We start from the raw sequence: 458067 nt of genomic DNA on the forward strand, positions 1-458067 counted from the left end.
GGCAGCACCGCGAGGGAGGCGTGCGCGCCGAACAGGACGCTCGCCATCGGCAGCCCGGAGGCGAGGGACTTCTTGGAACCGGCGAACTGGATGGCGATGCGGTCCTCGCGGCCGAAGTGCAGGGCCTTGGAGCCGTACCAGGTCAGGACCAGCATCACGGCGAGCACCACGGCCTCGACGACGAGGAGTGCGCCGAGCCTGAGCGGGCTGACCTGGTGCCAGACGCCCTGGACCATGCCCTCGCTGAACGCGGTGTAGACGACGAGCAGGATGGAGCCGCGGTCGACGTAGCCGAGGACCTTCTTGTGCCGGGTGACGAAGCCGCCGATCCAGCGGCGCAGCACCTGTCCCGCGACGAACGGCACCAGCAACTGGAGCACGATCTTGACGAGGGAGTCGGCGGAGAACCCGCCGCTGCCGCCGAGCAGCGCGGCCGCCAGGAGCGGGGTGACGACGATGCCCGCGAGCGAGGAGAAGGAACCGGCGCAGATCGCGGCGGGCACGTTGCCGCGGGCGATCGAGGTGAAGGCGATCGACGACTGGATGGTCGAGGGGACGAGGGTGAGGAACAGCAGCCCCTGGTAGAGGGGCTGGGTCAGGAGCACCGGGACGAGCCCGCGGGCGGCCAGGCCCAGCAGCGGGAAGACGGCGAAGGTGCACACCAGGACGGTGACGTGCAGTCGCCAGTGGCGCAGTCCGTCGACCGCCTCGCGGGTGGACAGCCGGGCGCCGTAGAGGAAGAAGAGGAACGCGATCGCGGCGGTGGACGCTCCGGAGGCGACGTCGGCGGCGGGCCCGCGCGCGGGCAGGAGCGCGGCGACGCCCACCGTCCCGAGCAGCAGCAGGATGTACGGGTCGATCGGCATCCGACTCGGCCGGCGCAGGCGTTTCACGGTGCTCCACTTGCTCGTGCGTGCGAGGCGGGACCGCCACAAGGCGTCCCCTCTCCATCGTCCTCTTCCGGACTGTGATCGGGAATCCGTCATACCGCTCTGACTGTCATCACGTTCTACGATGACCGGGTACCGTGGTGCGGATGTACGACCCTTCCCAGCTGCGTACCTTCCTCGCCGTGGCGCAAACGCTGAGTTTCACCCAGGCAGCCCGGCGGCTCGGACTGCGCCAGTCGACCGTCAGCCAGCATGTGCGCCGTCTGGAGGACGCCACGGGCCGGACCCTGTTCACCCGGGACACCCACTCGGTGGAGCTGACGGAGGACGGCGAGGCGATGCTCGGCTTCGCGCGCCGGATCCTGGAGGTGCACGAGCAGGCGACGGCGTTCTTCGCCGGGACCCGGCTGCGCGGCCGGCTGCGGTTCGGCGCGTCGGAGGACTTCGTGCTGACCCGGCTGCCGGAGATCCTGGAGGGCTTCCGGCACGACCATCCCGAGGTCGACCTGGAACTGACCGTCGAACTGTCGGGCACGCTGCACGAGCGGCTGACGGCGGGAAAGCTCGATCTGGTGCTGGCCAAGCGGCGCCCCGAGGACCCGCGCGGCGAGCTGGTGTGGCACGACCGGCTGGTGTGGATCGGCGCGGAACGGCTGCGGCTCGACCCCGACCGCCCGGTGCCGCTGATCGTCTACCCGCCGCCGGGGATCACCCGGGCCCTCGCTCTGGAGGCGCTGGAGCGGCAGGGCCGGGCGTGGCGCGTCGCGTGCACGAGCGGCAGCCTCAACGGACTGATCGCGGCGGCCCGCGCGGGACTCGGCGTGATGGCGCACTCGCGCGGGCTCATCCCGCCGGGCCTGGTACGGGTACCGGAGCGGGCGGGGCTGCCGGAACTGGGGCGGGTGGACTTCGTCCTGGTGCACGGACCGCGCCGGACGGCGGCACAGGGAGCGGCGGACGCGCTGGCGGGGACGATCCTCGCGGGCGGGGACCGGTTGCAACGGGGCCGACCGTAGCGCCTGCCCCGTACTCCCTCGCGACTGCACTCCTTCTGCCGCAATTCCTCGACGGCGCCCCCGGCCGACCTCGCCCCGGACGCAGAACGTTGTACGGCTCCCAGGTCGTACAACGTCGTACAGATTCAGTGGAGATTACGGTCGCGAAACTTACTCAACCGTCAGCTTTCTGTCCGACCCTTCCCCATGTGAGCCCATTTTCCGCGACTGACCAGGGCTGACCTGACCACCACACGACTTCGCACCCCCTCCCGCCCTGTCCCACCGTGGGGTAGCTTTCACGGCGCTGTGCGGAGTGCCACAACGAGCGGGGAGCGGGGTTTGCACGAGTTCACCAACCCTCCGTCGGCGTCGGCACCGCCCGTGGGCGGCCTGGCCGACGTCGTCTTCCGGTATGCCGACGAGGACCCGCTGCACATCGCGCTCGGCCGCAAGGACGAGCAGGGGCAGTGGCGGGACGTGACGTCCGCCGAGTTCCGCGACGAGGTGCTCGCCCTCGCCAAGGGGCTGCTGGCCCAGGGCATCCGCTTCGGCGACCGCGTCGCCATCATGTCCCGCACCCGCTACGAGTGGACGCTGTTCGACTTCGCGCTGTGGACCGTCGGCGCGCAGGTGGTGCCGATCTACCCGACCTCCTCGGCGGAGCAGTGCTCCTGGATGCTCTACGACGCCGACGTGACGGCGGCGATCGTGGAGCACGAGGACCACGCGATGACGATCGCCACCGTCATCGACCGCCTGCCGCGGCTGCGCCGGCTGTGGCAGCTCGACTCCGGCTGTGTGCAGGAGCTCTACGACGCGGGCGCCCACCTCGACGACGAGGTGGTGCACCGGCACCGGGAGGCGGTGACCCCGGAGTCGACGGCCACGATCATCTACACCTCGGGCACCACGGGACGCCCCAAGGGCTGTGTCCTCTCGCACGCCAACTTCATGTTCGAGGCGGACACCGTCATCGACCGCTGGGAGCCGGTGTTCCACACCAAGAAGGGCGACGAGGCCGCGACCCTGCTGTTCCTGCCGCTCGCGCACGTGTTCGGCCGGATGGTGGAGGTCGCCGCGATCCGCGGCCGGGTCCGCTTCGGCCACCAGCCGCAGCTGCACGCCGCCGCCCTCATGCCCGATCTGGCCGCCTTCAGACCGACGTTCATCCTCGCCGTGCCGTACATCTTCGAGAAGGTGTTCAACGCGGCCCGCCGCAAGGCGGAGAAGGAAGGCAGGTCCGGCCCGTTCGAGAAGGCCGTCGAGGTCGCGGTGAAGTACGCCGACGCGGTGGAGACCAAGGCGTGGGGCATCGGGCCCGGCCCTTCGGCCGGCCTGCGCATGCAGCACCAGGTCTTCGACAAACTCGTGTACTCCAAGGTGCGCGCCGCGATGGGCGGCCGGATCCGCAACGCGATGTCGGGCGGCTCCGCGATGGACCGGCGCCTCGGCCTGTTCTTCGCGGGCGCCGGGGTGCAGATCTACGAGGGCTACGGACTCACCGAGTCGACCGCCGCCGCCACCGCCAACCCGCCCGAGCGCACCCGCTACGGCACCGTCGGGCAGGCGATCCCCGGCGTGAGCGTGCACATCGCGGACGACGGCGAGATCTGGCTGAACGGCGACAACGTCTTCCAGGGCTACCTCAACAATCCCAAGGCCACCGACGAGACCCTGCACGACGGCTGGCTGGCCACCGGTGACCTGGGCATCCTGGACGAGGACGGCTACCTCACCATCACCGGCCGCAAGAAGGAGATCCTGGTCACCTCCGGCGGCAAGAGCGTCTCCCCGGGGGTCCTGGAGGAACGCGTCCGGGACCATCCCCTGGTCAACCAGTGCATCGTCGTCGGCAACGACCGCCCGTACGTCGCGGCCCTGGTCACCCTCGACCAGGAGGCCGTGGAGCACTGGCTGCAGATGCGCCGCAAACCACAGCTGTCCCCGGCCGAGCTGGTGCATGACGCGGACCTGGAGACCGAGGTGCGGCGCGCGGTGGTCGCGGCGAACACGCTCGTCTCGCAGGCCGAGTCCATTCGCACCTTCCGCATTCTGGCCCAGCCGTTCACCGAGGAGCACGGTCTGCTCACCCCGTCGCTCAAACTCAAGCGAAAAGCGATCGAGAACGCCTACGCGAGTGAAGTCCAGGCGCTTTACCAGGCCTGAGCGTCATCCTGGTGGTCCGGGCGGATTCCCTCGTCAGGAATGCATCACGGCCCGTGATCGTTCACGATGGGAGTACCACTTGACGGACAACCGAAGGATCAAGAGCTCGTGAGCAGCAAGGTCCCCCCGATCATCCTGAACAACGGCGTCGAGATGCCCCAGCTGGGCTTCGGCGTCTGGCAGGTGCCGGACGCCGAGGCGGAGCAGGCGGTCGCCACCGCGCTGGAGGCCGGGTACCGCAGCATCGACACGGCGGCGATCTACGGCAACGAAGAGGGCACCGGCAAGGCCATCGCCGCCGCCGGCATCCCCCGCGAGGACGTCTTCGTCACCACCAAGCTCTGGAACAGCGACCAGGGGTACGACGCGACCCTGCGCGCGTTCGACACCTCGCTCCGGAAGCTGGGCCTGGACTACCTCGACCTGTACCTCATCCACTGGCCGCTGGCGTCCCGTGGCACGTACGTCGACACCTACAAGGCGTTCGAGAAGCTTCACGCGGACGGCCGTGTCCGTGCCATCGGCGTCTCCAACTTCCTGCCGGAGCACCTGGAGCGGCTGATCTCCGAGACCTCGGTGATCCCCGCGGTCAACCAGATCGAGCTCCACCCGCACCTCCAGCAGCACGCGGCACGCGAGTACCACGCGGAGCAGGGCATCGCCACCGAGGCCTGGTCGCCGCTGGGCTCGGGCAAGGGCCTGCTGGAGGTCCCGGCGATCGTGGCCATCGGCCAGAAGCACAACCGCACCCCGGCCCAGGTCGTGCTGCGCTGGCACCTCCAGCTCGGCAACGTCGTGATCCCCAAGTCCGTGACGCCGTCACGGATCAAGGAGAACATCGACGTGTTCGACTTCAGCCTGGACACCGAGGACCTCGCGGCGATCAGCGCGCTCAACGAGAACCGGCGGGTCGGTCCCGACCCGGCGACGTTCGACATCGGCTGACCCTGCCGTAGCGACCTGTGCCCCGGGCCCGTACGGGCCCGGGGCACAGGTGTGTCGGCGTATGCGCGATGGCTGCCCGGCCGCTGCTGCGGGCTGCGGGCTGCGGGCTGCGGGCTGCGGGCTGCGGGCTGCGGGCTGCGGGCTGCGCGAGGAACCGGTACGGGGCCGAGGACGTCCAACAGCCGTTGCCTGCCGCCCTGTTGAACTCACCCAACCCGTTGAGCCCCACTGAACCCCGTCGACCGGTCGACCCTGTCGACCCCGTCGGCCTCCCCATGGACGCGCGCCGGTCCCGTCCGCCCCACCGCACCCGCCCCAGGGGTTGACGCGGTCATGCCGATGAGCCACTTTAGATGCACCCGGTAAGGAAACTTTCCTAACAGAAGGGTCCCCCCACAGTGCGCACTCGAACACTGGCCCTCGCCGCGGCCGCCTCGGCCGCCCTGCTCGCCTCCGGAGCGCTCCCCGCGACCGCCTCCGGCGCCCCCTCGTCCAGCGCGGCCCCCGCACCGCGGGAGGGCACGGTCAGCGCGGCCGCCCTGCTCGCCAAGGTGACGTCCTGTTCCCAGATCTCCAACGGCAAGTACCGCACCGACGAGGAGACCTCGGCCACGGTCCCCGTCTGCGGCAAGAACGGCGCGGTGTTCTGGAAGGCCGACCTCGACATCGACTGCGACGGGCAGCGCACCGCCAAGTGCAGCGAGAGCACCGACCCCTGGTTCCAGGCCGACACGGCGTTCCACCAGTCCGACGGCAAGCCGCTGCGCGCCGACACCCTGCCGTACGTGGTGGTCCCCAGCGCCAGCGGCACCTGGAACTACGCCAACGCCGGCATCAAGGGCGGCGGTGTGGTCGCGGTGATCTACAACAACAAGGTCGAGTACGCGGTCGTCGGCGACACCGGCCCCACGCAGATCATCGGTGAGGCCTCGTACGCCACCGCCCAGGCACTCGGCATCGACCCGGACCCGGAGACGGGCGGCGCCGACTCCGGCGTGACCTACATCCTGTTCACGAACTCCAAGGTGTCCCCGATCGAGAGCCACAGCGCGGCGGTGACCCTCGGCGACCGGCTGGCCAAGGAGTTCGTCAACAACAACTGAACCGGCGGCAGCATCAGTCGGGCTGTCCGAGCGGCCGTACGGCGACGGTGTCGACGTCGACTCCGTCCGGCTGCCGGACAGCCCGGCACGACCGAGCCGGCTGTCCGGCCGACGGTGCCGATCGGTCACCCGGTCATCCGGTCACTCGGCGACGCGGACCGCCGTGTACACCGTGTGGGCGGACAGCACGAACACGTCCGGGCGGTGGTGGACGCTCGCCTCGTCGTCCGGGTCGAGGAGGCGGTCGAGGGCGGCGCGGTCCTCGGGGTCGATGCCGTCCGCGCAGGCGTCGCGCAGCCGGGTCAGGGAATCGGCGACATGGGCGCGGGCCGCCTCGGACACGGGCGCGGGCAGGTCCAGCAGGAAGGTACGGGTTCCGGTGTGCTCCAGACCGGCGGCCGTCAGCAGAGCGGGCCAGTCCTCGGCTCCGGTGACCGTACCGGGGAGCTCGGCGCGCATCCGCGCGAACCACTCCGCCTCCACCGCGTCGACGCGCGCCTGGAGTCCGGGCCGGCCGAAGCCGAGGTCGCGCGGCAGGAACCGCGAGGGCAGGCCGCCTTCCAGCAGGGCCAGCGTGCCGCCGGGTGCCAGCCGGTCGGCGAAGGCGGCCAGGGCGGCGGCCTGGTCACCGAGGTGGTGCAGGCTGCGGGCCGCCCACAGCAGGTCGGCCGGGTAGTCCAACTCGGCGAGCACGGAGGGGAGATCACCGGCCAGGATGCCGAAGCGGTCCGCGAACCCGAGGCGGTCCGCACGTGCCTTCGCCCGCTCCAGCAGGGGTACGGAGCCGTCCACGGCGACCACACGCGCGTCCGGGAACGTCTCGGCGAACTGGCAGGAGACGACGCCCGGTCCGCTGCCCGCGTCGACGATCAGGCCGGGCTCGGGCACACTCTCCGCGAGCCAGGCGAGCGCCCGCGCGTACATCGGGGCGAACAGTTCCGCCTGCGTCTCCAGCATCGTGGCCATCTGGGCCCAGTCGATGTCGGTCGCGCGTCCGCCCTCGGTGTGGTCGTGGGTGTGGTGGTGATGCGCCATGGAAGTCAGCCTCTCGTCCGGATGCCGTCAGCCTGGGCCCATCCACCACGCGAGGGCCAGCTCTCTTGCCGGGACGGCAAAAAATACCCGGGGAAACTGCCGGGGGTGCCCGTCCGGCACGGCGCGTGCGACGCGCCGTGCGGGAGCACTCCTGGTGGAGCGCGGTCCGCCGGGGCGCGGCCCGGGAGGGGGCCGACCCCGGCGGAGGCGGGTCGTCGTCCTACAGCGCCGGGTAGGCGTTGCGCATCAGCTGCTGGAACTGCGCGGAGAACCAGTGCCCGGACAGCGGCGCGTTCGGCAGGGCGCCCGAGAGGCTGTTGCCGTTGCGGGCGTTGCCCGTGTACGTCGGGTCGCACATCCGGTCGAAGCCCTTGCCCTCGTCGTTCGCGATGGCGCTGCTGGAGCCGTCGGACTCACCCGGCGGCTTCATCCACACGTACGCGTCGATCCCGGTGGCCGGGGCCGCCTTCGGCCGCTCGCCGAGTCCGGCACCGGACTGGTTGCACCAGTTGCCGATGTGGATGCGGCGGTCGTAGCGCCCGCCGTCGACGTAGGTGTCCACGCTGGTCGTGGCGCCCGGTCCGGCGGGCCGGGCGGTGCCGCCCCAGCCGTTGCGGGAGGTGTCGATCAGCATGCCGATGCCGGAGTTGAATCCGGCCGAGACGAGCTGGTTGCGGAAGCCCTGCGCGTACGACAGTTCGTCGACGTACCGGTTCCAGTCGACCCACTTGGACTGGCGCACGGAGGTGCCGTTGACGGAGTCGTTGACCGTGAAGTTGTTCTCCTTCAGGGCGCTGTAGTTGGCCGTGTTGGTGATGAAGCCGTGGACGTCGGCGACCGTCGCGCCCTCGGCGGTGGCCGCCTGGTGGAAGAGCTGGGCGGAGGGGGCGAAGTTGTCGTCCCAGCCGAGCCAGCCGTGGTGTCCGGCGTCGATGTAGTTGTAGACGTTGGGGATCGCGCCGAGCTTGTTGAGGGCGTATCCGACGCCCTTCACGTAGTTGCCGTTGGCGAGCATGGTGTCGCAGGCGGCGGTGGCGGTGGCCCGGCTGCCGGTGTTGGTGACGAGGTTGGGCAACGAGTCGATCTCGATGGTGGTGACGATCCGCAGGGCGGCGTACTTCGGGTCGGCCAGGATGGCCGCGATCGGGTCGATGAACTGCGTCTTGTACTTGTCGATCTCCGTCGGGCCGAGTTCGCCGTTGGAGGCGAGGGCCGCGCAGTCCCGTCCGGGCAGGTCGTAGACGACCAGCTGGACAACCTCCTCGCCGGTGCCCTTCTGGGTGAGGGCGGCGTCGAGATGGGCGCGCAGGCCCATGCCGCCGTTGACGCCGTTGATGGCGGCGATCCGGTCGAGCCAGACACCGGTGGGCTGGTTGGAGATCCGGCTGCCGCCGGTCTCGGCGGCGGCCTTCGCGGACCACTCCGGGTTCACGTACACCTTGGCGCCGGCGTAGGGGTTGTCGACCTTGCCGGAGGGGTCGGGGTCCGTGCCGCCTCCACCGCCGTCGTCGACGTTGCAGGTCACGCCGTCGAGGGTGAAGGTGGCCGGGAGGGCGTTGGTGCCGCTGTAGGAGGCCTGGAAGCCGAAGCTGACCGAGGCTCCGGTAGCCAGCGTCCCGTTGTAGGTCTCGTTGGCCGCGGTGACGGCGGTCCCGCTCTGGGTGATCTTCGCGTTCCAGCCGTTGGTGATCCTCTGGTTGCCGGCGTACGCCCACTTCACCGACCAACCGCTCTTGGCGGCGCTGTTGTTGGTGACGGTGACGGCGGCGGTGAAGCCGGTGTCCCACTGGTTCTGCACCGCGTAGGCGACGGTGCAGGGGACGGCCGCGATGCCGGCGTCCGCGGGTGCGGCGGCGACGGCCGTTCCGGTGGCCCCAGCGACCAGCGCCAGGGCGGCGAGTACCGCTGTTCTGCTACGGCTCATGAGTGCGGATTCCTTCTGTGGTGTCCGGTGATGGGTCGTCCGTGGTGCTCGTGAGCGGACATGGGTGGGTGCGGTGTGCGGTGATCGGTCGCGCGTGGAGTGTGGTCAGGGGTCACCCGTGGTGCGCTGTGATCGGTCGCGCGTGGGGTGCGGTCAAGGGCCACCCGTGGTGTTCGGTCAGGGGGCACCTGTGGTGTGCGGTGATCGGTCACCCGTGGTGTGCGGTGAGGGGTCATCCCTTGAGGGCGCGCAGGTGGTCGCGCAGCCCGAGTCCGTACGACGTGGGGGTGCCGTCGTAGGCGGAGATGAGGGACGGGCCGGAGGAGCAGTCCCAGGTGTTCCAGGTCCAGCCCAGATAGGACAGGTGGCGGTCGTCGAACCACTTCATGACCTGGTCGACGAAGGAGTGGGAGCAGGTGTTCTCCCCGATCTCCCCTGCCACCAGCGGCACTTGGGCGGCCACCGGAGCGAGGGTGGAGTTCCAGCAGCTCTCACTCGCACAGGTGTTGAAGTTGTACACGTGGTACGCGGCGGCGAGGTTGCCCACCGGGTCGGTGGGACGGTAGGCGAGCCACTGGCTCAGGTCGTTGGAGTAGGCGAGACCGCCCGCCAGGATCAGGTTCCGCGCACCGGCGCCGCGGACGGAGTCGACGAGATCCTGCATACCGGCGACCTCGTAGCCGATGCCGGAGCAGGTACCGCCGTCGCGCCAGCACTGCCACGCCTGGGTGGTCGTGGGGGTGGCGCGGTCCGGGTAGGGCTCGTTGAACAGGTCGAACACGACGGCCGGATCGTTCTTGAAGGTGCTCGCCACCGACGACCAGAACGACGGCGTGTACCGCATGTCCGGCATCGGCTTCTGGCAGGTGGCGTGGACGTCGGAGCAGCCAGCCGAGTTTCCGGTGTACTGCCCGTAGGTCCAGTGGAGTTCGACGACCGGCGTCATGCCGTGCGCCTCGATCCGGGCCACGAGGTCCTTCACCGCGTCGACGTAGTGGACGCCGGCGTATTCGGGCTTGATGTTGGACAGGCCGAGCCAGCATTCCTCGTTGAGCGGGATGCGGACCGTGTCGGCCTTCCAGTCGGCGATCGCCTTGATCGCGGCGTCGTCGACGGGACCGTCCCAGATGCCGTACCCCTGGACGCACATGAACTCGCCACCGGACCGGTTGACCCCGAGCAGGCGGCGGGTGGTGCCGCCGGCGTCCACGAGCTTGTTCCCGGAGACGTGCAGTGCCGGTGCCCCGCCGCCCGGGGGAGGCCCGGTCGGTGTAGGTGTAGGTGTCGGCTCCACATCGGTGTTGCACGGGGTGCCGTTGAGCTTGAACGTGCCCGGTACGGCGTTACCGCCCGACCAGGAGGCGAGGAATCCGGCGCTGACGCTCGCACCGGTGCCCAGGGTGCCGTTGTAGCTCTCGTTCAGCGCGGTCACGGTGGTGCCGGACTGGGTCCATTTGGCGTTCCAGCCCTGAGTGACCTTCTGGCCGCCGGAGAAGTCGAAGCCGAGGCTCCAACCACTCAGAGGTGCGGCGTTGTTGGTGATTTTCACGGCGGCCTGGAAACCGGAGTCCCACTGACCGACGACGGAGTACTCCACCGTGCACGCGGGCGCGGCCGCCTGCGCCGTGACGACCGGTACGACCGCGGTCCCGATGAGGGCGATCGCACCGGCTCCGACTAAAAGATGTGAACGCGGGGGGTGTCGCATGAGCGACTCCTTGCAGCTCGTGCGCGTCGTGGCGGACGCGTCGACTGATGGAACCGCTCCCACTGGTGCGAAGGAACGTAGCGCCAAGTGACGGGGAAGAACAGGGGAGTTGCTGACTTTTCCCCAAGGAAGGCCGTCGAATCGCTTCGACTCTTCAAGCACCTTGACCGCCTCCACCCCCGTCCGCACTATGGGAGCGCTCCCACTGGTTCAAGCCTTGACTTCTCCGAGCCGCAAGGAGGAACCAGCACCATGCATCCCCCACCCTCAAAACACGGAGCCGTACGGCGGCCATGGGCCGCCGCCGTGACGGCCCTGGCGCTCCCCCTGTCGCTGCTCGCCGCCGGCACGGCGCCCGCCCAGGCGGCGCCGCTGCGGTGCAGCGTCGACTACCGCACGAACGACTGGGGTTCCGGCTTCACCGCGGATCTGACCCTCACCAACCGCGGTACGGACGCCATCGACGGCTGGACCCTGACGTACGCCTACTCGGGCAACCAGAAGCTGGTCAGCGGCTGGAACGGCGGCTGGACCCAGTCCGGTGCGTCGATCACCGTGACCAACGCCCCCTACAACCGGACGATCGCCGCCGGCGCGGCGGTCGGCACGGGCGCGCAGTTCACCTACAGCGGCACCAACACCACCCCCACCGCCTTCGCGGTCAACGGCACCCCCTGCACCGGCGCGCACCAGCCGCCGCTGACCGTGCTGACCAGCCCCGCCCCGGGCGCGGTCTACACGCAGGGCGACGCGGTCCCGCTCGCCGCCACCGCCGCGGCCGCGGACAACGCGACGATCGGCAAGGTGGAGTTCTACGACGACACCACGCTGCTCGGCACGGACACCAGCGCGCCCTACTCGCTCTCGGCCTCAGGCTTGACCGTGGGCAGTCATTCACTGCTGGCGAAGGCCTACGACAGCCTGGGCGCGTCGGCGGAGTCCACGCCGGTCGGCGTCACGGTCGCCGCGGGTCCCGCCGTGGTGGCCTCGACCGGTCAACTGGCCGTCCGGCAGGGCGGGACGGCCGGCTACGACGTGAAGCTCTCGACGCGGCCCGGCGCGAACGTCACGGTGACCACCGCGCGCACCGGCGGCAACACGGGCCTGTCGGTCACCGGCGGCGCCTCGCTCACGTTCACACCGGCCAACTGGAGCACCGCGCAACGGGTGACGATCACCGCGGCCGCCTCCGGCACGGGTGCGGCCACCTTCGAATCGACGGCCGGCGGGCACGCCAAGGCCACGGTGACGGCCACGCAGATCGCCGCCTCGAAGGAGTACGACGCCCGCTTCCTGGACCTCTACGGGAAGATCACCGACCCGGCGAACGGCTACTTCTCGCCCGAGGGCATTCCCTACCACTCGGTCGAGACGCTGATCGTCGAGGCTCCGGACCAGGGCCATGAGACCACGTCGGAGGCGTACAGCTACCTCCTCTGGCTCCAGGCCATGTACGGCAGGGTCTCGGGCGACTGGTCCAAGTTCAACGGCGCGTGGGACCTCATGGAGAGGTACATGATCCCCACCCACGCGGACCAGCCGACGAACTCCTTCTACAACGCCTCGAAACCGGCGACGTACGCGCCCGAGCTGGACACGCCGAACGCGTATCCGGCGAGGCTGGACACGGCGGTCCCGGTCGGGTCGGATCCGATCGCCGGCGAACTGAGGACCGCGTACGGTACGGACGACGTCTACGGCATGCACTGGCTCCAGGACGTCGACAACGTCTACGGCTACGGCGACGAGCCCGGCAAGTGCGAGGCGGGCCCGACGGCGACCGGCCCCTCGTACATCAACACCTTCCAGCGCGGTGTGCAGGAGTCGGTGTGGGAGACGGTGCCGCAGCCCACCTGCGACGCCTTCAAGTACGGCGGCGCGAACGGCTACCTGGACCTCTTCACCGGTGACGCGTCGTACGCCAGGCAGTGGAAGTACACCGACGCCCCGGACGCGGACGCGCGCGCGGTGCAGGCCGCGTACTGGGCGGACGTGTGGGCCAAGGCGCAGGGCAAGGGCGGTGACGTGTCGGCCACCGTCGGCAAGGCGGCGAAGATGGGCGACTATCTGCGCTACGCCATGTACGACAAGTACTTCAAGAAGATCGGCAACTGTGTCGGACCGTCGGCCTGCCCGGCCGGCACCGGCAAGGACGCCTCGGCCTACCTGCTGTCCTGGTACTACGCGTGGGGCGGTGCCACGGACACGAGCGCCGGCTGGGCCTGGCGCATCGGCTCCAGCCATGTCCACGGCGGCTACCAGAACCCCTTGGCGGCCTACGCGCTCAGCTCCTCCGCCGACCTGAGGCCGAAGTCGGCGACGGGACAGGCGGACTGGGCCAAGTCCCTCGGCCGGCAGCTGGAGTTCTACCGCTGGCTCCAGTCGGACGAGGGCGCCATCGCGGGCGGCGCGACCAACAGCTGGGCGGGCCGGTACGCGACACCGCCGGCCGGTACGTCCACCTTCTACGGCATGTACTACGACCAGCAGCCCGTCTACCACGACCCGCCGTCCAACCAGTGGTTCGGCTTCCAGGCGTGGTCGATGGAGCGGGTCGCCGAGTACTACCAGCAGACGGGGAACGCCCAGGCCGAGGCGGTCCTGGACAAGTGGGTCGACTGGGCGCTGTCGAAGACCACGGTCAACCCGGACGGCACCTATCTGATTCCCTCCACGCTCCAGTGGTCCGGGCAGCCGGACACCTGGAACGCGTCGAGTCCCGGAGCCAACAGCGGCCTGCACGTCACCGTCGCCGACTACACCGCTGATGTCGGCGTGGCGGCCGCGTACGCCAAGACCCTGACGTACTACGCCGCCAGGTCCGGTGACGCGCGGGCCAGGACGACGGCGAAGGCGCTCCTGGACGGCATGTGGGGCAACCACCGGGACAGCCTGGGCGTCGCCGTCCCGGAGACCCGGGCCGACTACAACCGCTTCGACGACGGTGTGTACGTGCCGAGCGGCTGGAGCGGCAGGATGCCGAACGGGGACACGATCAGCTCGTCCTCGACCTTCGCCTCCCTCCGGTCGTTCTACCGCAGCGACCCGGCCTGGTCGAAGATCGAGAGCTACCTCGCGGGCGGTGCCGCGCCCGTGTTCACATATCACCGGTTCTGGGCCCAGGCGGACATCGCCCTGGCCATGGGTGCGTACGCGGAGCTCCTCGAATAGGTCCCCGCCATCGCTCCGCGCACCGCGCCGGGCGGCCCCACCCGCACGGGGGCCGCCCGGTCGTCGCCCCTTCTCCCGCGTCTGGATCTGCCCTTCAACTCTGGGCCGGTCGGAGTTCCTCCGCGCGCCGCCGAGCCTGAGCGAGGGCGGCTGACGCGTCCGGTGGCGAGGGAGTGCAGGTCACCCGCCCAGTGGAGTCGCTCTAGGGTGAGTTGCCGTATCTCTCGGCCAACTCCGCCGCCGTGCGGGCGATGCGGGCGCGCAGTTCGGGTGGCCGGAGGACCTCGATGTCCGTGCCCAGGCGCAGGAAGTCGGCGTGCGCCCGGTCGACCGACTCGATGGGGACGGTGGCGACCGTCCAACCGGTCGCGTCCGTACGGCCGTCGGCGGCGACCGCGGCTCCCGCCGGTCCGGTGAGCCGGACGCCGGGCGCCAGCCGCACCACGGCCCTCCCCCGGTACAGCCGGTCGTGGAAGGCGCGTTGGTACGCCGTCCAGTACCCGGTCAGGTCGAAGGCTTCGGGACGCTCGAACTCCTGCTCACAGACGTGCAGTTCGAGGATCTGGTCGACGCGGTAGGTGCGCGGGCCGGGACCGGCCACGACGTACCAGCGGCCGGCCTTCAGGACCAGTCCGTACGGTTCGAGGCGGCGCTCGACATCGGTGGGCTCGCGCCAGCGGCGGTAGGTGACGCGCAGGACGCGGCTGTTCCAGACCGCGTCGGCGACGGCCGCCAGGAACGGGGCCTGCTCGGCGTCCGCGTACCAGCCAGGGGCGTCCAGATGGAAACGGCCGCTGACGCGGTCGGCGTGGGCGCGCAGCTCGGCCGGGAGGGCGGCGCGGACCTTGAGCTGGGCGGCGGCCAGGACCGGGCCGAGGCCGAGTTCGGCGGCCGGACCGGGGGCGCCGGCGAGGAAGAGGGCCTCGGCCTCGTCCGCCGTGAGGCCGGTGAGGCGGGTGCGGTAGCCGTCGAGGAGGCGGTAGCCGCCGGCGTGGCCCGCGTCACCGTACAGCGGGACGCCTGCCGCGCTCAGGGCCTCCACGTCCCGGTAGACCGTGCGGACGGAGACCTCCAGTTCTCCGGCGAGCTGGGCGGCGGTCATCCGGCCCCGGGTCTGGAGCAGAAGCAGGATCGAGACGAGTCGGCTGGACTTCACTGACACAGGATGTCAGTGAAGCGGTCCTAGCGTGCCGTGCATGGCCTTCACGGAGAAACTGCTGACCGTGCCGCCGCCGATCGAGGTGGCGGGACGGCGCGTCAAGCGCTACCACGTCACCGCGGACCCGGCGGGCATCGCGCCCGAGGTGGCGGAGGCGGCGTACGCGATCCTGCCGAAGCTGCTGCCGGAGCCGGACGGCACCCCGCCCGCGACGTTCGTGGTGCTGCACCGGGGTGGCGACGACGGCGCCTATCTCAACGCCTACAGCTGGGTGTGGGACAACGTCCTGCACTTCAGGGGCGCTTCGGCGGGGCAGCCGGTGCTGGGCTGCCCGGACCGCGACCCCACGCACTTCGTCACGCTCGACGTGCCCTGGATCGGCTGCGTGTGGGAGCTGCCGCCGGTCCTGCACGAACGGGACGCCTGGGTACGGCACCTGCTCGCGCCCGAAGTCCCCGATCTGGACGCCTATATGACCGACGCGCTGCCCGAGGGAACGACGGGAGACCGACGATGAGCGGCCCGCACGACTTCGACTTCCTCCACGGCGACTGGGAGATCCGCAACCGCCGCCGCACCGACTTCCTCGATCCCGGCGCCGACTGGGAGGAGTTCGGTGCCACCAACCACTGCCGGCCGTTGTTCGGCGGGGCCGCGAACGTCGACGAGATGGACGTGCCGAGCCAGGGCTGGCAGGGGCTGACGCTGCGGCTGTTCGACCCGGAGGCGAAGCAGTGGTCGCTGAACTGGGCCTCCAGCCGCGGCGGAAAGCTGTTCCCGCCGGTCCTCGGCCGCTTCGAGGACGGCCGCGGCGAGTTCTACGGCGATGACACGCACCACGGCAAAGATGTGCGGGTGCGGTTCGTGTGGTCGGGGATCTCGCCGGCCACCGCCCGCTGGGAGCAGGCGTTCTCGGTCGACGGCGGGGTGACCTGGCTGACCGACTGGACGATGGAGTTCACGCGGTCGGCCGCCGGTACGCCCGCAGGCTGAAGCGCGGGTCGGGGCGCGGCCGGTCCTGGTCGGGCAGGGCCCCCAGGCGCGCGGCGAACTCCTCGGCGAGCGGTTCGCCGGGCGGCAGCATGACGAACCAGCCGCGCCGCAGGTCCGCGATCGTCCGGCGGGGGCTGCGGCCCTGGCCGCGACCGGTGAAGCGGGCCCGCCCGGCCGGTTCGAGACCGTGCGCGAGGGCGTACGACTCGACGCGCCGGGCCGCGTCACGGGCCGCCCGGGGCGGCCGGGAGGCGAGTACGGCGTCGATGTCACTGCCCACGTTGTGGGCGGCGGCCTTGTCGACCGTGGTGACGTACACCCCGCCCGGCCGCAGGACCCGGGCGCACTCGCCGACGATGGTCCGCGCGTCCTCGTCGGTGTCCGCGAGATGCAGCAGCCAGACGCTGGTGACGACGTCGAACCGGGCGTCGGGGAAGGGGAGTCGGCGGCTGTCGGCCCGGACGATGGCGCCGGGCAGCCGGGCCGCGGCGTGCCGGACCATGGCGGGCGAGAGGTCGACGCCGGTGACCCGGATGCCGTCACGGGCCGCGGCGAGCCGCCGGGTGACGATGCCGGTCCCGCAGGCGACGTCGAGCAGACCGCGCGCCCCGGCGGGTATGAGGCCGAGCACGGCCGCGGCGGCCGCGGCGGCCCTGGGCTCACCGCCGCGGGAGGCGTCGTAGCGCTCCGCTTCCTTGTCGTAGTCCAGCACGCGGTACTCCCCCGTTCCGGTCCGGGCGCGTCCTCAGCGGGCTCCGTGTCCCGGGGCCAGGGCCTCCACTCTCCGGGCGAGCTCGAGGTCCAGACGGGTCACGGCGCCACCCACGCTGTGCGTGTTCACGGTCAGCGAGACGGTGTCGTAGCCGAGGGTGAGGTCGGAGTGGTGGTCGAGTTCGTCCTGCACCTGGGCGATGTGGACGACCAGAGCGGTCGCCGCGAAGTGGGACGCCAGCCGGTAGGAGCGGGCGAGACGGTCCCCGTCGAGGGTCCAGCCCGGCAGGCCGGCCAGCCCGTCCTCGATCTCCTTCTGCGACAGCGGTTCGACGGCCATGCCCTCGCTCCCTTCCTGGGTGTCGCGTACCTGTCCAGCGTGCCACAGGACGGCTGCCGCGGCCCTGGTCAGGGGTGCCGCCACCAGGGTGTGCCGCCAGGTCGCGCCGGGCCTGGTCTACGGTCGTCCCCATGACGAATGCCCCGTCCGCAGCCGGGTCCACCCCCCGGTCCGAGGCCGTGTCCGCAGCCGTCCCCCCGGACCAGCCCGACAGGCGGGGCAAGCAGGGCAGATCCGAAAGAGGGGTGGGGCCGCTGTTACGGGCGTGGCGGGAACGGCGTCGGCTGAGTCAGCTGGAGCTGGCCTCGCGCGCGGACTCCTCCGCCCGGCACATCAGTTTCGTCGAGACGGGCCGGTCCCGGCCGAGCGAGGAGATGGTGCTGCGGCTGGCCGGTCACCTGGACGTGCCGATGCGCGAGCGCAACGCGCTGCTGCTGGCGGCCGGTTACGCCCCGCACTACCCGCGCACGCCGCTGGACGACCCGGCGCTGGACGCGCTGCGCGACGGCATGGAGCGGCTGCTCCAGGGCTACGAGCCGTATCCGGCGCTGGTGGTGGACGCGACGTACACCGTCCTCGCGGCGAACCGGGGCGTCACGATGCTGCTGGCGGGCGTCGCGGAGTCGCTCCTGGAGCCGTCGCCGAACGCGATGCGGCTGACCCTGCACCCGGAGGGCCTGGCGCCGCGCATCCGCAACCTGCCCGAGTGGCGGGCGCATCTGCTGGCGCAGATGAAGCGGCAGACGGCCCTGTACCGCTCGGACGCGCTGCGCGCGCTGTACGAGGAGGTGGCGGCCTATCCGGAGCCGGCGGCCGGGCCACGCGGCCGCGAACCGGAGCCACCCGTAACCCCGTTCGCGCTGCCGATGCTCATCGAGCACGAGGGCCGGGTGCTGTCGTTCATCTCGTCGATCTCGACGTTCAACACCCCGATGGACGTCACCGTCGCCGAACTCGCCATCGAGACGTTCCTGCCCGCCGATCCGGCGACGGTCAAGTACCTCCGCTCGCTGGGGACTTGAGACAAGGTGTGATCGAACCGATTCTCTCGGTCGCCTGTGCGGTCGCCGGTCCCGTGGCACACTGGCCCGGTTCCGACGACATACAGGGGAGACGAGGCGTGAGTGAGCGTCGGCCCGCTCCCACCGTGGGCCAAGTGGTGCTCGGCAGACGGTTGCAGGAGCTCCGAGAGACGGCCGGGTTCAAGCGCGAGGAGGTCGCGCGGATCCTGCGGGTGGCGCCGGCGACCGTGCGGCGGATGGAGACGGCCGAGGTCTCGCTGAAGATCCCGTACGTGCAGGTGCTGCTGGACACGTACGGCGTGGCGGCGGACGAGGCGACGCAGTTCGTGACGCTCGCCGAGGAGGCGAACCAGCCGGGCTGGTGGCAGCGGTTCCACGACGTGCTGCCCGAGTGGTTCAGCATGTACGTCAGTCTCGAGGGCGCCGCCCGGCTGATCCGTTCGTACGAGCCGCACTTCGTGCCCGGTCTGCTCCAGACCGAGGCGTACGCGCGGGCCGTCATGGAGGGCGGCACGCTCGCGCAGGAGGGCGCGGAGACGGTCGAGCGGCACGTGTCCCTGCGGATGACCCGGCAGCGGCTGCTGGAGCGGGAGAATCCGCCGCATCTGTGGGTGATCATCGACGAGACGGTGCTGCTGCGCCCGGTGAGCGACCACGGCGAGGTGATGCGCGACCAGTTGGACAAGCTGCTGGAACTGGCCGAACGCAACCGTGTCACGCTCCAGGTCGCCGAGTTCGAGGCGGGTCCGCACCCGGGGACGTACGCGCCGTTCTCGCTGTTCCGGTTCGCCGAGCCCGAACTGCCCGACATGGTGTTCACCGAGTATCTGACGGGCGCGCTGTACCTGGACTCGCGCGAGGAGGTCTCGGCGCACCTGGAGGTCCTGGACCACATGGCGACGCATGCCGCGTCGGCGCAGCGCACCAGGAAGATCCTCCAGCGCTACCGCGAGGCGTACTGACGCGCGGCCGCACCCCCGTGGGCCCCACGTTCCCGCCCGAGCCCCCGGACCCGAGACCCCAGCCCCAGACCTGAGCTCAAGGAGAAGACAGCGTATGACCGGTTCCGACGCCGCGCCCACCCGCATCGACACCAGTCGGCCCCATCCGGCGCGGGTGTACGACTGGTGGCTGGGCGGCAAGGACAACTATCCCGTCGATGAGGAACTGGCCCGCAGGATCCTCGCCGTGGACGGCACGGTGGTGCGCGGAGCGCGCGCCAACCGCCGGTTCATGCGGCGGGCCGTGCGCACGGTCGCCGAGGCGGGGATACGCCAGTTCCTCGACATCGGCACGGGCATCCCCACCGAACCCAATCTGCACCAGGTGGCGCAGGAGGTCGCGCCGGACGCGAAGGTCGTGTACGCCGACAACGACCCGATCGTGCTGCGGCACGCGGAGGCGCTGCTGACCGGCACGCCCGAGGGCAGCACCGAATACGTGCACGCCGACGTCCGCGACCTGGACACGGTACTGCGGCTGGCCGCGGAGACCCTGGACTTCACCCGGCCGGTCGCGCTGTCGCTGGTGGCGCTCACCCACTACCTGGGCGACGAGGCCGACGGCGACGACGTGCACGGCCTGCTGGCGAAGTACGTCTCCGCGCTCGCCCCCGGCAGCTACCTGATCCTGTCCCAGGTCACCCCAGACCTCAGCCCGAAGGCGATGGAAGGCGCGAAGAACCTCTTCCAGCGGAGCGGCACCCCGTTCTACCCGCGCACGCTCGCCGAGTTCGCGCGCTTCTTCGACGGTCTGGAGCTGCTGGGACCGGGCGTGATCCCGGTGTACGGGTGGCGGCCCGACCCGGAGGACGTGGCGGCGCAGGCGGAGGGCATCGTGCCGGTGTACGCGGGGGTCGCCCGCAAGTCCTGAGCCGTACGGGGCCGGGGCGGCGTGTCGCGACCGGTGGCGCGCCGCCCCGTGGCCGGACCGGGCGCGGGTCCGCTCAGGCGGCGCCGCCCCTCGGGTCCCGGTCGTCGTCGACGATCTCCGCGTCGACGACGGCCTCGTCGTCCCCGGCGTCCCGGGCGTCCCGCGGGGCCTCGGTCTCGGTCGGGGCCGTCGGGGTCTGCTGCTGCGCCCGGGCGTACATGGCCTGGCCCATCCGCTGGCTGACCGTGGCCAGCTTCTCGACGCCGTCCCGCAGGGCGTCGGTGTCGGCCTGCCGGTCCAGGAGTCCCTTCAGCTCGCCGATCGCCGACTCGACCTCCGCCCTGGTGTCGGCCGGGACCTGTTCCGTGTTGTCGCGCAGGAACCGCTCGGTCTGGTAGACGAGTTGCTCGGCCTGATTGCGGGTCTCGGCGGCCTCCCGGCGCCCCCGGTCCTCCTCGGCGTACTGCTCGGCCTCGCGCATCATGCGGTCGATGTCGTTCTTGGGCAGTTTGGAGCCTCCCGTGACGGTCATCTTCTGCTCGCGGCCGGTGGCCAGGTCCTTGGCGGAGACGTGCATGATCCCGTTGGCGTCGATGTCGAAGGCGACCTCGATCTGCGGGACGCCGCGCGGGGCGGGCGGCAGACCGGTGAGGTCGAAGACACCGAGCTTCTTGTTGTAGGCGGCGATCTCGCGTTCACCCTGGTAGACCTGGATGCCGACCGAGGGCTGGTTGTCGGTGGCCGTCGTGAACGTCTCCGAACGCCGGGTCGGGATCGTGGTGTTGCGTTCGATCAGCGTGGTCATGATGCCGCCCTTGGTCTCGATGCCGAGGGACAGCGGGGTGACGTCGAGGAGCAGGACGTCCTTGACGTCACCGCGGATGACACCGGCCTGGAGCGCGGCGCCCACGGCGACGACCTCGTCCGGGTTGACACCCTTGTGCGGGTCCTTGCCGGTCAGTTCACGGACCAGGTCGGTGACCGCGGGCATCCGGGTCGAGCCGCCGACGAGGATCACGTGGTCGATCGCGGAGAGCTTCACACCGGCGTCCTTGACGGCCTGGTGGAAGGGGGTCCGGCAGCGGTCGAGCAGGTCGGCGGTGAGTTCCTGGAACTGGGAGCGGGTCAGCTTCTCGTCGAGGTGGAGGGGGCCCTCGGCCGACGCGGTGATGTAGGGCAGGTTGACCGTCGTCTCGGAGGACGACGACAGTTCGATCTTGGCCTTCTCCGCGCCCTCGCGCAGGCGTTGCCGCGCCATCTTGTCGTTGCCCAGGTCGACGCCGTACTGGCCCTTGAAGCGGGCGACGAGATGCTCCACGACCCGCTGGTCCCAGTCGTCGCCGCCGAGGTGGGTGTCGCCGTTGGTGGCCTTGACCTCGATGACGCCGTCGCCGATCTCCAGGAGGGACACGTCGAAGGTGCCGCCGCCGAGGTCGAAGACGAGGACGGTCTGCTCCTCGCCGCGGTCGAGCCCGTAGGCGAGGGCGGCGGCGGTCGGCTCGTTGATGATGCGCAGCACCTTCAGGCCCGCGATCTCGCCGGCCTCCTTGGTGGCCTGGCGCTGGATGTCGTCGAAGTGGGCGGGCACGGTGATCACGGCGTCCGTGACGTCCTCGCCGAGGTAGGCCTCCGCGTCCCGCTTCAGCTTCTGGAGGACCCGCGCGGACAGTTCCTGGGCGCGGTAGCGGGTGCCGTCCACCGCGCCCTGCTCGGGGAACCGCCAGTCGGGGGCGCCCATGTGCCGTTTGACGGAACGGGCGGTGCGGTCGACGTTGGTGACGGTCTGCCGCTTGGCGACCTCACCGACGAGCACCTCGCCGTTCTTGGCGAAGGCCACGACCGAGGGGGTGGTCCGCGCGCCCTCGGCGTTGGCGATCACGGTGGGATCTCCGCCCTCCAGTACGGCCACCACCGAGTTGGTGGTCCCCAGATCGATCCCGACCGGACGTCCCATCGTGCTCCCCTTCCGCCAGGAAACCTCGCACTCCAGAACAAATCGTGAGGGGGCGGTTGTCAATGGCACGGTCGCCTCTTCCGGACCCCCGTCCCAAGGCCCCTCGCAGAAAAGGCCGTTGGGCGCCAGGGCATGGCGGCCGTCGTCCTCGGGGCGAGGGCGGACGAGCCGGCCCGACGCGGCACGACGGCCGCCCCATCGCCCGCCGGCCGATGGACTCAGGGCTTCGGCCGCTCCGCCGCGGCCAGTTCGGACCGGTCCGGGTCCGGGCGCTCGCCGCGCAGCTGAACCGCCCGCCGGGGCCGGTCCGTGATCAGTACGTCCACGCGAGCATCGCCCAGAAAGGCACGCAGGGCGGGATCGTCGTTGACCGTCCACACCATCGTGAACAGTCCGTTGCGGTCCGCCTCGCGCAGCACGTTGGCGCGGGCCAGCCGCTGGTGCACGGCCACGCCGTGGGCACCGCAGGCCCGCACCCGGCGCAGGGGGAACAGCTCGCTCAGCCGGGTCGCCGCCAGCCGGGCCGACCCCACCTCCCTGCGGTCGCGGCCCAGGGACAGCGCGGTGCGCACGCCCGGGAACGCCTCGGTGATCGCGGCGACCGAGCGGTCCTCCAGGGTCGTGGCGACGAACCCGTCCACCCCGAGCAGGGCGACGGCCCGGTCGATCAACTCGCGCTCGTGACCGACCTCCTTGAGGTCGAGGTGGCCCACCAGCTTCCCGGCGATCAACGCCATCACCTCCTCGACGGCGGGGACCCGGTATCCGGCGTGTTCGTCGAGCTCGGTGTGGGTGAGCCGGGACAGCGGCCGGCCGCTGTGGCCGACCCGGGCGTCGTGGTGGACGACGTACACGTCGTCGGCCGTGCGCCGGATGTCGAACTCGACGTACTCCGCGCCCGACGCGAGGGCGTCCTCGTAGGCCTGCCAGGTGGCGGGGCCGAAACGTTCGGAACCGCCCCGGTGGGCGGAGACGGCGGGTCGTGGCGGCATCGCGGTCGACTCCCGGGGGGATTACGGGGAGGGGGCGGGCAGGATGCCCCGTCCGACGGGCTGGTCCGGGAGCGGGCCGGAGCGGCGGTTTCCCGCGCCGCTCCGACGGGTCGCGGACGACGCCGGCGCGGCCTCAGGGGCGACGCGTCGGGAATCGCCCGGCCCCCGACGGACGCTCGCGCGGACCGCCCGCCGGGGCGGCCCGCGCGAGCGGACGGGTGGGGCGCCGGATCAGGCGAGCTTCGCCGACAGGGTGATGGTGGTTCCCGTGAGGGCCTGGCTGACCGGGCAGTTCTTCTTGGCGTCCTCGGCGGCGGCGACGAACGCGTCGTTGTCGAGGCCGGGGACGGTGCCCTCGACGGTGAGGTGGATGCCGGTGATGCCCTCACCCGGCTGGAAGGTGACGTCGGCCGAGGTGACGAGCTTGGTGGACGGGGTGCCGGCGCCGGCCAGGCCGTGCGACAGCGCCATGGAGAAGCAGCTGGAGTGGGCGGCCGCGATCAGCTCCTCGGGGCTGGTCTTGCCGTTGGCCTGCTCGGCGCGCGACGGCCACGACACCGGCTGCTGGCCGATGCCGGAGGAGTCGAAGGTGACGACTCCGTTGCCCTCGAGCAGGTTGCCTTCCCAGACGGTGTGTGCGGAGCGCGTGGTTGCCACGGTTCTTCCTTTCGCGTGGATTCCCCGGCAGGGGATGCCTGCGCACCATCCGATCACATTCCGGCTCAGCGCACCCGGAACACCGGTCCGCGCGCGGTGAACGGCAGCCGGGCCCCCTGCGGGATCAGGTAGGCGTGCTCGCGCCGCACCCGCAGTACGTCGCACCAGCCGTCGGTGATGACGAGGACGGGCGCGCCGGGCGGGAAGTCGTCCGCCCGGTGCAGCAGGTCGATCCCGGGCTGAAGGACCGTGCCGCCGCGCCCGTGCACCCGGACCCGCCCGGCGATCTCGGTGACCGGGAGATAGCCGGCGTCGTGCGGGGCCGCGTCGCAGAAGACGACGCGTGCGGCCGGTACGTCACGGGCCTCGGCGTAGGAGGCGATCGCGCCCAGGGCCTTGCCGAGCACGACGCGGTCCATGGAGCCCGAGGTGTCGAGGACGACGCCGAAGGTGCAGCGGGCGATCTCCTCGGGCGGGAAATGGCGCCCGGCACGGGGGATGTCGGGGGTGGCGGACTGGCGGCGCGAGGGACGGGCGTAGGAGCGCACGGGTTCGGGGCGGGGGACGAACTCGTCGAACCAGCGCGCCAGTCGGGCGTCCCAGGGCAGCGGGGGGTGGCTGAGGGCACGGATCTCCTCGACCAGGCCGCCGGGCAGGAAACCGCGCTCCTGCCGCTGGTGCAGGTCCAGGCCGTGGGCGAGGCCGCGGCGGTAGAACGCGTCGAGGTCGACGTACTCGCGGGGCGCTCCGAGCGGGCCGCCGAGCACGTCGCCGACACCCTTGCCGCGCAGGGTGGCCAGCCGGCGCGTCCGGCGCAGGTCGCCGGCGATCCGGTCGTAGACCTCCTCGGCGGACAGGCCGGCCAGGTCGGGGTCGTACAACAGTCCCTCGGGCATGGTGCCGACCTGCATGTCGCACAGCCAGCCGTTGATGACGTAGTCGCAGGCGACGTTGAAGAGGAACGGGTCGCGGGCGCCGCAGCGGTCGCCGTGGCGCAGCGCGGCGTGCAGCATCTCGTGGGCGAGGACGAACCGCCATTCCTCGTCGCCGAGGTGGCACAGGGGGTTGACGTAGATCTCGCCGGCCTCGGCGTCGACGGCGGCGATCGCGATGCCGTGGGCGCGGGCCAGTTCGGCGTCCGCGACCAGCTTGATGCCGGCCGCGATGCCGCCGAGCAGCGGATAGGAGGAGACGAACCAGCTCAGGGCCTCCGCCCAGGGCCGCAGCCGGGTGGGGCCGCCGTCCATGGAGTCGCGACGGCCGCCGGCCAGGTCCATCGCGGTGGCCATGGTGCGGGTGAGGGCGTGCGCGAAGGTGAGCTGCCAGTCGGTGGGCGGCGTCCGGTCGGTCCAGGGCACGAGCAGCTGGTCGGGTTCGCCGCCCGCGGTGCCGCCCTGCTCGTAGGCGGGCGGCACGCCGTCGCGGCGCCAGCGGGCGGTGAGCTGTTCCTCGTCACCTCCCGGGTACGACAACGGCAGGTGGTCCGGGGCGCGTCCGACGGGGAAGGTCAGCAGGAAGCGGTTGACGACCGTGCAGCGGGCGGCGAGGAGGGCGCGGTCGGGTTGTTCGCGTTCGCCCCGCTGGGCGGGCACGTGTCCGAAGCCGAGGTGGATGAGGCCGTGGGCGATGGCCCAGGCCCACTCGGCGGGCTCGGCGCGGCGGTTGGGGTGCAGATGGAGGCGGCCGCCGGAGGTGACACGGACGAGGCCGTCGCGGGGTGCGGCCGGGCAGTCCTTCTCGCGGCACAGGTGGGCCCCGAGCGCGGCCAGCGCCGGGTTGGCCCGCACGAGCTGGACGCCCTTGGCGCAGTCCTCGGCCGCCGGATCAGGCTTCTTCTCGCGCGGTGCGCGCCTCATCGGCGCGCCTCCACCAGCCGGGGCATGTCGCGGGCGGCCTCGATGAGGAACCAGGCGGGCAGGACGGGGTTGCCGTCGGCGTCCGGGGCGATGACACTCTGCGCGACCTCGACGGAGATCTCGGCGAGCCGCACCAGCAGCGACTTGGCGGTGTACGCGGTCTGCCGGCCGTTCGCCGACAGGTGCTCCTTGCTCGCGGGGAGTTCCTTGACGAGCCGGCCGCGGAAGGACTCGGCGAGGTAGTAGAGCAGGTCGCGGTCCTCCTGGCGGTTCGGCCAGCCGGCGTCGCCCCTGAGGATCGCCTCGATGCCGAACCGGCTCCGGACGATCTTGACGTAACCGCAGAAGGCGACGGCGTGCGCCGGGGTGAGCGTGCCGTGCGCGACGACCTTCAGGGTGTCCTCGTCGAGGTCACGGCCGAAGGAGTGCAGCGCGTCGGAGAGCATGTGCCACGAGCGGGGCGTGGAGAACGGCTCCTCGGTCTTGGGCGGCTTGGACCACAGGTGGTCGGGCCGGTCGGTGAGGTGGTCGAGGATCCAGGGGTGGATGCCGTGGGCGGCGGCCCAGCCGAGCCAGTCCTTGGCGGAGGCCTCCAGGTGCACGTGGGCGAGGCGGTTGACGAGCGCGGAGGCGATCGGACGGGCGAGGGCGTTGTCGGTGGCCCGGTTCCCGGCCCCGATGACGATGGAGCCCTCGGGCAGTTCGTAGCTGCCGATGCGGCGGTCCAGGATCAGCGAGTAGAACGCCTTCTGCACGTCCGGCGTCGCCGCGTTCAGCTCGTCCAGGAACAGGCAGTACGGCTCGTCGCGCGCGATCGTCTCCGGCGGACAGAACACCGAGCGCCCGTCCCGGATCTGCGGCACCCCGATCAGGTCCTCCGGCGCCAGCTGGGTGCCGAGCAGGCTCACGCACTCCAGGCCCAGCGACTCGGCGAACTCCCGGACGAGGGAGGACTTTCCGATGCCGGGGGCACCCCAGACGAAGACGGGCCGCACGGTGGCGAGACCGAGCAGCAGTTCCGGGATGCGGGAGGGCGTGACGGTGACGGCTGCCTGCAAAGCAAGCACTCCTTGCGGGGATCGGGGCGAGCGCGCCGATGCGCGCCGCCGGATGCGATCAGTGTGTGCGCAGGCTTCCGGCGGCGCAGCCGAATATTCAGGCGGCGCGCTCCTCCCGCCGCGGCCGCAACGGCACCTGCGGGCCGTCCGACTCGCGCAGCCAGCGGCGCAGGACCTGGTGGAGGTGCTCGGCGCCGACGAGTTCCGTGTCGCTCTCGACCGGCGGGGAGAAGGCGAGCGGGAACATCAGGAAAGGGCGGCCCTGGGCCCCGCCGAGACCGCCGTGCGAGCCGATCTGTTCCTCGAACGCGAGGACTTCGCCGTCGGCGGGTTCGTGGCTGGAGTTGACCATGATGTCGGCGGTGTGCGGGAAGGAGTGGGTGCGCCGCACGGCGTCGGCGGCGCCCGGTCCGAACACGGCGAGCGGGCCGGGATCCTCGTCGAGCCGGTCCAGCGGGATCTCGGCGCCGCGCGCGCCGAGCACCAGCCCGCCGTGTTCCTCGCTGCGCACGAGGAGGAAGCCGACGCCGGGATGGTCGGCGAGGGTCGGCAGCAGCCCGGGGTACCGGGCGTCGATCTCCTCCCTGGTCATGCGGTGCGGCACGGCGGGGAAGGAGACCAGGCCGAGGTTGCCGGAGGCCAGCACGATCGGCTCCGAGCGGCGGCCGGCCGGGTGGTGCCGTTCGCCGCTCTCCTCGACGGGCCGTCTCAGCGCGGCCCGGACGGCGGCCCGCGCCTCGGTGCCGCTGCGGGTGCGTTCGGCGCGGCGCGGTACGGGCAGTCCGCAGCCGGCCCGTACGAGGTCGCCGAGGGTGAGGCCGTAGCGGGAGCGGAAGGTCTCGCCCGGGCTCTGCCCGTGGTCGGACAGCACCACGACGCGGTACGGCCGCGGGGCGTGCTCGGCGACCTTTCCGATCAGCGCGAGGGAGCGGTCCAGGCGCCGCAGGACCTGCTCGGCGTCCCGGCTGCGCGGTCCGGAGTGGTGGGCGACCTCGTCGTAGGCGACCAGGTCGGCGTAGACGGCGGCGCGGCCGACGAGCATGTCGCCCATCACGGCGGCCACGACGACGTCCCGTTCGACGACCGTCGCGAAGGCGCGGACGAACGGGTAGAGACCGCCGCGCTTGACGCGCGGGCGCTGTCCGCGTGCGCGGGCCCGGGTCGACTGGACCATCTCGCGGCCGACCTCGGCGACGAAGGACAAGGCGGTGCGCACGGCGTTGGCGGGGTCGGAGAAGTAGGCGAAGTAGCCCGCCCGGGAGCGGTTGCGGCGGCCGCGGCGGGCGGCGCTGGACAGGACGAGGGCCTGTTCCTCGGCTCCGCCGCCGAAGAGGTTGCCGCGGCTGGCGCCGTCCAGGGTAAGCAGTCCGCCGTCGCCGGTGCGTTCGACGGCGCGCCGCTGGAGTTCGGCGGCGCTGGTCGGCCGGTTGCAGACCATCACCTCGCGGCTGTCCTTCTCGTACCAGCGGAAGGCGGGCACGTCGAAGTTGCTGGCGTGCAGGATGCCGAGCTGGCTGGCGCCGGTCTGGCTGGACCAGTCGGTGCGCCAGGGCGTCAGCCGGTGCGTGGTCGCGGCCGGGGTGGTGTCGGGTCCGGCGCCCAGCCAGGCGGCGACGGTGGGCATCAGGCCCTTGCCGACGGCGTCCACGAGCACGTCGTGGCCGACGCCGTCGAACTGGAGGAGGACGGTGCCGGGGGCGGCCGGGCACGGCGGGCGTCCTCTGCTGCGGCGGGCGGCGAGACGGCGGAGCCGGCTGCGGTAGGCGTCGTCGTCGCGTACGGCCAGGGCGGCGCCGGTGGCGGAGGCGACGGCGGACATCACGGCGGCGACGATGACGGCGGTCTCCGGGGCCGCCTCGCTGCTGCCGGAGGGGTTCAGGCGCAGGGCGAGCAGCAGGAGCGAGCCGTTGAGGAAGAAGACCAGCAGGCCCAGGACGAGGGCGGGGACCAGCAGCAGGAGCCGTACGAGAAGGGGCCACACGACGGCCGACAGGACACCGAAGGCGCCGGCGCCGCACGCGGCGGTGACGGCTATGCGGGTGGCGCTGTCACCGTCGGCGGACTGGAGCTGGAAGTCCGGCAGGATGCCCGCGAGGACGAGGAGGGTGACCGTGGAGACGGCCCACACCGCGATGCTCCGCCCGGCCTGGCCGACGACCCGTCCCCATCGCACGCCCCGCACACCTCACGTCCCGGTCCCACGCCGGCCGCGGGCTCTCCTCTCAGCGTGTCACAGCCCCGGTCCGTTCCGGCCGGGTCCCTCGTCACCGCCCGTCGTAGCCGGCCGTGGGCATCGACAGCCGCCGGTGCACCCGTGCCTTCATCTGCGCGTCGTACAGCGGTTCGGCCCGCCCCACCGTCTCGATCCGCACCCCGCGCCGCAGGGCCTCCTCGGTGAACGCCTCGACGGACGACAGCGCGCTCTCCAGCACCCGCAGGCTGGGCGCGACGAACAGGTCCGCGCCGGGCCGGACCCCGTCCCACAGCACACCGTGGTCGGGGCGCAGTCCGCACACCAGCAGTTCCCTGGCGACGACGTAGCCGCGCTCCGCGGCCCACCGCGCGCACATCGCGTGCTGGCTGCGGGAGTCCACCAGGAACGGGTCGGCGTCCAGTTCCTCCAAGGGTGTCAGGCTCGCGATCGCCGTCACGCGCACCGTGGCCGGCCCGCCGGAGGCGTCCCGCACCTCTTCCATGGCGTCCCCCCTCACCTCCGGGTTTCGCCGCCGACCCTACTCCTGCCCGTAGGCTTCGGGGAGTCGCGCGAAGGAGGCAAAGAGGTGCCGGTGGAGATCACCTGGTGGGGCCACGCGACCTGTACGGTCGAGGATTCGGGCGTACGCCTGCTCACCGATCCTCTGTTCGCCCGCCGTCTCGCGCATCTGCGCCGCCGCCGTGGCGCGCTGCCACCGGCCCACGCCCTGCGCGCGGACCTCGTGCTCGTCTCCCATCTGCACGCCGACCATCTGCATCTGCCGTCGCTGGCACGGCTCGCGCCGGGTACGCGCCTGCTGGTGCCCCGTGGCGCGCCGCGCGCCGTCCCCGGGTTCGGCCGGCTCGGCCATCTGCGGGTGCGTGAGGTGGAGCCCGGGGACGAGACGGTGCTCGGCGGGCTGGTGGTGCGCGCGGTGCCGGCCCTGCACGACGGGCGGCGGCTGCCGCTGGGACCGCGCCGCTCCCCCGCGCTCGGCTACGTCGTCGAGGGCGAGGCGCGCACCTACTTCGCCGGGGACACGGGCCTGTTCGACTCGATGGCCGAGGAGGTCGGGCCGGTCGACGTGGCGCTGCTGCCGGTGGGCGGCTGGGGTCCGTACCTCGGCGAGGGGCATCTGGACGCGGGCCGGGCGGCCGAGGCACTGGCCCGGCTGGCGCCGCGCAGCGCGGTGCCGGTGCACTACGGCACGTACTGGCCGATCGGCATGGACGCCGTGCGCCCCCATGAGTTCCACGCGCCCGGCGACGAGTTCGTGCGCTGCGCGGCGGAGCGTGCGCCCGGCGTGCGGGTGCACCGGCTCGCGCACGGCGAGAGCGTGCGCCTGGAGGTCGCTCGGTGATAGCTCCGGCCGTCGCGCTGCTGAGCACCCTGACCGCGTCGGCCGCGGCGATCGCTCCGGCCGCCGCGTCACTGACCGCCGTGTCGGCGGTCGCCGCCGTGCCGCTGACCGCCGTGACCGCCCTGGCCGCGAGTGGGTGGAGCGCGCTGTCCGCCCTGGCCGTCGCGTCGTCGGGCGCCGTGCCGTCGGCCGGTCCGGCCCTGCCGTCCGCGGCGACGGCGCTGGCCGCCGCCGTGCGGACCGTGCCGCCCGAGTCGACGCAGCAGGCCCTCGGCTATCCGTCGCTGTTCCTGCTGGTGCTGATCGGGGCGCTGGTGCCGGTGGTGCCGACGGGCGCGCTGGTGAGCTCGGCGGCCGTGGTCGCCGTGCACCAGACCGCTCCGCTCGCGTTGGCGGCCGTGTTCGTGACGGCGTCACTGGCGGCGTTCCTCGGCGATGCCACGCTGTACTGGCTGGGCCGGCGCGGGATGCGGTCGAAGAACGGTTCGCGCTGGCTGGAGGCGATCCGGGCGCGGGCACCCGAGGAGCGGCTGACGCAGGCTCAGGGGAAGCTGGCCGGTCACGGGGTCGCCGTCCTGGTGCTGTCCCGGCTGGTGCCCGCGGGCCGTATCCCGGTGATGCTGGCCTGCCTGATGGCCGACTGGCCGCTGTGCCGCTTCGCCCGGGGCAACCTGCCGGCCTGTCTGGCCTGGGCCGTGACGTACCAGCTGATCGGGATACTCGGCGGCTCGCTGTTCCCCGAGCCGTGGGAGGGCGTGGTCGCGGCGGTCGCGCTGACCGTGCTGGTCAGCGCGGCGCCGAGCGTGTGGCGACGGATACGCGGGACGGCCGGAGCCTAGGGCGTGTCCGGCCGTCGCGGGGGTCCCGGCCGGGAGCTAGTCGGAGCCGGCCAGGCTCGTCTGGGGAAGGATCCGGGAGCCTCCGATCGGCAGGTCCCACAGGTCGTCGCGGACCAGGCCGGCCTTCTCCCAGGCGGCCCGCACCCGGGACAGCGGTTCGAGGACCGGCTCGGCCGAGAGTACGAACGTGGCCCAGTGCATGGGGGCGAGCCGGCGGGCGCCGAGGTCCTGGGCGGCCCTGACCGCCTCCTCCGGGTCGCAGTGGACATCGCTCAGCCACCAGCGCGGGTCGTACGCGCCGATGGGGAGCAGGGCGAGGTCGATGCCGGGGTAGCGCTGTCCGATGCGGGCGAACCAGTGGCCGTAGCCCGTGTCTCCCGCGAAGTAGACGCGCTGCCCGTCCGGATCGGTCAGCACCCAGCCGCCCCACAGGCTGCGGCAGGTGTCGGTGAGGCTGCGCTTGGACCAGTGGTGGGCGGGCACGAAGTCGAAACGGACACCGCTCAGCTCGGCCGCCTCCCACCAGTCGAGCTCGGTGACGGTGGTGAAGCGGCGGCGGCGGAACCAGCCCCCGAGCCCGGCGGGCACGAACACCGGTGTGGCGCGCGGGAGGCGGCGCAGCGTCGGGGCGTCCAGATGGTCGTAGTGGTTGTGGCTGATGACGACCGCGTCGACGCGCGGCAGGGCGTCCCAGGAGACGCCGACCGGGGTGACGCGGGCCGGGGTGCCGAGGATGCGGCGGGACCAGACCGGGTCGGTCAGGACGGTCAGCCCGCCCACGCGCACCACCCAACTGGCGTGCCCCGCCCAGGTGACGGCGATGGTGCGGGTGTCCACCCGGGGCACCGTGCCGGATTCGTACGGCAGTCGGGGGATGTCGGCGAGGCCCTCCCTGCCGGGCCGGACCGAACCCTCTCGGGCGAAGCGCGCGAGAGCCTTGAGACCGGGCAGCGGGGCGGTCAGCCGGTCGTGGAAGGTCCGCGGCCAGTCCCGGCGCTCCCCGAGCGGCCGGGGTGCGGCGAGCGGCGGAGGCGGTGGCGAGGGGGCGAAAGGGGGCACGTGCCCCGGGGGACCGGTTTCCGGCAGGGCCGCACCGGTGTGTGTGCTCGTGGTGGTGGTCGACTCTGACTGTTGCGTCATCGAGGAGGCTCCCATCGCTGAGCGTCATCGCGGAGATCGTCGAAGACCGATCTCAGGTTGATCAACGCGCGTTGCACGTGCGGCAGTTCCCACGGTGAGGGTGAATCGAGGCACCGCGCCCGCTCCTCGTGCGTGCCGCCCAGCAGCGGCGCGGTGGACAGGCGTACACGCAGTGCGGCGAGGTCGTCGCCGAAGCGGTGCCCGCCGGGGGCGGGCATGCCGAGCCGGCCGGCGAGGAAGTCCTCCAGTTCCTGCGCGTCCCCCACGCCGTGCGGGGCCAGCGCGGCCCGCAGCGGACTCAGGTCGGCGTAGAGGTGGCGGCCGGCCCTAGGCGGCCGGGCGAGCGCACCGGCCCCGACCACGGCGGCGTGCACGGCGGCGGCCACCCGCGCGTGCAGGCGTACGGCGGCGGCCACGCGCGCGGTGACCGGCCCGGGCTCGGCGAGGGCGTACCCGGCCGCCGCGGCGACCGGGGCCGCGACCCGGGCGCCCAGCGCGGTGAGCACGTCGAGCACGCGCGCGTGGAGGTCGTCGCCGGCGGCGCCCTCGGGGAAGCGGGCGACGGCGGCAGGCCAGCCGGGCGGCAGCAGCGCGCCGGCCAGGTCGCCGACCACGGTGACCCGCTCCGGCACCATCTCGGCGGGGCTGAACAGCACCGTCGCGTGCGGGTCGTGCACGGTGTCGCGCCAGGTCTCGTCGCTGACCAGGTGCAGTCCCTCCCCCGCGGCGGCCTCCACGGCCTCGTGCAGCACCTCGGGCGGGGCCACGGTGGCGGTCGGGTCGTCGGCGACGGACAGCACCAGCAGCCGTGGGTCGCCGCCCTCCGCGCGGACCCGGCGCACGGTCTCCAGCAGGGCGTACGGATCCGGTACGCCGCCGCACTCGGCCGGGGTCGCCACATGGAACACGGGTCTGCCCAGCAGCCGCGCGTACGGGGCCCACCAGGCGGCGCAGGGCCGCGGCACCAGTACGTCGCCCCCCAGCGCGGCGGTCAGCGCGACGAGCAGCGCCGGCGCGCCCGGCGCGACGGCGACGCGGCCGGGCTCGGCGGCCAGTCCGCGCCGGGACCAGTAGCCGCACGCCGCCTCCCGCAGCGCGGTACCACCGCCGACGGGTTCCGTACGGGCCCTGGTCGCGGCCGCGGCGAGCACCTCGGACAGTTCCGGGAGCAGGGGCAGCCCGTCGTCGGGGAAGGGGGGCCCGTAGCGGACCGGGCCGTGGCCTTCCGGGTCCGTCCGCCACATGCGTACCTCCGCGCAGTTCTGGTGCCCTCTGCCACCGCTGGGGTGCCTCGTGCTCTCGCGTCCCTTCCGGCCTCGCGCGGGGATCGTGCCCTCAGGGAGGTCGGGTACCCCTCCCGCCGCACAGTCATGACCGTCCGCTCCCGTCGCTCCCGTCACACCGTGGAGCGGGTCAGTTCTCGCGGGTGGGTTCACGGCGCCACAGCCGGTGGGCGGCGGCGCCGAACGCGCCGGCGACGAACAGGCCACCGGCGACCAGCGCGGGCAGGGACCCGGTGAGGGAGCCACCCTGACCGGCCTCCACGCCGTGCTTCGCCCCGGCACCGTCGCAGGTGCCGGGGCGCCCGTCGGCGCGCGGATCCGCGCACGACCGGCCACCGTCCTCGTCGGTGTCCGTATCCGTGTCCGTGCCGCTGCCTTCGCTCTCCTTGACGCCGTCGACGGTGTTCTGCTTGCCGGTGTCACCGCCGCTGTCCCCGACCGTGGCACCGGCGTCGGCTCCCGCCGTGGCGCCGCCGGACACGCCGGTGCCGGTGCCGGTGTCGGTGCCAGTGCCAGTGCCGGCGTCCTTGGCGCTGCCGCTGTCCTGGCTCGGTACGGCGCTGGCCGTGACCGTTACGCCGCTGTCCTGGCCCGGCACGGCGCCGGTCGTGACCGACACGCCGCTGCTGGCGCAGGCCGACGTGCCGTCCTGTGCGGCGCACGTCCCGCTGTCGGCGGCGCGGTCCACGGTGAACTTCGCGTTCCAGGCCTCGCCCTGTTCGCCGGCCGCCGCCGGACAGGTACCGCCGACGGTCGACGCGGAGTCCGCGGCACTCACGGAACCCGTGGCGCCCAAGGTGCCCAAGGTGCCCGCGCTCGCCGTGTCCTGCGGGTCCTTCGTCTCCTGGACGGCGGTGATGCGGGCCGTGCCGCGATAGGTGGTTCCGGACGAGCCGGCGTCGGCCGTGGTGACCCGGGTCAGCTCGACGGTGCCCTGGTCGAAGGCGGGTGAGGTGGCGTCGATGGTCCCGGGCGGGGAGCCGGCCGGGACGGTGCAGGTGACCGAGACGGTGACGCTGCTCCCCGGGGCGGGGCTGCCGGGGCTGACCTGGGCGACCGGGTCCGCGAGGGCGGTCGGCGCGCCGTGGGCCAGGCCTGCACCGGCCAGGGCGACGACGGACAGGAGGCGGGCGGTGCGACGCATGAGGCGGGCTCCTTCGGCCTGACGGCTGTCGGGACACTCCGGTCGTGCCCCGCAGTCATCACAGCCCGCCCGGCGCCGGGCCGCGCGCGGCCGGACCCCATTGGCGGGACACCGCGGGGCCGACCGGGTGAAGAAGCCGACGCCGACCGCGACCCGGCCCCGGTCGCGGGGAAGTACGCGACGGACGCCCCCGGTGCCTCTCCCGCCACACCCCGCCGCGCGTCACACGCCCTCCCGCATCACCTGGTCCCGGAGCCGGTCGCGGCGCGGGTGAAGGTGGGCGAGCAGGGCCGCGCCACGCCGGTCACGAGGCGCGGGCCGGACGACCTCCAGGCATTCCGCGCGGCGTTCCTGGACGTACTCGCGTCGCGGCAGGCCGCCTGAGGCAGGGCCGCCGTGAGGCGGCGCGGCGAGGGCCGCGGTGGTGTGTCAGGCGCCGCGCTGACCGGCTCCGGGGCCCCACTTGCCCACCGGGGTCGCGCCCCCGGTGCCCCCGGCGCCCGCGGCGCCCGCGGCCGCCCGGTCCCGGGCGCCGTCGCGGGTGCGGCTCGGTGACACGAAGCGGCGGGGGTTGCGCCGCAGGTATTCGCCCTCCAGCTGTGCCATGCGGTGGTTGTGGGTGCGCAGCGCGTCGTTGGAGCCGTGCAGCAGGGTGTCGTGGCGCGTGCGGTGGATGTTCTCCAGTTCCTTCATCAGCTGCTGGTCGTCCAGTCGCGCCGGGTCGACTCCGCTCATGGTGAAACCCCGCTCGTCGTGTCCGTCCCGGCGGCCCGGGCGGCCGCCCGTGAGCGGTCCCCCGAGCGGATCCGGGAGGGAACCGTGGAACTCACCTCTTCGCTTCCACTGTACGAACATTCCGGCCCCCGGGCCTGCGCCCGCGTTCCGCCGCCGGTGAGCGGCTCCTAGCGGGCCCGCTCCACCCGTCGCTCGTCCCAGACCGGCTCGGCCGTCTCCCGCACCCGGCCGTCGCTGCCGAAGACGAGGTAGCGGTCGAAGGACCGGGCGAACCAGCGGTCGTGGGTGACCGACAGGACCGTGCCCTCGAAGGCCTCCAGACCTTCCTGGAGCGCCTCGGCGGACTCCAGGTCGAGGTTGTCGGTGGGCTCGTCCAGGAGCAGGGCCGTGACGCCCTCCAGTTCCAGCAGCAGGATCTGGAAACGGGCCTGCTGGCCGCCGGAGAGCCGCTCGAAGTTCTGTTCGGCCTGCTGGGTCAGCTCGTAGCGGCGCAGCCGGGACATGGCGGCACCGCGGTCCTGGGCGTGTTCCTTCCACAGGATGTCCAGGAGCGTACGGCCCTGGAGTTCGGGGTGCGCGTGCGTCTGGGCGAAGTGCCCGGCCACGACCCGCGCGCCCAGCTTCCACTCCCCCGTGTGCGTGACGTCCTCGCCGGCGAGGAGCCGCAGGAAGTGCGACTTGCCGGAGCCGTTGGAGCCGAGGACGGCGACCCGTTCGCCGTAGAAGACCTCCAGGTCGAAGGGTTTCATCAGGCCGGTGAGTTCGAGTCCCGCGCAGGTGACGGCCCGTACGCCGGTGCGTCCGCCCTTCAGCCGCATGGTGATGTCCTGCTCGCGCGGCGGCTCGGGCGGCGGGCCGGCCTCCTCGAACTTGCGCAGCCGGGTCTGCGCGGCCTGGTAGCGGGAGGCCAGCTCGTGGCTGATGGAGGCCGCCTGACGCAGGCTCAGCACCAGCTTCTTCAGCTGCGCGTGCTTCTCGTCCCAGCGCCTGCGCAGTTCCTCGAAGCGGGCGAAGCGTTCCCGGCGGGCCTCGTGGTAGGTGGCGAAGCCGCCGCCGTGCACCCAGGCGTCGGCGCCGGCCGGTCCCGGCTCGACGGACACGATCTTCTCGGCGGCGCGGGAGAGGAGTTCCCGGTCGTGCGAGACGAACAGCACGGTCTTGCGGGTCTCCTTCAGCCGCTCCTCCAGCCAGCGCTTGCCGGGCACGTCGAGGTAGTTGTCCGGCTCGTCGAGGAGCAGCACCTCGTCGGTGCCGCGCAGCAGCGCCTCCAGCACCAGCCGCTTCTGCTCACCGCCGGACAGCGTGCGCACCAGCCGCCACTGCGCCTTCTCGTACGGGATGCCGAGCGCGGCCGTGGTGCACATGTCCCACAGCGTCTCGGACTCGTAGCCGCGCACCTCCGCCCAGTCGGAGAGCGCCTGCGCGTACCCCAGCTGGGAGGCCTCGTCGTCGACGGTCATCATGGCGTGCTCGGCCCGGTCGACGGCCCGCGCGGCCTCGCGGATGCCGGGCGGCGCGACCGACACCAGCAGATCGCGTACGGTCGTCTCGTCCCGTACGGAGCCCACGAACTGTCGCATCACGCCCAGGCCGCCACTGACGGTGACGGTGCCGCCGTGCGGCTTCAGCTCGCCGGAGATCAGCCGGAGCAGGGTCGTCTTGCCCGCGCCGTTGGGTCCGACGAGGGCCACGACGGCGCCTTCGCCCACCCGGAACGACACGTCGCCGAGCAGCGTCCTCCCGTCGGGGAGGTGGTACTCGAGGTGCGCGGCTTCCAGATGTCCCATGAAACGGCATTCTGCGGGTCACCCACGGCACCCGCCAAATGCTTATCGGGACATCCGCCCGTCGAGCGGCCCGGCGGGCTCAGCGCGTCCCGTCCAGCGGCCGGCCGGTGGGACCGCCCTCACCCGTGGGGGTGACCGTGGCGCCCGCCCAGGCGAGGGCCTTCCAGCCGTCGGCGGGAGTGCCCTCCAGGATCACCACGCCCGTGTTCTCCAGGCGGTGCGCGGCGGCGAAGGCCACGTCGACGTTGTCGGCGCGGGCGGCCGCCCACATGCGGATGGCCGCGCCGTGGCTGATCATGGCGACGGTCCCGGCGCCGCTGTCCGCGGCCTCCGCGACCACCGCGTCGTAGCGGGCGAAGGCCTCGGTGCCGCTCTCGCCGCCCGGCATCCGCAGATCCAGGTCGCCCGCGGCCCAGGCGAACACGGTGCGCATGTAGCGCTCGGCCGACGGGGAGTGGCCGGGCAGCAGCTCGAGATCGCCCGCGGCGATCTCCCTGATGCCGTCACGCACGGTCACGTCGAGGCGGCGGGCGGCGGCCAGCGGCGCGGCGGTCAGCTGCGTACGGACGAGGGTGGAGGCGTAGAGGGCCTCGATGTCCTCGTCGGCGAGGGCCGCCGGGAGCCGTGCGGCCTGTTGCTCGCCGAGCGCGGTCAGGCCCGGTCCCGGCACGGCCGTGTCCAGCAGGAAGTCGACGTTGGTGGGGGTCTGGCCATGGCGGACGAGGAGCAGGCGCATGCGGTGGGTCCTTCGGCTGCGGTGCCGTCCGGGACAGGAAACGGCCGCTTCAGGGTACCCATGACCTCATGAGCCCAGACGTCGACCTCACCGTCCTGAAGCCGGGGCACCACGCCCTGCGCGACCGGCTGCTCGCCCTCGACTGCCGGTTGTTCGAGTTCGCCGCCGAACGCGACTGGCCCGGTGCCGAGCGTGTGCTGCCGCGGCTGAGCCGGAGCGCCAACCACGGGGTGCTGTGGTTCGCGGCGGCGGCCGCCGTCGCGGCGAGCCGTACCCCGCGGGCCCGCCGGGCGGCCGCCCGGGGCCTCGCCTCCCTCAGCCTGGCCTCGCTGACGATCAACACGATCGGCAAGCGCTCGGTGCGCCGCACACGTCCGGTACTGGACCCCGTGCCGCTGGTACGACAACTGAAGCGGCAGCCGATCACCACGTCGTTCCCGTCCGGGCACGCCGCGTCGGCGGCGGCGTTCGCGACCGGGGTCGCGCTGGAGTCGCCGGCGTGGGGGGCGGTGGTGGCGCCGGTGGCCTTCTCGGTGGCCATGTCCCGCGTCTACACCGGGGTGCACTTCCCGAGCGACGTGCTGGCGGGAGCGGCGCTGGGCGCGGGGGCGGCCTTCGCCGTACGGAGCATGGTGCCGACCCGCGCCCAGGTCGTGCCGGCGGCCCGGCCGCGCGCCGAGGCCCCGGCCCTGCCCGACGGCGAGGGCCTGGTGGTCGTGGCGAACTCCGCGTCGGGCACCGCCGACCGGGTGCGGGCACTGCGCGACGCGCTCCCGCGCGCGGAGGTCGTCGAGTGCGCGCCGGACGACGTCCGGGAGGAGTTGGAGAAGGCGGCGGGCCGGGCCCTGGCCCTCGGGGTCTGCGGCGGCGACGGCACGGTGAACACCGCGGCGGAGGTCGCCCTGCGGCACGACCTGCCGCTGGCGGTGCTGCCCGGCGGCACGCTCAACCACTTCGCCTACGACCTGGGCGTGGAGGACGAGCGGTCCCTGAGCCGGGCCGTGCGGGGCGGCGAGGCCGTGCGCGTGGACGTGGGCCGGTTCAGCGGCGGGGACGCGCACGGTGTCTTCCTGAACACGTGCAGCCTCGGCGTCTATCCGGAGCTGGTGCGGGAGCGCGACCGCTGGTCGGGCCGGATCGGCGGCTGGCCGGCCGGGGTGCTGGCGGCGGTGCGCGTGCTGCGCGCGGACCGGCACCCCCTCCAGGCCGAAGTGGGCGGTCGTACCCGGCCGTTGTGGCTGCTGTTCGCCGGGAACGGCACCTACCACCGGATGGGGCTCGCACCGGGCCGCCGCCGGGACCTGGCGGACGGGCTGCTCGACGTGCGGGTGGTGCACGGGGGCCGCAGGCCCGCGCTGCGGCTGCTCGCCGCCGCGGCGGCGGGACCGCTCACCCGCTCGCCCGCCCACGCCGCGGTCCAGGTGGGGCGGCTGCGGCTGGCGGACGTCGCGCCGGGCACGCTCCTCGCCTACGACGGTGAGGTCACCGAGGTATCGGGCGATGTGACGCTGGAGAAGCTGCCCGAAGCGCTGGTCGTGTACCGCTCGCTGACCGGGAGCGCCGTGGACTGATCACCCGCCGGTCCGTATCGTGAAACGGCGGTCTCATCATGCGGCTGGCGCGCGTACCGTGACCGATGTCGCCCCCGCCGGGCCGAAAGCCCCCGCGGGGGCCGGTACGCGGAGCCGACGAGAAGGGGCACAGCCATGCCGAAACCGCGGGAGACCGCCGTCTACACGCACGGGCACCACGAGTCCGTGCTGCGTTCGCACACCTGGCGCACCGCCGCCAACTCCGCCGCGTACCTGCTCGGTTCGCTCAAGCCGCACATGAAGATCCTGGACATCGGCTGCGGACCGGGCACCATCACGGCCGACCTGGCCGAACTGGTCCCGGACGGACACGTCACCGGCGTCGACCACGCGGCGGGGATCCTGGAGCAGGCGCGCGCCACGGCCGCCGGGCGGGGCCTGGCCAACACCGACTTCGCCGTGGCCGACGTCCATGACCTGGACTACCCCGACGACACCTTCTGCGTGGTCCACGCCCACCAGGTGCTCCAGCACGTCGGCGATCCGGTGCGGGCGCTGCGCGAGATGCTGCGGGTGACCAGGCCGGGCGGGTTCATCGCGGTCCGCGACTCGGACTACGCGGCGATGACCTGGTATCCCGGGTCCGCCGGCCTGGACGACTGGCTGGACCTGTACCGCCGGGTGGCCCGCGCCAACGGGGGCGAGCCGGACGCCGGACGCCGGCTGAAGTCGTGGGCGCTGGCGGCGGGGATCACGGACGTCACGGCCACCTCAGGCACCTGGACCTTCTCGACGCCCGAGGAGCGGGCGTGGTGGAACGGCCTGTGGGCGGAACGCACCGTGGCCTCGGCGTACGCGCTCCGGGCCGTGGAGGGCGGCCACGCGACACCGCAGGGGCTGCGGGCCGTGGCGGACGCCTGGCGGGAGTGGGGAGAGCGGGAGGACGGCTGGTTCACCGTTCTGCACGGAGAAATTCTCTGTCGCAAGGAAGCCTGAATCCCCGCATTGTGGAAACACGGTGAGAAGGAGGTTCACATTATGGTTCCCATTCTTCTCGTACTGCTTCTCGTACTCCTTCTCTTCGGTGCCGGATTCGCCATCAAACTGCTGTGGTGGGTCGCACTGGTGGTTCTGGTGGTCTGGCTGCTCGGATTCCTGTTCCGCGGAACGAGCACGGCCGGGGGCAGGGGCCGCTGGTACCGGTGGTGAGGTGCCGGCGATGACCGGTGGTGATGTGTTCTCCGCGGCCCGAGGTTCCGATCAGGACCTCGGGCCGCAGTATGCCCCCTGATCAGGACCTCGGGCCGCAATACGCCCCTTGCTTCTCTTCCTCCTCCGCGTACTCACCCGCGAAGGAGTAGGCCGCCCACGGTCCGGCCAGTTCGACCCGCACTCCGGGGAGAGCGTCCCGCTTTGCCCGGTCGACCATTTCCACGAATTCCTCGCAATCCGACCGCGGCACCAGATAGGCCGCGTTCAATATGTTGCGCCCAGATCCATGGGAGAGTTCAGAGCCGGCGAGCTGCCGGGCGCGGAAACGGGAGTCGTCCGCGTACCGGGAAAGCATCGCGTGCAGCCGGGCCGCGAATTCCTCGGCCGGCTGTGTCTCCGTGTACACCCTCACGCCCCACTCGGCCTTTCCGTCCAGCCGGTCGAGGGTGTGGGTGAACTCGGCTTCGCGCGCCTCCAGCATCGCGCGCAGGGCGCTGTCGTCGGCGCAGACGGTGGCCGGCAGCAGCGGCAGCGGTGTGGTGACGGCGGTGAGCGCGTCGATCACGCACTGATGGCAGCGCGCGACGGCGGCCCGCCAGTCCGGATCCGCGAGGTGCGCGAGCAACGGCTCCTCGGCGAAGTCGGACGCGGGCACGCTGGAGACGACGGCGACCAGGCCGCGGTGGTTGAGCAGCCCGACGGGCACCCCCGCCACCCCGGTGATCTGGGCCTGGAGGGCCGCGCGAAAGGGCCGGCAGACGGCGTAGACGTACCGCGGTCCGGTCATGGTGCCTCCTCCTGCGCGTGGCCCGGCCCCGGATCGGGGGTCGGGCCGGTCGGGCCGGTCGGTTCAGGCACCGGGTGGCCGCATCCGCGGCGGCCAAACCCTCAGGCCCCGGATGTGCGTGCCGTCACCGTCCGTCACCCGGCGGACCGGCCACCCCTCCTTTCGCGCGGTCGCCCCCTGCCCGGCGCGGGATCGCCGCCTGTCTGCCCGACGCGCGATCGCCGCCTCCCCGATCAGCGCACGATCGCCTCCTCGATCAGCGCACGATCGCCTCCTCGACCAGCAGTCGCCCGGCCGCCGCGATCGCCTCGGCGTCGATACCCGCGGCGTGCAGCTGTTCGCCCGGTGTCGCCGAGCCCGGCATCGTACGGACCGCGAGCCGCACCAGACGCGGCACGGGACGGCCGTCGACGAAGGCGTCCAGGACCGCGTCCCCGAGCCCGCCCTCCTCGTGGTGGTCCTCGACCGTGAGCAGGCAGCCCGTCTCGTCGGCCGCCTGGCGCAGCGTGAGCCGGTCGACGGGCTTGACCGAGTAGAGGTCGATCACCCGGACCGGGATGCCCTGTCCGTCGAGCGCCTCGGCGGCGGACAGCGCCTCGTGGACGGTGCCGCCCGCGGCGACGATCGTCAGCCGGTCCCGGTCGCCGGAGCGCAGCACCTTGCTGCCACCGACCGGGAACTCCTCGTCCGGGCCGTAGATCACCGGGCTCGCGCCGCGCGAGGTGCGCAGATAACGGACGCCGTCCAGGCCGGCGACGGCGGCGACGAGCCGGGCGGTCTGGTTGGCGTCGCACGGGTACAGCACGGTCGAGCCGTGCACCGTGCGGAACATCGCCAGATCCTCCAGGCCCATCTGGGAGGGCCCGTCCTGCCCGATCGCGACGCCCGCGTGCGAGCCGTTCAGGACGATGCCGGAGCCGCTCACCGCGGCCATCCGCACGAAGTCGAAGGCGCGGGTGAGGAAGGCGGCGAACGTGGAGGCGTACGGCACCCAGCCGCGGGCCGCGAACCCCACCGCCGTCCCGACCATCTGCTGTTCGGCGATGTAGCACTCGAAGTAGCGGTCGGGGTGCTCCTTGGCGAAGTACTCGCCGCGGGTGGAGTCGCCGACCTCGCCGTCGAGGGCGACGACGTCGGCGCGGGCGGCGCCCAGCGCGGCGAGCGCGTGGCCGTAGGCGTCGCGGGTGGCGACCTCGTCGCCCTTGTCGTAGCGCGGGAGGTCCAGCGGGGCCGTGCTGACGGAGTGCAGCATGCGGGCGTCCGGCGGCGGCTGCACGCGCACGCGCAGGTCTCGGAGGCCGCCGAGTTCGGCGACCGCCGCGGCGGCGTCGGGCAGCGGCTTGCCGTGCAGTCCCTCGCGGTCCTCGACGGAGGCGACACCGCGCCCCTTGAGGGTGCGGGCGAGGATCACGGTCGGCTGTCCGCTCGTCGACTCCGCCTCGCCGAAGGCGCGGTCGATCGCGTCGACGTCATGGCCGTCGACCTCGACGGCGTGCCAGCCGAAGGCCCGGAAGCGGCGCGCGTACGCGTCGAGGTCGTGCCCGTGCCGGGTCGGGCCGCGCTGGCCGAGCCGGTTGACGTCGACGATCGCGGTGAGGTTGTCGAGGTGTTCGTGGCTCGCGTGCTCGGCGGCCTCCCACACGGACCCCTCGGCCAGCTCGCTGTCGCCGCACAGCACCCACACACGCTGGTCGGTACGGTCGAGCCGCTTGCCGGCCAGCGCGATGCCGACCCCCACGGGCAGGCCCTGTCCGAGCGATCCGGTCGCGGTCTCGACCCACGGCAGCCGGCGCGGGGTCGGGTGGCCCTCCAGACGGCTGCCCAGCCGCCGGAAGGTGAGCAGCTCGGCGTCGTCGACGGCTCCGGCCGCCTTGTAGGCGGCGTACAGCAGAGGCGAGGCGTGTCCCTTGGACAGCACGAAGCGGTCGTTGCCGGGGTGGGCGGGGCGGTCGAAGTCGTAGCGGAGGTGGTGGGCGAGCAGGACGGCCATCAGGTCCGCCGCGGACATCGAGGACGTCGGGTGTCCTGATCCCGCGGCGTCGGCCGCGCGCACGCTGTCCACGCGCAATTGCTGGGCCAGCTCGACGAGTTCGCCGGTGTTCATCTGTCTCCTCGCGTGCGGTGCTCGGGATGTCGGGGGCCGGGTTCGTCTCAGGCGTGCTCGTCCGGGATGTCGGGGCGCCTGACGGGACCGGGCGAGGGGTGGCGGCCCGGCTGGTTCTTCGCGGGCTCACCGCCGGGCTGGTTCTTCGCGGGCTCACCGCCCGGCTGGTTCTTCGCCGGTTCGCCGCCCGGCTGGTTGCGCGCGGGCTCGGGGCCCGAGCCTCTCCCGGCGGACCGCGGGTGAGGGTGGTGGTGGGTCGGGTTCAGGGCGAATCCGGCACCGACCGTCGCGCTGTGGGGTCGATTCACGGCTGACTCGCCTCCGGCTGTGGGTGTGCGGGGACACGGCTGCCGCGCACGGGCACGCACGAGTTCGCGCGCACCTCGCGTACAGACGTCGCGTACGAGACTTTCCGCGTCCCCCTGGCCGGGGGCTCCAAACATGCGCGGACCCCGGGTACCGGGCCCGCGCGGGCGCCCGCACAACTAGGCTCCCCCGCATGGAGATTCTGGGAGCCACGCTGCGCGTCTGCGTCGACGATCTCGAGACCTCGGTCCGCTTCTACGAACGGCTCGCCGGAACCGAGGCCCTGCGCTTCGAGCGCGCGGGCGTCCAGGTGGCCGCGGTCGGCTGCTTCCTGCTGATGAGCGGGCCCGAGGCGGAACTGGAGGTGCTGCGCAAGGTCGCCGCCACCATCGCCGTGGCGGACGTCGACGAGACGCACAAGGTCCTCACCGAGCTGGGCGCGGACGTCATCGCGGGCCCGGTCGCGACGCCGGTGGGCCGCAACCTGATCGCCCGGCACCCGGACGGCGCGGTGTACGAGTACGTGGACCGCCGCGCCTAGAACCTCGCACCGCCCCCGACGCGCCCTGAGGCCTCGCACCACCCCCGGCGCGCGCTGGCGTCTCGCACCGCCCCGCCGTCCCCCGGGCCTGCTCCGGCCGGCCCGGGGTCACGGCCTCCTTCCGCCCCCGTCGGACCGGAGGGAGAGCGGGCCCTCCTTCCGCGCCCGCCAGGGGGTGAGGCCCGCCGCTTGCCGCGTCAGGGTGTGGACGGCCGCATGCGGAAGTCGTACCGCGCCGGGAGCGGGCCGTCGCTCAGCCGGGCCCACAGCCGGTCCAGGGCCTGCGCGCCCTCGCGCAGGTCGGCCACCTCGAAGCCCGCGTCGAAGACCGCCCGCGCCTCCTCCCGCCGGCCCTCCGCGCAGAGGATCTCGGCCTCCAGCAGCCGGAACCGGCCGCGCTCCCGGGTGCTCGGGTGCAGCCGTTCCCACACGGCCCGCGCCGGCGCCGGACGCCGTACCGCGAGCAGCGCCTCGACCGTCTCCCGGCCGAGCGCGGCCATGGCGGCCGTCCAGGACTCCCCGCTGTCGCGCCGTTCGCGGCACAGGTCGTCGAAGGCGTCCAGGTACCGGTCGGCGGCCCGCTCGTCGTGTCCGCTCTCCACGTCGGCGACCGCGAGGCAGCGCAGCAGCGGCCAGAGCGAGGGCGCGAGAGCGAGGGCCCGCTCCCAGCTGCGCACCGCCTGTGCCCGGTCGCCCGCGTGCCACTGGGCGACGCCGAGGTGGTACTCGGTGAGCGGGGTCGCGGGCGCGGTCTCCAGCATGTCCCGCCAGTGCGGGGCGACCAGCGTCGGACCGGGCGGCCGTACCCGCCGCGGCTCGGGGAAGGATCCGGTGCGCAGCAGCGCCCGCCAGGGGGCCTGGGCGTCGCCGAGGGTGCGCTCGTCGAAGGGGGTGCCGGGCAGCTTCCAGTCGGCGCGCAGCACCTCCAGCGCGCCCCAGCCGGAGCCGGTGGCGAGGATCTCGCCCGGTTCGGTGTCGGCGTACGGCCTCCACGCCTCGTGGGCGGCGTCGACGGCGGCACGCGGCAGGACCGCTTCGAGCCGTGCGCCGGCCTCGCGCAGGACGTCGTCCCACTCCCCCTCGGACGGTGCGCTCAGCGGCCCGTACGCCTCCAGCCAGGACACCTCGCCGCGCGCCGCGAGGCGTACGTGCTCCAGCTGGGTGCGGGCGAGTCCCGCCTGGATCTCGCAGTAGCCGCCGGTGCCCGGCTCGGTGAGCCACTCCTGCCAGCGCCGGCCGCCGCTCCCCGCGCCCCACACGAACAGCTTGCGGCCGCGCAGCACGTCGGTGGACGTCTGCACCAGTCCGTGCCCGTCGCCGTCGAGCGCGGCGATCCAGCGCCGCCGGTCTTCGCGCAGCTCGTAGAAGTAGTCGGCGGCGAAGGTGCTGCGGAGCGGATAGGTACGGTCGATCCCGTCGTACGCGGGGACGGGCACCCGGCGCAGGCGGCGCTCGTAGCCGAAGTGCCAGGCCTCGTGCGCGGGCGCGAGCACCCGGCGCTCCTCGGGGACGGCGATGTTGGACCACCAGTAGGTGGGCACGGGGTGCTCGTGCGGATTGCGGATCCGGACGCCGACGTAGAGGAAGTCGGAGCCCTCCGGCAGCCACAGGTCGACCTGGAAGGGCAGGTCGCGCAGCCGTTCCCACTCCCACAGGCGGAGCATCTCGCCGCCGTCCGGGGCGGGGACACGGGCGGCGTGCAAGGGTGAGCAGGAGAGGGTGGTGTGGCCGGTGGCGCCGATGTTCCACTCGATGCCACCGGAGTACCAGGCGCCGTTGAGGGCGAAGTTGGCCGGCTGCAACACCGGGTTGCGGTACAGGAGTTCACGGCCGGTCGGCTTGTGGACGAGCGAGGCGATCCGGCCGCCGAGGCCGGGCAGCACCGTGGCGCGCAGGCGGTCGTTCTCGATCACGAGGGCGTCGGTCGCGTGGGGTTCACGCGTCCGCCCGTACCCGTCCCGCACCCGCTCGGGCAGCAGGCTGCGCAGCGGGGCGTGGCCGATCTGCCGGGCCATGTCGGGCGGGAGGTCCTCCCGGTCCCGGTCGTCGATGCGGTGCAGCTCGTCGAGGGGGCGCAGCGGGGGCAGCGGGTTGTCCGGGCCGGACCGCGCGGCGGGCAGGGTCACTACGTCACGTCGGATCGTCGTCACGATCACCATGGAACCCGGCAACCGCCGGCCTGCCCAGGGGAGCTACGGGTCAGGATTGCGCAAAGGCGCCCCGTCGATATTCCGCGTGCGCCGCGCCGCCCTCGACGTACAGTCGGGCCTTCGAAGGACCGCGCGGGGGACGCATGAGGGAGTGGAACGGCGCATGAGCGAGCAGCACACCTACCGGGTGATCGTCCGGGGCACCTGGGAGGGACTCACCGACGCGGCCCGGGCCCGGCTGCTCGTGGAGGCCCCGGTGCACGGTCTGACCAGCATGCGGTTCTGCGCGGAGGGCTCGCTCACGTACGAGCCGGCGCCGCTGAAGCACTTCTCGATGCGCTACGTGGTGGTGTCGGACGCGGCGGACGGCGAGGAGATGGCGGGCGCGCTCGCCGAGGATCTCGCGCAGAGCACGCTGCGCGAGCTCGGCTACGGCTTCGGCGCGCTGAGGTCGACGGTCACGGACCTCGACACGATGAAGGTCAACCGGAAGCCCGCATCTCGGCGGTGACGGCCCAGCGTTCGTGGTCGCGCCAGGCGCCGTCGATGAACAGCATGGCGGGCGAGAACCCCTCCAGGCGGAAGCCGCAGCCGCGCGCGAGGGCGACGGAGGCGGTGTTCGCCGGCTGCACGTTGATCTCCAGCCGGTGCAGCCGCAGCGGCCCGAACGCGTGGCCCACCACGAGGTCCAGCCCTTCGCGCATCAGCCCCCGCCCGGCGGCGTGCGCGAAGGCGCCGTAGCCGAGGGCGCCGCTGAGGAAGCTGCCCTCGACGATGTTGTTGATGTTGATGAACCCGGCGATGGCGCCGCCTTCACCCTTCTCGCAGACCAGGAACCCGGCCTTCGTCCGGTCCTCGATCAGCCGGCCGGCGTAGGCGGTGTAGGCGTCGGCGGTGTCGGGCGGGAACAGCCAGGGGTGGTGCAGGTCCTTGCTCTCCCGGACCCGGGCGGTGAACTCGGCGCCGTCCTCGTAGGAGTAGTGGCGTATGCCCACGCGGGGGCCCTCGGCGAGGTACTGGGATGCGATGTGCGGCATCCCGCCACCCTACGACGGCCCCCCGCGGCCCCCCGCCTTCCTCGGCCCCGGGAGGCGTCCGGCGGCCCCACGGCCCCGGATCGTCCGGGGCCGTGGGGTCACTGGTGATGCCGGTACGGCGGTCAGCGCAGGGCGGGCTCGTCGAGGGTCAGGGTGCCCGCGGCCGCGTCGAGTTCGGCGCTCATCCCGAAGGGGACCGTCAGCGCGTCGTCGCCGTGCCCGAAGCCGAGTTCCTCCACGACCGGCACGCCCAGGCCGCCGAGGCGGTCGGCGAGGACGGCGCGCACCTCGGCGTACGGGCCGCACCCGGCCCAGGACCCCAGTCCGATCCCGGCGACCCCGTCGAGCCAGCCCGTGCGCAGCAGCTGGGTCAGCATCCGGTCGATCCGGTACGCCCGCTCGCCGACGTCCTCGATCAGCAGCAGCCCGCCCCCCGCTCCCGGGTGGGCGTGCGGCGTGCCGAGGTCGGAGGTGATCATGCTCAGGCAGCCGCCGAGCGTGACCCCGCGCGCCCGCCCGGGGGCGAGCGCACCGCCTCCGGCGCCGAGGGTGCGGACCGTCTCGGGCGCGAACAGGGTCGCCCGCAGGTGTTCCTGGGCCCGCGCGCTCTTGGTGAAGTCCACGCCCGCGGCCGCCGGGCCGTGCAGGGTGACCAGGCCCAGCCGGGTGGCGAAGGCCTGGTGCAGCACGGTGATGTCGCTGAAGCCGACGAACACCTTCGGCCCCGCCGCCCGCATCGCCGACCAGTCGAGCAGGTCGACCATCCGCTGGGCCCCGTACCCGCCCCGCGCGCACAGCACGGCGTCGACCGACGGGTCGCACCAGGCGGCCTGGAGGTCGGCGGCCCGGTCCGCGTCCGTACCGGCGAGGTGATCCAGCTCACCGTGCCGGTCCAGGACGTGGGGTGCCACCACCGGGTCGAGGTCGAAGCCGCGCAGCACGTCGAGCCCGGCCTGGAGCCGGTCCTCCGCCACCGGGCCGCTGGGCGCGACGACGGCCACCCGGGCGCCGGGGGCGAGCCGGGACGGTCGCAGGAGTTGTCTCACGTGGAGAGCTCCAGGGTCGGGGCATCGGGCGGGTTCAGCCCGAACACCTGGGAGTACAGGGAGAGTTCGGCCTCCAGGGCACGCACCATGGTCTCGGCGCGCCGGAACCCGTGCCCCTCCCCCTCGAAGGCGATGTAGGCGTGCGGCACCCCGCGCCCGCGCATCCGGTCCAGGAACCGGTCGCACTGCGCGGGCGGGCAGATCACGTCGTCCAGCCCCTGGAGCAGCAGGAAAGGCGCGGTGACCCGGTCGGCGTGCTCGACCGGCGAGCGCTGTGCGTACCGGGCGGGCACCTCGGCGAGCGGCCCGACCAGGCTCTCCAGGTACTGCGACTCGAAGTCGTGGGTCTCCCCCGTGGCCCACCCCGCCAGGTCGAGGATGGGGTAGATGATCGTGCCGCAGGCGTAGACGTCGGTGCTGGTGAGGGAGGCGGCCGTGGTCCAGCCGCCCGCGCTGCCGCCGCGGATGGCGAGCCGGTCGCGGTCGGCGGTGCCCTCCTCGGCGAGGGCGAGCGCGACGGCCGCGCAGTCCTCGACGTCGACGACACCCCACTGCTCGCGCAACCGGTTGCGGTAGGCGCGCCCGTACCCGGTCGAGCCGCCGTAGTTGACCTCGGCGACACCGATGCCGCGCGAGGTGAAGTAGGCGATCTCCAGGTCGAGCACGAGCGGCGCGTGACCGGTGGGTCCGCCGTGCGCCCAGACGACGTACGGGGGCAGTTCGTCGGCGGGTGCGACGTACCCGGGGCGCTGCGGCGGGTAGATGTGCGCGTGCACCTCGCGCCCGTCGGGGCCGTCGAAGGTGCGGATCAGCGGCTCGGGGTAGTGGGCCGGGTCCACGGCGTCCTCGTGCGCGGAACCGATCACCCGGGCCCGGCCGGTGCGGGTGTCCAGCTCGACGACCTCGTAGGCGCTGCGCGGGCTGGCGCCGACGGCCACGACCCGCTCGCCGTGCACCGCGAGGGTGGGCGCGAACTCGGTCCAGGGTCCGGCCGCGTCGACGACCTCGCCGCTCTCGGGATCCAGTATCCCGAGAGCGGTGGTGCCGCGACCGTGCACGACGGCGATCAGCCCGCTCTCCAGCGGGGCGAACCAGCGGTGCCCGAGCTTCCAGAGGGGACCGCCGAACTCCTCCTCGCGGGGACAGAGGGGTTCGCCGTCCTGGTACAGGTTCCACCAGCCCGTACGGTCGCTCGCGTACAGGAGACGGCCGTCCGCCGACCAGTCGACCTGCGCGATGGACTCCTCCGGGCCGCCGGCCACGGTCCGGGCCTGCCGGAACGTTCCGTCGTCGTCGACGTCCGCGACGACCAGCTCCGTGCCGTCCCACGGCATCCGCGGATGGTCCCAGCCGAGCCAGGCGGCCCGCCGTCCGTCCGGCGAGAGCCGGGGTCCGGTCACGAACCGGTGCCGTTCCCCGGCGAGCTCGCGCACCGCGCCGCGGTCGCGGGCGGCCGAGCCGTCCAGCGGCACGGCGGCCGGCACCCGGCGGACGTCGGTGGGCCCGTCGCCGGTGAACTCCTCCAGCACACACCACACCTCACCGCGGTCCAGGTGGATCCGCGGTTCCGCCCAGCGCGCCCCGCCGCCCACCGGGGAGACGGGCGTGAGCGGGATCGGCTCGCCGCCGGGCTCGTACCGGTACAGCCGCTGGTCGGCGAAGTTCACGAACACCACGACCGGCTCGCCGCCGCGCGCCGCGCCGGCCCAGGGCTGTCCGCCGTACTCGATGACCCGGCTGCGCACGTTCCACGGCGCGGGCAGGACGGACTCCTCGGTGCCGTCGGCGCGCCGGCGCACCAGGGTGCGGCGGCCGCCCTCGGCGGGCCGGGGCTCCGTCCACCAGGCCTCGTCGCCGACGAAGCCGACGAACTCGGGGTGCCCGTCGTGGGCGGCGGCCAGGGCCGCGTCGATGGGCGAAGGCCAGGAACCGTAGGCCAAGGTCTGCACGTTCTCCCCCACTCGCCTAGGCCGTCCGCAGGAAACGGTCGAGGACACGGACGCCGAAGTGCAGCGCCTCGACGGGGACGCGCTCGTCGACCCCGTGGAAGAGGGCCTGGTAGTCGAAGCCCTCCGGCAGTTTCAGCGGCGCGAAGCCGTAACCGGTGATGCCGAGCCGCGAGAACTGCTTGGCGTCCGTGCCGCCGGACATGCAGTACGGCACCACGTGCCCCTCGGGCGCGAACTCCTCGACCGCGGCCCGCATCCCGGCGAACGTCGGCGAGTCCACCGGCGCCTGGAGGGCGACCTCCCGGTGGTCGAACTCCCAGTCCACGTCCGGCCCGGTCAGCCGGTCGAGGGTGGTGCGGAACTCGTCCTCGCCGCCGGGCAGGAAGCGACCGTCGACGTACGCGACGGCCTCCCCCGGGATCACGTTGACCTTGTAGCCCGCGTCCAGCATCGTCGGGTTGGAGCTGTTGCGGACGGTCGCCTCGACGAGCTTGGCGGCGGGTCCGAGCTTCGTCAGCAGCGTGTCCACGTCGGACAGGTCGGGGTCCACGCCGTACAGGGCGGCGAGTTCGGTGAGGGCCGCGCTCACGGTCGGGGTGAGCCGCAGCGGCCACTCGTGCTCGCCGATGCGGGTGATCGCGGCGGACAGCCGGGTCACCGCGTTCTCGCGGTTGACCTTGGAGCCGTGCCCGGCCCGGCCGCGCGCGGTGAGCTTCAGCCAGCCCGTACCCCGCTCACCGGCGGCGATGGGATAGATCTGCCGGCCGCCGCCGTCGTGGAAGGTGTACGCGCCCGACTCGCTGACGCCCTCGGTGCACCCCTCGAACAGTTCGGCGTGCCGGTCGGCGAGGAAGCCGGAGCCGTCCACCGCGCTGGCCTCCTCGTCCGCGGTGAACGCCACGACGATGTCGCGCCGGGGCCGTACGCCGTTGCGCGCCCAGTCCCGCACCACGGCGAGGATCATCGCGTCCATGTTCTTCATGTCGACCGCGCCGCGCCCCCACACGACGCCGTCGCGCACCTCGCCGGAGAACGGATGCACGCTCCAGTCCTCGGCCTGCGCCGGCACCACGTCGAGGTGACCGTGGACGAGCAGCGCGTCCGCCGACGGGTCGGTGCCCTCGATCCGGGCCACGACGTTCGTGCGCCCCGGGGTCCGCTCCAGCATCACGGGCTCGAGTCCCGCGCCGGCGAGCCGCTCGGCGGCGTACTCGGCGGCGGGCCGCTCCTGGCAGTCGCCGCCACCGCGGTTGGTGGTGTCGATCCGGATCAGGTCGGAAGTGAACCGGACGACCTCGTCCAGTGCCTGCTGGTCAGCCATACTGCTCCTCCACCGCGGCCGAGACGATCGTGGTGACCGCCTTGAAGCTGCGGATTCCCTCGTACATGGTGTCGCTGGTGTACGCGACCTTCCGCTCGCCGATCCGGTCCACGCCCGGCACGACGGTGGCCGCCATCGCCAGGTGTTCGGCGTCGAACTCCAGGGCGATCGTGAACGGGCCCCCGGCGACCGGCTCGTGGCGCACCGCGAGCGCGGTCGCCTCCTTGGCCGCCGCCCGGATGTCGGCGGCGGTCCTGGCCGGCGTACGGCACACGGCCGCGTACCGCGACACATGGTCCTTGACCGCGACCTTCATCGCCTCGGGCGCGTACCCCAGAGCGTCCTCGCAGGCCACGTCGTCGCCGGTGACGAGGATGACGGGCACCCCGTACTCGGCCACGACATGCGCGTTGAGCAGCCCCTCGCTGGCCCGTACGTCGTTCACCCACACCCCGGTGATGGAGTTCGCGAGGTAGGTGTGGGCCAGGACGCCCTCCGCGCCGGCCGCCGCGTGGTAGCCGATGAAGGCGATGCCGTCCACGTCGCCGTGCTGCACGCCCTCCACCATGGACAGCGCCTTGTGCCGCCCGGTGAGCATCTGCGCCCGGTCGTCGAGCCGCTCCAGCAGCAGGTTGCGCATCGTCCAGTGGGCCTCGTTGACGAGTACCTCGTCGGCACCGCCGTCGAGGAAACCGAGCACGGCGGCGTTCACATCGGAGGTGAACATCGCCCGGCACCGCTCCCACTGCGGTGTCCCGGGGAGCACGTCGGCCGGCCACGTGACGCCGGTCGCACCCTCCATGTCGGCGCTGATCAGGATCTTCATGAGGCGCCACGTTACGCGCAGACGGTAAATCGGGCCAGGATCGGCCCCTCCCTCGGCCTCCCGGAAGCCCCGATCCGGGTCTCCCCCGGCCGCCCGGAACACCGGATCCGGGCCTGCCTCAGCCGCCCGGAACGCCGGCTCCGGGCCCGCCTCGGCCGCCCGGAGGCCCGGGTCCAGGTCACTCCGGGCGTCCCGGAGACCCGGCGCCACGGTCGTGGGTCTGGTCAGTCTGAACGTGCTGCGCACCCGGCGCGCCCGGCGCGAGGAGCCCCTCTACGCGCGCCCGGCCGTCCCTGCGCTCGGCCCGGGGGACGGCGCGGACCCGCAGGAGGAGTCGCTGCCGGCCGGATCGGGCCGGCGATGCCCCCCGGGGACGCCTCGTCCTCACCGTCACCGAGGGCGCCATCACCACGATCGACGTCATCGCGGACCCCGAGCGACTCGACGAGATCGAGGTCAGGTCACGGCCCTCGACACATGAACACGTCGGGGGCGCCGCGGGGCACGCGCGGGGACGACACACGGCGACGACACGCGGGCGCGACCGGTGCGGCACCGGCGGCCGCGTTCGGCGGCTCGTCCGCTGTCGGCTTCCAAGCCGGTGAAGGAACGTGAGCGAGCCGCCCGGATCCGCGTGGGCGTCACCCGATGAGGACCGCGCTCATCTCGCGCGGGCCGCCACCGACCAGTTCGACGGGAGCTCGATCCGGCTGCCGTCGGGGGCGAACTCGGTGGTGATGAGCGGCAGTTCGCCGCTCGCGACGCTGGTGAGCCCGGCGGCGGCGAGGTAGCCGGGCACCGCGTCGTCCTTGACCTCGCCGGGAGCGATGCCGTGCCGGAAGATCGGCGCGAGCTTCGGCGGCGGACCCGTGGGACCCTGGGCCAGACCGCCGAGGACGGGGCGGGCCGCCTCGGACAGTTCGACCATGAAGACCCGGCCGCGGTCACCGAGGAGCGCGGCGATCCCGTCCACCAGTCGCTGGCGGTCGTCGGGCTCGCACTGGTGCAGCACCCCGCGCATATAGACGTTGGCGTCGCCCAGTTCGGCGTGCAGCGTCTCGACCTCGCTCTTCTCCGCGGCGTCGAGCAGCCGGTACGTCGCCCGCCCCGCCGGGTCCGCCCGCCGGGCGTGGTCCAGGGCCGCGGCGGCCAGGTCGGCTCCGACGACGCGCGGGAAGCGGTCGGCGAGGAACCGGGTCTGGGTGCCGTTGCCGCAGCCGAGGTCCACCAGCGGCAGTCCCGGATCGGTCAGGTGCGGCTGGAAGAGGGCCAGTTGGGGGCCGACGGTGAGCGTGGGCTCCGCGTCCCAGAACACGCCTCCCGGGTCGTCGGGTGCCTCACGCCAGAAACCCTCCCAGGCCGCCCGGTACCGACTCGTCACGCTCATGCCCAACTCCCCAGGGTGCGACGCCGATCCGCCGTAAGTGACGGGCCAGTACGGTCTATCGCGCCGGGGGTGCGCCGACAAGCGCGGTGCGCGTTCCTTCACGCCGCGTTCGAGATGCGTACGCCGATGAGCGCCCCGTGAGCGCCCGGTGTGACGGCTGGACGCCCCGGCGGCTTCAGTGACGCGGCAGCGTCAGCTCGAACCAGACGGTCTTGCCGGCACCGGTACGGCTGGTGCCCCACGCACGGGCGAGCATGCTGACCACCCGCAGTCCGCGCCCGAACTCGTCCGTGGGACCGGCGCTCAGCAGCGTCGGCAGCTCGTGGTCGTCGTCGTCCACCTCGCACAGCAGCGTGTCACCGCGCACCAGCCGCACCTCGACGGGACGGTGGTGGGAGTGACGCACGGCGTTGGTGACGAGTTCGCCGACGAGTTGCTCGGCGTGGTCGGCCAACCGGGGCAGACCCCAGTCGTGCAGCTGTTCGCGGACCACCGCCCGGGCCCGGCCGACCTCGACGGGCGCCAGGGGGAACCGCCACTCGGCCACGTCGTCGGGTGCGATGCCGTTGAGGCGGGCCATCAGCAGGGCCACGTCGTCCTTGCGGCCGTCGCGCGGGTTCAGGGCCCGGATGATGGTGTCGCAGGCGTCGTCCATCGAGGCGGCCGGGTGGGCGGCGGACTCACAGAGCGTCGCCAGGCCCACCCCGATGTCCTCGCCGCGCACCTCCACCAGCCCGTCGGTGCACATCACCAGCCGGTCGCCGGGCTCCACCCGCACGCGTACCGCCTCGAAGGGCACCCCGCCGACGCCGATCGGCGCCCCGGTGGGCAGTTCGAGCAGTTCGCTGCGCCCGTCGGCGCGGACCAGGACGGGTGGGATGTGGCCCGCGTTGGCGAGGTGCAGTTCGCTCGCGATCGGGTCGTAGACGGCGTACAGACAGGTCGCGAGATAGGTGTCGCCCAGGCGCTGGGCGAGGTCGTCGAGGTTGCGCAGCAGTTGGGCGGGCGGCAGGTCGAGGGCGGCCATGGTCTGGACGGCCGTACGCAACTGGCCCATCATCGCGGCCGAGTTGAGGCCGTGGCCCATGACGTCGCCGACGACCAGGGCGGTGCGCGCGCCGGGCAGTTTCACGGAGTCGAACCAGTCGCCGCCGACGCGCCCGAGCAGGGTGCCGGGCAGGTAGCGGGTGGCGATGTCGCAGCCCGCCATGCGCGGCGGGATGTGCGGCAGCATGCTGTCCTGGAGGGTCTCGGCGACGCTCTCCTGGTGGGTGTACATGCGCGCGTTGTCCAGCACGAGGCCCGCGCGGGCGGCGAGTTCGGCGCCGGTGACCCGGTCCATGTCGTTGAACTCGACGCGCTCGGGGTGGCGGAGCAGGACCATGAAGCCGAGGACGACGGTACGCGCCTTGAGCGGCACGACGAGCATGGAGCGGCCCGTGATCAGCGGGCGGATGTCACGCTTCTCGAACTGCGAGGCGATGGCGTGGCCCATCTGCTCGCTGATGCGCGGCACGAGCACGGGATCGCCCGTGGTCATGCACTGGAAGAACGGCGTGTGCGCGGGGAACGGCATGGCCTCGCCGACCGGCACGACGTCGTCCCAGCGACCGGGTTCGTCGGTGTGTTCGAGGGCGACGCGGTGCCACAGGGTGGTGGTGTCGGGGACGCCGTCGGGGAACCCCTCGCCGGCGACGACCTGTTCGCGCAGATAGGTGCCGGCGACGTCGGTGAAGCGCGGCACGACGGCCTTGCTGACCTCGATGATGGTCCGGGACAGGTCGAGGGAGGTGCCGATCCTGCCGCTGACCTCGTTGAGGAACTCCAGGCGCTCCCGCACGGCGGTGTACTCGAGGTCCTCGCCCTCGTCGGTGAGGTCCACGGGCAGAGGCAGGCCCTCGGCCGCGGCCCGGGCGGCCCGCTCGCGGCGCGCCCTGCGTTCGGCCCGCCGGGGCACACCCCAGTCGGGGGTGACGGGGACCCGGTCGTTCTGGCTGAACTCCAGGATCGGATAGCCCAGTTCGAGGATCTGCGCGACGATCCGGGCGCCTTCGCCGACGCTCATGCTGGGGAGGATCTCGGGCAGCCGCCGGGCGAGTTCGGCGGCGCCGGGGAAGTCGGTGTGCAGCGCGAAGGCGGGGGCGATGCGCTCGAAGTCCGCGTCGGCGTCCGGCGCCTCCTGGCGCAGTGCGTCCGCGTCGGCCGCCAGGACGAGCAGCCGCCCGTCGCCCGGACCCACCAGCGGGTACGCCCACCACAGCACGTCGACCCGGCCGCGCTCGGGCACGGTGAGGCGGGCGCGGCCCGCGGCCGGGTAGGACAACCGTCCGTCGAGCGAGGACTCCAGGTCGGGTCCGAGGCCGTCGTAGGCCCCGTAGGGGTGGGGTTCGTCGTCCTCGGGCAGCGCGCCGGAGACGGGGAGCAGGTCGAGGGCGGAGCGCCCGATCGCGTCCTCCTTGAGCGCGCCGAAGAGCCGGCGTGCGCCCCTGCTCCAATGGGAGACGAGGCCCTCACGGTCCACCACGACCACGGCCAGCGGGACACGTCCGGCCGTGGCGTGACCCGCGGGAGGTGTGTCCCTCTCGGTGCCACGGTCCATGGTCCAGGCCCTCTCTCCCCACGGCTCCGCAAGATCTGTGCTGCCGTCACCACCGTACGGCGGGGGTCGTCGGGGATGTGGGGCAATACTGGAATTCGTTTCACCTTCCCGCTCCGGCGCGCGGGTCCGCGCCCCCGTCGGCGCCGGGTCAGTCCTCGTGTCCGAGCTGGAGATCGCGTTCCGTACGGCCGCCGCCCGCCATGTGCAGCACGGTGGCCACGGGCGGGTATCCGGCCGCGATCACGGTGTACTCGCCGGAGGACAGGTCGACGAACCTGAACGTTCCGTCGGGTCCGGTGGTGAGGGTGTCCACGACGTTGCCCGCCGCGTCCAGCAGGGTCACGCGCGCGTCCTCGACGACGCGGCCGCCGCCCGCGCGCACGGTGCCGCGCAGCACGGCGCCGCCCGCGAGTTCGACGTCCTGGCGGGTCTCCCGGGAGGCCTGGACGGTGACCGGGAGCGCGGCCGGGCGGAAGGCGGCCGCGCTGGCGGCGAGGGTGTACTCGCCCGCCACCAGTTCGGTGATGACGTAGCCGCCCTCGCGTCCGCTGCGGGTGGCGGCGACGACCTCGCCGTGCACGTTGGTCAGGGTGACGGTGGCGTCGCGCACGGGGGTGCCGTCCGCGGTGACCACGCTGCCGGCGAGCCGTCCGGCGCCGCCGAGGACGACGTCGAGTTCCACGGGACGCTCGCCGACGGTCACGGAGACGGCCTGGGGCTGGTGCCCGCCCGCGGCAGCGATCAGGACGTACGCACCGGCTCCGGGTGTGGACAGCGCGTACCGTCCGTCCTCACCGCTCGCGCCCCGTCCGATCTGCGTCCCGGCGACGTCGATGAGGGTGAGGGCCGCGCGGGGGACGACGGTTCCGTCGGGGTGCTGCACCGTGCCGCAGACGGGGATCCCGGCGGTGTGCGGCGAACGGGACTGCGGCAGCGCGGAGTTCGTGTGCGCGGACGCGTGGTTCGGGTCGGCGGCGGGGGCGTGGTGGGACGCTGCGTTCGTCAACAGGGGGGTCTCCTTGAGGAAGAAGGCGATGACCAGGCCGAGCACCAGCACCGGCACCAGGTAGAGGAAGATCCGCGGCATGGCGTCGGCGTAGGCGCTGATGTAGGCGTCCCGCAGGGCCGGGGGCAGCGCGTGGACGAGCTGCGGGGTGAGCGACTCCGGGTCGGGGAGGGGAGTGCCCACGTGCGCGGGGACGCGCCGGGCGAGAGAGTCGGCGAGCCGGTCGGCGAAGAGGGTGCCGAAGATCGCGGCGCCGACGCTGCCGCCGATCTGCCGGAAGTAGTTGTTGGCGCTGGTGGCCGTGCCGAGGTCGGCGGGGCGCACGGAGTTCTGCACGGCGAGGATCAGCACCGGCATCACCATGCCGATGCCGGCGCCGAGGACGGCCATCCAGACGCTGTAGTGCAGCCGGGGCGTGTCGACCTCCAGCCGGGACAGCAGCCACATGCCGACGGCGGAGAGCGCGCCGCCGAGGACGGGGTAGATCTTGTAGCGGCCGGTGTGGCTGATGAGCTGTCCGGAGATGATGGAGGCGCCGACGATCCCGCCCATCATGGGCAGCATCAGCAGCCCCGACTCGGTGGCGCTCGCCCCGTCGACCATCTGGAGAAAGGTCGGCAGGTAACTGGCCGCGCCGAACAGCGCGACCCCGACGACCAGGCCCACCAGGCCGGTGACGTTGAAGACGGAGTCACGGAACAGCCGCAGCGGGATGAGGGGTTCGGCGGCGTGGTGCTCGGCGACGAGGAAGAGGACGGCGGCCCCGGCCGCCCCCGCTCCGAGCCCGATGATGACGCGCGAACTCCAGGCGTACTCGGTGCCGCCCCAGCTGGTCAGCAGCACCAGGCAGGTGGAGGCGGCGGCGAGCAGCAGGGCGCCGAGGACGTCGAAGCGCGGGGTGACGTCGGGCTTCGGCAGTTTCAGTACGACGGTGACGACGGCGAGGGTCAGCAGGCCGAAGGGCACGTTGAAGTAGAAGCACCAGCGCCAGGAGAGATGGTCCGTGAAGTAGCCGCCGAGCAGCGGGCCGGCCACGGAGGCCAGGCCGAAGGCCGCTCCGATCAGGCCCATGAACCGGCCGCGCTGCCGGGGCGGCACGATGTCGGCGATGATCGCCTGCACGCCGATCATGAGTCCGCCCGCGCCGACGCCCTGCACGGCCCGGAAGGCGATCAGCTGGTCCATGCTCTGCGCGCGCCCGGCGAGCGCGGAGCCGACGACGAAGACGACGATGGCGAACTGGAAGACGCCCTTGCGGCCGAGAAGGTCGCCGAGCTTGCCGTAGACGGGGAGGCCGACCGTGGCGGTGAGCAGATAGGCGGTGATCGCCCAGGACATCCGGTCCAGGCCGTGCAGCTCGCCGACGATCTTCGGGAGCGCGGTGGCGACGATCATCTGCTCCAGCGCGGCCAGGAGCAGCGCGAGCATGAGTCCGGCGAAGACCAACCGCACCTGGCGCGCGCCGGGTTCGGCGGCCGCCGCGGGATCGGTGGCGGGGGCGCCAGGGGTGTCCGGGGGCGCCGCCGTCGGCTCGCCCTTCACCAGAGTGATCCCGCCCATGTACCGCTCCCCTCGTCACGCCCGCCACACAATTCCCGCTTAAAGCGACAACTGCGAGCAAGCGTGACGAGTTACGGCACGAGGGTGGGCGACAGGGAGATCCACTCGAACCGGTGAGGGGACCAACGTCCCTGTGCCATCGCCTCCTTGGGTCCGGGAGGGACTACTTCTCCACCTCGGTGGCGAGCTTGGCGAGGAGCGCGTCGTAGATCCGGCCGAGACCCTTGGGCGCGAAGGTCTTCTCGAAGAAGCCGCCGACGCCGCCGGCGCCGTTCCAGACGGTGGTCACGACGACGCGGGAGGAGTCCTCACCGGCCGGGGTGACCCGCCAGGTGGTGACCATGGAGGAGTTGCGGTCCTTCTCCACCAGCTCGCCGTCGGTCGGCTCGCTGACCTCCAGCAGACAGTCCCGCACCCGCTTGCTGGTGGCCTGGAGCTTCCAGTGGACGAGGGTGCCCTCGCCGTCGCCGCCCTCGCGCACCTCGTACTCGCTGAAGTGTTCGGGCAGGAGCTTCGCGCGCGTGCCGGTGTAGTCGGCGAGGGCGTCGAACACCTTCTCCGCGTCCGCCGCGACGACCCGCTCCGTAGTGGCCTCGACCTGCGCCATTGACTTCCTCCAGCACCTGAGTTCTCGGGGTTTTCTCGGGGTGGCGCAAGCCAACCACCCTTCTCCCCGGCCACCCAAATCGGGGTCTCGGAAGTGATCGAACGGGATGCACGAGGTGATCGGAACAGGCCGTCGCACGATCATGGGAACACATGTTCTAATCTGGGGGCAGTGCTACCGAGGAGGTGTCATGCGCTGGGAGAACCTCGCAGCGGAGTCCGGCCACGAGCGCGCGGCCGACGCCGCGCTGTTCGGCGCGGACGCGGTGACCACCCGTACCTTCGACACACCGGAGTTCGCCGGGATCACGTTCCACGAGATCCGGGCCCGTTCGATCATCAACAGGGTGCCGGGCGCCTCGCGGATGCCCTTCGAGTGGACGGTCAACCCCTACCGAGGCTGCACGCACGCGTGCGTCTACTGCTTCGCCCGCAAGACGCACAGCTATCTGGACCTCGACACCGGGCTGGGCTTCGACAGCCAGATCGTGGTCAAGGTCAACGCGCCGGACCTGCTGCGCCGCCAGCTCGCCTCGCCCCGCTGGCAGGGCGAGCACATCGCGATGGGTACGAACGTCGACTGCTACCAGCGCGCGGAGGGGCGTTACCGTCTGATGCCGGGCATCCTGAGCGCGCTGAGCGAGCGCGCGAACCCCTTCTCGATCCTGACCAAGGGCACCCTCGTCCTGCGCGACCTCGACCTGCTGGTGCGGGCCTCGCGGCTGACCGACGTCGGCATCTCCGTCTCCGTCGGCTTCACCGACCCCGAACTGTGGCGCACGGTGGAACCGGGCACCCCGGCGCCCGAGCGCCGGCTGGACGTCGTACGGACCCTGACCGACCACGGCATCGGCTGCGGCGTGCTGATGGCGCCGGTGATCCCCTTCCTGAGCGACCACCCGGCCCAACTGCGGTCGACGGTACGGGCGATCGCGGCCTCCGGGGCCACCTCCGTCACCCCGCTCGTGCTGCATCTGCGCCCCGGCGCCCGCGAGTGGTTCACCGCCTGGCTGGGACACCACCATCCGCACCTGGTGCGCCGTTACGAGCGGCTGTACGCGGAGGGGGCCTACGCGCCGAAGTGGTACCAGCGCCGGATCACCCGTCAGGTCCACGAGCTGGCGCAGGAGTACGGCATCGGGCCCTCGCGCGCCGGAGCGGACAGACGGATCCGGCCCGCCGAGCCCGAGCGGCCGCCGATGTCCGGGCCGACGCCGGGTCAGGCCCCCGAGCCGATGTCCGGTCCGACGCAACTCTCGCTGATCTGAGAGCGTTCGAGGGCAGTCGGCGGACCAATTGGGTCAAGTATTGCCAGAACGCGTTCTTCCGGGCGGACTTTCCGGGACGATGCGGCGTGGATCGTGAACCTCGCGGTCCGCCCCCTCCGTCCTGGGAGGACTCCATGAGAAAACGCGCAGCCGTGCTGTGCGGTGCCGCCGTCGTCATGGCCGGAGCGCTCACGGCCGTGCCCGCCGACGCGCGCCCGTCGCAGACCGCGGACACCGCCCACGCCGCCGACATCAGCAAGGTCACCAGGGCCGCCAAGGTGACCTGGAAGAAGTGCGGCACCACCGACAATCCGACGCTCCAGTGCGCGTCCCTCAAGGTGCCGCTCGATCACGCGAACCCGGGCGGGCGGCAGATCTCGCTCGCGCTGTCCCGGGTCCCGCACACCGCCGAGAAGTACCAGGGCCCCCTGCTCGTCAATCCCGGCGGCCCGGGCGGCAGCGGACTGTCGCTCGCCGGGTTCGTCGCGTCCTCACTGCCCAAGGCGGTGGCGGCGCAGTACGACGTGATCGGCTTCGACCCCCGCGGGGTCGGCGCGAGCGAGCCCGCGCTGAACTGCCGGCCGGGTCACTTCAAACCGGTGCGCCCCGACTCCGTGCCGGCCACCGCGGCCCTGGAGAAGGCGAGCCTCACGCGCGCCAGGGCGTTCGCCGACGCCTGCGGCAAGAAGTACGCGCGCGTGCTGCCGTACATCGACACGATCAGCGCCGTACGGGACATGGACTCGATCCGGCGGGCCCTCGGCGCCCAGAAGATCAACTACTTCGGCTACTCGTACGGCACCTATCTGGGCGCGGTGTACGGCAAGCTCTTCCCACAGCGCGTCCGCCGTCTGGTCCTCGACTCGATCGTCGACCCCACCGGGGTCTGGTACGACGACAACCTCGGGCAGGACCACGCCTTCAACGACCGGCACCGGGCGCTGATGAGCTGGATCGCCAAGTACGACAAGACATACAAGCTCGGCACCGACCCCGCCGAGGTCGAGGCCAAGTGGTACGCGATGCGGGCGGCGCTGGCGAAGAAGCCGGCCGGCGGCAAGGTGGGGGCCTCCGAGCTGGAGGACACCTTCATGCCCGGCGGCTACTACAACGGCTACTGGCCCTACCTCGCCGAGGCGTTCTCCGCGTACGTGACGAAGAAGGACCCGGCTCCGCTGGTGGAGACGTACGAGAACTTCGCCGCCGTCGACGCCTCCGGCGACAACGGCTACAGCGTCTACACCTCGGTGCAGTGCCGTGACACCTCCTGGCCGCGCGACTGGGGCCAGTGGCGCAAGGACACCTGGGCGGTGTACGAACAGGCGCCGTTCATGGCCTGGAACAACGCCTGGTACAACGCGCCGTGCGCGTTCTGGCCGACGGACGCGAAGCGGCCGGTGAACGTCGCCAACGGCAAACTGCCGCCTACGCTGCTGTTCCAGGCGACGAACGACGCGGCCACCCCCTACCAGGGCGGCGCGACGGTCCACCGGCTCCTGGCCCACTCCAGCCTGGTGGTGGAACAGGGCGGCGGGAACCACGGCGTCACGCTGAGCGGGAACACCTGCCTGGACAAGTACCTGGCGGCGTACCTGACCGACGGCACGGTGCCACGCGGCCACGGCGAGGCCGACGCGGTGTGCAAGACCCTGCCCGACCCGAAGCCGCTCACCTCCAAGGCGGCGTCCACGTCGGCGCGCGGCTCCACCCTGCACGGCCTGCTCGGCTTCCGCGGCTGACACCGCCGGACCGGGACCCGTCGGGGGCGCTGTCAGTCCCATGGTTCACGATGGACGCATGAGTGAACCGCCCAGGACCGCCGCCCCCGACGAGGCCGCCGCCACCGCGCGGAACGGCCACGCCGTCATGGCCACCGGCCTCGCCGTGCGGGACATGACCCTCGCGGACTGCGACCGGGTCTCCGAGATCCGGGTGCGGGGCTGGCAGTCCGCCTACCGGGGCCTCATGCCGCAGTCCCACCTCGACGGCCTCAGCGTGGCGCGGGACGCCGAGCGGCGCCGTTCCTGGTTCACCCAGGGCGACGGCAGCGTGGGCAACCTGGTCGCCGAGCGGGCCGGCGAGATCGTCGGCTGGGCCGCGCACGGACCGTACCGGGACGGCGAAGTACGCACCGGGGAAGCCGAGTTGTACGCGATCTACGTCCACCCCGAGCACTACGGCACGGGCGCCGGCCGGGCTCTCCTGGCGGAGGCGGTGCGCCGGCGCAGGGCCACCGGGCAGACGTACATGTACCTGTGGGTGCTGAAGGAGAACACCGGCGCCCGGCGGTTCTACGAACGGGCGGGCTTCCACGCGGACGGCGTCGAGGAGCCGTACGAGGTGGACGGTGTGGAGGTGCCGGAGGTGCGGTACGTCAGGAAGCTGACCGGCTGACCGGTCGGCCGGCTCCGCTGACCGGCCGACGCATCACGGAGCACGGCCGATGAAGCACGGGCACGGCTCACGGCTCACGGCTCACGGCCGACAGCCCACGGCCGGCGGCTCACCCCTCACGCGGGATGCGGGTCAGCGCGCGCACCGCCGCCTCGGCCAGCGCCGGGTGGGCGAGCGCCTCGTCGAGCACGGGTACGGCGCGCGGGTCGCCCAGGGCCCCGAGGCCCTCCACACAGGCGAGGGCCACGCGGCGGTGGGGGTCGTGCGGGCGCAACCGGCGGCGCAGCGTGGTGATGAGCGCCGGTACGGACTCGGGGGCACGCAGCTTCACCAGCAGCCGGACCGGGTGCAGGGCGTAGGCCACGCGCAGTTCGTTGGTCGCGAGGGCGGCGGCGGCGCGGGCGGTCCGGGGATCGTCGAGCCGGGCGAGGGCGTGGGCGGCGGACGCGCAACGCTGGGGATCACGGTGGTTGAGCAGCAGGACGAGCGCCTCGAACGCCCGCCGGTCACCGATCAGACCGAGCCGGAACGCGGCCAGCTCCCTCGCCCACAGCGGCTGTCCGGGCGCGGTGAGCACCTCCGCGAGTTCGTCGTGATCCCCGGTCGCCGCCAGCCGCTCGAAAGCGGCCGATCCGCCCGACTCCCGCCGTAAGCGCTCCGTGAGCGATCGCGACTCTTCGTCCATGAAGCCGAGATTAGGGGTGTCGCGCGGATCTCGGGACCTACATCACAAACTCGGGGGGCTGGCGCGCTCGTTACTCACGGGTTAAGCTCAGACGAGCGAGTTACCCACTCGCGTTTCTCCTCGTGCCGGCCTGGTGACGCAGCCGGTGCGAGAGCGGTCGGTTCGGTGCTCCGCGCACCGCAGCAGGACCCGGCTCCGGGACAGGGCCGGTCGGTCGGTCCGACATCGGGCGTGTGCGTTCGCAGCCCGGCAACACCCGCAACTCCTCACGCATCCCGGTGCGCCCTCGTCGGCGCACCCGGGCGCGCTTCCAGTCGTCACCCTCTCTCCTGGAGTCCCGCGATGGCCACTCCCCTGTCCGACACCCCTCTGTCCCCGCTCAAGACCATTGCCGTCGTCGGTCTCGGCACGATGGGCACCGGTATCACCGAAGTCCTGGCCCGGGCCGGTCGCGAGGTCGTCGGCATCGACGTCAGCGAGTCGCAGACCGCGAGGTCGGTCACCGCCCTGGAGATCTCCACCGCCCGCGCCGTGGAACGCGGCCGGCTCACCGAGCAGGAGCGCGCCGACGTCCTCGCCCGGGTCCGCACCTCCACCGACCTGAGCGCGGCGGCCGACGCCGACCTGGTCATCGAGGTGGCACCGGAGTCGTACGAGATCAAACACCAGATCTTCCGCGAGCTGGACGGCGTCGTGCGTCCGGGGACCATCCTGGCCACCGGCACCAACGCGCTGTCCGTGACGCGGCTGGCCGCCGACTCGGCGCACCCCGAGCGCGTGCTCGGCCTGCACTTCTTCAACCCGGCCCCGGCGATGAAGCTGGTCGAGGTCGTCTCGTCCGTGCTGACCGCGCCGGGGGCCGTCGCCGCCGTGACGGAGCTGGCGATCGAGCTCGGCAAGGAGCCCGTCGCGGTCGGTGACCGCCCCGGATTCGTCGCGGACGGGCTGCTGTTCGGCTACCTCAACCAGGCGGCCGCGATGTACGAGGCGAAGTACGCCTCCCGCGAGGACATCGACGCCGCGATGCGGCTCGGCTGCGGGCTGCCCATGGGCCCGCTCTCCCTGCTCGACCTGATCGGGGTCGACACCGCGCGCACGGTCCTGGAGGCCATGTACGCCGAGTCCCACGACCGGCTGCACGCCCCCGCCCCGATCCTCAAGCAGCTCAGCGAGGCCGGTCTGACGGGCCGTAAGTCGGGCCGCGGTTTCTACACCTACGAGGCCCCCGGCAGCGCCGCGGTCGTGCGGGACGCGCTGACGCCGCTGGACGGCGCCGAGCTCACCCCCGGCCGGCCGGTGCGCTCCGTCGGTGTGGCCGGCTCCGGCACGATGGCCTCCGGCATCGCCGAGGTCTTCGCGAAGGCCGGTTACGAGGTCGTCCTCGCCGCCCGCAGCGACGAGAAGGCGCAGGCCGCCAAGGCCCGTATCGGCACGTCCCTCTCGCGGTCCGTCGACCGGGGCCGGATGAGCGCCGAGGACGCCGCGAAGACCCTGGACCTGATCACCGCGGCGGGCACCTACGACGCCTTCGCGGACGTCGATCTGGCCGTCGAGGCCGTCGCCGAGGACCTGGAGATCAAGCGGCAGCTGTTCGCGACGCTGGACAAGGTCTGCAAGCCGGGCGCGGTCCTGGCGACCACCACGTCGTCGCTGCCGGTCGTCGCGTGCGCCCGCGCCACCTCGCGTCCGCAGGACGTGATCGGGATGCACTTCTTCAACCCGGCCCCGGCGATGAAGCTGGTCGAGGTCGTGCGCACGGTGCTGACGACGGAGGACGTCCACGCGACGGTCCGCGAGGTCTGCGTGCGGATCAGGAAGCACGCCGTCGACTGCGGCGACCGGGCCGGTTTCATCGTGAACGCCCTGCTCTTCCCCTACCTCAACAACGCGATCAAGATGGTGCAGGAGCACTACGCGTCCCTGGACGACATCGACGCGGCGATGAAGCTGGGCGGCGGCTACCCGATGGGCCCCTTCGAGCTCCTCGACGTCGTCGGCCTGGACGTCTCGCTGGCCATCGAGAAGGTCCTGCACCGCGAGTTCCGCGACCCGGGCCTGGCCCCGGCGCCCCTTCTGGAGCACCTGGTGGCCGCGGGCTGCCTCGGCCGTAAGACGGGCCGGGGATTCCGCGAATATGCCCGCCGCTGAGCGTCCGGGCGACTGGTTCCGGTCGGACACGGACTGGGGCGGGCTGCTCGATCCGGGCGGTTTCGCCCCGGCTCCCCGGCCCCTGCCCGCCGTGCCCGGCCGGGCCGGGGGAAACCCCGGACCTGCGCATCAGGCTGCGCACATGCAGTACGTTCGGGGCATGCCCCAGCCCGCCAAGTCCTCACGTACACCGGCTACGCCCGACGCACCGGAGAGTGCCGCGGGCAGCCGTGCCGCCGCCCAGCGGCTGAAAATGCGCCGCGAACTGGCGGCCGCCGCGATGGAGCTGTTCGCGACGAAGGGGTACGAGGCGACCACCGTCGACGAGATCGCGGCCGCGGCCGGGGTCGCTCGCCGCACGTTCTTCCGCCACTTCCGCTCCAAGGAAGAGGCGATCTTCCCGGACCACGACGACACACTGGTCCGCGCCGAGGCGGTGCTCAACGCGGCGCCCGCGCACGAGCACCCGCTCGACACGGTGTGCCGCGGCATCAAGGAGGTCATGCGGATGTACGCGGCCCGGCCGGAGATCTCGGTCGCCCGCTACAAGCTGACCCGCGAGGTACCCACCCTGCGCGAGGCGGAGATCGCGTCGGTGGCTCGCTACGAGCGCCTGTTCACCCGCTATCTGCTCGGCCACTTCGACGAGCACGCGCACGACGACGACGCCAACGACGACCCGCTGCTCGCCGAGGTCGCCGCGTCCGCCGTGGTCACCGCCCACAACCACGTCCTGCGGCGCTGGCTGCGGGCCGGCGGCCAGGGCGACGTCGAGTCCCAGCTCGACCACGCCTTCTCGATCGTGCGCAAGACGTTCGGCACCGGCATCGGCGCCGGACGCGGCTCGGCCGGCCGGCCGGCGGCGGCCCCGGCGGCCGTCTCCCGCCACGGCGAGGTCCTGGTGACGGTCGCCCGCACCGACGCCCCGCTCGACGAGGTCATGCGGACCATCGAAGAGGCGCTCCGGGAGCGCTGACCGCCCACCGCCCCTGTGACGACGGCCACCCGACCGGGTGGCCGTTTTGGCATGTCAGAGCACCTTTTCGCGTGGATTTTCGACAGCGTTCGATCGATCATCGCTCATTTGTTACGTAAAGATTTCATCTGAGAGGAAGTTCTGGCACCCCGTGCCTTGCCAGGTGACACGCAGTGCCATACGTTGAAGTGGTCCGGGCGGCCGGCGTGCAGAGATCCTTCGTACGCCGGCTGTCCCCGCAACCACCCGGTTCGCGCGCCCGGACGCCTGCGTCACAGGCAACCTCCCGCGCCACCAAGCGCTGCCGAAGCACCACCCCCGCCGAACCGACGGCACCTCTGCACCCCCTCAGCAGCAACCGACGTAACCCTCAGCGCCCCTCCCTCAGGGCGCTCACCGCCGGAGGCAACAACGTGACCATGAAGAACATCCTGGACGCGATCCAGTCACCGGAATCCACGCCGGCCGACTTCGCCGCTCTTCCGCTCCCCGAGTCGTACCGCGCGGTCACCGTGCACAAGGACGAGACCGAGATGTTCGCGGGCATGCAGACCCGCGAGAAGGACCCGCGCAAGTCGCTGCACCTGGACGACGTGCCGCTGCCCGAGCTCGGCCCGGGCGAGGCCCTGGTCGCCGTCATGGCCTCCTCGGTCAACTACAACTCCGTGTGGACCTCGATCTTCGAGCCGCTGTCGACGTTCGGGTTCCTGGAGCGCTACGGCAAGGTCTCCGAGCTGACCAAGCGCCACGACCTGCCCTACCACGTCATCGGCTCCGACCTCGCGGGCGTCGTCCTGCGCACCGGGCCGGGCGTCAACGCCTGGAAGCCGGGCGACGAGGTCGTCGCCCACTGTCTGTCCGTCGAGCTGGAGTCGTCGGACGGCCACAACGACACGATGCTCGACCCCGAGCAGCGCATCTGGGGCTTCGAGACCAACTTCGGCGGTCTCGCCGAGATAGCGCTCGTCAAGTCCAACCAGCTGATGCCGAAGCCCGGCCACCTCAGCTGGGAGGAGGCCGCCGCGCCGGGGCTGGTGAACTCGACCGCCTACCGGCAGCTGGTCTCCCGCAACGGCGCCGGCATGAAGCAGGGCGACAACGTCCTCATCTGGGGCGCCAGCGGCGGACTCGGCTCCTACGCGACCCAGTTCGCGCTGGCCGGTGGCGCCACCCCCATCTGCGTCGTCTCCAGCCCCGAGAAGGCCGACATCTGCCGCGCGATGGGCGCCGAGGCGGTCATCGACCGCAACGCGGAGGGCTACCGGTTCTGGAAGGACGAGAGCACCCAGGACCCGAAGGAGTGGAAGCGCTTCGGCAAGCGCATCCGCGAGTTCACCGGCGGCGAGGACATCGACATCGTCTTCGAGCACCCCGGCCGCGAGACCTTCGGCGCGAGCGTCTTCGTCACCCGCAAGGGCGGCACCATCACCACCTGCGCCTCGACGTCGGGCTACATGCACGAGTACGACAACCGCTACCTGTGGATGTCGCTGAAGCGGATCATCGGCTCGCACTTCGCCAACTACCGCGAGGCCTGGGAGGCCAACCGGCTGGTCGCGAAGGGCAAGATCCACCCGACGCTGTCGAAGGTCTACTCCCTGGAGGACACCGGACAGGCCGCCTACGACGTGCACCGCAACCTCCACCAGGGCAAGGTCGGCGTGCTGTGCCTGGCCCCCGAGGAGGGTCTGGGCGTGCGCGACGAGGAGCTGCGTGCCCGGCACGCCGACGCCATCAACCGCTTCCGGAACGTCTGAGGTCCACTCATGAGCGAGCGTCAGAAGGACCGGCCGTGGCTGATGCGCACCTACGCCGGTCACTCCACGGCCGAGGCGTCCAACGAGCTGTACCGGCGCAACCTCGCCAAGGGGCAGACGGGTCTGTCGGTCGCGTTCGACCTGCCGACCCAGACCGGCTACGACTCCGACCACATCCTCGCCCGCGGCGAGGTCGGCCGGGTCGGTGTGCCGATCGCGCACCTCGGTGACATGCGGCGGCTGTTCCAGGACATCCCCCTGGAGCAGATGAACACCTCGATGACGATCAACGCCACCGCCATGTGGCTGCTGGCGCTCTACCAGGTCGTCGCGGAGGAGCAGGGCGCGGATGTCACCCTGCTCCAGGGGACGACCCAGAACGACATCGTCAAGGAGTACCTGTCGCGGGGCACGCACGTGTTCCCGCCGGTGCCGTCGCTGCGGCTGACGACGGACATGATCTGCTACACCGTCAACAACATCCCCAAGTGGAACCCCATCAACATCTGCAGCTACCACCTGCAGGAGGCGGGGGCCACACCGGTCCAGGAGATCGCGTACGCGATGTCCACCGCGGTCGCCGTGCTGGACGCGGTGTTCGCGTCCGGGCAGATCCCCGAGGACCGCAAGGGTGACGTCGTCGCCCGTATCTCCTTCTTCGTGAACGCGGGCGTCCGCTTCGTCGAGGAGATGTGCAAGATGCGCGCGTTCGGCCGGATCTGGGACGAGATCACCCGCGAGCGCTACGGCATCCAGGACCCCAAGCAGCGGCGCTTCCGCTACGGCGTCCAGGTCAACTCCCTGGGCCTGACCGAGGCGCAGCCGGAGAACAACGTCCAGCGGATCGTGCTGGAGATGCTCGCCGTGACGCTGTCGAAGGACGCACGCGCGCGTGCCGTGCAGCTGCCCGCCTGGAACGAGGCGCTGGGTCTGCCCCGTCCCTGGGACCAGCAGTGGTCGCTGCGCATCCAGCAGGTCCTGGCGCACGAGAGCGACCTGCTGGAGTACGAGGACATCTTCGAGGGCTCGCACGTCATCGAGGCGAAGGTGGCGCAGCTCGTCGAGGACTCCCTCGCGGAGATCGACCGGATCGAGGAGATGGGCGGCGCGATGGCCGCCGTCGAGTCCGGCTACCTCAAGTCGCAGCTGGTCTCCTCGCACGCCGAGCGCCGGGCCCGTATCGAGTCCGGCCAGGAGAAGATCGTCGGCGTCAACGTCTTCGAGACGACCGAGCCGAACCCGTTGACCTCGGACCTCGACACGGCGATCCAGACGGTCGACCCGGCGGTCGAGGCCCGGGTCGTCGACTCGCTCCGGAACTGGCGGGACACGCGTTACCAGCCGCCGTTCAACCACCCCCGGCCCTGCAAGTCGCTGGAGCGTCTGAAGGAGGCCGCCAAGGGCACCGGCAACCTCATGGAGGCCACCCTGGAGTGCGCCCGCGCCGGCGTCACGACCGGCGAGTGGGCGGGGGCTTTGCGGGAGGTGTTCGGGGAGTTCCGTGCCCCGACCGGTGTGTCGTCGGCGCCGGTGGCCGTCCCCGCCGAGGCGGGCTCGGCGATGGCCGAGGTACGCCGCAAGGTGGACGCCACCGCCCGCGAACTCGGCTCAGGCAAGCTCCGCTTCCTGGTGGGCAAGCCGGGCCTGGACGGGCACTCCAACGGTGCCGAGCAGATCGCCGTGCGGGCCCGCGACGCCGGGTTCGAGGTGGTCTACCAGGGCATCCGGCTGACCCCTGAGCAGATCGTGGACGCGGCCCTCGCCGAGGACGTGCACGCGGTCGGCCTCTCCATCCTCTCCGGCTCGCACGCCCAGCTCGTGCCGGACGTGCTGGAACGGCTGCGCGAGGCCGGCGCGGCCGACATCCCGGTGATCGCGGGCGGCATCATCCCGAGCGCCGACGCCGAGCTGCTCAGGGCCGCCGGAGTGGCCGCGGTCTTCACCCCGAAGGACTTCGACATCACCGGGATCATCGGCCGTATCGTCGACGAGATCCGCAAAGCGAACAAGCTCGACCCCCTGGAGGTCCCCGCATGACCGTCAACCGTCTGCGCCCCCGCCGCTCGTGTCTCGCGGTGCCGGGAAGCAACCCGCGCTTCCTGGAGAAGGCCCAGGGCCTGCCGGCGGACCAGGTCTTCCTCGACCTGGAGGACGCGTGCGCGCCGCTCGCCAAGCCGGAGGCGCGCCACACCATCGTCAAGTTCCTCAACGAGGGCGACTGGACCGGCAAGACACGCGTCGTGCGTGTCAACGACTGGACCACCGAATGGACGTACCGGGACGTCGTGACGGTCGTCGAGGGCGCGGGCCCGAACCTCGACTGCATCATGCTGCCGAAGGTGCAGGACGCCCGGCAGATCGTGGCGCTCGACCTGCTGCTGACGCAGATCGAGAAGACGATGGGCTTCGAGGTGGGCCGGATCGGCATCGAGGCGCAGATCGAGAACGCCCAGGGACTGAACAACGTCAACGAGATCGCGACGGCGTCCCCGCGGGTGGAGACGATCATCTTCGGCCCGGCCGACTTCATGGCGTCGATCAACATGAAGTCGCTGGTCGTGGGCGAGCAGCCGCCCGGCTACCCGGCCGACGCCTACCACTACATCCTGATGAAGATCCTGATGGCCGCCCGCGCCAACAACCTTCAGGCGATCGACGGCCCCTACCTCCAGATCCGCAACGTCGAGGGCTACCGCGAGGTCGCCGGCCGCGCCGCGGCCCTCGGTTTCGACGGCAAGTGGGTACTGCACCCGGGCCAGGTCGAGGCGTCGAACGAGATCTTCTCGCCCTCCCAGGAGGACTACGACCACGCCGAGCTGATCCTGGACGCGTACGACTACTACACGTCCGAGGCGGGCGGCAAGAAGGGCTCGGCGATGCTCGGCGACGAGATGATCGACGAGGCGAGCCGCAAGATGGCCCTGGTCGTCTCCGGCAAGGGCCGGGCCGCCGGCATGCGGCGCACCAGCACGTTCGAGATCCCGGAGGCCTGAGCGCGATGCAGTTCGGACGCACCTACGAGGAGTTCGAGGTCGGGGCGACGTACAAGCACTGGCCGGGAAAGACGGTCACGGAGTACGACGACCACCTGTTCTGTCTCCTCACGATGAACCACCACCCGCTCCACATGGACACCAACTACGCCGAGAAGACGACGGACTTCGGCAAGAACGTGGTGGTGGGGAACTACATCTACTCGCTCCTGCTCGGCATGTCGGTCCCGGACGTCTCCGGCAAGGCGATCGCCAACCTGGAGATCGAGTCGCTCAAGCACGTGGCGCCGACCTTCCACGGCGACACGATCTACGGCCAGACGACGGTGCTCGACAAGTGGCCCTCGAAGTCGAAGAACGACCGGGGCATCGTCCACGTCGAGACCAAGGGCTACAAGCAGGACGGCACGCTCGTGTGCGTGTTCCGGCGCAAGGTGATGGTCCCCACCGAGACGTACATCAAGGAGCGCGGCGGCGAGCAGCCCGGGCGCCCGGAGCTCGAGGAGCAGGAGAAGTAGAGCCATGAGCCGACTCGCCCAGACCGCCGGTCTGACCGACATCCAGCAGGAGATCCTCTCCACCGTCCGCGACTTCGTGGACAAGGAGATCATCCCGGTCGCGACCGAGCTGGAGCACCGCGACGAGTACCCGCAGCAGATCGTCGACGGCCTGAAGGAGTTGGGCCTCTTCGGGCTGATGATTCCCGAGGAGTACGGGGGTCTGGGCGAGTCGCTCCTGACGTACGCGCTGTGCGTCGAGGAGATCGCCCGTGGCTGGATGTCGGTGTCCGGCATCATCAACACGCACTTCATCGTGGCGTACATGCTCAAGCAGCACGGCACGCAGGAGCAGAAGGACCACTTCCTGCCGAGGATGGCGGCCGGCGACGTCCGCGGCGCCTTCTCGATGTCGGAGCCGGCCCTGGGCTCCGACGTCTCGGCGATCACGTCGAAGGCGGTCCGCGACGGCGACGAGTACGTCCTCAACGGCCAGAAGATGTGGCTGACGAACGGCGGCACGTCCTCGCTCGTGGCCGTTCTCGTGCGAAGTGACGAAGGACACCCGGAGGGCACCGCGCCCCACAAGTCGATGACGACCTTCCTGATCGAGAAGGAGCCCGGCTTCGGTGAGGTCCGCCCCGGCCTCACCATCCCGGGCAAGATCGAGAAGATGGGTTACAAGGGTGTCGACACCACCGAGATGATCATGGACGGCCTCCGCCTTCCGGCCGATCGCGTGCTCGGCGGAGCCACCGGCCGAGGTTTTTACCAAATGATGGACGGCGTCGAGGTGGGCCGGGTCAACGTGGCGGCCCGTGGCTGCGGCGTCGCACAGCGTGCCTTCGAACTGGGTGTCCAGTACGCCCAACAGCGTCACACTTTCGGCAAGCCGATCGCTCAGCACCAGGCGATCCAGTTCAAGCTGGCCGAGATGGCCACCAAGGTCGAGGCCGCCCATGCCATGATGGTGAACGCGGCCCGCAAAAAGGACTCCGGGGAACGAAACGACCTCGAGGCAGGGATGGCGAAGTACCTCGCCTCCGAGTACTGCAAGGAGGTCGTGGAGGATGCCTTCCGGATCCACGGCGGCTACGGCTTCTCCAAGGAGTACGAGATCGAGCGCCTCTACCGGGAGGCACCGATGCTGCTGATCGGTGAAGGCACCGCCGAGATCCAGAAGATGATCATCGGGCGCAGGCTGCTCGAAGAGTATCGATTCCAGGGCTGATTGTCCGGGTACGGGGTGTTTTCTTCGAGAAGAAGATCACACCCCGTCAACGGTGCCCGCCCACCGACTCCGCTTCCTGACTTACCCAGTTGTGGCTCTTAGCCGCTACGATCGCCGGAAAGCCGCCGTCCCCTGATATAGCGCGGCATCATCCGCTACGAAGGTCATCCATGCCCCACAGCCAATCCTCTGCACCTCGCGACAGCCTGGTCGGCGTACGCCTCGCGCGCGGAGCATCGCCGTGGCTCCTCCCGACCGTCGCCACCGCAGCCCTCAGCCTGGTCCGCGCCCGCCGCTCGGGTGCCGCCAAGGCCGTCGCCGTGCCCGCCACCGCGCTCGCGGCGGGCATGCTGTGGTTCTTCCGCGACCCCGAGCGCGAGATCGCCCGGGGCCGGGTCATCTCGCCCGCCGACGGTGTGGTGCAGAGCATCATGCCGTGGAAGGACGGACGGACCCGCGTCGCGATCTTCATGAGCCCGCTCAACGTCCACGTCAACCGCGCCCCGCTCGCCGGCACGGTGACCTCGGTCGAGCACATCCCCGGCGGGTTCGTCCCGGCGTTCAACAAGGAGAGCGAGAACAACGAGCGCGTAGTCTGGCATTTCGACACCGAACTCGGCGACATCGAGATGATTCAGATCGCCGGTGCGGTCGCCCGCCGCATCGTCCCGTACGTGCCCCAGGGCACGAAGGTCGAGCAGGGTGACCGGATCGGTCTGATCCGCTTCGGCTCGCGCGTCGACATCTACCTGCCCGAGGGCGTGGAGGTCGCGGTCGAGGTCGGTCAGAAGACCGTGGCTGGGGTGACTCGCATTGACCGTGATTGATCCGGAGACACAGGCGGGCTGGGTGCCGGAGGCCGACGAGGCCGACGACGAGGAGGAGATGCCTCTTTCTCTGCGCCTGTCGATAGCGGACACCCTCACCCTCGGCAATGCCACGTGCGGCTTCATGGCGGTGTACTTCACCACCACGGGCATCCTGATCCCGCACCTCACCGGCAGCCAGGAGTCCGGCATGGGCCGCCACAGCGCGGCCACGGCGGTCATCCTGATGCTGTGCGCGGCGGTGTTCGACCTCTTCGACGGCCTGGTGGCGCGGAAGCTCCGCTCCTCCCCGATGGGCGCCGAGCTGGACAACCTCTCCGACCTGATCAGCTTCGGCCTGGCGCCGGCCTACTTCGTGCTCGTCTACGGCATGGTCGCCGACGACGCCCACCAGAGAATGGCGGCGCTCGGCGCGATCGTGGTGCTGCTGGCGGTCGTCCTGCGTCTCGCCCGCTTCTCCTGCGTGACTCCGCGCAACGGCATGTTCCAGGGCATGCCGAGCCCGTTCGGCGCGCTGACGGTGGTCTCGATCGTGCTGCTGGAGCTGCCGTTCGTGGCGACCCTGCTGGCGATCCTGGGCACCGCGTGGCTGATGGTCAGCCGCGTCGAGTACCCCAAGCCCCGGGGCCGGCTCGCCGGGGCGGTGCTCACCTGGATCGTGCTGAGCATGGGACTGCTGGCCGCGTGGGCGTTCGACGCCCCCAGCGGTCAGCTGCTCATGCAGACCGGCTGCGCGCTCCAGCTGGTCATGGGCGCGGTGATCCCGCTGTTCGCCACGGCTCGCCGGGTGAACAACTTCCGCGACAACCGGCGCGAGGCGCGGGCGGCACAGCTGCCGTAGCGGCGGTACGCGCTACGACGTACGACAGGGAAGGGCTCCGGACCGATCGGTCCGGAGCCCTTCCGCTGTTCTCCCTACTCTTCCGTTCTCCACCGCTCCTGGCCGGGGTCGTGGCCACGGTCGCGGGGCTCGGGCGTCGAGGCGGGCGGGGGTGTGGGTGCAGGTGCAGCCGGGGGCGCGGGTGCGGGTGCGGGTGCGGGTGCGGGTGCCGCGAGGCTGCCGAGGATGGTCAGCAGTTCGGCGCCGCGGCTGCCGGGTTCCGCGTGGAAGACGACGAGCGTCAGACCGTCGGCGCCATCGATCGACATCTTGTTCGAGTGCAGCTCGATCTCGCCGACCAGCGGATGCGTCATCCGGCTCACCCTCCCCCGCCGGGGATGCACGTCGTGACGGCCCCACACGTGCCGGAAGCGCTCACTGCGCACGGACAGCTCCCCGACGAGTTCCCGCAGCCGGGGATCGTCGACGTCGGGCCCGACCTGGGCCCGCAGCGACGCCACACCCTCCTCCGTGAGCTCCTCCCAGTCCCGCCGCAGCTCCCGTTCGGCCGGGTCGAGGAAGACGGCCCGCAGCAGGTTGACGCCGAGGGCGTAGTTCGGTGACAGCGCGGTGGCCAGGGCGTTCACCGCGAGGACGTCGGTGAACTTGTTCTGGACGTAGGCGGGGTTGTGGGTCCAGCCGTCGATCAGCTGGCGAAGACTGGCCGGCGCCCGCTCCCGCTGCCGCGCGGAGCCGCCCCGAACCCCCTCGGCGGCCCGGCGGCGCGGCTCGGAGGGCCGGTCCCGCGCCAGCCCGAGCAGATGCGTGGTGGCGTCGGTGTCCAGCAGCAGGACCCGGGCCACGGACTCCAGGACCTGCACCGACGGATTGCGGTCGCGGCCCTGCTCCAGGCGGAGGTAGTAGTCCGAGCTGATACCGGCGAGCAGGGCGACCTCCTCGCGGCGCAGTCCAGGCACCCTTCGCAGACCGCTGCTGCGCAGCCCCACGTCCTCGGGCCGGACCAAGGCCCGGCGGGCCCGCAGGAACTCGCCGAGCGCGTTCGTCCCGTCCATGTCCCCACCGTACGGCGGAGCCTCACCCGGGTGCCTGGCCCTGTCACTCCCAGGATCGGCGGGGCACTGCCGCGGGGAGTCGCGCCGCAGCAAGCTGGCACCTGTCCGACGAGAGCCCGAACGGCTCGAACGACCGCAGAAGCCCGAAAGGCAGGACGACATGACCGCGAACACCGGCGGCGCGCCGCGAACCGTCACCCCCACCGAGGGCCTGACACTCACCCGCATGGGCTACGGCGCCATGCAACTGGCCGGACCCGGCGTCTTCGGCCCGCCGAAGGACCGCGGCCAGGCCCTGGCGGTGCTGCGGGCGGTGGCCGAGGCCGGCATCACGCACATCGACACGGCCGACTTCTACGGCCCGACGGTCGTCAACGAGCTGATCAGGGAGGCCCTGCACCCGTACCCGGCGGACCTGCGCATCGTCACGAAGGTCGGCGCTCGGCGCGGGACGGACGGCGGCTGGATCCTGTCCCGGGACCCGGCGGACCTGGTGAAGCAGGTCCACGAGAACCTCGCGCACCTGGGCGTCGACACCCTGGACGTGGTCAACCTGCGCGTCGGCTCCCACGACACACCGGACGAGGAACCGATCTCCGAGGAGTTCGGCGCGCTGGCCGAACTGCGCGACGCGGGGCTGATCCGCCACCTGGGCCTCAGCGGCGCCTCGGCGAAGCAGCTCACCGAAGCACAGGCGATCGCGCCCGTGGTCAGCGTCCAGAACCTCTACAACCTGGCCCACCGTGACGACGACGCGCTGGTGGACCGCTGCGCGGCGGAGAACATCGCCTTCGCGCCGTTCTTCCCGCTCGGCGGCTTCACCCCGATCCAGTCGCGGACGCTGACGAGGGTCGCCGCCCGGCTGGAGGCCTCCCCCCAGCAGGTGGCGCTGGCGTGGCTCCTGCACCGCTCCCCCACGATCGTCCTGATCCCGGGCACCTCGTCCGTGTCCCACCTCCGGGAGAACATCGCGGCCGCCGACCTGCTCCTGCCGCCCGACGCGCTGACGGAGCTGGACGCGATCGGGGGGTGAGGGCGGCACGCGGGGGTGCCGGACGGACGCGCCAGTGGCACGCGGGGGTGCCGGACGGACGCGCCAGTGGCACGCGGGGGTGCCGGACGGACGCACCGGCGGCACGCGGCAGAGTGCGGTGGCGAACGCGGGTGGCGCCGAGCGGCTGTGCCTCCCCCCGGTGTCGCGGGAGGTGCTGCCGGGGCGGGAACGCGGGGCGTCGAACCGCCGACCCGCGCACCGCCCGCCGTACCCGCCTCAGACCAGGAAGTCCCGCGCGATGTCCGCCGCGACCCGCTCCAGGATCGGCCCCGCCTGCGCGATGCACGTCGCCACGTCCGGCTCCACGTCCGTGAGCGGGTAGGCCCGCAGGATCCCGGCCCGGCCGAGCGCCTCGGGCGGCAGCGCGAGCCGGCCGCACACGGCGACGACCTCCTTGCCCGCCGCGCGGGCGGCCGCCGCGACACCCGCCGGGGCCTTGCCGTGCAGGGTCTGTTCGTCCAGCGAGCCCTCGCCGGTGATCACCAGCGAGGCCCGTTCCAGCGCGGGCGCGAAGCCGAGGACGTCGAGCATCACCTCGATGCCGGGCCGGAAGCGCGCCCCGAGGAGCAGCGCGCCGTAACCGATACCGCCCGCCGCGCCGGCCCCCGGCGCCACGGCGTACTCCGCGGCCCGCGCGCCGACCGCGTCCTGAAGCACCTTCGCGTAGTGCGCCAGCGCCGCGTCCAGCGTCGACACGTCGTCCGGCGAGGCACCCTTCTGCGGCCCGTAGACCGCGGACGCGCCCTTCGGGCCGGTCAGCGGGTTGTCGACGTCGCTGGCGAGCACCAGCTCCACCGAGGCCAGCCGCGGATCCAGTCCCGACAGGTCCGCGCGGGCCAGAGCGGCCAGCCCGCCGCCGCCCGGCGGCACCGGCTCGCCCTCCTCGTCCAGGAAGCGCGCGCCGAGCGCGGACAGCATCCCGGCGCCGCCGTCGGTGGTCGCGCTCCCGCCGACCCCGAACACGATCGTCCGGGCCCCGGCGTCGAGCGCGCCCCGCAGCAGTTCCCCGGAGCCGTACGTCGATGCCGTGAGCGGTGCGAAGACCCCCGCCGGCAGCCGCTGGAGCCCGCTCGCCTCGGCCATCTCCACGACCGCGGTGCCGTCGCGCAGCGCGAACGCGGCCGTCACCTCCGGCCCGAGGGGGCCCGCGACCCGGATCTCCCGCCGTTCGAACCCGGCGGCGACCGCCGCGGCCACGGTCCCGTCGCCGCCGTCGGCCACGGGCAGCGCCTCGACCCGAAGGTCCGGTACGACCCGGCGCAGCCCGGCCGTCACCCGCTCGGCGACCTCCACGGCCGTCAGCGACCCCTTGAACTTGTCCGCGGCGACGAGCACCCGCCGGGAGTCGTCCACTACAGCGTCCGCCACGTCGTATTCCCCTTGCTCTCCGGGCCCGTCGCACGTCAGGGCCAGTCGCGCCGCTGCGACCTTAACCGCAGGACGGCCCCGCCGTCATATTCCGGCCGAACGCCGGGAACCTCCCGGCATCGCCCGGTGCGGCGAACCCCGCGCGGCCGTACGCGTAATCGGGTAGACCGGAGCCATGACCCCTGTCGGCACCGAGCCAGAGTTCGCCGACCGCGTCCTCGGGGGCTGGCTGGGCCGGATCGCGGGCAACATGCTCGGCAAACCGGTCGAGCAGGGCGACCTGTGGACGCGGGACCGTATCGACCGCTACCTGCGGCAGGCCGCCGCCCTGCCCCTCACGGACTACCTGCCCGAGCCCCCGAGCGACAGCGACGGACCGGCACTGCGGCCCGAGTGGCGCAGCTGTGTCCGTGGCCGCATCCACGGCAGCTGCCGTGACGACGACGTCGACTACGCGATCCTCGGCCTGGACCTGCTGGAGACCCACGGCTTCGGCTTCAGCACCGAACAGGTCGGCGACCTGTGGCTGCTGCGGCTGCCGTACCTCCAGACGTTCACCGCCGAGCGGGCCGCGTACCGCAACCTCGCGGCCGGCATCAAACCGCCGCTGACGGCGACGTACGAGAATCCGTACCAGGAGTGGATCGGCGCGCTCATCCGCGCCGACATCTACGGCTGGACGTGTCCGGACGACCCGCGCCGCGCCGCGGCGCTGGCGCGCAGGGACGCGGTGCTGTCCCACACCGGCAACGGCGTGTACGGGGCGATGTGGGCGGCGGCCCTGATCTCGGCGGCCTTCACGGCGCCCACCGTGCGGCACGCCGTGGACACCGCGCTGACCGTGATCCCGGCGAGCAGCCGGCTGGCGCGCACCGTGCGACGGGTGGCCTCGCTCCACGAGACCCGGCTGAGCTGGGAGGACACCCTCACCACGGTGTCCGAGGAGACGGCGGGGCTGGGCTGGATCCACACCGTCCCGAACGCGGCCGTCCTGACCGCCGGACTCCTTTACGGCGACGGCGACTTCACCCGCACCATCGCGCTGACCGTGCGCGGCGGCCTGGACACCGACTCCAACGGCGCCACGGCCGGTTCGGTGGCCGGTGTGCTGACCGGCGCGGACGCCATCCCGGCCCAGTGGAAGGACCCCTTGGAGGACACGGTCCGCAGCGCGGTGTTCGGCTTCGACGGGGTCAGGATCAGCGAACTGGCGCGGCGGACGGTGCGGCTGGCCGGCAGGGCGGGCGCGGCCCCGGCCGCCGCCCGGTCGACCGGGCCGGGCCCGCCGCGCTCCGAGGGGTGAACCGCCGGGGCGGTGCCGTCGGCTGGATACCCTTCCCGGGTGACCACTCCTGACTTCGCCACGTACATCGCGGGCCTCCCCCGCGTTCTCGCCGGCGCCGCCGCCCTATTCCGCGACGCCGCGGGCCGGGTACTGCTGGTCGAGCCCAACTACCGGGACGGCTGGGCGCTTCCGGGCGGCACCATCGAGTCGGACGACGGCGAGACCCCGCGCCAGGGCGCGCGCCGGGAGACGGCCGAGGAGATCGGTCTCGACCGTGAGCTCGGCCGGCTCCTCGCGGTGGACTGGGTGCACGGGACCGGCCGTCCGCCGCTGGTGGCGTACCTGTACGACGGCGGCACCCTGGGCGAGGAGGAACTCGGCGCGATCCGCCTCCAGGAGGAGGAGTTGCTGTCCTGGCGCCTGGTCGCCCGCGAGGACCTCGCCGGCCATCTCTCCGGCTCCCTGGGCCGCCGCGTGCTGGCCGCGCTCGACGTCCTCGCGGACGGCTCGGGCACGGCCGAACTCGAGAACGGCCACCGGGTCGCCTGACGGAGCGCCGGCCAGGCGTGCGCGGGTCCGCGTCCGGCACGCGCGGGTCCGTATCCGGCATGCGCGGGTCCGTATCCGGCATGCGCGGGTCCGTATCCGGCGCCGGATATCCGTTCGACCCGCGCAGCCGGGCGGCCTACCCTCGGGCCATGACCAAGCCCCTCGTAGCCATTCTCAGCGGCGCAGGCGTCTCCACCGACTCCGGGATCCCCGACTACCGCGGTCCGAACGGGCTGTGGCGGCGGGATCCCGAGGCGGAGAAGCTCGTGACGTACGAGTACTACATGGGCGACCCTGAGATCCGGCGCCGGTCGTGGCAGATGCGGCGCGGGAACCGCGCCCTCATGGCCGAGCCGAACGCGGCACACCTGGCGGTGGTCGAGCTGGAGCGGGCCGGGGTGCCGGTGCGGGTGATCACACAGAACGTGGACGGGCTGCACCAGCTCGCCGGGCTGCCCGCCCGCAAGGTGCTCGAACTGCACGGCACCGAGCGGAAGTTCGTGTGCACCAAGTGCCACGCACGCGGAGCCATGGAGGACGCCCTCGCGCGTGTCGAAGCCGGCGAGGACGACCCGCCGTGTCTGGGGTGCGGTGGCATCCTCAAGTCGGCGACCGTCATGTTCGGCGAGCGGCTCGACCCGGTGGTGCTCGGTGAGGCCCTCGCCATCACCAAGGCCTGCCAGGTGTTCATCGCCGTCGGCACCAGCCTCCAGGTGCATCCCGCCGCCGGACTCGCCGACGTGGCCGCCGACCACGGCGCCCGCCTGATCGTCGTCAACGCCGAACCGACCCCCTACGACGAGCGGGCCGACGAGGTCGTCCGCGACCCCATCGGCACCGCCCTTCCCGCGCTGCTGCGCGAACTCGCCGGTGGGGTCGGCTAGAACAGCGCCGACCCCCGTTCGAAGTGCAGCAGTCGCTGCTTGCGGTCCAGGCCGCCGCCGTAGCCGGTGAGGCCGCCACCGGCGCCGATGACGCGGTGACAGGGCACGATGATGCCGATGGGGTTCTTGCCGTTGGCGAGGCCCACGGCGCGGGAGGCCTTGGGGTTGCCGAGGGCGTCGGCCAGTTCGCCGTAGGAGCGGGTCTCGCCGTACGGGATCCTGCACAGCTGTTCCCACACGGTCCGCTGGAACGGCGTCCCGGCCAGGCGCAGTTCGAGGGTGAACTCCTGCAACTCGCCCGCGAAGTAGGCCTCCAGCTGTTCCTCGACCGCGTCGAAGGGCGCGGCGGCGGGCGGGCCGAAGGTCTCCTGCGGTGGGCGGTGACGCTGGTCGGTCATGTAGAGGCCGCTCAGGACGCCGTCGTCGGCGACGAGGGTGAGGGGGCCGTACGGGCTGTCGACGACGGTGTGCCGCCGGCCGCGGATCGTGGTGCTCATGGTGAAAGTCCTTATACCGGGAGGAAATTGATCGGGTGGCTGTCCGTCGCCCAGAGGTACTGGACCGCGTAGGCCCGCCAGGGTCGCCAGGCCGCCGCGCGGGCGGTGAGGGCCGCCGGGGTCGAGGGCAGGCCCAGCTCCTGTGCGGCGCGGCGGATACCGAGGTCGGTGGGGAGGAAGGCGTCGGGGTCGCCCAGGGCGCGCATGGCGATGACGTCGACCGTCCAGGGGCCGAAGCCGGGCAGGGCGAGCAGGCGGGCGCGGGCTTCCTGCCAGTCGCTCTCCACACCCAGGTGGAGCGAGCCGTCGGCGAGCTGGGTGACGAGGGTGGTGAAGGTCGCCCGGCGGGTGCGGGGCATCGCCAGCGTCTCGGGGTCGAGGGCCGCGAGTGCCTCCGGTGCCGGGAAGAGGTGGGTGAGAGCCCCTTCGGGGTCGTCGACCGGTTCGCCGTGCGCGGTGACCAGGCGGGCCGCGTGGGTGCGGGCGGCGGCGGTGGAGACCTGCTGGCCGAGCACCGCCCGTACGGCGAACTCCGCCTCGTCGACGGTGCGCGGGACGCGGCGGCCGGGGGCCTTGTCGACCAGCGGCGCGAGGAACGGGTCCGCGCGCAGCTGGTCGTCGACCGCGACGGGGTCGGCGTCCAGGTCGAGCAGGCGGCGGCAGCGGCTGATCGCGACGGGCAGGTCGCGCAGGTCGCTGAGGGTGAGGCGGCAGGCGATGTGGTCGGGCCGCGGGCTCAGCGCCACGATGCCGTGCCCGTACGGCAGCCGGAGCGTGCGCCGGTAGGCGCCGTCCCGCCACTCCTCCACGCCCGGTACGGCGGTCGCCGCGAGGTGGCCGAAGAGGTTGTCGGGGTTGAGCGGGGCGCGGAACGGGAGGCGGAGGGTGAGCACGCCGGGGGTGAGGGCGTTCATCGCCTTCGGGCGGCGGGCGCGCAGCTCGGTCGGGGCGAGCGCGAAGACCTCGCGGACGGTGTCGTTGAAGGCGCGGACGGAGGAGAAGCCGGCCGCGAAGGCGATGTCGGCCATGGGCAGCGCGGTGGTCTCGATGAGCAGGCGTGCCGTCTGGGCGCGCTGGGCGCGGGCGAGGGCGAGCGGGCCGGCGCCGAGTTCGGCGAGCAGCTGGCGTTCGACCTGGCGGGTGCTGTAGCCGAGGCGGACGGCGAGGCCGGGCACGCCGTCGCGGTCCACGACACCGTCGGCGATCAGCCGCATCGCGCGGGCGACCAGGTCGGCACGCTGGTTCCACTCCGGGGAACCGGGGCTGGTGTCGGGGCGGCAGCGTTTGCACGCCCGGAAACCGGCCTGCTGGCAGGCTGCCGCGCTCGGGTGGAACGTCATGTTCTCCGGCTTGGGCGGCACGACCGGGCAGCTGGGCCGGCAGTAGATGCGGGTGGTCAGGACGGCCGTGAAGAACCAGCCGTCGAAGCGCGCGTCCTTGGACTGGACGGCGCGTACGCAGCGCGCTCGGTCGGCGTGCATCCCGTTGTTCTGCATGCGTCCAGCATCGTCCACCGGACGGGCCGAGGCTGGCGGGAATCCGACATCAGCCTCGGCTGTCCAGGGCGTCCACGGATCACTCCAGGTCGCCGCCGGGGATCAGCCCGTGCCCTCCTGCCGGGAGGCCAGCGCCCAGATCACGAACAGGTCGATCGCGATCATGGTGATCGGCCAGAAGAACGCGTACGGCAGGAACAGGAACTGGGCGATCAGGCTGAGCGACACGAGGAACAGGCCCGCGAACCTGGCCCAGGCCATCCCCTTGAGCAGGCCCAGGCCGGTGACGGCCACCAGGACGCCGATGACCAGGTGGATCCAGCCCCAGCTGGTGAGGCTGAACTCGTAGACGTAGAGGCCGACGCGGGCGTAGACGTCGTCCCGGGCGATCGCCGAGATGCCCTGGAGGATGGACAGCACACCGCTGCACAGCATCAGCACACCGGCGAACGCGATGCCGCCGCTGACCCAGCTGTCGTGCCGGTACGACGGGTCGGTGCCGCCCGGCTGCCTGTTCCACGAGGTGCCGGCCTCGCCCTGCGGGTCGCCGGCCGGTCGCGCCGCGCTCTGGCTCATAGGGTCGTCCTCTCTCTGTCCCCCGGGTGCGGTCCCCCGTCGGTCGGTCTGTCCCCCGGATGCGGCGGTCCCCCCTCGGCCGGTGTGCCACGCGGGCCGTCCTCGCCGCGTGGGGCGTCCTCGCCGCGCGGGCCGTCCTCCGCCACGAAGTCGACGACGCACAGCGCGAAGAGCAGGGCGAGCGCCAAGCCGATGACGACCCAGCCGGTCGGGAACGGCCACAGGACGTACGCCAGGACCGCCCCGGCGACCAGGATCCAGCTGATCCAGGCCCGGAAGCGGTGCGCGAACGGCCCGGCCGGCCCCGTGCGCATCCCCGCGCGGTCGGCGGTGGCGCGGACCGCGCCGACGCCGTCGTGCCACAGCTGCCGGACGAGACGGGCGTGACGCCCCGGTCCGGTCAGCCAGGCCGCGACGGCGACCACCACGCCGAGGGCGACCACCGTCCGTACCGAGGTGCGCAGGAAGCGGGTCAGCGCGTCGTACACGGTGGCCGCGGCGGGCTGCGAGACGTCGCGCGGGAGGGCGTCCAGGTACACGACCCGGAAGACGGTCAGCGCGACGCCGAGCAGGAGGGTGGCGAAGGCGAAGCAGAGCGCCGCGACGATCAGGGTTCTGCGCCGGTGGGCCGAGAGCAGGATGCCCGCCACGACCAGCAGGACCGCGATCACGGGCAGCCACAGGCCGGCGATCTGGAGGAGCCGGACATAGGTCTTGACCTTGCCGATCTCGTCGGACCGGACGACGGTGATGTCGGTGTGGACCTGCGGGATCTTCCCCGCGACCGTCATGCCCGAGTCGACGAGGCGCTGTTTGACCTGGTCGACGACCGGGGCGAGGTCCACGGTCACCGCGTCGTCCGTCAGCTCTACCGCGCCGCCGCCCCTGCCCGTCAGCGCCTTGTCCAGGCTGCTGTGGATCCTGCGGTTGGCGTCGGTCCAGATCCGGTCGAAGGCGGCGGAGGCCACGACCTCGCGGGCCTTGTCGTGCACGAAGCTGCCGACCGCCCCTTCGAGGGAGCCGCCGAGGGCGCCCAGGGCCTTCTCCAGCAGGGGCCGTTGCTCAGGCGCCACCCCCTCCAGCAGCTTGGGCAGGTCGAGGTGTCGCGTCACCACAGCGGTGACGCGGTCGGCCACCGCGTTCTGGATGTCGGGGTCGGAGGCGAGGGGCGCGACGGTCTCGACGTAGCGGTCCGTGTCGCCGACGATGGCGTCGGCCCAGGCGGCGACCACGCCCAGGGGGGCGAGCAGACAGCCGAGGACGACGAGGACGGTGGCGACCAGCGACCGCACCGGGTGGCGCCGCCGGCGCGGGGCGGCTCGCCCCGCCTCCAGCGCCGCGATCCGCGCGCGCAACTGCTCCAGGTCGCCCGGCGCTTGCTCGAGGTCGCCCGGCGCGGCGGCGGACCCGCTCCGGCCGGGCCCGCCCGGGCCGGACGCGTCGGCGCCGGGGGCGGGGCGGTCCGGCATGGCGGTCTCCCTCATCCGTCGGCACTGCGAGTCCGGTGGATGCCAGGAGATCGCGCGCGTACGGCGACGGCGAGCGCTGCGGGGCCGTCCGGGTGAACGGCCCCACGGGCCCGGGGAGGCGTCCTCACATGTTGATCATGTGTCCGGCGAGGCCGTGCACGGCCTCCTTCACCGCCTCGCCCAGGGTGGGGTGGGCGTGGACGTTGCGGGCCACCTCGTGGACGGTGAGGTCCCACTGCTGGGCGAGGGTGAGCTCGGGAAGGAGTTCGGTGACGTCGGGGCCGATGAGGTGACCGCCGATCAGCTCGCCGTACTTCGCGTCGCTGATCAGCTTCACGAAGCCGGTGCTGTCGCCGAGGCCGTGCGCCTTGCCGTTCGCGGTGAAGGGGAACTTCGCCACCTTCACGTCGTAGCCCAGCTCGCGGGCCTGGGCCTCGGTGTAGCCGAAGCTGGCGACCTGCGGCTGGCAGTACGTGGCCCGGGGGATCATCACGTAGTCCAGCTCCATGGTCTCCGCGTCCGCGAGGGTCTCGGCGGCGATCACGCCCATCGCCTCGGCGTTGTGCGCGAGCATGAGCTTGGCGGTGACGTCGCCGATGGCGTACAGGTGCGGCACCGAGGTGCGGCAGTGGCCGTCGACGTCGATCGCGCCGCGTTCGGTGACGGTCACCCCGGTGTTCTCCAGGCCGAAGCCGGTGACGTTCGGCGCGAAACCGATCGCCTGGAGCACCTTGTCGGCCTCCAGCACCTGCTGGGAGCCGTCCTTGGCGGTGACCGTGACGCGGACCTGCGGGCCCGACTCGTCGATCGTGTCGACGCGGGTCGAGGTGAGCACGTCGATGCCCAGCCTGCGGTACTGCTTGGCGAGTTCGGCGGAGACCTCGACGTCCTCCAGCGGCGCGATGCGGTCCAGGAACTCGACGATCGTGACCTTCACGCCGTAGTTGTGCAGGACATAGGCGAACTCGACGCCGATGGCGCCGGCACCCGCGATGATGATCGACCGCGGCAGGTCCTCGGCGAGGATCTGCTCCTCGTACGTGACGACGCGGGACGTACGCCGGGTGCCGGGCAGCAGCTTGGGGGTGGCGCCGGTGGCGATGACGCAGTGGTCGAAGCCGATGGTGCGGGTCTCGCCGTCGTAGCCGGCGACCTGGAGGGTGTGCGGGTCGAGGAAGGTGCCGCGGCCGTCGAACTCGGTGATCTTGTTCTTCTTCATCAGGTAGTGCACCCCCTTGACCCGGCCGTCCGCGACCCGGCGGCTGCGCCGGTACGCCTCGCCGTAGTCGAAGGAGACCTCCCCGTCGACCTTGATGCCGAAGGTCTTGGCCTCGCGGGTGACGATGTGGGCGAGTTCGGCGTTGCGCAGGAGGGCCTTGGTGGGGATGCAGCCCACGTTGAGGCAGACACCGCCCCAGTACTTCTCCTCGACGACGGCGACGCGCTTGCCCAACTGGGCGGCCCGTACGGCGGCCACGTAACCGCCGGGGCCCGCGCCGAGAACCACGACGTCGAAGCGCTCGTCCTGCTCGACCATGAGGACTTCCTTTTCGGTGAGATGAGGCGTCCACCGGGGGCGCCGATCGATGTCCCCGGTGCCTCCCGGATTGTTTCGTCCCGGTCTCCTTCCCGCCACACGGTTCGGCGGCGTGGCGAGCGGGCGGGTGCGGGCGGGGCGGGCCGCCCGGCCCGGACGGCCGCGGCGGGGCGGCGGCTCCGTCGGGCATACAGTGGCGCGGCCGGGCCGGATCACCGGGCCGGGGGCGCGGACGTCGACCGGGAGAGTGGGCGAGTGACCAGTCGAGTGATGTTGATCTCACCCGCGATCAGCGCGGCGCTGCGGGAGGCCCGTTTCGACGACGGGTGCCCGCTGGACGCGGCCGGGGCGGCGCGTGCGCGGGCGGCCGCGGACGCGCTGCCCGCGGCCGAGCGGACGTTCGCCTCCCCCACCGTGCGGTGCCGGCAGACGGCGTCGGAGCTGGGCCTCGACGGCGTGGTCGCGGCCGGGCCCGCCGGGTTCGACGTGGGTCGATGGCGGGGCCGGACGCTCGCCGAGGTCGGCGCCGACGAGCCGGACGGTGTCGCCGCCTGGCTGTCGGACCCGGCGGCGGCGCCACACGGCGGGGAGTCGCTGCGCGAGCTGTGCGCGCGGGTGGCGGACTGGATGGACGAGGTCGCGGCACTCTCGGGGCGGACGGTCGCCGTCGTGGAGCCCGAGATCGTACGGGCCATGACGGTACGGGTGCTGGCGGCGCCGGAGCCGGCGTTCTGGCGGATCGACGTGCCACCGCTGACCGCGACCGAGTTCAGCGGTCGGGCCGGGCGCTGGAACCTGGGGCTCGGCAGGGCCCTCGGCCGGACGGCGGACGAACCGCGCTGACGGCCGCACGGCGGCGCGGCACCCTCGGTGTGCCCTGGTCGGCCGGGGTCAGCCCTGACCGGTGGCCTGCGCGAACGCCTCGTACGCCGGTTCGTCGAAGAGGACGAACCTGACCTCCTCGACCGAGGTCCGCGCGGCGCGCACGGTCTCCACCGCGATCCGGGCGCCGTCGTCCATCGGCCAGCCGTAGACGCCGGTGGACACGGCGGGGAACGCGACCGTACGGGCCCCCAGGTCGTCGGCGACCCGCAGTGACTCCCGGTAGCAGGACACCAGCAGCTCCGAGCGGTCCTCGGCGGCCGACCAGACCGGGCCGACGGTGTGGATCACCCAGCGCGCGTCCAGCTCGCCGGCGGTGGTGGCGACCGCCGCTCCGGTGGCCAGCCCCTTGCCGTAGTGGGAGGCGCGCAGCTTGCGGCAGTCCTCCAGGATCGCGGGGCCGCCCCGCCGGTGGATCGCGCCGTCGACGCCTCCTCCGCCGAGCAGCGAGGAGTTCGCCGCGTTGACGATGGCGTCGACGGACTGACGGGTGATGTCGCCCCGGACGAGGCGGATGCTGGTCATGGCTGCCTCTATACCAGCCCGCCGCGCTCCGGCGCCCCCGCGTTTCGCCTGCGCCGGGGCGGGTGTCGGGGTGTCCGGTTCCGTCGGGAGATGCCGGCGGGCTCGGCCGGTCGGACGTGAGCCGGTCGGAGTCGGTCGAACGTGGGCCGGTCGGACGTGAGCCGGTCGGACGGATATCGGCGGGCGCCGCCGTCCCGCGTACCCGACCCTCGTACGCCTCCCGCCTACGGCTGTTGCCGCAGCCTGCGCCATACGGCCTTCGCCGCGTTGTGTCCCGGCATGCCGTGGACGCCGGGGCCCGGCGGGGTCGCCTGGGAGCAGATGAACACGGCCGGGTGCGGGGTGTTGTAGGGGAACAGGGACAGCTTCGGGCGCAGCATGAGCTGGAGCCCGGAGGCCGCGCCGGTGGCGATGTCGCCGCCGACGTAGTTGGCGTTGCGGACGGCGAGTTCGGGTGGTCCCGCGGTGGCGCGGGCGAGGACCCGGTCCCGGAATCCCGGTGCGAACCGCTCCAGTTGGCGCTCTATGGCGTCCGTGAGGTCGCCGGTCCAGCCGTTGGGGACGTGCCCGTAGGCCCAGAAGACGTGGCGGCCCGCCGGGGCTCTGCCGGGGTCGACGACGCTGGGCTGCACCGTGATCAGGAACGGCTTGCGCGGCGCGCGGTCCTCGCGGGACACCGCGCGCAGTGCCGCGCCGATCTCCGCGCTGTCCGCGCCGACCTGCACCGTGCCGGCGACGCGCGCCTCCTTCGCGGTCCAGGGGACGGGACCGTCCAGCGCGTAGTCGATCTTGAAGACGCCGGGGCCGTACCGATAGCCCTCGTAGTACCGGCCGAAGCCGGCGATACGGGCCAGCGCGGTCGGCGAGGTGTCGAAGACGTACGCGCGGGCGGGCGGCAGGTCGTCGAGGCGCTTGACCTCGTAGTCGGTGTGGATGGCGCCGCCGAGGTCCTGGAGGTAGGCGGCCAGGGCGTCGGAGACGGCCTGGGAGCCGCCGCGGGCCACGGGCCAGCCGCGGGCGTGGGCGGCGAGGGCGAAGACCAGGCCGACGGCGCTCGTGGCCAAGCCGCCCAGCGGGGCCATGACATGCGCCACGAGGCCCGCGAACAGGGTTTTGGCCCGCTCGTCCTCGAAACGCCGGGTCAGCCAGGTGGACGGGGGCAGTCCGGCGAGACCGAAACGGGCGAGGGTGAGCGGGTCGCGGGGCAGCGCGGTGAGCGGCAGGGACATGAAGTCCTTGAGGAGCGAGTCCCATCGGGGCAGGAACGGCTCGACCAGTCGTCGGTACGCCCCCGCGTCACGCGGTCCGAAGGAGGCGGCGGTCTCGGCGACCGACCGGGACAGGACCGCGGCGGTGCCGTCGGTGAAGGGGTGCGCCATGGGCAGCTCGGCGTGCAGCCATTCGAGGCCGTAGCGTTCGAGCGGCATCGCCCGGAAGGCGGGTGAGTTGATGCCGAGCGGGTGCGCCGCCGAGCACGGGTCGTGGCGGAAGCCGGGCAGGGTGAGTTCCTCGGTGCGGGCTCCCCCGCCGACGGTCTCACGTGCCTCGAAGAGGGCCACGGAGAAGCCCCGGCGGGCCAGCTCCACGGCAGCCGTCAGTCCGTTCGGCCCCGCACCCACCACGACCGCATCGAGCATCGACGGCACCTTCGGACTCCTTCGTCAGCCGATGGCCACTGGAGTCAGGATATGCCGGGGGACTGACACGCCTCACGGCGCGGGTGGGATCGGCGCGGTGACAGGGCCGTCAGGCGCCGGCCGGCAGTGCGGTCAGGCGCCGGCCGACAGCGCCGCCAGCACCCGGCGGGCCGTGGCCTCGTCGCGCGCCGCCGTGAACGGCAAAACGTTTCCTCCCGTGATCCGGAACGGCTCGCCCGCAGCGGTCAGATGGACGCCGCCGGCCTCCTCGACCAGCAGCAGGCCCGCCGCGTGATCCCACGCCGCCTCCCAGCAGAATCCGGTGGCGTCCAACTCCCCCCGGGCGACGGCGAGATACTCCAGGCCCGCCGAACCGCAGGCGCGCGGCGCGAATCCGTCCGCCGACAGCCCCAGCAGGGCGCGCTTCTGCTCGTCGGTGGTGTAGTCGGGGTGGGAGGTGGCGACTTCCAGGTCGCGGCCGGGCGCGGGCGGACCGGCCAGGAGCCGCTCACCGTCGAGGTAGGCGCCACCACCCCGTACGGCCGTGGCCAGTTGGTCGCGGGCCGGGGCGTACGTCCACGAGGCGAGCACCACACCGCGCCGGGCGAGCGCGACCAGCGTGCAGAAGCCGTCGTCGCCCTGGACGAACTGGCGGGTTCCGTCGACCGGGTCGACGATCCAGACGGGCGCGTCGCCCTGTATCGCCTCGTACGTCGTGGGGTCGGCGTGCACCGCCTCCTCGCCGACGACGACGGACCCGGGCAGCAGGGCCCCGAGCACCCTCGTCAGATACAGCTCGGCGTTGCGGTCGGCGTCCGTGACCAGGTCGTGCGGGCCGCTCTTCTGGTCGACCTCGTGCGCCGCGAGCCGGCGGAAGCGCGGCATGATCTCGGTGGCGGCGGCTTCACGGAGGGCGTCCTGTACGTCGGTCGAGCGGCGAGCGAGAAACTCGTCGATGGTTTCCAGTCCTTCGATCATGCCTCCATGAGACCACGCGTCACTGACAATCCCCGCCCGTCCGGTGCACAGCGGGTGGAATCCCCATGAATACCCGGTTCCGCCGCCCGCGCGGCGGACGGGGTGCCTCAGCGCCCGACCGCGTACCCCTGCATGCCCCGCGGGTTCGCCGCCGCCGAGAGGATCCCGCTCGCCGGGTCCCGGGCGACCGCGCACAGCCGGCCCTCGGACCAGGGGTCCGCCACCGTCACGACATGGCCGCGCCGCCGCAGTCCCTCGACCACCTCGGCGGGCATGCGGGACTCCACGGTGACGCTCCCCGGTCGCATGCCGCGCGGGTAGAAGGAGCCGGGGAAGCCATCGTTGTGCCAGTTCGGGGCATCGATCGCGCCCTGGAGGTCGAGGCCGCCGCGCACCCGGCCCCGCAGGGCGACGGCCAGGAAGAAGTGCAGTTGCCACTGGTCCTGCTGGTCCCCGCCGGGCGTCCCGAACGCCATGACCGGCACCCCGTCGCGCAGCGCGAGCGAGGGGGTGAGGGTGGTGCGGGGCCGGCGGCCCGGGGTGAGGGAGTTCGGCAGCCCCTCCTCCAGCCAGGTCATCTGGAGCCGGGTGCCGAGCGGGAAGCCCAGTTCGGGGACGACGGGGTTGGACTGGAGCCAGCCGCCGCTGGGTGTGGCGGCGACCATGTTGCCCCAGCGGTCGACGACGTCGAGGTGGCAGGTGTCGCCGCGGGTGACCCCGTCGGCGCGCACCCCCGGCTCGCCCGGCGCGGACGGCACGGGGGACGGCGCCGGGTGCCGGGCGACCGTCGGCTCGCCCGCGCCCAGGGGGTCGAAGCCGGGGCCGTCGTCGGCCACCACGTGGGCGTGCGCGCTCAGTCGCGGGGTGCGGCCCCCCGGGGCGCCGGGGCGCAGTTCATGGGAGGCCTCTGCGCCGACGAGGGCCCGCCGCCGGGCGTTGTAGTCGGCCGACAGCAGGTCGTCGAGCGGGACGTCGGCCGCGTCCCCGTACCAGGCCTCACGGTCGGCCATGGCGAGCTTGCAGCCCTCGACCAGCAGGTGGACGTAGTCCGCTGACCCGTACCCGGGCAGCTCGGGCGGGAGCAGCGCGAGCTGCTGGAGCAGGGCCGGGCCCTGGCTCCAGGCTCCGGCCTTGCACAGCGTCCAGCCGTTCCAGTCGTACGTCGCCGGCGCCTCGTAGGACGCGGACCAGGCGGCCAGGTCGGCGGCCGTGAGCGTGCCGGTGTGACGTTCGCCGCTGGTGTCCAGGGTGGGCCGCCGCGCCTGCCGCACCAGCGCCTCGCCGACGAAGCCGGTACGCCACACCTCCCGCGCGGACTCGATCTCGGCCTCCCGGCCGCCCGCTCCGGCGACCTCGGCCAGCAGTCGCTTCCAGGTCGCGGCGAGGGCCGGATTGCGGAACAGCTCGCCCGGCCGGGGCGCCTTCCCGCCCGGCAGGTACACGTCCGCCGACGAGGTCCACTGCGTCTCGAACAGTTCCCGGACGGTCTCGACGGTCGCGCCGACGTTCTCCACGGGCGCGTGTCCGTGTTCGGCGTACCCGATGGCGTACTTGAGGACGTCGGCGAGGGACTTGGTGCCGTGGTCGCGCAGCAACAGCAGCCAGGCGTCGAACGCGCCGGGGACGGCGGCGGCGAGCGGGCCCGTACCCGGTACGAGCTCCAGGCCGAGTCCCCGGTAGTGCGCGACCGTCGCCCCCGCCGGGGCCACGCCCTGGCCGCACAGCACCCGTACCTCACCGCCCGCCGGGGCGAGCAGGATCGGCACCTCGCCCGCGGGTCCGTTGAGGTGCGGCTCGACCACGTGCAGCACGAAGGCACCGGCCACGGCGGCGTCATAGGCGTTGCCGCCGTCCTCCAGGACGGCCATCGCCGACTGGGAGGCCAGCCAGTGGGTGGACGACACCATGCCGAAGGTGCCCTGGAGGGTGGGTCGGGTGGTGAACACGGGCGGACTCCTCATTGCGCGGCGGCCGGTCCCGCGATCGTACGCACGCGCGGGACGACGACGGCCGTCGTCCATAGACGGGTGACCGCGACCGTCGTCGTGCACGGACGGGTCACCGCGGCCGTCGTCGTCCCACGCGCGTAGTGGGCGGTCGCCGTCCGCCCGGCCCGCCCTCGCCGCCGTACCGGTCCCCCGAACTCCGCTACGGGGCCGCCCGGTTACGCGCGGAGAAGGCGTCCCCCGGACGCCTTCCCGACCGCCTCCCCTGACCGCCTCCCGACCGCTTCCTCCGACCGCCTCCCCGACCGCTCCCTCCGACCGCCCCCGGCCGACGGCGACCCGGCGGTTCCGTCGCCGCCGGGAACGCCCGCCCTCGCGCGCAACAGCCTTGTCCGGTAGGCCCGTTCGGAGCGCGGTAGCGACGGCCCGAGTATCGGCGCGGTGCCGGGAACCTCGCTGCCGCCCGGACGTCCGGTGCGCGCGCGGGACGGCGAACACCCGCCGAACGGGACGACAAATCGGGTCACACGACGCAGGAGTCGACGGCTGCTGTGACCGCGCGAGTACGCAGCGAGTTCGCACTTCCGCCCCACACTCAGCCGTGTGACACTGGCGTCCCGTCCCCAGTGTGGACACCCTCCGCACCGACCCCCACGAGAAGTGCGCCTTGCGTTCTCTGCCACTGCCGCTCGCCCTCACCGCGCGTCTGTCGCCGGTCGTCGTGCTCGCCGCCGCCGGCTGGTCGCTGGCGTCCGGACCGTTCGCCCCCACGCCGGCCGCCGAGCACGAGCCGAACCGGAAGACGCCCACCGCGACCGCCTCCGCGCCGTCGTCGACGGCCGCGTCGAAGTCGTACTCCGCCGCTCCCGCCCCGTGCACGAGCGTGACCACCACGACGATCAAGGCGCTGGTGCCGGGCGCCAAGACGGACGGCAAGGAAATACCGTCGACGGACACGAAGGCCCGCCGCACCTGCTCCTGGAACGCGCTCAAGGGGTTCGACTACCGCTGGCTGGACGTCTCCTTCGAGATCACCGAATCGGAAGCGGCGGCGGAGAAGACGTACAAGGCTCGCATCACGGACAAAAGCGGTGGAGGGGATGTCCCGGGTCTCGGTGACACCGCCTACTCGATCGTGAACCTCACCACCGAGGACAAGCAGCAGACGCGCGAGGGCGAGGTCATCGTCCGCGCGTCCAACGCGCTGGTGGTCATCACCTACAACGGCAGCGACTTCGAGACGAAGAAGGCGCCGGGCACGGACGAGATCAACAAGGGTGCCATCAAGGCGGCCAAGGACGCGATGAAGGCCCTGGAGGGCGGTCAGAAGGCCTGAGCCCGCGACCGCCCCCCGGGCCGCGCGTCAGACGGTACGCTCCTGTCGGCCCCTGAGCAGCATCAGCACGAGGTAGAGCAGCATCGACGTGCCCAGGCCGACCGCCCAGCCGTAGTCGGCCAGCGGTTCCAGCGCCGGGACGGGCCGCCCGTCGATCAGTGGCTTGAAGCTGGCGCCGCCGACGGCGAGGACGCCGCCGACCACGAAGGCGACGACGGCCCGCCAGTTCCAGCCGCCGTCGTACCAGTAGCGGCCGCCCGTGGAATACAGGTCGGTGAGGTCGAGCCGGCCGCGGCGCAGGATCCAGTAGTCGGCGATGAGGATGCCGGCGACCGTGCCGAGCAGACCGCCGACCAGACCGAGCCAGGTGAAGATGTAGCCCTGCGGGTCGGAGTACAGCTTCCACGGGAAGATCAGCACACCGAGGACGCAGGTGGCGAGTGCTCCGGCGCGGAAACTGATCCGCCGGGGCGCGATGTTGGAGAAGTCGAAGGCCGGGGAGACCAGGTTGGCCGCGATGTTCACGGACAGGGTCGCCACCAGCACGGTGACCAGCGCGTAGAGCAGTCCCACGACGTTGTCGGTCTTGGCGGCCAGCTGTACCGGGTCCCAGACCGCCTCGCCGTAGACGGCCTGCGAGCCCGAGGTGACCAGCACCGACAGGAAGGCGAACAGCGTCATCGTCGTCGGAAGCCCTAGAGCCTGTCCCCATGTCTGGGCCTTCTGGCTCTTGCCGTAGCGGGTGAAGTCGGGGATGTTCAGCGACAGCGTGGACCAGAAGCCGATCATGCCCATGAGGGACGGCGCGAACAGCTTCCAGAAGTCGGCGCCCCAGCCCAGCTTCGACGGCTGGTCGAACAGCGGGCCGAAGCCGCCCGCCTTGTCGCTCATCCACCACAGCATCACGAACGCGCCGACGAGGACGAAGGGCGCGGCCCAGTTCTCGAAACGGCGGATCGTCTCCATGCCCCGGTAGATGACGGCGACCTGGATCGCCCAGAAGATCGCGAACGACAGCCACATGGTCCAGGGGTAGCCGCCGATGTGCGAGGCGCCGGCCCAGCTGTCGCCGATGAGCTTGCCCGCGAGGAAGAAGATCGCCTCGCCGCCGATCCAGGTCTGGATGCCGAACCAGCCGCATGCCACCAACGCCCGTACGACAGCGGGGAGGTTGGCGCCGCGCACACCGAAGGAGGCACGGGCGAAGACGGGGAACGGGATGCCGTACTTGGGTCCCGCGTGCCCGGTGAGCAGCATCGGCACCAGCACGATCAGGTTGGCCAGGGCGATGGTGAACACCGCCTGCTTCCAGTCCATGCCGACGGCGATCAGACCGGAGGCCAGTGTCCAGGACGCCGTGTTGTGGGCCATGCCGACCCACAGCGCGGAGAAGTTGTACGTGGTCCAGGTCCGCTTCTCGACGGGGACCGGCAGCAGGTCCTCGTTGGCGTACGGGCCGCTGGGCGGCGGCGCGCCGGGGGCGAGCTCCACCCGGCCGTCGGCGAGAGTGACTTGGGAGGTCGGCGGTATGGCCGCGGGTGCGGTGTCGGTCATGGGCAGGCCAATCGATGAGACGGGACGGGAGAGGCCGTGCGGGTCGGCGCCGAGGGGGGTGCGCCCCGGAGGGAGCGGAGATACGGGCTCCGGGTGCCCTGGGCCCCCCTTCCGCACCGGCGGAAAGGGGGAGTTCATAGGGGTGGGCGGCTGCGGGACGTCAGCCGTTGACGGCCGGGATCACCTTCGATCCGTAGGCGTCGATCACGGTCTCCTGGGCGTCGTGCATGTCGTAGACGGCGAACTGGTCGACGCCCAGTTCACGCAGCGCGTTCAGCTTCTCGACGTGTGTCTCGACCGGGCCGATCAGACAGAACCGGTCGACGATCTCGTCGGGCACGAACCGGGTGTCGGGATTGTCGCTGCGTCCGTGGTGCGCGTAGTCGTAGCCCTCCCGGGCCTTGATGTAGTCGGTGAGTTCGTCGGGGACGGCGGCGGAGTGCTCGCCGTACTTGGCGACCAGGTCGGCGACGTGGTTGCCGACCATCCCGCCGAACCAGCGGCACTGGTCGCGCGCGTGGGCGAGCGCCTCCGGCGAGTCGTCCTCGGTGACGTACGCGGGGGCGGCGACGCAGATCTTGACGTCGGACGGGTCGCGTCCGGCGGCGACGGCCGCGTCCTTCACCGCCTTGACCATGTACTCGGTGAGGTAGAGGTCGGCGAGCTGGAGGATGAACCCGTCGGCCTCCTCGCCGGTCATCTTCAGGGCCTTGGGTCCGTACGCGGCCATCCACACCGGGAGGTCGGCGCCCGGCTTGATCCATGGGAACCTGACGACCGTGCCGCCGAGGTCGGCCTCGTCGCCCCGGCCCAGCGCGCGGATGACCTTCATGGCCTCGCTGATGCGGGCGAGGGTGTTGGGCTTGCGGCCGGCAACCCGCATCGCGGAGTCGCCGCGCCCGATACCGCACACCGTGCGGTTGCCGAACATGTCGTTCAGGGTGGCGAAGGTGGAGGCGGTGACCTCCCAGGTGCGGGTGCCGGGGTTGGTGACCATCGGGCCGACCGTCAGCTTCGACGTATTGGCGAGGATCTGGCTGTAGATGACGAACGGCTCCTGCCACAGCACGGCGGAGTCGAAGGTCCAGCCGTGGGAGAACCCGTTGCGCTCGGCGCGCTTCATCAGGCTGACGACCCGCGAGGCGGGCGGGTCCGTCTGGAGGACGAGTCCGAAGTCCATGAGCGCCACTCCTAGTTGAGGTACTGACAGGTGGAGCGCGGGGTGTAGACACCATGACCGGCGTGTCCGGTGTACTCCCGCCCGTCGATCACGAACTCGCCCCGCGACAGGACGGTCTCCACCCGGCCGGTGGTGCGCCTGCCCTCGTAGGCGGAGTAGTCGACGTTCATGTGGTGCGTCTCGGCGGAGAGCACCTGCTCGGCCTGCGGGTCGTAGATGACGACGTCGGCGTCGGCGCCCGGGGCGATGGTCCCCTTCTTCGGGTACATGCCGAACATCCGGGCCGGTGTGGCGCAGGCGATCTCGATCCAGCGGCGGCGCGAGATGTGCCCGTCGACGACGGCCTGGTGGAGCAGGTCCATGCGGTTCTCGACGCCCGGCAGACCGTTGGGGATCTTCGAGAAGTCGCCCCGGCCGAGTTCCTTCTGCCCCTCGAAGCAGAAGGGGCAGTGGTCGGTGGAGACCACCTGGAGGTCGTTGGTGCGCAGCCCCCGCCAGAGCGCCGCCTGGTGCTCCTTGGGGCGCAGGGGCGTGCTGCACACGTACTTCGCGCCCTCGAAGTCGGGCTCGGCGAGGTTGTCCGTGGACAGGAACAGGTACTGGGGGCAGGTCTCGCCGAAGACGTTCAGGCCCTCGTCGCGGGCCCGGGCCAGCTCCGCGACGGCCTCCTGCGCGGAGACGTGCACGACGTACAGCGGGGCGCCGGCGACCTGGGCGAGTTTGATGGCGCGGTGGGTGGCCTCGGCCTCCAAGAGGGCCTTGCGGACCTCGCCGTGGTAGCGCGGGTCGGTCTCGCCGCGCGCCAGTGCCTGTTCGACGAGCACGTCGATGGCGATGCCGTTCTCGGCGTGCATCATGATCAGGCCGCCGTTCTCGGCGGAGCGCTGCATGGCGCGCAGGATCTGGCCGTCGTCGCTGTAGAAGACGCCCGGGTAGGCCATGAACTGCTTGAAGGAGGTGATGCCCTCCTGGACCAGCAGGTCCATCTCCTTGAGCGTCTCCTGGTTCACGTCCGAGACGATCATGTGGAAGCCGTAGTCGATGGCGCAGTTGCCCTCGGCCTTGGCGTGCCAGGTGTCCAGACCCTCGCGCAGGGTGTGTCCGACGCTCTGCACCGCGAAGTCGACGATGGTCGTCGTGCCGCCCCAGGCGGCGGCCCGGGTGCCGGTCTCGAAGGTGTCGGAGGCGAACGTGCCGCCGAACGGCAGTTCCATGTGGGTGTGGGCGTCGACGCCGCCCGGGATCACGTACTTCCCGGTCGCGTCGAGGACCCGGTCGGCCGTCCAGGCCTCGGCGGCCGGGGTGCCGGAGGCGGCGAGGGCGGCGATACGGCCGTCCTCGATCAGGACGTCGGCGTGGATCTCGTCGGACGCGGTGATGACGAGACCGCCGCGGATGACGGTTCGGCTGCTCATGCTCCCTCTCCTGCCGTGTTCAACTCTCGTGTCGTGCGGGTCGGTCGGTGCCGCCGGTCCGCTGCGCGCGCCGGACCGGCGGGCCCGCCGCGGTCGGTGCCTAGGGAGCGGTCAGCGGCGCGTACGCGTCGGGACGACGGTCGCGGTAGAACTGCCAGCGGTCGCGCACCTCGCGCAGTGTGGCCAGGTCGAGGTCGCGCACGACCAGCTCGGTCTCCTTGTCGCCGGCCGGCTCGCCGACGAACTGGGCCTCCGGGTCGACGAAGTACGAGGTGCCGTAGAAGTCGTTGTCGCCGAGTTCCTCGACGCCGACCCGGTTGATGGCGCCGACGAAGTACTCGTTGGCCGCGGCGGCGGCGGGCTGTTCCAGCTGCCACAGGTAGGCCGACAGGCCGCGCGAGGTCGCCGACGGGTTGAAGACGATCTCCGCTCCGGCCAGTCCCAGTGCCCGCCAGCCCTCCGGGAAGTGCCGGTCGTAGCAGATGTAGACGCCGATCTTCCCGACGGCCGTCTCGAAGACCGGCCAACCGCTGTTCCCCGGGCGGAAGTAGAACTTCTCCCAGAAGCCGGGGACCTGCGGGATGTGGTGCTTGCGGTACTTGCCCAGGTAGGAGCCGTCCGCGTCGATCACGGCGGCGGTGTTGTAGAGGACGCCGGGCTGTTCCTCCTCGTACATCGGCAGGACCAGCACGATGCCCAGTTCCCTGGCGAGCGCCTGGAAACGCCGGACGATCGGGCCGTCGGGGATCTGTTCGGCGTACGCGTAGAACGCCTTGTCCTGGACCTGGCAGAAGTACGGGCCGTAGAACAGCTCCTGGAAGCACAGGACTTGGGCACCCTGCGCGGCCGCGTCGCGAGCCGCCTGCTCGTGTACCTGGATCATCGACTCCTTGTCGCCGGTCCAGGCGGTCTGGAAGAGGGCGGCACGGATCACTGTGCTCATCGGGACCTCCGGTCGCTCGGTGCGCTGACGCGGACGACGCGTGCGCCGCCCGCACCAGGAGCCTAGAAAGGCCGGAGATCCGCTTTGAGTGGCACGGTGTCACGTCCGAGGGCCCGTGGCGTGTCACCGTGTCACGCGTGCGTCGCCCCATGTTTCACCGCCGTTCCCCCAGGTCGTCCCATGTTTCAGCCCTGTTGCGCGTCATGCGCCAGCAGCGCGATGTGCACCGAGACCGCCTGCTCGAAGTCGTCGAGGTCGACGCCGAGCCGGGCCTGTATGGCCTCCAGGCGCCGGTAGAGCGCGGGCCGGGAGACGTGATGGAGCTGGGCGGTACGGGACTTGTTGCGGCCGGTGGCGAGATAGGTCCGCAGCACGGACAGCAGGTCCTCGTCCGCCGCGCGCAGCAGCCCGTCCAGCTCCCGCTCCGCGAACGACTGCACCTGCGGGTCGTCGCGCAACAGCCTGATCAGGCCGCGCAGATGCACGTCCCGCAGCCGGACGACGGCCGGCAGGTCGAGGGCGGCGGCGGAGTCGGCCACCGCGTCGGCGACATGCCGGGCCTCGCGCAGTCCGGCGGGCACGTCGTCCCAGGCGATCCGTCCGTCGGCGGCGGCGACCGTACGGGCCACGCCCGACTCGGTGCGCAGCCGGGCCGCGAAGTGCGCCGCGAGCGCCTCGGCGTCCTGATCGCGCGCGAGGCTCAGCAGGACGGCGGTGACTCCCTCGGTCAGCTCGGCGACCAGGCCGGGGAGCCCCAGGAGTCTGAGCACGCGGTCGAGTTGGCCCGGGTCGCCATCGCGCACGACCAGCGGGACGAAGGTGCGCCGGTTGACGGGCAGTCCGGCGGCCCGTGCCCGGGGCAGCAGTTGCCTGGCCGGTACACCGCCGTCGACGAGGTCGGTCATCAGGCTCTGCGCGGACTGCTCCTCCCAGGTGTGCGCGGAGCCGCCGCCGAGCATGCGGTGCAGGACGAGTGCCTCGGCGGCGCGGTCGGCGAGCAGCCGCCCCGTGGCGCCGTCGCCGCGGTAGCCACACAGCACGATCCCGCCCCACCGCTCACCGCGCCCGCCCAGCTCGGCGCGGACCCAGCCGTCCCCCGCGCTGCCGCCGGCCTGCCGGGAGATGCGCTCCCAGTCACGCAGCACGTCGTCCACGGCCGGCCGCTCGCCCGCGGTGGCCAGGACGCGGTGGGCGAGGTTGGTGACGACGACGGGGCAGGCGCTGTGCTGGGCGACCTCGTCGAGGAGGCGTTGCAGCGGGGCGCCCGCGGTGATGAGCCGGGTGAGGGCCGTGCGGACGGCCTCGGAGAGGCTGACCGCGGCGAACTTCCGCCGGACCAGCCGGGACTGGACCTCCTCGGTCAGTTCGACGAAGGGGAAGGGCCGGTGGAGCACCACCATGGGCAGCCCGCAGCGTTCGGCCGCGCGGCGCATCACCTCCGGCGGGGCCGGGAAGGCACGGCCGAGTCCGAGGACCACGGCCGCCGCCTCCGCCCGGTGCAGGGACCGGATGTACTCGGCCTGGAGGTCCTCGTCCCCGGCGAGGAGCACTCCGGTGGTCAGTACCATCTCGCCGCCGCTGAGCATCACGCCGACGTCGGCGGCCTCGGCGACGTGCACCCAGCGCACGGGCCGGTCGAGCTGGGCCGCGCCGGCCACCACCTCGGGCTCCCCGGCGAGCACCCGTTCCAGGGTGAGGACCTGGCGGACCGACAGAGCGGGTTCCAAGGCGGTGGTCATGGCGGTGTTCCCTTGCTGTGGCGTTACCGGAGGCCCGTCACCAGGCGCTCCGCAGGGCGCGTTCGAGGATCGCGGCGCCCTCCTCGGCCTCCGCGACGCTCAGGGACAGCGGCGGCGCGACGCGCAGGGCGCTGGTGTCGTGGCCGCCACCCTTGCCGATGAGGAGGCCGTCCTCGCGAGCCGCTTCGAGCACGGCGGCGGCCGCCCGCGGATCGGCCTCGTCGGTGCCCGGCTTGACCAGCTCGATGCCGATCATCAGCCCCCGGCCGCGTACTTCGCGTACCCCCGGCAGCTGGGCGCCTGCGGTCCGCAGCCGTTCGATGAGCAGTCCGCCGACGCGCCGGGCGTTGCCCTGGAGGTCGTGTTCGAGGAGGTAGCCGAGGTTGGCGAGCCCGGCCGCCATGGTGACCTGGGTGCCGCCGAACGTCGAAATGCTGTTGGCGTCCAGGCAGTTCATGATCTCGGCGCGGGCGACGACCCCGCCGATGGAGGTGCCGTTGCCGATGCCCTTGGCGAAGGTGACGATGTCCGGCGGCCCGTTGTCGGCGTGTGCCTGCCAGCCCCAGAAGTGCTCGCCGGTGCGTCCCCAGCCGGTCTGCACCTCGTCGGCGATCCACAGGACGCCGTGCTCCGCGAGCACCTCGCGGAAGGCGGCGTACAGGCCGTCGGGCGGCGAGGTGAAGCCGCCGACGCCCTGGATGGGCTCGGCGATCAGCGCGGCGGGCGGCCGGGTGTGGCCCAGCAGGTCCCTGAGGTCCGCGACGCAGGCGGCGATGAACTCGCCGTCACCGAGATGCGCGAACGGGCCGCGGGTGCGCACGCCCCCGTGGACGTACAGCGTCTGCAGCGGTGACAGGGAGGTCGGGGACCAGCCGCGGTTGCCGGTGATGCCGACCGTGCTGAAGGAGCGGCCGTGGTAGCTGTTGCGCATCGCCAGCACGGTGTTGGCGCGCCGGTAGGTGGTCGCCAGCAGCAGGGCGGTGTCGTTGGCCTCGGTACCGGACGTGGTGAAGAAGACCCGGGCGTCCGGGATGCCGCTCACCTGGGCGATGCGTTCGGCGAGTTCGACCATCGGCCGGTTGAGGTAGAGCGTGGAGGAGTGGATGATCCGGCCGGCCTGCTCACTGACCGCCTTCGTCACCTCGGGCAGGGCGTGCGCGGTCATCGTGGTCAGGATGCCGCCGAAGAAGTCGAGGTAGCGGTTGCCGTCGGCGTCCCAGACGTACCGGCCCTCGCCGTGGGTGATCTCCAGCGGCTCCTCGTAGTAGAGGGCCAGCCAGTCCGGCAGGACGTTGCGGTGACGGGCGTAGAGATCGTTCACGGCTGCACCAGCCCCTCGTAGGCGTCGGGCCGGCGGTCGCGGTAGAAGGCCCACTGCTGCCGGACCTCCTCGATCAGGTCGAAGTCCAGGTCCCGGACGACGAGTTCCTCCTTGGTGTCGCTGGCGACGTCGCCCACGAACTGGCCGCGCGGGTTCACGAAGTAGCTCGTGCCGTAGAAGTCGTTGTCGCCGTACTCCTCCTGGCCGACCCGGTTGATCGCGGCGATGAAGTACTCGTTGGCGACGGCGGCGGCGGGCTGCTCCAGCTGCCACAGGTAGGCCGAGAGCCCGCGCGAGGTCGCCGACGGGTTGTACACGAGCTGGGCGCCGTTCAGGCCGAGTTGGCGCCAGCCCTCGGGGAAGTGGCGGTCGTAGCAGATGTAGACGCCGATCTTCCCCACGGCCGTGTCGAAGACGGGCCAGCCCACGTTGCCCGGCTTGAAGTAGTACTTCTCCCAGAAGCCCTTGACCTGCGGGATGTGGTGCTTGCGGTACTTGCCGAGGACGGTGCCGTCGGCGTCGATCACGACCGCGGTGTTGTAGTAGAAGCCGGACTGCTCGATCTCGAAGACCGGGACGACGATCACCATGCCGGTCTCGCGGGCGAGTGCCCGCATACGGTTCACGGTCGGCCCGTCGGGGACCGGTTCGGCCCAGCGGTAGTGCTCCGGTTCCTGGACCTGGCAGAAGTAGGGGGCGTTGAACACTTCCTGGAACCCGATGACCTGGGCGCCCTGACGGGCCGCCTCGCGCGCGTGTTCCTCGTGTTTCGCCACCATGGACTCGGTATCGCCGGTCCAGGTGGCCTGGACCAGTGCGGCTCGTACGACGTGGGCCATGAGCTGCTCCTTCGACGGGACGTCAGAGCCTCTACGCCCGTAGACGCAGGCCGTAGAGGGACGAACGTAAGCCTCCTGGACGGCCTTGCCAAGACCATCGTCGTCAACCCGCGAAGTCGATCGCGTTTCACACTCCTGTGGGTGAGTCGCTGGGCCGACCAGGTGTTCGCGGCCGACGGCTCAGGCGGTGAAGCCGGCCACGCGCAGGGCGTGCACCAGGTCCCAGTGCCGTTCGTCCGAGACGCCCCGGGCCGCCGCCAGCAGCAGCGGCAGGAGCGTCTGCGGGTCCGGCGCGACGCTGCGGGCCGCCTCCTCGGGGGTGCGGACGCGGACATAGGCGTCGAGGAGTGCGCCGGCCTCGCGCCGGCGGCCCTCCTCGGCCAGGACGAGCACGGCCTCGCCGATCTCGGTGGCGGGGCGGGCGACACCCTGGCGCAGGATCTGCTCGCCGTCACCGGTGCGCCCGGCCGTGACCAGGGCGTCGGCGGCGGCGACCAGCCGGTCGGCGGGCAGCGAGGCGGCCTCCCACAGCAGCGTCGCCCAGTCGGCGCCGAGCCCGGCGTGCTGGAACTCGGCCGCGAGCAACGGGAACCGGGGGGCGGGCCAGTAGGCGATCTCCACCAGCAGGGCGTGCGCCTCGCCGCTGCGCCCCCCGGCGCGCAGCTCCACCAGCCTGCGCACCGTCTCGGCGGTCTCCCGTCCGGCCGCCGCGTCCGGCGGCCCGGCCTCCGGCTCCGTCCGCCGCACCACGTCGGCGGCCCCCGCGAACCGTGCTCCGCGCCGGGTGCGACCGGCCGCGGCGGGAGCGGGCGCGGGCAGGTCCGGTACGGCGTCAGGCGGTACGACGGCGGGCGCGGCCTCCTCCTCGGCCATCCCGGCGAACCGGGCACTGCCACGGCGTCGCTTGCGCTGCTTGGCGGGAGCGGGAGCCGGGGCGGGGCCGGGAGCCGGGTCCTGAGCGGTCTCGGCGGGCGGAGGGGCGGCGGGGAGCGGGGCGGCGGCGCTGACGGACGCGTGGGCGCCGTACGCGGGGCCGGGGGCGACGGGGGCGTGACGGTCGGAACGGGGGGCGCCGGGGCCGTCGTGCGCGCCGGGAGCCGCGCCGTGGACGGGGTGTCCCGGGCTCGGGGCACCCCGGCCGGAGGGGTCGGCACCCGGCGCGCCGCGCTGATGCTGATGCTGATGAGGCACGGACCGGGAGTCGGTGGTGTGCGCGCGGCCCGCTTCGGCGTGGTACCCGGCGGACGCTTCGGCGTCGCAGGCGTCGTATCCCCCGGACACGTACGCTTCCTCGGCGTCGTACCCCCCTGGCGTCTCCGCGTCGCCGGTGTCGTACCCCCCGGACCTGTACGCGTCGTCGGCGTAGAACCCGGCGGACGCGTCCGCGTCCGGCCGGCGGACGACCGGAGCCCCCCACACCTGGCCGCCCACTCCCCGCCGGTCCAACTCGGCCATGCGGTCGCGGAGTTCGGCGCACCGGGCGATGGCCCGTTCGTGGTCGTCCCGGGCCCAGGCGAGGTCGAGGCGGACCGCGTCCGCCTGCTCCCCGGCGGCGGCTGAGGCGAGCGAGCGGCCCAGTTCGGCCTGTCGTTCGGCGGTGTAGCGCTGCTCGCGGAGCAGCACGTCGAGCCGGTCGCCGAGGGCGTCCCGGCCGCCGGGACGGGCGTCGTACGCGGCCAGCGCGACGGCGTGCAGGGCGCGGGCCCGTTCCGTCTCGGCCCCGGCGACCTCCGGTCCGTATCCGACGGCGAGGTCGTGCAGGAGTGCTTCCACCACGTCCCAGGGCGGCACCTCACGCCCGTCGAGGCAGGCCCGCATGCCGTCGGGATCGCGCCGCCAGAACACCGCGCACCAGCCGCCGTCCTGATCCAGGCGGGCCAGCAGACCGTCCAGGAACTTCGCGAACTCCCACACCGGGGCGGGGAGTTGATCCACTGCCATCGCCCAACTCCCGCCAGACCGGAATACTCCGTCTCGCAGGAAACACCAGCCGTGTTACAGAACGACTACGGGGAGTTTTCGGAGTGGACGCAGTGCGCCTCCGCGATCACGGAGCGCGCCCCCCGCGTCAGCCCCCGGGCCCACCGAGCACCCCGGCCGGAGTGCACAGCTGGGCCAGCTCGTCCATCGACAGGCCGAGCGCGCGGGCCAGCGCGGCCACCGTGAAGAACGCCGGGGTGGGCGCCCGACCGGTCTCGATCTTGCGGAGCGTCTCGGCGGAGATGCCGGCGCCGGCCGCGACCGACGTCATGCTGCGCTCGCCGCGGGCCTCACGCAGCAGCCGGCCGAGCCGTTCGCCGCGTTCGCGCTCTTCGGGGGTCAGCGGGGTACGTACCATCCCCCCATTCTAATACCGGTATAGTAATTGGCATGGTGGAACTGAAGACGGACACATCGATCGACGCCATGTACGAGGCCGGCCAGGTCGTCGCACGGGCCCTGACAGCGGTGCGCGAGGCCGCCGACGTGGGCGTCTCCCTGCTGGAGCTGGACGCGCTGGCGCACGACGTGCTGCGCGCGGCGGGCGCGACCTCGCCGTTCCTGGGCTACCGGCCCTCCTTCGCGCCCACGCCGTTCCCCGCCGTCCTGTGCGCCTCCGTGAACGACGCGATCGTGCACGGGATCCCGACCGGCTACCGGCTGCGCGAGGGCGACCTCCTCTCCGCCGACTTCGGGGCCGAACTCGACGGCTGGGTGGGCGACTCGGCGATCAGCTTCACGGTGGGCACCCCGCGCCCGGCGGACGTCCGGCTGATCGAGACCGCCGAGCGGGCCCTGGCGGCGGCCATCGAGGCGGCCGTCGTCGGCAACCGCATCGGCGACATCGCGCACGCGGTCGGTTCGGTGTGCCGGGCCGCCGGGTACGGGGTCCCGGAGGACTTCGGCGGCCACGGCATCGGCCGCCGTATGCACGAGGACCCGCCCGTGCCGAACGAGGGCCGCCCCGGGCGCGGTCTCCGCCTGCGTCACGGCATGGTCCTGGCGATCGAACCGATGGTCGTCGCGAGTGGGCGGGACGACTACCACGCGGCCGCCGACGGCTGGACCCTGCGCACCAACGACGGCTCGCGCGCGGCCCACGTCGAGCACACGGTGGCCATCACGGATGCGGGCCCCCGCGTCCTGACGGCCCGCTGACCGACCGCCGTCGGGCGGTCCGATCGGAGGGGTCCCCTTGCGCGTCCGCCCCGGCACCCCCGCCGACGCCGAGCGCGTCGCCGAGCTGCACACGGCCAGCTGGCGCAGCGCCTACGCCGGGCTGATGCCCGCGGCCTACCTGTACGGACCGCTGGCCGAGGAGCATCGCGAGAAGTGGCGCTCGCGCACGGCCGCCGCCCCGGCGGCCGGTCGGTGTCTGCTGCTCGCCGAGGAGCGGGGCGAGCTCTGCGGCTTCGTCCACCTGCGCACCGCGCGGGACGGACGGGTCCACCTCGACAACCTGCATGTGCGGCCCGGCCGCGTCGGCACCGGTCTCGGCCGTCTCCTGCTGCGCCGCGGCCTCGCCTGGGCCGCCGCGGCGTTCCCCGGCCGGGACGTCTTCCTGGAGGTGCTGCGAGGCAACGATCGTGCGATCGTGTTCTACGAGCGCCAGGGCGGCCTGCGCACGGCCGAGCGCCCGCTGCGACTGGCCTCGGGCCTCGTGCTGGACGAGATCGAGTACACCTGGCCCGCCGCCCTGGTGGGCCGCCTGACGGCAGCGGACGCACAGGACGCTCCGCAGTCCTAGGCCGGCCGCGTTCGGGCACCCGCGTCCGGACGGGCACGTCGATCAGCGAGCGCGTCCCGGTACTCCCCCGGGTTCCCGGCTCCGCCCGGACCGGGGGACCCCATCGGGTCGCCGGAACGGAACGCCATGACCAGCGGCTTCACGGGATCGGGACCGGAAGGATACGACCCGGACCCCTTCGGAGAATTCCTCGCACGCTTCTTCGGCGGACCGCGCCCCGGTCCCCGGCAGGTCGACATCGGCCGGCTGCTGAGCCAGTCGGCGCGCGATCTGGTGCGCGGCGCCGCCCAGTACGCCGCCGAGCACGGCAGCCGGGATCTGGACACGCAGCACCTGCTGCGCGCCGCGCTCGCCGCCGAGCCCACCCGGAGCCTGCTCAGCCGCTCCGGCGCGGACCCCGACTCCCTGGCGACGGAGATCGACGACCGGTCAGGCCCGGTCCAGCACCCGCCGGGCGAGGCCCCGCCGCCCACCTCGCTGTCGTTGACGCCGGCCGTCAAGCGGGCCCTGCTGGACGCGCACGAGCTGGCCCGGGCCGGGGGCACCGGGTACATCGGTCCCGAGCACGTGCTCAACGCGCTGGCCGCGAACCCCGACTCCGCCGCCGGGCACATCCTCAACTCGGCCCACTTCGCTCCCAGCGGCCTGCCGCCCGAGGCGCCCGACGGGGCCCAGCCGAGCACCGAGCACCCCCGGCCCAGCCCGACGCCGACCCTCGACAAGTACGGCCGGGATCTCACCGACATGGCCCGGCAGGGCCGTATCGACCCGGTGATCGGCCGGGACGACGAGATCGAGCAGACCATCGAGGTGCTCTCGCGGCGCGGCAAGAACAACCCGGTGCTCATCGGTGACGCGGGCGTCGGCAAGACCGCCATCGTGGAGGGGCTCGCGCAGCGCGTCTCCGAGGGGGACGTGCCGGACGTGCTCACCGGCCGCCGGGTGGTCGCCCTGGACCTGACCGGCGTGGTCGCCGGCACCCGTTTCCGCGGCGACTTCGAGGAGCGGATGAACAACATCGTCAACGAGATCAGCGCGCACTCCGACGAACTGATCGTCTTCATCGACGAGTTGCACACCGTCGTCGGCGCCGGGGCGGGCGGCGAGGGCGGGGCGATGGACGCGGGCAACATCCTCAAGCCGGCCCTGGCCCGCGGCGAGCTGCACATCGTGGGCGCCACCACGCTGGAGGAGTACCGGCGGATCGAGAAGGACGCGGCGCTGGCCCGGCGGTTCCAGCCGATCCTGGTGCCCGAGCCGACCATCGCGGACGCGATCGAGATCCTGCGCGGACTGCGTGACCGCTACGAGGCCCACCACCAGGTCCGCTACACCGACGAGGCGCTGGTGGCGGCCGTGGAGCTGTCCGACCGCTACCTCACCGACCGTCGGCTGCCCGACAAGGCCATCGACCTGATCGACCAGGCCGGTGCCCGGGTGCGGCTCGGCGCCCGCACGAAGGGCACGGACGTACGGACCATGGAGCACGAGCTGGAACAGCTCACCCGGGACAAGGGGCAGGCGGTCGCCGACGAGGAGTACGAGCAGGCGACGCAACTTCGCGACCGTATCGGTGAGTTGAAGCGGCGGATCAGCGCGGCCAGCGGCGACGACGCGGCCGACGAGGGGCAGCTGGAGGTGACGGCGGAGGCGATCGCCGAGGTGGTGTCCCGGCAGACCGGCATCCCGGTCAGCCGGCTCACCGAGGAGGAGAAGGAACGCCTGCTCGGCCTGGAACAGCATCTGCACCATCGGGTGATCGGCCAGAACGAGGCGGTGGCGGCGGTCTCCGAGGCGGTCATGCGCTCACGCGCCGGACTCTCCAGTCCGGACCGGCCGATCGGCAGCTTCCTGTTCCTCGGTCCGACCGGCGTCGGCAAGACGGAGCTCGCCCGTGCGCTCGCCGAGGCGCTGTTCGGCAGCGAGGACCGGATGGTGCGGCTCGACATGAGCGAGTACCAGGAACGGCACACGGTCAGCCGGCTGGTCGGCGCCCCGCCCGGATACGTCGGTCACGAGGAGGCCGGTCAGCTCACCGAGGTGGTGCGCAGGCACCCGTACTCGCTGCTCCTGCTGGACGAGGTCGAGAAGGCGCATCCGGACATCTTCAACATCCTGCTCCAGGTGCTGGACGACGGACGGCTCACGGACTCCCAGGGCCGCACGGTCGACTTCACCAACACCGTGATCGTGATGACGAGCAACCTCGGCTCGGAGGTCATCACCCGGCGTGGCTCCGGCATCGGGTTCGGGGCGGGCGGGGGCGACGCCGACGAGGAGGCGCGCCGGGAGCGGATCCTGCGCCCGCTGCGTGAGCACTTCCGGCCGGAGTTCCTCAACCGCATCGACGAGATCGTGGTCTTTCGCCAGCTCAGCACCGAGCAGCTGCGGAAGATCACCGACCTGCTGCTGGAGAAGACCCGCCGGCTGCTGCACGCGCAGGGTATCGGGGTGGAGTTCACGGACGCGGCCGTCGACTGGCTCGCCGGGCGCGGCTACCAGCCCGAGTACGGCGCCCGGCCGCTGCGCCGCACCATCCAGCGCGAGGTCGACAACCGGATGTCCCGGCTGCTCCTGGACGGCCGGATCGGGCACGGCAGCCGGGTGACGGTGGACGTGGCGGACGGACAGCTCGACTTCCACGCGCGCGACGCGCAGGACGCGCCGTCCGAGACGGCCGCGTCCGCGGCGAGGAGCGCCGAGGGCGCGGCCGGGCCGCCCGCCGAGGAGTCGTGAGGTCGTGAGTGAGGCGCTCCCGCCGGCCCAGGCGGGAGCGCCTCACTCACGACGGACGACAGACAGGGCCTACGACGCCGGACGCACCACCATCGCCGAGCCGCCGCCCCGGCGTACGGTCTCGGCGGCGGCCAGCCACTTGCCGTTCGGCAGCCGCTGGATGCCGGTCGCGGCGCCGATCTCCGGGTTCGGCTTGAAACTGTGCCCGAGGGCTTCGAGCTGTGCCCTGAGGGGGCTGTCGTAGAGCCCCGGTTCGAGTTCGGTCTGGGCCGCGTTGCGCTGGCTGGCGCGCGGCGCGGCGATCGCGTCGACGAGCGGCACGCGCCGGTCGACGAACTCGGTCAGGATCTGGAGCACGGTGGTGATGATGGTCGCGCCGCCCGGTGAACCGAGCGCGACCACCGGCTTGTCGTGCCGGTCGAGCACGATCGTCGGGGAGATCGACGACCGCGGCCGCTTGCCGGGCCCCGGCAGGTTCGGGTCGGGCACGGCCGGGTTCGCCGGGGTGAACGAGAAGTCCGTCAGCTCGTTGTTGAGCAGGAAGCCGCGGCCGGGGACGGTGATGCCGCTGCCGCCGGTCTGCTCGATGGTGAGGGTGTAGGAGACGACGTCGCCCCACTTGTCGGCGACCGTCAGATGCGTGGTGTTCTCGCCCTCGTACGTCGTCGGGGCCGCCGTGCCGCCGCCGGCGCAGGCCGCCGGGTGCCGGGGGTCGCCGGGTGCGACGGGGCTGGTGAGGACGGCGTCGTCCTTGATGAGGCAGGCGCGCGAGTCGGCGTACCGCTGCGAGAGCAGGTCCTTCGTCGGCACGTCCTCGAAGGCGGGGTCGCCGACCCAGCGCCCGCGGTCCGCGAACGCGATCCGGCTCGCTTCGATGAAGTGGTGCAGGTACTGCGCCTCGCTCGCCGTGGACAGGTCGGTCCGCTCCAGGATGTTGAGGGCCTCGCCGACCGTGGTGCCGCCGGAGGAGGAGGGCGCGATGGAGTAGACGCCGAGGCCGCGGTAGGAGGTCCTGGTGGGCGCCTGGAGCTTGGCGCGGTAGACCGCGAGGTCGTCGGTCGACAGCTTGCCGGGACGGGCGTTCCAGCCGGACGCCTCGTCCACGGGCGGGTTGTCGACCGTCCTGAGGATGTCCTTGCCGAGTTCGCCGCGGTAGATCGCGTCGACGCCCTTGCGGCCCAGTTCCTCGTAGGTGCGCGCGAGGTCCGGGTTCTTGAACGTCGAGCCGACCACGGGCAGCCGGCCGCCGGGGAGGAACAGGTCGGCGGTGTCGGGGAAGTAGCGGAACCGGGTCTCGTTGGACGCGGTCTGGCTGCGGAAGGTGTCGTCGACGGTGAAGCCGTCACGGGCGAGGCGCTCGGCGGGCCGCAGCACCGTGCCGAGCTTTCTGGTGCCCCACTTGTCCAGCGCCGTGGCCCAGGTGGCGGGGGTGCCGGGGGTGCCGACGCTCAGGCCGCTGCTGACGGCGTCGGCGAAGGCGAGCGGCTTGCCGTTCTCCAGGAAGAGGCCGGAGTCGGCGGTCAGCGGGGCGGTCTCGCGGCCGTCGATGGTGTGCACGGTGCGGGACCTGGCGTCGTAGTAGACGAAGTAGCCGCCTCCGCCGATCCCGGAGGAGTAGGGCTCGGTGACGCCGAGGGCGGCGGCGGTGGCGACGGCCGCGTCGACCGCGTTGCCGCCCTTCCTCAGCACCTCGATGCCGGCCGCCGAGGCGTCCGCGTCGACGCTGGCGACCGCGCCGCCGTAGCCGACGGCGACCGGGACCTTTCCGGCTGCCGGGCCGCCGGGGGCGGGCGGCGCCGCCGCTCCCACCGACACCACGGCGGCCGAGACCACCAGAACCGTCAGTTTCCTCGCGACAGGGCGACGCATCCGCACCTCCAGTCAAGGGACCGTTCGCGCAGCGTAACGACATTGACCTGACCTCAACAGTCTCATTCCGGCTGCTGTGGCGCGATCTCCACGCCCTCCACGCTTCGAACATCGGTACGTACCAGTCACCCGGGCCCGCTAGCATGCGCGCCCATGACCCACCTCGCGTTCATCATCGTCCCGGGGGTGGCGGTGGCCTGCCTCGGCGCCGCTCTCGGCTGGCTGGCCCGTACCCATCTCTGGCAGCGGCGGCTGCGGCGCAAGCAGGCCTTCTTCGGACTGCCCGACAACTCCGAGTCGCTGCTGGTGGTCAACCGCGAGGCGGGCGGCCCCGAGCTGACGGTGCTGCGGCACGACGTGTTCGCCCTGCTGGAGCTGGCCGCGCTCATCAAGGACTGCAACGCGAACGCCCAGGTGGTCGCGCACGACGCGGCCCAGCAGGGGTTCGGCGAACGCACCGAGTTCTGCGTCGGCGGACCGGGCTCCAACCGTCGCATGGCCGCCCACCTCGCCTCGCTGCTGCCCGGGGTACGGGTCAATGTCGACGCCGAGGCCGGTCCGGACCGTGGCGCGTTCCAGATAGGCGGCGAGCGCCACCGGCTGGAGCCGGGCAGGAGCGAGTACGTGATCCTCGCCCGGCTCACGGCGGGCCAGCGCAAGGAGTCGCGCCCGGTGTTCCTCTTCTGCGGTCAGCGCGCCATCACCAACCAGGCCGCCGCCCGCTATCTCGCGCGCAACCACGAGCGGCTGGCCCGCAAGCACGGCAACGCCTCGTTCGCCCTGCTGCTGAAGGTGGTCAACTCGCAGGCGTACGGCCCCGACGTCGTCGAACTCGTCGCCGACGTGACGCGCGCGGCGCAGGCGCCGCTGCCGGCCGCGGAGCCCGAGGCCGGCGACACCGAGGACACCGCCAAGCCGGCCAAGCCGGCGAGGACGCCCAGGACCACCAAGACCCCGCCCCGCACCACCTGAGGCCACGCGCCGCCCGACAATCGTTACTGGCACGTAACTTACCGACGGGTTACCTACGGTAAGGAGCGGAGGTTACCGTCGGGTCACTTTGCAGTGGGCGCGTGAGGAGTGAGCCGTGGGACAGCATCGCAAGGCCCTGCGTACGACCGCGGCGAGCGCCGTCTCCGCGGCCCTGATCGCCGGCGGTGTCCTCGGCTACGCCCCCGCCGCGCACGCGGCCGCCCCCGACGTCCGGTTCGTCGACATCACCGGCGGCGACGGGACCGTCCTGAAGGCGAACGTCGTCACCCCGGCGGGCGCGGACGGCACCCGCCGCTACCCGCTGATCGTGCTGCCCACGAGCTGGGGCCTGCCCCAGGTCCAGTACCTCGCGCAGGCGCACAGGCTCGCCGACTCCGGCTACATCGTGCTCACCTACAACGTGCGCGGCTTCTGGCAGTCGGGCGGCCGGATCGAGGTGGCGGGCCCCCTCGACACCGCCGACGCGTCCGAGGTCGTCGACTGGGCGCTCGCCAACACCCCCGCCGACGCGGGGCACATCGGCATGGCGGGGGTCTCCTACGGCGCCGGCATCAGCCTGCTCGCCGCCGCGCACGACAAGCGGATCAAGGCCGTCGCCGCGCTCAGCGGCTGGGCGGACCTGATCGGCTCCATCTACTCCGAGCGCACCCAGCACGCCCAGGCCGCCGCCCTGCTGGACGGCGTCGGCAAGGTCGTCGGCCGTGAGAGCCCCGAGGTCGCGCGGGTCTTCTCGGACTTCTTCGCCTCCGACCTGTCCCGGGAGCAGGAGATCATCGACTGGGGCAGGACACGTTCCCCCGGGACCTACGTGGACCGGCTCAACGACAACGACACGGCCGTCCTGCTCGCCAACACCTGGGGCGACACGGTCTTCCCGCCCAACCAGTACGCGGACTTCTACGAGAAGCTGGCCGGCCCCAAACGCCTGGAGTTCCGCCCCGGCGACCACGCGACCGCCGAGATCCCCGGACTGTTCGGCCTGCCCAACGACGTGTGGACGGACACCGGACGCTGGTTCGACCGCTACCTCAAGGGCGAGGACAACGGCATCGACCGCGAACCGCCGGTCCAGCTCAAATCCCGCTCCACGGGCGGCTACGAGGGCTACCCGGACTGGAGGTCGGTCGGCGCCGCCACCCGCAAGTTCGACCTGGCGGGCACCACCACGATCCACACGAACGTCGACTCCGGCGCGGACGGCGGCATCGTCTTCCTGTCCAGCATCCTCGACCAGATCGCCCGGGTCCCCCCGGTGGCGTCGATCCCGCTGCTCCCCCGCCGCTGGGCGGCCGTCTGGCAGTCGGAGAAATACGCCACCGCCCAACGGGTGCGCGGCACCGCCCGGCTGCACACCACGGTCACCCCGACGAAGGAGAGCGGCACCCTCGTCGCCTATCTGTACGACGTGGGGGCGCTCGGCCTCGGCAAGCTGGTCAGCAACGCGCCGTACACCTTCCACGGCGTCACGCCCGGCCGGCCGTTCGGCCTCGACCTGGACCTCTTCTCCACGGCCTACGACGTGCCGGCCGGACACCGGCTCGCCCTGGTCGTCGACACGGTCGACCCGCTCTACATCGAGCACAACCCGTCCGGCGCGCGGCTGACCTTCTCCTCGCCGGCGGACGACCCGTCGTACGTGACGGTCCCGCTGCGCGAGCAGTGATCTCCGGCCACGGCCGGGCGGGTATGGCTCTGTGAGCTGCCGCCCCTACGGTCGAGGGGCCGTGGGCGGTTCCCCACCCGGCAGCAGCGTCCCCGGTTCGGCCGCGGCGACGTGCGCGGCTTCGGTCTTGGGACTGCGCTGCTCCCGCCGGGACACCCAGCCGGCGAACCAGGAGAGCAGCATGCACATCCCGATGTAGATCGGTGAGATCACCATCACCACGGGGATGAACGGCAAATCGTAGTCGAGGTTCGAGGCGATGAGTTTCCCGGCGTGGAGGAACTCCTCGTAGGTGATCAGGAAGCCGAGCGAGGTGTCCTTCAGGGCCACCACCAGCTGGCTGATGATGGCGGGCAGCATGGCCCGCACCGCCTGGGGCAGCAGGACGTACGACATGACCTGCGATTTGCGCATGCCGAGCGCGAACGCGGCCTCCCGCTGGCCGCGTTCGACGGAGTTGACACCCGAGCGGAACACCTCGGCGAGCACGGAGCCGTTGTAGAGGGTCAGTCCGGCGACCAGGGCGGGCAGCGGCTGCACCTTCAGCGCCACGAACACGAAGAAGATCATCACCAGGACGGGCATGGCCCGGAAGAACTCCACCACGACCGTGGCCGGCAGGCGCACCCACCGGTGGTCCGACAGCCGCCCGGTGGCCAGCGCGCCGCCCAGTGCCAGCGACAGGACCGCCGCGAGGGCGAAGGCCTTCAGTGTGTTGCCGAGACCGCGCAGCAGGAGTTCCTGGATGCCCTTGTACTCGAAGGGCATCCACTTCGTGTAGGTGAACTGGTCGGTGGCGAACAGGAGATGGACGATCCAGGCGAGCAGGGCGAGGATCACGACGGTGGACAGGACACCGTAGACCCGGTGCCGCCGCCGGGTCCGGGGGCCCTGCACGTCGTAGAGGGCGGTGGCGGTTGCGGGTGTCAACGGGCGACCCCCCACTTCTTCTCCAGCACGTTGAACAGCGCGCTGATGGCGAGTGTGATGACCAGGTATCCGACGGCGATCCAGACGAACGTCCAGACGATGTTGTAGCCGAGTTCGCTGAGGGTCTTGTACGTGCCGAGCAGCTCGGTGACGCTGAACGCGCCCGCGATCGCGGAGTTCTTGGCGAGTGCGATGAGGGTCGAGCCGACCGGCGGGATCACGGAGCGGAACGCCTGTGGCAGGACCACCAGGTTCAGGGTCTGCGCGAAGGTCATCCCCAGGCTGCGGGCCGCCTCGCCCTGCCCCTTGGGCACGGTGTTGATCCCGGACCGCAGGGCCTCGCAGACGAACGCCGAGGTGTAGCAGCCCAGCGCGAGGACGGCGAACAGCTGGAAGGGCAGCACCAGTCCGAACCTGGGCAGTCCGAGCAGCACCGCGAAGAACAGCAGGGTCAGCGGGGTGTTGCGCAGCACGGTCACCCACACGGTGCCGAAGACCCGCAGCGAGCGGACCGGCGCGACCCGGAAGGAGGCCATGAGGAAGCCGAGGACGAGGGCCAGCACGGAGGCGTAGACGGTGAGTTCGACCGTGCCGAGGAAACCCTCGGCGTAGAGGGAGAAGTTGTCTGTCAGTACGTTCATGAGCCGGCCTGGTAGCGGTCGATCGGGGGCGGGTTCGGCGCGGGCACGCCGGACAGGCCGAGGGTGGCCTCGTACGCCTTCTTCCAGTCACCGTTCTTCTCACGGGCCTCCAGCGCGTCGTCGAGGGCGAACCGCAGCGCGTTGTCGCCGTGCGGGACGCCGATGCCGTACGGCTCCTTCGAGAAGGGTCTGCCGACGACCTTGAGCTCGTGGGGCAGTTTCGCCGCGTAGCCGATGAGGATGGCGTCGTCGGTGGTGACGGCGTCGACCTGGTAGGTGAGCAGGTTGTCGACGCAGACGGAGTAGGTGTCGTAGGCGACGAGGACCGCTTTCGGGAACTCGTCCTTGATGCGCTGGTACGGCGTGGAACCGGTCACCGAGCACACCCGCTTGCCGTCCAGGTCCTGCGGGCCGTGGATGTCCTTCTCGTCGGCGCGCACCAGCAGCGACTGTCCCGCCAGGTAGTAGGGGCCTGCGAAGCCGACGAGCTTCTTGCGGTTGTCGTTGATGGTGTAGGTGCCGACGTAGAAGTCGATCTGGCCGTTCTGGAGGGCGGTCTCGCGGTTGGCGGAGGCGATCGTCCTGAAACGGATCGTCCTCGGGTCGAAGCCGAGGGAGGCGGACATCATCCTGGCGATCTCGATGTCGAAGCCGGAGTAGCCGCCGGTCGCCGGGTCCTTCTCACCCAGGTACGGCTGGTCCTCCTTGACGCCGACGACCAGGTGCCCGCGCTTCTTCGCCCGGGTCCAGGTCCTGGACTCCGGGAGCCGGAACCTCTCGTCCACCTGGTAGTGGGGGAGCTTCTCGGCCGCGGGTCCCTTGCCCGGCGGGCTGCCCTCCTTGCCGCAGGCGACGGCCAGGACGAGGGCGAGCAGCACGGCCAGCGCGGCGGACACACGTGGGGTACGGAACATGGGTCGCGCTCCCCGCTCAGTGCTTGAGGATCTTGGAGAGGAAGTCCTTGGCGCGGTCGGTGCGCGGGTCGGTGAAGAACTCCTCCGGGGCACGGTCCTCGATCACCCGGCCGTCGGCCATGAACACCACGCGGTTGGCCGCCGAGCGGGCGAAGCCCATCTCGTGGGTGACGACGACCATGGTCATGCCGTCCCGGGCGAGCTGCCGCATGACCTCCAGCACCTCGTTGATCATCTCGGGGTCGAGGGCCGAGGTCGGCTCGTCGAACAGCAGGGCCTTGGGCTCCATGGCGAGGGCGCGGGCGATGGCCACGCGCTGCTGCTGGCCGCCGGAGAGCTGGGCGGGGTACTTGGGTGCCTGGGAGGCGAGTCCGACGCGGTCGAGGAGTTCGAGGGAGCGCTTGTCGGCGTCCTCCCTGCGGTGCTTGCGGACCTTGATCTGTGCCAGGGAGACGTTCTGCAGGACGGTCTTGTGGGCGAAGAGGTTGAAGGACTGGAAGACCATACCGACGTCGGCGCGGAGGCGGGCGAGGTCCCTGCCCTCCTCGGGCAGCGGCCTGCCGTCGAGTCTGATCGTGCCGGACTCGATCGGCTCCAGCCGGTTGATCGCCCTGCACAGCGTCGACTTGCCCGACCCGGACGGGCCGATGACCACGACCACCTCCCCCTTGCCGACGGTGAGGTTGATGTCGCGCAGGACATGCAACTCCCCGAAGTGCTTGTTGACGTCCTTCAGCTCGATCAACGGATCGACTGCCATGCCCACCGTCACTCACCCTCAGCTGTGTCGTGGTCGCCGCAAACTATCCAGCCGGGGATCAGGGTCCCGGACGACACGCACTTTTCGGGCATTAGCCGTATTTACGGCGAACGGATGTTCCGTGATCGAGGAGTTCACGGAGTCACGGGATCACGGGGTCACGGCCCTGCGGGCTTCCGGGGTCGCGGGCCTACGGGCTGGAGAGGTTCACGGGCCGGCGGGTTCAGGCCTCGGCCACCTCCGCGTACAGCTGAGAGAGCTCGGGAACGCCGCTCGCCGCCCACTCGTGCCCGGCGGCCACCACGTCGAACTCACGGCCGGAGGCGAGCCGCACGACGGGCTGCCCGCCGGGCCAGACCTCCCAGACGGCACCCACGACGGTACGCACGATGACCGTGCCGAGATAGAGACCCGCGTCGTTGCCCAGCCAGGGCAGCACCTCCTCGTCGTCGCGCCAGCGCGGTACCAGCTGGTCGAGCGCCTCCAACGAGGCCGCGGAATCGTCGAGTCGGACGCCGTCCTGGGACGCCTGTGAGCGCAGCAGCTCACACTCGGAGAGGAGTTCGGCGACACCCTCGGGGTCGGCGGAGAACTCCGCGCCGTCGCTCTTCTTGCGCCGGTGGCCCAGGAAAGGGATGTTCATACGTCCAGCCTGTCATTCGTACCGGCGTACGCACCACAGGCGCGCGCGGATGGCCATGTCCGGTGGATTTCACCCGGTGTTCGCGCATGGCGCGTTGACCCGGGCCCGGAGCGTCCCTACTTTCGCGGTGCGTATGTGTGCGACGGGTGAGCGGGAGGAGTACATACGTGCCCCGAGGTGTCCGCAGTCTCCCGCTGGCGCTCGCCCTGTTGGTCACGGCACTCGTGCCGGCCTCCGCCGCGCGGGCCACGTCGTCGCCCCCGCCTCTCCCGCTGCCGCTGGAACGGCTCTTCGACAACACGGCCGTGAGTGACGACGACCGCCCCGAGCAGGCGGACTTCGACGGCTCGGGCGCCTCCCTGTCCGCGCGGGACCTGACTGCGGCGGGCTGGACGCCCGGCGGCGCGGTCACCGTGCAGGGGGCCCGGCTGAACTGGCCGCGAGGCGCGCCGGGCGAGCCGGACAACGTCGAGGCCGCCGGGCAGGAGGTCCGTCTCGGCGGACGCGGCGACGCCCTCGCCTTCCTGGTGGCCGGTACCCGCGGCGCCGAGGTGAGCGGCACCGGCACCGTCGCGTACACGGACGGCACCCGCTCCTCGTACCTGCTCACCGCCTCCGACTGGCGCGCGGGCCCGCTCGCCACGAAGGCGGTCGCGCTCCCCCACGTCAACACACCCGGCGGCCGGCTCGACGAGAAGGCACGGCTCTACGTCGTGACCGTCCCGCTCGCGCCGGGCCGCACCGTCGCCTCGGTCCGGCTGCCCTGCGCGGACGGACTCCATGTCTTCGCGCTGTCGGTGCGGGCGACAGGGCAGCACGGCGGCGGCCCGGGGCACCGGTGGACCGGCACCTGGGCCACGGCGACGTCCGGCTACACCGCCGTGGGGCCGTGGACCGACCGCACCCTGCGGCTCGTGGTGCACACCTCGGTGGGCGGGCCACGGGTGCGGCTGCGCTTCGACAACACCTTCGCCGCCACCACGGCGCGGATCGGCGCCGCGACGGTGGCGGTGCGCGCGGCGGGCGCGGCGGCCCGGGACGTGCCGGTGCGGCTGACCTTCCGGGGCGCGGCAAGCGTCGACGTCCCGGCGGGGGCACAGGCGGTCAGCGATCCGCTCGGCTTCCAGGTGCCCGCCGACGCCGATCTGCTGGTGAGCTTCCACCTGCCCGGCACGGTGACGGCGGTGCCCGTGCACCGGCTCGCGGTCCAGCAGTCGTACCTGAGCGGTCCGGGCGACCACACGGCGGACGGCTCGGCGGCGTCCTACACCTCGGCCCTGACGACCTGGCCCCTGCTGACCGGGGTGGACGTGAGCGGGGGGCCGGGGTCCGTCGTCACGCTGGGCGACTCCATCACCGACGGGGACCGGTCGACACCGGACGCGAACCGGCGCTGGCCCGACGTGCTCGCCGACCGGCTGCTGCGGCAGACCACGGTCCCCCACTACGGCGTCCTCAACCAGGGCATCTCCGGCAACCGTGTGGTCGGCGACCGCTACCCCGGGGACGGAGTCTCCACCGACGCGGGCGGAGTGAGCGCGCTGCACCGCCTCGACCGGGACGTGTTCGCCCAGACCTCGGCGCGTACGGCGGTCGTGTTCGAGGGCGTGAACGACCTGATCGCGGGGGCGAACGCGCCGCAGGTCATCGCCGGGCTCCAGGAGATCGCGGACCGGGCCCACGCGCGCGGGCTGCGGGTGCTGGCGGCGACGATCCTGCCGTGCGGGGGAACCTCCCGCTGTCCGGCGGCGGTCGACGCCGAGCGGACCGCGATCAACACCTGGGTCCGGGACTCCGGCGCGTTCGACGGCGTCCTCGACTTCGACGCCGTGCTGCGCGACCCCGCCGCCCCCGCGCGCATGCTGCCCGCCTACGACAGCGGAGACCACCTGCATCCCGGGGACGCCGGCCTGGCGGCCCTGGCGGACTCGGTGGACCTGACGCTGCTCTGACCGGGAGCGAGCGGCGCGACGGGCGGTCCTGACGGGCGGCAGGCGGCAGGCGGCAGGGGTTACACGTCCAGGTCGACGACGACCGGCGCGTGGTCCGAGGCGCCCTTGCCCTTGCGCTCCTCACGGTCCACGTACGCGTCGCCGACCGCCTTCGCGAACGGCGCGTTGCCGTAGACCAGGTCGATGCGCATGCCGCGGTTCTTGGGGAAGCCGAGCTGGCGGTAGTCCCAGTACGTGTACGGGCGGTCGTACTTCAGGGGGCGCGGCACCACGTCGGACAGGCCCGTCTCGCGCAGTCCGGCCAGCGCGGCACGCTCGGCGGGGGTGACATGGGTGAGGCCCTCGAAGACGGCCACGTCGAATACGTCGTCGTCCGTCGGCGCCACGTTGTAGTCACCGAGGACGGCGAACGGACGGCCGCCTCCCGCGTCGCCCGCCACGGCCGCCTTCAGCGCCTCGAACCACTGGAGCTTGTACGCGTAGTGCGGGTGCCCGACCTCCCGCCCGTTCGGCACGTACACCGACCAGACGCGGACCGGGCCGCAGGTCGCCGAGACCGCGCGGGGCTCCACCGCACCCTCGTAACCGGGGTCGCCGGGCAGGCCCTTGACCACGTCCTCCAGGCCGACGCGGGAGAGCACCGCGACGCCGTTCCACCGGCCGGTCGCGTTCACCGCCGCCTCGTAGCCCAGCTCGCGCAGCTGGTCGAACGGGAACTGCGCCTCGGCGATCTTGGCCTCCTGGAGACACAGCACGTCCGTGCCGCTGCTCTCCAGCCAGGCGAGCAGCCTCGGCAGGCGGGCGGTGATCGAGTTCACGTTCCAGGTGGCGATGCGCATGCCTCACAACTTACCGGGCGGGTACGACAACGGCCCCGCTCACCCGCTCCCGTCAGCCCGCCCGCTCGTCGCGCGCCCGCTAGACCTCGGCGGAGGCGCCCGGCGTCAGCCGCAGGTGCTCCGCGCCGCCCAGCGCGCCGATCTGGCGGTCGTAGATCGGACGGGCGAGGTCGGTGAGAAGCGCGTCGTGGATGTCGTAGGCACGCTGCGGTCCGACCTCGCGGACGTACTCGATGACCTCCGAGATCTTGTTCCAGGGGGCCATCACCGGCAGCATCAGCGTCTCCACCGGGTGGTCGGGGACGGTCAGCGCGTCGCCGGGGTGGAAGACGCGTCCGCCGTCGACGAGGAAGCCGACGTTGGTGATGCGCGGGATGTCCGGGTGGATCACCGCGTGCAGCTCGCCGTGGACCTGCACGTCGAAGCCCGCCGCGGTGAACGTGTCGCCGTGGCCGACGGTGTGCACCCGGCCCGGGAACGCGGCCGAGATCCGCTCCGCGACGGACCTCAGCGTCCAGATCTCGGCGGCCGGGTTCGCCTCCAGGGCGGCCCGCAGCCGGCCCTCGTCGAAGTGGTCGGGGTGCTCATGGGTGACGAGGACGGCGTCCGCGCCGACCGCGGCGTCCTCCTCGCTGTACCCCCCGGGGTCGAGGACGAGGGTCCGCCCGTCCTTCTCGAGACGGACACAGGCGTGCGACTTCTTCGTGAGCTTCATGATTCCCATCCTGCCCCCGCGGGCCCGGCGGCGGCCCGGCGGCGGCCCGCTCTGACCGGTGCTTCCGCCACCCGGAAGACGATCACCTGGCCGACGGGCACTCGGCCGACGCTCACTCGGCGGGGGTGGTCTCCTCCCGGATGATCCGCTGGGCCACCTTGAACGCGCTGTTCGCCGCCGGCACCCCGCAGTAGACCGCGGCCTGGAGCAGCACTTCCTTGATCTCGTCCGGGGTGAGGCCGTTGCGCAGCGCGGCCCGGGTGTGGAAGGCCAGCTCGTCGAGATGGCCGCCCGCGACCAGGGCGGTGAGCGTGACACAGCTGCGCGAGCGCCGGTCGAGACCGGGCCGGTCCCAGATCTCGCCCCACGCGTAGCGGGTGATGAACTCCTGGAAGTCCCCCGAGAACTCGTCGGCCTGCGACAGCGCCCGGTCGACGTGCGCGTCGCCGAGCACCTCACGGCGCACCTTGAGCCCGGTCTCGTACCGGTCCTGGACGCCCCCGTCCCGCGGCGGTACGACGGCCGGCGCGATCGCGGCGATGGGCGCGGTGGGCTGGGGCGCGGACAGCACCGGCTTGAGCGGGACGGGCGGGATGGCGACCTGGCCGGTGGCCGAGTCGAAGGCGGGCTGCCAGGCGGTGGAGAAGTGGTGGACGAGCAGGTCCGTGACGGCGGCCGGCTGCTCCACGGGCACCAGGTGGGACGCTCCGGGGACGACCGCCAGCCGGGCGTCCGGGATGCCGGCGACCAGGGTGCGGGCCTCGGCGGGGCCGGTGACCTGGTCCTCGGAGCCGACCAGGACCAGGGTCGGCACACCGACACGGCCCAGTTCGTGCCGGACGTCGAACGCGGCGAGCGCCTCACAGGCGGCGATGTAGCAGCCGGGGTCGGTGGTGCGCACCATCTGCACCGCCCACTCCGTGATCGCGGGCTGGGCGGCCGCGAAGCCGCCGGTGAACCAGCGGTCCGGGGAGGTGCGGGCGATCGGGTCGAGGCCGTTCGTGCGGACGATCACCCCGCGCTGCCGGAACTCGTCGGCCGTCCCGAACCGGGGCGAGGCGGCCATCACCACGAGCGAGGCCAGCCGCTCCGGGTGTCGCAGGGCCAGCTCGACACCGATCGCGCCGCCCAGCGCGCAGCCCGCGTACGCGAAGCGCTGCACGCCGACCGCGTCGAGCGTGGCGAGCAGCCGAGCGGTCAGCTCGGAGACCGCACCGGCCGGGTACGCGGGCGCGCCGCCGTGCCCCGGCAGATCGAACCGGAAGACCCTCCACTGCCTGGTCAACTCCGGGACCTGGCGGTCCCACATGTGCCAGGTCGTCCCGAGCGAGGGGCCGAGGATGAGGACCGGGGCGTCTTCGGGTCCGTCGAAGCGGTACTGGAGGGCGGGGGTGTTCGTCTGACTCACCGCTCCACGCTAACCGCCGAATCCATGCCCGAGAGCCTGGGGCCCCGGGTCCCCCCACCCTGCCACCCCGTTTCACCGGCGAACCCTCACACCTCCTTCACCCGCGTGGCGCACGGTCCCGTGACCGATCTACGCCGATCGGTGGACCGGCGGGCTCCGTCGACCGGCGGTTCAGAATTCGCCGCCGCCGCCCAGGCCCGTCAGCGCGCCGACCGGGTCGAGGTCGGGGGTGCCGCGGGGCCACCAGTCGTCGTCACCCGGTTCCGATTCGTAGGCGTACCACAAGCCGTCGCGGCCGAGGCGGAGTTGGACCTGGCCTCGGGGGTGGGTGAGCCGGTTGCGGGCGGGACGGAAGGCGGGCAGGTCCGCGGCGAGCAGAAGCGGGCGGGCGCGGTCGAACCGTCCGGCGGGCGGGTCCCAGGGTTCTTCGAGGACGGCGAGGCCGTCGATCCCGCCCTGTCGCCAGGCGGCGACCGCGCGGGCCAGTTCGGCCGGGGTACGGCCGGCCGCGGCGGCGAGCGAGGCGTAGAGGGCGCGGGTGCCGGCGGTGAGTCCGGAACCCGGGCGGGCCGCGGCGAGCCGCACCGCGTCCTGCCACAGCGTCAGTTCACCCGCTTCGTCGCGTCCCGTGCTCAGCAGGGCGTGGGCGCGGGCGGCGGCGTCGGTGGCGAGCTGGTCCAGCGCGAACGGGTCCGGTCCGCCCGGCGCCGACGGGTAGACGGGGGGCTGCTCGGGGTGCGGCGGCACGGGCGACGGGCGCGGCAGAGGGGGGAGCCGCCGGTCCGCCAGGGCGTCGGTGGCGCGGACGCCGGGGAGTGGTTCGGGCTCCTTCTCCTGGGCGGCGCGGGCCGCGCGGGCCGCGCTCAGCCGGGACAGCGCGTCGATCACCTCGCGTTCGCCGCGCCCGCGCAGCAGGAGCAGGACGAAGGGGTCGGCGTCCAGCAGACGGGCGGTCTGGTAGCAGAGGGCCGCCGCGTGCTTGCAGGGGTGGGCGCGGTCGGGGCAACTGCACTGCGGGTCCAGGTCGCCCGGGCCGGGGAGCAGCCGGACCCCGCAGTCGGCGAGGGACTCGGGCATCTCCCCGTCGAGCAGCGCGGCGATATGCCCCGGACGATCGGCGGCGACGTCCAGGAAGCGCTCCCAGTCGGCGTCGTCGAGCGTACGCAGCCGCACCTGGACGCGGTACGGGCGGGGGCGGCTGCCCTGCACGTACGCGAGCACGAGGCCGGGTGTCACCGTGATGGCGTCCACGTACCCCTGTTCCGCGTAACCCCGCCCGCGCGCGAGCCGCTTGACGTCCAGCGCCCCCTCTTCCAGCGCGGCCACCCAGGCATTGCCCCACCAGCTCTCGGCGAACCGGCTGCCCCCTTCGCCGGCCAGGGGAGCGAAGGCGGGGAAGGTACGGCGCAGGTCGCTGTCCCGGCGGGGGGAAGCCATGGAGGTGGCGGCGAGGGGGACGGCGGAGGGACCGCCGGCCACCGGCTGAGCGGTGCGGGCGACACCGGGACGCACGGCAGCGGGAGGCACGGCGGAGGGGGCGGGAGCCGTCGGCTGAGTGTCCGACGGATGAGTGCGCGAGGGGTGAGTGCTTGAGGGGCGAGTCTCCGAGGGACGGGTCTCCGGGGACCGGCCGGGGGTCAGGAATCCGGGGTCCGGAGGCTCGGGCGCGTCGGGCTCCTCCGACTCGTCGGACGGCATGCGGAAGGCGTCGGCGAGCAGCTCACGTAGTTCACGGGCCCTGGCACCCGGGGTCCGACCGGGTACGTCACCCCGGCGCCGGTCAGCGGCAGGCTCGGGCCGGGCAGGCCGGGACTCGGCCTGCTTCCGGGGCGCTCCGGTGTCCGCGCGGGGGACTCCGACTCCGGTGTCCGCGCGGGTCTGCCGTGCCTCGGCTCGGGCGGCGCGCAACGCCTCACGGGCGACGTCGGCGGGACGCGTGCCTCGCGGAGCGCCCGCTCCCCCACCGGCCGTGCCACCGGTCTTCGCCGGATCGCCTGCTCCGGGGGTCGCCGGACGCGTGGCCGCCGGGTCCTCAGGGGCCTTCGCACCCGTGCCACTGCCGATACCCGTGCCGGAGCCGCTGTCGCCGTGGCTGCCGCTGTCGCTGCCCTGGGGTGCGTCGGCGTCCTGGGCCGCCGACACCGCTCGGCGCAGGGCCGCACGGGCCGCGTCGGCCGGTCGGGCGGGGCGCCCGGGGGACTGCTCGGCCGCCGCGTCCAGGTCTGCTTCCTCGACCGCGCGCTCGCGGGCGGCCCGCAGGGCCCGACGGACAGCGTCGGCAGGACGGCCCTCGGCGGACAACTCCGCGCTCCCGCCCGGCACCCGGTCCTCTTCCACCGGGATCGCTGGGGTCGTCGAGATCGCTGGGGTCGTCGGGGTCCCCAGGTGCGCCGAGTCTGCCGGGGTCAGCGGATCCGTGGGGGCTGCCGGTGCCGTCGGCAGCACCAGGTCCATCGGGGTCACAGAAGCCTGCGGGGTCACCTGACCCACGGGGACTGCCGGGTCCACAGGGGTCGCCGAGGCCCCCAGATCCACCGAGGCACTTCGGTCCACCGGGACTGCCAGGTGCACCGAAGCCTCCGGGATCGCAGGACCCACGGAAGCAGCCTGGTCCGCTGGGGTCGCCGGATCCTCCGGACCTACGGGGGCAGCCAAGTCCCCCGGAACCAGCGGGTGTCCCGAGGCCTCCATAGTCACCGGATCCACGGGTGCAGCCGGAGCCGCCGGGTGCGGCGAGGTCGGCGGGTGCGGCGAGGTCGGCGGGTGCGGCGAGGTCGGCGGGTGCGGCGAGGTCGGCGGGGACACAGCATCCTCCGGAGCCGCCGAGGCCTCCAGACCCACCGAGGCAGTTCGGCCCACCGGGGCTGCCAGGTGCACCGAAGCCTCCGTAGTCACCGGATCCGCTGCATCAACCGGATCCACCGCATCCACCGGCCTCGCCCCCCTCCCCTCCCCGGTGTTCACGGGTCCCTCCGAAGGGATACCAAGTCGGTCAGTTCGCGGTCTGTCAGTTCTGTGAGTGCCGACTCGCCGGAGCCGAGGATCGCGTCGGCGAGGGCTCGCTTGGACTCCAGCATCTGCGCGATGCGGTCCTCGACCGTGCCCTCGGTGATCAGGCGGTGGACCTGGACCGGCTGGGTCTGGCCGATGCGGTAGGCGCGGTCGGTGGCCTGTTCCTCGACGGCCGGGTTCCACCAGCGGTCGAAGTGGACGACATGGCCCGCGCGCGTGAGGTTGAGGCCGGTGCCGGCGGCCTTCAGGGACAGGACGAGGACGGGGGTCGCGCCGCTCTGGAAGCGGTCCACCATGCGCTCGCGCTCCGGGACGGGCGTACCGCCGTGGAGGAGCTCCATGGGGATCGCGCGGGCGGCGAGGTGGGCGGCGATCAGACGGGCCATGCCGACGTACTGCGTGAAGACGAGCGCCGAGCCGTCCTCGGCGAGCAGGGTGTCCAACAGCTCGTCGAGGAGGGCGAGTTTGCCGGAGCGGGCGGCGAGGCCGTCACCGGGCGGGGTGCTCTCCTTGAGGTAGAGCGCCGGGTGGTCGCAGATCTGCTTGAGGGCGCCCAGCAGTTTCAGGACCAGTCCCCGGCGGGCGATGCCGTCCGCGGTCTCGATGGCGAGCAGCGACTCGCGCACCACCGCCTCGTAGAGCGCGGCCTGTTCGCGGGTGAGCGGAACCGGGTGGTCGGTCTCCGTCTTGGGCGGCAGTTCGGGCACGATGCCGGGATCGGACTTCTTGCGGCGGAGCAGGAAGGGGCGGACGAGTCCGGCCAGCCGGGTCACCGCCTCCTCGTCCTCGCCGTTCTCCACCGCGCGGGCGTGCCGGGCGCGGAAGGACTTCAGGGGGCCGAGCAGTCCCGGTGTCGTCCAGTCCAGCAGGGCCCAGAGTTCGGAGAGGTTGTTCTCGACCGGTGTGCCGGTGAGGGCGACACGCGCGGGGGACGGAATGGTGCGCAGTGCCTTCGCCGTCGCCGAGTAGGGGTTCTTGACGTGCTGTGCCTCGTCCGCGACGACCAGGCCCCAGCGCTGTCCGGCCAGGGTGGGCGCAGTGGAGCGCATGGTGCCGTACGTGGTCAGGACGAAGCCGTCGGCCAGGCCTTCGAGGGTGCGGTCCGGGCCGTGGTAGCGGCGGACGGGGACGCCGGGGGCGAACCGGTTGATCTCCCGCTGCCAGTTGCCGAGCAGCGAGGCCGGGCAGACGACCAGGGTGGGCTCGTCGCGGGCGCGCTTGAGGTGCAGGGCGATGAGGGTGATCGTCTTGCCGAGCCCCATGTCGTCGGCGAGACAGCCGCCGAGGCCGAGGCTGGTCATGAGGTCGAGCCAGGCCAGGCCGCGCAGCTGGTAATCACGGAGGGTGGCGTGCAGGCCGGCGGGCGGCTCGGCGGGCCGCACCCCGGCCGTCAGCCGGTCGCGCAGGGCGGCCAGCGCGCCGACCGGGACCACCTCGACGCTCTCGCCGTCGACCTCGGCGTTGCCGCTCAGCGCGACGGACAGCGCGTCCACCGGGTCGAGCAGGCCCAGTTCGCGGCGGCGGGCCTTGCGGACGAGGGCCGGGTCGACGAGCACCCACTGGTCGCGCAGCCGCACGACCGGACGGTGGGCCTCGGCCAGCGTGTCCATCTCGGCCTCGCTGAGCGGGTCGCCGCCGAGGGCCAGCTGCCAGCGGAACTGGAGCAGGTCCTCGCTCTCGAAGAAGCCGGTGCCGTCGGTCGCCGAGCCGGGCGCCGCCCGGACGACCGCCGTCGCGGACAGGTCCTGGGCCAGGTCGCGCGGCCAGTGCACGGCGACGCCCGCCGCCGCGAGCCGGCCGGCCGCCACACCGAGGAGGTCGCCGAGCTCCTCCTCGGACAGGGCCAGGACGTCGGGTGCGTCCTGCTCGGCCAGCCGGTCCAGCGGCGGCCAGACCCGGGCGGCGCGCCGGACGGCGAGGGCGGCGTCCACCCGCGCGCGTGGCCCGAAGGCCGCGTCCGCGTCGCCCGCCCACAGAGCCGCCGCGTCGGCGACCAGGGTGGGGTCGGCGAGGCTGTGCACCTGGACGATGGCCGCGCCCGCGCTGCGCGCCAGGTCGCCGCCGTCGAACAGATCGGACGCGGAGAGGTCGAGGCGCAGGGAGATCCGGACGCCGGCGTCCATGCCGGCGGCGACCTCGGCGGCCCAGTCGTGGGCGCCGGGCAGCCGCTGCGGGCGGCGGTCGGCGAACGGCTTCCCGGCCGCGTACGGCGCGGCGGGGGTGCGGGGCAGGGTGTCCGCGACCGCGTCCAGGAAGGAACGCATCAGGGCCTGCGGCTGGGGCAGGCGCAGCGGTCCGGAGCCGGGCAGCGGGACGGCGTGCCCCTCGTACGGAAGGGCCTCGGCGATCGCCCGCAGGTGGGCGATGTCCTCGGGGTCGAGGGGGCCGGCCCGCCAGGCGTCGTGGCCGGTGGGGGTCAGACCGGGCAGCAGGCGGCCGCGGGCGGCGAGCCGCAGCGCGTGCAGGGTGGCCGCGCCCCAGCAGGCGGTGGCGGGGTGGGCGGCCGGGTCGCGGCGGGCGCGCATCAGCAGGGGCAGGGCCCGGTCGAGCGGCAGGGACAGCGCGGGGGTCTGCCGGCGTCGGACGGAGGCGCCGTGGCGTCGTACGACGGTGAGTTCGGTGGGCGGTCCGGCCACGTCGGCGGGCAGTGGTCCGTCGGCCGGGTCCCAGAATGCGACCCGTCCGTCGCGCGGGAGGGGCGCGGGCAGGAAGACGGCCGCGAGGCGCAGCGGAACGTCCCCGGACCCGCCGTCGGGCGTCTCGGACGCCTCTGACGCCGCGAGCCCTGTCGTACGTTCGGCCGTCACGGTCATGTCGCTCATACGCTCTGTTCACCTCCCGCCCGTGTGTCGGATCAGACGTCTTCGACTCTACGGGCGGGGTCTGACATTCGGCTCCGACGGCCTGCCGGGGTCCGTCGAGGTCTGTCGGCCCCGTCGGGGTCCATCAGGGGCTGTCGGGGTCCGTCAGGGTCCGCGCGATCAGGGGACCGTGCGTGAGACGACGTAGACCATGGGGTACGTGGCGTTGGCTCCGTTCACGACCACGTCCTGCGTCGGCTTCGGCTCCTTCTGCTGGTGGACGAATCCCCAGTACGGGCCGGGGCGGGCGCCGGGGCCCGCGAAGTTCCAGCCGGTGACCTTCTGGTCGCGCGCGCCGATGGCGATGTGGTCCTCCTTCAGCTGGTCGCGGCTGACGCCCATTTCCTTGAGGAAGGTGTCCAGACCGTCGTTGGTGGTCTGGAACTGCACGTAGAGACGGCTGGTCTTCCAGTTGTTCGTCTCGTAGTACGCGACCTTGTTCGCCGGGTGCGGGATCGGGACCTGGTAGAGGCGGCGCTGCACCTTCGACGGCCAGCCCTCGGTCAGACCGGTCGCCGAGTACTTCTCCTCCTTGTCCTTGCCGCTGTTGCGGCTCTGGTTGGCGGAGATCACCAGATATCCGGCCGGGACGCCGATGAGCAGCACGATGATCAGCAGGGTGAGCGCCCTGCGGCGGTTGCGGTGCCGTCGGTTCTCTGTCGGGCGGGGCGGCTCGTCCGGGGGCGCGGCCTGGCGGGGCAGCGAGGCGGTCATGCGGTGTCCTGGGTGCGGCGGGCGTCCGCGTACCGCTCGTAGCGCTCGTGCCGCTCCACCCGGCGCCGCTTGGCGCGCCGGAAGCGGCGGGCGACCAGGCGGGCGAGGTCGGCGGCGCCGACCATGCCCGCCTCGGGGCCGAGCTGGGCGCGGGCGATACGGGCCTCGGGGCGGTAGCCGCGGCCGGTCAGCTGGCGCCGGAAGGCGTCCCGCGCGGGGCCGATCAGCAGGTCGTCGGCCGCGGAGACACCGCCGCCGATCACGAAGCAGGACGGGTCGAGCGCCGCGGCCAGGTTGGCGATGCCGACGCCGAGCCACTGGCCGATGTCCTGGAGCAGCTCGATGCACATGGCGTCACCCTCACGGGCCAGCTCGGTGATCATCGGGCCGGTGATGTCGGCGATGTTGCCCTTGACGTGCTCGATGATCCCGTACGCCACCGGGGAGTCGGCGGCGGCCAGCTCCCTGGCCTCCCGGACCAGCGCGTTGCCGGAGCTGTACTGCTCCCAGCAGCCGCGGTTGCCGCACGCGCAGCGGTGACCACCGGGCAGCACCTGCATATGGCCGAACTCGCCGGCGACGCCGAACTTGCCGCGCTTGACCTGGCCGTCCTCCAGGATCGCGCCGCCGATGCCGGTGCCGAGGGTGATCATGACGAGGTGGTCCTCGCCGCGTCCCGCGCCGAAGCGCCACTCCGCCCAGGCGGCGGTGTTGGCGTCGTTGTCGACGAGTACGGGCACCGACAGACGGCCCGAGAGGCGGTCGCGCAGCGGCTCGTTCCGCCAGGAGAGGTGGGGGGCGAACAGGACGCGGTTGCGTTCGGCGTCGACCCAGCCGGCCGCGCCGATGCCGACCGCGTGCACGTCGTGCCGGTCGGACAGGTCCAGGACCAGTTCGACGATCGTGTCCTCGACGACCCTCGGGCTCTTGGACTTGTCCGGGGTCTCCGTGCGGAGCTTCTCCAGGATGTTGCCGTCGGCGTCGACGACGCCCGCCATCACCTTCGTACCGCCGATGTCGATGCCGACCGTGGGCACGCGGGGTGCGGTGAGGTGCGAGCGGCGCTCGCGGGTACCCACGGTACGCAGCACGGTGGCGCGGCGGGAGCCGATGGGGGCGGTGAGGTCGCGGTAGGTGCTCATCAGGCCCGATTCTGCCTCACCGCTCCATGGGGTGCTGTACGGGGCGGCTGTGGAAAGGGCGGAGCACCTGCCCGGTGCGGCGCCGCCCGGCCGCTCGCGCCCGGGCGGCGGGAACCGCGGGAGCGACACGGCCCGGCGCCTCCCGGGACCGGTCCTCAACCGGTGCGTTCCAGCTCGTGCCGCAGATCATCGAGCTCGTCCCCGCCCGCCATCTGCCGGGTCAGCTCGTCCAGGGTGATGTCGTCCCGGAGGTGGTTGCCGACCATCGTCCCCCTCTTCAGGAGCACGAACCTGTCCCCCACCAAGTACGCGTGATGCGGGTTGTGGGTGATGAACACAACACCCAGGCCCTCGTCGCGTGCCGCCGCCACATACTTCAGGACCACGCCCGACTGCTTCACGCCGAGCGCCGCCGTCGGTTCGTCGAGGACCAGGACCTTCGCGCCGAAGTGGACGGCACGGGCGATCGCCACGCACTGGCGTTCGCCGCCGGACAGCGTGCCGATCGGCTGGTCGACGTCCCGGAGGTCGATGCCCATGCGCAGCAGTTCGGCGTGGGTGGTCCTGCGCATGTGGTCGACGTCCAGCCGCTTGAAGGGGCCGCTGCCCTTGCGGGGTTCGGAGCCGAGGAAGAAGTTGCGCCACACCGGCATGAGCCCCACGACGGCCAGGTCCTGGTAGACGGTGGCGATACCGCGGTCCAGGGCCTCGCGCGGGGAGGACAGGCGGGTCTCCTCGCCCTCGATGCGCAGGACGCCCCCGTCGTGCTGGTGCAGTCCCGCGATGATCTTGATGAGGGTGGACTTGCCCGCGCCGTTGTCGCCCAGGACGCAGGTGATGTCCCCCGCGCGCACCTCCAGCGAGACGCCTTCGAGGGCCCGGACGTTGCCGTAGTGCTTGCTGACGTCGGACAGCTCCACGAGCGCCGTACGGTCCGCGGCCGGCGTGGTCTGCGTGGTCTGCGTCACTTGGTGGCCTCCGCGCGCTTGCGGACCCAGGCGTTGAGCAGGGTCGCGAGGAGCAGCATCGCTCCGAGGAAGAACTTGAACCAGTCGGGGTTCCACTCGGCGAAGACGATGCCCTTGCTGGTCATGCCGAAGATGAACGCGCCGACCGCCGAGCCGATCGCGCTGCCGTAGCCGCCGGTGATCAGACAACCGCCGATGACGGCCGCGATGATGTAGATCAGCTCGTTGCCGACGCCCTCGCCGGACTGGACGACGTCGTACGAGAAGAGCAGGTGCTGGCCCGAGATCCAGGCGCCGAACGCCACGCCCATGTACAGGCCGATCCTGGTCCTGTTCACGGGGACGCCGACGGCGCGCGCCGCGTCCTTGTTGCCGCCGACGGCGAAGATCCAGTTGCCCACACGGGTGCGCAGCAGGATCCAGGAGGCGACGGCGACCAGGCCGAACCACCACAGAATGGTGATCTTGAAGGCGACGCCGCCGACGGTGAGGGTGGAGGCGAAGACGTCGTGCGCCGACGCGAAGCCCTCCATGTCGGCGATCGTCTTCGTCGAGACCGTGCTGTCGATCAGCTTGGTGAAGCCGAGGTTCATGCCGGTCAGCATCAGGAAGGTGCCGAGCGTGATGATGAAGCTCGGCAGGTTGGTGCGGGTGAGCATGAAGCCGTTGAAGGCGCCGATCGCGAGGGTGGCGAGCAGGGAGACCCCGACGCCGACCCAGACGTTCGCCGTCATCTGGTAGCTGAACATCGACGAGATCAGCGCGGACGACGTCACCATGACGCCCGCGGAGAGGTCGAACTCGCCACCGATCATCAACAGCGCGACGGGGACGGCCATGATGCCGATCGTCGAGGACGCGTACAGGACCGTGCTGAGGCTGGAGGCGCGCAGGAAGCTGTCCGCGACGAACGCGAAGAAGACGAAGACGGCGATCGCGCCGACGACCGAGCCGAGTTCGGGGCGGCTGAGCAGCCGGCGCAGCGGCGAGGTGCGCAGGAGTCTGTCGTCCGCCGTCGCGCTCATCGGGTGCCCCGCTCGGTGTACTTCTGGAGCTCGCCCGCCTGGTCCTTGGTGATGATCTGCGGTCCGGTGAGCACGGGCTTGCCGCCGCCGAGCATGTCGGCGTTGTACCGGTAGAGCCACAGCAGGTCCACGGCCTCGTAGCCCTGGAGGTAGGGCTGCTGGTCCACGGCGAAGCCGAGGGTGCCGTCCCGCAGTTCGGCGGCCACCTTGGCGTTGAGGTCGAAGGTGTCGACCTCGGCCTTGCTGCCCGCGTCCTGCCTGGCCTTCACGGCGGTGTCGGCGTACGGCGCGCCGAGGGTGACGACCGTGTCGACGTCCGGGTCGGCCTGGAGCTTGGCGCTGATCGCGGACTGCACGTCCGGCATGTTGGTGCCGTTGACGTAGAGGTTCTCCACCTGCCCGTCGAAGGTCTTCTTCACGCCGGCGCAGCGCTGCTCGTGGCCGACGTTGCCCTGCTCGTGCAGGACGCAGACGGCCTTCTTGCGGCCCCGCTCGTTCAGCTCCTCGCCGACGGCCTCGCCGGCCACGGTCTCGTCCTGGCCGATGTGGGCGAGCGCGCCGAAGGCCGCGGACTCGGCCGAGCCGGAGTTGACGGTGATCACCGGGATGCCGGCCTTCTCCGCGCGCGCCACGGCGGCCTTCATCGCGTCGGGCTTGGCGAGGGTGACGATGATGCCGTCGACCCGCTTGTCCACGGCCGCGTCCACGAGCTGGGCCTGCTGCTGGGCCTCGTCGTCGTGCGAGTACAGGAAGTTGATGTTGTCCTTGCGGGCGGCCTGCTCGGCGCCGCTCTGGACGATGTCCCAGAAGGTGTCGCCGTCCCCCGAGTGCGTGATCATCGCGAAGGTCCAGCGGGGCGTGTTCACCGCCGCCCTGCCCTGTGCCGCCGCCGCCTTGCGGGCGTCTTCGGCGCGCTTTCCGCCGGTGCTGCTGCACCCGGCCAGGGAGACGCACAGTGCCCCCGCCAACGCGATCCCTGCCCAGGTCCGAAACCGTGCCACGAGGCCGTGCCCTTCTTGCTGCGTTCAGTGGTACGAACAGGGCGGACGAGCGTCACCGACGGTGACAGTCATCGACCCCAAAAACCCCAGTATCGAACACTCCGCTCGTACGTGCGGTGACCGGGGATCGCGAGTCGGTCGCATTGTCCTGACAATGCGACGAATGCGGCGGGGGAAAAGGACCGCGATCGAGAGGCCTGGAACAGCCCTTGGGGCAAGGCCGCGGACAAGCCGGAATCAAGCCAAATCCAGGCTGAATAAAGGCCGGACCGAGATCGGATTCAGTTCTGAATCAGCTCGGAATCGGGTGGTAATCGGATCGGATTCAGGTGGATTCGGATCGGAGGCACACCGGAAGCAGAAGAGCCGAAGGGCCGCGGAAGGAGAGCGGAATCACGTCGGCGCCGGAGCGGAACGGGTCGCTGCGGGCCGCCGGACCGCGATCGGGCGAGACCCGACCGGGATCAGACGACACAGGGCCGGGACCGGGATCAGGCGGCGCCGGGCCGGGGCCGAGCGGCGCCCGGCCGTGATCATGGCCGTACGAGCAGCTGGAACTCGAACGAATAGCGGCTCGGCCGGTAGATGTGGTCGCCGAACTCGACCGCGCGGCCGGTGTCGTCGAAGGTCGTGCGCTGCATGGTGAGCAGCGGGGCGCCCTCGGGTTCGGCCATCCGCTGGCCCTCGCCCGCGGTGGCGGCACGGGCGCCGATGGACTGGCGGGCGCTGTGCAGGGTGATGCCGGCGGCGCGCATCAGCCGGTACAGGCCGGTGGCCTCCAGCTGCGCCGTGTCCAGGTCGAGCAGGCCGGGCGGCAGGTGGTTGCACAGGTACGCCATCGGCTCCCCGTGCGCGAGCCGAAGCCGCTCCACCCGGTGCACCTCGCTGCCCTCGGGCACGGCGAGCGCGGCGGCCACCTGCGCGGAGGCCGGGAGGAGGGTGTTGACGAGGACCTTGGTCGCGGGACGCTGTCCGGCCGCCTCCAGGTCGTCGAAGAGGCTGCTGAGCTCCAGCGGGCGCTTGACCTTGCTGTGCACGACCTGCGTCCCGACGCCTCGGCGGCGCACCAGCAGCCCCTTGTCGACCAGCGACTGGATGGCCTGGCGGACGGTGGGCCGGGACAGGCCGAGCCGCGCGGCGAGCTCGATCTCATTGCCGAGCAGACTGCCGGGGGTGAGCGTGCCGTGCTCGATCGCGGCCTCCAGCTGCTGGGACAGCTGGAAATACAGCGGCACGGGGGAGTTCCGGTCCACACTCAGCTCTAGGCGCACTGTAGGGTTCGCTTCTGGTTTCGGCACGTGGCGAGCGTAGCCTTGCGACCGGTTGACGGGAAGTTGTGTAGTTCGGTTGTCCGGACATACGGATTGACAGCGCACCTGGTCTGCCCTCAGTTTGTTCCCATGCGCATCGGCGTCATCGGTACGGGTCGCATCGGCAAGATCCATGCGAACACACTCAGTCGCCATCGCGAGGTCGGATCGCTGATCCTCACGGATGTCGATCCCTCGCGGGCCCAGGAGGTCGCGAACCGCCTGGGCGAGACGGCGGCGCCAGGGGTGGACGAGATCTTCACCTGGGGCGTGGACGCCGTGGTGATCACGGCGACGACGTCGGCGCACGCCGAACTGATCGGTCGGGCAGCACGCTCGGGGCTGCCGGTCTTCTGCGAGCAGCCCATCGCCCTCGACCTGCCCGGCACCCTGAACGCCCTCGCCGAGGTCGAGGCCGCGGGAACGGTGCTGCAGATGGGGTACCAGCGGCGGTTCGACACGGGCTACGCGGGAGCCCGGGAGGCGGTCCGCTCGGGCCGGCTGGGCCGGCTGCACACGATCAGGGCCGTGACGTCCGACCAGACCCCGCCGTCGGCGGCCTGGCTGCCCCAGTCCGGCGGGCTGTACCGGGACGCGCTGATCCACGACTTCGACGTGCTGCGCTGGGTGACGGGCCGCGAGGTCGTCGACGTCTACGCCGCCGGGTCCGACGCAGGTCCCGCGATGTTCCGCGCGGCGGGCGACATCGACACGGCCGCGGCCGTCCTCACCCTCGACGACGGCACGCTCGCCACGGCGACCGCGACGCGGCTGAACGGCGCGGGCTACGACGTGCGCATGGAGCTGGCGGGAGAGCTGGACCAGATCGTCGTCGGCCTGGACGACCGCACGCCGATCGCGTCCACGGAACCGACCGGGCCGCCGGCCGCGGACAAGCCGTGGACCGGGTTCCTGGAACGCTTCGGACCCGCCTACGAGGCCGAGCTGTGCGCGTTCGTCGAGGTGGTGCGGGGACAGCTGGCCAGCCCCTGCGACGGGCGCGAGGCGTTGCAGGCTCTCCGGATCGCGGAGGCCTGCGACGTGTCCCGACGGGAGCGCAGAGCGGTGAGCCTGGCGGAGATCCCGGGCGGGGTGACCACCGCGTTCAGCAGGTGAACGGGACGTCAGGCCGGACGGCGGGCCGGCGGGCGGCCCCGCGGACGGTGGCCCGCGGAGGGGATGACGTGCGGAGCACCCGCAGGTGACCGGCGCACAGGTCACCGGCGCGCCCACCGGCCGCCCGTCGATCGCCCACCGCCCGCTCGTCGCCGCGTGCCCCGCTACCAGCGCACCGGCAGGCTGCGGACCCCCCGCATGAGCATCCCTGGCAGCCACTCCCCCGCCGGGCCCGCGAGGGCGAGGCCGGGCGCGCGATCCAGGAGGGAGCGGATCGCCGTACGGGCTTCGAGGCGGGCCAGTGGGGCGCCCAGGCAGAAGTGGACGCCGTGCCCGAAGGCCAGGTGGCCGCGGGTGTCGCGGTGGATGTCGAAGCGGTCGGGGGCGGGGAAGCGGACCGGGTCGCGGTCGGCGGCGACGAGCCCGATCATCACGGCCTCGCCCGCCGCGATGGGCGTCCCGCCGATCACCAGGGGCTCGACGGCGAACCGGAACGTGGCGTTCTCCACCGGCCCCTCGTGACGCAGGGTCTCCTCGACCACGCCGTCGACGAGACTCGGGTCGGCGCGCACGGCGGCGAGGTGGCCGGGATGCCGCAGCAGCGCGTGGACGGCGTTGGTGATGAGGTTGACCGTGGTCTCGTGCCCGGCGACGAGCAGGATGAAGGCCATGCCGCGCAGTTCGGACGGCGAGAGCTGGTCGCCGTCCTCGGCGGTCGCCCACATCAGGTCGCTGAGCAGATCCTCGCCCGGTCCGGTGGCGCGCTTGTCCTCGATCAGCCCGTCGAGGTACGCGCCGAGCCGGGCGAAGACGTCGTACCCGCTCTGCGTGCCGGCGGGCGCGACCGCCTCCGAGGACAGCTTGCGGAAGTCCATGCGGTCGATCTCGGGGACGCCGAGCAGCTCGCAGATCACCGTGATCGGCAGGGGGAAGGAGAGGGACTCCACGAGGTCTGCGGAGCCGTGCGGCAGCATCGCGTCGAGCAGTTCGTCGGTGATCTGCTGGATCCTCGGCCGCAGCAGCTCCACCCGGCGCATGGTGAACGCGCGGGACACCAGCCTGCGGAGCCGGGTGTGCTCGGGCGGGTCGACGATCAGCAGGTGCCTGCCGATCTGCTGGTCGTCGAGGAACGTCATGCCGATCTTGTTGCCGTCCTTCACCAGCCGCGGGTCGGCGAGCGCCGCCCGGGCCTCCTCGTACCCCACCACGAGCCAGGTCTCGTACGTCTCCGGCGCGGGCAGCCGCACCCGGTGCACCGGGCCGCGCTCACGCAGCCGCGCGTACACGGGGTGCGGGTCGCTCCGGAAGCGGTCGCCGAACTCCCCCAGATCGATCACCTGTGTCGCGTCCGTCACTGTCTCCCCCTCCAGGACATCGCGGGCCCGTCGTACACAGAACGCTCGGGCGGCACGGCTAGTGCCCGTACTGGCCGTCCTCCTCCTCCAGCAGCCCGGCGTCGTACGCCAACAGGGCGATCTGTACGCGGTTGTTGAGGCCGAGCCTGGCCAGGATGCGGGAGACGTGGGCCTTGACGGTGGCGACGCTCATGAAGAGCGTGCCGGCGATCTCGGCGTTGGACAGCCCCCGGCCGACCGCGACGGCGACCGCGCGCTCCCGCTCGGCCAGGACCGTGACGCGCGCCTGCGCGCGTGCGCGCCGGTCGTCGGCGGCGGAGCCCGCCGCGTGCGCCATCAGCTGACGGGTGACGGCGGGCGACAGGACGGGGTCCCCCGCCGCGACCCGGCGCACCGCGTCGAGGATCTCGGCGGGCGGGGTGTCCTTGAGGACGAACCCGGCGGCGCCCGCCCGCAGGGCGCGCAGCACCTGGTCGTCGGCGTGGAACGTGGTCAGGACCACGACCTGCGGGGCGTCCGCGCGGCCGCGCAGCCGCCGGGTGGCCGTGAGGCCGTCCACCGACGGCATCCGGATGTCCATGAGGACGACGTCGGGGCGGGTGCGGTCGACCAGCGCCTCGACCTCGCCGCCGTCGGCGGCCTCTCCGACGATCTCGATGTCATCGGCTCCGCCCATCATGAAGGACAGGCCGGCCCGAACGAGGGGGTCGTCGTCGACGAGGAGCAGTCTGATGGCAGTCATGAGGCGTACGTAATCACGAATGCCGGGGCCACCCCGACGGCGGCGTGCACAGCGCCCGGTGCGATCGGCTTCCGAGGCCAACGCACGGACCGCGTGGCCGAGTTGACCGCCGGGTCGGGCGCCGGTGCGGTGGGCGCGGTCATGGCCACGGAAGCCAGGCCCGTACCAGGAAACCTCCGTCGGCCGGCGGGCCGTGCTCCAGGGTTCCCCCGGCCAGCGTCGCGCGTTCCGTCAGGCCGATCAGGCCCTGGCCGGAGCCGGGGACGTGGGGCACCTCGCCGTCGGGCGCGGGGTTGCGCACCGTCACCACGAGGCCGTCGCCTGGTGCGCCCGCGACGGTCACGGTGACCTCCGTGCCGGGGGCGTGCTTGCGGGCGTTGGTCAGGCCCTCCTGGGCGATGCGGAAGGCGGTGCGGCCGACAGATGCGGGGACGTCGGCGGGGGCGCCGACCCGGTGGTCGAGAGTGACCTTCATGCCGGCCTCGCGGGACTCGGTGACCAGTCCGTCGAGCGCGGCGAGCGTCGGCTGGGGGCGGCCCGTGTCGTCGGGCTCGGACGCGCGCAGCACGCCGATGATCTCGCGCAGGTCCTGGAGGGCCTCGTGGGCGCTCTCCCGGATGACACCGGCCGCCCGCTCGATCTCCTCGCGGGGTGCGTCCGGCCGGAACTCCAGGGCGCCCGCGTGCACGCTGAGCAGCGTCAGCCGGTGGGCGAGGACGTCGTGCATCTCGCGCGCGATGGCCTCGCGGGCCAGCCGCTGGGCCTGCTCCGCGCGCAGCCGCGCCTCGGTCTCCGCGCGCCGGGCGCGGTCGCGCAGGCTCAGCATGAGCTGCCGTTTGGACCGGACGAACATGCCCCAGCCGATGACGGTCAGGGTGAGCAGTCCGGTGAACGCGACGGCGCCCAGATACGGCAGGTCGGGGTCCGGGCGCAGCCAGAAGAAGACCGGCATCAGGGCGAGGGAGGTGCCGCCGACCCAGGCCACGTAGCGGAACGGGCGGTGCACGGCGAGGGTGAACAGGGCGAGCAGGCAGGCTCCGCCCGCGCTGTTCGAGAGGAAGCCGACGGGAACCAGCGCCACGGCGAGCCCGACGGGCCAGCGGCGGCGCAGCCAGATCGCGGCGCAGGCGAGGGCGCCGAGCAGCTGGTCGAGGACGACGACGGTGTGCGGGGGGCTCGGTGCGTGGTTCAGGGCGTCCGCCCCGGCCAAGCCGATGACGACGGCCAGGAGGAAGCAGGAGAAGTCGACCGCCCAGTCCCGGGCAGTACGCCGGACGCGCCTGCGGCGGCGGGCGTCGGGGTCGAGCTCGTCGGCCAGGGCGGACGGCAGCAGCCACCGCCGGCGCCTCTCGAACACCGGCGGTGTCTGCGCCGGACTGTCACTCTCCACGGTCGACAAATCTACGCAGTGCCGGACCGGGACACCGCCCCTCGCGCACGACGGGCGACCAAAGTCACCGCGCCGCAGACTTTCGGCGCGGCCGGCCCCGGCGGCCGGAGACTTCCGTACCGAGTGCCTCGCCCCGCGGCCGATGTGTGTGGGGGGACCGCGGGGCGAGAGTCTGGGGCATGAAGCACGTTCTGGAGTTGGTCGGATTCATCGCCCTGGTACAGGGCGTGCTGGGCCTGGTGCACGAGTTCGCCCACTGGCGTGTGGGTCTCGTGCAGCGGCTCGGCTTCCTCGACGGCTACGAGGTCTACGCGAGCGTCGCGCTGGTCGTGCTGGCGTTGGCGCTGTTCGCCGCCGCGGAGAGCCGGAAGTCCCGGTGAGTGGGGGTGGACCTCCGGCTCGTCGCGCCGTTCCCGCACGGTCGACCGTGATCGGACGACGGCCTCAGCAGCCGTAGGCGACCAGTTTGAACGTGACGTAGTGGTCCGCGGTGTAGTAGTCCTCGTCGGTCCTGTCACCGGTCACGATGCGGCGCGCTCCGCGCGTCGACGACCCGGGGGTCTTCACCGTGTACTCGTGGTAGTAGCCGGTCGACCGCGAGGGCAGGACACCCTCGCGGTTCTGGAAGACCGCCCCGTCCTGCGCGTACGGGAACGGTCCGCCCTCCTCGATCAGTTCGAGGGTGTCGTACGCCTGGGGCGGCAGCTTGGAGTAGCAGACGCTGCCGACCGCGGCGTGCGCCGTCGTCGCGGCGACGGTACCGCCGACGAGCAGGGCGGACAGCACGGCCGCCGAGGCACCGATGCGGGTGATTCGTGGGGGGAATCTCATGCCCCACATGATGACGCGCGTAGACACTGACATGTCAATGACAAGTTTGTAGATTTTCCCGGCACGTCCGATGAGTTTTCGGGAAGTTAACCTGCGCCTGGCCGACCCCACGGCTGGGGGCGGGCCGCTCCCGCGACGCGTCGCCTCATCCGGCGTGGGTCGAGAACAGTCCGCCCGTCGGGCCCTGCTTGTCGCCGCCCTGGGCCTTCTTCAGGGCGTTGGCGAGGCTCTCGATGGTCAGGGACTGGAGGATGACGCGCCCGTTGCCCTCCAGCGTGGCCAGGGACAGTCCCTCGCCGCCGAAGACCGCGTTCATGATGCCCTGGCGGTTGAGGCCGCCGACGCGCTGGACGCCGTACTGGACGCCTTCCTCGAAGGCGACCACGCAGCCGGTGTCGACCTCGATGCGGCCGCCGAAGTCGGCCGGGTTCAGGTCGATGAAGTTGCCCGCGCCGGCGATGATCACCGTGCCGCGGCCGGTGAACTTCTCCAGGACGAAGCCTTCGCCGCCGCTCATGCCGGTCCGGCCGCCCTGGAAGGCGATGCCGAAGTCGACCGTGGACTCGGCGGCCACGAAGGCGTCCTTCTCCGCGAACCACGCGCGCGTGCCGTCGAGCTCCAGGGCGCGCATCTCGCCGGGCAGGACACCGGCGAAGCCGACCGTGCCCTCGCCGCCCTGCGCGGTGAAGTACTGGAACGCCAGCGACTCGCCCGCGAGGGCGCGCTGGCCGACCTGCATGGCCGTCCCCATCGCCTGCCGCAGCATGCCTCCCATGCCGCCGGAGCCGCCCGCGCCGCCGCCCGGCGGCCGGCCACCACCGCTCGACGGACCGCCCAGGCGGGTCTCCATGGTCACGTTCGTCGTCTTGAACAGGAACTTCCCCGCCTCGCAGTACACGGTCTGGCCGGGGTGCAGGGTGACGACCGCCATCTGCATGGCGTTGCCGACTATCTCTTGCTGAAGGGTCACGTGGACAGAACGCGGAAGGCGGAGGAAAGAGTTCCAGCCATGACTGTGACGCCCGCACACCCGACCCGGGACACGGCGCTTCTCGTGGTCGGTCCTGAGCGGGACCTCCGGCGGTAGGGTGCCGAAGGACGTTGCGGTTTGCACCTGCGCAGGCGTGCGGTGCCGCGCTCGGAGCGCGGCCGGAACCGCGGCCGACGAGCCGGACGCACCCGGCTCCCCTGCCCGCAGCACACCATCCACGGTGAGGGACGATGATCGTATCGGTGGTGTCGATGCCGGAAGGCGTCGTCGCTCGCACAGCACTGCCGCAGGCGCGGGAGCGTCTGCGGGGCTCCGGTTTCGTGATCGTGGACATCGACCGGGAAGGCGACCCCTCGCTCGACGCCACACCCCCGCTGTGGCAGCGGCTCGGGCTGGAGGGCGAGGGCTGGGAGTGGTTCGGGCGGCCGCAGGCAGAGGTACGGGCCGATTACCGGGGCGACACGGCCGCGTGCGTCGTGCCGGTGGCCTGTGACGGCCAGGTCGCCTACGTGCAGGTGATGGTCGACCGGCACTGCCTCGTCACCGTTCACCAGGGACCCGTCGCACTGGTCGACGCCTTCATCGAGCGGTTGCCGCTGGACGCGCCCGCTGACCCGCCGACCGCCCTGTTCCTGTTTCTGCAGGGTGTGCTGGAGAGCTTTCGCCGCGAGGTCACGCAGGCCCACCTCGAGGTCGAGGACCTCGAGGAGGAGATGTTCACGCAACGCGAGCCGCGGCAGGTCCAGCAGCTGGCCCTGCTGCGCCGGCGTGCGGCGCGTCTGCATCGCGCGTTCCTGCCCTACGCCGCCCTCGCGCAGGAGATCCTCCTGCGTCGCCGCGTGGCGAACCAGGGCATCTCCGACGAGCGCAAGGCGATGAACACCTTGCACGAGCACACCGTGCAGCTGGTGCTCCTGGAGATCGAGTCGCTGCGGGACGCCGCCCGGCGGGCCGCGGGCAGCTACGCGTCGCTCGTGGCCGACCAGCAGAACGTCGTCATCAACCGGCTCACCATCGTGTCGATGATCTTCCTGCCGCTGTCGTTCCTGACCGGGTTCTTCGGCATGAACTTCGCGTACCTGACCAACGGCCTCGAGAGCGAGCACTCCTTCCTGACGCTCGGCCTGGGACTGCAGGTGGGGGCCGTGGCCGTCGCCATGTACTACGTGCTGTACCGCACGCACTGGCGCCAGCTCCGGCTCAGCCGGGACCGCGACGCCGTCGACGAACAGCTCTGACCGCGCTCCGGAACGGGCCCCCCACCGCGTCCCCGCCCCCGCCCCCGTCACCGCTCGTCCCCGCCCCCGTCCCCGGCTCGGCCGCGCTCGCCTCAGCCGCCGAGTTCCTGGTGCCTGGCGGCCAGAACCGCCGCACCCGCCTCCGTCAGCGAGCCGAACAGGCGCAGGCGGGAGATCCCGCCGTCCGGGAAGATGTCCACGCGCGCGTGCGTGCCGACGGCCGGGTCCGGCAGGACGAAGCGGTGGCCGGTGTCGGGCTGGAGCCGGGTGCGCGGGAGGATCTCCGTCCAGTCGCCGTCGTCGCCGTCCCTCACCGACACCGACGCCCAGCCCGCCGCGTTGCCCTTCAGGTACGCGGTGTCGATCTCGATCGCGCGGATCAGGGCCTGGGCCGTCAGCCGGTAGCGGATCCAGTCGTTGCCCTGGTCTCGACGGCGGCGCGTCTCCCAGCCGTCGTCCATCTTGTGGGAGCGGCCCGGCCGGATGGTGTTCGCCGCCGGGGAGTAGAAGAGGTCCGACGCGTCCTCGGCCCGGCCGCCGTTCTCCAGGGCGACCACGTCGAAGGTGCCGAGCACGTCGAGCCACGCGGGGTCGGGCACGACCTCGCCGTACACCCGCAGGCGCGCGATGCCCCCGTCGGGGTGCTGGTTGACCCGCAGGTGGGTGAAGCGCTGTTCGACCGAGACGGCGAAGCCGTTGGCGGCGTGGCCGCCGACCGGGGTGCGGGGGACCAGCGTGGTCCACTTGACGTCGTCGGCCAGGAGTTCCGCCGGGGACGGGGAGCCGGGCACCGAGGCGCCCTCGACCGACACCGCCTGCGGATAGTTGCCGCGGAAATGGGCCGTGTCGACGACAACGCCCCGTACGACGCCGGGCGCGCCGAGGCGGACCAGCGCCCAGTCGTGGTCCCGCGCGGTCGGCCAGGGGTGCTCGGCCGAGGCGCCGCGCCGGCGGCGGGTCTCCCAGCCGTCCATGATCTTGCCCTTGTGCCCGAAGTGCTCGGGGTCGAACGCGGCCGGGCCGGGCAGCAGCAGGTTCTCGCGCTGGGCGAAGAACTCGTCGTTGGCGGCGACGACGGCGGCGCCGAGCCGCCGGTCGGCGAGGTCGGCGTGGTGAGTGAAGGGGAAGTCGGCGGTGCGGTAGTCCGCGTACGGGTCGCCGCCTCCGTAGGGGCGCGCGTCGCCGGTGAAAGTCGGAGTCGCCGTCACGGTGATCAGGTGTTCCTCTCGGGAGTCGGCCGCCGCGAGGGCGGGGGTTCGCCACGGTGCGAGGCGCCACGGGTGCGGGGCGGGCGCCACGGGTGCGGAGGTTCGCCACGCGTGCGGAGGTCTGTGCGGGTGCGGGGGATCGCCGCTGGTGCGGGGATCGCCGCGCGTGCGAGGGATCGCCGCGGGTGCGGTGGTTCAGGGGGTGCGGGTCAGGAGCCGGCCCTTCGGTTCGGTGAACTCGCCGTCGGCCACGACGCGTTCGCCGCGCAGCCAGGTGGACTTCACGACCCCGTACAGGGTGCGGCCGGCGTACGCGGTGACGCGGTTGCGGTGCTGGAGGGCGGCCGGGTCCACGGTGAACGTCTCGTCGGGCGCGAGCACGGCGAAGTCGGCGTCCCGGCCCGCCTCGATGGCGCCCTTGCTGGCCTCCAGCCCGACCAGCCGTGCCGTGTGCGTGGACATCCAGCGCACGACGTCCTCCAGGCCGTGGCCGCGTGCGCGGGCCGCGGTCCACACCGCCGGCAGGCTCAGCTGGAGGCCGGAGATGCCGCCCCAGGCGGTGGCGAAGTCGTCCGTCTTCAGGTCGGCAGTCGACGGCGAGTGGTCGGTGACCACGCAGTCGATCGTGCCGTCCGCCAGCGCCTGCCACAGCAGGTCCTGGTTGGCCGCCTCCCGGATCGGCGGGCAGCACTTGAACTCGCTGGCGCCGTCGGGGACCTCCTCCGCGGTCAGGGTCAGGTAGTGCGGGCAGGTCTCGACCGTGACGCGCACACCGTCGGCCTTGGCGGCGGCGATCAGCGGCAGCGCGTCACCGGACGACAGGTGCAGGACGTGCACGCGCGCGTGCAGGCGCTTCGCCTGCGCGATGAGCGAGGCGATGGCGGTGTCCTCGGCGTCGCGCGGCCGGGAGGCGAGGAAGTCGGCGTACCGGGGGCCGCCGCGCCGCGGGGCGGCGTCGAGGTGGTGCGGGTCCTCGGCGTGCACGATCAGCAGGCCGCCGAACCCGGCGATCTCCGCGAGCGAGCGCGCGAGGCCGTCCCCGTCGAGGTGCGGGAACTCGTCCACGCCGGACGGCGACAGGAACGCCTTGAAGCCGAAGACACCGGCGTCGTGCAGCGGTCCCAGGTCCTCGATGTTGTCGGGCAGGGCGCCACCCCAGAAGCCGACGTCGACGTGCGCCTTGTCGGCGGCCACCCGGCGCTTCGTCCGGAGATGGTCGACGGTCGTCGTCGGCGGGAGGGAGTTGAGCGGCATGTCGACGAGGGTGGTGACGCCGCCGGCCGCCGCCGCGCGCGTGGCGGTCCAGAAACCCTCCCACTCGGTGCGGCCGGGGTCGTTGACGTGCACGTGGGTGTCGACCAGGCCGGGCAGCAGGACGTGGTCGCCGAGGTCCTCCAGACGGGCCCCGGCCGGCGTCTCGGCGTCGTACGGCAGTACGGCCGTGATCTTCCCGGCGGAGACCGCGACCGAGGCGGCCCGCGTCCCTTCCGGAGTGATGACGCGCGTCGAGCGCAGTACCAGTTCAGCGTCGGACACCCGGACCCCTCTCTCTGCCGCCGTTCCCTTCCGGGACGCGGGATTCCCTTCCACGCAACGGAATTCAACGTTCTGTTGAAGGAGTCTTCACTCCCGCCCCCGCGCCGTCAAGGGTGCGCCTCGCCGCGGTGCGCCCAGAAGGGGTCACTCTGGATGTTTCCATTGGGTGGAATTACTATTCCACCAGACAGAATGTGGCTGCGTACCAACGGGGAGCCGACCGACCGCCGGGTAGGCTGCTGATCCTCCTGCCACGCCGAAAGGAACGTGCCGTGCCGACGTCCAGCGCCAGCACCACCGACTCCGCCAAGTCCGCCAGCGGCGGGGTCCAGTCACTGGAGCGCGCCTTCGATCTGCTGGAGCGGATGGCGGACGCGGGCGGCGAGGTCGGACTGAGTGAGCTCTCCGCGAGCAGCGGGCTGCCGCTGCCCACCATCCATCGCCTCATGCGCACCCTGGTGGCCTGCGGATACGTACGCCAGCAGCCCAACCGCCGGTACGCGCTCGGCCCGCGGCTGATCCGCCTCGGCGAGTCCGCCTCGCGACTGCTGGGCACCTGGGCCCGTCCCTACCTCGCCCGGCTGGTCGAGGAGACCGGCGAGACGGCGAACATGGCACTGCTCGACGGGGACGAGATCGTGTACGTGGCACAGGTGCCGTCGAAGCACTCGATGCGCATGTTCACCGAGGTCGGCCGACGCGTCCTGCCGCACTCCACGGGGGTCGGCAAGGCACTGCTCGCCGGTTTCCCGGACCACGAGGTGCGCGCGCTGCTCGGCCGCACCGGCATGCCCGCGGCCACGGAGAAGACGATCGTCACGCCCGACGGCTTCCTCGCGGCGCTGGAGGACGTACGGCGCAACGGGTACGCGGTGGACGACAACGAGCAGGAGATCGGCGTGCGTTGCCTCGCCGTCTCCGTACCGGACTCCCCCACCGCCGCCGCGATCTCCATCTCCGGCCCGGCGGGCCGGGTCACCGAGGCGGCGACGGAGAAGATCGTGCCGGTCCTCCAGCAGGTCGCCGCCGAACTGTCCGAGGCCCTCGCCACCTCGGGCGGCGTCCACGGCGGGTCGTGACGCGGGCCGTCACGGAGGGGTGAGGCGCGGGCCGTCACGGAGGGGCGCGCGTCATCATGGAAAGGTGAGGCGCGGGCCGTCACGGCACCGCGGCGCCCGCGCCGTCTCGGCGCCGGCGTGACACGCCCGCACCGCGAGCGGCCGCCGCGGGTCAGCGGGGGCGGGATTCGCCGAAGAGTTCCACCGCCGCGCGGACGTCCGCCAACCCGTGCGCCAAGGCGCTGACGGAGCCGATGGCGCCCGCGATCAGCAGCAGCGAGCGGCGCAGGTGGGGGATCTCGGGGGCGCCCCCGAGGGCCATCGAGTTCAGCGCGGCGAGTTCGTCCTCGGCGATGCCCCGGTCGGGGAACTCCGCCGGATGAGCGGCGAGTTCACGGCGCAGCCGGGACACGGCGGAACGCAGTTCCGTCACCCGTGGATCCTCGACGCTCCCGGTCACAGCCCTCTGCTCCACACTCCGCAACACAGTCCTCCCCCTCGCACGTCGTTGTGCGCGTCCTGCTCTGCCGGATGCCCCGCGCCCGGCGCCGGCCGGGCACCCGGTCGGTCGGTGCGGGCGCCCAGTTAACGCCACGCGGACCCGCGTACGCCAGTCCGGTGCATCGTCAACTTCCTTGCCCTATAAGGCTTTCGAGTGACGGGAAGGTTGCCGTCGGAGGGCGTCGCGCCGCACCTTCACGTCGAGCGTGACGCAGCCGCCCGGAACGGACGCGGGGGGAGACGGGTCGCACCGTGCGGTATGCAGAGTCCATGACGACACCTGAGACGACGCGGGACCCGTCCGCGGTCGCGGGGCTGCTGCTCGCCGCGGGCGGCGGACGGCGGCTCGGCGGACGGCCCAAGGCGCTGCTCGTCCATCGGGGCCGGCCGCTGGTGGAGCATGCCGTGGCGGTGCTGCGGGCGGCGGGCTGCGCGCGCGTGCACGTGGTCCTGGGAGCCGAGGCCGCCACCGTGCGGGAGCGGGCGGACCTCGGCGGCTGCGTGCTGGTGGACAACCCGGCGTGGGAGCAGGGCATGGGTACCTCGCTGCGGGCCGGGCTCGACTCCCTCACCGGAACGGGCGTACGGGCGGCGCTGGTCTCGCTCGTCGACCAGCCCGGCATCGGCGCGGAGGCGGTGCGCCGGGTGCTGGCCGGTTACCGGGACGAGGCGTCCCTGGTCTCGGCCTCCTACGCGGGCGTACGCGGCCACCCCGTGCTGTTCGGCGTCCGTCACTGGGCGGGCGTCGCCGCGACCGCGACCGGGGACCGGGGGGCCCGCGCCTACCTGAAGGAGCACGCGCGGGCGGTCACGCTCGTCGAGTGCGCGGACGTGGCCCGGCCCTACGACATCGACACGGAGGCCGACCTGGTCCACCTTGAGTGAGCGGGGCGGCACCGGGAGCCATGGTGCCTCGACCCGAAGAGTCTCGACATCAACAGATCATTGAAGTTCCACCATGAGGAAACTAGTATCCACTGATCAGAAGCACCCGCCGCTCCCCGGGCGCTCCGCGCCCCACCCGGGGCGACCGGCACCCGGTGCCACGTTCGCCGTGCCACGCTCGCTGAAGGAAGTGACAGCTCATGTCCGCACCAGCGCCGTCCCCGCTGGCCATCGTCGACGCCGCGCCCCTGCCCCGGCAGGAGGAGGTCCTCACCGACGCGGCGCTCGCCTTCGTGGCCGAGCTGCATCGGAGGTTCACCCCGCGGCGGGACGAACTCCTCGCCCGCCGGGCGGAGCGCCGTGCCGAGATCGCCCGCACCTCCACGCTCGACTTCCTCCCGGAGACCGCCGCCGTCCGCGCGGACGAGTCCTGGCGGGTGGCCCCGGCCCCGGCGGCCCTGAACGACCGCCGGGTGGAGATCACCGGCCCCACCGACCGCAAGATGACGGTCAACGCCCTCAACTCCGGCGCCCGGGTGTGGCTCGCCGACTTCGAGGACGCCTCCGCGCCCACCTGGGAGAACGTCGTCCTCGGCCAGCTCAACCTGACCGACGCCTACACCCGCGCCATCGACTTCACGGACGAGCGCAGCGGAAAGTCGTACGCCTTGAAGGCCGAGGGCGAACTCGCCACCGTCGTCATGCGCCCGCGTGGCTGGCACCTGAACGAGCGTCATCTCGTCGACGCCGAGGGCCACCCGGTCCCCGGCGCGCTCGTGGACTTCGGCCTGTACTTCTTCCACAACGCCCAGCGGCTGCTCGACCTCGGCAAGGGCCCGTACTTCTACCTCCCGAAGACGGAGTCCCACCTCGAGGCCCGCCTCTGGAACGACGTGTTCGTCTTCGCGCAGGACCACGTCGGCATCCCCCAGGGCACCGTCCGCGCCACCGTCCTCATCGAGACGATCACGGCGGCGTACGAGATGGAGGAGATCCTCTACGAACTCCGCGACCACGCCTCGGGGTTGAACGCCGGCCGCTGGGACTACCTGTTCTCCCTCATCAAGAACTTCCGTGACGGCGGCCCCAGGTTCGTGCTGCCGGACCGCAACTCCGTCACCATGACGGCCCCGTTCATGCGGGCGTACACCGAACTCCTCGTCCGTACCTGCCACAAGCGTGGCGCGCACGCGATCGGCGGCATGGCGGCGTTCATTCCGTCACGGCGTGACGAGGAGGTCAACAAGGTCGCCTTCGAGAAGGTCAAGGCCGACAAGGACCGTGAGGCGAACGACGGTTTCGACGGGTCGTGGGTGGCCCATCCGGACCTGGTGCCGATCGCCCTGGCCTCCTTCGACGCCGTGCTCGGCGACCGCCCGCACCAGAAGGACCGGCTGCGCGAGGACGTCCACGTGCGGGCGGCCGACCTGATCGCCGTCGACTCCCTCGACGCCAGGCCGACGTACGACGGCCTGGTCAACGCCGTCCAGGTGGGCATCCGCTACATCGAGGCCTGGCTGCGCGGCCTCGGCGCGGTCGCCATCTTCAACCTCATGGAGGACGCGGCCACCGCCGAGATCTCCCGCTCGCAGATCTGGCAGTGGATCAACGCGGGCGTCGAGTTCGAGAACGGCGAGAAGGCCACGCCGGAGCTGGCCCGCAAGGTCGCGGCGGAGGAGCTGTCGGACATCCGCGCGGAGATCGGCGAGGAAGCCTTCACCGCCGGTCACTGGCAGCAGGCCCACGACCTGCTGCTGACGGTCTCCCTCGACGACGACTACGCGGACTTCCTGACGCTGCCCGCCTACGAGCAGCTCGAGGGCTGACCCCGCCGGCCCAGGACCGCGGAACCAGGACCCCGGAACCAGGACCCCGGAACCAGGGCCGGGCCGTCACCTGTCCGAGTGGCCCAGGGACTTCCCCGGGGCCACTCGGTCGCGTACGGCCTTCTTGACCGCCGTGGGCTCCGGAAAGCCCTGCTCGCGCCGGTCCCACACCACCTCGTCGTCGACGCGCACGACGAACACGCCGCCCTTGCCCGGCTTCAGCGCCAGCTCGGTCAGCTCGGCCTCGAAGGTGGTCAACAGTTCCTGGGCGAGCCAGGCGGCCCGCGGCAGCCAGCGGCACTGCGTGCAGTACTCGATCTCCACGCGCTGGGCGTCCGTCATTGCAGGTGCACCGACCAATCCTGTTCCGCGGCGGGTTTGCCGTGCAGGTCGGGGACCCGCTTGAGCCAGTCCGGCCGCCCCTCCTGGGACTTCGCCGCCCGCCGGGTCTCCTCGGCGGCGAGCTCCTCCCGGCCGGGGAAGTCGGTGGGCAGCCAGGCCCCGGAGGCCCGCACGCGCGCGTGGAGATGGTCCACGTACGCCGTACGGGCCTCCTCGGGCGTGGCGAAGTCCGGGTCGTCGGCCAGCCAGGCGTCGGGCACCTCGGCGACGACCCCGCGCAGCAGTTCCCCGGTCACCCTGGGGGCGAGTTCGGCGTCGGCGGCGCGGGTGTCCGGCGCGTAGGCGCCCAGGGCGTGGTGACGGAAGTCGTAGGCCTTCTCCGGGTGCGACGCGTCCCAGCGGTGATGGAAGACGAGCGCGGCCCCATGGTCGATCAGCCACAGCTTCGGGGGCACGGTCCCGAACGTGGGCCAGATCATCAGGTTGGAGCTGTGGACGGTGCGGTCGACGTTCACGGTCAGGGCGTCCAGCCAGACGATCCGGCCCGCCTCCAGCGGGTCGACGTCGAACCTCGTGGCCACCTCGGGCGTGAAGTCCTTCGCGCCCGGGAGGTAGTCCATGCCGAGGTTGACGCCCGCGCTGGCGTCCAGCAGGTCCCGCACCTCCTGGTGCGGCTCGTGCGCGCCGAGCTCCGGATCGAAGCCCACCAGGACCAGCTCGGGGAACCGCAGCCCGAGGGCGCGGGCCAGCTCGCCCACGATCACCTCGGCGACCAGCGCCTTGCGCCCCTGCGCGGAGCCGGTGAACTTCACGACGTACGTGCCCAGGTCGTCGGCCTCGACGACGGCGGGCACGGAACCCCCTGACCGCAGGGGCTCGATGTAGCGGGTTGCGGCGACCTCTCTCAGCATCTTCCGAGGCCCCGCAGCTCTCTTACCTCATGTTCCATGGTCAGCTCCCACACGGTGCGCACTGCCTCCGGCATACGAGCATAGTGACCAAGCGTGACAGGCCGGGCGGCGGGCCGCGACTCAGCGCCAGGACGGGTGCCCCTCCGGGATGCTGCCGGTGGTGAGCCTGCGCTCGCCCGTACCGTCCGCGCGGACGGCCCAGAGCGCGGGCGCGTCGAAGGGCCCCCGCACGAAGGCCACCCACTTGCCGCCCGGGGCCCAGACCGGGTCCATCTCCTGGGCGGCGGTCTCCACCAGTTTCCTGTCGTCCGTGCCGTCGGTCCTGACGACGCGGATGTCCCCGCCCGTCCCCTCGCCCGGAGCCCCGGCGGTGTAGGCGAAGTAGCGGCCGTCCGGGGACCAGACGGGGTCGAGCGCACGCCGGGACTGGTGGGTCACCTGCCGGGGTTCGCCGCCCGGCTGCGACGGATCGACGACGTGGATCTGCCAGCCCGACGTCTTCTGCAGACAGATCGCGATGGACCGGCCGTCGGGGGACCACGCCGGGTCCTCCACCTTCGCGCCGCCGGTGGTCAGTTGCTGCGCGGAGCCGTCCGAGACGTTCACGACGAACAGCTGCTGCACGCCGTCCTGCCGGCGCAGCACGGCCAGTCGCCCGCCGTCCGGGGACCAGGACACCCGGCCGCCCGAGATGGCGGCCACCCGGCGGGCGCCGGTGCCGTCCGCGTTCGCCGTCCAGACGGCCGAACCCTGCGACGTCTTGCGTGTGAACGCCAGCGACCTGTGGTCGGGGGACCACTGCGGCAGGGCGTCGCACGTCCCCTCGATCAACTGCTTCGGGTTGTCCGTGGTGGAGTCCCGGCGGCCGATCACGCTGTGGCAGTCCGACGATCCGGGCTCCGTGTCCATCCGGACCAACAGCGGGGCGTCGGGGAACGCGGCGGGGGTCGACCGCCGGGGCGACGGCGAGGCTCCCCCGGCGTCGTCGGCGTCGCCGGAGCCGGAACCGGTCCAGGGGTGCCACACGAGCAGACCCGCGGTGGCCGCCGCGGTGAGCAGCGCCGCGACGACGACCGTCCTACGGCGCCCCCGCGGCGGCCTGCCACCGCCCACCGGCCCCGGGTCGTCCGCCGGGCCGGAACCACCGCCCACCGGCCCCGGGCCGCCCAACCGTCCGGGACCACCGCCCGCCGGTCCGGGGCCGTCGGACGGGACGGCGCCGCCGGGCGGGACGGGAGCGCCGAGGGGTACGGGAGCGCCGGACGGCGGTGTGGGGGCGGGGACGACGTCCGGAGCGGGCCCGAAGCCGGGGCCGGGCGGCGACTGGACGGTCGGGGGGTGGGCGGCCACGGCCGTCCCCCTCCCCTCGGCGGCCGCCGGCGGGGCGGACAGGGCCGTGCGCGGGTCGGTGGGCGCGACCGCCGGGCGATCGGGCGTCGTGACGGACGCCGCGGGGTCCTGACGCCGTACGAGCGCGGTCGCCTCGGCCGGCAGCCAGCCGTCCGAGGAATGGCGGACCGTCAGGAGGTTGAGGAACTCCGACGGTCCTGGGCGGTCCCGCGGGTCCTTGGCCAGACAGGCCGCGACGAGCTCGCGCAGGGGGTCGGGAACGCCCGTGAGGTCCGGCTGTTCGTGCACGACGCGGTAGTGCCGGGCCGCCGACGACCCGTCGCCGAAGGGAGCGCCGCCCGCCGCCTGGCCGAGCACCACGCCCAGGGCGAACATGTCGACCGCGGGGGTGAGCGTGCCCCCGGTGAGCTGCTCCGGCGCGAGGAAGCCGGGAGTACCGATCTGGAACCCGGTCTGGGTGAGGGCCGTACCGTCGAGGGCCCGCGCGATGCCGAAGTCGATGACCCGGGGGCCGTCCTCCGCGATGATGATGTTGGCGGGCTTCAGGTCGCGGTGGACGACGCCTGCCTGGTGGATCGCCGCCAGCGCCTCGGCGAGGCCCGCGGCCAGCACGGTGAGCGTGTCCACGGGCAGGGGGCCCACCTGGTCGAGCACGGCCTGGAGCGTGGGTCCGGGTACGTAGGCCGTCACCAGCCAGGCCGGCTCGCCGTGCGGGTCGGCGTCCACGACCGGCGCGGTGTGGAAGCCGCCGACGCGACGGGCCGCGGCCACCTCGTCGGCGAACCTGCGCCGGAAGCCCGGTTCCGTGCTCAGTTCGGGCCGTACGACCTTGACGGCCACCGCCCGCCCCGACCGCGAGCGGCCGAAGTACACGACACCCATGCCCCCTTGGCCGAGCCGTCCGACCAGCCGGTACCTGCCGTCCCCGACCGACGCGGGATCACCCTCTTCGAGCGGCTTCATGACTCCCCCATCTCGCCCCTCCGGCGCGTGCACGGGAACTCACCATCTCGGCCCCCCTCGCCGCGAATCTCCCCATCCCGGGCTCAGTTTAGAGGTTCGGCCCGCCACGTCATGGAGTCATGACGATCGACTTCCCGCCCGCCGGGGGGGGCTTGACCGGGTCCGTGGGCGGGGCCGCGGGCACGGGCACGGAAGCATTCCCGGGGTGGCTGCCCTTCGTGGCTGTGCCGGTCACCCCGCCAGCGGGTTCGGCAGCGGCAGGTAGCGCGCGTCCGCGCCGTCCGCTCCCGTCCAGCGCAGCAGCAGGTTCGTCTTGCCGGGGAGGGTGGGTGAGGAGAGCAGCGCGGGGATCTCGGGGAGGTCGTGGCGGGTGAGTTCGCGGCGGACGGCGGGCCAGGGGTCGAGGCCGGGGTGGCGTTCCGCGAGGACACCGGCGATCTCGGTCAGGTGGTTGACGACCAGGCAGTACACGAGCCGTTCCCAGCCGGCCGCCCGGGACACCTCCGGCAGCAGCTTGACGCCCTCCGCGTCGCGGAACAGCGCCCGCACCGGTGTGCCGTCCGCGTCGACGGCCACCAGCGTGTTCTGGACGTGCGCCTCCACCACGACGCCGTGGTCGGCGAAGGCCGCGAGGACCGGCGGGACGACCACACGCAGGTACGCCTCCCACCAGGTCGCCGGATCCTTCGTACTCTCCAGCGGGCTGCCCGCGAAGCCCTCCACCAGGCCCGCGGCGAGCAGGGGGGTCGCGCCGGGGCTGACGTGGTCACGCAGTCCGTCGCGGACCAGGACGGCCAGTTCCTCGAAGGCGAAGTCGGCGGTGCGGTAGCCGCGGTCGCTCAGCCAGGCCGCGGCGGCGGGAGCGCCGGCCGCCGTGCGGGCGGCGGCGGCCGCCCGGAACGCGCGGGTCGCCGCCGCGTCCGTCCGGCGCAGTCTCAGCAGGTCGTGGCGCCAGAGGCGGCGGATGTCGTTCGTGATGCGGACGTCCAGGCTGAACTTCAGGAAGAGGTCGTGGTCGGGGGCGTACAGCGTGCGGATCGCGGCCGTGGGCCAGGTGTCGGACGCCGTCGTGCCCAGCCGGATCAGCCGGCCGTCGGCGAAGGCCGGGGCGAGGTCGCGGCCGACGAGGTCGAGTTGCCAGGGGTGGGCGGGCAGCAGCCGGTAGCCGGGCGGGACCTCGCCGGAGAAGAGGGCGTCGAGGGCCGAGGTGTCGCCCTCCTCGACGACCGTGTCCTCGCGCACGCCGAGCAGCGCCAGCGGGAAGCGGGCGTGCGCCTCCGGGGCGTACGGCAGCCAGCCCGCGACCGGGCCGCCGCCGCGGGCCTTCGGGGCCGGGTGATGGGGGTGGCCGGTGAGGAGGCACTGCTCGGAGCGCAGGTAGCGGTCGTCGGGCGGGACGGCCCGGGCGCGGGCGGTGAGCAGCGCGGCCACCGCGTCCCGGCTGTCGATCATCTCGGCGGGCAGTTCGTGGTTGGACAGGCCGGTGTGCCCGCGCAGTTCCTCGGCGACGAGTTTGACGAGTTCCGTGTGGCCGAGCCGGTGCCAGGCGCCCGCCGCGTACACCTCGGGCTCGGCGGGCCGCCGTGTCCCGCGCACCCGCAGCAGGCGGTCTCCGCCGGGCAGCCGGTGGACCGGTCGCTCGCCGGGGTCGGCGGGATCGGCCGGGTTCCCCAGCGGGCGGGCCACCTCGCGCAGCAGGCAGTTGAGCAGTGGCGCGGCGGCGTACGCGTCGGCGAGGTCCGCGATGTCGCCGGCCGGCCCGACGGCGCATGCTGGTGCGGCGTCGTGCGCTGCGGCGTCGTCGCCGGCGGGCGGGGGCAGGAGGTCCACGCGATCCACTCGTTCCCTACGGTCCGTTCGGGCGGAGACGATCAGTATCGCCGTCGCCACCGCACGCGGTGACCGTCCCCGTCGTAACCGAACTCGTACCCGAGGAGCCCGACCGTGTACCGACCCCCCAGCGCCGAGGCAGAGGTCGCCGCCGAACTGGCCGCCGTACGCCCCGACCTCGTGTCGCGGTTCTCGGCCGAGCTGCCCGGTGCCCGGGCGGCCGTCCTGACCCGGCTGTGGCGTGCGCTGGCCCATGAGCCGCTGCCCTGGATCACGCGCCGCGAACCCGGCGGCGACGGGCTCACCCTGCGGCTGTCCGACGGACGCAGGCTGCACGGCCCGGCCCCGGACCCGTACGCCACCGCCGCGTACGTCGGCGCCGTACGGCTGGAGGCGGTGGAGTACGACCGGCCGGACCTGCTGCTCACGGCGCTCGCCGTGCCGCACGGCGCGGGCTTCGCGGCCGAACTCGGCCACAGTGTCGCGTCCTTGGCGCTGTCCCGGGCGGGCCGGCCGGATCACTCGGACGAGTGGCCCGCGACCGACTGGGAGTGGGAGCAGCGGGTGGTCGACGGGCATCCGTACCACCCCAACTGCCGTTCCCGCCCGGGCTTCTCGGTCGCCGAGCAGCTCGCGTACGGGCCGGAACACCGGCCGCTGGTGGAGCTGGGGCTGGTGCCGGTGGCGGCCGACGAGTGCCTGGTGACGGGTGTCTGGCCGCGGTGGCTGCGGGACGGGGGACGAGTGGTGCTGCCGGTGCATCCCTGGCAGTCGGCGCATGTGCTGAAGCGGACGGGAGACACCGCGCTGGGCGCGCGGCCGCTGATGTCCCTGCGGACCCTGGCGTTGCCCACGGGTCCGCATGTGAAGACGGCGCTCAGCGCCCGGCTGACGTCCTCGGTGCGGGACATCTCCGTCTACGCGGTCTCCGTGTCCGCGACCCTGTCGGCGTTCGCGGAGTCGCTGACCGCGCACACGGACGGCCTGTTGCACATCACCCGCACGCTGGGCGCCGCCACCGCCGGCTCGCCCGACCTGGCGGCCGTGCTGCGCGAGTCCCCGCGGGAGTACGGGTCGGCCGGGGAGCATGTGGTGCCGGTGGCCGCCCTCGCCACCACCGCGCTGCCCCGGTCCGCCGACTGGCTGGCCGGGTTCACCCGGCTGGCGCTCACGGTCGGACTGCGACTGCTGGAGCTGGGCGTCGCCCTGGAGGCGCACGGCCAGAACCTGCTGGTGGTGCTGTCACGGACGGGCGCCCCGCTGCGCCTGGTCTACCGCGACCTCGCCGACATCCGGGTCAGTCCGCGGCGGCTGGCCCGGCACGGCATCCCGGTGCCCGCGCTGACCGGACGGATCGTCACGGACGAGGTGACGACCCTGCGGCGCAAGCTGTTCGGCTCGCTGGTGGCGGGCGCGCTGGCCGCGACGGCCGGGTCGGCGGCGGCGCTGCGCACGGCGCTGGAGACGGCCGTACGCGATCTGCCGCGCACCCCGGACCTGGTGGCGCTGCTGGAGGAGCCGCTGCCGACGAAGGCGCTGACGCTGATGCGGCTGTCGCCGGGGGTGGCCGGGGACCAGTGGGCGCAGCTGCCCCGTCCGCTCGGTCCGGTTCCGCGCGGGCACTGAGCGAACCCCGCTGTGTGGCGCGCCCGGTCGGATCAATAGGATCCGGCGATGATCAGAACACAACGGCTGGCGGTGGGGATCTGTGCCCTGCTCGCCGCGTTCACGGCCGGGATCGCGTTCCCGGCCGGGGCGCTCGCCGACGAGACCACCGCCGACGCGCCGAAGGTCGACCTCGTCCTCGATGTGAGCGGCTCGATGCGCGCGAACGACATGGACGGCACGTCGCGGATGGCCGCGGCGAAGCAGGCGTTCAACGAGGTGCTGGACGCCACCCCCGAGGAAGTGCAGCTCGGGATCCGCACCCTGGGCGCCAACTACCCCGGCGACGACCGCAAGACGGGCTGCAAGGACACCGCGCAGCTCTATCCGGTCGGCCCGCTGGACCGGACCGAGGCGAAGACGGCGGTGGCGACCCTCACGCCCACCGGCTGGACACCGATCGGTCCCGCTCTGCTGAAGGCCGCCGACGACCTCGACGGCGGCACCGGTTCCAAGCGCATCGTGCTGATCAGCGACGGCGAGGACACCTGCGCCCCGCTCGACCCGTGCGAAGTGGCCCGCGAGATAGCGGCGAAGGGCATCGGTCTGACCATCGACACGCTCGGTCTGGTGCCGAGCACGAAACTGCGACAGCAGCTGAGCTGCATCGCCGAGGCGACCGGCGGTACCTACACCTCGGTCGAGCACGCCGACGAACTGACCGACAAGGTCAACCAGTTGGTGGACCGGGCGGCCGACCCGGTGGTGACGCCGGTCGCGACCCAGGGCGCGGACGCGTGCTCCCAGGCGCCGACCCTGAAGTCCGGTCTGTACACCGACCGCGCGGAGTTCGGCCGGCAGCGCTGGTACCGGGTGGACGTCAAGCCCGGCCAGGAGCTGCGCGCCTCGGTGAGCGTGAGCGCCGACCGGGCCGTGAACCCCGACCACGGGGTGCTGTTGCGGGCGGTCACCGTGCACAGCCGCGAGATCGTGCGCGGTGAGGCGGCCGGCACCGGCCGTACGGACGTCATCTCGACCGGGCTGCGTTATCCGAAGGCCGAGAGCGACGAGGAGGACGCGCCCGCCGAGACGGTGTGCCTCCAGGTGACCGACTCCTTCTCCGCGGCCGCCGGCGTGAAGACCACGCCCGGTCTGCCGCTGGAGCTGACGGTCGACGTGGTGGACGGGCCGTCCCAGGCGAGCGACGTGGCGTCGTTCGGCCTCGGGCGCGGCTGGTGGCTGCTCGGCGCGCTGATCCTGGCCGGTTTCCTCGCCGGCGTGCTGTGGGGCTGGGTGTCGCGCTGGCGCGTCGCGGTCTGGAGGACCAACTGATGCGAATCACAAGAGTACTGAGCCTTTCCCTGCTGGCCCTCGGGCTGGCCGCGGGTCCCTCGGCGGCCGACGCCACGCCCTCGGCGAGCCCGTCCGACGACAGCGGCGCCCCCACCTCGGCGGGCACCTCGTTCCGTACGGCGACCGAGATCGAGCAGGGTCAGACGGCGACGGCGGGCGGCTCCGCGGGTGACTACCTGTACTGGTCGTTCCCGGCGGACGCCGGACAGCGGCCGACCGTCAAGGCGACGGTGAAGCTGCCGGACACACACGCCGGCCAGTCCTGGCAGATCGACGTCTACGACGGCCTGCGCCGCCGTCAGGCCTGCCAGTACGGGGCGCAGACGCGCATCGCCGCCCAGGACGCGGCCTCCGTCGAGCTGGCCTGCACCCTGCGCACGGTCCGGGCCTGGTCGGAGCCGTGGGCCGATGACCCGCTGCCGGGCACCTACTACCTGCGGCTCACGGTCGTCGGCCTGAAGACCGCCGACCTGGGTCTGCCCGTGCGGACCGAGGTGCGGGTGGAGTCCAAGGACATCGGCGGCTCGGCGGCGGTGGACGGTTCGCTGTCGGAGCCGCTGGTGCCGGGGATCGCGGTCAAGTCCCAGGCCGAGTCGGCTGATTCCGACGACGCCGACGACTCCGACAGCTCGGCGAAGTCGGCGGTGCTGTCCAGCATCGAGCCCGACGACGGCTGGTCCTCCGGGTGGTGGTCCGACCGCTGGGTGTGGACCGGACTGGGCGGCATGCTGGCCGCGCTCGCGGGCATCGGCGGGTACACGCTGACGCGCGGTGCGGGGCGGCCGTCCCGAGTACCCCCCGTCGGCTGACCGCACCGGCGCGAGGCCGCTGCGGCTCCTCGCCGCAGCGGCCTGTGACCCACCGTCGGAAGGCCCGTCGCGTTCGCGCGGCGGGCATTCCGCGTGTCCGCGAGTCCGCGTGTCCGCGAGTCCGCGAGTCCGCGAGTCCGCGAGTCCGCGAGTCCGCGAGTCCGCGAGTCCGGGCGTTCACCGAGTCCGACCGCTCGCCACGCGGGCCGGGCCAACCGGGCCGCCCGCTCCGCTCAAACCCCGCTGATGCCTCGCTCAAGCCCCGCTCACGCCTCGCGCAAGGCCTTGGCCAGCGCGCCCTCGCCGGTCACGTGGATCCGTCCGGCGCGGACGGCGTCCGGCACGGTCAGCTCCCCCCGTCCGACGGCCGTACAGGTGTCGGCGTCCAGCGTCAGCCGCGCGTCCGGCTCGCGGGGCGCGGGCCCGTCGCCGTGGACCGGCCCGTCCCCGGCACCGACGTACAGGTGGAAGTCGCCCTCCTCCAAGGCGACTTCGACGAGCCCCTCACCCTCCAGGCCGCGCAACAGCGGCAGCGCGAACCAGTGGGCGCGTACGGCGTCCGTGGGCCGTCGCTCTCCCAGTTCAGCCTGCCCCCACTCGCCGAGCGCCTGGAGCGCGCGCAGCAACTCCTGTCCTCGGGGGCTGAGTTCGTAGACGTAGACCGCGCCGGGCGGCGGCAGACGGCGGCGGGTGGCCAGGCCGTCGCGTTCCATGTCCTTCAGCCGGGAGGCCAGTACGTCCGTGCTCACGCCCGGCAGATCGGCGTGCAGGTCCGTGTAGCGGCGCGGGCCGCCGAGCAACTCCCGGACGATCAGCAGGGTCCAGCGGTCGCCGACGGCGTCGAGCGCGCGGGCGACGGAACAGTACTGGTCGTAGCTTCGGCGAGGTGACATGCGGCGCAGTCTAGACATGTTGTTGGACTTTCCAAGCGGCCACTTGGTAAAACCAAGTACGCAGCAACACGAACCGGAGGGCGCGGCGCATGGAGTTCCGGCAGTCGAACAAGCTCAGCGAGGTCTGTTACGAGATCCGCGGCACGGTGATCGAGCACGCCGACGCGCTGGAGGAGGCGGGCCACAGCGTGCTGCGCCTGAACACCGGCAACCCCGCGCTGTTCGGCTTCGAGGCGCCGGAGGAGATCCTCCAGGACATGATCCGCATGCTTCCCCGGGCGCACGGCTACACGGACTCGCGGGGCGTCCTCTCCGCCCGCCGCGCGGTGGCCCAGCGGTACCAGGACCGCGGCCTGGAGGTCGACGTCGACGACGTCTTCCTCGGCAACGGCGTCTCCGAACTGGTCTCGATGGCCGTCCAGGCCCTGGTGGAGGACGGCGACGAGATCCTCATCCCCGCCCCGGACTTCCCGCTGTGGACGGCCGTCACGACGCTGGCGGGCGGCAAGGCGGTGCACTACCTGTGCGACGAGCGGGCCGACTGGTACCCCGACCTGGACGACATGGCGTCGAAGATCACCGCCCGGACGAAGGCGGTCGTGATCATCAACCCGAACAACCCGACCGGCGCCGTCTACCCCAAGGAGATCATCGAGGGCATCCTCGACCTGGCCCGCCGGCACGGCCTGATGGTCTTCGCCGACGAGATCTACGACCAGATCCTCTACGACGACGCCGTGCACCACTCGGCCGCCGCGCTCGCCCCCGACCTGGTGGTCCTCACCTTCTGCGGCCTGTCGAAGACGTACCGGGTGGCCGGGTTCCGCTCGGGCTGGCTGGTCGTCACCGGCCCCCGGCAGCACGCCAAGGACTACCTGGAGGGCCTGACCATGCTGGCCTCCATGCGGCTGTGCGCCAACGCGCCCGCCCAGTACGCCATCCAGGCGGCGCTCGGCGGCCGTCAGTCCATCCGCGAACTCACCGCGCCCGGCGGCCGCCTGTACGAACAGCGCAATGTGGCCTGGGAGAAACTGAACGAGATCCCGGGTGTGTCCTGCGTACGGCCGAAGGGCGCGCTGTACGCGTTCCCGCGCCTGGACCCCAAGGTGCACAGGATCCACGACGACGAGAAGTTCGTCCTGGACCTGCTGCTGCGGGAGAAGATCCAGGTGGTCCAGGGGACCGGGTTCAACTGGCCCACGCCCGACCACTTCCGTATCCTCACGCTCCCCCACGCGGACGACCTGGAGGCGGCCATCGGACGGATCGGGCGGTTCCTGAGCGGGTACCGGCAGTAGCGGGCTCCTAGCCTGGGGGCATGGGTGATCTCTTCATCGTCCGGCACGGTGAGACCGAGTGGTCGCGGTCCGGACGGCACACGGGCCGGACGGACGTCCCGCTGACCGAACACGGCCGGGAGGAGGCGCGCGGTCTGGTGCCGCTGATCCGCTCGCACCGGGTGGGCGCCGCGTTCGTCAGCCCCCTCCAGCGGGCGCGGGAGACGGCTCAGCTCATCGGGCTGCGCGAGGCGCGGATCGACGTGGACCTCCAGGAATGGGACTACGGCGGGTACGAGGGCGTCACGACCGTCGAGATCCAGCGCACCCGGCCGGACTGGTTCCTGTTCACGGACGGTGTCGCGCCCGGGCCGCCCGACCATCCCGGGGAGACGCCCGAGCAGGTCGGGGAGCGCGCCGACCGGGTGCTGGCCAAGGTGGACGCGGCGCTCGCCAACACCGAGGGCGTCGTGGTGCTGGTGGCGCACGGTCACTTCCTGCGGGTCCTGACCGCTCGCCGGCTGGGGCTGCCCCCGCAGGACGGGGCGCTGTTCCAGCTGGCCACCGGGGCGCTGGGCCGGCTGGGCACGGAGCACGGGCGGCCGGTGATCGCGGGCTGGAATGTCAGAGCGCGGACGTAGCCTTCACCTGGGCCGTCCGGGTCGTCCGGCGGCCGGTGGGCCCGGGAGGGAGGCGTGCCGTGACACGACCGCCGACCGCCGCGCAGCGGCGGGTGATCGATGCCGCCGACCCCGTGACCGGACGGCTGCGGGGCACGGAGGCACAGCTGGCGGCGCTGGTGGGGCGGGGGCTCGCCTTCCGGCACCCGAGACCGCCGCACGACCACTTCCTGACCCCGGCGGGACACCGGATACGGGAGTCGGCCGACCGGCCGCCCCCGGAGCCGGTCGTCGCGGCGCCCGCGACCACCGGGGTGTTCGCCGCGCGCGTCGGCGGCGAGGACGAGCCGGACCCCGGCTCCGGGGCCGCCCGGACCCGTGAGGTGCACAGTGCCTGGCAGGGCCTGCTGGAGCTGCGCCGGATGACCAACCCGGACGGCGCCACCGACCTGCCGTGCGGCTGGGAGCGGACCCATCTGGTGCGGGCCGCGGCACTCGCTCTGGAAGCGGCCGGGCACCGGCCCGCCGCGGGCCGTGATCCGGACGGTTACCGGGTGCGCGCGACCCCGCAGCCGGAGGCCGTCGCCGTGCGCGATCCGGACGGCGAGGCGCTGCGGGCCTGCGCGCGCACCCTGGAGCGGGCGGGCTGGCAGGTCGGCGAGCACGGCGAACCGCGCACCAGGGCCCGCTATCTGCTGGCCTCCCCGCGCCGGGCGTGAGGACGGCGCCGTGCCAGGATCGGTGGACAGCGCACCGAAGGACATGACCACGAGAGACGAGAAGGGGAAGCAGTGAGCGAGCCGTTTTCCGTCCGGGTGACCGTCCGTGGCTACGAGACGGATGTGCAGGGCCATCTCAACCAGAGCGTGTACCTCAACTACGCGGAGCACGCCCGCTGGTCGCTGCTCCGGGCGGCGGGGATCAGTCAGACCGGCCTCGTCGGCCAGGGCGTGGGCCCGGTCGCCCTGGAGACGACCATCCGCTACCGGCGCGAGCTGGTCGCCGGTGACGAGGTCGACGTGACCTGCGTCTTCGTCTGGGGCGAGGGCAAGACGTTCCGGATCGAGCAGACGATCCGCAGGGCGGACGGCACCGTGGCAGCCGAACTCACCGCGGTCGGGGGGCTGATGGACCTCAAGGAGCGCAGACTGGTGCCGAGCCCGCCGGAGCGCTTCAAGGAACTGGCCACGGATCCCGGCCTGCTCGGACTGTAGGCACCCGGCGGCACACCGGCCGGCGGCCGCTACCTTTCGGTCGTCGCCGGTTCCCGCGCCGCGTCGTAGGCCGCCCGCGACTCGGCGATGTGGACCCGGTTGCGCTCGGCCCAGTCCGTCAGCCGTTGCAGAGTCTCGTGCAACTCAAGCGCCACCGGCGTGAGTTCGTACTCGACCTTGGGCGGAACCGTCGCGAAGACGGTGCGGGTCAGCAGTCCGTCGCGCTCCAGGTTGCGCAGGGTGAGGGTCAGCATCCGGCGGCTGATCCCCTCGATGCTGCGCTCCAGTTCGGTGAAGCGGATCGGGCCGTGCGCGGCGGCCACCAGGATCTGCACGCTCCATTTCCCGGCGACCCTGTCAAGAACTTCGCGGACCGGGCACGCGTGCGCGTTCACGAGCTGGACGGTAACACCGGTGTTCCCCTGGGACATCGAACTGCCTCCTTACCCCGCTCTCCAGGGTCACCCACGATGAGCCCCGTTACAAGTCGTGCACCTATGGACAGGGCGGAGACCGCGCACCATGTCGAGTCCCCTCGCAGCACCCGCGCGGACGACGCCGCGCCGGACGTACTCCCGTCGGGCGTCCCTCGTCGTCCTGTGCGCGGGCACGCTCATGACGATCCTGGACGGCAACATCGTCACCGTGGCGATGCCCGCGATCCAGAACGACCTCGGCTTCGACGGCCCGGGGCTGGCGTGGGTCGTCAACGCGTACCTCATCCCCTTCGGCGGGCTGCTGTTGCTGGTGGGCCGCCTCGGCGACCTGATCGGCCGCAAGCTCATGTTCACGGCCGGGCTCGCCGTGTTCACCGCGGCCTCCGTGCTGTGCGGAGTCGCCACCGGGCCGGGCCTGCTGATCGCGGCGCGGGCCGCACAGGGGGCCGGCGGGGCGATGACCGCGGCGGTGGTGCTCGGCATGCTGGTCGCCCTGTATCCCGAACCGCGTGAACAGGCCCGTGCGATCGCGGTGTTCAGCGCGGTCGGGGCGGCGGGCGGGGCGCTCGGCACGTTTCTGGGCGGCGCCCTCACCCAGGCGCTGAACTGGCACTGGATCTTCCTGATCAATCTGCCGATCGGACTGGTCGCGCTGCTCGCGGCGGCCCGCGTCCTCGCGCCGGAACAGGGGGCGGGCCCGGGTCGGGGCGCCGACTGTCCCGGGGCGGCACTGATCACCGGCGCGCTGATGCTGACGGTGTACGTCATCGTCGGCGCCGACGACCGCTCCCTCACGGCCACCCTGCTCCTCGCGGCCCTCGCCCTGGCCCTCCTCGTGGCGTTCACCGTCCGGCAGGCCCGCGCCGCACGTCCGCTGCTGCGGCTGCGACTGTTCCGCTCACGGCTGCTGAGCGGGGCGAACGCCGTCCAGGTGCTGCTGATCGCCACGATGTACGGCTTCCAGTTCATCGGCGCCCTCTATCTCCAACGCGTACTCGGCTACGACGCGTTGACGACCGGTACGGCATTCCTGCCGGCGCCCGTCGCGATCGGGGTACTGATGCTGGGCCTGTCCGCGCGGACCATCGGCCGGTTCGGCGCCCGCCCGGTGCTGCTCGCCGGACTGCTGCTGGTCGTCGCCGGGATGGCACTGCTCGGACGTGCGCCCGCCGACGGCTCGTACCTCGTGGACGTACTCCCGCCCCTGCTGCTGCTCGCCGCCGGGTTCGCGGCCGCGATGCCCGCACTGACCGGGCTCGCCATGTCGGGTGTCCGGCAGGAGGACGCCGGACTGGCCTCCGGCCTCTTCAACACCACGCAGGTGGTGGGCGGTTCGCTGGGGCTGGCGGTGCTGTCGACGCTCGCGGCGAGCCGCACCGGCGTACTGCTCGACCGGGGTGCGGAACTGCTCCCGGCCACGGCGGAGGGCTACCGGCTGGCGTTCCGGGTTGCGGCGCTGATCGCGACGGGGGCGCTGGCCCTGGCTGCGGTGACCCTTCGCCGTCCCGGCGGGCGAGGCCGGGGCTGACGGCCCGGCGGGCCCGGCCCGCGTCGGTGCAGACGTGGGGTTCATGGAGGTGGCGCGTGCGGTCGTGCGTGCGGGACCGGGGACGGTGACCGTGCCGGGGCGCGCGCGTCCACGCGCGCCCCGGTGACGGCCGCCGTGCACCCTGTCCGGGTCCACGGCCACCGGCCGGGAGCCGTCCCTCCCGGCCGGAGCTCTGCGGCGGCTCAGCCCTGGGCGGCGATCCGCGCCAGACGCTGGGCCTCGGCCCGCGTGGAGCGGGCGATCTCGTCCTCGTCGGCGGTGAGCAGGCGTCCGTTCTCCACGATCTGGCGCCCGTTCACGAACGAGGCCGTCACCGGGGCGGCGGCGCCGAGGACCAGCGCGGTCACCGGGTCGGCGATGGAGGCGTGGGCGAGGGTGTCCAGCTTCCACAGCACCAGGTCGGCCAGCTTGCCCGGTTCCAGGGAGCCGGTCTCGGCCGCCCGGCCGAGGACCCGGGCCCCGCCGTAGGTGCCGAGGCGCAGCGCCTGACGGGCGTTCAGGGCGGCCTCGCGGTGGGCGCCGAGGCGGTTGATGAGCAGCGCGTTGCGCAGTTCGGTGTGGAGTTCGCCGGACTCGTTCGAGGCGGTGCCGTCGACGCCGAGGCCGACCGGGACACCGGCCGCGAGCATGTCGGGGACCCGGGCGATGCCGGCCGCCAGCCTGGCGTTGGACGACGGGCAGTGCGCCACGCCGGTCCCGGTGCGGGCGAAGGCGGCGATGTCGGAGTCGTTCATGTGGACGCAGTGCGCCATCCACACGTCCGCGCCGAGCCAGCCGGTGGACTCGAAGTAGTCGGTCGGGCCCATCCCGAACAGTTCGTGGCAGAACTTCTCCTCCTCGACGGTCTCCGAGCCGTGGGTGTGCAGGCGCACCCCCTTGCTCCGGGCCAGTTCCGCGCCCTGGCGCATGAGTTCGGTGGAGACGGAGAACGGGGAGCAGGGGGCCACGGCGACCTGGGTCATGGCGTCGAAGGAGGCGTCGTGGTGCTCGTCGACGGTCGCGGCGGTGGCGGCGAGCGCGCCGTCGAGGGACTCGACGGCGAAGTCCGGCGGCAGTCCGCCGTCCTTCTCGCCGCGGTCCATGGAGCCGCGGGCGAGGGTGAAGCGGACGCCCAGGTCGCGGGCGGCGCCGATGATGGCGCCGGAGAGGTCGCCGGTACCCCGCGGGAAGACGTAGTGGTGGTCCATGGCGGTGGTGACGCCGCCGCGGGCCATCATGGCGAGCGAGCCCCGGGCCGCCGCGCGCACCATCGTCTCGTCGATGCGCGCCCAGGTCGGGTAGAGCGCGACGAGCCAGTCGAAGAGGTTGTGGTCCGTGGCCAGGCCCCGGGTGATCCACTGGTAGAAGTGGTGGTGGGTGTTGACCAGGCCCGGGGTGGCCAGGTGCCCGCTCGCGTCGATCCGGCGTACGACGTTCGCCAGGCCCTCGGGGGCGGCGCCCGCGCCCACCGACTCGACGCGGTTGCCGGCGATGACCACGTGCCCGGAGGCGAACTCGGTGTCGTGCGCGTCGACGGTGGCGATGGAACAGTTCTCGATGACGGTGCGCCGGACGGCTGCCACGGTGTGTCCTTTTCGCTCTGTGGAGAGGGCACGGCAGGACCCTGGGAGTGTTGAGTGCCGCGGCCCCGGTGCCGGATCCGGGGGCCGCGGGTGCCGAGAGTGCGACGGGTGCCCCCAGCCCCTGAGGGCACCCGGGTAGGTCACGCGGGCCGGAGGCCGGTCAGAGGTTGGTGAGGTCCACCGGGATGCGCGGCTCGCGGCCCTCGCGCAGGACGGTGGCCTCGATCAGGCCGTACGGGCGGTCGGCCGCGAAGTACACGGCTCCGTCGGCGGTGTCGTTCTTGAGGCCGAACGGCTCCAGGTCCACCAGGAAGTGATGCTTGTTCGGCAGGGAGAAGCGGACCTCGTCGATCTCGTCCCGGCTGTCGATGATGCGTGCGCCCATCTGGTACAGGGTCTGCTGGAGGGACAGCGAGTACGTCTGCGCGAAGGCCTGGAGCATGTGCTTGCGCACCTGCTCGTAGGACTGCTCCCAGTGCGGCATGGGGTCGGCGTCGTCGCTCCAGTTGAACCGCCAGCGGGCGGAGACCTGGGTGGCGAGGATACGGTCGTAGGCCTCGGGCAGGGTCGTGTACTTGTCCTTGACGAAGCCCCAGAACTCGGAGTCGGTCGTGTTCATCACGACGAGGTCCTTCAGCCCCGAGACGACCTCCCACGACGAGCCGTCGTACGTGATCTGGGTCAGGCGCGTCTCCTGGCCCTTGCGCACGAAGGAGTGCCTGGCCTCGTCGGCGCCGGCGGACGGCCAGGCGGTGCCGGAGGTGTCGATCCGCTCCCAGGCGTACTCCTCGATGCGGATACGAGCGGTCGTGATCGGCTCCTGGCTGGTCACGAAGTGCCGGGCCAGGTGGATCCCGAACTGTTCGGCCGACTCGATGCCGTGCTCCTTGGCGAACGCGTAGACCGTGTTCTTGGTGGTGTCGGTCGGCAGGACGCTGGCGTTGGAGCCGGAGTAGTGGACCTCGTCCATGTCGCCGGAGAGCGCGACGGAGACGTTGAGGTCCTTGACGTGGTGGGTGGAGCCGTTCCGCGTGATCTTCACGACTCGGTTCTCGGCCTTGCCGTACTGGTTCTGTCCCAGCATCACAGGGCGGCCGGGGCGGGAATTGTCTGCCATCTTCTGCTAGCTCCCTCGGTATACGGAGTAGCCGAACGGGTTGAGCAGCAGCGGTACGTGGTAGTGCTCGCCGGGCTTCACGGCGAAGGTGATCGCCACCTCGGGGAAGAACGCACCGCTGTCCCGATTCGCGGGGGCGTCCTGCTGCGCATCGGCTTGCTTCTTCGCGGTTGTCCCGAAGTACGGCTCCACGGCGAAGTCGAGCCGTACGTGGGTCGTTCCCTCCGGCGGCGCCGGCAGGTCCTTGCAGCGGCCGTCCGCGTCGGTCGCGGAGCCGCCGAGCACCTGCCAGTGCGCCGTGTGCCCGGCGCGGGCGGCGAGCCGGACGGCGACGCCGGCGGCGGGGCGGCCGACGCTGGTGTCCAGGATGTGGGTGGACACCGAGGCTGTGGTGCTGGTGCTCATGCCGCGTCAGTCCTCTTCGACGAGTCGGGCCAGTCGGATACGGTTGATCTTGCCCAGTTCGGCGCGGACGATCTCCCGCTCCCGCTCGGGCGAGTTGCCGATCCGCTCCCGGACCGCGTCCCGCATCTGCTCGCCGGTGCGTCCGGTGGCGCAGATCAGGAAGACATGGCCGAACGCCTCCTGGTAGGCCAGGTTGAGTTCGAGCATCTCCGCCCTGAGTTCCCCGGAGGCGCCCGCCATGCCGTGCTGTTCGCGGGCCGAGGCGGGGTCGCCCGGCTTCGGGCGGCCGATCGGCGGATGGCCGGCCATGGCCTGCGCGAGGTCCTCGGCGGTCAGCTCCGCCATGGCCGAGTCACTGGCCGCGTAGAGGTCGTCGGTGGTGGCGTAGGGGCGGGCGGCGAGCAGCCGGGTGACCCACACCGTGGCGGCGCAGGCCTCATGGAGGGCGGCGGAGGCCGCGTGTTCGTCGAGGACGTTGAACCGGGTCAGACCCGGGGACGCGGAAGTCGAAGTCACGGGAGCCTCCGTGGCCGGATGCGGTGATGCGGCCTTCATGGCCTGATGCGGCCGTCGTGCCGAACGGGCTGCCGTCAGCTAACGCCCTCCGCGTGACGGCGTCAACACTTTGTTGAAAATTCGGGTGACCGGCCCGGCGCCGCTCAGCTCTCCTTCTCCCGGTTGAGGTAGTTGTAGACGGTGAAGCGGCTCACGCCGAGCGCGCTCGCCACGGTCTCCACGCCGTGCCGCACGGAGAAGGCGCCGCGCGCCTCGAGTATCCGTACGACCTCCTGCTTGGCCTTGCGGTCCAGGTCGGCGAGCGGCTCGCCCTTCCTGCGCTCCATGGCGGCCAGGATGTGATCGAGGGAGTCGCCGAGCTGCGGCAGGCGTACGGCGACGACGTCGGCCCCCTGCCAGGCGAGCACGACATCGTCGGGGCCGGCCTCGTCGGGCGGGTGTATCTCGCCGCCCATGGCGTCGACCAGCGGCTTCAGGGCCGCGATGAAGGACTCGTCCCCGCCGCCGGTCATCTGCCGTCCTCCCCGACCACGTTCACCTGGAGCGAGATCCGGGTGGCGCCGGCGGCCAGGGTCTTGCGCAGCAGGGCGTCCACGGCCGTGAGCACCGCGTCGGCACCGCCCTCCGCCGTGTTGCCGAACGGGCCGACGTCCACGGCGTCCAGCGCGGCACCCTCGACGACCTCGCGGGCCACCAGCGCGTGCGCCGGGGCCTCCTCGAGATCGAAGGGCTCGGTCGTGAACTCCACTCTCAATCTCACGCGCTCAACCTAACGCCCGGCACCGGCTTCCGCCGAGCCCCTCTTGACAAGCGACGACGGCCGACGGCAATCTTCCATTAAGCAGAAACGAACTTCCGTAATACGGAAATCGCGACCACGGAAGGGAGCGCCGGACCTCATGCCGGGTTCCGAACCGAGCACCGCCTCCGCGCAGCGCTTCGACGTCAACCTGTCGATCCTCTTCACGGAACTCCCGCTTCTGGAGCGCCCCGCGGCCGCCGCCGCGGCCGGCTTCGGCGCGGTCGAGCTGTGGTGGCCCTGGGCCGACTCCGCCACCCCCGCGCGGTCCGAGCTCGACGCCCTGCGCGGGGCGATCGAGGACGCGGGCGTCCGGCTGGTCGGCCTGAACTTCTACGCGGGACAGCTGCCAGGACCGGACCGCGGCGCGCTGTCGATCCCCGGTGCGGAGTCGGAGCGGTTCCGCGCCAACATCGACGTGGCCGCGGACTTCGCCGGCTCGCTCGGCTGCGGGGCGCTCAACGCCCTCTACGGCAACCGGGTCGAGGGGGTGGACCCGGCCGAGCAGGACGCGCTGGCGCTGGAGAACCTGGTGCTCGCGGCGCGGGCGGCCGACCGGATCGGGGCGATCCTGCTGGTCGAGACCCTCAACGCGCCGGAGTCACCGCGCTATCCACTGGTGTCCGCGCCGGCCGGGGTCGGCGTGGTCGACAAGGTCAACGCGGCCACGGGCCTGGACAACGCCCGCTTCCTGATGGACCTCTACCACCTGTCCATGAACGGCGAGGACCTGCCGCGGGTGATCGAGCGGTACGCGTCGAGGACCGGCCATGTGCAGATCGCCGACAACCCCGGCCGCGGCGCGCCCGGCACGGGCACCCTCCCCCTCGACGACCTCCTCGCCCGGCTGCGCGCCGCCGGTTACGAGGGCTGGGTCGGCCTGGAGTACAAGCCGGGCGGACGCACCGGCGCCGAGGACTTCGCGTGGCTGCCGGCCGAGGCCCGAGCGGCCGGCTGAGCGCCCCCACACAGACGTAGCGGAGCAGTCAGAGAGGCACCCTCACCATGAGCAGTCTTCCCAAGGTCGCCTGGATAGGCCTCGGCATCATGGGCTCCCCCATGTCCGAGAACCTGGTCAAGGCGGGATACGACGTCACCGGCTTCACCCTGGAACAGGACAAGCTGGAGCGCCTGGCCGCCGCCGGCGGCACGGCGGCCGGCTCGATCGCCGAGGCCGTCAGGACCGCCGACGTGATCATCACGATGGTCCCGGCCTCCCCACAGGTCGAGGCGATCGCCTACGGTCCCGAGGGCATCCTGGAGAACGCCGCCTCCGGCGCCCTGCTCATCGACATGTCGTCGATCACCCCGCGGACCTCGGTCGACCTGGCGAAGGCGGCCGGGGACAAGGGCCTGCGCGTACTGGACGCCCCGGTGTCGGGCGGCGAGGCCGGGGCCGTGGAGGCCGTGCTGTCCATCATGGTCGGCGGCGAGCGGGCCGACTTCGACGAGGCCCGGCCGCTCTTCGAGGCGCTGGGCAGGACCATCGTGCTGTGCGGCCCGCACGGCAGCGGACAGACCGTCAAGGCCGCCAACCAGCTGATCGTCGCCGTGAACATCCAGGCGTGCGCCGAGGCCGTGGTCTTCCTGGAGAAGTCGGGCGTCGACCTCGAAGCGGCGCTGGACGTGCTGAGCGGCGGCCTGGCCGGCTCCACCGTGCTGACCCGCAAGAAGGACAACTTCCTGACCCGCGACTTCAAGCCGGGCTTCCGGATCGACCTGCACCACAAGGACATGGGCATCGTCACGGACGCGGCCCGCAACGTCGGCGCCGCCCTGCCGGTCGGCGCCGTGGTCGCGCAACTGGTCGCCAGTCTGCGCGCCCAGGGCGACGGCGGCCTCGACCACTCGGCCCTGCTGCGCGCCGTGGAGCGGCTCTCCGGCGCGCGGGTCTGACACTTCCGGGCCGCGGCGCCGCCGACATCTGTCCTGTCGCGCCCAGGCGGTGCCGCGGCCCGGAACCCACGTCAACGAACCGTTGACATCCTGAGAGCTGATCACGAGACGGCGTCCGGGGCCTGACGGGAGGTCACGCCCCGGACGCGGCCCGCCGTGGCCGAGCGACCCGGTCGAGGGACGCTCACCGGTCGGCGGGCGGGCGAGGACCGCGGCGGTGTGCGAGCCAGTGCGGTGGTGAAGGTCCCGAGGCTCCTTCTCGACCTGAGGGGAGGGCCCCGGCACCGTCGCCGCGGTCCCGGCCATCCGCCCCGCCGGAACCCACCCGAACCCCATCGGCCGGGAACGCCGGACGCGGACGGTCCCCGCGTCCGGCGCTCCCGCGTGGTTCCGGGGTGCGGATCGCCGCCGCCCGCAGGAGCCTGAAGGCATGACTCTTCCACCGACCGAGTTCCCGCACATCGTGGTGCACGCTCCGGCACTGGACGGCTCCCGGCGGGTCACCACGGGTGACCAGACCCTCGGCATCGCCAGCCACCTGGACGATGTCGTCGAGATCCTGCGCATGGCCGACCTGGACCGGATCGAGGTCGAGCAGAGCGACCTCATCGAGTGGCAGGGCGGGGGCCCGGACGACTGGCCGGGACTGTCGGAGCACGAGGGCCGATGACGACCCGTACGGCGCCGGGCGTATCCGGTCTACGCAATCCTCAAATCATCCTCTGAACCGGCCCGCCGAGGCTTCACCCGCCCCCCTCGGCGGGCACATCCTTGTCACGCGGGGCCCGCCGGCACGGGGGCGGCGGGCCCCGCACAGGGGGGTGGGTCATGAGCAGCGACGCGACGATCCGGCTGGAGCCGTACGCGATCGCCCGGCTGCGGGGAGGTGACCGCGCCGCCGTCACGGTCGCCGTACTGGACCTGCATCTGCGCGGCGCCGCCGCCGCGGGCCGGCCGGGCACCCTGCGCAGTGCGGGCCCGGCGACGGGACCGCCCCTGGCGCCGCTCACCAAGGCCGTGCACGCGGCGCTCCACCGGCCCGCGGGCCTGCGGCAGTTGCTGGACCGGCCGGGGGTCCGCCGGGCGCTCACCGACCTGCGCGGCGAACTCGGGGCGGCGGGCCTGCTCAGGACGTTCCCGCCGGGCCGCACCCGCGCCGCCCGCCGCACCCTGAGGGCTTCGCGCGCGGAGCACCCGCCGCCCACCGACGGGTCCGGTCTGTCGACGCGGGACCAGCTGCTGGCCGTCGCCCTGTACGGCGACCAGGCCCTGACCGCGCTGGTGCCCCGCTTCGCGCGGGAGGCGGGGCTGATCGGCCGGAGCGGGAACACCGACGGTGAACTGTCCTGGGGCAGCGGGGGCCAGGGCTGCGGAACGGCGTGAGCCCGCGGGCCGCGGCGCGGTCCCGGAGACGGGAGGCGGGAGGCGGGGGCGGCCCGGCCTCCCCGGCCCTGCCGCGCCCGCGTCGGGCCGCCCCCGCGTCGGGCCGCCCCCGCGTCGTGCCGCCCCCGCGTCGTGCCGCCCCCGCGTCGTGCCGCCCCCGCGTCGTGCCGTGCCCGTGTCGTGCCGCCCTCGCGTCGTGCCGTGCCGACCGGCGGGTCAGACCTTCAGGGTCCTGATCGAGGTCGGCGCGTGACCGGGCTCGGTGGCGATCTCCTCGAACTCCACGACCTCGCCGATGTCGTTGGTGGTCGACATGGAGATGTTCGTGACGCGCTCCAGGATCGCCTCGACGACGACCGGCACCTGGTGCTCGGCGGCCAGCTTCTTGGCCTGCTCGAAGGCGGCGGCCAGCTCGTTCGGGTCGGTGACCCGGATGGCCTTGCAGCCCAGCCCCTCGACGACCTTCACATGGTCGACGCCGTAGACGCCCAGTTCGGGCGAGTTGATGTTCTCGAACTCCAGATTGACCTGGAAGTCGATGTCGAACGCCCGCTGTGCCTGGCGGATCAGGCCCAGGTAGGCGTTGTTCACCAGGACGTGGACGTACGGGATGCGGTGCTGCGCGCCGACGGCCAGCTCCTCGATCATGAACTGGAAGTCGTAGTCGCCGGACAGGGCGACGACCGGCGCCTGCGGGTCGGCCTTGGCCACGCCCAGCGCGGCCGGGACGGTCCAGCCGAGCGGCCCCGCCTGACCGCAGTTGATCCAGTGCCGCGGGCGGTGGACGTGCAGCATCTGGGCGCCCGCGATCTGCGAGAGACCGATGGTGGAGACGTACCGGGTCTCCGGTCCGAAGGCCTTGTTCATCTCCTCGTAGACACGCTGCGGCTTGATCGGGATGTCGTCGAAGTGCGTACGGCGCTGGAGCCGCGCCCTCTTCTCCTGCGCGGCGGCGGCCCAGCCGGAGCGGTCGGGCAGCCCACCGGCCGCGCGCAGCTCGCGCGCCACCTCGACGAAGAGCTCCAGGGCGGCCTTCGCGTCGGAGGCGATGCCGTAGTCGGGGGCGAAGATCCGGCCGATCTGGGTGGGTTCGACGTCGACGTGGACGAAGGTCCGCCCGGCGGTGTAGACGTCCAGCCTGCCGGTGTGGCGGTTGGCCCAGCGGTTGCCGATGCCGAGGACGAAGTCGGACTCCAGGAAGGTCGCGTTGCCGTAGCGGTGCGAGGTCTGGAGGCCGACCATTCCGGCGTTCAGCTCGTGGTCGTCGGGCAGGACGCCCCAGCCCATCAGGGTCGGCACGACCGGGACGCCGGTCAACTCGGCGAATTCGACGAGGAGTTCGGCGGCGTCGGCGTTGATGACCCCGCCACCGGCGACGATCAGCGGCCGCTCGGACGCGTTGAGCATCCCGATCGCCTTCTCGATCTGGGCGCGGGTCGCGGCCGGCTTGTAGACCGGCAGCGGCGCGTACGTCTCCGGGTCGAACTCGATCTCGGTGAGCTGGACGTCGACCGGCAGGTCGACGAGCACCGGACCGGGTCGGCCGGAGCGCATGAGGTGGAAGGCCTGCTGGAAGACGCCGGGGACCTGGGCCGCCTCCAGCACGGTGACCGCCATCTTGGTCACCGGCCGGGCGATGGCGGCGATGTCGACGGCCTGGAAGTCCTCCTTGTGGATCACCGAGGTCGGGGCCTGGCCGGTGACGCAGAGGATCGGGATCGAGTCGCCGAGGGCGGAGTAGAGCCCGGTGATCATGTCCGTGCCCGCCGGGCCCGAGGTGCCGACGCAGACGCCGATGTTGCCCGGTCGGGTGCGGGTGTAGCCCTCGGCCATGTGTGAGGCGCCCTCGACGTGGCGGGCCAGCGTGTGGTGGACACCCCCGGCGGCCTTGAGCGCCGCGTAGAAGGGGTTGATCGCCGCGCCGGGGACACCGAACGCGTCGGTGACACCCTCACGCTTGAGGATCTCGACTGCCGCGCGGGCAGCGGTCATACGAGCCATGGAGTACTCCTGCTTCGGCTGTCGGCTTCGCTCTCCCGTCGCGCCCCGCGTGAGAACTACGTCCTGGCGGACTTCAGACTTCGGACTGTGACTGCGCATGCGCAGTCTCCAGATTTCCGCATTACGGAAACTAACTTCTACTATCTGGAATCAATGTAGGCGGGCCGGGCGAAGGCAGTCAAGGGACGGACAGGCGGGGCCCGGCTGGAGGACGATGGGGCACTGTCCCCACGAGACGTCGTCCTGGAGCGGGCCATGTCCGAGAGCGTGCCGGTGCGCTGCCCGGCCTGCCGGCGCGAGCGCCGCTACACGGCGCCCTCCTACCCGTGCGCGTGCGGTGCGCCCGTGGCCCCACGACTGGACCCGCGCGCGGCGCCGACCGCCCTCGCCCACCAGGTCTGGGAGGAGCAGTGGGTCACCCTCGGCTGTACCTCCTGCGGGCGCCGGACCCCGTGGCCCGCACCGGAACTGGGCTGCCCGTGCGGCACGCTGCTGCGCATTCCGGTCGCGGGCGGACCCGAGCGTCCGGTCACGGGCGAACCCGCGCACCCGGCGACAGGCGGACTCGCGCCTCCGCCGACGGGCACACCCCCGCACCCGGCGGCGGGCAGGCCCGAACTCCCTTCGACGAGCGGCCCCGTTCCCCCGTCGACGAACGAGCCCGCGCCTCCGACGACGACCGGCCCCGCGCTCCCGTCGCCGAACGACCACGGACCCGCCGCGCCGGCCCCACCCCCGCCCCCGGCCGCCGACCCGCCCACGCCCCCGAGACCCGGCGCACCCGCGCCCCGGGCCGCGCGGCCCGCCTTCCGGCCCGTCCCCATCCGTACCGCCGTGGACGCGATCACGGCCGCCGCCCGCTATCTGCGCGGGCTCGGCTACCCGGACGTCCGCCGGGCCGACCAGCGACCCACGTCCGGCATCGGGCTGGCCGCCCGCGGCATCCTCGCGCAGGTGGATCCGACGGTCCGTCCGGCCGCCGTACGCGATGTGGAATGCCTGTGGCTGACCGCGATGACGGACTCCTCGGCCTGCGCCTACTTCTCGCTCGCCGGCTACACCCAGGAGGCCCGCCTTCGCGCCGACGCCCTGGGCGTCCCCCTCTTCGTCCTCGACCTCCTGGGCAGCCCGCGCCCGGTGAACGGCCCGGCGGACCGGCTGCACGCGTCGGGCACGTCCTGACCGACGCCGGGACGACACGGCACTCCGCCGCACCGCCACCACGGGCACGCCCCGGCTCCGTCAAGGAGCCTTCAGACCTCGGGCTCAGACCTCGGGCTCAGACCGTACGGCCCACTTCTCGCGCAGTTCGATCTTGCGGACCTTCCCGGACACCGTCATCGGGAAGCCGTCCAGGATCTGGAGCCTGCTCGGGATCTTGTAATGGGCCAGCCGGTCCGCGCAGAAGGCGCGCAGTTCCGCCAGCGTGAGCGGGTCGGCCGGGTCGGCCGGGATGACGCAGGCGAGGACCTCCTCGCCGTACCGCTCGTGCGGCACCCCGACGACCTGCACATCGCGGATCTTCGGGTGGGCGTAGAGGAACTCCTCGATCTCGCGCGGGTAGATGTTCTCCCCGCCCCGGATGATCATGTCCTTGATGCGTCCGACGATCTCGACGTACCCGTCGTCCCGCATCACGGCGAGGTCGCCGGTGTGCATCCAACGCCCGGGGTCGACGGCCTCGGCGGTCTTCTCCGGCTCGTCCCAGTAGCCGAGCATCACGCTGTAGCCGCGGGTGCACAACTCGCCCGCGCCGCCCCGCGGCCGGGTCACCCCGGTCGCCGGGTCGACGATCTTGACCTCGATGTGCGGCAGGGCGCGGCCGACGGTGCCGGTGCGGTGCTCCAGATCGTCGTCCCTGCGCGTCTGGAGCGAGACGGGGGACGTCTCGGTCATGCCGTAGCAGATCGAGACCTCCTCCATGTGCATCTCGGCGACGACCCGCTTCATCACCTCGACCGGGCAGGGCGAGCCCGCCATGATGCCGGTCCGCAGCGACGAGAGGTCGTAGTCCGCGAAGTCGGGGAGGTTCAGCTCCGCGATGAACATGGTGGGGACGCCGTACAGGGAGGTGCAGCGCTCCCGCTGGACGGCCTCCAGGGTGGCCTTCGGCTCGAAGGACGGCGCGGGGATCACGATGCACGCGCCGTGGGACGTGGCTCCCAGGTTTCCCATCACCATGCCGAAGCAGTGATAGAACGGGACGGGCAGGCAGACGCGGTCCTGTTCCGTGTAGCCGACCGTACGTCCCACCCAGTAGCCGTTGTTGAGGATGTTGTGGTGGGAGAGCGTGGCGCCCTTCGGGAAGCCGGTCGTGCCCGAGGTGTACTGGATGTTGATGGGGTCGTCGCAGCTCAACTCCGCCTGGAGGCGGGCGGGGCGGTCACGCGGCACACGTGCGGCGCCCGCCGTGAACGCCGTCCATGAGGGGTCGCCGATGTGGACGACGTCCCGCAACTCCGGGCACCCGCCCCGGACCTGGGCGACGAGCGCCCGGTAGTCGCTGCCCTTGTGCGCGAGGGAGGCGAACAGCACCGAGATCCCGGCCTGCTTCAGCACGTACTCCAACTCGTGCGCGCGATAGGCCGGGTTGATGTTCACCAGGATGACGCCGATGCGGGCGGTGGCGTACTGCACGAGCACCCACTCGGGGCAGTTGACCGCCCAGATGCCCACCCGGTCGCCCTTGGCCGCCCCCAGGGCGAGCAGGGCGCGCGCCACCTCGTCGACCGCCGCGCCGAACTCGGCGTAGGTCCACCGCCGTCCGGACACCACGTCGACCAGTGCCTCACGGCCGGGCCACGCGGCGACCGCCCGGTCGAGGTCGGCGCCGATGGTGTCGCCGAGCAGCGGGACCTCACTGGTCCCGTGGGCGTAGGAGAGCGCGGTCACCGGAAGTCCTCCTCGCGGTACTCGTCCGCCGAGCCGGCCGCCGTGGCCTCGCGCAGCTCGATCCGGCGGATCTTGCCGGAGACCGTCTTGGGCAGCGGGGCGAACTCCAGGCGGCGGATGCGTTTGTAGGGCGCGAGGACCTCGCGCGCGTGCTCGAAGAGCACCTTCGCCGTGTCGGGGCCGGGTGTCCAGCCCTCGGCGAGCACGACGTACGCCTTGGGCACGGCCAGCCGCAGGTCGTCCGGGGCGGGCACCACGGCCGCCTCGGCCACCGCCTCGTGCTCCAGCAGGGCGCTCTCCAGCTCGAAGGGGGAGATCTTGTAGTCGGAGGCCTTGAACACGTCGTCGGACCGCCCGACGTAGACGATGTATCCGTCCTCGTCCCGGGCGCCGATGTCGCCGGTGCGGTAGTAGCCGCCCGCCATCGCCTCCGCCGTGCGGTCCGGGTCGCCGTGGTAGCCGGTCATCAGGCCCACCGGCCGCGCCGACAGGTCGAGTGCGATCTCGCCCTCGGCCACGCCGGGCGCGCCGGACACCGGGTCGAGGAGTTCGACGCGGTAGCCGGGGCTCGGGCGGCCCATGGAGCCCGTCTTCAGCGGCTGCCCGGGGCTGTTGGCGACCTGCACGGCGGTCTCGGTCTGGCCGAAGCCGTCCCTGATGGTCACGCCCCAGGCCCGCCGGATCCGCTCGATGACCTCGGGGTTGAGCGGTTCGCCCGCCGCGACGACCTCGCGCGGCGGGGTGCGCAGTCCGGTCAGGTCGGCCTGGATGAGCATGCGCCAGACGGTGGGCGGGGCGCAGAAGGTCGTCACGCCGGCCCGGTCCATCTCCGCCATCAGCCGGGCCGCGTCGAAGCGGCTGTAGTTGTGGATGAAGACGGTCGCCTCGGCGTTCCACGGCGCGAACAGGTTCGACCAGGCGTGCTTGGCCCAGCCGGGCGAGGAGATGTTCAGGTGCACGTCGCCGGGCTTGAGGCCGATCCAGTACATGGTGGCCAGATGCCCGACCGGGTACGAGAGGTGGGTGTGCTCGACCAGCTTGGGGTGAGCGGTGGTGCCCGAGGTGAAGTAGAGCATCAGCGGGTCGTCGGCCCGGGTCGGCCCGTCGGGGGTGAAGCCGGGGTCGGTCCGGTACAGGTCCTCGTACGACAGCCAGCCCTCGGGGGCGGCACCCACGGCGACGCGGGTGTACGCGCCGGGCACCTCGTCGAACTTGCCGGTGTCCTCGGCGCGTACGACCACGTGCCGGACCCGGCCGCGCTCGACGCGGTCGCGCAGGTCGGCGGGGCCGAGCAGCGGGGTGGCCGGGATGACGACGGCGCGCAGCTTCATGGCGGCCAGCGCCGTCACCCACAGCTCGGCCTGGTTGCCGAGCATGACCAGGATCCGGTCCCCGGCGCCCACACCCTGCCCGCGCAGCCAGTTCGCGGCCTGGTCGGAGAGCACGGACAGCTCGGCGAAGGACAGCCGGGTCTCGGAGCCGTCCTCCTCGACGATGTGCAGCGCGATGCCGGCGTTGCCGTACGCGATCACGTCGAACCAGTCGAGCGCCCAGTTGAAGTGCTCCGGGCGCGGCCAGACGAAGCCGTCGTAGGCGGTGGCGTAGTCCTCGCGGTGTTCCAGCAGGAAGTCCCGCGCACTGCGGAAGAGCTCCGTCGCCGTCGTCATATGTCCTCCTCGGTGCCGGACCATTGCCGGGCCGCTCTCTGCCATCGTGTAATCCGTGATGCGGGTCTCACTACCCCCGAACGGGGGTGTGCGCCGCACGCAGGCCGCGATGAAGGGGCGAGAGGGGTGAGAGCGTGGCAGCAGACGCGAGCGGGGTGACGGAGATTCGCGGCGCGCTGGCCCGCCTGCGCCGCACGACCGGGCTGCCGGTGGCCTTCGGCGGGCTGGTCGACGTCGGGCGGCGGCAGATGCGCATCAGCGAACTGAGCGGCAACACGACCCCCGCGCTGAGCGCGCTCGCGGTGACCGCGGGCAACGGCCTGGGCGGCAAGGCGGTGGCCCTCGCCCGCGCCTGCGCGGTGACGGACTACTCCTCCTCGCGGCAGATCAGCCACGAGTACGACTCGGCGGTCGCCGCGGAGGGGCTGCGCTCGGTCCTGGCGGTGCCGGTCGTCGTACGGCGCCGGGTGCGCGGTGTGCTGTACGGGGCGCTGCGTACCGCCCAGCCGCTGGGCGACCGGACGCTGACGGCGGCCGTCGAGGCGGCGCGGGACGTGGAACAGGCGCTGGTGGTACGGGACGAGGTGCGCGACCTGCTGACGGCGGTCCGGCCGGCCCCGGCCGCCGAACCGGGTGCCGCCGCCTCCTGGGAGCAGGTGCGGGAGGCGCACGCGGCGCTGCGCGCGCTGGCGCCGAGGATCACGGACGCGGGGCTGCGCGCCGAACTGCTGGCGGTGTGCGGGCTGCTCACGCCGACGGCACCGGAGGGCGCGGCGGGTCTGACGCCGCGGGAGGTGGACGTGCTGGCGTGGGTGGCGGCCGGGGCGACGAACGCGGTGGCCGCGGAGCGGCTGGGGCTGCGGCCGGAGACGGTGAAGGCGTACCTGAGGTCGGCGATGCGCAAGTCCGGCGCCCACACGCGCGGAGAGGCCGTGGCGGCGGCGCGCCGGACGGGAGTGCTGCCGTAGCTCCCGTCCCGAGTTCCGCGGCCGGCCCTGCACCGGGGAATCGGACGTGAACCGAGGGAACCGGACGTGAACCAAGGGAACCCGACGCGGACCAAGGCCCGATGGTCTACGCCAGCGGTCTTGAAATCGGTCACTTTCGGACAGAATGAAGGCTTCTCATTCAGCGGACCCGGCCATGAATTTCCATATGCATCAGCGTTGTTATATCCCTCACCACGCCGTCCGTCCGAATTTCAAAGAGACGTTGCCTAGAATTTGGTCCGGACACGACACACGGAGGGAGCGGTAACCGTGCAACGGGACTTCCAGGAGCCTGCCCGATGCCGCCCCGACCTGGTCATCGGCAGGGAGGAGTTGTTCACGGCGGCCCGCGAGCAGCTCGGCCGAGGCGGCAGTGTGCTGCTGCACGGCCCCGCCGGAATAGGAAAGTCGACCGTGCTGCGGGCATTGGCCGCGGAATACGCCCAGGTGGCCCGTACCGTGTTGCGCTGCTCCGCGACCGAGTCAGAATCCCACCTTCCGTTCCTCGCCCTCGCCGACCTCCTCGGCCTGGCCCTCGACGAGGTCTCCGACAAGCTGCCCGCCGCCCAGCGCACCGCGCTGGAGTCGGCGATCACCGGCCGCGGCGAGTCCACCCTCCAGCGCGACGGCCTCGCCCTGCGCCTGGCCGTGCTGTCGGCGCTGCGCGCCCTCGCCGCCGCGGGACCCGTCCTGATCGTCGCCGACGATCTCCAGTGGCTGGATTCGGCCAGCGCCGAGCTTCTCGGGTTCGCCGCCCGCCGCCTCGGCGACACCCCGGTGCAGATGCTGTGCGCGGTGCGGACCGAGGGCCAGGAGTACGACCGCCAGCTACGCGCGTCGCCGCCCGACACCCTCGCCGTACGCCTCAACCCCCTGTCCCGCGCCAACGTCTCCGCGCTGCTCGACGACCGCGGCTACACCGACCTGCCCCGCTCCACGGTCCGCGACATCCACCGCACCAGCGGCGGCAACCCGCTCTTCGCGCTCGAACTGGGCCGCGCCCTCGGCGAGAACCCCACCCCGCCCAGACCGGGCGAACCGCTGCCGGTGCCGACCTCGCTGCGCGCCCTGGTCCTCAGCCGCCTCGACATGCTGTCGGACGACGTCCGGCGCACCCTGCTCGTGGCCAGCGCGGGCGCCCGCCCCACCCTCTCGCTGCTGCTCGCGGCGGGCCGCGAGAACGCCGAGGCGGAGACGGCCCAGGCCGCCCGGCTCGGACTGCTGGCGACGGAACCGGAGGGCCCGGCCGTACGGTTCGCGCACCCGCTGATCTCCGCCGCGCTGTACGCGGAGGCGCCCGCCCAGGAGCGTCGGGCCGCGCACGTGGCCCTGTCCACGGCGGCGTCCGACCCGATCGAACGGGCCCGGCACCTGGCCCTGGCGACCACCGGCACCGATCCGGACGTCGCCGCCCGGCTGGCCGGCGCCGCCGCGCTGGCCCGGGACCGCGGTGCCCCGTCGGTCGCCGCGTCCCTCGGGCTGCTCGCGGCCCGGCACACCCCGGCGGGCCGCACGCCCGGCCCGGACGACCGGCGGTTGCAGGCCGCGGAGGACGCGATCACCGCCGGCGAGGTGGAGCTCGCCCGGGACATCGCGCACGACGTGCTGACCCGCGCCACCTCGCCCGCCGAGCGGGTGCGGGCCTGGATGGTGGTCATCGAGTCGGCGGGGCAGGCCCTGGGGGACGTCGACGCGGCGTTCCCGCAGATGCTCGCCGACGCGGGCGACGACCCTCGGCTGCTCGCCCTGGTCCACTACCAGCTGGCCTGGCGCGGGCTGGTCGTCGAGGGCGACTTCGGCGAGGCCCGGCAGGAGGCCTCGCACGCGGCGGAGCTGGCCGCGCGCGGCGGCGACCGGCGCACCGAGCTGATGGCGCTGTCCTTCCAGGCCTCGACCGAGACCCTGATGGGCCACGCGGACGCGCCGGCGACCATCAAACGGGCGCTCAAGGAGCCGCAGGACCCGTATGCGGCGTGCCATCACAACGGCGCGGGCGCGGCCAGGTTCCGCTGGCTGATGATGAGCGACCAGCTGCCCGAGGCCCGCACGACCATCACCGCCCTGCTGCGCGAGGTGCAGCGGCGCGGCATGGTCGAGAGCGAGGTGCACTTCCAGCGTTTCCTGGCCGAGACGGAACTGCGCTCCGGCCACTGCGGGCGGGCCCTGGACCTGGCCCGCGAGAGCCTGCGGCTGGCCCGGGACTCCGGTATCGGACTCGGCGCCTCGGCCATGCTCACCTCCCTCGCGGAGTCCTCGGGCGGAGACGTGGACCGGGCGCTGGAACTGGCCCGGGAGGCGGCGGAGCGGGCCGAGGAGGATGGCGACCAGATGTACCTCTCCCGGGCCCTGGCGGCCTTCGGGTACGCCCAGTTGGTGGCCGGGGACGCGGCGGGCACGGTCCGTTCGCTGCGCCGGGTGCGTGAACTGGAGCAGGGGCTCGGGATCATCGACCCGGCGCGCGGCCGCTGGCAGAGCGACCTCGCCGAGGCCCTCGTACGCATCGGGGAGCCGGGCGAGGCGCAGGACGTGATCGACGTCTCGCGTGAGCACGCGCTGCGGCTGGGCCGGGAGAGCGTGCTGGCCGTACTGGACCGGTCGGAGGCGCTCGTGCGGGCGGCCCGCGGCGACCAGGAGGCCGCGTTCTCGCAGCTGACGTCCGTTCAGGACCGGCTCGCCAAGCTCGGATACGGGCTGGAGGAGGCGCGGGCCGCGTTCGCCCAGGCCCGGCTGCGCACGGGGCGGCCGGGTCCGGCGTCGTACGACGAGGCGGCGCGGCTGTTCCGGCGCTGCCGGGCGCTGCCCTGGCTGCGGCAGGTGGACGCGGCGGCCGCGGAGGAGCCGGTGGAGCCGGTCGTCGCCGTCCCGCGCGATCCGGCGCTCGACGCGCTGGAGGGGCTCGCGGCGATGGAGCGTCAGGTCGCCGCGCTGGTGATGGAGGGCGCGACCAACCGGGAGATAGCCGCGCGACTGTACATCAGCGTCAAGACGGTCGAGGCGACACTGACCCGCGTCTACCGCAAGCTGGGCATCCGCTCGCGGGTGGACATCGTCCGGCTGGCGGCGGGGCGCCGCGCGAAGTGAGCGTCCCGCGGGTTTACTGCAAGGACGGGTTTGCCGAGGGGCCACCGAGGGTTTTCCCTGCCCAACTCCCTTAGGGGGTTCCCTCATTGGGAGGCGGCTGCTCCGGGTCCTAGTTTTTGGGGTGTGCCGCCGACCCGGGCACACGGAGGCCGGTCCCGCGACCTCCGTGCAGCACCCCCCACACCCGCGCGCCCCCCACCGGCATCCCCCACTGAGGAGACTCATGTTCGGGCTCAACCGCGCAAAGAGAACCGCCGCCGTCGTCGCGGCGACCGCGGCCACCGCCGCGACCGCGTTGCTCAGCGCCCCCACCGCTGCGGCCGCGCCCCAGCCCATCGTCGGCGGCACGACGACCACGACGACGACGTACCCGTTCATGATGCAGATCACCGACGCCTCGCAGAACCAGTTCTGCGGCGGGACGCTGGTGTCGGCGACCAAGGTGGTCACGGCCGCGCACTGCATGGTCGGCGAGACCACGAGCAGCGTCAGGGTCGTCGGCGGACGCACCTACCTGAACGGCACCAACGGCACGGTCAGCCGGGTCAGCAAGATCTGGATCAACCCGGGCTACACGGACGCGACCAACGGTGACGACGTCGCCGTCCTGACCCTTTCGACGTCGATGCCGTACACCAAGGCGTCCTACGTCTCCTCCTCCCAGACCGGCGTGTACGCGGCCGGCACCACCGCCCGCATCGTCGGCTGGGGCACCACCTCGGAGAACGGCAGCTCCTCCAACCAGCTGCGGACCGCGACCGTCCCGATCGTGTCCGACTCCAGCTGCACGAGCTCCTACGGTTCGGACTTCGTCCAGACCGACATGGTTTGCGCCGGATACAGCTCCGGCGGCGTCGACACCTGCCAGGGCGACAGCGGCGGTCCCCTGCTCATCGGGGGCGTCCTGGCAGGGATCACTTCTTGGGGCGAGGGCTGCGCGGAGGCGGGCTACCCGGGCGTCTACACCCGGCTGACCACCTTCTCGAGCCTGGTGACCGCGCAGGTCACCTCCTGACCCGGCCGGATCGCCGAGGTCGCCCCAGGTGAAGACCGGGGGGCGTTGCGAGCTACCACGAGCAGCCCGCAGCGCCCCCTTTCCACGTCCGGATCCCAGCCCCCTGCCCCGCCCCGCGTCCGCCCCCGGCGGTCGTGACTCCCGCGCCCCGGGCCTTCGTCCGGGGCGCGCTCAGTGGCGTACGACGGTCCCGAAGCGGATGTCGTACGCGGTGCCCGGGTACATCACCCCGAGCATCCGCTCCCCCTCCGCGGTGACCTCGTCCCGCCGCGCCCTGCCGAGCGGGCCGAAAAGCTCGACGACGAGGGCGTCGTCCGTCAGCTTCCACAGCCCGGCGAGGAAGCCGTCGACCAGGAGGGTGCGGTGGGCCTGGTTGCCCTGCCAGCTGCGCCCCCGCAGCTCCTGCGGCACGACGCGGGTGCGGTCGGCGTGGGAGAGGAGCAGGTTGTCGAACTCGGGCAGGAAGCGCGGCGGGGCCGGGGTGCCGGGGTCGGGCCGGGGCGCGTCGGGGAGGTCGAAGAGCTCGACGCCGCGGTCGTCCCGGAAGGTGAGGAGCCGGGAGCGCAGCCGCTCGAAGGCGGCGCCCAGCCGGGTCAGGCCGGCCCAGGTCTGCATGTCCTTGACGGAGGCGGGTCCGAAGGCGGCGAGGTAGCGCAGGACGACGGCCTCGGCCTCCGGAGCCGGCTCGGCGGGCCGGCCGAGCCAGCGCTCGGCGGTGGTGAGCTCGACCTGGCCGCCGCGCCCCCACAGTCCGCGCGGGGTGACCTGGACGAGCGGCAGCCGGCACCGCGCGGCGATGGCGAGGGCCTGCGGGTCGGCGTCGGGCCATGTCACGAGCAGTGCCTCGCGCAGCTGCTTCATCGTGCGCGGGCTCTCCTCGACGAGCTCGCGGGCGAGGACGGCCAGCCGGTCGAGGTCGACACCGGTGAGCCCCGTGCGGAAGTTCGTCAGCTCGCGGTCGCGGGCGGGCTGGACGAAGGGGCGCAGCGTGAGGCAGTCGTCGGCGGTGTGGGTGTGGATGGTCGAGCGCATGGTGACGATCCGGACGATCTCGCGGTCGGCCATCGGCGCCGAGAGCGCGGCGGGGGCGAACCCGTCGAGGCGGGCGGCGAGCGCGTGGTAGGGCGGCTTCACGTTCTGTGCCTGGAGGCCGAGCAGGTGCTCGACGGCCGCGCCGACGGACAGCGGCGAGCGGCTCAGGAGCAGCTGCCGGGCGAGGGTCGCGCGGTTCAGGGCGCGGGTGCCGAGCGGCGGGGCCGTCGTGGCTGTCGTCGTCTTCGTCATGCTCCGCACGCTAGTGGCGCTTGCGGACACCTTCTGTCCGCAACTCTCACCGGATCCCGACCTCGTGAGGCACTCCAGGCCCTTTGCCCCGTATATCCTGCTCCGTGCTCAGGACGAGCAAAGAGAGCGAACAGAGCACACCGGCCGCGCGGAGCGCCCCGATATCGTGGATCACACGAAGCGTACGGATCACGCGCTTCACGTGGATCACGTGGCCGTAGGCTCGACCGGGAGGCAGCCGCGATGCCCGAGCGACGTCCCGCCTCGAACGGGGCCAAGAAGTCCGTCTGGCGCCGCTACCTGCCGCCGTCGGATCCGCACCACGCGCCGCCCGCAGATCGCGCGGACGCCGGCCCCGAGGACTCCGGCCCCGCCGACTCGGCCAGCGTCGTCCAGGCGGCCCTGTACCGCGACGGCGTCCGGGTGTCCTCGCCCGTCTCCCTCGCGGAGACGTTCCGGGAGTTGCGCGAGGAGCCGTCCAACATGGCGTGGATCGGCCTGGCCCGCCCCACGGAGGCCGAACTGCACTCACTGGCCTCGGAGTTCGACCTGCATCCGCTGTCGGTCGAGGACGCGCTCGAAGCACATCAGCGCCCGAAACTGGAGCGCTACGGCGACACGCTGTTCGTCGTGCTGCGCGCCGCCCGCTACCTCGACGCGCCCGAGGAGGTCGACTTCGGCGAACTGCACGTCTTCGTCGGCCCGGACTTCGTCATCACGGTCCGCCACGGCGCGGCCCCGGACCTCTCCGCCGTCCGCCGCCGCATGGAGGAGACGCCGGATCTGCTGAAGCTGGGCCCGGAGGCGGTGCTGTACGCCATCCTCGACGCGGTGGTCGACGGCTACGCCCCCGTCGTGGCCGGGGTCCAGAACGACGTCGACGAGATCGAGACCGAGGTGTTCCGCGGCGACCCCGAGGTCTCCCGCCGCATCTACGAACTCTCCCGCGAGATGGTCGAGTTCCAGCGCGCCACCCGCCCGCTCGTCGGCATGCTGCACGCCCTGATGGCCGGCTTCGCCAAGTACGGCACCGACGAGGAACTCCAGCGCTACCTCCGTGACGTGGCCGACCACGTCACCCACACCAGCGAGCGCGTCGACAGCTTCCGCCAGGCCCTCCAGGACATCCTCACGGTGAACGCGACCCTGGTCACCCAGCAACAGAACGCGGAGATGCGGACGTTGGCGGAGGCGGGCTTCCAGCAGAACGAGGAGATCAAGAAGATCTCGTCCTGGGCCGCGATCCTGTTCGCCCCCACCCTCGTGGGAACGATCTACGGCATGAACTTCGTCCACATGCCGGAGCTGGGCTGGGTGTGGGGATACCCCTTCGCGGTCCTGCTGATGGCGGTCGTCTGCACCAGTCTGTACGTCATCTTCAAGCGCCGGGACTGGCTCTAGGCCCGGTCCCGGGTGAAGCGCCGCCGCGGGGCTCAGACCTCGGCGGCGTCCTCGAAGACGACCCGCGGTGCGGGCCGGGCGGGATCCTGGTCCGGCATCCCCGGCGGGAGCACCGGTGCCAGGGCGCGGAAGACCGCGCGCAGTGCGTGCTCGTCGTAGCCGGCGAGCGTCTCGGTGGCCTGGAGCAGCAGCCCACCGCCGCTCAGCGCGCGCACGGCGTGGAACGCGCCGGTCGCCTCCAGGGCCCGGGCGCCGCCGAGTCGCGCGGCCAACTCGGCGGGGACGCCGGTGACCCAGGAGTATCCGCGCAACAGCGTGCGGGACTCCCTGCGCGACTTGCGCCGAGAGCGTCTCAGGGCCGCCTCCAGGTCGGTGCTCTCCTGGAAGTTGAGGTGGTCCACCCGGGCGAAGGCCGGATCGGCTCCGTCGAGCGCCGTGGCCAGGAAGTCGACGAGGCTCGCGCAGAACCCGGGATCGCCGATCCGCTCCCCGGCCCGCAGCGCCGCGGACAGTTCGAGGTGGCTGCCGCCGCCCGTCTGCATGCCGGCGACGCGGCCGACGTCGTCGACCCAGGCGCCCTCGTTCCCGGACGGCTCGTACAGGCCGGCCGACGCGTAGAACGGCAGCGGCCGCAGCGCGTCGGCGAGCACCCGCCAGTTGGCCCGGACGTCCTGGACCCGGACCTCGCGCCCGCCGCTGACCGACCGCGTCACCAGCGCGTAGGAGTCGCACGGCTCCGTCGTGTCCGCGGGGAAGAGCCGGTCGAGCGCGCTACGGAACCAGCGGACGAGGAGGTCTTCGCGGGACCCGGCGGCCCGCTCGTCCAGCGTGGCCCACAGCGTCACGTCCATGCCGGGTGTCTCGTCGTCCACCGGTCTCTCCTCGCGCGGGTCGCGGCCCATTGTCCCGTATCCACGGGGCGAGGGCCCACCCACGGAACGGCCTCGGCGGTAGCGTCGGCCGGGCGGGGCTCGGCGGACCCCCCGCGCGGTACGGGGAGTGTCTCGCCGAGCAGGTGTACGCGGAGGTGTCCCTACCGCGTCTGCGGCCAGGCGGCCAGGAGAGCGGTGACGGTCGAGCCGACCGTGCGGTGCCAGTAGCCGCTGCGGCGGAGCATCGCGTGGTCGCCGCCCGCCACCAGGTCGGCACGGGCCCGCGCGCCGGCCGCGCGGGCCCGTTGGACGTAGGACACCGACGCGTGCGGGTCGGTGACACGGTCGCGGTCTCCGTGCAGCACGACGACGTCCTTGTCCCGCAGATGCGCGACCGGCTCCCCGTCCGGGCACCAGGGCGCCAGCGTGACCACGCCCCGCACCTGTGGCGCGGCCGCGGCACGCAGCGCCGCGCGGCCGCCCATCGAGTGGCCCACCAGGACGGTGGGCACGTCTCCGAAGCGGTCCGTCAGCTCGGTCAGGGCCCGTCGGGCGTCCTGGAGGGGATCGGCGTCGCGGCCGTTCCAGCCGCGCAGGCGGTAGCGGACCTCGCCGAGGAGAACGGCGTCCGGCGCGGTGGCGGCGACGGCCCGGACGAAGGGCCGCATCCGCAGGGCCGCCAGGTGCCAGGGGCGCGACGGCTCCCGGCTGTCGGCCGTACCGCCGTGCAGAAAGAGCACGGCGGCGCGCGGCGCCGGTGGGACGCGGCGCGTCACCAGCGCGGGCCCGGGGGCGTCCGCCGTTCCCGCCGCGGGTGCGTGCTCGTGCTGCGCCATCCGTGTCCCTCTCCCTCGCTCCGCGTCTTCCCTCGGCCCCCCACCTGCGCGGGGCCGCCGGGTGTCGCCTTCGAAGACTTCGAAGACCTCCCCGAAGACATCGTCGCCCAGACCAATCCCCGGCCTGCGCAGGATCGGATTACGTCCGGAGATGTCCCAGCCGCGGAGGGCGCGCAGTGAGAGAAGCCGTGTACATCGGCAGCAATCCATCGAAAGCACCGGACCTGCAGGAACTGGTGGGCCGGGTGGCGCTCGGTGACGAGCCGGCCTTCGCCTCGGTCTACGACGCCGTCGTCAGTCCGGTGCTGGGTGTGGTGCGCGCGGTCCTGCGCGATCAGGCGCAGTCGGAGGAGGTGACCCAGGAGGTCCTGGTCGAGGTGTGGCGGACCGCTCCCCGGTACCGCTCCGACCGCGGGACGGCCATGAACTGGATCCTCACCCTGGCGCACCGCCGGGCGGTGGACCGGGTGCGCTCGGTGGAGGCCGCGGCCGCCCGGGACCACAAGGCCGCGCTGCTGGAACGGACACCCGAGTACGACGAGGTGACCGAGCAGGTGGAGGCGCGTCTGGAGCGGGAGCAGGTGCGGCGCTGTCTGCGGACGCTGACCGAGATCCAGCGCCAGGCCGTCACCCTCGCCTACTACCGCGGGCTGACCTACCGCCAGGTGGCGGAGGCGTTGGCGCTGCCGCTGGGCACGGTCAAGACCCGGCTGCGGGACGGTCTCATCAGGCTGCGCGACTGCCTGGGGGTGACCGCGTGATCACCGCCGACCTGCACCGGATGACCGGGGCCTACGTCCTGCACGCCCTGTCCGACGACGAGCGCGAGGCGTTCGAGAACCACCTCGCGGACTGCGAGCCCTGCGCGCAGGAGGCCGCCGAACTGGGCGCCACCGCCGCCCGTCTGGGCCTCGCCGTGGCGGTGACCCCGCGCCGGGAGATGCGGGAGCGGGTGCTGCACCGGATCACGACCGTCCGCCAGGAGGCACCCGGCAGTGCCCCGCAGCCGCTCGCCGGCCGTACGGTCCTGCGCACCCGTCTGCTGTCCCGCTGGGCGCTCGCCGCCTGTCTCGCGGCCGCGACCGCGCTCGGCGGCACCACCCTGTGGCAGCACCGGCAGGCGGAGGACGCGCTGAGCCGGGCCCAGCGGGCCGAACAGGGGGCGGAGCAGATCGCCGCCGTGCTGAGCGCGCCCGACGCCGGCACCCGGGCCGCGAAACTGGCCGACGGCGCCACCGGCACCGTGGTCGTCTCGCGCGAACGGGACAAGGCGGTGTTCGTCGTCTCCGGGATGGCGCGTCCGCCCGCCGGGAAGGTCTACCAGTTGTGGTTCGACGACGACGGCACCATGCGCTCCGCCGGCCTGATGGACCCCGGCCGCGGTGACCAGGCCGTCCTGCTGCGGGGCACCGTCGACGGAGCCTCGGGCATGGGCATCACCGTCGAGCCCGCGGGCGGCTCGCAGCAGCCCACCTCCGCCCCGCTCGCCCTGATGAAGTTCCCCGCCTGAGGCGGCTCCGCCGCGTGTTGTTGTCCGGCGAGACGTGGCACGTACCCCTCCCCGCCATAAAGATCATACAAGTTTCACACAAATGCAGGGGGTAAGGGCTTGCTTCCGACTTCCGGGAACCACCCGGATGTTCATCGCACAGCCGCGATAGGGGAGGGAACAGATGGACGGCACGATTGACGGGTTCAGCTACGGACTGGTCACGCCGGTGGTCGCGTTCGTGATGGCATGCCTGGGATCGGCGCTCGGGCTGCGCTGCGTGGTACGGACGGTGCATCACGAACCCGGCTGGAGAGTGGGCTGGCTGGCCCTGGGGGCCGCGTCCCTGGGATGCGGCATCTGGACGATGCACTTCATCGCCATGATCGGCTTCAGCGTCGAGCAGGCACCCATCACCTACGCCGTCACCCCGACGGTGCTCAGTCTCATCGTCGCGATCGTGGTGGTCTCGGCGGGCGTGTTCATCGTCGGCTATCGCGGCGCCGGGACGGCCACGCTCACCGTGGCGGGCGGCATCACCGGGCTGGGGGTGGCGGCCATGCACTATCTCGGCATGGCCGCGATACAGGTCGACGGCGTCGTCTCCTACGACGCGTTCACCGTCGTCCTGTCCGTGATCATCGCCCTCGTCGCCGCCACGGCCGCGCTGTGGGCCGCGGTGTCCGTGCGCGGCTTCCTGGCCTCGCTCGGCGCCAGCCTGGTGATGGGGCTCGCGGTCTCCGGCATGCACTACACCGGCATGGCCGCCGTCAGTGTCCACCTCCACAACAGCTCGGCCACGGCGATCGGCGACCACACCGGCACGTCGCTGCTGCTGCCCATGCTGCTGGGCCCGTTCGTCTTCCTGCTCCTGTCCGGCGTCATCGTCATGTTCGACCCGGTACTGATCCTCGGAAGCAGCGGCCAGGCGAAGGCGGTCACGCCGACGCCCGCGGCGAACTCTGCGCAGCCCGAGCAGCCGGATGCGTTCCGGCGCCAGGACACGGCTCCCTGGTCGGCCGGACGCTGAGACCCGACCGCCACCGGGCGCCATCAGCGGTACGACAGCCGTAGGGCTGCGCCGGCCTCCAGCGGCCGGCGCAGCCCTACGGCAAGATCGATCGTTCGACCCATTCGACGCGTTCGGCCGCCCGGCGCGTTCGCCGTCCCACGGGTCCGAGCCGCCCGGCCGTGGGTGCGTCCGTGTCGCGTCGCGTCAGCGGGAGGGGATCGCGGCCTCGGCCGCCGTCTTGATCCGGGTGCCGAAGGCGTCGGCGTCCTTGCGGACGGCGGCGAGCGCCAGGCCCACGAGGAGCTTGCCCAGCCCGTGGCCCTCCAGGACGTTGAAGATACGGACCCGGGTCCGGCCGTCGCCCAGCGGTGTCAGGTCGTAGCCGCCCTCGCGCGCCGTCACGGTGTTCTTCGACACCTCGGCCCAGCGCAGCTTCACCGGGGCCTCGAATTCGGTGATGCGGAACTCCCTGGCGCTCTTCATCCCGGCGTCCTTGACCGAGCTCCGGAAGATGGTGCCGACGGCGGTCGGGCCGTCCGGCACCCGCTCGATCCTGAGCACCCGGGGGCTGAACTGCGGATCGTTGCGCCCGTCGGCGAGGTAGGCGAACACCTCTTCGACCGGCCGATCGACCTCGACCACTGCTTCGAACTGTCCTGACATGGGCACTCCCGATCGGTCGAGCCGCGACGGCCCGCGCCTTCGATGCGTCATGCGGCACCGCGACCCTACGGGACCTCCGGGCGTCCCGCGAGACGAACGGCCCGACCGCGGGTGAGCACGCCCCGACCCCGCTCGACGGCCCGGCCCGGCTCCGCTCAGAACACCCGGACCGGGATCTCGGCCGGGTCGGTCAGCAGCTCGAAGATCTCCTCGTCCAGCCGGACCAGGGTCACGGAGGCGCCCGCCATGTCGAGCGAGGTGCAGTACTCGCCCACATAGCTGCGCCCGACCTCGATACCTCGCTCGGCCACCCGCTTGTGGGCCACGCCGTACACCAGGTAGAGCTCACCGATCGGGGTCCCGCCGAGGCCGTTGACCATCAGCGCGACGCGGTCCCCGGAGGCGAAGGGCAGGTCGTCCACGACCGCGTCGACGAGCTCGCGCACCATCGCGTCCGCCGGCCGGAGCTTCTCGCGCCTGCGGCCCGGTTCACCGTGGATGCCCACGCCCATCTCGACGGAGTCCTCGGGCAGGTCGAACAGCGGTGAGCCCTTCGCCGGGGGCGTGCAGGCCGTCAGCGCCATGCCCATGGTGCGGGTGACGGAGTTGACCTTCTCCCCGATCCGGTACACCTCGTCCAGGTCCGCGCCCCGCTCGGCGGCCGCGCCGACGGCCTTCATCACGAAGAAGTTGCCGGCCACCCCGCGCCGGCCGACGGTGTACGTCGAGTCCTGTACGGCCACGTCGTCGTCGATGAAGAGCGTCCGCACGCTCACCCCGTCGGCCTGGGACAGCTCCTCGGCCATCTCGAACGCCATCCGGTCCCCGGTGTAGTTGTTGACCAGCAGCAGCACCCCCGGCGGGGAGGCGACCAGTTTGACCGTCTCGTAGACGAAGTCCGCGGGCGGCGCGGCGAACACGTCGCCGGGACAGGCGGCGTCGAGCATCCCCTTGCCGACGCTCATCACATGCGCGGGCTCGTGACCGGAGCCGGAGCCCTGCACGATCGAGACCTTGTTCCGCTGCGGGATGTCGGATCGCATGATCAGGTTGTACTCGGGGACGTACTTCAGCGTCTGGGGGTTGGCCAGGGCCAGTCCCTCCAGCATCTGCGCGACGTAGTCCTTCGGGTCGTTGACGAACTTCTTCATGTCGTGACTCCTCCTGGTGCGGCCGGTCGCGTCAGTCGCGTGCGTCCCACTCGGCGGCGACGCGCTCCGCCATGACCGCGACCGCCACCGCGCCCGGGTCCGGCGAGCCGATGCTGCGCTCCCCGGTGTAGCTCTGACGGCCGCGCCTGGCCTGCATGGATGTCGTCGCGTCGGCCGCCGACCGGGCGGTCGTGGCGGCCAGGGCGGCCAGTTCCGAGGCGCCGGCCGCCGGTTCGGCCGCGGCCAGCCGCCGCTCCAGCGCGTCGGTCATCGGGATCAGCGCGTCCAGCAGCGTCTTGTCGCCGAGGTCGGACCTGCCCCGCGTCTTGATGCCCTCCGCGGCGGCCCGCAGCATGGCCACCGCGTCGGCCGCGTTCAGCTCCGGCCGGTCCTTCACGGCCCCGGCGGCCCGCAGGAAGGCGGTGCCCCACAGCGGCCCCGACGTACCGCCCACCCGCTTGGAGATCACCAGAGCGACCTTCTTCAGGAACTCGGCCGGTTCGTCGCGGGGCAGGTCGTCCCAGTCGGCGAGCACGATCTCGAAACCGCGGGCGAGCGAGTACCCGAAGTCCCCGTCCCCCGCCACGGCGTCGAGGTCGCCGAAGGCCCGTTCGTTGTCCACCGCAGTCCGGGCGATCGTCCGGACGACGAAGGTGAGGTCACCGCCGGGCGACGCCGAGGACGGCACCGACGAGGGCGTGGGCGCTGACATGTCTCTCCTGACTGCCGCGAGGTCAGTGCGGTCGGGGGTCGGCAGGGACGGAGTCCGGGTCGCCGCCGGTGCCGGCGGCGAGCGGACCGGCCAGATCCCCGAGCTCCACATACGGCCCCGGGTGGATTCCGTACGGATCGCTCAGCACCCGGGCGACGGTCTCGTCGGGCGGCGGGTCGCCGAGCGAGGTGACCACCAGGAAGGCGCCGGTGAAATCCTCCTCCGCGGTATAGGCGCTGGTCGTGACCGCGCACGCCAGCCCGGCGCCGAGCGCGGCCAGCATTCCGTTGCGGCTGTCCTCGACGGCGACGACGTCCGCGGGATCCAGACCGAGCCGGTGCACGGCGAAGTCGTAGATGTCCGGGGCCGGCTTCTTGCGCTGGACCACGTCCCCGGCGAAGACCGCGAAGCGGGCGGCCAGTTCGGGCCCCATGGCGAGTTCGAGCACACTGCGCACGGACGCCTCCGCGGAGGTGGAGGCGACCGCGAGTGGCCACCCGGCCGTGTCGGCGGCCTCGGCGACCCGCCGCACGCCGGGCCGGGGCGGGATACGCCCGCCGCTGATGATCCCGGTGTAGATCTCGGTCTTGCGCCGGTGCCAGGCGGCGACCCGCTCGTCGAGTACGGCCGGGTCGGAGGGCAGACCGGCGGCGGCGACGAAGTCAGGGGTCAGCAGCGTCCGCATCCGCTCCTTGCCGCCGCCGACCTTCACCTTCCGCGCGTACTCCGCGTCGCTCCACCGCACCGGCAGACCGAACTCCTCGAACGTCTGGTTGAACGCGGGCAGATGCCCGTCGCGTTCGGTGTCGGCGAGGACGCCGTCACAGTCGAAGACGAGGGCCGGCACGGCTAGGCCCCCCGCCCGGCGCTGCCGAAGAGACGCATCAGGGAACCGGCCAACTCGACGACGTCCTGGCGGACGGCACGGAACAGCGAGGGCGGATCCCACTTCCGCCGTTCCTCAGCCGTCCGCAGGAAGGCCAGGTTCGACTTCATGTACGTCTCCTTGAGCGCCGTCGAGATGTTGACCTTCGCGCACCCCCGGGAGATGAGGTCGCGGAACTGCTCGTCGGACAGCCCGCTGCCGCCGTGCAGCGCGATCGGGACCGGATACGCGGCCACCAGATCGGAGACACGCTGCGCGTCGAGCACCGGCGCCCGCCGGTACGACCCGTGGGCGTTCCCGATCGCCGGCGCGAAGACGTCGACCTGTGTGGTCCGCAGGAACTCCAGCGCGACCGCGAGCTCCTGCCGCTCGGCCGCGGTATCGCTGCCGACGCCGTCCTCCACACCGGTGATCGACTCGATCTCGCCCTCGACCGCGGCGCCGAACGCACGCGCCTGCGCGACCACTTCGACGGTCTGCCGCATGTTCTCCTCCACCGGCAGCTCGGAGGCGTCGAAGAGCACCGAGTTCCATCCCCGGCGCAGGCACTCCGTGATGACCTCGCGCTCCGGGCAGTGATCGAGGTGAAGGGTGACGGGTACCTCGATGCCTGCGGTCATCGACGTCCACATCGCGTAGAGCACGTCGCTGCCGATGGACCTGACGGTCTTCACGGAGGTCTGCACGATCACCGGCGACCTGTTCTCCACCGCGGCCGCGAGGACGGCCTCCAGTGTGAGGTCGTTGAAGACGTTGATGGCCGGTACGGCGTAGCGCTCGGCGAACGGCTCGGCGAGGATCTCGGTCAGCGGTGTCACACCCACGACGCCTCCACGTCTCCGTCCCCGGCCCTTCCATTCCACGCCGCCGCCTCACGCGCCGCCACTTTTGTCCCGGGCGGACCGTGGACCGCCCGGGCCGTCCTCCGTCGTCACCACGGCCCCCGTACGCCCTGCCCTGAGCCGCCCTGTCCCGCCCCGCCGCCACCGCGAGCCGCGCACGGGGTCCCGCGTCGCCCGGACGGCCGGTGCCACCTGTCACCCGAACGGCGCAGCAGGAGTTGCGTCACCCGTACGGCGGACCTGACGTGCGGCGGGTCGCCGCGCCCAGAAGCCTAGGATCCGACACCGGCAGGGGGCGAAGTCCGTGACGCGAAGTTCGCGCCCGGACAGGGGCGGACCCACCTCACGAGTGAAGGAGACGGGATGTCGCACCGTGTCGGCAGAACCCGGTGGCGGCGTTTCGCGGCGATCCTGATCCCCGGCGTCACGGTCTGCGCGGTCCTCGGCATCGCGATGGCCCAGGGGGCGCTGGCCGCGTCGTTCCTCATCTCCGGCTACCGCTTCCAGGTCACCGCGGACACCCTGACCGCTCGTGGAGTCAGCATCTACACCATGGTCGACGTGACCAAGAAGCACGAACTCGTCCCCGTCGTGGTCACCGGCGCCCGGCACGCGACGGTCTCCGGCCTGTGCGAGTCCGCCACGGTCGACCTGCCGGTGGTGGGCACGTACACGGTGACCCTCACCGGCGGCGACGAACAGCCGGCCGAGGCCACGAACCTGTTCATCGACGCCACCTTCGAAGCGGCCGGGCAGGCGAATTTCCAGAACGTCGACATCGGCATCGCGCAGGGGGCGATCACCAAGGGTCCGATCGATCCCGGCGACCGGGACTCACGCTACTTCGACCCCAGCGGCTTCGGGCAGCAGGCCACGTCGGTGACCCTGAAGGACGTCAGCGTGACCACGGTCGCGGTCTCCGCCGCCACGTTCGACATTCCCGACCTGCGTCTGCGGATCGAGCGGGGTCGTCACTCATGTTCCTGACTCCGGCGCGCGCAGCGCTCGTTCAGGGCCCCGTCGCCCCCGCACGGCCACGCGCACGCCACACCGCCGATCAGGACGACACGTGAGCACCAGATTCCGCACCGGACGACCCCTGCCGCGCGTCAGCGTCGCGCCGGCCCGCCACAGGTTCAGGACGTGGCGTGGTGAACGCCCCTTCTGGGCCGGGTTCTTCACCTTCGCGGCGGCCCTGCCCATCCTGTACCTGCCCTACGGGAACCTGGACCTGGGCGGCGTCCCGCTGGTCCTGTCCACCACGTCCGGCGCCGGCTCCCTGATCATCGGAGCTCTGCTCATGACCCTGGGGATCACCCTCTGGTACCACCCCCACCATCGCGTGTTCGCGGGGATCGTCACCCTGCTGCTCGCCGTCGTCTCCTTTCCCGTCGCGAACCTCGGCGGCCTCTTCCTCGGGCTGGCCTCCGGCCTGATCGGCGGCTCCCTGGCCTGCTCCTGGATGCCCGCGGCGGGAGACCCCGTGTTCACGGGCGTTCCGGCGGCGGACGACGACGCCGGTACGGGAGACCGCACAGGTGGCAACTGACGCGGGCTCCGGGCGGCCCCCGGGCCTCCCGGAGCCCGGACCTCGCCCCCTGGGCCGCGTTCCCTCGCCCGGTCTCGTCCCGCGCCGGGTACCGCGGCCCGTCGCCCGCGCGCTGGCCGTGGCCGCCGTACCCCTGGCCCTGCATCTGCCCGCACCCCGGCTGTCGTCCCCGCTCCCCGGCCCCGGCGGCCCCACGGCAGCGGCGAGCGCGCCGACCGCCCCCACGGACACCGCGCCGACGCCACCGAGCGGCACGCCGGTCCCCACGGACACCGCCTCCCGCCCGGCCGGTGCCCCGCCCGCGGTCGTCGGCCCCCGGACCGCGCCGCCGCGGGTCACCCGGACCCCGGCGGGCGCCGCACCGACCGTCACGAGCGCTCCGGCGGCCCCTCCCCCGACGCACCCCGCGAGCGCCACCTGGACCGTGCGCGCCGACCGGCTCGTGCTGCGCGCCCTCACCTTCCAGGGCGTGGTCACCGTGCGCACCGGGACCGGCGCCGCTCGGATGCTGAAGTTCACCGCTCGGTCGGTGGACGCCCTCGACCTCGACGTGAGCGCGGGCCGGGGAAGGACGGCGCTGCGCCTGCGCACCGGGCCCGCGACCACGTCCACGCTCAAAGGGCGGGGCGGCGACGGCGTGGTGACCGTCTACCTGCGCGAACTGGCCGGCGAGGTCACGGCCCTGGACGGCGCCCCGCTCCCGCCGGACCGCACGGTGACCATCACCCCCGACGCCGTACCGTCCTGGCTGTCGGACACGGCCACCCACACCCGCACCATCACCTTCGCGGGCGTCACCGCCTCCCAGCTCACACAATGCGGCGGCGACCTGTCCCTGACCGGTCCGCGGCTCAGTGCCGGGGCCGGGGCCGGGTGACGGTGACCCGGTCGTGGGCGCGCTCGGGCGTGAGGACAGGGCGCGCGGCGCCGTCGTCGCGTACGGCCCTGGCACCGCGTGGTACGGCGGAGGGACCGTCAGCGGGATGAGGCGACGGTCATCGCCCGTCCCCCTCCAGGAGACGGCGCAGGACCCGCTCGTCGTCCGGGCCGAGCCGCGCGACAAAGCGGGCGAGGACCGTCTCGCGGTCGCCGTCGCGGTCGAGCTCCGCGTGCATACGGCGGGCGGTCAGCCCCTGGGGATCCTGGGCCGGGTGATAGGCGAAGCCACGGCCCTCGCGCTCCCTCGCCACGACGCCCTTCTCGTGCAGCCTGGTCAGGATCGTCGTCACGGTCGTACGGGCCAGGCCGGAGTCGAGTGCGAGCCGCACCCGCGACGCGGTGAGCGGCCGGCCGGCGGCCCACAGCACGGCCATGACGGCGGCTTCCAGCTCCCCCGCCGGCCGGCGTTCGTCCTTCGCGTCGCTCATGGGAACGGTCCTCCCCCCTCACCTTCGTCTACAGCCCGGTAGACCGTCTACGGGATCGTAGTCGACGGGCGGTCGTCCACGCCGTCGCGCGTCGGAAGGGGCCCGGGCCGAGCGGCCGCCCTTGTCCGCGCGGCCGTCACACCGCCGAGCGGCGGGCCAGCACCGCCAGGACCAGGAGGCCGGGGGCCATCGGCAGCCAGGCGGTCAGCAGGCGGTAGCCGAAGACCACGGAGACGGCCGCCGCGCCCGGGGCGCCCGCGGCGGTGAGGGAGAGCGCGAGCGTGGCGTCCAGGGAGCCGATCCCGCCGGGTGTGGGCAACAGGGCCGCCGCGCCGCTGGCGACCAGGTACGCCATGACGACCCGGCCCTCGGCCAGCGGCAGGCCGAGGGCGTGGACGACCGCGACGATCACCGTGGCGTGCATCAGCGCGAACGCGAGCGAGCCGCCCCACAGCGCGCACGCCCGCGCCCCGCGCCGGTGCACCTCGCGCACGTCCGCGAGGACCTTGCCGGCCGCCGGCCGCACCCAGGCGCGCAGCCGACGGTTCAGCGCGAGTGCCGCGAGCGCCGCGACGACGCAGCCCGCGACAGGGAGCAGGACGAGAAGGGGCGGGACCCCGGCGGAGAGCCGCAGCGTGCCGGGCGAGGTGAGCAACAGCGCGACGCCGAGGAGGAGCCGTACGATCCCGCCGGCCGCCGCCTTCACCGCGAGCGCGGTCGCCGAGCGGGTGGTGGACAGCCCGCACCGGGTCAGGAAGCGGAGGTTGACGGCGGTCGCGCCGGTACCGGCGGGCAGCAGGTGGTTGGCGGCGGACGCCGCGAACTGGGCGGCGACGAGCCGTCCGCGCGGCAGGCGTTCGGCGACCGCGCCCTGCTGGACGACGGCCGCGCACACCCAGGTCGCGAGGGCGGCCAGGCCCGCCGCCAGGAGCCATTCCCGGTCGGCCGCGGCGAGCCGGTCGGTTCCGGCGTCCAGGGTGTCCCGGTGGGCGACGAGAAGGGCGCAGGCCGCCGCGGCGACGGCGAGGGTGACGCCCAGCTGCCAGTACCGGCGCCGGCTCCGGACCGGGACCTGCTCGGTCGTCGCGGCCATCGTCACCGCCCCCGCCGCGCGGAGGGGGACAAGTACACCGGCAGGGCGCCCGCATGCCCGGCGGGCCAGGAACGGGCGTAGGCGGGTGGCGGGCCGCCGGGCGCGGCGAGGGCGGCGACCGGCGTGGTACGGGCGGCGCGGGCGACCGCCGACGCGGTGGTGGAGGCGTCGCGCCCGACGGCCGGCGCGGAGGCGCACCCGGTGTAGAAGGCGATCGGGGGCGCCTGGTACCCGGTGACCAGGCAGGGCGGCCGGACGCCGAGGAGGCGCAGCGCGGCCGCGGTGCGGGACCAGTCGCGGTGGGCCGCGGTGGTGCGGTGCACGGTGCTCTCCAGAACGGCGTACTGGACGGCCAGATGGCCCGCCAGCCCCAGCGTCACCAGGGTGACGGCGACCCGGCGCCGGGTCCGGTCCCGTGCGGTGACCAGGTGGGTGAGCGCGGCGGCGACGGGGATCGCGAGCAGGGCGTAGACGGGCAGGAGGAAGCGGGGGGCCGCGTAGCCGATGAGGAAGAGGTAGGGGACGGCGGCCGTCGTGGCGCAGGCCAGGGGCAGCAGGGTGGGAGCCGGGCGCCGGGCGCGCAGGGCGACGGCCACGGCGAGGACGGCGAGCGGCGGCAGGACGAACCACCAGGCCGTCACCGCCGGGCCGGGCATCGAGCCGGTGCAGGGGCGGCACAGGACGCGCCCGCCCAGGCTGCGCAGTTGGTCGGCGACGGCGAGGTGGCCGCCGAGGCCGCCCTGGAGGCGGGAGGCGTCGGACAGCCGCTGGGCGAGGCCGCCGTAGCCGAGGTAGGCCTCGACCACCCACTCCCCCGCCCCGGCGACCAGACCGGCGAGCAGGGCGGCGAGCAGCACCGGGGGACGCCCCCGACGCGGGCGCGGCCCCCGCCACAGCCACAGGCACCGCGCGAGCAGCGGCAGCACCACGTAGACGGCGTCCATGGGGCGCATCCACGCCATCAGGGCCGCGCCCGCGAGTACGCCCCCTACGGCCGCCCGGCCGTGCGCGGCGGCGCCGCGCCCGCCCCCGGCCCGCAGGAAGCAGCCGACGCAGAGGAGGGCGCCGATCGCGACCCAGTAGTTGGGCATGGCCTGCGGGCCGTAGAAGAGCGTGACCCACAGCGAGGCGAACAGGGCGCCGCCGAGGGCGAGTACGCGGGTGGGGAACAGCCCGCGCCAGACCCGCAGGGCCAGGAAGAGGGCGAGCCCGGAGAGCACGGCGAGGAAGACGCGCAGCAGCGGGGTGGACGCCGACCAGGCGGCGATCGGTGCGACCAGCAGAGGGACGCCACGGGCGCGGGGGGCGCTGAAGAAGGCGGCGGGTGCGTGGCCGCTGACCTGGCTGACGTACACCGTCTCGTCCCAGCCGAGGCCCATGCCCGGGCGCACGAGGACCAGTTGGGCGAGGGTGAAGGCGGCCGCGACCGCGCCGAGCCACACGTCGTCGCGCCCCCGCCGCGGCCCGACTGCGGCCCGCCGGCGCGCGACAGCGGGCCGCCACGGTACGACGGCCGCTCCCCACGGTGTGGCGGCCGCCCCCGGAGGCGGGCCGGGGCGCCACAGCGCGTCCCGGGTGGCGTGCGTGCTGCCGGCCATCGTTCACCCCTTGCCCCTGCGCGGTGTAGGGCGAAGGCGCGAGCGGTTGTCGTCCCTACCCGGAGTACGGTGTCCGACCGGGACGGCACCGGCCCACTCGGGAGACCCGAACGGCCCAACGCGGACCGGCTGAAGGGTGAACCCGGGCACAGCGGCGGCCGGAACCGCCGTGCGCCCGCCCGGGCCGGCATGACGCCATCGGCGTCCGTGCCCGCGTGTACGTGTGCGTGCAGGCGGGTGGCGGTGGCGGTGTCACCGCGCGGCGAGCTCCTGGTACATCGCGTCCACGTCGCCGGACAGCTGCGCCTTGACCCAGCGGGTGAGGTCGTCGGCCAGCACCTCGTGCGCTCCCGCCTCGACGCCGTCGAGGGCGGCGACGGCGATGTCGCGGGGGCTGCTCTTGGGCGCGTCGATGCCCTCCGTCATGTCGGTGTCGACATAGCCCATGTGCAGCCCGGTGACGTCGATGCCCCGCGGCCGCAGCTCCAGGCGCAGGGAATTGGTCTGCGACCACATGGCCGCCTTGGTGGCGCCGTAGGTGGTGTTGTTGGCGATCCAGGACAGCACGGAGTGGACGTTCAGGACATGGCCGCCGCCGTTGCGCTCGATGACCGGCACGAAGGCGCGGGTCAGCAGCAGCGGACCGTAGAAGTTGATCTCGAACTCACGGCGCACGTCGTCGAGCGGCGAGTCGAGGTAGCGGGTGCCGGCCGCGACGCCCGCGTTGTTGATCAGCACGGTGACGTCCTGGGCCGCCGCGGCGGCGGCCGCGACGGAGGCGGGGTCCGTCACCTCCAGGGCCAGCGGGACGGCGTCGGGGTGGGTCACGGTGCGCGGGTCACGGGCGGTGGCGTAGACCGTGCGGGCGCCACGGGCGTACAGCTCCTCCACCAGGGCCCGGCCGATGCCGCGGCTGCCGCCGGTGACGAGGACCGAAGCGTCCTTGAGCGTGGTCATATGAGCCTCCGAGAAATGGAAAACGATCGGTTTCCAGCATCGTAAACCGATCGGTTTCCGATGTCCATCCTGAGCATCTAAGTGACCGGCTCATGACAATCCCGCGCTCTCGACGCGGTCCCGGGAGTGACCCCGAAGGCGGATCCGGAGGCGGATCCGGAGGTGGATCCGGAGGTGGCGGCGAAAGCGGCGGCGAAGGTGGTGGCGAAACAGGCGGATGCGGCGCTCGACGCCCGACAAGGCGCTATAAATGCCGTGTATACCTCTTATGTATAGTCACGGCATGCCTTCGCTGACCCAGAAGATGAAAAAAACCGGCGCCGGGTTGCGTGCCGTCACCGTCGCGGTGGCGGCCGCTTCCCTGGCACTGGCTCTGACCGGGTGCACCCGGCTCGAGACCACGGCGCCGAGCGCCGCCCGCGCCCACCCCACCGCCCAGGCCCGCTACGGGACCGTCGACTGCCGTGAGGCCAAGTGCATCGCGCTCACCTTCGACGCCGGACCGAGCGAGAACTCCGCCCGGCTGCTGGACATCCTGAAGGAGAAGAAGGTTCCGGCGACCTTCTTCCTGCTCGGCAAGCGCCACATCGAGAAGTACCCGGAGCTCGTCGAGCGCATGGCCGACGAGGGACACGAGGTGGCCAGCCACACCTGGGACCACAAGATCCTCACCCAGCTGAAGCCGGACGAGATACGCGAGGAACTGGAGCGGCCCAACAAGGAGATAGAGCGCCTCACCGGCCACCGGCCGACGCTGATGCGCCCGCCCCAGGGCCGCACCGACGACACCGTGCACGACATCTGCCGCGAACTCGGCATGTCGGAGGTGCTGTGGAGCGTGACCGCCAAGGACTACACGACGACCGACTCCGCGCTGATACGCAAGCGCGTCCTGGCCCAGGCCTCCCGGGACGGGATCATCCTGCTGCACGACATCTACCAGGGGACCGTGCCCGCGGTACCGGGGATCATCGACGCGCTCAAGGAGCGGGGGTACGTCTTCGTGACCGTGCCGCAGCTGCTGGCGCCGGGCACGGCCGAACCCGGGAAGGTGTACCGGCCCTGAGGCGGCGCGGGGGCGCCTCAGAAGACGACCGTCCAGCCCTCCCGCCCGGCCTGCTCGGCGGTGTAGGAGACGCCGTGCACCTTCAGGCCTGCCGCGTCGAGCAGGGTGATCTCGCCGCCGCGGTTGCCCAGCCGGGCGCCGTCGGCCAGGTCCACCCGCAGGACCGCGCCGGGGGCGAGCGCGCCGGGCGGCACCGCGGAACCCCGCCCGATCCGGTCGACGATCCGCCAGCCGGTGAGATCGACCGGGCCGGGCGAGGCGTTGAGCAGGGTCACGTTCTCCGCCTCCGGGGCGGGCCCGCGCGGGTCGACCAGCGCCGCCACCACCCGGACCGGCTGTCCGCCCGGCTCGCCGCGCGAGCCGTCGACGTCGTCGAGCGCGTGGCCGGTCGCGTCGTCGGTGTGCCAGGACTGGCTCTGGAAGGCGAGGAAGACACCCACCCAGCGCGACGGGTCCGGGAAGTGCAGGAGCAGTCCGCCGTCCTGCCAGACCCCGTCGTCGCCGCGGAAGCGCCGGCTGTTGCCCTGGTTCATGTGGATGTCGTGGACGCCGTTGCCCGGCAGGAAGCCGAACACCTTGTCCTCGACTCCGGCTTCGGGTCCCCAGCGCTCGCCGAACACGTACAGGCGGGCGTCCGGGTCGGCGACAGCGCGCCGCACCTGGCGGTCGAGGAGGTCGGCGAGGTCGTTGTCGGGGCCCGTGACGTCCGGAGGCAGCGTCCGCATCAGCGCCGGGTCGAAGAGGTTGCCGCGCACGAAGTCGAGGTGGGGGCCGCCCGGGCCGGACGGCAGGGTGTTCCAGCCGCTCGGCAGACCGGCCAGGCGGTCGGTGACCGGATGCCGGAAGTCGTCGGCGGCCAGGTAGAGCAGCTCCGGGGGCCGCTCCTGCGAGAGCACGTTGACCGACGCGCGGTAGTGCGTGCCGGCCTCGTCCGTGAGGTGGATCTGATAGTGCGGTGAGTCGACGGCACCCTCGCGCCGGGTGTCGACGGCCCGCGCGACCAGTACTCCGTAGGTCTTCAACGGCATGACGACCAACTCCCCCTGGAGACGGGCGGATCGCCCACCCGTGGGGGAAAGGGTAGGCCGCCGGGCGGGGCCGGGTCCGTCCATCCGGCGCATCGCCCGCACTGTTCCTGTGTACGTCTCCTTGTCGACACCGTACTGGGCGAAACGGGTGACTCGGGGACGAACCCGCGGGCGGCCCGGATCGCTTGCCTACGATCGTCCCGTGGTCAACTTCGAGCTCGAACGCACGGCACCGCTCCCCCTCGACGAGGCGTGGCGCCGGCTCACGGAGTGGCCCCGGCATGGCGACGTGGTCCCCCTGACCCGAGTCACCGTGGTCACACCCCCGCCCACCCACGAGGGCACCCTCATCGTGGCGCGTACGGGCATCGGCCCGCTCTCCTTCGCCGACCGGATGGAGGTCACCCGCTGGCAGCCGCCGGACGGTGACGAGCCGGGCCGGTGCCGGCTGGAGAAGCGGGGCCGGCTCGTCCTGGGCTGGGCCGAGATCGAGGTGCGGCCGGGGCCGGGCGGGCGGGCCCGCGTGGTCTGGCGCGAGGAGGTGCGGGTACGCCCGCTGCCGTCGCTCTTCGACCCGCTGCTGCACGCGGCGGCGCGCTCGGTCTTCGGGCGGGCGGTCAACCGCCTGTTGCGGCAGCCGTGACGCCGGAGTCCCGGCTCCGCTGGGAGGCGCACTTCGCGGCGGGGCGCGGCTTCCACCGCGCCGACGCGCGGGAGATCGGGCTGCTCGCCCAGGCCGTCCCGCCGGGCCCGGACGCCCGGGCCCTGGACGTCGGCTGCGGCCTGGGCGGTTACGCCGCCGCTCTCGCCGCTCTGGGCTTTCGCACCCTCGCCGTCGACGCGACGGACTCGGCGGTGGCGGCGACGCGTGACCGGTACGAGGGCCTCGTACCGCGTCTGGAGGCGTGCCGCCTGGACTTCGAGGACGGCGCCGAGGTCGCGGACCGGCTGCCGCCGCGCTCCTTCGACCTGGTGACGACCCGGCTGGTGCTGCCGTTCCTCGCGGACCGGCAGGCGGCCGCGGAGCGGGTGCGCGCACTGCTGTCGCCGGGCGGGGCCTGGGTGGTGACCACCGAGCTGACGGACCGTCTGCCCGAGGAGCGGCGGCGCATCGGACTGACCCCGGTCGACGTCGGCACGCTCGTCGGCGACTGGCGGCACGGCCACTGGTACGACCTGCGGCCGGGCGGGCTGCGCTGCTTCGTCCTGCGCGGCTGAAACCCCTGGTCGGGGTGATCCGCCGCATGTCAGGGTGGGCGCATGACAGCAGGGGCGGCAGCAGTGGAGGACACCGAGGCACTCGCGGCGGACGCCCTGCGGTGGCTGCTCGGGGCGGCGCGGGACACCGGGGACGGCGGCCTCGCCTGGCCGGTCAGGCCTTCGGACGCGGCGACCGACCCGATGTTCTACAACGGGACGGCCGGGGTCGTGCCCGCGCTCCTTGAGGCCTGGCGGCACTTCGGCGACGACACGTACGCGGACGCCGCCCTGCGCGCGGCGCGCTCTCTCGCCGCCGCCGTCGACGACCATCCGGACGACTCGCTGTACTTCGGTCTCACCGGCATCGCGCTGGTGCTGCGGACGGTCGGGCGCGACCTGGCCGACGCCGCGTCGGGTGCCGCGGCGGACCGGGCCCTGGAGCGCGTGCGGTCCCGCTTCGACGGAGAGCGCTGGGGCGAGCTGTTCGAGCTGATGGGCGGCAACGCGGGGATCGGCCTCGGCGCGCTCGCGGCGGGCGACGCCGACCTCGCCGTCCTCGCCCTGGAGCCCTACGTCCGTACGGCGGAGGTCACTTCGGCGGGCGTCAGCTGGGAGTTCCGCCGTGGCGCCCCGGCCCGGCTGCACCACATCTCGCACGGCACCCTGGGCATCGCCTACGCCCTGGCGTCCGTCGGCGCGGAGCTCGGGCGCGCGGACCTGGTCGAGCTGGCGCGGGCCGGTGTCGCGGACGTCGTGGCCCGCGACGAGGCCGGACCGGCCGGCTTCCTCGCCCCCCACTCCGACCCGCAGTACCTCCCCGACCTCATCGAGCGGCACAGCTACGGCTGGTGCCACGGACCGGCCGGGGACGCCCAGGTCTTCCGGCTGCTCAGGGACACGCTCGCCGAGCCCGTCTGGCCGGAGCTCGCCGACCGCTGCTGGCACACCGTGACCCGCTCCGGGCTGCCGCGCCGGGTGCGTCCGGGCTTCTGGGACAACAACGGGCGCTGCTGCGGCACTTCGGGGGTGCTGGCGCTGGCCTGCGACCGGCTGGCCGAGCAGGACGACGCCCCGGACTTCGCCCGCCTGCTGGTCGAGGACCTCGCCGCGCGGGCGACCCGGGACGCCGGCGGCGCCCGCTGGTCGAACGTCGAGCACCGGGCCGCGCCGAGCGACCTCGAACCGCAGACCGGGTGGGCGATGGGCAACGCGGGCATCGCCCGCGAACTGCTGCGCTGGGTGCGGGTGAGCCGGGGCGGCGGCGCGGGGTACGCGTTGGCCTGGCCGGACCAGCCGGCGGTTCGCGAGGGCACCCGGCCGACGGCGGGCCGGGGTACGGATCCTTCGGCGGGCGGGCCCGTGGGTCAGGCGACCGAACCGATCCGGCCCGCGGGCACCGACGTCACGTCGTGATGGATCGGCGTGTGCGCGCCGGTGAGGGAGATCCCGCTGCCGCCACGCCGGTCGGCGACGATCTCGGCCGCGATCGACAGCGCGGTCTCCTCGGGTGTGCGCGCGCCCAGGTCGAGGCCGATGGGTGAGCGCAGGCGCGCCAGTTCGGGTTCCGTCACCCCGGTCTCCCGCAGCCGGCGTTCGCGGTCCAGGTGGGTGCGGCGCGAGCCCATCGCGCCGACGTAGGCGACCGGCAGCCGCAGCGCGAGCCGCAGCAGGGGGATGTCGAACTTGGCGTCGTGGGTGAGGACGCACAGGACGGTACGGGCGTCGACGTCCGTGCGCTCCAGGTACCGGTGGGGCCACTCCACGACGATCTCGTCGGCCTCCGGGAAGCGGGTGCGGGTCGCGAACACCGGCCGGGCGTCGCACACCGTCACGTGGTGGCCGAGGAACTTGCCGACCCTCACCAGTGCCGACGCGAAGTCGATCGCGCCGAAGACGATCATCCGGGGCGGTGGGACCGACGACTCGACCAGGACGGTGAGCGGTGCTCCGCAGCGTGAGCCCCGCTCTCCGATCTCCAGGGTGCCGGTGCGGCCGGCGTCGAGGAGGGCCGCCGCCTCGGCGGCGACCGTGCGGTCCAGTTCCCGGTGGGCGCCGAAGCCGCCGTCGTAGGCACCGTCGGGGCGGACGAGCAGGGCGCGGCCGGTGAGTTCCGCCGGGCCTCGCACGATCCGGGCCAGGGCCGCCGCCCGGCCGGCGCCGGCGGCGGCCAGCGCGGCGGCCACCACCGGGCGGACGGGGTCGCCGGCCCGTACCGGGGTGACGAGGATGTCGATGACACCGCCGCAGGTCAGACCGACGGCGAAGGCGTCCTCGTCGCTGTAGCCGAAGCGTTCGAGGACCGCCTCGCCGTCCTTCAGCGCCTGTCGGCACAGGTCGTAGACCGCGCCCTCCACGCACCCGCCGGAGACCGAGCCCAGCGCCGTGCCGTCGGCGTCCACCGCGAGGGCGGCGCCGGGCCGGCGGGGTGCGCTGCCGCCGACGGCCACCACGGTGGCGACGGCGAAGTCACGGCCCTGCTCGACCCACCGGTGCAGTTCTGCGGCGATGTCCAGCATGTCTCGGTCTCCTTGGCGGTGCGACGGTGAGGGCTTCGGCGCCGGTCACCGGGCCCCGCGAGCGAGGCACCGGGTTCCCGGCGGGCTTCCGGCGGCGGGCTCAGCGCACGCCGAGCCACCCCTCGATCGGGTGGAGGGCGTAGTAGACGAGGAAGATGACGGTCAGGCCCCACATGAAGGCCCCGGTCTCCCGGGCCTTGCCCTGGGCGATGCGGAGGGCGACGTAGCTGATGACTCCGGCCGCGACGCCCGCGGTGATGGAGTACGTGAACGGCATGACCACGACGGTGAGGAAGACCGGGATCGCGGTGGCGCGGTCGGCCCAGTCCACATGGCGGGCGTTCGACATCATCATGGCGCCGATGACGACCAGGGCCGCCGCGGCGACCTCGCCGGGGACGATCGCCGTCAGCGGGGTGAAGAACAGGCAGGCCGCGAAGAAGAGTCCGGTGACCACGGACGACAGGCCCGTGCGGGCTCCCTCGCCGACGCCCGTCGCCGACTCCACGAACACGGTCTGGCCGGACGCTCCGGCGACACCGCCGATCGCGCCGCCCGCGCCGTCGACGAACAGCGCCTTGGACAGGCCCGGCATCCGGCCCTGTCCGTCGGCGAGCCCGGCCTCGGTGCCGACCCCGATGATCGTCGCCATCGCGTCGAAGAAGCCGGCCAGCACGAGCGTGAAGACGATCATGCCGACGGTCATCGCGCCGACCTGGTCCCAGCCGCCGAACTCGACCTTCCCGAAGAGCGAGAAGTCCGGCATCGACACCGCGCCGCCGTGCAGTTCGGGTGCGCCGCTCGCCCACTGCTTCGGGTCGATGACGCCGAACGCGTTGAGGGCCACGGCGAGGACGGTGCCGCCGACGATGCCGATCAGGATCGCGCCGGGCACCCCGCGGGCCTGGAGCATGAAGACGGCCAGCAGGGTCGCGGCGAAGAGCAGGACCGGCCAGCCGGCGAGTTCACCGGCCGGGCCGAGGGTGACCGGGGTCGCCTCGCCCCGGTGCACGAACCCGGCCTTGTAGAAGCCGATCAGGGCGACGAACAGGCCGATGCCCATGGTGATCGCGTGCTTGAGGGCCTGCGGGATCGCGTTCATGATCTTCTCGCGGAGGCCGGTGACGACCAGGAGCATGATGACCACGCCGTAGAGCACGCACATACCCATGGCCTGCGGCCAGGTCATCTGCGGGGCGACCTGCGAGGACAGCACACCGGACACGGAGAGTCCGGCGGCCAGGGCGAGCGGCACCTTGCCGAGGAAGCCCATGAGCAGCGTGCTCAGGGCCGCCGCGAACGCGGTGGCGGTGATCAGCGGCTGCTGCCCGAGCGTGTCCCCCGCCGCGTCCTTGCCGGACAGGATCAGGGGGTTGAGCAGCAGGATGTACGCCATCGCCATGAAGGTGGTGACGCCGCCGCGCACTTCGCGGGCGAGCGTGGATCCCCGCCGGGATATGTGAAAGTAGCGGTCGAGCCAGGACCGGCCGGCCGGGACGCGGCTGCCCGCACCCGCCTCTTGCGCGGTGGTCCTGGGCTCCACTGACTGCTGGGTCATGGGCCGTCTCCCAAGGTTCATAGGGGCACCCGCGCGACCGCCGTGGCGGGCGCGGGTTTTGGGAAGGTGCACGACCCGGGGGACGGCCCGAGACGAACTGCTGGGTGTGCCGCGGACGTCGGCCCTGTGTAGGGCTACGCGGTTCCGGTGAGGTGCTCCGGGCGTACCGGCGTCCGGTCGAGCTCCAGACCCGTCGCGTTCCGGATGGCCGCGAGGACCGCCGGGGTGGACGACAGGGTCGGGGCCTCGCCGACGCCGCGCAGCCCGTACGGGGCGTGCTCGTCGGCGAGTTCGAGCACGTCGACCGGGATGGTCGGCGTGTCGAGGATGGTGGGGATCAGGTAGTCCGTGAAGGAGGGGTTCCTGACCTTCGCCGTCTTCGGGTCGACGATGATCTCCTCCATGACCGCCATGCCGAGACCCTGGGTCGTACCGCCCTGGATCTGGCCGATGACGGACAGCGGGTTGAGCGCCTTGCCGACGTCCTGGGCGCAGGCCAGTTCGACGACCTTGACCAGGCCGAGTTCGGTGTCGACCTCGACCACGGCGCGGTGCGCGGCGAAGCTGTACTGGACATGGCCGTCGCCCTGACCGGTGCGCAGGTCGAAGGGCTCGGTCGGGCGGTGCCGCCACTCGGCCTCGACCTCGACGGCCTCGTCCTCCAGGACGTCCGCCAGGTTCGCGAGGACCTCGCCGCCGTCGGTGACGACCTTGCCGTTCTCCAGCAGGAGTTCGGCGCCGGCCCAGGCGGGGTGGTAGGTGCCGAACTTGCGGCGGCCCAGCTCCAGGACCTTCTCCCGGACCAGTTCGCAGGAGTTCTTGACGGCGCCGCCGGTGACGTACGTCTGCCGCGAGGCCGAGGTCGAACCGGCGCTGCCCACCTGGGTGTCCGCCGGCTGGATCGTCACCTGGGTGACGCCCAGCTCGGTGCGGGCGATCTGGGCGTGCACGGTGACACCGCCCTGGCCGACCTCCGCCATCGCGGTGTGCACGGTGGCGACGGGCTCGCCGCCGACGACCTCCATCCGGACCTTGGCCGTCGAGTAGTCGTCGAAGCCCTCGGAGAAGCCGACGTTCTTGATGCCGACCGCGTAGCCGACGCCCCGTACGACGCCTTCGCCGTGCGTGGTGTTGGACAGGCCGCCGGGCAGCTGGCGTACGTCCGCGCCCTCGCTGCTCTCCCACTGGCACTCCGGCGGCAGCGGCATCGCCTTGACCCGGCGCAGGAGTTCGGCGACCGGGGCCGGGGAGTCGACCCGCTGCCCGGTCGGCAGGAGCGCGCCCTGCGACATCGCGTTCAGCTGACGGAACGCGACCCGGTCCATGCCCACCTTGTCGGCGAGCTTGTCCATCTGGGCCTCGTAGGCGAAGCACGCCTGGACCGCGCCGAAGCCGCGCATGGCGCCGCACGGCGGGTTGTTGGTGTAGAGGGCGATGGCCTCGATGTCGACGTCGTCGACGACGTACGGTCCCGCGCCCAGCGAGGAGGCGTTGCCGACGACCGCCGGCGACGCCGACGCGTAGGCGCCGCCGTCCAGGACGATCCGCGCCTTCAGGTGGGTGAGCTTGCCGTCCTTGGTCGCCCCGTGCTCGTAGAAGAGCTTCGCGGGGTGGCGGTGGACGTGTCCGAAGAAGGACTCGAAGCGGTTGTAGACGATCTTGACGGGCTTGCCGGTGCGCAGCGCCAGCAGGCAGGCGTGGATCTGCATCGACAGGTCCTCCCGGCCGCCGAAGGCACCGCCGACGCCGGACAGCGTCATCCGGACCTTGTCCTCGGGCAGGCCGAGCACGGGCGCGATCTGGCGCAGGTCGGAGTGCAGCCACTGGGTGGCGACGTAGAGGTCGACGCCGCCGTCCTCGGCCGGCACGGCGAGGCCGGACTCGGGGCCGAGGAAGGCCTGGTCCTGCATGCCGAAGGTGTACTCGCCCCGGACGACGAAGTCGGCCTTGCGCGCGGCCGCTTCGACGTCGCCGCGGACGATCGGCTGGCGGTGGACGATGTTGGGGTGCGGGACGTGCCCGATGTGGTGGTCGTCGCGGTCCTCGTGGACGAGGATCGCGTCCGGCGCGGTCGCGGACGCCTCGTCGGTGACGACCGGGAGTTCGCGGTACTCCACCTTGATCTTGGCGGCGGCGCGGCGCGCGGTCTCCGGGTGGTCGGCGGCGACGATCGCGACCGGCTCGCCGTGGTGGCGTACCTTGCCGTGCGCGAGGACCGGCGTGTCCTGGATCTCCAGGCCGTAGTTCCTCACGTCGGTCGGCAGGTCGTCGTAGGTCATGACGGCGTGGACGCCGGGCTGGGCGAGGGCCTCGCCGATGTCGATCGAGACGATCTCGGCGTGCGCGACCGGGGAGCGCAGGATCTGGCCCCAGAGCATGTCCTCGTGCCACATGTCGGACGAGTACGCGAACTCGCCGGTGACCTTCAGGATGCCGTCGGGGCGCAGTGTGGACTCGCCGATGCCGCCCTTGGCCGGGGCGCCCTGGGTGAGCCCGGTGGGGGTGCCGACCGGGGCACCGGTCTGCTTCAGCGAGGTCGAACGCTCGGTGGAGGACACGGTCACACCTCCTCTGCCTGCCGGGCGGCCGCCAGGCGGACCGCGTCCATGATCTTCTCGTAGCCGGTGCAGCGGCACAGGTTGCCCGACAGCGCCTCGCGGATGTCCGCGTCGCTCGGGTCGGGGTTGTGCTCCAGCATCTCGTCGGCCGCGACCAGCAGGCCGGGGGTGCAGAAGCCGCACTGGACGGCGCCGGCGTCGATGAACGCCTGCTGGACCGGGGAGAGTCCGGCGCCTTCGCCGGTCAGGGAGTCGGTGCCCTTGGCGGCCCACCCCCGGGCCGCGTCGAGGGAGGTGCCGCCCGCGCCGGTTCCGCCGGAGCGCCGCCGGGCGTGGTCCGCGAGGCCCTCGACCGTGACGACCTCGCGGCCCTCGACCTGACCCGCCGCGATCAGGCACGCGCAGACCGGCACGCCGTCCAGGCGGACCGTGCAGGAGCCGCACTCGCCCTGCTCGCAGGCGTTCTTGGAGCCGGGCAGGCCCAGGCGTTCGCGCAGCACGTACAGCAGGGACTCGCCCTCCCAGACGTCGTCGGCTTCCTGTGGACGGCCGTTGACCGTGAAATTGACGCGCATTACGCGGCACTCCCCTTCTGATGCGTCCGGCCGCCGGTGCCTCGGTACGACTCCCAGGTCCAGCTCAGCGTGCGCCGGGCCATCACGCCGACCGCGTGGCGGCGGTAGCTCGCGGTGCCTCGGACGTCGTCGATCGGGTTGCACGCGGCGGCGCAGAGGTCCGCGAACTGCCGGGCGACCGACGGGGTGATGATCTTTCCGTTGTCCCAGAAGCCGCCCTCGTCGAGCGCCGCGTTCAGGAACTCCTCCGCTGTCCTCGCCCGGACGGGAGTGGGGGCCGCGGAGCCGATGCCGGTGCGGACCGTACGGGTACGGGGGTGCAGGGCGAGGCCGAAGGCGCAGACCGCGATGACCATGGCGTTGCGGGTGCCGACCTTGGAGTACTGCTGCGGGCCGTCGGCCTTCTTGACGTGGACGGCGCGGATCAGCTCGTCGGGGGCGAGCGCGTTGCGCTTCACACCGGTGTAGAAGGCGTCGATCGGGATCAGGCGCGTGCCGCGCACCGACTCCACCTCGACCTCGGCGCCCGCCGCGAGCAGGGCGGGGTGGGCGTCACCGGCCGGGGAGGCGGTGCCCAGGTTGCCGCCGACGCCGCCGCGGTTGCGGATCTGCGGCGAGGCGACCGTGTGCGAGGCGAGGGCCAGGCCCGGCAGCTCGCCGCGCAGGTTCTCCATGATCTTCGAGTACGGGACGGAGGCGCCCAGCCGCACACTCTCCTCGCCCACCTCCCAGGCGAGGAGGTCGTCGATCCGGTTCAGGTCGAGCAGGTACTCGGGCCGGCGATGGTCGAAGTTGATCTCGACCATCACATCGGTGCCGCCCGCGATCGGCACAGCGGTGGGGTGCTCGGCCTTGGCGGCGAGCGCCTCCTGCCAGCTGGCGGGGCGAAGGAAGTCCATGACCGGCTCTCTTCTTCGTCTCGTGAGTCGTCCGGGCCGACCGGGACGGTCGGCCGGGGCGTCCGGATCGAGCCGGATCGGGTGCGGCGGCCCCGGCTCGTTCATGTGCTGTTTACGCAGAGTGGGCTCAGTACACCGCGCTGTACTCCGACGGGGTCAGTCACCGAAACCATGAAGGAGTTGGCTGGCCAACGCGGGCATCTTGTAGATTCGTATGAACGGAGGTCCTCAGCAACCTCCTGGTTCTCCTGTGGAAACGTGAGACCCGGCCCGGTCGCTCCCGGACGGGCGGCCTCCCGCGTCGAGAACCCGCTCGCGGGTCCCCTCACCACAGGACCCTTCACGACTCATCGTAGATTTCGAGACAAAGAACGGCGGCGACGAGAATGCGGCTGCGCGCACTGCTGGACACCGATGCGCTGGGTCTGCGGCTGCTCGGCGGCGAGGACGAGCTGGACCGCGCCGTACGCGGCGTGATGACCACCGACCTCAAGGACCCCAGCCGCTATCTGGCGGGCGGTGAGCTGGTGCTGACGGGGCTGGCCTGGCGCCGGGACGCCGAGGACTCCGAGCCGTTCGTACGGGCCCTGGCGGGCGCCGGGGTGGCGGGCGTCGCCGCCGGTACGGCCGAGTTCGGATTCGTGCCGGAGGACCTGGTGGTGGCCTGCGCCCGGCACCGGCTGCCGCTGTTCGCGGTGCACGAGTCGGTGGCGTTCGCGACGATCACCGAGCACGTGGTGCGGCAGGTGTCCGGCGAGCGTGCCGGGGACCTCGCGGCCGTGGTCGACCGGCACCGCCGGCTGATGACCTCGGGGCCGGCGGGGGGCGGCCCCGACGTGGTGCTGGACCTGCTCGGCACCGACCTGGACCTGAGGGCCTGGGTGCTCTCCTCCGCCGGACGGCTCATCTCTGACTCGAAGCTGGCGGGCCCCGCGCTGCCCCCCGAGGTGTGCGCGGCGCTCGCCGCCGAACACCTGAACGCGACCCGCGCCGGCCGGCGCGAGCCGCACCGGGTGACGCTCGGCTCCGCCACGTACTCACTGTTCTCGATCCGCGGCGGCGGCCGTGCCGCGCAGGGCTCACGGGACGTGCGCGAGACCGTGCTGTCCGACTGGGTGCTGGCGGTGGAGGCGGACGCCGGGGACTGGCCCGAGGAGCGGCTCGACCTGCTCCAGGGCGTCACCCAGCTGATCGCGGTGGAGCGGGACCGGCGGGACGCGGCGCGCGCGGTCCGGCGGCGACTGGCGCAGGAGATCCTCGAACTCGTCCAGGCGGGCGCCGCGCCGGCCGAGATCGCGGCGCGGCTGCGGGTCGCGGCGCCGGTGCTGCTGCCCGGCCTGGGAGCGGCCCCGCACTGGCAGGTGGTCGTGGCCCGGGTCGAGTGGGAGGGCGGCACGGTCGAGGGCGGTCCGGTCGCCCAGGCGCTCCTGGAGGAGATCCTGGTCGACCCGCTCGCCACCGGTCCCGAGCCCTCCGACCGCATCGCCGTCGCCCACACGGGCGACGAGGCGATCGCGCTCGTACCCCTGCCGGCCGTCTCCAGCGAGCACGACGGCTCGGAGGCCGGGATCCTCGCCGACGCGCTCCTACAGTCCGTACGGGACCCGCTGACGGCCGGGCTCGACGAGGACGGGCGGCTCACGCTCGGCTTCAGCGCGTCCGTGCACTCGGCGGAAGGGCTGCGCGGGGCGCTGGAGGAGGCCCGGCACGCCCGCCGGGTGGCGGCGGCGCGGCCCGGCCGGGTCTGCGCGGCGGGCCACCAGGAACTGGCCTCGCACGTGCTGCTGCTGCCGTTCGTGCCGGACGACGTCCGCCGGGCCTTCACCGCCCGGCTCCTGGACCCGCTGCGCGAGTACGACCGGCGCCATCGCGCCGAGCTGATCCCCACCCTGGAGGCCTTCCTGGAGAGCGACGGCTCCTGGACCCGCTGCGCCTCACGGCTGCACCTGCACGTCAACACGCTGCGTTACCGGGTCGGACGGATCGAGCAGTTGACGGGTCGTGATCTGTCCCGGCTCGAGGACAAGCTGGACTTCTTCCTGGCGCTGCGCATGAGCTGAGGTCAGCGGGCGGAGGGCGGCGTACAGCGGGACGGAAGGGCATCAAGTGTCCTCCCTGCCGACGACTTTGTGAAATCCTTCACCTACCCCCTTGGCCAGGCCGGGGAATTGGTGCTGGAATGCCGCCACCACTCAAGGCTCGATGGCGTGCTCGGGGAGGGCAACGTGGCGCATACCGCCATGTCTGGTAACGGAACGACCGCTGGTGACGATCCTCTCCAGACCGCGGTATGGCGATTGCGCTCACGCGCCTGCTGGGCCGACGCGGCGGCCCTGCTGCCGCCGGACACCGCCGCCGCCGCGCTCCAGCGGGCCGGCCTGCTGGTCGAACGGTGTCTGTACACCGAGCAGGGCTGGCAGGACGCCGAGGACGCGCTGCGTACGGCGGAGGCGCTGGCGGCGGGTGACGAGGAGCGCGGCGCGGCCGCCTGCGAACGCGGGCAACTCGCCTACGCGGCCACGCTGCACGGGGTGCGCGACCGGGCCGACGAGGCGCGGGCCGCGCTGGGGCGGGCGGCGGCGCTGATCGCCCCGGGGGCGGCCGCGCGGGCGCTGCTGGACTTCCGGCGCGGGCTGCTCGCCGAGAACCTGTCCCGTTCGCCGCAGGCGGCGCGGGCGGCCTACCGCCGGGCCCACGCGGGTGCCGCCGCGCACTCCGACGCGCTGCTGCTGTCCTTCACCTGGCGCCACCTCGCGGGCCTCGCCCTGCGGGACGGCGAACTGGCCGAGGCGCGCCACGGCTTCGCCGAATCCCTCCGGATCCGCGAGGAGTTGGGCTACCTCGTCGGCACGGCCCCCGCGCTGGCGTCGCTGGCGGACGCGGAGACGGAACCGGAGGCCTCCCGCCTGCGCGAGGAGGCCCGCCGCCTCTACCGCCTCCTCGGCGGCGTCCCCACCTGGCTGTCCCACCAACTGTCCGCACCGCCACCGGCGGCGACGGCGTGACGAGGCCCCCGCCGACCGTCCCCACGGCGCGGACGGCGGGGCTCCCGACCGGCGGACCGCGCCGCTGAGGCAGCGGGAACCCTCAACGGCCGGTCGAGAACCGGCCGATGGGCGGTCCCGCCGACGGCACAGCGGCTGGGGCCGCCAACAGCCGGTCGCGCCGCCACGACAACGGGGGGACATCAACGGCCGGCCGCTGGCGGACCAGCGGTCCCGCCGAACGGTGCGGCGGAGGCCGCCAACAGCCGGTCGCGCCGCCGCCGACAGCGAGGGGACATCAGCGGCCGATCGCGGGCGGACCAGGCGGTCCCGTCGGCGGGGCGGCGGGGCCGGCCGGCCGGCGGTCGCGCCCGCGAGAACGGCGGGGGACCATCGGCAGGCGGTCGGCGGCCGACCGGTGGGCGGTCATGCCCCGGCCTCAACGGGGTCCAGCGTCGGCCGGTCGCGGGCCGAGTGCAGGGGTGCTCCCCGCGTGACGACGGTGGTCGATCGGCGGGGAGCCGTGCCGCTGGGGCGGCGGGGCGGACCGCGGCCGGGCCGCCGTCGTGGTTCGACTCCGGGTCAGGGAGTGCAGGCGAAGTGTCCGCGGACCAGGGAGCGGACCTCGTCCAGGTCCTGCGCGGTGAGCGCCTCCAGCAGTGCCACGTGCTCCGCCGCGTCCGCCGCCAGCTCCGCGCGCCGCTGCCGCGCCGGTCCCCTGACGAGCGGCCACTGCGCGCGGCGATACAGGTCGTCGGTGATGCGGAGCAGCTGTTCGTTGCCCGCCAGGGACAGCACCGCGCGGTGGAAGACGCGGTCGGACTCGGCGTACGTGGCGGGGCAGTCGCCCGACGCGGCCCGTACCGTCGCCTCGGCGAAGGGGCGCAGCTCCGCCCACCGGGCGGCCGGCACCGCGCGGGCGAGGCGCAGCATCACCGGGACCTCGATCAGCCCCCTGATCTCGGCGAGTTCGGCCAGTTCGCGCGGGTCGCGCCGGATCACCCGGAAGCCGCGGTTGGGGACGACCTCGACGGCCCCCTCCAGCGCGAGCTGTTGCATGGCCTCGCGTACCGGCGTCGCCGAGACCCCGAAGCGTTCGCCCAGCGCGGGCGCCGAGTACACCTCGCCCGGCGCCAGCTCGCCCGTCGCCAGCGCCGTGCGCAGCGCGTCGACGATCTGCCCCCGCACCGAGGACCGCTGGACGACGGGGCGCGGGCCGGCGGCGCGCGGCCGGGGGATCGGCTGCTCGCTGTGGGTGTGCTCGCCACGGGCCACGCCGGCCGACGGTGCGGGTGCCCCCCATGCGCGGCCGCGGTCCGCGGCCCTCGGCTGCTCCGGCACCCGGGGCTGTCCGGGACGCGACTCGTCCCCCGTCCGGACGGGGCCCTGCGCGCTCCGCTCCACGGGCCCTCCTCCGGGCTTGTCGGTACTTGGGGTCATTACGACGGGTTGTTACTCGTCCGTCAAGCACCTTAGGCGCAGAACCGCCCCGTTCAAATCCCGGGCACGCAGGGTAAGGTAAGCCTTACCTCTAACCATCCGTAGTCGACCGTGGATCGGTGGTCCCGGAATGCCCCTGCCCACGTCGGCCGTCACGGACGCGTACACCCGCCTCACCGAGGCCTACGCGGACCTGGCCGTCATCGAGCTGGGCGCCGGCGAGCCCGCCCCCGAGGGCGGCGGCTGGGTCGGCTCCGCCGCGCTCGCGGACGGCGGCCCGGGGCTGGAGGACTTCCTCGCCTGGGACGACGCCCAGGTGCTGCGGGACTACGGACAGCGGGCCCGCCCGGACGTCGTGGCGAGCTTCGGACTGCACCGGTACGCGTGGCCCGTGTGCCTCCTGATCACCGTCCCGTGGTTCCTGCACCGGCGGGTGCCGCGCCTGCCCGTGACGCATGTCTCGTACGACCGGGTCGCCGGCCGCGCGGCCGTCCGCGTCACCTCCTTCGCCTGCCTGCCGGGCGATCCCGCGGCGGCACTGCCCGGCGCCCGGGTCGTCGCCGACGAGGAGGCCCTGCGCGCGGAGGTGCGCGCGGCGGTCGCCGAGCACATGGAGCCCGTGCTCGCCGGGTTCGGGCCCCGCATGCGGCGGCGCGGGCGCGCACTGTGGGGCATGGTGACCGACGAGGTCGTCGAGGGCCTCTGGTACATCGCCGAACTGCTCGACGAGAAGCCGCGCGCGACGCGCGAGCTGGAGCGGCTGCTGCCGGGCGCGACCAAGCCGTACGTCGGCTCGGCCGCCTTCCGCGAGCTGACCGGTCCGGACGGCGAGCCGCTGCCCACCCGGGACCGGGCGAGCTGCTGCATGTCCTACACCCTGGACCCGGACGACACCTGCGCCACCTGCCCGCGCACCTGCGACACGGACCGGATCACCAAGCTGACGGCCGTCGCTGCGAGTTGAGCCCGCGTCACCGCCGGGCGGACGGAACACGCTCTCGTGTGCCGTAAGATCATCCGCGGTCCCGGCTTCCTCCCTACGGTTACAGGCAATTCACAACTTCCTCACTTGCCGCAGGAACTTTCCGTGGAACCACCCGTACGGGTAGTCTTATTCGAACTCAACTCCCGCCCCTCACGCGGCAGTTCGAGCAGAACGTCGCCCTGGGCATCCCCTTGCACTTCCTTGGCGGCCTCTTGCCCCGAAACCCCCTGAGGGCCGGTGGAATTGGGCCACCATGGCGGGCGTTACGCCCTATCCCAATGCAAGGGACCCCAGATGAGACTGACCGACATATCGCTGAACTGGCTGCTTCCCGGCGCCGTACTGCTCCTGGGCATGCTGGCGGCGGTTGCGGTGCTCGCGCGCGGTAAGCGCTCCTCGGGGAAGGACACGAGCGCGGACGACTCGTGGGAGCGCAGCGAAGAGCGCCGCAGGCGCAAGGAGGCCATATACGGCACGGCCTCCTACGTCCTTCTGTTCTGCTGTGCGGCCGTGGCCGCCGCGCTCTCCTTCCACGGCCTGGTGGGATTCGGTGAGCAGAACCTCGGCCTCTCCGGCGGCTGGGAGTACCTGGTGCCGTTCGGGCTGGACGGTGCGGCCATGTTCTGCTCCGTGCTCGCGGTCCGCGAGGCCAGCCACGGTGACGCGGCCCTCGGCTCCCGCATACTCGTGTGGACGTTCGCGGGTGCCGCCGCCTGGTTCAACTGGGTGCACGCCCCCCGGGGCATAGGCCACGACGGCGCGCCCCAGTTCTTCTCCGGCATGTCCCTGTCCGCGGCGGTCCTGTTCGACCGCGCGCTGAAGCAGACCCGCCGGGCCGCGCTGCGCGAGCAGGGTCTGGTGCCGCGTCCGCTGCCGCAGATCCGTATCGTCCGCTGGCTGCGGGCGCCGCGCGAGACGTACGGCGCCTGGTCGCTGATGCTGCTGGAGGGTGTGCGCAGCCTGGACGAGGCGGTCGACGAGGTACGCGAGGACAAGCGCCAGAAGGAAGCGGCCCGGCTGCTGCGGCGCGACAAGGAGCGGGTGGAGCGCGCGCAGCTCAAGGCGATCAGCCGGGGCCACCGCGGGTTCGCCGGGCGGGGCGGCCGCCAGCTGGAGGCGCAGGCCCTGGAGCGGGGTCCCGAGCGCGCCGCCGCGGAGCCTGCCATATCGACACCGGAGCTGGAGCTGCCCGTGCGCTCACGTCCGTCCCTCCAGCCCGTCCGGACCGGTACTGACCCGATCACCGTCGACCTGACGGCCGAGGACGACACCATGGCCCTGCCGCGGCTCGACTCCCTCGAGCGCAAGCTCAAGGACCTGGAACAGCAGTTCGGCTGAGCCGACGGCCCGGTGGCGGGCACCACGGGAGGGGGGTACGGCTCCGGCGAGCCGCACCCCCCTCCCGTTCGTTCGTCATGAACACGCGTCACACGTCACGAAACCCGCGCCCGGCACGTCGGACCGGCCGGTCCCGCGTCGGACCACCCGGCTCCCGCGTCGGACCACTCGGCCCACGCGTCGGACCACTCGGCCCACGCGTCGGCCACCCGGCCCCCGTGTCGCGCTACACCGGCTCCGCGCCGAGCTCGAACCACACCGCCTTGCCCACCCCGTGCGACCGCACGCCCCAGGCGTCCGCGAGGGACTGCACCAGGATCAGCCCCCGGCCGTGCGTGCCGTCGTCGGTGTCCGGCGCCCGCAGCCGGGGCCTGCGGGCCACGAAGTCCCGCACCTCCACCCGCACCCCGTCCGGACCCACGGTCGCGGTCAGCAGCGCCTCGTGGTCGGTGTGCACGAGCGCGTTGGTGACGAGCTCGCTGGTGAGCAGCTCCGCGATCGCCGACCGCTCCGGTTTCCCCCAGTGCCGCAACAGTTCGCGCAGCGCCCGACGGGTCTCGGGCACCTCCCTGAGATCGGCCCGCCCCAGTCTTCGCCGCAATTGCGGCTGCGGCGCCCGCTGCCCGGCGCCGTCGGCCTCTTCCCCCGCAGCCCCCATGTCCGCCGAGGTGGCCCCGCCCGTCATGGGACCGCTCCCTCGTGCCTGCCTCTTCATGACCCCCGCCCGTGCGCCGATGTCGGTTCCCCTCCAGCTCGAACACGTTCACGGGGATCCATGCCCCACGGGCACGGCGCCAGTCATGCCGCGTCCCCGACGACCAGGTGTTCGGCCATGTACGCGGCGCCCCGGGCAATTGCCGGGCCGGGTGTCCACCCGGCCGCCCGGACGGGTAGGGGACCTCCGACACCGCCGTCCGAGCCGCCGAGGAGACCGCCGTGCACGACGACCGAACCCAGGTGGAGGCGCGCCTGGAGCGCGCCCTGCGACAGTTCGTGCGGCCCGCGCAGTACGGGCCGGGGGTGCCACTGGTCCTGTCCGTGTGGCACGTGCCGGGCGAGCCGGTGCCCGTGGACCAGGCGCTTCAGGCGGCCTACGAGCCCTTCGCGGTCGGCACCCGGTGGGGAAAGCCCTGGTCGACGAGCTGGTTCCGGCTGACCGGCCAGGTCCCCGAGGAGTGGGCGGGCCGCCGGGTGGAGGCGGTCGTCGACCCGGGGTTCACCGGCGACGGGCCCGGATTCCAGGCGGAGGGACTGCTCCACGACGCCGCCGGAGTACCGCTGAAGGGAATTCACCCACGCAACCGCCACCTCACCGTCGGCCACCCCGCGCGGGGCGGCGAACCGGTCCATCTGCTCCTGGAGGCGGCGGCCAACCCGGCCGTGCTGCACGGCTTCGAACCGACCCGCCTCGGAGACGTCCTGACCGCCGGGGATCAGCCCCTCTACCGATTCCGCGCTGCCGAACTCGCTGTACTGGACGAGCACGTGTGGCAGTTGGTCCTCGACATCGAGGTGCTGTCGGAGCTGATGCACGAGCTGCCGACGGACCGTCCGCGCCGGCACGAGATCCTGCGTGCCCTGGAGGACATGCTGGACACGCTGGACCTGCACGACGTGCCCGGCACGGCGCCCGCCGCCCGTGCCGCCCTCACCGACGTGCTGTCCCGTCCGGCGTCGGCGAGCGCGCACCGCGTCTCGGCGACCGGACACGCGCACATCGACTCGGCGTGGCTGTGGCCCCTGCGGGAGACGGTCCGCAAGGCCTCCCGCACCTTCGCCAACGTCACCGCGCTCGCCGCCGACTATCCCGAGCTGGTCTTCTCCTGTTCGCAGGCCCAGCAGTACGCGTGGGTGAAGGAGCACCAGCCGCACCTCTGGGAACGCGTCAGGAAGGCGGTGCGGGACGGCAACTGGGCGCCGGTCGGCTCCATGTGGGTGGAGTCGGACGCCAACATGCCGGGCGGCGAGGCGCTGGCCCGGCAGATCGTCCACGGCAGCCGCTTCTTCGCCGAGGAACTGGGCGTGCGGACCGAGGAGATCTGGCTGCCCGACTCCTTCGGCTACACCGCCGCCTTCCCACAGCTCGCGAAGTTGGCCGGAATCCGCTGGTTCCTGACCCAGAAACTCAGCTGGAACCAGTCCAACCGCATGCCCCACCACTCGTTCTGGTGGGAGGGCATCGACGGCACCCGCGTCTTCACCCACTTCCCGCCCGTCGACACGTACAACTCCCAGTTGCACGGCCGTGAACTCGCCCACGCGGAGCGCAACTTCGCCGACAAGGGCCGCGCGACCCGCTCCCTGGTCCCGTTCGGCTGGGGCGACGGCGGCGGCGGTCCCACCCGGGAGATGCTGGAGAAGGCACGGCGGCTGCGCTCGCTGGAGGGCTCGCCCCGGGTGGAGATCGACCGGCCGGCCGCCTTCTTCGCGGCCGCCGAGGAGGAGTACGGACCGCAGGCGCCGGTGTGGTCCGGCGAGCTGTACCTCGAACTGCACCGGGCCACCTACACCACCCAGGCCAAGACCAAACAGGGCAACCGACGCAGTGAACACGCCCTGCGCGAGGCGGAGTTGTGGTGCACGACGGCGGCGGTGCGTAATCCGTCGTACGCCTATCCGCACGAAGCGCTGGACCGGCTCTGGAAGACGGTGCTGCTGCACCAGTTCCACGACATCCTGCCGGGCTCGTCGATCGCGTGGGTGCACCGGGAGGCCCGGGACACCTACGCGCGCGTGCTGGCGGAACTGGCGGACCTCACCGCGGAGGCCGTGCGGGCGCTGGGGCCGGGCGGGCGGGCGGTGCTCAACGCCTCGCCGTACGAGCGGACCGAGGTGGTCGAGGACGCCGTGGTGACGGTGCCGGGGCTCGGGAGCACGGCGCTCCCGGCGCCGGCGGCGACCCGGCGCGTCCACGCCGAACGCGCGGGCGACACCATCGTGCTGGAGAACGCGTGGCTGCGGGTCCGCGTCGACGCCGACGGGCTGATCGCGTCCGTACGGGACCTGGCGGCCGACCGGGAGGTGCTGTGCGGCCCGGGCAACCTGCTCCAGCTGCACCCCGACCACCCCAACGCCTGGGACGCCTGGGACATCGACCGGCACTACCGGCGCCGGCACACGGACCTGACGGACGCCGACGCGGTGGACCTGGTGGAGGACGGGCCGCTGCGGGCGGGCGTGCGGGTCACGCGGACGTTCGGCGGCTCCCGGATCACCCAGGAGATCCGCCTGACGGCCGCGAGCCGCCGCGTCGACATCGTCACGGACGTCGACTGGCAGGAGTCCGAGAAGGTCCTCAAGGCCGCCTTCCCGGTCGACGTGCACGCCGAACGGTCGGCCGCGGAGATCCAGTTCGGTCACGTCCAGCGTCCCACCCACGCCAACACGTCCTGGGACGCCGCCCGATTCGAGATCTGCGCGCACCGCTGGCTGCGGGTCGCGGAGGAAGGCTACGGCGTGGCGGTCCTCAACGACTCGACGTACGGCCACGACGTGACCCGCACCCCGCACGAGGGCGGCCTCGGCACGACCGTACGCCTGACGCTGTTGCGCGCCCCGCACAGCCCCGACCCCGAGACCGACCTCGGCGCGCACCGCTTCACGTACGCGCTGCTGCCGGGGGCGGACGTCGGGGACGCGGTCGCCGAGGGGCTGGCGTTGAACCTGCCGCTGCGGGTGGCGCAGGCACCGGTCGTGGAGCCCCTGGTCCGCGTCGACCATCCCGCCGTGACCGTCGAGTCGGTGAAGCGGGCGGAGGACCGCGGCGGGGATGTGGTGGTACGGCTGTACGAGTCCCGGGGCGGGCGGGCGCGGGCCACGCTGACACCCGGGTTCCCGGTGAGCCGCGCCGAGGTGACCGACCTGCTGGAACAGCCGCTGCACGAGAGCGACCTGACCTTCGAGCTGCGGCCGTTCCAGATCCTCACGGTGCGGCTGCGACCGGCGTAGGGCGTGTTCCCCGTTTTCGAGTCGAACTGTGGTCGTCGACATGCAGTCGTCGTGTGGTCGTGGTCGTGATCGACGACGTGTGATCGACGTCGTGTGGTCGTCGTCGTGTGGTCGTGCCGGAGGCGCGGGGCCGCCCTCCCGACCCCCGTGGCGAGAGGGCGGCCCGGGTCGTGCGGTCAGTGCAGCCTGTTGACGGCGGTGGTCGTCGTCTTCTTGAAGGCCTTCACCGGAGCGCCCGCGAAACCGCCCAGCCGGCCCCAGTCCACGACCGTGACCGTGCGGCCGTCCCGGCCGGCCGAGAGCAGCCGGATGTCGTTCGCGCCCCAGGAGGTCTCGGTGTGCAGGCCGTAGACGTGGGCGCCCTCCTCGACGGGGAGCTTTCCGTAGTCCCTCAACGTCACGTCGAGCTCCGGGTCGGCCCTCTCGGCCCGTGCCGGGCAGGACCGGATGTCCCGGTTCAGCGCCGAGACCAGGCGCTGGGCCGACCGGGTGTCGGGCAGCACGACGGTGATCTGGCGGGCTCCCGTGTCGAGGTCGGTCCGGAAGTCGCGGTGCCAGGCCCGCCGGTGACCGGGCAGGGCCCTGAGGCAGGTGTCCCCGGCCGTGACCCGCGGCACGCCGGCGGTGACCCTGCCCGCCGTCCAGGACGACGAGCGCACCGGCGGCAGGTCCGCGGCCCTGAGGAAGCCGGGCGCCTTCGGGGCGGCCTGCGCCGGTGCGGCGAGGACGGCGGAGAGAGCGAGGCCTGCGGCGGCCAGCGTGCTGAGGGCGGCCGCTCGGGTGTGTCTGGGCATGGATGTCCCCGTGAGTGAGTGCGAGAGTGTGGAAGGTCGCCGCGACACCGGTTGGTCGGTCCGGCCCTGGTCGGTGCGACACCAAGAGCATCGGCGGTCCCGGCGACCCGGCGCAACAGCCGACACCCGATCGGCCGTGGTGGAACCATCCCATCCCTCCTGACGTGCAGGTATAGGGAGTGCCTGGGATGACGGGGACGGGGGGAACGGTGACGGTGCAGGACGACGTGGCGGAGTTCGCGGCGCTGCTGCGGCAGCTGAAGGGGCGTACCGACCGGAGTTACGGCTCGCTGGCCCGCCATCTGGGCATGAACACCTCCACGCTGCACCGCTACTGCGCCGGGGAGGCGGTCCCGGTGGACTTCGCCCCCGTGGAACGGCTCGCGGTCTTCTGCGGGGCGTCCCCCGAGGAACGGCTCGAACTGCACCGGCGCTGGCTCACGGCGGTGGCGGCACGGCAACGCGGCCGCACCGCCGAGGCGTCGGAGGACCGGCCCTCCGGGCACCCCGCGTCGTCCGTGGAGACCGACGCGGTCGCCTCGGCGCGAGGGACCGCCTCGGCGGAGGTGGCGCCTTCGGCGGAGACGGCCCGCTCGGCGGAGGCGGCGCCCCCGGACCGGGCTCCCTCGCTCCCCCGTCCGTGGTTCCGCCGCCGTCGGCTCATGGTCTCCGCGGGCGTCGCCTGCGCGCTGCTCGTCACCCTGGGCGTGTCCGCCCTGTCGGACGACCGCTCCCCGTCGGCCGGCGCCGCCCCCTCCTCGGGCGGGCCCCGCACGACCCCGTCCCCCGGCGCCACGCACAACTCCCCGTCGCCGCAGGCCGGGTCCCCCTCCCCCTCGCCCGGCCGTACGTCGGCCTCCCCGGAGGCACCGGCGAAGAGCCCTGCCTCGTCAGCGTCCGCACCGCGTTCGGGCCCGGGCTCGGCCCCGGGTGCCGCCGTGCCCCTCGCCTGGACCGTCGACTCCCAGGTCTGGGCGCTGGAGTGCGGCCACGACTACGTCATCGACCGGCCCCCGGCCCGGGTTCCGCCCCCGCCGGCCGCGCAGGACGCCGGGACCTGGGCCGCGACGCAGGGCGCGGTGCACGGCCGGGAGACCGACGTGCGGATCTCGGTGCAGGGCCGGTCCGCCACGGCCGTCGTCCTGGAGGCGCTGCGGGTGCGAGTCGTCGGCCGGACCGCCCCCGCACGGGGCACCGCCTACGCCATGGACCAGGGCTGCGGCGGTTCCATCAGCCCCCGCTACTTCGCGGTCGACCTGGACAAGGACCGTCCCGTCGCCCGCTCGGTCGCCGGCAACGACACGGGCACACCGATCCCGGCCGTGAAGCTGCCCTTCCGCGTCTCGGCACGGGACCCGGAGGTGCTGCTGGTCACCGCGCGGACGGAGACCTGCGACTGCCAGTGGTACCTGGAGCTCGACTGGTCCTCGCAGGGCCGCGCCGGCACGGTCCGTATCGACGACCACGGCCGCCCGTTCCGCACCAGCGGCATCGGTGGGCTGCCCCGGTACATGTACGACACCTCCGCGCGCGCCTGGACGCCGTACCGCTGAACAGGCCCTACGGCCGAGGCATGTTGCGCAGGTTCGAGCGGGCCATCTGGACCATCCGGCCGACGCCGCCGTCCAGCACCATCTTCGACGCGGACAGCGCGAAGCCGGTCACCATCTCGGCGCTGATCTTGGGCGGGATGGACAGGGCGTTGGGGTCGGTGACGACGTCGACGAGGGCCGGCCCCTTGTGCCGGAACGCGTCCTTCAGGGCGCCGGCGAGCTGCTTGGGCTTCTCCACCCGCACCCCGTGGGCGCCACAGGCGCGGGCGACGGCGGCGAAGTCGGGGTTCTTGTTGGTGGTGCCGTACGAGGGCAGGCCCGCGACCAGCATCTCCAGCTCGACCATGCTGAGGGCCGAGTTGTTGAACAGGACGACCTTCACCGGCAGGTCGTACTGCACCAGGGTCAGGAAGTCGCCCATCAGCATGGCGAATCCACCGTCGCCGGACATCGACACGACCTGCCGGCCACGGTCGGTGAACTGCGCGCCGATCGCCATCGGCAGCGCGTTCGCCATCGAACCGTGGGAGAAGGAACCGATCACCCGGCGGCGGCCGTTGGGCGAGATGTAGCGGGCGGCCCAGACGTTGCACATGCCGGTGTCGACGGTGAAGACCGCGTCGTCGTCCGCCAGTTCGTCCAGTACGGAGGCCACGTACTCGGGGTGGATCGGGACGTGCTTCTCCACCTTGCGGGTGTACGCCTTGACGACCCCTTCCAGCGCGTCCGCGTGCTTCTTGAGCATCCTGTCGAGGAAGCGGCGGTTGTTCTTGGCGCGCACCCGTGGAATGAGACAGCGCAGCGTCTCGCGCACGTCACCCCACACCGCGAGGTCCAGCTTCGAACGCCGGCCGAGGTGTTCGGGCCGGACGTCGACCTGGGCGATCCGCACGTCGTCGGGCAGGAAGGCGTTGTACGGGAAGTCGGTGCCGAGCAGGATCAGCAGGTCGCACTCGTGGGTGGCCTCGTAGGCGGCGCCGTAGCCGAGCAGTCCGCTCATGCCGACGTCGTACGGGTTGTCGTACTGGATCCACTCCTTGCCGCGCAGCGCGTGTCCGACCGGGGACTTGATCTTCCCGGCGAACTCCATGACCTCGGCGTGCGCGCCCGCCGTGCCGCTGCCGCAGAACAGGGTGACCTTCTCGGCCCGGTCGATCATCTCGACCAGCCGGTCGATCTCGGTGTCCCCGGGCCGGACGCTGGGGCGGGAGGTGACGAGCGCGGTCTCGACGGTCTTCTCGGGCGCGGGCTGGTCGGCGATGTCGCCGGGGAGGGCGACCACGCTGACCCCGCCGAGGCCGATCGCGTGCTGGATGGCCGTCTGGAGCAGCCGGGGCATCTGCTTCGGGTTGGAGATCAGCTCGCTGTAGTGACTGCACTCCCGGAACAGCTGGTCGGGGTGGGTCTCCTGGAAGTAGCCGAGGCCGATCTCGCTGGAGGGGATCTGCGAGGCGAGGGCCAGCACCGGTGCCATGGAACGGTGGGCGTCGTACAAGCCGTTGATGAGGTGCAGGTTGCCCGGTCCGCAGGAGCCGGCGCAGGCCGCCAGTTTCCCGGTGATCTGGGCTTCGGCGCCGGCCGCGAAGGCCGCCGTCTCCTCGTGGCGTACATGGATCCAGTCGATGGCGGAGTTGCGGCGGACCGCGTCGACCACCGGGTTGAGGCTGTCCCCCACGACGCCGTAGAGGCGTTTGACCCCGGCGCGGGCGAGGATGTCCACGAACTGTTCGGCGACGTTCTGCTTGGCCATGGTGGTCGGGTGCCCTCCGGTCGGCGTCGGATGCCTCGTGCCCGACTTCCATGGAGACACAGCCGCCGCCGTCACGCCTCCCAGACGGCGGCCGCCGTACGGTCGTCCGCGTAGCCCTTGACCCGGACCAGGGTGTCGGCGAGGAAGGCGGCGAGGCCGGGCGCCACCGGGCCCGACCACCGTCCGCCCAGGTATCCGGAGAGTTCGGGCTCGCCGCGCAGTGGCTCGGCGAGCCCGCCGGTGCACACCAGCAGCGTGTCACCCGGTCGGGCTACCGAGGCGCGGAAGCGGAAGGGTTCGCGCGGCGGTTCCGGAGCGGGTTCGTACGGGCTCGGAGGGGTCGGGATGCCCAGGTCCATGGTGAGCCGGTCGCCCTCGGGGGTCTCGGCGGGCAGTGAGCCGAAGCCGACCACGGGGGCGCCCGCGGCGTCGGTGACCCGGGGTTCGATGTCCTGCCACTCGCCGTCGCGCAGCCGGAACAGGCCGCCCGCGCCGACGCCGAAGAAGACGCGCGTACGGCAGCCGGGGTCGGCGGGGAGCAGGAGACAGCGCAGGCCGGCCGCGTACTCGTCGGGCTCGACGCCCTGTTCGGCGGCGCTGGCGCGGAGCTTGCCGAGGCTGCGGTCGGTGAGGCGGTGCAGTCCGGACTTGAGGTCGCCGCGTCGGCCGGCCCGGATGTCGGCGGCGAGCCGGGCGTGGCTGAGGCCCACGGCCCGGCCGATCCACTGGCAGGCCTCGGCGGCCGCCCGGTGCGCGCCGGGGGTGGCGCGGGCGCCGGTCGCCATGGCCACCAGCACCAGCGCCGTCTCGCCGTGGCCGAAGCGCGCGGTCAGCAGCGCGTCGCGGCGCGGCTCGCCCCGGAAGCGCGCCGAGTCGCCGCGCGCGGACACCGCGCGCAGGGTGCAGACGCCGTAGCGGGCGCCGTCGAGCACGGTGTCCGCGACCAGGTCGTCGAGGTCGTCGGGATCGGCGGGCGGCAGCGCGGTGGGTTCGGCGTCGTAGGTGGGCGGGCCGGAGCCGACGTGACCGACGGTGGAGAGGTCGAGGTGGGTGGCGGTGCGCACACGTGGCTCCAGAGCGCCTTCCGAGACGCTTTCCGGGGCGCTTTCCGAACCGGTCCGCGGGACGGGGGGCCCGACGGGCACGGCGGGCACGGCGGGGGCGGTCGTGGGCGCGGGCGGAACGGCGGGGACGGCGGGTGGGGTCGCGGGGGCGGGCGGAACGGCTCCCGCGGCGGGGCCGGTCGTGGAGCTCGTACGGTCGCGGGGGGTCCGCTGTTCGAAGCCCGGCGGCATCGGGCCGGGCGGGAAGGGCGCCGTGCCCTCGGCGGCGGGCGGGACTTCCCGGGAGGCGCGGGGGCGGGGCGGACCGCCGGGCCCGGCCGCTTCGTCGGGCGCGGTCCCGCCGTCGCCGAAGGTCCCCGCGGCCGAGGCGAACCGGTCGTCCAGGGAGTCGGCCGCCTGCGTCGCGGGGCCCGTGTCCTCGGTGGAGTTCTCGTACAGCTGCCGCCACCAGTCGTCCTCGCGACCGGTCGGCCTTCCCCCCTGCTGGCTCATGCCCCTAATTGTCCACCGCACGGGCCGGATGAAAACGGGGCATCGGGAAAATCCCGCGCGGCGTCTCCGCGAGGACCGGCGTGTCGGACAGCGACTCGAACAGTGGGGCGGCCACTGCTCGAACACGAGGGGGAACATCAGTACGTGAAGGCCGCCGGGCGGTTCCACCCCCCACGGGAGAACCGCCCGGCGACGTGTGGTGGCCCGGGGCCGGTTCCCCTGAGCGCTCGCGCGCGATCCGGACCCGGGGCCACGTTCGGGAGAGCCGGGCACGGGCACCTCGGCCCGCCCCTGCCGGAGTGCGCACCGCTTCCCTGAAGATCACCCGTGTCCGATGATCTTCTCGCACCGCCGTGGCGCCACCTTGGCAGAGTGAGCGGTGGTACCGCGATGATGTGCCGAGGCGGGTTTCCGCCGTGGCCGGTTTCCGCCAGGCGCCGGACCACCGGTCGCTTTCCCGCGGGAAGCACCCGGGCGGGGGTCCGGAACCCCTCGCGAGAGCCCGGACGAACCGGAGACACCGGATCCGGGGTGTCTCGCGCGAAGTCTTCGGGAGGGGACGAACACCTGATGCTGGGAGCGATAGGTCTCGACGAGACGCACGAGTCGGCGTACCGCGTGCTGGTGTCCGTGGGCGCGGCCGACGTGCCCGATCTGGCCCGCCGGCTGACGCTCGGGGAGCACGACACGGAGCGTGCCCTGCGCCGGCTGGAGCGGCACGGACTCGCGGCCCAGTCCTCGGGCCGGCCCGGACGCTGGGTCGCCGCCCCGCCCGGGGTGGCGCTCGGCGCGCTGCTGACCCAGCGGCGGCACGAACTGGAGAAGGCGGAACTCGCGGCGGCGCTGCTCGCCGAGGAGTACCGGGCGGCGGCGGCCGAACCCGCCGTGCACGACCTGGTCGAGGTGGTGACCGGCGCGGCCGCCGTCGCCCAGCGCTTCCTCCAGCTCCAGCTCGGGGCGAGCGAGGAGGTGTGCGCGCTGGTCACCGACCGTCCGGTCGCCGTGACCGGCATGGACAACGACGCCGAGGAGCAGGCGACCGACCGCGGGGTCCGCTACCGCGTGGTGATCGAGCGGGCGGTGCTCGACCAGCCGCACGGCATCACCGAGCTGTCCGCCGCGCTGGGCCGCGACGAACAGGTGCGGGTCGTGGACAAGGTGCCGACGAAACTGGTGATCGCCGACGGCAGCCTCGCCCTGGTGCCGCTGACCGCGCGGGCCCTGGAACCCGCGGCGCTCGTCGTGCACGCCAGTGGACTGCTGGAGCTGCTGTCGGGCCTGTTCGAGTCGGTGTGGCGGCACGCGCTGCCGCTGCGGCTCGGGGCGGGCGGGATCACGGAGCGGCAGCCGGACGGCCCCGACGCCGTCGACCTGGAGATCCTCTCCCTGCTGCTGGCGGGGCTGACCGACGCGAGCGTCGCCAAACAGCTCGACCTGGGGCTGCGGACGGTACAGCGCCGGGTGAAGCGGCTGATGGAGCTGACGGCGGCGACGACCCGGCTCCAGCTGGGCTGGCACGCCTACGAGCGAGGCTGGGTGGCGCGCGACTGACCTGCGGTTCTCCCCGGGCTCAGGCACGACTGACCTGCGGTTCTCCCTGGCCTCAGGCAGGCTGGGCAGATGGCGGTGTGGGAACTCCTCCTGGTCGGCCTGGTCATTCTGCTCGGCCTGTGCGGAGTGCTGGTGCCCGGGGTGCCGGGGTCGTGGCTGGTGTGGGCCGGGATCCTGTGGTGGGCGCTCAAGGACCCGCAGCCGCTCGCCTGGAGCGTCCTGGTGGGGGCGAGCGCGGCGCTGTCCCTCCTTCAGGTGGCGCGCTGCGCCCTGCCGCCCCGCCGGCTGCGCGAGAGCGGCGCGACCCCGCGCATGGCGGTGTACGCCGGGACCGGGGCGTTCGCCGGCTTCTTCCTCATCCCCGTGCTGGGCGCGGTGCCCGGCTTCCTGGGGGGCATCTATCTCTGCGAGCGGCTCCGTCTGGGCCGCCCCGGCGACGCCCGGGCCGCCGTGCGCACGGCGATGCGGGCGGGCGGCTGGAGCGTCCTGGCCGAGCTGTTCACCTGCCTGCTGATCATGGGGGCGTGGCTGGGCGCGGTGCTGTGGGGGTGACGGGTGCAGGGGTACGGCCTACCCCAGGGGTTCGGCCTACCTCTGGTGGAGCGCGCCTTCGAGGGTCAGCAGCCGCACCTTGCGTTCCAGGCCCGCCGCGTATCCCGTGAGCGAGCCGTCGGCCCCGATCACCCGGTGGCAGGGGCGCACGACGAGCAGCGGATTGGCGCCGATCGCGCCTCCGACCGCCCGCACGGCGGCCCTCGACGCCCCGATGCGCGCCGCGATCTCGCCGTACGAGGTGGTCGCCCCGTACGGCACGGTGTCCAGGGCGGCCCACACCCGCTCGCGGAAAGCCGTGCCCTCGGCGCGCAGCGGCAGCCGGAACTCCTTGAGGTCCCCGGCGAAGTACGCGGCGAGCTGTGCCGCCGCCTCGCGGAAGGGCGCGCCGTCCTGCCGGGACCTGTCCAGGTCGGCGAGGACGCGTCCGCCCTTCTGGCCGGTCAGCGACAGCGAGGTCAGCACGCCGTCGGCGTCGGCGGTCAGGAGCAGCGGCCCGAGGGGGCTGTCGAGGCTGGTCCAGTAGGTCGGGCTGGTCATCGGATCTCCCTCTCGTCCCGCTCGCCCGCGGCGCGCAGGTGGTGCAGTGCGTACGAGCGCCAGGGGCGCCAGGTGTCGGGGACGTCCACGCCGGGTGGCGCGACGTCCGGGTCGCCGAGGGCACGGGTGCGGATGACGGCGGCCGTCCGGGCGTCCATCGCGGGCAGGGCGAGCAGCGCCCGCTGCGCGTCGTCCCGGTCGGCACCCGCGTCCAGCCGTACGGTCCCGTCGGCGAGGGCGGCGGCGAGCGCGCCCAGCGGACCGTCCCCGTCCCGGTCGCCGCCGGCGAGGGCGGCGGGTTCCGGGAAGAGGTGGGTGAGCGTGCCGCAGGGCGCGTCGAGCGCCTTGCCGTGCTCGCGCACGAGGGCCTCGGCCGCGGCCCGCCCCACCAGCGCCCGTACCGCCAGCTCCGCCGGATCGGCGGTGCCCGGTGAGCGCAGTCCCGGCCGGGCGGCGACCAGCGGGGCGAGCCGCGGGTCGGCGCCGAGCCGCTCGTCGACGGCGTACGGGTCGGCGTCGAGGTCGAACAGCCGCCGCAGCCGCTGTACGGCGGTGGTGAGGTCCCGTGGGTCGGTGAGACGCAGCCGGGCGTCGAGCCAGCCGCCGGCGTGGGCGACCGTCGTCCCCCGCTGCGTTCCGGTCCGCTCGTGGACGGCGACGATCCCGGTGCCGTGCGGAAGGCGCAGGGTGCGCCGGTAGGTACGGTCGCCGGGGGTGCCGCGGACCTCCTCGATCCCGGCCACGGCCTCTCGTTCGAGCAGGTCGAGGACGGGACCGGCCTGGTAGGGCCCGCGATGGGCGAGCCGCAGCGGGATCCCGGTGGCGGGCCCCACCAGGCCGGTCCCGCTCCGCGGTCCGCCCCGGGGCGCCGCGGCCCGCAGGCCGCTTGGTGTCGAGGCGTACACGGCCCGGACGGTGTCGTTGAACTGCCGGACGCTGGCGAACCCCGAGGCGAACGCGATCTCCGTGACCGGCAGATCGGTCGTCTGGAGCAGGACGCGCGCGGTGTGCGCCCGCTGCGCCCGGGCGAGGGCGACCGGCCCCGCGCCGAGCTCGGTGGTGAGCTGCCGCTGTATCTGCCGGGCGCTGTAGCCCAGCCGTACGGCGAGCCCGCCGACGCCTTCCCGGTCGACCACTCCGTCGCCGATCAGGCGCATGGCCCGGCCCACGATGTCGGCCCTCACGTTCCACGCGGCCGAGCCCGGTACGGCGTCCGGACGGCACCGCCGGCAGGCCCGGAACCCCGAGCCCTGCGCGGCGGCGGCCGTCGCGAAGAACCGCACGTTGCGCCGCCGGGGGGTGACGGCGGGGCAGCTCGGCCGGCAGTAGATGCCGGTCGTCTCGACGGCGAAGAAGAACTCGCCGTCGAAACGCGCGTCCCGGCTGCGCACGGCCTCGTACCTGCTGTCCTCGTCCATCACAGGTCCAGTGTGAGCGACGGCCGGGACGCGTGGCTGGCGGAAATCGGACACGGCACCCGCGCCCGACACCGTCAGCGCCTCTCCGTACCCCTCGGTACGGAGAGGTGCCGGACCACGCGGCCGATCGCCCCCCGCGCCCTGGCGCCGCCTACCGCACCCGTCCCCGCTTCGCCTCCATCGCCGCCCGTCCCTCCGCGCCCTTGCGCTTCCAGTCCTTGCGGATCTCCGCGCGGAGCCGGGCGTCGGTCTTGGCGACGATCCACTGGTTCTCGCGGACGAGCTTGCGGTAGCTCTCCAGCCGTCGTTCGGGCAGTTGTCCCGTCTCGGCGGCGGCGAGCACCGCGCAGCCCGGCTCGCTCTCGTGCGCGCAGTCGTGGAACCGGCACGCGCGCGCCAGCTCCTCGATCTCGGCGAAGACCTGCCCGACGCCGCTGCCGGCGTCCCACAGGCCGACCCCGCGCAGCCCCGGGGTGTCGATCAGCACGCCGCCGCCCGGCAGGGCGAGCAGGTTGCGTGTGGTCGTGGTGTGGCGTCCCTTCCCGTCGATTTCCCGAGTGGCCTGTACGTCCATCACGTCCTCGCCGAGCAGCGCGTTGGCGAGGGTCGACTTGCCCGCGCCGGACTGCCCGAGCAGCACGGACGTGCCGCCGCTGACGAGGGCGACGAGCACGTCGAGACCGTCGCCGTCCCGGGCGCTGACGGTCAGCACCGGCACGCCGGGCGCCGTCGTCTCCACGTCCTGGACGAGGTACGACAGCCCCGTCCGGTCCGGCACGAGGTCGGCCTTGGTGAGCACGACCACGGGCTGCGCCCCGGACTCCCAGGCCAGCGCGAGGAACCGCTCGATCCGGCCGAGGTCGAGTTCGACGCCCAGGGACACGGCGACGACGGCGTGGTCGACGTTGGCGGCGAGGATCTGCCCCTCGGACCGCTTGGAGGAGGTGGAGCGCACGAAGGCGGTACGGCGTGGCAGACACGTCCGTACGTAGCGCGGGCTGCCGGCGGGGTCGAGGGCGACCCAGTCGCCGGTGCAGACGACCCGCAGTGGGTCGTGCGGGGTGACGAACGCGGTGTCCGCGCGCAGCACCCCGTCGGCGGTGACCACGTCGCACTGCCCGCGGTCGACCCGGATCACGCGTCCGGGCAGCAGCCCCTGGGAGCCGTGGGGGGCGAACTCGTCCGCCCAGGCCTCGTCCCAGCCGTAAGGAGCGAGAGCCGTCAAAACAGAGGTGGAAGTCAAGGGAGACCCTTCACAGGGTGGCCCCGGCAGTCGCGCGCTCAGGCGCGAGGAAAGATCGAGTGTGTGTCAGCCGGTGGCCACGGAGGTGGACTTGATGAACTTCTGGTCGCGGGCAGCACCCATCACAGAGACAGCCATCGGTCACACCTCCCGGTACTCACTCGGTCGACAGCAGCGGCCGGCCGGCCGCTGTGCGAAGCAGTCGTCAGCCTAGAGGCGCGCGCGGCCGGGCGCCACTCATTTGCCGGCAGGTCACAGGCCGTGCTGGTCGAGGAGCCGCATCAGGTTCCGCTTGCGCCGCTGGCCGGACCGCAGAGCGGCGAGGTGCGCGGTGAACTCGGCCTCGGTGCCCAGCAGTCGGTGGCAGTCGCGCATGCCCAGCAGCAGACCGGTGAGCTGCTCGTAGACGGCGTTGCCGGTCTGTCCGCCGAGCGGTTCGGCCAGTCGCAGGTAGACCGTGAGCGCGTCGGCGGGACGGGCGGCGCGGGCCCGGTCGGCGAGGGCGAGCCACTGCCGGTCGTGCGCGCGGGTCTCGGCCGCGGCCCGCCAGGCGGCGTCGACGTCACCGTCGTCGAGCAGGGCGTCGACCAGGACCGGGCCGCCGTGCCAGGGCTGCCGGCGCTGTCCGGCGTCCTCGCGCAGCAGCGCCAGTGCCTGCTCCCGCTCGGCCTGCCATCGGCCGGTCGTCCGGGCCGCCGTCCGCAGGTGCCGGTACGCGGCCAGCGTGCGCAGGCCGGTGAAGTGGACGCGGCGCAGGGCGACGGCGTCGGGGAGCCGGCCGGCGCGGGTGTAGCGGTCGCAGAGGTAGTCGACCAGGGCGAGGTCGGCGGTGCTGTCGGCGGGCGACTCCTCGATGCCGCGTTCGGCCCAGCGCAGGGCCTCGTCCGGGCGGCCGGCGCCGTCCAGCGCGCGGGCGACGGCCAGGTGGGTGCTGCCGTCCGGGGCGAGGTCGGCCGCCTGCACGGCGACCCAGCCGTCCACGTCTCCCTCCGCCTGGGCCAGCCGCTCCATCAGGTGTTTCTCCGCCGCGCCGACGCGGTTGCGACGCCAGGCCGAGGCCGCCAACTCCCGCACCCTCAGGACCCCTTGCGGGCCGAGGACGTCCTCGTAGTCGAGGGGGTCGATGCCGGTGAGGTCGTCCAGCTCGCCGAGCAGATGGCCGACCAGCCACCGAGCGGTCCCGTCCGGGTCGGGGCGGGCCGCACGGCACGCGTCGAGGTGTGCCTCGGCGAGCGCGGACCCGATACGGCCCAGGTGGCCGTCGGAGTCGTCGATCGCGTCCTGCGCCTCGCTGAGCAGTCGCATCGCCTCCCGGGACAGGGCGATCGCCTCCGCGGGCCGCCCGGTGGCGGTCAGCGCGGCGATCGCGGAGACCGCCTGCGCGGCCTGTGCGCCGTAGGCGCGGGCGTCGGCGTACTCGACATAGCCGTACCGCGCGAAGGGGGCGGTGTCGAAGAGTTCCCGGATCCGGGTGCGGACCTCGGCCAGGTCGCCTCGGGCGCTCGCCGCCCGCAGTTCCAGCCGGCGGGCCAACTGTCGGTCCCCGGCGACCTGTTCCCGTACCAGGGCGAGCAGTTCGTCCCCGGGGAGAGCGGCCAGCCACGCGTCCAGCTCCTGGGCCCGGGTGCGGGCCCGCCCGCGCTGCCGCGGCACGGCCTCCGGCTCGGCGAGCACGGTCAGCCCCAGGGCGACCAGGTGCTTGCAGAAGTTGCCCTCCACGCCGTACGGACAGTCGCACTCCCCCGCCAGTCCGTCCGGCCCGTCCAGGGTCAGTTCCGCCTGGTAGACGTCCGTCCCGTGGACGGTGGCCGTGATCCAGCCGTCGCCCACCTCCACGGCGGTCACCGCCGCCAGATATCCCCGGCCCCGGTCGAAGGAGCGTCCCCCGGCCAGCGCCCGCAGATCGTCCTCGTCGAAGTCCAGGTCCGCTGCCACAGGGCCTATTCAACCGGAGGAGCGGGGCGCCGTCCGCACGGTTCACGCTGCGGCCCGCCGCCGACCCCCGCCCCGAGGCGACGACGGGCGGCGGCGCGGCCGGTCGGCGTCCCCGCGGCTCAGGACCGCGCGCAGTCGTGGCCGTTGAGCGTGAAGTCGTACGGGGCCGAGTTCGTGTCCTGCCAGGAACCGAGGAAGCCGAAGGTGAGGGTGCCGTCCGCGGGGACCGACTTGTTGTAGTCGGCGGCGGTGGCGGTGACGCGGGAGCCGTTCTGGGCGACGGTCGCGTCCCACATCTGGCCGACCCGCTGGCCGTCCCGGAAGGACCAGGCGACCTGCCAGCCGGTGAGGGCCCGGGCGGTGGTCACGGTGACCGTCGACTGGAAGCCGTCGGGCCACTCGGTGTCGAGGTGGTACCGGACGTGGCAGACCGGTTCCTGACTCGCGCCGGGGGCGGGCGCGTTGCCGGCTGCGGTGGACGTGGAGGTGCCCTGGGGCTCCGTGTCGGGAGTGTCGTGGCGGGGCGTGGCCGACGTGGCGTCGGCGGAGGGCCGCGGGGAGGGGGAGCCGGTGGCGGCCGAGGCGGACACGGTGGCGCCGGTGGCCGGCGGCGAGGAGGGGCGGGGGTCGGCGACCGGCTGACGGCCGTCGCCGGCGGCCGTGGCGGTGTCGTCGGCGTCGCCGCCGAAGGGCATCAGCGACACGGCGAGCGCGAGCCCGGAGACCAGGACCGCGGCCACGAGAAGTCCATTGCGCACCACGCGCGCCTTGTGGGCGCCTGCCTTGGGCTCCTCGTGTTCCGTGTCCTTGTCGTCGGGGCGGGGGGCGCCGAGACGCACCTCGACGGCCCGGCGGCGGCGCTCCAGGTAGGCGAGGCCGCCCCAGCCGATCACTCCGCCGGCGAGGGCGGCGGGCAGACCGCCCCCGTGCAGTCGCAGACAGGCGGCGGCCTCGGCGCACTCCACGCAGGTGGCGAGGTGCCGGGAGAGGTCCTCGGGGGTCTCGGCCGAGGGCGAGCGGGTGACCGCGTCCAGCAGTCGGACGTAGCTGCGGCACTCCGTGTTCAGCGGGGTGTCGAGGTGGTTGCGGTGGCAGCGGTCGCGGAACAGGCCCCGTACCTGGTTGAGTTCCTCGGTCGCGGCGGCCGGGTCGAGGCCGAGCCTGCGGGCCACCGCCCGCAGCGGCAGCGCCTCCACCTCCGCGAGCCACAGCAGCGCCGCGTCCGGCTCCTGCATGTCACGCAGGCCGCGCAGCGCGATGGGGCGGTGCAGCGGCGGTCCGGTGTACCGGGCGGCCTTGTCCGAGTTGAGCCACAGGCGCAGGTCGGGGTCGAGTTTGTGCCCCTGCCCCGCGACCTCCCAGGAGGCCGCGGTGGTGCGTACGGCGGTCAGCAGCAGGGGGATCCGGGGCAGGCCGGAGGGGCGGCGGCCGGCGCCGCGCCGGGCCCCCGCCTCGCTCTCGCGCGCCTCACGCAGGCCGAGTGCGAACGCGTCCCTGGCCAGTTGCTGGGCCGCGGTGGAACCGGCCGTGCAGAGGTCGGCGTAGGAAAGGACCGCGTCCCAGCACTCCGAGAACAGCGCGGCCTCGGCGGCGTCTCTGGGGGTCGGCAGGTCGGGCATGGGTCTCCTGCATCCACAAGCGAGGTCAACTCACCATAGCGGTAGAGGAGTTGGGGGGAACCTCGCGGCAGAGGCCGAGCCTTTCACGTTTCCGTCACAACTGACAAGCGCCCTGTTCAGATGTCATGACGTGACGGCAGCGCGGCCGGCCGGCCCGGTGCGGGAATCCTCAACTCCGCCCCACTGTACGGATCGCGACCGCGCTTCCACTCACCGTTCGCCTCACGCGTCACACCGTCGCGGGGCCCTCCGCGGATTCCGGCACGGACTCCCCGTCGGATCGCGCCGCGGGCAGGCTGTCCATGAAGGAACTCACGGAGAACACCGCGTTGCCGGGGCCGGGAGGACCGTAGCCGGGGGGCGACGACAGGCCGAACTCGTCCATCGTGGCGCGGTAGGCCTGCAGCAGCCGGATGTGGTACTCCAGCGGCGCGCCCTGCGGGTTGGCCTTGCCGAGCGGCGTGGTGGGCTCCGGGCACCAGGTCGTGAAGCGGGGCGTGATGCCGTGCGACATGAAGAAGCGCAGGCCCTCGGTGGTGGACGCGATGGCCTCGTCGACCGTGGTGAACCCGAAGGGCTCGGCCATCTCCACACCGGCCACGAAGTTGGGGATCACGTTGCGCGCGCCGAAGATCTCCGCCGAGTCGAGGATCCGCTTGTGCCACTCGTCGCGGCCGACATAGCGCTCCTTGCCCGGGCAGTACAGCTCGAACAGCCGGCGGTCCCACACCTCGTAGTTGGGGTGGTAGATCTGCACGCCGTAGTCCTTGAACCGCTGCACGTCGTCCTTCGGCAGCGCCTGCGCCACGACCTTGCCGATCCAGCGCCCCGGGAAACGCTCCTCGATGGCCTTGGCGTAGTGCCCGTAGAAGTCGGCCTCGTCGCGGCCCGCGACCGTCTTGGTGATCGCGCCGCCGGTGAGGGTGTAGGCGGTGGAGGCCTTCTGGGTGTCGTAGCGGTCGATGATCTCCAGCGCCTCCAGGACCTCCTCCACGTCCTTGACGCCCGTGTACGGCCGCCCGGCGGCCTTGTGCTGGCGCCAGTTGTGATTGATGTCGCAGTACTGGCACTCCTCCTTGGCGCCGAAGTACTGGCAGACCCGGAAGACGGTCAGGTAGATCAGGTAGCCCCACTGGATGGTGGGCGCCACCTCCATGACGGACTTCCCGTTGGAGAGGGTGTGCCGGTAGTACTCGGGCATCGGCGGCACGCCGACGTCGGCGACGCGCGCGCCGTCGAGGTAGAGCCCGAGCTGCCCCTCGTCGTCGGCGGCCACGCGGTACGGCGAAGCCGGGTTCACGCGCACGGAGACGACGGTCCGCCGCAGGCCGTACGGTCCACCCGTGAGGATGATCTCCTCCGGCGGGCGCCGCAGCGCGGCCTCGCCCAGCTCCGGCAGGGTGCCGTGGTCGAACGAGAAGATGAAGTACGACTTCGGCTTCACCTCGCCGTCCTCGTTGTCGCTCAGGGCCGACGGGTCGAACGCGACGCCGCCCCGGAGCAGGTCCTCCTTGAAGACCGCCTCCCGCGGCACCTGCGGAAAGCGCTCCATCAGATCCTCGACCAGCGCGGTACGGCTGTCCATCCCGACTTCCTCCTCCGGCTCGGGTGTACGACTCCTCACGGTATGCCCCCGGTCCCGGGCGGCCGGTGCCGGGTCCCCCCGCGTGGCGTGAGGAACGGACATACCGCCGTTTCGGGACTCGGACCGGCGGGTCGCCATCCCGGCCGGGGCCGTCCCGGGTCCCGGGGTAGGTTCACCGGGGAACCCTGGACCACGATCTTCTCCGGAGGGACGACCGCATGGCCGAGACCGTCAGCAACTGGGCGGGCAACATCACGTACGCCGCCGAGGAGGTGCGCCGCCCGCGTTCGTCGGACGAGGTGCGCGCGGTCGTGGCGCGGAGCGCGCGGGTGCGGGTGCTGGGCAGTGGGCACTCGTTCAACCGGATCGCCGAGCCGGGGGCCGACGGGGTGCTGCTCTCGCTCGACGCGCTGCCCGTCGAGGTCGACGTCGACACGACCGCCCGTACGGTCCGGGTCGGCGGCGGCGTCCGGTACGCGGAGCTCGCCCGGCAGGTGTACGGGCACGGGCTCGCGCTGCCGAACATGGCGTCGCTGCCGCACATCTCCGTGGCCGGATCCGTGGCGACCGGCACCCACGGCTCGGGCGTCGGCAACGGACCGCTCGCCGCGCCGGTACGGGAGGTGGAGATCGTCACGGCCGACGGGTCGACGACCGTCATCGGGCGCGGGGACGCGCGGTTCGGCGGGGCCGTCACCTCGCTCGGCGCCCTGGGTGTGGTCACCGCCCTCACCCTCGACCTGGCGCCCTCCTTCGAGGTCGAGCAGCATCTGTTCACCGAACTCCCGCTCGCCGGGCTCGACTTCGAGGCGGTGGCCGCGGCGGCGTACAGCGTGAGCCTGTTCACCGACTGGCGCGAGCCCGGTTTCCGGCAGGTGTGGCTCAAGCGGCGCACCGACCAGCCGCTCGCCGACTTCCCCTGGGCCGTGCCCGCCACCGAGGCGCTGCACCCGGTACCGGGGATGCCCGCCGAGAACTGCACGCGGCAGTTCGGGGTGCCGGGACCGTGGCACGAGCGGCTGCCGCACTTCCGGGCGGAGTTCACGCCCAGCAGCGGCGCCGAGCTCCAGTCGGAGTACCTGCTGCCGCGGGCCGGGGCCCTGGACGCGCTGCACGCGCTGGACGCGATCCGGGCGACGGTGGCGCCGGTGCTCCAGACCTGCGAGGTGCGCACCATGGCCGCCGACGAGCAGTGGCTGAGCCCCGCGTACGGGCGGGACACCGTGGCCCTGCACTTCACCTGGGTCGAGGACACGGACGTGGTGCTGCCGGTGGTGCGGCGGGTGGAGGAGGCGCTGGACGCCTTCGAGCCGCGCCCGCACTGGGGCAAGGTGTACACCGTCCCGGCGGACGTGGTGCGGGGCCGGTACCCGCGGCTCGATGACTTCCGGGCGCTGGTGCGGGAGCTGGACCCGGCGGGTAAGTTCACCAACGCGTTCGTGCGGGACGTTCTGGGCGACTGACTTCGTCAACCCCCTTTCCTAACCCCTTGTCGAACACCGGGCGGCCCCATAGCCTGGCGCGGCGCCGGTGCCGACGTGGTTCCGGACCGGACGGGAGGGGAGGGGCTCCGGTGAAGCGCACCTCACGCGACATCCGCACCGCCAACCGCTACGAAGTGCTGCGCCAGATCATCGCCGCGTCCCCCACCTCGCGCCAGGAGCTGGCGAACGCGACCGGACTCAGTCTCGCCACGGTCGCCACGCTCGTCGGCGAGCTGCTCGACCTGCGCATGATCACGGAGGTCGGCTTCGAGGACTCGGCGGGCGGGCGCCCCCGGGGCCTGGTGGCCGTCGACACCTCCGGCGGCGCGCTGATCGGCGTCGACATCGCGGAGACGTACGTCCATGTCGAGCTGTTCGACCTCGCGCTGAACGTCCTGGCCCGCGCGGAGGAGGACATGCGCCCCGGTGAGAGCCTGCCGGAGCAGGTGGTCGGCCATGTCGCCGCCGCCGTCGGCTCGGTGGTCGCGCGAGCCGGGGTCGAGCCGGACCGCGTCCTCGGCGTCGGCGTGAGCGTGCCGGGACAGGTGGACCGCGACACCGGGGTCTCGGAGTACGCGCCCAACTGGGACTGGCACGACGTGCCGTTGCTCGGCCTGCTCGCCGAACACCTCCCCTTCCCGCTGTACCTGGACAATCCGCTGCGCGCCTGCGCGGTCGCCGAGCTGTGGTTCGGGGCCGCGCGGGGCCGCGGGGACGCCGTGGTGGTCAACCTCGGCACGGGCGTGGGCGCCGGGCTCGTCCTGGGCGGCGGACTGCACCGGGGCGTCAGCAACAGCGCCGGGGAGTGGGGGCACACCACGCTCGTGCTGGACGGGCGGCCGTGCCACTGCGGCAACCACGGCTGCGTGGAGACCTATGTCGGAGCGCCCGGAATCATGCTCAACCTGCGGGAGGCGAGCCCGCTCAGTCCCCTGCTGCACCCCGAGGACCAGACGGCCACCGTCGACGCGCTGGCCCGGGGCGTGGCCGACGGCGACCCGGTAGCGGTCAAAGTGGTCCGGGACACCGCCCGTTACCTCGCCGCCGCCGTCGCCGACCTGGTCAACCTCCTCAACCCCGAGGTGGTCGTGCTGAGCAGCTGGGTCGCCGCCCGGCTCGGCGAACCGCTGGTCGGCGAGGTGCGCGCGGCCGTCGCCCGGCACGCGTTGCGGCGCCCGCTGGCCGCGACCGAGATCGTCCTCTCCCCCATCCCCACCGACCCGGTGTGCCTGGGCGCGGCCACCTTCGCCCTCGAAGGCGCCCTGCAGTCGGTGGGCCACCGGCCCGCCCGGCGCGCCACACCCGCGAGGAGCCGTACCGCACCACCCTCATGACGCTGCACGACCGACACCGCACGACTGACACCGTACGGCCCTCGGCCGGACCAGGACCACGGCGCGGGGGCGGACAGGCCGGCCCTGTCGATCCGCGTCGTCACGCCGTTCCAGGGCAGGCTCATGGGACGGGGAAGGGGTGAGAAGTCCGGATGACCACGACCGCACCCGGGCCGACGCGGACCATGTGCCCGCGCGCGGGTCACTGCCCCGCCGCATCCCCCACCGGCACGCCTACGAGATCCTCCACGGCGTCCGCTTCACCCTGATGGTGCCGAACCGTCGCCTTCCTCCTGCCAAGGGCTGACGCCTTCTTCTCGAGATCGGGAGAACGATGTCCTTCCACGCCTCCGCCACCGACTACGTCGAGGACGTCTCGCCGGGCAGCGGGGCCCTGCCGCCCCGCGCCTGGTACGCGTCCTCGGACGCCCCGTCACTCTCCCTCAACGGCAGCTGGCGCCTGCGGCTGTCGCCGACCGCCGACGCGCAGGACGACTCCTTCACCGAGGAGGGCTACGACTGCGGGAACTGGGCGAAGGTGACGGTCCCGGGGCACTGGGTGCTCCAGGGACACGGTTCGCCCGTCTACACCAACCATCTCTACCCCTTCCCGGTCGATCCGCCGCACGTCCCCACGGACAACCCGACCGGCGACCACCTGCGGTTCTTCGACCTGCCCACGGACTGGCCCGACCTCGCGGACGGCGGTGCGGTGCTGCGCTTCGACGGCGTGGAGTCCTGCGCCCGGGTCTGGCTGAACGGCACGGACCTCGGCGAGTTCAAGGGTTCCCGGCTGCCGCACGAGTTCGCGGTCGGGCACCTGCTGAAGGCCACCGGGAACGTGCTCGCGGTCCGCGTCCACCAGTGGTCGGCGGGCTCGTACCTGGAGGACCAGGACCAGTGGTGGCTGCCGGGCATCTTCCGTGACGTCACCCTGCTGCACCGCCCGGCGGGCAGCGCCCTCGACTTCTTCCTGCACGCCTCCTACGACCACGGCACGGGCGAGGGCACCCTGCGCGTCGACTCCGACGTCGACGGCAGGGTGTCCGTGCCCGGCCTCGACATCGATGTCGCCACCGGCGAGGCGGTGACGGTCCCGGTGCTGCCGTGGACGGCGGAGACACCCCGGCTGTACGACGGTGTGCTGGTCACCGAGGGCGAACGGGTGCCGCTGCGGATCGGGTTCCGGACCGTGCGGCTCGCGGACGGCCTGCTCGAGGTCAACGGCAGGCCGGTCCTCTTCAAGGGCGTCAACCGCCACGAGTGGCACCCGGAGCGGGGCCGCGCCCTCGATCCGGAGACCATGCGGGCGGACGTGCTGCTGATGAAGCGGCACAACATCAACGCCGTCCGCACCTCGCACTACCCGCCGCACCCGGCCTTCCTCGACCTGTGCGACGAGTACGGCCTGTGGGTGATCGACGAGTGCGACCTGGAGACCCACGGCTTCACCGAGCAGGGCTGGCGGAACAACCCCGTCGACGACGACCGGTGGACCCCGGCGCTGCTGGACCGCGCGGCCCGTATGGTCGAGCGGGACAAGAACCACCCGTCCGTCGTCGTCTGGTCGCTCGGCAACGAGGCCGGCACCGGCCGCGGCCTGAGCGCGATGGCCGAGTGGATCCGCGGCCGGGACTCCTCGCGGCTCGTGCACTACGAGGGCGACCGCACCTGCCGCGACACCGACCTGTACTCCCGGATGTACGCCGCCCACGCCGAGGTCGAGGAGATCGGCCGGGGCGAGGACGGCGGACCGGACAGGCGCCGTGAACTCCCCTTCATCCAGTGCGAGTACGCGCACGCCATGGGCAACGGCCCCGGCGGCCTCGCCGACTACCAGGAACTGTTCGAGAAGTACGAGCGGTTGCAGGGTGGCTTCGTGTGGGAGTGGATCGACCACGGCATCAGGCACCCTGAGCTGGGCTTCGCCTACGGCGGCGACTTCGGCGAGGAGCTGCACGACGGCAACTTCGTCTGCGACGGGCTGGTGTTCCCCGACCGGCGGCCGTCCCCGGGGCTCGTCGAGTACAAGAAGGTGATCGAACCGGTCCGCGTCGAGGGCGGCTCGGACGGCACCGTGCGCGTGACCAACAAGCACGACTTCGCCGACCTCGGCGCGCTCGTCTTCACCTGGTCCTACCAGGTCGACGGCGAGGACGTGGAGACGGGCCCGCTGTCCGTGCCGGCGCTGGCGCCGGGCGAGTCGGCCGACGTGAAGCTGCCCGCGCCCCCCGAGGGCACGCCGGGCGCGGAGACCCGGGGCACGGTACGGGCGCTGCTCGCGGCCGACACGCCATGGGCCCCCGAGGGCCATGTGGTCGCCTGGGGTCAGTTCCCCGTCACGGCCCGCCCCGCCGTGTCCCTGGCCGCCACCCGGAAACCCGTGCTCGCCGAGGAGCGGATCACCCTCGGCCCGGGGGTCTTCGACGCCCGAACCGGCACGCTGACGTCGGTCGGCGGGGTGGAGGTCGGCGGACCGCGCCTGGACGTGTGGCGGGCGACCACCGACAACGACGACGGCGCCGCCTGGCAGCCGGACGCCCGCCACGGCGTGCTGTGGCGGAAGCTGGGCCTGCACCGCATGCAACACCGCCTGGACGAGCTGGAGTCGGACGGCCACGCGCTGACGGTACGGACCCGGGTGGCGCCGGCCGGCCGGGCGCTGGGCCTGCGCACCGTGTACCGCTGGACCTCGGACGGGGAGCGACTGCGGCTGACCGTGTCCGTCACCCCCGAGGGGGACTGGACACTGCCACTGCCCCGGCTCGGCGTCCGCCTCGGGCTCCCGGGCTCGGCGGACCGGGTGCGCTGGTACGGCGGGGGTCCCGGGGAGGCGTACCCCGACACCAGGTCGGCCGCCCTGCTGGGCCGTTGGGACTCGCGGGTGGACGACCTCCAGACGCCCTACGTCCGCCCCCAGGAGAACGGCGCGCGCGCGGACGTGCGCTGGGTGGAGATCGGCGGCCTGCGGATCGAGGGCGAGCCGGAGTTCTGGTTCTCCGCCCGCCGCTGGACGACCGAACAGCTGGATCGCGCGGCGCACCTGACCGACCTCACGCCCGGCGACTCGGTGTGGGTCAACCTGGACCACGGCCAGCACGGCATCGGTTCCCAGTCCTGCGGCCCGGGCCCGCTCCCGCGGTACTTCCTGCGGGCCGAGCCGACGGAGTTCTCCTTCGTCTTCTCGCCCACGCCATGACCACCTGACCACCTGACCCCCTGACCGCCGCCGCCCCGCACGACCGGCCGACTCCTCGGCGGGCGAAAAGCGGGGCGGCGAGCCGGGGGGGCTGCGGGTGGGCGGCCCGGCGGGTCGGAAGGGCGGCGGGTCGACGGGTCGACGGCTTGCACTGTTTCCCCAACAGCCCTTGTCCGTCACACCAGTTGGCGTCACGCTGAGCGGCGTCGAGCTGCCGCGCCCGCCCCGTTACCGGGTGCGTCTCCTCCTCTTCTCGCTCCGCCCCCACCCACCGGAGAGACCCCCACCATGAGAAGACTCATCGGCACCCTCGCGGCCGCCGCGCTCGCCTTGGCCGGCCCGGCCGCCGCCGGTCCGACGCCCGCTGCGGCGGCCACCGGCGGCACCTTCGACGTGCTCACCTACAACGTCGCGGGCCTGCCCGAAGGCCTGAGCTCCGGGCACCCGGCGACCAACACCCCGCTGATCTCGCCGAGGCTGGCCGGGTACGACATCGTGAACGTCCAGGAGGACTTCAACTACCACGCGGCGCTGTACGCGGGAGACGGCCACGCGTACCGCACCGCGACCAGCGGCGGAGCCGGGATAGGCGACGGCCTCAACACCCTCTCGGACCAGCCCTTCGAGGACTTCGAGCGCGTGCGGTGGAACGACTGCACCGGTACGAACTGCCTGACCCCGAAGGGCTTCACCCTCGCCCGGGTGCGGCTGGCCGAGGGCGTGTTCCTGGACCTCTACAACGTCCACACCAACGCGGACTCCACCGACGACGCGCTGGCCGCCCGGCGCGCCAACGTCGAGCAGCTCTCCGACTTCATCCAGGCGAACTCCGCGGGCAACGCGGTGATCGTGATGGGCGACACCAACACGCGGTACACGCGCACCGGCGACAACATCCGCACGCTGGCCGACGAGAACGGTCTGACGGACGCGTGGGTGAAGCTGGTGAAGGGCGGCACCCGGCCGGCGCAGGGCGCGGACGCCCTGCTGTGCCCGACCACGGCACCGGCCGACGACTGCGAAGTGGTGGACAAGGTGTTCTACCGCGGCAGCGGGCTGCTGACCCTGAACGCGACCCGCTACCACGACGAGTGGGCGTCCTTCCTGGACTCCGCGGGCGGCAACCTCTCCGACCACTTCCCGCACACGGTCGACTTCTCCTACACCCTCGCCTCCGCGCTGAGTGCCAGTGACTTCTTCGGCGGCCCGCACGGAACGGCCTTCAACGACGCCGACGACCTGCCCGCCGCGCTCTCCCCGCGCACCCTGACCCTGCGCGGCGGCGCCCGTCTCGACGCGGTGTCGCTGACCCACGACGGTGGAACGGCGCTGTCGCACGGCGGCACGGGCGGCACCGCGACCTCACTGACCCTGGCCTCCGGTGAACACCTGACGTCGGTCAAGCTGACGGAGGGCCAGAAGGACGGCCGGACACGGATCTTCTCGGCCGCGTTCGGCACCGACAGGGGCCGCACCCTGTCTTCCGGTACGGCCACGTCCGACACGAGGACGTTCACGGCCCCGTCCGGCCGGCAGATCGTCGGCTTCACGGGCCGCTCGGGCGCCGGGATCGACAAGCTGGGCGTGCTGTACGCGCCGATCGGCTGAGCATCCAACCGCCTGCCGTATGCGCTAGGCTCCAGCCTAGACCCCCTAGGCTGGAGCCTGGTGACATGGAGGAGGCGGTCCCCGTGGCCCGAGCAGGCCTCACGACCGACCGGGTCGTGGCAGCCGCCGCCGACCTCGCCGACGAGGCGGGCTTCGAGAACGTCACCGTGTCCGCGCTGGCCCGGCACTTCGGGGTGAAGGACGCGAGTCTGTACTCGCACATCAAGAACCTCCAGGATCTGCGTACCCGGCTCGCGCTGCGCGCGGGCGGCGAACTGATCGACCGGATCGCGGCGGCCGTCGCCGGGCGGGCCGGCAAGGACGCCCTGGCCGCCTTCGCGGACGCCTACCGCGCGTACGCCCTCCAGCACCCGGGCCGGTACGCGGCCACCCAGGTCCGCGTCGACCAGTCCCTCCTGGCCGGCTCCCCGGCCATGCTGCGCACCGCCGAGATCACCTACGGCATGCTCCGCGCCTACGGCCTCGACGAACCCGACCTCACCGACGCCGTGCGCCTGCTGCGCAGCACCTTCCACGGCTACTGCGTCCTGGAGGCCGGCGGCGGCTTCGGCGCCCCCCGTGACGTACAGAAGTCCTGGGACCGCGCCGTCGACGCCCTGCACGTGGCGCTGGAGCACTGGCCCCGGGAGGAGCCGCACGACGGCTGACCCGGGGGCGGCCGGCCCGGGTCACGGCGTCCGCGGCGGTGTCCCGCGGCGGCCGAACGCCAGCACCTCGTCGTACGTCGGTGTCGTCCCCCGGGGCGCGCGGCCGGCCGTGATGTCCGCGACCGCGTCCAGGGCCGCGCCCAGCGCTCGCCGGTAGAGCAGGGAGCCGAGGCTGATCCGGGCCACGCCGAGCGCGGCGAGATGGGCGACCGTGGGACCGGTGGGCGAGTAGAGGATGTTGAGGGGGACGTCGAGGACGCGCAGCAGCGCGCCGATCCGGCGGGGATCGGTGAGACCGGGCACGAACACCCCGTCGGCGCCCGCCTGCTGGTAGGCGTCCAGCCGCGCGATGGTCTCCCGGGGATCGCCGTCGCCCAGCCAGTGGGTGTCCGTGCGCGCGTTGACGAAGAGCCCGGGAGCGGCCCTCTTCACCGCGGCGATCTTCGCGACGTGCGGGCCGACGGGCCCGAGGCCGTCCTCCAGGTTGATACCCACCGCCCCGACCGCCGCCAGCTCGCGGGCGAACTCCCCCACCTCGTCGGGGTCGGCGCTGAACCCGCCCTCGGCGTCGACCGACAGCAGGAACGGCTCCGAACCGAGCGCGAGGGCGAGCCGGGTCGTCTCGTCACGGGTCGCCGCGGCGCCGTCGGGCAGCCCGGCCGCCGCCGCGGTCCCCAGACTGGTCGTGCCGATCGCCGGGAACCCGCGGGCGGCCAGGGCGCGCGCGCCCGCGTGGTCCCAGGCGTTGGGCAGGACGAGGGGCTCGTCGGCGTGGTGCAGTGCGGCGAAGGCGGTCGGCGGCGCTCCCCCGCGCGAGCGGCGCGGGACCTCGATCCGTCCGGCACGCGCGGGGTCGTCCTGCAAACGGTGCGTCATGCCGACACGCTAGGTCCGCGTCACTTCGGCGGCGGCCGAAGTGTCCGGGGCGCGGTCCCGTACCGGCGTCTCAGTCCGCGCGTTCCGCCGCGCTCCGCTCCACGCAGAACTCGTTCCCCTCCGGGTCGGCCAGCACCGCCCACCCCGTGCCGTCCTCGTCGCGGCGGTCGTCGACGAGCTTCGCGCCGATCGTGAGCAGCCGTTCGACCTCCTCGTCCCGGGTGCGGTCCTGCGGCTGGAGGTCCAGGTGCACGCGGTTCTTGACGGTCTTGGCGTCCGGCACGGTGACGAACAGCAGACCCGCGTCCTCGATCTGCGCCTCCGGGTCGCCGGGATGGTCGTCGGCGTGCAGGGGGCTGCCCAGGACCTGCGACCAGAAGCGGGCGAGGGCGTAGGCGTCGGCGCAGTCGATGGTCGTGTGACGGATCGCGGAAGTCATGTGGGGGATTCTCCGGTACGCCCCTCGAGCCGGGCGACATCCACTCCGTCCCGGTCCAGCCGTACCCGCAGCGCGGGCCCCCGGCTCCAGCGCACGTCCCACTCCCCCGCGCCGCTCCCGCGCAGCGACACCAGGCCGGGCAGCGGGTCCGGATCCGGCTCTGCGGTGAGCCGGGCCAGGGCCACGAAGAGGCTGTCCCCGGCGCCGGTGACGCCGGTGAGTCCGGCGGTCAGGCCCACGGCGGGCAGCAGCTCGGCCCGGACCCCCTCGGGCGCCGCCCACCCGGTCAGCCGCACCGGTGTGCCGGGTTCCGCGCCCGTCACCAGGTGCGCCCGCACCTCCGCGGCTCCGTGCGCGAGCACCAGGCTGGTGACCCGGGCGCCGGAGGCCGTCGTGTGCCGCGAGGCGGCCCAGCCGTCGCCGACGCCCAGCGGTTCGATGGAGGTGCGGCTCGGATCGCCGCCGACGACCACGCTGTTGTCGTACGACGCCGAGGGCGCCGTCACGGTCGAGTAGGCGAGGCGGGTGTAGTAGGGGTCGTAGCGGACGTCCTCGCTGCCATGGTTGTGCAGCCGGACCAGGCCGTCCGAACGGGTCGACTGGAGCAGCCAGTTGGGGGCGGCGACCGGGGTCACCGCGTCGGCGCGCTCCGCCGGGCCGGGCTCCTCGGCCGCCGTCCAGACGGCGTGGTCCGGCGGCAGGAGCAGGCCGAGGAATCCCTTGCTCGCCCAGTACGGGGACGCCGGGCCCGAATAGCCCTGCAGGACACTCTCGTCGGGGCCGTGCCAGCCCAGGGTCAGCAGTCCGCGCTCGTCGACGGCGCCCCGGTCGAGGAAGTACGTCAGCGCGCCCGAGGTCAGCCTACGGGTCTCGCCCGGCGACAGCGGCGTACGGCCGGTCAGCGCGCCCAGCCACAGCGGGGCCGCCGTCGCGAAGCGGTAGGTCAGCGACCGGCCCTGGCGCATCGGGGCACCGTCCGCGCCGAACAGGCGGGCGTAGTCGGCGAGATGGCGTTCCAGGCGGTCGCCGTAGTGGCCGAGGAGCCGGGTGTCGTCCGCCAGCCAGGCGTGCAGGACCGGATAGAGGTGCATCGCCCAGCCGTTGTAGTAGTCGAACTTGCGTCCGTCGCCGTCGGTGTACCAGCCGCCGCCGACGTACCACTCCTCGACGCGTGCCAGTCCGCGGTCGATCGCCTTGCGGGCCGTGTCCGGCTCGTGGCCGATCTCCTGGAGGAATCCGCCGACGGTCACCGGGAACAACTCCCAGTTGCAGGGCCAGGCTTCGGCGGTCAGCGCGTCGGCCAGCCAGTCGGCGGCCCGCTGTCGCACGGCGTCGTCCAGGCGGTCCCACAGCAGCGGGCGCGTCAGCCGCAGGGCGAGCGCGATCGAGGCGGCCTCGACCAGGGGCTGGCCGCGGTCCTCGATGCGGGGCCAGCCGCCCGCGGCTCCGGCCGCGAGGCCCTCGGCGTAGCGCCCGAGCACGTTCTCGTCGCGCCGGAAGGCGGCCAGCAGCAGCGTACGGGCGTAGCCCTCCAGGCCGTCGGAGCGGCGGCCCGACCAGCTCTCGTGGTCGCCGGGCAGGTGGTAGAGGGCGCGGTCCTCGGTGGCGTAGGGCTCCACCGAGGCGAGCAGGGCGTCGGCGGCCGCCTCCCAGTGGGCGCGGGTGAGGCCGGTGCGGGGGCTGAGGGCGCGGTCGGGCGGGGGAAGCCGCATCAGGGGATGTCGTCCTCTCGGCGGGGGTCCGGGCACCCCGGTTCCGGCCGGGACGCCCCTCGACGTGTGCTCAGGTGGTGTGACGACCTCGAAAAGGTAGGGGCGCGCGCCCAGGAGGTCAACGGACCGGACGTCGGTCCGTTCCGCCCGTCGATCCGTTCCGCACGTCGGTCCGTTCCGCCCGGCGGACGTGCGCGGCCGTCGTCCGCCGCTTCGACTAGCGTCGTCGCATGACCCGCGACACCCCCGCCCCCACCCCCGCCCCCACCGCCGCAACCTTCGCCGAGGCCCTCGCCTCGGGTGTCGTCGTCCTCGACGGCGGGATGTCCAACCAGCTGGAGTCCGCCGGACACGACCTCGGCGACGAACTGTGGTCGGCGCGGCTGCTCGCCGAAGGGCCCGAGGCGATCACCGAGGCGCACCTCGCCTACTTCGGGGCCGGCGCGGACGTGGCGATCACGGCCGGCTACCAGGCCACCTTCGAGGGCTTCGCCCGGCGCGGTATCGGCCGGGCCGAGGCGGCCCGGCTGCTCGGGCTGAGCGTGGAGCTGGCGCGCGAGGCGGCCCGGCGGGCCCGCGCCCGGGGCGCGACCCGTGCGCTGTGGGTGGCCGCGTCGGCCGGCCCGTACGGGGCGATGCTGGCGGACGGCTCCGAGTACCGGGGGCGCTACGGCCTGAGCGTCGACGAACTGGAGCGCTTCCACCGGCCCCGCCTGGAGGCGCTGGCCGCCGCCGGACCCGACGTCCTGGCCCTGGAGACGGTCCCCGACACGGACGAGGCGCGGGCGCTGCTGCGGGCGGTGCGCGGGCTCGGCGTGCCGGCCTGGCTGTCGTACTCCGTCGCGGGCGGCCGTACACGCGCCGGGCAGCCGCTGGCGGAGGCCTTCGCGCTGGCCGCCGACGCCGACGAGGTCATCGCGGTCGGCGTGAACTGCTGCGCCCCCGAGGACGTCGAGGCGGCGGTCTCGACGGCGGCGCGCGTCACCGGCAAGCCGGTCGTGGCCTACCCCAACAGCGGCGAGGGCTGGAACGCCGGGGCGCGCGCCTGGACGGGCCGCTCCTCCTTCACCCCCGGACAGGTCACGGGCTGGCGGGACGCGGGCGCCCGGCTGATCGGCGGCTGCTGCCGGGTGGGCCCCGAGGCGATCGCGTCGATCGCCAGGACGCTCAACCCTGCCTAGTCACGCGGCACTTGACGGATCCTGAACTCGGTATATCAGCACGGCACTTCGGCGGCACCCCATCGGCAGGGTCGCGGGGCACACGCGTGACGGCCGGGACGCGCGGCTGCCGGGCGCCGTCCGGTCCGGGTCCGGGCGCCGCCCCGTCCGGGCCGTGTCCGGTGCCGTCCCGTCCGGTCCGGGTCCGGTGCCGTCCCGTCCGGTCCGGGTCCGGGTACACATGTGCGGGTACGGGACTCGGCCTGGGGGAGGTAGCCCCGCCGCGCGCCGGGGCAGGATCCCTGTCGCGTCCCGGGTCGTCTCTCACGCTCCCCGGGACAGGAACCGGTTGCCTCGCCCCGACCGCACGGCAGACACGGGAGTGCCCGCATGAGCTCCGGCCCCATCCGCCTCACCCGCCGTGCCCGTACCGCCCTGCGCCCAGCGTCCGCCGCCCAGGTCACCGGCGGATTCTGGGCCGAGCGGCGGGTGCAGGGGTCCTGGCGGATGGCGCTGCTGACCGGCGAGGCGAAGTACTCCGACCTGGTGGAACGCACCCTCTACAACGGCTTCCTCGCGGGCGTGGGCCTGGACGGCACCCGCTGGCTGTACGTCAACCCGCTCCAGGTGCGCGACGAGTACGAGGGCGCGGGCGAGGCGGACGGGACGGCGCGCCGTACTCCGTGGTTCCGTTGCGCCTGCTGTCCGCCGAACGCGATGCGGCTGCTCGCCGCGCTGCCCCACTACCTGGCGAGCGGGGACCGCGACGGGCTCCAGCTGCACCAGTACGCCACGGGGGTGTACGCGGCGGCCGGGTCCGGGTGGCCACCGAGTACCCGTGGGAGGGCCGGATCGCCGTCACCGTCGAGGACGCGCCGGCGGCCACCGACTGGACGCTCTCCCTGCGGATCCCGTCCTGGTGCGCCGGCTTCACGGCGACGGCACCGGACGGGGCCGTGCTCACGTCGGGCGGCGCCGCGACCGCCCCGGGCGGCCCGGACGGCACCGCGGGCGGCACGGTGCGCGGGCGCGGCGCTGCCGGCGAGGGCGGTGACGGCGCGGTTCCGGGCGTCGACGGGGTGAGCGAGGGATGGCTGCGGGTGCGCCGCCGGTGGCGGTCCGGGGACACGGTGACGCTCGACCTGGACCTCACCCCCCGGCTGGTGCGCCCCGACCCGCGCGTGGACGCCGCCCGTGGCTGCGTCGCCCTGGAGCGCGGGCCGCTCGTGTACTGCCTGGAAGGCGTCGACCAGCCGTCCGGCGTCCGCTTCGACGACCTGACCCTGCCGTCAGGGGCCGCCCTCGCCGTCCGGCACGATCCCGACCTGCTGGGCGGGGTGCGGGTGATCAGTGCCGACGGACGCCGCCGGAGCGACGGAACCGCCGTACCGCTGACCGCAGTTCCGTACTACGGATGGGCCAACCGGAAGGCGGGTCCGATGCGGGTGTGGATTCCGCGGGACTGACGTCCGCCGCCCACAGGGCGCGCTCGGCGTCCCGTGGGCCGTAGGCGACACGCGGGGCGCCGTCGCCGAACACACGCACCGGATGCGTCTCGTCCCACGCGGGCCACCCCGGATCGCCCTCGACGACGAACCGCACCCAGGCCCCGTGCATCGCGTCGGCCAGCTCCGGCGGGGCACCCTCCCCGGCGAGTTGGCGCGCCTCCGGGACATCCCCGGTGTCGAACACGAAGCCGAGCTCCAGCGCGTGGCAGGCGCCGAGGCCACCCCGCCGCGACGGCCAGGCGAACTCGTAGACGTACGCCGACCCCGGCCGGGCGTCGGCCAGCCGGTGCAGCGGGTTCCGCAGCAGGTGGTCGGTGACGAGCTGACCGACGATCTCGGCGGTGCCGGCGTCGGGGTGCAGCGCGCGGTAGCCGCGCACCACCTCGCTGCCGCACCGGCAGCGGGCCATGGCACCGGCCAGCGCCACCGGTCCGAGCCGGTCGACGCGCTCCAGCAGCCCGCCGGGCACCAGCCACAGCCGGTACTCGTCACGGGTCCAGCCCAGCAGCAGGTCGGCGTCCGGGGCGGCGGCCCCCGCCCCGCCGTCACAGAGCGCCTCCAACGGATCGCGCGGTACGAGGTCGCCGTCGACGACGATGCCGAAGGCCGGCCCGCCCAGGACCGGGCTGCTGAGGCGGCCCACCTCGGCCTGGATCCTGAGCAGCAGCGCGGGGTCGACCTCGGCGAAGGCCTCGGCGGTGGCGGGGACCTTCAGCCGGGTCGCCATCCGGCGCACCACCCGCCGCACCTTCTCCCGGTCGAGGGCCTCCGGCGGCCCGCTCTGCAACACCGCCCGCCGGAACAGCCCCTGCGCCCGCGGGGCGGCGATCAGCGCGCCGATGCTGATGGCGCCCGCCGACTGCCCGCACAGGGTCACCCGCCCCGGGTCGCCGCCGAAGGCCTCGATCGACGCGTGCACCCATTCCAGGGCGGCGAGCTGATCGCGCAGGCCGGGGTTGGCGGGGGCATCAGGGAACAGCCCGTAGCCCTCCACGCCCAGCCGGTAGTTGACGGAGACGAACACGACGCCGTCCCGGGCGAAGGGATGTCCGTCGTACACGGGGACGGCCGACGAGCCGCGGGTCAGCGCGCCGCCGTGCAGCCACACGAGGACCGGCAGGCGGGCGGCCGGGCCCGGGTCCGGCGTCCAGACGTTCAGGTTGAGGCAGTCCTCGCCCGGTACGACCGGGTCGGCCAGATACTGCGCGAAGGCCTCCGAGTACGGCGGTTTCGGCGCCGTGGGCCCGAAGTCCACCGTGTCGCGCACCCCGTCCCACGGCTCGGGCGGAACCGGTGGGCGGAACCTGCGGGGGCCGAAGGGGGGTGCCGCGTACGGGATGCCCCGGAACACCGCGACGCCTCGCTCGTATCTGCCGCGTACCGCCCCGTACGGGGTCGTGACCACGGGGTCCGCCCGGCCTGCCGTCATGTGCCCACCAGCCCTTCGCCGCGCAAACGCACTGGTATGGACAGAGCACCACAGCGGCGCACGGTATTCCGCGCCACGAGCCGGATACGGGGCCGTTCGGCGTACGACCGGGCCGTCCGGCGTACCCGAGACCGGGAACCCGCTCGGGTGACCGAGGCCCTGCCGTGCTCCCGTACCTCCGTGCCCCCGTCCGCCGTGCCTCCGTGCGCCCGTGCGCCCGTGCCTCCGTACCTTCCGGCCGGTTGACCGGCTCGTCTGCGCCCGCCTACCGTGGAAGACGCTTTCCGAAAGCGGTTTCTACGCCCCTCAGGAGCCTCATGCCCCGCGCCCGACCGCCCCGGGCCGTGTTCGCCATGGATCCGGTGCACCTTCCGGCGCTCTTCCCGGCGCCCCTCCTGGCCCGGCTCCGGCAGACGGCCGACATCGACCCCGACCTCGTCGTACGGGACTTCGCCGACCCCGTCACCGCCCCGGCGCTCGCCGGCGCCGAGGTACTGATCTCCGGCTGGGGCTGCCCCCGCCTCGACCCGGACGCCCTGGCCGCCGCACCCCGGCTGCGCACGGTGCTGCACGCCGCCGGCTCCGTGCGCGGTCTGGTCGACGATGCCCTGTGGGACCGCGGGATCACCGTGTCCAGCGCGGTCACCGGCAACGCGCTGCCGGTCGCGGAGTACACGCTCGCGATGATCCTGCTCGCCGGCAAGGACGCGTTCGCCCACCGGGACCGCTTCCGGACCACCCACGCCCCGCCCACTCCCGCCGAGACCGCGGCCACCGGCAATCTCGGCCGCCGGATCGGGATCATCGGCGCCTCACGCGTCGGCCGCCGACTGCTCGCGCTGCTCCGTCCGTTCGACTTCGAGGTACTGCTCCACGACCCTTACGTCGACCCCGCGGAAGCCCGCGCGCTCGGTGCCGAACCGCGCACGCTGGAGGACCTGTTGCGCCGGAGCGACATCGTCAGCCTGCACGCTCCCGACATCCCCGAGACCCACCGCATGCTCGACCGCGGCCGGCTCGCCCTGATCCGCGACGGCGGCGTACTGATCAACACGGCCCGGGGCGCGCTGGTCGACCCCGACGCCCTCACCGACGAACTGGTCTCGGGGCGGCTGCACGCGATCCTGGACGTCACCGAACCCGAACCCTTGCCCACCGGCTCCCCGCTCTACCGGCTCCCCAACGTCTTCCTCACCCCGCACATCGCGGGCTCGCTGGGCAACGAACGGGAGCGGCTCGGGCGTATCGTCGTGGCGGAACTGGAACACCTGGCCGCAGGGCTTCCCCTGGCCCACGAGGTACGGCGCGCGGACCTGGCCAGGGTCGCCTGACGACCACGGCCGCGACACCCGGCTACACCCCTTCGCCTCCCTCTCGTTCCTCCCGTTCCTTCGCTTCCTCGCCTTCCGCGCCTTCCGCGCGCAACCGTGCCCAGGTGCGGGTGTCGAGGCTGTCGTGCGGGCCCAGCCGGGAGAGCTCGGTGCCGTCACGGCCGAGGGCCACGACGACCGGCCGGACGCCCCGGCCGCCGGGCGGGGACATCCAGGCGACGACGAGTCCGCGCCGCTCAGAAGCCTCGAACGGCCGGTCCGCGACCAGGTCGAACCGCCGGTCTCCGACGAGCAGGTGGCCCACGTCCGGACCGAGGTGGATCGTGGCGCAGGCGATCCAGGGGGCTGTCCCGAAGGAGCGTGGCGGGCCGCGTCGGCGCGTGCGGCTGAGCGTTCCCGCACCGGCACGGACCTCCATCACGTCGAGATCCACCGGATCGTCCAGCGGCCCGCTGCCGCCGCCCAGATGCCACCACCGCCCGCCGTCCCACTCCAGGAGCTCGGTGTGCTCCCGCGCCCGCGCCGACCGGGGGCGCCGGACCCACCAGACCGCCCCGGCGCCCACACCGACATCGAGATCGGCCGACACCACCGTCAGCACCCTGCGCGGAAGCCATCGCGGCTGCGCGCCGCGCCCCGCCGACACCCGCCGGACCACCCCTGGCACCAGGGCATCCACCCGGCGCCCCGCCCACCAGCTCGCGTCCCAGGCCCGCATGGGCCGGTGATACCCGAGCGGCCGCGCCGCCAAGCCCGTGGGCCCGGGTTCCCGTCCTCGACGCCGGCGAAGTCAACCGAGCGCGTGACGGTCACGCCTTCGAGGCCGACGCGCGCGAGCAGTTGTGCGGCCGTGTCGCCGAAACCCGGTCGGGGTCAAGAGACCGTGACGCGCGGCACATGGTGAACTTTTGGGATCGCCGCCAAGGAAAGCGCAGGTCAACGCCCTACGCTTCCTGCGATCCCGCAAACAGGGGCTCATCCGCCCTGTCTCTGTCGGGCAACGAATGCGGACGGCCGCAGCGGACGGGCATGCGTAGGCGCATACTGGAGTCAATGACGAAGCCAGCTGCACCGAAGCGATATCTGCCCACCAGCCCCTTCAAGGCCCCGGTCGCGCCGCCGCCGAGGCATTTCGCCGTGGGTGACCAGGTCACCCACGACATGTACGGCCTCGGCCGGGTCATCGGCATCGAGGACGGGATCGCAGTGCTCGTGGACTTCGGTTCGGCGCAGCAGCGGATCTTGAGCCCGTACAGCAAGATGAGCAAGCTGTAGAACCGTCGTGCCCGCGCACGGCACGCCAGGCGCCTTCGTGGCCCTGTACCGATTGGGAGACCTCTCATAGACCTGACCTCGCTGTTCTCCGCCCCGGAAGGGACGCCCGGCCTTGCCGTCGCGGCCTCGCCCCGCCCGGCGACGAACCCCTTCCAGAGCCCGGACTTCGGAGAGGACGAGTCCTTCCTGTTCGAGGACGCGCCCGCGTCCGTCCCGAGCAGGGGTGCGGCTCGGCGCAAGGCCGGCTAGTTCCGGACGGTGGCCACCCCGGCCACCGTCGCGTGACCCGGACCGTTCATGATCGCTTCCCGGATGTGAACCTCACCCCGCGCGTCACCGCAGCGTTCGCCCTCGTGGCGGCCGTTCTCACCACCCTCACCAGTACCGGCACCGCCCGGGCCGCCGTCGGTCACACCGACGGCCGCATCTCCGTCACCGCCCCCGTCGACGAGCCCGAGGACGTCGAGCTCGACGAGGCCGGGCGGCCGGATCTTCGCGAGCACTGACCCGGACGTACAGCGGCGGCCTTCCGCCGCGCACCGCGTGTCGGCCCCCCGCACACCGGACACGGAACGGCCGGGCCCGCTGAGTGCGGTACCCGGCCGTCGTCACCCGCGCAAGTACGTCAGTCCTCGTCCCCGTGCCGTTGGGTCCCGATGAGCGCCCTCACCATGCCGACCGCGCCGGCCTCGTGATCACTGCCCGCGGTGCCGCCGCTGCCCCGCTGGACGTTCGCGGCCCGGTCGATCTCGAGGATCGAGTCGGCGTGGGAGTTGTCGATCACGGTGATCAGAGCGCCGCCGGCCGCGGCGGGCGCCGCCGCCACGCCCGGCAGGGCCGCCGCCAGTGCCGCGGTCGTGCGCAGTCGCGGCGGACCGGCAGGGCTCACACGCCCACGCCCTCGGACTCCGACCGCAGCCGGGCGATGTTGCGCTCCAGCAGTTCGGTGGCGGCCTGTACGCCGACCCCGCTCGCGGAGTCCACCTCGGGCAGCCGGCCGTCCGCCGTCTTCAGGGCGGCGAGCGCGGAGTGCATCGCCTCATGGGCCGCGAACAGACACGGCGTGCTGTAGATCGCGACGTCGACGGAGAGTTCCGCGAGCTCCGTCAGCGAAAGCCGCGGGGACTTGCCGCCCGCGATCTGGTTGAACAGCAGCGGCTTGTCCCCCACCACGTCACGGATCCGCCGGATCCACTCGACGCTGCGCACGCCGTCCACCAGGACCACGTCGGCGTCCGTGGCCGCCAGCGTCTTGGCCCGGTTCAGGATGTCGTGCTCGTCCGTGGCGTCGGTGCGGGCCACCACGACCATGTCCCGGCGGGTCGCGAGCACCATCTCCAGCTTGGCGAGGTACTCGTGCAGCGGCAGGACCTGCTTGCCGTCGGCGTGCCCGCACCGGCGCGGCCGCTTCTGGTCCTCCAGGATCACCCCGGAGGCCCCGATCCGCTCCAGCCCCTCCACCACGTGGCAGGCGACCTCGGGGTCGACGTACCCGTCGTCGATGTCCACGAGCAGGTGGTGCCGCGGGAACGCGCCCCGCAGCCGCTGGACGAACGCCATCATGTCCGGCCAGGCGATGAATCCGATGTCCGGCAGCCCGTAGTGCGAGGCCGCGAAGCCGAAGCCGGAGACGAACATCCCGTCGTAGTGGTCGGCCGCGATCGACGCCGAGTACATGTCGTACACGCCGATCAGCGGTGTGGTCCCCGGCCCGGCGATCCGCTCCCGCAGCTTCTTCCCGTACGTCAAGGTCCGTTTCCTCCCAAGGTGGTTGAACACGTCGCGCCGCGCGGGTCGTCGTCACACGGCGCCCTGTGCCAGGACCAGAGGATCTCCATGGCGAGCCGGGACGCTTCGCTCGGACGGACTTCGCTCACCCCATCGGCGCAAGCGGTTCACCGGAGAAACGTCACGCGTCCGCCAACCGGGCCGCCCAGGCGATCCCGCCACGCAACTGGGCCAGGAAGTCCGGGTCGAGCCAGGCGGCGCTGGAGTGGCCGAGGGCCGTGTAGAAGACGCGGCCCAGGCCCTGCTCCCGGCACCAGACCAGTGGATGGTCGTCGCCCATGCCGCCCCCGGCGTACGACGACTCGTCGGCGCGGGCCAGGACCCGTACCCCGGCACGCGGGTTGGTCCGGAAGTCGTACCACTCGTCGGTGAACTCCCAGACGGCGGGCAGCGGTCGGGTGGCGGGGTGCTCACGGTCCTCGACGACGACCCGGCCGGGCTGGTACTCGGGGTGGCGGGCGAAGCGGGCGCCGAGCAGTTCGCCGTAGTAGGGCCAGCCGTACTCGGTGCAGGCCGCCGCGTGCACGCCCGCGAACCCGCCGCCCGCCTCGACGTACTGGGCCAGCCGCTCACGGCCGGCCGGGGTCAGCACCTCGCCGCTGGTGGAGAGGAAGACGACGGCCGCGTAGGCGTCCAGGGGCCGTTCGAGGGCGGCGGGGTCCTCGGTGTGGTCGGTCTCGAACCCGCCGAAGGCGCGTACGGCGGCGACGGCGTCGGGGATGGAGTCGTGGTGGTAGTCCGTGGTGCGCGTGTACACGAGCAGGCGTGGCAGCGTGGTCATGGCGACCGACCCTATGCGGGCCGGCCCGCGACGTCCCGGGCGTCGTCCCACGGGAGGCGTAGGCTCCGGCGTGATGGATGCCGACGTCCGTGTCCCGTTGCTGGACCACCTCGTGCTCGCGACGCCCGATCTGGCGGCGACCGTCGCCGAGTTCACCCGGCGTACCGGTGTGACGCCCGCTCCCGGCGGGGCGCATGTCGGGCTCGGCACCCGCAACCATCTGGTCGGACTGGGCGGCTCCGGCTACCTGGAGATCATCGGGCCGGACCCGGAGCAGTCCGCGCCGTCAGGTCCGCGGCCCTTCGGTGTCGACGGCCTGGCCGCCCCGCGGACGGTCACCTGGGCGATCGGGCCGCCCGACCTGGACGCGGCGGTCGCCGCCGCGCGGGCCCGCGGCTACGACCCGGGTGCGGTGCGCTCCATGAGCCGCCGCCGGCCCGACGGCACGCTGCTGGAGTGGCGCCTGACCGACGGGGCCTCGGCGCATCCCTCGGGCCTGGTGCCGTTCCTCATCGACTGGGGTGCCTCGGTCCATCCCTCGGCGTCGGGCCTGCCCCTCGCTCCCCTGCTGGCCTTGTCCGCGACGACGCCGGATCCGGACGGGATCCGGCCGCTGCTCGCCGCCCTCGGTACGGAACTCCCCCTCTCGCAGGGGCCGGTCGGGATCTCGTTCACGGTACGCACGCCCAGGGGGCCGGTGACCTTCGGCTGAGGGGCGCGTCCGTTTCGTTCAAGACCGGCGGCCCGGTCGCTGCCTACGGTGGTCCCATGAGTCCACGATTCGATGCCATCGGGCTGGTCGTCGCCGACCTGCCCGCCTCCGTCGCCTTCTACCGCCGGCTCGGCTTCGCGTTCCCCGAGGGGGCCGAGCGGGAGCCGCACACCGAGGCCGAACTGCCGGGCGGGCTGCGGCTGCTGCTCGACACGGAGGACACCGTCCGTTCCTTCCACCCTCGGTGGCGGGCGCCGTCCGGCGGGGGCCGTGCCTCGCTGGCGCTGCGCTGCGACGAACCGGGCGAGGTCGACGCCGTGTTCGAGGAGCTGGTGGGCGCCGGGTATCACGGCGAACTGAAGCCGTGGGACGCAGACTGGGGACAGCGGTACGCCGTCGTGCTCGACCCGGACGGCAACGGCGTCGACCTCTTCGCACCGCTAGCGCAGTAGCTCGCCCAACGTCATGCCCGTCAACTCCCTCACGTTACGGGCCAGATGGGCCTGGTCGGCGTATCCGGCCCGGGACGCGGTCTCCGCCTGGGGGACGTCGTCGCGGGCCAGGGCGAGGGCCCGTTGCAGGCGCAGGACGCGGGCCAGCGTCTTGGGCCCGTAGCCGAAGGCGGCCAGTGACCTGCGGTGCAGCTGGCGTGCGCCGAGGCCGAGTTCGTCGGCGGTCGCGGCGACCGGGCGGCCCGCGTCCAGGGCGGCGACCAGCCGGGCCAGCAGCGGGTCGGGCGGGTCCGTGGCCGCCGCCAGCTCCGACGCGATCTCGTCCAGTGCGGCCGGTGGGTCGGCCGCCGCGTCGACCCGCGCGCGCAGGCGCCGTACCGCCGTGGCCGGCCACAGGTCGGCCAGCTCCACCCGCCGGTCGCGCAGTTCGTGCGCGGGGACGCCGAGCAGGGCGGGCGCGGTGCCGGGGCGGAAGCGGACACCGGCCCAGCGCGCGGGGGCGCCTTCGGGGACGTACGGCCGGGTGTCGGGGCCTGCGACCAGCAGCCGGCCCTCGGTCCACAGCAGGTCCATGCAGCCGTCGGGCAGCACGGGGCGCGCGCCCGGCGCCGACGGGGTGTTCGTCCACACCACCGCGCCGCTCAGCTGTCCGGGCCGCTCCACGTACACGTGGGCCAGGCTACGCCGCCCGTGGGTGCGCGGTCCCGCCGTGAGCGGGGCGGTGGCGCGCACGGGCGGTGAGCCGCTCACCGGGAGCGGCGAGGCCTGGTGCCACCGCGCCCACGCCACCGTGGCGAGCCCGACGGGGCCACCGTGCCGCTGAAGAGGCCGGCGTGCCACCGTGGCCGGTCCGCCGTCCGGCGGAGCCGTGCCGGGTCGTCGGGCGGGTGTGGGCGGCTCCCGCGTCACTTCTGCGGGGGAGGTTCCTCCGTGTTCGCGCCGTTGCCCTTCGGGGTGCTCTTCGCGTGGGCGCGCAGGCGTCCCGTCACGTCCTCCGGGGGCAGGAAGCGGGACCAGCGCTCGGGGAACTCGGACGGCATGTCCGGGTCGTCGGGATCGTCGTAGACCTCGTCGTCGTAGGCCCGTGCGGCCGTCAGACGGGCGACGTACTCCGCGGCCACCTCCCCCCGCAGCCGTTCGTTGGCCGCGCGGGCGGCGGCGGTCGCGGCCGCCGGCCAGACGCGGTCGATCGCGGCGTTGACCGCGGCCCCGACGAGCACGGCGAACGCGGACACACCGATCCACAGCAGGACGGCGACGGCGGCGGCGAGGGAGCCGTAGATCGTCGCGCCCTCGATGGTGCTCTGGAGGTAGATCCGCAGCAGTGAGCTGCCGAGCACCCACATCGCGAGCGCCACCAGGGCCCCCGGCACGTCCTCGATCCACGGGGAGCGCACCGGCACGGACACGTGGTAGAGCGTCGTCAGGAAGGCGATGGACAGGACGATCACCACGGGCCAGTAGAGGATCTGCACCACCGTGGTGGACCAGGGCACGATCCGCACCACCGCGTCCGGGCCCGCGACCATGAGCGGCAGCGCGACCGAGCCGATCAGCAGCGCCACGATGAAGAGCAGGAAGGCCATCAGGCGGGTCTTGACGATCCCCCGGACGCCGTCGAGGCCGTACATGACGGTGATGGTGTCGATGAAGACGTTCACCGCCCGGGAGCCGGACCAGAGGGCGAACAGGAAGCCGATGGAGATGACGTCGGGGCGGCCGCCCTTCATGACGTCGTCCAGGATCGGCTGGGCGATCTCCGTGACGCCCTTGTCGGACAGCACCGTGCGCGAGGCCTCGAGGATGTTGCTCTCCAGGCTGCTGATGCTGTCGGTGCCGGTCCAGTCGTCGACGTAGCCCAGCAGACCGATGAGGCTCAGCAGCAGCGGCGGGACGGACAGCAGCGAGAAGAACGCCGCTTCGGCCGCGAGGCCGAGGATGCGGTACTCGATGCAGGAGTTGACGGTGTCCTTCAGAAGCAGCCAGGCCGTCCTGCGCTTGGAGACGTTCCGGTAGAGGGCACGCGCCCGGTGGAAACGCCCGGACGGGCTCTCGGGTTGCTCGGGAGACTGGCTTACTGGCTGCACGTCCTAAAGGTATCCGCCGCGCGAGGCCGCACTCACCTCTGGTGTGACGGTCGGACCGGCGACGCCCGTGGTGTCGCTCCCCTCCCTCACGCAGCGCAATGCGGCAGAAATTGATGGGCAACCCACCAGATACCCCAGGTGGAATCGAACCATTTTTCTGTCATGTCCGCGATGGCTGATTTTGCACCCCGGCACCGACCGAAGCCGGCCACGGCGACCGCCCCGCCTGCCCAGCGATTTTCCCGGTGGGAGCGATATACGACCCATCCGCGCGACCCGGCGGGCGAATGGATGGCCGATGCGAAATCGCCAATGACTGAAACGGCCTTGACCCGTTCTAAGTGGCTCGAAAGAATTCTCATTGCATTCGTTGCGCGCTCCGAGGACGGCTCGGCGCACACGACACGGGGGACAAGTGGGGTCTCTGACCAGGGCCCGATTCAGCCGCGTTACCCGTGACCCACGTGACACCACGTGGGTCATGCCGTGCTGCACCACGCCATTTCACGCACGACCTGTTTCACGCGGCCACTCCAGATAGTTATCGAACATATTTCCCGAACATGCTTTGCGAACGATTACCACTCGAACATCCCTGGGGCACACCTATGTCCGGTGCCCCGAATTCTCGCGCCACCGTGGACGGCCGGCGCCATTTCCGCCATATTCCGCTCCGGAGAAATCACCATGCCGGTACCGCATCCGTTGACGCCTGTCGCGCCGTCGCCCCTCCCGGCCGACGGCCGACGCTCCGCCGCGCCGCGGATCGCCGGGGTCGACACCGCCCGGGGACTCGCCCTGCTCGGCATGTTCGCGGTCCACGTCTTCGGCGCGTTCGGGGACGACGGCTCGCCCACCTGGGCCTGGACCATCGCGGGCGGCCGGTCGTCGGCGGCCTTCGCGCTGCTGGCGGGAGTGGGCCTCGCGTTCACCACGGGGGGCCCGCGCCCGGTGACCGGCCCGGCCGCCCGGGGCGCCCGCGCCGCCGTCGCGGCGCGCGCGGCGGTCGTCGGGCTGACCGGACTGCTGCTCGGCTTCGTCTCCCGGGCCGCCGACCTCGACGTGGACGTGATCCTCGCCTGCTACGCCCTGATGTTCCTGCTCGCCCAACCCCTGCTCGGCCTGCCCCCGCGCACCCTGCTCGCGCTCTCCCTCGCCCTGGCGGTGACGGGCCCGGTCGCCGTACTGGGACTGGGCGGGACGCTGCCGCGGCCGGACTTCGCCGGCGACCCGACGCTCGTGGACCTGTGCACCGACCCGCTCGGCCTGCTCTCCCACCTGCTCGTGTACGGCAACTATCCGGTGCTCGCCTGGATGGCGTACGTCTGCGCGGGGCTCGCCGTCGGGCGGCTGGACCTCACCTCGCGGCGCGTCGCGGCCCGGCTGCTGGCCGGCGGACTGGCGCTGGCGGCCACCGCCTGGCTGGCCGCCACCGTATGGCTGCTGCGCCTGGGCGGACTGCGGCACCTGTGGCAGGCCGAGTTCTCGGGCATCCCCTGGCACCAGGCGCGCGACGAGGTGCTGTGGGACGCGCCCGACGGCGCCACCTGGTGGTCGCTCCTCTCCCGCGCCCCGCACTCCACCTCACCGTTCGACATGCTGCACACCCTCGGCTCGGCGGCGGCCCTGCTCGGCGCGGTCCTGCTGCTGACCCGGTCCGCCCCGGTCGCACGGCTGCTCGCGCCGCTCACGGCGGCGGGCAGCATGCCCCTCACTCTCTACAGCGCCCACGTACTCGTCCTCGCCACGGGCGTGCTGGGCGACTCGCCCGGCCTGCTGTACGCGGCGCTGGCCACGGGCGCCCCGCTCTTCGCCGTCGTATGGCGCCAGGCCCGCGGTCGGGGGCCGCTGGAGACCGTGGTCGCCGCGGCGGCCCGGCGGGCGCGTGCGGCGGTCACTCCACCGGTCCCCGACCGGCATCAGGCAAGCAGCAACAAGGAGCACATGTGGTGAGCAAGCCCAGCACCGTCCGGGCCACCGTCGACGAGAACGTCCTGGCCGAGGTCCTGGCCGGGGTCGTCCGCAGAGATCACGTCCCCGTCGACAGCCACTTCTTCGACGACCTAGGCGCCAACTCACTGGTCATGGCGCACTTCTGCGCCCGGGTCAGAAAACACTCCGACCTGCCCGCGGTGTCCATGCGGGACGTCTACGGCCATCCGACGATCCGCAGCCTGGCCGCCGCCCTCGCCGACGCCCCGGCCGACACCGCCGCCCCCGTCGAGGCACCCGCACCGCTGCCCGGCAGCACCGGCCGCTATCTGCTGTGCGGCGCGATCCAGTTCGTCGTCTTCGCGGCGTACTGCCTCATCGTCGGTCTCGTCAGCGCCCGCGGCTACACCTGGGTCTCCGACGCCGACTCCGTGGCCGGGGTCTACCTGCGCTCGGTGACCTTCGGCGGTGCGGTGTTCGCCGGCATGTGCACGGTGCCGGTGCTGGCCAAGTGGGTGCTCGTCGGCCGGTGGAAGGAGACCGAGTTCCCGGTCTGGAGCCTCGCCTACGTCCGCTTCTGGACCGTCAAGTCGCTGCTGCACGCCAACCCGATGGTCCTGTTCGCCGGCAGCCCGCTGTACGTCCTCTATCTGCGGGCCCTGGGCGCGCGGATCGGCAAGGGCGTCACCATCCTCTCCCACGCCCTACCGGTCTGCACCGACCTGCTGACCGTCGGCTCCGGCACGGTGATCCGCAAGGACTCCTCCTTCCTCTGCTACCAGGCGCACGCCGGCCGCATCCGCACCGGCCCGGTCACCCTCGGCCGCGACGTGTACGTCGGTGAGAAGACCGTCCTGGACATCGGCACCTCGATGGGCGACGGCGCCCAGCTCGGCCACGCCTCCGCGCTCTACGGCGGGGTCGACGTCCCGGCCGGCGAGCACCGGCACGGCTCGCCCGCCCAGCCCACGGACGTGGACTACGTCCGCGTACCCGCCGCGACCGTCCGCAGGGGGAGCCGGGTCCTCTACGGCCTCGCCGGGCTGCTCCAGCTGCTCCTCGTGTACGTCCCCGTCGCGGTCGGCGGAACGTACCTGCTGTTGCCGCTGGTGCCCGCGCTCGACCGGCTGATCGACCCCGACACCCAGGACCTGGGCACGGCCCGCTTCTACGGGGAGGCCCTCGGCCTGTCCCTGGCCCTCTTCGTGGGCTTCGTGGTCCTCGGCTTCGCCGCCGTGTCCCTGGTGCCCCGCCTGCTGAGCCCGCTGCTGCGCCCCGACCGCACCTATCCGCTCTACGGCCTGCACTACTCCGTGCAGCGCGCGATCGCCCGGATGTCCAACGTCCGGTTCTTCACCTGGCTGTTCGGCGACAGCTCGTACATCGTGGGCTACCTGCGGGCCATCGGCTACGACCTGTCGCACGTCGAACAGACCGGCTCCAACTTCGGTTCGGAGGTGGTGCACGAGACGCCGCACCTGGTCACCGTCGGCAGCGGCACGATGGTCGCCGACGGGCTGTCGGTCGTGAACGCCGACTTCTCCGCCACGTCCTTCCGGGTCTCGCACGCCGTCATCGGGCCGCACAACTTCCTCGGCAACCACATCGCCTACCCGGCGGGCGGCCGTACCGGCGCCAACTGCCTGCTGGCGACGAAGGTGATGGTCCCGCTCGACGGCGAGATCCGCGAGGGCGTCGGACTGCTCGGCTCACCGAGCTTCGAGATCCCGCGCACCGTGGAGCGCGACACCCGCTTCGACCACTTCCGCGAGGGCTCCGAACTGCGCCGCCGGCTGGCCGCGAAGAACCGTTACAACCTGCGCTCGATGGGGCTGTTCCTGTTCCTGCGGTGGCTGCACTGGTGTCTGCTCACCGTGCTCGGCTTCGCCGCCGTCGACCTGTCCGGCGTCTACGACGAGGCGGGCGGCCTGCTGATCGGCGCCGCCATGATCCTGGCGCTGATGTTCACCACCGGCTACTGGGCGCTGGTGGAGCGGGTGATCGGCCGGTTCCGGCCGCTGGAGCCGCGGCTGTGCTCGATCTACGACCCGTACTTCTGGTGGCACGAGCGGCTGTGGAAGGTGCCGGACCACCACCTCGCCGTGTTCAACGGCACGCCGTTCAAGAACGTCGTCTGGCGGCTGCTGGGCGTCCGGCTCGGCCGCCGGGTCTTCGACGACGGCTGCTACATCACCGAGCGCACGCTGACCTCCATCGGCGACGACTGCACGCTCGGCGCCCACAGCAAGGTGCAGTCGCACTCCCAGGAGGACGGCACCTTCAAGTCCGAGCACATCACGATCGGCGCCGGCAGCACCCTCGGCACCGGCGCGCTCGTGCACTACGGCGTCGCGCTGGGCGACGGCGCCATGCTCGCCGCCGACTCCTTCCTGATGAAGGGCGAGGAGGTACCGCCGCGCGCGCACTGGGGCGGCAATCCCGCGGTGGCCCTGCGCCGCGCCTGACGACACGGAGGAAAAGGAACGATGGACACGATCCCCAGGTGGACGACCGCCCCGGTGCCGGGCACGGCGACCCACGAGGTACCCCTGCCGGAGAACCTGCCGGTATCCGGTCGCGCACTGCTCGCCGCGCACGCCAAGGTGCTCGCCACGCTGTCCGGCGAGCGCGAGGTGACGACCGGCCTGGTCCCGGCACGGGGTGAACAGCCGGTCGCGCACCGGCTGTTCGCCGGACCCGGCGCATGGCGGACCCTGATGGACGGCGCGGCAGCGGGCGGCGATCCGGAGGCCGAGACGGTACTCGATCCGTACGGCGACCACACACCCGACGACGACACCGTGCTGCATGTGAGCATGCGCGACGGCAGGCTGCGGCTGCGCTACCGCACCGACGTCCTGGACGCCCCGGCCGCCGCCCGCGTCGCCGGCTACCACCTCACCGCCCTCGGCCTGATCGCCGCCGACCCCGACGCCGACCACGACCGGCAGAGCCTGCTGTCCGGGGACGAACAGCGCACGCAGCTCGACGGGATGGCGGGCCCGTACCGCGCGCTCCCGGACCGCCGGGTGCACGAGCTCTTCGAGGAGCGGGTGGCGCTGCACCCGGACGCGATCGCCGCCGTCGAGGGCGAACGGCACTGGACGTACCGGGAGCTCGACTCCCGCGCCAACCGGATCGGCCGGGCGCTGCTCGCCCGGGGCCTGCGTCCGGAGGACGTGGTCGCCGTCGTCATGGAACGCGACCTGGAATGGATGGCGGCCGTCCTCGGGGTGCTGAAGGCGGGCGGGGTGTATCTGCCCGTCGAACCGCACTTCCCGGCCGAGCGGATCACCGCCGTCCTCTCCCGCGCCGACTGCCGGCTCGTCGTCAGCGAGCGGGGCAGCACGGTCACCCTCGACAAGGCCGCGGTCGACGCCCCCACCCTCCTGGTCGACACCGCGTGGGCCGAGGGCCACGCCGACACCGCCCTGGGTGTGGACGTCTCCGCCGGTCAACTCGCCTACATCTACTTCACGTCCGGCTCCACCGGCGAGCCCAAGGGCGCGATGTGCGAGCACGCGGGCTTCCTCAACCACATCCTCGCCAAGGTCGACGACCTGGGGATCGGCCCGGGCACGACGGTGGCGCAGACCGCGCCGCAGTGTTTCGACATCTCGCTCTGGCAGCTGCTGGCCGGGCCGTTGGCCGGTGGGCGGACGCTGCTGGTCGGGCAGGACACGATCCTGGACGTGGCCCTGTTCGTGGACACCGTCGAGCGCGGCGGCGTCGAGGTGCTCCAGGTCGTGCCGTCGTATCTCGACGCGGTGCTGGCGGAGTTGGAGCGGCGGCCCCGCGAACTGCCCGATCTGCGCTGTGTGTCGGTCACCGGGGAGGCCGTCAAGAAGGAGCTGGTGCAGCGCTGGTTCGCGGCCCGGCCCGGGATCCGGCTGGTGAACGCGTACGGGCTGACGGAGACGTCGGACGACACCAACCACGAGGTCATGCACGGCGTACCGGAGCGGGAGCGGGTGCCGCTGGGGCCGCCCATCGCGAACGTGCGCGTGTACGTCGTCGACGGAAACCTGTCGCCCGTGCCGCTGGGGGCGCCCGGTGAGATCGTGTTCTCTGGCGTGTGCGTCGGACGCGGGTACGTCAACGACCCGGAGCGCACCGCGGCCGCGTTCACCGACGACCCGTACCGCCCGGGCGAGCGGCTGTACCGCAGCGGTGACCACGGGCGCTGGCTGCCGGACGGGAAGCTGGAGTTCCTGGGGCGGCGCGACAGCCAGGTGAAGGTGAGCGGCTTCCGGATCGAGCTCGGTGAGATCGAGAACGCGCTGCTGCGGGTGCCCGGTGTCCGGGACGGTGCGGTGGTCGTCGTACGGGGCACACGGCTGGTGGCGTTCTGCACCGGGTCGGAGCCGGTCGAGGCGCGGGCCGTGCGGGAGCGGCTGGCCGCCTCGCTGCCCGCCTACATGGTCCCGTCGGTCGTCCACTGGCGTGAGCGGCTGCCGTTGACGGCGAACGGCAAGATCGACCGCAGAACCCTGGGCTCGCTCGCGGAGCGGCTCGGGGCGGTCGAGGGCGCGCCGGACACGCCGGGCGAGCACCGGATGGCCGCCGCCTGGTCGAAGGTGCTCGGCATCCCGGCCGACCGGATCGGCCGCCTGGACCACTTTTTCGACCGCGGCGGCACCTCGCTGGCCGCCGTACGGCTGGCGATCGCCCTCGATCGCGCGATCACGCTCAAGGACGTCACCAGCCACCCGGTCCTCGCGGACCTGGCGGTCCTGCTGGAACCGCCGGCCTGAGACCCCGAAGACCATCGACTCCCGCGCCCCGCCGCCGGTTCGCCCTCCGCGAGCCGCTCTCCACGAACCGCCGCCCTCCTCGACCCGTCCCACCTCACCGGTCCTCCGTCGATCCGTCCTCTCTCGCCCTGTCCCTCCTCACCTGTCCCTCCTCACCCAGCACCACAGCTCATCCGCACCACCGAAAGGAACACCGAGATGGCCCATTCGTCTCCGACCCTCCTACCGGACCTCGTCCTGGTCCCCGGCAGTCCGCCGCTCCTGCACGCCGATCCCGGCGGCGACCCCGTCGCCTGGGCGGGCGCGCACCGCGACGCGTTGCGGACGGTCGTCGCCGGGCACGGCCGTGTCCTGGTGCGCGGACTCGGCCTGGGCGATCCGGACCTCTGCGCGGCCGTCTTCCGACGGCTGACGGACACCCTGATGCCGGACCGGGAGCCGTTCGCGCCCCGCCGGACGTACGCCGACGGCGTGTACTCCTCCACCAAGTGGCCGCCGAGCCAGCAGATGTGCATGCACCACGAGATGAGCTACGCCCTCGAATTCCCCAGCCTGCTGCTGTTCGCCTGCCCGGAGGCGCCGGCCGAGGGCGGCGCGACCGTGCTCGCCGACGCCGCCGCGGTCCTGGCGGCGCTGCCCGCCGAACTGACCGACCGGTTCGAGAAGGAGGGCTGGACGCTGACCCGGACCTACCACGACGAGCTGGGCGCGTCGGTCGCCGAGGCGTTCGGCACCGACGACCGTGCCGCGGTCGAGCGCTACTGCCGCGCGCACGCCATCGAGTACGCCTGGCAGGACGACGGCTCCCTGCGCACGCGGCAGCGGCGCGGCGCCGTGCTCCGGCATCCGGTCGACGGCGGGCGCTGCTGGTTCAACCAGATCGCGTTCCTGAGCGAGTGGACCATGGACCCCGAGGTGCGCGAGTACCTGATCGACGTCTACGGCCCGGACGGGCTGCCCTTCAGCACCCGGTTCGGCGGCGGTGATCCGATCGGTGAGGACGTCGTGAAGTGCATCAACGAGGCGTACGAGGCGCACACCCTGCGCGAGCCGTGGCGCTCCGGCGATCTGCTGCTCGTCGACAACGTCCGTACGGCACACGGCAGAGAACCCTTCACCGGTCCACGTGAAGTGCTCGCCGCGCTCGGCGACCCGGTGCGGCCGGCCGGCCGCACTCCCGGAACGGAGGGGACGGTATGACGACGACACCGGCACGCATGGACGCACCGCCGTTCGCGGTCATCTCCGGGGAACAGGTCCAGCAGGCCCTGCGCGGACGGGAGCGGGAGGTCGCCGAACTCGTCGAGGCGGTCTACCGGCTGCACGGCGAGGGCGAGTCGGTGAACCCGCCGTCGTACTTCCTGCGCTTCCCGGACCGGCCGTCGGCGCGGATCATCGCGCTGCCCGCCTCGCTGGGCGGTCCGCTGCGGGTGGACGGCCTGAAGTGGATCTCCAGCTTCCCGGAGAACACGGCCTCGGGCCTGCCGCGGGCCTCGGCGGTGCTGATCCTCAACGACCACGACACGGGATATCCGTTCGCCTGTCTGGAGAGTTCGGTCATCAGCGCCACGCGGACGGCGTCCTCGGCGGTGCTGGCCGCGGACCGGCTGAGCAGATCCCGGACGCGTCCGGCCCGGGTCGGGTTCATCGGCACCGGTCTGATCGCGCGCTACATCCACACCCATCTGACGGCCACCGGGTGGGAGTTCGAGGAGACGGGCGTGCACGACCTGTCCGCGGACAGCGCGGCCGGATTCCGCGGCTATCTGGAGAGATCGGGGGCCAAGGGCCGGATCACGGTGCACGACAGCGCGGAGTCGCTGGTCCGGTCGAGCGACCTGCTGGTCTTCGCCACCGTCGCCGCCCGGCCGCACGTCCACGACCTCACCTGGTTCGCGCACCATCCGCTGGTGCTCAACGTGTCGCTGCGCGACCTGGATCCCCGGATCCTGCTCGCGTCGGCGAACTTCGTCGACGACGTCGAACACTGCCTGAAGGCGGACACCTCACCGCATCTCGTCGAACAGGTCACGGGGAACAGGGACTTCCTCGACGGGACCCTGCACGACGTGCTGACCGGACAGGCGTCGGTCCCGTCGGACCGGACGGTGGTGTTCTCGCCGTTCGGACTGGGCGTCCTCGACCTCGCGGTCGGCAGATACGTCCACGACGAGGTGGCCCGGCGGGGCGCACTGCACGTCGTCGACAACTTCTTCCACGAACTGCGCCGGCACGGATGACCGGCGGGGCATGCAGCGGGAACAGGGGGACACCATGCCCATCATCTCCGATCCCTCGGAGTTCAACGAGGAACAGCTCTACGTCGACCTGCGGGCCGCGCTGGGGCTGCCGCTCTTCCTCAAGTGCGAGGGCTTCAACTTCGCCGGATCCATCAAACTGAAGGCCGCTCGCGAGATGGTGGACGCCGCCGAGCGCGACGGCAGCCTGCGGCCGGGCTCGGTCCTGGTCGAGTCGTCGTCCGGGAACCTGGGCGTGGCGCTCAGCATGATCGCGGCGAGCCGGGGCTACGGGTTCCTGTGCGTGACCGACACACGCTGCAACCAGCCGACCATCCGGCTGATGGAGTCGCTCGGCAGCCGGGTGCACATCGTGCGCGAACCCGATCCGGTCGGCGGTTTCCTGGGCGCCCGGATCTCGTACGTGCGGGCGGTGTGCGCATCGGACGAGCGGTACGTGTGGCTCAACCAGTACTCCAACCCGGGCAACTGGCGGTCGCACTACCGCACCACGGCGCCCGCGATCGCCCGGCAGTTCCCGCATCTGGACGTGCTGTTCGTGGGAGCCGGAACGACCGGGACGCTGATGGGCTGCGCCCGCTGGTTCTGGCAGTGGCGGCGCCGGGTGCGGGTGGTCGCCGTCGACAGCGTCGGCTCGGTGACGTTCGGCGACCCGCCGGGCCGCCGGATGATCCCGGGTCTGGGCACGAGCGTGCCGCCGCCCCTGCTCGACCCGTCCTACGTCGACGACGTGGTCCGCGTCGAGGAGCCGGACACGGTCCGCACCTGCCGCCGCCTCGCCGGACGGGGGTTCCTGTTCGGCGGCTCCACCGGCACGGTCGTCAGCGGCGCCGACCAGTGGCTGACGCACCACGGCCGGCCCGGCCTCACCGCGGTCGCCGTCGCCCCGGACCTCGGCGAACGCTATCTCGACACGGTCTACCGCCCCGGCTGGCCCGAGGAGGTGCTGACGGAGGACCCCCTGGAGACGGCCCTCTCCCCGCTGGGCTGACCCGGCCGGACCGACCCGGCGCCGCCCGCCGCGTCGGCGTGGTCATCACCGTCCCGGCTCGGGGTAGGTTCCGGGGCATGGCAGGCAGTACGCACACCGTGACCAACCAGCCCCCGCCCCTGACCGGATACGACGTCTACTCCGCCGACCGGGCGCTGGCGGAGGCGGTCGAACGGCACGTCGACCCGGCGGTGCTCGACGAGGCGCGCGACGAACTCGTGGCGCTGGGTCGGGCCGCCGGGTCGGCTCAGGTGCAGGAGTGGGGGGCGCAGGCCAACGAGCAGCCGCCGAGGCTGCGCACGCACGACCGCTACGGCGACCGGATCGACGAGGTCGACTTCCATCCGGCCTGGCACCGGCTGCTGGGCAAGGGTGTCGCGGCGGGCCTGACCGGGGCGTGGGTCCGGCCGGGCGGGCATGTCAGGCGGGCGGCCGGCTTCCTGGTGTGGACGCAGGTGGAGGCCGGCAACGGCTGCCCGCTGTCGATGACCCACGCGGCGGTGCCGGCCCTGCGGCACGACCCGGAACTCGCCGCCGAGTGGGAGCCGCGGCTGACGTCCACCGTCTACGACCGTGAGCTGCGGCCGGCCCGTCTCAAGGCCGGGGCGCTGTTCGGGATGGGCATGACGGAGAAGCAGGGCGGCAGCGACGTGCGGGCCAACGCGACGGCCGCGGTGCCGCTCGCGCAGTCCGGGACGTATGCGCTGACCGGGCACAAGTGGTTCTGCTCGGCGCCGATGTCGGACGGCTTCCTGGTACTGGCGCAGGCCCCGGAGGGCCTCACCTGTCTTCTCGTGCCGCGGGTGCTGGAGGACGGCTCACGCAACGTGTTCCGGCTCCAGCGCCTCAAGGACAAGCTGGGCAACCGGTCGAACGCCTCGTCCGAGGTGGAGTTCGACGGGACCTGGGCGCGCCGGGTCGGCGAGGAGGGCCGCGGGGTGCGCACCATCATCGAGATGGTCGCGGCGACCCGGCTGGACTGTGTGCTGGGTTCGGCGGGTCTGATGCGGCAGGCCGTGGCGCAGGCGGTGCACCACTGCGCCTACCGGGAGGCGTTCGGCGGCCGGCTCCTCGACAAGCCGCTGATGCGCAACGTGCTGGCCGACCTGGCGCTGGAGTCGGAGGCGGCGACGGTCCTCGCGCTGCGTCTCGCGGCCGCCTACGACGACGGCGGCGAGCAGGAGCGGGCGCTGCTGCGGATCGCGGTGCCGGCGGCCAAGTACTGGGTGACCAAGCGGTGCGCGCCGGTGGCGGTGGAGGCCGCCGAGTGCCTGGGCGGCAACGGGTACGTCGAGGAGTCGGGCCTGCCCCGGCTGGTGCGCGAGTCGCCGCTGAACTCGGTCTGGGAGGGCGCGGGCAACGTCCAGGCGCTGGATGTGCTGCGGGCGCTGCGCCGCGAGCCGCAGGCGTTGAACGCCTACCTCCAGGAGGTGGGGCGGGCGCGTGGCGCCGACCACCGGCTGGACCGGGCGATCAAGGACCTGCTGACCGAACTCGCCGATCTGGAGGGCATCGAGGGGCGGGCCCGGCGGCTGGCCGAACGGCTGGCGCTGGTGCTCCAGGGCGCGCTGCTCGTGCGGTACGCGACACCCGAGGTGGCGGACGCGTTCTGCGCCTCCCGGCTGGGCGGCGACTGGGGCGCGGCCTTCGGGACCCTGCCGCCCACGCTGGATCTGGCGTCGGTCGTGGAGCGGGCCCGGCCGGTGTCCTGAGGGTTACGGGCCCCCCGGGGTGACCACGCGGGGGTGGTGCTGCGCCGACACGGCACCACCCCCGCGAAGTTGGCCCTGCGAGGCCAGGAACGCCGCTCGGGACGGCGTTGCTCAAGTTTCAGCCACCCCGTCGGATGTCCACCAGGGTTGCAAGGGGTTGCAACTCGACGGTTTCTGTGTCCGGACTGTGCCCCTCCGACATCGGTGGGCGGCAGTATGGAAGGCGCCGCCCGAACCGGCGGAACAGGACCGGAAACCGTCGGCCGCGGGGCTTGACTTCTCCGGTCGTCGCAGGACCGTCCCGGGAGGCCCCAGTGGCGAAGTCGCCGAAGAACGTGCCGCGATCCACCCCTGCCGACGCGGCGCAGGCGGCCCGGTTGCTCAGCGACGTACGCGACGCCACGCTCGCCGGCCGGCCCGCGCGGATCGCCCCGCGCCCGGTGATCGAGCAGTCCTGGGAGCGGGTGCTGCGCGGTGGCGTGGATCCCGAGCACACGTTCCGGTCAGGGCTGCTCGCCCCGGACGAGGTCCTGCGGCGCCGTGCGGACTCCCCGCTGCGGCACGTCCTGCCGGTGCTGCGTGAGGGGCTGCTCCAGGTGGCGGACGCCGCCCACCACATCATGGTGATCGCCGACCCCGGGGGCCGGGTGCTGTGGCGGGAGGGCTGCGCGCCGGTGCTGCGCAAGGCCGACGGGCTCGGGTTCGAACCCGGCGCGGACTGGAGCGAGGACGCCGTCGGTACCAACGGAGTGGGCACTCCGGCGGTGGTGCGCCGTCCCGTCCAGGTGTTCGCCGCGGAGCACTTCGCGCGCAGTCTCGTCTCCTGGACCTGTTCGGGCGCGCCGATCACCGACCCTCGCGACGGCCGGCTGCTCGGGGTGGTGGATGTCAGCGGCCCGCTGGAGACGATGCATCCGGCCACGCTCTCGTGGGTCGACTCGGTGGCCAAGCTCGCCGAGGCCCGGCTGCGGGAGTTGCACCAGGGCTCGCTGGAGCGGCTGCGCGCGGTGGCGGCGCCGGTGCTCGCGCGGCTCGGGGGGCGGGCGGTGGTGGTGGACCAGGACGGCTGGACCGCGGCCGTGACCGGAATGCCGTACACGAACCGGATCGCGCTGCCCAAGTCGCTGTCGGCGAGCCGCCGGTGGCTGCCGGAGATCGGCCTGTGCTCGGTGGAGCCGCTGGCCGGCGGCTGGCTGGTGCGGGCGGCCGACGAGCCGCTGCCGAGGGCGGCCACCCGGGTCGTGCTGGACCTGGGGCGGTCGCGCAACTGGTCGGTGACGGTGTCGGGCGGCGCGGGTTCCTGGAGCCGTGAACTGAGCCCCCGGCACGCCGAACTGCTCTATCTGCTGGCCGTCCACCGCTCGGGCCGCAGTGCGGCGGGCCTGGCCGGGGACATGTTCGGCGACCCGGGACGTACGGTGACGGTGCGGGCCGAGGTGTCGCGGATGCGGAGGTACCTCGGGGGGCTGCTGGAACACCAGCCGTATCGTTTCTGCGATGACGCGGACGTCGAGGTGCTGCTGCCGGACGACCCCCGCGACCTGCTCCCTCACTCCACCGCGCCGGCGGTGGCGCGGACGCGGGCGTCGGCCGCCCGGCCGTAGGCGCACGCCGACCGGCCTACCGTAAGTGACTCACCCGGTGGCATCTTCCGCATATTTGCGGGGTCTTCGTCCCCGACGGTGCCCACCTGCCGTAGCATCCCTGATACGGGCCACCCCACCTGCTCCTCGGTCAACGTACTGATCATCAGGCGCAGTTGGCTCGCCTCGGGAGGTCGGATGAAGCAACGTGGCAGACACCGCCGACGCAGGCGGGGCCAAGCGGCGCGCGCGTTCCTGGCCGGTACGGCGCTGGCCCTGACCGCCGCCGCGACCATGATCAGCGCCTCGCAGGCCACGGTCGCCGACGATCCCGGCGCGCTGAAGCCGCTCACCTCGTCCGCCGAGACGGCCCGGCTGCGGCTGACGGAGAACCTGGTGCCGCCGGCCGACCTGGACCGGCTCGCCGCGGAGATGGGGCGGCCCGTCGGGGTCGGCGCCGTACTCGCCGGGGCCGACCACACCCTGCGCGGCACGGCCGACTGCACCTCCGCCGAGAAGCGGGCACTGCCCGTCGAACCGACGGCCACCCGCGCCTACTGCTGGAACGCCGCGGACACCGCCGCGTGGCGGCCCGGCGCGGTCACCACCTCCGGTGACGCGGACGACGACGGCCGCTGGGGCCCGAACCGCGTGATCCTCTCCGGCTGGTCCGGCCGGGGCGGCTCGGCGGCCGACCGGGGCCTGGCCCGGGTCGCCTTCGTGGACGCCAACGACCTGGACCACCTCAGCTACACCTGGGCGCTCCTCGCCGTCCCGGTCGACGGCGGCCGCGACTACCGCGGGCTCGTCTCCCCCGTGTCCGGCATGGTCTGGTACCAGGACAAGCTGCTGGTCACCACCGGCGACCGCGACAGTGCCGCGCTGTACGTCTACGACATGAACCGCGTCCAGCGCGCCACGGTGGACGCCGAGGCGATCGGCCGGGTGACCGGCGGCTGGTCGGCCCACGGCGACCGGTACGTGCTGCCGGCCGTCGGCTCCTACCGGTTGACCGGCGCCGACGGCGCCCCGCGTCCCGCCGCCATCTCCCTGGACCGCAGTACGACTCCGGACAGCCTGGTCGCCGGCGAGTGGACCCTCGACGGCGGCGACCGGCGCGCCCGCCTGTGGCGCTACTCGTTCGACACCTCCCCCGGCCGCACCGGACTCCTCGCCACCGACGTCTCGGGCGGCGCGGAAGCCGCCGAGGCGTACACGACGAGGACCTCCGAGGTCCGGGGCGTGCTGTCGTACGGGGCGCACTGGTACGTCAGCCGCGCGCCCTCCGACGGGGACGGACCCGGCGGTCTGTGGCGGCAGGACACCGACGGAGCCCAGGCCACGAAGTGCGGATCCGAGGGCAAGCGCCGCTGCTGGAGCCCGCGGACGGAGTCGCTCTCGTACTGGCAGGAGACCGGCGAGGTCTGGTCCCAGTCGGCGCGGACGCTGTTCGCACTGCCGCTGGCCTCGATCGACAGATCTCTGGACTAGATGATTCCCTGTCCGGCATGACCAACATCGCCGTGACCACCTGGTCCCTGGAGCAGACCGCGCCGACCGACGTCCTGCCGGCCGCCGCGCCCGAGGGTGACGTCCGGATCGTGCGCGCCGAGATCCCCTCGCCCGAGCTGAGCCGCTATCTGTACGCGTCGGTGGGCGGGGACATCCGCTGGATCGACCGGCTCGGCTGGCCGTACGCGCGGTGGCAGGAGCACCTGGACCGGCCGGGCGTCGAGACCTGGATCGCCTACGACCGGGGTACACCGGCGGGGTACGTGGAGCTGGAGCCGCAGGACGACGGGGTCGTGGAGATCGCCTACTTCGGGCTGATCCCGGCCTTCCGCGGACGCCGGATCGGCGGGCACCTGCTGGCGTACGGCGCGGCCCGCGCCTGGGACCTCGCGGAGCGCCGGCCGGGGCTGCCGCAGACCAAGCGGGTGTGGCTGCACACGTGCAGCCTGGACGGCGAGCACGCGATGGACAACTACCTGCGCCGGGGCTTCAAGCTGTTCGACACGAAGGTCGAGGAAAAGCCGCAGGTCGCCGCACCGGGTCCCTGGCCGGACGCCTACCCCGCCTGACCTGCGCTGACAAGGCGGCGTGCACGTCATGTGACCGAAGACACCCCCGTTCCGACATGTGGGACCAGGGTGTCCACATGACGGACGAAGCTGGACTGCGTTCAGATCGCCGTGACACGCTTCCGTCATGTCTGGAACTGGAATCGCCTTGGTGAGTCGGCGGCACGTCGACCTCGGCCGCATGTCCAGCGCCATCTGTCCGGCGGGCTGACGAGTCTCAGCACCGCCGCTTTCCCGTACTGGTTCTCCCCCTGCGCCGAGCCGCGCACAGCCCGTTTCCGTGCGCCCGTACGCACAGGTCAGAGCCGCTTTCCGCCTGTCCCGAAGGACGTAGAACCATGGCCGCCACCCCGGAGAATCCTGCTGCCGCAGCGCCCCGCCGCAAGGTGAGCCGTCACCGCGGTGAGGGTCAGTGGGCCGCTGGTCACTTCACCCCGCTCAACGGAAACGAGCAGTTCAAGAAGGACGACGACGGTCTCAATGTGCGGACACGCATTGAGACGATCTACTCCAAGCGCGGGTTCGACTCGATCGACCCGAACGACCTGCGCGGCCGGATGCGCTGGTGGGGGCTGTACACCCAGCGCAAGCCCGGGATCGACGGCGGCAAGACCGCGATCCTGGAGCCGGAGGAGCTGGACGACAAGTACTTCATGCTGCGCGTCCGGATCGACGGCGGCCGGCTGAGCACCCGGCAGCTTCGGGTGATCGGCGAGATCTCGCAGGAGTTCGCCCGCGGTACCGCCGACCTCACCGACCGGCAGAACGTCCAGTACCACTGGATCCGGATCGAGGACGTGCCCGAGATCTGGAACCGCCTGGAGGCGGTCGGCCTGTCCACCACCGAGGCCTGCGGTGACACACCCCGCGTCATCCTCGGCTCGCCCGTCGCCGGTATCGCGGCGGACGAGATCATCGACGGCACCCCGGCCGTCGACGAGATCCACCGCCGGATCATCGGCAACCCGGACTTCTCGAACCTGCCCCGCAAGTTCAAGTCCGCGATCTCCGGCTCACCGCTCCTCGACGTGGCCCACGAGATCAACGACATCGCCTTCGTCGGCGTCGACCACCCCGAGCACGGTCCCGGCTTCGACGTGTGGGTCGGCGGCGGGCTGTCCACCAACCCGAAGATCGGCCAGCGCCTGGGCGCCTGGGTCCCGCTGGACGAGGTCCCGGACGTCTTCGAGGGCGTCATCTCGATCTTCCGCGACTACGGCTACCGGCGGCTGCGCACCCGGGCCCGGCTGAAGTTCCTGCTCGCGGACTGGGGCGTGGAGAAGTTCCGCCAGGTGCTGGAGGACGAGTACCTCGAGCGCAAGCTCGTCGACGGCCCCGCCCCCGACCAGCCGGTCGCCCGCTGGCGCGACCACGTCGGCGTGCACCGGCAGAAGGACGGCCGTTTCTACGTCGGTTTCGCGCCGCGGGTCGGCCGGGTGGACGGCGCGACGCTGACGAAGATCGCCGAGGTCGCCGAGGCGCACGGCTCGGGCCGGGTGCGCACCACCGTCGAGCAGAAGATGGTCGTCCTCGATGTCGAGGAGACGCGGGTCGACTCACTGGTCGAGGCCCTGGAGGCGCTGGACCTGACCGCCCGGCCCACCCCGTTCCGGCGCGGCACCATGGCCTGCACGGGCATCGAGTACTGCAAGCTCGCCATCGTCGAGACCAAGGCGCGCGGCGCCTCCCTCATCGACGAACTGGAGCGCCGTATGCCCGAGTTCGACGAGCCGATCACCATCAACATCAACGGCTGCCCGAACGCCTGCGCCCGCATCCAGGTGGCAGACATCGGTCTCAAGGGCCAGCTCGTCGTGGACGCCGACGGCGAGCAGGTGGAGGGCTTCCAGGTGCACCTGGGCGGCGCGCTCGGCCTGGAGGCCGGGTTCGGCCGCAAGGTCCGTGGCCTGAAGGTCACCTCGGCGGAGCTGCCGGACTACGTGGAGCGCGTGCTCAAGCGGTTCCAGGCCGAACGCGAGGAGGGCGAGCGGTTCGCGACCTGGGCCGCCCGCGCCGGCGAGGAGTCGCTGTCGTGACCGCGGCGAGCGAGACGGAGAGGACCTCATGAGCGAGCGCGCGGCCCCCTTCTACTGCCCCTACTGCGGCGACGAGGACCTGCGCCCGAGCGAGCAGGGCCACGGCGCCTGGGAATGCGCGGCCTGCAACCGCGCATTCCAGCTGAAGTTCCTCGGGCTGCTGGCCCGCGGACTTCGCGACTCCAACGCCGGAGGGGACGACCAGATATGACGGCCACTCAGGACACCCAGCACACGAAGCACCCGCAGGACACGCGGGACACGCGGGACACGCGGGACACGCGGGACACGCGGGAAGACCGTACGGCCGAGGAGCTGAAGTCCCTCGCCGAGCGGGCGGGCCGCGACCTGGAGGACGCCTCCGCGCCGGAGATCCTCCGATGGGCCGTGGACACCTTCGGCAGCCGCTTCTGCGTGACCTCCTCGATGGAGGACGCGGTGGTCGCGCACCTCGCGTCCCGCGCCCGTAAGGGGGTGGCCGTGGTGTTCCTCGACACCGGCTACCACTTCCCGGAGACCATCGGCACCCGCGACGCGGTCGAGGCCGTGATGGACGTCGAGGTCATCACGCTCACCCCGCGGCAGACGGTCGCCGAGCAGGACGCCGAGTACGGTCCCCGGCTGCACGAACGCGACCCGGACCTGTGCTGCAAGCTCCGTAAGGTCCAGCCCCTGGAAGAGGGACTGACGGACTACCAGGCCTGGGCGACCGGCCTGCGCCGTGACGAGTCCCCGACCCGGGCGGACACCCCGGTCGTCGGCTGGGACGAGAAGCGGCAAAAGGTCAAGGTCTCCCCCATCGCCCGCTGGACCCAGGCCGACGTCGACGCGTACGTCGCCGAACACGGCGTCCTGACCAACCCGTTGCTGATGGACGGCTACGCCTCCGTCGGCTGCGCCCCCTGCACCCGTCGCGTCCTGGAGGGCGAGGACGCACGCGCCGGCCGCTGGGCCGGACGCGCCAAGACCGAGTGCGGGCTGCACGGCTGACCCCCATGACACAGATCCAGGAGACACACGTGACGACCGGAGCCACCGTCTGGCTCACGGGTCTGCCGAGCGCCGGCAAGACCACCATCGCCTACGAGCTGGCCGGACGGCTGCGCGAGGACGGCCACCGCGTCGAGGTGCTCGACGGCGACGAGATCCGCGAGTTCCTCTCGGCGGGCCTCGGCTTCAGCCGCGAGGACCGGCACACCAACGTGCGGCGCGTCGGCTTCCTCGCCGAACTGCTCGCCCGTAACGGCGTCAAGGCCCTGGTACCGGTGATCGCGCCGTACGCGGACAGCCGGGAGGCGGTGCGCAAGCGGCACCAGGAGAGCGGAGCGGCGTATCTCGAAGTGCATGTCGCGACCCCCGTCGAGGTCTGCTCGGTACGCGATGTGAAGGGCCTGTACGCCAAGCAGGCCGCGGGCGAACTCACGGGGCTGACCGGGGTCGACGACCCGTACGAGGCGCCCGAGTCACCCGATCTGCGGATCGAGTCCCAGAACCAGACCGTGCAGGAGTCCGCGGCGTCGCTGTACGCGCTGCTCAGCGAGAGGGGACTGGTATGACGACCGCAGCCGAGGTCAAGGGGGGCGAGGAAGGCACGGCCGGCCCGTACACCCTCAGCCACCTGGACGCGCTGGAGTCCGAGGCGGTGCACATCTTCCGCGAGGTGGCGGGCGAGTTCGAACGACCGGTGATCCTGTTCTCCGGCGGCAAGGACTCCATCGTCATGCTCCACCTGGCGCTGAAGGCGTTCGCTCCCGCCACCGTGCCCTTCTCCCTCCTGCACGTCGACACCGGGCACAACTTCCCCGAAGTCCTGGAGTACCGCGACCGGGTGGTCGCCGCACACGGGCTGCGGCTCCATGTCGCCTCCGTCCAGGACTACATCGACCGCGGTGTCCTCAAGGAACGCCCGGACGGCACCCGCAACCCCCTCCAGACCCTCCCCCTCACGGAGAAGATCCAGGCGGAGAAGTTCGACGCCGTCTTCGGCGGCGGCCGCCGCGACGAGGAGAAGGCCCGCGCGAAGGAACGGGTGTTCTCACTGCGCGACGAGTTCTCCCAATGGGACCCCCGCCGCCAGCGCCCCGAACTCTGGAACCTCTACAACGGACGCCACGCCCCCGGCGAACACGTCCGCGTCTTCCCCCTCTCCAACTGGACCGAACTCGACGTCTGGCAGTACATCGCCCGCGAGCACATCGACCTGCCCCAGATCTACTTCGCCCACGAACGCGAGGTGTTCCAGCGGGCGGGAATGTGGCTCACCGCCGGCGACTGGGGCGGCCCGAAGAACGGCGAGACGGCGCAGAAGCGCCGGGTGCGCTACCGCACCGTCGGCGACATGTCCTGCACCGGCGCCGTCGACTCCGACGCCACCACCCTCGACCAGGTCATCACCGAGATCGCCGCCTCCCGCCTCACCGAACGAGGCGCCACCCGCGCCGACGACAAACTCTCCGAAGCCGCGATGGAAGACCGCAAACGCGAGGGGTACTTCTAGCCATGAGCGCCACCACCACCCAGGCACTCGCCGCCACCACCCTGCTGCGCTTCGCCACCGCCGGCTCCGTCGACGACGGCAAGTCCACCCTCGTCGGCCGCCTCCTGCACGACTCCAAATCCGTCCTCACCGACCAGCTCGAAGCCGTCGAGCGCGTCTCCGCCGGCCGCGGCCAGGACACACCCGACCTCGCCCTCCTCACCGACGGCCTGCGCGCCGAACGCGAACAGGGCATCACCATCGACGTCGCCTACCGCTACTTCGCCACCCCCCGACGCCGCTTCATCCTCGCCGACACCCCCGGCCATGTGCAGTACACCCGCAACATGGTCACCGGCGCCTCCACCGCCGAACTCACCGTCATCCTCGTCGACGCCCGCAACGGCGTCGTCGAACAGACCCGCCGCCACGCCGCCATCGCCGCCCTCCTCCGCGTCCCCCACGCCGTCCTCGCCGTCAACAAGATGGACCTCGTCGAGTACCAGGAGTCGGTGTTCGCCGCGATCGCCGAGGATTTCACGGCGTACGCGACCGAACTGGGCGTCCCCGAGGTCACCGCGATCCCGATCTCGGCGCTCGCCGGGGACAACGTGGTCGAGCCGTCCGCGAACATGGACTGGTACGGCGGTCCGACGGTGCTGGAGCACCTGGAGACGGTGCCGGTCAGCCACGACCTGGCGCACTGCCACGCCCGCCTTCCCGTGCAGTACGTGATCCGGCCGCAGACCGCCGAACACCCGGACTACCGGGGGTACGCGGGCCAGATCGCGGCCGGTACGTTCCGGGTCGGCGAACCGGTGACGGTGCTGCCGTCCGGCCGTTCGACGAGGATCTCCGGCATCGACGTCCTCGGCGATCCGGTGGACGTGGCGTGGACGACGCAGTCGGTGACCCTCCTGCTGGAGGACGACATCGACATCTCGCGCGGCGACCTGATCGTGCCCAGCAAGGACGCGCCGCCCACCACGCAGGACATCGAGGCGACCGTCTGCCATGTGGCCGACCAGCCGCTGACCGTCGGGCACCGCGTGCTGCTCAAGCACGGCACCCGTACGGTCAAGGCGATCGTCAAGGACATCCCGTCCCGCCTCACCCTGGACGACCTCTCCCTGCACCCGCACCCGGGACAGCTCGTCGCCAACGACATCGGCCGGGTGAAGATCCGCACCGCCGAGCCGCTGCCGGTCGACTCCTACGCCGACTCGCGCCGCACCGGTTCGTTCATCCTGATCGACCCGAGCGACGGCACCACGCTCACCGCGGGCATGGTCGGCGAGTCCTTCGCCGCGCCGGACCCCGTCAAGGACCCCTCCGAAGACGACGGTTGGGACTTCTGATCATGTGGACCAACGACTACTTCTCGACGTTCGCGAAGGAGGGCGGCCGCGTCGGCAGCGGCGCCCTCGGCAGCGGACAGGGCGGAGTCGGGCGATGTACGCGCTGACGTACGCGCACCGCCTGCGCGCCCTGTCCCCCCACCCGACGTCTCGGAAAAGACGAAGACCGTCTGCCGACCTCCCGGCCACGACCTGAGAGACGTGACCGCCGGGCCAACGAGAGGAAAGCCTCCCGTGCCTGCCAAATCCGCCCTTCGCTCCGCCTTCGCGGTCGTCGCCGCGCTGCCCCTGCTCACCCTCGCCGCCTGCGGCTACGGTTCCGACGCCAAGGACACCAACGCGAACGAGAAGGTCGCCGCCGGATCCCAGAAGATCGACGGCCTGGACTCCGTGAAGATCGGCTACTTCGGCAACCTCACCCACGCGACCGCGCTGGTCGGCCGCCAACAGGGCATCTTCCAGAAGGAGCTCGGCGCCACCAAGGCCTCGTACGCCACCTTCAACGCCGGTCCGTCCGAGATCGAGGCGCTCAACGCCGGTTCCATCGACATCGGCTGGATCGGCCCCTCCCCGTCGATCAACGGTTACACCAAGTCCGCCGGCAAGAGCCTGCGCATCATCGGCGGTTCGGCGTCCGGCGGGGTGAAGCTGGTCGTCGACCCGGACAAGATCAAGTCCCTCAAGGACATCAAGGGCAAGAAGATCGCGACCCCGCAGCTCGGCAACACCCAGGACGTGGCGTTCCTCAACTGGATCGCCGAGCAGGGCTGGAAGGTCGACGCGCAGAGCGGCAAGGGTGACGTCACGGTCGTCCGCAGCGACAACAAGGTGACCCCGGACGCCTTCAAGGCCGGTTCCATCGACGGCGCGTGGGTGCCGGAGCCGACGGCCTCGAAGCTGGTCGCCGAGGGCGGCAAGGCGATCCTCGACGAGGCCACGCTGTGGCCCGACAAGAAGTTCGTGATCACGAACATCATCGTGTCGCAGAAGTTCCTCAAGGAGCACCCGAAGGTCGTCGAGGCCGTACTGAAGGGCTCGGTCGAGTCCAACAAGTGGATCAACGCCAACCCGGACGAGGCGAAGGCCGCGGCGAACAAGCAGCTGGAGGTCGACTCGGGCAAGGCGCTGTCGGCCGCGGTCCTGGACCCGGCGTGGAAGTCGATCCAGTTCACCAACGACCCGCTGGCCGCGACCCTCGGCACCGAGGCGGAGCACGCCGTCAAGGCCGGTCTGCTGGAGAAGCCCGACCTGTCGGGCATCTACGACCTCTCGCTGCTCAACAAGGTCCTCAAGGCCCAGGGTGACAGCGCGGTCGACGACGCCGGTCTCGGCGTGAGCTGACCGAGGTCCCCGATGAGTACCCAGGAGGTGACGACCATGGCCACGACCCTCGCCACGGCGGACCAGTCCGTCGGACACGCGGCACGCCTCGAGCACGTCTCGAAGTCCTTCGCGGTACCGGGCGGACAGCAGCTCGTCCTGGACGACATCAGCCTCGATGTCGCGCCGGGTGAGTTCGTCACCCTCCTGGGTGCCTCGGGCTGCGGCAAGTCCACACTGCTGAACCTGGTGGCGGGCCTGGACCGGCCCACCGCCGGCGCCATCACCACGGACGGCCGCCCGGCCCTGATGTTCCAGGAGCACGCCCTCTTCCCGTGGCTCAGCGCGGGCAAGAACATCGAACTCGCCCTGAAGATGCGGGGCGTGGCGAAGCCCGAGCGGCGCGGCAAGGCCGAGGAGCTGCTCGGACTGGTCCGGCTGAAAGGCGCGTACGGCAAGCGGGTGCACGAACTGTCGGGCGGGATGCGGCAGCGGGTGGCGCTGGCCCGCGCGCTGGCGCAGGAGAGCGGCCTGCTGCTGATGGACGAGCCGTTCGCGGCGCTGGACGCGATCACGCGGGACGTGCTGCACGACGAGCTGACCCGCATCTGGGCGGAGACCGGGGTCTCCGTCCTGTTCGTCACCCACAACGTGCGCGAGGCGGTGCGGCTCGCGCAGCGTGTGGTCCTGCTGTCCTCCCGTCCGGGCCGGGTGGCCCGCGAGTGGACGGTGGACATCCCGCAGCCGCGCCGCATCGAGGACGCCCCCGTGGCGGAACTGTCCGTCGAGATCACCGAAGTCCTGCGTGGGGAGATCCGCCGCCATGGCCAGCACTGAGACCACGACGTCGGCGGCCGCCGACCTGCCCGGCATCGGGGCGGGCCTCGACGCGCTGGAGGTCACGCCCACCGGGCGTACGCCGTTCCGGCAGACCTTCGTCAGCAAGGTCGTGCCGCCGGTCACCGCGATCCTCGTGGTCCTGGTGGTCTGGCAGGGCCTGATCTCCCTGAAGATCGTCGACGATCCGACCAAGCTGCCGTCGCCCGCGGCGGTCTGGCGGGCGATCCAGGACGCCTGGCTCCAGGGCAACCTGCTCGACTACATCTGGACCAGCGTCTCGCGCGGTCTGCTGGGCTTCTGCTTCGCGCTGCTCATCGGCACGCCGCTGGGTCTGCTAGTGGCGCGGGTGAAGTTCGTCCGCGCGGCCATCGGACCCATCCTGTCCGGGCTCCAGTCGCTGCCGTCGGTGGCGTGGGTGCCGCCGGCCGTGATCTGGCTGGGTCTGAACAACTCGATGATGTACGCGGTGATCCTGCTCGGCGCGGTCCCCTCCATCGCCAACGGTCTGGTGTCCGGCGTCGACCAGGTACCGCCGCTGTTCCTGCGGGCGGGCCGCACGATGGGCGCGACCGGTCTGAAGGGGATCTGGCACGTCACCCTGCCGGCCGCGCTGCCGGGCTATGTGGCCGGCATGAAGCAGGGCTGGGCGTTCTCGTGGCGCTCGCTGATGGCGGCGGAGATCATCGCGGTCTTCCCCGACCTGGGCGTCGGTCTGGGCCAGCTGCTGGAGAACGCCCGCACCAACGGCGACATGGCCATGGTGTTCGAGGCCATCCTGCTCATCCTGTTCGTCGGTATCGCCATCGACCTGCTGATCTTCAGTCCGCTGGAGCGGTGGGTGCTGCGCAGCCGTGGGCTGCTGGTGAAGAGCTGAGTCGCCCCATGCGCCGTCCGGTCCCCCGTCCCGTGCTCGTGGTCATCGCCCACGGCAGCCGCGATCCTCGGCACGCGGCGACCGTGCACGCCCTCGTCCGGCGGGTACGGTCGCTGCGGCCGGGGCTGCGGGTGGAGACCGGCTTCCTGGACTTCAACATCCCCTCCGTCCCAGGCGTGTTGGAGTCGCTGGCGGCGGAGGGCGTACGGGATGTCGTCGCCCTCCCCCTCCTGCTGACCCGTGCGTTCCACGCGAAGACGGACATCCCGGCGGTCCTGCGGGAGGCGCCGTCACGGCTGCGGATCCGGCAGGCGGAGGTGCTCGGCCCGTCGCCGCTGTTGCGCTCCGCGCTGGAACGCCGTTTGTACGAGGCGGGGTTGACGCCCGCCGACAAGTCCTCGACCGGGATCGTCCTGGCCTCGGCGGGGTCCACGGACCCGGAGGCGATCGCGGTGATCGCGGACCTCGCGCGGGAGTGGCGGCGCACCGGCTGGCGCGCCGTGCGGCCCGCGTTCGCCTCCGCGGCCCTGCCCCGCACCGAGGACGCGGTACGGGAGCTGCGGGCGCTGGGGTGCGCGCGGGTGGCCGTCGCCCCCTATGTGCTGGCCCCCGGCTTCCTGCCGGACCGCATCGCGCGGGGCGCGGCGGACGCGGACGTCCTGGCCGAGGTGCTGGGTCCGGCTCCGGAGGTGGCACGGGTCCTGCTGGAACGCTACGACGCGGCACGCACACCGACGTTGGCGGCCATGGGGGCGTGACGCCCGCCCGGCGAGAGGGTCCCGGTCCTCCACCCCTTTCGGTCGATCGCCGGGCCGGGGTGGGACCGGCGTAGGAGGCCAGGTGGACGGCGGCCGGGAAACCGGTCGCGTCGCCGACGAACGGGAGAGCCGCCGTCCGGATAAACCTCCCCGGTTCAGGCAACCTTCGGCATTCTTCCCCTGTCTGGTCTGTCGAGTCATTCGACTTCACCTGCACACCAGGGATCCGGGCGCCGGAACAGGCGTCCGCGACCAGGCTCAGACGTGGGGAAAAACATGTGCATACCCGCCGCCGTCGGCATCGTGACCGCCGCGTTGGCTCTTTCCGCCCTCGCCGCTCCGACCGCCCAGGCCGACCCGAAGCCGGCCGCCTCGAAGACCGCGCCACTCTCCGCCGCCCGCGGAGACGAGACGCGGGGCGACACGAAGATCACGGCCACCAGCGTCGGCGGCAACAACAACGTCGTGGTCGCCGCCACCCAGAAGAAGACGTTCACGATCTGGGTGACGGCCACCGACGACTCCGGCATCCAGGACGCCTACGCCGCTCTGTGGCACGGGCCCGACATCCGCCACGCCGACGGCATCCTGCTGCCGGACCTGAGCAGGGCGCAGATCGGCACCTGCTACGAGATCAACGCCACGATGTCGACCTGCGAGGTCAAGATCGAGGTCGACGCGAGGACCGACCTCGACAACTCCCTCGCCGGGACGTGGAAGATCTGGACCGCGGCCGTCGCCAACGACGGCGACCACGTCCTGCGCGAGGCGTTCGGCACCGCCCGGGTGCAGCGCTCCGCGCAGGTGACCGTCGACGCCGCTCCCGAGCCGGTGAAGAAGGGCAGGACGCTCACCGTCACCGGGCGGCTGACCCACGCCAGCTGGACCGCCGGCAAGAACGTCGCCTATACGGGACAGCCGGTGAAGTTGCAGTTCCGCAAGAAGGGGACCGACACCTTCGCGACGCTCAAGACGGTCAGGACCGACGGCAGGGGAAATCTGAGGACCACGGTGAAGGCCACCGCGGACGGCCAATTCCGCTACACCTTCTTCGGTGATTCCAGTAACCCCGCGACCACTTATCGCACCTCGATTCCATCGACGTGCGATAAGTGGTGTCACGCGGCCCCGGGAATTCCCGGGGCCGTACGCGTGTCAGGCGTCGGTCCCCCCTTTCCGGCTCCGCGTTCGGCGGTCCGCCGCGGCGCTCTGACACGGGTTCCCGCCGTCGGCCGCCGGACAGCCCGCGTCAGGCCTCTCGATCGGACGCGGCGGCCTCGTCGGCCAGCCGGACGAGCTCGCCGACCGGCATCGAGCCGGCGGCCCGCCGTTCGCGCGCGAACCGATTGGCCAGCCGCTGGAGCAGCTCGTTGACCGGCGTAGGCACCCCGTGCAGCCGCCCCAGGAGCACGATCTCGCCGTTGAGGTGGTCCGCCTCGATGGTGCCGGTGCCCCGGACGAGGGACTGCCATGAGGAGCCACCCCCGCGCGGGGCGCCGGGCAGGGGCACCAGGGTGACCTTGTCGCCACGGGCCTCACGCTGCTCCTGGTCGCTCGCGTAGGCGATCCCGGCGGCGTCCAGCACCGCCTCGCCCTCGGCGCGCACCCGCGCGTACAGGGCCGCGCCCTCGGCGTCCGTGAGGGGTCCGCTGACGGCCTCGACGGCGTTGACGAGGTTGCCCAGCAGCTTGGCGTACTGCCAGCGGCGCACGTCCGGCGGCAGCGGCGCCTCGAAGCCGGACTTCTCCAGGTCGGCGGCGATCGCCCGCGCGGTGGCGTCGGTGCCCCGCGGATACCGCCCCAGATGCAGGATGCCGGTGAGGGGGCTGCCGGCCGCGGAGACGACGCCGGGTTCCACGTACGTCGACGGCAGCCAGACGCAGACCCCGTACACCCGCCGGAAGCGGCGCAGGGCCAGGCGCTGGCTCTCCACGCCGTTCTGCGCGCACACCAGCGGCAGCCGCTCGGCGGCCGTACCGCCACCGGCGACCGGCGCCGGGCCCCAGGCCTCCAGCGCCGCCTCGCTGTCCTGTGTCTTGACGGCGAGGACCAGGACGTCGTCCGCGCGCAACTCGCCGAGCGGGCCCGGCCCGTCGACCACCGGCAGCCGGTACGTCAGTTCGCCCTCCGGCACCCTCAGGCGCAACCCGTCGTCCCTGAGCGCCGTGTGCTGCGCGCCCCGCGCGACGAGCACGACCTCGTGCCCGGCTCCCGCCAGTCGTCCGCCGACGGTGCCGCCGACCGCTCCTGCCCCGATGATGATGTAGCGCATGGACCGAGCCTCGCACACCGGCCGGCCCGGTCAGCCCGTCAGTTCCACCAGCTTCACGACGGTGTTCCAGTTGCGCGTGGTGGCGGTCAGGCCCTTGGTGAGCCGTGGCCTGGCCAACTGCTCGGCGAGCTTGGAACGGCCCAGGCCGTCCGGGGCGTACAGGTACAGGGCGCGGTCGCCGAGGCGGAACTCCTCGGGCAGGTACGCGGCCTGATCGACCCCGGCGAAGCGGGCCGCGTCGACGGGCTCGGAGAAGTACGTGACGTGCAGCTGTCTGCCCTGGAGTTCGGCGGCCGGGAACGGGCAGGCGTCGTGGACCGCCTTCAGGTAGGCGTGGTCGCGCACGATGACGTCGACCGGGAAGCCGAAGTGCCGCTCGATCGCCCCCGCGATCTCGGCCGCGAGGGATTCCCCGTCGCCGTGGCCGGAGGTGAACACGGCCTGGCCGCTCTGGAGATGGGTACGCACACCGTCGTACCCGAGGCCCGTCATGAGGGTGCGCAGGTCCGCCATCGGGACCTTCCTGCTGCCGCCCACGTTGATCCCGCGCAGGAGTGCCGCGTACGTCGTCATCCGTACAGCCTAGAGCGGTCGCCGTGCCTCGTGGGGGTCGGCACGACGACCGTCCGGACCCGGCCGGTCCCGGGCCGGGCAACGTAAGTTACTCATTGGTCAGCATGCGGCACAACCGCCCGCCCCTGATCCACATCCCCGACGGGCCCGGATGCGTGTAAGGGACCGTCGTCGTCCCCAGTGCGGAGACGGCGCGGTCCGAGGGGATGAGCCGGGCCCACCCGACGTCACCGGGCAGTACGACGAGATGCCTTTATCCGCGCCCTACCTTCGAAACGAAAGGTGGCGGCAGGGGCTGTCACCGCGGACGAGGGGGCAGGCCCGTCATGGGGAACGCAGATTCACGGGTGCGGGGGCTCGCCGCCCGGGCCGGCGGCTGGAGCGCCCGGCACCGGTGGGCGGCCGTCGGGATCTGGGTACTGTTCGTCGTCCTGGCGATGGGGCTCGGCTCGGCCGTGGGCCGGGTCGACGTCGACGAGAGCGACCAGCTCAAGGGCGAGACGCACACCGCCGCCAGGATCATCGAGGACGCGGGGATCGAGGAGCCGGCCGGCGAGACGGTCCTGATCCAGGGCAAGGACGCCGGAGTCAAGGCCACCGACACCGAGTTCCGGACCGCGGTCGCCGATGTCATCGCGGCGGTGGAGGCCACCGGCAGGGTCACGGACGTGACCTCGCCGTACGACACGCAGACGATCTCGAAGGACGGCCGCAGCGCGCTGGTGCAGTTCGACATGCGCGGCGACGCCGAGACCGCCGGGACGCGGGTGGAGTCCGTCCTGAAGGCCGTCGAGGGCGTCGGCGAGAAGCACACGTCGCTGCGGGTCGAGGAGATCGGCAGCGCCAGCATGATGAAGACGTTCGACGACGCGTTCGGGGACGACTTCCAGAAGGCCGAGATCTCCGCGGTGCCGGTGGCCCTCGGCATTCTGCTCATCGCCTTCGGCGCGCTGGTGGCCGCGCTGCTGCCGGTCGCCCTGGCGATCACCGCGATCATGGCGACGATGGGCCTGATGGGCGTCGTCAGCCATGTGATGCCGATGAGCGACACCGCCAACTCCGTGATGCTGCTGGTCGGTCTGGCCGTCGGCGTCGACTACTGCCTGTTCTACCTGCGCCGGGAGCGCGAGGAGCGCGAGGCCGGCCGGGACGCGCGAACGGCCCTGCGGATCGCCGCCGCGACCAGCGGCCGGGCGATCGTGGTCTCGGGTGTCACGGTGTGCGTGGCGATGGCGGGCATGCTCTTCACCGGGCTCGCCGAGTTCGAGGCGATGGGTCTGGCCTCGCTGATGGTCGTCGCGGTCGCCATGGTCGGTTCGGTGACCGTGCTGCCCGCGCTGCTCTCGCTGCTGGGCGAGCGGGTCGAGAAGGGCAGGATCCCGTTCCTGGGCCGGCGCCGGCGCTCCGGCGGCGGGGACAGCCGGTTCTGGACCGCGGTCCTCAAGGCTGTGCTGACCAAGCCGGTCGTCTCCGCCGTGGTCGCGACCGGCGCGCTGCTGGCGATCGCGGCTCCGGCGGTCGGCATGAAGACCCAGAACCTCACGCTGGACCAGGAGTTCGGCGACTCGCTGTCCATCGTGCAGACGTACAACCGCGTCAACGCGGCCTTCCCCGGCGGCTCCGAGCCGGCCGAGGTCGTCGTCAAGGCGCGGGACATCAACGCTCCCGAGGTGAAGAGCGCGCTCGCGCGGTTCAAGGAGCAGGCGATCAGCTCGGGCGCCTCGCGCGGTCCGGTCGAGATCAAGCTGCACGACACGCAGAACGTCGCCTTCGTCTACGTCCCGCTCGTCGGCGGCTCCGACCAGGACAAGGCGAGCGCGAGCCTGGAGAAGCTGCGCGACGAGGTGCGGCCCGCCACGCTCGGCAAGGTCGCCGGTGTGCAGGCCCCGGTCACCGGAGGGGTCGCGGGCAACCACGACTTCAACGAACAGCTGGTCGGCTCGGTCGTCCCGGTCTTCGCGTTCGTCGTGGTCTTCGCCTTCCTGCTGATGCTGCTGTCGTTCCGCTCGCTGACCGTCGCGATCACGTCGATCGCGCTGAACCTGCTCTCGGTGGGCGCGGCGTACGGCATCCTCGTGGCCGTCTTCCAGCACGGCTGGGGCGCTTCGCTGGTTGGCGCCGAGGGGGTCGGCGCCATCGTCACCTGGCTGCCGCTGTTCCTCTTCGTGATCCTGTTCGGCCTGTCGATGGACTACCACGTGTTCGTGGTCTCGCGGATCCGCGAGGCGCGGCTGCGCGGCCGGACGACGAAGGACGCGATCCAGCACGGTGTGGTCACCACGGCCGGTGTCGTGACCAGTGCCGCCGTCATCATGGTCGCCGTGTTCGCGATCTTCGGAACGCTGTCCATGCAGTCCATGAAGCAGATGGGCGTCGGCCTCGCGGCCGCGGTGCTCATCGACGCGACGGTCATCCGGGGTGTGCTGCTCCCGGCGGTGATGGCGCTGCTCGGCGAGCGCAACTGGTACCTGCCGAAGTGGCTGAACCGGATGCCCGACCTCACGCACGACGAGTCGGCGGAGGCCGTGGTGGCCGCCCCGGTGCGGGACGAGGGTGAGCCGCTGAGGGTCTGACGCCCGTTGTCCGAGGGCCCGTCGGTTTCCCGGGGGAACCGACGGGCCCTCACTCATGACCGTCGTGGCGGCAGTTCGGCCTCGATCAGGTCGGCTGCCCGTCGGGTGCCGCCCTCCTGTGCCATCCCCGCCCGGACCTCCCTCAGCCGACGGGCCACCTCCGGGTCACCGACCAGGGACAGGGCGGTGGCGCGCAGGGTCTCGGCGGTGGCCTCCTCGGTCGACAGGCGCCGGGCGACGCCGAGGCCCTGGAGCAGGTCCGCGTTGCCGAACTGGTCGACGGCCTGCGGTACGGCGATCATCGGCGTGGCGGTGGCCAGTCCCTCCTGGCTGCCGCCGGCGCCCGCGTGGGTGACGAACAGGTCGGCCTGTTCCAGGATCGCGGACTGCGGGACCCAGGACCGTACGTCGACGCCCGCCGGCACGTCGCCCAGCTCGGCCGGGTCGACGTGCCGGCCGATCTGGAGCACCAGGTGCCAGCCGGGCAGGTCACCGAAGGCCCGTACGCACTCCCGGTAGAAGCCGGGCCGCTTGGTGAAGGCCGACCCGAGCGAGACGAGCACCACCTTCCCGGCGTCCGCGGGCCGCCGCCACTCGCCCTCGGGCGCGCGGTCGGCACGGCAGGCGCCCACGAAGGTGTACACGCGCTGGTCGACCCGGTCGGCGTGCGGCTGGAGGGCCTTGGGAATGAGTACGAGGGAGCGGTCGGGGCGCCCGGCGAACGCGTCGGGGTGCCGGGTGATGCCGTTCTCCTCCAGCCAGGCCCGGAAGCGGGCGTAGTAGGCCCGTCCGCGCTCGGTCTCGCGCGGCTCCGCCCACATCGGCTCGGCGACCTCCTCCTCGTAGCCCTCCCAGGCGACCATGGTGGGCGAGAGGGAGATCGCGGGCACGCCCCAGCGGTGGGCGAGAACACGGGCCGGGTAGGCGGCGATGTCGTGCAGGACGAGGTCGGGTTCGTCGCCGTCGTAGGCCTCCGCCAGCCGGGGCAGGGCCTGGACGGCGTCGTCCAGGAACGGCTCGACGTTGTCCAGCAGGGTGCTTCCCCAGGCGGCCGGGTCGTCGTCGGGCCCGGGCAGCGTGGAGTGCCAGGGCCTCACCTCGGCGCCGATCGCGGCGACCTTGTCCGCGAACACGGGCGGCACCGCGTAGGTGACCCGGTGTCCGCGCGCGACGAGTTCACGGATCACCTCCAGGCTCGGGTTCACGTGACCGTGGGCGGCAATGGAGAACATGGCGATGTGGGCGGGGGTGGTCATGCGATCGACGGTAGACGAGACGAGACGTCTCGTGCAACCGGAAAAGCGGTGGGATGCCTGGGTGCGGTGCGGTGCGGGACGGGCTCGCTCGGCGGTGGTGGGCGCCGAGCGCTCGTGGTGGGCGTTCGGCGGGGGCGGCGAGCGTTCGGCGGTGGTGGGCGCTCGGGGTGGGCGCTCCGTGCTGGTGACGGGCACTCAGCGCTGGTGCGGGTGCTATGCGCTGGTAGCGGGCGCTCAGCGCTGGTAGCGGGCCAGGACCAGGTTTCCGTCCCGCTCCAGGCGGGTGCGCAGTTCGTCCAGGCCGATCGCGCCGCTGTAGTACTCCTGGAAGGCGGGGGTGGCGACCTTGTCCTTCCACTCCGGGTAGCCGCGCACCGACTGCGCGGGGGCGGGGCGGAGGTGGGCGGCGAGGGCGGTGCCGGTGGACCAGCCGTCCTTCGCGGTGTGCAGGGCGGGGTCCGCGAGCGCCTCGGTGCCGGTGGGCAGCATCCAGTCTCCGAGGGCCAGTCGCACCATGTTCTCGGGGCGCAGCAGGAAGTCGACGAACGCGGCCGCCTCCCTCTTGTGCGGGCTGTCCTCGGCGACGGACAGCGTCTGCGGGCTGACGCCCTGGGCGAGTCCGTCGGCTCCGGCCGGGGCGGGCAGCACCTGCCAGGCGAAGCCCGCGGGTGCCTGCTGCGCGACCTGCTGGCGGTAGGAGAAGCCGAGCGGGACCATCGCGTACCGGCCGCCGAAGAACCCGGGCAGGGTGTCCGAGCCGCCGCTGCCCAGCGTCGAAGCGGGGGCGCTGTGATCGGTGTCGACCTGGTCGTGGATCGTGCCCGGCACCACCGCGTCGGCCGCCCCGAAGCGGACGGTCACCCTGCCGTCGGTGCCCCGGTGGAAGAGCTGCCCGCCGGTGGAGAGGGACAGGTTGAGGGTGGCCGAGACGGGTTCCTTCAGCGGCCAGGCCACCCCGTACCTGCCGCCGTGGCCGTCGCCGAGCTCGCGGGTGACGCTCCTGAACTCCGCCCAGGTCCACGGATCGTCGGGGGTCGGGATCCGCACCCCGGAGCGCTTCAGCCAGGTCGCGTTGGCGATCAGCACCCGTGGCTCCTGGAGGAACGGCACGCCGTAGATCCCGTCCGCGAAGGTCGTCGTCCGCCAACTCCGCCGCGGGATGTCGGACTTCAGACGCGTGGACAGCAGGTCCGTCAGGTCGGCGAGATAGCCGCCGTAGGCGAAGTCCGCGAGGTCGTCCGACGCGTCGTGGATGACGTCGGGCGCCTCGCCGCCCTCGAAGGCCGTCAGCAGCTGGTCGTGGACGCTGCCCCAACTGCCCTGTACGTACTCGACCCTGATGTCCGGGTGGGCCGCGTTCCACTCGGCGACCAGTTCCTTGTTGGCGTCGACCGACTCCTGCTGCCAGGCGAGCGACTGGAACCGGAGCGTGATCCGGCCGTCGTCGTGGCCGCCCCCCGAGGTGCAGCCCGCGAGAAGCAGCAGCAGGACCACGGCCAGCAGGCGGGCGCGCATCAGCTCTTCACCGCCCCGGCGAGCATGCCGCCCGTGATCCGCCGCTGCACGACCGCGAAGACCACCAGCGAGGGCAGGGTGGCGAGGAAGGCGGCGGCCAGCGGGCCGAGGTCCGCGACGCCCTCCGCGCCGATGAAGTGGGTGAGGACGACCGGCAGGGTCTGTTTCCCCGGGGACTTGAGCAGGACCAGCGCGAAGAAGAACTCGTTCCACGCCGTGACGAACGCGAACAGCGCCGTCGCCACGATCCCCGGCGCGAGGAGCGGAGCGGTCACCGACACCAGCGTCCGCAGCCGTCCGGCCCCGTCGACCGCGGCCGCCTCCTCCAGTTCGGCGGGCACGGCACGGACGTAGCCGACGAGCATCCACAGCGCGAACGGCAGCGCCCAGACGACGTACACCATGACCAGCCCGGCCAGCGAGTCGATCAGACGCAGGCTCTTCAGCACCAGGAACAGCGGGATGATCACCAGCACGAACGGGAACGCCTGGCTGACCACGACCCACCCGGACGCGGCCCGCGCGAGGCGGCCCCGGTGCCGGGCCATGACGTACGCCATCGGGGTCGCCACGCACACGGCGATCACCGCGGCCCCGAGGGCGGCCAGCAGCGAGTTGAACGCGGCGTGCAGCAGCGGCTGTTCGTCGAAGGCCTGCCGGAAGTTGGCGAGGGTGGGGTGCCGCGGGATCCAGGTGGGGTGCAGGTCGGCCAGCTCGCGCGGCGGTTTGAAGGCGATGGAGAGCAGCCAGACCAGCGGGAAGGCCAGGAAGACGAGGTACGCCAGCAGGGCCGCGTACTGGCCGGCGCGGGCCGCCGGACGGGTCCTCATCACCGTGCGTCTCCCTTCAGCCGGCCCACGAGGAAGCCGGCCAGCAGGACCGAGACCAGCGCGACCATCACACAGCCCATGGCCGCCGCGTACCCGAACTGGCCATAGCGGAAGGCCTCCTCGTAGGCGAAGAGCATGGGCAGACGGGTGCGGCCGCCGGGACCGCCGTTGGTCAGCACATAGACCAGGGCGAAGGAGTTGAAGTTCCAGATCAGGTTGAGCGCGGTGATCGCCAGGGCCACGGGGCGCAGGGCCGGCCAGGTGACCGTGCGAAAGCGGCGCCAGGCGCCCGCGCCGTCCACCGCCGCCGCCTCGTGCAGTTCCCGCGGGGTGTTCTGGAGACCGGCCAGCAGGGCGACCGTCGTCTGCGGCAGGCCCGCCCAGACACCGACGACGATCACCGCGGGCAGGGCGGTGGCCAGGCCGCTGAGCCAGTCGCGGCCGTCGCCCAGGCCGACGTCGCGCAGGGTCTCGTTGAGGATGCCCGCGTCGGGGTTGTAGACGAGCCGCCACATGACGCCGACGACGACCTCGGGCATGGCCCAGGGGATGATCGCGAGGGCCCGGGCCAGCCAGCGCAGCCGCAGGTCCTGGTCGAGGAGCAGGGCGAGACCGAGGGCCAGCAGGAACTGCGGGACGGTCACCCCGACCGCCCAGACCAGCCCGATCCGGAACGACTCCCAGAACAGCGTGTCGTGCAGCAGGTCGCGGAAGTTGAGGGCGCCGATCCACCGGGTGGGCGCGGTGCGGCCCGACTGCGCGTCGGTGAACGCCAGCAGGATCCCGTACAGCAGCGGTCCGACGCTCAGGACCAGGATCGGGATGAGCGCGGGCAGCACCAGGAACCAGGCGCCGTGGCCGCCCGTCGGCCGCCGCTCGTTCCGTGCCGGGCCCGGCCCTCGTCGCGGCCGGCGCCCCGCCCGCAGCACCGACGTCACGACATCAGCCCCTTCACACGGCTCGGGTGGGCCCCGTCATGGTCGTGAAGGCGGTACGTCCCGTCAAGACACCGCGCACACGGGCCGACCTGTGCGGATGCGAGACTGGCCGACGATCGGCGGGATCCCGACGGCGAGTGCACCCGCACATCGGGACGGCGCGGACCGGCCCGCCGGGACAGCGAGTACGGACACGGAGGCGGACGATGGACGAGGCACGGGCCCGGGAGGTACTGGCCGTGGCAGGGGTGTCGCCGGCGCCGGCCGGGGACGCGACGCTGCTCGCCCTGGGCGAGAACGCGGTGTTCGCCACCGGTGACCTGGTGGTCAAGGTGGGCCGCGACGTCGAACTCCTCGACCGGGCGCGGCGCGAACTGGCCATCGCCGCCTGGCTCGCCGAGGCCGGTGTCCCGGCGGTGCGGGCCGCCGCCCCCGAGGCCCGTCTGGTGGCGGGACACCCGGTGACCGTGTGGCAGCGGCTGCCCGATCCGGTACGGCCCGCCGAGCCCCGCGATCTGGCCGAACTGCTGCGGGTCGTGCACGCCCTGCCCTCCCCCGGCTTCGCCCTGCCGCCGCGCGAACTGCTCGGCGGGGTGGAGCGCTGGCTGCGGCTGGCCGGTGCCGCGATCGACCCATCGGACGCGGCCTTCCTGCGCGAGCGCCGCGACGGCTTCGCGACGGCCGCGGCCGCGCTCACCCCGCGGCTGCCGTCCGGGCCGATCCACGGCGACGCGCTGCCCCGCAACGTGCACATCGGGCCGGACGGGCCCGTCCTGGTCGACCTGGAGACCTTCTCCGCCGATCTGCGCGAGCACGACCTCGTGGTGATGGCCCTCTCCCGCGACCGCTACGGCCTGCCGGCCGAGGCCTACGACTCCTTCACCGACGCCTACGGCTGGGACGTGCGCGAGTGGGCGGGCTGCTCGGTGCTGCGCGGCGCCCGCGAGACCGCCAGCTGCGCCTGGGTCGCCCAGCACGCCCCGAGCAACCCCGGGGCGCTGGAGGAGTTCCGGCGCCGGGTGGCGTCCCTGCGGGACGGGGACGAGACGGTGCGGTGGTATCCGTTCTGATCTGAGACACCCCCGGGCGGGCGGTGCGTGACGGACGGCGGAGGCACGGTCAGGTGTTCTGGGCGTCCTGGCTGTCCTGGCTGTCCTGGGTGGCGGCCCCGGTCCGGGTTCCCGTGTCGCGGTTCTGGATCGTGCGGGCGGCGCGGCGGAGTTCGCTCAGGACCGTGCGGACCGCCGTACGGGCCGTGCGCTCGGGACGGCACAGGGCGTCGATGTGGCGTCTGGCCTGGACGCCGCTGAGCGGCCGCAGGACCAGCGCCGGGTGCGGGCGCATGGTCCATCGGGGCAGCAGCGCGATGCCGCCCCCGGCGGCGACCGCCTCGGCGACCACCGTGAACTCGTTGACGCGGTGGGCCAGCCGCACCCGGCGGCCGGCCGCGGCGGCGATCGCCTCGACGGTCGCCAGAACGGGGAACCCGTCGTGCGCGGTGATCCACGGTTCGCCCGCCACGTCCCGCGGGGTCACGCGCCGTTTCGCGGCCAGCGGATGACCGGCGGGCATCGCCACGTCGAGCGGTTCGCGCAGCAGCCCGGTCACGGTCACCCCGCGCGGCCACGGCGGGGCGTGGTCGAGGCGGTGCGCGAGCACGAGGTCGTACTCCCGGGTCAGCCGGGGGAACTCCTCCTGCGGCACGTCCGCGTCGGCGAGGCCGAGCGCCGGCGCGCCGGGACCGGCGCAGGCCCGCAGCAGCAGCGGGAAGAAGGCCGAGCCCGCGCTGTGGAACGCCGCCACCGACACCTCGCCGTCCGGCCGGCCGACGAACTCCGCCACGGTGTGCCGGGCCCGGGCCAGCGCGGTCTCCACCTCGACGGCCGCGCCCGCCAGCGCCTGGCCGGCGTCGGTGAGCACCAGCCGCCGCCCCTGGCGCTCGGTGAGCGGCACCGGCAGGGAGCGCTGGAGCAGCCGCAGCTGCTGCGAGATCGCCGACGGCGTCACCAGCAGTGCCTCGGCGACCGCGGTGACACTGCCCAGTTCGCCCAGCTCCCGCAGGATCCGCAACTGCCGTTCGTCCATTTCCGCAGTGTACGGGCACGTTGTAGGGACACTAAAAGATCGTTTTAGAAACTGGTTCTGGGCTTCAGGGACGTCTCGGTGCACGGTGGGCGGGTGTCCGACGCCCGCCGTACCGACGCGGTACTCCTCGTGGTCGCGCTCGTCTGGGGTTCCAGTTATCTGTCCGCCCAGACGGCCGTCGCCGCGCTGCCCGTGCTCACCGTCCTGTTCGCGCGGTACGCGCTGTCCGCCGTCGCCTGTCTGGGCGCGCTGGGCGCCGCCCGTCGCGGTCCGCGCCGGTGGACCCGCGACGAGGTCCGCGCGGGGCTGCCGCTGGGGGTGACCCAGGCCGTGGTGCTGGTGGTGGAGACGTACGGCGTCGCCCACACCAGCGCCGCCAACGCGGGCCTCATCATCAGCCTGACCATCGTCCTCACCCCGCTGCTCGACCGCTCCGGACATCCCGGCGGACTGCCTCCCTCCTTCTACGCCGCGGCCGGCGTGTGCGTGCTGGCCGTCGCACTGCTGATGTCCGGCAACGGCTTCCATGCGCCCCGCCCCGGCGATCTGCTGATGCTCGCGGCGGCCGGTGTGCGGGCGGTGCACGTGGCGCTGGTCGGCCGGTTCACCGCGCGCCGGGCGGTCCGGCCCCTGCAACTGACGGTGCTCCAGACCCTGGTCGGCACGGCGCTGTTCCTGCCGCCGGCCGCCGCCACCGGTCTGTCCGGCCTGGTCCGGGCGGACGCCGCGACCTGGACACAGCTGCTGTATCTCGCCCTGTTCTGCAGCGTGTTCGCGTTCCTCGCCCAGACCTGGGCGGTTCAGCGCACCTCGGCCAGCCGGGCCAGCCTGCTCCTGGGGACGGAGCCCGTCTGGGCCGCGGTGGTGGGCGTCGCGCTGGGCGGCGATCGCTTCGGCCCGCTCACCGGCCTCGGCGCGGCGCTGATGGTCGCCGGCACCTACTGGGGGCAGTCCGTGGAACGCGCCCACCGCACGAGAACCCTCGACACACCACCGGCACCCGTGCCCACGGTCGCCCCCGTGCCCGGCAGCGGTCCCGACGCCCGGCACGGCCCGCACCCCGAGAAGGACTCCCCCTGTCCGACCACGGCGCCTACGACCGGCTGATCTCCCAGCTCGGCACTTCCGGCGCCGACCACGCCCGGACCGCCGCTCCGCGCGTGGCGCGTGTCGCCGGTCCGGCCTGATCCGTGCGGAGCGGGCGGGACGGGGCCGGGCGGGGCGGGTCGGTCAGGTCGGGGAGGTCGGGTCCGCCCGGCTCAGACCCGGTCGTCCGCCGGCTCGCGCAGCGGCCAGGTGCCGTCCACCACCGCGTCCGCGTCGCCCTTGCGGCGCAGGAAGCTCTGGAAGTCCGCCGCCCAGTCGGCGTACCACTCGATCTGGCGGCGGTGCAGTTCCGCCGGGCCGAGGGCCGCGACCTTGGGGTGGCGGTCGGCTATCGCGCAGGCGAGCCGGGCCGCGGCGAGGGCGTCCGCGGCGGCGTCGTGCGCGGAGTCGAGGACGACGCCGTACTCCGCGCAGACCGCTTCCAGGTTGCGCTTGCCTCGGCGGTAGCGGTCGGCCCAGCGGTCGATGGTGTACGGGTCGACGACCGGCGCGGGATCGGCGCCGCCCAGCCGGTCACGCAGGGACGGCAGGCCGTACCGGCGCAGTTCGGCGGAGAGCAGGCTCAGGTCGAAGGTCGCGTTGTAGGCGACGACCGGGACGCCCGACTTCCAGTACGTCGTGAGGACGTCCGCGATCGCGTCGGTGACCTGGTCGGCCGGTCGGCCCTCGGCGGTCGCGCGCTCGTTGCTGATGCCGTGGACCGCCACCGCGTCCGCCGGGATCTCCACGCCCGGGTCCGCCAGCCACTCCCGGCGTCCTGCGGGCTGCCCGCCGCTGACCTCGATCACGGCTCCCGTGACGATGCGCGCCTCACACGGGTCCGTCCCCGTCGTCTCCAGGTCGAAGCCGATCAGCAGCTCGCGGTGCCAGGCCATGGTGGCCCCCCTTCTCGTGGTGCTTTCCCCCAGTGGTCTCCACGATCGCATGCGCCACTGACAATCCGAGGACCGCGTTCCGCTTACCCGTCCCAGAGCGGACAGTTCAGGACACAGGACGCGAATCGGCCCAGGCGAGTTCGAACTCCTCGCGATATGCGGAGAAGAGCCCGCCTTCGTCCACCTCGTCCGACTTGACCAGCCGGCTGCCGTTGCGCAGCACCAGCACCGGGGCCTCCATGCCCCGGGTCCGGCGCAGATAGGACTGCACGACGGCGATGCCGTCCGAGCCGTCGCCGTCGACCAGGTAGGCGGTGAACCGCGGGGTCTCGTCGTAGACCTGGATCTGGAAGGCGTCCGGGTCGCGCAGCCGGGAGCGCACCCGGCGCATGTGCAGGATGTTCATCTCCACGGCCCGGCTCAGCTCGCCGCGCTTGAGACCGAGTTCCCGCTCGCGGCGCTTGACCGCGCTGGAGGCCGGGTTCAGGAACAGCAGCCGTACCCGCGCGCCCGCCTCGGCCAGCCGCACCAGGCGCCGCCCGGAGAAGTTCTGCACGAGCAGGTTGAGACCGATACCGATGGCGTCGAGCCGGCGGGCCGCGCCGAAGATGTCCTCGGCCGGGAACCGGCGCAGCAGCCGCACCCGGTCGGAGTGCACGGCGACCACGTCCGCGTACCGGTCGCCGACCAGGTCCTCGACCGCGTCGACGGGCAGCCGCCGCGCGGAGGGCACGTCACCACTGGCGTCGAGCATCTCCAGGAGCCGCGCGGAGGCCCGCTCGGCCTGGTTCAGGACGGCCTCGGACAGGGCCCGGTTGCGGGAGACGACGTTGCGGGTGACCTCCAGCTCGTCCAGGGCGAGTTCGACGTCGCGGCGCTCGTCGAAGTAGGGCTCGAAGCACGGCCAGTGCTGCACCATCAGCTCGCGCAGCTGCGGCAGGGTGAGGAAACTGATCACGTTGTCGTCGGCCGGGTCGAGCAGATAGCCCTTGCGGCGGCTGACCTCGCGCACGGCGACCGCGCGCTGCACCCACTCCTGGCCGGCCGGCCCGGCCGCGGCGACCACCCACTCGTCGCCGTGGACGGGCTCGTAGATGGGACGCAGAACAGCGGCCACGACCGCGCGCAGCCGCTGCTCGACGAGGTTCAGCCAGATGTAGGCCCGGCCGGCTCGCTGGGCACGCGTACGTACCTCGCGCCAGGCGTCGGCGTCCCAGTCCAGCTCCGGCCCGATGGAACTCGTCTCCATCGGCCGCGCCAGCGACACCGTGCCGGGCGGGACGTCTGCCGAGTTCCCCTCGTGACCGTCGTCACCAGGGGGCAACTCAAGCCCTCCCGAGCCCACCCGCGCACCGCCTTCCGCTCCCCCGAGCATCCCCGTCCCAACGATCAAGGAAGGGTACTCCGGGAGCGGTCGGCGGTGCAGCCGGATGGGCAGGGTCGTTTCTCAACTGGTGGGTTCCACTTGACCGTTCTGCCCGGCCAGTTCGGCCGGAGTGAGCGGATTCATAGCGGTCACGTCCCTGGGGGCGATCGAGAAGCCCTGCCAGTGGACCGGCATGGGCTGCTGGTCCTCGTCACGCGCGATGTGGTGGAAACCCACGTTCATCCAGACCACGGGGTGGGTGAGGGGCTGTCCGCCGACCCAGGTGTCGACCGACTTGCCGTGCCCGGTGCCGCAGTCGAGCGGGTTGTTGCTGGCGTACTGCTCGCACTTGTTGTACTCGGTGAAGTACACGTCGTGCTTGGTGAACGGGCGGCCGAGGTACTTGGAGGTGGTGCCCGGGACGATCTCGTACGAACGGGCGTGCCCGTCCTTGTTCTTGCCGGTCGCGCTGACCATGCGCCACCAGCGCATGTTCTTGGCGTCGCCCGCGAGTTCCTTGGTGATCTGGGTGCGGGTGGTCTTGTTGGTCGGGCCCTGCTGGCCGGCCACGGGCGGGCTGACGACCGAGTCGTACTGCTCGACGCGGCCCTTGGAGGAGCCGTCGAGGCCGAAGTCGAGCCGCCAGAAGACGTTGTGGCTGTGGCTGGTGGCGTAGGACTTGGCGCCCTTGCCGAGCGGCCAGCCGCGGCCGTCCCCGGCGTCGTAGTCGTACGGCGAGAGGCTGCCGGTGGCACCGACGTTCATGTTGATGGTGCCGTCGTCCTGGAAGCGCCACTCGGTCATGTACTCGTACCAGCCGACCTTGTTGACCGAGTAGACGAGCAGGTCCTTGCCCTGGGCCTGGTAGACCTTGTCGCCGGTGTCGGCCTGCATGCGGTAGGCGTGGCCACGCGAACGGGTGGTGGTGCACAGGCCCTTGACGAAGGGGTGCGCGGGGTCCATGCCGTCGGGGACCTTGACCACCCGGAGGGTGCCGCCGGGGCACTCGGCCGGGTCCAGGTTCACCAGGCCGGAGCCGAAGTTGTAGTCCGTGACGTCGTTGAACTCGTTCTTGCCGTCGTCGTAGGGCACATGGATCTGGGCGAGCTTGGCGCTGTTGAGGACCTTGATCGGAGCGGCCTCGCCGGGCGGCTGGTAGGAGACGTCCTCCAGGACCAGTCCGGACTTGCTCTCGAAGCGCCAGCACATGCGCCAGGTGGTGCCGCCGGCGAGCGTCTGCTCGATGCGGTACGTGGTGCTGCACGACGCCGCGGGTGCGGGCGCCGCCTTCGGCTGGGCGGCCGCCGGTCCGGCGGCGGTGGTCACACCGGCCGCCAGCGCCGCCAGGGACAGCCCCACGACCGCCTTCCGGGACCGGCCGATTCTGTTCACGCGCATGAAGAAGTGACTCCCTTACCGGAGGTACGGGTGGGCGATGCGAACGGAGGGCGCCTCAGTGGGCGAGCCTGCCGACCTTGCCGGTGCTCAGGTCGATGACGAGCGTCCTGGCGTCGATCCACGGCCCGTTCCTGACTTTCGGGAACAACCGGACGCAGCGGTGTTCGCCGCACCGGTCGAGCGCGGCCGGCTGCGCACCCGGCGATGCCAGGTACACCATGCCGGTGAGCTGCAACTGGTCCGGCGAGGTCAGTTCCTTGTCCGTGGCGTCCTTGTAGTCCGCCTTCAGGCCCGCGCCCGCCGGATCGGCTATCAGTACCCGGGCGGCCTCGGTCTGCTCGTCACGGCTCAGCGGCGGCTGGACGCCGTGCTGCGTGCTGGTCCGCTCGACCTTCCCGGTACCGAGGTTCACGGTCCTGGTGACGAGCGTGTCCGTCCGGTAGTCGTAGAACGTGACGTCGGCGCGCCGGGGCGCGTCCGGGTCGTCCAGCTCCGCGGTCTCCGGTTCGGCGAGTTCGACGCCGATGCGCTGCGGGCCGCGCGCGCCCTCGACGTCCTCGCCGTTGACGAGCAACTGCCGGTCCAGCGCGATCCGCTGGACCCGCTCGACCTCGTCGTCGGTCAGCGGGTCACGGCCCGTTCCCTTCGCGCCCTCGGCCGGGGCCTGTGCCACGACACCCGGCGCGACCGCGCCGCCGCCCTGGTCCTGGGCCGCCTGCCCGGTCGACTGTCCGCTCTTTCCTCCCTTGCCGGCTCCGGTCTCGTCGGCCCCTGCCGTACCCGGCAGAGTGATCGCGACCATGACGGCGGTCCCCGCCACCGCCATGGCCGCACCGGCCACCACCTTTCCCAGATGGCGGTGCACTGTCTCGCGCACATCTTCCCCCTACTCCCCGCTGCATCCCCGGGAGTATGTGTTTGCCCCACTGGTTCGGCATATCGCGTATGCACTGGTCGCTGGGTAAGAGGGACGTAAGTCACAGGTGGTTCCATCACTTTCGGGGACACTCGGCGCCAAGGCGCCCCCAGCGTCGCCGTACAACTGAAAGAGTCGTGTCCATGCAGGTCTGGCCTGGAGAGGCATACCCACTCGGTGCCACCTACGACGGCGCCGGCACCAACTTCGCGGTCTTCACGGAGGCCGCGGACCGAGTCGAGCTGTGTCTGCTGCACGACGACGGCTCGGAGACGGCGGTCGAACTGCGCGAGAGCGACGCCTTCGTCCGGCACGCGTACGTGCCCGGCGTGATGCCGGGCCAGCGCTACGGCTTCCGGGCGCACGGCCCGTACGCCCCCGAGCGCGGTCTGCGCTGCAACTCGGCGAAGCTGCTGCTCGACCCGTACGCGAAGGCGGTCAGCGGCTCGGTCCGCTGGGGAGAGGAGGTGTACGGCTACCACTTCGGCAGCCCGGACCGGCGCAACGACCTGGACTCGGCGCCGCACACCATGACGTCGGTCGTGGTCAACCCGTACTTCGACTGGGGCGACGACCGCCGTCCGCGCACCGAGTACCACCACACGGTGATCTACGAGGCCCATGTGAAGGGCCTCACGATGCGTCACCCCGACCTGCCCGAGGAACTGCGCGGCACCTACGCGGCGCTCGCCCATCCGGCGGTCATCGACCATCTCACCTCGCTCGGGGTCACCGCCCTGGAGCTGATGCCGGTGCACCAGTTCGTCAACGACCACCGGCTGGTGGACATGGGGCTGAACAACTACTGGGGCTACAACACGATCGGCTTCTTCGCCCCGCACAACGCGTACGCCTCCTGGGGCGACCGCGGCCAGCAGGTCCTGGAGTTCAAGTCGGCGGTGCGGGCGCTGCACGAGGCCGGCATCGAGGTCATCCTCGACGTGGTCTACAACCACACCGCCGAGGGCAACCACCTGGGCCCCACGCTGTCCTTCCGGGGTCTGGACAACGGCTCGTACTACCGGCTCGCCGACGACCCGCGCTACTACATGGACACCACGGGCACCGGGAACTCGCTGCTCATGCGGTCCCCGCACGTCCTCCAGCTGATCATGGACTCGCTGCGCTACTGGGTCACCGAGATGCACGTCGACGGGTTCCGCTTCGATCTGGCGGCGACGCTGGCCCGCCAGTTCCACGAGGTGGACCGGCTGTCCTCGTTCTTCGACCTGGTGCAGCAGGACCCGGTCGTCTCCCAGGTCAAGCTGATCGCCGAGCCGTGGGACGTCGGCGAGGGCGGCTACCAGGTGGGCAACTTCCCGCCGTTGTGGACCGAGTGGAACGGCAAGTACCGCGACACCGTGCGCGACCTGTGGCGTGGCGAACCGCGGGCGGTCGGGGAGTTCGCGTCCCGGCTGACGGGGTCGTCCGATCTGTACCAGGACGACGGGCGGCGCCCGCTGGCCTCCATCAACTTCGTCACCTGCCACGACGGCTTCACCCTGCACGACCTGGTCGCGTACAACGACAAGCACAACGACGCCAACGGCGAGGACAACCGGGACGGCGAGAGCCACAACCGGTCCTGGAACTGCGGTGCGGAGGGCGAGACCGACGACGCGGCCGTCCTGGCGCTGCGGTCCCGCCAGATGCGGAACTTCGTCGCCACCCTGATGTTCTCCCAGGGCGTGCCGATGATCAGTCACGGCGACGAGGTCGCGCGCACCCAGCGCGGCAACAACAACGCCTACTGCCAGGACAGCGAACTGGCCTGGGTGGAGTGGCCCGGCGCCGGAGGCAGCGAACTGCTGGACTTCACCCGGGCGGTCGTGCGGCTGCGCAAGGACCATCCGGTCTTCCGCAGGCGGCGCTTCTTCCACGGCCGGCCCGTGGAGGGCACCCACGACGAGCTGTCGGACATCGCCTGGTTCACCCCGGAGGGCAAGGAGATGGTCCAGCGGGACTGGGACTCGGCGCAGGCGTCGGCGCTGACGGTGTTCCTCAACGGCAACGCCATCTCCGAGCCCGGCCCGCGCGGGGAGCGGATCGCCGACGACTCCTTCCTGCTGATGTTCAACGCCTCGCCGAAGCAGCTCGACTTCGTGGTGCCGGCCGACCACGGGCGGCAGTGGCAGGTCGTGGTCGACACGGCGCTCCCGGAGGGCGTGCCGGCCGAGACGAGCGCCAGGGTGCGGGCCGGGGACCGGCTGCCCCTGGTGGACCGGAGCCTGACGGTGCTGCGGCGGCCCACCTAGGCGTTCCCGGTGCGCCGCGGCCCGCGGGCCGCGGCGCACCGCGGGCGGTGGCGTACGGGCGGAGGTGGGCGCGCGGATGACACGAAAGGCGGCGGGGCGGGTACGTAGGTCTGCATGACACCTGAGCGACCTGACCCGACGGTGCCCACCGCCACCTACCGGTTGCAGTTGCAGCCAGAGTTCCCGTTCGCGGCCGCGGCGGCGGCCCTGCCGTACCTGGCCTCGCTCGGCGTCTCGCACGTGCATCTGTCCCCCGTCCTGGAGGCCGTACCGGGCTCGGCGCACGGCTACGACGTCGTGGACCACGCGCGCGTACGGGACGAACTGGGCGGCGAGGAGGGGCTGCGCGCGCTGTCGCGCACCGCGCGCGAGCACGGGCTCGGCCTGGTGGTGGACATCGTGCCGAACCACATGGCGATGGCCCCGCGGCACAACCGCGCCCTGTGGGAGGTGCTGCGGGAGGGACCGAAGTCGGCGTACGCGCGCTGGTTCGACATCGACTGGGACGCGCAGGGCGGCCAGGTGCTGCTGCCGGTGCTGGGAGGCCCGCTCGGCTCGGAACTCGAACACCTGTCGGTCGACGGCGACGTGCTGCGCTACTACGACCACGTCCTGCCGCTGCGCGAGGGCACCGCCGAGCTGCCCTTGCCGCGGCTCCTCGAAGCCCAGTGGTACCGGCCGGTGTGGTGGCGGCTGGCCCGGACCGAGCTGAACTACCGGCGCTTCTTCAGCATCTCGGAGCTCATCGGGGTCCGGGTCGAGGACCCGGAGGTGTTCGACGCCACCCACGCCAAGACCCTCCAGCTGCTGCGCGAGGGCGTGATCGACGGCCTGCGGATCGACCATCCCGACGGCCTCGCCGACCCCGACGCCTATCTGCGGCGGCTGCACGAGGCGACCGGGGGCCGCTGGACGGTCGTGGAGAAGATCCTCGCGGACGGGGAGCCGCTGCCCGCCTCCTGGCCGGTCGCGGGCACCACCGGCTACGACGCCCTGCGGCACGTCGACGGCGTCCTCACGGATCCGGCCGGGGCCGGGGAACTCCTCGGGCACTACCGGCGGTTCGCGGCCCCGCAGACGGACCGGGGCGGCGACTGGGCGGCGACGGTACGGCGGGCGGCGTACCGGGTGCTCTCGCACGAACTGGCCGCCGAGGTCGACCGGCTGACCCGGGTGGCGGACCGCCTGTGCGCGACCTCACCGGACCTGGCACTGCGCGACCGCGCGCCCTGGGCACTGCGCACGGCGTTGCAGGAGCTGCTCGTCCGCATGGAGGTCTACCGCCCCTACACCTCGGGGGACGCGGCCGCCGTCGTCACCGAGGAGGCCGCGGCCGAGGCCCGGCTCGCCTTCGTCGTCCCGGAGGAGGCCGCCGCGGTCGATGTCGTACGGGGCCTGCTGCTCGGACGGCACGGGGACGGGGACGGCCATACGGAGTTCCGTACGCGGTTCGCGCAGACGGCGTCCGCGCTGCGCGCCAAGTCCGTGGAGGACACCGCGTTCTACCGCTATGTGCCGCTGCTGTCGGCGACCGAGGTCGGCGGGAACCCGGCGCGTCCGGCCGTCTCCCCGGCGGACTTCCACGCCTACTGCGCGCGCGTGCAGCGCGACTGGCCGCTCGGCGGGACCGTCGTGTCGACCCACGACACCAAGCGCAGTGCCGACGTCCGGGCGGCCCTGGCCGTGCTCACCGAGTGCCCCGAGCGGTGGGCCGACGTGCTGGCCGAGGTGACCCGGGACGGTGACGGCGTGCCCGACGCGCAGCTGGCGTGGGCGGCCTGGCAGACGGCGTTCGGGCTCGGCCGCGCGGCGCCGCGGCGCGTCCAGGAGGCGCTGCTGAAGCATGTGCGCGAGGCCGGCCTGTACACCAGCTGGACGGAGCAGGAGCCGCCGTACGAGGAGACGGTGGCGCGGTTCGTCGCGGCGGGACCCTGCGGGGCGCCGGGCGAGCGGGTGGCCGCCTTCCGGGACTCGCTGGAGCCGCACATCCGGGCGAACGTGCTCGGGACGGCCCTGGTCCAGCTGACGATGCCCGGTGTGCCCGACCTGTACCAGGGCACCGAGGCCGAGTACCGGGCGCTGGTCGACCCGGACAACCGGCGGCCGGCGCGGTTCCCGCCGCGGGACCCCGGCGACAAGGGCCGGGTGACGACGGCCGCGCTGCGGCTGCGCGGGCGACGCCCCGCCGCCTTCGGGGACGCGGCGGCGTACGCGCCCCTGACCGCCGAGGGACCGGCCGCGCCGCACTGTCTGGCGTTCGCACGCTCCGGGACGGTCGTCACGGCCGTGACCCGTCTCTCGCTGCGGCTGGCGGGCGCGGGCGGCTGGCAGGACACCCGGCTGCCGCTGCCGCCGGGGCGCTGGGCCGATGTGCTGCACCCGGGGCGGGAGTTCGAGGGGCACGCGCGCGTGGCGGAGCTCCTGGCGCCGCTGCCGGTGGCCCTGCTGGAACGGGTCGACGCGGACGGGCCGTCCGGGGACACGGCAGGCACCGGCGACGCGTGACACCCGACTGCCGGCGACAGCTCCCGGCCACATGACAGTCGCCGTGCGCCCAGCAGTCGCCCCCGTGCCCAGGAGCCACCGTGCCCCGCGCGCGCCCGCGTGCGCTCCCGGGGCGCTGTTCACCGGGCCGGCGCACGGGAACGAGCCGCGGCGCGGGGTGCGCGCCGGGCGCCGTCGCACCGCGCTGAGCGGCGGATACCGTGCCGGGCCCGGACGGCCCCGGCCCCCCTGCCGGCGCCCGGCCCCCTGCCTGCCGGCGGTGAACGCCCCTGGGCGCCCCCTGGAGCCTCTCCCCAGATGTCCTTGACAGTTCACAGAGTCCATGGGGTACTGCGGTTGCGAAGCAGGGCGGACCAAACGGGGGTGAGTCTCCTGCCGGAGCAGCGTTACCCCAGCGTTCCCGAAATGGTCATGTACGCAAGGGCGTTGGCCGCTCGGCGACCCGGCCTGTGCAAGCTGCGGCAGGTGGGCCTCTCACGGGCGGGCCGGCCGTTGCGCCTGCTGTCCGTGGGGCACGCGCGCCGCGCCGTCCTCGTCGTCGCCGGCGCCCACGCGAACGAACCGGCCGGCGGCTCGACTCTCCTCTCCCTCGCCGAACGGATCATGGAGGAGCGGGAGTTGCGGGCCGACACCTCCTGGCACTTCCTGCTGTGCGCGGACCCGGACGGAGCCAGCCTGCATGTGACCCCGGCTCCGCGCAGCCTGTTCGACTACCACCTCGGATTCTTCCGTCCCGCGGGCCCGGAGCAGCCGGAGTGGTCGCCGTCCGTGCTGCCGCCGGACCGGCTGCCGCCCGAGACCCGTGCCCTGACCGGCGTCATCGACGAGCTGCGCCCCTATCTCCAGGTCACCCTGCACGGCACCGACCTGGGTGGCAGCTGGGTACAGCTGACGAAGGACATCCCCGGTCTGGCGGAGCCGTTCGCCAAGTCCGCGGCGGAGCTGCACATCCCGGTGGAGACGGGCGCCTCCGACGCCGCGGGCTGGCCCGCGAGCGGCCCCGGGGTGCATGTGATGCCCGCGCCCGGCGCGGACGCCGCGTACCCGAGCATGCCGGACGACGCACGGCACAGCACCTGGTACCACGCCCACCGGTACGGCGGGCTGACCGCGGTCGTCGAGGTACCGATGTGGGCCAGCGACCTGGTGGACGACCGCGCGCCACACCCGGCTCCCGCCGCCGCGATAGGACGCCTCGCGCAACGGCTGCGCCGCGACACCCTGGAGGTGGAGCGGATCCTCACCGACGCCCTGCCACGCCTGGAGGGCGTCGACGGGCCCCTGCTGCGGGCCGCCGGCTGGGTGCTGGAGCTGGTGCCGGGGCTGGCCGACGACTGGATCCGCACGCCCCCGGCCGACACCACGATGGCGTACGTCGGCAGCGTCGACGCGTTCGCCCGGCGGCTGCCGCTGCGGGCGGCGGCGATGCTGCTGCGGGTCCTCCAGGAGAGCGGCGACCGCGCGGCACCGCGGCTGGAACGGCTGGTGGCGACCTGGAGCAATGCCTTCGCCGCCCGCTTCCGCGCCCGCTGGGTCCCCCTGGAACACCAGGTCGAACACCAGTCCCGTACCGCCGTCGCGGCCGCCCTCCACGCACGCGACCAGGCCGCGTGAGGCGCGACCGTCACACCGGACACGCCCACGACCAGGTACGGCGCGAGGGTCATTCGAGCGGCATCGGCACGGCTGTCTCCGTGCGCAGACCCCGGTCGCCCGGCGGTGCGTCCTCGTGCGGGTGGCCCGTGGCCAGTTCGAACGCGGCGAGCACCACCCGGGACTGGTACTCCACCTGGCGCCCGACCGGGATCCAGCGCGCCCCGCAGCCGTCGCGGTAGTCGGCGCACCACTCGTCGATGAGCCGGTCCAGGTCCGGCAGCGCGTCGGCCGGATCGCGGCCGGCGTGGCGCACGAGCTGGTGCAGCAGTCCCGCCGTGCGCAGCGCGAGGCGCCGTCCGGCGATGCGCAGGGCGGCGAGGTGGGCACAGTGCAGGGGCGGCAGCGGACGACCGGAATCACCGGTGTCGGGATCCCACGCGTCGGCCAGGCCGGGGCAGACCAGTAAATAGTCGTCAACCGGCGCGAGCAGGCGCGCCACGTCCGGCGCGTCGTCGAGGTGCGGCCGGATCCGGCCGAGGAGCCGCTCCAGGAGCCCGGTGTCGTGCCGCAGGACGCGGCTCACCGTGCGCAGCGCCTCGTCCGGGTCGGCGGGCGGGGAACCGTCCTCCACGGCCGCCACCCCCCACATGGGGGCCTCGACGACCGCGGTGACCGTGCCGTGCCGGTGCGGATGGAACCAGGTGGACTCGACGGCGGCCTCGGTGATGGCCGCGGCGAGGTCGCCCCGGCGCGGGGGCGGGATCCGGTAGACGGCGGGACCCAGGCTGGGCCAGTACAGGGTGTCGTAGGGCCCGAGTTCGCGCGGGATGCCGAGCCGGGCCGCGGTGTGGGCGACGCGCCCGGCGAGCCCCGGCAGGTCACGGGTCAGCTCGACGAAGCCGCCGCCGACGTCGACGCCGTGCAGGGAGCACTGGAAGAAAGGTTTCAGTTCGTCCTGGAGGTCGAGCAGGGCCCGCGTCTCCGGGAGAGTGACGGCGTCCGCGCCGTCGGGCAGCCACTCGGGCTGTTCGAGGAAACCGGGACGGAAGAAGTTCCGGAAGTAGTTCTCGAGGGTGTACGGGCCGGGCAGCCAGCCCTCGTTGCGGCGCAGGCCGTCCGGGTCGAGGCACAGCAGCAGGTTCCAGGTCGCGTCGGCACCGTCGGCGAGCCGGGGGTCGGCCAGGACGCGTTCGGCCAGCCGCAGGGCGGTGGCGCCGCCCACGGGTTCGTTCGCGTGCGGGCCGGCGACCACCAGGGCCTGCCGGGTGCCGTGTCCGACGGACAGCAGCCACAGCGGTGTTCCCGCGCGTGAGGTCCCGATCCGGCGCAGCCGGGCGTCCTGGGGGCGCGCGGCGACCAGTGCCGCCGCCCGGGTGCCCAGTTCGTCCACGGTCGGATAGCGGAGGAGTGGCGGCAGGGCACACCTCCACGAGTGGTGCCGTCGGTTCACCTGATGTGCATGGTGTACGCACAGTCAGTCATGGCTCGCCGAGTACGTCAACACCGCGGTACGCGAGGGAATGCGGCCGCGCGCGGGCCGACGCGGAGCCGTTCAGTCCGCGGCGAGGCGGAACGCGATGCTCCCGAAGCCGATCTGGTCGCCCTCGCGGACCACGGCCGCGCCGATCACCCGGCGCCCGTTCACCGTCGTGCCGTTGGTCGAGCCGAGGTCGCGCAGGACCCACAGGCCGCCCTGGCGGCTGAGTTCGGCGTGCACACGCGAGACGGTCTCGTGGGTGAGCCGCAGTCCGCTGGCCGGGTCCCGGCCTATCCGCAGCGCGTGACCGGCGCCCGGGTGCGGCAGCAGCAGCTTGGGCAGCTTCTCGGCCAGCCAGGCCCGGCGCAGCCGTACGGAGAAACCCGAGACCGCCTCGACGGTGCCGAACACCACGCGCGCGAAGCGGCTCTCGGTGGCGAGGTCGGCGGTGAGCACGGCGAGTTCGTCGGACCGGCGGGCGGCCAGCGCCAGTTCCATGCGCCGGATGAACGTGTCGTGGGACAGACGGCCCATGGCGACGCCGTCGTGCAGCACCTTCAGCGCCCGGTCGCGCTCCGCGTCGGACAACCGCGCGGGGTACGTGTGGAACTCGAAAGACGACGTCACGCTCGTGATTGTCGGTCAGTGAACCCCGGGTGTCCAGAAGACACGGAAACGGTCTTCACGCGCGCGTACCTTACGACACCCGCCGCAAAAGGACGCTTTCACGGGCGGATTGATCGCGTTTGCAGGACCATGGTCGGGCTACATCACGGTCAGCAGACGAAGGGGAACCGTCCGTGCAGTTCGAGGTGTGGGCACCGCAGGCCGACCGGATCACGCTCCATTGCGAGGGCGTCACGCGCGCGTTGGAGCGCGATCCGACGCGGGTCGGCTGGTGGAGCGGTGTGGCGGAGGCGGAGGACGGCACGCGGTACGGGTTCGCGGTGGACGACGGCCCCGTGCTGCCCGATCCGCGCTCGCGGCGGCAGCCGGACGGACCGGACGGCCCGAGCGCGGTCGTCGATCACGGGCGTCACGTCTGGCGCGCCGAGTGGGCGGGCCGGCCGTTGCCCGGAGCGGTGCTGTACGAGCTGCACGTGGGCACGTACACGCCCGAGGGCACCCTCGACGCGGCCGCCGAGCGACTCGGCCATCTGGTGGAACTGGGCATCACCCACGTCGAGTTGATGCCCCTGTGTCCCTTCCCGGGCCGACACGGCTGGGGGTACGAGGGGGTCTCGCTGTGGGCGGTGCACGAGCCGTACGGCGGCCCCGCGGCGCTGCGGCGCTTCGTGGACCGGGCGCATGAGCTGGGCCTCGGTGTGGTGCTCGACGTGGTGCACAACCACCTGGGCCCCTCCGGCAATCATCTGCCCGCGTTCGGCCCGTACTTCACCGACACGCACCACACCCCCTGGGGTGTCGCGGTCAACCTCGACGCGCCCGGCTCGGACGAGGTGCGCGCGTTCCTGCTGGGCAGCGCGCTGGCGTGGCTGCGGGACTACCGGATCGACGGGCTGCGCCTCGACGCGGTGCACGCGCTGGCGGACACGCGCGCGTGCCACTTCCTGGAGGAGCTGTCGCGGGCCGTGGACACCCTCGCCGCCGAGACGGGCCGCCCGCTGTTCCTGATCGCCGAGTCGGACCTCAACGACCCGCGGCTGATCTCCGCGCGCGCGGAGAACGGTCTCGGCCTGCACGCCCAGTGGAGCGACGACTTCCACCACGCGCTGCACACCGCGCTGACCGGTGAGTCCCAGGGCTACTACGCGGACTTCGCGCGCGCCCCCCTCGCGGCGCTCGCCAAGACCCTCATGGGCGGCTACTTCCACGACGGTACGTACTCGAGTTTCCGGGGCCGGCGTCACGGCCGCGTCCTGGACCGCAGCCGGGTGGCCGGACACCGGCTCGTCGGCTACAGCCAGACCCACGACCAGGTCGGCAACCGCGCCCAGGGCGACCGGCTCGCCGCCACCCTCTCCCCCGGGCTGCTGGCCTGCGCGGCCACGCTGACGCTGACGGCTCCGTTCACGCCGATGCTGTTCATGGGCGAGGAGTGGGCCGCGGGCACGCCCTGGCAGTTCTTCACCGACCACACCGATCCGGAGCTCGCGGACGCCGTACGCCGGGGCAGGCGCCGGGAGTTCACCGCGCACGGCTGGGCCGAGGAGGACGTACCGGATCCGCAGGACCCGGCGACCCGCGACCGCTCCTGTCTGGACTGGTCCGAGCCGGAGCGCGAGCCGCACGCGCGCGTACTGGACTGGTACCGCCGCCTCCTCGCGCTGCGGCACGCCCAGCCCGACCTCACCGATCCCGATCTCGCCGACACGAAGGTGGCGTACGACGAGGGGAGCCGCTGGCTGGCCTTCCGCCGTGGTGACGTACGGGTGGCGGTGAACCTCGGCAAGGAGCCCGCGGCGATCCCCCTGGGCACCCGTCCGTCCCGGGTGCTCGCCGCCTGGGAACCGGTCGAGAAGCCGGGCGCGGACGGGGTGCTGCTGGTGCCCGGGGAGTCGTGCGTGGTGCTGGAACAGAGCTGAGGGCGGGCTCGGCACGACGGGGGCGGACCCTGCGGCGGGAAGGCCGTCGACCGGGGCCGTCGGCTACAGGTCGTCCCCCTCGTCGTCCGGGTCCTCCTCCCGGCTCTCCGTCACCCGTTCCAGCAGGATCGCCTCCCAGGCGCGGTGCAGCCGGGTCCGCAGCAGCGGCAGCGGGCTGTCGTCGCGGCCCTCCAGGCGCTCGGCGAGCCGGATGACCGTGTCACAACGGGCGAGCCACAGGCCGCGCAGACACGGCCGGGCGCCGTAGCCGGCGAGGGTGGCGGCGCGTACGGCGGCGGGGGCCCCGACGGCGAGCGCGAGCCCGGCGATGTCCTCCGCGGGGTCGCCGACGATCGCGTCGGTCCAGTCCAGGACGCCGCGCACCCGGCCGTCCGCGCCGACCACGAGGTGCTCGCCCCTGAGGCCGTGGTGGACGAGGACGGCCACACCGGGCTGGGCGACGAGCCGGGCCGCGCCGGACGGGGTGAACCGGTGCAGCGGGGTGGGATCGAACTCGTCGGCCGCGCCCAGGAGTTCCGCGGCCGGGACGGCCATCCGGCGCAGCGCCTCCAGGGAACGCGGGGCGGTACGCGGCACACCGAGCGTCTCGGCCTGCCGGGCGGGCACCTCGCGCAGCCCGGTGAGCAGTCCGGCCAGGTCGGCCTCCCCCACGGCGGACACGTCGTGTTCCTCCGCCGAGCCGCCGGGCAGCTTGGTGTCGAGCGTGTAGGCGAGTCCGGGCGCCCAGTCGCCGCGTGCCACGCTCGTCGGGACGGCGACGGGGACATGGGGCCGGACCAGTTCGCGCAGCCGCAGTTCACGGCGTCGGCGGGTGGTCGCCTCGCGGTCGGTGGCGAGCCGCAGCACGTGGTGAGCGCCGACCCACCACGTGGTGTGCGCGCCGCCCTCGGTGACGGGGCGCACGTCGGGTCCGGCGACGGCGTCGTCCGGGCCCGCCCCGCCGCCGTCACCCGCCTTGTCCGCCCTGTCCTTTCCGCCCGCCGTCCTGCCTGCCGTGCCGGAGAGGTCCCGGTCGCCCTCCTTGGTCAGGGAGCGGATCAGTCGGCGGACGGTGTCCGCGGTGGGTGTCGGTGCCTGGGTCATGGGCCGCGCCGTCGCTCGGGGTGTCGTCTCGGAGTGGGGGCTCGTGGACGTCGTGGAGATCGTGGGGATCCTGGAGATCGGCGATCGTGGGGATCCTCGGGACCTTTCGGGATCGCGTCGTCAGTCCACTATGACCATCTCGCGGGTCGTGTCGTTGAGGCGGCGGCCGCCGTCCTCGGTCACGGCCACGATGTCCTCGATGCGCACCCCGAAGCGGCCGGGCAGATAGACCCCGGGTTCGACGGAGAAGCACATGCCGGGGACGAGGGGCTGCTCCTCGCCCTCGATCATGTACGGCGGCTCGTGGGTGGTGACGCCGATGCCGTGGCCGGTGCGGTGGATGAAGTACGGGCCGTACCCGGCGTCCTCGATGACCTTGCGGGCGGCCCGGTCGACCTCCTGGCAGGCGACGCCGGGCCGCACGGCCGAAAAGCCCGCCTCCTGGGCCGCGCGCACGAGGTCGTGGACCGTCCGTTCCTCGTCCGTCGGCTCGCCCACGTGGACCGTGCGGCTGGTGTCGGAGCCGTAACCGTCCTTGAGGCCGCCGAAGTCGAGCACCACCATGTCGCCGCTACCGATGACACGGTCACCCACCTCGTGGTGCGGGTTGGCGCCGTTCGGGCCGGAGGCGACGATGGTGAAGTCCACCTGGGAGTGTCCGAAGCGCCGCAGCAGGCCGGCCAGGTCGGCGGCGACGTCGGACTCCCGGCGGCCGGCGAAGCGGACGTCGCGGATCTCCTCGAAGGCCTGGTCCGCGGCGGCGCCCGCGGCCGCCAGCAGTTCCAGCTCCGCCGCGTCCTTGACGGCGCGCAGCATCGGCAGGGCGTCGGTGAGGGAGGCGTAGGAGGTGCCGGGCAGCGCTCGCTGGAGGGCGAGCAGGTGCATCGCCCAGGCGTTGTCGCTGACCCCGAACCGGCCGGAGGCGTCGAGCAGGGCGGCGGTGACGGCGTAGGGGTCCTTGCCGTCGGTCCAGTCGCGCAGGGTCAGGACGGGGGCGCCTACGGCCTTGGCCGCGTCGGGGGCCTCCAGCGTCGGGACGACGAGGACCGGGTCCTGGCCGGCGGCGAGGACCAGCAGCGTGAGCCGTTCGGTGGCGGCGGGCGGCGCGTAGCCGGTGAGCCAGACGAGGTCCGGACCCGGGGCCACCAGAAGCCCGGCCAGTCCGCGGTCGGCGGCGGCGCGCGCGGCACGGTCCATCCGGGTCCTGTAGTCGTCGGCGGTGAAGAGCGCGGCCGTACTGCCGGACATCCGGGCCTCCCTGGGCGGGCGAAGAGGAACTACGGGCAGCATCCTGCCCGGCCGGAGGGGCCCGCGCGAGCCGGTCTGCGGAGCCGGACGGGCACATCGCGCCGACCGCGGCCGGGAACGGAGCGGGACTGACGGGGGTGTCGGCCGTCGTTGCCCCGCGGCAGCCGCCGGGAAAGGAACGGGACTCACGGGGGTGTCGGCCTTCACCGCCCCGCGGCCATGGGCGTACGAGGATTGATCAGCCGTCAGATCTAATGGTTAAATTCCCTCTATCCATTACTGGACAGGGGAGGGTGACGACCGTGCTGGTACTCGCACACATCAGCGATCTGCATCTGGACGGCAGCGCTCGCGCGACGGAGCGGGCCCGGCGGGTGCGCGACCGGCTGTGGAGCCTGCCGGGCCGGGTGGACGCACTGCTGGTCACCGGGGACATCGCGGACCACGGCACGGAGGCGGAGTACGAGGAGGCGGCCGGACTGCTCGGGCCGCGGACCGCCGACGCGCCGTTCCCGGTCCTGACCTGTCCGGGAAACCACGACAGCCGCGCCCCGTACCGCAAGGCGCTGCTGGGACTGCCCCCGGCCGACGGGCCGGTCAACAGCGCGCACGTCTTCGACGGCGGCGCCGTACTGATGTGCGACTCCAGTGTCCCGGGGAGCGACGAGGGAGCCCTGGACGAGGAGACGTACGCCTGGATCGAGGCGACGCTCGACGACCTCGGCGGCGACCTGCCGGTCCTGCTCGCCTTCCACCATCCGCCGGTGGCGCTGCACCACCCGCTGCCCGACTCCTACCGGCTGGACGACCCCGCGGCGCTGGCGGCGCTGGTGGGGCGCAGGCCCGAGATCGCCGGCTTCGTCACCGGGCACGCGCACACCGGGGCCGCCACCTCCTTCGCCGGCCGGCCGCTGGTCGTCGGCCCCGGGGTGACCTGGACGCTGCGGCTGCCCTGGGAGGGCGAGCAGGTCGCGGACCGGGACGCGCCGGTCGGGCTGGCCTTTCACGTGCTGGACGACGAGGGACGGCTCACCAGCCACTTCCGGACGGTCACGTGACGATCCCCGGGACGGCCGTCAACTGCTGGTAGCCACCGCCGCGGTGGCGGAGCGTCAGTGTGATCTCCGCGCCGGGTCGGGCCAGGGCGACGGCGCGCGCGAGGTCGGCGGCCGAGTCGACCCGGGTCCGGCCGAAGGCGAGGAGGACATCGCCGCGGACCAGCCCCGCCGTGTAGCCCGGCCCGGGGACATGGACACCGACGACCAGCGCGCCGGCCTTCTCGGCGTCCACCACCTCCACACCGAGGGTCGCGCCGGGCCCGTACGGCGAAGGGGACGGCGCCGGGGACGGGACGGCTCCCGGGCGGCCCGGGGCGGACCCGATACCGGGCGCTCCCGGACCGTGCCGTTGTGCCGCCTGCCGCTGGAGTTCCGCGAGCTCTCTCATGCCGATCACCGTGGCCCCCACGGTGCCGAGCCCCACCCCGGACAGCACCAGCACGGTCCCGACGAGCAGGCCGGACAACAGGGTCGCGAGCCGTCGGCCACGGCGTCGCGCGGCATGCGGACGCCGGGACCGGCCGCCCGACCTCGCGGCGCCCGGCGGCTCCTGGCCGGGCATCGGCTTGGGACGCAACGCAGTCTGTTCCATGGATCGCCTCCGGCTGATGCTCTACCCGGAGCACCGGCACGGCACGAGACACGAACGAGTGAGACTGCGCGGGGAACGGGAGGCATCCGCTTCCTCGATCGGGAAAACATGGCGGCGATACGCGGCGGGGCGGCCGGCAGCTCCGTGAGGAGTGCCGACCGCCCCTGTTCAGAACGCGGTTCGGACCGTCAGTCCTTGTCCGCCTTCGAAACCAGCAGGTTGACCTTGCTGGTGATGCCGCCCGTGGTCACCGAGATCGTCGTGGTGCCGGGCTTGAGCGCCGTCAGCGCCCCGGTCACCGGGTCGATCTTGGCGACCTTCTTGTTGGAGCTCGCCCAGACGTGGGACATCGGGTCGGCCACCGGCATCGTCGGCGGCTCGTTGATGTCGTTGCCGTTGGCGTTCACGGCGGTGGCCGTGAACTGCTTCGCCTGACCGGCCACCATGGTGTCGGTGCGCGGAGCGGCCGCGTCGGAGCCGGCGGTGCCCTGGTCGATGGTCATCGACTTGAGCATGGCCTGGACCGAGTACTGGACCGTTCCGTCCCGGTTGACGTGGAACAGCGCGAAGTGGAAGAGACCGCCCCTGTCGGCGGCCACGTACGGCCGCGTGCCGATGTCGGCGATCGTGAACTGCGGGATGCCCAGCTTCGCGTCCGCCTCGTTGCCCAGCGGGTCGATGAGCTGGTTGGCGAAGCCGCGCGAGTGGCCGTACATCAGCACCACGCGCTGGTTCGGGTGCGACAGCCGGTAGTCCTGGATCAGCTGGAGGTACTGCTGCGCCTCCCAGCGGTTCGAGAACTGGTTCGACTTGTTCGGCGCGTGGTCGTAGGCGGGCATGTGCACACCGACGAACACCACGGGGGTGGTCGCCTTGTCCAGCTGCTGCGCCAGCCACGGGTACTGCGGCTCCGCGGGCTGCTGGAACTTGTCGGAGACCGCGATCGAGCCGCTGGAGTTGTCGAGGCCGATGAACGTCGCCTGGCCCTGCTTGAACGAGAAGTGCGTGTTCTGCTGGAAGACGTCGTAGAAGTTGGTGTTCTGCGGGATGGTGCCCTGGCTCACCTCGTGGTTGCCGACCACGTCGTACAACGGCAGGCCGAACCGCTCCCACTGGGCCTTCGCGTAGGAGAGGTCGTCCTTGGTGCCGGTGTCGGCGATGTCACCGAGGCTCAGCGCGACGTCCGGACGGGCCTGCACCGGCAGCGGTTCGACGGTCTGACCGGACGCGGTCTGGAACGGCTTGCCGGTCGTGCGGTTGACCATGCCGGCGATGTTCTTGACGCTCGTCGAGTCGGGGTTGGCCGCCACCAGGTGGCCGTCGTCGCCGATGATGAACGTCTGGCCGCCGGGCCGGAAGTCGGCCGGGTCCTGGGTGTACTGCAGCCAGGACGGGTTGTTCGGGTTGATCGCCTGGTAGGGCGTCTCCTGCGCGGGCGTGCCGACCGAGTACTGGAGCTTCATCCCCGCGAAGGTGAACTTGCCGACGTTGGCGCCGGTCGCGTTCTGGCCCACGAGGCTGATGTCCTGGATGGTCAGCGGGTAGGACGTGAAGACACCCCAGACCAGCTTCGCGCTGCGCTCGTTCCACCGGTTGTAGTCGGTCGGGGCCAGCTCGAGCCAGAGCCCCATCAGGTGCCCCTCGGGGTCTGAGACGTTGAGGACCATCCACGACTTCTGCGGGGCGGCGCTCTCGACCTTGAACTGGAAGCGCAGGCTCTGCGGCACCTGGCCGAGCTCGTTCTTGTCGGCCTTGACACCGGCGCCGTTGTTCGGGACGACCCGCACCCGGTGCTGCTTGGTGTCGTTCGGGAACGAGTACGCCACCTGCAGCGCCCGCGCCTGGCCGGAACCCGGCGGCACGTCGGTGGTCTCGGCGAAGCGGTCGGCGGGCACCGTGACGGCGCCACCGTCCGCGCGCATCTGCCACTCCGCGGCGTTGTCGGCGGTGAGCAGCGGCTTGATGACCGAGCCGATGCTCAGCACCGCGGTCGCCGTGCGGCCGCCGGCGGCGGCGGTGAGGCGGACCTCGCCACTGCCCGTGGCGGCCGCGGTGAACACTCCGGTGGCCGCGTCGATCCTGCCCAGGTCGCTACGGTCGAGCGTCCAGGTCACCGACTCCGGTGCGACGGTGACCGCCGGGGACTTGCCGTTCGTGCCCTGCGCCGTGAACTTCTGCGAGGCGTTGTTGGCCAGGCCCTGCTGTGCGGGGGAGACGCTCAGCCGGTCGAACGCCGCCGACACGGTCAGCTTCACGTGGGCGGTCTTGCGACCCGCGCGCACGGTCAACTTGCCGGAACCGGCCGAGCCGGCCTTGAAGACGCCGTTCGCCCAGGTGCCCAGGCTGCTGGGCTCGGCCGTGACGAAGACCGGGTCGCTGGTGGGGTTCCCGGCGCGGTCCGTCGCGAACGCCTTGACCTTCGAGACGACGCCCTCGGCCGTCGACAGCGCGGCACCGTCGTTGACGAACGCCTTCCTCGCCGGTCCGGCCGTGGTCGAGGTGGAGTACACGAACAGGCCGTTGGCGACCGGCCGCTCCGAGAGGTCGGAGGGCGTGTTGGCCAGCGTGGCCTGCGTGTCGCCCGGGCGGCGCACCGCCATGGCGGTCGACCCGCCGCCGTCGAGCAGGACCGCGTCCCGTACGCCGACCGACCGCATGTAGGAGGCCACCTGCTGCCAGCCCACGCCGAGCGCGACGCCGGCCGCCTTCTGGCCGTCGAACGTCGCCATGACCAGGTGGCCGTCGGCGGTGCTGCCGATCACCGATTCCGGGTGCAGGCCGCTGGGCATCTGGTTGACCGGGTCCTGGAAGACCGCGCCGTCCTTGAGGATGCGGCCCGGGCCCTGGATCATTTCCTGGATGTCGTTGTTCGGGCTGATCCGGTGCGTCGTGGTCACGACCGAGCCGACCTTGACGTTCTGCTGGATCCACTGGCCGCTCGCGCTGGCCGCGTCCCCGCCGACCAGGCCGTACTGCCGGCCCGAGACCGAGTCACCGGTGGTCACGCTCGTGATCCGGATCGTCGCGCCCTGGTCGTCGGAGGTGCCCAGCGCGACGACCTTGCCGCCGCCGAACCAGGTCTTCGCGACGTCGCCCAGCCGCGGCGTGATCTGCGTGATGCCGTCACCGGACGCGTCGGTCAGCCGGTTCACCGAGCTGAGCGGACGGCTCGCGCCGCCGTCGACGGCGACAGAACCGCTGAAGACCTGGTTCCCGTACGCGACGGAACCGTCGCGCAGCACCGAGATCGTGCCCTCGTGGTTCGACGTCGGGCTCTTCCAGATCTCACCGCCGACGATCTCGCCGTCGTTCGCCTGACCGGAGGCGTTGATCTGGAAGTAGCCGCCGTTGATCCCGGCCACCGCTCCGGTACGCACCGCCATCGACGTGGTCGTCTCGTCGAGCGGGTCGACCACGGCGTCGTGCGAGACCACCACGCCGAGCCGCACGTTCGCGTCCCGGGTGTCCGCGGACACGAGGTTGACCGGCACCCGGCCGTCGATCGCGTCGACCGCGCCGCCCGAGTAGGTGACCCCCTTCGTCACCGACACCGGCTTGGTCATCGTGTGCTGAGTGATCGTCGACCAGGAGTCGAGCTGCTGGGGGAGCCACGAGGCGCTGTCGGCGGAGGCGGAGACGGCCGGCGTGGACGTACCTGTCAGAACGAGTGCGAGTGCGGCGACGCCGGTCGCCAACGTCCCGCGACGTCTCACCGAATGACCCGGTGAGACGTCACGATGTCTTATCAAAGTGAACATGGTCGACAGTGAACGTTCAGCCACTGAATGCGACGGTTCATCGGATTGAGGAAAGATCATCATTTGGATGAACGTCGAACCACGTTCGTGGTCAGCCACCCTTCCGGGCTCGCTGACGGTCATGCTCCGTGGGGCATGGGGATCTGACGAACGGCCAGTGGGCACGGCTTGAAACGATCGCCGCCGCAGGCCCCCGAGCCGGTCCGACCGCAGGCGTGGACACGGCGGCGCCGGCAGGGGTCACGGGCACACCGCCGGGGCGGCGAAAGGGAGATACGGCATCAACCGCCCCGAGCGACACCGGGCCAGCGCCGCGAGAAGCGATACCGGGCCACCGCCACGAGATCCGACGCACTCGCCGTCGGCCACGAGGCGGCCGTGCCGGTCGCCGCGTCAACGAGCGGCCGTGACCCACGCTTTCGCGACGAACCCTAGGCGCAGGAAGGGCACAGCCCCCGGTAGGTGACCTCGACCTCGGACACCACGAAGCCGAACCGCTCCATCGCGGGGAGGTCGGCCAGCAGGTCGCCCGTCGGGTGGACGTCCCGGATGGTGCCGCAGCTGGAGCAGACGAGGTGCTGGTGGGGGTGGTGGGCGTTGGGGTCGTAGCGCTTGGCGCGGCCGTCGGTGGCGACCTCTATGACCTCACCGAGCAACACCATCTCGCCCAGGGTGTTGTAGACGGTCGCCCGGGAGATCTCGGGCAGCCGCCGGGCCGCGCGGGCGTGCACCTCGTCGGCCGTGAGGTGCACGTGGTCGCCGTCGAGGACCTCCGCAACGACACGCCGCTGGGAGGTCATCCGCCAGCCACGTCCTCGCAGTCGCTCCAGCAGGTCACTCATATCGGTTTCACCTTTTCAGGTTCGGTGGGTCACCGGATTTTACCAGTGGGCATCCGGGTTCCTATCGGATATGGGTTTGGCATGCTTCTTGACTAAGACTCTGTCCATCGTAGGATCGGATCCGGCGCCAGCCAAGGGACAGGGAGACTCCGGTACGACGGGAGACGAGGTGGTGAGTGTGGGGCTGCCCGCCACGGCCTTACCCGCGCCTCTCCGTCCCATCGGGTCCTGCCCCCCACGCTGTTCCACCACACGCAGCGGCACCCGAGCACCGTGATCCGCCCCGTCCGGAAGAAGGATTCCCATGTCCGAGAACCACGACGCAATCGTCACCGACGCGAAATCGGAGGGCGCGGGTGGTTGCCCGGTCGCGCACGGACGCGCCGCGCACCCGACGCAGGGTGGCGACAACCGCCAGTGGTGGCCGCATCGCCTCAACCTGAAGATCCTGGCCAAGAACCCCGCGGTGGCGAACCCGCTGGGTGAGGACTTCGACTACGCCGAGGCGTTCGGCAACCTCGACCTGGCGGCCGTGAAGCGGGACATCGCCGAGGTGCTGACGACCTCGCAGGACTGGTGGCCGGCCGACTTCGGCAACTACGGCCCGCTCATGATCCGGATGGCCTGGCACAGCGCGGGCACCTACCGGATCAGCGACGGCCGCGGCGGCGCCGGCGCCGGACAGCAGCGCTTCGCCCCGCTGAACAGCTGGCCGGACAACGGCAACCTCGACAAGGCCCGCCGTCTGCTGTGGCCGGTCAAGAAGAAGTACGGCCAGAACATCTCGTGGGCCGACCTCATGATCCTGACCGGCAACGTCGCCCTGGAGACGATGGGCTTCAAGACGTTCGGCTTCGCCGGCGGCCGCGCCGACGTGTGGGAGCCCGACGAGGACGTGTACTGGGGCCCCGAGACCACCTGGCTCGACGACCAGCGCTACACCGGCGACCGCCAGCTGGAGAACCCGCTCGGCGCCGTCCAGATGGGCCTCATCTACGTCAACCCGGAGGGCCCCAACGGCAACCCGGACCCGCTGGCCGCGGCCCGCGACATCCGTGAGACGTTCCACCGGATGGCGATGAACGACGAGGAGACCGTCGCCCTGATCGCGGGCGGTCACACCTTCGGCAAGACCCACGGCGCGGGCCCGGCGGACAGCGTCGGCGACGACCCCGAGGCCGCCTCCATCGAGCAGCAGGGTCTCGGCTGGAAGAACTCCTTCGGCACCGGCAAGGGCGCCGACGCGATCACCAGCGGCCTCGAGGTCACCTGGACCGCCACGCCGACCCAGTGGGGCAACGGCTTCTTCGAGAACCTCTTCGGCTACGAGTGGGAGCTGACGACGAGCCCGGCCGGCGCCCACCAGTGGGTGGCGAAGGACGGGGCCGGCGCGGGCACCATCCCGCACGCCCACGACGCGTCGAAGAGCCTGGCCCCGACGATGCTGACCACCGACCTCTCGCTCCGCCTCGACCCGGCCTACGAGCAGATCTCGCGCCGCTTCAAGGACAACCCCGAGGAGTTCGCTGACGCCTTCGCGCGCGCGTGGTTCAAGCTGACCCACCGTGACATGGGCCCGCTCGTGCGCTACCTCGGCCCCGAGGTCCCGTCCGAGGTGCTGATCTGGCAGGACCCGATCCCCGCGGTCACCCACGAACTGGTCGGCGCCGAGGACATCGACGCCCTCAAGGAGCGGATCCTCGCCTCCGGTCTGACGGTGTCGCAGCTCGTCTCCGCCGCGTGGGCGTCGGCCTCGTCGTTCCGGGGCAGCGACAAGCGCGGTGGCGCCAACGGCGCACGCGTCCGGCTCCAGCCGCAGAGCGGCTGGGAGGTCAACGGGCCGGACGAGCTGGCGACCGTGCTGCGCACCCTGGAAGGCATCCAGGAGTCCTTCAACGCCTCCCTGTCCGGCGGCAAGGAGATCTCCCTCGCCGACCTGATCGTGCTCGCCGGTGCCGTGGGCGTCGAGAAGGCCGCCAAGGACGGCGGCTTCGACATCGAGGTGCCCTTCACGCCGGGTCGCGCGGACGCGTCGCAGGAGCAGACGGACGTGGAGTCGTTCGCCGCGCTGGAGCCGACCGCCGACGGGTTCCGCAACTACTACGGCAAGGGCAACCGGCTGCCGGCCGAGTACCTGCTGGTCGACCGGGCGAACCTGCTGACCCTGAGCGCGCCCGAGATGACCGTCCTCGTCGGTGGCCTGCGGGTCCTGGGCGCGAACCACCAGCAGTCCTCGCAGGGCGTTCTCACCTCCACGCCCGGCACGCTGACCAACGACTTCTTCGCCAACCTGCTCGACATGGACACGACGTGGACGGCGACGTCCGAGGACGCTCACACGTTCGAGGGCCGCGACGCCTCGGGTCAGGTCAAGTGGACCGGCAGCCGGGCCGACCTGGTCTTCGGGTCCAACTCCGAGCTGCGCGCGCTCGCGGAGGTCTACGCGAGCGACGACGCGAAGGAGAAGTTCGTGAACGACTTCGTCGCGGCCTGGGCGAAGGTCATGGACCTCGACCGGTTCGACCTCGTCTGATCGCTCGATCGCGCGATCCCCTGATCGTCTCCTCCGATCACCTCGCCTGACGCGCGAAGGCCGGGTGGGCCCGCACGGGCCCACCCGGCCTTCCTCGTTCCCGAAGGCCGGTGCGAAGGGCGGCGCGAAGACCGGCGCCAAGGCCGCCGCAGGGCCCACCGGGGAGAGCGCGCGGCGGGTGCGCGGTCTCAGCGCAGGATCGGCGTGGGAGCGGGCGCGCGGTCCGGGACGAACCGGTGTGCCCGGCTCGCCAGATGCGCGGACTTGTAGCGGTCGACGGACCGGTGCCAGTTCAGGATGCCCGCCATCCAGTTCCGGAGGTCGCCCACGTAGTCCCGCATGACCTGCCGCGCCTCCTGCGACAGCCCGAAGTCGTCGTACAGGACGGGCAGTTCGTGCGCGGTGACGTGTTCGAACTGCTCCATGCGCCGGTTCAGCAGGTCACCGACCACGCGCACGGCGCTCGGGTAGTCGCAGCCGAAGAAGTTCCGCACGACGAGGACGGCGTTGTGGATCTCGCCCTCGTACTCGATCTCCTTCTGGTAGGAGAAGACGTCGTTGACGAGGCAGGCGTAGTCGACGGCGGCGTTCTCCAGGGAGCGGACCGGGCCGCTGCGGTACAGCTCCGGGGGGACGGCGGGACCGTGGCCCAGCCGGCACAGACTCAGCGTGAGGTCCGAGCCGAAGGTGGCGCGCCGCATCTCCAGGTAGTCGACGGGGTCGGGGACGCGGTTCTGGAGCTGGTTGGACAGTTCCCACACCCAGCTCTCGGTCATCACGTTCACCGAGTTCTTGAAGGTGGTCCGCGCCTCGGGGGTCATGCCGGCCGTGGTGTGCGCCCACAGCTCGAGCAGCCCGCGCTCCATGCCGTTGGCGGGGACCGGGACCGCCTCCCCCGCGACGGGCATGCAGGCGGACAGGCGCTGCGTGGTCAGCCGGGCGGCGGCCAGGTCGCGGCGGTGCCCGAAGACGAGGGGGTAGTAGTCGTCGCCGTACGTACCCCAGGCGAGCCACCGGGAGCTGAGGTCGAGGGCGTCGGCGGTCGCGTCCGGGTCGAGACCGGCGGCGCACAGCGGGAGGTCGGCCGCCGCGAGCTTGTCCTCGTCCCAGACACCCTCCTCCAGCATGCCCACGCGGTGCATCCACCCGGTCAGCCGCTGCCGGGCGCCGTCCAGGTGCGGGCTCAGCTCCACCTCGAACGGCATGTGGAAGTCGGGCAGCAGTGAGGGGCCCACCTTCTGGTGCGGCACATGGGAGTGGGCCCGCAGGCGTTCGGCGGCGGCGGAGGCGAGCAGCGCGCCGATGTCGAAGGCGGAGGTGCCGGGGCCGGCCGGACTCCGCCAGGGCGCCTCGGACACCGCGCCCTTGTTCATGTAGCGGCTGGAGCGCAGGTGCCACTCGTGGCCGCCGGACTGCCAGTCCTGAAGTCCCTTCGTGTACGCCGCCACCGCCGCCACCTCGCCCCCGGTGAGGCCTCGCTCCAGGGCGAGGGCGGGCACTTCGGTGAGGGCGGTGTGCTCGAACTGGTGCAGGCGGGAGGTGAGGATGTCGTTGACGGTGTCGGCGGCCTCCTGGGTGGTGCAGCCGAAGAAGGTCTCCAGGACCAGCACACCGTTGCTGAGCTCGCCCTCGTCCTCGACCTCGCGCTGGTAGGAGAACAGGTCGTTGCGCAGGTGCACGCCGTCGGAGAAGGTCTCCATCAGCACCCGCAGCGGCCTCGACCCGGCTACGGAGGCGGGTACTTCGGCGGTGGCGTACTCCACGAGCCCCGCCGACCAGGGCGCGCCGCCCACCTTGCGGCGCATCTCGATGTACTCGACCGGGTTGGCGATCCGCCCCTCGCCGATGTTGGACAGTTCCCACATCGACTCGTTCAGCAGGTGCTCGGTGGCGACGGCGAAGCGGCGCCGCCAGTCGGCCGACATCGACGGCACCGTGCGCGTCCACAGGTCGGCGAGCCCCGCCTCGACCGGGTTCCGCGGCTCCGGCACGGCGGCCGACAGGTCCAGCGGCATGAACAGCGGCAGCCGGTCCAGATGCGCCTTGGCCGCGGCCCGGTCCGGGGTGCGCTTGAACATGTCGAGGAAGTGGTCGTCGAAGAAGAACACCCACACGTACCAGTCGGTGATCAGCGACAGCGCGGGGCCGTCGCAGTCGGGGTGGGTGTAGGCGCAGAGCAGGCCGTAGTCGTGCGCGTCGAGGTCGGCCTGCTCCCAGATCCCGGATCCCTCCAGCATGCCCATCTCGCGGGCCCACGTGGTCGAGTGGGCGCGGGCCTCGTCCAGGTGCGGGTTCAGCCTCGCGGGGTACGGCATGTAGAAGTGCGGGAGTTCGAACGGCTGGGTCATGGCCGGGCCCTACCCGTGCCCCGCGACCCCCATCCGCCGGGCCGGACATGATCACACCATCGCGTGAATCAGGGCCGAACCGCCGGCTTCCACTCGTCGGTGCGCTTCGCCGTACGCGCTCTTGCCGAGCCCCCCGCCCCGGGCCACCGTGGTCGCATGACCTCCTTCCCGCTCCCCCATGAGCTGCACGGCGACGGCGCCCACAAGGTGTTCGCGGTGCACGGCTGGTTCGCCAACCGTTCCGCGTACGCGGCCGTGCTGCCGGACCTCGACCGTGTGAGCTTCCAGTACGCCCTGGTCGACCTGCGCGGCTACGGCCTGGCCAAGGAGGCGGTGGGCTCGTACACCACCGCCGAGGCGGCCCTGGACCTGGTGGCGCTGGCCGACCGGCTCGGCTGGGAGCGGTTCTCGGTGGTGGGGCACTCCATGGGCGGCACGGTCGGGCAACGGTTGCTCGCCGTGGCCCCGCACCGGCTGCGGCGGCTGGTGGGGGTCTCCCCGGTGCCCGCGTCGGGGATGGCCCTGCCGCCCGAGCAGTGGGCGCTGTTCGCGGACGCGGCGGACAGTCCGGCGAACCGGCGGGCCATCATCGACGTGACCACCGGCGGCCGGCGGCCCGCGGCCTGGCTGGACCGGATGGTCACCGGTTCGCTGGCCCGCAGCGACCGGAAGGCGTTCCGCGCCTGGCTGGACTCGTGGGCGGGCGAGGACTTCCACGACCAGGTGGAGGGCGCCACCGTGCCCGCGCTCGCCGTGGTCGGCGCCCTCGATCCGGCGCTCTCCGCCGACCTGCTGCGGCGGACCTGGCTGGCCTGGTACGCACGCGCGGAGCTGCGCGAACTCCCCTGCGCGGGCCATTACCCCATGGACGAGACCCCGTTGGAGCTGCTCCGGGTGGTGGAGGACTTCCTCCGGGCGGACGACGAGGACGAGCGGGCGGGCGAGGACCGGCGGGCGGTCCCGGACGGGCAGGCGTGAGCGCGCGCGAGGTACCCCCGCACGAGGTGTCCCCACATGAAGTGACCTCACATGAAGTGACTCCACGTGAAGTGGCCTCACGTGAAGTGCCGCCCGTCCCCGACGTCTTCGATCCCCGCGGGTACGCCGTCGGCGTGCCGTACGACGCCTACCGCGTCCTGCGCGACCACCACCCCGTGGCCTGGCAGCGGGAGCCGGAGGTGCTGGGGTGGCCCGCGGGACCCGGGTTCTGGGCGGTGACCCGGCACGCGGACGTGGTGCGGGTACTGAAGGACGCGACGACGTACTCCTCCTGTCTCGGCGCGACCCAGATCCGGGACCCGGATCCGGACGACCTGCCGTTCATCCGGCGCATGATGCTCAACCAGGACCCGCCCGCGCACGGGAGACCGCGCCGGCTGGTGAGCCGGGCGTTCACGCCCGGCCGCGTCGAGCGGTTCGCCGCGCTCGCCGGGCAGCGGGCCCACGACCTGCTGACCGGGGCGGTGGAGCGGGCCCGGGACGGGGACGGCACCGTCGACCTGGTCGACGCCGTCACCGACGACTACGCGCTGCTCAACCTCGCCGACCTGCTCGGCGTCCCGGAGAGCGACCGTGGGCTGCTGTTGCACTGGACGCGGCGCGTCATCGGCTACCAGGACCCGGACGAGGCCGCCGCCCCCGTCCGGGACGCGGACGGCCGACCGGTCGATCCGCGTTCACCCGCGATGCTGCGGGACATGTTCGCCTACGCGCGGCAGCTGGCCGCGTACAAGCGACAGCACCCGGCCGACGACGTGCTGACCACCCTGGCCCTCGACGGCGGCCTCGCCGACGGCGAGCTGGAGATGTTCTTCTTCCTGCTGACGGTGGCCGGCAACGACACCGTGCGCGGTGCCGCGCCGGGCGGGCTGCTGACACTGGCGGAACACCCGTCGGCATACGCGGAGCTGCGTGCGGGGAAGGTCGAACTCTCCTCGGCCGTGGACGAGTTGCTGCGCTGGCATCCGCCGGTGCTCACCTTCCGGCGTACGGCCCGGCAGGAAACGGAGCTGGCCGGCCGGCTGATCCGCGCCGGTGACAAGGTGGTCGTCTTCCACGCCTCCGCCAACCGCGACGAGCGTGTCTTCACCGACCCGGACCGGCTGGACCTGAGCCGGGCGCCGAATCCGCAGGTGTCCTTCGGCGACGGCCCGCATGTCTGTCTGGGCGCGCACTTCGCCCGGTTGCAGCTGCGGGTGCTCTACCGCGAGGCGCTGCGGCTGCTGCCCGCGCTGCGGACGGCCGGGCCGCCCGCCCGGCTGGTGTCGAACTTCATCAACGGCGTCAAGTCTCTCCCGATGGAGGTGGTCTGAGGCCGCATCACCCCGTGGCCTGGATCAGGGCGTGGGTCCCGCCCGTCCGCCAGCGCTGTCCCTCGGCGGCGACGAGCGCGTCCTCGGTCCGGGCGTCGAGGCCGGTGATCACGTCGGACTTCAGGGTGCGCAGGGCGGCGACCGGGCCGGGGAAGTAGGCGGTGACGTCCGGGAAGGGGGTGGTCGGCGGCCAGCGGCGATCACCCACCAGGCGGCGGTAGTTGAGATCGCCCTTGACGACGGTCAGTCCGGCCGCGCCGAACTCCTGGTACAGGTCGGCGGGCATCGCCTCGTACGGCAGGGGGGCGCAGGCGAAGGGGTGCGCGCGGATCTGGATCCGGCCGTCGGCCATCGCCTCCCGCACACGCCGTCCGTACCCGGCCGCCGCGCCCGGCGCCGCGACGAGCCGGCGCACCGCGTCGACCACGTCGGCGGTGGTGGCGTCGGAGACGTAGTACGGGTACGGCTTGATGTGCAGGACCGCCCGCGCCACCCGTCCCTGTTCGAGGAGTTCGGCGACGAGGAGCAGGTCGGGGATGAGTTCGCGGCCCGCGTTGTCGGCGACCAGGCAGAGGGTGCCGGTGCCGGAGGGCGGGAGCAGCGACCAGAGGGTCTCGCTGTCGTCGGCGACCAGGGCCGGGACGGTGTCCGCGGGGTGGCCGCCGGGTCCGGAGAGGCGGAAGCCGAGGTCCGCGCGGTTGCCCCAGAGCGAGCCGTGCAGCAGGGCCCTGGCCCGCTCGTCGGCCGGACGCTTCGCGAGGTCGTCGAGGGCGGCCAGTTCCGCGTCGGTCTCCGGGGCGTCGAGTTCGGTGAGCTTGGCGGCGCGGAAGGGGTCGATGCCCTGCCAGGCTCCGGGCGTGAAGTACTCGACGGCTTCGAGGAGTCGGCGGTAGAAGTAGCTCTCCGACCACAGCCACGGCACGTCGAACCAGGACCGGCCCGCGTACTCCCCGAGACCCCACGCCTGCCAGCTGTCCCGGTCGTGCGCCTCGGCGGGAAGCGGTTCCAGGACGCCCTCGGCACAGTTCACCAGCAGCGCGTCGAGCGCCCGGCCGACTCGGGGGCCGTAGGGGACGGCGTCCCGGACCTGCCGGATGATGGCCGGATGCCGCTCGGCGAGCACACTGTGCGGGAAGGAACCCGGTTCGTCACCGAGGATCACGGGCGGGGCGGGGGTGTCGGGCATGCGGTTCACCGTAGCCGCTCGTCCTGGTCACACGATGCTGATCTCCCGCTCCAGCCGGGTGACGAGCGTCAGGTACCGGGGGCGGCGCGGCACCGGGACCAGCCCCCGGATCAGCACGTGCCACATCTCCGCCATTCTGCGCGGGAGTCGGGCGACGGGCTCCAGGGAGCGGCCCACGACGCGGGTGCCGACGAAGAACGAGACGAGGGAGTGGGCGACCGCGTCGACGTCGACGTCCGGGTGGACGTCGGACTCCCGGACCGCGCCGAGCAGGCGGCGCGTGACCAGGTCCAGCCATTCGGTGAACGGGTGCGACAGCGGCGGCCGCACCTCGACCCCGCCGGTGGCGAGCCGCAGCCCGGCCCGTGTGATGGGCCCCTCCACGGCCAGTCGCGCCATGCCGAAGGTGATCCGCATCAGCGCTTCGAGCGACGGATAGCCCCGGCCCTCGACCTGGCCGGCCACCTGCCGCGAGGCCTGCGACTGGAGCTCCATGATCGCGTGCGCCAGGTCCTCCTTGGCCGCGAAGTGGAAGTACAGGGCGCCCTTGGTGACCCGCGCGTGCTCGACGATGTCGCTCAGACTGGTCGATTCGTAGCCGCGCTGGTCGAACAGGTCGGCGGCGGCCGTGAGGATCGTCGCGCGGGTCTGTTCGGCGCGTAACTGCCTCGCCATCGGCTGGACACTCCCAGGGGCCGCAAAGAACGGGTCATGCCGTTTGTTTTGACTCCCTGCACACGATAACTCACCGTCCCGCCGTCCCCACCCGGCACTCGAAGATCGTCGACTCGCCTTGTTCGCCCACGACTTGCAACTCGGCGCCGTCCTCGCTCGTCAGTCCGATCCAGAGGGGACTGTCCAGCTCGGCGTACCGGTGGAAGCGGGCGTGATAGGTCACCGGAGCCCGTTTCCCGTCGGTCCACCACCAGGCGGCCTGCCGGGCCGCCTCCAGGAGCAGCATCCCGGGCACGTGATCGAGCGGATGATCGAAGAAAACGGGGTGTGCGGTATCCACACGCAGTTGCCAGCGGTCCGGGGTGTCCGTCGGGGCGAGGACGACATCGGCCGGACCGACGCGTTCCACACCGGTGGCCGGCAGCCCGGGCCGCAGGGGCACGGCGGAGGATCGGGCCGGGTCGCGCACGCCACGCAGCCGCCGGTAGACGGCATCGCTCAGGCAGGTGAAGGAGACGTCCGCGCGCGCGACGCGCTCGCCCGCGCGCAGGACCTCCGCGGTGTAGCGGGCACCGGACGGGCGGGTACCGCGGTGGCGGACCTCGGTGAAGGCGACCTCGACGACCAGTTCGGCGGGCAGCGCCCCGACGGCCAGATGCCGGCGGAACGTCTCGACCTGGAACTCGTTGAGCACGAAGTGGTGGCCCAGAGGCACGTCGTACTCGGTGTGCGCGATCAGCGTCCCGCTCTGCCGTACGGTCTCCACGACCAGGAGCGGGTCGTACGCGGTACGGTCGGACGACACGTGTAACTCGTGTGCTCGCGGCCACTGCGCCGACACCTGGAACCGGTCGGGCGCGGTCCGGCTCCAGCCGGTGAGAAGGGTCTCCGCCACCGCCGCGCGGTGGACGAGTTCGCGGGGGACGGTCGCCGTCATGGACGGGGTCCCGGCACCCTGGCGAGGTCGCTGCATGTCGCTCCCTACGGTCCCCCGAAGGCCACGGCGGGCGGCGAAACGTCCGCACGAGTAAGCGTTAGAGTACGAGGCGACCGGTTTGTTTTCAATGAGATCAGTGGACGACGCCCGATGATCGGGCCGATCCGGCACCAGATCGCGGGGGTCGGCCGACTCGGCGGTGCGGAGGGGCTCTTATGGCAAGACAGGAGCGCGCCATCAGGACGCGCAGGGTGATCCTGGAAGCCGCCGGTGCGGTATTCGACGAGCACGGTTATACCTCCACCACCATCGCCATGGTGCTGGAGCGTGCCGAAGTCACCAAGGGTGCCCTGTACTTCCACTTCCCCTCCAAGGAATCCCTCGCGCAGGCGGTCCTCGACGAGCAGGTCCCGTTCGGTGCCGTGCCGCCGCATCCCTGCAAGTTGCAGGAGATCATCGACATGACCTTCGTGGTGGGTGTGCGGCTGCTGGGCAACTCCCTGCTGCGGGGCAGCGTGCGGCTCGCGGTCGACCAGGCGACGCCGTCCGGTGTCGATCACGGGCAACCGTTCCGGCAGTGGGCCGAGCGGCTGACCGAGCTGATGGAAGAAGCGCGCCGGCAGGGCGAGTTGCTGCCCACGGTGCGGTCGAGGGACACGGTGGAGCTGCTGGTCGGCTCGTTCACCGGCGTCCAGTTGATGTCGCGGGCCCTGACCGACCGGACGGACCTGGGCGGACGGCTGTCCGTGCTGTGGGCGCACATGCTGCCGAGCATCGCGGTGCCGGGTCTGCTGCCCGCGCTGGACAGCGGCGCCGACCGCGGCGCCCGCGTCCTGTCGGCGGCCGACGTGGCGGTCGGGTAGCGGTTCCGGTCGACGGACCGGCCGGGCGGCGGCTCCCGTCGCGGACCCCTCTGCCCCGCCGCCTCCGACTGCCCACCGCCGCACCTGGACCTCCTGACCTCCGGCTCGGGTACGGCGGACCGGCCGCCGGCTGAACGCGCGGGCCCCGGCCGCCGTACTGCACTCAACAGACCGTTCCCGCCTCGGCCGAGGAGACGTTCCGGATGTCCCGGATGAGCACATACCGCCGTACCGCCCTGGCGGCCACCGCCCTGAGTCCGCTCCTGCTGGGCCTGTGGACCGCGGCACCGGCGCTGGCGCACGGCGCGCCGACGGATCCGGCCAGCCGGGTGTTCGCCTGCTCGCCCGAGGGCCGCTCGACCGGCTCCGCGGCCTGCCGGGCGGCGGTGGCCACGAACGGCACGTCCTTCGCCGCCTGGGACAACCTGCGGGTCGCGGACGTGGCCGGCCGGGACCGCCAGGTCATCCCCGACGGAAAGCTGTGCAGCGCGGGCCTGGCCGCGTACAGGGGTCTCGACCTCGCCCGCTCGGACTGGCCGTCGACGCGGCTGTCGCCGGGCGGGACGCTGACGATGACGTACGCCTCGACGATCCCGCACGACGGCACGTTCAAGCTGTTCCTGACCAAGCCCGGCTACGACCCGGCCAAGCCGCTGACCTGGTCCGACCTGCCCACCCAGCCGTTCGCCCAGGTCAAGGACCCGAAGCTGACCAATGGCGCCTACCACCTCTCGGCCCGCCTGCCCGCGAACCGGACGGGACGTCAGGTGCTCTACACCATCTGGCAGAACAGCAGCACGCCGGACACCTACTACTCGTGCTCGGACGTGGTGTTCCCGGCCGCGGCCAGGTCCACCCCGGCCACGAGCGCGCCGGCCCGCGCGAGCGGTGCCGGCCCGTCGCCGACCGCCGAGGCACGCAGGAGCAAGGCGCCCTCGGCGAGCGCGTCCACGGCGCCGGTGACGCGGACCTCCGGTCCCGCGACGCCGTCGGCCCCGCCGGCCGCCGACAGTACGCCGGTGGCCGCCGGCACCGCCCCGGGCTCCGGTCCCTCCGCGCCGCTCGTGGCGGGCGGCGCCGCCGCGGTGCTGGTGCTCACCGGGGGCGCCGCCCTGTTCCTGCGGCTGCGTCGGCGCTGAACCACACGCCGGGAACGCCTCAGTTGACGTAGACCGGCGCTCCCGCGTCCGTCACCGGGGCGTACTTGGCGGTGAAGAAGCCGTTGGCGAAGCACAGGGACGAGCCGGACGCCTTGACGAACTGCTGGTTGGCGAAGGTGATGCTGTTGTCGGTGTTGCTCGCCGTGCCGGACAGGGCCGCCGTCCGGTAGACGCAGTTGATGCTGCCCAGCAGGGTGCGCAGCTTGACCGTGGTCTGGATGGTGGAGCCGGCCGCCGGGGTCACGGTGACCGTGCCGTCGGAGGCCACGGCCGTGGTGTACGGCAGGTTGTCGACCGTGATGCTGGTGACGCCCAGCACGCCGATGACGTTGCTGGTGCAGCCGGCGGAGTCGAAGGTGTGCGCCGACAGGGACTCGGTGGCCGTGCCCGGCGCGGTGGGGTTGTCCCCGACGGTGGCGGTGAACTGCGACGCGGTGCACGAGACGCCGCTCGTGCCGGTCGCGCTCGAGTAGAGCGTGGCGGCGGTACCGCTCGCCAGGTTCGCGACGAGGGTGTCACCGCTCGCCACAGCCGCGCCGCCGGCGCCGCCGGTGGTCAGGACCGCGGAGTCGGCCGCGGCGGCGGGGACGGCGGCGGGCAGCGTCAGGGCGACGACGGCGCCGGCGAGGGTGAGGAGGGTGCGAGTGCGCATGGCGGGTGCCTCTTCTCGGAGTGGGGGGCTGGTGGGGGGTTGAGGGGGGCTGAAGGGTGGTCGAGGGAGGGGGAGGGCGGGCGTGAGGACGCGCGGACGCGTCCGCCCTTGCCGGCCCGTGACGCCTTCTCCGAACGTGACGGGCCGGCAACGGCAGCCACCGGGCGGCCGACGACCGTGGGGGGAGCCTGCGGCCGGGCCGGAGGGAAGGGCGGCCGGTCACGGTTCGCGGGGAAGCAACCGTGGCGGCGCCGAGGAGGGATCGGACTCGTGGGTCACTGCGGACGGAGGCCGGGAACGCGGGCGGTCGCCGCGTCACGGATCCGGCGCCACGGATCCGGGCTGAGCCAGGGGCAGTTGTAGACCTGATGGTCAGTCAACGTCAATACAAAACAAGGAAGTTGGCGTTAATCAGCGGGTCGGGAACGACCTTCTGGACTCCTCGATCCACAGGCGAAACACAACCGACACTCTTTTTCCACATCTCTCTTGACCCCCCGGTGTAACCATCGGTAACTTCCTCGGCGGCTACTGCTGCGTAACCGCGAAAGCCCTTGCAAACGCCGGGAGTTGCGAGGAGAGGCGCGCGGCAGCCGATGTCCGCGCCAGGACAACGTGCCACGAAGCCCGACCCGCACTGACTATGCCCACGGGAGCAGACATGGCCTCGTCCGCCGACCACACCCCCGGGAACCCGGAAAGCGGTTCCGCACCAGCGACGCCCGAGGTGCCGCAAGGCTCCGCCGGGCGCGGCCGCGTCCGGATGCGCCGGGCCGCGGTGATGGCGGTTCCCGCCGTCCTGGCCGCCGCCGGCCTGGCGGTCCTCACCGCCCAGGGCGCGCTGGGCGTGCAGTTCGCGATCTCCGGCATGCCGTTCACGGTCACCGCGACCAACCTCGACGGCACCGGATTCGAGCAGTTCGGCGCCCTCGACACCATGGCGGAGGGCAGCCCGAACGCGGGCGACACCGGCGGCCAGGTGCTGGTGGTCACCTCCGCCATCAAGGACGCGACGCTCACCAAGCTGTGCCAGAGCGTCGACCTCGGCGGCATCAACCTGCGCATCACCGCGGGCGACGGCAAGGACAAGGTGGTCGCGACCGACCTCACCACCGATTCGACGGTCCTGTCCGGCGACGCGAAGTTCGAGGGCATCGAGATCGGCAATGACGCCAGCACGCTGGACAAGGCGGGCGTCAAGGGCCCGATCGGCGTCTTCAGCCAGCAGGCCGACACCGTGCACATCGGCAATCTGCGGCAGACCAACTACGCGACCACGGCGGGTGTGTTCACCCTGCCGAACCTCCACCTGAGTTTCAGTGACGATGCATGCTGAGCCGGCGCCGAGCCGTCCACGACAGGCACTGAGGCCCGCCTTCAGGAGCTGGCGGAGCGGTCGGCCGTTCTGGGGCGGGCTGCTGCTCGCCCTGGGCGGGGCGGAGATCCTGCTCACCGAGAAGGCGTCGCTGAAGGTCGTGATGCACATCGGCATGCAGGGTCTGGCGGGCTATCTGCTGCCGGTCCTGATGGTCCTGCTGGGGCTGCTGATCCTGTTCAACCCCACCCAGCGGCTCTTCTACTCGATCACCGGCGTCCTGCTCACCCTGGGCACCTGGATCACCTCGAATCTGGGCGGCTTCTTCGTCGGCCTCCTCCTCGGGATCGTCGGCAGCTGCCTGGCCTTCGGCTGGCTCCCCGACCAGGAGCCGCGCCGCGGCCGCCGCCGGCGTCGCGAGGAGCGGGCCGCAGCACGGCTCCACCGGCCGGGCGGCACGTCGCCGAACGAGGCCGGGCGGCCCGCCTGAACCGGGGCCGGCGGGCGCGCCCCGCCGGCCCCGGACGCGGCCGAGCACGCGAGGATCCCCTCCGTCCAGGTGTCCGTAAGTCACCGGAACTTATCGTCCGGCTCGTTAGTTTCTACGGTGCTGTAGAGACTGATGGCTACGAACACTTGGAGTTCTCATGGCCCTGTGGGACCGCATCAAGGAGTCCGCGTCGACGATGCAGACCCAGTTGGTGGCGAAGAAGAACGATCTCAAGAGCGGCGCCTTCCGTGACGCGAGCATGGCGATGTGCGCCCTGGTCGCGGCGGCGGACGGCACCATCGACCCGGCCGAGCGGCAGCGCGTCGCCCAGCTGATCGCCACCAACGAGGTGCTGCAGAACTTCCCCGCCGACGACCTGCGCCGTCGCTTCGAGGAGAACCTGAACAAGCTGACGGCCGACTTCGCCTTCGGCAAGGTGAGCGTGCTGCAGGAGATCGCCAAGGCGAAGAAGAAGCCCGCCGAGGCGCGGGCCGTGATCCAGATCGGCATCGTCATCGGGGGCGCCGACGGCGACTTCGACAAGACGGAGCAGGCCGTCGTGCGCGAGGCGTGCTTCACGCTCGACCTCCCGCCGCACGAGTTCGACCTCTGATGCCGTGCCTGCCGGGGACGCGGGATGTCCGGTCCCCGGCAGGACGGGTCCTGGCCACGGGGATTCGGCCGGGCCGGACCTGGTGACGGACGCGTCCTCGCCACACGCCTACGTACGGCTGCGTCCCGTGGCGTTCACAACTTCGCCAGCAGCGGCAGCAGTTCCGTCGCCGCCGCCACGTCGGCCGTCAGCGGGCGGTCGTCCGTGTCGGCGGGCAGGGCGGCGCCCGCCAGGAGCAGGGCGGGCAGCGGCGGCGGGACCGGATGCATACGCAACGCCCGTACGGCGACGACGAGTTCGCAGGCCAGTACGATGCGGTGGGCGTCCGCGGCGCGCAGGGTCTGACGGGCCGCCTGGGTGGCGAAACCGGCGGCCTCCTCCAGACCCCGGGAGACCACGGTGTGCCCGGCGGACGCCGGCGCGGCGCACGAACGCAGCTCGGCGAGCGCGGAGTTGGCCGTGTACTCCAGGATCATGATGCCCGAGCTGCCGGCGGGCCCCGTGGCGAGGGACGCGGGCAGTCCGGTGAGGTCGGCGTCGCCGAGCGCGCTCAGCCGGGCGGCGGACAGGCGCGCGGTCCCCAGCAGGGCCAGGTTCAGCCCGTCCAGGGCGAGGCCCAGCGGCGCGGCGAAGAAGCCGCCGTGGTGGTGGGCCCGGGTGTCGCCGGGTGTCACGAGCGGGTTCTCCGAGGGGCAGTTCACCTCGACCTCGACGACCCGCCGCAGGCCGTCGGCGGCGTCCAGCGCACAGCCGTGCACCTGCGGGAGGACGCGGAAGCCGCACGGGTCCTGGACACGTCGTCCGTCGCCCGGCCGTGGCCGGTCCGCCGCCCCGGACAGCAGCCGCCGTACCTCCGCGGCCGTCCTGGCGGCCCCGCGATAGGGGCGCAGCGCGTGCACCGGCTCGGCGTACGCCTCCAGCGATCCGGACACCGCGGCGAGCGACAGCGCCGCCACGGCATGCGTGGCCCGCAGCAGTACGTCGACCTCGTGCCAGCCGATGGCCGCCTGAGCGAGCGTGAGGGCGTTGCTGCTGAGCAGCGCCAGCGCGTCACCGGCCTGCGGCACGACGGGGGCGGGCAGCCGGGCGGCGCCCGCCGTGGCTCCCGTTCGCCGGGCCTGAGCCGCGGCCGGCTCCCCGTGGCGCACGGCGAGCGTCGCGGCGGGCCCCCCGTCCGGCGGGCCGGCCGTCCAGGCCATCCCGGCCGCCGGTGAGGTGCCCGTCCCCTCGGCCGGCCGACGACCGGCCGAGGCCGGGGGCGCCGACCCGTCCTTCGCGCCGACCGGGGGCGCGCTCTGCGGCCCGGCCCCCCACGGCTGCCCGGCGGCCGGGCGGGCCGTGTCGCCCGCCGTCCCACCGGGCAGCGGGTCCGCCGCCTCCGGCAGGGGGTCGCTGAGCCAGGGGCGTTCGCCGATCAGGGTGAGGGCCGTCTGGGCCAGGGCCGTCAGGTCGCCGGTGCCGAGGCCGCCGTACTCGTTGACGGCGGGGTGGACGCCGAGGCGCAGGGCCTCGGCGAGGGCGTCGGCGAAGGCGGGCTGGACACCGGAACCGCCGGCGAGCAGCTGGTTGGCGCGGACCGCGAGCATCGCGCGGATCTGACGGGCGGGCAGCAGACAACCGGCGCCGCCCGCGTGACTGCGCAGCAGGCGCAGGCCGTGCGCCGCCCCGTCGGTCTCGTCGACCGGCACCGAGCGGTGGGCGCCGACGCCGGTGCCACGGCCGTAGAGCCGTCCGGTGGCGGCGAGGTGCTGGGCGGTGCGCCAGGACCGCGCGGCCCGTTCACGTGCCTCGGGGGCGACCTCGGGCACGGCCGCACCGTCGGCGAGCCGGATCAGCTCGCCGACGGTGAGGGTGCTGCCGTCCAGGACGACGGGGCCCGGCCGCGCGGAGGGCTGTGCCGGTTCCGTCATGGCAGGGAGACGTCGTGCGCGGTCAGTCCAGGCCGACCGACGTCAGCCACGCCTTCGCGACGTCCAGCGGGTCCTTGTTCTCCAGCTGCACCTGGGTGTCCAGGTCCAGCAGCGCCTTCGTGTCGAGCTTGGCCGAGACCGCGTCGAGCGCGGCCACGCCCTCCTGGGAGAGTCCGCCCTTGTAGACGAGCGGCTGCACGTTCTCGAATCCGAAGAGGTTCTCCGGGTCCTGGAGAACGACGTGCTTCTCCTTGACGATGGTCGGGTCGGTGGTGAAGAGGTCCGCCGCCTGCACGGTGTTCTTCTTCAGCGCCGCCTGGGTCAGCGGGCCGCCCGCGTCCAGCGCCTTGAAGGACTTGAACGTGAGCCCGTACACGTCCTCCAGGCCCACCAGGCCCTGCTGCCGGGTCTGGAACTCCGGCGAGGCGCCGATGACCAGGTCCTTCGCGATGGGCTTGAGGTCCGCGATGCTGGACGCGGCCGTCAGGTTGTACTTCTTGGCGGTCTCCGCGTTGACCGTGACGGAGTCCTTGTCCTGCGCCGGTGCCGGGTCCAGCAGTTCCAGCTTGGCGTCCAGCTTGGCACCGATCGCGGCCGTCGTGGCCTCGATCGTCTTCGGCGTGGCCTTCGGGTCGAGGTAGGCCAGCAGTGCGCCGTTGTACTCGGGCAGCACCGTGAGGGAGCCGTTCCTGAGCAGGCCGTAGGTCGTCTCACGGCTGCCGATGTTCGGCTTGTAGGTGACCTTGATGCCCTTGGCCTTCAGGGCCTCGCCGTAGATGTCGGCGATCAGGATGCTCTCGGCGAAGTTGTTCGAGCCGACGACGACCGTCTTGCCGTCCGACTTGCCGCCCGCGAGCGGGTCGTCGGTGCTGTCGGAGGAGGAACAGCCCGCGAGCAGGGCAGTCGCCGCGGCGAGCGCGACGATCACCGCGCCGGGGTGTCTCCGGATGGACCTGCTGCTGTGGGCGTTGGAAGTCACGATTCCCGTTCCGGGCTCAGAGGTTGGTGAAAGCTTCGGTGAAGAAGTCGGTTCAGAACTCTGTCCTGATCCAATCCAGCGGCTTCTCGGTCAGTCAAGAGGATTCCGGTCACCGATTCGCTTCGATGTACCGCCTGTTGTGAACGGCGTATGAACGAGGGGGACATAGGCCGCACGAGGCGGGTTGTGATTGATTCTTGACGTAGAGCGAGCACCTTGATCGATCAAAGAGCAGGTAGTCTCGCGGCAGTTGGCGTCGGGTGGCGCAATACCATCTGTCCGAATCGTTCGAATCCGGTCACGTGCCAGGTCACGCACCGTGCAGCACCGATGAAGGAGGCCCGGTGTCCACGAACCAGGTGGACGCGCCCTCCCCCAGACTCTCGGCTTCGCTCGAGCAAGGGGGATCCCCATGGCCGCCACCGCCCCAGCGCAGGGGCGTACGGGACTTCGCCGACCGGTGGCCCTTCCGGCGCAAGCTCAACATCCTCGTGGGCGTACCGCTCACCGTGGTCGCCGTGCTGCTCGCCTACCTCATCACCGATCTGGTGCGGGAGTCCGACCAGGCGACGGCGGCGGCGGAACTGGTCCGCGACAGCACCCAGGTCGCGGAGCTCGTGGCCCGGGTGCAGGCCGAGCACCAGCAGGCGGTCCTGCTGTCCGTGCGGCACCAGGCGTCCTTCGACGGCGGTACGCCCTCGTCCGAGGCCTACCGCGCGGCGCAGTTGGCCGTCGAGACCCAGGTCGGGAAGGTGCGCGACACCTTCGGGGACCGGTTGCCGCCGGCCGAGGCGCAGGCCCTCAAGGAGATCGAGGGTCTGGAGAGCCTGCGGGACACCGTCGAGCAGGACTACCTGCCCGCGGACAACATCGACCCGGCGTACGCGGGCGCCGCCCAGGGGCTCATCAGCGGCCTCGACCTGGACCGCAACACGGCTCTCGCGGCCACCTTCACCGGCAACCTGCTCGACTCCCTGCTGCGCGCCGACGCCGCGCACGGTGCCTTCGAGACCGGTGTGTTCTCGGCGCGCACCGGTGACGCCAACGCGCTCATCGAGTTCACCGGCGCGGTCGGCTCCTACCAGCTGTACACCTACCAGGCCGAACGGTTCGCCCGGTTCGCCTCCGAGGAACAGGCCGACGCGCTCGGCGCCATCGAGCACAACACCGCGCAGGCCGGCATCACCGAGCACTACGCCGAACTCCAGGTCGACCCCAGCGCGCTCCAGGTCCAGACGCCCGCCGGGATCCGCTCGGCGCTGCGGGCGTCGATCGCCTCCTACCCCGGCTACCGCGAACAGGCCGAGGCCCGGCTGAAGATCACCGCCGCGCTCATCGACCAGATCGCCGACCGGGCCGACGACGCCTCCAGCAGCGCCCAGTGGCGCGCCGCCCTGCTGCTGAACCTGGCGCTGATCGGTTTCGCCGTGTGGATCGCCTTCTCCGTGGCGGTCCGCCGCTCGGTGGTGCGTCCGGTGCAGGCGCTGACCGGCGCGGCCCAGGAGGTCGCCGACGTGGCCGGCCGCGAACTCGCCCGGGTGGCCGACGACGACGCCGAGGACGACGGAGCGCCGCTGCTGCGCGCCATACCCGTCACCGCCCGCGACGAGATCGGTGAACTGGCCGAGGTCTTCAACCGGGTGCAGGCCACCGCCGTCGCCCTGCTGGAACGTCAGGTGCTCAGCCGCCGCAACGTCGCCGAGATGTTCGGCAACGTGGGCCGCCGGGTCAGCAACCTCACCACCCGCCAACTGGCGCTGATCGACTCGGTCGAGCGGGGCGAGACCGACCCCGCGCTCCTCGAACGCCTCTACTCCATCGACCACATCGCGGTCCGGCTGCGCCGCAACTCCGACAGCCTGATGCTGCTCGCCGGCATCCGCGAGACCGTGCTGGACTCGGGCCCCACCGCCCTCACCAACGTCGTACGGGCCGCGCTCGGCCAGATCGAGGGCTTCCAGCGGGTCGAACTGCACGCCGGCACCGAGGTCATGGTGGAGCCGGACATCATCGGCGACCTGACGCTGATGGTGGCCGAACTCCTGGAGAACGCCGTGTCGTTCTCTCCGATGGGCAGCCCGGTCGAGGTGACCGTACGGTCCGGCGACGCCGGTGCGACGATCACGATCGCCGACCACGGCCTGGGCATGAGCGCCGAGCGTCTCGCCGAGGAGAACGGCCGCCTGATCCGCCGCGAGCGTCTGGACCTGGTGCCGACGAAGGTGCTCGGCCTGTTCGTGGTGGGCGCCCTGGCCCGTCGCTGGGAGGTCGGCGTCGCCCTGTCCCGGACCCAGGGCGGCGGAGTGACGGCCGAGGTGACGATTCCGTCGTCCCTGCTGCTGACGATGAGCGCGGTGCTCTCCGGTGGCGCGGGCACGGCTTCGGAGCCGTCGTCGGTCATGTCACCGGGCATGTCGCCTGGCATGTCGTCGGACGCGCTGTCGAGCAAGCTCTCCGGCCCGGCTTCAGGCGCGCTCTCCGGCGCACCGTCCGGTACTCCTTCGGGTACGCCGACGAGCGCGCCGTCCGGTACGGCCGGCGCCGGCGACCCGTCCGGCACCGCCCCCGCCTCGGGACCCCGGCCCTCGACCGCCGCGCCCGCGCCGGCGGCGAGCACGTCGGACGACGACCGCACCGGTCACCTCCCCCGCCGCGTCCCCCGGCGCGAGCCCGACCCGACGCACGACCGGCCCCCCCTGGTCCCGAGGGCACGCGGCGAGGCCGCCGCGCCCGACGACGCCGCCGACGCCCGCCCCCTGCGCCGTCGGGTCCGCGGTGCCACCCTGCACACCACCGTGGACGCGGCACAGCAGTCCGCCCGGCAAGCCCCCCGGCCGTCCGACGCGGAGGCGGTGCGATCCGCGCTGGAGGAGTTCGAGGCGGCCGTGGAACGCGCCCACCAGGACACCGCCTCGTCCCCCGCACCGTCCGAGCCCACAGAGACCCCCCGCGCTCCTCGCGCACCGCATGACCCGAACCACCTCCCGGAAGGAGCCGAGCAGTGAGCACGTCGACAGGTGACACGCCGTCGGGCGGCCCCGCACCGACCGATCTGCAGGCCGCCGCAGCCGACTTCACCTGGCTGCTCAACCGTTTCGCGACGGAGACCGCCGGTGTCGTCGACGCCATCGCGGTGTCCTCCGACGGGCTGCTCATCGCCGTCTCCGAACTGCGCGAGCCCGCCGACTCCGAACGGCTGGCCGCGATCGTCTCCGGCATCACCAGCCTGGCCGCCGGGGCCTCCGGCAACTACGGTCTGGGCGGCCTCAACAAGGTCATCATCGACCTGGAGGGCGGCCATGTCCTGGTCTCCGCGATCGGCAGCGGCGCCGTGCTCGGCGTGGTCACCGACAAGGAGGCCAAGCTCGGCAACATCGCCTACGAGATGACGGTGTTCGCCAACCGGGCCGGCACCGCGCTGAGCCCGCAGCTCGTGCTCGAACTCAAGAACAGCGTCGGCGCGGCGTCCCGGCGCTGACCGGCCGCCGTCCCCGTCGCGAGAGGAAAGAGAGCCACTCATGGCGGACGGCGTCGCACCTCCCCCGGACCCGGCCCCGGTTCCGGTCGGGCCCGCCCCCGCCGTACGGCCGTTCCTGGTCACCGCCGGCCGGGTGGCGGGCGCGGGCGAGAAGGCCGAGTCCGGACCGGCGATGCCCGTCGAGACCCAGTTGGTGGCCACCGTCGCCGGGCTCGACGGTCTCGACCGGCTCTCCTTCGAACGGCACGACATCGTCGCCGCCTGCCGGCAGCCGCAGTCCATCGCGGAGATCGCGGCCCGGCTGCGGCTGCATCTGAACGTGGTGCGGGTCCTCGCCGAGGACCTGCGCTCCGCCGGGCAGCTGACGGTGCACGTGCCCGACGCGGACGTCACCCACGACGCGTCCGTCCTGCGCAGGCTCATCGATGGCCTGCGGGCCATCCCCGACTCCCGAGGGGTACTCCGTGACACCGACTGAACCGCTCACCCGGAGCGAGGCCGCGCAGAGCGCCGTACGGCCGCCGCTGCCGGTGAAGATGGTGATCGCGGGCGGCTTCGGCGTGGGCAAGACCACCGCCGTCGGCTCGATCTCCGAGATCGAGCCGCTGACCACCGAGGCCGCCATCACCGAGGTCGCGGCCGGGGTGGACGACCTCAGTCACACCCCGCAGAAGACCACGACCACGGTCGCGATGGACTTCGGCTGCATCACCATCGACCCGACCCTGAAGCTGTACCTGTTCGGCACGCCCGGCCAGGAGCGGTTCGGGTTCATGTGGGACGACATCGTCGAGGGCGCGGTCGGCGGACTGGTCATCGTCGACACCCGCCGCCTGGACGACTGCTACGCGGCCGTCGACTACTTCGAGCACCGGCAGATCCCGTTCGCCGTGGCCGTCAACGCCTTCGACGGGAAGGTCGAGCACACCCTGGACGAGGTCCGCTGGGCGCTCGACGTCGCCGGGCACGTCCCGGTCCTCGTCTTCGACGCCCGCGAACGCGGCTCGGTGCGCGACGCGCTGCTCGTCGTACTGGAGCTGGCGCTGGCGCGCACCGAGGGGTGACCCGGGCGTCGCTCACCCGTTCCTGCGTACTCCCGGCGAGACCGTGATCCGGTTGGCCGCCCAGAACAGCGCGAGGGTCGCCAGCGCCAGGGCGGCGACCAGGGTGGCGCCGCCCACCACCTTCTCGTAGTTGCGCTGGTAGAGGCCGTCGATGACGTAGCGGCCGAGGCCGCCGAGGCTGACGTAGGCGGCGATGGTGGCCGTGGAGACGATCTGGATGGCCGCCGAGCGCAGACCGCTGAGGATCAGCGGGAGCGCGACCGGCAGTTCCACCTGGAACAGCACCCGCGGCTCGGCCATGCCCATGCCGCGGGCGGCGTCCACGGGCGAGGGGGCGACGGAACGGACCGCCTCGTACGTGGTGACCAGGATGGGCGGGATGGCGAGGACGACCAGCGGGATCATCACGGGCACCAGGCCGAAGCCGAGCAGGATGAACATCAGCACCAGCAGGCCGAAGCTCGGCAGCGCGCGGGCGGCGGTGGCGATGAGCGCCAGCGCGTTGCCGCCACGGCCGGTGTGGCCGGTCAGCAGGCCGACCGGCAGTCCGACGGCGGCGGCGATGGCGAGCGCGATCAGCGAGTACTGGAGGTGTTCGCGCAGCCGGGTGGGGATGCCGTCGTAGCCGTGCCAGTGGGTGCTGTCGCTGAAGAACGCGTTGACGAAGTGGATCACGTTCATCGGACGGCGTCCTCCAGGGCGGGCGCGGCCGGTTCGGGCCGGGCCTCGGCGGCGGGGCGGGCCTTCTGGGTGCCGCGGGGCATCCAGGGCGTCAGGAGCAGACGGACGACGACCAGGGCGGCGTCCGCGAGGACGGCCAGGACGGCGGTGCCGATCACCGAGAGCCAGATGAGGCGCGGCTGATGGTAGATCATGCCGTCGTTGAGCAGGTTGCCCAGGGCGCCCTGGTTGCCGATCAGCATGCCGACGCTGACCAGGGAGATGCTCGACACGGTCGCCACCCGCAGTCCGGCGATGATGGCGGGCACCGCGATCGGCAACTGCACCAGCAGGTAACGGCGTACGGGTCCGAAGCCCATGGCGGTGGCGGCGGCGAGGGTCTCCTCGGGGACCGAGCGGACGCCGTCCACGATCGCCGGGACGAACACCACCAGGCTGTAGACGGCCAGCGGGATCATCACGGTGAGTTCGCTCTGGCCGGTGAAGTCGATGAGGATGACGAAGAGGGCCAGGGAGGGGATGGCGTACAGCACGGTCGCCACACCCAGGACGGGCGCGTACAGCCAGCGCAGTCGGACACAGATCTGGGCGATCGGCAGCGCGACGAGCAGGCCGGCCAGCACCGGCAGCAGCGCCTCGCGCAGATGCAGGCCGACGAGGCCGAAGTAGCTGTGCTGGAGGTCGCTCGGGATGTCGAAGAAGCCGCTCATCCGCGGGCCTTCCCCGCGCCCGCGGTCCGGCCGTCGGCGCCGACGCCCGAGACCGCCTCGGCACCGGCCTCGGCGGCCGTGCGTCGCTGCGCGTGCGCGCTGCGGATCGCCTCGCCGATGGTCTGCTGGGAGACCACTCCGCTCGCCCGGCCCTCGTGGTCGACGGCGACGGCCCAGCCGGTGGGTGAGAGCACGGCCCCGTCGAGCGCGGCGCGCAGCGAGTCCTTGCCGGCCTCGAAGGGCCGCCCGTGCGAGAGGAGTTGCTCGGCGCGGATCTCGCCTGCGGTGAGGTCCTTCGGCTCGCTCCAGCCGAGCGGCCGGCCGTCCAGGCCGGTGACGAGCAGGTAGGGGGCTTCCTCGGTGGTGCGGGAGGCGATCTGCTCGGCGGTGGCGTCGATCGCGACGATCGGCGTGGTCAGCAGGTCAAGTCCGGCGGCGGAGAAGAAGGACAGCCGCCGGATGCCGCGGTCGGCGCCGAGGAAGTCCTCGACGAAGGCGTCGGCCGGGTCGGACAACAGCTCGGCGGGCGGGGCGTACTGGGCGAGGTGGCCGCCGGTGCGCATCACCGCGACCATCGTGCCGAGCTTGATGGCCTCGTCGATGTCGTGGGTGACGAAGACGATGGTCTTGCCCAGTTCCTCCTGGATCCTGAGGAGTTCGTCCTGGAGTCCCTTGCGCACGACGGGGTCGACGGCGGAGAACGGCTCGTCCATCAGCAGCACCGGCGGGTCCGCGGCGAGGGCCCGGGCCACTCCGACGCGCTGCTGCTGTCCGCCGGACAGCTGGTACGGGTAGCGCTTGGCGAGCGTGGCGTCCAGACCGACCCGCTCCATCAGCTCGTGGGCCCGGGCCCGCGCCCGGTCCTTGCTCCAGCCGAGCAGCCGCGGCACGGTGGCGATGTTGTCGACGATCGTGCGGTGCTGGAAGAGCCCGGCGTTCTGGATGACGTAACCCATCGAGCGGCGCAGGGTGTTGACCGGCTGCCGCTGGATGTCGACGCCGTCGAGGAGGATCGTGCCCTCGCTGGGCTCGATCATCCGGTTGATCATGCGCAGGGTCGTGGTCTTCCCACAGCCCGACGGACCGACGAAGACGGTGATCGAGCGTTCGGGTATGTCCAACGAGAGCCGGTCGACCGCGACCGTGCCGTCCGGGTACCGCTTGGTGACTGAATCTATCCGTATCAAAACGCCGAATACCCTTCGGGTTTGGCAGAAAACTGCCTTTTTTCGGCCACGGTCGTCGTTGCGCAGGCCGTTGCGGGGAGAGTCTAGACCGGGAATGTTGCGGCACTTTGGCGGGCGGGTTCCCGGCCCCGGCTTCGGCACACTCCCGGCCGTCCGACGGGCCGTCCGACGGGCCGTCCGACGGGCCGTCCGACGGGCCGTCCGACGGGCCGTCGTCACGCCGCTGCCGGCCCCGCTCCGGCCATCGCGAGTCCCGGTGTCCGCAGGACCCGTCGGCGGGCGTCCACCGCGTACACCTCGCAGCCCGCCCGCGCGGCCGCCCACTCGACGCCCTCCTCGCCGAGCGCGAAGGCCGCCGTGGCCACCGCGTCCGCCTCGGTCAGGGTCGGGGCCACGACGGTGACGCAGAGCAGTCCGGTGGCCGGACGGCCCGTGCGGCCGTCGAGGATGTGGTCGCCGCGCTCGTAGCGGGCGGAGGTCGCCACCGCGCCGTCGGTGACCTCCACGACGGCGCAGAGCCGGTCGGCGAGCTCGGGGTGCCGTACGCCGACCCGCCACGGGCCGCCCGCCGTCACCACGTCTCCCCCGGCGTTCAGGCAGAACCGGGTCAGCCCGGCGCCCGTGAGCAGTTCCGCCGCCCGCTGCGCCGACCAGCCCTTCACGACCGCGCAGGGATCCAGGCCCCGGCCCGGCAGCCGTACGTCGAACGCGCCGCCGGTCGCGACCCGGTACTCCTCGCCCAGGGCGAGCACCTCGCGCAGGTCGGCGCTCACCGCGTCGGCGGACAGCTCGCCCCGGCCGAGGCGGGACACCTCGCTGTCCGCCTTGAAGGGGCTGAACCGCTCGTCGACCTCGCGCAGCCACGCGAACACCGCGTCCCCGACGCCCTCGGGGACGCGTTCGTCGTCGATCCGCAGCGAGACGGGGAACCCCATGACGTGTTCGACGCGGCGCACGTCAGGCGCCCTTAGCGTCGATCGCGGCCTGGAGCGACCGCCGGTAGCCGTCGCTCGTGATCGTGGCGCCGGACACGGTGTCGATGTCGGCGTCCTGCGCCTGGAGCGTCTCCTCGATCAACCGCGGCACCGCGGCCGTGGTCTGGGGATGGTCCGGCTGCTGGAGCATCCGTACGGAGGCGATCTCCTCGCCCTCGAACGTCACCTCCACCTGCACGGTCCCCTTCTCCGTGTTCACCGTCGAACCCGCGACGACCTTCGACGAGGCACCCGAGGAGGACGACGACGAGGTGGAGGTCGAGGACGGCGAAGAGGACGATGGCGACGCGGGTGCGGCGACCTCGCCGGACGACGTGCCGGTGGACGCCTCGTAGCGCCACACCGGGATCAGACCGGCGATGCTCAGCACCAGGACGGGTATGGCTCGTTTCACGGTGTTTCCCTCGTCTCCCTCATCCCGCGAGGCTGAAGCGTTCGAAGTGGATCTGCGGCTTGGGCACGGCCAGCGCGCGCAGGCTGCCGAGCACGGCGTTCATCATGGGCGGCGGTCCGCACAGGAAGACGTCCCGGTCGGTGATGTCCGGTACGAGCCGCGCGAGTTCGCCCGGCGCCAGCTTGTCGGGGCTGACCGGGCCGGTGACCAGGTGCAGCTCGGCGCCCTTGACCCGGGCGAGTTCCCGCAGCTCGTCGTAGAGGACCGCGTCCCGGTCGGCGGCGACGCGGTAGATGACCACGGCGTGGCCGTGCAGTTCCTCCAGCAGCGCCCGGATCGGGGTGACGCCGACGCCGCCCGCGATGAGCAGGGCGTCGGGCCGGGTGCGGTGCAGGGCGGTGAAGGCGCCGTAGGGGCCCTCGGCGAAGACGCGCGTGCCGACCTTCACGTGCCGCAGGGCGGCGGTGCCGTCGCCCGCGGTCTTGGCGGTGAGCCGCAGGGTGCGGCCGTCCGGCGCGGCCGACAGGGAGAACGGGTTGGCCTGCCACCAGCGGTCCCGGGTCAGGAACCGCCACAGGAAGAACTGGCCGGCCCGCGCGGGCAGCCGGTCCAGGTCGCGCCCGGTGACCTGGATCGAGACGACGTCGTCGGACTCGGGGACGACCGCGGACACCCGCAGCTGATGGCGCCGGTTGCGCCACAGCGGCAGCACCACCCGGCCGACGACGACCGCGCCGAGCGCGACGCCCCACACCACGTACCAGTACGTCGTGGCGGCGGACGACGAGGTGAAGGTCGTACCGGCCGCGACCTGGTGGGTGAAGGCCAGCACCACCGCGACGTAGGTGTACAGGTGGATGAAGTGCCAGGTCTCGTACGCCAGCCGGCGCCGCGCGTAGCGGGCCGAGACGGCGCCGATCACGATGATGACCGCCAGTGCGACGACGGCCCGCAGCACGCCCTCGACCGTCTCGGCGAGGTCGACCACCTGGCTCACGGGGTCCAGGCCGGAGGAGTCGGCGTAGCCGAAGGTGATGAACACGGCGTGCGCGAGCAGCGTCCACAGGATGCCGAAGCCGGTCCAGCGGTGCCACGAGGTCAGCCGGTCCATGCCGATGCGGCGGTCGAGCCAGGGCAGCCGGGCCACCAGCAGCAGTTGGAAGGCCATCAGGAGCGCGCCGTAGAGGCCGGCCAGCCGGCCCAGCACAATCAGGGCGTTCGAGGCGAAGCCCGCCTGTACGAAGAGGGAGGCGACCACGGCCACGTTCACGGCCAGCACGGCGTACAGGCCGGTGCGGGCCACCACCCTGGGGCGTATCGCCGCTGGGGGCGCAGGGGGTGAGGGGACGGTCGTCACAGGCGATGGCTCCTAGATCGGGTCCGGGGTATCCGAGCTTGTCCGTACGGAGCTGTCCATTTGCTGTCGTTCGTCTTTCAAGTGGTTATCGAAGTGGTCGCGGCGGTGCCCCCGCCCTGGCGCGGATCGCCGGGTGAAGCACTATGAGCGGGTGGAAAAGGTACGACTTCTCGTCGTGGACGACGACCCGCCGATCGCCGACCTCGTGGCGACGGTCGCGCGCTACGAGGGCTGGGAGGCGGTCACCGCGAACTCGGGCGAGGAGGCGCTGCGCCGGGCCGCCGAGTTCCACCCGGACATCGTGGTGCTCGACCTGATGCTGCCCGACGTGGACGGCTTCGGTGTCCTCGACCGGCTGCGCGGCTCCGGCACGATGGTGCCGGTGGTGTTCCTCACCGCGCGCGACACGGTCGCCGACCGGGTCGCGGGGCTGACCCGGGGCGGGGACGACTACCTGGTCAAACCGTTCGCCGTGGAGGAGCTCATGGCCCGGCTGCGCACCGTGCTGCGGCGCAGCGCCGGACCCGGTTTCCAGCGGTCGGTGCTGCGGGTGGCGGACCTGACGATGGACGAGGACACCCGTGAGGTGCGCCGCGACGGCCGGCTGCTGACCCTCACCCCCACCGAGTACGAGGTGCTGCGCTTCCTGATGCGCAAGTCGCCAACCGTCCTGACCAAGGCACAGATCCTCGACCACGTATGGGAGTACGGCTTCGGCGGCCGATCCAACGTGGTGGAACTGGTGGTCAGCCGGCTGCGCCGCAAGCTCGACGCCACGGGCGATCCGCTGATCCACACCATGCGCGGGTTCGGGTACGTGATACGGCAGGCCGCGGAGTGAAGGCGGCGATCGGACGGCTGCGGCGCACGTACCGCCGGCTGCGTCTCGGCACCCGGCTGGCGCTCGGCCTGGGCGCGCTGTCGCTGGTGGTGTTCGCCGTCGTCGGGACCGTGCTGACCATGTACATGCGCGACTACCTGGACCATCAGCTGGCCGCCCAGATGAAGCTGGTCCAGGTCGTGCAGTCCAAGGACGCGGCGGCGCACGGCACGGTGACCCGGCAGCCGTACTACGGCTGGTACACCGCGGTCTACGACGTGACGGACGCCTCCGCCGTGCTGCGCACCCCGGCCGAGGTGCCGTCCGACAGCCGCACCCTGACCGCCCTCGCCAGGACCCGCGCGCACACGGACTACGAGATCCAGCGCACCGTGCGGATCGACGGAGCCGGCAGCTACCGGCTGCGGGCCTGCGAGGTGCGGCCCGGGGTGGTCCTGGTCACCGCCGCGCCCATGACGGGCATCGACGCCACCATGCGGCAGCTGATCACCGTGCAGGTGGTGGCCTTCGTGCTCGCGCTGCTCGCGCTGGTGGTGGCCGGGCGGGCGCTGCTGCGGCGCGGGCTGCGCCCGCTGAGCGAGATGGCGCACACCGCGCACGGCATCGCCTCGCACAATCTGACCGGGTCGGCGGCCCGGCTGCCGCTGCGCGCGGACGCCCCGGGCGGCGCCCCGGAGGTGGAGGAGCTGCGCACCGCCTTCAACACCATGCTGGAGCACATCGACGACTCCCTCGCGGTGCGCGCGCGGGCCGAGCAGCGGCTGCGCCGGTTCGTCGCCGACGCCTCGCACGAGCTGCGCACGCCCCTGATGTCGGTACGGGGCTACGCCGACCTCTTCCAGTACGCGGCCGCCAACGCCCCGGAGGAACGGGACCGGCACCTGGCCCGGCTGCGGGCCGAGGCCGCCCGGATGGGTTTCCTGCTGGACGATCTGCTGCTGCTCGCCCGGCTGGACGCGGAGGAGGTGGAGGCGCCGCTGCGGATGCGGGACGCCGACCTGGTGGAACTGGTCGAGGAGGCGGCCGACGCGTTCCGCGCGAGCCACCCCGCCCACCCGCTGGCCGTGACGGCCGGTCCGGCGCCGGTGCGGCTGCGCCTGGATCCGCAGCGCATCCGGCAGGTGCTGGACAACCTGCTCACCAACGCCGCCGTGCACACCCCGGACGGCACACCGGTCTCGCTGGTGCTGCGGGTCGTCCCCGGCCGGGCGCTGGTGCGGGTCGCGGACACCGGCCCCGGCATCCCGGCCGGGGACCGGGAACGGGTCTTCGACCGCTTCTACCGCGTCGACAAGGCCCGCAGCCGTGACCGCGGCGGCAGCGGCCTCGGCCTGTCGGTCGCCGGCGCGCTGGTCCGCGCGCACGGCGGGGCCATCGAACTGGGCGACGAGACCGGCGCCACGGTGTTCACGGTCGGCCTCCCGCTCGCGCCGGCCCCCGGCTGAGCCCGGACACGGGGACGCCGGGCCCGTGGCGTAGCGTGCGGCCGACGGCGGATGGCCGCCGGGCAGGGGGCTTGCGGGCGATGAGGTGTCGTTCTCGAAGAGTGCGCGCCGTCGTGTGTCTGGGCGCGGCCGGGCTGGTAGCGGCAGCGGTGCTCGTGGTGCGCGAGGGGGACTCGGCCGGGCCCGGCATGACGGCCGCCGAACGCGGTGGCGACCCCGCGTGCGCGCGGATCGCCCGGGGGTATCCGGCGGAGCTGGCCGGGCAGCGGCGGTCCGACCCCGGGGCAGCGGGCGTCACCACCTGGGGCGACGGCGCGGTGGTCCTGCGCTGCGGACTGCGCCCGCCCGGGCCGACGGTCGACAGGTGCGTGAACGTCGACGGCGTGGACTGGGTGCTGCGGGACGCGGAGTTCCGCGACGGCCGCAAGGTGCTGGTCACCTACGGCCGCGACCCGGCCGTCGAGATCACCCTCACCGACCGGGCCACCGGGACCGACACCGTGCTGGTGGAACTGAGCCGAGCGGTCGAGCCGATCCGGCAGGGCGCGAAGTGCGTGGGAGACACGGACGTGTGAGCCGGGTTCAGTGCGGCGCGGCGCGGCGCGGGCGGGCGGCCAGCAGCGCCACGTCGTCCTCCGCGTGTCTCGCGTCCAGCCGGCCGAGCACCGCGTCGAGGATGTCCTCCACCCCGGCCGTGACCGGGAACCGGAGTGCGGCGAGCCGGTCCAGCGACCGGTCGATGTCCTCGCCGCGCCGCTCCACGAGCCCGTCGGTGAACAGCAGCAGCGTCTGGTCCTGCGCCAGCCGGTAGGTGGCGAGTTCGTAGCCGCCGAACCCGGTGCCCAGGGGCGGCCCGACCGACACCGGCAGCAGCGAGGTGCCGCCGTCGCCGTCGATCACCGCGGGCGGCAGGTGGCCCGCGCCCGACACCGTCAGCTGTCCGCGCACGGGGTCGACCCGGGCAATCAGACAGGTCGCCGGCCTGCGGTCGGGCAGGTCGGCGGCGAGCGCGTCCAGCTGACGCAGCACCCGGTGCGGGGGGAGGTCGGTGGCGGCGAGCGTCCTCAGGTCGGAGCGGTAGGCGGCCATGTCCACGGCGGCCTCCACCCCGTGTCCCATGACGTCGCCGACGACCAGGAGCGTGCGTCCGAAGTGCAGCCGTACGGTCTCGCACCAGTCGCCGCCGACCAGTGCCTGCTCGCCCGCGGGCAGGTAGCGCACGGCGACGTCCAGGTTGGGGTGCGGCCTGCCGGGTTCGGCGCGCAGGGCGCGTTGCAGGTCGCCCGCGGTGCGGCTGACGCGGGCGTGCTCACGGGCGTGCCACAGATGCGAGGCGGCCCGTTCGGCCAGGAGGGCGACGAACTGCGTCTCGGTGTCCGTGAACGGCGCCCCCTCCCGGGCACACACCAGGACGCCGTAGCGGCGCTCGCCGCTGGCCAGGGGCACGCAGAGCGCCGCGTGGAAGCGGCCGGTCGCCGGGTCGCCGACGCGCTGCTCGCCCCACCCGCCGAGTTCCGGGGCCGCCATGTCGCGGGCCACCGCGCTGACCCACCGGGCGTCGGGCAGCACGTCCGCGTCCCCGGTGATCGACTCGTAGCCCGCGACGGTCGGGCCGTCCACCCGCATCACGGCCGCGGCGCCGCCCGCGTGCCCGGCGGCGGCCCGGGTCAGCTCGGCACAGGTGGCTCCCTCGTCCAGCGTCGTACCGACGCCCGCCGCCACCGCCCGCAGTTTCGCCAGCAGGGCCGCCGGGTCGTCCTCCGGGGCGGGCGTCATCGCGCGACGGACGCCGTCCTGGTGTCCGGGCTCGCGGTGCACCCGGAACCATCGCGCGACTCTGGACACCTCTAAAGCGTGACAAACCCAGCCGCCGACCGCATCGGCCACCGAACCGGCCCGCGCCGCCGAGGGCGCGAGCGGAATCCGGGCGGCCGTCCGCACGGTGCGTCCAGCGGCCGACCCGCGGCCGGTCCCGCGGCGCGTCCGGGGCAGGGGGTGCCCGGGGCGGCGCGGGCCGCCGCGACAGTGACGCTCGCGCGCCCTTGCTCCGTCGGTTGCCGGACACCCTTCCGTCACACCGACCGGGAACGTTCCCGCTGTGTCCCTGCTCCCGCTCGACGACTCGCCCGGGCCGCTCCCCGCCCCGGCCTCCCCCGCCATCGCGCCGCTCGTCCGCTCCCCGGCGACCGCCCGGCTCGTCCACCGGGCGGCGGTCCTGCTCCCGATCCTGCTGATCGGGGTGTGGGCCGCGATCGACTGGCCCGGCATGCGGGGCGGCGCCGCCCGGCTGGCCTCGGCCGACCCCTGGTGGCTGCTGCTCGCGATCTTCTTCACCTGTCTGGGCTGGGTGACCGCCGCGTGCGTACGGCAGGGCGCCGTACCGGACCGGCTGCCCCCGGGACTGCTGCTCGCCTCCCAGTTCGCCGCCGGTGCCGCCAACCACGTGCTCCCGGCCAGCGTCGGCGCGCACGCCGTCACCCTGCGGTTCCTGCAGAACCAGGGCGTGCCGCTCGCCCGGGGCACCGCCTCGATCGCCCTGTACTCGCTGGTCAAGCCGATCGCGAAGATTCCGGTCCTGCTCGTCTTCGTGCTGGCCTTCCCGGACATGCTGGAGCTCGGCGCGCTCGTCCCGGACGACGGGACGCTCTTCCTGGTCACCGGATGCGTGGTGCTCGGACCGGTGGCCGGCGCACTGCTCGTGACGGCCGTACGTCCGCTGCGCAGGCCGGCGCTCGCCCTCGTGCGTACCGCCCTGTCCGACGCGCGGCTGCTGCACACCCGGCCCAGCCGTGTCCTCGCCCTCTGGGGCGGCGCGGCCGTCGCGCCGGTGTTCCAGGGGTGTGTGATCGCCGCGGTCGGCTCCTCGCTGGGGCTGCCGCTGTCCTGGGCGCAGGTGGTGTTCGCGTTCCTCGCCGCGGGCACCGCGGTGGGGGCGGTACCGGCCCCCGGCGGCATCGGACCCGTGGACGCGGCCGTGGTGTTCGCCATGACCGCGTTCGGCGCCCCGCTGGGCCTGGCCACGGCGACCGTGGTCGGCTACCGCGTCCTGACGGTCTGGCTGCCCCTGGTCCCGGGCGCGCTCGTCCTGTCGGCGCTGGTGCAACGCAAGGTGCTGTGAGCCCGGCCGGGCTCCGGGAGCGGGGCCGAGCCGTAGGCTGAGGCCGCAGATCAGGAGGGACGGCGTCCGACGGCGCCTCCCGGCCCCACCGGGCGGGCCGCCCGGTGCGCGCCCCGGCTGTCCCGCCCCCACGATCCGGAGTTCCGATGTCCCGACCCGTCGAACGACCGACACCGAGCCCGAGCCGGGGTGCGAGCGTGGGCGCGCAGATCCGGCGCCGGCGGGAGCAGCGGGGGATGACGGCGGCCGAGCTCGCCCGGCGTGCCGACCTCAGCAAGGCGTCGCTGTCGAGCATCGAGTCGGGCAACGGCAACCCGACCATCGACACGCTCGACGCGCTCGCGTTCGCCCTGCGGATCCCGCTCACCGATCTGCTGGGCGACGAGGAGGAGCCGGGTACGACCCTGCTCCCGGGCACTCCCACGGCCACGGACGAGATCACCCGGGAACTCCTGCGCCGGGTGAGCGCGGGACACAGCACGGAGATCTGGCGGCTGAGGATGCCCGCGGGCACCCGGCTGGAGGGCGTTCCGCACGCGCCCGGCACGGTCGAGCACCTGCTCGTCGCGTCCGGCGCGCTGCGGGCCGGCCCCGAGGGCGAGGAGGCCGAGCTCCACCCGGGCGACCTGCTGTCGTTCGACGGTGACGGCCCCCACTCCTACGAGACGGGTGACGGTCCGGCCGACGTGACGGTGTTCATCGTCTCCTAGCCGCTCCGACTCGGCCCCGGTCACCCGGCCCGCGTCGACTCGTCCGCCGTCACGCGTCCGACGTCACACCCGTCCGCCGCCCCCGGCCGTCCACGCGCTGCCGGCCGCGCACTCCCCACCGGCCTCCGACCCATCCCGTCCCATCCCGTTTCGTCCCGTCACAGCAGGCCGCCCAGCGTCCGCGGGTCGGTGTTGCCTCCGCACACGATGACGGCGACCCGTTCGCCCTCGCCCGGTACGTACCCGCCGGAGGTGAGCGCGGCGATCGCCGCGGCGGCGCCGTGCTCCGCGGCGATGCGGTACTCGGACCAGAGGTGGGTGCGGGCCCGGTCGATGGCGACGTCGTCGACGAGCACGCTCGTCGGGCGGGTGCGGCGCGCGATGCCGAAGGCGATGTCGCCCACCCGCCGCGCGCCGAGCGAGTCGGCGGCGATCCCCGACACCGGCACGTCGACGGGGGCGCCCGCCGCGAGCGCGCTGTGCAGCGTGGGGATCGCCGTGGGCTCGACGGCGACGATCCGTGCCCGTCCCTCGGCGGCGGCCGCGACCCCCGCGTACATCCCGCCGCCGCCCACGGCGAGCACGATCGTGTCGATCGACGGGTCGTCCTCCAGCATCTCCTCGGCCATCGTCCCCGCACCGGCCACGATCTCCGGCTGGTCGTAGGCGTGGCAGAACAGCGCGCCCCCCGCCTCGGCGAACTCGACCGCGGCGGTGTAGGCCTGCGCGTACTCGCTGCCGACCTGCCGCACCTTCGCCCCGTAGGCGAGGAGCCGCTCGACCTTCACGGCCGGGGCGGTCTCCGGGACGAACACGGTCGCCGGCACGCCGAGGACCGAGGCCGCGTAGGCGTGTGCCAGACCGGCGTTGCCGCCCGAGGCGGCGACGACGCCGACGACCGGGTCGAGCTCGTCGCGTTCCCGGGCGGCGAGGATGCGGTTGAAGGCCCCGCGCGCCTTGAAGACACCGGTGTGCTGGAGCTGCTCGCACTTCAGCAGCAGTTCCCGGCGGCCGTCGGTGACGTCCACCAGGGGCGTCCGCCGGACGTACCCGCGGATGCGTTCGGCGGCGGCCAGGACGTCGGCACGGTCGATCACGGTCTCTCCTCGGGGTTCGGGCCCGGGGGGCGGCCCCCACAGACCGTTCGTTAGATCACACGCATGGTTCACTACAGTGAACATCGCGAGCGAAGAGCGGGCGGGCCGCCCGTGTACGGCGGCCCGCCCGCGCCGGCTCAGTTCGCGTCCGGCTCCATCCGCAGCGAGATGCTGTTGATGCAGTACCGCTGGTCCGTGGGGGTCGCGTACCCCTCCCCCTCGAACACATGGCCGAGGTGGGACCCGCACCGGGCACACCGCACCTCGGTCCGCACCATCCCGTGCGAGCGGTCCGCGATCAGTTCGACCGCGTCCGTGTCCTTCGGGTCGAAGAAGGACGGCCAGCCGCAGTGCGACTCGAACTTCGTGTCCGAGGTGAACAGCTCGGCACCGCAGGCGCGACAGGAGTAGACGCCCTTGGCCTTGGTGTCGGTGTACTCACCGGTGAAGGCGGGCTCGGTGGCGGCCTGCCGCAGCACGGCGTATTCGGCCGGGGTCAGCTCCGCACGCCACTGCTCGTCCGGCTTTTCGACGTCGTACGACATGAAGCTCAGCCCCTTCGGTTCTGTTCAGGCCCGCGACAGGCGGTCCAGGATCTGCGGGCCCAGGTCCGTCACGTCACCCGCGCCCATGGTGAGAACGAGATCACCGGGCCCGGCCATTCCCGCGACGACCTCCGGGACCTCCGCCTGGTCGTGCACCGCGGTCACGTCGGCGCCCGCCGCCCGCGCGGCCTCGATGATCAGCTCGCTGGTGATGCCGGGGATCGGGTCCTCGCGGGCCGGGTAGATGTCGAGGACGACGGAGGCGTCCGCCAGGGCCAGAGACTGGCCCATCTCCTTGCCGAGCTCCTGGGTCCGGGAGAAGAGGTGCGGCTGGAAGACCACCAGGATGCGCGCCTCGCCGGCCGCGGCCCGCATCGCCTCCAGGTCGGCCGTCATCTCCGTGGGGTGGTGGGCGTAGGAGTCGACGACCTGGACTCCGGCCGCCTCGCCCGTCAGCTGGAGGCGGCGCTTGACGCCGGTGTAGGCGGCCAGGGCCGGGGCCAGCTCGGCCGCCGGCACGCCCAGCGCCACACCCGCCGCCAGCGCGGCCACCGCGTTGCTCGCGTAGTGCCGGCCGGGGACGGAGACGGCGAAGGTGAGCTCCCGGCCCTCCAGCAGGACCGTGACCTCGCTCTTCAGTCCCTGCGGCACGACGGACAGGATCCGGACGTCCGCGTCCTCGGCCTCGCCGTACGTCACCACCCGCACCCCGCTCGCCGCGATCCGGCGGGTCAGCTCCCGCGCGCCCTCGTGGTCCGCCGAGACCACCAGCGTGCCGCCCTCGGTGACCCGTCCGACGAACGTCTCGAAGGACTCGTAGATCTCCTCGATCGACGCGTAGTTCGCGTGGTGGTCGAGCTCCACGTTGAGGACGATCGCCACCTCGGGCGCGTACTTGTGGAAGCTGCGGTCCGACTCGTCCGCCTCGGCGACGAAGATCTCGCCCTCGCCGTGCAGCGCGTTGGAACCGGGGACGTCCAGGTCCCCGCCGATGGCGTACGACGGGTCCAGGCCCAGCGTGCCGAGCGAGACGGCCAGCATCGACGTCGTGGTCGTCTTGCCGTGGGTGCCGGCGACCGCGATCGGCCGCAGGCCGTCCATCAGCCGGGCGAGCGCGTCCGAACGGTGGACGACCGGGATGCCCAGCTCCGCCGCGCGGGCCAGCTCCGGGTTGTCCGCGCGGATCGCCGACGACACCACCACGCAGGTGGCGTCGTCGGCGAGGTGCTCGGCGGCGTGCCCGACGTGCACGGTCGCGCCCAGCGCCCGCAGTGCCTGCGCGGTCGCCGACTCCTTGGCGTCACTGCCCGCCACCTTCGCCCCGCGCTGGGCCAGGATCTTGGCGATGCCCGACATTCCGGCGCCGCCGATGCCGATGAAGTGCGGTCGGTCCATGGCGGTAGGAAGGCCCGGGGCCATGTGCGTCTCCCTGGAGTGGTGCGGCGAACGTGAGCCCTAAGCGTATGGCAGGCCCGACACGGTCACCGGTACCCCTCACGCCTTGCTGTGCGAGAACAGCTTCAGCACCGGCACGCCCACCTTGTGGCGGGCCCTGGACGCCCAGTCCCGGTGGAAGAACTCCTCCACGTAGTGCGGATCGGTCAGGACGATCACCTCGTCGGCCTGGACCTGGTCGACCAGGGCCTTCAGCGCGTCCAGCGGATGGTCCTCGACCAGCCGGCCGTCGGCCTCGCTGCCGGCCCCGCGCAGAGCCGTCAGGGACACCGCCAGCGCCTGCTCGGCAGGCTCCTTGGCCGCCTCCCCCTCCGGCGTCTCGCCCTCCCGGGCGGCGTCGTCGAGGTCGCCGAGCGCGATGTCGTCGATGGCGCGCAGCAGGCGGTCCGCCTGGTCGCCGCGCGGTTGCAGCAGGACGTGGAAGAAGACCGCCTCGTCCCCGTGCAGCGTGGTAACGAACTCCACGTCGGCAGACGTCAGTGCCTTCTCGATCATCAGAACGCTTGTGAACACCAGGCGCCTCTTCTCCTTCGAGAGCCCGGCGGGCCCTCGTCCTCCGTGGGGCCGTACCCGGCCCTGCGGAAACCATCCTGCCCCGTGATCGCACGGGTACTGCCGGATTCAGTGTGCCCGCCGGAAGCTAAACGGAACGGCGTATTCCGCCGCGATGGGAACTGTGGTGCGAACTGTGGTGCGAACCGCGCGCACCGAGGGCCGTCAGGCCCGCCGGTACCGGCTGAACAGGAAGCCGTCCTCCTCCAGTAGGGACACGAGTGCGAAGCGCTGCGGAACCGCGACCCCGGGCCCGCCCGCGACGCGCTGCGCGTCGCCCGCGGTGAGCATCGGGGCGACCGTCAGACACAGCTCGTCGAGGACGCCGGCGGCCACCAGCTGGCCCAGCAGCCGCGGGCCGCCCTCGGTCAGCAGCCGGGTGTGGCCGAGGCCGGCGAGCACCCGGACGGCGCGGGCCGGATCCACGCCGACGCCGTCACCGGCGATCAGCACCCGGACGCCGGCCTTCTCCGCGGCCGAGACCCGGTCGGGGGCCGCGGCGGCGCCGGTGAGGATCAGGGTGGGGACCTCGGGGGCGGTGAACAGCGGCAGCGAGAAGTCGAGGTCCAGGGCGGCCGAGACCACCGCGATCGCCGGGGCAGGGGCCTGCCCGGCCGCCTCGCGCGCCGCCGCGAACTCGGCCCGCGCGCGTGCCGGACGGTACCCCTCCTGGCGTACGGTTTCCGCGCCGACCAGCACGACGTCCGCCAGTGCCCGCAGCGTGCCGAAGATCCGCATGTCGGCCGCGTGGGAGATGGGCTGCGACCGGCCGTCGTGCTGAGCGGCCCCGTCGAGCGTGGACACCATGTTGGCCCGCAGCCAGGGCCGCGGACCTGGCGCCGCGGACCCGGGCGCGGGGGCGGCCTCGGGATAGGCGTAGGCGGCGGCCAGCTCGGCGAGGCCCCACTCACGGTCGGCCCCGTCCTGACCCGCCTCAGGCGCCCCCCGCGTCTCACCGCCGGTCCGGGGTGCTGTCTGGTCGGTCACAGGGAACAGGCGTCGCATGCCGAGCAGTCTGGCACGGCGCATAGAGTTGAACCGTGTCGTCCTCCTCCCCCGCCCCCGGTCTCAGTCCGATAGCCGACGCGGCCCCGCCTTCCCTGTGCGCCCGTGAGCCGCGTGTCCCCGCCGACCGGCTGGTCGCCGAGATGGTGCCGCCGCCGCGGTTCGACTCGGTCCGCTTCGGCACATACATCCCGGACCCGAACCAGCCCAGCCAGACCGAGGCCGTACGGGTCCTCGAGGACTTCGCCGGCGGGCTCGGCGGGGCTGACACCGCCGGAGCCGGCAAGCGGGGGTTCCTGGGATTCGGGAAGGCCAGGGCGCCGAAGGCCCCGACCGGCCCGCGCGGCGTCTACCTCGACGGCGGCTACGGCGTCGGCAAGACCCACCTGCTGGCCTCCCTCTGGCACGCCACCCCGGCCGAGCCCGCGCTCAAGGCGTTCGGCACCTTCGTCGAGCTGACGAACCTGGTCGGTGCCCTCGGCTTCCAGCAGACGGTGCAGACCCTCTCGGGCCACCGTCTGCTGTGCATCGACGAGTTCGAACTGGACGACCCGGGCGACACGGTCCTCGTGTCCACGCTGCTCGGCAAGCTCGTCGACGCCGGTGTGGCGCTCGCCGCCACCTCCAACACCCTGCCGGGCAAGCTCGGCGAGGGCCGGTTCGCGGCCGCCGACTTCCTGCGCGAGATCCAGGGCCTGTCCGCCCGCTTCCGCCCGCTGCGCATCGACGGCGAGGACTACCGCCACCGCGGCCTGCCCGAGGCGCCGGCGCCCTACTCCGACGAACAGGTGACGAAGGCGGCCTACGCCACGGACGGCGCCTCGCTCGACGACTTCCCGCAGCTGCTGGCCCACCTCGCCCGCGTCCACCCCAGCCGGTACGGCGCCCTCACCGACGGTCTGAAGGCGGTGTGCCTCACCGACGTGACCCCGGTGCCGGACCAGTCGACGGCCCTGCGCCTCGTCGTGCTGGCGGACCGGCTCTACGACCGCGAGGTGCCCGTCCTCGCCTCGGGGCAGCCCTTCGACCGGCTGTTCAGCGAGGAGATGCTGAACGGCGGCTACCGCAAGAAGTACTTCCGGGCGATATCCCGGCTGACCGCCCTGGCCCGCGACGCCAAGCGCCTCGTCGAGGGCTGACAGCCGGTCAGGCCTCCCGGACCGAGGGCCGGTTCACGCCGGCCGATCCGCGCGCTTTTCACACTCCCCGCGCGTCGCGACGCCGCGTCGACCCCGCGGACAACTTTGCGGGGTTACGGTTTTCTTGACCAGTCGTTGACCAACCGTTGGTCCGGGCCAGAGGTGTGAACCGCCGGAGGGGAGGCGTGTGTTCCGAGGTACGACGGCCCGGGCCGGGATCCCGCCGCGCGCCGCCCGTCCTGCCGCACCCCGTTCCTCCCCCTCCCCCTTTCACCCTCGACGTCTCCTTCGCCCCCGCGCACCGGCCCCCCGCGACCGGCGTCGCGGACCATCGCCCGTCGAGACCTCGACAGCACACTCTCCACACTCTCCGGCAGCACTTCAGGCCTCCGCTGCCGAGCACGGCAGAGCAGTCCCCCCACCCTGTCCTGCAAGCCCGACGCGCCCCGGCGCGCGCCAGGAGGAGTCACCACACATGCAGCCCCTCATCGACAACGCCCGTACGTTCGGACAGCGCCCTGAGGAGTTCGCCAGGCTCGCCGAGGGCCAGTCCCCCCAGGTCCTTTTCATCACCTGCTCCGACTCCCGGGTCGTACCGGCCCTCATCACGGGCGCCCGCCCCGGCGAGCTCTTCGAGCTGCGCACCGCGGGCAACATCGTGCCCCCGTACGCCCGAAGCCGTCCCACCGGTGAGGCGGCCACCATCGAGTACGCCGTGGAGGTGCTCGGCGTCCAGGACGTCGTCGTCTGCGGCCACTCGCACTGCGGTGCGGTCGGCGCGCTGGTGCGCGGCGACGACCTCGACGCCGTGCCCGCCGTACGCGACTGGCTCGCGCACGCGGCCGGCGACCCGGCGGCCGCGGACCCGGCCGACCCGACGGTCGCCGAGGCCGTGCAGCACCACGTGCTCGCCCAGCTGCTGCGGCTGCGCTCCTACCCGTGCGTGGAGAAGCGGCTCGCGGACGGCCGGCTACGGCTGCGGGGCTGGTACTACGAGGTGCACACCGGCGCCGTGCGCGAACACCGCGCGGACTCCGACGCCTTCGAGGCGCTCTGAGCGCGACCGTGGCCGCGCGCCTGCCGGCGGCCCGGATCCCCCGCTCCGGCAGGATTTCGACACCTCCCTCGTCGCCTTCTTCGCCGCCTTCCTGGCCGCGCTGACGCCGCATGTCGGCGTGGCCGTCGTCGCCGGGGCGTGGCCCCGGACCGGACGGCGGGCATATCGTTGCAGGAGCAGACATTCCGGTCCTCCGCTGAAGGGGGTCGACATGCTCCAGGAGCTGCTGACGGCTGCGGCGGTGGCCGGTTCGGCCGGCGTGGTGTACATCGCCGCGGCCGCGCGGGTCGTCAAACAGTACGAGCGCGGTGTGGTCTTCCGGCTCGGGCGGGTGACCCGCGAGGTGCGCGAGCCGGGGTTCACGATGGTGCTCCCCGCGGTGGACCGCCTGCGCAAGGTCAACATGCAGATCGTCACGATGCCCATCCCGGCCCAGGAGGGCATCACCCACGACAACGTGACGGTACGGGTCGACGCGGTCGTGTACTTCCGGGTCGTCGACGCACCGGCCGCGATCGTCAACGTAGAGGACTACCGCTTCGCCGTCTCGCAGATGGCGCAGACCTCGCTGCGGTCCATCATCGGCAAGAGCGACCTGGACGACCTGCTGTCCAACCGGGAGAAGCTCAACCAGGGGCTGGAGCTGATGATCGACAGCCCGGCCGTCGGCTGGGGCGTGCAGATCGACCGCGTGGAGATCAAGGACGTGTCCCTGCCGGAGTCGATGAAGCGCTCCATGGCCCGGCAGGCCGAGGCGGACCGCGAGCGGCGGGCCCGGATCATCAACGCGGACGCCGAACTCCAGGCGTCCAGGAAGCTGGCGGAGGCCGCCGGGGTGATGTCCGAGCAGCCCGCCGCGCTGCAACTGCGGCTGCTCCAGACGGTGGTGGCGGTCGCCGCCGAGAAGAACTCCACCCTCGTCCTGCCGTTCCCGGTGGAACTGCTGCGCTTCCTGGAGAAGGCCCAGCAACAGCCCGCACCGCCGCCGGCGCCGCCTCCCCCGGGCGGCATTGGCCTGGCCGGGTGAGCCCGGGACGGGCACGGGGCACGGTGGAGGGAATATGGGAATCCTGGACATATCTTCGTATTTATGATCACTCTGGTACGCCGTACCGCCATCGCCTGCGCCCTGGGGGCCGCCCTCGCCGCCTGCGGCACCGCGCCGCCCGCCGCCCCCACCGCTCCCCACCCCGGCCGGCCGGCCCCCTCCGCCACCGTCTCCCGGCCGCCGACCCTCGCCCCGGGGCCCGCCGGACTGACGCCCGTCTTCAAGAACGGTCCGCGCACGCCGGACAAGGTGGTCGCCCTCACCTTCGACGCGGACATGACCGCGGACCAGGGGCCACGGGCGGCGGCGGGCGAGCGGTTCGACAATCCGCAGCTGATCACGACCCTGCGCGCGCTGAAGGTACCGGCCACCGTGTTCATGACGGGCCGGTGGGCCGAGGAGTACCCGGACCAGGCCCGGGCGATCGGGCGGGACCCGCAGTTCGAGATCGCCAACCACTCCTACAGCCACTACGCCTTCACCGACGACTGCTACGGCCTGCCGACCGTGTCCGAGGACCGGATGCGCGCGGACGTGGAGCGGGCCTACACCGCCTTCCGCTCGGCGGGCGTGACCAACGCGATGCCCTACTTCCGCTTCCCCGGCGGCTGCTACGACCAGCGGGCGCTGCGCGCGGTGAACGCCACCGGTGTCACCGCGGTGCAGTGGGACGTGGTGAGCGGGGACGCGTTCGCGACGGACGCGGACGCGGTGGCCCGGCAGGTGCTGGAGGGGGTCAAGGCCGGTTCGGTCGTCGTCATGCACTGCACCCGCAGCGCCGCCCCGGTGACCGAGCGGGCCGTGCGCACGATCGTGCCCGAGCTGCGGGCGAAGGGGTTCCGGTTCGTGAAGGTGTCCCAGCTGATCGGGGCCGCCGACGGACGCCGGTGACCCCCGTAGGCTGGGGGTATGAGTGACCACGACGAGAGCGGCGACCGAGACGGCGACTCGTACTGCCTCACCGACGGGACCGGCCGGCCGCCGACGGCCGACGGGCCGCCGTACGCGGAGTGCGTGCTGTGCCGGAAGCCGACGGAGTACCCGGAGTCGTACCGGGGGATCACGTACTGCCCGGCCTGCGAGTGGCAGGAGGCGCAGCGCACCGCGTGCTCGGGCTGAGCCGGGCACGACGCCCGGCAGCGCCGCGCGCGAGGTGAGCGCGCGGGGCTCGGGAGCGGCGGGAGCGGCGGGCCGCCTCGTCCGGGCGTGGATCGCGTTCCGTCGGGGCGTCTTCCCGCGCCCCTTAAGGTTGACTGTCGTGAGCCATGATCCGACGCCCGTCCCTGACAGCCCCTTCCGGTCCGAGCCCAGCGCCCGTGACCAGGGACCCCAGTACGTCCTGCCGCTCGTCGTACGAATCGAGCGGGCCGAGCCGCCCGCCCGCACGGACGCGCTGGAGACCGCCGCCCGAGCGGTGCTGACGATGCTGGACGACGCGCGGTCGGCCGGCGACGGCGAGTGGGCGCAGGTGATGCGGGACTGGCAGGACGCCCGCATCCGCAAGGTCGTACGGCGGGCGCGCGGCGCCGAATGGCGGCGGGCCGAGACGCTGCCCGGCATCTCGGTCACCGGGAAGTCCGCGGAGGTGCGGGTGTTCCCGCCCGTCCCGCTGGACGGCTGGCCGAAGGAGCTGGCGAAGCTCCAGGTCTCCGGCACCGACCTCGACGACCCGCTGCCGCCCGCCGCGGCCGAGCCCGGCACGCCCGTGCTGTGGCTGAACCCGGACGTGGAGATGTCGGCGGGCAAGGCGATGGCCCAGGCCGGGCACGGCGCCCAGCTCGCCTGGTGGGAACTGTCGGACGAGGAGCGCGGCGCCTGGCGCGACGCGGGGTTCGCGCTCTCCGTGCGCACCGCGGATCCCGTGCGCTGGCGCGAACTGGTCGGCAGCGGCCTGCCGTTGGTGCGGGACGCGGGCTTCACCGAGGTCGCGCCGGGCAGCTGCACGGTGGTCGCGGAGCACCCCGCCCTGCGCTAGCCGGGTCGGGGACGGCTTCGGCCCAACCTCAAATGTTGCTCTGAACCCGGGCGCGATGGGGTTCGGCGCCCGGCGCCCGGGCCATACCCCCGTCACCACCGAGGGGCCCCGACCGGGTCCCGAGCGGGGGTACGGAGGAGGGGGACCGTGGAGCGACTCGGGACGGGAATCGGCTGGCGGCCGGAGATCGCCGACGCCGTGGAGCGCATGCCGGGCATCGACTGGGTCGAGGCCGTGGCGGAGAACCTGTGCTCCGGCCATCTCCCCGACTCGCTGCGCCGGCTGCGCGCACGCGGGGTGACGGTGGTCCCGCACGGTGTCTCACTGGGGCTCGGCGGCGCCGACCGCCCCGACGAGGGACGGCTGACCGCTCTCGCCGAGCGCGCCGAGGCGCTGGGCTCGCCGCTGGTCACCGAGCACATCGCGTTCGTCCGGGCCGGGGGGCCGCTGACGGCCTCCCCGCGTCTGGAGGCCGGCCACCTGCTGCCCGTCCCGCGCACCCGGGACGCCCTCGACGTGCTGTGCGAGAACGTCCGGATCGCGCAGGCCGCGCTGCCGGTGCCGCTCGCCGTCGAGAACATCGCCGCGCTGCTCTCCTGGCCTGGCGAGGAGATGACCGAGGGGCAGTTCCTGTACGACCTGGCCGACCGCACCGGCGTACGGCTCCTCATCGACGTGGCCAACCTGCACACCAACCACGTCAACCGGGGCGAGGACCCGGCCGAGGCGCTCTCCGAACTGCCGCTGGAGGCCATCGCCTACGTCCATGTCGCGGGCGGCTTCGAACGGGACGGTGTCTGGCACGACAGTCACGCCCATCCGGTGCCCCGGCCGGTCCTCGACATCCTGGCCGACCTCGCGTCCCGGGTCTCGCCACCCGGCGTCCTGCTGGAGCGGGACGAGAACTTTCCCGGGGCGACGGAGCTGGAGCGGGAGCTGGGCGCGATCCGGGACGCACTGGAGAAGGGCCGGGAGCAGGGACGGGAGCGGGAGCAAAAGCCGGAGCAGGGACGGGAGCCGGAGGAGCGACAGGGGCGGGGGGTCGTGCGGGTCGACGCCCCCGTGGACGGGTGCGCGCCGGAGACGTCGGAAGGCTCCCGCGTCGGACCCGCCCGGCAGCGCCTGGCCCTCGCCCAGACCGCGCTGCTGTCCGCGCTGGTCGCCGGGACACCCGCCCCCGAGGGGTTCGACCGGGCGCGGCTGGGCGTGCAGGCGCGGTCGCTGGCCGGGAAGCGGGCGGACGTGGTGGCGAAGGTCGCGCCGGAGCTGCCGGAGATCCTGGGCGCCGGCTACCGGCCCGCGTTCCTCGGCTACGCCCGGCGGCGTCCGATGACGGGCGGCTACCGGCAGGACGCGCTGGACTTCGTCGAGCGGCTGCTGCTCGCCGACGGCCCGGCGGACGGGCGGGCCCGGCGGGAGCTGCGGGAGTGGTGGCTGGAACGGTCCGGCCCGGCGCCGCGCTCCGCCCGGCCGGGGGTGCGGCTCGCCCGCGCGACACGTCAGGTGCTGCGCGGACCGCTGAGCCGGCGCTGAGCCGACGGGTGCGCCGCGGGGCGCGCGTACGTCGGCAGGCATGCCGCGGGGGACGGGTACGTCCGTGAGTGTGCCGGGATCAACACCGCACGCCCGGCGCCGGGCCATGACAGCCGGAACGCCCCCTTTCCTTCCGGTATGCACGCCGCCCCGGCCCCACCGTTCGCCCCCAATGTCCGCTGATGCAACACTTCGCCCCCGTACGGCAGTTGGCGTGGAGTCCGCAGTAGCATGCCCATCCCGCACTCGAAGCCCGTCAGCGTGCGGTGCCGTACCAGGAGGCACCATGCGACCCCGACCCCCCGTCGACGGAAGAGGCCTGTTCAGTGGCACCGGCCTCATCATCGCCGGACTGACCGCGACCCTCCTCGCGCTGGTCCTCCCGATCTGGTCGTACACCGACCGGTCCGGGACCGGCGTCGAGGTGCTCGACGCCCAGTCCGTGCCGACGCGCTACGGGCCGCTGTCCGCGCTGGACCGCGAGTTCGTCACGAAGGTCCGGCTGGCCGGGCTGTGGGAGCTGCCCGCGGGGCAGCAGGCGCGGCGAAAGGGCACCACACCGGCCGTACGGACGGCCGGGGAGCACCTCGTCGAGGGACACACGTTCCTGGACGCGCGCGTGCGTGACGTCGCCTCGCGGCTGGGTCTGGCGCTGCCCGACGAGCCCGACGAGCAGCAGCGGGGCCGGCTGGCGGAATTGGACGCGGCGCGGGGCACGGACTACGACCGCCGGTTCGCCAACATCCTGCGGCTCGCGCACGGCAGGGTGTTCCCGGTCGTCGCCCAGGTGCGGGCCGCCACGGGCAACTCGCTGGTGCGCGCGCTCGCCGACGACGCCAACACCACCGTGCTGGACCACATCAAGATCCTGGAGGCCACCGGGTACGTCGACTTCGACGCCCTGGCCCGGGACATGGCGGCCACCGCCACGCCGCCGCCCACCGGCTCCCCGGCACCGCGCGACCCGACGGGCCGCCCGTCGTGGGTCGTCCCCGTGACACCGGCGCCGTTGACCTCCCCTAGCTACTCCCTTCCCCCGGCCGCCTCCAGTCCGCGGCCACGGAACGGTTCCTGAGCCCGCGCACCGGGCACCTCCGCCCGTGCGCGGTGCCGCGCCGTCCCGCGCGCGGGACGGCGGCCGGCAAACGGAACGTCACGGACCGACAACACTCCGTACGGATGGCGGAAAGTGCGTGGCGCCGCCCACTGCCTTTGACATAGAAACGCGGCATGTTCTGGGTCCTTCTGTTGCTGTTGGCATGGGCCGTGGCCGCCACGGCGTGCACACGGCTGTGCCTGGCCGCCGTACGCGCGGCCGCCTCCGACGCGGGCACGGCCCGGGCGTACGATCTGACGCTCTACGAGGCCGCGTTCCTCTCCGGCGGCCCGGCGCGGGTCGCCGACCTGACGCTGGTGTCGATGGCCCGCCAGCAACGGCTGCTGCTCGCGCACACCGGGTGGGCGACCGTCGTCGATCCACGCGGCCGGGACGACATCGAGCGGTCCGTCATCGGGGCCATCGGACCCGAGGGGCAGTCCCGTATCGCGCCGGTGCGGGCCGGCGCGGCCGCCGCCGACGCGGTGCGCACCCTCGCCGACCGTCTGGTGAGCGCGGGCCTGGCGGTGCCCGACGGGGCGCGTACGACGGTGGCGGCGGGGGTCCGCCAGGTGCGGGCCGCCGCGCTGTTCGTGCCGGCGGTGGGCGCCGTCGCGCTGGCGATGCCCGCCCAGCCGGACATGCCGCGCACCCTGGTCGCGCTCTGGTTCGCGCTGCCGCTCGCCCTCGCCCTGAGCTGCCTGGCCATAGCGCGGGTCGAGGTCCACCCGTACTCGCCCTGGGCCTCCCCGGCCGGACAGCGGCTGCTGGGCACCCTGGCGCAGCACACCGGCGGCGCGGGCGACGACCGCACGTATCTCACGTCCGTCGCCGTGCGCGGTGTCCGCGCCATCGGGGAGCCCGAGCTGCGGGCGGCCTTCGAGCAGCGGGCCCAGGACTGGCCCGACTGACGGGCGCCCGCGCCCCGCCGGGGGCGCACGGAGGCATTGGCGCCGACACCGGCGGATGGTGCTTGCCTTCCCCCACACCCCCACGAACCATCCCTTTTGTCACCGCCGTGTGCACCGAAGGGATCCGCGATGAGAGCAGCCGTCGTCTACTCGGCCGCCGGGTCGTTGCTGTTGACCGCCCTCACCGCCGGCCCGGCCGGGGGCAGCCCCGGCGCCTCGGGCGCGGTGGCCGAGCGGGGCGGCACCGCGGTGGCCGCCGCGCGCGCCGCCGCGGCCGGCATCGACTTCGGCGCCTGTACCAAGGAGCAGGACGCGCCGGGCACCCTCCAGTGCGGCACGGTGAGCGTCCCGCTGGACTACGCGCACCCGAACGGCAAGCAGATCAAGCTCACCGTGAGCCGGATGCCCGCCACCCACCGCGATCCGCACAACAGCAAGCGCCGGGTGCCCCGGCAGGGCGCCCTGGTCTACAACCCCGGCGGTCCCGGCGGCTCCGGCATGTACTTCCCGCTGATCGGCGTGGTCCCGGAGTGGAAGCGCATCGCGGCCGGCTACGACCTGGTCGGATACGCCCCGCGCGGGGTCGGCCGGTCCGCGCCGCTGTCCTGCCAGGACGCCCGGCACTTCTTCAAAGGACCCTCGCCCGCGCCGGTCCACCCCTCCGAGTCGTACAAGCAGGAGCGCATCGCCCAGGCGAAGGCCTACGCGAACGGCTGCGCGCAGCGGGCGGGCAGCGCGCTGCGCCACTACACCTCGCTCAACAACGCCCGCGACCTGGACGTCCTGCGCGCCGCGCTGGGCGAGTCGAAACTGACGTTCATGGGTGCCTCGTACGGCACCTACATCGGGGCGCTGTACGCGACCCTGTTTCCCTCGCACGTACGCCGGATGGTGTTCGACGCGGCGGTGAACCCCGCCCCCGAGCAGGTCTGGTACCGCAACAACCTCGACCAGTCGGCGGCTTTCGAGGGCCGCTGGGCGGACTTCCGGGAATGGACGGCCCGGCACGACGACGTGTACGGGCTGGGCACGACGGCCGCGGCGGTGGCGGACAGCTACGAGCGGGCGCGGGCCCGGCTGGCCGCCGAGCCGGCCGGCGGGAAGGTCGGCCCCGGACAGCTGCAGAACGCGTTCCTCCAGGCGGGGTACTACGACGAGTACTGGCCGTCGCGTGCCGGGGCGCTGTCGGCGTACCTGAAGGGCGACCCGCAGCCGCTCATCGACCAGGCGGCGCCGGTCACGGACGCGGCGGCCGAGGCGGAGAACGCGAACGCCGTCTACACGGCGGTGGAGTGCAACGACGCGCCCTGGCCGACGGACTGGAAGGTGTGGGACCGGGACAACACGCGGCTCGCGCGCGTGGCGCCGTTCGAGACCTGGGACAACGTGTGGGCGAACCTGCCGTGCGCGTTCTGGCCGGCGCCCCGGCAGCAGCCGCTGGACGTGCGGACCGGGCCGGGCGAGCTGCCGCCGACCTTGATCCTGGCCGCCGAACGGGACGCGGCGGCGCCCTACGACGGCGCCCTGGAGCTGCACCGGCGGCTGGCGGACGCGGTGCTGGTCACCGAGCGGGACGCCGGCGCGCACGGCGTCGGCGGCGGGCCCAACCGCTGTGTCAACGGCTACCTGGACGCGTATCTGCTGGAGGGCCGGCTTCCGGTGCGGCACGCGTCCTGCGCACCGCACCAGGAGCCCAAGGCCCAGCCGCCGAAGGACCGGGCCTCGGGCGGGAACTGAGGGATCAGGCGAGGCCCGCGACCAGCTCGGCGAGGTCCTTGCGGCGGCCCGTGTAGAACGGGACCTCCTCGCGGACGTGCATACGGGCCTCGGAGGCACGCAGGTGGCGCATGAGGTCGACGATGCGGTACAGCTCGTCGGCCTCGAAGGCCAGGATCCACTCGTAGTCGCCGAGGGAGAACGAGGCGACCGTGTTGGCGCGGACGTCCGGGTAGCCGCGGGCCATCTTGCCGTGGTCGGCGAGCATCCGGCGGCGGTCCTCGTCGGCCAGCAGGTACCAGTCGTAGGAGCGCACGAAGGGGTAGACGCTCACGTAGTCGCGGGGCGTCTCGTCGGCGAGGAACGCCGGGATGTGCGAGCGGTTGAACTCGGCGGGGCGGTGCAGCGCCATGTTCGACCAGACCGGGTCCAGGGACCGCCCCAGCTTGGTCCGGCGGAAGAGGTTGTACGCCTCCTGGAGCTGGTCGGCGGTCTCGGCGTGCCACCAGATCATGACGTCGGCGTCGGCGCGCAGGCCGGACACGTCGTAGGTGCCGCGGACGGTCACGTCCTTGGCGGCGAGCTGGTCGAACAGCTCCTGGACCTCGTCGGCGTAACCCGCGCGGTCCTCGGGCAGCACGTCCTTCAGCCGGAAGACGGACCACAGGGTGTAGCGGATGACCTCGTTGAGGTCCTTGGCCAGCTTGCCCTTGTTCGGGATCCTGCCGGACTCGGTGGTGGGGGCGTCGTCACTCATGAGGCTATTCTCCCGCTCCGCCGTGCAGGCTCTGCACCGGGTGGGCGGTGAGCTCCCGCGTCCGGCGTGCGTCGCCGTGCAGCTGGTCCACCGCCGCGTAGGCGCTCGCGATACAGGCCGGGATGCCGACGCCGTCGTACACCGCGCCGCACACGGCCAGCCCCGGGAGGCCGGCGACGTGCTCGCGGATGCGGGCCACGCGCGCGTGGTGGCCGACCGGGTACTGGGGCAGGCCGTCGGTCCAGCGGGTGACGCGGGTCTCCAGCGGGGTGGCGTCGAGGCCGGTGGCGGCCTTCAGGTCGTGCCGGGAGACGTCCACGAGAGCGGCGTCGTCGCGTCCCAGGATCTCCGTCTCGCCGTACCGCCCGACGGAGGTGCGCACCACGACGACCTCCGGGTCCTCGTCGGCGATCCAGCCCCATTTGCCGGAGGCGAACGTGGACGCCTTGATGGTGCGCCCGTCGACGGGCGGGACGAGGAAGCCGCTGCCCTCGGGCAGGGCGGTCTCGCCGCGTCGGTAGGCGAGGGTGACCAGGGCCATGGAGGCGTAGTCCACGCCTGCCAGTTCGGCGGCGGCCCCGGGGGCGTCGGCGCGCAGCAGCCGGGCCGCGGCCGGGGCGGGAACGGCGACGACCACGGCGTCGGCCCGCTCGGTGCGGCCGTCGGTCAGGACCTCCCAGCCGGTGCCGGTGCGGCGCAGGCCGTGCGCCGGACTGTTCAGGCGGATCTCGCCACCGCGGGACCGCACCGAGTCGGCGACGGCGAGCGGCAGCCGGCCCACTCCGCCGACGAGGCCCATGAAGACGGGCCCGGCCGGCTGGTTCGCCGCCGCCTTCGCCTGGATCTCGCGGACCGCCTCCGTCAGCGAGTCGTGGGTCAGCGCGGCCTCGAACAGCTGCGGGACGGCCGAGCGCATCGAGATGCGGTAGGCGTCGCCCGCGTAGACCCCGCCCAGCAGGGGTTCCACCAGGCGGTCGACGACCTCGCGGCCGAGCCGGGCCGCCACGTACTCCCCCACCGCCATGTCGTCGCCGACCTCGGTGCGCGGCAGGTCGGCGTCGCGGTCGATGCGGGCGAGGCCCTCGTCGGACAGGACGCCGGCCAGCGCGGAGGCGGTGCCGGGGACGCCCATCACATGGCCCTTGGGCATCGGGCGCAGGGCGCCCCGGGTCCAGATCGAGGCCGTCGCGGTGGCCGGCGGCCGCAGCAGGTCCGTGAGACCCGCCTCGCGCGCGAGCGCGACCGCTTCCGGTCTGCGGGCGAGCATCGACTCGGCCCCCAGGTCCACGCGCACCCCCGCGATCTCGCCGGGCAGCAGCTTGCCGCCGACCCGGTCGGACGCCTCCAGCACGGTCACGCGCGCACCGCGCTCCAGCAGCCGGTGCGCGGCGGCCAGCCCCGCGATCCCGGCCCCGATGACGACGACGTGCCTGGTGCCCGTACCCGTTGCGCTCATGTCGTCCACTCTCTCAGACCCCGCTGACACCCCCGCCCGGCCCCGGTGTCCTGCGCGAGTCCTGACCGTGACCGCATCGGAACCGACCGCCGCCAACGTCCCGGGCCGTCCAGGCGTCGAAGGATCGTCACTCGTCACGACCCGGGGGGAGACCCACATGCCCGCACGCCGTTCCGCACCTCGTTCCGCGGCCCGTCCCACATCCCGTTCCGCGGCCCCTTCCGTCCCGCGCCCCGTCCAGGCCCTGGCCGGGCTGCTGCTCGCCTCCTCCCTCGCCCTCGCGGGGTGCAGCGCCGGCGGGGGCGACAACCGCTCCGCCAGTTCCGCCGACAAGGCCGCCGTCGCACCCGGGGCCCAGGCCGCGGAGGGCGCGGCGGACAGCAGCCAGGGATCCGGTGCCAAGGCCGAGACGCCGACGCGGCTGCCCGTGAGCCACATCATCCGCACCGCCTCCCTGACGGTGCGGGTCAAGAACGTGCCGAAGGCCCTCGACGCGGCCCGCACCAGCACCGTGAACGCGGGCGGCTACGTCGGCGACGAGACCACCACCCGCGACGAGGACAGCGGCGAGCAGACCCGGGTCGTCCTGCGGGTGCCCGTCGAGCGGTACGACGCCGTCCTCGCCGACCTCGAGGGCACGGGCAAGCTCCTGGAGCGCACGGCGAAGGCCCAGGACGTCACGGACCAGGTCGTGGACGTGGACAGCCGGATCAAGACGCAGCGGGTCAGCGTGGCCCGGATCCGGGAGCTGATGGACCAGGCGACCAAGCTCAGCGACGTGGTCGCCCTGGAGGGTGAACTGAGTTCCCGCGAGGCCGACCTGGAGTCGCTGCTGGCCCAGCAGTCGTCCCTGAAGGACCGCACGAGCATGGCCACCATCACCCTCTTCCTGTCCGGGACGCCGGTGACGAAGGTCGAGAAGAAGGACGACCCCGGGTTCATGGACGCGCTCCGGGGCGGCTGGGACGCGTTCGTGACGATGCTGCGCTGGATCGCGATGGCGTTCGGCGCGGTGCTGCCGTTCGCGGCGGTGGCGGCACTGCTGGTGCTGGTGTGGCTGCGCCTGGTGCGGCCCCTGCGGTCGCGCCGCATCGCGGCACAGGGCGGCGCGGCGCAGGCCGGCGGAACGCAGGGGATCGGGACGCAGGGCATCGGGACACAGGGCGTCGGAACGCAGGGCATCGGGACACAGGGCGTCGGAACGCAGGGCATCGGGGCGCAGGGCGTCGGGGCACAGGGCGTCGGGGCACAGGGCGTCGGGGCGCAGGGCACGGAGTCGCGCGGTGCCGAGTCGCGCGGTGCCGAGTCGCACGGTACCGAGGGCAGGGCTGAGCGGGACTGAAATGCCTTCTGCCCGTAGCGTGTTCGTATGAGCATGAGCGGTGAGAGCCCTCGGGCAGAGCGACTGGTCGTCATCGGCGGGGACGCCACGGGAATGTCCGCGGCGTCCCAGGCCCGCCGCCTGCGGGGCCCCGGCGAGCTGGAGATCGTGGCCTTCGAGCGCGGCCACTTCACCTCCTACTCGGCGTGCGGCATCCCGTACTGGGTGGGCGGCGACGTCGGCGACCGGGACCAACTGATCGCGCGTACGCCGCAGGAGCACCGTGAGCGGGACATCGATCTGCGGCTGCGCACCGAGGTCACGGAGATCGACGTGGCCGGGCAGCGGGTACGCGCGCGTGACGTCGACACCGGCGCCGAGTCCTGGACGCCGTACGACAAGCTGGTGATCGCGACCGGTGCCCGGCCGGTGCGTCCCGAGATGCCGGGCGTGGACGCGCCGGGAGTGCACGGGGTGCAGACCCTCGACGACGGCCAGGCCCTGCTGGACACCCTGGCACGCACGCGTGGCCGGCGCGCGGTGGTCGTCGGCGCGGGCTACATCGGCGTGGAGATGGCCGAGGCGCTCATCAACCGCGACTACGAGGTTACGGTCCTCAACCGCGGCAAGGAACCCATGTCGACGCTCGACCCCGACATGGGACGTCTGGTGCACCGGGCCATGGAGGGCCTGGGCATCACCATGGTCAACGACACCGAGGTCACCAAGGTGCTCACCGGTGACGACGGCCGGGTGCGGGCGGTGGCCACCGAGGACGCCGAGTACCCGGCCGACGTGGTCGTGCTCGGTATCGGCGTACGCCCGGAGACGACCCTGGCGCGGGCGGCCGGACTGCCCCTGGGCCATCACCACGGCCTGCTCACCGACCTGGCGATGCGGGTGCGCGGCCACGAGAACGTCTGGGCCGGCGGTGACTGTGTGGAGGTACGGGACCTGGTCTCCGGCCAGGAGCGTCATATCGCCCTGGGCACGCACGCCAACAAACACGGCCAGGTCATCGGCAGCAACGTCGGCGGCGGTTACGCCACCTTCCCGGGCGTCGTCGGCACGGCGGTGAGCAAGGTCTGCGACCTGGAGATCGCGCGCACCGGGCTGCGCGAGAAGGACGCGCACCGCGTCGGCCTGCGGTTCGAGGCGGTCACCATCGAGTCGACCAGCCGCGCGGGCTACTACCCGGGCGCCTCCGCCATGACCGTGAAAATGCTCGCCGAGCACCGCACGGGGCGGCTGCTCGGCGTGCAGATCGTCGGCAGGGAGGGCGCGGCGAAGCGGGTCGACATCGCCGCGGTGGCCCTCACCGCCGGCCTGACGGTGGAACAGATGACGGCCCTGGACCTGGGGTACGCGCCACCGTTCTCACCGGTGTGGGACCCGGTCCTGGTGGCCGCCCGCAAGGCCGCGGCGGCGGTACGCGCGCGATAGCCGTCCGCGCGCGGCGGCCGGCCCGCGGCCCTCAGGCCGTGCCGCTGATCCGGGGCAGGGAGGCCACGGACGCGGTCGCGGCCGTGCCGGCCGTCGGCTGCTCGGCCGCGGGCCTGGCGTGCGCGGCCGCCGGCCGCGTGGTCCGCAGCCGGTTGCTCACCGCCTCGTCGAGCGTCACCGGCCGCTGCATCTGGGCGGCGAGCCGCCCCGCCTCCTGGCCCAGCCGGGCGACGTCCTCCCACGGCAGCCGCACCACCAGGGAGAGCTCCGCCTCGCCGTCCGGCATGGCCTGCATCGCGGGCAGGGCCTGGGGAGTAACTCGCTCGTTCATCGCCTGATCCTCACGTCGTCCCCGCGTCACGCCTTCCCCGCACCGCGGGCGGTTGACGTGACATACGCACGCCCGTGGGCACCCGTTCACCGGTTCGACCGGCCCATCGCGGGCAGAAGTCCCTTGTGGTCATCCCTGTTCATGACGTGAACCCCGTGCGCCGTACCCCCTGGGTGACGTACGCGCTGATCGCCGCGAACGTCCTCGTGTTCCTGTCCATGCCCGGCATAGCCGGGTCGCTGGCGGGCGGCAGCGATCTGGCCCGGCTCTGCCATCTCCAGGCCTTCCTGGACCAGTACGCGGCGGTGCCGAGGGAGTTGATCCACCATCAGCTGCCGCAGACCGTCCCGACGGGCGACATCGGGGTCGGCGCGCAGGGCCCGGGCTGTGTGGCCGGGCCACCGGACTACGACAAGTCGCCGCCGCTGTCCGTGCTCACCGCGCTGTTCCTGCACGGGAGTTGGCTGCATCTGCTGGGCAACATGCTGTTTCTGATGATCTTCGGGAACAACATCGAGGACCGCATGGGACACATCCGGTTCACGCTGTTCTACGTCGCCTGCGGCTACGCGGCCTCCTACGGCTTCGCGCTGCTCAACGACGACTCGACCGACCCGCTGATCGGCGCTTCCGGAGCGATCGCCGGTGTGCTGGGCGCCTATCTGGTGCTGTATCCGAAGGCACGGGTGTGGGTGCTCGTCCCGTTCCTGGTCTTCCTGCCGCTGCGGCTGCCGGCCTGGCTGGTGCTGGGCTTCTGGTTCGTGCTCCAGGCGGTGTACTCGTCCGGCGAGGGCGTGTCCGAGGTGGGCACGGTCGCGTACGCGGCACACGTCGTCGGTTTCCTCGCCGGGATGCTGCTGGCCTGGCCGCTGCGCCCGGGGACACCGCCGCCTCCGGAGCCGCGTGGCCTGCTGTTCGGCAGGCGGGCGCGGCCCCGGCACACGTGGTGAGGCCGCTCAGCGGGCGGTGCGGGTGTGGACGTACTCCACGAGACGGGTCAGGGCGTCCGGGTCGGTGGACGGCATGACACCGTGACCGAGGTTGAAGACGTGGCCCTCCAGGTGCGCGGCGGAGTCCAGGACCTCCCGCGTCCTGGCCTCGACGGCCTCGCGGCCGGCGAACAGGACGGTCGGGTCGAGGTTGCCCTGGAGCGCCTTGCCGGGCCCGACCCGGCGGGCGGCCTCGTCCAGCGGCACCCGCCAGTCGACGCCGACGACGTCCGCGCCCGCCTCGCCCATCAGCCCGAGCAGTTCCCCGGTGCCGACGCCGAAGTGGATGCGCGGGACGCCGTACTCCTCGACCGAGCGGAAGACCTTGGCGGAGGCGGCCATCACCGAGTGCCGGTAGTCCGCCGGGGCCAGCGCTCCGGCCCAGGAGTCGAACAGCTGGACCGCGCTCGCGCCCGCCTCGATCTGCACCCGCAGGAACGCGGACGTGATGTCCGCGAGCCGGTCGAGCAGGTCGGCCCACAGCTCGGGGTCGCCGTACATCATCGCCTTGGCGTTCTCGTACGTGCGCGACGGGCCGCCCTCGACGAGGTAGCTCGCGAGGGTGAAAGGCGCGCCCGCGAAACCGATGAGCGGGGTGGCGCCGAGTTCGGCGGTGAGCAGGCCGATCGCCTCGGTGACGTAGGGCACGTCCTCCGGCGTCAGGTCGCGCAGCCGGGCCAGGTCGGCGCGGGTACGGACGGGGCGCTCGACGACCGGTCCGACACCGGGCTTGATGTCGAGGTCGACGCCGATGGCCTTGAGCGGGACGACGATGTCGCTGAAGAGGATCGCCGCGTCCACGTCGTGCCGGCGCACCGGCTGGAGCGTGATCTCGGTGACCAGCTCGGGGCGCATGCAGGAGTCCAGCATCGCGATGCCCTCGCGCACCTTGCGGTACTCCGGCAGCGAGCGCCCGGCCTGCCGCATGAACCACACGGGCGTGTGCGGCACGGACTCACGCCTGCACGCCTTCAGGAAGGGGCTGTCGTACGTTGCTGTCGGCTGCTTGCCCGTGGGGCTTCCGTTGGCACTCACGACGGCAAGTCTCGCACGGCGAGGAGGCGCCCCGGGCCGGGGTACGCGGCCCCGTGCACCGGGGTGCGGGGTGCCGTGGGGGTGTCTTGCCCTGCACGAAGGCCCGGTTCCCCTTAATCTTCCCCGCATGGCTGCGGCTCAGGGACGACTGTCGGACGGCGCTGGCGACATGGACGACGCGAAGGACACCGGGGAGGGCGCCCGGCATGCGAGCACGGCTCCGCCGCCCTTCCGGGCCGCGGTGGAGGCGCTCAGAACCGCGCGGCTGCGACCGCAGATCGAGGCGGAGCCGACGCCTGCCCCGCAACGGCTGGCGCCGTTCGCGTACGCGCTGGAGGCCGCGGTCGTCGACGGCGACCAGGATCTGGCCGACGGCCGGCTGGTGCTGCTGCACGACCCGGCCGGGCACGACGCCTGGCACGGCACGTTCCGGCTGGTGACGCTGGTGCGCGCGGAGCTGGAGGCGGAGATGGCGTCCGACCCGCTGCTGCCCGAGGTGTGCTGGTCGTGGCTGACCGGCGCGCTCCAGGCGCGGGGCCTGACGTACGGCGAGCCGAGCGGCACCGTCACGCGCGCCAGTTCCCACTACTTCGGCGGACTGTCCGCACGCCCGGCGGCCTCGCAGATCGAGATCCGGGCCTCCTGGACGCCCCGGGAGGGTCTGGGCGGGGTGCCGGACGCGGCGGCCCATCTGGCGTCCTGGTGCGATCTGCTGGCTCAGGTCGCGGGCCTGCCGCCGGCCGGTCCTGGCGACGCGTCGGTGGTGACGCTGCCACAGCGGCGGGGGCCGGACTCACGGTGACGCCCGCCCGGCGCGGCTGCGGCGACCTCGCGCCTGTGACGACCTCCGCCACACCACCTCCCGCTCCCCTTCCCGCCCACGGCCTGGACCACCTTCCGGCCACCCCTCGGCCACCGCTTCACGCCCTCGATCACGCCCTCGATCACGCCCCGATCCCCGCTTGGCTCGTTTGGCGGCCCACTTTGGCGATCTCTTTGTCGATACGGCCACTTTCTGGCACCCAATCGGCTCCGACCGAAGCGATTCGATCTTCGGATGATCGATCGCGTGTCCGAATTGCACAGATTGTTACTCACTAGATCGTGATCATTCTCTAAAGGCGGCCGGGTTTGCTGCCGAAGACGACTGTGACCTTGAAAGCACGGTTCGTCCCGGCTTCTTCCCCACGAGCCGGTACCGTCCCCCACCCAGGAGGCCTGGTGTCCGTTCTCCTCGAGCAGCCCGCAAGCCTGGTCGCCTACCGCCCGAACAAGCCCACCGCCATGGTGGTCGTGGCCGACCCGCGCGTCCGCTCCACCGTCACCCGTCATCTGTGGGCGCTCGGTGTGCGCGATGTCATCGAGGCCTCGTCCATCGCGGAGGCTCGTCCCCGCATCGGCAACCCCCGCGACATCTGCGTCGCCGACGTCCACCTGCCCGACGGCTCCGGCCTCACCCTCCTGTCCGAGACCCGTGCGGCGGGCTGGCCCAACGGCCTCGCCCTGTCCGCCGCCGACGACATCGGCGCCGTGCGCAACGCCCTCGCGGGCGGCGTCAAGGGCTACGTCGTCACCGGCACCCGTACGAACGTCGGGCTCCCCACCCGCCCCGGCGCCGCCCCCATCGGCTCCGCCGCCGCCCGCATGCACCGCCGCCCCCCGGGTGCCCCGAGCCACCCGGGCGGCTACCGCGAACTCTCCGGCCGCGAGGTCGAGGTGCTGCGACTGGTCGCGGAGGGCCAGTCGAACAAGGCGATCGGCGTCTCCATGGGCCTGTCCGCGCTCACCGTCAAGAGCCACCTCGCCCGCATCGCCCGCAAGCTCGGCACGGGCGACCGCGCCGGGATGGTCGCGGTGGCGCTGCGGACCGGCATCATCCACTGACCGAACCCGCCGACCGACCCAGCCGGCCGAACCCGCCGACCGAACCCGTGGAGCGACCCCGTGGAGCGGATCCGGCGGACGCATTCAGCGACCGGATTCACTGACACGTGTGACACATGACTGGTTTACGCCCCCCGAGCGCCCGCCGACGGAACGTTCCGTCGGCGGGCGCAGTCCATACACAGATACCCTTGACATGTGACCGACGCCCAAGAAACCGCAGCAGCCACGTCACTGCGAACCACCGGAGGCGCCCCTCCGGACGACGGCGGAACTTCTCTCACCGGGGCGCCGGTCCCCTTGCTCGAGCCGCGCGAGGGCATTCCGCCGGTGATCACCGACGAGGCGGCCCTCGCCGAGGTGATCGCCGCCTTCGCCGCCGGGTCCGGCCCGGTCGCCGTCGACGCCGAGCGCGCGTCCGGCTACCGCTACGGCCAGCGCGCCTACCTCGTGCAGCTGCGCCGCGAGGGCGCCGGCAGCGCGCTGATCGACCCCGTGGCCTGTCCGGACCTCTCCGGCCTGGGCGAGGCGCTCTCCGGAGTGGAGTGGGTGCTGCACGCGGCCACCCAGGACCTGCCCTGTCTGCGTGAGATAGGCATGGTTCCCAGCCTGCTGTTCGACACCGAGCTGGCCGGCCGGCTCGCCGGGTTCCCCCGGGTGGGCCTGGGCGCCATGGTCGAGAGCGTCCTCGGTTTCGTCCTGGAGAAGGGTCACTCCGCCGTCGACTGGTCGACCCGCCCCCTGCCCGAGCCCTGGCTGCGGTACGCGGCACTGGACGTGGAGCTGCTGGTCGACCTGCGGGACGCGCTGGAGAAGGAGCTGGACCGGCAGGGCAAGCTGGAGTGGGCGCGGCAGGAGTTCGACGCGATCGCCTCGGCCCCGCCCCCTGAGCCCCGCAAGGACCCGTGGCGACGCACCTCCGGGATGCACAAGGTGCGGCGGCGGCGCCAGCTCGCGGTGGTGCGCGAACTGTGGGAGACCCGCGACCGGATCGCCCAGCGCCGGGACATCTCGCCGGGCAAGGTGCTGGGCGACGCGGCCATCGTCGAGGCCGCGCTCTCCCTGCCGGTCAACGCGCACGCCCTCGCCGCGCTGAGCGGGTTCGGGCATCGCATGGGCCGCCGGCAGCTGGACCAGTGGCAGGCGGCCGTCGACCGCGCCCGGGAGATCCCGGACGTACAGCTCCCGCAGCCGGGACAGCAGGTGACGGGACCGCCGCCGCCGCGCGCGTGGGCGGACAAGGACCCGGCCGCGGCGGCCCGGCTGTCCGCCGCGCGGGCCGCGGTGTCGGCGCTGGCCGAGCGGCTCACCATGCCGCAGGAGAACCTGATCACGCCGGACACCGTGCGGCGCGTGTGCTGGGAGCCGCCCAAGGGCGTGGACGCCGAGTCGGTCGCCGGGGCGCTGGCCGGGTACGGGGCGCGGCCGTGGCAGGTGGAGCAGGTGACACCGGTGCTGGTGGAGGCGCTGTCCGTCGAGGACGCCTAGAGCCTTTCGTTCGGATCAGCCCGGTCGTGGCCGACGGAGCCGTCGGTCCGCGGCACCGGGCTGATCCCGACGACAGGCCCTGGCCGGCGTCGAGGAGCCTTCTCGCCGCTCGCGCGACCGCGGGCTGCCGGGGGCCGGTCGCGCGGTGCGGCGCGCCCTCGCGGGGCGCCGACGTCGAGATCGCGCCAAGATCCGGTGCGGCCGTGCGCAGACCTCGGATGTGACCTTCGCCGCTCCCGCCTCCGGGGCTGGGCAGCGTGGTTACTCGTAAGTAGCATGGTGGGGTGAGCGCACGCTCAGCCGCGTGCGCCGCGCAGCAGTGCCATCCCGCATCTGGAGGAGAGCCATCGTGCCTCGTACCGTCAGGGACGTCGTCTTCGTCGACGGCGTCCGCACCCCGTTCGGCAAGGCGGGCCCGAAGGGCATCTACCACGAGACCCGCGCCGACGACCTCGTCGTCAAGGCGATCCGGGAGCTGCTGCGCCGCAACCCGGGCCTCGACCCGAAGAAGATCGACGAGGTCGCCATCGCCGCGACCACGCAGATCGGCGACCAGGGGCTGACGCTGGGCCGCACGGCCGGCATCCTCGCCGGGCTGCCGCAGTCGGTCCCCGGTTACTCGATCGACCGTATGTGCGCGGGCGCGCTGACCGCCGTGACGACCACGGCCGGCTCCATCGCCTTCGGCGCGTACGACGCCGTCATCGCCGGTGGTGTCGAGCACATGGGCCGCCACCCCATGGGCGAGGGCGTGGACCCGAACCCGCGGTTCGTCAGCGACAAGCTGGTCGACGAGTCCGCCCTGTTCATGGGCATGACCGCCGAGAACCTGCACGACCGCTACCCCACCATCACCAAGCAGCGCGCCGACGAGTACGCCGTGCGCTCGCAGGAGAAGGCCGCCAAGGCGTACGCCAACGGCAAGATCCAGCAGGACCTGGTGCCGATCTCGGTGCGCAACACCAACGCGGAGGTCGGTGAGACGGGCTGGGGCCTGGTCACCGCCGACGAGCCGATGCGTCCGGGCACGACGCTGGAGAACCTGGCGAGCCTCAAGACGCCCTTCCGCGTCCACGGCCGGGTCACCGCGGGCAACGCGGCCGGCCTCAACGACGGCGCGACCGCGTCGATCATCGCGTCCGAGGACTTCGCCCGCGAGCACGGCCTGCCGGTGCGGATGCGCCTGGTCTCCTACGCCTTCGCGGGCGTCGAGCCGGAGGTCATGGGCTACGGTCCGATCCCGGCCACGGAGAAGGCTCTCGCCCAGGCAGGCCTGTCGATCGAGGACATCAACCTCTTCGAGATCAACGAGGCCTTCGCCGTCCAGGTCCTCGCCTTCCTGGAGCACTACGGCATCGCCGACGACGACGCACGCGTCAACCAGTACGGCGGCGCCATCGCCTACGGCCACCCGCTGGCCTCCTCCGGCGTGCGTCTGATGACGCAGCTGGCCCGCCAGTTCGAGGAACAGCCGAACGTCCGCTACGGCCTGACGACCATGTGCGTCGGCTTCGGCATGGGCGCGACGGTCATCTGGGAGAACCCGCACTTCGAGGGGGACAAGTGAGCACCACCGCTGAGCTTTTGAAGGGTGCGGCCGAGCTGTTCCCCGACGAGGTCGTGACGTCCGCGCACGTACGCCACCTCGACCTGCCGTACGGCGCCGGGCGCTTCGCGCTCGTCACGCTGGACAACGGCTTCGACCACACCAAGCCGACCACCTTCGGCCCGGCGTCGCTGGCGAACCTGAACGCCGCCATCGACCAGGTCGAGAAGGAGGCCGCGGCCGGCGAGATCGTCGGTGTCGGCATCACCGGCAAGCCGTTCATCTTCGCGGTCGGCGCGGACCTCAAGGGCGTCGAGCTCCTGAAGAACCACGACGACGCGCTCGCCATCGGCAAGGGCGGCCACGAGGTCTTCAAGCGCCTGGCGGCCCTCGCGGTCCCGACCTTCGCGTACTACAACGGCGCGGCGATGGGCGGCGGCGTCGAGGTCGGCCTGCACTGCGCGTACCGCACGGTCTCCAAGTCGGTGCCGGCGTTCTCGCTCCCCGAGGTCTTCCTCGGTCTGGTCCCCGGCTGGGGCGGCTGCGCGATCCTGCCGAACCTGATCGGCGCGGACAAGGCCGTCTCGGTGATCATCGAGAACTCGCTCAACCAGAACAAGCAGCTCAAGGGCCAGCAGGTCTTCGACCTGGGCATCGCCGACGCCCTGTTCGAGGGTGCGGACTTCCTGGAGCAGTCGCTGATCTGGACCGCCCAGGTGCTGAAGGGCGACATCGAGGTCGAGCGCCCGGTGATCGACCGCGGCGAGGCCTGGGACCAGGCGGTCGCGCGCGGCCGCTCCATCGCCGACGGCAAGGTGCACGGCGCGGCCCCGGCCGCCTACCGCGCGCTGGACATCATCGCCGCCGCGAAGAACGGCGACCTCCAGCAGGGCTACGACGCCGAGGACAAGGCGCTCGCCGACCTGATCATGGGTGGCGAACTGCGCGCCGGCATCTACGCGTTCAACCTGGTGCAGAAGCGCGGCAAGCGTCCGGCGGGCGCGCCGGACAAGTCGCTCGCGCGTCCGGTCACCAAGGTGGGCGTCGTGGGCGCGGGCCTGATGGCCTCGCAGCTGGCGCTGCTGTTCCTGCGCCGCCTCGAGGTGCCGGTCGTGCTGACCGACATCGACCAGGAGCGCGTCGACAAGGGTGTGGGCTACGTCCACGCCGAGATCGACAAGCTGCTCGGCAAGGGCCGGGTCAACCAGGACAAGGCCAACCGCCTCAAGGCGCTGGTGTCCGGTGTGCTGGACAAGGCCGAGGGCTTCGCGGACGCGGACTTCATCATCGAGGCCGTGTTCGAGGAGATCGGCGTCAAGCAGCAGGTGTTCGCGGAGGTCGAGGCGGTCGCCCCGGCGCACGCGATCCTCGCCACCAACACCTCCTCCCTCTCCGTGACGGAGATGGCGTCGAAGCTGAAGAACCCCGAGCGGGTCGTCGGCTTCCACTTCTTCAACCCGGTCGCGATCCTGCCGCTGCTGGAGATCGTCCGCGGCGAGCAGACCGACGACGCCTCGCTGGCCACGGCGTTCGCCGTCGCCAAGAAGCTGAAGAAGACCGCGGTGCTGGTGAAGGACGCCCCGGCGTTCGTCGTGAACCGCATCCTCACCCGCTTCATGGGCGAGATCCAGAACGTCATCGACGAGGGCACGCCGGTCGTGGTCGCGGAGAAGGCGGTGGAGCCGCTGGGTCTGCCGATGTCGCCGCTGGTGCTGCTCGAACTGGTCGGCCCGGCCATCGGCCTGCATGTCTCGGAGACCCTCAACCGGGCGTTCCCGGACCGCTTCACGGTCTCCGCGAACCTCGCCGCGGTCGTCAAGGCGGGCAAGCGCGGCTTCTACGTCTACTCCGCCGAGAACGGCTTCAAGCCGGAGCTGGACCCCGAGGTCGCCGCGCTCCTCCAGCAGGGCGAGGTCGTCCTGACCGAGGAGCAGGTGCGCGAGCGGGTCCTGGACGCGGTGGCGCAGGAGATCGGGATCATGCTCGACGAGGGGGTCGTCGCCGAGGCCCAGGACGTCGACCTCTGCCTGATCACCGGTGCCGGCTGGCCCTTCCACCTGGGCGGCATCACGCCGTACCTGGACCGTGAGGGTGTCTCCGAGCGCGCGAACGGCAAGAAGTTCCTGGCGCCGGGCGTGGCGTCGGTTCCGGCGTGACGGCCTGACGGGACACGCACAGAGGGCCTCCGCTTCCGGCGGAGGCCCTCTGTCGTGTTCCGGGGACGTCGTGTTCCGTCGTCTCCCCGGATGTCGTGCTCTCCGGACCGCCAGTCGTGGGCGTGGGTGCCCCGCCAGGTCCCGTCCTCCTGGACCGGTGCCTCGGCGATGAGCCGGCCCTGTTCGAGGAGCATGACCTTGGCGACGCCGGGGGCCGCCCGGCCGGTGTCGTACGACACGATCGACCAGAACCGGGTCGTGGCCGCCGAGCCGCGGGCCTCGACACTGTGGAAGGCGCTGCGCACCGACTCCGAGATCCCCGCGTCGGCGAGGAAGTCCCGTGAGCCGGGCACCCCGTCTCAGACCGAGCGCCAGGCCTCCAGTGCCAGTCCTGGTTCATCCTTGCGGCGGGTGACGAGCAGTTCGCCGGTCGACGGGGAGAGGGCCGCGGCGGCCACCCGGCCGTCCTCGTCCACCGCGAGGGACACCACGGCGTCCGCGGGCAGTTGCGGACCCGACTCGGTCCACCAAGCGCCGGCCGCCTCCTGCTGGGTGGGGTAGGCGGCGAAGGCGACCCGGCCGGAGGCCGAGCGCTGGGCGAGCACCGTGCAGTCGTGGCCGTCGAGTTCGCAGCGTACGGCGGCGACCGGGCCCGAACCGGCGGCGGCCAGCACGGCGACGGGCTTGCCGCCGGGGCGCCAGGCGCACACGTCACCGGAGTCGTCGGTGTAGAAGAGGGTGGTGCTCTGCGGCGAGGTGGCCAGCGCGCGCAGCGTGCCCGGCCGGACCGTGGCCTCCATCGCCTCCTCCAGGACGGGCTGGGCGGCCCGCTCCTCCTGCCGCCAGTGCAGCAGGGCGCCCGGTACGGCCGCGTACAGCTCGACGCGGCCGGACTCGCCCGTCACCGCCTCGAGCTCCCCCTCGACGTCACGTCCCTTGAGATCGCGCCACGGGTCCCAGCCGCCCTTCTCCTTCTGGGCGCGCATGCTGACCCCGGAGGCCTGGTTGCGGACGAAGACGTGCGCGCGCCCCTGGGCGTCGACGGCGACCGCGGGGACACCCGTGCGGTCGCCCTTCTTGTCGGGGTGCCCGATCGAGGTCCAGTCCAGGGCCGCCAGCCGGGGCTGGAAGTGCGCGGAGTGCACCAGACCCGACTCGCCGGGCGCGGTGGGACGCCAGGAGACCAGGTGGGCATAGCGGTCGGCGCCTTGGCCGATCGCCAGGACGGGATGCAGTCTCTGCTCACCCCCGATCGTGCGCGGGGGCGCCCAGGAGCCGCCGGGGCCGTGCTCCGCACGGCACAGGGCAGCGTCACCCGAGGACAGATAGACACCGAGTCGGCCGTCGCGGCCACGTATGAACCAGTCTCCGTTCACCGGATCACTGTAATTCCCCGTCGGCCTCCTCACTCCATGCGGGGCGGTCACCGTGCGACCCTGGCCCCATGGACGACACCGCCGGGAGCCTCCTTCTGATCGTCGACGCCGCGAACGTCGTCGGGTCGGTGCCCGACGGCTGGTGGCGGGACCGGCGCGGTGCCGCGGAACGGCTGCGCGACCGGCTGGCGGCGGACGGGCTGCCCGGGCACGACGGCCCCGTGGAGATCGTCCTCGTGGTGGAGGGCGCGGCCCGTGGGGTGCGGTCCGTGCCGGGCGTGACGGTGGAGTCGGCGCCCGGCAGCGGCGACGACCACATCGTCACCCTCGTCGCCGACGTGCCCGGCCGCCCCCGCCTGGTCGTCACGGCCGACCGCGAACTCCGCCGCCGGGTGACGGACCTGGGCGCGGAGGTCACCGGTCCGCGGACGGTACGGGGTTGACGGCGGGCGGGGGCGGCCGGTTCACTCCCCCGCCACCCGGCCGTACAGCACCGCCCCGTCCACCGTCGCCACCTCCTCGTATCCCGCCGCCAGCAGGCGTCGCAGGCTGGGGAGCCGGTCCGGGGCGTACGGCTTGCCGCGCGAGTCGTCGACGATCAGGGACGGGGGACGGCGGGCCAGTTCGGCGCGGAAGACCGTCCAGGTGCCGGGGACGGCGTACTTCTCGCCGACCTGGGGGCCGTCGCGGCCACCGCTGTAGTTGGTGAGGAGACCCGCGGTGAGGTACCGGCTCGCGGGGGTGCGGTCGGCCAGCCAGTACGTCTCCGGGTGTATCCCCCAGAACAGGACGCGGTCGGTCGGGTCGGTGCGGTGCGCGACGGCGGCGGCGACGCGCTGGGCGTGCGCGAGTTCGGGGCGTGGGGCGAGCAGGCCCCAGGTCAGGAACAGGGCGCAGCAGCAGGACGAGACGAACAGGGCGGTCGTACGGCGCTCGCGCGGGAGGATCTGGAGCGCTGCCGTGGCCAGCAGGGCGACCGGCGGGATGAGTTGCAGGTAGTAGTGGCCGAAGAAGTGGAAGCCGAGCAGCACCGCTCCGGCCGAGGAGGCCAGCCACAGCCAGAGGTCCGCCGCGCCGGTACGCGCGGTGCGCAGCACCCGTACGACGGGCGGCAGCAGGCCCGCGCAGGCCACCGCGAGGATCGCCGCGTTGGTCAGCCCCCGGGCCAGGACGTGCAGTTCGGAACCGGTGAAGGAGGCGTACGCGGCGGATCCGGTGACGGTCCAGAAGAGGAATCCCGCCGGGTCGGTGACCAGGGCGGCGCAGAGCACCGGCGCCGCGACCCCGGCCGCCAGCCGCAGCAGGGCCGGCCGGGCGGGACCGCACAGCCACAGCACCGGCAGCAGCACCGCCCCGCCGGTCTGTTTGGTGAGGAAGGCGCAGGCCACGGCGATGCCGGCGGTGGTCCAGCGGCGCCGGTCCGCGCACCACATCGCGGCGGCCGTGCAGGGCAGCGTGAACACCTCGAACCCGGCGGCCTGCGCGTCCTCGGGGTTGAGTCCGACCGAGACCAGCAGGTACAGGACGCCGGCGGTGCGCCCCGCGCCGTCGCCCCAGCGCCGCCGGGCGAGCGAGGCGAGCAGTACGGCGGTGAGCAGTTGGGCCAGCACCGCGAGCACGCGTACGGAGGTGAGGGAGTGCGAGCCGCACAGGGCGAACGCCCCCTCGTAGAGCCAGGGCACCAGCGGCGGCTTGCGGTCCACGACGGTCTCGTACAACCGTCCGCCGTGCGCCAGCAGGCGGGCCTGGACGGCGAGATAGCCCTCGTCGGGGTTCCACAGCGGGTGCGCGAAGGACGGCAGGCGGGTGGCGCAGGCCAGCAGCGTCAGCGGGGGCAGCAGCCGCCGCCAGTACGACGCCTTCGCTTCGGCTGCGGCTGCGGAGCGTGGCGTGACGAGTGGGGCGGCAGACATGAGGAGCACGCTATCCGGCCCCGTATGTCCCCTTGAAGCAGGACATACGGGGCCGGTGGGTCCGGTGTTCGGCTACTCCCCGTGGCTGGCCGTCCGGTCGGCGCCGGCGGCCTCCTCCCGTCCGAGACGGCTGTGCGAACGTCCGTACAAGAAGTAGACGACGAAGCCGAGCGCCATCCAGATCGCGAAGCGGAGCCAGGTCTCGGTGGGGAGGTTCAGCATCAGCCAGAGCGTGGCGAGGACCGAGACGATCGGGAGGAACGGCACCCAGGGGGTGCGGAAGGAGCGGGGCAGGTCGGGGCGGGTGCGGCGGAGGATGATCACGCCGAGCGCGACCACCACGAAGGCGAACAGCGTGCCGATGTTCACCAGTTCGGCGAGTTCGCTCAGGCTGGTGAAGCCGGCGAGGACGGCGATGATCCCGCCGAGCAGGATGGTCGGCCGGTGCGGGGTCCTGAAGCGGGGGTGGACCCGGGAGAAGAAGCGCGGCAGCAGTCCGTCACGGCTCATCGCGAAGAAGACGCGGGTCTGGCCGAGCAGCAGGATCATGCAGACCGTGATCAGGCCGACGGCAGCGCCGAGGCTGATCACACCGGCGAACCAGGGGTGTCCGGTGGCCTTGAAGGCGTCGGCGAGCGGGGCGTCCACCGACAGGTCGCTGTAGTGCTGCATGCCGGTCACGACGATCGACACGGCGACGTAGAGGGTGGTGCAGATGACCAGGGAGCCGAGGATGCCACGCGGCATGTCGCGCTGCGGGTTCTTGGTCTCCTCGGCGGCGGTGGCGACCACGTCGAACCCGATGAAGGCGAAGAAGACGACGGAGGCGGCGGTGAAGACGCCCAGCACACCGAAGTTGGACGGGGTCCAGCCGGCGATCAGCTGGATCAGCGGCGCCTCGACGTCCGTGCCCGCCGGGGCCGGCCGCGACGCGGGGACGAACGGGCTGTAGTTGGCGGCCTTGACGAAGAAGGCACCCGCGACGATCACGATGAGGACGACGGCCACCTTGACGGCGACGACGACCTCGGTGACGCGCGCGGAGAGCTTCATGCCGAGCACCAGGATCCCGGTCAGCACCAGGACGAGCGCGGCGGCGAGGATGTCGAACCCGAAGCCGTCAGCGCCCTCCCGGCTGCCGAGCGCGGCGGGCAGGTGCCAGCCCGCGTTGTCCATCAGTGAGCGGATGTAACCGGACCAGCCGACGGCGACCACCGCGGTGCCGAGCGCGAACTCCAGCACCAGGTCCCAGCCGATGATCCAGGCGGGCAGTTCACCGAGGGAGGCGTACGAGAAGGTGTACGCGGATCCCGCCACCGGGAGGGTGGAGGCGAACTCCGCGTAGCACAGGGCGGCCAGGGCGCAGACGACGCCGGCCACGACGAAGGACAGGGCGACCGCGGGGCCCGCGGTCTCCTTGGCGACCTTGCCGGTCAGCACGAAGATGCCGGTGCCGATGATGACGCCGACACCGAAGACGGTCAGGTCCAGCGCGGACAGGGATTTCTTGAGCGCGTGTTCTGGCTCCTCGGTGTCGAGGATGGACTGCTCGACCTTCTTCGTCCGGAAGAGGGTGCTGCTCACAGGTGTACCTCCCACGCTGGTCGTCCTCGACATGATCGAGAGGGGGCGACATCCGTATGCCCCGGCGTGGGTCATTTCACGCGAATGGGCCGGTTCCGCCACCCTTCGCGGGGGAGGAACCGGCCCATCCGGGCGTGTCCGCGTACCTGCTCAGCCCTCAGTCACGGGCGGGCTCGACCGAGTCGACCTCGGCGGTGGGCCGGTCGAACCGTCCGTCCAGCTTCGCGACCAGGCCGGTGACCTGACGGGCGATGTCGGGGGCGGTGAGCCCGATCTCCGCCATCACCTCCGCGCGGGAGGCGTGGTCGAGGAAGCGCGGCGGGATGCCGAAGTCGCGCAGCGGCACGTCGACGCCCGCGTCCCGCAGGGCCTGCGCGACCGCCGAGCCGACGCCGCCGACCCGGGAGTTGTCCTCCACGGTGACGACCACCCGGTGCCGTTCGGCGAGCGGGGCCATCGCCTCGTCGACGGGCTTGACCCAGCGCGGGTCGACGACGGTGGTGGTGATGCCCTGCTTGTCGAGCAGGCCGGCGATGTCCAGGCACATCGGGGCCAGGGCGCCGACGGAGACGAGGAGCACGTCGGGTGTGTCCGTGCCCGGCTCGCGCAGTACGTCCATACCGCCCACCCGGCCGACGGCGGGTACGGCGGGGCCGACGGCGCCCTTCGAGAAGCGGACCACGGTCGGCGCGTCCTCGACGGCGACGGCCTCGCGCAGCTGGGCGCGGACCTGGTCGGCGTCGCGCGGGGCGGCCAGCCGGAGGCCGGGGACCACCTGGAGGATCGACATGTCCCACATGCCGTTGTGGGAGGCGCCGTCGGTGCCGGTGACACCGGCCCGGTCCAGGACGAAGGTGACACCGCACTTGTGCAGGGCCACATCCATCAGCACCTGGTCGAAGGCGCGGTTGAGGAAGGTGGCGTACACCGCGAAGACCGGGTGGACGCCACCGGTGGCGAGGCCGGCGGCCGAGACGGCGGCGTGCTGCTCGGCGATGCCGACGTCGTAGACCCGCTCGGGGAAGGCCTTGGCGAACCGGTCGAGGCCGACCGGCTGGAGCATGGCCGCCGTGATGGCGACGATGTCGTCGCGCTCCTTGCCGAGCTCGACCATCTCGTCGCCGAAGACGGAGGTCCAGTCGGCGCCGGAGGAGGCGATCGGCAGGCCCGTGTCGGGGTGGATCTTGCCGACCGCGTGGAAGCGGTCGGCCTCGTCCTGGAGGGCGGGCTGGTAGCCGCGGCCCTTCTCGGTGAGGCAGTGGACGATCACCGGGCCGCCGAACCGCTTGGCGCGGGCCAGCGCGGACTCCAGGGCCTCGATGTCGTGGCCGTCGATGGGGCCGACGTACTTCAGGCCCAGGTCCTCGAACATGCCCTGCGGCGTGATGAAGTCCTTCAGGCCCTTCTTGGCGCCGTGCAGGGTCTCGTACAGCGGCCTGCCGAGGACGGGGGTGCGCTCCAGCACCTCCTTGGTCCGGGCGAGGAAGCGCTCGTAACCGTCGGTCGTGCGCAGGGTGGCGAGGTGGTTGGCCAGGCCGCCGATGGTGGGGGCGTACGAACGCTCGTTGTCGTTGACGACGATGACCAGCGGGCGGTCCTTGGCGTCGGCGATGTTGTTCAGCGCTTCCCAGGCCATGCCGCCGGTCAGCGCGCCGTCACCGATGACGGCGACGACGTGACTGTCCCGTTTGCGCTGCTGGTTGGCCTTCGCGAGGCCGTCGGCCCAGCCGAGCACCGTGGAGGCGTGGCTGTTCTCGATGACGTCGTGCTCGGACTCGGCCTGCGAGGGGTAGCCGGAGAGGCCGCCCTTCATCTTCAGCTTCGAGAAGTCCTGGCGGCCGGTGAGCAGTTTGTGCACGTAGGACTGGTGGCCCGTGTCCCACAGGACCTTGTCCTTCGGCGACTCGAATACGCGGTGCAGGGCGATGGTGAGCTCGACCACACCGAGGTTGGGGCCGAGGTGGCCGCCGGTCTTGGACACGGCGTCGACGAGGAAGGTCCGGATCTCCTCCGCCAGCTGGGCCAGCTCCTCCGGGCTGAGCCGGTCCAGATCGCGCGGTCCCCTGATGTGGGTCAGCAGCGGCACCCGTGCCTCCTTGCAGTAGAGCTGATCGAGCTGTTGCCGGGCTTGTCGAGTCTAATGTTCCGCCTTTGCGGCCGACGCCCGGGCTGTGCGTCGTAGGTCACGCGAACGGCCGTACCCAAGAAGTGCCCGGGTTAGTGCCGTGGTGAGGACATACCTGTGCCCGGCGCCGCCATTGGCGCCGGGCACAGGATCTTGCACCGGACCGGCCGCGGCTGCCCGCGGCCGGTCCTGGCGGAGTGTTACGCGCGGCCCGCGGCCTTCTGGCTCTTGCGCGAGACGGAGTCGATGACGACCGCGCCCAGCAGCACCGCGCCGGTGATCATGTACTGGATGGACGTGTTCATGTTGAGCAGGTCCAGGCCGGTCTGGATCGACTGGATGACCAGCATGCCCAGGAGGGCCGACCAGACGTTTCCGCGTCCGCCGAAGAGGCTGGTGCCACCGATGACGGCCGCCGCGATGGCGAGCATCAGGGTGTTGCCGCCACCGGCGTTCAGCGTCGCGCTCGCGGTCTGGCCGGCGAAGAACATACCGCCGACCGCCGCGAAACCGCCGGAGATGGCGAAGACGGAGATGCGGACCATGGGCACGCTGATACCGGCCCGGCGGGCCGCCTCGATGCCACCGCCGACCGCGAAGATCTTGCGGCCGTACGTGGTGCGGCGCAGCACGAAGTCGACGATCACCAGGGAGGCGAGGAAGATCACCAGGGCGTTGGAGACACCGGAGGCGTTGTTCAGCACGGCCGCGGCGGCGAAGGAGACCACGGCGAGGGCCACGACGCGCAGCAGGATCTCGCTGGTGGGCCGGAACGGCACCCCGGCGGCCTTGCGGCGGCGCTGGTCCATGAACGAACCGACGAGCATCGACACGACACCGAGGCCGGCCAGCACGTAGGCGCCGATGATGGCCTGGTCCATGAAGAACGAGCTCTGGCCGAGCAGGTGCACCGGGCCGTCCTCGGCCGGGATGTTGATCGTGCCGCTCGAACCGAGCAGCCACAGCATCAGGCCGTTCCAGCCGAGGAAGCCGGCCAGGGTGACGACGAAGGCTGGCACCCCGATCCTGGCGAAGAACCAGCCGTGCAACGCGCCGATGAGGACACCGGTCACGATGGTCAGGATCACCGACAGCCAGGCGTTCATGCCGTGGTTGACCACGAACACCGCGAAGACCGTGGACGCCAGGCCGCTGACCGAGCCGACGGAGAGGTCGATCTCGCCGAGCAGCAGGACGAACACCAGGCCGATGGCGAGCATGCCGGTGGCCGAGAGGAAGTAGCTGATGTTCGACAGGTTGTCGGCGCTCAGGAACCGGTCGTTCTTCACCTGGAAGATCGTCCAGATGATGATCAGGCCGAGGAAGACCGGCAGCGAGCCGAGCTCACCGCCCTTCACCTTGCGCTTGAACTCGGTGAGGTAGCCCTTGAGGCCCTCTTCGCGCACCAGCAGGCGCGGGTCGACGACGGTGACCGGAGCGGCCGTGGGGTCGTCGGCGGGCGCGACCGTGGTCGTCTGCTCCACCTCGGCCTCCGCCTTGGAAACCTTGGACGTGTCGCTCACTTTGCGGCCTCCGTGCTGCGACGCCCCGCACGACGGGTCACGGCGTTTTCCGTGGCTCCGGTGATCGCGGCGATGATCTCTTCGTGGCTGGTGTCCTTCACGGAGAAGGAGCCGTTGTTCTTGCCCAGGCGCAGCACGGCGACGGTGTCCGCGACGGCCTTGACATCGGCCATGTTGTGGCTGATGAGGATGACGCCGAGGTCGCGCTCGCGCAGCCGCTCGACCAGGTCGAGGACCTGCGCGGTCTGCTCGACGCCGAGCGCGGCGGTGGGCTCGTCGAGGATGACGACCTTGGGGTCACCGATGAGGGCGCGGGCGATGGCGACGACCTGACGCTGGCCACCGGAGAGGCTCGCGATCGGGATGCGCACGCTCGGGATCCGGATGGAGAGCGTGCTCAGCAGCTCACGCGCCTTCTGCTCCATCGTCACCTCGTCGATGACGCCTCGGTGCAGCAGCTCGCGACCGAGGTAGAGGTTGCCGACCACGTCCAGGTTGTCGCACAGGGCGAGGTCCTGGTAGACCGTCGCGACGCCGAGTCCCTGGGCGTCGTTCGGCTTGTTGATGCTGACCGGCTTGCCCTCCCACTCGATGACGCCCTCATCGATGGGGTGGACACCCGCGATCGTCTTGACCAGGGTCGACTTTCCTGCGCCGTTGTCGCCCACCAGGGCGACCACTTCTCCGGCGTGGACCTCCAACTCGACATCGGTGAGTGCCTGGACCGCACCGAATCGCTTGGAGACTCCGCGCAACGCCAGCACGGGCGTAGCGGACACGTGAACCATCTCCTTCGCCGCCTGACCGGCGGGGATGCCGCGCGTGAGAACAGGCGCGGAGGGATGTGCGAAACGCACAAGGATTACAGAACGAACATGCGCGAGTCCGCTGCGCTTGGCAACGGTTCCGTCCGACGCCCGCCCCGCAGCGGGGTGTGAAGGTGGGGCGGGCGTCGGACAGGTTCGCGGGACCGCTGGGCGGTCACTGCTCGGGCGGCCACTCGTGGTCCGAGTGGTCGCCCGAGGGGAACGTGCTTACTGCAGGCCGGCGGTCTTGCAGGCCGCGGCGAAGTCCGCGGTGCAGATGTCGGCGGCCGTGTACAGACCGTCCTTGATCACCGTGTCCTTGATGTTGGCCTTGGTGACCGAGACCGGGGTCAGCAGCTGCGAGGGCACCTTGTCGCCGGAGCCGCTGGTGAGCTCCTGCGTGGCCAGGGACTTGATGTCCTTGCCCTCGAGCAGGTTGACCGCGAGCTGGGCGGCGGCGTCCGCCTCCGGCTTGAAGGCCTTGTAGACGGTGGAGGACTGGGTGCCGGCGACGATGCGCTGGATACCCGCGAGCTCCGCGTCCTGACCGGTCAGCGGGATGCCGCTGATCTTCGCGCCCTTGAGGGTGTTGGCGATGCCACCGGCCATGCCGTCGTTGGCGGAGTAGACGCCCGCGATGTTCTTGGCACCCAGCTGCGTGATGGCCGCGGACATCTTCTGCGCGGCGACGGTGTCCTTCCAGAGGCCGGACTGCTCGTAGGCGATGTCGACCTTGCCGTCGAGGGCCTTGTGGGCACCCGCCTTGAACTGGCCGGCGTTCGGGTCGGCGTCGTCACCGTTGATCATGACGATCTTCGACTTCGGGGTGGCCTTCGAGCCGAGCGAGGCGAGCAGGGCCTCACCCTGGAGCTCGCCGACCTTCTGGTTGTCGAAGGAGACGTAGGCCGAGACCGGGCCCTGGGCGAGACGGTCGTACGCGACGACCTTGATGCCCTTGTCCACCGCGGTCTGGATCGAGGACTTGATGGCGGCGGAGTCCTGGGCGCTGATCACGAGGACCTTGACACCCTTGGTGATCATGGTGCTGACCTGCTGGGCCTGCTTGGCGGCGTCACCGGCGGCGTTCGCGTACTCGACGTTGCAGTCCGAGCACAGCTCCTTGACCTTGGCCTCGAAGAGCGGCTTGTCGAACTTCTCGTAGCGAGCGGTGACGCTGTCGGGGAGCAGCAGACCGATGGTCTTGTTGCCGCCCGCGGAGGAGCTGCTGCCGCTGTCCGAGTCCTTGTCGTCACCGGCCTTGCCACAGGCGGCCACGGAAAGGGCCATCGAAACCGCGGCGGTGCCGATCACGACTCTACGCATCATTGCGTTCATTGGGGGTGCCTCCCTGACAGGGCCGCAACGCTGCGGCCGAGGTGGCTGGAAGTCAACTCGGCCACACGTGCGACGTCAAGAAGTAAATACTTAACGGGTTGGCAACGGCGTGTTTCGTTCTCTAAGTGAAGGCAGGGGTAACGGCGGACAACGTCCCGTCCAAAAGGGTCGAATCGCCCATCTCGCTGAGCGCGAGCGCGAGTGCGCCGAGCACCTCCGCGCGGCCGCCAAGTGCCCCTGGAAGCACGGACAGTTGACGTGCCGCACTGGGGATCGCGTAGCGGCCCACGGACTCCCTGATCGGCCCGAGGACCAGTTCACCGGCCTCGGCGAGATCACCGCCGAGCACCACCCGGCTCGGGTTCAGCAGATTGCAGAGATTGGCCACCCCGCTGCCGATATGGCGGCCCACGTCGCCGATCACCCGACGGCAGCCCGGGTCTCCGTCCCTGGCCAGCCGTACGACGCCCTCCATGGTCAGATCGGTGCCATGGCTCGACTGCAGGAGCGGGAGCACGTACCGCGCCGCCGCGAAGGTCTCCAGGCAGCCGCGGTTTCCGCAGCGGCAGACCGGGCCGGACTCGTCGAGCGTGATGTGCCCGATCTCCCCCGCCGTCCCGCCCGGACCGCGGTAGATCTTCCCGTCGATCACCAGGCCGGCGCCGACCCCGCTGGACACCTTGATGTAAGCAAGGTCACGTACCCCTCGGCCGCTGCCCCAGACCAGCTCACCGAGGGCGCCGAGGTTGGCGTCGTTGTCCACGTGGACGGGCACGCCGAGCCGCCCCCGCATCTCCTCCGCGGGCCGGGAGCCGGTCCAGCCGGGCAGAATGGCGGTCGAGCCCAGGGTGCCGGACTCCACGTCGATCGGGCCGGGTACGCCGAGACCCACGCCGGCGATCTTGGAACGGTCCACGCCGGTGGCCGCGATCAGGCGGTTGACCAGCTCCTCCGCCCGGTCGAAGCCCTGCGCGGACGAGGAGTCCACGTCCAGCGGCTCGGACTCCTCGGCCAGCACCTGGTGGGCGAGATTGCCCACCGCGACCCGTAGATGGGTGTGCCCGAAGTCGACGCCGATGACAATCCCGGCATCACCGCTCAGCGAGACGCTGCGCGCCCGGCGGCCACCCGCCGACGTGGGCGTGACCTCGACCGTTCCGCCGTCCTTGAGTTCACGGACGATGTTGGAGACCGTCGCCGCCGACAGACCCGTCGTCCTCGCGATCTCCGCCTGGGTCAGCGATCCCGCCAGCCGTACTGCACGCACGACCCGTTCCAGGTTGGCTCGGTGCAGCGACGACTGCGACCCCGGAGTCTCCACGACGACCTCCTGCGCACGGGACCGCCTCGATGAGGCCCCGTCTATGTCCAACTAGTGAACTCTAAGCTGAGCCGTTCGGGTCGCCTCCCGTCAAGAGGTTGAACAGTATCCGGGGTCTTGCACACGACGACGCACACCGTTCCCGATCATGGAAACGGTGTGCGCACGACCCCCTGCGGACGGCTACCTCACTTCAGCGTCGCCGATGTCAGACCCGACTGCACCTGCCGCTGGAAGGACAGGTAGACCACCAGCATCGGGATCATCGCGATGGTCACGCCCGCGAAGAGAACGGGCAGGTCGGAGGCGTAACCCGCCTGCTGCTGAAGCTGGATCAGACCCTGGGTGAGCACATAGCGCTCGGGATCGTCGCCGCTCTGCGGCTGCATCAGGACCGTCGGCAGGATGAACTGGTTCCACTGGCCGAGGGTGTTGAAGATCCCGACACTGATCAGGCCGGGCTTCGCCATCGGCAGCATGACCTGGAAGAACGTCCGGGTGTGCGAGGCCCCGTCGAGGACCGCCGCCTCGAAGACGGCCGTCGGCAGGGTCCGGAAGAAGGAGTGCATGAAGAACACCGTGAACGGCATCGAGTAGGCGACGTACACCAGGATCAGACCCTGGTAGGTGTTCAGCATGTCCAGGCGTTTGACCATGAAGAACAGCGGGACCAGCGCCAAGAACACCGGGAACATCGCGCCCGCGACGAAGAAGTAGTAAAGGAAGCGGTTGCCCCAGAACCGGTAGCGGGCCAGCACGTACGCGGCCATGGACCCGAAGAGCATCGTCAGCGGTACCGAGAAGACCAGCACGATGAGGGTGTTGAGGAAGTAGTCCCCGATGCCCTTGTCCCAGGCCCGGGAGAACACGTCCAGGGACCAGTTCTGCGGCCAGCCGAAGGCCGAGCCGCCGATCTGGACGTCGGTCTTGAAGGAGCTGAGCACCAGCCACAGCAGCGGCAGCACGATCAGCAGGGCCCACAGGGCGAGGAACCCGTGCGAGAAGGCGTTCAGTACGACGCCCTCGCCGCGCCGGTCGTCGGGGCGGGCCGGGGTCTTGCCCACGGACCGCTGGGCGGGGACCTGTGCGGTCTCCTTGATGGGTGCGCTCATCGTCGTCGTCTCTCCCGCTCAGAACTCGATGCGCTCACGGCGGGTGGCGCGCAGTGTGACCACGGACAGGACCAGGGTGAGCAGCAGCATGATCACGCCCATGGCGCAGGCGTAGCCGCTCTTGCCGAAGTAGAGGAAGTTGCGCATCATCACGGTCGACATCACGTCGCTCTCGTGATCGGGACCGCCGCCGTACGCGCCCATGTTCGCCGTCATGGACGACACGAGCACGAACATGTCCATCGCGACGATGCCCAGGTACACCCAGGCCGTCTGGACGGTCTCCCACAGCAGCGGCAGGGTGATGCGGAAGAAGGACTGGGCGCGGCCAGCGCCGTCGATCAGGGCGGCCTCGTAGATGTCCCTCGGGATCGACTGCATGGCGGCCGAGAACAGCACCAGGTAGAAGCCGACCCCGTGCCAGACGACGACGAGGATCAGCGCCCACCGGACGATGCCGGGCTCGTTGAGCCATTCCACGGGGGTGTCCGGGTCGACCAGTCCCAGTTTGATCAGCAGGCCGTTGAGCATGCCGCCGCCGTCGCTGCGGTACACCGCGTTGAACAGCACCGAGAGAATGGCCAGCGACAGGACCTGCGGAAAGAAGTAAACGATCTTGTAGAACTTGGATCCGGCCACCCCGCTCACGCCGCCGGAACGGCTGCGTCCGCCCACGTTCACCATGAAGGCGAAGAAGATCGAGAGCAGAATGGTGATCACCGGGACGAACACCAGGAACTGGATGTTGTGCCAGATGGCCTTCAGGAACACGTCGTCCTGGAACAAGGCCTTGTAGTTGTCGAGGCCCACGAACTCGAAGGTCTGCGACTGCCCCTTCCAGTCGGTCAGCGAATAGCCGAACGTCTGGATGTACGGCCAGATGACGAAGATCAGATAAAGCGCCACGGGAACGAAGAGAAATCCCGTGACGAACCTGTACTGCCCTTTGCGCATGGCGTTCCTGCTCCTGGTGTCCTCCCCCGGGCCGGAGAGGATTCCGGCCCGGGTTCCGCCTCGTCGTGCGCGGTCAGTCGCGGTGGTTCTTCTTGGCCGCCGGGTCCTTTGCCGCCTTGTCGACCGCCGCCTGGGCCCGCTTCAGCCACTCCTTGGGCTGGATGCGCTTGGCCATCAGCTCGTTGGACGCGGCCTGGATGGAGGCGTCCATCTCGCTGTACCACTCGGGGTAGAGGTAGCGGAAGGTGTTGTCGCCGGCCGCCTTGGACACCTCGACCGTGGACTGGGTGCCGGGCCGCAGCTGGACGCCGGCGTCGACACCGTCCTTGAGGATGGTGAGCGAGTTCGCCTCCTTGGCGAACGTCGTCGACCACTCCTTGGACAGCATCCGCCGCATGAACTCCTTGGCGGCGGGCAGGTTCTTGGCCTTCTTGGGGATGATGTACGGCTCACCGGAGCCGGCCCGGATCGCCTCGAACGGCATCGCGCTGCCGGCCAGCGCGGGCATCGGCATGAACTTCATGTCGAAGTCGTCCGGGGTCTGCTTGAGCTGCTCGTTCTCCAGCCACGAACCACAGGTGATGAAGGCGGCCTTGTACTGGTTCCAGCGGGTCTGGGACTCGGTGTGGGTCAGGCCGTTCGTCCCGGGCATCAGATAGCCCTTCTCGACGACCTCATAGATCGCCTCGATGGCCGCCTGCGCCGCGTCGGAGCCGACGAACGCCTTCGGGTCGAGGTTGTCGATCGCCTTCATGGCGTCCAGACCGCCCTTCTTGGCGATCAGGTCCATGATGGCGACGTTGATGTAGTACGGGTACTTGCCCTGGTGGGCCAGTCCGCCGATGCCCTGGGACTTGGCGTCCTTGCTGATGGCGAGGAAGTCGTCCCAGGTCTTGGGCTCCTCCCAGCCCTTCTCCTTGAAGAGCTTGCCGGAGTACCACAGGCCCCACACCGTGTAGATGTAGTTGAGGGCGACGACCTTGCCCTCCTGGAGGCCCGGGTCGGTGGTGCCGGGGATCAGGGTGTCGCGGACCTTCTTGGAGGGGTCGTCGATCGAGGGCGAGTCCAGCACCTCGGCGAGGTCGAGCAGCTGGTCGTTCTTGTAGAGCACGTCGATCTTGATCTGCTGGGCGCCGGAGTCGTCGACGATGTCCGGCGGGTTGCCGCCGTTGAAGCGGGGCTGGAGCTTGCCGCCGATCTCCTGGGTACCGGTGTGGGTGGAGGTGACGCCGACCGCCTTCTGGAAGGCCGCCTCCCACGCCTTGGCGTAGTCGTCGCCGTAGCCGCCCTTGAAGATGACGACGTCGAGCTTGCCGCCCTTCTCCACACCGAAGGGGTTGTCCTTGCTGGTCTTCGCCTTGCCCTTCCCGCCGTCATCACCGGAATCGTCACCTCCGCCGCCGCTGGCACACGCGGAGAGGAAGCTCATCGTCGGTACGGAGATCAGGCCGAGAGCGGCGGAGCGCTGGATCAGAGCGCGCCGGCCGACACCTTCGGGACGTTCGGAACCGTGGTTCTCTGCGGAAGTGGATCCCATGCTCAAGTCCTCGCCTTCTAACAGGACTCAGGCGGTGAACCGGATCCTCCCGGCACCGCGGTCAGGTCAAGCAGGGTCGTACGGGACGTGCGGCAGTTCATCGAATCGCCGACAGGTATAGTCCACTTCCCGCCAACAGAGCAAGATCGAATGCAACGTTGGCCATGGGTCTTTTCCGAGTTGAGACCTCCCGGAAATATGAGCCGCCTGTGGGTGCCTTGCCGGAAAAATCCGCGACATAGACCCCGAATGCCCCTGTCAACACCCTTGACATCACAGGCCACTTCACCCACTACTGGTCCCTGCGCCTGTTTTTGACAACGTTGTCCAGTGCAGGGAGGGCTCCTCGAATGCGGCACAGAACTCGGCACAGATGGGCTGCGGCGGTCGCCTTCGCGGCCGCCTTCGTCATGGCGGTGGGTGCGCAGGGAGCGGCGGTCGCGCTCCCCGCGACCGCCTCCGCGGACCGGGAGTTCGCCTCCTCCTTCGAGGCGGACGACCCGGCCCCCGACTGGCTCAACACCGTCGACACGGCACCGGACGGCAGCGGCCGGGCCGCGGGCGTCGACGGTGGCTACAGCACCGGCATCCCGGGCAGCGTGACCGACCACGTCACCGACGTACGGGCCTCCGCCGAGAACACCGGCGGCGGCGAGGTGAAGGAGAACCTCGTCGACAGCGAGCCGGGCACCAAGTGGCTCGCCTTCGAGACCACCGGCTGGGCCGAGTTCGACCTCGACAAGCCGCTCGCGATCAAGACGTACGCCCTCACCTCCGCGAACGACTTCGCCGAACGCGACCCGAGGAACTGGACCCTTCAGGGCTCCGTCGACGGCACCGACTGGAAGACCCTCGACACCCGCTCCGGCGAGACCTTCCCCGAGCGCTTCCAGACCAAGTCGTACGACCTGGCCGAACCGGCCCCCGCCTACCAGCACTTCCGGCTGGACATCACGAAGAACAACGGCGCCTCCGGCATCCTCCAGCTCGCCGACGTCCAGTTCTCCACCGGCGGCAGCGGCGGTCCCGTACCACCGGAGATGCTCTCCCTGGTCGACCGGGGCCCGAGCGGCTCACCGACCGCGAAGTCGGGCGCCGGCTTCACCGGCAAGAAGGCCCTGCGCTACGCCGGACGGCACACGGCGAACGGGCGGGCGTACTCGTACAACAAGGTCTTCGACGTGAACGTGGCGGTCGGCCGGGACACCGAGCTGGACTACCGGATCTTCCCGTCCATGGCGGACGGTGACCGCGACTACGACGCCACGAACGTCTCCGTGGACCTGGCCTTCACCGACGGCACCTATCTGAGCGGTCTGGGCGCCACCGACCAGCACGGATTCGCGCTCACCCCGCAGGGTCAGGGCGCCGCCAAGTCCCTCTACGTCAATCAGTGGAACAACGTCGCCTCCCGGATCGGATCGGTTGCGGCCGGGAAGACGGTCGACCGGATCCTGGTGGCGTACGACTCCCCCGCCGGCCCGGCGAAGTTCCGCGGCTGGCTCGACGACGTGAAGATCCGTTCCGTGGCGCCGGAGAAGCCGAAGGCCCATCTGGCGGACTACGCGCTCACCACCCGCGGCACCAATTCCAGCGGCGGCTTCTCCCGGGGCAACAACTTCCCCGCGACCGCCGTGCCGCACGGCTTCAACTTCTGGACGCCGGTAACGAACGCGTCCTCGCTCAGCTGGCTGTACGACTACGCACGCGCGAACAACGCCGACAACCTGCCGACGGTCCAGGCGTTCAGCGCGAGCCATGAGCCGAGCCCCTGGATGGGCGACCGGCAGACCTTCCAGGTGATGCCCTCGGCCGCCACCGGCACCCCGGACACCGGCCGTACGGCACGCCAGCTGGCCTTCCGGCACGAGAACGAGACCGCGCGGCCGTACTACTACGGGGTGCGGTTCGAGAACGGCCTGAAGGCGGAGATGGCGCCGACCGACCACGCGGCGGCCCTGCGCTTCACCTACCCCGGGGACGACGCGAGCGTCCTGTTCGACAACGTCACCGACCAGGCGGGACTGACCCTCGACCCGGCCACCGGGACCGTCACCGGCTACTCGGACGTGAAGTCCGGACTGTCGGCGGGCGCGACCCGGCTGTTCGTCTACGGCGTGTTCGACAAGCCCGTGAAGGACGGGTCGTCCAGCGGGGTCAAGGGGTACCTGCGGTTCGACGCGGGCGCCGACCGCACGGTGACCCTGCGCCTGGCCACCTCGCTCATCAGCCTCGACCAGGCGAAGGACAACCTGCGCCAGGAGATCCCCGACGGCACCTCCTTCGACACGGTCCGCAACCGGGCCCGCGGCCAGTGGGACCGGGTGCTCGGCAAGGTCGAGGTCGAGGGCGCCACCCCCGACCAGCTGACCACGCTCTACTCCAGCCTCTACCGGCTGTACCTGTACCCGAACTCCGGCTTCGAGAAGGTCGGTTCCACGTACAAGTACGCTTCCCCGTTCTCGCCGATGCCCGGCCCCGACACCCCGACCCACACCGGCGCGAAGATCGTCGACGGCAAGGTGTACGTCAACAACGGCTTCTGGGACACCTACCGCACCACCTGGCCCGCCTACTCCCTGCTGACGCCCGGTCAGGCGGGTGAGATGGTCGACGGGTTCGTGCAGCAGTACAAGGACGGCGGCTGGACCTCGCGCTGGTCCTCGCCCGGCTACGCCGACCTCATGACCGGCACGTCCTCGGACGTCGCCTTCGCGGACGCGTACGTCAAGGGCGTCCACTTCGACGCCGAGTCGGCCTACGACGCCGCGCTGAAGAACGCGACCGTCGTGCCGCCGGCCTCGGGCGTGGGCCGCAAGGGCATGGCCACCTCGCCCTTCCTCGGCTACACCAGCACCGACACGCACGAGGGCCTGTCGTGGGCGCTGGAGGGCTACCTCAACGACTACGGCATCGCGAAGATGGGCCAGGCGCTCTACAAGAAGACCGGCAAGAAGCACTACAAGGAGGAGTCCGACTACCTCCTCAACCGCGCCCAGGACTATGTGCGGCTCTTCGACCCGAAGGCCGGCTTCTTCCAGGGCCGCGACGCCAAGGGCGACTGGCGGGTCGAGTCCTCGACGTACGACCCGCGCGTGTGGGGCTACGACTACACGGAGACCAACGGCTGGGGCTACGCCTTCACCGCGCCGCAGGACTCCCGCGGTCTCGCCAACCTCTACGGCGGCCGCAGCGGCCTCGCGCAGAAGCTCGACACCTACTTCGCGACCCCCGAGACGGCCTCGCCGGACATCGTGGGCTCCTACGGCGGTGTCATCCACGAGATGACCGAGGCCCGGGACGTGCGGATGGGCATGTACGGCCACTCCAACCAGGTCGCGCACCACGTCAACTACATGTACGACGCGGCGGGCCAGCCCTGGAAGACCCAGAAGAACGTCCGCGAGGTCCTCTCCCGCCTCTACACCGGCAGCGAGATCGGCCAGGGCTACCACGGCGACGAGGACAACGGCGAGCAGTCGGCCTGGTACCTGTTCTCCGCGCTCGGCTTCTACCCGCTCGTGATGGGCAGCGGCGAGTACGCGGTCGGCTCACCCCTGTTCACCAAGGCGACCGTCCACCTGGAGAACGGGCGGGACCTGGTCGTCAAGGCACCGAAGAACAGCGCGAAGAACGTGTACGTGCAGAGCCTGAAGGTCAACGGACGTACCTGGACGTCGACTTCGCTGCCGCACTCGCTGCTCGCCAAGGGCGGGGTGCTGGACTTCTCCATGGGGTCGAAGCCGTCCGCCTGGGGCACCGGCAAGAACGCGGCGCCGGTGTCGATCACCGAGGACGACAAGGTGCCGACGCCGCGCGCGGACTCCCTGACGGGTACGGGCGCCCTGTTCGACAACACCTCGGCGACGGACGCCACGGTGTCCTCGGTGGACCTGCCCGTCGCCACCGGGACCAAGGGCGTGCAGTACACGCTCACCTCGTCGGCCGACCACGCGAAGGCGCCGACCGGCTGGACCCTTCAGGGCTCGTCCGACGGCACGACCTGGCGGACCCTGGACCGGCGCTCCGGCGAGTCCTTCGCCTGGGACCGGCAGACGCGCGCCTTCTCGGTCAGGACACCGGGCTCGTACGCGCACTACCGCCTGGTCCTGGACGGCGAGTCGACGCTGGCGGAGGTGGAGCTGCTGGCGTGACCGTGACACCCGTGGCATGCACCTGACGGCATGACCTCGGGAGAAGGGGCGGGTCCGGCGACGGGCCCGCCCTTTCGTATGCGCGCGGGCGGACGCGGCCCTGTGGGCGGGCTCGGAGGCGGGTCCGTGGGCGGACCCTCGTGCGGACGTAGGAGCAGACCCTCGGCCGGACGCGGAAGCGGGTCCGCGGGCGGCTCACGGTACGGCGGGCAGCCGGGGCAGCAGTCTGCGCAGGGCGTCCGCGTGCTGATGGACCCGTCGGACCACCGCTCTGCGGGTGGCCGCGAACACGGGGACGTCCTGGGGCGGGCCGCACTCGGCCGCCGTGTACAGGTCGTCGAGCCAGGCGCCCCGCCCCCGGGTGCCGTCCGGCGCCACCGGTATCAGTCTGGTCAGCACCTCGGACTCCGCGCCGCCCAGGAACCAGACGCGCACCATCAGGTCCGCGCGCCGGTACCGCAGCCCGCCGTCGATGTCCTCCGGAGGCCAGAAGCCCTCGCCGTCCACCAGGAACGCGAAAGCCGTACGCGCTTCGGCCCGGAACTCCTCGGGCAACAGCGGCCGTTTCCCCATTCGGGGATGCTCGCACGCGGCGATGTGCCCCCGCCACCGAAACGGGCGAGGGCACATCTTTTCGGGCAGATCTTCCGTCTGTCGTCAGCCCACCGCGAGGGTGAAGACGTGGAGATCGGTGTTGTCCGGGAGCCTCACCGACGCGACGGTCCGGCCGGCCGGGGCCGTGAAGGTCCTGGTGGCGAAGACGTAGGTCGCCACCGGATCCCGGTCCGCGCCCGCCACATTGCGGTACGCGGTCCTGGCCACCACCTCGTTGCCGTACTGGACGGTGCCCGCGCCGCCGCCGACGGTCCAGTCGGTGAAGGCCAGGTCGACGGTGTCGGTGCCGCCGTCGGTGTACGTGACGGTCGCCCTGGTCTGCTGGTTGCCGTTGACGGCACTGCCGATGAACGACAACCGGCCCGCGGGCCGGGCCAGTTCGATGGTCTGTCCGGCCGCCGACACGTTGTCCGGGCGGGCGTCCGGCGAGTCGGGCCAGGTGAAGGTGAGTCCGTCCACGGCGCCCTGGCCGCCCGGGGTGAGACCGGCGGCGGCGAGGGCCTGGCGCGAGTAACTCCAGCCGCCGCCGTCGTAGTCCGCCTCGTCGTGGTCGCCGGTGTCGTCCGAGACACCGGTGTTGTTGTACGCGGCAAGCAGGGTGCCGGGGGCGGCGACCGTCAGGGCCACCGGCTGCCGGTAGGAGGTGTCACCCGAGGTCACGGTGACCCGTACGTCGTAGAAGCCCTGCTGCGCGGCGCCGTCGGCGGTCAGGGTGATGTCCTGGGAGCCGTCGGTCACCGTGCCCTCGGCGGGCGTCGCCGTGACCCCCGCGGGCGTCTCGACGCGGTAGCGCACATCGGGCCCGGTGCCGCCGTTCAGGGCCAGCGCCCGGATGTTCAGCTCGGTGCTCCCGCCCGGCGCGAGCGTCGCCGTGGTCGGGCCGACCCCGATCTGGTACGGCTGTTCACCCTCGCGGAAGGACGGCGGGGCGTCGGCGGGGTCGCTGCCCCAGGCGCGGTCGGGGGTGGCCGAGAGGGTGTAGTCCAGACGGCCGCCGTCCCGCACGAGCGAGGCGGGCAGCCACGGGCGGTCGGTACCGCGGCCGTCGACCTTCAGGGACCGGATGTACGGCGCGTCGGCCGCCGCGCCCTTCGCCCGGATGGAGATGTCGTTTCCGTGCGGCCGGTGGATCTCGATCCGCTCGAACAGGGGCGAGCCGAGGACGAGTTCGGCCCGGGACGGAACCTGGGGGTACATGCCGAGGGCGGAGAAGACGTACCAGGACGACATCTCGCCGAGGTCGTCGTTGCCGGGGATGCCGCCGGGCTGGGTCGACCACAGGGCGCTCATCGCCGCGCGGACGGTCTCCTGGGCCTTGTAGGGCGCGCCGGCGTAGTCGTACAGGTAGGGCACGTTGATCGACGGCTCGTTGTCCAGCTCGGACTTGTCGCCGCCGCTGCCGGTGAAGGCCCAGCCGCCGTCGGCGTCGTGGAAGAAGGTGTCCAGCCGGGCCAGCGCCTTGTCCCGGCCGCCCATCGCGGCGAACAGACCGGCCGGGTTGTGCTGGACCATCCAGGTGTACTGGGCCGCCGTCCCCTCGACGAAACCGTTGCCGGTGCCCGGGGTGAAGCCGGTGACCCAGCTGCCGTCGGCCTTGCGGTTGGCGATGTAGCCGCCGGTGGGGTCGGCGGCGAGGTTGAAGTTGTTCTGCCACCACTGGGAGCGCCGGGAGAAGGCGGCCGCCGTGTCCTTCCGCCCCGCGGCCGTGGCGAGTTGGGAGAGCGCGAAGTCGGCGCCGGACATCTCCAGCGTCTCGGCGGCGCCGCCCCAGGCGTTGGAGACGGACGGCATGTACTCCAGCTTCAGGTACTTGTCGAGGGACGGACGCTGGCCGACCGACAGCACCGGCTTGCCGGCCGCCGACAGGTCCCCGGCGGTCGGCACCGTGGCCGCCTTCACCAGGGAGGCCAGCGCGCCGCGCAGATCGAAGTCCGTGCCGCCGAAGGCGCGGATGCCGGCCAGCGCGGTGGGCGACGGATCGCCGTTCATGACGTGGGTGCCGCTCGCGCCGTGCAGCCAGCGGTCCCAGACCCCGCCGTTCTGGCGGGCGAGTTCGTACAGCGACTGCGCGATGTCGGAGCCGGCCCGCGGATCCAGCAGGGTGAGCAGCTGGACCTGGGACCGGTAGACGTCCCAGCCGGAGAACGTGCCGTACTGGGCCCGGTGGCCGCCGCCCACCCGGTGCACCTCGCCGTCGCCGCCCCGGTAGCGGCGGTCGGCGTCGCTGATCACGTTCGGGTGCAGGAGCGCGTGATAGAGCGCAGTGTAGAAGGTGGTGCGTTCGGCGTCCGTACCGCCGCCCACCCGGATCGCGGCGAGGCGGTCGCGCCAGGCCCGGCCGGCCTCCTCGCGCACCGCTTCGAAGGAACGGCCGGGCGGGTTCTCGGCCCTGAGGTTGGCCTCGGCGCCCGCCCGGCTGACGTAGGAGATGCCGACCTTGACGTTCACCGGGCCGGTGCCGGGCGCGAACTCGACGTAGCCGCCGGCGCCCTTGCCGGCGACGGGCCGGCCGCCGCCCTGGAATCCGCCGGTGCCGCCGCTCGCGGAGGTGGCCCCCGGGGTCAGCCGGTCGTCCTGCCAGGTGCCGTTGGCCTTGAAGGGGCGGTCGAAGTGGGCGGTGAAGTACAGGGTGTAGTAGGCGCGTTGACCCTCGGGGTCGAGATAGCCGCAGAAGTTGCCGGAGGTGACCGAACCGGAGACCGTACGGGCGGCCGGGTCGATGGTCACGGAGGAATCCGCCGACCCCACCTCGGAGTTGGCGGTACGCACCAGCAGGGAGGCGGGCTTGTCGGCCGGGAAGGTGAAGCGGGCCGAGCCGGTGCGGGCGGTCGCGGCGAGGTCGGCGGTGACGCCGGAGGCGAGGCCCACCTTGTAGTGCCCGGGCTCGGCGGTCTCGTCGGCGTGGCTGAAGCCGGACGCGTACACGGCGTCCTTGGTGTCGCTCGCCGGGGACGAGGTGACCGAGCCCGCGTACGGGAAGAGCGGGATGTCGCCGCTGCCGCCCGCGCAGCCGGTGCCGGACATGTGGGTGAGGCTGAAGCCGCGGATGCGGGTGGCGTCGTACTGGTAGCCGCCGGGCGCGGCGGTGCGCGTGGCGTCGCCTCTGGTGTTCTCGGGGCTGAACGAGAACATGCCGAACGGCGCGACGGCACCGGGGAAGACGTTGCCGCCGTTCTTCGTGCCGATGAGCGGATCGACGTACGGGGTCGGGTCCTTGACCAGGACGGGTGGCGGCGCGGCGGTCGCCGCGAGGGCGGGAGTACTGCCGCCGACCGCGAGCGCGGCAGCGAGCAGCAGAGACACGGGACGGAAACGCATGACGCGGCCCCTCCTCCTCCGGACGGGTCGCGCACCACGGGTCGCACAAGCCGCAGGGACAGTAGCGTGCGCCAGCCGTACCACGGAAGAGCGCGTACGGCCGGCCGGGCACACCTCCGGCTCACCTGGCCGGAGCAGTCCAAGTCACTTGACATCGTTGTCCGTTGAGGCGGTAGAGTCATGTGCAGACCATTTGACAACGTTGTCGCACCGCAGCGTCGCCCAAGCCACGTTCCACCCGGTCACGCCCACACTCCCCCCCCTTGGGACCGACCGGCTCGCGGACCCGGTGGGCAGCTCACCACCCACCGGGTCCGCCCAGAGCGGCGTCCGGCCGACCTGACGGGGAAGGCGCGTCGCGCTGCCACCGCCCGGCCCGGAGACGACGTATCCGAACGCCGCGCTCCGCCCGGGCCCCGGCGAGCCGTTCCGGACGGCGCCGCCCACCATCACGCCCTGCCCCTGGACGGTCGCGCCCACCCCGCCCCCTCTCGCTCGGCGGTCCTGAGGAACGTACGCACGGAGGGTGAGGTGGGGGCGTTCCCGGGCGGGTTCCGGTCCACCGTTATGGGAGCGCTCCCACCTCACTGGTGCGGAAGGTAGCGCCGGTTGACGCGGTTGTAAACGGCTGACGCGTCGGGTTGTCAGTGGGCCGCCGTAGGGTGCGGGCATGGAGACGGTGTTCGACATGGGGGAAGGGCTGGCCGGAGCGCTCCGCGACCGCGACCTGGCCTGGGATTTCGTACGGGACTTCGCCGCGTTCTGGGGGCGCCCCCTGGAGCCCGGCGACGGCTGCGGCCCGGACGAGTTGGCGGCGGCCGAACGGCGGTTGGGGGTGCCGTTGCCGGCCGCGCTGCGGGAGGCGTATCTGCTCTTCGGGCGCCGTTCCGACCTGACGAGCAATCACGACACGCTCCTCGCGCCCGACCGGTTGTATGTGTCCGACGGCGCGCTGGTGTACCGGGTGGAGAACCAGGGATGCGCCTTCTGGGGGGTGCTCCTGGCGGACCTGGAGCGCGCGGACCCCGGCACGGTGATCCGCGCCGACCTCGCCGACAAGTCGCAGGAGCGCTGGGAGCCCTGGGAACCGAGTCTGTCCTCGGCCGGCGTCTCGATGGTCATGTCCGAGCTGCTGCAACTGGACGACGGGCTCACCGACCACGCCTCCCTCGACGACCCGGACCTCGACCTCGCCGAAATGTTCCAGGAACTCCCGCGTGTGGGACCGGAGTTGCGCTGGTTCAGCGGGCCCGACGTGCTGCTGCGCGAGGTCGACGGCTGCTTCCTCGACGTCCGGGGCCGCACGGAGGAGGCGCTGGACGCGGTGCGGGAGACGCTGGGGACGGACTGGTTGAACTACTGAGAGACGGGCGGCGAGTGGGCCGCGAGTGGCGCGGGAGCACGGGCGGCGCGCGGCGGGAGTGGCGCGGGAGGGCGAGAGTGGCGCGGCGGGAGCGCATCAGTGGTGCAGGACGCGGCGGTCGCCGCCGGGTGGCGCCCCGTCACACGCCTCTTCCCGCGCCCCTTCTCGCGCGCCTTCCAGTGCCCCTTTTTGCGAGCTTCCTTGCACGCCTTCTTGCGCCACGGTCGGTAGTTCCACGACGAACTCCGTACGGCCCGGATCGCTGCGCACGTCGACGCGGCCCCCGTGGGCCGCCATGATCGCCGCGATGATGGCGAGGCCGAGTCCGGCGCCGGCCGCCGAGCCGGCGGCCCGGGTGCGGGAGGGGTCGCCTCGGGTGAAGCGTTCGAAGACCGAGGGGAGCAGATCGGCCGGGATGCCGGGGCCGTCGTCGCGGACGCGGACGGCGCAGTGGGCGTCGCGGCTCTCCACGGAGACGACGACCCTCGTCCCGGCGGGTGTGTGCGCCCGCGCGTTGGCGAGCAGGTCGGCCACGACCCGGTGGAGGCGGGCCTCGTCGCCGAGGACCACGGGCGGGGCGTCGAAGCACAGTTCCAGCTGCCAGTCGTGGCCGTCGCCCGCGGCACGCGCGTTCCACACCGCCTCCACGACCAGCGACGCGAGGTCCACCTCGGCCGACTGAACCGGCCAGCCCTCGTCGAGCCGCGCGAGCAGCAGCAGGTCCTCGACCAGGCCCGTCATCCGGGCCGCCTCGGCGGAGACCCGGCGCCAGGCCAGCAACGGTTCGACCCGGTCGGTGCCGCGGTTCATGAGCTCGGCGTAGCCCGCGATGGAGGCGAGCGGGGTGCGCAGTTCGTGGCCGGCGTCGGCGAGGAAGCGGCGCATGCGTTCCTCGCTGCGGCGTACCCGTTCCTCGGCGCGCCGGCGCTCGGCGAGCGAGGACTCCACGTGGTCGATCATCCGGTTGAGGGCCGCCCCGACCTGGCCGGCCTCGCTGCCGGGGTCGGTGTCCCGCTCGGGTACCCGGGTGAGTGCGGTGACCTCGCCCCGGCACAGGGGGGCGCGGGAGACCTCGACGGCGGTGGCGGCGACCCGGCCGAGGGGGCGCAGCTGCCGTCGGACGACCGCCGCGCAGGCACAGCCCGCGACGGTGAGTCCGGCCGCGACGACGGCTCCCTCCACCCTCACCAGGCGGCCCAGCACGTCCAGGACGTCGTCCATGGGCAGCCCGGCGAGGACGCGGACACCGCCCGCCTCCAGTGCGGTCACCCGGTAGGTGCCGAGGCCGGGGACAGCGCGGGTGTGCGGCGAGCCGTCGGTCGCGAGGTGCGTCAGCGCGCCCCGCTGGGCGCCGGTGAGGTCGTGCGGCGGGGTGCCCTCGCCGACGAGCGCGGCGGCGAGGACCGTGCCGTCCTCGCCGAGCCGGGCGGCGAGCATCCCGGCCGGGTGTCCGCTCTCCTCCAGGAACGTCAGGTCCCGGTCGAGGTCCGGACGGAGCGAGGCCGCGCCCAGGCCACGCTCGGCGGCGTCGGCGACCCGGTCGTCGAGGCTGCCCAGCACAGCGGCGCGCTGCGCGAGGACGGTGGTCAGGGCCATCGCCGCGCACACCGCGACCAGGGTGGCGCCGACGAGGACGAGCAGCCGGGTGCGCAGCGAGCGCCCGGGCGGCCCGCCGACCGGTCCCCCGCGCCGGGCGCCCCGGAGAGTCGCGCGGCTCATCTCGCGGCCTCCACCGCGTCGGCGCCGGACGGCAGTGCGGTGGGGTCGGGCTCGTCGTCGACGATCAGCACACGGACGCGGCCGCCGTGGGGCCCAGAGGTGCCAGTCATGTGCCGATCCTGTCGCGGTCCGCTGGGGGAACCCTGTGTTCACCCTGAGGGCCGGCGATGGACCCGAACGAGCGGACGGGCAGCCGTACAGCCGGATGTACGGACAGCCGGGCAGCGCGACAGACAGACGGACCGACGGACGGACAGACGGACAGACGGACAGACGCGGCGAAGGGCCGCACCCCCGCTGCCGGGGGTGCGGCCCTTCGCCGTGTGGCCGAGGCCTAGCTGCGGATCAGGTTGCGCAGCACGTACTGCATGATGCCGCCGTTGCGGTAGTAGTCCGCCTCACCGGGGGTGTCGATGCGGACGACCGCGTCGAACTCGACACCGGTGTCGGTGGTGACCTTGACCGTACGCGGCGTGGTGCCGTTGTTCAGCTCCTCGACGCCGGTGAAGGAGAAGGTCTCCTCGCCGGTGAGGCCGAGGGTCTCGGCGCTCTGGCCCTCCGGGAACTGGAGCGGGAGCACGCCCATGCCGATGAGGTTCGAGCGGTGGATGCGCTCGTAGGACTCGGCGATGACGGCCTTGACGCCGAGCAGCGCGGTGCCCTTGGCGGCCCAGTCGCGGGACGAGCCGGAGCCGTACTCCTTGCCGGCCAGGATGGCCAGCGGGGTGCCCTGCTCGATGTAGTTGCGGGAGGCGTCGTAGATGAACGACACCGGCGCGTCGGCCTGGGTGAAGTCGCGGGTGTAGCCGCCCTCGGTGCCCGGCGCGATCTGGTTGCGCAGGCGGATGTTGGCGAACGTGCCGCGGATCATGACCTCGTGGTTGCCTCGGCGGGAGCCGTAGGAGTTGAAGTCACGACGCTCCACACCGTGATCGGTGAGGTACTTGCCGGCCGGGGTGTCGGCCTTGATCGCACCGGCCGGGGAGATGTGGTCGGTGGTGACCGAGTCGCCCAGCTTGGCCAGCACGCGGGCGCCCGTGATGTCGGAGACCGGGGTGGTCTCCATCGTCATGCCCTCGAAGTAGGGGGGCTTGCGGACGTAGGTGGACTCCGCGTCCCACTCGAAGGTGTTGCCGGTCGGGATCGGCAGCGCCTGCCACTGGGCGTCGCCCGCGAAGACGTCCTGGTAGGACTTGTTGAACATGTCCTCGCCAATGGCGTTCGCCACGACGTCGTTGACCTCGGCCTCGGACGGCCAGATGTCCGTCAGGTAGACCGGGTTGCCGTCCTGGTCGGTGCCCAGGGCGTCCTTGGTGATGTCCACCTTCATGGAGCCGGCGAGGGCGTAGGCCACGACCAGCGGCGGGGACGCCAGGTAGTTCATCTTGACGTCGGGGTTGATCCGGCCCTCGAAGTTCCGGTTGCCGGAGAGGACCGAGGTGACCGCGAGGTCGTGCTCGTTGACGGCCTTGGAGACCTCGTCCGGCAGCGGGCCGGAGTTGCCGATGCAGGTGGTGCAGCCGTAGCCGACGAGGTTGAAGCCGACCTTGTCGAGGTAGGGGGTCAGGCCCGCCTTGTCGAAGTAGTCGGTGACGACCTTGGAGCCCGGGGCGAGGGTGGTCTTGACCCACGGCTTGCGGGTCAGGCCCTTCTCCACGGCCTTCTTCGCGACGAGCGCGGCGGCGACCATGACGTACGGGTTCGAGGTGTTGGTGCAGGAGGTGATGGCCGCGACCGTCACCGCGCCGTGGTCGATCTCGTAGGTCGAACCGTCGGGGGCGGTGACGAGGGTCGGCCGCGAGGGGGCGCCGTTGGGGTGCTGCGCGGGCGAGTCGGAGGCCGGGAAGGACTCCTTGCCCGCCTCGTCCGTGTCGTCCACGTAGTTGCGGACGTCCTGGGAGAACTGCTGGGCGGCACCCGCCAGGACGATGCGGTCCTGCGGACGCTTCGGGCCGGCGATCGAGGGGACGACCGTCGACAGGTCCAGCTCGAGCTTCTCGGAGAAGTCCGGCTCGCCCTTCGGGTCCAGCCAGAGGCCCTGCTCCTTGGCGTACGCCTCGACGAGCGCGACCTGCTGCGCGGAGCGGCCGGTGAGCTTGAGGTAGCTCAGGGTCTCGTCGTCGATCGGGAAGATCGCGGCGGTGGAGCCGAACTCCGGCGACATGTTGCCGATGGTGGCGCGGTTGGCGAGGCTCGTGGCGGCGACGCCCTCGCCGTAGAACTCGACGAACTTGCCGACGACACCGTGCTTGCGGAGCATCTCGGTGATGGTCAGCACGAGGTCGGTGGCGGTGGTGCCGGGCGTCAGCTCACCGGTGAGCTTGAAGCCGACGACGCGCGGGATGAGCATGGAGACCGGCTGGCCGAGCATCGCCGCCTCGGCCTCGATGCCGCCGACGCCCCAGCCGAGGACGCCCAGGCCGTTGACCATCGTGGTGTGCGAGTCGGTGCCGACGAGGGTGTCGGGGTACGCCTGGCCGTTACGGACCATGACCGTACGGGCCAGGTGCTCGATGTTCACCTGGTGGACGATGCCGGTGCCCGGGGGGACGACCTTGAAGTCGTCGAAGGCGGTCTGGCCCCAGCGCAGGAACTGGTAGCGCTCCTTGTTGCGGCCGTACTCCAGCTCCACGTTCTGCGCGAAGGCGTCATGCGTACCGAACTTGTCGGCGATGACGGAGTGGTCGATGACCAGTTCGGCCGGGGAGAGCGGGTTGACCTTCGCGGGGTCGCCGCCGAGCTCCTTGACGGCCTCACGCATGGTGGCGAGGTCGACGACACAGGGCACGCCGGTGAAGTCCTGCATGATCACGCGGGCCGGCGTGAACTGGATCTCCTGCGACGGCTGGGCCTGGGAGTCCCAGGTGCCGAGCGCGCGGATGTGGTCGGCGGTGATGTTCGCGCCGTCCTCGGTGCGGAGCAGGTTCTCCAGCAGCACCTTCAGGCTGTACGGAAGGCGAGCCGAGCCTTCCACCTTGTCCAGCCGGAAGATCTCGTACGACTCGTCGCCCACCTGCAGCGTGCTGCGGGCGTCGAAGCTGTTCGCCGACACGACAGTCTCCTTCATTGATGTGCGCGTACCACCGCATCCTGCCGTCACGCGGACTTGGCCGATCCGCTGAGGGCAGGCTAAGTTAGGTAACCCTTACCGGGGTGACGGCTGCGGTGCGCCTCGGCAGATATCTCGATGTCGAGATAACTCTAGTACATGAGGGCTGACTGGTCATGCCCGGCCGGGCTCCGTCGCGCGCCGGGACCCAGTGGCATGCCCCACACCGCCACGCCACGGCACCTCTCGGCCCCGCTGCCACCGCATGCCCCCCCGACGCCGACGCGGCGCGCCTCCTCGGCCGCGCCCACTCCTCGGAGTCGGCGCGGCACCCCTCGGCCTCACTGCCGCCGCACCCTCCCCCCGATGCCGGCGCGGCACCCCTCCGCGACCCCGCTGCCGCGCCGCCCCCACAACCGCGACACGACACGACGCGGGACCGCCGCGACCAAGGGGCGCGGAAGTTCGGTCATCAGTACGCCAAGTCGGGGTAGGCGCAAGGAGAAGGACGATTCCCCAGCCCCGAACGGAGACCCCGATGCCGCTCACCTTCCGCAAGAGCTTCCGGATCCTGCCCGGAGTGCGCCTGAACATCAACCGCCACTCCTGGTCCATCACGACCGGCGGAAAGAACGGCCCGCACCACACCCACAGCAGTACCGGACGTCGTACGACATCGATGGATTTGCCCGGACCTTTCGGATGGCGTCGGACCCGTACCTCCAAGCGGCGTTGACGGTCCCTCACTCGAACGGACCCCCCAGAAGGCGGCATCTCATATCTGAGATAGCCTCAACCCCATGGCAGACGACTACCTCGTACGTATCGGCAAGCTCATCCGTGACGCCCGGCAGCACCGGGGCTGGACACAGGCACAGCTCGCCGAGGCGCTCGGTACCAGCCAGAGCGCCGTCAATCGCATCGAGCGCGGCAACCAAAACATCAGCCTTGAGATGATCGCCCGAATCGGTGAAGCACTGGACAGCGAAATCGTCTCTCTGGGCTACGCGGGTCCGATGCATCTGCGGGTGGTCGGCGGCCGTCGGCTGTCCGGCGCCATCGACGTCAAGACGAGCAAGAACGCCTGCGTGGCGCTGCTGTGCGCCACGCTGCTCAACAAGGGACGCACGGTGCTGCGCCGGGTGGCCCGCATCGAGGAGGTCTACCGCCTGCTGGAGGTGCTCGGCTCGATCGGCGTGCGCACCCGCTGGATCAACGACGGCGTCGACCTGGAGATCGTGCCGCCGGCCCAGCTGGAGATGGAGGCGATCGACGCCGAGGCGGCCGTACGGACGCGCTCGATCATCATGTTCCTCGGGCCGCTGCTGCACGTCATGGACCACTTCAAGCTGCCCTACGCCGGCGGCTGCGACCTCGGTACGCGGACCATCGAGCCGCACATGATCGCGCTGCGCCGGTTCGGCCTGGACGTCGCGGCGACCGAGGGGCAGTACCACGCCGTGGTCGACCGCGCCGTCCGCCCGGCCCGGCCCATCGTGCTGACCGAGCGCGGCGACACGGTGACCGAGAACGCGCTGCTCGCGGCCGCCCGGCACGACGGTGTCACGGTCATCCGCAACGCCTCCTCCAACTACATGGTCCAGGACCTGTGCTTCTTCCTGGAGGCGCTCGGCGTCAAGGTCGAGGGCATCGGCACCACCACGCTCACCGTGCACGGCGTTCCCGACATCGATGTCGACGTCGACTACTCCCCCTCCGAGGACCCGGTCGAGGCGATGAGCCTGGTGGCCGCCGCCGTCGTCACCGAGTCGGAGCTGACCGTGCGCCGGGTGCCGATCGAGTTCCTCGAGATCGAGCTCGCGGTCCTGGAGGAGATGGGCCTGGACCACGACCGCACGGCCGAGTACGTCGCCGACAACGGCCGTACGCGGCTGGTGGACCTCACCGTCCGGCCCTCCAAGCTGGAGGCGCCGATCGACAAGATCCACCCGATGCCGTTCCCGGGCCTGAACATCGACAACGTCCCCTTCTTCGCGGCCATCGCGGCCTCGGCGCAGGGCAAGACCCTCATCCACGACTGGGTCTACGACAACCGCGCGATCTACCTGACGGACCTCAACCGCCTCGGCGGCCGCCTCCAACTGCTGGACCCGCACCGGGTCCTGGTCGAGGGCCCGACCCGCTGGCGCGCCGCCGAGATGATGTGCCCGCCGGCCCTGCGCCCCGCCGTGGTCGTCCTGCTGGCCATGATGGCCGCCGAGGGCACGTCCGTACTGCGCAACGTGTACGTCATCAACCGCGGCTACGAGGACCTGGCCGAACGACTGAACTCGATCGGCGCGCAGATCGAGATCTTCCGGGACATCTGACCCATAAGCCCGCCGAAGTCCCTCGGGGCCCTCGATCGTCGGCGTGATTCCAGGGCAGCCGGCCGACGGCAAGGTCCCCGGCGGCTGAACGGCCAAGGCCGTCGCGTCTCTTCGGAGGTACGGCGGCCTTCGCGCTGCCCGGGAGCCCCGAGCCGACCGCGGGCAGAGCCACGCGGGCCCGCCGCGACAGCGGACGGCCGTAGTCGGTCATGAGCCGCCTCCGCTCCCGCGCTCCGGTGCCGCGGCGGCTCATGGAAGGGCCGCTGCGGCCGTCGTGACATCCGCGAGAGACATCCGTCGGCCTCGGCACCCGGGGCGGACCTCAGCGCTCCGTCAGTGTGATCTCCTGCTGCGCGGAGGCGTGGAAGACGGGCATCGGCAGGCCGCCCTGAGGGCTCAGTTCCATGACCGTGGCCTCGACCCGGGCCGCGCCGGGCTTCAGGTCGCCCGGCGTGGTCCGGCCGGTGTTCTCCCAGCGGTGCTCGACACCATCACAGATCGCGTTGGTGCCCCCGATGCCGTGGCGGAGGTTCGGGGAGTCCTGACCCACGGAGGAACTGACGAAGACCGGGCCCGCGCTGGAGGCGCAGCGGTAGGTTCCGGAGAGGGTCACGGTGCCGTCGGCGGTGACCCGTCCCGTCGGGTCGACGGTCACGGACTCGAAGGGGTCGGCGGTGGCGGGCACGGCGGGCGCGGCCAGCAGGAACAGTGCGGCGGCGGCAGCGGCGAGGGCGGGGCGGAACGGCATCGGAGGACCTCCTGTTGTACGGGGGCCTCCACTGGTACCGGGCAACCGTCCCCGCGGCGATGATCGTCACTCCTTCGGTGGCGAGTCCGCGCCGAGCGTCGACGAACCGTCCTGGACCTGTCCGGGTGTTGTCACGCTTCCCGGCGGCCCGTTCCGGTGGCCGCGCGATCGGAGCATGGTCTCTTCATACGGGTCATACAGGACCGGCCGTACGGGTGGTCCCCCCGATATGGAGGTGCACCATGTGTGCTCACCGACCCTCGTGCCCTTCGGCCGACGCCCGCACCGCACACGTCGTCGCCGCCCGCCCCGAACAGGGCTGGAGCCTGCTGTGCGACGGCACGATCTCCTTCGACGACACCGGTGAACTGCGGCCCGACGGCCGGGTGGTCGCGCCGCACCGGCCGCCGGTCGAGCAACTCGCCATCGCGGCCTGAGCACGAGTCGGTAGGACACCGGGCCGGTACGACTCACCTACCCGGCCGGCACCGGACCGGTACGGCTCGCACACCCGGGCGACTTCGGGTCGGCACGGCTCACCTACCCGGCCCGGGCGGTACCCGCCCGGTACGGCTCACGTACCCCGCGGTCACGCGCCCAGTACGGCGAAGCCGTCGAGTTCCACCAGCGCCTGTTCGTCCCACAGGCGCACGATCCCGACCACCGCCATCGCCGGGTAGTCCCGCCCCGCCAACCGCTTCCAGATGCGGCCGAGTTCGGGGGCCCGCGCGCGGTAGTCGGCGACATCCGTGGCGTAGACCGTGACCCGGGCCAGGTCGGCCGGCGTGCCGCCGGTCTCCGTCAGCGCGGTCAGCAGGTTGGTGAGCGCCCGCTCGAACTGCTCCGGCAACGTGGTACCGACGACCTTTCCGTCCGCGTCGAGCGCGGTCTGGCCGGCCAGGAACACCAGGCGGGACCCGGTGGCGACGACCGCGTGAGAGAAGCCGGTCGGCGGGGACAACCCCGGCGGGTTGACGCGTTCGACGGTCACGACACCTCCAGGCCGGCGTACAACTCCTTGGCGATGATGCCCCGTTGGACCTCGCTCGCACCCTCGTAGACGCGTGGTGCGCGCACCTCGCGGTAGAGGTGCTCCAGCAGATGGCCGCGCTCCAGCGCCCGGGCGCCGTGCAGTTGGACGGCCGTGTCGACGACGTACTGCGCGGTCTCGGTGGCGAGCAGCTTCGCCATCGCGGCGCGCCGGGGGATGTCCGGGGCGCCCTCGTCGTACGCCGTCGCCGCCGCGTACACCATCAGCCGGGCCGCCTCGGTCCGCAGGGCCATCTCTGCGACCTGGTGGGCCACGGTCTGGAGATCCCGCAGCCGGCCCCCGAAGGCCTCCCGCCGGTCCGTGTGCTCCAGGGTCGCGTCCAGCGCCGCCTGGGCCATGCCGACGGCGAAGGCGCCGACGCTGGGCCGGAACAGGTTGAGGGTGCCCATCGCGACCCGGAAGCCGCGGTCGGTCTCCCCGAGCACGTCGTCGGCGGTGACGGGTACGGCGTCGAAGTCGAGGGCGCCGATGGCGTGCGGGGAGAGCATCTCCAGGCCGGTGCCGGTGAGGCCGGGGCGGTCGGCGGGCACGAGGAACGCGGTCACGCCCCGGGCGCCCGCCCCCGGCGTGGTGCGCGCGAAGACGGTGTAGAAGTCGGCGTCGGGGGCGTTGGAGATCCAGCACTTCTCCCCGCTGAGCCGCCAGCCGGACGGCCCGTCGGACTCGGCGGCGAGGCCGGAGCCGGACCGTGTGACGCCGGGGGCCCCGCCGCCCGTGCGCGCCCCGCCGGCGGCGGGCTCGGCGTCACCCGCGCGCGCAGAACGGGACGCAGCCGCGCCCGCATCACCGGAAGGCGCGTCACCGCGGCGCGGCGCGGAGGCTCCGCCGATGGCTTCGGACGGTTCGTCGCCCGCGCGTGGCCCGTCCGCTACGGCCCGCAGGGCCAGAGCTCCCGCGTCCGACCCCGCCCCCGGCTCGCTCAGGGCGAACGCGGCGATCGCGCTGCCGTCGGCGACCCGGGGCAGCCAGCGCCGCCGCTGGGCCGGGGTGCCGTGGGCGTGGACCGGGTGGGCGCCCAGGCCCTGGAGGGCGAGGGCCGTCTCGGCCTCGGTGCACGCGTACGCCAGGGACTCCCGCAGCAGACAGAGGTCGAGCGCGCCGGCCGTGAAGAGGCGGGACAACAGGCCCAGCCGGCCCAGCTCCGCGACGAGCGGGCGGTTGACGCGGCCCGGCTCGCCCTTGTCGGCGATCGGGCGCAGCCGTTCGGCGGCCAGCGCGCGCAGCTCGGCACATCGGGCGATATGTTCCGGTTCGAGCGAGAATGCGGGCATTGCCGGTCCTCTCTCCCATGACCTGTACGGCCACTGACCTGTGCGGCCACTCCCGACGGTATCGCGCACCGTTGACTGCCGTCACCAACACGATACGCTCGATGCGCGAGCCCACCACGACGCCCACGACGGCAAGGGGGCGAACCGCCCATGGCCGGCCCGACCCGCTCCGCCCATGTCGACACCTTCGCGCGCGACCATCTCCCGCCGCCGGACGAGTGGCCGCAGCTGCGTTTCGACCTGCCGGAGCTGCGCTATCCCGAACGGCTGAACTGCGCCGCCGAGCTCCTGGACCAGGCCGACCCCGGCCGCCCGGTGTTCCACTCCCCCACCGCGGGGACCTGGACCTACGGCGACCTGCGCGCCCATGTGGACCGCATCGCCCATGTCCTCACCGGTGACCTCGGGGTCGTCCCGGGCAACCGGGTCCTGCTGCGCGGCCCGACGACGCCGTGGCTGGCCGCCTGCTGGCTGGCGGTGCTGAAGGCGGGCGCGGTCGCCGTCACCGTGCTGGCCCAGCAGCGTCCGCACGAGCTGCGCACGATGTGCCGGATCGCCCAGGTCGGGCACGCGCTGTGCGACATCCGGGCCGTCGACGACCTCACCAAGGCGGAGGTCACCGGACTGCGGATCACCACCTACGGCGGCGACTCCCCCGACGATCTCCTGAACCGTCCGGCGCCCGGCACCCCGTACCCCGCCGTCGACACCGCCGCCGACGACGTGGCGCTGATCGCCTTCACCTCCGGCACCACCGGCCGGCCGAAGGGGTGCATGCACTTCCACCGGGACGTCCTGGCCATCGCGGACACCTTCTCCAAGCAGGTTCTGAAGCCGCGGCCGGACGACGTCTTCGTCGGCAGCCCCCCGCTCGGCTTCACCTTCGGACTCGGCGGCCTGGTGGTCTTCCCGATGCGGGCCGGTGCCAGCACCCTGCTGCTGGAACAGGCCACTCCGCGGCAGCTGTTGCCCGCGATCGCCGAGCACCGCGTCTCCGTGCTGTTCACCGCGCCGACCGCGTACCGCGCGATGCTCGCCGAGCTGGAGCGGCACGACGTGTCGTCCCTGCGCCGCTGCGTCTCCGCGGGCGAGAACCTGCCCGCGGCCACCTGGCGGGCCTGGCACGAGCGGACCGGGCTGCGGGTCATCAACGGCATCGGCGCCACCGAGCTGCTGCACATCTTCATCTCCGCGGCCGACGAGCACATCCGGCCCGGTACGACCGGCGTGCCCGTCCCCGGGTGGCACGCCCGGGTGCAGGACGCCAACGGCGATCCCGTACCCGACGGGGAACCCGGACTGCTCGCGGTGCGCGGGCCGGTCGGCTGCCGCTACCTCGCCGATCCCCGGCAGCGGGAGTACGTGCGCGGCGGCTGGAACGTCACCGGCGACACCTATGTCCGGGACCCGGACGGCTACTTCCGCTACGTCGCCCGCGCCGACGACATGATCATCTCGGCCGGGTACAACATCGCGGGCCCCGAGGTCGAGGACGCGCTGCTGCGCCACCCGGACGTGGTCGAGACGGCGGTGGTCGGCCGGCCCGACGAACTGCGCGGGCAGATCGTGGCGGCCTACGTCGTGCTGCGGGAGGGATCGCGCGCGGACGCGGAGGCGTTGCGCGCGTTCGTCAAGGAGGAGCTGGCGCCGTACAAGTGCCCGCGCGAGATCGTCTTCCTGGACGCGCTGCCGCGCACGGCGACCGGCAAGCTCCAGCGGTTCAAGCTGCGTACCGAGGGTGACCAGCGGTGATGCGCCGGCCGGTGGTGCCCCTCGGTGAGAGTGACGACCTAAGATGATCAACGTGTCCGAGCAGCACGCACCCAGGTCCCTCATCGTCACGCTCTACGGCGCGTACGGCCGCTTCATGCCCGGCCCGGTGCCCGTCGCCGAGCTGATCAGACTGCTGGCCGCGGTCGGCGTGGACGCGCCGTCCGTACGCTCGTCGGTGTCGCGGCTGAAACGGCGCGGACTGCTGCTGCCGGCCCGCACGGCCCAGGGCGCGGCCGGATACGAACTGTCACCGGAAGCGCGCCAGTTGCTGGACGACGGCGATCGCCGGATCTACGCCACGGCCCCGCCGGCGGACGAGGGCTGGGCACTGGCGGTGTTCTCCGTGCCGGAGTCGGAACGGCAGAAGCGGCACGTCCTGCGCTCCCGGCTGGCCGGCCTGGGCTTCGGCACCGCCGCGCCCGGCGTGTGGATCGCCCCGGCCCGGCTGTACGAGGAGGCCCGGCACACGCTCCAGCGGCTGCGGCTCGATCCGTACGTGGACTTCTTCCGCGGCGAACACCTGGGCTTCGCGCCGACCGTCGAGGCCGTCTCCCGTTGGTGGGACCTGGCGGCGATCGCCAAGGAGCACGAGGAGTTCCTCGACCGGCACGCGCGGGTGCTGCACGACTGGCAGCGCCGGGCGGACACCCCGCCCGAGGAGGCCTACCACGACTACCTCCTCGCCCTGGACTCCTGGCGCCGCCTGCCCTACACCGACCCCGGACTGCCCATCCGGCTGCTTCCCTCCGACTGGCCGGGAGAACGCTCGGCGGCGGCCTTCCGTGAGCTGCACGCACGACTGCGGGACGCCGGGGCGGCCTTCGCGGGCGTGTGACACCGAACGTGCCCGTGTCGGGCGCCCCCGCCGACGCGGCGCCCCCGCGGTCGAGGCGTCCGGCGAGGCGGACACCCTCGGCCGGACGCGAACGGCCTGGGCCGCGTCACCCCGCGCACGCCTCGGCCGCCGACCGGGAGCCGGCCGCTCACCCGCCCAGATCGAGCCTCGGCCGGGGCGCGTCCGTGCGGCCCGTCCGCGGTGGTCTGCTGCCCGCGCGGTACGGCGTCGGCCAGGACACACCCGGACCGTCGTAGCCCTGTTCGGCCGCCGCGTGGAGGGTCCACTGGGGGTCGTACAGGTGGGGGCGGCCCAGGGCGCACAGGTCGGCGCGGCCGGCCAGGATCAGGGAGTTGACGTCGTCCCAGGAGGAGATCGCGCCGACCGCGATCACCGGGACGCCCGCCTCGTGCCGGACACGGTCCGCGAACGGGGTCTGGTACGAGCGGCCGAACTCCGGCTGCTCGTCGGCCACCACCTGCCCCGTCGACACGTCGATCGCGTCGGCGCCGTGCGCGGCGAAGGCGCGGGCGATCTCGACGGCGTCGTCGGCCGTCGTCCCGCCGTCCGCCCAGTCGGTAGCGGAGATGCGGACCGTCATGGGGCGTTCCTGCGGCCACACCCCGCGGACGGCGTCGAAGACTTCCAGCGGGAAGCGGAGCCGTCGGGCGAGGGAGCCGCCGTAGGCGTCGGTGCGCTGGTTCGTCAGGGGGGAGAGGAAGCCCGACAGCAGGTATCCGTGGGCGCAGTGCAGTTCGAGCAGGTCGAATCCGGCGCGGGCCGCGCGCCAGGCGGCGGCCGCGAACTGCTCGCGCAGATCGGTGAGCTGGGCGCGGCTGAGTGCGCGGGGGGTCTGGCTGTCCGGCCGGTACGGGAGGGCGGAGGGCGCCACCAGCGGCCAGTTGTCGGCGGGCAGCGGCTCGTCCATGCCCTCCCACATCCGCCTGGTCGAGCCCTTGCGGCCGGAGTGGCCGAGTTGGACGCCGATCGCGGTGGCCGGTGCCTGGGTGTGCACGAACTCGGTGATCCGCCGCCACGCCTCGCCCTGCCGGCCGGTGTAGAGGCCGGCGCACCCGGGGGTGATGCGTCCCTCCTCGCTCACGCACACCATCTCGGTCATCACCAGACCGGCGCCGCCGAGCGCCCGGGCGCCCAGGTGGACGAGGTGGAAGTCGCCGGGGACTCCGTCGACCGCCGAGTACATGTCCATCGGTGACACGACGACCCGGTTGGGCAGGGTCAGGCCGCGCAGGCGCAGCGGGGTGAACATCGGGGGCGTGCCGGACGGGCAGCCGAACTCGCGCTCCACGGCCCCGGTGAAGTGGGCGTCCCGCAGCCGCAGGTTGTCGTGGGTGACACGGCGGCTGCGGGTGAGCAGGTTGAAGGCGAACTGGCGGGGCCCCTGGCCGAGGTACAGGTCGATGTCCTCGAACCACTCCAGGCTGGCGCGGGCCGCGCGCTGGGTGGAGGCGACGACGGGTTTGCGCTCCTCCTCGTAGGCCGCGAGTGCCCGCGCGGTGGAGTCCTGTTCCGCCAGACAGGCCGCCAGGGCGAGAGCGTCCTCGACGGCCAGTTTGGTGCCGGAGCCGATGGAGAAGTGGGCGGTGTGGGCGGCGTCGCCGAGGAGGACGACGTTGCCGTGCGACCAGCGCTCGTTGACCACCGTACGGAAGGTGGTCCACGCGGAGTTGTTGGAGCGCAGCGGCCGGCCGCCGAGCGCGTCGGAGAAGATCTTGGCGCAGCGGTCGATCGACTCGCCCTGGCCGAGTTCGTCGAAGCCCGCGGCCCGCCAGACCTCCTCGCGCATCTCGACGATCACCGTCGAGGCGCCGCTTCGGTCCTGTGGCCCGCCGGCCCCCGTCGAGGGGCGGAGGTCGCGGGACGCGTGGGCGTAGGGGTAGCCGTGCAGCTGCATGACGCCGTGCTCGGCCTCGGCGACCTCGAAGCGGAAGGCGTCGAAGGCGAAGTCGGCGGCGAGCCAGACATAGCGGCAGCGGTGGCTGGTCAGCCGGGGCCGGAAGACGTCGGCGTAGGCCTCGCGGGTCGTGCTGTGCACTCCGTCGGCGGCGACAACGAGGTCGTACGTCTCCGCCAGCCAGGCCGGGTAGGGCGCCTCGGTGCGAAAGCGCAGTTCCACGCCGAGCGACCGGCAGCGTTCGTGCAGGATCTCCAGCAGCCGGCGGCGGCCCAGCGCGGCGAAGCCGTGGCCGCCGGAGCGGTGCCGTACGCCCCGGTGCACGATGTCGATGTCGTCCCAGCGCACGAACTCGGCCTTGAGCGCCTCATAGACCACCGGGTCCGCGTGTTCGATGCCGCCGAGCGTCTCGTCGGACAGGACCACCCCGAAGCCGAAGGTGTCGTCGGGGGTGTTGCGCTCCCAGACGGTCACCTCGCGGGCGGGGTCGAGGCGTTTGAGGAGCGCGGCCGTGTACAGGCCCCCGGGACCGCCTCCGACGACTGCGACCTTCATGGCCACCTCCGTCACCTCCCCCGCCACTTCGGTGCCCGCTTCTCGGTGAAGGCGGCGTGGAACTCGGCGTAGTCCTCGCCGTTCATGAGCAGGGCCTGGGTCGAGGCGTCGAGTTCCACGGCCGCCGCCATCGGCATGTCCAGCTCCGCCGTCAGCAGCGCCTTCGTCTGGGCGTGGGCGAGGGCCGGTCCGTCGGCCAGCCGGCGGGCCAGGGCGAGCGCGGCCTCGTCGGTGCGGCCCTCGTCGGTCAGCTCGCTGATCAGGCCGATCCGCTCGGCCTCGGGGGCGCGCACCGGCTCGCCGAGCATCAGCAGCCGGGTCGCGTGCCCGAGTCCGACGATCCTCGGCAGCAGATAGGCGGCGCCCATGTCGCCGCCGGACAGGCCGACGCGGGTGAAGAGGAAGGCGAAGCGGGCGGAGGGGTCGGCGATCCGGAAGTCCGCGGCCAGCGCGAGGACCGCGCCCGCTCCGGCCGCCACTCCGTGCACCGCCGCGATCACCGGGAACGGGCACTCCCGTACGGCCCGTACGACCTGTCCGGTCATCCGGTTGAAGTCGAGGAGCTGGGCGGTGTCCATGGCCAGGGTGGCGCCGATGATCTCGTCGACGTCACCGCCGGAGCAGAAGCCGCGCCCCTCGCCGGCCAGCACCAGAGCCCGCACCGACCGCTCGCGGGACAGCTCGGCGAGCAGGTCCCGGAGGTCGGCGTAGGCGCCGAAGGTGAGCGCGTTCAGCTTGTCGGGGCGGTCCAGGGTGACGACGGCGACGCCGTCGCTGTGCTCGACGCGCAGGTGCCGCCACTCGGTGGTGCGGGCGGCGGAGCCGGTGAAGGGACTCATGAGGGCGGCCTCCTCGGGCGGTGGCGCGGACACTGCCTGACCGGTCTCTACCCTACGAAGCTATCACCGATATGTGACTGTCGTCATGACTGCGCGATAGTCCGGCGCGATGTCACGCTGTGACCGGATCACTTCATAAAGTCACCGGACGTCACGAGATATCAATAGCGCGGTAACAGTGGGAGCACATGGGGGAGACGGACCGTTCGGGTGGGTAGGCCCGCTGATGCCGGGGGCTTCGGTTCCCGGACGACGCCCGTCGTGCGTCTTCGCCGGGGGGCGCCGTACCATTCCTCAGGTTGAAAGCAGGACGGCCTGATGTTGATCACAGGAAAGCCTGCGCCATGAACGGACTGACCTTGCACGAACGCCCCTCCGCCTCCGCCTCCTGGCGCATCGCGCTGCCGCACACCGCCGCGGCCGTGCCGGTGGCCCGCGCCCTGGTGCGTACGGCGCTGACCGAGGTGGAGCACGCCACGGACTCCGACACGGCGGAGCTGCTCACCGCGGAGCTGGTCGCCAACGCCGTGGAGCACACCTCGGGGTCCGCTCCGATAGAGCTCGTGGTGGAGCTGCGGCCGACCGGCTGCCAGGTCGAGGTGCACGACCCGGACCCGGTGCCGCCGGGCGACCTGACCCGTCCCGTCACCGGAGTGCCCGACCCGTGGCAGGAGCACGGGCGCGGTCTGCTGCTGATCCGCGCCCTGAGCTCGTCCTGCGGCCACCGCCCCACCGACTCCGGCAAGGCGGTCTGGTTCAGACTGGCCGCGGTGCCGCCTCAGCGGCGTCCGGCGTGACCTCGGCCGCCGTGTCCGTGGCCGGCCCTGCCGCCAGCCGGGAGTTCCGGCGGCCGTAGCCGACGTAGACGAGCAGTCCCACCGCGAGGAACACGGCGAACTGGAGCCAGGTCGTCCAGCCCGTCTCGTACATCAGGTAGAGGCAGAACCCGACGCCGAGCAGGGGCAGCACGGGGTAGAGCGGCACGCGGAAGGTACGGGCGAGGCCCGGTTCGCGGCGGCGCAGCGCGATCACGACGACGTTGACCACGGCCATGACGGCGAGCGTGCCGATGGTGCACAGGTCGACCACGGCGTCGAGCGAGGCGAAGGCGGCCGGGACCGCGAAGACGACCGCGATGATCAGCGTGCCGGCGACCGGCGTCGAGGTCCGGGGCGACACCTTCTCGAAGACGCGCGGGACGAGCCCGTCCCGGGACATCGACATCAGGATGCGGCTCTGGCCGTACATCACCGCGAGCACCACCGAGGCGATGGCGACGACCGCGCCGAAGGCGATGACCGCGCCGCCGACCGTGGAGCCGGTGACCTCGTTCACCACGTACGACAGCGCGGCGGGCCGGCCGCCGACCTGGCCGGCGCCGATGGCACCGATCGCGGCGAGGGCGACCGCGCAGTACAGGAGGGTGACCACGCCCATGCAGACGAGGATCGCCACCGGGATGTCCCGGCGGGGGTTCTTCGCCTCCTCGCCCGCCGTGGTGATCGCGTCGAAACCGATGTACGAGAAGAAGGCGGCCGTGGTGCCCGCGCCGATGCCGCCGAGGCCGGCCGGCGTGAACGGGGTGAGGTTGCCGTCCTTGAAGGCGCTGTAGCCGATGGCGCAGAACGCGACCAGGATGGCGAGCTTCACCGCGGCCATGGCGGCGGTGGCCCGGGCGCTCTCGCGCACCCCGCGCACGAGCAGCAGACAGGCCATCGCGATGACGATCACGGCGGGCAGGTTGACGACACCGCCGTCGCCCGGTCCGGCCGAGAGCGCGGCGGGCAGCTGGTGGCCTACGAGGCTGTCGAGCAGTTCGTTGACGTACTGGCTCCAGCCGACGGCGACGGCCGAGATGGAGACGCCGTATTCGAGCAGCAGACACCAGCCGACCAGGAAGGCGCTGGTCTCGCCGAGGCCGGCGTAGGCGAAGGAGTACGACGATCCGGAGACCGGGATCGCGCCGCCGAGCTCGGCGAACGAGAACGCGGTGAACACGCAGGTGATCGCGGCGAGCACGAAGGAGACCACGACGGCCGGGCCGGCCTCGGCCACCGAGTCGGAGAGCCCGACGAAGATGCCGGTGCCGACGACCGCGCCGACGCCGAAGCAGATGAGCTGGGAGAGGCCCATGGTGCGCTTGAGGCCGTGGCCCGCGCGGTCGGCGCCGGATTCGGCGACGAGGAGGGCGGGGGACTTGATGCGGAACTTTGTCGCGGGAGCGGGCATGCGGGGTGGTGCTCGTTTCTGGTGGTGCGGGTGCGACGGGGATGGGTCGCGGGGCGGCCGCGGAAGGGATGGTTCCGGGCCGCCGGTCAGAATAAGCCAGTTCAGCGGGGGGTCGAGGCCGATCGGGCTGGGCCGGGCACCTCTCCCCATGCGTCCAAGGGGTCTATCGGGCGGGCCTCGTGTATCCAAGGGCCCTATCGGGCGAGCGTCGCGACCAGGATGGCCTTGATCGTGTGCAGCCGGTTCTCGGCCTCGTCGAAGACGACGGAGTGGGGCGACTCGAAGACCTCGTCGGTCACTTCGAGGGACTCCAGGCCGTGCGCCTCGTGGATGTCGCGGCCGACCTTCGTGCCCAGGTCGTGGAACGCGGGCAGGCAGTGCAGGAACTTCACGTCCGGGTTGCCGGTGGCGCGCAGGACGTCCATGGTCACCGCGTAGGGGGCGAGGGCCGCGATCCGCTCGTCCCAGACGTGCTTGGGCTCGCCCATCGAGACCCAGACGTCGGTGGCGACGAAGTCGGCGCCCGGCACGCCCTCGGCGATGTCCTCGGTGAGGGTGATGCGGGCGCCGCTGCTCTCGGCGAGCGCGCGGGCCCGGTCGACGACCTCCTGGGCGGGCCAGTACGACTTCGGCGCGACGATGCGCACGTCCATGCCGAGCAGCGCGCCGGTGACCAGGTAGGAGTTGCCCATGTTGAAGCGGGCGTCGCCGAGGTAGGCGAAGGCGAGCTCGGCGAGCGGCTTGTCGCTGTGCTCGGTCATCGTCAGCACGTCGGCGAGCATCTGGGTGGGGTGCCAGTCGTCGGTGAGACCGTTGTAGACGGGGACTCCGGCGTACGCGGCGAGCTCCTCGGCGGCGGCCTGGCTGTCGCCGCGGAACTCGATCGCGTCGAACATCCGGCCGAGGACGCGCGCGGTGTCCCGCACGGACTCCTTGTGCCCGATCTGCGAGCCGGAGGGGTCGAGGTACGTCGTCGAGGCGCCCTGGTCGGCGGCCGCGACCTCGAACGCGCAGCGCGTGCGCGTCGAGGTCTTCTCGAAGATCAGCGCGATGTTCCTGCCCCGCAGGTACCGTGTCTCGGCCCCGGCCTTCTTGGCGGCCTTCAGCTCGGCGGCCAGCTCGATCAGAGCGCGGAACTCGTCCCCGGTGAAGTCCAGCTCCTTGAGGAAGTGGCGGCCGGCTAGGGCGGTCGGGACTGTCGCCATGGGGGCGCTCCAACGGGGGTACGGGGTGCAGGGGCGGGACGTCTGGAATTCTATACGACGAGTAGCATTTCTATACACGCACCCCTCTCCGCACCCGCCCGGCCGGCCGACTTGCCGCCCTATTGCCCGACGACCGCCCGACCGACCGGCCTACCGGCCTACCGGCCTACCGGTCCCCCGGCTCCCGGGCTCCCCTGCCCCCGCCCCCCGGGCTAGACAGCGTCGCGTTCCACCGGGCAGCTCATGCAGCGCGGGCCGCCCCTGCCCCTGCCCAGTTCGCTGCCCGGGATCTCGATCACCTCGATGCCCTGTTTGCGCAGGTGCGTGTTGGTGGTGGCGTTGCGCTCGTAGGCGACGACGACGCCCGGCTCGACGGCGAGGACGTTGCAGCCGTCGTCCCACTGCTCACGCTCGGCCGCGTGCACGTCCTGAGTGGCGGTCAGGACGCGGATCTCACTCAGCCCGAGGGCGGCGGCGATCGCGCGGTGCATGTGCTCCGGCGGGTGGTCGGTGACCTTCAGCTCCTTGTCGCCGACGCCCGGTTCGATGGTGTACGAGCGGAGCATGCCGAGCCCGGCGTACTGGGTGAACGTGTCGCCGCCGACCATCGTCATGACGGTGTCGAGGTGCATGAAGGCGCGCCGCTTCGGCATGTCCAGGGCCACGATCGTCCGGGCGGAGCCGGCCGCGAACAGCTTGTGCGCGAGCATCTCCACGGCCTGGGGCGTGGTGCGCTCGCTCATGCCGATGAGGACGGCGCCCCTGCCGATGACGAGGACGTCGCCGCCCTCGATGGTGGAGGGGTAGTCGGCCTGCCCCTCGGACCAGACATGGAACGGTTCGTCACGGAAGAGCGGGTGGTGCCGGTAGATCGCCTCGAAGTGGACGGTCTCGCGCTGCCGGGCCGGCCAGCGCATGGCGTTGATGGCGACACCGTCGTAGATCCAGGCGGAGGTGTCCCGGGTGAAGAGGTGGTTGGGCAGGGGCCCGAGGAGGAAGTCGTCGAGTTCCATCGCGTGGAAGCGCACGGAGGTCGGCTCCGCGTGCGCCTCCAGGAACTCACGCTTGGTCATTCCGCCGACGAGGGCCTCGGCCAGTTCATGTGCGGGCAGGGTCTCGTAGGCGGCACGCAGGTGGTCGGTCGCGAGCGGGCCGTACTCCTTCTCGTCGAAGACGCGGTCCAGGACCAGTGTCCGGGCCCCCGGGATCGCCAGGGTCTCGGTCAGCAGGTCGCCGAAGAGGTGGACGACGACCCCACGGTCGCGAAGCACGTCCGCGAACCCGTCGTGCTCGGCGCGCGCCCGGCGCACCCACAGCACGTCGTCGAAGAGAAGGGCGTCCTTGTTGCTGGGGGTGAGCCTTTTGAGCTCCAGGTCCGGCCGGTGCAGGATGACGCGGCGCAGCCGCCCGGTCTCGGAGTCGACGTGGAATCCCATGCCTCCATCCTGACCATCGAGGGGCGCGTTGACCCGTCGCTCGCACATTTAGCCGCCTCCCGTCCTCCTTCCTGGCCGCTCCCTCTCCTCCCCTGCGGCCGCCCTGTCTCCTCTCACGCGCCCCTCCGCGCTCCCTTCCCCTGACCCCTCTCGTCCCCTTGACGATAATCACGTCTCCCTATTATCGTCGCAGTGACGAAAAAAATGGGGATGGGGAGGGAGAGCAGAGATGGCCGACATCACGCGGCGCCTGGGCTGGCGCCACCTGCGCGGCGCGCCGACGGCACACATCCGGCACCACCGCTCGGGGAAGACCGTGCACGACGGGCCCGGACTCAGCTTCTGGTTCCGCCCGTTGACGGCCGCGCTGTCCGAGATCCCGGTGGACGACCGGGAACTGGCCATGATGTTCCACGCCCGCACCTCCGACTTCCAGGACGTGTCGGTACAGGCCACCGTCACCTACCGGATAGGTGACCCGGCCGTGGCCGCCGCCCGCCTGGACTTCTCGATCGACCCGGACACGGGCGCGTGGCGGGGCGCCCCGCTGGAACAGTTGGGGACACTGCTCACCGAGACGGCCCAGCAGCACGCGCTGGACGTGCTCGCACGCACCTCTCTGTCGTCGGCGCTGGTGGACGGCGTGGCGGCGGTGCGCGAGCGGATCTCGACGGGCCTCGGTGAGGAGCCGCGGCTGCCCGCCACCGGCATCGAGGTGGTGGCCGTCCGGGTGATGGCCCTGCGCCCGGAGCCGGAGGTCGAGCGGGCGCTGCGCACCCCGGCCCGTGAGCAGATCCAGCAGGAGGCCGACCGGGCGACCTACGAGCGACGGGCCGTGGCGGTCGAACGGGAACGCGCCATCGCCGAGAACGAGCTCGCCAGCCAGATCGAACTCGCCCGGCGTGAGGAGCAGTTGGTCGACCAGCGCGGGACGAACGCCCGGCGCGAGGCGGAGGAACACGCGGCGGCCGACGCGGTACGGGCCGGCGCGGAGGCCGCCCGGGCGGTACGGCTGGCGGAGGCCGAGGCGACCCGGACCGTCAAGCTGGCGGAGGCCGAGGCGGCTCGTTCCGTACGGCTCGCCCGCGCCGAGGCGGAGGGCGCGCGCGAGGTGGGCGAGGCGCGGGCGCAGGCGCAGGCGGCCTGGCTGCGGGTGCACGCCGACGTGGACGTCGCCACGCTGCACGCGCTCACCGGGACCCGGCTGGCCGAGAACCTGCCGCGCATCGACAGCGTGACGGTGTCGCCGGACGTGCTGACGGGGCTGCTGGCCCGGCTGGGTTCGCAGGAGCGGGCGTGAGCCTCGCACCGCGCGCCGTACTCGTCGACCGCACCACGGAGTACGAGGAACTGGTGGCCCGGCACGGCACGCACGGCCAGGCCGCCTTCTTCCTCGCCTCCCGGGGCCGTGACATCGAGGAGGTCGCCGAGCGGCATCGCAGGACCCGGCACGCCCTGGCCGAGGTCGCCGCTGCGGTACCGCTGACCTGGCGTCAGACCCGGGTGGAGCGCGGCGATCTGGACCGCTTCCTGTTCGGTCCCGAGGACGTCGTCGTGGTGGTCGGGCAGGACGGGCTGGTGGCGAACGTGGCGAAGTACCTCGCCGGGCAGCCGGTGGTGGGCATCGACACCGACCCCGGGCGCAACCCGGGCGTGCTGGTACGGCACCGGGCGCGGGACGCGGCCACGCTGCTGCCGGCCGCCCTCGCCCGGGGCACCGGCGCCGAGGAACTCACCATGGTCGAGGCCGTCGCGGACGACACGCAGCGCCTGGTGGCCCTGAACGAGATCTACCTCGGCGCCCCCGGTCACCAGACCGCCCGCTACCGCCTGGGCCTCGACGACGACGGGGGTGTCGTCGAGGCCCAGGCCTCCTCCGGGGTGCTCGTCGGGACGGGCACGGGCGCGACCGGATGGCTGCGCTCGGTGTGGCAGCAGCGCGGCGCGGACCTGCGCCTGCCCGGCCCCACCGAGGAACGGCTCCTGTGGTTCGTCCGCGAGGCGTGGCCCTCGCCGGCCACCGGGACGTCACTGGTCGCGGGCGAACTCACGGCCGGCGGCCGGCTGCGCGTCACGGTCGAGTCCGAGCGCCTGATCGCCTTCGGCGACGGCATGGAGTCGGACTCGGTGCAACTGACGTGGGGCCAGTCGGTACGGGTGGGGGTGTGCGGGGAGCGGTTGCGGCTGGTGGGGTAGGGCTGCGGGACGCAGACGCGTGTGCCTGGGCGCCAAAGGCGCCCAGGCCGGCCCGGCAAGCACAACGGGCGGCTGCGGTCCCGCGACGGGGGCGCGCGGGCCGGTACCTCCGGCAGTGCCACGGCTGAGGTGACGCAGCGCTCCCCGGCGGCCGAAGCGGCGGCCCCGGTCCGGGCCGCCGACGGCGTACGCCCGAACGCGACGCGGCCGGGCCCGCCCTCGCGGGGACGGGGAGCGCGGGGTGTCCCGCCAGCCCGTTTCCCGCTCCCGGGGCCCATGGACGCGGACGACCGCCGTCATGTTCCGCGTGCCATCGGCTCGGCGCTGTGCCCGACCGCCGTCGTGGTATCACGTACCGGTCTCGTGACGAAGCCGTGGCCGCCCGAGGGTGCCGGACCCCTGTCCGACCGACCGACGGCCGGCCCCGGCCACCGGAGCACGGCGAGGGGACACCGTGAGCCCTGATGCGATGGTCATGCATGTCGTGGGTGCCTCGGCCCTGGTCCTGTTGGCCGCGCACGCCGGCGGCCATCTGGCCCGGCGGCTGAAACAGCCCTCCATCGTCGGACAGTTGACGGCGGGGACGGTACTCGGTCCCTCGCTGCTCGGCGCGGTGGCACCCGGCGCGTACGGAAGGCTCTTCCCGAGGGAGATCGGGCCGGCCCTCACCGGATTCGCACAGTTCGCCCTGGTGGTGTTCCTGTTCGCGGTGGGCTACGAACTCGATCTGAAGGTCCTCGGCGACCGGGCGCGTTCCGCGGTGACCGTGGCGCTGGCGGCGTTCGTCGTCCCGATGTCGGTGGGCTGCGGCTGCGCACTGCTGTTCCAAGATGCGTTACGGGACCTGGGGATGCCCCGGCACCTCTCCCCCGCCATGGTGGTGTTCGCCGGGATCGCGCTGTCGATCACGGCCGTGCCGGTCCTGATGGCGATCGTGCGGGAGAACGACCTGTCCCGCACGGTGCCCGGCGTGTTGGCGGTGTCCGCGGCGGGGCTGCTCGACGTGATCGGGTGGACGGTACTGGCCGGGACGCTGCTGGAGAGCGGCGGTGAGCAGACGCCGAGCTGGCGGTGGCGGGCGCTGCTCGCGATCGGTTTCGTCGCGCTCATGCTGGTGGCGGCGCGGCCGCTGCTGCGCGGGCTGTTGTGGGGCACCCGGCTGGAACCCTCGCTCCGGTTCGCGCTGCTCATCGGCTTCGCCCTCGGCTCGGCCTGGGTCACGCACTCCCTCGGCCTGCACGTCATCTTCGGCGCGCTGCTCGCGGGCGCGGTGGTGCCCCGGGAGGAGGGCGGGGCACTCGATCCGGACCTGGTACGCCCCCTGCACGATGTCAGCTCACTGCTTCTGCCCTTCTTCTTCGTCGTCTCGGGCCAGTCCGTCGTGCTCACCGGCGTGGACACCACAGGGTGGGCCGCCCTGCCGCTGGTGACGGTGCCGGCGGTCGCGGCGAAGATCGGCAGCGGTGCGGCGGCGGGACGGCTGAGCGGCCTCGACCGGAACGACGCCTGGACCGTGGGCATCCTGATGAGCACCCGCGGCCTCACCGAGCTGATCGCCCTGAACGCGGGCTACCAGGCGCGCCTGATCAGCCAGGACCTCTACACCGTCCTGGTCCTCATGGCCCTGGCCACCACACTCCTCACCCAGCCGTTGCTGCTGCTGGTCCGACGGTCCGCGCGCCGCCCACCGCCCGTCTCTCCGCCGCGGGATCCGGCCGCCGCCATGCCCGGCCTCACCCGCGTCGACGATCCGTCGTGACTGTATGTAGTAACTGGTGTGTAGTAACTGGTGTGTCGTGGCTGTGTGCAGCGGCTGTGCGTCCTGACCGCGTGTCATGACGGTGTGTCATGACGGTGCGTCGTGACGCCGTGTCACAGACGCGGGTCCACCGGCTCCGACTCCAGGGCCAGCACCCCGAACACCGCCTCGTGCACCCGCCACAGCGGCTCGCCCTCCGCCAGCCGGTCCAGAGCCTCCAGGCCGAGCGCGTACTCACGGATCGCGAGGGAGCGCTTGTGGTTCAGGAAGCGCTGCCGCAGCCGGGCGAGGTTGTCGGGGCGCGTGTACTCCGGACCGTAGATGATCCGCAGGTACTCGCGGCCCCGGCACTTGATGCCGGGCTGCACCAGACGGCCCTCCGACGAACGCACCACCGCGCCCAGTGGCTTGACCACCATGCCCTCGCCGCCCCGGCCCGTCATCTCCAGCCACCAGTCGACTCCGGCCCGCACCGAGTCCGGGTCGCCGGTGTCGACGTACAGGCGCCGGGTCGTCCCCAGCAGCCCGGTGCCGTCGTGCTCGACGAGCCGGTCGAGCAGCGCGAGCTGCTCGTCGTGGGGCAGCCCGGCGAGACTGCGGCCCTGGACGGCGAGGATCTGGAACGGCGCCAGGCGTACGCCGTCCAGGCCGTCCGTCGGCCAGCAGTAGCGCCGGTACGCCTGGGTGAACGCGGCCGCGTCGACGGCTCGTTCGCGCTGGCGGGCCAGCAGGTCCGCCACCTCCACGCCCCGGCCCGCCGCGCCCTCCAGCGCGGCCAGCACGCCCGGGAACACCGCCCCGGACGCGGCGCCCACCGCCGCGTACTGGCTGCGCAGCAGTCCCTGCGCCTTCAGCGACCACGGCATGAGTTCGGCGTCGAGCAGCAGCCAGTCGGTGTCGAGCTCCGTCCACAGCCCGGCCGCGTCGATCGCCGACCGCAGCCGGCCGAGGACCGCCTCGGTGACCGACGGGTCGTCGAAGAACGGGCGGCCGGTACGGGTGTACAGGGACCCGGTGGGGCCCGCGGCGATGCCGAAGCGCCGCTGCGCCGCCCCGGCGTCCCGGCAGACCAGGGCCACCGCCCGCGAGCCCATGTGCTTCTCCTCGCACACCACTCGCTCGACGCCGTCCTCGCGGTACTGCGCGAACGCCTCCACCGGGTGCTCCAGGTACCCCTCCACACGCGAGGTGGCGGTCGGTGCCATGGTCGGCGGGAGGTAGGGCAGCAGGCGCGGGTCCACCGCGAAGCGGCTCATGACCTCCAGGGCCGCGGCCGCGTTCTCCTCGCGGACCGCCACCCGGCCGGCGTGCCGGGTCTCCACGGCCCGGCGGCCGTACACGTCCGCCAGGTCCAGCGGACGTCCGTCCTGACCGCCCGGCGCCTCGCTGCGCAGCGGCTTCGTCGGCTCGTACCACACCTGTTCGGCCGGTACGTCGACGAGTTCGCGCTCCGGCCAGCGCAGCGCGGTCAGCTTGCCGCCGAAGACGGCGCCGGTGTCCAGGCAGATGGTGTTGTTCAGCCAGGTCGCCTGCGGGACGGGGGTGTGGCCGTAGACCACGGCCGCCCGGCCCCGGTAGTCCTCCGCCCACGGGTAGCGCACCGGCAGGCCGAACTCGTCGGTCTCGCCGGTGGTGTCGCCGTACAGCGCGTGCGAGCGGACCCGGCCGGAGGTGCGGCCGTGGTACTTCTCCGGCAGACCCGCGTGGCAGACGACCAGCCGGCCGCCGTCGAGGACGTAGTGGCTGACGAGCCCGTCGATGAACTCCCGTACCTGCTTCTTGAACTCCTCGCTCTCGCCCTCCATCTGCTCGATCGTCTCGGCCAGGCCGTGGGTGTGCTGGACCTTGCGGCCCTTGAGGTGACGGCCGAACTTGTTCTCGTGGTTGCCGGGCACGCACAGGGCGTCGCCCGAGCCGACCATGGACATCACGCGGCGCAGCACGCCGGGGCTGTCCGGGCCGCGGTCGACGAGGTCGCCGACGAAGACCGCCGTCCGCCCTTCCGGGTGGACGCCGTCCTTGTAGCCCAGCCGGGCCAGGAGCGTCTCCAGCTCGGACGCGCAGCCGTGGATGTCGCCGACGATGTCGAACGGACCGGTGAGGTGGGTCAGGTCGTTGAAGCGCTTCTCGGTGACGACGGTGGCGTTCTCGACCTCCGCCACACCGCGCAGCACGTGCACCTTGCGGAAGCCCTCGCGCTCCAGGTGCCGGAGCGAGCGGCGCAGCTCACGGGTGTGGCGCTGGATCACCCGGCGCGGCATGTCGGCCCGGTCGGCGCGGGCCGCGTTGCGTTCGGCGCACACCTCCTCCGGCACGTCGAGCACGATGGCGATGGGCAGCACGTCGTACTTCTTCGCCAGGTCGATCAGCTGACGGCGCGAGTCCTGCTGCACGCTGGTGGCGTCGACGACCGTGCGCCGGCCGGCCGCGAGGCGCTTGCCCGCGATGTAGTGCAGGACGTCGAAGGCGTCCCGGGTGGCGCTCTGGTCGTTCTCGTCGTCGGCGACCAGGCCACGGCAGAAGTCCGAGGAGATGACCTCGGTGGGCTGGAAGTTACGGCGGGCGAAGGTGGACTTGCCCGAGCCGGAGGCGCCGACGAGGACGACGAGGGAGAGGTCGGTGACGGGCAGGGTGCGCCCCTGCTGGTTCTCGGTCATGCCGCCGTCGCCTCCTTCTCGTTGTTCTGGTTCTTCTCGTCGTTCGCGTCGTTGTTCTTGTCGCTCTCGCTCATCTTGTTCTTGTCGCTCGTGTCGCTCTTGTCGTTCAGGGTCGTCATCCGGAACACCGCCATCTGCGTCGGCGGCCCCACCTCGGGGTCGTCCGGTCCCACCGGCCTGAACTCCACCTCGTATCCGTACCGTTCGGCCACGGTCGCCGCCCAGGCGCGGAACTCCTCGCGCGTCCACTCGAAGCGGTGGTCGCCGTGCCGGACGTGTCCGGCGGGGAGGGTCTCCCAGCGGACGTTGTACTCGACGTTCGGGGTCGTCACGAGGACCGTGCGCGGGCGGGCGGCGCCGAAGACCGCGTACTCCAGGGCGGGCAGCCGGGGCAGGTCGAGGTGCTCGATCACCTCGCTGAGCACGGCGGCGTCGTAACCCTTGAGCCGGTTGTCGGTGTAGGCCAGCGAGCCCTGGAAGAGCTGGACCCGCGAGGCCTGCCGCTCTCCCATCCGGTCCAGCTTCAGCCGTCGGGCGGCGATGGTCAGCGCCCGCACCGACACGTCCACGCCCACGATCTCCGTGAACCGCACGTCCTTCAGCAGCGCCTGCACCAACTGGCCCTGACCGCAGCCCAGGTCGAGCACCCGGGCCGCCCCGGACTCCTGGAGCGCGGCGACGATCGCGTCCCGGCGCCGCACGGCGAGCGGGGTCGGCTTCTCCTCCGTCTCGGCCTCGGCGGCCACCGCGTTGTCGATCTCCTCGACGTCGCTGTCGTCGGTCTCCGCGAGCCGCACCAGCTCCAGCCGCTCCATCGCCTCCCGGGTCAGCGACCAACGGCGCGACAGGTAACGGCTGGTGATCAGCTTCTGCTCCGGGTGGTCGGGCAGCCAGCCCTCACCGGCGCGCAGCAGCTTGTCGACCTCGTCGGAGGCGACCCAGTAGTGCTTGGCGTCGTCCAGGACGGGGAGCAGGACGTAGAGGTGACGCAGGGCGTGGGCGAGGGTCAGCCGCTCCGACGTGAGGACGAGGTGCACGTACCGCGAGTCGCCCCACTGCGGGAACTCGGTGTCCAGCGCCACCGGCTCGGCGCTCACCGTCCAGCCCAGCGGTTCGAAGAGGCGTTCCACCAGGCCGGGGCCGCCGCGGGCGGGCACCGCGGGCACCTCGATCCGCAGCGGCAGCGGCTGCTCGGCCCGCTCCGGGCGCGCCTTGCACACACCGCGCATCGCACTGGAGAACACGGCGCTCAGCGCCACCGCGAGCAGCGAGGAGGCCGCGTACGGACGGTCGTTGACGTACTGCGCGAGGGCCGCGTCGGGCGCGCCGCCGCGCCCCTTGCCCTTGCCGCGCCGCACGAGCGCCACCGCGTCGACCTCCAGCAGCAGCGCCGCCGTGCAGCGCGTGGCGTCCGCCTCGGGGTAGAGGACGTGTGCCGTGCCGTAGGAGGTGGAGAACGCCTGCGCGTTGTCGGGATGCTTGTGCAGCAGGAACCCGAGGTCGGTCGCGGGGCGCTCCTCCGTGCCGGTGGTGCTGATCGTCAGGAACATGCGTCCGAGTCTCCCGGGCGAACCGGCCGTTGACCACCGGTTTTCCCAGACCCGGGCGTCGCGTCGTGCACGCGGTCGCTCACCGTTCCGACCGCTTCCAGGCGCTCACGCCGAGCTTCCCCGTGGTCCCGAGGTCGAGGTGGGGAGTCACGGTGACCGGGGCGGCGCCCGGCTTCGCCACGACCCTGGTGTAGGGGGCGTCGACGGGGGTGCCGGACTCGGTGGTGTTGCGCCACATGAGGCTCGCCACCGCGCTCTCGCCCTGCTTGAGGGTCACCGGCCGGGGCGCGTCGTCGAATCCGTCCAGGAGCGAGATGCCGCCGCTGCCCCGGAAGACCTTGACGCCGTCGATCCGCTTCAGGTCCTCGTCCAGGACGGTCACCTGCGGGTAGCCGTCGACCGGGTAGTCGCGCGTTCCGCAGTTCTCCAGGTGCAGTCCCACGATCCGCAGCCCCATGGCCGCGTCGCCCTCGTCGGCCCACACACGGACCCCGGAGGGCGGGCACTGCCCCGGCGCCGACGGTGCCTCGGCCGCGGGGACCCGGGTCACCTCGTAGATCTTCACGGCCTCGGCGGAGGTCGCCAGCGCGGCATCGGCGGCGTCGACGGTTCCCTTCACCGTACGGCCGGGGCCGACCGCGCTGACCGTACGCCGGACGTTGCCGAGCACCTCGCCGCCACTCCTCGTGAAGTTGAAGGTGATGGTGTACGTCAAGGCCTCGGCGGCGTGGTTGGTGACCTCGTACGCGGCGGAGACGCCCCCCGAACCGCCGCCGAGGGGCACGGCGTCGACCCGGGTGATCCGGACCCCGCCCTGCTCCGCGTCGGACCCCTGCGGCTGCGGCACCCCACCGCCCGGCGAACCCGATGAACCAGGCGAACCGGCGACCTCCGCTCCACAGGCGGTGAGGACCAGAAGGATCGCGGCCGCGACGGCGGCGGCCGGGACGAGGGAGAGGGGTCTGCGCATCGGGTCACTCCATCAGGGGACGGCTCCCCGGAGTGTGGCGGAAGCCATAGTTCCGGCCACAGGCGTGTCACAGAAGTACGGGCCGGTGGCGGCACCGGGTCGCGCCGACGCCGCCGGCCGCACCGGCGCGGAGCGGGCCCGGTCCACCCCGTCGCCTCCTCCCTCGTGCGCCGCCTACGACAGCTACGACTGCACCTGCGACGAGATCAGCTCCAGGTGATCCAGATCGGCGAGGTCCAGCATCTGGAGGTACATCCGCCGGGAACCGGCCTCCGCGTAGCGGCCGATCCTGTCGACGACCTCGGCCGGGGAACCCGCCAGGCCGTTCGCCTTCAGCTCGTCGACCTCACGTCCGATCACCGCGGCACGACGGGCCACCTCCTGATCGTCCCGGCCGACGCAGACCACCAGGGCGTTGGAGTACACGAGGTCGTCCGCCGCGCGGCCGGCCGCCTCCGCGGCGGCCCGCACCCGGCCGAACTGCCGCCCACTGTCCTCGACCGAGGAGAACGGCATGTTGAACTCGTCGGCGTACTGCGCGGCCAGCCGCGGGGTGCGGGTCGCGCCGTGGCCGCCGATCAGCACCGGGACCTTGCGCTGCGCCGGCTTGGGCAGTGCGGGCGAGTCGCTGAGGTCGTAGTACTTCCCGTGGAACTCGAAGGACTTGCCGACCTCCGTCGCCCACAGCCCGGTGACGATCTCCAACTGCTCTTCGAGACGGCCGAACCTCTCCTTCGGGAACGGGATCCCGTACGCCGCGTGCTCCTCCCCGAACCAACCCGCGCCCAGGCCGAGTTCGACACGGCCGCCCGACATCTGGTCGACCTGCGCGACCTGGATGGCGAGCACACCCGGCAGCCGGAAGGTGGCGGCCGTCATCAGTGTGCCGAGCCGGATGCGCTTGGTCTCGCGGGCGAGACCGGCGAGCGTGATCCAGGCGTCCGTGGGGCCGGGCAGACCGTCGACGGAGCCCATCTTCAGATAGTGATCTGACCGGAAGAAAGCGTCGAAGCCCAGGTCCTCGGTGGCCTTCGCCACGGTGAGCAGGGTGTCGTAGGTCGCCCCCTGCTGGGGCTCGGTGAAGATGCGAAGATCCATGCCTCCATCCTGCACTCAGGCGTGCTTGTCCACCTCATCAGTCCCACTGGCCCCTTCCGTTCCGGGCCGGGACGGGCCGGCCCTGGCGGGATCGACCCCCGTCGGGCAGTCGTCCGTCGGGCCGTCCTTTGTCGGGTAGTGCCCCCTCGGGCGGTCCCCCGTCAGGCCGTCCCCCGTCGGGTGAAAATCGTCAACCCCGTGCGCGGGGGCCGGTCCGGGCCAGTGACCAGGCCCGGCAGTGATCGTTGGCTGGAGCGGAGCCGGACCGACCGGCGCCCGCGTCCGGCCGGTCAGCGCCGGACGCCATCCGTGTCGGCCTCCCCGGGGGCCTGGGCCGAGGAGGCCGTCTTGTCCGAGGAAACCGTGCCGCAGCAGGGCGGCGGCAGTGCTCAGCCCAAGGGGCTGCTGGAGCAGATGGAAGAGCTCATGGCGGCGCTGAACGCGGACCTCTCCGCCCTGGACGCGGACCTCCAGTCGACCGGCATGGGGCAGGCACGGGCCGGAGAGGGCGACACCGGCTGACGAGGCCGCCCGCCGCCCGTCTCATCTCTCCGGCAGCACCTGATCGCGGTCCGCCAGCTTGCGCAGCATCTCCCGGACCCGGTCCCGGGATTCGTCCGCCGCGTCGATCGCCTCCATGCACTGCCAGTACGTCCCCTCGTCGCCCGCGGCGCTGGCGATGCCGACGAGGGCCATACCGACCTCGCCCAGCAGACCGCCGAGGCCGGTCAGCGCCTCGCGGGCGTCGTCGAGTTCGGTGAGCTGGGCGGCGCGTAAGTCCCCGGGATCGAGGTCAGGTGCGTCCAGCACACCGCAACCTCTGCCCGCCAGTTCGGTCAACCCCAGTGCCTCGCCTCGCAGTTCGGGCGGCCCGGAGACCGCCAGCCTGCTGCCGATCGCCTGTGCCAGTGCCTGCGCCTGCCACACCTCCGTCAAGGTCTCCGGTACTCCACTGCTCCCGGCGAGAGCGCGTCTGCCCGTCAGGATGAGCCGCACCGCTTCCATGGCCTGCCCCCGTCCGCCGGGACGTGTTCTTCGCACGTCCGCCCGAACTCCGTTGTCCACTACCCAGAGTGAGGGTCCATGGGGCGAAAAGCCAGAGGAAGGCGGAAATCTGTGGACAACAAATCGATGTCGCCCAGACGAACGACTGCGGAGAGTGAAAGCGGATCGTGAGACTCCTGCGTGATCGGGGTGTCGCCACGACCGACCGACGTCACGGCGCGGGGTCGCCGGGACGCCCCGCCGTCACGACGTAGGCCCGTCAGGACGTAGCGCCGTCACGACGTAGTGCCGTCAGGAACTGGCGCCGTCAGGGCGCGGGGTCGCCACGACGCCCCGGAGCCGGGAACCTCCCCTCGTTCCGGTCGATCTTCGCGTCCAGCGCCGCCAGCGCGTCGATCCCGAGCACCTCGCACAGTTGCAGCAGATACGCGAGCACGTCGGCGACCTCGTCCGACACGCGGTGCGCGGTGTCCGGGTCGTCCATGACGCGCGCCGATTCCTCCGGCGTCAGCCACTGGAAGATCTCCATCAGTTCGGAGGCCTCCACGCTGAGCGCGGCGGCGAGGTTCTTCGGGGTGTGGTACGGCTGCCAGTTGCGCGCCGCCGCGAACTCGGCAAGGCGGCGCTGGAGTTTCGCCACGTCCAGATGCTGGGGCTCTTCGGTCACGCGTCCAGATGTACCACTGTCACTCCCTCCACCCCCGTGGCCCACGACGCGTCGCTCACCGTGCCGACGCAGCGCAGATGGCCGCCCTCGCCCATCCGCGCCGCCAGCCGCAGCAGTTCGGCACGCTGCCGTACGTCCAGGCCCCGGTCGAAGCCGTCGGCGAGCACCGTCAGCGTCTGCAGGGCGGCGGGCACCTCGCGGGCCGGGTCGACCTCCAGGACACCGGGGCCGGTCAACAGCACCAGGGCGAGGGCGACGTAGCGCAGTTCGCCGTCGCCGAGCCGGCCGAGTTCGGTGCGGACGCCGTCGCCCCGGTCCAGCAGCGCGCGGACCGTTCCCCCGGGCAGCGGTTCGGCGAGGACGTCGGTGACCGGTCCCGCGCACCCGGCCCGGACCACCGCGACGAGTTGCCCGTGCCGTCGCGCGCACTCGGTCCGGGTGCGCCACAGCACGTCGGCGAGGTTGTCGCAGCCGCCGAGCAGGCGGCCGGAGCCCGCCGGGACGGGGGCACGCATCCGCTCCGGCCGGGGATCGCAGGAAAAGACGGAGCGCAGCGCGACCACCATCTGTTCGGCGGCGGCGAGCACATGGCGCTGCCCGTCCGTCTTGCCGGCCACCCGCAGCGGCAGCAGGGCGGTGCCGAGCCGGTCGTCCGGCAGCGGGGCGCGTGTCACCGGCGCCGCCCCGGCCGTGTACCAGGCGGCCTGTACGGCGCGGCGGCCGGGATCGCGCAGGGCGGTCTCCAGCAGGACCAGTCCGCCGGCCGTCAGCCGCTCGCCCACGATGCGCAGTTCGGGCTCGGCCTGGACGGCGACGTCGAGCCGCACCGGCCCTTCGGGGCCGTCCGCCGTACAGCCGATGCGGAAGCCGCGGCGGTGCTGGGCGTCGGGCCGGGCCCGTTCGGGTACGCAGGCGGCCGGGTCGGCGAACACCTCGCCGAGTTCGGCGCCGCCGCCGAGCCGGGCGAGCGCCTCGTAGGCCCGCAGCGCGGTCGACTTGCCGCCGCCGCTGGGACCGGCGAAGAGGGTGAAGGGTCCCAAGGGGAATCCCGCGCCCCGGTGTCCCGCGAAGGCGGACAGCCGCAGTTCGGTGAGGCGCGGCCGGTCCGGGAGCGACTGTCCGCCGTACGGCACGGAGGGAACGGGGGACGCGGAGGGGACGGAGTGGGCGGTGGGCACGGACACAGCGGAGGGTGCAGTAGTGGGCGCGTTGGGCGCGGAGGATGCGGCCGACACCGTAGCCGCAGCGGGTACAGCGGATGCGGTGGACGCGACGGGTCCGGCAGATGCGGCGGCGGACGCACCGGAGGACGCACCAGAGGGCGCCGACGGCACGGAAGAGGCCGCGAGGACGGACGGCACGCAGGGGGCCGCGAGGACGGAGGGCACGGAGGAGGCCGGGAGGGCCGAGGGCACGGAAGGCAGGGCCATATCCGGACGGTAGGGCTCCGATGTCAGCGGAACCGTTCCGTCCGGGGAGGCTTTCCTACGATCGAGGGACCCGGCCGGTGGACCCGACCGGTGGCCACGTCAGGTGCCGGAGACCCCCGCCCCCTCCATGAGCCCGCTCACCTCGGTGCCGGGCGGGGTCAGCAGGAACACGTTCCGGTCGACCCGGTGCATCCCGCTGGCCAGTCCGAAGACCACGCCCGTGCTGAAGTCCAGGACCCGCTTGGCGACCTCGGTCTCCGCGCCGGTCAGGTCGAGCAGCACGGGGATGCCCGCCATCAGTGTCTCGGCGACCTCGCGGGCGTCGGCGAAGATGTTGACCCGCAAGACCACGAACCGGCGCCGGGTCTCCGTCACCGCCTCCGGCAGCGAGCGGTGGCCCACCGCGGACGGCCAGGCGTCCCTGCCACGCAGCGGAACGACCTGAGCGAGCCCTTCCCACTGTTCATCGGTGGCGTCGTAACGGCTCACCGGCTCACCCCGCTCTGACTCGTGCTCGATGCCTGCACCAGCCATTCTTACTCCAAGTCACCCGTTCGGCCCAACAGCGACACGGTGCGCGACCAGTGGATTCCCGTTCGGACCTGTCCTCTTACCGGCCTCACACCGGACTCTTCACGTCCTGCGACGCCCCGCTCACCGGGTGCGACTACGGTCCCGTGCCGTGCACTTGGCAGAATCGCAGCTGGTGACACCCGGTCGGCGGACACGGTCGGCGGTGTCCGCCGCCCCCGGAACCCCCACGCAGTGGCATCGCGTACTGACCCTCCTCGCCGACATCAGCCTCTTCATCGGAACGCGCACGGTGTGGACGTCCGCGGCGAGCCACCGGCCGGCCGTGGCGGCCGCCATCTCGGTCTGTTACGTCTCGATCCTGGTGTGCGGGGTGCTGGCCCTGGTGGTGCGCCGGACCCGGTCGTTGGCACGCGTGGACCTCTGCGTGCTGCTGACCGCGGCGACGCTCACCCTGTGCGCGTGGACCATGACCCACAACGGCGGTGACGAGGCGGTCCTCACCGCCCAGGCCGCCAGGGAACTGGTCGCGGGCCACGCCGTCTACGGACAGCCCTGGCCCTGGCTGTTCACCCACGGCGTCGCGGTCACGCCGACGGTGACCGGCGGCTACGACTTCACCTACGGGTATCCGCCGCTGGCCCCGTTGCTGACCGCACCGCTGCTGTGGCTGGGGCACGCCGGCACGCCCGCCACGGCGATGACCACCTGCGCCCTCGTCGTCGCCGCTGGGGCGACCTGGCGGATGCTGCCGGTTCCGTGGCGGTCGGCGGCGACCATGGTGTTCCTCGGCTTCGGCCTGCTGCCCTCGTACGCCCGGCTCGGCTATCCGGCCATCCTGGCCCTGGCCCTGCTGGCGCCGGTGGTGGTGCGCTGGTCGCGGATCGGGCGCGGCGGGCGGCTCGGGGCGTCGGGGATCGCGCGGGCCGCGTGCCTCGGCGCGGCCTGCGCGGCGCAGCAACTCCCCTGGTTCCTGGTGCCGTTCCTGCTGGCCGGGATCTACGCGGTGCGCCGCGGCGAACTGGGCGGGCGCGCGGCGACGGCCGTGCTGCTGCGTGTCGCCGGCGTCGCCGCCACCGTATGGCTGCTGATCGACACGTACTTCATCGTGCACGAGCCCCGCACCTGGCTGGGCGGGATCGCGCTGCCCCTGACCCAGGGCGCGGTGCTGCACGGCCAGGGCCTGGTGGGCGTCTCGCTGTATCTGACCGACGGCAGCGACCGGATCGACTGGTACGGGCACGCGAGCCTGCTGCTGGCCGCCGCGCTGCTGGCGCTGTTCGTGCTGTTCGTACGGCGGCTCGGACCGGCGGCGACCGTGCTGCCCTGGTGCGCGTTCTATCTGGCGACGCGCTCGCAGGACGGCTACTACCTGATGATGACGCCGCTGTGGCTGGTGGCCGCGGTCACCGCCGCCCCGGCGGAGTTCGCCGGCGCGTGGCAGCCGCGGCCAGGCCCGTTGCGCGGTCCGCGCCGTCGGCCGGCCCTGGCCGTCACCGCCCTGCTCCTGCTGGTGCCGGCCCTGGCGAGCGCGGGGTGGGCGGTCACGGGGGCGCCGCCGCTGCGGATGCGGGTCACGGCGGTGCGGCAGGCCTCGGCGACCGCCGTGTCGCTGCTGAGACTTCGGGTCACCAACACCCACGACAGCGCGCTCACCCCACACTTCACCCTCACCACGGGCCAGGGCATGAACAAGTACTGGTCGATCACGCGAGGCCCGGCGACGCTGCGCGCCCACGCCACGGCCGACTACGAAGTGCGCCCGCCCACCGGCAGGTTCGCCCTTCCTCGCCCAGGCGTACGGGTCCGGCTGCGAGCCTTCACCCCCACGCCCCAGACACTGTCGAGCACGGACGTACGGCTCACGCGGCGCGGGTGAAGCGGAGCGTGGTGGTCACCGTGGTCAGGCCGCGGAGCATGCCCAGCTGGTTCCAGCCCATCCCGAACTCCGACCGGTCCACGACGAACTCGGCGTTCAGGGTGGGCGCTCCGGCGTCCGCGCCGGTCAGCTTCGCGGGGAAGGACAGCGGGCGACTGTTGCCGCGCACGGTCAGCACGCCGGAGACCTGCACCGTGCCGTCCTCGCCGGGTTCGGCGCGATCCACCACGAAGGTGATCTCGGGGTGGTTGGCGGCGTCGAAGAGGTCGGCGGACCGCAGGTGGGTGTCGCGCTTGCCGTTCTTGGTGTCGAGGGAGGCGACGTCCAGGGTGATGGTGCCGCCGGCGGTGCCGTCCGCGGCGACCTCACCCTGGCCGGCCACACCGGTGAAGGTGCCCTTGACGTTGACCAGGCCCCACATCGTCCGGTGCTGGAGGACGACGGTGGAGGCGCTCGGGTCGAGCTGCCAGAGTCCGGTTTCTACGGCGACGGTCATGATCCTTCTCCCAGGTGGTCCAAATTTGGATGTTCGAGCCCGTCACACTAGCCGGAGATCCAAAATTGAACAACCTACTCGTACAAAATTGGACAACAGGTAGACTCGAAACCATGGCCGCCCCCGATGAGCACCCCGCCGACGTGCCCGAATGCCCGTCCGCACAGGGCAACGGACTGCTCCCCGACGAGCTGCGCGCCTGGATGCTTCTGCTGGCCGCGACGGGGGCGGTGGAGCAGCGGCTGCGCTCCGTGGTCAAGGAACGGCTGGACGTCTCGCACGACGAATTCCTGGTGCTGTGCCTGCTGGCGGAGCACGCGCAGGAGGGCGTGCGGATGACCCGGATCGCGGAGCTCCTGGGCCGCCCCAAGACCCGGCTCACCTATCAGATCGCATGCCTCCAGCACACCGGGCTCGTCACCCGCCGGTCGGTGTCCGGCGACAAGCGCGGCGTCGAGGTCGCCCTCACCGACAAGGCCCGCCGTCTGCTGCGGGAGGCCTCGGGCCCCCTCTCCGAAACGGTGACCCAGGCCCTCGCCGGCGTCATGGGCCCGGACCAGCGCCAGGCGGTGTGCGGGCTGCTGCCCGATCTGATGGGGAGCGAGCCGAGCACCACCTCGGAGTGAACGGCCCCTCCCCCACCTGCGGCCTGAGACGTCTCAGGCCGCTTCGGCCAGCAGGTCCAGCAGCGTGGCCCGGGCTCGCGCCACCCGGGAACGCACCGTGCCGACCGGGCAGTCACTCAGCGCCGCCGCGTCCGCGTACGGCAGGCCGAGCAACTGGGTGAGGACGAACGCCTCCCGCCGCTCGGCCGGCAGCAGGGCCAGCAGATCCAGCAGGGCGACCCCGTCGTCGAAGCCGGGCAGACCGCGCGGCTGGGCTCGCTCGACCGCCGCCTGCCAGTCCGGTACGTCGTGCAGCCGGGGCCGCGCGGCCGCGTACCGGTAGCTGTCGATCACCGCCCGGCGGGCGATGGAGAGCAGCCAGGACCTGGCCGAGGAGCGCCCCTCGAAGCGGTGCAGACTTCCCAGCGCCCGCAGAAACGTGTCCTGGGCCAGATCGTCGACCGCCTGCGGATCGGCGCAGAGGTGGGCGACATAGCGCAGGACGTCACGCTGGAGCGCGCGCACCAACCGTTCGACCGCCCGCGCGTCACCGCCCCGGGCGGCGAGCGCCCAGGCGGTGATCGACTCGTCGGTCGATATCGCTTTGCCGCCGACGTCTTTGTCGCTTTGATCCTTTTCTGCGCTTTTATCGCGTGAGTCATCCCTTGAGTGATGCGAGGCGGGCAGGGTGGAGGAGATCACCTGGTGTCCTTCTCGGTCGTCCGAGGCGCCCGAGTCGCCGGCACGCCCCGGATCCGGACCCCGGCGCGTACGCGGGCACGGGCGGTCCGGTGAGCGGGAGACGGCCCTACGACGCCTGTACGGGCGTACGGGCGTACGGCCGTGACCCGAGGCGCACTGGGGCGGCCCCGGGATACCAGCTGTCGTCAGCCGACAGCGATGCCCGCGGGCGGCCCCCGAGAGGTGATCGCGTGGACGAGAAGGAGGAGACGCGGCGCCCGCGCCGAGCGGGGGCGGCGTACGCGGACGCGCGGGCGGTCCGGGGTGGCGGGCAGGGCGAGCAGCAACCGCAGGGGTGCCACGAGCCGGCTGCCGACGGCCCGCAGGATCCGGAACGCGGCCTTCTCGCCGTACGCCAGCCAGAGCCCGCACAGGAGCGCGGCCAGGAGGTGGGCGGCGAGCATGCCGAGAGAGGACGAGCCGCCGTCCATGAATGATCCGCCCATGGACGACGCGTCCATAGAGGATCCATCCATAGGCGATCCACCCATGGACGATCCATCCATGGACGACCCCATGTAGTCCATCGAGCCCGCGCGATCCATATGGACCATGTGATCCATATGGTCCATGCGCTCCATGGAATCCGTGTGGTCCATACGCCCGAGAGAGCTCATGTCCATGTGGGCCGCGTGGTCAATGTCCATGCGGGCGTCCATGTCGCCCGCATGGCCCGTCTTCATGTGGATCGCATGGTCCATGTTGATGCCCACGAGGTCCCGGGACATCGGCCGGGCCAGCGAGAACGCGGAGTGCAGTGCCGCCTGAGCGGCGACGACGGCGGTCACGACGAGTGGCAGCCCTCGCTCACGGCCCGCCAGGCACCAGCCGGCCGCACCGGTCGCGGCGAAGCCCGCGGCCAGCGCCCAACCGGGCACGTGCGCACCCGACATCAGGACGTGCCCCAGGGCGGCGAGCAGCACACAGACGGCCGCGAACACCGCGGCTCGTACCGTGCGAGAACACCACCCAGCAGTCATGGCGCCCCATCCTCGCATCCGTGTTCCGGTCGTCAGACGTGAGTACGGATATTCACGGCCGGGACACGGGTCGGGTCGGGGTCGGGTCAGTCCCAGAGCACGCCGAAGACCATCAATACCCCGATGTACAGCCAGGGAACCGAACCGACGAAGAGCACGAAGAGCCTGCCGAGGAGGAAGGGCAGCCACATCGCGTGAGCGGCGCGCTCGGGTTTGCGCGGGTCGTAGGCGAGTTGGGTGCGCAGGGTCTTGCGGGTGCACCGGTACTGGTGCACGACGCCGTCGACGTCGGCGTACTCGTACACGGTGTTCTTCCTGCCGAACCTGCCGACGGCCTCCGCCAGGACGGTGATGCCCCGCCGCCGCAGGATCGTACGGCGGAACACGTCGTGCACGGCGGTGACGAGGAACGTGACACCCAGGACGAGGGGCACGAGCCCGACGACCACTCCCAGGACGCGGGCGCCGTGGACGACGCCGACCCAGACGGCGTAGGCGAGGAACGCGAAGGGGCCGGCGGCGAAGAGCGCCGCCCAGCCGTAGTCGATACCGCCGCGCGGCACGGCGGTGACGGTGACCAGGGCGCTTCCGGCCGCGTCCCGCCGCTCGGGCAGCACGCCGGTGAGCGCCGCGGCGAAGGCGGCGTTGGCGGTCGGGTTGCCGCCCTCGACGCGGTGCGCGACACCGTCCGTGAGCACGATCTCGACGGCCCGCTCCTCGGTGGCACTGACCTCCCGGACCACGGCCAGCGGGATGTCGACGCGCTCATCGGAACGGACGAGGTGCACACCGTCGGCGTCGAGAACGGCGAAGACGCCCCACCCGCGCAGTATCTGATGCGTGGTCACATTCATGTGTGACCACCGAGACCCTCAGGAGGTTGCGCACTGACCGGCGCCCACCGCGGGACCCGAAGGCCTAGGTGGACGCCTGGTCGTTGTCCTTCAGCGCGCCCCAGCCGTGCCAGCGCTCGACGTCGATCCAGGCGCTGACCCGGGGACGTACCCGGTCCCGGTAGGGCTGGCCGAGGTAGTGGGTGGCGATGCGGTCGATGTCGGTCAGTCCTTCGTCGTCGTACATCTCGACGACGCGGCCGATGAGCGTGACGTGGGTGTACCAGTCGTCCCCGGCCAGCACGGTGAGGGTCACGCGCGGATCGCGGCGCAGGTGGTTCAGACGTACCCGGCCCGCGTCCAGGTTGATCAGCACCCGGCCGTCGTCCCACAGGTACCAGGTGGGCGTGGAGACGGGCGTGCCGTCGGCGCGCAGAGTCGCCATGACGCAGGGGTTGGGCCGCCGCAGCACGGCGACGGCTTCCGGGGGCAGCGGCGGCTTGGACATCAGGACTCCTCTGTCGGTCGGGTTGTCCGGTGGTCGGACTGTCCGGTGGTCAGGCCTTCAGGAGATGGGCTTCAGGAGGCGGGCTTCAAGTGGTGGGCCGCAGGAGGTGCGCTTCAGGTGGTCACTTCAGGCGGTGGTGGGCTTCTCGTCGAAGCTGGCGAAGTACGCGGCGACCATGTCCTCGTCGGCGTGCCCCTGCGCGGCGGCGCGTTCCATGCGCTCGGCGCTCGCCGCGGCCATGTCGAGCCGCACCCCGTTGAGTTCGCCGGCCTCGACGATCAACCGGGCGTCCTTCGCCGCGGTCGTGACCGCGAAGGACGCCGGGGTCAGCCGGTTCTCCAGCAGGAGTTCGGCCTTGGACCGCAGGTAGCCCATGTCCAGCGGGCCGCCCGCGATCAGGTCGAAGAAGTTCTGGGGATCCACGCCGAGCGCCTTCGACAGGGCCAGCGCCTCGCCGGTCGCGGTGGTGGCCGCGAGTACCCAGCTGTTGGCCACCAGCTTCAGCCGGCTGGCACTGCCCGCCGCGCCGTCCTCGCCGGTCCACAGCGTGCGGGCACCCACCGCGTCGAACACGGGCGTCACCAGGTCGCGGGTCTCGACCGGCCCCGCGGCCAGCACGGTCAGCTGCCCGGCCTCCGCGGGCTGGCGGGTGCCCAGCACGGGAGCGTCGTAGAAGTGCAGGCCGTGCTCGCGCGCGAAGGCGGCCAGGTCGCCGATCGCCCCGACGCCGGCCGTGGTCGCCTGCACCCAGGCGACCCCGGGACGCAGTTCGGGCGCCGCCTGGCGCATCACGTCCAGGGCCGCGGGGCCGTCGTAGAGCATGGTGACGACGACCTCAGCGCCCTGGACCGCCTCGGCGGGCGTGGCGGCGACGTGGGCGCCGTCGGCGGCCAGCGGTTCGGCCTTGTCCCGGCTGCGGTTCCAGACCCGGACGGCGTGTCCGGCGCGGGCCAGGTTGCGGGCCATGGCGGCACCCATGATGCCGGTGCCCAGGACGCTCACGGCGCGGTGGTCGCTCATCGTCGTCGGTCTCCCCTTCTGCTTCTACGTCTGCTTCTACGTCTGCCGAGTTCATCGGCTGCTGCTTCTGTCACTGCTGCGTCGTTGCCGTGGGTAAAGCGGGTGATGCGAGTGATGCGCGTGATTCAGGTTGTACAGGTCCGCTCAGTCCAGGTGCCCGGAAGCGGCGCGGACCAGTCCGTCCAGCCATGCCTGGTGGCCGTTGAGCATCGGGTTCGGGCGCTGGACGGCCAGGGACGCGGCGGGCTCGCCGATCTGGGTCTCCTGCGTCAGGATGCGCGCTCGGCCGCCGGAGAGATCTTCCACCAACCAGGCGTGCAGCACATCCAGGCGCTCCTGCGGCACGCCGTCCTGCGCCGCCGTCCACGACAGGCGACCCGGGACGCCCGCGGCGGGCTCCTGGAACTCCACGACCCGCGCGTCCAGGGGCGGGAAGCCGAAGGTGCCGAAAGCGAAGGCGACGCCGTCCTTCAGGCGCGGGCCACCGCCCCGCGGGAAGGAGATGTCGGCGACGTTGTCGTAGTACGACTCCCAGGTGGAGGTGTCGACGAGGTACCGCCACACCTGCTCCGCGCTCAGCCCCTTGACGATCACCTCGTTGGAGACGAAGTTGTCGCCGGTGCCGGGCAGGTACTTCTCGGGCCAGTCGATCGCGCTCTGCACCGTCATGTTCGTGATTCCTCTCCGGGACTTGCATGGTTGCCGTTCGCGGCGGGCGCCGCCACTCGGCGACGGTCTCGACGCTAGGCAGGCACGCCATCGGAGTACCAATAGGTGAGCCGATCTCTGCCATCGGAATACCGATGCCGTACGGCGCTAAGCTCGCCCCTGTGAAGAACCGGACGCTCGCATCCGACGGAACGGACGGGACCGACGGGACCGACGGCACCCCCGGAGCACCCGGCACGGCCGGAACCGGTGTCGGCGGCAGGCAGCTTCCCCCACACGCGGATCTGAACCTGCTGCGTACTTTTCTGGCCGTCCACCGCTCGGGCTCGTTCACCGCCGCCGCCCCGCTGCTCGGGCTGTCGCAGCCGACCGTGACCGCCCAGATCCGCGCTCTGGAGCAGCAGACCGGCCGGATGCTGTTCACACGCCTGCCGAGGGGCGTGGAGCCCACTCCGCTCGCCCATGAACTGGCCGGCCGGATCGCCGGCCCCCTGGACACGCTCGCCTCACTCGAAGGCGGCGAAGGCCCGCTCACGGGCGAGGGCTCCCCCGTGCATCTCGCGGGCCCGTCGGAACTGCTGTGCGTCCGGGTGCTGCCCGCGCTGGTACCGCTGGTCGCCGAGGGCGTCCGACTGCGCGTGACCCAGGGCCTGACCGAGCCGCTCCTGGAGGAGATGCGAGCGGGACAGCACGACCTGGTCATCACCACCCGGCGCCCTCGCCGCCGCGCGCTGCCCTCCGCGCCGCTGGCCGACGAGGAATACGTGCTGGTCGCGTCCCCCGTCTGGGGCGAGCGCATCGCGCAGCACACCGAGGCCGACGACCCGTGCGCCGCCCTCCGGAGCGTTCCGCTGGTCATCTATGCGGAGGACCTGCCGATCGCCCGCCGCTACTGGCGGACCGTGTTCGGCAGACAGCTCACCGACCGGGCCGCGGTCACCGTCCCGAACCTGTACGCCGTCCTGTCCGCGGTCACCGCGGGCGCCGGCTACAGCGTGCTGCCCCGCTCACTGTGCCAGGAGTCCCTCGACTCCGGCCGCCTCGTCCTCCTGCACGATCCGGAGGAACCGCCGCTCAACACCCTCTTCCTGATCCAGCGACCAGGCTCGGACACCAACCCACACGTCACCCGCGTACGCGACCGCCTCCGGGCGGCGGCGGGCAACTGGTAGAGCAAGCCGTGGAGTTCGGTGT

384 protein-coding genes and 4 pseudogenes (1 of these 388 running past the window's edge) are annotated in these 458067 nt (G+C 72.5%); 176 read left to right on the forward strand and 212 right to left on the reverse strand.

The genetic code is table 11. The features are described from left to right. A protein-coding gene (locus tag ACWCQK_RS02460) for a bile acid:sodium symporter family protein (RefSeq protein WP_451150994.1) crosses the window boundary here: on the reverse strand, positions 1-893 show its 5' portion. It extends 154 nt beyond the left edge of the window; only the first 893 of its 1047 coding nucleotides appear in the window; the start codon lies at positions 891-893; the stop codon falls past the left edge of the window. Between the two features lie 143 nt (positions 894-1036). Here ACWCQK_RS02460 and ACWCQK_RS02465 point away from each other — a divergent pair, with 143 nt between their 5' ends. From ACWCQK_RS02465 to ACWCQK_RS02480, 4 genes are all read left to right on the forward strand, one after another. Then, complete coding sequence (locus ACWCQK_RS02465) at positions 1037-1906, forward strand: LysR substrate-binding domain-containing protein (RefSeq protein ID WP_451150996.1); 870 nt, start codon at positions 1037-1039, stop codon at positions 1904-1906. Between the two features lie 321 nt (positions 1907-2227). Continuing rightward, positions 2228-4054 (forward strand): AMP-dependent synthetase/ligase, encoded by a 1827-nt coding sequence (locus tag ACWCQK_RS02470; RefSeq protein ID WP_451150998.1) that lies wholly within the window; start codon positions 2228-2230, stop codon positions 4052-4054. Positions 4055-4162: 108 nt separating this feature from the next. Further along, positions 4163-4999, forward strand: coding sequence for an aldo/keto reductase (locus ACWCQK_RS02475; protein WP_451151000.1), 837 nt, complete (start codon positions 4163-4165; stop codon positions 4997-4999). A gap of 398 nt (positions 5000-5397) precedes the next feature. Further along, the gene (locus ACWCQK_RS02480; RefSeq protein WP_451151002.1) at positions 5398-6102 is read left to right on the forward strand and encodes a glycoside hydrolase family 75 protein; all 705 of its coding nucleotides are present in this window, start codon (positions 5398-5400) and stop codon (positions 6100-6102) included. Positions 6103-6243: 141 nt separating this feature from the next. Here the strand turns inward: ACWCQK_RS02480 and ACWCQK_RS02485 are convergent, their stop codons facing one another. The 3 genes from ACWCQK_RS02485 to ACWCQK_RS02495 form a co-directional block, all read right to left on the reverse strand. After that, positions 6244-7137 (reverse strand): class I SAM-dependent methyltransferase, encoded by an 894-nt coding sequence (locus ACWCQK_RS02485; RefSeq protein ID WP_451151004.1) that lies wholly within the window; start codon positions 7135-7137, stop codon positions 6244-6246. 220 nt (positions 7138-7357) lie between these two features. After that, positions 7358-9061, reverse strand: a complete 1704-nt coding sequence (locus tag ACWCQK_RS02490; protein ID WP_451151006.1) for a glycoside hydrolase family 6 protein — start codon at positions 9059-9061, stop codon at positions 7358-7360. A 232-nt stretch (positions 9062-9293) separates the two neighbouring features. Then, positions 9294-10769 carry a cellulose binding domain-containing protein gene (locus ACWCQK_RS02495; protein ID WP_451151008.1) on the reverse strand — a complete coding sequence of 492 codons (1476 nt, stop codon included), beginning with the start codon at positions 10767-10769 and terminating at the stop codon, positions 9294-9296. Between the two features lie 252 nt (positions 10770-11021). Here ACWCQK_RS02495 and ACWCQK_RS02500 point away from each other — a divergent pair, with 252 nt between their 5' ends. Continuing rightward, entirely contained in the window at positions 11022-13940 is a 2919-nt protein-coding gene (locus ACWCQK_RS02500; protein WP_451151010.1) for a glycoside hydrolase family 48 protein, read from the forward strand. Between the two features lie 202 nt (positions 13941-14142). Here ACWCQK_RS02500 and ACWCQK_RS02505 read toward each other — a convergent pair whose 3' ends face one another. Next, the gene (locus ACWCQK_RS02505; protein ID WP_451151012.1) at positions 14143-15096 is read right to left on the reverse strand and encodes a helix-turn-helix transcriptional regulator; all 954 of its coding nucleotides are present in this window, start codon (positions 15094-15096) and stop codon (positions 14143-14145) included. A gap of 40 nt (positions 15097-15136) precedes the next feature. Here ACWCQK_RS02505 and ACWCQK_RS02510 point away from each other — a divergent pair, with 40 nt between their 5' ends. Together ACWCQK_RS02510 and ACWCQK_RS02515 are read left to right on the forward strand one after the other, a co-directional pair. Next, complete coding sequence (locus tag ACWCQK_RS02510) at positions 15137-15616, forward strand: hypothetical protein (RefSeq protein WP_451151014.1); 480 nt, start codon at positions 15137-15139, stop codon at positions 15614-15616. Continuing rightward, complete coding sequence (locus tag ACWCQK_RS02515; protein ID WP_451151016.1) at positions 15613-16092, forward strand: hypothetical protein; 480 nt, start codon at positions 15613-15615, stop codon at positions 16090-16092. Before ACWCQK_RS02510 ends, ACWCQK_RS02515 begins: the two co-directional genes overlap by 4 nt. Here ACWCQK_RS02515 and ACWCQK_RS02520 read toward each other — a convergent pair. Both ACWCQK_RS02520 and ACWCQK_RS02525 read right to left on the reverse strand, forming a co-directional pair. After that, complete coding sequence (locus ACWCQK_RS02520) at positions 16058-16804, reverse strand: class I SAM-dependent methyltransferase (protein WP_451151018.1); 747 nt, start codon at positions 16802-16804, stop codon at positions 16058-16060. The two genes, ACWCQK_RS02515 and ACWCQK_RS02520, sit on opposite strands and share 35 nt — an antisense overlap. A gap of 33 nt (positions 16805-16837) precedes the next feature. After that, positions 16838-17143 carry a 4a-hydroxytetrahydrobiopterin dehydratase gene (locus ACWCQK_RS02525; RefSeq protein ID WP_451151020.1) on the reverse strand — a complete coding sequence of 102 codons (306 nt, stop codon included), beginning with the start codon at positions 17141-17143 and terminating at the stop codon, positions 16838-16840. A 131-nt stretch (positions 17144-17274) separates the two neighbouring features. Between ACWCQK_RS02525 and ACWCQK_RS02530 the strand changes: the two genes are divergently transcribed. The 3 genes from ACWCQK_RS02530 to ACWCQK_RS02540 all read left to right on the forward strand — a co-directional run bounded on the left by ACWCQK_RS02530 (position 17275) and on the right by ACWCQK_RS02540 (position 20037). Beyond that, positions 17275-18165 carry a helix-turn-helix domain-containing protein gene (locus ACWCQK_RS02530; RefSeq protein ID WP_451151022.1) on the forward strand — a complete coding sequence of 297 codons (891 nt, stop codon included), beginning with the start codon at positions 17275-17277 and terminating at the stop codon, positions 18163-18165. Between the two features lie 98 nt (positions 18166-18263). Then, the gene (locus ACWCQK_RS02535; protein ID WP_451151024.1) at positions 18264-19127 is read left to right on the forward strand and encodes a helix-turn-helix domain-containing protein; all 864 of its coding nucleotides are present in this window, start codon (positions 18264-18266) and stop codon (positions 19125-19127) included. 94 nt (positions 19128-19221) lie between these two features. Beyond that, the gene (locus ACWCQK_RS02540) at positions 19222-20037 is read left to right on the forward strand and encodes an SAM-dependent methyltransferase (RefSeq protein WP_451151026.1); all 816 of its coding nucleotides are present in this window, start codon (positions 19222-19224) and stop codon (positions 20035-20037) included. A gap of 73 nt (positions 20038-20110) precedes the next feature. Here ACWCQK_RS02540 and dnaK read toward each other — a convergent pair whose 3' ends face one another. From dnaK to ACWCQK_RS02575, 7 genes are all read right to left on the reverse strand, one after another. Then, on the reverse strand, positions 20111-21991 hold the full coding sequence (gene dnaK / locus ACWCQK_RS02545; RefSeq protein ID WP_451151028.1) for a molecular chaperone DnaK: 1881 nt from the start codon (positions 21989-21991) through the stop codon (positions 20111-20113). A gap of 218 nt (positions 21992-22209) precedes the next feature. Beyond that, complete coding sequence (locus ACWCQK_RS02550; RefSeq protein ID WP_451151030.1) at positions 22210-22983, reverse strand: glycerophosphodiester phosphodiesterase family protein; 774 nt, start codon at positions 22981-22983, stop codon at positions 22210-22212. Positions 22984-23214: 231 nt separating this feature from the next. Continuing rightward, positions 23215-23640, reverse strand: a complete 426-nt coding sequence (locus ACWCQK_RS02555; RefSeq protein ID WP_451151032.1) for an OsmC family protein — start codon at positions 23638-23640, stop codon at positions 23215-23217. 65 nt (positions 23641-23705) lie between these two features. Next, on the reverse strand, positions 23706-25496 hold the full coding sequence (locus ACWCQK_RS02560) for a vWA domain-containing protein (RefSeq protein ID WP_451151034.1): 1791 nt from the start codon (positions 25494-25496) through the stop codon (positions 23706-23708). Further along, a complete protein-coding gene (locus tag ACWCQK_RS02565) occupies positions 25493-26554 on the reverse strand; it encodes an ATP-binding protein (RefSeq protein ID WP_451151036.1) in 1062 nt (353 codons plus the stop codon). Before ACWCQK_RS02565 ends, ACWCQK_RS02560 begins: the two co-directional genes overlap by 4 nt. A 97-nt stretch (positions 26555-26651) precedes the next feature. Continuing rightward, entirely contained in the window at positions 26652-28736 is a 2085-nt protein-coding gene (locus ACWCQK_RS02570; protein ID WP_451151038.1) for a phage holin family protein, read from the reverse strand. Between the two features lie 82 nt (positions 28737-28818). Then, on the reverse strand, positions 28819-29250 hold the full coding sequence (locus ACWCQK_RS02575) for a hypothetical protein (RefSeq protein ID WP_451151040.1): 432 nt from the start codon (positions 29248-29250) through the stop codon (positions 28819-28821). Between the two features lie 84 nt (positions 29251-29334). On the opposite strand from ACWCQK_RS02575, the gene ACWCQK_RS02580 reads away from it, so the two are divergent. Together ACWCQK_RS02580 and ACWCQK_RS02585 are read left to right on the forward strand one after the other, a co-directional pair. Further along, positions 29335-30108, forward strand: a complete 774-nt coding sequence (locus ACWCQK_RS02580; protein WP_451151042.1) for an MBL fold metallo-hydrolase — start codon at positions 29335-29337, stop codon at positions 30106-30108. A gap of 200 nt (positions 30109-30308) precedes the next feature. After that, positions 30309-30947 carry a DedA family protein gene (locus ACWCQK_RS02585; protein WP_451151780.1) on the forward strand — a complete coding sequence of 213 codons (639 nt, stop codon included), beginning with the start codon at positions 30309-30311 and terminating at the stop codon, positions 30945-30947. A gap of 36 nt (positions 30948-30983) precedes the next feature. Here ACWCQK_RS02585 and ACWCQK_RS02590 read toward each other — a convergent pair whose 3' ends face one another. The 6 genes from ACWCQK_RS02590 to ACWCQK_RS02615 all read right to left on the reverse strand — a co-directional run bounded on the left by ACWCQK_RS02590 (position 30984) and on the right by ACWCQK_RS02615 (position 37772). Next, complete coding sequence (locus ACWCQK_RS02590; RefSeq protein ID WP_451151044.1) at positions 30984-32087, reverse strand: MBL fold metallo-hydrolase; 1104 nt, start codon at positions 32085-32087, stop codon at positions 30984-30986. Further along, entirely contained in the window at positions 32084-33331 is a 1248-nt protein-coding gene (locus ACWCQK_RS02595) for an aminotransferase class I/II-fold pyridoxal phosphate-dependent enzyme (RefSeq protein WP_451151046.1), read from the reverse strand. Before ACWCQK_RS02595 ends, ACWCQK_RS02590 begins: the two co-directional genes overlap by 4 nt. Before the next feature lie 169 nt (positions 33332-33500). Beyond that, on the reverse strand, positions 33501-34514 hold the full coding sequence (locus ACWCQK_RS02600) for a hypothetical protein (protein ID WP_451151048.1): 1014 nt from the start codon (positions 34512-34514) through the stop codon (positions 33501-33503). 429 nt (positions 34515-34943) lie between these two features. Continuing rightward, positions 34944-35249, reverse strand: coding sequence for a DUF6158 family protein (locus tag ACWCQK_RS02605; protein WP_451151050.1), 306 nt, complete (start codon positions 35247-35249; stop codon positions 34944-34946). A gap of 167 nt (positions 35250-35416) precedes the next feature. Continuing rightward, on the reverse strand, positions 35417-37036 hold the full coding sequence (locus ACWCQK_RS02610) for an ABC-F family ATP-binding cassette domain-containing protein (protein ID WP_451151052.1): 1620 nt from the start codon (positions 37034-37036) through the stop codon (positions 35417-35419). Between the two features lie 79 nt (positions 37037-37115). Then, positions 37116-37772: a histidine phosphatase family protein gene (locus tag ACWCQK_RS02615; RefSeq protein WP_451151054.1), complete on the reverse strand. Its 657-nt coding sequence runs from the start codon at positions 37770-37772 to the stop codon at positions 37116-37118. 68 nt (positions 37773-37840) lie between these two features. Here ACWCQK_RS02615 and ACWCQK_RS02620 point away from each other — a divergent pair, with 68 nt between their 5' ends. From ACWCQK_RS02620 to ACWCQK_RS02630, 3 genes are all read left to right on the forward strand, one after another. Further along, complete coding sequence (locus ACWCQK_RS02620; protein ID WP_451151056.1) at positions 37841-39343, forward strand: phosphatase PAP2 family protein; 1503 nt, start codon at positions 37841-37843, stop codon at positions 39341-39343. 135 nt (positions 39344-39478) lie between these two features. Continuing rightward, positions 39479-40300, forward strand: a complete 822-nt coding sequence (locus ACWCQK_RS02625) for a class I SAM-dependent methyltransferase (protein WP_451151058.1) — start codon at positions 39479-39481, stop codon at positions 40298-40300. A gap of 42 nt (positions 40301-40342) precedes the next feature. Beyond that, the gene (locus ACWCQK_RS02630; protein ID WP_451151060.1) at positions 40343-40513 is read left to right on the forward strand and encodes a hydrophobic protein; all 171 of its coding nucleotides are present in this window, start codon (positions 40343-40345) and stop codon (positions 40511-40513) included. A gap of 82 nt (positions 40514-40595) precedes the next feature. On the opposite strand, the gene ACWCQK_RS02635 is transcribed toward ACWCQK_RS02630, so the two are convergent. The 3 genes and pseudogenes from ACWCQK_RS02635 to ACWCQK_RS02645 all read right to left on the reverse strand — a co-directional run bounded on the left by ACWCQK_RS02635 (position 40596) and on the right by ACWCQK_RS02645 (position 43715). Beyond that, the gene (locus tag ACWCQK_RS02635) at positions 40596-41303 is read right to left on the reverse strand and encodes a GvpL/GvpF family gas vesicle protein (RefSeq protein WP_451151062.1); all 708 of its coding nucleotides are present in this window, start codon (positions 41301-41303) and stop codon (positions 40596-40598) included. A 256-nt stretch (positions 41304-41559) separates the two neighbouring features. Continuing rightward, positions 41560-43521: pseudogene (locus tag ACWCQK_RS02640) on the reverse strand (transketolase); the annotation flags it as partial. Continuing rightward, on the reverse strand, positions 43455-43715 hold the full coding sequence (locus ACWCQK_RS02645; protein ID WP_451151064.1) for a hypothetical protein: 261 nt from the start codon (positions 43713-43715) through the stop codon (positions 43455-43457). The gene ACWCQK_RS02645 and the pseudogene ACWCQK_RS02640, both read right to left, overlap by 67 nt. A gap of 191 nt (positions 43716-43906) precedes the next feature. Between ACWCQK_RS02645 and ACWCQK_RS02650 the strand changes: the two genes are divergently transcribed. Then, a complete protein-coding gene (locus ACWCQK_RS02650; RefSeq protein WP_451151066.1) occupies positions 43907-44254 on the forward strand; it encodes a VOC family protein in 348 nt (115 codons plus the stop codon). Positions 44255-44451: 197 nt separating this feature from the next. Here the strand turns inward: ACWCQK_RS02650 and ACWCQK_RS02655 are convergent, their stop codons facing one another. Continuing rightward, a complete protein-coding gene (locus tag ACWCQK_RS02655; RefSeq protein WP_451151068.1) occupies positions 44452-46413 on the reverse strand; it encodes a DUF5107 domain-containing protein in 1962 nt (653 codons plus the stop codon). A 154-nt stretch (positions 46414-46567) separates the two neighbouring features. Between ACWCQK_RS02655 and ACWCQK_RS02660 the strand changes: the two genes are divergently transcribed. Next, positions 46568-46915 (forward strand): DUF6204 family protein, encoded by a 348-nt coding sequence (locus ACWCQK_RS02660; RefSeq protein ID WP_451151070.1) that lies wholly within the window; start codon positions 46568-46570, stop codon positions 46913-46915. Here the strand turns inward: ACWCQK_RS02660 and ACWCQK_RS02665 are convergent. From ACWCQK_RS02665 to ACWCQK_RS02705, 9 genes are all read right to left on the reverse strand, one after another. Further along, positions 46887-47441 carry a GNAT family N-acetyltransferase gene (locus ACWCQK_RS02665; protein WP_451151072.1) on the reverse strand — a complete coding sequence of 185 codons (555 nt, stop codon included), beginning with the start codon at positions 47439-47441 and terminating at the stop codon, positions 46887-46889. The genes ACWCQK_RS02660 and ACWCQK_RS02665 overlap by 29 nt on opposite strands. Positions 47442-47563: 122 nt before the next feature. After that, on the reverse strand, positions 47564-48487 hold the full coding sequence (locus ACWCQK_RS02670; RefSeq protein ID WP_451151074.1) for a S66 peptidase family protein: 924 nt from the start codon (positions 48485-48487) through the stop codon (positions 47564-47566). Further along, the gene (locus ACWCQK_RS02675) at positions 48484-50436 is read right to left on the reverse strand and encodes a dipeptidyl-peptidase 5 (protein ID WP_451151076.1); all 1953 of its coding nucleotides are present in this window, start codon (positions 50434-50436) and stop codon (positions 48484-48486) included. The genes ACWCQK_RS02670 and ACWCQK_RS02675 overlap by 4 nt, the downstream gene beginning before the upstream one ends. Positions 50437-50452: 16 nt before the next feature. Continuing rightward, on the reverse strand, positions 50453-51757 hold the full coding sequence (locus ACWCQK_RS02680) for a M20/M25/M40 family metallo-hydrolase (protein WP_451151078.1): 1305 nt from the start codon (positions 51755-51757) through the stop codon (positions 50453-50455). Next, on the reverse strand, positions 51750-52583 hold the full coding sequence (locus tag ACWCQK_RS02685; protein ID WP_451151080.1) for a M55 family metallopeptidase: 834 nt from the start codon (positions 52581-52583) through the stop codon (positions 51750-51752). The genes ACWCQK_RS02680 and ACWCQK_RS02685 overlap by 8 nt, the downstream gene beginning before the upstream one ends. Positions 52584-53244: 661 nt before the next feature. Then, positions 53245-53970: a class I SAM-dependent methyltransferase gene (locus tag ACWCQK_RS02690; RefSeq protein ID WP_451151082.1), complete on the reverse strand. Its 726-nt coding sequence runs from the start codon at positions 53968-53970 to the stop codon at positions 53245-53247. Positions 53971-54145: 175 nt separating this feature from the next. Continuing rightward, on the reverse strand, positions 54146-56569 hold the full coding sequence (locus ACWCQK_RS02695; protein WP_451151084.1) for a SpoIIE family protein phosphatase: 2424 nt from the start codon (positions 56567-56569) through the stop codon (positions 54146-54148). A gap of 148 nt (positions 56570-56717) precedes the next feature. Beyond that, complete coding sequence (locus ACWCQK_RS02700) at positions 56718-59135, reverse strand: MFS transporter (protein WP_451151086.1); 2418 nt, start codon at positions 59133-59135, stop codon at positions 56718-56720. Positions 59136-59298: 163 nt separating this feature from the next. Continuing rightward, positions 59299-59742: an SRPBCC family protein gene (locus ACWCQK_RS02705; RefSeq protein WP_451151088.1), complete on the reverse strand. Its 444-nt coding sequence runs from the start codon at positions 59740-59742 to the stop codon at positions 59299-59301. 190 nt (positions 59743-59932) lie between these two features. Here ACWCQK_RS02705 and ACWCQK_RS02710 point away from each other — a divergent pair, with 190 nt between their 5' ends. The 3 genes from ACWCQK_RS02710 to ACWCQK_RS02720 all read left to right on the forward strand — a co-directional run bounded on the left by ACWCQK_RS02710 (position 59933) and on the right by ACWCQK_RS02720 (position 63403). Then, positions 59933-61009, forward strand: a complete 1077-nt coding sequence (locus tag ACWCQK_RS02710; RefSeq protein WP_451151090.1) for an Rv2578c family radical SAM protein — start codon at positions 59933-59935, stop codon at positions 61007-61009. A 134-nt stretch (positions 61010-61143) separates the two neighbouring features. Beyond that, a complete protein-coding gene (locus ACWCQK_RS02715; RefSeq protein ID WP_451151092.1) occupies positions 61144-62748 on the forward strand; it encodes an alpha/beta hydrolase in 1605 nt (534 codons plus the stop codon). A 127-nt stretch (positions 62749-62875) separates the two neighbouring features. Then, positions 62876-63403: an N-acetyltransferase family protein gene (locus tag ACWCQK_RS02720; RefSeq protein ID WP_451151782.1), complete on the forward strand. Its 528-nt coding sequence runs from the start codon at positions 62876-62878 to the stop codon at positions 63401-63403. Between the two features lie 109 nt (positions 63404-63512). On the opposite strand, the gene ACWCQK_RS02725 is transcribed toward ACWCQK_RS02720, so the two are convergent. After that, a complete protein-coding gene (locus ACWCQK_RS02725) occupies positions 63513-64088 on the reverse strand; it encodes an adenylosuccinate lyase (RefSeq protein WP_451151094.1) in 576 nt (191 codons plus the stop codon). A gap of 342 nt (positions 64089-64430) precedes the next feature. Between ACWCQK_RS02725 and ACWCQK_RS02730 the strand changes: the two genes are divergently transcribed. The 9 genes from ACWCQK_RS02730 to pssA all read left to right on the forward strand — a co-directional run bounded on the left by ACWCQK_RS02730 (position 64431) and on the right by pssA (position 75358). Beyond that, positions 64431-66236, forward strand: coding sequence for a 3-hydroxyacyl-CoA dehydrogenase family protein (locus ACWCQK_RS02730; protein WP_451151096.1), 1806 nt, complete (start codon positions 64431-64433; stop codon positions 66234-66236). Between the two features lie 142 nt (positions 66237-66378). Next, entirely contained in the window at positions 66379-67212 is an 834-nt protein-coding gene (locus ACWCQK_RS02735) for a TetR family transcriptional regulator (protein WP_451151098.1), read from the forward strand. Positions 67213-67631: 419 nt separating this feature from the next. Further along, positions 67632-68969, forward strand: coding sequence for a crotonyl-CoA carboxylase/reductase (ccrA, locus tag ACWCQK_RS02740; protein WP_451151784.1), 1338 nt, complete (start codon positions 67632-67634; stop codon positions 68967-68969). Positions 68970-68978: 9 nt separating this feature from the next. Further along, positions 68979-71006, forward strand: coding sequence for a protein meaA (locus ACWCQK_RS02745; RefSeq protein ID WP_451151100.1), 2028 nt, complete (start codon positions 68979-68981; stop codon positions 71004-71006). Continuing rightward, positions 71003-71962 (forward strand): HpcH/HpaI aldolase/citrate lyase family protein, encoded by a 960-nt coding sequence (locus ACWCQK_RS02750; RefSeq protein WP_451151102.1) that lies wholly within the window; start codon positions 71003-71005, stop codon positions 71960-71962. Before ACWCQK_RS02745 ends, ACWCQK_RS02750 begins: the two co-directional genes overlap by 4 nt. A gap of 5 nt (positions 71963-71967) precedes the next feature. Continuing rightward, positions 71968-72480: a MaoC family dehydratase gene (locus ACWCQK_RS02755; protein WP_451151104.1), complete on the forward strand. Its 513-nt coding sequence runs from the start codon at positions 71968-71970 to the stop codon at positions 72478-72480. 4 nt (positions 72481-72484) lie between these two features. After that, positions 72485-73690, forward strand: coding sequence for an acyl-CoA dehydrogenase family protein (locus tag ACWCQK_RS02760; RefSeq protein WP_451151106.1), 1206 nt, complete (start codon positions 72485-72487; stop codon positions 73688-73690). A 170-nt stretch (positions 73691-73860) separates the two neighbouring features. Further along, on the forward strand, positions 73861-74517 hold the full coding sequence (locus tag ACWCQK_RS02765) for a phosphatidylserine decarboxylase (protein ID WP_451151108.1): 657 nt from the start codon (positions 73861-73863) through the stop codon (positions 74515-74517). Between the two features lie 22 nt (positions 74518-74539). After that, a complete protein-coding gene (gene pssA, locus ACWCQK_RS02770; protein WP_451151786.1) occupies positions 74540-75358 on the forward strand; it encodes a CDP-diacylglycerol--serine O-phosphatidyltransferase in 819 nt (272 codons plus the stop codon). A gap of 74 nt (positions 75359-75432) precedes the next feature. On the opposite strand, the gene ACWCQK_RS02775 is transcribed toward pssA, so the two are convergent. Further along, positions 75433-76410 carry a helix-turn-helix domain-containing protein gene (locus ACWCQK_RS02775; protein ID WP_451151110.1) on the reverse strand — a complete coding sequence of 326 codons (978 nt, stop codon included), beginning with the start codon at positions 76408-76410 and terminating at the stop codon, positions 75433-75435. A 160-nt stretch (positions 76411-76570) separates the two neighbouring features. On the opposite strand from ACWCQK_RS02775, the gene ACWCQK_RS02780 reads away from it, so the two are divergent. Beyond that, entirely contained in the window at positions 76571-77443 is an 873-nt protein-coding gene (locus tag ACWCQK_RS02780) for an oxidoreductase (protein ID WP_451151112.1), read from the forward strand. 237 nt (positions 77444-77680) lie between these two features. Here ACWCQK_RS02780 and ACWCQK_RS02785 read toward each other — a convergent pair whose 3' ends face one another. Further along, positions 77681-78799: a glycerate kinase gene (locus ACWCQK_RS02785; RefSeq protein WP_451151788.1), complete on the reverse strand. Its 1119-nt coding sequence runs from the start codon at positions 78797-78799 to the stop codon at positions 77681-77683. Between the two features lie 208 nt (positions 78800-79007). Here ACWCQK_RS02785 and ACWCQK_RS02790 point away from each other — a divergent pair, with 208 nt between their 5' ends. The 3 genes from ACWCQK_RS02790 to ACWCQK_RS02800 all read left to right on the forward strand — a co-directional run bounded on the left by ACWCQK_RS02790 (position 79008) and on the right by ACWCQK_RS02800 (position 81550). Further along, positions 79008-80135, forward strand: a complete 1128-nt coding sequence (locus tag ACWCQK_RS02790) for an ADP-ribosylglycohydrolase family protein (protein ID WP_451151114.1) — start codon at positions 79008-79010, stop codon at positions 80133-80135. 39 nt (positions 80136-80174) lie between these two features. Continuing rightward, positions 80175-80666 carry an NUDIX domain-containing protein gene (locus ACWCQK_RS02795; protein ID WP_451151116.1) on the forward strand — a complete coding sequence of 164 codons (492 nt, stop codon included), beginning with the start codon at positions 80175-80177 and terminating at the stop codon, positions 80664-80666. 149 nt (positions 80667-80815) lie between these two features. Then, positions 80816-81550, forward strand: coding sequence for an SIR2 family NAD-dependent protein deacylase (locus ACWCQK_RS02800; protein ID WP_451151118.1), 735 nt, complete (start codon positions 80816-80818; stop codon positions 81548-81550). On the opposite strand, the gene ACWCQK_RS02805 is transcribed toward ACWCQK_RS02800, so the two are convergent. From ACWCQK_RS02805 to lpdA, 5 genes are all read right to left on the reverse strand, one after another. Continuing rightward, positions 81547-82047: a methylated-DNA--[protein]-cysteine S-methyltransferase gene (locus ACWCQK_RS02805; RefSeq protein ID WP_451151120.1), complete on the reverse strand. Its 501-nt coding sequence runs from the start codon at positions 82045-82047 to the stop codon at positions 81547-81549. The two genes, ACWCQK_RS02800 and ACWCQK_RS02805, sit on opposite strands and share 4 nt — an antisense overlap. Before the next feature lie 11 nt (positions 82048-82058). Then, positions 82059-83528, reverse strand: coding sequence for an AlkA N-terminal domain-containing protein (locus ACWCQK_RS02810; RefSeq protein WP_451151790.1), 1470 nt, complete (start codon positions 83526-83528; stop codon positions 82059-82061). Between the two features lie 117 nt (positions 83529-83645). Continuing rightward, positions 83646-84119 (reverse strand): DUF7144 family membrane protein, encoded by a 474-nt coding sequence (locus tag ACWCQK_RS02815; RefSeq protein ID WP_451151122.1) that lies wholly within the window; start codon positions 84117-84119, stop codon positions 83646-83648. Further along, a complete protein-coding gene (locus ACWCQK_RS02820; protein WP_451151124.1) occupies positions 84116-85588 on the reverse strand; it encodes a hypothetical protein in 1473 nt (490 codons plus the stop codon). Before ACWCQK_RS02820 ends, ACWCQK_RS02815 begins: the two co-directional genes overlap by 4 nt. A 124-nt stretch (positions 85589-85712) precedes the next feature. Beyond that, positions 85713-87125 (reverse strand): dihydrolipoyl dehydrogenase, encoded by a 1413-nt coding sequence (gene lpdA / locus ACWCQK_RS02825; RefSeq protein ID WP_451151126.1) that lies wholly within the window; start codon positions 87123-87125, stop codon positions 85713-85715. Positions 87126-87380: 255 nt separating this feature from the next. On the opposite strand from lpdA, the gene ACWCQK_RS02830 reads away from it, so the two are divergent. After that, positions 87381-87968 carry a histidine phosphatase family protein gene (locus ACWCQK_RS02830; protein WP_451151128.1) on the forward strand — a complete coding sequence of 196 codons (588 nt, stop codon included), beginning with the start codon at positions 87381-87383 and terminating at the stop codon, positions 87966-87968. Positions 87969-88016: 48 nt separating this feature from the next. Here ACWCQK_RS02830 and ACWCQK_RS02835 read toward each other — a convergent pair whose 3' ends face one another. The 4 genes from ACWCQK_RS02835 to ACWCQK_RS02850 all read right to left on the reverse strand — a co-directional run bounded on the left by ACWCQK_RS02835 (position 88017) and on the right by ACWCQK_RS02850 (position 93108). Then, entirely contained in the window at positions 88017-88532 is a 516-nt protein-coding gene (locus tag ACWCQK_RS02835) for an O-acetyl-ADP-ribose deacetylase (protein WP_451151130.1), read from the reverse strand. 224 nt (positions 88533-88756) lie between these two features. Continuing rightward, positions 88757-90169: a phytoene desaturase family protein gene (locus ACWCQK_RS02840; RefSeq protein ID WP_451151132.1), complete on the reverse strand. Its 1413-nt coding sequence runs from the start codon at positions 90167-90169 to the stop codon at positions 88757-88759. Between the two features lie 132 nt (positions 90170-90301). After that, complete coding sequence (locus ACWCQK_RS02845; protein ID WP_451151134.1) at positions 90302-91147, reverse strand: inositol monophosphatase family protein; 846 nt, start codon at positions 91145-91147, stop codon at positions 90302-90304. Positions 91148-91254: 107 nt separating this feature from the next. After that, a complete protein-coding gene (locus tag ACWCQK_RS02850; RefSeq protein ID WP_451151136.1) occupies positions 91255-93108 on the reverse strand; it encodes a gamma-glutamyltransferase family protein in 1854 nt (617 codons plus the stop codon). A 652-nt stretch (positions 93109-93760) separates the two neighbouring features. Between ACWCQK_RS02850 and ACWCQK_RS02855 the strand changes: the two genes are divergently transcribed. Next, positions 93761-94429 (forward strand): hypothetical protein, encoded by a 669-nt coding sequence (locus tag ACWCQK_RS02855; protein ID WP_451151138.1) that lies wholly within the window; start codon positions 93761-93763, stop codon positions 94427-94429. Between the two features lie 27 nt (positions 94430-94456). On the opposite strand, the gene ACWCQK_RS02860 is transcribed toward ACWCQK_RS02855, so the two are convergent. From ACWCQK_RS02860 to ACWCQK_RS02900, 9 genes are all read right to left on the reverse strand, one after another. Beyond that, positions 94457-95983, reverse strand: coding sequence for an NCS1 family nucleobase:cation symporter-1 (locus tag ACWCQK_RS02860; RefSeq protein WP_451151140.1), 1527 nt, complete (start codon positions 95981-95983; stop codon positions 94457-94459). 160 nt (positions 95984-96143) lie between these two features. After that, on the reverse strand, positions 96144-97163 hold the full coding sequence (locus ACWCQK_RS02865; protein WP_451151142.1) for a TIGR03842 family LLM class F420-dependent oxidoreductase: 1020 nt from the start codon (positions 97161-97163) through the stop codon (positions 96144-96146). 11 nt (positions 97164-97174) lie between these two features. After that, positions 97175-98578 carry a dihydropyrimidinase gene (hydA, locus tag ACWCQK_RS02870; protein WP_451151144.1) on the reverse strand — a complete coding sequence of 468 codons (1404 nt, stop codon included), beginning with the start codon at positions 98576-98578 and terminating at the stop codon, positions 97175-97177. A gap of 100 nt (positions 98579-98678) precedes the next feature. Further along, positions 98679-99521, reverse strand: a complete 843-nt coding sequence (locus ACWCQK_RS02875; protein WP_451151146.1) for a nitrilase-related carbon-nitrogen hydrolase — start codon at positions 99519-99521, stop codon at positions 98679-98681. A 185-nt stretch (positions 99522-99706) separates the two neighbouring features. After that, positions 99707-101260: a PucR family transcriptional regulator gene (locus tag ACWCQK_RS02880; protein WP_451151148.1), complete on the reverse strand. Its 1554-nt coding sequence runs from the start codon at positions 101258-101260 to the stop codon at positions 99707-99709. Positions 101261-101297: 37 nt separating this feature from the next. Further along, positions 101298-102581, reverse strand: a complete 1284-nt coding sequence (locus ACWCQK_RS02885) for an aspartate aminotransferase family protein (protein ID WP_451151150.1) — start codon at positions 102579-102581, stop codon at positions 101298-101300. Further along, complete coding sequence (locus ACWCQK_RS02890; RefSeq protein WP_451151152.1) at positions 102578-103420, reverse strand: nitrilase-related carbon-nitrogen hydrolase; 843 nt, start codon at positions 103418-103420, stop codon at positions 102578-102580. Before ACWCQK_RS02890 ends, ACWCQK_RS02885 begins: the two co-directional genes overlap by 4 nt. 180 nt (positions 103421-103600) lie before the next feature. After that, the gene (locus tag ACWCQK_RS02895) at positions 103601-105361 is read right to left on the reverse strand and encodes a hypothetical protein (RefSeq protein WP_451151154.1); all 1761 of its coding nucleotides are present in this window, start codon (positions 105359-105361) and stop codon (positions 103601-103603) included. Between the two features lie 127 nt (positions 105362-105488). Continuing rightward, positions 105489-105758, reverse strand: coding sequence for a helix-turn-helix domain-containing protein (locus ACWCQK_RS02900; RefSeq protein WP_451151156.1), 270 nt, complete (start codon positions 105756-105758; stop codon positions 105489-105491). A 32-nt stretch (positions 105759-105790) separates the two neighbouring features. Here ACWCQK_RS02900 and map point away from each other — a divergent pair, with 32 nt between their 5' ends. The 3 genes from map (at position 105791) to ACWCQK_RS02915 (ending at position 109883) form a co-directional block, all read left to right on the forward strand. Beyond that, on the forward strand, positions 105791-106558 hold the full coding sequence (gene map / locus ACWCQK_RS02905; protein WP_451151158.1) for a type I methionyl aminopeptidase: 768 nt from the start codon (positions 105791-105793) through the stop codon (positions 106556-106558). A 37-nt stretch (positions 106559-106595) separates the two neighbouring features. Beyond that, positions 106596-107147: an N-acetyltransferase family protein gene (locus ACWCQK_RS02910; RefSeq protein ID WP_451151160.1), complete on the forward strand. Its 552-nt coding sequence runs from the start codon at positions 106596-106598 to the stop codon at positions 107145-107147. Positions 107148-107273: 126 nt separating this feature from the next. Next, the gene (locus tag ACWCQK_RS02915; protein WP_451151162.1) at positions 107274-109883 is read left to right on the forward strand and encodes an ATP-dependent Clp protease ATP-binding subunit; all 2610 of its coding nucleotides are present in this window, start codon (positions 107274-107276) and stop codon (positions 109881-109883) included. Between the two features lie 69 nt (positions 109884-109952). On the opposite strand, the gene ggt is transcribed toward ACWCQK_RS02915, so the two are convergent. Continuing rightward, entirely contained in the window at positions 109953-111752 is a 1800-nt protein-coding gene (gene ggt, locus ACWCQK_RS02920; protein ID WP_451151164.1) for a gamma-glutamyltransferase, read from the reverse strand. A gap of 153 nt (positions 111753-111905) precedes the next feature. On the opposite strand from ggt, the gene ACWCQK_RS02925 reads away from it, so the two are divergent. Continuing rightward, a complete protein-coding gene (locus ACWCQK_RS02925) occupies positions 111906-112724 on the forward strand; it encodes a hypothetical protein (RefSeq protein WP_451151166.1) in 819 nt (272 codons plus the stop codon). A 115-nt stretch (positions 112725-112839) separates the two neighbouring features. Then, positions 112840-114408, forward strand: a complete 1569-nt coding sequence (locus ACWCQK_RS02930) for an alpha/beta fold hydrolase (RefSeq protein WP_451151168.1) — start codon at positions 112840-112842, stop codon at positions 114406-114408. Between the two features lie 45 nt (positions 114409-114453). Here the strand turns inward: ACWCQK_RS02930 and ACWCQK_RS02935 are convergent, their stop codons facing one another. From ACWCQK_RS02935 to ACWCQK_RS02955, 5 genes are all read right to left on the reverse strand, one after another. Beyond that, on the reverse strand, positions 114454-115338 hold the full coding sequence (locus tag ACWCQK_RS02935) for an amino acid ABC transporter permease (protein ID WP_451151170.1): 885 nt from the start codon (positions 115336-115338) through the stop codon (positions 114454-114456). Then, on the reverse strand, positions 115335-115979 hold the full coding sequence (locus tag ACWCQK_RS02940; RefSeq protein WP_451151172.1) for an amino acid ABC transporter permease: 645 nt from the start codon (positions 115977-115979) through the stop codon (positions 115335-115337). The genes ACWCQK_RS02935 and ACWCQK_RS02940 overlap by 4 nt, the downstream gene beginning before the upstream one ends. Beyond that, positions 115976-116893: a glutamate ABC transporter substrate-binding protein gene (locus tag ACWCQK_RS02945; RefSeq protein WP_451151174.1), complete on the reverse strand. Its 918-nt coding sequence runs from the start codon at positions 116891-116893 to the stop codon at positions 115976-115978. Before ACWCQK_RS02945 ends, ACWCQK_RS02940 begins: the two co-directional genes overlap by 4 nt. Before the next feature lie 16 nt (positions 116894-116909). Beyond that, entirely contained in the window at positions 116910-117653 is a 744-nt protein-coding gene (locus ACWCQK_RS02950) for an amino acid ABC transporter ATP-binding protein (protein WP_451151176.1), read from the reverse strand. 223 nt (positions 117654-117876) lie between these two features. Further along, a complete protein-coding gene (locus ACWCQK_RS02955) occupies positions 117877-118296 on the reverse strand; it encodes a DUF6278 family protein (protein WP_451151178.1) in 420 nt (139 codons plus the stop codon). Positions 118297-118463: 167 nt separating this feature from the next. On the opposite strand from ACWCQK_RS02955, the gene ACWCQK_RS02960 reads away from it, so the two are divergent. Then, complete coding sequence (locus ACWCQK_RS02960; RefSeq protein ID WP_451151180.1) at positions 118464-120248, forward strand: SGNH/GDSL hydrolase family protein; 1785 nt, start codon at positions 118464-118466, stop codon at positions 120246-120248. A gap of 59 nt (positions 120249-120307) precedes the next feature. Here the strand turns inward: ACWCQK_RS02960 and ACWCQK_RS02965 are convergent, their stop codons facing one another. The 11 genes from ACWCQK_RS02965 to ACWCQK_RS03015 all read right to left on the reverse strand — a co-directional run bounded on the left by ACWCQK_RS02965 (position 120308) and on the right by ACWCQK_RS03015 (position 135204). Continuing rightward, positions 120308-121087: an exodeoxyribonuclease III gene (locus ACWCQK_RS02965; protein WP_451151182.1), complete on the reverse strand. Its 780-nt coding sequence runs from the start codon at positions 121085-121087 to the stop codon at positions 120308-120310. A gap of 79 nt (positions 121088-121166) precedes the next feature. Beyond that, complete coding sequence (locus tag ACWCQK_RS02970; protein WP_451151184.1) at positions 121167-121802, reverse strand: MBL fold metallo-hydrolase; 636 nt, start codon at positions 121800-121802, stop codon at positions 121167-121169. Between the two features lie 112 nt (positions 121803-121914). Continuing rightward, complete coding sequence (gene pcaDC / locus ACWCQK_RS02975; protein WP_451151186.1) at positions 121915-123210, reverse strand: bifunctional 3-oxoadipate enol-lactonase/4-carboxymuconolactone decarboxylase PcaDC; 1296 nt, start codon at positions 123208-123210, stop codon at positions 121915-121917. Positions 123211-123381: 171 nt separating this feature from the next. Then, a complete protein-coding gene (locus ACWCQK_RS02980) occupies positions 123382-125664 on the reverse strand; it encodes an SWIM zinc finger family protein (RefSeq protein WP_451151188.1) in 2283 nt (760 codons plus the stop codon). Positions 125665-126170: 506 nt separating this feature from the next. Beyond that, complete coding sequence (locus tag ACWCQK_RS02985; protein WP_451151190.1) at positions 126171-129044, reverse strand: SNF2-related protein; 2874 nt, start codon at positions 129042-129044, stop codon at positions 126171-126173. A gap of 159 nt (positions 129045-129203) precedes the next feature. Beyond that, positions 129204-129797 carry a sugar kinase gene (locus tag ACWCQK_RS02990; RefSeq protein ID WP_451151192.1) on the reverse strand — a complete coding sequence of 198 codons (594 nt, stop codon included), beginning with the start codon at positions 129795-129797 and terminating at the stop codon, positions 129204-129206. Next, positions 129794-130939: an ROK family glucokinase gene (locus ACWCQK_RS02995; protein ID WP_451151194.1), complete on the reverse strand. Its 1146-nt coding sequence runs from the start codon at positions 130937-130939 to the stop codon at positions 129794-129796. Before ACWCQK_RS02995 ends, ACWCQK_RS02990 begins: the two co-directional genes overlap by 4 nt. A 155-nt stretch (positions 130940-131094) precedes the next feature. Continuing rightward, a complete protein-coding gene (locus tag ACWCQK_RS03000; protein ID WP_451151196.1) occupies positions 131095-131907 on the reverse strand; it encodes an ATP-binding cassette domain-containing protein in 813 nt (270 codons plus the stop codon). Continuing rightward, positions 131904-132932 carry an ABC transporter permease gene (locus ACWCQK_RS03005; RefSeq protein ID WP_451151198.1) on the reverse strand — a complete coding sequence of 343 codons (1029 nt, stop codon included), beginning with the start codon at positions 132930-132932 and terminating at the stop codon, positions 131904-131906. Before ACWCQK_RS03005 ends, ACWCQK_RS03000 begins: the two co-directional genes overlap by 4 nt. Next, positions 132929-133933: a sugar ABC transporter substrate-binding protein gene (locus ACWCQK_RS03010; protein WP_451151200.1), complete on the reverse strand. Its 1005-nt coding sequence runs from the start codon at positions 133931-133933 to the stop codon at positions 132929-132931. The genes ACWCQK_RS03005 and ACWCQK_RS03010 overlap by 4 nt, the downstream gene beginning before the upstream one ends. Positions 133934-134466: 533 nt before the next feature. Next, entirely contained in the window at positions 134467-135204 is a 738-nt protein-coding gene (locus ACWCQK_RS03015; RefSeq protein WP_451151792.1) for a GntR family transcriptional regulator, read from the reverse strand. A 129-nt stretch (positions 135205-135333) separates the two neighbouring features. Here ACWCQK_RS03015 and ACWCQK_RS03020 point away from each other — a divergent pair, with 129 nt between their 5' ends. Further along, entirely contained in the window at positions 135334-136359 is a 1026-nt protein-coding gene (locus ACWCQK_RS03020) for a Gfo/Idh/MocA family protein (protein ID WP_451151202.1), read from the forward strand. 164 nt (positions 136360-136523) lie between these two features. Here the strand turns inward: ACWCQK_RS03020 and ACWCQK_RS03025 are convergent, their stop codons facing one another. The 3 genes from ACWCQK_RS03025 to ACWCQK_RS03035 form a co-directional block, all read right to left on the reverse strand. Beyond that, positions 136524-137714, reverse strand: a complete 1191-nt coding sequence (locus ACWCQK_RS03025) for a cytochrome P450 family protein (RefSeq protein WP_451151204.1) — start codon at positions 137712-137714, stop codon at positions 136524-136526. Positions 137715-137772: 58 nt separating this feature from the next. Next, positions 137773-138456 carry a response regulator gene (locus ACWCQK_RS03030; RefSeq protein ID WP_451151206.1) on the reverse strand — a complete coding sequence of 228 codons (684 nt, stop codon included), beginning with the start codon at positions 138454-138456 and terminating at the stop codon, positions 137773-137775. A gap of 139 nt (positions 138457-138595) precedes the next feature. Next, the gene (locus ACWCQK_RS03035) at positions 138596-139855 is read right to left on the reverse strand and encodes a histidine kinase (protein ID WP_451151208.1); all 1260 of its coding nucleotides are present in this window, start codon (positions 139853-139855) and stop codon (positions 138596-138598) included. Positions 139856-140025: 170 nt separating this feature from the next. Between ACWCQK_RS03035 and ACWCQK_RS03040 the strand changes: the two genes are divergently transcribed. After that, complete coding sequence (locus tag ACWCQK_RS03040) at positions 140026-140226, forward strand: hypothetical protein (RefSeq protein WP_451151210.1); 201 nt, start codon at positions 140026-140028, stop codon at positions 140224-140226. Positions 140227-140290: 64 nt separating this feature from the next. On the opposite strand, the gene ACWCQK_RS03045 is transcribed toward ACWCQK_RS03040, so the two are convergent. Continuing rightward, positions 140291-140677, reverse strand: a complete 387-nt coding sequence (locus ACWCQK_RS03045; protein ID WP_451151212.1) for a ribonuclease domain-containing protein — start codon at positions 140675-140677, stop codon at positions 140291-140293. 145 nt (positions 140678-140822) lie between these two features. Next, positions 140823-141647 (reverse strand): AIM24 family protein, encoded by an 825-nt coding sequence (locus tag ACWCQK_RS03050; protein WP_451151213.1) that lies wholly within the window; start codon positions 141645-141647, stop codon positions 140823-140825. 251 nt (positions 141648-141898) lie between these two features. On the opposite strand from ACWCQK_RS03050, the gene ACWCQK_RS03055 reads away from it, so the two are divergent. Then, positions 141899-142906 carry a magnesium transporter CorA family protein gene (locus ACWCQK_RS03055; RefSeq protein WP_451151215.1) on the forward strand — a complete coding sequence of 336 codons (1008 nt, stop codon included), beginning with the start codon at positions 141899-141901 and terminating at the stop codon, positions 142904-142906. Between the two features lie 92 nt (positions 142907-142998). On the opposite strand, the gene alc is transcribed toward ACWCQK_RS03055, so the two are convergent. Both alc and allB read right to left on the reverse strand, forming a co-directional pair. After that, a complete protein-coding gene (gene alc / locus ACWCQK_RS03060; RefSeq protein WP_451151217.1) occupies positions 142999-144114 on the reverse strand; it encodes an allantoicase in 1116 nt (371 codons plus the stop codon). Between the two features lie 195 nt (positions 144115-144309). Beyond that, on the reverse strand, positions 144310-145650 hold the full coding sequence (allB, locus tag ACWCQK_RS03065; protein WP_451151219.1) for an allantoinase AllB: 1341 nt from the start codon (positions 145648-145650) through the stop codon (positions 144310-144312). A gap of 272 nt (positions 145651-145922) precedes the next feature. Here allB and ACWCQK_RS03070 point away from each other — a divergent pair, with 272 nt between their 5' ends. After that, on the forward strand, positions 145923-146729 hold the full coding sequence (locus ACWCQK_RS03070) for an IclR family transcriptional regulator (RefSeq protein WP_451151221.1): 807 nt from the start codon (positions 145923-145925) through the stop codon (positions 146727-146729). A 151-nt stretch (positions 146730-146880) separates the two neighbouring features. On the opposite strand, the gene ACWCQK_RS03075 is transcribed toward ACWCQK_RS03070, so the two are convergent. Next, positions 146881-147195, reverse strand: coding sequence for a DUF5955 family protein (locus ACWCQK_RS03075; protein ID WP_451151223.1), 315 nt, complete (start codon positions 147193-147195; stop codon positions 146881-146883). Between the two features lie 284 nt (positions 147196-147479). Between ACWCQK_RS03075 and ACWCQK_RS03080 the strand changes: the two genes are divergently transcribed. Together ACWCQK_RS03080 and aceB are read left to right on the forward strand one after the other, a co-directional pair. Next, positions 147480-148094, forward strand: a complete 615-nt coding sequence (locus ACWCQK_RS03080) for a nucleotidyltransferase family protein (RefSeq protein ID WP_451151225.1) — start codon at positions 147480-147482, stop codon at positions 148092-148094. 200 nt (positions 148095-148294) lie between these two features. Further along, positions 148295-149920 carry a malate synthase A gene (gene aceB / locus ACWCQK_RS03085; protein ID WP_451151227.1) on the forward strand — a complete coding sequence of 542 codons (1626 nt, stop codon included), beginning with the start codon at positions 148295-148297 and terminating at the stop codon, positions 149918-149920. A gap of 66 nt (positions 149921-149986) precedes the next feature. On the opposite strand, the gene ACWCQK_RS03090 is transcribed toward aceB, so the two are convergent. The 4 genes from ACWCQK_RS03090 to ACWCQK_RS03105 form a co-directional block, all read right to left on the reverse strand. Continuing rightward, a complete protein-coding gene (locus ACWCQK_RS03090; RefSeq protein ID WP_451151229.1) occupies positions 149987-150262 on the reverse strand; it encodes a SelT/SelW/SelH family protein in 276 nt (91 codons plus the stop codon). After that, the gene (locus ACWCQK_RS03095) at positions 150259-151173 is read right to left on the reverse strand and encodes a HipA family kinase (RefSeq protein ID WP_451151231.1); all 915 of its coding nucleotides are present in this window, start codon (positions 151171-151173) and stop codon (positions 150259-150261) included. The genes ACWCQK_RS03090 and ACWCQK_RS03095 overlap by 4 nt, the downstream gene beginning before the upstream one ends. Before the next feature lie 120 nt (positions 151174-151293). Then, positions 151294-153486, reverse strand: a complete 2193-nt coding sequence (locus ACWCQK_RS03100; protein ID WP_451151233.1) for a protein kinase domain-containing protein — start codon at positions 153484-153486, stop codon at positions 151294-151296. Positions 153487-153717: 231 nt separating this feature from the next. Then, entirely contained in the window at positions 153718-155325 is a 1608-nt protein-coding gene (locus tag ACWCQK_RS03105) for an IucA/IucC family protein (protein ID WP_451151235.1), read from the reverse strand. Between the two features lie 105 nt (positions 155326-155430). Between ACWCQK_RS03105 and ACWCQK_RS03110 the strand changes: the two genes are divergently transcribed. Genes ACWCQK_RS03110 through ACWCQK_RS03120 form a run of 3 tightly spaced genes read left to right on the forward strand, consistent with a single transcriptional unit; the run spans position 155431 to position 159083 of the window. After that, entirely contained in the window at positions 155431-156942 is a 1512-nt protein-coding gene (locus ACWCQK_RS03110; RefSeq protein ID WP_451151237.1) for an IucA/IucC family protein, read from the forward strand. Between the two features lie 48 nt (positions 156943-156990). Then, positions 156991-158253, forward strand: coding sequence for a VWA domain-containing protein (locus ACWCQK_RS03115; RefSeq protein WP_451151239.1), 1263 nt, complete (start codon positions 156991-156993; stop codon positions 158251-158253). Further along, on the forward strand, positions 158253-159083 hold the full coding sequence (locus ACWCQK_RS03120; RefSeq protein WP_451151241.1) for a hypothetical protein: 831 nt from the start codon (positions 158253-158255) through the stop codon (positions 159081-159083). Before ACWCQK_RS03115 ends, ACWCQK_RS03120 begins: the two co-directional genes overlap by 1 nt. A gap of 266 nt (positions 159084-159349) precedes the next feature. Here ACWCQK_RS03120 and ACWCQK_RS03125 read toward each other — a convergent pair whose 3' ends face one another. Next, positions 159350-159976: a winged helix-turn-helix transcriptional regulator gene (locus tag ACWCQK_RS03125; protein ID WP_451151243.1), complete on the reverse strand. Its 627-nt coding sequence runs from the start codon at positions 159974-159976 to the stop codon at positions 159350-159352. A gap of 89 nt (positions 159977-160065) precedes the next feature. Between ACWCQK_RS03125 and ACWCQK_RS03130 the strand changes: the two genes are divergently transcribed. The 4 genes from ACWCQK_RS03130 (at position 160066) to ACWCQK_RS03145 (ending at position 163087) form a co-directional block, all read left to right on the forward strand. Further along, on the forward strand, positions 160066-161274 hold the full coding sequence (locus ACWCQK_RS03130; protein ID WP_451151245.1) for a pyridoxal phosphate-dependent aminotransferase: 1209 nt from the start codon (positions 160066-160068) through the stop codon (positions 161272-161274). Positions 161275-161294: 20 nt separating this feature from the next. Further along, the gene (locus tag ACWCQK_RS03135) at positions 161295-161894 is read left to right on the forward strand and encodes a histidine phosphatase family protein (protein ID WP_451151247.1); all 600 of its coding nucleotides are present in this window, start codon (positions 161295-161297) and stop codon (positions 161892-161894) included. A gap of 59 nt (positions 161895-161953) precedes the next feature. Beyond that, positions 161954-162592: a hypothetical protein gene (locus tag ACWCQK_RS03140; RefSeq protein WP_451151249.1), complete on the forward strand. Its 639-nt coding sequence runs from the start codon at positions 161954-161956 to the stop codon at positions 162590-162592. A 72-nt stretch (positions 162593-162664) separates the two neighbouring features. After that, complete coding sequence (locus ACWCQK_RS03145) at positions 162665-163087, forward strand: acyl-CoA thioesterase (RefSeq protein WP_451151251.1); 423 nt, start codon at positions 162665-162667, stop codon at positions 163085-163087. Positions 163088-163116: 29 nt separating this feature from the next. On the opposite strand, the gene ACWCQK_RS03150 is transcribed toward ACWCQK_RS03145, so the two are convergent. Further along, positions 163117-163518 (reverse strand): winged helix-turn-helix transcriptional regulator, encoded by a 402-nt coding sequence (locus ACWCQK_RS03150; RefSeq protein ID WP_451151253.1) that lies wholly within the window; start codon positions 163516-163518, stop codon positions 163117-163119. 91 nt (positions 163519-163609) lie between these two features. Here ACWCQK_RS03150 and ACWCQK_RS03155 point away from each other — a divergent pair, with 91 nt between their 5' ends. Next, positions 163610-165052, forward strand: coding sequence for an MFS transporter (locus ACWCQK_RS03155; RefSeq protein WP_451151255.1), 1443 nt, complete (start codon positions 163610-163612; stop codon positions 165050-165052). A gap of 203 nt (positions 165053-165255) precedes the next feature. Here ACWCQK_RS03155 and ACWCQK_RS03160 read toward each other — a convergent pair whose 3' ends face one another. From ACWCQK_RS03160 to ACWCQK_RS03185, 6 genes are all read right to left on the reverse strand, one after another. Further along, complete coding sequence (locus tag ACWCQK_RS03160; protein WP_451151257.1) at positions 165256-166635, reverse strand: 8-oxoguanine deaminase; 1380 nt, start codon at positions 166633-166635, stop codon at positions 165256-165258. A 160-nt stretch (positions 166636-166795) separates the two neighbouring features. Next, positions 166796-167752, reverse strand: a complete 957-nt coding sequence (pucL, locus tag ACWCQK_RS03165; RefSeq protein ID WP_451151259.1) for a factor-independent urate hydroxylase — start codon at positions 167750-167752, stop codon at positions 166796-166798. Between the two features lie 6 nt (positions 167753-167758). Then, entirely contained in the window at positions 167759-168157 is a 399-nt protein-coding gene (uraH, locus tag ACWCQK_RS03170; protein ID WP_451151261.1) for a hydroxyisourate hydrolase, read from the reverse strand. 6 nt (positions 168158-168163) lie between these two features. Beyond that, entirely contained in the window at positions 168164-168673 is a 510-nt protein-coding gene (uraD, locus tag ACWCQK_RS03175) for a 2-oxo-4-hydroxy-4-carboxy-5-ureidoimidazoline decarboxylase (RefSeq protein ID WP_451151263.1), read from the reverse strand. A gap of 143 nt (positions 168674-168816) precedes the next feature. Beyond that, complete coding sequence (locus ACWCQK_RS03180) at positions 168817-169185, reverse strand: helix-turn-helix domain-containing protein (RefSeq protein ID WP_451151265.1); 369 nt, start codon at positions 169183-169185, stop codon at positions 168817-168819. Continuing rightward, the gene (locus ACWCQK_RS03185; protein WP_451151267.1) at positions 169182-169433 is read right to left on the reverse strand and encodes a hypothetical protein; all 252 of its coding nucleotides are present in this window, start codon (positions 169431-169433) and stop codon (positions 169182-169184) included. Before ACWCQK_RS03185 ends, ACWCQK_RS03180 begins: the two co-directional genes overlap by 4 nt. A gap of 139 nt (positions 169434-169572) precedes the next feature. Here ACWCQK_RS03185 and ACWCQK_RS03190 point away from each other — a divergent pair, with 139 nt between their 5' ends. The 4 genes from ACWCQK_RS03190 to ACWCQK_RS03205 all read left to right on the forward strand — a co-directional run bounded on the left by ACWCQK_RS03190 (position 169573) and on the right by ACWCQK_RS03205 (position 172751). Further along, positions 169573-170430, forward strand: a complete 858-nt coding sequence (locus ACWCQK_RS03190) for a TIM barrel protein (protein ID WP_451151269.1) — start codon at positions 169573-169575, stop codon at positions 170428-170430. A 47-nt stretch (positions 170431-170477) separates the two neighbouring features. Then, the gene (locus ACWCQK_RS03195; protein WP_451151271.1) at positions 170478-171368 is read left to right on the forward strand and encodes a 2-hydroxy-3-oxopropionate reductase; all 891 of its coding nucleotides are present in this window, start codon (positions 170478-170480) and stop codon (positions 171366-171368) included. A 430-nt stretch (positions 171369-171798) separates the two neighbouring features. Further along, positions 171799-172038, forward strand: a complete 240-nt coding sequence (locus ACWCQK_RS03200; RefSeq protein WP_451151273.1) for a hypothetical protein — start codon at positions 171799-171801, stop codon at positions 172036-172038. Positions 172039-172196: 158 nt separating this feature from the next. Continuing rightward, positions 172197-172751, forward strand: coding sequence for a TIGR04222 domain-containing membrane protein (locus tag ACWCQK_RS03205; RefSeq protein WP_451151275.1), 555 nt, complete (start codon positions 172197-172199; stop codon positions 172749-172751). Positions 172752-172967: 216 nt separating this feature from the next. Here the strand turns inward: ACWCQK_RS03205 and gcl are convergent, their stop codons facing one another. Further along, the gene (gcl, locus tag ACWCQK_RS03210) at positions 172968-174752 is read right to left on the reverse strand and encodes a glyoxylate carboligase (protein WP_451151277.1); all 1785 of its coding nucleotides are present in this window, start codon (positions 174750-174752) and stop codon (positions 172968-172970) included. A 255-nt stretch (positions 174753-175007) separates the two neighbouring features. Here gcl and ACWCQK_RS03215 point away from each other — a divergent pair, with 255 nt between their 5' ends. Continuing rightward, on the forward strand, positions 175008-175934 hold the full coding sequence (locus ACWCQK_RS03215) for a hypothetical protein (protein WP_451151279.1): 927 nt from the start codon (positions 175008-175010) through the stop codon (positions 175932-175934). A gap of 84 nt (positions 175935-176018) precedes the next feature. Here ACWCQK_RS03215 and ACWCQK_RS03220 read toward each other — a convergent pair whose 3' ends face one another. Together ACWCQK_RS03220 and ACWCQK_RS03225 are read right to left on the reverse strand one after the other, a co-directional pair. After that, positions 176019-177644: an AMP-binding protein gene (locus ACWCQK_RS03220; RefSeq protein ID WP_451151281.1), complete on the reverse strand. Its 1626-nt coding sequence runs from the start codon at positions 177642-177644 to the stop codon at positions 176019-176021. Continuing rightward, the gene (locus ACWCQK_RS03225) at positions 177641-179311 is read right to left on the reverse strand and encodes an AMP-binding protein (protein ID WP_451151283.1); all 1671 of its coding nucleotides are present in this window, start codon (positions 179309-179311) and stop codon (positions 177641-177643) included. Before ACWCQK_RS03225 ends, ACWCQK_RS03220 begins: the two co-directional genes overlap by 4 nt. Before the next feature lie 134 nt (positions 179312-179445). Between ACWCQK_RS03225 and ACWCQK_RS03230 the strand changes: the two genes are divergently transcribed. From ACWCQK_RS03230 to ACWCQK_RS03240, 3 genes are all read left to right on the forward strand, one after another. Continuing rightward, a complete protein-coding gene (locus ACWCQK_RS03230; RefSeq protein WP_451151285.1) occupies positions 179446-180279 on the forward strand; it encodes a response regulator transcription factor in 834 nt (277 codons plus the stop codon). A 291-nt stretch (positions 180280-180570) separates the two neighbouring features. Next, positions 180571-183381 carry an AAA family ATPase gene (locus ACWCQK_RS03235; protein ID WP_451151287.1) on the forward strand — a complete coding sequence of 937 codons (2811 nt, stop codon included), beginning with the start codon at positions 180571-180573 and terminating at the stop codon, positions 183379-183381. A 223-nt stretch (positions 183382-183604) separates the two neighbouring features. Further along, on the forward strand, positions 183605-184396 hold the full coding sequence (locus tag ACWCQK_RS03240) for a S1 family peptidase (protein ID WP_451151289.1): 792 nt from the start codon (positions 183605-183607) through the stop codon (positions 184394-184396). Positions 184397-184567: 171 nt separating this feature from the next. On the opposite strand, the gene ACWCQK_RS03245 is transcribed toward ACWCQK_RS03240, so the two are convergent. Beyond that, positions 184568-185680: a winged helix DNA-binding domain-containing protein gene (locus ACWCQK_RS03245; protein WP_451151291.1), complete on the reverse strand. Its 1113-nt coding sequence runs from the start codon at positions 185678-185680 to the stop codon at positions 184568-184570. 243 nt (positions 185681-185923) lie between these two features. Between ACWCQK_RS03245 and ACWCQK_RS03250 the strand changes: the two genes are divergently transcribed. Then, entirely contained in the window at positions 185924-187081 is a 1158-nt protein-coding gene (locus ACWCQK_RS03250; protein ID WP_451151293.1) for a magnesium and cobalt transport protein CorA, read from the forward strand. 32 nt (positions 187082-187113) lie between these two features. Here the strand turns inward: ACWCQK_RS03250 and ACWCQK_RS03255 are convergent, their stop codons facing one another. Both ACWCQK_RS03255 and ACWCQK_RS03260 read right to left on the reverse strand, forming a co-directional pair. After that, positions 187114-187953 carry a hypothetical protein gene (locus tag ACWCQK_RS03255; protein ID WP_451151295.1) on the reverse strand — a complete coding sequence of 280 codons (840 nt, stop codon included), beginning with the start codon at positions 187951-187953 and terminating at the stop codon, positions 187114-187116. 161 nt (positions 187954-188114) lie between these two features. Beyond that, entirely contained in the window at positions 188115-188789 is a 675-nt protein-coding gene (locus ACWCQK_RS03260) for an alpha/beta hydrolase (RefSeq protein WP_451151297.1), read from the reverse strand. 176 nt (positions 188790-188965) lie between these two features. On the opposite strand from ACWCQK_RS03260, the gene ACWCQK_RS03265 reads away from it, so the two are divergent. The 3 genes from ACWCQK_RS03265 to ACWCQK_RS03275 all read left to right on the forward strand — a co-directional run bounded on the left by ACWCQK_RS03265 (position 188966) and on the right by ACWCQK_RS03275 (position 191308). Next, positions 188966-189550, forward strand: a complete 585-nt coding sequence (locus ACWCQK_RS03265; RefSeq protein ID WP_451151299.1) for a sigma-70 family RNA polymerase sigma factor — start codon at positions 188966-188968, stop codon at positions 189548-189550. Beyond that, positions 189547-190299, forward strand: coding sequence for an anti-sigma factor (locus tag ACWCQK_RS03270; RefSeq protein ID WP_451151301.1), 753 nt, complete (start codon positions 189547-189549; stop codon positions 190297-190299). The genes ACWCQK_RS03265 and ACWCQK_RS03270 overlap by 4 nt, the downstream gene beginning before the upstream one ends. 163 nt (positions 190300-190462) lie before the next feature. Then, positions 190463-191308 (forward strand): MHYT domain-containing protein, encoded by an 846-nt coding sequence (locus ACWCQK_RS03275; RefSeq protein WP_451151303.1) that lies wholly within the window; start codon positions 190463-190465, stop codon positions 191306-191308. Between the two features lie 186 nt (positions 191309-191494). Here ACWCQK_RS03275 and ACWCQK_RS03280 read toward each other — a convergent pair whose 3' ends face one another. The 5 genes from ACWCQK_RS03280 to ACWCQK_RS03300 all read right to left on the reverse strand — a co-directional run bounded on the left by ACWCQK_RS03280 (position 191495) and on the right by ACWCQK_RS03300 (position 195526). Further along, positions 191495-191953 carry an SRPBCC family protein gene (locus ACWCQK_RS03280; protein ID WP_451151305.1) on the reverse strand — a complete coding sequence of 153 codons (459 nt, stop codon included), beginning with the start codon at positions 191951-191953 and terminating at the stop codon, positions 191495-191497. A 155-nt stretch (positions 191954-192108) separates the two neighbouring features. Continuing rightward, on the reverse strand, positions 192109-193104 hold the full coding sequence (gene dhaK / locus ACWCQK_RS03285) for a dihydroxyacetone kinase subunit DhaK (RefSeq protein ID WP_451151307.1): 996 nt from the start codon (positions 193102-193104) through the stop codon (positions 192109-192111). A gap of 31 nt (positions 193105-193135) precedes the next feature. Continuing rightward, a complete protein-coding gene (gene dhaL, locus ACWCQK_RS03290; RefSeq protein WP_451151309.1) occupies positions 193136-193816 on the reverse strand; it encodes a dihydroxyacetone kinase subunit DhaL in 681 nt (226 codons plus the stop codon). A 22-nt stretch (positions 193817-193838) separates the two neighbouring features. After that, a complete protein-coding gene (locus ACWCQK_RS03295; RefSeq protein ID WP_451151311.1) occupies positions 193839-194663 on the reverse strand; it encodes an HAD-IA family hydrolase in 825 nt (274 codons plus the stop codon). Positions 194664-194665: 2 nt separating this feature from the next. Beyond that, entirely contained in the window at positions 194666-195526 is an 861-nt protein-coding gene (locus ACWCQK_RS03300; protein ID WP_451151313.1) for a class II fructose-bisphosphate aldolase, read from the reverse strand. 381 nt (positions 195527-195907) lie between these two features. On the opposite strand from ACWCQK_RS03300, the gene ACWCQK_RS03305 reads away from it, so the two are divergent. From ACWCQK_RS03305 to ACWCQK_RS03315, 3 genes are all read left to right on the forward strand, one after another. Further along, entirely contained in the window at positions 195908-196531 is a 624-nt protein-coding gene (locus ACWCQK_RS03305; protein ID WP_451151315.1) for a DUF6230 family protein, read from the forward strand. An 82-nt stretch (positions 196532-196613) separates the two neighbouring features. Beyond that, on the forward strand, positions 196614-197093 hold the full coding sequence (locus tag ACWCQK_RS03310; protein WP_451151317.1) for a DUF6114 domain-containing protein: 480 nt from the start codon (positions 196614-196616) through the stop codon (positions 197091-197093). Beyond that, a complete protein-coding gene (locus tag ACWCQK_RS03315) occupies positions 197083-197970 on the forward strand; it encodes a hypothetical protein (protein WP_451151319.1) in 888 nt (295 codons plus the stop codon). Before ACWCQK_RS03310 ends, ACWCQK_RS03315 begins: the two co-directional genes overlap by 11 nt. Before the next feature lie 118 nt (positions 197971-198088). On the opposite strand, the gene ACWCQK_RS03320 is transcribed toward ACWCQK_RS03315, so the two are convergent. The 4 genes from ACWCQK_RS03320 to ACWCQK_RS03335 all read right to left on the reverse strand — a co-directional run bounded on the left by ACWCQK_RS03320 (position 198089) and on the right by ACWCQK_RS03335 (position 202108). Further along, positions 198089-198460: a BlaI/MecI/CopY family transcriptional regulator gene (locus ACWCQK_RS03320; RefSeq protein ID WP_451151320.1), complete on the reverse strand. Its 372-nt coding sequence runs from the start codon at positions 198458-198460 to the stop codon at positions 198089-198091. Positions 198461-198596: 136 nt separating this feature from the next. Continuing rightward, positions 198597-199553 carry a lysylphosphatidylglycerol synthase transmembrane domain-containing protein gene (locus ACWCQK_RS03325; RefSeq protein ID WP_451151322.1) on the reverse strand — a complete coding sequence of 319 codons (957 nt, stop codon included), beginning with the start codon at positions 199551-199553 and terminating at the stop codon, positions 198597-198599. A gap of 2 nt (positions 199554-199555) precedes the next feature. Beyond that, positions 199556-201151, reverse strand: a complete 1596-nt coding sequence (locus tag ACWCQK_RS03330) for a hypothetical protein (protein ID WP_451151324.1) — start codon at positions 201149-201151, stop codon at positions 199556-199558. A 252-nt stretch (positions 201152-201403) separates the two neighbouring features. After that, positions 201404-202108: an SDR family oxidoreductase gene (locus tag ACWCQK_RS03335; protein WP_451151326.1), complete on the reverse strand. Its 705-nt coding sequence runs from the start codon at positions 202106-202108 to the stop codon at positions 201404-201406. A gap of 304 nt (positions 202109-202412) precedes the next feature. On the opposite strand from ACWCQK_RS03335, the gene ACWCQK_RS03340 reads away from it, so the two are divergent. After that, positions 202413-203174, forward strand: coding sequence for a polysaccharide deacetylase family protein (locus tag ACWCQK_RS03340; RefSeq protein ID WP_451151794.1), 762 nt, complete (start codon positions 202413-202415; stop codon positions 203172-203174). A 17-nt stretch (positions 203175-203191) separates the two neighbouring features. On the opposite strand, the gene ACWCQK_RS03345 is transcribed toward ACWCQK_RS03340, so the two are convergent. Continuing rightward, a complete protein-coding gene (locus tag ACWCQK_RS03345; protein ID WP_451151328.1) occupies positions 203192-204202 on the reverse strand; it encodes a DUF2278 family protein in 1011 nt (336 codons plus the stop codon). 202 nt (positions 204203-204404) lie between these two features. On the opposite strand from ACWCQK_RS03345, the gene ACWCQK_RS03350 reads away from it, so the two are divergent. Genes ACWCQK_RS03350 through ACWCQK_RS03360 form a run of 3 tightly spaced genes read left to right on the forward strand, consistent with a single transcriptional unit; the run spans position 204405 to position 206815 of the window. After that, entirely contained in the window at positions 204405-204845 is a 441-nt protein-coding gene (locus tag ACWCQK_RS03350) for an SRPBCC family protein (RefSeq protein WP_451151330.1), read from the forward strand. Then, entirely contained in the window at positions 204842-205420 is a 579-nt protein-coding gene (locus ACWCQK_RS03355) for a class I SAM-dependent methyltransferase (protein WP_451151332.1), read from the forward strand. Before ACWCQK_RS03350 ends, ACWCQK_RS03355 begins: the two co-directional genes overlap by 4 nt. A gap of 42 nt (positions 205421-205462) precedes the next feature. After that, on the forward strand, positions 205463-206815 hold the full coding sequence (locus ACWCQK_RS03360; protein ID WP_451151334.1) for a lanthionine synthetase LanC family protein: 1353 nt from the start codon (positions 205463-205465) through the stop codon (positions 206813-206815). On the opposite strand, the gene ACWCQK_RS03365 is transcribed toward ACWCQK_RS03360, so the two are convergent. The 5 genes from ACWCQK_RS03365 to ACWCQK_RS03385 form a co-directional block, all read right to left on the reverse strand. After that, entirely contained in the window at positions 206767-207918 is a 1152-nt protein-coding gene (locus ACWCQK_RS03365; protein ID WP_451151336.1) for an XdhC family protein, read from the reverse strand. The two genes, ACWCQK_RS03360 and ACWCQK_RS03365, sit on opposite strands and share 49 nt — an antisense overlap. Positions 207919-208018: 100 nt before the next feature. Continuing rightward, entirely contained in the window at positions 208019-209476 is a 1458-nt protein-coding gene (locus ACWCQK_RS03370) for an NCS2 family permease (RefSeq protein ID WP_451151338.1), read from the reverse strand. Between the two features lie 134 nt (positions 209477-209610). Further along, positions 209611-212034 carry a xanthine dehydrogenase family protein molybdopterin-binding subunit gene (locus ACWCQK_RS03375; RefSeq protein WP_451151340.1) on the reverse strand — a complete coding sequence of 808 codons (2424 nt, stop codon included), beginning with the start codon at positions 212032-212034 and terminating at the stop codon, positions 209611-209613. Between the two features lie 2 nt (positions 212035-212036). Further along, on the reverse strand, positions 212037-212609 hold the full coding sequence (locus ACWCQK_RS03380) for a (2Fe-2S)-binding protein (RefSeq protein ID WP_451151342.1): 573 nt from the start codon (positions 212607-212609) through the stop codon (positions 212037-212039). Then, the gene (locus tag ACWCQK_RS03385) at positions 212609-213508 is read right to left on the reverse strand and encodes an FAD binding domain-containing protein (protein ID WP_451151344.1); all 900 of its coding nucleotides are present in this window, start codon (positions 213506-213508) and stop codon (positions 212609-212611) included. The genes ACWCQK_RS03380 and ACWCQK_RS03385 overlap by 1 nt, the downstream gene beginning before the upstream one ends. A 386-nt stretch (positions 213509-213894) precedes the next feature. Between ACWCQK_RS03385 and ACWCQK_RS03390 the strand changes: the two genes are divergently transcribed. Both ACWCQK_RS03390 and ACWCQK_RS03395 read left to right on the forward strand, forming a co-directional pair. Continuing rightward, positions 213895-215568 carry a PucR family transcriptional regulator gene (locus ACWCQK_RS03390; RefSeq protein WP_451151346.1) on the forward strand — a complete coding sequence of 558 codons (1674 nt, stop codon included), beginning with the start codon at positions 213895-213897 and terminating at the stop codon, positions 215566-215568. A gap of 165 nt (positions 215569-215733) precedes the next feature. Further along, positions 215734-216513: a hypothetical protein gene (locus ACWCQK_RS03395; RefSeq protein WP_451151348.1), complete on the forward strand. Its 780-nt coding sequence runs from the start codon at positions 215734-215736 to the stop codon at positions 216511-216513. Positions 216514-217074: 561 nt separating this feature from the next. On the opposite strand, the gene ACWCQK_RS03400 is transcribed toward ACWCQK_RS03395, so the two are convergent. Next, the gene (locus ACWCQK_RS03400; RefSeq protein WP_451151350.1) at positions 217075-217896 is read right to left on the reverse strand and encodes a GntR family transcriptional regulator; all 822 of its coding nucleotides are present in this window, start codon (positions 217894-217896) and stop codon (positions 217075-217077) included. A 166-nt stretch (positions 217897-218062) separates the two neighbouring features. Here ACWCQK_RS03400 and ACWCQK_RS03405 point away from each other — a divergent pair, with 166 nt between their 5' ends. Together ACWCQK_RS03405 and ACWCQK_RS03410 are read left to right on the forward strand one after the other, a co-directional pair. Next, positions 218063-218896, forward strand: coding sequence for a (2Fe-2S)-binding protein (locus ACWCQK_RS03405; protein ID WP_451151352.1), 834 nt, complete (start codon positions 218063-218065; stop codon positions 218894-218896). Between the two features lie 315 nt (positions 218897-219211). Then, the gene (locus tag ACWCQK_RS03410) at positions 219212-220255 is read left to right on the forward strand and encodes a DUF2637 domain-containing protein (protein ID WP_451151354.1); all 1044 of its coding nucleotides are present in this window, start codon (positions 219212-219214) and stop codon (positions 220253-220255) included. Positions 220256-220481: 226 nt separating this feature from the next. On the opposite strand, the gene ACWCQK_RS03415 is transcribed toward ACWCQK_RS03410, so the two are convergent. Then, a complete protein-coding gene (locus ACWCQK_RS03415) occupies positions 220482-220913 on the reverse strand; it encodes an ATP-binding protein (RefSeq protein WP_451151796.1) in 432 nt (143 codons plus the stop codon). A 278-nt stretch (positions 220914-221191) separates the two neighbouring features. Between ACWCQK_RS03415 and ACWCQK_RS03420 the strand changes: the two genes are divergently transcribed. Continuing rightward, entirely contained in the window at positions 221192-224203 is a 3012-nt protein-coding gene (locus ACWCQK_RS03420; protein ID WP_451151356.1) for an alpha-mannosidase, read from the forward strand. Between the two features lie 176 nt (positions 224204-224379). Here ACWCQK_RS03420 and ACWCQK_RS03425 read toward each other — a convergent pair whose 3' ends face one another. Beyond that, positions 224380-224997: a hypothetical protein gene (locus ACWCQK_RS03425; RefSeq protein ID WP_451151358.1), complete on the reverse strand. Its 618-nt coding sequence runs from the start codon at positions 224995-224997 to the stop codon at positions 224380-224382. Positions 224998-225185: 188 nt separating this feature from the next. Here ACWCQK_RS03425 and ACWCQK_RS03430 point away from each other — a divergent pair, with 188 nt between their 5' ends. After that, a complete protein-coding gene (locus tag ACWCQK_RS03430; protein ID WP_451151360.1) occupies positions 225186-226550 on the forward strand; it encodes a helix-turn-helix domain-containing protein in 1365 nt (454 codons plus the stop codon). A 7-nt stretch (positions 226551-226557) separates the two neighbouring features. Here ACWCQK_RS03430 and ACWCQK_RS03435 read toward each other — a convergent pair whose 3' ends face one another. Together ACWCQK_RS03435 and ACWCQK_RS03440 are read right to left on the reverse strand one after the other, a co-directional pair. Beyond that, positions 226558-228300, reverse strand: a complete 1743-nt coding sequence (locus tag ACWCQK_RS03435) for a pyruvate dehydrogenase (protein WP_451151362.1) — start codon at positions 228298-228300, stop codon at positions 226558-226560. A gap of 71 nt (positions 228301-228371) precedes the next feature. Further along, positions 228372-229856 (reverse strand): protein phosphatase 2C domain-containing protein, encoded by a 1485-nt coding sequence (locus ACWCQK_RS03440; RefSeq protein ID WP_451151364.1) that lies wholly within the window; start codon positions 229854-229856, stop codon positions 228372-228374. Between the two features lie 570 nt (positions 229857-230426). Here ACWCQK_RS03440 and ACWCQK_RS03445 point away from each other — a divergent pair. Then, a complete protein-coding gene (locus tag ACWCQK_RS03445; RefSeq protein WP_451151366.1) occupies positions 230427-231407 on the forward strand; it encodes a helix-turn-helix domain-containing protein in 981 nt (326 codons plus the stop codon). Between the two features lie 69 nt (positions 231408-231476). Continuing rightward, entirely contained in the window at positions 231477-231959 is a 483-nt protein-coding gene (locus ACWCQK_RS03450) for a DUF456 domain-containing protein (protein WP_451151368.1), read from the forward strand. Positions 231960-231995: 36 nt separating this feature from the next. Here the strand turns inward: ACWCQK_RS03450 and ACWCQK_RS03455 are convergent, their stop codons facing one another. The 6 genes from ACWCQK_RS03455 to ACWCQK_RS03480 all read right to left on the reverse strand — a co-directional run bounded on the left by ACWCQK_RS03455 (position 231996) and on the right by ACWCQK_RS03480 (position 240299). Continuing rightward, positions 231996-232499 carry a methylated-DNA--[protein]-cysteine S-methyltransferase gene (locus ACWCQK_RS03455; protein WP_451151370.1) on the reverse strand — a complete coding sequence of 168 codons (504 nt, stop codon included), beginning with the start codon at positions 232497-232499 and terminating at the stop codon, positions 231996-231998. Then, the gene (locus ACWCQK_RS03460; protein ID WP_451151798.1) at positions 232496-233917 is read right to left on the reverse strand and encodes a bifunctional transcriptional activator/DNA repair enzyme AdaA; all 1422 of its coding nucleotides are present in this window, start codon (positions 233915-233917) and stop codon (positions 232496-232498) included. Before ACWCQK_RS03460 ends, ACWCQK_RS03455 begins: the two co-directional genes overlap by 4 nt. 151 nt (positions 233918-234068) lie before the next feature. Next, the gene (gene rsgA / locus ACWCQK_RS03465; protein WP_451151372.1) at positions 234069-235160 is read right to left on the reverse strand and encodes a ribosome small subunit-dependent GTPase A; all 1092 of its coding nucleotides are present in this window, start codon (positions 235158-235160) and stop codon (positions 234069-234071) included. A 252-nt stretch (positions 235161-235412) separates the two neighbouring features. After that, positions 235413-237095 carry an SWIM zinc finger family protein gene (locus ACWCQK_RS03470; RefSeq protein ID WP_451151374.1) on the reverse strand — a complete coding sequence of 561 codons (1683 nt, stop codon included), beginning with the start codon at positions 237093-237095 and terminating at the stop codon, positions 235413-235415. Positions 237096-237214: 119 nt separating this feature from the next. Then, complete coding sequence (locus ACWCQK_RS03475) at positions 237215-238714, reverse strand: cellulose-binding domain-containing protein (RefSeq protein WP_451151376.1); 1500 nt, start codon at positions 238712-238714, stop codon at positions 237215-237217. 229 nt (positions 238715-238943) lie between these two features. Beyond that, positions 238944-240299, reverse strand: coding sequence for a radical SAM protein (locus tag ACWCQK_RS03480; RefSeq protein WP_451151378.1), 1356 nt, complete (start codon positions 240297-240299; stop codon positions 238944-238946). Positions 240300-240517: 218 nt separating this feature from the next. Between ACWCQK_RS03480 and ACWCQK_RS03485 the strand changes: the two genes are divergently transcribed. The 6 genes from ACWCQK_RS03485 to ACWCQK_RS03510 all read left to right on the forward strand — a co-directional run bounded on the left by ACWCQK_RS03485 (position 240518) and on the right by ACWCQK_RS03510 (position 248592). Then, entirely contained in the window at positions 240518-241762 is a 1245-nt protein-coding gene (locus ACWCQK_RS03485; protein ID WP_451151380.1) for an FAD-binding protein, read from the forward strand. Between the two features lie 110 nt (positions 241763-241872). Continuing rightward, positions 241873-243117, forward strand: coding sequence for an ROK family transcriptional regulator (locus ACWCQK_RS03490; RefSeq protein WP_451151382.1), 1245 nt, complete (start codon positions 241873-241875; stop codon positions 243115-243117). A 139-nt stretch (positions 243118-243256) separates the two neighbouring features. Continuing rightward, positions 243257-243424 carry a hypothetical protein gene (locus ACWCQK_RS03495; RefSeq protein WP_451151384.1) on the forward strand — a complete coding sequence of 56 codons (168 nt, stop codon included), beginning with the start codon at positions 243257-243259 and terminating at the stop codon, positions 243422-243424. A gap of 27 nt (positions 243425-243451) precedes the next feature. Then, on the forward strand, positions 243452-246316 hold the full coding sequence (locus tag ACWCQK_RS03500) for a glycoside hydrolase family 2 TIM barrel-domain containing protein (protein ID WP_451151386.1): 2865 nt from the start codon (positions 243452-243454) through the stop codon (positions 246314-246316). Positions 246317-246604: 288 nt separating this feature from the next. Continuing rightward, on the forward strand, positions 246605-247924 hold the full coding sequence (locus tag ACWCQK_RS03505) for a jacalin-like lectin (RefSeq protein ID WP_451151388.1): 1320 nt from the start codon (positions 246605-246607) through the stop codon (positions 247922-247924). A gap of 83 nt (positions 247925-248007) precedes the next feature. Beyond that, on the forward strand, positions 248008-248592 hold the full coding sequence (locus ACWCQK_RS03510; protein ID WP_451151390.1) for a TetR/AcrR family transcriptional regulator: 585 nt from the start codon (positions 248008-248010) through the stop codon (positions 248590-248592). Between the two features lie 21 nt (positions 248593-248613). Here ACWCQK_RS03510 and ACWCQK_RS03515 read toward each other — a convergent pair whose 3' ends face one another. From ACWCQK_RS03515 to ACWCQK_RS03525, 3 genes are all read right to left on the reverse strand, one after another. Further along, positions 248614-249468: an isocitrate lyase/PEP mutase family protein gene (locus ACWCQK_RS03515; RefSeq protein WP_451151392.1), complete on the reverse strand. Its 855-nt coding sequence runs from the start codon at positions 249466-249468 to the stop codon at positions 248614-248616. A 70-nt stretch (positions 249469-249538) separates the two neighbouring features. Then, positions 249539-249907 (reverse strand): VOC family protein, encoded by a 369-nt coding sequence (locus tag ACWCQK_RS03520; RefSeq protein ID WP_451151394.1) that lies wholly within the window; start codon positions 249905-249907, stop codon positions 249539-249541. Next, a complete protein-coding gene (locus ACWCQK_RS03525; protein WP_451151396.1) occupies positions 249904-251619 on the reverse strand; it encodes a DUF2264 domain-containing protein in 1716 nt (571 codons plus the stop codon). Before ACWCQK_RS03525 ends, ACWCQK_RS03520 begins: the two co-directional genes overlap by 4 nt. Before the next feature lie 230 nt (positions 251620-251849). Between ACWCQK_RS03525 and mmuM the strand changes: the two genes are divergently transcribed. Together mmuM and ACWCQK_RS03535 are read left to right on the forward strand one after the other, a co-directional pair. Continuing rightward, positions 251850-252800 carry a homocysteine S-methyltransferase gene (mmuM, locus tag ACWCQK_RS03530; protein WP_451151398.1) on the forward strand — a complete coding sequence of 317 codons (951 nt, stop codon included), beginning with the start codon at positions 251850-251852 and terminating at the stop codon, positions 252798-252800. 468 nt (positions 252801-253268) lie between these two features. Beyond that, positions 253269-254245 (forward strand): annotated as a pseudogene (locus ACWCQK_RS03535) (beta-L-arabinofuranosidase domain-containing protein); the annotation flags it as partial. On the opposite strand, the gene ACWCQK_RS03540 reads toward ACWCQK_RS03535, so the two are convergent. Then, entirely contained in the window at positions 254127-255716 is a 1590-nt protein-coding gene (locus ACWCQK_RS03540; protein WP_451151400.1) for a carboxylesterase/lipase family protein, read from the reverse strand. The pseudogene ACWCQK_RS03535 and the gene ACWCQK_RS03540 sit on opposite strands and share 119 nt — an antisense overlap. Before the next feature lie 317 nt (positions 255717-256033). Here ACWCQK_RS03540 and ACWCQK_RS03545 point away from each other — a divergent pair, with 317 nt between their 5' ends. Further along, the gene (locus ACWCQK_RS03545) at positions 256034-257047 is read left to right on the forward strand and encodes a hydroxyacid dehydrogenase (protein WP_451151402.1); all 1014 of its coding nucleotides are present in this window, start codon (positions 256034-256036) and stop codon (positions 257045-257047) included. 22 nt (positions 257048-257069) lie between these two features. Here the strand turns inward: ACWCQK_RS03545 and ACWCQK_RS03550 are convergent, their stop codons facing one another. Next, positions 257070-257765 (reverse strand): hypothetical protein, encoded by a 696-nt coding sequence (locus ACWCQK_RS03550; protein ID WP_451151404.1) that lies wholly within the window; start codon positions 257763-257765, stop codon positions 257070-257072. A gap of 335 nt (positions 257766-258100) precedes the next feature. Here ACWCQK_RS03550 and ACWCQK_RS03555 point away from each other — a divergent pair, with 335 nt between their 5' ends. Beyond that, positions 258101-258322: a hypothetical protein gene (locus tag ACWCQK_RS03555; RefSeq protein ID WP_385773712.1), complete on the forward strand. Its 222-nt coding sequence runs from the start codon at positions 258101-258103 to the stop codon at positions 258320-258322. A gap of 314 nt (positions 258323-258636) precedes the next feature. Then, on the forward strand, positions 258637-258828 hold the full coding sequence (locus tag ACWCQK_RS03560; RefSeq protein ID WP_451151407.1) for a hypothetical protein: 192 nt from the start codon (positions 258637-258639) through the stop codon (positions 258826-258828). Positions 258829-258947: 119 nt separating this feature from the next. Here the strand turns inward: ACWCQK_RS03560 and ACWCQK_RS03565 are convergent, their stop codons facing one another. From ACWCQK_RS03565 to ACWCQK_RS03575, 3 genes are all read right to left on the reverse strand, one after another. Further along, entirely contained in the window at positions 258948-259211 is a 264-nt protein-coding gene (locus ACWCQK_RS03565; protein ID WP_451151409.1) for a hypothetical protein, read from the reverse strand. Next, entirely contained in the window at positions 259208-260071 is an 864-nt protein-coding gene (locus ACWCQK_RS03570) for an isocitrate lyase/PEP mutase family protein (RefSeq protein WP_451151411.1), read from the reverse strand. The genes ACWCQK_RS03565 and ACWCQK_RS03570 overlap by 4 nt, the downstream gene beginning before the upstream one ends. A 160-nt stretch (positions 260072-260231) precedes the next feature. Then, positions 260232-260891: a ThuA domain-containing protein gene (locus ACWCQK_RS03575; RefSeq protein ID WP_451151413.1), complete on the reverse strand. Its 660-nt coding sequence runs from the start codon at positions 260889-260891 to the stop codon at positions 260232-260234. Between the two features lie 73 nt (positions 260892-260964). Here ACWCQK_RS03575 and ACWCQK_RS03580 point away from each other — a divergent pair, with 73 nt between their 5' ends. Beyond that, a complete protein-coding gene (locus ACWCQK_RS03580; RefSeq protein ID WP_451151415.1) occupies positions 260965-261603 on the forward strand; it encodes a VOC family protein in 639 nt (212 codons plus the stop codon). Between the two features lie 56 nt (positions 261604-261659). Further along, entirely contained in the window at positions 261660-262055 is a 396-nt protein-coding gene (locus ACWCQK_RS03585; protein WP_451151417.1) for a VOC family protein, read from the forward strand. Here the strand turns inward: ACWCQK_RS03585 and ACWCQK_RS03590 are convergent. Both ACWCQK_RS03590 and ACWCQK_RS03595 read right to left on the reverse strand, forming a co-directional pair. Beyond that, positions 262044-262724: a helix-turn-helix domain-containing protein gene (locus ACWCQK_RS03590; RefSeq protein ID WP_451151800.1), complete on the reverse strand. Its 681-nt coding sequence runs from the start codon at positions 262722-262724 to the stop codon at positions 262044-262046. The two genes, ACWCQK_RS03585 and ACWCQK_RS03590, sit on opposite strands and share 12 nt — an antisense overlap. A 236-nt stretch (positions 262725-262960) precedes the next feature. Continuing rightward, entirely contained in the window at positions 262961-264142 is a 1182-nt protein-coding gene (locus ACWCQK_RS03595; RefSeq protein WP_451151419.1) for a YihY/virulence factor BrkB family protein, read from the reverse strand. Between the two features lie 687 nt (positions 264143-264829). On the opposite strand from ACWCQK_RS03595, the gene ACWCQK_RS03600 reads away from it, so the two are divergent. The 22 genes and pseudogenes from ACWCQK_RS03600 to ACWCQK_RS03705 all read left to right on the forward strand — a co-directional run. Beyond that, a complete protein-coding gene (locus tag ACWCQK_RS03600) occupies positions 264830-266095 on the forward strand; it encodes a heparan-alpha-glucosaminide N-acetyltransferase domain-containing protein (protein WP_451151421.1) in 1266 nt (421 codons plus the stop codon). After that, a complete protein-coding gene (locus ACWCQK_RS03605; RefSeq protein ID WP_451151423.1) occupies positions 266092-268539 on the forward strand; it encodes a Pls/PosA family non-ribosomal peptide synthetase in 2448 nt (815 codons plus the stop codon). The genes ACWCQK_RS03600 and ACWCQK_RS03605 overlap by 4 nt, the downstream gene beginning before the upstream one ends. Before the next feature lie 21 nt (positions 268540-268560). Further along, entirely contained in the window at positions 268561-270828 is a 2268-nt protein-coding gene (locus ACWCQK_RS03610) for a non-ribosomal peptide synthetase (RefSeq protein WP_451151425.1), read from the forward strand. 198 nt (positions 270829-271026) lie between these two features. Continuing rightward, positions 271027-272028 (forward strand): TauD/TfdA family dioxygenase, encoded by a 1002-nt coding sequence (locus ACWCQK_RS03615; protein ID WP_451151427.1) that lies wholly within the window; start codon positions 271027-271029, stop codon positions 272026-272028. Continuing rightward, on the forward strand, positions 272025-273068 hold the full coding sequence (gene sbnB / locus ACWCQK_RS03620) for a 2,3-diaminopropionate biosynthesis protein SbnB (protein ID WP_451151429.1): 1044 nt from the start codon (positions 272025-272027) through the stop codon (positions 273066-273068). The genes ACWCQK_RS03615 and sbnB overlap by 4 nt, the downstream gene beginning before the upstream one ends. Before the next feature lie 34 nt (positions 273069-273102). Next, positions 273103-274077, forward strand: coding sequence for a 2,3-diaminopropionate biosynthesis protein SbnA (gene sbnA / locus ACWCQK_RS03625; protein ID WP_451151431.1), 975 nt, complete (start codon positions 273103-273105; stop codon positions 274075-274077). Positions 274078-274154: 77 nt separating this feature from the next. Next, positions 274155-275789 carry an acyl-CoA dehydrogenase family protein gene (locus tag ACWCQK_RS03630; RefSeq protein ID WP_451151433.1) on the forward strand — a complete coding sequence of 545 codons (1635 nt, stop codon included), beginning with the start codon at positions 274155-274157 and terminating at the stop codon, positions 275787-275789. A 314-nt stretch (positions 275790-276103) separates the two neighbouring features. After that, complete coding sequence (locus tag ACWCQK_RS03635) at positions 276104-277393, forward strand: GAF domain-containing protein (RefSeq protein ID WP_451151435.1); 1290 nt, start codon at positions 276104-276106, stop codon at positions 277391-277393. 177 nt (positions 277394-277570) lie between these two features. After that, the gene (locus tag ACWCQK_RS03640; protein ID WP_451151437.1) at positions 277571-278863 is read left to right on the forward strand and encodes a hypothetical protein; all 1293 of its coding nucleotides are present in this window, start codon (positions 277571-277573) and stop codon (positions 278861-278863) included. A 17-nt stretch (positions 278864-278880) separates the two neighbouring features. Beyond that, positions 278881-279453 carry a GNAT family N-acetyltransferase gene (locus tag ACWCQK_RS03645; RefSeq protein WP_451151439.1) on the forward strand — a complete coding sequence of 191 codons (573 nt, stop codon included), beginning with the start codon at positions 278881-278883 and terminating at the stop codon, positions 279451-279453. Between the two features lie 127 nt (positions 279454-279580). Further along, positions 279581-279664 carry a putative leader peptide gene (locus ACWCQK_RS03650; protein ID WP_309500612.1) on the forward strand — a complete coding sequence of 28 codons (84 nt, stop codon included), beginning with the start codon at positions 279581-279583 and terminating at the stop codon, positions 279662-279664. A 127-nt stretch (positions 279665-279791) separates the two neighbouring features. Then, on the forward strand, positions 279792-281489 hold the full coding sequence (locus tag ACWCQK_RS03655) for a nitrite/sulfite reductase (protein WP_451151441.1): 1698 nt from the start codon (positions 279792-279794) through the stop codon (positions 281487-281489). 28 nt (positions 281490-281517) lie between these two features. After that, a complete protein-coding gene (locus tag ACWCQK_RS03660) occupies positions 281518-281700 on the forward strand; it encodes a hypothetical protein (protein WP_451151443.1) in 183 nt (60 codons plus the stop codon). Continuing rightward, on the forward strand, positions 281697-282479 hold the full coding sequence (locus ACWCQK_RS03665; protein ID WP_451151445.1) for a phosphoadenylyl-sulfate reductase: 783 nt from the start codon (positions 281697-281699) through the stop codon (positions 282477-282479). Before ACWCQK_RS03660 ends, ACWCQK_RS03665 begins: the two co-directional genes overlap by 4 nt. A gap of 29 nt (positions 282480-282508) precedes the next feature. Continuing rightward, the gene (cysC, locus tag ACWCQK_RS03670) at positions 282509-283045 is read left to right on the forward strand and encodes an adenylyl-sulfate kinase (RefSeq protein WP_451151447.1); all 537 of its coding nucleotides are present in this window, start codon (positions 282509-282511) and stop codon (positions 283043-283045) included. Next, entirely contained in the window at positions 283042-283986 is a 945-nt protein-coding gene (cysD, locus tag ACWCQK_RS03675) for a sulfate adenylyltransferase subunit CysD (protein WP_451151449.1), read from the forward strand. The genes cysC and cysD overlap by 4 nt, the downstream gene beginning before the upstream one ends. A gap of 2 nt (positions 283987-283988) precedes the next feature. Beyond that, positions 283989-285323 (forward strand): sulfate adenylyltransferase subunit 1, encoded by a 1335-nt coding sequence (locus ACWCQK_RS03680; RefSeq protein WP_451151451.1) that lies wholly within the window; start codon positions 283989-283991, stop codon positions 285321-285323. A gap of 234 nt (positions 285324-285557) precedes the next feature. Continuing rightward, positions 285558-286664, forward strand: coding sequence for an aliphatic sulfonate ABC transporter substrate-binding protein (locus tag ACWCQK_RS03685; RefSeq protein WP_451151453.1), 1107 nt, complete (start codon positions 285558-285560; stop codon positions 286662-286664). Between the two features lie 12 nt (positions 286665-286676). Beyond that, positions 286677-287480, forward strand: coding sequence for an ABC transporter ATP-binding protein (locus tag ACWCQK_RS03690; RefSeq protein WP_451151455.1), 804 nt, complete (start codon positions 286677-286679; stop codon positions 287478-287480). After that, a complete protein-coding gene (locus ACWCQK_RS03695) occupies positions 287467-288357 on the forward strand; it encodes an ABC transporter permease (protein WP_451151457.1) in 891 nt (296 codons plus the stop codon). Before ACWCQK_RS03690 ends, ACWCQK_RS03695 begins: the two co-directional genes overlap by 14 nt. An 8-nt stretch (positions 288358-288365) precedes the next feature. Next, positions 288366-289115 carry a sirohydrochlorin chelatase gene (locus ACWCQK_RS03700; RefSeq protein WP_451151459.1) on the forward strand — a complete coding sequence of 250 codons (750 nt, stop codon included), beginning with the start codon at positions 288366-288368 and terminating at the stop codon, positions 289113-289115. Positions 289116-289391: 276 nt separating this feature from the next. Then, positions 289392-289781: pseudogene (locus ACWCQK_RS03705) on the forward strand (calcium-binding protein); the annotation flags it as partial. 583 nt (positions 289782-290364) lie between these two features. Here ACWCQK_RS03705 and ACWCQK_RS03710 read toward each other — a convergent pair. Further along, positions 290365-291387, reverse strand: coding sequence for a ketopantoate reductase family protein (locus ACWCQK_RS03710; protein WP_451151461.1), 1023 nt, complete (start codon positions 291385-291387; stop codon positions 290365-290367). A gap of 30 nt (positions 291388-291417) precedes the next feature. Then, positions 291418-291960 carry a DUF1697 domain-containing protein gene (locus ACWCQK_RS03715; protein ID WP_451151463.1) on the reverse strand — a complete coding sequence of 181 codons (543 nt, stop codon included), beginning with the start codon at positions 291958-291960 and terminating at the stop codon, positions 291418-291420. 326 nt (positions 291961-292286) lie between these two features. Between ACWCQK_RS03715 and ACWCQK_RS03720 the strand changes: the two genes are divergently transcribed. Further along, positions 292287-294533, forward strand: a complete 2247-nt coding sequence (locus ACWCQK_RS03720) for an MMPL family transporter (protein WP_451151465.1) — start codon at positions 292287-292289, stop codon at positions 294531-294533. Between the two features lie 53 nt (positions 294534-294586). Here the strand turns inward: ACWCQK_RS03720 and mgt are convergent. From mgt to ACWCQK_RS03740, 4 genes and pseudogenes are all read right to left on the reverse strand, one after another. Continuing rightward, positions 294587-295826: pseudogene (gene mgt, locus ACWCQK_RS03725) on the reverse strand (macrolide-inactivating glycosyltransferase). A gap of 197 nt (positions 295827-296023) precedes the next feature. Next, positions 296024-297304: an ABC transporter substrate-binding protein gene (locus ACWCQK_RS03730; protein WP_451151467.1), complete on the reverse strand. Its 1281-nt coding sequence runs from the start codon at positions 297302-297304 to the stop codon at positions 296024-296026. Beyond that, positions 297304-298134 carry a carbohydrate ABC transporter permease gene (locus ACWCQK_RS03735; RefSeq protein ID WP_451151469.1) on the reverse strand — a complete coding sequence of 277 codons (831 nt, stop codon included), beginning with the start codon at positions 298132-298134 and terminating at the stop codon, positions 297304-297306. The genes ACWCQK_RS03730 and ACWCQK_RS03735 overlap by 1 nt, the downstream gene beginning before the upstream one ends. Next, complete coding sequence (locus ACWCQK_RS03740) at positions 298134-299072, reverse strand: carbohydrate ABC transporter permease (protein WP_451151471.1); 939 nt, start codon at positions 299070-299072, stop codon at positions 298134-298136. Before ACWCQK_RS03740 ends, ACWCQK_RS03735 begins: the two co-directional genes overlap by 1 nt. Before the next feature lie 206 nt (positions 299073-299278). On the opposite strand from ACWCQK_RS03740, the gene ACWCQK_RS03745 reads away from it, so the two are divergent. Then, a complete protein-coding gene (locus tag ACWCQK_RS03745; RefSeq protein WP_451151473.1) occupies positions 299279-300142 on the forward strand; it encodes a phosphotransferase enzyme family protein in 864 nt (287 codons plus the stop codon). Positions 300143-300191: 49 nt separating this feature from the next. Here the strand turns inward: ACWCQK_RS03745 and ACWCQK_RS03750 are convergent, their stop codons facing one another. Beyond that, the gene (locus ACWCQK_RS03750) at positions 300192-301157 is read right to left on the reverse strand and encodes a LysR family transcriptional regulator (protein ID WP_451151475.1); all 966 of its coding nucleotides are present in this window, start codon (positions 301155-301157) and stop codon (positions 300192-300194) included. A gap of 93 nt (positions 301158-301250) precedes the next feature. Here ACWCQK_RS03750 and ACWCQK_RS03755 point away from each other — a divergent pair, with 93 nt between their 5' ends. Continuing rightward, entirely contained in the window at positions 301251-302264 is a 1014-nt protein-coding gene (locus ACWCQK_RS03755) for a DMT family transporter (protein ID WP_451151477.1), read from the forward strand. Between the two features lie 152 nt (positions 302265-302416). Here ACWCQK_RS03755 and ACWCQK_RS03760 read toward each other — a convergent pair whose 3' ends face one another. The 4 genes from ACWCQK_RS03760 to ACWCQK_RS03775 all read right to left on the reverse strand — a co-directional run bounded on the left by ACWCQK_RS03760 (position 302417) and on the right by ACWCQK_RS03775 (position 306780). Next, positions 302417-303139 carry an exonuclease domain-containing protein gene (locus tag ACWCQK_RS03760; RefSeq protein WP_451151479.1) on the reverse strand — a complete coding sequence of 241 codons (723 nt, stop codon included), beginning with the start codon at positions 303137-303139 and terminating at the stop codon, positions 302417-302419. A 106-nt stretch (positions 303140-303245) separates the two neighbouring features. Then, positions 303246-304514: an SAV2148 family HEPN domain-containing protein gene (locus tag ACWCQK_RS03765; RefSeq protein ID WP_451151802.1), complete on the reverse strand. Its 1269-nt coding sequence runs from the start codon at positions 304512-304514 to the stop codon at positions 303246-303248. Positions 304515-304586: 72 nt separating this feature from the next. Next, positions 304587-305903 carry a copper amine oxidase gene (locus ACWCQK_RS03770; RefSeq protein WP_451151481.1) on the reverse strand — a complete coding sequence of 439 codons (1317 nt, stop codon included), beginning with the start codon at positions 305901-305903 and terminating at the stop codon, positions 304587-304589. Between the two features lie 55 nt (positions 305904-305958). Continuing rightward, the gene (locus ACWCQK_RS03775; protein WP_451151483.1) at positions 305959-306780 is read right to left on the reverse strand and encodes a Tat pathway signal sequence domain protein; all 822 of its coding nucleotides are present in this window, start codon (positions 306778-306780) and stop codon (positions 305959-305961) included. A 182-nt stretch (positions 306781-306962) separates the two neighbouring features. On the opposite strand from ACWCQK_RS03775, the gene glgX reads away from it, so the two are divergent. The 3 genes from glgX to ACWCQK_RS03790 all read left to right on the forward strand — a co-directional run bounded on the left by glgX (position 306963) and on the right by ACWCQK_RS03790 (position 313193). Further along, positions 306963-309074 (forward strand): glycogen debranching protein GlgX, encoded by a 2112-nt coding sequence (gene glgX, locus ACWCQK_RS03780; RefSeq protein WP_451151485.1) that lies wholly within the window; start codon positions 306963-306965, stop codon positions 309072-309074. Positions 309075-309188: 114 nt separating this feature from the next. Further along, the gene (gene treY, locus ACWCQK_RS03785) at positions 309189-311579 is read left to right on the forward strand and encodes a malto-oligosyltrehalose synthase (RefSeq protein ID WP_451151487.1); all 2391 of its coding nucleotides are present in this window, start codon (positions 309189-309191) and stop codon (positions 311577-311579) included. A gap of 363 nt (positions 311580-311942) precedes the next feature. Next, positions 311943-313193, forward strand: coding sequence for a M14 family zinc carboxypeptidase (locus ACWCQK_RS03790; RefSeq protein WP_451151489.1), 1251 nt, complete (start codon positions 311943-311945; stop codon positions 313191-313193). A 49-nt stretch (positions 313194-313242) separates the two neighbouring features. Here the strand turns inward: ACWCQK_RS03790 and ACWCQK_RS03795 are convergent, their stop codons facing one another. Then, positions 313243-314565: a M14 family zinc carboxypeptidase gene (locus ACWCQK_RS03795; RefSeq protein WP_451151491.1), complete on the reverse strand. Its 1323-nt coding sequence runs from the start codon at positions 314563-314565 to the stop codon at positions 313243-313245. 162 nt (positions 314566-314727) lie between these two features. Next, complete coding sequence (locus tag ACWCQK_RS03800; RefSeq protein WP_451151493.1) at positions 314728-315279, reverse strand: FHA domain-containing protein; 552 nt, start codon at positions 315277-315279, stop codon at positions 314728-314730. A 173-nt stretch (positions 315280-315452) separates the two neighbouring features. Between ACWCQK_RS03800 and treZ the strand changes: the two genes are divergently transcribed. Beyond that, the gene (gene treZ / locus ACWCQK_RS03805) at positions 315453-317198 is read left to right on the forward strand and encodes a malto-oligosyltrehalose trehalohydrolase (protein WP_451151495.1); all 1746 of its coding nucleotides are present in this window, start codon (positions 315453-315455) and stop codon (positions 317196-317198) included. A 63-nt stretch (positions 317199-317261) separates the two neighbouring features. Here the strand turns inward: treZ and ACWCQK_RS03810 are convergent, their stop codons facing one another. After that, entirely contained in the window at positions 317262-318302 is a 1041-nt protein-coding gene (locus ACWCQK_RS03810; protein ID WP_451151497.1) for an aminoglycoside phosphotransferase family protein, read from the reverse strand. A gap of 120 nt (positions 318303-318422) precedes the next feature. Next, a complete protein-coding gene (locus ACWCQK_RS03815; protein WP_451151499.1) occupies positions 318423-319550 on the reverse strand; it encodes an aminopeptidase P family protein in 1128 nt (375 codons plus the stop codon). A gap of 302 nt (positions 319551-319852) precedes the next feature. Here ACWCQK_RS03815 and ACWCQK_RS03820 point away from each other — a divergent pair, with 302 nt between their 5' ends. Beyond that, positions 319853-320608 carry a phosphodiesterase gene (locus ACWCQK_RS03820; protein ID WP_451151501.1) on the forward strand — a complete coding sequence of 252 codons (756 nt, stop codon included), beginning with the start codon at positions 319853-319855 and terminating at the stop codon, positions 320606-320608. Here the strand turns inward: ACWCQK_RS03820 and ACWCQK_RS03825 are convergent. The 3 genes from ACWCQK_RS03825 to ACWCQK_RS03835 form a co-directional block, all read right to left on the reverse strand. Then, positions 320601-321200 carry a PDZ domain-containing protein gene (locus tag ACWCQK_RS03825; RefSeq protein WP_451151503.1) on the reverse strand — a complete coding sequence of 200 codons (600 nt, stop codon included), beginning with the start codon at positions 321198-321200 and terminating at the stop codon, positions 320601-320603. The two genes, ACWCQK_RS03820 and ACWCQK_RS03825, sit on opposite strands and share 8 nt — an antisense overlap. Before the next feature lie 188 nt (positions 321201-321388). Further along, complete coding sequence (locus tag ACWCQK_RS03830; RefSeq protein WP_451151505.1) at positions 321389-324913, reverse strand: phosphodiester glycosidase family protein; 3525 nt, start codon at positions 324911-324913, stop codon at positions 321389-321391. 476 nt (positions 324914-325389) lie between these two features. After that, a complete protein-coding gene (locus tag ACWCQK_RS03835) occupies positions 325390-325800 on the reverse strand; it encodes a Fur family transcriptional regulator (RefSeq protein WP_451151507.1) in 411 nt (136 codons plus the stop codon). A gap of 304 nt (positions 325801-326104) precedes the next feature. Between ACWCQK_RS03835 and katG the strand changes: the two genes are divergently transcribed. Then, entirely contained in the window at positions 326105-328333 is a 2229-nt protein-coding gene (katG, locus tag ACWCQK_RS03840; protein WP_451151509.1) for a catalase/peroxidase HPI, read from the forward strand. Between the two features lie 188 nt (positions 328334-328521). Here katG and cyc2 read toward each other — a convergent pair whose 3' ends face one another. Next, positions 328522-330681, reverse strand: a complete 2160-nt coding sequence (cyc2, locus tag ACWCQK_RS03845; protein ID WP_451151511.1) for a germacradienol/geosmin synthase Cyc2 — start codon at positions 330679-330681, stop codon at positions 328522-328524. A gap of 156 nt (positions 330682-330837) precedes the next feature. Here cyc2 and ACWCQK_RS03850 point away from each other — a divergent pair, with 156 nt between their 5' ends. Both ACWCQK_RS03850 and ACWCQK_RS03855 read left to right on the forward strand, forming a co-directional pair. Next, positions 330838-331659 carry an alpha/beta fold hydrolase gene (locus ACWCQK_RS03850; RefSeq protein ID WP_451151513.1) on the forward strand — a complete coding sequence of 274 codons (822 nt, stop codon included), beginning with the start codon at positions 330838-330840 and terminating at the stop codon, positions 331657-331659. A gap of 71 nt (positions 331660-331730) precedes the next feature. Further along, positions 331731-332993, forward strand: coding sequence for a cytochrome P450 (locus tag ACWCQK_RS03855; RefSeq protein ID WP_451151515.1), 1263 nt, complete (start codon positions 331731-331733; stop codon positions 332991-332993). Positions 332994-333000: 7 nt separating this feature from the next. On the opposite strand, the gene ACWCQK_RS03860 is transcribed toward ACWCQK_RS03855, so the two are convergent. The 3 genes from ACWCQK_RS03860 to ACWCQK_RS03870 all read right to left on the reverse strand — a co-directional run bounded on the left by ACWCQK_RS03860 (position 333001) and on the right by ACWCQK_RS03870 (position 335827). Next, on the reverse strand, positions 333001-334179 hold the full coding sequence (locus tag ACWCQK_RS03860; RefSeq protein WP_451151517.1) for a damage-control phosphatase ARMT1 family protein: 1179 nt from the start codon (positions 334177-334179) through the stop codon (positions 333001-333003). A 27-nt stretch (positions 334180-334206) separates the two neighbouring features. Beyond that, complete coding sequence (locus ACWCQK_RS03865; protein ID WP_451151519.1) at positions 334207-334854, reverse strand: ScbR family autoregulator-binding transcription factor; 648 nt, start codon at positions 334852-334854, stop codon at positions 334207-334209. Between the two features lie 70 nt (positions 334855-334924). Beyond that, on the reverse strand, positions 334925-335827 hold the full coding sequence (locus tag ACWCQK_RS03870) for a ScbA/BarX family gamma-butyrolactone biosynthesis protein (RefSeq protein ID WP_451151521.1): 903 nt from the start codon (positions 335825-335827) through the stop codon (positions 334925-334927). Between the two features lie 179 nt (positions 335828-336006). Here ACWCQK_RS03870 and ACWCQK_RS03875 point away from each other — a divergent pair, with 179 nt between their 5' ends. Continuing rightward, positions 336007-336654, forward strand: a complete 648-nt coding sequence (locus ACWCQK_RS03875; RefSeq protein ID WP_451151523.1) for a ScbR family autoregulator-binding transcription factor — start codon at positions 336007-336009, stop codon at positions 336652-336654. Between the two features lie 203 nt (positions 336655-336857). Next, positions 336858-337793 carry a lytic polysaccharide monooxygenase auxiliary activity family 9 protein gene (locus ACWCQK_RS03880; RefSeq protein WP_451151525.1) on the forward strand — a complete coding sequence of 312 codons (936 nt, stop codon included), beginning with the start codon at positions 336858-336860 and terminating at the stop codon, positions 337791-337793. 19 nt (positions 337794-337812) lie between these two features. On the opposite strand, the gene ACWCQK_RS03885 is transcribed toward ACWCQK_RS03880, so the two are convergent. Next, complete coding sequence (locus tag ACWCQK_RS03885; RefSeq protein WP_451151527.1) at positions 337813-338466, reverse strand: Tat pathway signal sequence domain protein; 654 nt, start codon at positions 338464-338466, stop codon at positions 337813-337815. A 661-nt stretch (positions 338467-339127) separates the two neighbouring features. Between ACWCQK_RS03885 and ACWCQK_RS03890 the strand changes: the two genes are divergently transcribed. The 3 genes from ACWCQK_RS03890 to ACWCQK_RS03900 all read left to right on the forward strand — a co-directional run bounded on the left by ACWCQK_RS03890 (position 339128) and on the right by ACWCQK_RS03900 (position 340884). After that, positions 339128-339802: a DUF6230 family protein gene (locus tag ACWCQK_RS03890; protein ID WP_451151529.1), complete on the forward strand. Its 675-nt coding sequence runs from the start codon at positions 339128-339130 to the stop codon at positions 339800-339802. Beyond that, positions 339792-340271 carry a DUF6114 domain-containing protein gene (locus ACWCQK_RS03895; protein WP_451151531.1) on the forward strand — a complete coding sequence of 160 codons (480 nt, stop codon included), beginning with the start codon at positions 339792-339794 and terminating at the stop codon, positions 340269-340271. Before ACWCQK_RS03890 ends, ACWCQK_RS03895 begins: the two co-directional genes overlap by 11 nt. A gap of 157 nt (positions 340272-340428) precedes the next feature. Further along, positions 340429-340884, forward strand: a complete 456-nt coding sequence (locus ACWCQK_RS03900) for a tellurite resistance TerB family protein (protein WP_189312223.1) — start codon at positions 340429-340431, stop codon at positions 340882-340884. A 134-nt stretch (positions 340885-341018) separates the two neighbouring features. Here ACWCQK_RS03900 and ACWCQK_RS03905 read toward each other — a convergent pair whose 3' ends face one another. Together ACWCQK_RS03905 and ACWCQK_RS03910 are read right to left on the reverse strand one after the other, a co-directional pair. Then, positions 341019-342794, reverse strand: a complete 1776-nt coding sequence (locus ACWCQK_RS03905; RefSeq protein ID WP_451151533.1) for an aromatic amino acid lyase — start codon at positions 342792-342794, stop codon at positions 341019-341021. A 22-nt stretch (positions 342795-342816) separates the two neighbouring features. Further along, positions 342817-343773 carry an ABC transporter substrate-binding protein gene (locus tag ACWCQK_RS03910; protein ID WP_451151535.1) on the reverse strand — a complete coding sequence of 319 codons (957 nt, stop codon included), beginning with the start codon at positions 343771-343773 and terminating at the stop codon, positions 342817-342819. Between the two features lie 344 nt (positions 343774-344117). On the opposite strand from ACWCQK_RS03910, the gene ACWCQK_RS03915 reads away from it, so the two are divergent. Genes ACWCQK_RS03915 through ACWCQK_RS03930 form a run of 4 tightly spaced genes read left to right on the forward strand, consistent with a single transcriptional unit; the run spans position 344118 to position 348315 of the window. Continuing rightward, complete coding sequence (locus tag ACWCQK_RS03915; RefSeq protein ID WP_451151537.1) at positions 344118-346778, forward strand: ATP-binding protein; 2661 nt, start codon at positions 344118-344120, stop codon at positions 346776-346778. After that, positions 346775-347251, forward strand: coding sequence for a roadblock/LC7 domain-containing protein (locus ACWCQK_RS03920; protein WP_451151539.1), 477 nt, complete (start codon positions 346775-346777; stop codon positions 347249-347251). Before ACWCQK_RS03915 ends, ACWCQK_RS03920 begins: the two co-directional genes overlap by 4 nt. 40 nt (positions 347252-347291) lie before the next feature. Beyond that, positions 347292-347729, forward strand: a complete 438-nt coding sequence (locus ACWCQK_RS03925; protein WP_451151541.1) for a DUF742 domain-containing protein — start codon at positions 347292-347294, stop codon at positions 347727-347729. Beyond that, entirely contained in the window at positions 347716-348315 is a 600-nt protein-coding gene (locus tag ACWCQK_RS03930) for a GTP-binding protein (RefSeq protein WP_451151543.1), read from the forward strand. Before ACWCQK_RS03925 ends, ACWCQK_RS03930 begins: the two co-directional genes overlap by 14 nt. A gap of 12 nt (positions 348316-348327) precedes the next feature. Here the strand turns inward: ACWCQK_RS03930 and ACWCQK_RS03935 are convergent, their stop codons facing one another. From ACWCQK_RS03935 to ACWCQK_RS03960, 6 genes are all read right to left on the reverse strand, one after another. Then, positions 348328-348996: an ABC transporter permease gene (locus tag ACWCQK_RS03935; RefSeq protein WP_451151545.1), complete on the reverse strand. Its 669-nt coding sequence runs from the start codon at positions 348994-348996 to the stop codon at positions 348328-348330. Next, positions 348993-349706: an ABC transporter permease gene (locus ACWCQK_RS03940; RefSeq protein ID WP_451151547.1), complete on the reverse strand. Its 714-nt coding sequence runs from the start codon at positions 349704-349706 to the stop codon at positions 348993-348995. Before ACWCQK_RS03940 ends, ACWCQK_RS03935 begins: the two co-directional genes overlap by 4 nt. Continuing rightward, complete coding sequence (locus ACWCQK_RS03945) at positions 349703-350893, reverse strand: ABC transporter ATP-binding protein (protein WP_451151549.1); 1191 nt, start codon at positions 350891-350893, stop codon at positions 349703-349705. Before ACWCQK_RS03945 ends, ACWCQK_RS03940 begins: the two co-directional genes overlap by 4 nt. Before the next feature lie 215 nt (positions 350894-351108). Next, complete coding sequence (locus ACWCQK_RS03950; RefSeq protein WP_451151551.1) at positions 351109-351849, reverse strand: FAD:protein FMN transferase; 741 nt, start codon at positions 351847-351849, stop codon at positions 351109-351111. A gap of 1 nt (position 351850) precedes the next feature. After that, the gene (locus tag ACWCQK_RS03955; protein WP_451151553.1) at positions 351851-352282 is read right to left on the reverse strand and encodes an FMN-binding protein; all 432 of its coding nucleotides are present in this window, start codon (positions 352280-352282) and stop codon (positions 351851-351853) included. A gap of 19 nt (positions 352283-352301) precedes the next feature. Continuing rightward, positions 352302-353588, reverse strand: coding sequence for a ferredoxin reductase family protein (locus ACWCQK_RS03960; protein ID WP_451151555.1), 1287 nt, complete (start codon positions 353586-353588; stop codon positions 352302-352304). Between the two features lie 202 nt (positions 353589-353790). Between ACWCQK_RS03960 and ACWCQK_RS03965 the strand changes: the two genes are divergently transcribed. The 3 genes from ACWCQK_RS03965 (at position 353791) to ACWCQK_RS03975 (ending at position 356500) form a co-directional block, all read left to right on the forward strand. Continuing rightward, a complete protein-coding gene (locus tag ACWCQK_RS03965) occupies positions 353791-354480 on the forward strand; it encodes a response regulator transcription factor (protein ID WP_451151557.1) in 690 nt (229 codons plus the stop codon). Next, a complete protein-coding gene (locus ACWCQK_RS03970) occupies positions 354477-355925 on the forward strand; it encodes a sensor histidine kinase (protein WP_451151559.1) in 1449 nt (482 codons plus the stop codon). The genes ACWCQK_RS03965 and ACWCQK_RS03970 overlap by 4 nt, the downstream gene beginning before the upstream one ends. Before the next feature lie 101 nt (positions 355926-356026). Next, positions 356027-356500 (forward strand): DUF3515 family protein, encoded by a 474-nt coding sequence (locus ACWCQK_RS03975; protein ID WP_451151561.1) that lies wholly within the window; start codon positions 356027-356029, stop codon positions 356498-356500. Between the two features lie 7 nt (positions 356501-356507). Here ACWCQK_RS03975 and ACWCQK_RS03980 read toward each other — a convergent pair whose 3' ends face one another. Next, complete coding sequence (locus ACWCQK_RS03980; protein WP_451151563.1) at positions 356508-357770, reverse strand: PP2C family protein-serine/threonine phosphatase; 1263 nt, start codon at positions 357768-357770, stop codon at positions 356508-356510. Between the two features lie 253 nt (positions 357771-358023). On the opposite strand from ACWCQK_RS03980, the gene ACWCQK_RS03985 reads away from it, so the two are divergent. Together ACWCQK_RS03985 and ACWCQK_RS03990 are read left to right on the forward strand one after the other, a co-directional pair. Next, positions 358024-359043, forward strand: a complete 1020-nt coding sequence (locus ACWCQK_RS03985) for a lysylphosphatidylglycerol synthase transmembrane domain-containing protein (RefSeq protein ID WP_451151565.1) — start codon at positions 358024-358026, stop codon at positions 359041-359043. A 197-nt stretch (positions 359044-359240) separates the two neighbouring features. Next, complete coding sequence (locus tag ACWCQK_RS03990; RefSeq protein ID WP_451151567.1) at positions 359241-359753, forward strand: helix-turn-helix domain-containing protein; 513 nt, start codon at positions 359241-359243, stop codon at positions 359751-359753. 158 nt (positions 359754-359911) lie between these two features. On the opposite strand, the gene ACWCQK_RS03995 is transcribed toward ACWCQK_RS03990, so the two are convergent. The 5 genes from ACWCQK_RS03995 to ACWCQK_RS04015 form a co-directional block, all read right to left on the reverse strand. Then, on the reverse strand, positions 359912-360850 hold the full coding sequence (locus tag ACWCQK_RS03995) for a threonine/serine dehydratase (protein ID WP_451151569.1): 939 nt from the start codon (positions 360848-360850) through the stop codon (positions 359912-359914). A gap of 137 nt (positions 360851-360987) precedes the next feature. Beyond that, on the reverse strand, positions 360988-361395 hold the full coding sequence (msrB, locus tag ACWCQK_RS04000; protein ID WP_451151571.1) for a peptide-methionine (R)-S-oxide reductase MsrB: 408 nt from the start codon (positions 361393-361395) through the stop codon (positions 360988-360990). 24 nt (positions 361396-361419) lie between these two features. After that, positions 361420-362814 (reverse strand): UDP-N-acetylmuramate--L-alanine ligase, encoded by a 1395-nt coding sequence (murC, locus tag ACWCQK_RS04005; protein WP_451151573.1) that lies wholly within the window; start codon positions 362812-362814, stop codon positions 361420-361422. A gap of 75 nt (positions 362815-362889) precedes the next feature. Next, a complete protein-coding gene (locus ACWCQK_RS04010) occupies positions 362890-363363 on the reverse strand; it encodes an indole-3-glycerol phosphate synthase (RefSeq protein ID WP_451151575.1) in 474 nt (157 codons plus the stop codon). A 204-nt stretch (positions 363364-363567) separates the two neighbouring features. Further along, positions 363568-364407 carry a pyrimidine reductase family protein gene (locus tag ACWCQK_RS04015; RefSeq protein WP_451151804.1) on the reverse strand — a complete coding sequence of 280 codons (840 nt, stop codon included), beginning with the start codon at positions 364405-364407 and terminating at the stop codon, positions 363568-363570. A gap of 35 nt (positions 364408-364442) precedes the next feature. Between ACWCQK_RS04015 and zapE the strand changes: the two genes are divergently transcribed. The 10 genes from zapE (at position 364443) to ACWCQK_RS04065 (ending at position 374903) form a co-directional block, all read left to right on the forward strand. Next, the gene (zapE, locus tag ACWCQK_RS04020; protein ID WP_451151577.1) at positions 364443-365546 is read left to right on the forward strand and encodes a cell division protein ZapE; all 1104 of its coding nucleotides are present in this window, start codon (positions 364443-364445) and stop codon (positions 365544-365546) included. A gap of 475 nt (positions 365547-366021) precedes the next feature. Further along, complete coding sequence (locus ACWCQK_RS04025; protein ID WP_451151579.1) at positions 366022-366603, forward strand: carbonic anhydrase; 582 nt, start codon at positions 366022-366024, stop codon at positions 366601-366603. Between the two features lie 211 nt (positions 366604-366814). Continuing rightward, a complete protein-coding gene (locus ACWCQK_RS04030) occupies positions 366815-367630 on the forward strand; it encodes a slipin family protein (protein WP_451151581.1) in 816 nt (271 codons plus the stop codon). A gap of 63 nt (positions 367631-367693) precedes the next feature. Beyond that, positions 367694-368542 (forward strand): polysaccharide deacetylase family protein, encoded by an 849-nt coding sequence (locus ACWCQK_RS04035; protein WP_451151583.1) that lies wholly within the window; start codon positions 367694-367696, stop codon positions 368540-368542. An 18-nt stretch (positions 368543-368560) separates the two neighbouring features. Then, positions 368561-368770: a hypothetical protein gene (locus tag ACWCQK_RS04040; RefSeq protein WP_451151585.1), complete on the forward strand. Its 210-nt coding sequence runs from the start codon at positions 368561-368563 to the stop codon at positions 368768-368770. A 139-nt stretch (positions 368771-368909) separates the two neighbouring features. Continuing rightward, positions 368910-369626 carry an aminoacyl-tRNA hydrolase gene (locus ACWCQK_RS04045; RefSeq protein WP_451151587.1) on the forward strand — a complete coding sequence of 239 codons (717 nt, stop codon included), beginning with the start codon at positions 368910-368912 and terminating at the stop codon, positions 369624-369626. A gap of 147 nt (positions 369627-369773) precedes the next feature. Beyond that, the gene (locus tag ACWCQK_RS04050) at positions 369774-371159 is read left to right on the forward strand and encodes a DUF692 domain-containing protein (RefSeq protein ID WP_451151589.1); all 1386 of its coding nucleotides are present in this window, start codon (positions 369774-369776) and stop codon (positions 371157-371159) included. Positions 371160-371445: 286 nt separating this feature from the next. After that, positions 371446-372234, forward strand: a complete 789-nt coding sequence (locus ACWCQK_RS04055; RefSeq protein WP_451151591.1) for a DUF4142 domain-containing protein — start codon at positions 371446-371448, stop codon at positions 372232-372234. 155 nt (positions 372235-372389) lie between these two features. Beyond that, on the forward strand, positions 372390-373166 hold the full coding sequence (locus ACWCQK_RS04060) for a TIGR04222 domain-containing membrane protein (RefSeq protein WP_451151593.1): 777 nt from the start codon (positions 372390-372392) through the stop codon (positions 373164-373166). A gap of 129 nt (positions 373167-373295) precedes the next feature. Next, a complete protein-coding gene (locus ACWCQK_RS04065; protein WP_451151595.1) occupies positions 373296-374903 on the forward strand; it encodes an alpha/beta hydrolase in 1608 nt (535 codons plus the stop codon). Between the two features lie 4 nt (positions 374904-374907). On the opposite strand, the gene hemQ is transcribed toward ACWCQK_RS04065, so the two are convergent. Next, positions 374908-375639 carry a hydrogen peroxide-dependent heme synthase gene (gene hemQ / locus ACWCQK_RS04070; RefSeq protein ID WP_451151597.1) on the reverse strand — a complete coding sequence of 244 codons (732 nt, stop codon included), beginning with the start codon at positions 375637-375639 and terminating at the stop codon, positions 374908-374910. Positions 375640-375643: 4 nt separating this feature from the next. Beyond that, positions 375644-377095: a protoporphyrinogen oxidase gene (gene hemG, locus ACWCQK_RS04075; RefSeq protein WP_451151599.1), complete on the reverse strand. Its 1452-nt coding sequence runs from the start codon at positions 377093-377095 to the stop codon at positions 375644-375646. A gap of 157 nt (positions 377096-377252) precedes the next feature. On the opposite strand from hemG, the gene ACWCQK_RS04080 reads away from it, so the two are divergent. Together ACWCQK_RS04080 and ACWCQK_RS04085 are read left to right on the forward strand one after the other, a co-directional pair. Beyond that, the gene (locus ACWCQK_RS04080; protein WP_451151601.1) at positions 377253-378437 is read left to right on the forward strand and encodes a DUF4349 domain-containing protein; all 1185 of its coding nucleotides are present in this window, start codon (positions 377253-377255) and stop codon (positions 378435-378437) included. A gap of 27 nt (positions 378438-378464) precedes the next feature. After that, complete coding sequence (locus tag ACWCQK_RS04085) at positions 378465-379859, forward strand: FAD-dependent oxidoreductase (protein WP_451151603.1); 1395 nt, start codon at positions 378465-378467, stop codon at positions 379857-379859. A 31-nt stretch (positions 379860-379890) separates the two neighbouring features. On the opposite strand, the gene ACWCQK_RS04090 is transcribed toward ACWCQK_RS04085, so the two are convergent. Then, a complete protein-coding gene (locus tag ACWCQK_RS04090) occupies positions 379891-380190 on the reverse strand; it encodes a hypothetical protein (RefSeq protein ID WP_451151605.1) in 300 nt (99 codons plus the stop codon). Positions 380191-380315: 125 nt separating this feature from the next. Between ACWCQK_RS04090 and ACWCQK_RS04095 the strand changes: the two genes are divergently transcribed. Further along, positions 380316-381140, forward strand: coding sequence for a rhomboid family intramembrane serine protease (locus ACWCQK_RS04095; RefSeq protein ID WP_451151607.1), 825 nt, complete (start codon positions 380316-380318; stop codon positions 381138-381140). A 6-nt stretch (positions 381141-381146) separates the two neighbouring features. On the opposite strand, the gene hemE is transcribed toward ACWCQK_RS04095, so the two are convergent. Then, entirely contained in the window at positions 381147-382214 is a 1068-nt protein-coding gene (gene hemE / locus ACWCQK_RS04100) for a uroporphyrinogen decarboxylase (protein WP_451151609.1), read from the reverse strand. A 127-nt stretch (positions 382215-382341) separates the two neighbouring features. Here hemE and ACWCQK_RS04105 point away from each other — a divergent pair, with 127 nt between their 5' ends. From ACWCQK_RS04105 to ACWCQK_RS04125, 5 genes are all read left to right on the forward strand, one after another. Next, complete coding sequence (locus ACWCQK_RS04105) at positions 382342-383016, forward strand: DUF3000 domain-containing protein (RefSeq protein ID WP_451151611.1); 675 nt, start codon at positions 382342-382344, stop codon at positions 383014-383016. 419 nt (positions 383017-383435) lie between these two features. Then, a complete protein-coding gene (locus tag ACWCQK_RS04110; protein ID WP_030687574.1) occupies positions 383436-384098 on the forward strand; it encodes a response regulator transcription factor in 663 nt (220 codons plus the stop codon). A gap of 198 nt (positions 384099-384296) precedes the next feature. Next, the gene (locus ACWCQK_RS04115; RefSeq protein ID WP_451151613.1) at positions 384297-385586 is read left to right on the forward strand and encodes an HRDC domain-containing protein; all 1290 of its coding nucleotides are present in this window, start codon (positions 384297-384299) and stop codon (positions 385584-385586) included. Positions 385587-385935: 349 nt separating this feature from the next. Then, complete coding sequence (locus ACWCQK_RS04120; protein ID WP_451151615.1) at positions 385936-387153, forward strand: thiolase family protein; 1218 nt, start codon at positions 385936-385938, stop codon at positions 387151-387153. Further along, positions 387150-389288, forward strand: a complete 2139-nt coding sequence (locus ACWCQK_RS04125; protein WP_451151617.1) for a 3-hydroxyacyl-CoA dehydrogenase NAD-binding domain-containing protein — start codon at positions 387150-387152, stop codon at positions 389286-389288. The genes ACWCQK_RS04120 and ACWCQK_RS04125 overlap by 4 nt, the downstream gene beginning before the upstream one ends. Before the next feature lie 359 nt (positions 389289-389647). Here ACWCQK_RS04125 and ACWCQK_RS04130 read toward each other — a convergent pair whose 3' ends face one another. Then, on the reverse strand, positions 389648-390664 hold the full coding sequence (locus ACWCQK_RS04130; RefSeq protein ID WP_451151619.1) for a hypothetical protein: 1017 nt from the start codon (positions 390662-390664) through the stop codon (positions 389648-389650). Between the two features lie 68 nt (positions 390665-390732). Here ACWCQK_RS04130 and ACWCQK_RS04135 point away from each other — a divergent pair, with 68 nt between their 5' ends. Further along, a complete protein-coding gene (locus ACWCQK_RS04135; RefSeq protein WP_451151621.1) occupies positions 390733-391107 on the forward strand; it encodes an NTP pyrophosphohydrolase in 375 nt (124 codons plus the stop codon). A gap of 21 nt (positions 391108-391128) precedes the next feature. Here the strand turns inward: ACWCQK_RS04135 and ACWCQK_RS04140 are convergent, their stop codons facing one another. The 10 genes from ACWCQK_RS04140 to ngcE form a co-directional block, all read right to left on the reverse strand. Beyond that, positions 391129-392577: an ArnT family glycosyltransferase gene (locus tag ACWCQK_RS04140; protein ID WP_451151623.1), complete on the reverse strand. Its 1449-nt coding sequence runs from the start codon at positions 392575-392577 to the stop codon at positions 391129-391131. Between the two features lie 72 nt (positions 392578-392649). After that, on the reverse strand, positions 392650-394161 hold the full coding sequence (locus tag ACWCQK_RS04145; protein WP_451151625.1) for an amino acid permease: 1512 nt from the start codon (positions 394159-394161) through the stop codon (positions 392650-392652). A gap of 157 nt (positions 394162-394318) precedes the next feature. Next, a complete protein-coding gene (gene dxs, locus ACWCQK_RS04150) occupies positions 394319-396247 on the reverse strand; it encodes a 1-deoxy-D-xylulose-5-phosphate synthase (protein ID WP_451151627.1) in 1929 nt (642 codons plus the stop codon). A 239-nt stretch (positions 396248-396486) separates the two neighbouring features. Beyond that, positions 396487-397809, reverse strand: coding sequence for a sugar ABC transporter permease (locus tag ACWCQK_RS04155; RefSeq protein WP_451151629.1), 1323 nt, complete (start codon positions 397807-397809; stop codon positions 396487-396489). Beyond that, positions 397806-398597 carry an ATP-binding cassette domain-containing protein gene (locus tag ACWCQK_RS04160; protein WP_385773949.1) on the reverse strand — a complete coding sequence of 264 codons (792 nt, stop codon included), beginning with the start codon at positions 398595-398597 and terminating at the stop codon, positions 397806-397808. The genes ACWCQK_RS04155 and ACWCQK_RS04160 overlap by 4 nt, the downstream gene beginning before the upstream one ends. A 246-nt stretch (positions 398598-398843) precedes the next feature. Then, complete coding sequence (locus ACWCQK_RS04165; RefSeq protein WP_451151631.1) at positions 398844-399950, reverse strand: sugar ABC transporter substrate-binding protein; 1107 nt, start codon at positions 399948-399950, stop codon at positions 398844-398846. Between the two features lie 121 nt (positions 399951-400071). After that, on the reverse strand, positions 400072-401271 hold the full coding sequence (locus ACWCQK_RS04170) for an ROK family transcriptional regulator (protein ID WP_451151633.1): 1200 nt from the start codon (positions 401269-401271) through the stop codon (positions 400072-400074). Positions 401272-401459: 188 nt separating this feature from the next. Continuing rightward, on the reverse strand, positions 401460-402383 hold the full coding sequence (locus tag ACWCQK_RS04175) for a carbohydrate ABC transporter permease (protein ID WP_451151635.1): 924 nt from the start codon (positions 402381-402383) through the stop codon (positions 401460-401462). A gap of 18 nt (positions 402384-402401) precedes the next feature. Further along, entirely contained in the window at positions 402402-403337 is a 936-nt protein-coding gene (locus tag ACWCQK_RS04180) for a carbohydrate ABC transporter permease (protein WP_451151637.1), read from the reverse strand. A 73-nt stretch (positions 403338-403410) separates the two neighbouring features. Next, on the reverse strand, positions 403411-404874 hold the full coding sequence (gene ngcE / locus ACWCQK_RS04185) for an N-acetylglucosamine/diacetylchitobiose ABC transporter substrate-binding protein (protein ID WP_451151639.1): 1464 nt from the start codon (positions 404872-404874) through the stop codon (positions 403411-403413). A gap of 350 nt (positions 404875-405224) precedes the next feature. Here ngcE and ACWCQK_RS04190 point away from each other — a divergent pair, with 350 nt between their 5' ends. Next, entirely contained in the window at positions 405225-409028 is a 3804-nt protein-coding gene (locus tag ACWCQK_RS04190; protein ID WP_451151641.1) for a GH92 family glycosyl hydrolase, read from the forward strand. Between the two features lie 195 nt (positions 409029-409223). On the opposite strand, the gene ACWCQK_RS04195 is transcribed toward ACWCQK_RS04190, so the two are convergent. Together ACWCQK_RS04195 and ACWCQK_RS04200 are read right to left on the reverse strand one after the other, a co-directional pair. Further along, complete coding sequence (locus tag ACWCQK_RS04195) at positions 409224-409601, reverse strand: hypothetical protein (RefSeq protein WP_385773965.1); 378 nt, start codon at positions 409599-409601, stop codon at positions 409224-409226. 84 nt (positions 409602-409685) lie between these two features. Continuing rightward, the gene (locus ACWCQK_RS04200; RefSeq protein WP_451151643.1) at positions 409686-412961 is read right to left on the reverse strand and encodes a GH92 family glycosyl hydrolase; all 3276 of its coding nucleotides are present in this window, start codon (positions 412959-412961) and stop codon (positions 409686-409688) included. Positions 412962-413631: 670 nt separating this feature from the next. On the opposite strand from ACWCQK_RS04200, the gene ACWCQK_RS04205 reads away from it, so the two are divergent. Continuing rightward, a complete protein-coding gene (locus ACWCQK_RS04205) occupies positions 413632-414324 on the forward strand; it encodes an SMI1/KNR4 family protein (RefSeq protein WP_451151645.1) in 693 nt (230 codons plus the stop codon). Positions 414325-414420: 96 nt separating this feature from the next. Here ACWCQK_RS04205 and ACWCQK_RS04210 read toward each other — a convergent pair whose 3' ends face one another. Together ACWCQK_RS04210 and acnA are read right to left on the reverse strand one after the other, a co-directional pair. Continuing rightward, positions 414421-416043: a HAMP domain-containing sensor histidine kinase gene (locus ACWCQK_RS04210; protein WP_451151647.1), complete on the reverse strand. Its 1623-nt coding sequence runs from the start codon at positions 416041-416043 to the stop codon at positions 414421-414423. 334 nt (positions 416044-416377) lie between these two features. Then, a complete protein-coding gene (acnA, locus tag ACWCQK_RS04215; protein WP_451151649.1) occupies positions 416378-419095 on the reverse strand; it encodes an aconitate hydratase AcnA in 2718 nt (905 codons plus the stop codon). 535 nt (positions 419096-419630) lie between these two features. On the opposite strand from acnA, the gene ACWCQK_RS04220 reads away from it, so the two are divergent. After that, positions 419631-419828 carry a DUF4236 domain-containing protein gene (locus ACWCQK_RS04220; protein ID WP_451151651.1) on the forward strand — a complete coding sequence of 66 codons (198 nt, stop codon included), beginning with the start codon at positions 419631-419633 and terminating at the stop codon, positions 419826-419828. Between the two features lie 64 nt (positions 419829-419892). Beyond that, positions 419893-421422, forward strand: a complete 1530-nt coding sequence (locus ACWCQK_RS04225) for a helix-turn-helix domain-containing protein (protein ID WP_451151653.1) — start codon at positions 419893-419895, stop codon at positions 421420-421422. Between the two features lie 322 nt (positions 421423-421744). Here the strand turns inward: ACWCQK_RS04225 and ACWCQK_RS04230 are convergent, their stop codons facing one another. After that, positions 421745-422170: a DUF6299 family protein gene (locus ACWCQK_RS04230; RefSeq protein ID WP_451151655.1), complete on the reverse strand. Its 426-nt coding sequence runs from the start codon at positions 422168-422170 to the stop codon at positions 421745-421747. A 242-nt stretch (positions 422171-422412) separates the two neighbouring features. On the opposite strand from ACWCQK_RS04230, the gene ACWCQK_RS04235 reads away from it, so the two are divergent. Beyond that, positions 422413-422607: a DUF5999 family protein gene (locus tag ACWCQK_RS04235; RefSeq protein WP_451151657.1), complete on the forward strand. Its 195-nt coding sequence runs from the start codon at positions 422413-422415 to the stop codon at positions 422605-422607. Positions 422608-422759: 152 nt separating this feature from the next. Here ACWCQK_RS04235 and ACWCQK_RS04240 read toward each other — a convergent pair whose 3' ends face one another. Next, the gene (locus ACWCQK_RS04240; protein WP_451151659.1) at positions 422760-423161 is read right to left on the reverse strand and encodes a RidA family protein; all 402 of its coding nucleotides are present in this window, start codon (positions 423159-423161) and stop codon (positions 422760-422762) included. Beyond that, positions 423158-424492, reverse strand: coding sequence for an acyl-CoA dehydrogenase family protein (locus ACWCQK_RS04245; protein ID WP_451151661.1), 1335 nt, complete (start codon positions 424490-424492; stop codon positions 423158-423160). Before ACWCQK_RS04245 ends, ACWCQK_RS04240 begins: the two co-directional genes overlap by 4 nt. A 150-nt stretch (positions 424493-424642) precedes the next feature. Between ACWCQK_RS04245 and ACWCQK_RS04250 the strand changes: the two genes are divergently transcribed. Then, positions 424643-426244, forward strand: a complete 1602-nt coding sequence (locus ACWCQK_RS04250; RefSeq protein WP_451151663.1) for an AMP-binding protein — start codon at positions 424643-424645, stop codon at positions 426242-426244. Positions 426245-426287: 43 nt separating this feature from the next. Next, the gene (locus ACWCQK_RS04255; RefSeq protein ID WP_451151665.1) at positions 426288-427100 is read left to right on the forward strand and encodes a PaaX family transcriptional regulator; all 813 of its coding nucleotides are present in this window, start codon (positions 426288-426290) and stop codon (positions 427098-427100) included. A 148-nt stretch (positions 427101-427248) separates the two neighbouring features. Here ACWCQK_RS04255 and ACWCQK_RS04260 read toward each other — a convergent pair whose 3' ends face one another. Continuing rightward, positions 427249-429570, reverse strand: a complete 2322-nt coding sequence (locus ACWCQK_RS04260; protein ID WP_451151667.1) for a bifunctional salicylyl-CoA 5-hydroxylase/oxidoreductase — start codon at positions 429568-429570, stop codon at positions 427249-427251. Between the two features lie 11 nt (positions 429571-429581). Continuing rightward, a complete protein-coding gene (locus tag ACWCQK_RS04265) occupies positions 429582-430409 on the reverse strand; it encodes an enoyl-CoA hydratase family protein (RefSeq protein WP_451151669.1) in 828 nt (275 codons plus the stop codon). A gap of 344 nt (positions 430410-430753) precedes the next feature. Here ACWCQK_RS04265 and ACWCQK_RS04270 point away from each other — a divergent pair, with 344 nt between their 5' ends. Then, a complete protein-coding gene (locus ACWCQK_RS04270) occupies positions 430754-431206 on the forward strand; it encodes an ATP-binding protein (RefSeq protein WP_451151671.1) in 453 nt (150 codons plus the stop codon). Here the strand turns inward: ACWCQK_RS04270 and ACWCQK_RS04275 are convergent. From ACWCQK_RS04275 to ACWCQK_RS04285, 3 genes are all read right to left on the reverse strand, one after another. Continuing rightward, positions 431166-432638 (reverse strand): amino acid permease, encoded by a 1473-nt coding sequence (locus ACWCQK_RS04275; RefSeq protein WP_451151674.1) that lies wholly within the window; start codon positions 432636-432638, stop codon positions 431166-431168. The two genes, ACWCQK_RS04270 and ACWCQK_RS04275, sit on opposite strands and share 41 nt — an antisense overlap. Before the next feature lie 194 nt (positions 432639-432832). Further along, positions 432833-433843: an ornithine carbamoyltransferase gene (gene argF / locus ACWCQK_RS04280; RefSeq protein WP_451151676.1), complete on the reverse strand. Its 1011-nt coding sequence runs from the start codon at positions 433841-433843 to the stop codon at positions 432833-432835. A 212-nt stretch (positions 433844-434055) separates the two neighbouring features. After that, entirely contained in the window at positions 434056-435279 is a 1224-nt protein-coding gene (locus ACWCQK_RS04285) for an arginine deiminase (protein ID WP_451151678.1), read from the reverse strand. Positions 435280-435508: 229 nt separating this feature from the next. Between ACWCQK_RS04285 and ACWCQK_RS04290 the strand changes: the two genes are divergently transcribed. The 3 genes from ACWCQK_RS04290 (at position 435509) to ACWCQK_RS04300 (ending at position 439234) form a co-directional block, all read left to right on the forward strand. Continuing rightward, positions 435509-436579, forward strand: coding sequence for an SPFH domain-containing protein (locus ACWCQK_RS04290; protein WP_451151680.1), 1071 nt, complete (start codon positions 435509-435511; stop codon positions 436577-436579). Next, positions 436576-437475 (forward strand): hypothetical protein, encoded by a 900-nt coding sequence (locus ACWCQK_RS04295; protein WP_451151682.1) that lies wholly within the window; start codon positions 436576-436578, stop codon positions 437473-437475. Before ACWCQK_RS04290 ends, ACWCQK_RS04295 begins: the two co-directional genes overlap by 4 nt. A gap of 454 nt (positions 437476-437929) precedes the next feature. Continuing rightward, on the forward strand, positions 437930-439234 hold the full coding sequence (locus ACWCQK_RS04300) for a cation:proton antiporter (protein WP_451151684.1): 1305 nt from the start codon (positions 437930-437932) through the stop codon (positions 439232-439234). Positions 439235-439347: 113 nt separating this feature from the next. Here ACWCQK_RS04300 and ACWCQK_RS04305 read toward each other — a convergent pair whose 3' ends face one another. The 4 genes from ACWCQK_RS04305 to ACWCQK_RS04320 form a co-directional block, all read right to left on the reverse strand. Next, positions 439348-441891 (reverse strand): polynucleotide kinase-phosphatase, encoded by a 2544-nt coding sequence (locus tag ACWCQK_RS04305; protein ID WP_451151686.1) that lies wholly within the window; start codon positions 441889-441891, stop codon positions 439348-439350. Then, positions 441888-443441: a 3' terminal RNA ribose 2'-O-methyltransferase Hen1 gene (locus tag ACWCQK_RS04310; RefSeq protein ID WP_451151688.1), complete on the reverse strand. Its 1554-nt coding sequence runs from the start codon at positions 443439-443441 to the stop codon at positions 441888-441890. The genes ACWCQK_RS04305 and ACWCQK_RS04310 overlap by 4 nt, the downstream gene beginning before the upstream one ends. Before the next feature lie 79 nt (positions 443442-443520). Continuing rightward, complete coding sequence (locus ACWCQK_RS04315) at positions 443521-444411, reverse strand: DUF4232 domain-containing protein (RefSeq protein WP_451151690.1); 891 nt, start codon at positions 444409-444411, stop codon at positions 443521-443523. Positions 444412-444594: 183 nt separating this feature from the next. Beyond that, positions 444595-445509: an LLM class F420-dependent oxidoreductase gene (locus ACWCQK_RS04320; RefSeq protein ID WP_451151692.1), complete on the reverse strand. Its 915-nt coding sequence runs from the start codon at positions 445507-445509 to the stop codon at positions 444595-444597. A 348-nt stretch (positions 445510-445857) separates the two neighbouring features. On the opposite strand from ACWCQK_RS04320, the gene ACWCQK_RS04325 reads away from it, so the two are divergent. After that, entirely contained in the window at positions 445858-446031 is a 174-nt protein-coding gene (locus ACWCQK_RS04325) for a hypothetical protein (RefSeq protein ID WP_451151694.1), read from the forward strand. Positions 446032-446052: 21 nt separating this feature from the next. Here the strand turns inward: ACWCQK_RS04325 and ACWCQK_RS04330 are convergent, their stop codons facing one another. The 4 genes from ACWCQK_RS04330 to ACWCQK_RS04345 all read right to left on the reverse strand — a co-directional run bounded on the left by ACWCQK_RS04330 (position 446053) and on the right by ACWCQK_RS04345 (position 449145). Beyond that, on the reverse strand, positions 446053-446514 hold the full coding sequence (locus tag ACWCQK_RS04330) for a DUF6099 family protein (protein ID WP_451151806.1): 462 nt from the start codon (positions 446512-446514) through the stop codon (positions 446053-446055). Between the two features lie 307 nt (positions 446515-446821). Then, positions 446822-447181 carry a nucleotide pyrophosphohydrolase gene (locus tag ACWCQK_RS04335; RefSeq protein ID WP_451151696.1) on the reverse strand — a complete coding sequence of 120 codons (360 nt, stop codon included), beginning with the start codon at positions 447179-447181 and terminating at the stop codon, positions 446822-446824. Further along, complete coding sequence (locus ACWCQK_RS04340) at positions 447178-448359, reverse strand: ATP-binding protein (RefSeq protein ID WP_451151698.1); 1182 nt, start codon at positions 448357-448359, stop codon at positions 447178-447180. Before ACWCQK_RS04340 ends, ACWCQK_RS04335 begins: the two co-directional genes overlap by 4 nt. A gap of 351 nt (positions 448360-448710) precedes the next feature. Next, the gene (locus tag ACWCQK_RS04345) at positions 448711-449145 is read right to left on the reverse strand and encodes a cell division protein SepF (RefSeq protein WP_451151700.1); all 435 of its coding nucleotides are present in this window, start codon (positions 449143-449145) and stop codon (positions 448711-448713) included. 148 nt (positions 449146-449293) lie between these two features. On the opposite strand from ACWCQK_RS04345, the gene ACWCQK_RS04350 reads away from it, so the two are divergent. Next, on the forward strand, positions 449294-451021 hold the full coding sequence (locus ACWCQK_RS04350; RefSeq protein ID WP_451151702.1) for a hypothetical protein: 1728 nt from the start codon (positions 449294-449296) through the stop codon (positions 451019-451021). Here the strand turns inward: ACWCQK_RS04350 and ACWCQK_RS04355 are convergent. Then, positions 451005-451517 (reverse strand): YceI family protein, encoded by a 513-nt coding sequence (locus tag ACWCQK_RS04355; RefSeq protein WP_451151704.1) that lies wholly within the window; start codon positions 451515-451517, stop codon positions 451005-451007. The genes ACWCQK_RS04350 and ACWCQK_RS04355 overlap by 17 nt on opposite strands. Positions 451518-451630: 113 nt before the next feature. Between ACWCQK_RS04355 and ACWCQK_RS04360 the strand changes: the two genes are divergently transcribed. Then, positions 451631-452143 carry a MarR family winged helix-turn-helix transcriptional regulator gene (locus ACWCQK_RS04360; RefSeq protein WP_451151706.1) on the forward strand — a complete coding sequence of 171 codons (513 nt, stop codon included), beginning with the start codon at positions 451631-451633 and terminating at the stop codon, positions 452141-452143. Positions 452144-452176: 33 nt separating this feature from the next. Here the strand turns inward: ACWCQK_RS04360 and ACWCQK_RS04365 are convergent, their stop codons facing one another. The 6 genes from ACWCQK_RS04365 to ACWCQK_RS04390 form a co-directional block, all read right to left on the reverse strand. Then, complete coding sequence (locus ACWCQK_RS04365) at positions 452177-452722, reverse strand: sigma-70 family RNA polymerase sigma factor (RefSeq protein ID WP_451151808.1); 546 nt, start codon at positions 452720-452722, stop codon at positions 452177-452179. Between the two features lie 287 nt (positions 452723-453009). After that, positions 453010-453843, reverse strand: coding sequence for a hypothetical protein (locus ACWCQK_RS04370; RefSeq protein WP_451151708.1), 834 nt, complete (start codon positions 453841-453843; stop codon positions 453010-453012). Positions 453844-453929: 86 nt separating this feature from the next. Further along, positions 453930-454697, reverse strand: a complete 768-nt coding sequence (locus ACWCQK_RS04375) for a hypothetical protein (RefSeq protein ID WP_451151710.1) — start codon at positions 454695-454697, stop codon at positions 453930-453932. A gap of 64 nt (positions 454698-454761) precedes the next feature. Next, on the reverse strand, positions 454762-455184 hold the full coding sequence (locus tag ACWCQK_RS04380) for a PPOX class F420-dependent oxidoreductase (protein WP_451151712.1): 423 nt from the start codon (positions 455182-455184) through the stop codon (positions 454762-454764). A 126-nt stretch (positions 455185-455310) separates the two neighbouring features. After that, positions 455311-456204 carry an NAD(P)-dependent oxidoreductase gene (locus ACWCQK_RS04385; protein WP_451151714.1) on the reverse strand — a complete coding sequence of 298 codons (894 nt, stop codon included), beginning with the start codon at positions 456202-456204 and terminating at the stop codon, positions 455311-455313. 144 nt (positions 456205-456348) lie between these two features. Then, the gene (locus ACWCQK_RS04390) at positions 456349-456873 is read right to left on the reverse strand and encodes an SRPBCC family protein (RefSeq protein ID WP_451151716.1); all 525 of its coding nucleotides are present in this window, start codon (positions 456871-456873) and stop codon (positions 456349-456351) included. Between the two features lie 161 nt (positions 456874-457034). On the opposite strand from ACWCQK_RS04390, the gene ACWCQK_RS04395 reads away from it, so the two are divergent. Then, entirely contained in the window at positions 457035-458045 is a 1011-nt protein-coding gene (locus ACWCQK_RS04395; protein WP_451151718.1) for a LysR family transcriptional regulator, read from the forward strand. Positions 458046-458067: the final 22 nt, after the last annotated feature.

It is taken from the genome of Streptomyces sp. NPDC002306, assembly GCF_053593435.1.

Excerpts from the sequence above, each read along its gene's own strand:
- ACWCQK_RS02655 (WP_451151068.1), bottom strand. The coding sequence starts at position 46,413 with ATGGTGATCGTGACGACGATCCGACGTGACGTAGTGACCCTGCCCGCC.
- ACWCQK_RS02590 (WP_451151044.1), bottom strand. The coding sequence starts at position 32,087 with ATGACGCAACAGTCAGAGTCGACCACCACCACGAGCACACACACCGGT.
- ACWCQK_RS02760 (WP_451151106.1), top strand. The coding sequence starts at position 72,485 with ATGAGCCGACTCGCCCAGACCGCCGGTCTGACCGACATCCAGCAGGAG.
- ACWCQK_RS02990 (WP_451151192.1), bottom strand. The coding sequence starts at position 129,797 with ATGACCGCCTCGCTGCCCCGCCAGGCCGCGCCCCCGGACGAGCCGCCC.
- katG (WP_451151509.1), top strand. The coding sequence starts at position 326,105 with ATGTCCGAGAACCACGACGCAATCGTCACCGACGCGAAATCGGAGGGC.
- ACWCQK_RS03005 (WP_451151198.1), bottom strand. The coding sequence starts at position 132,932 with ATGAGCGCGACGGCGGACGACAGACTCCTGCGCACCTCGCCGCTGCGC.
- ACWCQK_RS02850 (WP_451151136.1), bottom strand. The coding sequence starts at position 93,108 with ATGAGGAGTCCGCCCGTGTTCACCACCCGACCCACCCTCCAGGGCACC.
- ACWCQK_RS04275 (WP_451151674.1), bottom strand. The coding sequence starts at position 432,638 with ATGCCCGCTCCCGCGACAAAGTTCCGCATCAAGTCCCCCGCCCTCCTC.
- ACWCQK_RS03080 (WP_451151225.1), top strand. The coding sequence starts at position 147,480 with ATGACGACACCTGAGACGACGCGGGACCCGTCCGCGGTCGCGGGGCTG.
- ACWCQK_RS02495 (WP_451151008.1), bottom strand. The coding sequence starts at position 10,769 with ATGCGACACCCCCCGCGTTCACATCTTTTAGTCGGAGCCGGTGCGATC.
- ACWCQK_RS04245 (WP_451151661.1), bottom strand. The coding sequence starts at position 424,492 with ATGCCCGCATTCTCGCTCGAACCGGAACATATCGCCCGATGTGCCGAG.
- ACWCQK_RS03545 (WP_451151402.1), top strand. The coding sequence starts at position 256,034 with ATGCCCCGCGCCCGACCGCCCCGGGCCGTGTTCGCCATGGATCCGGTG.
- ACWCQK_RS03520 (WP_451151394.1), bottom strand. The coding sequence starts at position 249,907 with ATGACTTCCGCGATCCGTCACACGACCATCGACTGCGCCGACGCCTAC.
- ACWCQK_RS04270 (WP_451151671.1), top strand. The coding sequence starts at position 430,754 with ATGAACGGACTGACCTTGCACGAACGCCCCTCCGCCTCCGCCTCCTGG.
- ACWCQK_RS03425 (WP_451151358.1), bottom strand. The coding sequence starts at position 224,997 with ATGCCCAGACACACCCGAGCGGCCGCCCTCAGCACGCTGGCCGCCGCA.
- ACWCQK_RS03655 (WP_451151441.1), top strand. The coding sequence starts at position 279,792 with ATGGCCGCCACCCCGGAGAATCCTGCTGCCGCAGCGCCCCGCCGCAAG.
- gcl (WP_451151277.1), bottom strand. The coding sequence starts at position 174,752 with ATGGCTCGTATGACCGCTGCCCGCGCGGCAGTCGAGATCCTCAAGCGT.
- ACWCQK_RS03340 (WP_451151794.1), top strand. The coding sequence starts at position 202,413 with ATGAAAAAAACCGGCGCCGGGTTGCGTGCCGTCACCGTCGCGGTGGCG.
- ACWCQK_RS04320 (WP_451151692.1), bottom strand. The coding sequence starts at position 445,509 with ATGGATCTTCGCATCTTCACCGAGCCCCAGCAGGGGGCGACCTACGAC.
- ACWCQK_RS04290 (WP_451151680.1), top strand. The coding sequence starts at position 435,509 with ATGGCCGACATCACGCGGCGCCTGGGCTGGCGCCACCTGCGCGGCGCG.
- ACWCQK_RS02700 (WP_451151086.1), bottom strand. The coding sequence starts at position 59,135 with ATGGGCGGGATCACTCTGGTGAAGGGCGAGCCGACGGCGGCGCCCCCG.
- ACWCQK_RS03475 (WP_451151376.1), bottom strand. The coding sequence starts at position 238,714 with ATGCCCGACCTGCCGACCCCCAGAGACGCCGCCGAGGCCGCGCTGTTC.
- cysD (WP_451151449.1), top strand. The coding sequence starts at position 283,042 with ATGACGACCGCAGCCGAGGTCAAGGGGGGCGAGGAAGGCACGGCCGGC.
- ACWCQK_RS03445 (WP_451151366.1), top strand. The coding sequence starts at position 230,427 with ATGCTGGGAGCGATAGGTCTCGACGAGACGCACGAGTCGGCGTACCGC.
- ACWCQK_RS03865 (WP_451151519.1), bottom strand. The coding sequence starts at position 334,854 with ATGGCGAGGCAGTTACGCGCCGAACAGACCCGCGCGACGATCCTCACG.
- ACWCQK_RS02515 (WP_451151016.1), top strand. The coding sequence starts at position 15,613 with ATGAGCGGCCCGCACGACTTCGACTTCCTCCACGGCGACTGGGAGATC.
- ACWCQK_RS03660 (WP_451151443.1), top strand. The coding sequence starts at position 281,518 with ATGAGCGAGCGCGCGGCCCCCTTCTACTGCCCCTACTGCGGCGACGAG.
- ACWCQK_RS03615 (WP_451151427.1), top strand. The coding sequence starts at position 271,027 with ATGGCCCATTCGTCTCCGACCCTCCTACCGGACCTCGTCCTGGTCCCC.
- ACWCQK_RS02680 (WP_451151078.1), bottom strand. The coding sequence starts at position 51,757 with ATGGCTGACCAGCAGGCACTGGACGAGGTCGTCCGGTTCACTTCCGAC.
- ACWCQK_RS04065 (WP_451151595.1), top strand. The coding sequence starts at position 373,296 with ATGAGAGCAGCCGTCGTCTACTCGGCCGCCGGGTCGTTGCTGTTGACC.
- ACWCQK_RS03640 (WP_451151437.1), top strand. The coding sequence starts at position 277,571 with ATGAAGCAACGTGGCAGACACCGCCGACGCAGGCGGGGCCAAGCGGCG.
- ACWCQK_RS03225 (WP_451151283.1), bottom strand. The coding sequence starts at position 179,311 with ATGACGACGGCGACGGAGCTCTTCCGCAGTGCGCGGGACTTCCTGCTG.
- ACWCQK_RS04030 (WP_451151581.1), top strand. The coding sequence starts at position 366,815 with ATGCTCCAGGAGCTGCTGACGGCTGCGGCGGTGGCCGGTTCGGCCGGC.
- ACWCQK_RS02940 (WP_451151172.1), bottom strand. The coding sequence starts at position 115,979 with ATGAACGTACTGACAGACAACTTCTCCCTCTACGCCGAGGGTTTCCTC.
- ACWCQK_RS03335 (WP_451151326.1), bottom strand. The coding sequence starts at position 202,108 with ATGACCACGCTCAAGGACGCTTCGGTCCTCGTCACCGGCGGCAGCCGC.
- ACWCQK_RS03835 (WP_451151507.1), bottom strand. The coding sequence starts at position 325,800 with ATGAGTGACCTGCTGGAGCGACTGCGAGGACGTGGCTGGCGGATGACC.
- ACWCQK_RS04175 (WP_451151635.1), bottom strand. The coding sequence starts at position 402,383 with ATGAGCGCACCCATCAAGGAGACCGCACAGGTCCCCGCCCAGCGGTCC.
- ACWCQK_RS03360 (WP_451151334.1), top strand. The coding sequence starts at position 205,463 with ATGACAGCAGGGGCGGCAGCAGTGGAGGACACCGAGGCACTCGCGGCG.
- ACWCQK_RS03215 (WP_451151279.1), top strand. The coding sequence starts at position 175,008 with ATGTCCGAGAGCGTGCCGGTGCGCTGCCCGGCCTGCCGGCGCGAGCGC.
- ACWCQK_RS02630 (WP_451151060.1), top strand. The coding sequence starts at position 40,343 with ATGGTTCCCATTCTTCTCGTACTGCTTCTCGTACTCCTTCTCTTCGGT.
- dnaK (WP_451151028.1), bottom strand. The coding sequence starts at position 21,991 with ATGGGACGTCCGGTCGGGATCGATCTGGGGACCACCAACTCGGTGGTG.
- msrB (WP_451151571.1), bottom strand. The coding sequence starts at position 361,395 with ATGTCGTACGACGTCGAAAAGCCGGACGAGCAGTGGCGTGCGGAGCTG.
- ACWCQK_RS04015 (WP_451151804.1), bottom strand. The coding sequence starts at position 364,407 with ATGCGACGCCTGTTCCCTGTGACCGACCAGACAGCACCCCGGACCGGC.
- ACWCQK_RS04205 (WP_451151645.1), top strand. The coding sequence starts at position 413,632 with ATGGAGACGGTGTTCGACATGGGGGAAGGGCTGGCCGGAGCGCTCCGC.
- ACWCQK_RS02605 (WP_451151050.1), bottom strand. The coding sequence starts at position 35,249 with ATGAGCGGAGTCGACCCGGCGCGACTGGACGACCAGCAGCTGATGAAG.
- ACWCQK_RS02775 (WP_451151110.1), bottom strand. The coding sequence starts at position 76,410 with ATGGACGGGACGAACGCGCTCGGCGAGTTCCTGCGGGCCCGCCGGGCC.
- ACWCQK_RS03940 (WP_451151547.1), bottom strand. The coding sequence starts at position 349,706 with ATGAGCGGCTTCTTCGACATCCCGAGCGACCTCCAGCACAGCTACTTC.
- ACWCQK_RS02765 (WP_451151108.1), top strand. The coding sequence starts at position 73,861 with ATGCCCCACAGCCAATCCTCTGCACCTCGCGACAGCCTGGTCGGCGTA.
- ACWCQK_RS03090 (WP_451151229.1), bottom strand. The coding sequence starts at position 150,262 with ATGACGGACGCCCAGCGCGTGGAGATCGAGTACTGCACGCAGTGCCGC.
- ACWCQK_RS03550 (WP_451151404.1), bottom strand. The coding sequence starts at position 257,765 with ATGCGGGCCTGGGACGCGAGCTGGTGGGCGGGGCGCCGGGTGGATGCC.
- ACWCQK_RS02745 (WP_451151100.1), top strand. The coding sequence starts at position 68,979 with ATGAGCGAGCGTCAGAAGGACCGGCCGTGGCTGATGCGCACCTACGCC.
- ACWCQK_RS03055 (WP_451151215.1), top strand. The coding sequence starts at position 141,899 with ATGATCGTATCGGTGGTGTCGATGCCGGAAGGCGTCGTCGCTCGCACA.
- ACWCQK_RS03540 (WP_451151400.1), bottom strand. The coding sequence starts at position 255,716 with ATGACGGCAGGCCGGGCGGACCCCGTGGTCACGACCCCGTACGGGGCG.
- ACWCQK_RS04160 (WP_385773949.1), bottom strand. The coding sequence starts at position 398,597 with ATGGTTCACGTGTCCGCTACGCCCGTGCTGGCGTTGCGCGGAGTCTCC.
- ACWCQK_RS04140 (WP_451151623.1), bottom strand. The coding sequence starts at position 392,577 with ATGTCTGCCGCCCCACTCGTCACGCCACGCTCCGCAGCCGCAGCCGAA.
- ACWCQK_RS02600 (WP_451151048.1), bottom strand. The coding sequence starts at position 34,514 with ATGCGTCGCACCGCCCGCCTCCTGTCCGTCGTCGCCCTGGCCGGTGCA.
- ACWCQK_RS04060 (WP_451151593.1), top strand. The coding sequence starts at position 372,390 with ATGTTCTGGGTCCTTCTGTTGCTGTTGGCATGGGCCGTGGCCGCCACG.
- ACWCQK_RS03815 (WP_451151499.1), bottom strand. The coding sequence starts at position 319,550 with ATGTCCGGCAGTACGGCCGCGCTCTTCACCGCCGACGACTACAGGACC.
- ACWCQK_RS03485 (WP_451151380.1), top strand. The coding sequence starts at position 240,518 with ATGGCCGAGACCGTCAGCAACTGGGCGGGCAACATCACGTACGCCGCC.
- ACWCQK_RS03905 (WP_451151533.1), bottom strand. The coding sequence starts at position 342,794 with ATGACGGAACCGGCACAGCCCTCCGCGCGGCCGGGCCCCGTCGTCCTG.
- ACWCQK_RS04250 (WP_451151663.1), top strand. The coding sequence starts at position 424,643 with ATGGCCGGCCCGACCCGCTCCGCCCATGTCGACACCTTCGCGCGCGAC.
- ACWCQK_RS04210 (WP_451151647.1), bottom strand. The coding sequence starts at position 416,043 with ATGAGCCGCGCGACTCTCCGGGGCGCCCGGCGCGGGGGACCGGTCGGC.
- ACWCQK_RS03825 (WP_451151503.1), bottom strand. The coding sequence starts at position 321,200 with ATGGAACAGACTGCGTTGCGTCCCAAGCCGATGCCCGGCCAGGAGCCG.
- pucL (WP_451151259.1), bottom strand. The coding sequence starts at position 167,752 with ATGGCAGACAATTCCCGCCCCGGCCGCCCTGTGATGCTGGGACAGAAC.
- ACWCQK_RS03575 (WP_451151413.1), bottom strand. The coding sequence starts at position 260,891 with ATGACCACGCTGCCACGCCTGCTCGTGTACACGCGCACCACGGACTAC.
- ACWCQK_RS03190 (WP_451151269.1), top strand. The coding sequence starts at position 169,573 with ATGCCGGGTTCCGAACCGAGCACCGCCTCCGCGCAGCGCTTCGACGTC.
- ACWCQK_RS03275 (WP_451151303.1), top strand. The coding sequence starts at position 190,463 with ATGGACGGCACGATTGACGGGTTCAGCTACGGACTGGTCACGCCGGTG.
- ACWCQK_RS03680 (WP_451151451.1), top strand. The coding sequence starts at position 283,989 with ATGAGCGCCACCACCACCCAGGCACTCGCCGCCACCACCCTGCTGCGC.
- ACWCQK_RS03760 (WP_451151479.1), bottom strand. The coding sequence starts at position 303,139 with ATGGCCTGGCACCGCGAGCTGCTGATCGGCTTCGACCTGGAGACGACG.
- ACWCQK_RS03925 (WP_451151541.1), top strand. The coding sequence starts at position 347,292 with ATGGCGGACGGCGTCGCACCTCCCCCGGACCCGGCCCCGGTTCCGGTC.
- ACWCQK_RS02710 (WP_451151090.1), top strand. The coding sequence starts at position 59,933 with ATGCGCTGGGAGAACCTCGCAGCGGAGTCCGGCCACGAGCGCGCGGCC.
- ACWCQK_RS03320 (WP_451151320.1), bottom strand. The coding sequence starts at position 198,460 with ATGAGCGACGCGAAGGACGAACGCCGGCCGGCGGGGGAGCTGGAAGCC.
- ACWCQK_RS04375 (WP_451151710.1), bottom strand. The coding sequence starts at position 454,697 with ATGAATGTGACCACGCATCAGATACTGCGCGGGTGGGGCGTCTTCGCC.
- ACWCQK_RS02865 (WP_451151142.1), bottom strand. The coding sequence starts at position 97,163 with ATGGACTTCGGACTCGTCCTCCAGACGGACCCGCCCGCCTCGCGGGTC.
- ACWCQK_RS04345 (WP_451151700.1), bottom strand. The coding sequence starts at position 449,145 with ATGGCTGGTGCAGGCATCGAGCACGAGTCAGAGCGGGGTGAGCCGGTG.
- sbnB (WP_451151429.1), top strand. The coding sequence starts at position 272,025 with ATGACGACGACACCGGCACGCATGGACGCACCGCCGTTCGCGGTCATC.
- ACWCQK_RS04360 (WP_451151706.1), top strand. The coding sequence starts at position 451,631 with ATGGCCGCCCCCGATGAGCACCCCGCCGACGTGCCCGAATGCCCGTCC.
- ACWCQK_RS03180 (WP_451151265.1), bottom strand. The coding sequence starts at position 169,185 with ATGACCGGCGGCGGGGACGAGTCCTTCATCGCGGCCCTGAAGCCGCTG.
- ACWCQK_RS03195 (WP_451151271.1), top strand. The coding sequence starts at position 170,478 with ATGAGCAGTCTTCCCAAGGTCGCCTGGATAGGCCTCGGCATCATGGGC.
- ACWCQK_RS03645 (WP_451151439.1), top strand. The coding sequence starts at position 278,881 with ATGACCAACATCGCCGTGACCACCTGGTCCCTGGAGCAGACCGCGCCG.
- ACWCQK_RS03935 (WP_451151545.1), bottom strand. The coding sequence starts at position 348,996 with ATGAACGTGATCCACTTCGTCAACGCGTTCTTCAGCGACAGCACCCAC.
- ACWCQK_RS03890 (WP_451151529.1), top strand. The coding sequence starts at position 339,128 with ATGGCCTCGTCCGCCGACCACACCCCCGGGAACCCGGAAAGCGGTTCC.
- ACWCQK_RS02720 (WP_451151782.1), top strand. The coding sequence starts at position 62,876 with ATGGCCACCGGCCTCGCCGTGCGGGACATGACCCTCGCGGACTGCGAC.
- argF (WP_451151676.1), bottom strand. The coding sequence starts at position 433,843 with ATGGCGACAGTCCCGACCGCCCTAGCCGGCCGCCACTTCCTCAAGGAG.
- dhaK (WP_451151307.1), bottom strand. The coding sequence starts at position 193,104 with ATGAAGAAGTTCGTCAACGACCCGAAGGACTACGTCGCGCAGATGCTG.
- ACWCQK_RS02965 (WP_451151182.1), bottom strand. The coding sequence starts at position 121,087 with ATGCGCATCGCCACCTGGAACGTGAACTCGATCACCGCCCGCCTGCCG.
- ACWCQK_RS03155 (WP_451151255.1), top strand. The coding sequence starts at position 163,610 with ATGTCGAGTCCCCTCGCAGCACCCGCGCGGACGACGCCGCGCCGGACG.
- ACWCQK_RS03330 (WP_451151324.1), bottom strand. The coding sequence starts at position 201,151 with ATGGCCGGCAGCACGCACGCCACCCGGGACGCGCTGTGGCGCCCCGGC.
- ACWCQK_RS04285 (WP_451151678.1), bottom strand. The coding sequence starts at position 435,279 with ATGGGATTCCACGTCGACTCCGAGACCGGGCGGCTGCGCCGCGTCATC.
- ACWCQK_RS02890 (WP_451151152.1), bottom strand. The coding sequence starts at position 103,420 with ATGGCCCACGTCGTACGAGCCGCACTGGTCCAGGCCACCTGGACCGGC.
- ACWCQK_RS03710 (WP_451151461.1), bottom strand. The coding sequence starts at position 291,387 with ATGCGCTACATCATCATCGGGGCAGGAGCGGTCGGCGGCACCGTCGGC.
- ACWCQK_RS02525 (WP_451151020.1), bottom strand. The coding sequence starts at position 17,143 with ATGGCCGTCGAACCGCTGTCGCAGAAGGAGATCGAGGACGGGCTGGCC.
- ACWCQK_RS04200 (WP_451151643.1), bottom strand. The coding sequence starts at position 412,961 with ATGCGTTTCCGTCCCGTGTCTCTGCTGCTCGCTGCCGCGCTCGCGGTC.
- ACWCQK_RS02985 (WP_451151190.1), bottom strand. The coding sequence starts at position 129,044 with ATGAGCGACATGACCGTGACGGCCGAACGTACGACAGGGCTCGCGGCG.
- ACWCQK_RS03115 (WP_451151239.1), top strand. The coding sequence starts at position 156,991 with ATGATCAGAACACAACGGCTGGCGGTGGGGATCTGTGCCCTGCTCGCC.
- ACWCQK_RS03135 (WP_451151247.1), top strand. The coding sequence starts at position 161,295 with ATGGGTGATCTCTTCATCGTCCGGCACGGTGAGACCGAGTGGTCGCGG.
- ACWCQK_RS03365 (WP_451151336.1), bottom strand. The coding sequence starts at position 207,918 with ATGCTGGACATCGCCGCAGAACTGCACCGGTGGGTCGAGCAGGGCCGT.
- ACWCQK_RS02950 (WP_451151176.1), bottom strand. The coding sequence starts at position 117,653 with ATGGCAGTCGATCCGTTGATCGAGCTGAAGGACGTCAACAAGCACTTC.
- ACWCQK_RS03860 (WP_451151517.1), bottom strand. The coding sequence starts at position 334,179 with ATGCCCGACACCCCCGCCCCGCCCGTGATCCTCGGTGACGAACCGGGT.
- ACWCQK_RS03880 (WP_451151525.1), top strand. The coding sequence starts at position 336,858 with ATGTCCCGGATGAGCACATACCGCCGTACCGCCCTGGCGGCCACCGCC.
- ACWCQK_RS03440 (WP_451151364.1), bottom strand. The coding sequence starts at position 229,856 with ATGAGCCAGCAGGGGGGAAGGCCGACCGGTCGCGAGGACGACTGGTGG.
- ACWCQK_RS03650 (WP_309500612.1), top strand. The coding sequence starts at position 279,581 with ATGTCTGGAACTGGAATCGCCTTGGTGAGTCGGCGGCACGTCGACCTC.
- ACWCQK_RS03810 (WP_451151497.1), bottom strand. The coding sequence starts at position 318,302 with ATGACCCAGGCACCGACACCCACCGCGGACACCGTCCGCCGACTGATC.
- ACWCQK_RS03345 (WP_451151328.1), bottom strand. The coding sequence starts at position 204,202 with ATGCCGTTGAAGACCTACGGAGTACTGGTCGCGCGGGCCGTCGACACC.
- ACWCQK_RS02860 (WP_451151140.1), bottom strand. The coding sequence starts at position 95,983 with ATGACCGACACCGCACCCGCGGCCATACCGCCGACCTCCCAAGTCACT.
- ACWCQK_RS03390 (WP_451151346.1), top strand. The coding sequence starts at position 213,895 with ATGCGGCTGCGCGCACTGCTGGACACCGATGCGCTGGGTCTGCGGCTG.
- ACWCQK_RS02780 (WP_451151112.1), top strand. The coding sequence starts at position 76,571 with ATGACCGCGAACACCGGCGGCGCGCCGCGAACCGTCACCCCCACCGAG.
- ACWCQK_RS03030 (WP_451151206.1), bottom strand. The coding sequence starts at position 138,456 with ATGACTGCCATCAGACTGCTCCTCGTCGACGACGACCCCCTCGTTCGG.
- ACWCQK_RS02485 (WP_451151004.1), bottom strand. The coding sequence starts at position 7,137 with ATGGCGCATCACCACCACACCCACGACCACACCGAGGGCGGACGCGCG.
- ACWCQK_RS02730 (WP_451151096.1), top strand. The coding sequence starts at position 64,431 with ATGGCCACTCCCCTGTCCGACACCCCTCTGTCCCCGCTCAAGACCATT.
- ACWCQK_RS02530 (WP_451151022.1), top strand. The coding sequence starts at position 17,275 with ATGACGAATGCCCCGTCCGCAGCCGGGTCCACCCCCCGGTCCGAGGCC.
- ACWCQK_RS03415 (WP_451151796.1), bottom strand. The coding sequence starts at position 220,913 with ATGGGGGCTGCGGGGGAAGAGGCCGACGGCGCCGGGCAGCGGGCGCCG.
- ACWCQK_RS02660 (WP_451151070.1), top strand. The coding sequence starts at position 46,568 with ATGAGCGAGCAGCACACCTACCGGGTGATCGTCCGGGGCACCTGGGAG.
- ACWCQK_RS02800 (WP_451151118.1), top strand. The coding sequence starts at position 80,816 with ATGACCAAGCCCCTCGTAGCCATTCTCAGCGGCGCAGGCGTCTCCACC.
- ACWCQK_RS03875 (WP_451151523.1), top strand. The coding sequence starts at position 336,007 with ATGGCAAGACAGGAGCGCGCCATCAGGACGCGCAGGGTGATCCTGGAA.
- ACWCQK_RS04195 (WP_385773965.1), bottom strand. The coding sequence starts at position 409,601 with ATGGGGAAACGGCCGCTGTTGCCCGAGGAGTTCCGGGCCGAAGCGCGT.
- ACWCQK_RS04180 (WP_451151637.1), bottom strand. The coding sequence starts at position 403,337 with ATGCGCAAAGGGCAGTACAGGTTCGTCACGGGATTTCTCTTCGTTCCC.
- ACWCQK_RS03555 (WP_385773712.1), top strand. The coding sequence starts at position 258,101 with ATGACGAAGCCAGCTGCACCGAAGCGATATCTGCCCACCAGCCCCTTC.
- ACWCQK_RS03870 (WP_451151521.1), bottom strand. The coding sequence starts at position 335,827 with ATGCAGCGACCTCGCCAGGGTGCCGGGACCCCGTCCATGACGGCGACC.
- ACWCQK_RS02840 (WP_451151132.1), bottom strand. The coding sequence starts at position 90,169 with ATGCTCGATGCGGTCGTGGTGGGTGCGGGGCCGAACGGACTGACGGCT.
- ACWCQK_RS03120 (WP_451151241.1), top strand. The coding sequence starts at position 158,253 with ATGCGAATCACAAGAGTACTGAGCCTTTCCCTGCTGGCCCTCGGGCTG.
- ACWCQK_RS02635 (WP_451151062.1), bottom strand. The coding sequence starts at position 41,303 with ATGACCGGACCGCGGTACGTCTACGCCGTCTGCCGGCCCTTTCGCGCG.
- uraH (WP_451151261.1), bottom strand. The coding sequence starts at position 168,157 with ATGAGCACCAGCACCACAGCCTCGGTGTCCACCCACATCCTGGACACC.
- glgX (WP_451151485.1), top strand. The coding sequence starts at position 306,963 with ATGCAGGTCTGGCCTGGAGAGGCATACCCACTCGGTGCCACCTACGAC.
- ACWCQK_RS02755 (WP_451151104.1), top strand. The coding sequence starts at position 71,968 with ATGCAGTTCGGACGCACCTACGAGGAGTTCGAGGTCGGGGCGACGTAC.
- ACWCQK_RS03205 (WP_451151275.1), top strand. The coding sequence starts at position 172,197 with ATGAGCAGCGACGCGACGATCCGGCTGGAGCCGTACGCGATCGCCCGG.
- ACWCQK_RS02925 (WP_451151166.1), top strand. The coding sequence starts at position 111,906 with ATGACCCACCTCGCGTTCATCATCGTCCCGGGGGTGGCGGTGGCCTGC.
- ACWCQK_RS02915 (WP_451151162.1), top strand. The coding sequence starts at position 107,274 with ATGACCAGCGGCTTCACGGGATCGGGACCGGAAGGATACGACCCGGAC.
- ACWCQK_RS03305 (WP_451151315.1), top strand. The coding sequence starts at position 195,908 with ATGTCGCACCGTGTCGGCAGAACCCGGTGGCGGCGTTTCGCGGCGATC.
- ACWCQK_RS04090 (WP_451151605.1), bottom strand. The coding sequence starts at position 380,190 with ATGAACGAGCGAGTTACTCCCCAGGCCCTGCCCGCGATGCAGGCCATG.
- ACWCQK_RS02805 (WP_451151120.1), bottom strand. The coding sequence starts at position 82,047 with ATGAGCACCACGATCCGCGGCCGGCGGCACACCGTCGTCGACAGCCCG.
- ACWCQK_RS03580 (WP_451151415.1), top strand. The coding sequence starts at position 260,965 with ATGGATGCCGACGTCCGTGTCCCGTTGCTGGACCACCTCGTGCTCGCG.
- ACWCQK_RS04370 (WP_451151708.1), bottom strand. The coding sequence starts at position 453,843 with ATGACTGCTGGGTGGTGTTCTCGCACGGTACGAGCCGCGGTGTTCGCG.
- treY (WP_451151487.1), top strand. The coding sequence starts at position 309,189 with ATGACACCTGAGCGACCTGACCCGACGGTGCCCACCGCCACCTACCGG.
- ACWCQK_RS02895 (WP_451151154.1), bottom strand. The coding sequence starts at position 105,361 with ATGGCAGTGGATCAACTCCCCGCCCCGGTGTGGGAGTTCGCGAAGTTC.
- sbnA (WP_451151431.1), top strand. The coding sequence starts at position 273,103 with ATGCCCATCATCTCCGATCCCTCGGAGTTCAACGAGGAACAGCTCTAC.
- ACWCQK_RS02810 (WP_451151790.1), bottom strand. The coding sequence starts at position 83,528 with ATGCACGCCGACCGAGCGCGCTGCGTACGCGCCGTCCAGTCCAAGGAC.
- hemQ (WP_451151597.1), bottom strand. The coding sequence starts at position 375,639 with ATGAGTGACGACGCCCCCACCACCGAGTCCGGCAGGATCCCGAACAAG.
- ACWCQK_RS04265 (WP_451151669.1), bottom strand. The coding sequence starts at position 430,409 with ATGAGTCCCTTCACCGGCTCCGCCGCCCGCACCACCGAGTGGCGGCAC.
- ACWCQK_RS03040 (WP_451151210.1), top strand. The coding sequence starts at position 140,026 with ATGAAGCACGTTCTGGAGTTGGTCGGATTCATCGCCCTGGTACAGGGC.
- ACWCQK_RS02690 (WP_451151082.1), bottom strand. The coding sequence starts at position 53,970 with ATGAGCGTGACGAGTCGGTACCGGGCGGCCTGGGAGGGTTTCTGGCGT.
- ACWCQK_RS03690 (WP_451151455.1), top strand. The coding sequence starts at position 286,677 with ATGAGTACCCAGGAGGTGACGACCATGGCCACGACCCTCGCCACGGCG.
- ACWCQK_RS02945 (WP_451151174.1), bottom strand. The coding sequence starts at position 116,893 with ATGTTCCGTACCCCACGTGTGTCCGCCGCGCTGGCCGTGCTGCTCGCC.
- ACWCQK_RS02875 (WP_451151146.1), bottom strand. The coding sequence starts at position 99,521 with ATGAGCACAGTGATCCGTGCCGCCCTCTTCCAGACCGCCTGGACCGGC.
- ACWCQK_RS04260 (WP_451151667.1), bottom strand. The coding sequence starts at position 429,570 with ATGAAGGTCGCAGTCGTCGGAGGCGGTCCCGGGGGCCTGTACACGGCC.
- ACWCQK_RS03500 (WP_451151386.1), top strand. The coding sequence starts at position 243,452 with ATGTCCTTCCACGCCTCCGCCACCGACTACGTCGAGGACGTCTCGCCG.
- ACWCQK_RS02665 (WP_451151072.1), bottom strand. The coding sequence starts at position 47,441 with ATGCCGCACATCGCATCCCAGTACCTCGCCGAGGGCCCCCGCGTGGGC.
- ACWCQK_RS04390 (WP_451151716.1), bottom strand. The coding sequence starts at position 456,873 with ATGACGGTGCAGAGCGCGATCGACTGGCCCGAGAAGTACCTGCCCGGC.
- ACWCQK_RS03245 (WP_451151291.1), bottom strand. The coding sequence starts at position 185,680 with ATGACGAAGACGACGACAGCCACGACGGCCCCGCCGCTCGGCACCCGC.
- ACWCQK_RS03095 (WP_451151231.1), bottom strand. The coding sequence starts at position 151,173 with ATGCTGAGAGAGGTCGCCGCAACCCGCTACATCGAGCCCCTGCGGTCA.
- dhaL (WP_451151309.1), bottom strand. The coding sequence starts at position 193,816 with ATGTCAGCGCCCACGCCCTCGTCGGTGCCGTCCTCGGCGTCGCCCGGC.
- ACWCQK_RS04035 (WP_451151583.1), top strand. The coding sequence starts at position 367,694 with ATGATCACTCTGGTACGCCGTACCGCCATCGCCTGCGCCCTGGGGGCC.
- murC (WP_451151573.1), bottom strand. The coding sequence starts at position 362,814 with ATGGCCCCGGGCCTTCCTACCGCCATGGACCGACCGCACTTCATCGGC.
- ACWCQK_RS04055 (WP_451151591.1), top strand. The coding sequence starts at position 371,446 with ATGCGACCCCGACCCCCCGTCGACGGAAGAGGCCTGTTCAGTGGCACC.
- ACWCQK_RS03895 (WP_451151531.1), top strand. The coding sequence starts at position 339,792 with ATGCATGCTGAGCCGGCGCCGAGCCGTCCACGACAGGCACTGAGGCCC.
- ACWCQK_RS04190 (WP_451151641.1), top strand. The coding sequence starts at position 405,225 with ATGCGGCACAGAACTCGGCACAGATGGGCTGCGGCGGTCGCCTTCGCG.
- ACWCQK_RS02995 (WP_451151194.1), bottom strand. The coding sequence starts at position 130,939 with ATGAGCACCTACCGCGACCTCACCGCCCCCATCGGCTCCCGCCGCGCC.
- ACWCQK_RS02955 (WP_451151178.1), bottom strand. The coding sequence starts at position 118,296 with ATGAACATCCCTTTCCTGGGCCACCGGCGCAAGAAGAGCGACGGCGCG.
- ACWCQK_RS02815 (WP_451151122.1), bottom strand. The coding sequence starts at position 84,119 with ATGAGCCAGAGCGCGGCGCGACCGGCCGGCGACCCGCAGGGCGAGGCC.
- ACWCQK_RS03505 (WP_451151388.1), top strand. The coding sequence starts at position 246,605 with ATGAGAAGACTCATCGGCACCCTCGCGGCCGCCGCGCTCGCCTTGGCC.
- ACWCQK_RS02715 (WP_451151092.1), top strand. The coding sequence starts at position 61,144 with ATGAGAAAACGCGCAGCCGTGCTGTGCGGTGCCGCCGTCGTCATGGCC.
- ccrA (WP_451151784.1), top strand. The coding sequence starts at position 67,632 with ATGAAGAACATCCTGGACGCGATCCAGTCACCGGAATCCACGCCGGCC.
- ACWCQK_RS03240 (WP_451151289.1), top strand. The coding sequence starts at position 183,605 with ATGTTCGGGCTCAACCGCGCAAAGAGAACCGCCGCCGTCGTCGCGGCG.
- ACWCQK_RS02510 (WP_451151014.1), top strand. The coding sequence starts at position 15,137 with ATGGCCTTCACGGAGAAACTGCTGACCGTGCCGCCGCCGATCGAGGTG.
- ACWCQK_RS04235 (WP_451151657.1), top strand. The coding sequence starts at position 422,413 with ATGTGTGCTCACCGACCCTCGTGCCCTTCGGCCGACGCCCGCACCGCA.
- ACWCQK_RS03515 (WP_451151392.1), bottom strand. The coding sequence starts at position 249,468 with ATGACGCACCGTTTGCAGGACGACCCCGCGCGTGCCGGACGGATCGAG.
- ACWCQK_RS02790 (WP_451151114.1), top strand. The coding sequence starts at position 79,008 with ATGACCCCTGTCGGCACCGAGCCAGAGTTCGCCGACCGCGTCCTCGGG.
- ACWCQK_RS04165 (WP_451151631.1), bottom strand. The coding sequence starts at position 399,950 with ATGAACGCAATGATGCGTAGAGTCGTGATCGGCACCGCCGCGGTTTCG.
- ACWCQK_RS04080 (WP_451151601.1), top strand. The coding sequence starts at position 377,253 with ATGCCCGCACGCCGTTCCGCACCTCGTTCCGCGGCCCGTCCCACATCC.
- ACWCQK_RS03715 (WP_451151463.1), bottom strand. The coding sequence starts at position 291,960 with ATGACGACGTACGCGGCACTCCTGCGCGGGATCAACGTGGGCGGCAGC.
- map (WP_451151158.1), top strand. The coding sequence starts at position 105,791 with ATGGTGGAACTGAAGACGGACACATCGATCGACGCCATGTACGAGGCC.
- ACWCQK_RS02490 (WP_451151006.1), bottom strand. The coding sequence starts at position 9,061 with ATGAGCCGTAGCAGAACAGCGGTACTCGCCGCCCTGGCGCTGGTCGCT.
- hemG (WP_451151599.1), bottom strand. The coding sequence starts at position 377,095 with ATGAGCGCAACGGGTACGGGCACCAGGCACGTCGTCGTCATCGGGGCC.
- ACWCQK_RS04085 (WP_451151603.1), top strand. The coding sequence starts at position 378,465 with ATGAGCATGAGCGGTGAGAGCCCTCGGGCAGAGCGACTGGTCGTCATC.
- ACWCQK_RS03610 (WP_451151425.1), top strand. The coding sequence starts at position 268,561 with ATGGACACGATCCCCAGGTGGACGACCGCCCCGGTGCCGGGCACGGCG.
- ACWCQK_RS03450 (WP_451151368.1), top strand. The coding sequence starts at position 231,477 with ATGGCGGTGTGGGAACTCCTCCTGGTCGGCCTGGTCATTCTGCTCGGC.
- ACWCQK_RS04040 (WP_451151585.1), top strand. The coding sequence starts at position 368,561 with ATGAGTGACCACGACGAGAGCGGCGACCGAGACGGCGACTCGTACTGC.
- ACWCQK_RS02620 (WP_451151056.1), top strand. The coding sequence starts at position 37,841 with ATGAGCCCAGACGTCGACCTCACCGTCCTGAAGCCGGGGCACCACGCC.
- ACWCQK_RS03100 (WP_451151233.1), bottom strand. The coding sequence starts at position 153,486 with ATGAAGCCGCTCGAAGAGGGTGATCCCGCGTCGGTCGGGGACGGCAGG.
- ACWCQK_RS03405 (WP_451151352.1), top strand. The coding sequence starts at position 218,063 with ATGCCCCTGCCCACGTCGGCCGTCACGGACGCGTACACCCGCCTCACC.
- ACWCQK_RS03630 (WP_451151433.1), top strand. The coding sequence starts at position 274,155 with ATGGCAGGCAGTACGCACACCGTGACCAACCAGCCCCCGCCCCTGACC.
- ACWCQK_RS03460 (WP_451151798.1), bottom strand. The coding sequence starts at position 233,917 with ATGGACGAGGACAGCAGGTACGAGGCCGTGCGCAGCCGGGACGCGCGT.
- ACWCQK_RS03380 (WP_451151342.1), bottom strand. The coding sequence starts at position 212,609 with ATGCGCGTCAATTTCACGGTCAACGGCCGTCCACAGGAAGCCGACGAC.
- ACWCQK_RS04105 (WP_451151611.1), top strand. The coding sequence starts at position 382,342 with ATGGCTGCGGCTCAGGGACGACTGTCGGACGGCGCTGGCGACATGGAC.
- ACWCQK_RS03325 (WP_451151322.1), bottom strand. The coding sequence starts at position 199,553 with ATGGCCGCGACGACCGAGCAGGTCCCGGTCCGGAGCCGGCGCCGGTAC.
- ACWCQK_RS04355 (WP_451151704.1), bottom strand. The coding sequence starts at position 451,517 with ATGACCGTCGCCGTAGAAACCGGACTCTGGCAGCTCGACCCGAGCGCC.
- ACWCQK_RS03770 (WP_451151481.1), bottom strand. The coding sequence starts at position 305,903 with ATGCGCGTGAACAGAATCGGCCGGTCCCGGAAGGCGGTCGTGGGGCTG.
- ACWCQK_RS03410 (WP_451151354.1), top strand. The coding sequence starts at position 219,212 with ATGAGACTGACCGACATATCGCTGAACTGGCTGCTTCCCGGCGCCGTA.
- ACWCQK_RS04230 (WP_451151655.1), bottom strand. The coding sequence starts at position 422,170 with ATGCCGTTCCGCCCCGCCCTCGCCGCTGCCGCCGCCGCACTGTTCCTG.
- ACWCQK_RS03765 (WP_451151802.1), bottom strand. The coding sequence starts at position 304,514 with ATGCTCGGGGGAGCGGAAGGCGGTGCGCGGGTGGGCTCGGGAGGGCTT.
- ACWCQK_RS03370 (WP_451151338.1), bottom strand. The coding sequence starts at position 209,476 with ATGACCCAGCAGTCAGTGGAGCCCAGGACCACCGCGCAAGAGGCGGGT.
- ACWCQK_RS02615 (WP_451151054.1), bottom strand. The coding sequence starts at position 37,772 with ATGCGCCTGCTCCTCGTCCGCCATGGCCAGACCCCCACCAACGTCGAC.
- ACWCQK_RS02820 (WP_451151124.1), bottom strand. The coding sequence starts at position 85,588 with ATGCCGGACCGCCCCGCCCCCGGCGCCGACGCGTCCGGCCCGGGCGGG.
- ACWCQK_RS03750 (WP_451151475.1), bottom strand. The coding sequence starts at position 301,157 with ATGGACGAACGGCAGTTGCGGATCCTGCGGGAGCTGGGCGAACTGGGC.
- ACWCQK_RS02750 (WP_451151102.1), top strand. The coding sequence starts at position 71,003 with ATGACCGTCAACCGTCTGCGCCCCCGCCGCTCGTGTCTCGCGGTGCCG.
- ACWCQK_RS03260 (WP_451151297.1), bottom strand. The coding sequence starts at position 188,789 with ATGGCGCAGCACGAGCACGCACCCGCGGCGGGAACGGCGGACGCCCCC.
- ACWCQK_RS03665 (WP_451151445.1), top strand. The coding sequence starts at position 281,697 with ATGACGGCCACTCAGGACACCCAGCACACGAAGCACCCGCAGGACACG.
- mmuM (WP_451151398.1), top strand. The coding sequence starts at position 251,850 with ATGACCCGCGACACCCCCGCCCCCACCCCCGCCCCCACCGCCGCAACC.
- ACWCQK_RS03125 (WP_451151243.1), bottom strand. The coding sequence starts at position 159,976 with ATGTCACCTCGCCGAAGCTACGACCAGTACTGTTCCGTCGCCCGCGCG.
- ACWCQK_RS04310 (WP_451151688.1), bottom strand. The coding sequence starts at position 443,441 with ATGTTCCTGACGATCAGCACCACCGGCACGGAGGAGCGCCCCGCGACC.
- ACWCQK_RS04025 (WP_451151579.1), top strand. The coding sequence starts at position 366,022 with ATGCAGCCCCTCATCGACAACGCCCGTACGTTCGGACAGCGCCCTGAG.
- ACWCQK_RS02725 (WP_451151094.1), bottom strand. The coding sequence starts at position 64,088 with ATGGACGAAGAGTCGCGATCGCTCACGGAGCGCTTACGGCGGGAGTCG.
- ACWCQK_RS03200 (WP_451151273.1), top strand. The coding sequence starts at position 171,799 with ATGACTCTTCCACCGACCGAGTTCCCGCACATCGTGGTGCACGCTCCG.
- ACWCQK_RS03850 (WP_451151513.1), top strand. The coding sequence starts at position 330,838 with ATGACCTCCTTCCCGCTCCCCCATGAGCTGCACGGCGACGGCGCCCAC.
- ACWCQK_RS04315 (WP_451151690.1), bottom strand. The coding sequence starts at position 444,411 with ATGCGCAGACCCCTCTCCCTCGTCCCGGCCGCCGCCGTCGCGGCCGCG.
- ACWCQK_RS03250 (WP_451151293.1), top strand. The coding sequence starts at position 185,924 with ATGCCCGAGCGACGTCCCGCCTCGAACGGGGCCAAGAAGTCCGTCTGG.
- ACWCQK_RS04255 (WP_451151665.1), top strand. The coding sequence starts at position 426,288 with ATGATCAACGTGTCCGAGCAGCACGCACCCAGGTCCCTCATCGTCACG.
- ACWCQK_RS03745 (WP_451151473.1), top strand. The coding sequence starts at position 299,279 with ATGGACGAGGCACGGGCCCGGGAGGTACTGGCCGTGGCAGGGGTGTCG.
- ACWCQK_RS04220 (WP_451151651.1), top strand. The coding sequence starts at position 419,631 with ATGCCGCTCACCTTCCGCAAGAGCTTCCGGATCCTGCCCGGAGTGCGC.
- ACWCQK_RS02845 (WP_451151134.1), bottom strand. The coding sequence starts at position 91,147 with ATGATCGAAGGACTGGAAACCATCGACGAGTTTCTCGCTCGCCGCTCG.
- ACWCQK_RS02835 (WP_451151130.1), bottom strand. The coding sequence starts at position 88,532 with ATGACCAGCATCCGCCTCGTCCGGGGCGACATCACCCGTCAGTCCGTC.
- ACWCQK_RS03435 (WP_451151362.1), bottom strand. The coding sequence starts at position 228,300 with ATGGCCAAGCAGAACGTCGCCGAACAGTTCGTGGACATCCTCGCCCGC.
- ACWCQK_RS02685 (WP_451151080.1), bottom strand. The coding sequence starts at position 52,583 with ATGAAGATCCTGATCAGCGCCGACATGGAGGGTGCGACCGGCGTCACG.
- ACWCQK_RS03150 (WP_451151253.1), bottom strand. The coding sequence starts at position 163,518 with ATGTCCCAGGGGAACACCGGTGTTACCGTCCAGCTCGTGAACGCGCAC.
- ACWCQK_RS02625 (WP_451151058.1), top strand. The coding sequence starts at position 39,479 with ATGCCGAAACCGCGGGAGACCGCCGTCTACACGCACGGGCACCACGAG.
- ACWCQK_RS03735 (WP_451151469.1), bottom strand. The coding sequence starts at position 298,134 with ATGAGGACCCGTCCGGCGGCCCGCGCCGGCCAGTACGCGGCCCTGCTG.
- cyc2 (WP_451151511.1), bottom strand. The coding sequence starts at position 330,681 with ATGACCCAGCCGTTCGAACTCCCGCACTTCTACATGCCGTACCCCGCG.
- ACWCQK_RS03430 (WP_451151360.1), top strand. The coding sequence starts at position 225,186 with ATGACGGGGACGGGGGGAACGGTGACGGTGCAGGACGACGTGGCGGAG.
- ACWCQK_RS02575 (WP_451151040.1), bottom strand. The coding sequence starts at position 29,250 with ATGGAAGAGGTGCGGGACGCCTCCGGCGGGCCGGCCACGGTGCGCGTG.
- ACWCQK_RS02735 (WP_451151098.1), top strand. The coding sequence starts at position 66,379 with ATGCAGTACGTTCGGGGCATGCCCCAGCCCGCCAAGTCCTCACGTACA.
- ACWCQK_RS02560 (WP_451151034.1), bottom strand. The coding sequence starts at position 25,496 with ATGAGGCGCGCACCGCGCGAGAAGAAGCCTGATCCGGCGGCCGAGGAC.
- ACWCQK_RS02610 (WP_451151052.1), bottom strand. The coding sequence starts at position 37,036 with ATGGGACATCTGGAAGCCGCGCACCTCGAGTACCACCTCCCCGACGGG.
- ACWCQK_RS03885 (WP_451151527.1), bottom strand. The coding sequence starts at position 338,466 with ATGCGCACTCGCACCCTCCTCACCCTCGCCGGCGCCGTCGTCGCCCTG.
- ACWCQK_RS04380 (WP_451151712.1), bottom strand. The coding sequence starts at position 455,184 with ATGTCCAAGCCGCCGCTGCCCCCGGAAGCCGTCGCCGTGCTGCGGCGG.
- ACWCQK_RS02550 (WP_451151030.1), bottom strand. The coding sequence starts at position 22,983 with ATGCCGCCACGACCCGCCGTCTCCGCCCACCGGGGCGGTTCCGAACGT.
- ACWCQK_RS03585 (WP_451151417.1), top strand. The coding sequence starts at position 261,660 with ATGAGTCCACGATTCGATGCCATCGGGCTGGTCGTCGCCGACCTGCCC.
- ACWCQK_RS04225 (WP_451151653.1), top strand. The coding sequence starts at position 419,893 with ATGGCAGACGACTACCTCGTACGTATCGGCAAGCTCATCCGTGACGCC.
- ACWCQK_RS03020 (WP_451151202.1), top strand. The coding sequence starts at position 135,334 with ATGCGCATCGGCGTCATCGGTACGGGTCGCATCGGCAAGATCCATGCG.
- ACWCQK_RS02500 (WP_451151010.1), top strand. The coding sequence starts at position 11,022 with ATGCATCCCCCACCCTCAAAACACGGAGCCGTACGGCGGCCATGGGCC.
- hydA (WP_451151144.1), bottom strand. The coding sequence starts at position 98,578 with ATGAGCAGCCGAACCGTCATCCGCGGCGGTCTCGTCATCACCGCGTCC.
- ACWCQK_RS03600 (WP_451151421.1), top strand. The coding sequence starts at position 264,830 with ATGCCGGTACCGCATCCGTTGACGCCTGTCGCGCCGTCGCCCCTCCCG.
- ACWCQK_RS02650 (WP_451151066.1), top strand. The coding sequence starts at position 43,907 with ATGGAGATTCTGGGAGCCACGCTGCGCGTCTGCGTCGACGATCTCGAG.
- ACWCQK_RS02695 (WP_451151084.1), bottom strand. The coding sequence starts at position 56,569 with ATGGACCGTGGCACCGAGAGGGACACACCTCCCGCGGGTCACGCCACG.
- ACWCQK_RS03700 (WP_451151459.1), top strand. The coding sequence starts at position 288,366 with ATGCGCCGTCCGGTCCCCCGTCCCGTGCTCGTGGTCATCGCCCACGGC.
- ACWCQK_RS02900 (WP_451151156.1), bottom strand. The coding sequence starts at position 105,758 with ATGGTACGTACCCCGCTGACCCCCGAAGAGCGCGAACGCGGCGAACGG.
- ACWCQK_RS03385 (WP_451151344.1), bottom strand. The coding sequence starts at position 213,508 with ATGGACTTCCTTCGCCCCGCCAGCTGGCAGGAGGCGCTCGCCGCCAAG.
- ACWCQK_RS03900 (WP_189312223.1), top strand. The coding sequence starts at position 340,429 with ATGGCCCTGTGGGACCGCATCAAGGAGTCCGCGTCGACGATGCAGACC.
- ACWCQK_RS03720 (WP_451151465.1), top strand. The coding sequence starts at position 292,287 with ATGGGGAACGCAGATTCACGGGTGCGGGGGCTCGCCGCCCGGGCCGGC.
- ACWCQK_RS03480 (WP_451151378.1), bottom strand. The coding sequence starts at position 240,299 with ATGGACAGCCGTACCGCGCTGGTCGAGGATCTGATGGAGCGCTTTCCG.
- ACWCQK_RS03525 (WP_451151396.1), bottom strand. The coding sequence starts at position 251,619 with ATGCGGCTTCCCCCGCCCGACCGCGCCCTCAGCCCCCGCACCGGCCTC.
- ACWCQK_RS03130 (WP_451151245.1), top strand. The coding sequence starts at position 160,066 with ATGGAGTTCCGGCAGTCGAACAAGCTCAGCGAGGTCTGTTACGAGATC.
- ACWCQK_RS04135 (WP_451151621.1), top strand. The coding sequence starts at position 390,733 with ATGGACGACACCGCCGGGAGCCTCCTTCTGATCGTCGACGCCGCGAAC.
- lpdA (WP_451151126.1), bottom strand. The coding sequence starts at position 87,125 with ATGGTCGAGCAGGACGAGCGCTTCGACGTCGTGGTTCTCGGCGCGGGC.
- ngcE (WP_451151639.1), bottom strand. The coding sequence starts at position 404,874 with ATGGGATCCACTTCCGCAGAGAACCACGGTTCCGAACGTCCCGAAGGT.
- ACWCQK_RS03695 (WP_451151457.1), top strand. The coding sequence starts at position 287,467 with ATGGCCAGCACTGAGACCACGACGTCGGCGGCCGCCGACCTGCCCGGC.
- ggt (WP_451151164.1), bottom strand. The coding sequence starts at position 111,752 with ATGCGTCGCCCTGTCGCGAGGAAACTGACGGTTCTGGTGGTCTCGGCC.
- ACWCQK_RS02540 (WP_451151026.1), top strand. The coding sequence starts at position 19,222 with ATGACCGGTTCCGACGCCGCGCCCACCCGCATCGACACCAGTCGGCCC.
- ACWCQK_RS03280 (WP_451151305.1), bottom strand. The coding sequence starts at position 191,953 with ATGTCAGGACAGTTCGAAGCAGTGGTCGAGGTCGATCGGCCGGTCGAA.
- ACWCQK_RS03730 (WP_451151467.1), bottom strand. The coding sequence starts at position 297,304 with ATGCGCGCCCGCCTGCTGGCCGTGGTCCTGCTGCTGCTTCTCGCGGGC.
- aceB (WP_451151227.1), top strand. The coding sequence starts at position 148,295 with ATGTCCGCACCAGCGCCGTCCCCGCTGGCCATCGTCGACGCCGCGCCC.
- ACWCQK_RS03455 (WP_451151370.1), bottom strand. The coding sequence starts at position 232,499 with ATGACCAGCCCGACCTACTGGACCAGCCTCGACAGCCCCCTCGGGCCG.
- ACWCQK_RS04330 (WP_451151806.1), bottom strand. The coding sequence starts at position 446,514 with ATGGAAGCGGTGCGGCTCATCCTGACGGGCAGACGCGCTCTCGCCGGG.
- ACWCQK_RS04305 (WP_451151686.1), bottom strand. The coding sequence starts at position 441,891 with ATGACCGAGAACCAGCAGGGGCGCACCCTGCCCGTCACCGACCTCTCC.
- ACWCQK_RS02705 (WP_451151088.1), bottom strand. The coding sequence starts at position 59,742 with ATGGCGCAGGTCGAGGCCACTACGGAGCGGGTCGTCGCGGCGGACGCG.
- ACWCQK_RS02970 (WP_451151184.1), bottom strand. The coding sequence starts at position 121,802 with ATGAAGCTCACGAAGAAGTCGCACGCCTGTGTCCGTCTCGAGAAGGAC.
- ACWCQK_RS04385 (WP_451151714.1), bottom strand. The coding sequence starts at position 456,204 with ATGAGCGACCACCGCGCCGTGAGCGTCCTGGGCACCGGCATCATGGGT.
- ACWCQK_RS02465 (WP_451150996.1), top strand. The coding sequence starts at position 1,037 with ATGTACGACCCTTCCCAGCTGCGTACCTTCCTCGCCGTGGCGCAAACG.
- ACWCQK_RS03045 (WP_451151212.1), bottom strand. The coding sequence starts at position 140,677 with ATGAGATTCCCCCCACGAATCACCCGCATCGGTGCCTCGGCGGCCGTG.
- ACWCQK_RS02880 (WP_451151148.1), bottom strand. The coding sequence starts at position 101,260 with ATGACCACCGCCTTGGAACCCGCTCTGTCGGTCCGCCAGGTCCTCACC.
- ACWCQK_RS02595 (WP_451151046.1), bottom strand. The coding sequence starts at position 33,331 with ATGTGGCGGACGGACCCGGAAGGCCACGGCCCGGTCCGCTACGGGCCC.
- ACWCQK_RS02980 (WP_451151188.1), bottom strand. The coding sequence starts at position 125,664 with ATGGACCTGGTGCTGCCGACGGCACCGGCAGCCCCCACGGATCCGCTG.